The organism is Litoreibacter ponti, assembly GCF_003054285.1.
GTDB classification, from domain to species: domain Bacteria; phylum Pseudomonadota; class Alphaproteobacteria; order Rhodobacterales; family Rhodobacteraceae; genus Litoreibacter; species Litoreibacter ponti.
In genome coordinates this window covers 1777409-2218934 of record NZ_QBKS01000001.1, presented here as the reverse complement: position 1 = coordinate 2218934, position 441526 = coordinate 1777409, and the positions used below count along the sequence as shown (strand labels likewise).

At 62.2% G+C, this 441526-nt stretch carries 476 protein-coding genes, 2 tRNA genes, 2 pseudogenes and 2 riboswitches (2 of these 482 cut by a window edge); of the genes and pseudogenes, 283 read left to right on the top strand and 197 right to left on the bottom strand.

Going from position 1 to position 441526, the window contains the following annotated elements; translation table 11 throughout:
• On the bottom strand, positions 1–1462 hold the 5' portion of the coding sequence (locus C8N43_RS11315; protein WP_107845698.1) for an efflux RND transporter permease subunit. It extends 1676 nt beyond the left edge of the window; the window shows 1462 of its 3138 coding nt (coding positions 1–1462); the start codon lies at positions 1460–1462; the stop codon falls past the left edge of the window.
• 10 nt (positions 1463–1472) lie between these two features.
• A complete protein-coding gene (locus tag C8N43_RS11310; RefSeq protein ID WP_158269968.1) occupies positions 1473–2552 on the bottom strand; it encodes an efflux RND transporter periplasmic adaptor subunit in 1080 nt (359 codons plus the stop codon).
• A 193-nt stretch (positions 2553–2745) separates the two neighbouring features.
• Between C8N43_RS11310 and C8N43_RS11305 the strand changes: the two genes are divergently transcribed.
• Positions 2746–3366 carry a TetR/AcrR family transcriptional regulator gene (locus C8N43_RS11305; RefSeq protein WP_245912975.1) on the top strand — a complete coding sequence of 207 codons (621 nt, stop codon included), beginning with the start codon at positions 2746–2748 and terminating at the stop codon, positions 3364–3366.
• Here C8N43_RS11305 and C8N43_RS11300 read toward each other — a convergent pair.
• Both C8N43_RS11300 and C8N43_RS11295 read right to left on the bottom strand, forming a co-directional pair.
• On the bottom strand, positions 3363–3806 hold the full coding sequence (locus C8N43_RS11300) for a response regulator (RefSeq protein WP_107845696.1): 444 nt from the start codon (positions 3804–3806) through the stop codon (positions 3363–3365). The genes C8N43_RS11305 and C8N43_RS11300 overlap by 4 nt on opposite strands.
• A gap of 11 nt (positions 3807–3817) precedes the next feature.
• Entirely contained in the window at positions 3818–5632 is a 1815-nt protein-coding gene (locus tag C8N43_RS11295; RefSeq protein ID WP_245912974.1) for a CHASE domain-containing protein, read from the bottom strand.
• 176 nt (positions 5633–5808) lie between these two features.
• On the opposite strand from C8N43_RS11295, the gene C8N43_RS11290 reads away from it, so the two are divergent.
• Together C8N43_RS11290 and C8N43_RS11285 are read left to right on the top strand one after the other, a co-directional pair.
• The gene (locus tag C8N43_RS11290) at positions 5809–8028 is read left to right on the top strand and encodes a heavy metal translocating P-type ATPase (protein WP_107845695.1); all 2220 of its coding nucleotides are present in this window, start codon (positions 5809–5811) and stop codon (positions 8026–8028) included.
• A 75-nt stretch (positions 8029–8103) separates the two neighbouring features.
• Positions 8104–9303 (top strand): NAD(P)/FAD-dependent oxidoreductase, encoded by a 1200-nt coding sequence (locus C8N43_RS11285; RefSeq protein WP_107845694.1) that lies wholly within the window; start codon positions 8104–8106, stop codon positions 9301–9303.
• Here C8N43_RS11285 and kce read toward each other — a convergent pair.
• Positions 9300–10223 carry a 3,5-dioxohexanoate:acetyl-CoA acetone transferase gene (gene kce, locus C8N43_RS11280; RefSeq protein ID WP_107845693.1) on the bottom strand — a complete coding sequence of 308 codons (924 nt, stop codon included), beginning with the start codon at positions 10221–10223 and terminating at the stop codon, positions 9300–9302. The two genes, C8N43_RS11285 and kce, sit on opposite strands and share 4 nt — an antisense overlap.
• A gap of 59 nt (positions 10224–10282) precedes the next feature.
• On the opposite strand from kce, the gene C8N43_RS11275 reads away from it, so the two are divergent.
• Complete coding sequence (locus C8N43_RS11275; protein WP_107845692.1) at positions 10283–11047, top strand: SDR family oxidoreductase; 765 nt, start codon at positions 10283–10285, stop codon at positions 11045–11047.
• An 89-nt stretch (positions 11048–11136) separates the two neighbouring features.
• On the opposite strand, the gene C8N43_RS11270 is transcribed toward C8N43_RS11275, so the two are convergent.
• The 3 genes from C8N43_RS11270 to rocF all read right to left on the bottom strand — a co-directional run bounded on the left by C8N43_RS11270 (position 11137) and on the right by rocF (position 13809).
• Positions 11137–11571 (bottom strand): 6,7-dimethyl-8-ribityllumazine synthase, encoded by a 435-nt coding sequence (locus tag C8N43_RS11270; RefSeq protein WP_107845691.1) that lies wholly within the window; start codon positions 11569–11571, stop codon positions 11137–11139.
• Between the two features lie 71 nt (positions 11572–11642).
• Positions 11643–11789: riboswitch (FMN riboswitch) on the bottom strand.
• A 44-nt stretch (positions 11790–11833) separates the two neighbouring features.
• The gene (locus C8N43_RS11265) at positions 11834–12880 is read right to left on the bottom strand and encodes an ornithine cyclodeaminase (protein ID WP_107845690.1); all 1047 of its coding nucleotides are present in this window, start codon (positions 12878–12880) and stop codon (positions 11834–11836) included.
• Entirely contained in the window at positions 12880–13809 is a 930-nt protein-coding gene (rocF, locus tag C8N43_RS11260) for an arginase (RefSeq protein ID WP_107845689.1), read from the bottom strand. Before rocF ends, C8N43_RS11265 begins: the two co-directional genes overlap by 1 nt.
• Positions 13810–13927: 118 nt before the next feature.
• On the opposite strand from rocF, the gene C8N43_RS11255 reads away from it, so the two are divergent.
• The 6 genes from C8N43_RS11255 to C8N43_RS11230 all read left to right on the top strand — a co-directional run bounded on the left by C8N43_RS11255 (position 13928) and on the right by C8N43_RS11230 (position 20238).
• The gene (locus tag C8N43_RS11255; RefSeq protein WP_107845688.1) at positions 13928–14350 is read left to right on the top strand and encodes an Lrp/AsnC family transcriptional regulator; all 423 of its coding nucleotides are present in this window, start codon (positions 13928–13930) and stop codon (positions 14348–14350) included.
• 88 nt (positions 14351–14438) lie between these two features.
• Complete coding sequence (locus C8N43_RS11250; protein WP_107845687.1) at positions 14439–15254, top strand: flagellar motor protein MotB; 816 nt, start codon at positions 14439–14441, stop codon at positions 15252–15254.
• Positions 15255–15343: 89 nt separating this feature from the next.
• Positions 15344–16654, top strand: a complete 1311-nt coding sequence (locus C8N43_RS11245) for a flagellar hook protein FlgE (RefSeq protein WP_211308581.1) — start codon at positions 15344–15346, stop codon at positions 16652–16654.
• A gap of 19 nt (positions 16655–16673) precedes the next feature.
• Positions 16674–18122, top strand: coding sequence for a flagellar hook-associated protein FlgK (gene flgK, locus C8N43_RS11240; protein WP_107845685.1), 1449 nt, complete (start codon positions 16674–16676; stop codon positions 18120–18122).
• 2 nt (positions 18123–18124) lie between these two features.
• Positions 18125–19135 (top strand): flagellin N-terminal helical domain-containing protein, encoded by a 1011-nt coding sequence (locus tag C8N43_RS11235; protein WP_107845684.1) that lies wholly within the window; start codon positions 18125–18127, stop codon positions 19133–19135.
• A complete protein-coding gene (locus C8N43_RS11230; RefSeq protein WP_107845683.1) occupies positions 19132–20238 on the top strand; it encodes a flagellar basal body P-ring protein FlgI in 1107 nt (368 codons plus the stop codon). Before C8N43_RS11235 ends, C8N43_RS11230 begins: the two co-directional genes overlap by 4 nt.
• A 14-nt stretch (positions 20239–20252) precedes the next feature.
• Here C8N43_RS11230 and gyrB read toward each other — a convergent pair whose 3' ends face one another.
• From gyrB to mutM, 9 genes are all read right to left on the bottom strand, one after another.
• Positions 20253–22670 carry a DNA topoisomerase (ATP-hydrolyzing) subunit B gene (gyrB, locus tag C8N43_RS11225; protein ID WP_107845682.1) on the bottom strand — a complete coding sequence of 806 codons (2418 nt, stop codon included), beginning with the start codon at positions 22668–22670 and terminating at the stop codon, positions 20253–20255.
• A 105-nt stretch (positions 22671–22775) separates the two neighbouring features.
• On the bottom strand, positions 22776–23396 hold the full coding sequence (locus C8N43_RS11220; RefSeq protein WP_107845681.1) for a LysE family translocator: 621 nt from the start codon (positions 23394–23396) through the stop codon (positions 22776–22778).
• Complete coding sequence (gene recF, locus C8N43_RS11215) at positions 23393–24499, bottom strand: DNA replication/repair protein RecF (RefSeq protein WP_107845680.1); 1107 nt, start codon at positions 24497–24499, stop codon at positions 23393–23395. Before recF ends, C8N43_RS11220 begins: the two co-directional genes overlap by 4 nt.
• 8 nt (positions 24500–24507) lie before the next feature.
• Positions 24508–25626, bottom strand: a complete 1119-nt coding sequence (gene dnaN, locus C8N43_RS11210; RefSeq protein WP_107846335.1) for a DNA polymerase III subunit beta — start codon at positions 25624–25626, stop codon at positions 24508–24510.
• Positions 25627–25733: 107 nt separating this feature from the next.
• Entirely contained in the window at positions 25734–27113 is a 1380-nt protein-coding gene (gene dnaA / locus C8N43_RS11205) for a chromosomal replication initiator protein DnaA (RefSeq protein WP_107846334.1), read from the bottom strand.
• Positions 27114–27133: 20 nt separating this feature from the next.
• The gene (locus C8N43_RS11200; RefSeq protein WP_107845679.1) at positions 27134–27583 is read right to left on the bottom strand and encodes a rhodanese-like domain-containing protein; all 450 of its coding nucleotides are present in this window, start codon (positions 27581–27583) and stop codon (positions 27134–27136) included.
• Between the two features lie 212 nt (positions 27584–27795).
• The gene (gene rpsT / locus C8N43_RS11195; RefSeq protein WP_107845678.1) at positions 27796–28059 is read right to left on the bottom strand and encodes a 30S ribosomal protein S20; all 264 of its coding nucleotides are present in this window, start codon (positions 28057–28059) and stop codon (positions 27796–27798) included.
• 86 nt (positions 28060–28145) lie between these two features.
• Entirely contained in the window at positions 28146–28922 is a 777-nt protein-coding gene (locus C8N43_RS11190) for an enoyl-CoA hydratase (RefSeq protein WP_107845677.1), read from the bottom strand.
• Positions 28923–28980: 58 nt separating this feature from the next.
• Positions 28981–29832 (bottom strand): bifunctional DNA-formamidopyrimidine glycosylase/DNA-(apurinic or apyrimidinic site) lyase, encoded by an 852-nt coding sequence (gene mutM, locus C8N43_RS11185; RefSeq protein WP_107845676.1) that lies wholly within the window; start codon positions 29830–29832, stop codon positions 28981–28983.
• A gap of 91 nt (positions 29833–29923) precedes the next feature.
• Between mutM and ubiE the strand changes: the two genes are divergently transcribed.
• Both ubiE and ubiB read left to right on the top strand, forming a co-directional pair.
• Complete coding sequence (ubiE, locus tag C8N43_RS11180; RefSeq protein ID WP_107845675.1) at positions 29924–30676, top strand: bifunctional demethylmenaquinone methyltransferase/2-methoxy-6-polyprenyl-1,4-benzoquinol methylase UbiE; 753 nt, start codon at positions 29924–29926, stop codon at positions 30674–30676.
• The gene (gene ubiB / locus C8N43_RS11175) at positions 30677–32206 is read left to right on the top strand and encodes a 2-polyprenylphenol 6-hydroxylase (RefSeq protein WP_107845674.1); all 1530 of its coding nucleotides are present in this window, start codon (positions 30677–30679) and stop codon (positions 32204–32206) included.
• Here the strand turns inward: ubiB and C8N43_RS11170 are convergent, their stop codons facing one another.
• Both C8N43_RS11170 and C8N43_RS11165 read right to left on the bottom strand, forming a co-directional pair.
• Complete coding sequence (locus tag C8N43_RS11170; RefSeq protein ID WP_107845673.1) at positions 32207–32863, bottom strand: flagellar hook capping FlgD N-terminal domain-containing protein; 657 nt, start codon at positions 32861–32863, stop codon at positions 32207–32209.
• A gap of 10 nt (positions 32864–32873) precedes the next feature.
• On the bottom strand, positions 32874–34499 hold the full coding sequence (locus tag C8N43_RS11165; RefSeq protein WP_107845672.1) for a flagellar hook-length control protein FliK: 1626 nt from the start codon (positions 34497–34499) through the stop codon (positions 32874–32876).
• A 36-nt stretch (positions 34500–34535) separates the two neighbouring features.
• Between C8N43_RS11165 and C8N43_RS11160 the strand changes: the two genes are divergently transcribed.
• The 5 genes from C8N43_RS11160 (at position 34536) to C8N43_RS11135 (ending at position 38537) form a co-directional block, all read left to right on the top strand.
• Positions 34536–34868, top strand: coding sequence for a rod-binding protein (locus C8N43_RS11160; protein ID WP_107845671.1), 333 nt, complete (start codon positions 34536–34538; stop codon positions 34866–34868).
• A 536-nt stretch (positions 34869–35404) separates the two neighbouring features.
• Positions 35405–36901 (top strand): flagellin N-terminal helical domain-containing protein, encoded by a 1497-nt coding sequence (locus tag C8N43_RS11150; protein ID WP_107845669.1) that lies wholly within the window; start codon positions 35405–35407, stop codon positions 36899–36901.
• Between the two features lie 51 nt (positions 36902–36952).
• Entirely contained in the window at positions 36953–37348 is a 396-nt protein-coding gene (flaF, locus tag C8N43_RS11145) for a flagellar biosynthesis regulator FlaF (protein WP_245912973.1), read from the top strand.
• A complete protein-coding gene (gene flbT, locus C8N43_RS11140) occupies positions 37348–37752 on the top strand; it encodes a flagellar biosynthesis repressor FlbT (protein WP_107845668.1) in 405 nt (134 codons plus the stop codon). Before flaF ends, flbT begins: the two co-directional genes overlap by 1 nt.
• On the top strand, positions 37749–38537 hold the full coding sequence (locus tag C8N43_RS11135; protein WP_158269967.1) for a DUF1217 domain-containing protein: 789 nt from the start codon (positions 37749–37751) through the stop codon (positions 38535–38537). Before flbT ends, C8N43_RS11135 begins: the two co-directional genes overlap by 4 nt.
• A 150-nt stretch (positions 38538–38687) precedes the next feature.
• Here the strand turns inward: C8N43_RS11135 and C8N43_RS11130 are convergent, their stop codons facing one another.
• The gene (locus C8N43_RS11130; RefSeq protein ID WP_107845666.1) at positions 38688–40031 is read right to left on the bottom strand and encodes a FliI/YscN family ATPase; all 1344 of its coding nucleotides are present in this window, start codon (positions 40029–40031) and stop codon (positions 38688–38690) included.
• Between the two features lie 53 nt (positions 40032–40084).
• Between C8N43_RS11130 and C8N43_RS11125 the strand changes: the two genes are divergently transcribed.
• Genes C8N43_RS11125 through C8N43_RS11085 form a run of 9 tightly spaced genes read left to right on the top strand, consistent with a single transcriptional unit; the run spans position 40085 to position 44673 of the window.
• A complete protein-coding gene (locus C8N43_RS11125) occupies positions 40085–40504 on the top strand; it encodes a FlgB family protein (RefSeq protein WP_107845665.1) in 420 nt (139 codons plus the stop codon).
• A 5-nt stretch (positions 40505–40509) separates the two neighbouring features.
• A complete protein-coding gene (flgC, locus tag C8N43_RS11120; protein ID WP_107845664.1) occupies positions 40510–40902 on the top strand; it encodes a flagellar basal body rod protein FlgC in 393 nt (130 codons plus the stop codon).
• Between the two features lie 24 nt (positions 40903–40926).
• Positions 40927–41202 carry a flagellar hook-basal body complex protein FliE gene (gene fliE / locus C8N43_RS11115; protein WP_107845663.1) on the top strand — a complete coding sequence of 92 codons (276 nt, stop codon included), beginning with the start codon at positions 40927–40929 and terminating at the stop codon, positions 41200–41202.
• Between the two features lie 2 nt (positions 41203–41204).
• Entirely contained in the window at positions 41205–41471 is a 267-nt protein-coding gene (locus tag C8N43_RS11110; RefSeq protein WP_107845662.1) for a flagellar biosynthetic protein FliQ, read from the top strand.
• A gap of 3 nt (positions 41472–41474) precedes the next feature.
• Positions 41475–42194: a flagellar hook-basal body complex protein gene (locus C8N43_RS11105; protein WP_107845661.1), complete on the top strand. Its 720-nt coding sequence runs from the start codon at positions 41475–41477 to the stop codon at positions 42192–42194.
• A gap of 16 nt (positions 42195–42210) precedes the next feature.
• Entirely contained in the window at positions 42211–42996 is a 786-nt protein-coding gene (gene flgG, locus C8N43_RS11100; RefSeq protein WP_107845660.1) for a flagellar basal-body rod protein FlgG, read from the top strand.
• A complete protein-coding gene (gene flgA, locus C8N43_RS11095) occupies positions 42993–43424 on the top strand; it encodes a flagellar basal body P-ring formation chaperone FlgA (protein WP_107845659.1) in 432 nt (143 codons plus the stop codon). Before flgG ends, flgA begins: the two co-directional genes overlap by 4 nt.
• A gap of 14 nt (positions 43425–43438) precedes the next feature.
• On the top strand, positions 43439–44167 hold the full coding sequence (flgH, locus tag C8N43_RS11090; protein ID WP_107845658.1) for a flagellar basal body L-ring protein FlgH: 729 nt from the start codon (positions 43439–43441) through the stop codon (positions 44165–44167).
• Positions 44168–44175: 8 nt separating this feature from the next.
• Complete coding sequence (locus C8N43_RS11085; protein WP_107845657.1) at positions 44176–44673, top strand: flagellar basal body-associated FliL family protein; 498 nt, start codon at positions 44176–44178, stop codon at positions 44671–44673.
• Here the strand turns inward: C8N43_RS11085 and C8N43_RS11080 are convergent.
• The 9 genes from C8N43_RS11080 to C8N43_RS11040 form a co-directional block, all read right to left on the bottom strand.
• Complete coding sequence (locus C8N43_RS11080; protein ID WP_107845656.1) at positions 44670–44990, bottom strand: hypothetical protein; 321 nt, start codon at positions 44988–44990, stop codon at positions 44670–44672. The two genes, C8N43_RS11085 and C8N43_RS11080, sit on opposite strands and share 4 nt — an antisense overlap.
• Before the next feature lie 2 nt (positions 44991–44992).
• On the bottom strand, positions 44993–46075 hold the full coding sequence (locus tag C8N43_RS11075) for an EscU/YscU/HrcU family type III secretion system export apparatus switch protein (protein ID WP_107845655.1): 1083 nt from the start codon (positions 46073–46075) through the stop codon (positions 44993–44995).
• Entirely contained in the window at positions 46075–46851 is a 777-nt protein-coding gene (locus tag C8N43_RS11070; RefSeq protein ID WP_107845654.1) for a flagellar biosynthetic protein FliR, read from the bottom strand. Before C8N43_RS11070 ends, C8N43_RS11075 begins: the two co-directional genes overlap by 1 nt.
• Entirely contained in the window at positions 46848–48926 is a 2079-nt protein-coding gene (flhA, locus tag C8N43_RS11065) for a flagellar biosynthesis protein FlhA (RefSeq protein ID WP_107845653.1), read from the bottom strand. The genes C8N43_RS11070 and flhA overlap by 4 nt, the downstream gene beginning before the upstream one ends.
• Positions 48927–49003: 77 nt before the next feature.
• Positions 49004–50848 (bottom strand): hypothetical protein, encoded by a 1845-nt coding sequence (locus tag C8N43_RS11060; RefSeq protein WP_107845652.1) that lies wholly within the window; start codon positions 50846–50848, stop codon positions 49004–49006.
• Positions 50845–51714 carry a flagellar motor stator protein MotA gene (motA, locus tag C8N43_RS11055; RefSeq protein ID WP_107845651.1) on the bottom strand — a complete coding sequence of 290 codons (870 nt, stop codon included), beginning with the start codon at positions 51712–51714 and terminating at the stop codon, positions 50845–50847. The genes C8N43_RS11060 and motA overlap by 4 nt, the downstream gene beginning before the upstream one ends.
• A gap of 50 nt (positions 51715–51764) precedes the next feature.
• Positions 51765–52343, bottom strand: a complete 579-nt coding sequence (locus tag C8N43_RS11050) for a MotE family protein (protein WP_107845650.1) — start codon at positions 52341–52343, stop codon at positions 51765–51767.
• Positions 52343–52723: a DUF6468 domain-containing protein gene (locus tag C8N43_RS11045; protein WP_107845649.1), complete on the bottom strand. Its 381-nt coding sequence runs from the start codon at positions 52721–52723 to the stop codon at positions 52343–52345. The genes C8N43_RS11050 and C8N43_RS11045 overlap by 1 nt, the downstream gene beginning before the upstream one ends.
• A gap of 10 nt (positions 52724–52733) precedes the next feature.
• Positions 52734–53216, bottom strand: coding sequence for a flagellar basal body-associated FliL family protein (locus C8N43_RS11040; RefSeq protein WP_107845648.1), 483 nt, complete (start codon positions 53214–53216; stop codon positions 52734–52736).
• 105 nt (positions 53217–53321) lie between these two features.
• Between C8N43_RS11040 and fliF the strand changes: the two genes are divergently transcribed.
• From fliF to C8N43_RS11010, 6 genes are read left to right on the top strand one after another with little or no spacing between them, the layout of a single operon-like run.
• Positions 53322–54965: a flagellar basal-body MS-ring/collar protein FliF gene (gene fliF / locus C8N43_RS11035; protein ID WP_245912972.1), complete on the top strand. Its 1644-nt coding sequence runs from the start codon at positions 53322–53324 to the stop codon at positions 54963–54965.
• On the top strand, positions 54962–55564 hold the full coding sequence (locus C8N43_RS11030) for a FliH/SctL family protein (protein ID WP_107845647.1): 603 nt from the start codon (positions 54962–54964) through the stop codon (positions 55562–55564). Before fliF ends, C8N43_RS11030 begins: the two co-directional genes overlap by 4 nt.
• Positions 55557–55835 carry a FliM/FliN family flagellar motor switch protein gene (locus C8N43_RS11025; protein WP_107845646.1) on the top strand — a complete coding sequence of 93 codons (279 nt, stop codon included), beginning with the start codon at positions 55557–55559 and terminating at the stop codon, positions 55833–55835. The genes C8N43_RS11030 and C8N43_RS11025 overlap by 8 nt, the downstream gene beginning before the upstream one ends.
• Positions 55832–56560, top strand: coding sequence for a flagellar type III secretion system pore protein FliP (gene fliP / locus C8N43_RS11020; RefSeq protein WP_107845645.1), 729 nt, complete (start codon positions 55832–55834; stop codon positions 56558–56560). The genes C8N43_RS11025 and fliP overlap by 4 nt, the downstream gene beginning before the upstream one ends.
• On the top strand, positions 56560–57018 hold the full coding sequence (locus C8N43_RS11015) for a hypothetical protein (protein WP_107845644.1): 459 nt from the start codon (positions 56560–56562) through the stop codon (positions 57016–57018). The genes fliP and C8N43_RS11015 overlap by 1 nt, the downstream gene beginning before the upstream one ends.
• Before the next feature lie 43 nt (positions 57019–57061).
• Positions 57062–58222, top strand: a complete 1161-nt coding sequence (locus C8N43_RS11010; RefSeq protein ID WP_107845643.1) for an NAD(P)/FAD-dependent oxidoreductase — start codon at positions 57062–57064, stop codon at positions 58220–58222.
• Here the strand turns inward: C8N43_RS11010 and trhO are convergent.
• On the bottom strand, positions 58219–59118 hold the full coding sequence (gene trhO, locus C8N43_RS11005) for an oxygen-dependent tRNA uridine(34) hydroxylase TrhO (RefSeq protein WP_107845642.1): 900 nt from the start codon (positions 59116–59118) through the stop codon (positions 58219–58221). The two genes, C8N43_RS11010 and trhO, sit on opposite strands and share 4 nt — an antisense overlap.
• A gap of 104 nt (positions 59119–59222) precedes the next feature.
• On the opposite strand from trhO, the gene pncA reads away from it, so the two are divergent.
• Both pncA and pncB read left to right on the top strand, forming a co-directional pair.
• Positions 59223–59831 carry a bifunctional nicotinamidase/pyrazinamidase gene (gene pncA / locus C8N43_RS11000; protein WP_107845641.1) on the top strand — a complete coding sequence of 203 codons (609 nt, stop codon included), beginning with the start codon at positions 59223–59225 and terminating at the stop codon, positions 59829–59831.
• Positions 59824–61116: a nicotinate phosphoribosyltransferase gene (gene pncB, locus C8N43_RS10995; protein ID WP_107845640.1), complete on the top strand. Its 1293-nt coding sequence runs from the start codon at positions 59824–59826 to the stop codon at positions 61114–61116. Before pncA ends, pncB begins: the two co-directional genes overlap by 8 nt.
• On the opposite strand, the gene C8N43_RS10990 is transcribed toward pncB, so the two are convergent.
• The 4 genes from C8N43_RS10990 to C8N43_RS10975 are packed head-to-tail and all read right to left on the bottom strand — an operon-like array spanning position 61089 to position 65792.
• Entirely contained in the window at positions 61089–62051 is a 963-nt protein-coding gene (locus C8N43_RS10990; RefSeq protein ID WP_107845639.1) for a phosphotransferase enzyme family protein, read from the bottom strand. The genes pncB and C8N43_RS10990 overlap by 28 nt on opposite strands.
• Positions 62044–63315, bottom strand: coding sequence for an aspartate aminotransferase family protein (locus tag C8N43_RS10985; RefSeq protein ID WP_107845638.1), 1272 nt, complete (start codon positions 63313–63315; stop codon positions 62044–62046). Before C8N43_RS10985 ends, C8N43_RS10990 begins: the two co-directional genes overlap by 8 nt.
• Positions 63305–63727, bottom strand: a complete 423-nt coding sequence (arfB, locus tag C8N43_RS10980; RefSeq protein ID WP_107845637.1) for an alternative ribosome rescue aminoacyl-tRNA hydrolase ArfB — start codon at positions 63725–63727, stop codon at positions 63305–63307. The genes C8N43_RS10985 and arfB overlap by 11 nt, the downstream gene beginning before the upstream one ends.
• 40 nt (positions 63728–63767) lie before the next feature.
• Complete coding sequence (locus tag C8N43_RS10975; RefSeq protein WP_107845636.1) at positions 63768–65792, bottom strand: DEAD/DEAH box helicase; 2025 nt, start codon at positions 65790–65792, stop codon at positions 63768–63770.
• A gap of 184 nt (positions 65793–65976) precedes the next feature.
• Between C8N43_RS10975 and C8N43_RS10970 the strand changes: the two genes are divergently transcribed.
• Together C8N43_RS10970 and C8N43_RS10965 are read left to right on the top strand one after the other, a co-directional pair.
• Positions 65977–66318, top strand: coding sequence for a RidA family protein (locus C8N43_RS10970; protein WP_107845635.1), 342 nt, complete (start codon positions 65977–65979; stop codon positions 66316–66318).
• Positions 66311–67222, top strand: coding sequence for an ADP-ribosylglycohydrolase family protein (locus C8N43_RS10965; protein WP_107845634.1), 912 nt, complete (start codon positions 66311–66313; stop codon positions 67220–67222). The genes C8N43_RS10970 and C8N43_RS10965 overlap by 8 nt, the downstream gene beginning before the upstream one ends.
• A gap of 229 nt (positions 67223–67451) precedes the next feature.
• On the opposite strand, the gene C8N43_RS10960 is transcribed toward C8N43_RS10965, so the two are convergent.
• From C8N43_RS10960 to sseA, 5 genes are all read right to left on the bottom strand, one after another.
• A complete protein-coding gene (locus C8N43_RS10960) occupies positions 67452–68078 on the bottom strand; it encodes a queuosine precursor transporter (protein ID WP_107845633.1) in 627 nt (208 codons plus the stop codon).
• A gap of 242 nt (positions 68079–68320) precedes the next feature.
• Complete coding sequence (locus C8N43_RS10955) at positions 68321–68692, bottom strand: hypothetical protein (protein WP_107845632.1); 372 nt, start codon at positions 68690–68692, stop codon at positions 68321–68323.
• Positions 68689–69153: a lytic transglycosylase domain-containing protein gene (locus C8N43_RS10950; protein WP_107845631.1), complete on the bottom strand. Its 465-nt coding sequence runs from the start codon at positions 69151–69153 to the stop codon at positions 68689–68691. Before C8N43_RS10950 ends, C8N43_RS10955 begins: the two co-directional genes overlap by 4 nt.
• Positions 69154–69220: 67 nt before the next feature.
• Positions 69221–70405, bottom strand: a complete 1185-nt coding sequence (locus tag C8N43_RS10945) for an amino acid aminotransferase (RefSeq protein WP_107845630.1) — start codon at positions 70403–70405, stop codon at positions 69221–69223.
• The gene (gene sseA, locus C8N43_RS10940) at positions 70406–71254 is read right to left on the bottom strand and encodes a 3-mercaptopyruvate sulfurtransferase (RefSeq protein WP_107845629.1); all 849 of its coding nucleotides are present in this window, start codon (positions 71252–71254) and stop codon (positions 70406–70408) included. It abuts the gene before it with no gap.
• A 222-nt stretch (positions 71255–71476) separates the two neighbouring features.
• Here sseA and C8N43_RS19480 point away from each other — a divergent pair, with 222 nt between their 5' ends.
• A complete protein-coding gene (locus C8N43_RS19480) occupies positions 71477–72181 on the top strand; it encodes a hypothetical protein (protein WP_146174206.1) in 705 nt (234 codons plus the stop codon).
• Positions 72182–72249: 68 nt separating this feature from the next.
• Here the strand turns inward: C8N43_RS19480 and smpB are convergent, their stop codons facing one another.
• The 4 genes from smpB to dapA all read right to left on the bottom strand — a co-directional run bounded on the left by smpB (position 72250) and on the right by dapA (position 75104).
• On the bottom strand, positions 72250–72735 hold the full coding sequence (gene smpB / locus C8N43_RS10935) for an SsrA-binding protein SmpB (RefSeq protein WP_107845628.1): 486 nt from the start codon (positions 72733–72735) through the stop codon (positions 72250–72252).
• Between the two features lie 75 nt (positions 72736–72810).
• Positions 72811–73473 (bottom strand): hypothetical protein, encoded by a 663-nt coding sequence (locus C8N43_RS10930; RefSeq protein ID WP_146174205.1) that lies wholly within the window; start codon positions 73471–73473, stop codon positions 72811–72813.
• A gap of 141 nt (positions 73474–73614) precedes the next feature.
• The gene (locus C8N43_RS10925; RefSeq protein ID WP_107845626.1) at positions 73615–74232 is read right to left on the bottom strand and encodes a LysE family translocator; all 618 of its coding nucleotides are present in this window, start codon (positions 74230–74232) and stop codon (positions 73615–73617) included.
• Entirely contained in the window at positions 74232–75104 is an 873-nt protein-coding gene (gene dapA, locus C8N43_RS10920; protein WP_107845625.1) for a 4-hydroxy-tetrahydrodipicolinate synthase, read from the bottom strand. Before dapA ends, C8N43_RS10925 begins: the two co-directional genes overlap by 1 nt.
• A gap of 146 nt (positions 75105–75250) precedes the next feature.
• On the opposite strand from dapA, the gene C8N43_RS10915 reads away from it, so the two are divergent.
• Entirely contained in the window at positions 75251–77179 is a 1929-nt protein-coding gene (locus C8N43_RS10915; protein ID WP_107845624.1) for a lytic transglycosylase domain-containing protein, read from the top strand.
• Positions 77180–77181: 2 nt separating this feature from the next.
• Here the strand turns inward: C8N43_RS10915 and C8N43_RS10910 are convergent, their stop codons facing one another.
• Together C8N43_RS10910 and C8N43_RS10905 are read right to left on the bottom strand one after the other, a co-directional pair.
• A complete protein-coding gene (locus C8N43_RS10910; RefSeq protein ID WP_107845623.1) occupies positions 77182–77973 on the bottom strand; it encodes an anti-sigma factor family protein in 792 nt (263 codons plus the stop codon).
• Positions 77970–78461, bottom strand: coding sequence for an RNA polymerase sigma factor (locus tag C8N43_RS10905; RefSeq protein WP_107846331.1), 492 nt, complete (start codon positions 78459–78461; stop codon positions 77970–77972). Before C8N43_RS10905 ends, C8N43_RS10910 begins: the two co-directional genes overlap by 4 nt.
• Positions 78462–78755: 294 nt before the next feature.
• Here C8N43_RS10905 and C8N43_RS10900 point away from each other — a divergent pair, with 294 nt between their 5' ends.
• Complete coding sequence (locus C8N43_RS10900; protein WP_107845622.1) at positions 78756–79133, top strand: COG4315 family predicted lipoprotein; 378 nt, start codon at positions 78756–78758, stop codon at positions 79131–79133.
• Positions 79134–79182: 49 nt separating this feature from the next.
• On the opposite strand, the gene C8N43_RS10895 is transcribed toward C8N43_RS10900, so the two are convergent.
• Both C8N43_RS10895 and mnmC2 read right to left on the bottom strand, forming a co-directional pair.
• Entirely contained in the window at positions 79183–80055 is an 873-nt protein-coding gene (locus C8N43_RS10895; RefSeq protein WP_107845621.1) for a DMT family transporter, read from the bottom strand.
• The gene (gene mnmC2, locus C8N43_RS10890; RefSeq protein WP_146174204.1) at positions 80052–80696 is read right to left on the bottom strand and encodes a tRNA (5-methylaminomethyl-2-thiouridine)(34)-methyltransferase MnmC2; all 645 of its coding nucleotides are present in this window, start codon (positions 80694–80696) and stop codon (positions 80052–80054) included. The genes C8N43_RS10895 and mnmC2 overlap by 4 nt, the downstream gene beginning before the upstream one ends.
• Before the next feature lie 58 nt (positions 80697–80754).
• Between mnmC2 and C8N43_RS10885 the strand changes: the two genes are divergently transcribed.
• Positions 80755–81792 carry an NAD(P)/FAD-dependent oxidoreductase gene (locus C8N43_RS10885; protein WP_107845620.1) on the top strand — a complete coding sequence of 346 codons (1038 nt, stop codon included), beginning with the start codon at positions 80755–80757 and terminating at the stop codon, positions 81790–81792.
• Between the two features lie 44 nt (positions 81793–81836).
• Here C8N43_RS10885 and C8N43_RS10880 read toward each other — a convergent pair whose 3' ends face one another.
• Positions 81837–82622 (bottom strand): HTD2 family dehydratase, encoded by a 786-nt coding sequence (locus C8N43_RS10880; protein WP_107846329.1) that lies wholly within the window; start codon positions 82620–82622, stop codon positions 81837–81839.
• 44 nt (positions 82623–82666) lie between these two features.
• On the opposite strand from C8N43_RS10880, the gene C8N43_RS10875 reads away from it, so the two are divergent.
• The gene (locus tag C8N43_RS10875) at positions 82667–83074 is read left to right on the top strand and encodes a VOC family protein (protein ID WP_107845619.1); all 408 of its coding nucleotides are present in this window, start codon (positions 82667–82669) and stop codon (positions 83072–83074) included.
• A 27-nt stretch (positions 83075–83101) separates the two neighbouring features.
• Complete coding sequence (locus C8N43_RS10870; RefSeq protein ID WP_158269966.1) at positions 83102–83815, top strand: TSUP family transporter; 714 nt, start codon at positions 83102–83104, stop codon at positions 83813–83815.
• On the opposite strand, the gene C8N43_RS10865 is transcribed toward C8N43_RS10870, so the two are convergent.
• Complete coding sequence (locus C8N43_RS10865) at positions 83799–84338, bottom strand: NADPH-dependent FMN reductase (protein WP_107845617.1); 540 nt, start codon at positions 84336–84338, stop codon at positions 83799–83801. The two genes, C8N43_RS10870 and C8N43_RS10865, sit on opposite strands and share 17 nt — an antisense overlap.
• 86 nt (positions 84339–84424) lie before the next feature.
• On the opposite strand from C8N43_RS10865, the gene C8N43_RS10860 reads away from it, so the two are divergent.
• Positions 84425–86089, top strand: coding sequence for a thiamine pyrophosphate-binding protein (locus tag C8N43_RS10860; protein ID WP_107845616.1), 1665 nt, complete (start codon positions 84425–84427; stop codon positions 86087–86089).
• A 13-nt stretch (positions 86090–86102) separates the two neighbouring features.
• Here the strand turns inward: C8N43_RS10860 and cobO are convergent, their stop codons facing one another.
• Positions 86103–86723: a cob(I)yrinic acid a,c-diamide adenosyltransferase gene (gene cobO, locus C8N43_RS10855; RefSeq protein ID WP_107845615.1), complete on the bottom strand. Its 621-nt coding sequence runs from the start codon at positions 86721–86723 to the stop codon at positions 86103–86105.
• 130 nt (positions 86724–86853) lie between these two features.
• On the opposite strand from cobO, the gene C8N43_RS10850 reads away from it, so the two are divergent.
• Positions 86854–87147 carry a hypothetical protein gene (locus C8N43_RS10850; RefSeq protein ID WP_107845614.1) on the top strand — a complete coding sequence of 98 codons (294 nt, stop codon included), beginning with the start codon at positions 86854–86856 and terminating at the stop codon, positions 87145–87147.
• 4 nt (positions 87148–87151) lie between these two features.
• Here the strand turns inward: C8N43_RS10850 and cobN are convergent, their stop codons facing one another.
• From cobN to C8N43_RS10825, 5 genes are read right to left on the bottom strand one after another with little or no spacing between them, the layout of a single operon-like run.
• Positions 87152–90811, bottom strand: a complete 3660-nt coding sequence (cobN, locus tag C8N43_RS10845) for a cobaltochelatase subunit CobN (protein ID WP_107845613.1) — start codon at positions 90809–90811, stop codon at positions 87152–87154.
• A 42-nt stretch (positions 90812–90853) separates the two neighbouring features.
• The gene (locus C8N43_RS10840) at positions 90854–91300 is read right to left on the bottom strand and encodes a GNAT family N-acetyltransferase (protein ID WP_107845612.1); all 447 of its coding nucleotides are present in this window, start codon (positions 91298–91300) and stop codon (positions 90854–90856) included.
• Positions 91297–92364, bottom strand: coding sequence for a cobalamin biosynthesis protein CobW (gene cobW, locus C8N43_RS10835; protein WP_107845611.1), 1068 nt, complete (start codon positions 92362–92364; stop codon positions 91297–91299). Before cobW ends, C8N43_RS10840 begins: the two co-directional genes overlap by 4 nt.
• A gap of 4 nt (positions 92365–92368) precedes the next feature.
• Complete coding sequence (locus C8N43_RS10830) at positions 92369–93055, bottom strand: CbtA family protein (protein WP_107845610.1); 687 nt, start codon at positions 93053–93055, stop codon at positions 92369–92371.
• Between the two features lie 3 nt (positions 93056–93058).
• Positions 93059–93256 carry a CbtB domain-containing protein gene (locus C8N43_RS10825; protein ID WP_107845609.1) on the bottom strand — a complete coding sequence of 66 codons (198 nt, stop codon included), beginning with the start codon at positions 93254–93256 and terminating at the stop codon, positions 93059–93061.
• A gap of 37 nt (positions 93257–93293) precedes the next feature.
• A riboswitch (cobalamin riboswitch) is annotated at positions 93294–93511 on the bottom strand.
• Positions 93512–93709: 198 nt separating this feature from the next.
• Between C8N43_RS10825 and smc the strand changes: the two genes are divergently transcribed.
• On the top strand, positions 93710–97165 hold the full coding sequence (gene smc, locus C8N43_RS10820; RefSeq protein ID WP_107845608.1) for a chromosome segregation protein SMC: 3456 nt from the start codon (positions 93710–93712) through the stop codon (positions 97163–97165).
• 41 nt (positions 97166–97206) lie between these two features.
• On the opposite strand, the gene C8N43_RS10815 is transcribed toward smc, so the two are convergent.
• From C8N43_RS10815 to C8N43_RS10795, 5 genes are all read right to left on the bottom strand, one after another.
• A complete protein-coding gene (locus C8N43_RS10815; RefSeq protein WP_107845607.1) occupies positions 97207–97551 on the bottom strand; it encodes an H-NS histone family protein in 345 nt (114 codons plus the stop codon).
• A gap of 63 nt (positions 97552–97614) precedes the next feature.
• Complete coding sequence (locus C8N43_RS10810) at positions 97615–98772, bottom strand: lytic murein transglycosylase (RefSeq protein WP_107845606.1); 1158 nt, start codon at positions 98770–98772, stop codon at positions 97615–97617.
• A 24-nt stretch (positions 98773–98796) separates the two neighbouring features.
• Entirely contained in the window at positions 98797–99696 is a 900-nt protein-coding gene (cbiB, locus tag C8N43_RS10805; RefSeq protein WP_107845605.1) for an adenosylcobinamide-phosphate synthase CbiB, read from the bottom strand.
• Complete coding sequence (locus C8N43_RS19820; RefSeq protein ID WP_107845604.1) at positions 99693–100631, bottom strand: threonine-phosphate decarboxylase; 939 nt, start codon at positions 100629–100631, stop codon at positions 99693–99695. Before C8N43_RS19820 ends, cbiB begins: the two co-directional genes overlap by 4 nt.
• On the bottom strand, positions 100624–101001 hold the full coding sequence (locus C8N43_RS10795) for a DUF1636 family protein (RefSeq protein ID WP_107845603.1): 378 nt from the start codon (positions 100999–101001) through the stop codon (positions 100624–100626). Before C8N43_RS10795 ends, C8N43_RS19820 begins: the two co-directional genes overlap by 8 nt.
• 210 nt (positions 101002–101211) lie before the next feature.
• Here C8N43_RS10795 and C8N43_RS10790 point away from each other — a divergent pair, with 210 nt between their 5' ends.
• Positions 101212–101583 (top strand): response regulator, encoded by a 372-nt coding sequence (locus C8N43_RS10790; RefSeq protein WP_107845602.1) that lies wholly within the window; start codon positions 101212–101214, stop codon positions 101581–101583.
• 10 nt (positions 101584–101593) lie between these two features.
• Here C8N43_RS10790 and C8N43_RS10785 read toward each other — a convergent pair whose 3' ends face one another.
• Positions 101594–102568, bottom strand: coding sequence for a glutathione S-transferase family protein (locus tag C8N43_RS10785; RefSeq protein ID WP_107845601.1), 975 nt, complete (start codon positions 102566–102568; stop codon positions 101594–101596).
• Positions 102569–102867: 299 nt separating this feature from the next.
• On the opposite strand from C8N43_RS10785, the gene C8N43_RS10780 reads away from it, so the two are divergent.
• The 8 genes from C8N43_RS10780 (at position 102868) to C8N43_RS10745 (ending at position 109958) form a co-directional block, all read left to right on the top strand.
• A complete protein-coding gene (locus C8N43_RS10780; protein WP_107845600.1) occupies positions 102868–103080 on the top strand; it encodes a DUF6732 family protein in 213 nt (70 codons plus the stop codon).
• Complete coding sequence (locus C8N43_RS10775; RefSeq protein WP_107845599.1) at positions 103077–104282, top strand: sirohydrochlorin chelatase; 1206 nt, start codon at positions 103077–103079, stop codon at positions 104280–104282. Before C8N43_RS10780 ends, C8N43_RS10775 begins: the two co-directional genes overlap by 4 nt.
• A gap of 95 nt (positions 104283–104377) precedes the next feature.
• Positions 104378–105016, top strand: a complete 639-nt coding sequence (locus tag C8N43_RS10770; protein ID WP_107845598.1) for a precorrin-8X methylmutase — start codon at positions 104378–104380, stop codon at positions 105014–105016.
• The gene (cbiE, locus tag C8N43_RS10765) at positions 105013–106215 is read left to right on the top strand and encodes a precorrin-6y C5,15-methyltransferase (decarboxylating) subunit CbiE (protein WP_107845597.1); all 1203 of its coding nucleotides are present in this window, start codon (positions 105013–105015) and stop codon (positions 106213–106215) included. Before C8N43_RS10770 ends, cbiE begins: the two co-directional genes overlap by 4 nt.
• Positions 106212–106913, top strand: coding sequence for a precorrin-2 C(20)-methyltransferase (gene cobI / locus C8N43_RS10760; RefSeq protein ID WP_107845596.1), 702 nt, complete (start codon positions 106212–106214; stop codon positions 106911–106913). The genes cbiE and cobI overlap by 4 nt, the downstream gene beginning before the upstream one ends.
• Positions 106904–108766, top strand: coding sequence for a precorrin-3B C(17)-methyltransferase (gene cobJ, locus C8N43_RS10755; RefSeq protein WP_107845595.1), 1863 nt, complete (start codon positions 106904–106906; stop codon positions 108764–108766). The genes cobI and cobJ overlap by 10 nt, the downstream gene beginning before the upstream one ends.
• Positions 108763–109533: a precorrin-4 C(11)-methyltransferase gene (gene cobM, locus C8N43_RS10750; protein ID WP_107845594.1), complete on the top strand. Its 771-nt coding sequence runs from the start codon at positions 108763–108765 to the stop codon at positions 109531–109533. The genes cobJ and cobM overlap by 4 nt, the downstream gene beginning before the upstream one ends.
• A gap of 77 nt (positions 109534–109610) precedes the next feature.
• On the top strand, positions 109611–109958 hold the full coding sequence (locus tag C8N43_RS10745; RefSeq protein ID WP_107845593.1) for a hypothetical protein: 348 nt from the start codon (positions 109611–109613) through the stop codon (positions 109956–109958).
• Here C8N43_RS10745 and C8N43_RS10740 read toward each other — a convergent pair.
• Positions 109955–110806, bottom strand: a complete 852-nt coding sequence (locus tag C8N43_RS10740) for a LysR substrate-binding domain-containing protein (protein ID WP_107845592.1) — start codon at positions 110804–110806, stop codon at positions 109955–109957. The two genes, C8N43_RS10745 and C8N43_RS10740, sit on opposite strands and share 4 nt — an antisense overlap.
• 93 nt (positions 110807–110899) lie before the next feature.
• On the opposite strand from C8N43_RS10740, the gene C8N43_RS10735 reads away from it, so the two are divergent.
• The 5 genes from C8N43_RS10735 (at position 110900) to C8N43_RS10715 (ending at position 115775) form a co-directional block, all read left to right on the top strand.
• The gene (locus C8N43_RS10735; protein WP_107845591.1) at positions 110900–111883 is read left to right on the top strand and encodes a fatty acid desaturase; all 984 of its coding nucleotides are present in this window, start codon (positions 110900–110902) and stop codon (positions 111881–111883) included.
• The gene (locus C8N43_RS10730) at positions 111880–112719 is read left to right on the top strand and encodes a sugar phosphate isomerase/epimerase family protein (protein WP_107845590.1); all 840 of its coding nucleotides are present in this window, start codon (positions 111880–111882) and stop codon (positions 112717–112719) included. The genes C8N43_RS10735 and C8N43_RS10730 overlap by 4 nt, the downstream gene beginning before the upstream one ends.
• A 233-nt stretch (positions 112720–112952) precedes the next feature.
• Positions 112953–113954: an N-acetyltransferase DgcN gene (gene dgcN, locus C8N43_RS10725; RefSeq protein WP_107845589.1), complete on the top strand. Its 1002-nt coding sequence runs from the start codon at positions 112953–112955 to the stop codon at positions 113952–113954.
• The gene (dgcA, locus tag C8N43_RS10720) at positions 113951–114913 is read left to right on the top strand and encodes an N-acetyl-D-Glu racemase DgcA (RefSeq protein WP_107845588.1); all 963 of its coding nucleotides are present in this window, start codon (positions 113951–113953) and stop codon (positions 114911–114913) included. The genes dgcN and dgcA overlap by 4 nt, the downstream gene beginning before the upstream one ends.
• 4 nt (positions 114914–114917) lie before the next feature.
• Positions 114918–115775 carry a D-amino-acid transaminase gene (locus tag C8N43_RS10715; protein WP_107845587.1) on the top strand — a complete coding sequence of 286 codons (858 nt, stop codon included), beginning with the start codon at positions 114918–114920 and terminating at the stop codon, positions 115773–115775.
• A 73-nt stretch (positions 115776–115848) separates the two neighbouring features.
• Here C8N43_RS10715 and C8N43_RS10710 read toward each other — a convergent pair whose 3' ends face one another.
• The 3 genes from C8N43_RS10710 to C8N43_RS10700 form a co-directional block, all read right to left on the bottom strand.
• A complete protein-coding gene (locus C8N43_RS10710; RefSeq protein ID WP_107845586.1) occupies positions 115849–116133 on the bottom strand; it encodes a hypothetical protein in 285 nt (94 codons plus the stop codon).
• A gap of 1 nt (position 116134) precedes the next feature.
• Positions 116135–116410, bottom strand: a complete 276-nt coding sequence (locus C8N43_RS10705; protein ID WP_107845585.1) for a hypothetical protein — start codon at positions 116408–116410, stop codon at positions 116135–116137.
• 88 nt (positions 116411–116498) lie between these two features.
• Positions 116499–116798 carry a DUF1244 domain-containing protein gene (locus tag C8N43_RS10700; RefSeq protein ID WP_107845584.1) on the bottom strand — a complete coding sequence of 100 codons (300 nt, stop codon included), beginning with the start codon at positions 116796–116798 and terminating at the stop codon, positions 116499–116501.
• A 160-nt stretch (positions 116799–116958) separates the two neighbouring features.
• On the opposite strand from C8N43_RS10700, the gene pyk reads away from it, so the two are divergent.
• From pyk to C8N43_RS10675, 5 genes are all read left to right on the top strand, one after another.
• Positions 116959–118404, top strand: a complete 1446-nt coding sequence (gene pyk, locus C8N43_RS10695) for a pyruvate kinase (RefSeq protein WP_107846328.1) — start codon at positions 116959–116961, stop codon at positions 118402–118404.
• Between the two features lie 32 nt (positions 118405–118436).
• Positions 118437–118661, top strand: a complete 225-nt coding sequence (locus tag C8N43_RS10690) for a hypothetical protein (protein ID WP_107845583.1) — start codon at positions 118437–118439, stop codon at positions 118659–118661.
• A 120-nt stretch (positions 118662–118781) separates the two neighbouring features.
• On the top strand, positions 118782–118982 hold the full coding sequence (rpmI, locus tag C8N43_RS10685; protein ID WP_107846327.1) for a 50S ribosomal protein L35: 201 nt from the start codon (positions 118782–118784) through the stop codon (positions 118980–118982).
• A 12-nt stretch (positions 118983–118994) separates the two neighbouring features.
• Complete coding sequence (gene rplT, locus C8N43_RS10680; protein WP_107845582.1) at positions 118995–119357, top strand: 50S ribosomal protein L20; 363 nt, start codon at positions 118995–118997, stop codon at positions 119355–119357.
• Between the two features lie 294 nt (positions 119358–119651).
• Positions 119652–120086, top strand: coding sequence for a BLUF domain-containing protein (locus tag C8N43_RS10675; RefSeq protein WP_158269965.1), 435 nt, complete (start codon positions 119652–119654; stop codon positions 120084–120086).
• Positions 120087–120183: 97 nt separating this feature from the next.
• On the opposite strand, the gene C8N43_RS10670 is transcribed toward C8N43_RS10675, so the two are convergent.
• From C8N43_RS10670 to C8N43_RS10660, 3 genes are read right to left on the bottom strand one after another with little or no spacing between them, the layout of a single operon-like run.
• Positions 120184–120420 (bottom strand): hypothetical protein, encoded by a 237-nt coding sequence (locus C8N43_RS10670; RefSeq protein ID WP_107845580.1) that lies wholly within the window; start codon positions 120418–120420, stop codon positions 120184–120186.
• Positions 120421–120424: 4 nt separating this feature from the next.
• Positions 120425–121396 carry an OmpA family protein gene (locus C8N43_RS10665; protein ID WP_107845579.1) on the bottom strand — a complete coding sequence of 324 codons (972 nt, stop codon included), beginning with the start codon at positions 121394–121396 and terminating at the stop codon, positions 120425–120427.
• 24 nt (positions 121397–121420) lie between these two features.
• Positions 121421–121630 carry a hypothetical protein gene (locus C8N43_RS10660; RefSeq protein WP_107845578.1) on the bottom strand — a complete coding sequence of 70 codons (210 nt, stop codon included), beginning with the start codon at positions 121628–121630 and terminating at the stop codon, positions 121421–121423.
• 254 nt (positions 121631–121884) lie between these two features.
• Between C8N43_RS10660 and pheS the strand changes: the two genes are divergently transcribed.
• Positions 121885–122958 carry a phenylalanine--tRNA ligase subunit alpha gene (gene pheS / locus C8N43_RS10655; RefSeq protein ID WP_107845577.1) on the top strand — a complete coding sequence of 358 codons (1074 nt, stop codon included), beginning with the start codon at positions 121885–121887 and terminating at the stop codon, positions 122956–122958.
• Between the two features lie 113 nt (positions 122959–123071).
• Here pheS and C8N43_RS10650 read toward each other — a convergent pair whose 3' ends face one another.
• Positions 123072–123758, bottom strand: a complete 687-nt coding sequence (locus tag C8N43_RS10650; RefSeq protein WP_107845576.1) for a sulfotransferase family 2 domain-containing protein — start codon at positions 123756–123758, stop codon at positions 123072–123074.
• Positions 123759–123820: 62 nt separating this feature from the next.
• The gene (locus tag C8N43_RS10645; RefSeq protein WP_107845575.1) at positions 123821–124015 is read right to left on the bottom strand and encodes a hypothetical protein; all 195 of its coding nucleotides are present in this window, start codon (positions 124013–124015) and stop codon (positions 123821–123823) included.
• Between the two features lie 218 nt (positions 124016–124233).
• On the opposite strand from C8N43_RS10645, the gene pheT reads away from it, so the two are divergent.
• Complete coding sequence (gene pheT, locus C8N43_RS10640; RefSeq protein ID WP_107845574.1) at positions 124234–126624, top strand: phenylalanine--tRNA ligase subunit beta; 2391 nt, start codon at positions 124234–124236, stop codon at positions 126622–126624.
• Between the two features lie 67 nt (positions 126625–126691).
• Positions 126692–127141, top strand: coding sequence for a YtoQ family protein (locus tag C8N43_RS10635; protein WP_107845573.1), 450 nt, complete (start codon positions 126692–126694; stop codon positions 127139–127141).
• Positions 127142–127442: 301 nt separating this feature from the next.
• Here the strand turns inward: C8N43_RS10635 and C8N43_RS10630 are convergent, their stop codons facing one another.
• Positions 127443–128138 (bottom strand): glutathione S-transferase family protein, encoded by a 696-nt coding sequence (locus C8N43_RS10630; RefSeq protein WP_107845572.1) that lies wholly within the window; start codon positions 128136–128138, stop codon positions 127443–127445.
• 151 nt (positions 128139–128289) lie between these two features.
• Between C8N43_RS10630 and mscL the strand changes: the two genes are divergently transcribed.
• The 3 genes from mscL to C8N43_RS10615 all read left to right on the top strand — a co-directional run bounded on the left by mscL (position 128290) and on the right by C8N43_RS10615 (position 129757).
• The gene (gene mscL, locus C8N43_RS10625) at positions 128290–128718 is read left to right on the top strand and encodes a large conductance mechanosensitive channel protein MscL (protein ID WP_107846326.1); all 429 of its coding nucleotides are present in this window, start codon (positions 128290–128292) and stop codon (positions 128716–128718) included.
• A gap of 110 nt (positions 128719–128828) precedes the next feature.
• On the top strand, positions 128829–129245 hold the full coding sequence (locus C8N43_RS10620) for a MarR family winged helix-turn-helix transcriptional regulator (protein WP_107845571.1): 417 nt from the start codon (positions 128829–128831) through the stop codon (positions 129243–129245).
• A 14-nt stretch (positions 129246–129259) separates the two neighbouring features.
• Positions 129260–129757 carry a hypothetical protein gene (locus tag C8N43_RS10615; RefSeq protein WP_107845570.1) on the top strand — a complete coding sequence of 166 codons (498 nt, stop codon included), beginning with the start codon at positions 129260–129262 and terminating at the stop codon, positions 129755–129757.
• On the opposite strand, the gene C8N43_RS10610 is transcribed toward C8N43_RS10615, so the two are convergent.
• Positions 129747–130292: a cytochrome b gene (locus C8N43_RS10610; RefSeq protein ID WP_107845569.1), complete on the bottom strand. Its 546-nt coding sequence runs from the start codon at positions 130290–130292 to the stop codon at positions 129747–129749. The genes C8N43_RS10615 and C8N43_RS10610 overlap by 11 nt on opposite strands.
• Positions 130293–130380: 88 nt before the next feature.
• Positions 130381–131499, bottom strand: a complete 1119-nt coding sequence (ald, locus tag C8N43_RS10605) for an alanine dehydrogenase (RefSeq protein ID WP_107845568.1) — start codon at positions 131497–131499, stop codon at positions 130381–130383.
• A 138-nt stretch (positions 131500–131637) separates the two neighbouring features.
• Here ald and C8N43_RS10600 point away from each other — a divergent pair, with 138 nt between their 5' ends.
• Complete coding sequence (locus C8N43_RS10600; protein ID WP_107845567.1) at positions 131638–132099, top strand: Lrp/AsnC family transcriptional regulator; 462 nt, start codon at positions 131638–131640, stop codon at positions 132097–132099.
• A 52-nt stretch (positions 132100–132151) separates the two neighbouring features.
• On the opposite strand, the gene C8N43_RS10595 is transcribed toward C8N43_RS10600, so the two are convergent.
• Positions 132152–132481, bottom strand: coding sequence for an AzlD domain-containing protein (locus tag C8N43_RS10595; RefSeq protein ID WP_107845566.1), 330 nt, complete (start codon positions 132479–132481; stop codon positions 132152–132154).
• Positions 132478–133188 carry an AzlC family ABC transporter permease gene (locus C8N43_RS10590; RefSeq protein ID WP_107845565.1) on the bottom strand — a complete coding sequence of 237 codons (711 nt, stop codon included), beginning with the start codon at positions 133186–133188 and terminating at the stop codon, positions 132478–132480. Before C8N43_RS10590 ends, C8N43_RS10595 begins: the two co-directional genes overlap by 4 nt.
• 58 nt (positions 133189–133246) lie before the next feature.
• Here C8N43_RS10590 and fdhD point away from each other — a divergent pair, with 58 nt between their 5' ends.
• From fdhD to C8N43_RS10560, 6 genes are read left to right on the top strand one after another with little or no spacing between them, the layout of a single operon-like run.
• A complete protein-coding gene (gene fdhD / locus C8N43_RS10585; protein ID WP_107845564.1) occupies positions 133247–134131 on the top strand; it encodes a formate dehydrogenase accessory sulfurtransferase FdhD in 885 nt (294 codons plus the stop codon).
• Positions 134128–134655 carry a hypothetical protein gene (locus tag C8N43_RS10580; protein ID WP_107845563.1) on the top strand — a complete coding sequence of 176 codons (528 nt, stop codon included), beginning with the start codon at positions 134128–134130 and terminating at the stop codon, positions 134653–134655. Before fdhD ends, C8N43_RS10580 begins: the two co-directional genes overlap by 4 nt.
• Complete coding sequence (mobA, locus tag C8N43_RS10575) at positions 134652–135251, top strand: molybdenum cofactor guanylyltransferase MobA (protein ID WP_107845562.1); 600 nt, start codon at positions 134652–134654, stop codon at positions 135249–135251. Before C8N43_RS10580 ends, mobA begins: the two co-directional genes overlap by 4 nt.
• Entirely contained in the window at positions 135248–135739 is a 492-nt protein-coding gene (gene mobB, locus C8N43_RS10570) for a molybdopterin-guanine dinucleotide biosynthesis protein B (RefSeq protein WP_107845561.1), read from the top strand. The genes mobA and mobB overlap by 4 nt, the downstream gene beginning before the upstream one ends.
• Entirely contained in the window at positions 135736–137793 is a 2058-nt protein-coding gene (locus C8N43_RS10565; RefSeq protein WP_107845560.1) for a molybdopterin-binding protein, read from the top strand. Before mobB ends, C8N43_RS10565 begins: the two co-directional genes overlap by 4 nt.
• Positions 137790–138371: a GNAT family N-acetyltransferase gene (locus C8N43_RS10560; protein WP_107845559.1), complete on the top strand. Its 582-nt coding sequence runs from the start codon at positions 137790–137792 to the stop codon at positions 138369–138371. The genes C8N43_RS10565 and C8N43_RS10560 overlap by 4 nt, the downstream gene beginning before the upstream one ends.
• Before the next feature lie 100 nt (positions 138372–138471).
• Here the strand turns inward: C8N43_RS10560 and C8N43_RS10555 are convergent, their stop codons facing one another.
• From C8N43_RS10555 to argH, 4 genes are all read right to left on the bottom strand, one after another.
• A complete protein-coding gene (locus C8N43_RS10555; protein ID WP_107845558.1) occupies positions 138472–139497 on the bottom strand; it encodes a hypothetical protein in 1026 nt (341 codons plus the stop codon).
• 9 nt (positions 139498–139506) lie between these two features.
• Entirely contained in the window at positions 139507–139977 is a 471-nt protein-coding gene (gene greA / locus C8N43_RS10550; RefSeq protein ID WP_107845557.1) for a transcription elongation factor GreA, read from the bottom strand.
• 123 nt (positions 139978–140100) lie between these two features.
• Positions 140101–140253, bottom strand: coding sequence for an argininosuccinate lyase (locus tag C8N43_RS10545; RefSeq protein WP_107845556.1), 153 nt, complete (start codon positions 140251–140253; stop codon positions 140101–140103).
• Positions 140250–141650: an argininosuccinate lyase gene (gene argH, locus C8N43_RS10540; RefSeq protein ID WP_107845555.1), complete on the bottom strand. Its 1401-nt coding sequence runs from the start codon at positions 141648–141650 to the stop codon at positions 140250–140252. The genes C8N43_RS10545 and argH overlap by 4 nt, the downstream gene beginning before the upstream one ends.
• Before the next feature lie 24 nt (positions 141651–141674).
• On the opposite strand from argH, the gene C8N43_RS10535 reads away from it, so the two are divergent.
• Positions 141675–142235: a TlpA family protein disulfide reductase gene (locus tag C8N43_RS10535; protein WP_107845554.1), complete on the top strand. Its 561-nt coding sequence runs from the start codon at positions 141675–141677 to the stop codon at positions 142233–142235.
• A gap of 129 nt (positions 142236–142364) precedes the next feature.
• Here the strand turns inward: C8N43_RS10535 and gltX are convergent, their stop codons facing one another.
• Positions 142365–143690: a glutamate--tRNA ligase gene (gene gltX / locus C8N43_RS10530; protein ID WP_107845553.1), complete on the bottom strand. Its 1326-nt coding sequence runs from the start codon at positions 143688–143690 to the stop codon at positions 142365–142367.
• A 148-nt stretch (positions 143691–143838) separates the two neighbouring features.
• Here gltX and C8N43_RS10525 point away from each other — a divergent pair, with 148 nt between their 5' ends.
• Entirely contained in the window at positions 143839–144753 is a 915-nt protein-coding gene (locus C8N43_RS10525) for an MBL fold metallo-hydrolase (RefSeq protein WP_107845552.1), read from the top strand.
• Positions 144754–145382: 629 nt separating this feature from the next.
• Here C8N43_RS10525 and C8N43_RS10520 read toward each other — a convergent pair.
• Together C8N43_RS10520 and C8N43_RS10515 are read right to left on the bottom strand one after the other, a co-directional pair.
• The gene (locus C8N43_RS10520) at positions 145383–147362 is read right to left on the bottom strand and encodes an alpha/beta hydrolase family protein (RefSeq protein ID WP_107845551.1); all 1980 of its coding nucleotides are present in this window, start codon (positions 147360–147362) and stop codon (positions 145383–145385) included.
• A 103-nt stretch (positions 147363–147465) separates the two neighbouring features.
• Complete coding sequence (locus C8N43_RS10515) at positions 147466–149124, bottom strand: NAD+ synthase (protein WP_107845550.1); 1659 nt, start codon at positions 149122–149124, stop codon at positions 147466–147468.
• A gap of 181 nt (positions 149125–149305) precedes the next feature.
• Between C8N43_RS10515 and C8N43_RS10510 the strand changes: the two genes are divergently transcribed.
• Complete coding sequence (locus C8N43_RS10510) at positions 149306–150754, top strand: MORN repeat-containing protein (RefSeq protein ID WP_107845549.1); 1449 nt, start codon at positions 149306–149308, stop codon at positions 150752–150754.
• Between the two features lie 16 nt (positions 150755–150770).
• Here C8N43_RS10510 and C8N43_RS10505 read toward each other — a convergent pair whose 3' ends face one another.
• The 8 genes from C8N43_RS10505 to C8N43_RS10470 all read right to left on the bottom strand — a co-directional run bounded on the left by C8N43_RS10505 (position 150771) and on the right by C8N43_RS10470 (position 158405).
• A complete protein-coding gene (locus C8N43_RS10505; protein ID WP_107845548.1) occupies positions 150771–152141 on the bottom strand; it encodes a sensor histidine kinase in 1371 nt (456 codons plus the stop codon).
• Entirely contained in the window at positions 152141–152800 is a 660-nt protein-coding gene (locus C8N43_RS10500) for a response regulator (protein WP_107845547.1), read from the bottom strand. The genes C8N43_RS10505 and C8N43_RS10500 overlap by 1 nt, the downstream gene beginning before the upstream one ends.
• Positions 152801–152854: 54 nt before the next feature.
• Entirely contained in the window at positions 152855–153463 is a 609-nt protein-coding gene (locus C8N43_RS19740; protein WP_211308579.1) for a PepSY domain-containing protein, read from the bottom strand.
• 70 nt (positions 153464–153533) lie between these two features.
• Positions 153534–154316 carry a COG3904 family protein gene (locus tag C8N43_RS10490; protein WP_107845546.1) on the bottom strand — a complete coding sequence of 261 codons (783 nt, stop codon included), beginning with the start codon at positions 154314–154316 and terminating at the stop codon, positions 153534–153536.
• Positions 154313–155608, bottom strand: a complete 1296-nt coding sequence (locus C8N43_RS10485; protein ID WP_107845545.1) for a hypothetical protein — start codon at positions 155606–155608, stop codon at positions 154313–154315. Before C8N43_RS10485 ends, C8N43_RS10490 begins: the two co-directional genes overlap by 4 nt.
• A gap of 128 nt (positions 155609–155736) precedes the next feature.
• Positions 155737–155916 carry a hypothetical protein gene (locus C8N43_RS10480; RefSeq protein ID WP_107845544.1) on the bottom strand — a complete coding sequence of 60 codons (180 nt, stop codon included), beginning with the start codon at positions 155914–155916 and terminating at the stop codon, positions 155737–155739.
• A gap of 300 nt (positions 155917–156216) precedes the next feature.
• Positions 156217–157743 (bottom strand): cryptochrome/photolyase family protein, encoded by a 1527-nt coding sequence (locus C8N43_RS10475; RefSeq protein WP_107846325.1) that lies wholly within the window; start codon positions 157741–157743, stop codon positions 156217–156219.
• Positions 157740–158405: an SDR family NAD(P)-dependent oxidoreductase gene (locus C8N43_RS10470; protein WP_107845543.1), complete on the bottom strand. Its 666-nt coding sequence runs from the start codon at positions 158403–158405 to the stop codon at positions 157740–157742. The genes C8N43_RS10475 and C8N43_RS10470 overlap by 4 nt, the downstream gene beginning before the upstream one ends.
• A gap of 78 nt (positions 158406–158483) precedes the next feature.
• Here C8N43_RS10470 and C8N43_RS10465 point away from each other — a divergent pair, with 78 nt between their 5' ends.
• The 4 genes from C8N43_RS10465 to C8N43_RS10450 all read left to right on the top strand — a co-directional run bounded on the left by C8N43_RS10465 (position 158484) and on the right by C8N43_RS10450 (position 162051).
• Entirely contained in the window at positions 158484–159230 is a 747-nt protein-coding gene (locus C8N43_RS10465) for an NHL repeat-containing protein (RefSeq protein WP_146174203.1), read from the top strand.
• A 158-nt stretch (positions 159231–159388) separates the two neighbouring features.
• Complete coding sequence (locus C8N43_RS10460) at positions 159389–159742, top strand: cupin domain-containing protein (RefSeq protein ID WP_107845541.1); 354 nt, start codon at positions 159389–159391, stop codon at positions 159740–159742.
• Between the two features lie 12 nt (positions 159743–159754).
• The gene (locus C8N43_RS10455; RefSeq protein ID WP_107845540.1) at positions 159755–161311 is read left to right on the top strand and encodes a 2-isopropylmalate synthase; all 1557 of its coding nucleotides are present in this window, start codon (positions 159755–159757) and stop codon (positions 161309–161311) included.
• A 125-nt stretch (positions 161312–161436) separates the two neighbouring features.
• Positions 161437–162051: a VPLPA-CTERM sorting domain-containing protein gene (locus tag C8N43_RS10450; protein WP_158269964.1), complete on the top strand. Its 615-nt coding sequence runs from the start codon at positions 161437–161439 to the stop codon at positions 162049–162051.
• On the opposite strand, the gene C8N43_RS10445 is transcribed toward C8N43_RS10450, so the two are convergent.
• A complete protein-coding gene (locus C8N43_RS10445; RefSeq protein ID WP_107845538.1) occupies positions 162048–162833 on the bottom strand; it encodes a 23S rRNA (adenine(2030)-N(6))-methyltransferase RlmJ in 786 nt (261 codons plus the stop codon). The genes C8N43_RS10450 and C8N43_RS10445 overlap by 4 nt on opposite strands.
• Before the next feature lie 159 nt (positions 162834–162992).
• Here C8N43_RS10445 and C8N43_RS10440 point away from each other — a divergent pair, with 159 nt between their 5' ends.
• The 6 genes from C8N43_RS10440 to C8N43_RS10415 are packed head-to-tail and all read left to right on the top strand — an operon-like array spanning position 162993 to position 169585.
• Entirely contained in the window at positions 162993–164033 is a 1041-nt protein-coding gene (locus C8N43_RS10440) for a rod shape-determining protein (RefSeq protein WP_107845537.1), read from the top strand.
• Positions 164034–164072: 39 nt separating this feature from the next.
• Entirely contained in the window at positions 164073–164978 is a 906-nt protein-coding gene (gene mreC / locus C8N43_RS10435; RefSeq protein ID WP_107845536.1) for a rod shape-determining protein MreC, read from the top strand.
• Entirely contained in the window at positions 164971–165567 is a 597-nt protein-coding gene (locus C8N43_RS10430; RefSeq protein ID WP_107845535.1) for a hypothetical protein, read from the top strand. The genes mreC and C8N43_RS10430 overlap by 8 nt, the downstream gene beginning before the upstream one ends.
• Positions 165564–167507 carry a penicillin-binding protein 2 gene (mrdA, locus tag C8N43_RS10425; protein ID WP_107845534.1) on the top strand — a complete coding sequence of 648 codons (1944 nt, stop codon included), beginning with the start codon at positions 165564–165566 and terminating at the stop codon, positions 167505–167507. The genes C8N43_RS10430 and mrdA overlap by 4 nt, the downstream gene beginning before the upstream one ends.
• Positions 167504–168643, top strand: coding sequence for a rod shape-determining protein RodA (rodA, locus tag C8N43_RS10420; RefSeq protein WP_107845533.1), 1140 nt, complete (start codon positions 167504–167506; stop codon positions 168641–168643). Before mrdA ends, rodA begins: the two co-directional genes overlap by 4 nt.
• A gap of 12 nt (positions 168644–168655) precedes the next feature.
• Positions 168656–169585: a 2-hydroxyacid dehydrogenase gene (locus C8N43_RS10415; protein WP_107845532.1), complete on the top strand. Its 930-nt coding sequence runs from the start codon at positions 168656–168658 to the stop codon at positions 169583–169585.
• Between the two features lie 52 nt (positions 169586–169637).
• On the opposite strand, the gene C8N43_RS10410 is transcribed toward C8N43_RS10415, so the two are convergent.
• The 3 genes from C8N43_RS10410 to C8N43_RS10400 are packed head-to-tail and all read right to left on the bottom strand — an operon-like array spanning position 169638 to position 171579.
• Positions 169638–170411, bottom strand: coding sequence for an SseB family protein (locus C8N43_RS10410; protein ID WP_107845531.1), 774 nt, complete (start codon positions 170409–170411; stop codon positions 169638–169640).
• Complete coding sequence (locus C8N43_RS10405) at positions 170408–170995, bottom strand: uracil-DNA glycosylase family protein (protein WP_107845530.1); 588 nt, start codon at positions 170993–170995, stop codon at positions 170408–170410. The genes C8N43_RS10410 and C8N43_RS10405 overlap by 4 nt, the downstream gene beginning before the upstream one ends.
• Positions 170992–171579, bottom strand: coding sequence for a uracil-DNA glycosylase family protein (locus C8N43_RS10400; protein ID WP_107845529.1), 588 nt, complete (start codon positions 171577–171579; stop codon positions 170992–170994). The genes C8N43_RS10405 and C8N43_RS10400 overlap by 4 nt, the downstream gene beginning before the upstream one ends.
• Before the next feature lie 65 nt (positions 171580–171644).
• Between C8N43_RS10400 and C8N43_RS10395 the strand changes: the two genes are divergently transcribed.
• From C8N43_RS10395 to kdsA, 5 genes are all read left to right on the top strand, one after another.
• On the top strand, positions 171645–171977 hold the full coding sequence (locus tag C8N43_RS10395; RefSeq protein ID WP_107845528.1) for an ArsR/SmtB family transcription factor: 333 nt from the start codon (positions 171645–171647) through the stop codon (positions 171975–171977).
• Positions 171970–172989 (top strand): permease, encoded by a 1020-nt coding sequence (locus C8N43_RS10390; protein ID WP_107845527.1) that lies wholly within the window; start codon positions 171970–171972, stop codon positions 172987–172989. Before C8N43_RS10395 ends, C8N43_RS10390 begins: the two co-directional genes overlap by 8 nt.
• Positions 172990–173229: 240 nt before the next feature.
• A complete protein-coding gene (locus C8N43_RS10385) occupies positions 173230–173889 on the top strand; it encodes an ABC transporter ATP-binding protein (protein ID WP_107845526.1) in 660 nt (219 codons plus the stop codon).
• Positions 173867–175582 carry a KpsE/RkpR family capsule polysaccharide export protein gene (locus C8N43_RS10380; protein WP_107845525.1) on the top strand — a complete coding sequence of 572 codons (1716 nt, stop codon included), beginning with the start codon at positions 173867–173869 and terminating at the stop codon, positions 175580–175582. The genes C8N43_RS10385 and C8N43_RS10380 overlap by 23 nt, the downstream gene beginning before the upstream one ends.
• 6 nt (positions 175583–175588) lie before the next feature.
• A complete protein-coding gene (kdsA, locus tag C8N43_RS10375) occupies positions 175589–176422 on the top strand; it encodes a 3-deoxy-8-phosphooctulonate synthase (RefSeq protein ID WP_107845524.1) in 834 nt (277 codons plus the stop codon).
• A gap of 38 nt (positions 176423–176460) precedes the next feature.
• On the opposite strand, the gene C8N43_RS10370 is transcribed toward kdsA, so the two are convergent.
• Positions 176461–177636 carry a BaiN/RdsA family NAD(P)/FAD-dependent oxidoreductase gene (locus tag C8N43_RS10370; protein ID WP_107846324.1) on the bottom strand — a complete coding sequence of 392 codons (1176 nt, stop codon included), beginning with the start codon at positions 177634–177636 and terminating at the stop codon, positions 176461–176463.
• 91 nt (positions 177637–177727) lie between these two features.
• On the opposite strand from C8N43_RS10370, the gene C8N43_RS10365 reads away from it, so the two are divergent.
• Positions 177728–177802 (top strand) — tRNA-Gln (locus tag C8N43_RS10365).
• A 172-nt stretch (positions 177803–177974) separates the two neighbouring features.
• Here the strand turns inward: C8N43_RS10365 and C8N43_RS10360 are convergent.
• The 4 genes from C8N43_RS10360 to C8N43_RS10350 are packed head-to-tail and all read right to left on the bottom strand — an operon-like array spanning position 177975 to position 180308.
• The gene (locus tag C8N43_RS10360) at positions 177975–179420 is read right to left on the bottom strand and encodes a recombinase family protein (protein ID WP_245912969.1); all 1446 of its coding nucleotides are present in this window, start codon (positions 179418–179420) and stop codon (positions 177975–177977) included.
• 9 nt (positions 179421–179429) lie between these two features.
• The gene (locus C8N43_RS19815) at positions 179430–179615 is read right to left on the bottom strand and encodes a recombinase family protein (protein ID WP_245912968.1); all 186 of its coding nucleotides are present in this window, start codon (positions 179613–179615) and stop codon (positions 179430–179432) included.
• Positions 179612–180016, bottom strand: a complete 405-nt coding sequence (locus C8N43_RS10355; protein WP_107845523.1) for a DUF2924 domain-containing protein — start codon at positions 180014–180016, stop codon at positions 179612–179614. The genes C8N43_RS19815 and C8N43_RS10355 overlap by 4 nt, the downstream gene beginning before the upstream one ends.
• Positions 180006–180308 (bottom strand): DUF3489 domain-containing protein, encoded by a 303-nt coding sequence (locus tag C8N43_RS10350; protein ID WP_107845522.1) that lies wholly within the window; start codon positions 180306–180308, stop codon positions 180006–180008. The genes C8N43_RS10355 and C8N43_RS10350 overlap by 11 nt, the downstream gene beginning before the upstream one ends.
• 537 nt (positions 180309–180845) lie before the next feature.
• Here C8N43_RS10350 and C8N43_RS10345 point away from each other — a divergent pair.
• Both C8N43_RS10345 and C8N43_RS10340 read left to right on the top strand, forming a co-directional pair.
• On the top strand, positions 180846–181025 hold the full coding sequence (locus tag C8N43_RS10345) for a hypothetical protein (RefSeq protein WP_107845521.1): 180 nt from the start codon (positions 180846–180848) through the stop codon (positions 181023–181025).
• Complete coding sequence (locus C8N43_RS10340; protein ID WP_107845520.1) at positions 181025–184579, top strand: PIN domain-containing protein; 3555 nt, start codon at positions 181025–181027, stop codon at positions 184577–184579. Before C8N43_RS10345 ends, C8N43_RS10340 begins: the two co-directional genes overlap by 1 nt.
• Positions 184580–184827: 248 nt before the next feature.
• On the opposite strand, the gene C8N43_RS10335 is transcribed toward C8N43_RS10340, so the two are convergent.
• Complete coding sequence (locus C8N43_RS10335; protein ID WP_158269963.1) at positions 184828–185391, bottom strand: hypothetical protein; 564 nt, start codon at positions 185389–185391, stop codon at positions 184828–184830.
• Between the two features lie 112 nt (positions 185392–185503).
• Between C8N43_RS10335 and C8N43_RS10330 the strand changes: the two genes are divergently transcribed.
• Complete coding sequence (locus C8N43_RS10330) at positions 185504–186118, top strand: TetR/AcrR family transcriptional regulator (RefSeq protein WP_146174201.1); 615 nt, start codon at positions 185504–185506, stop codon at positions 186116–186118.
• 192 nt (positions 186119–186310) lie between these two features.
• Here C8N43_RS10330 and C8N43_RS10325 read toward each other — a convergent pair whose 3' ends face one another.
• The gene (locus C8N43_RS10325) at positions 186311–187222 is read right to left on the bottom strand and encodes a homocysteine S-methyltransferase family protein (protein WP_170114419.1); all 912 of its coding nucleotides are present in this window, start codon (positions 187220–187222) and stop codon (positions 186311–186313) included.
• Between the two features lie 1222 nt (positions 187223–188444).
• Between C8N43_RS10325 and C8N43_RS10320 the strand changes: the two are divergent.
• Positions 188445–189189 (top strand): annotated as a pseudogene (locus C8N43_RS10320) (IS5 family transposase); the annotation flags it as partial.
• Positions 189190–189453: 264 nt separating this feature from the next.
• On the opposite strand, the gene C8N43_RS10315 reads toward C8N43_RS10320, so the two are convergent.
• On the bottom strand, positions 189454–189633 hold the full coding sequence (locus C8N43_RS10315) for a hypothetical protein (RefSeq protein ID WP_107845516.1): 180 nt from the start codon (positions 189631–189633) through the stop codon (positions 189454–189456).
• Positions 189634–189729: 96 nt separating this feature from the next.
• Entirely contained in the window at positions 189730–190329 is a 600-nt protein-coding gene (locus tag C8N43_RS19940) for an acyl-homoserine-lactone synthase (protein WP_425437077.1), read from the bottom strand.
• A gap of 399 nt (positions 190330–190728) precedes the next feature.
• Here C8N43_RS19940 and C8N43_RS19475 point away from each other — a divergent pair, with 399 nt between their 5' ends.
• The gene (locus C8N43_RS19475) at positions 190729–193230 is read left to right on the top strand and encodes a calcium-binding protein (RefSeq protein WP_146174200.1); all 2502 of its coding nucleotides are present in this window, start codon (positions 190729–190731) and stop codon (positions 193228–193230) included.
• A gap of 962 nt (positions 193231–194192) precedes the next feature.
• Here the strand turns inward: C8N43_RS19475 and C8N43_RS19620 are convergent.
• The gene (locus C8N43_RS19620) at positions 194193–194360 is read right to left on the bottom strand and encodes a hypothetical protein (RefSeq protein ID WP_158269962.1); all 168 of its coding nucleotides are present in this window, start codon (positions 194358–194360) and stop codon (positions 194193–194195) included.
• 174 nt (positions 194361–194534) lie between these two features.
• On the opposite strand from C8N43_RS19620, the gene C8N43_RS10295 reads away from it, so the two are divergent.
• Positions 194535–195092 carry a chemotaxis protein CheB gene (locus C8N43_RS10295; RefSeq protein ID WP_107845512.1) on the top strand — a complete coding sequence of 186 codons (558 nt, stop codon included), beginning with the start codon at positions 194535–194537 and terminating at the stop codon, positions 195090–195092.
• Between the two features lie 210 nt (positions 195093–195302).
• On the opposite strand, the gene C8N43_RS10290 is transcribed toward C8N43_RS10295, so the two are convergent.
• Complete coding sequence (locus tag C8N43_RS10290; RefSeq protein ID WP_107845511.1) at positions 195303–196724, bottom strand: tyrosine-type recombinase/integrase; 1422 nt, start codon at positions 196722–196724, stop codon at positions 195303–195305.
• A gap of 175 nt (positions 196725–196899) precedes the next feature.
• Entirely contained in the window at positions 196900–197535 is a 636-nt protein-coding gene (locus tag C8N43_RS10285; protein WP_107845510.1) for a tyrosine-type recombinase/integrase, read from the bottom strand.
• Positions 197536–197714: 179 nt separating this feature from the next.
• On the opposite strand from C8N43_RS10285, the gene C8N43_RS10280 reads away from it, so the two are divergent.
• Positions 197715–198269 carry a P-loop NTPase family protein gene (locus tag C8N43_RS10280; RefSeq protein ID WP_107845509.1) on the top strand — a complete coding sequence of 185 codons (555 nt, stop codon included), beginning with the start codon at positions 197715–197717 and terminating at the stop codon, positions 198267–198269.
• Positions 198270–198490: 221 nt separating this feature from the next.
• Here the strand turns inward: C8N43_RS10280 and C8N43_RS19615 are convergent, their stop codons facing one another.
• The 5 genes from C8N43_RS19615 to C8N43_RS10260 all read right to left on the bottom strand — a co-directional run bounded on the left by C8N43_RS19615 (position 198491) and on the right by C8N43_RS10260 (position 203621).
• Positions 198491–198667 (bottom strand): hypothetical protein, encoded by a 177-nt coding sequence (locus C8N43_RS19615; RefSeq protein ID WP_158269961.1) that lies wholly within the window; start codon positions 198665–198667, stop codon positions 198491–198493.
• Between the two features lie 1308 nt (positions 198668–199975).
• The gene (locus tag C8N43_RS10275) at positions 199976–200389 is read right to left on the bottom strand and encodes a DUF7684 family protein (protein ID WP_146174199.1); all 414 of its coding nucleotides are present in this window, start codon (positions 200387–200389) and stop codon (positions 199976–199978) included.
• 209 nt (positions 200390–200598) lie between these two features.
• Positions 200599–201225 (bottom strand): MSMEG_1061 family FMN-dependent PPOX-type flavoprotein, encoded by a 627-nt coding sequence (locus tag C8N43_RS10270; RefSeq protein ID WP_158269960.1) that lies wholly within the window; start codon positions 201223–201225, stop codon positions 200599–200601.
• Positions 201226–201600: 375 nt separating this feature from the next.
• Entirely contained in the window at positions 201601–202317 is a 717-nt protein-coding gene (locus C8N43_RS10265) for a DUF5681 domain-containing protein (RefSeq protein WP_146174198.1), read from the bottom strand.
• Positions 202314–203621: a site-specific DNA-methyltransferase gene (locus C8N43_RS10260; RefSeq protein ID WP_107845505.1), complete on the bottom strand. Its 1308-nt coding sequence runs from the start codon at positions 203619–203621 to the stop codon at positions 202314–202316. Before C8N43_RS10260 ends, C8N43_RS10265 begins: the two co-directional genes overlap by 4 nt.
• Before the next feature lie 132 nt (positions 203622–203753).
• Here C8N43_RS10260 and C8N43_RS10255 point away from each other — a divergent pair, with 132 nt between their 5' ends.
• The 16 genes from C8N43_RS10255 (at position 203754) to C8N43_RS10180 (ending at position 222202) form a co-directional block, all read left to right on the top strand.
• Positions 203754–204083, top strand: coding sequence for a helix-turn-helix domain-containing protein (locus C8N43_RS10255; RefSeq protein WP_107845504.1), 330 nt, complete (start codon positions 203754–203756; stop codon positions 204081–204083).
• Complete coding sequence (locus tag C8N43_RS10250; protein ID WP_107845503.1) at positions 204076–204948, top strand: ImmA/IrrE family metallo-endopeptidase; 873 nt, start codon at positions 204076–204078, stop codon at positions 204946–204948. Before C8N43_RS10255 ends, C8N43_RS10250 begins: the two co-directional genes overlap by 8 nt.
• Positions 204949–205504: 556 nt before the next feature.
• Positions 205505–206821, top strand: a complete 1317-nt coding sequence (locus C8N43_RS10245; RefSeq protein WP_107845502.1) for an ABC transporter substrate-binding protein — start codon at positions 205505–205507, stop codon at positions 206819–206821.
• Between the two features lie 102 nt (positions 206822–206923).
• Positions 206924–207871, top strand: a complete 948-nt coding sequence (locus C8N43_RS10240) for a carbohydrate ABC transporter permease (protein WP_107845501.1) — start codon at positions 206924–206926, stop codon at positions 207869–207871.
• A 118-nt stretch (positions 207872–207989) separates the two neighbouring features.
• Complete coding sequence (locus C8N43_RS10235; protein WP_107845500.1) at positions 207990–208928, top strand: carbohydrate ABC transporter permease; 939 nt, start codon at positions 207990–207992, stop codon at positions 208926–208928.
• A complete protein-coding gene (locus C8N43_RS10230) occupies positions 208925–209119 on the top strand; it encodes a hypothetical protein (RefSeq protein ID WP_107845499.1) in 195 nt (64 codons plus the stop codon). The genes C8N43_RS10235 and C8N43_RS10230 overlap by 4 nt, the downstream gene beginning before the upstream one ends.
• Positions 209119–209481, top strand: coding sequence for a bleomycin resistance protein (locus C8N43_RS10225; protein ID WP_107845498.1), 363 nt, complete (start codon positions 209119–209121; stop codon positions 209479–209481). Before C8N43_RS10230 ends, C8N43_RS10225 begins: the two co-directional genes overlap by 1 nt.
• A complete protein-coding gene (locus C8N43_RS10220) occupies positions 209481–210578 on the top strand; it encodes an ABC transporter ATP-binding protein (RefSeq protein WP_107845497.1) in 1098 nt (365 codons plus the stop codon). The genes C8N43_RS10225 and C8N43_RS10220 overlap by 1 nt, the downstream gene beginning before the upstream one ends.
• A complete protein-coding gene (locus C8N43_RS10215) occupies positions 210571–211569 on the top strand; it encodes an ABC transporter ATP-binding protein (protein WP_107845496.1) in 999 nt (332 codons plus the stop codon). Before C8N43_RS10220 ends, C8N43_RS10215 begins: the two co-directional genes overlap by 8 nt.
• Before the next feature lie 14 nt (positions 211570–211583).
• Positions 211584–213212, top strand: coding sequence for a dihydroxyacetone kinase subunit DhaK (locus C8N43_RS10210; RefSeq protein ID WP_107845495.1), 1629 nt, complete (start codon positions 211584–211586; stop codon positions 213210–213212).
• A 3-nt stretch (positions 213213–213215) separates the two neighbouring features.
• A complete protein-coding gene (locus tag C8N43_RS10205) occupies positions 213216–214283 on the top strand; it encodes a LacI family DNA-binding transcriptional regulator (protein WP_107845494.1) in 1068 nt (355 codons plus the stop codon).
• Between the two features lie 29 nt (positions 214284–214312).
• Positions 214313–215368, top strand: coding sequence for a sugar phosphate isomerase/epimerase family protein (locus C8N43_RS10200; RefSeq protein WP_107845493.1), 1056 nt, complete (start codon positions 214313–214315; stop codon positions 215366–215368).
• The gene (locus C8N43_RS10195; protein ID WP_107845492.1) at positions 215368–216498 is read left to right on the top strand and encodes a Gfo/Idh/MocA family protein; all 1131 of its coding nucleotides are present in this window, start codon (positions 215368–215370) and stop codon (positions 216496–216498) included. The genes C8N43_RS10200 and C8N43_RS10195 overlap by 1 nt, the downstream gene beginning before the upstream one ends.
• A 148-nt stretch (positions 216499–216646) precedes the next feature.
• The gene (locus C8N43_RS10190) at positions 216647–217696 is read left to right on the top strand and encodes an efflux RND transporter periplasmic adaptor subunit (RefSeq protein ID WP_211308578.1); all 1050 of its coding nucleotides are present in this window, start codon (positions 216647–216649) and stop codon (positions 217694–217696) included.
• Between the two features lie 9 nt (positions 217697–217705).
• Positions 217706–220753 carry an efflux RND transporter permease subunit gene (locus tag C8N43_RS10185; protein ID WP_107845490.1) on the top strand — a complete coding sequence of 1016 codons (3048 nt, stop codon included), beginning with the start codon at positions 217706–217708 and terminating at the stop codon, positions 220751–220753.
• 51 nt (positions 220754–220804) lie between these two features.
• Positions 220805–222202 (top strand): MATE family efflux transporter, encoded by a 1398-nt coding sequence (locus C8N43_RS10180; RefSeq protein ID WP_245912966.1) that lies wholly within the window; start codon positions 220805–220807, stop codon positions 222200–222202.
• A gap of 45 nt (positions 222203–222247) precedes the next feature.
• On the opposite strand, the gene C8N43_RS10175 is transcribed toward C8N43_RS10180, so the two are convergent.
• The 4 genes from C8N43_RS10175 to C8N43_RS10160 are packed head-to-tail and all read right to left on the bottom strand — an operon-like array spanning position 222248 to position 226172.
• Positions 222248–222979, bottom strand: coding sequence for a proteasome-type protease (locus tag C8N43_RS10175; RefSeq protein ID WP_107845489.1), 732 nt, complete (start codon positions 222977–222979; stop codon positions 222248–222250).
• A gap of 34 nt (positions 222980–223013) precedes the next feature.
• Entirely contained in the window at positions 223014–223805 is a 792-nt protein-coding gene (locus C8N43_RS10170) for a transglutaminase family protein (protein ID WP_107845488.1), read from the bottom strand.
• A complete protein-coding gene (locus tag C8N43_RS10165; protein WP_107845487.1) occupies positions 223805–224746 on the bottom strand; it encodes an alpha-E domain-containing protein in 942 nt (313 codons plus the stop codon). The genes C8N43_RS10170 and C8N43_RS10165 overlap by 1 nt, the downstream gene beginning before the upstream one ends.
• Position 224747: 1 nt before the next feature.
• Positions 224748–226172 carry a circularly permuted type 2 ATP-grasp protein gene (locus tag C8N43_RS10160; RefSeq protein ID WP_107845486.1) on the bottom strand — a complete coding sequence of 475 codons (1425 nt, stop codon included), beginning with the start codon at positions 226170–226172 and terminating at the stop codon, positions 224748–224750.
• Between the two features lie 169 nt (positions 226173–226341).
• Here C8N43_RS10160 and uxaC point away from each other — a divergent pair, with 169 nt between their 5' ends.
• The 9 genes and pseudogenes from uxaC (at position 226342) to C8N43_RS10120 (ending at position 235675) form a co-directional block, all read left to right on the top strand.
• A complete protein-coding gene (gene uxaC / locus C8N43_RS10155; protein WP_107845485.1) occupies positions 226342–227748 on the top strand; it encodes a glucuronate isomerase in 1407 nt (468 codons plus the stop codon).
• A complete protein-coding gene (locus tag C8N43_RS10150; protein ID WP_107845484.1) occupies positions 227745–229106 on the top strand; it encodes a mannitol dehydrogenase family protein in 1362 nt (453 codons plus the stop codon). The genes uxaC and C8N43_RS10150 overlap by 4 nt, the downstream gene beginning before the upstream one ends.
• 93 nt (positions 229107–229199) lie before the next feature.
• Positions 229200–231605, top strand: coding sequence for a GcvT family protein (locus C8N43_RS10145; protein WP_107845483.1), 2406 nt, complete (start codon positions 229200–229202; stop codon positions 231603–231605).
• Positions 231602–231895, top strand: coding sequence for a hypothetical protein (locus C8N43_RS10140; protein WP_107845482.1), 294 nt, complete (start codon positions 231602–231604; stop codon positions 231893–231895). The genes C8N43_RS10145 and C8N43_RS10140 overlap by 4 nt, the downstream gene beginning before the upstream one ends.
• The gene (locus C8N43_RS10135; protein ID WP_342748721.1) at positions 231895–232581 is read left to right on the top strand and encodes a TetR/AcrR family transcriptional regulator; all 687 of its coding nucleotides are present in this window, start codon (positions 231895–231897) and stop codon (positions 232579–232581) included. The genes C8N43_RS10140 and C8N43_RS10135 overlap by 1 nt, the downstream gene beginning before the upstream one ends.
• Positions 232582–232720: 139 nt before the next feature.
• Positions 232721–233200 (top strand): annotated as a pseudogene (locus tag C8N43_RS19895) (NAD(P)-dependent oxidoreductase); the annotation flags it as partial.
• On the top strand, positions 233177–233629 hold the full coding sequence (locus C8N43_RS19890; protein WP_281257885.1) for an NAD-binding protein: 453 nt from the start codon (positions 233177–233179) through the stop codon (positions 233627–233629). The pseudogene C8N43_RS19895 and the gene C8N43_RS19890, both read left to right, overlap by 24 nt.
• A gap of 64 nt (positions 233630–233693) precedes the next feature.
• Complete coding sequence (locus C8N43_RS10125; protein ID WP_107845479.1) at positions 233694–234557, top strand: sugar phosphate isomerase/epimerase family protein; 864 nt, start codon at positions 233694–233696, stop codon at positions 234555–234557.
• Positions 234554–235675 carry a phytanoyl-CoA dioxygenase family protein gene (locus C8N43_RS10120; RefSeq protein ID WP_107845478.1) on the top strand — a complete coding sequence of 374 codons (1122 nt, stop codon included), beginning with the start codon at positions 234554–234556 and terminating at the stop codon, positions 235673–235675. The genes C8N43_RS10125 and C8N43_RS10120 overlap by 4 nt, the downstream gene beginning before the upstream one ends.
• Here C8N43_RS10120 and iolG read toward each other — a convergent pair.
• The 5 genes from iolG to iolD are packed head-to-tail and all read right to left on the bottom strand — an operon-like array spanning position 235672 to position 241187.
• Entirely contained in the window at positions 235672–236673 is a 1002-nt protein-coding gene (iolG, locus tag C8N43_RS10115) for an inositol 2-dehydrogenase (RefSeq protein WP_107845477.1), read from the bottom strand. The two genes, C8N43_RS10120 and iolG, sit on opposite strands and share 4 nt — an antisense overlap.
• 4 nt (positions 236674–236677) lie before the next feature.
• On the bottom strand, positions 236678–237508 hold the full coding sequence (locus tag C8N43_RS10110) for a class II fructose-bisphosphate aldolase (RefSeq protein ID WP_107845476.1): 831 nt from the start codon (positions 237506–237508) through the stop codon (positions 236678–236680).
• Positions 237505–238347 (bottom strand): 5-deoxy-glucuronate isomerase, encoded by an 843-nt coding sequence (locus C8N43_RS10105; RefSeq protein WP_107845475.1) that lies wholly within the window; start codon positions 238345–238347, stop codon positions 237505–237507. The genes C8N43_RS10110 and C8N43_RS10105 overlap by 4 nt, the downstream gene beginning before the upstream one ends.
• A gap of 12 nt (positions 238348–238359) precedes the next feature.
• Positions 238360–239331 (bottom strand): PfkB family carbohydrate kinase, encoded by a 972-nt coding sequence (locus C8N43_RS10100; protein ID WP_107845474.1) that lies wholly within the window; start codon positions 239329–239331, stop codon positions 238360–238362.
• A complete protein-coding gene (gene iolD / locus C8N43_RS10095; protein WP_107845473.1) occupies positions 239331–241187 on the bottom strand; it encodes a 3D-(3,5/4)-trihydroxycyclohexane-1,2-dione acylhydrolase (decyclizing) in 1857 nt (618 codons plus the stop codon). Before iolD ends, C8N43_RS10100 begins: the two co-directional genes overlap by 1 nt.
• A 147-nt stretch (positions 241188–241334) precedes the next feature.
• Here iolD and C8N43_RS10090 point away from each other — a divergent pair, with 147 nt between their 5' ends.
• From C8N43_RS10090 to C8N43_RS10080, 3 genes are read left to right on the top strand one after another with little or no spacing between them, the layout of a single operon-like run.
• Positions 241335–242435 carry a Gfo/Idh/MocA family protein gene (locus tag C8N43_RS10090; RefSeq protein ID WP_211308577.1) on the top strand — a complete coding sequence of 367 codons (1101 nt, stop codon included), beginning with the start codon at positions 241335–241337 and terminating at the stop codon, positions 242433–242435.
• 13 nt (positions 242436–242448) lie between these two features.
• Complete coding sequence (locus tag C8N43_RS10085; protein ID WP_107845471.1) at positions 242449–243336, top strand: sugar phosphate isomerase/epimerase family protein; 888 nt, start codon at positions 242449–242451, stop codon at positions 243334–243336.
• A gap of 13 nt (positions 243337–243349) precedes the next feature.
• Positions 243350–244483, top strand: a complete 1134-nt coding sequence (locus tag C8N43_RS10080; RefSeq protein ID WP_107845470.1) for a Gfo/Idh/MocA family protein — start codon at positions 243350–243352, stop codon at positions 244481–244483.
• 75 nt (positions 244484–244558) lie between these two features.
• On the opposite strand, the gene C8N43_RS10075 is transcribed toward C8N43_RS10080, so the two are convergent.
• On the bottom strand, positions 244559–245560 hold the full coding sequence (locus C8N43_RS10075; protein WP_107845469.1) for a LacI family DNA-binding transcriptional regulator: 1002 nt from the start codon (positions 245558–245560) through the stop codon (positions 244559–244561).
• Positions 245561–245743: 183 nt separating this feature from the next.
• On the opposite strand from C8N43_RS10075, the gene C8N43_RS10070 reads away from it, so the two are divergent.
• From C8N43_RS10070 to C8N43_RS10055, 4 genes are all read left to right on the top strand, one after another.
• Entirely contained in the window at positions 245744–246691 is a 948-nt protein-coding gene (locus tag C8N43_RS10070) for a sugar ABC transporter substrate-binding protein (protein WP_107845468.1), read from the top strand.
• Positions 246692–246768: 77 nt separating this feature from the next.
• Complete coding sequence (locus C8N43_RS10065) at positions 246769–247881, top strand: ABC transporter permease (RefSeq protein ID WP_107845467.1); 1113 nt, start codon at positions 246769–246771, stop codon at positions 247879–247881.
• Between the two features lies 1 nt (position 247882).
• Positions 247883–248662: an ATP-binding cassette domain-containing protein gene (locus C8N43_RS10060; RefSeq protein ID WP_107845466.1), complete on the top strand. Its 780-nt coding sequence runs from the start codon at positions 247883–247885 to the stop codon at positions 248660–248662.
• A gap of 18 nt (positions 248663–248680) precedes the next feature.
• Positions 248681–249466 (top strand): aspartate dehydrogenase, encoded by a 786-nt coding sequence (locus tag C8N43_RS10055; protein WP_107846322.1) that lies wholly within the window; start codon positions 248681–248683, stop codon positions 249464–249466.
• Between the two features lie 73 nt (positions 249467–249539).
• Here the strand turns inward: C8N43_RS10055 and C8N43_RS10050 are convergent, their stop codons facing one another.
• Together C8N43_RS10050 and C8N43_RS10045 are read right to left on the bottom strand one after the other, a co-directional pair.
• A complete protein-coding gene (locus C8N43_RS10050) occupies positions 249540–250079 on the bottom strand; it encodes a CBS domain-containing protein (RefSeq protein ID WP_107845465.1) in 540 nt (179 codons plus the stop codon).
• Between the two features lie 68 nt (positions 250080–250147).
• Positions 250148–251527, bottom strand: a complete 1380-nt coding sequence (locus C8N43_RS10045; RefSeq protein ID WP_107845464.1) for an MATE family efflux transporter — start codon at positions 251525–251527, stop codon at positions 250148–250150.
• Positions 251528–251615: 88 nt separating this feature from the next.
• On the opposite strand from C8N43_RS10045, the gene gndA reads away from it, so the two are divergent.
• Positions 251616–253028, top strand: coding sequence for an NADP-dependent phosphogluconate dehydrogenase (gndA, locus tag C8N43_RS10040; protein WP_107845463.1), 1413 nt, complete (start codon positions 251616–251618; stop codon positions 253026–253028).
• On the opposite strand, the gene C8N43_RS10035 is transcribed toward gndA, so the two are convergent.
• Positions 253025–253597 carry a DNA-3-methyladenine glycosylase I gene (locus C8N43_RS10035; RefSeq protein WP_107845462.1) on the bottom strand — a complete coding sequence of 191 codons (573 nt, stop codon included), beginning with the start codon at positions 253595–253597 and terminating at the stop codon, positions 253025–253027. The two genes, gndA and C8N43_RS10035, sit on opposite strands and share 4 nt — an antisense overlap.
• 130 nt (positions 253598–253727) lie before the next feature.
• Here C8N43_RS10035 and C8N43_RS10030 point away from each other — a divergent pair, with 130 nt between their 5' ends.
• From C8N43_RS10030 to phbB, 3 genes are all read left to right on the top strand, one after another.
• Positions 253728–254555, top strand: coding sequence for an EAL domain-containing protein (locus C8N43_RS10030; RefSeq protein ID WP_107845461.1), 828 nt, complete (start codon positions 253728–253730; stop codon positions 254553–254555).
• A gap of 167 nt (positions 254556–254722) precedes the next feature.
• On the top strand, positions 254723–255898 hold the full coding sequence (locus tag C8N43_RS10025; protein ID WP_107845460.1) for an acetyl-CoA C-acetyltransferase: 1176 nt from the start codon (positions 254723–254725) through the stop codon (positions 255896–255898).
• An 85-nt stretch (positions 255899–255983) separates the two neighbouring features.
• Complete coding sequence (gene phbB / locus C8N43_RS10020; RefSeq protein WP_107845459.1) at positions 255984–256709, top strand: acetoacetyl-CoA reductase; 726 nt, start codon at positions 255984–255986, stop codon at positions 256707–256709.
• A 72-nt stretch (positions 256710–256781) separates the two neighbouring features.
• On the opposite strand, the gene C8N43_RS19610 is transcribed toward phbB, so the two are convergent.
• On the bottom strand, positions 256782–256934 hold the full coding sequence (locus tag C8N43_RS19610; protein WP_158269959.1) for an RSP_7527 family protein: 153 nt from the start codon (positions 256932–256934) through the stop codon (positions 256782–256784).
• A 110-nt stretch (positions 256935–257044) separates the two neighbouring features.
• Here C8N43_RS19610 and gcvA point away from each other — a divergent pair, with 110 nt between their 5' ends.
• Both gcvA and yddG read left to right on the top strand, forming a co-directional pair.
• Positions 257045–257971: a transcriptional regulator GcvA gene (gene gcvA / locus C8N43_RS10015; RefSeq protein WP_107845458.1), complete on the top strand. Its 927-nt coding sequence runs from the start codon at positions 257045–257047 to the stop codon at positions 257969–257971.
• Complete coding sequence (yddG, locus tag C8N43_RS10010; RefSeq protein ID WP_107845457.1) at positions 257968–258825, top strand: aromatic amino acid exporter YddG; 858 nt, start codon at positions 257968–257970, stop codon at positions 258823–258825. Before gcvA ends, yddG begins: the two co-directional genes overlap by 4 nt.
• Here the strand turns inward: yddG and C8N43_RS10005 are convergent.
• The 3 genes from C8N43_RS10005 to C8N43_RS09995 all read right to left on the bottom strand — a co-directional run bounded on the left by C8N43_RS10005 (position 258822) and on the right by C8N43_RS09995 (position 260026).
• Positions 258822–258986 (bottom strand): DUF465 domain-containing protein, encoded by a 165-nt coding sequence (locus tag C8N43_RS10005; RefSeq protein ID WP_107845456.1) that lies wholly within the window; start codon positions 258984–258986, stop codon positions 258822–258824. The genes yddG and C8N43_RS10005 overlap by 4 nt on opposite strands.
• A gap of 93 nt (positions 258987–259079) precedes the next feature.
• The gene (locus C8N43_RS10000) at positions 259080–259811 is read right to left on the bottom strand and encodes a tRNA1(Val) (adenine(37)-N6)-methyltransferase (protein WP_107845455.1); all 732 of its coding nucleotides are present in this window, start codon (positions 259809–259811) and stop codon (positions 259080–259082) included.
• A complete protein-coding gene (locus C8N43_RS09995; RefSeq protein WP_107845454.1) occupies positions 259811–260026 on the bottom strand; it encodes a putative signal transducing protein in 216 nt (71 codons plus the stop codon). Before C8N43_RS09995 ends, C8N43_RS10000 begins: the two co-directional genes overlap by 1 nt.
• A 56-nt stretch (positions 260027–260082) precedes the next feature.
• Here C8N43_RS09995 and C8N43_RS09990 point away from each other — a divergent pair, with 56 nt between their 5' ends.
• Positions 260083–261087, top strand: a complete 1005-nt coding sequence (locus tag C8N43_RS09990; protein WP_107845453.1) for a polyprenyl synthetase family protein — start codon at positions 260083–260085, stop codon at positions 261085–261087.
• Here C8N43_RS09990 and C8N43_RS09985 read toward each other — a convergent pair.
• Together C8N43_RS09985 and C8N43_RS09980 are read right to left on the bottom strand one after the other, a co-directional pair.
• A complete protein-coding gene (locus C8N43_RS09985) occupies positions 261084–261911 on the bottom strand; it encodes a 4-(cytidine 5'-diphospho)-2-C-methyl-D-erythritol kinase (protein ID WP_107845452.1) in 828 nt (275 codons plus the stop codon). The genes C8N43_RS09990 and C8N43_RS09985 overlap by 4 nt on opposite strands.
• Positions 261911–263614, bottom strand: coding sequence for a tetratricopeptide repeat protein (locus C8N43_RS09980; protein ID WP_107846321.1), 1704 nt, complete (start codon positions 263612–263614; stop codon positions 261911–261913). Before C8N43_RS09980 ends, C8N43_RS09985 begins: the two co-directional genes overlap by 1 nt.
• 184 nt (positions 263615–263798) lie before the next feature.
• Here C8N43_RS09980 and C8N43_RS09975 point away from each other — a divergent pair, with 184 nt between their 5' ends.
• Both C8N43_RS09975 and C8N43_RS09970 read left to right on the top strand, forming a co-directional pair.
• Positions 263799–264866, top strand: coding sequence for a bifunctional transcriptional activator/DNA repair enzyme AdaA (locus tag C8N43_RS09975; RefSeq protein WP_107845451.1), 1068 nt, complete (start codon positions 263799–263801; stop codon positions 264864–264866).
• Positions 264863–265603 carry an isocitrate lyase/PEP mutase family protein gene (locus C8N43_RS09970; RefSeq protein WP_107845450.1) on the top strand — a complete coding sequence of 247 codons (741 nt, stop codon included), beginning with the start codon at positions 264863–264865 and terminating at the stop codon, positions 265601–265603. Before C8N43_RS09975 ends, C8N43_RS09970 begins: the two co-directional genes overlap by 4 nt.
• Positions 265604–265624: 21 nt before the next feature.
• On the opposite strand, the gene C8N43_RS09965 is transcribed toward C8N43_RS09970, so the two are convergent.
• The 3 genes from C8N43_RS09965 to C8N43_RS09955 are packed head-to-tail and all read right to left on the bottom strand — an operon-like array spanning position 265625 to position 267950.
• A complete protein-coding gene (locus C8N43_RS09965) occupies positions 265625–266359 on the bottom strand; it encodes a lysophospholipid acyltransferase family protein (protein ID WP_107845449.1) in 735 nt (244 codons plus the stop codon).
• Between the two features lie 2 nt (positions 266360–266361).
• Positions 266362–267267, bottom strand: coding sequence for a cell division protein FtsX (locus tag C8N43_RS09960; RefSeq protein ID WP_107846320.1), 906 nt, complete (start codon positions 267265–267267; stop codon positions 266362–266364).
• Between the two features lie 5 nt (positions 267268–267272).
• The gene (locus C8N43_RS09955; protein ID WP_107845448.1) at positions 267273–267950 is read right to left on the bottom strand and encodes a cell division ATP-binding protein FtsE; all 678 of its coding nucleotides are present in this window, start codon (positions 267948–267950) and stop codon (positions 267273–267275) included.
• A 172-nt stretch (positions 267951–268122) separates the two neighbouring features.
• Here C8N43_RS09955 and C8N43_RS09950 point away from each other — a divergent pair, with 172 nt between their 5' ends.
• Positions 268123–269001 carry a zinc-ribbon domain-containing protein gene (locus tag C8N43_RS09950; RefSeq protein ID WP_107845447.1) on the top strand — a complete coding sequence of 293 codons (879 nt, stop codon included), beginning with the start codon at positions 268123–268125 and terminating at the stop codon, positions 268999–269001.
• A gap of 75 nt (positions 269002–269076) precedes the next feature.
• Here C8N43_RS09950 and C8N43_RS09945 read toward each other — a convergent pair whose 3' ends face one another.
• Genes C8N43_RS09945 through C8N43_RS09935 form a run of 3 tightly spaced genes read right to left on the bottom strand, consistent with a single transcriptional unit; the run spans position 269077 to position 273292 of the window.
• A complete protein-coding gene (locus C8N43_RS09945) occupies positions 269077–271680 on the bottom strand; it encodes a TIGR02302 family protein (RefSeq protein WP_107845446.1) in 2604 nt (867 codons plus the stop codon).
• A gap of 27 nt (positions 271681–271707) precedes the next feature.
• The gene (gene lysA, locus C8N43_RS09940) at positions 271708–272973 is read right to left on the bottom strand and encodes a diaminopimelate decarboxylase (protein ID WP_107845445.1); all 1266 of its coding nucleotides are present in this window, start codon (positions 272971–272973) and stop codon (positions 271708–271710) included.
• Position 272974: 1 nt separating this feature from the next.
• Positions 272975–273292 (bottom strand): DUF2834 domain-containing protein, encoded by a 318-nt coding sequence (locus C8N43_RS09935; protein ID WP_107845444.1) that lies wholly within the window; start codon positions 273290–273292, stop codon positions 272975–272977.
• 181 nt (positions 273293–273473) lie between these two features.
• Between C8N43_RS09935 and C8N43_RS09930 the strand changes: the two genes are divergently transcribed.
• Positions 273474–275123, top strand: a complete 1650-nt coding sequence (locus C8N43_RS09930; RefSeq protein ID WP_107845443.1) for an electron transfer flavoprotein-ubiquinone oxidoreductase — start codon at positions 273474–273476, stop codon at positions 275121–275123.
• 66 nt (positions 275124–275189) lie between these two features.
• On the opposite strand, the gene C8N43_RS09925 is transcribed toward C8N43_RS09930, so the two are convergent.
• Positions 275190–276152, bottom strand: a complete 963-nt coding sequence (locus C8N43_RS09925) for an acetyl-CoA carboxylase carboxyltransferase subunit alpha (protein WP_107845442.1) — start codon at positions 276150–276152, stop codon at positions 275190–275192.
• A 120-nt stretch (positions 276153–276272) separates the two neighbouring features.
• Here C8N43_RS09925 and C8N43_RS09920 point away from each other — a divergent pair, with 120 nt between their 5' ends.
• From C8N43_RS09920 to C8N43_RS09910, 3 genes are all read left to right on the top strand, one after another.
• Positions 276273–277109 carry an AraC family transcriptional regulator gene (locus tag C8N43_RS09920; RefSeq protein WP_107846319.1) on the top strand — a complete coding sequence of 279 codons (837 nt, stop codon included), beginning with the start codon at positions 276273–276275 and terminating at the stop codon, positions 277107–277109.
• Positions 277106–277447: a DUF1801 domain-containing protein gene (locus C8N43_RS09915; protein WP_158269958.1), complete on the top strand. Its 342-nt coding sequence runs from the start codon at positions 277106–277108 to the stop codon at positions 277445–277447. Before C8N43_RS09920 ends, C8N43_RS09915 begins: the two co-directional genes overlap by 4 nt.
• 84 nt (positions 277448–277531) lie before the next feature.
• A complete protein-coding gene (locus tag C8N43_RS09910) occupies positions 277532–278053 on the top strand; it encodes a hypothetical protein (protein WP_107845440.1) in 522 nt (173 codons plus the stop codon).
• A gap of 71 nt (positions 278054–278124) precedes the next feature.
• Here C8N43_RS09910 and C8N43_RS09905 read toward each other — a convergent pair whose 3' ends face one another.
• The 3 genes from C8N43_RS09905 to C8N43_RS09895 all read right to left on the bottom strand — a co-directional run bounded on the left by C8N43_RS09905 (position 278125) and on the right by C8N43_RS09895 (position 280892).
• Positions 278125–279081 carry an L-malyl-CoA/beta-methylmalyl-CoA lyase gene (locus tag C8N43_RS09905; RefSeq protein ID WP_107845439.1) on the bottom strand — a complete coding sequence of 319 codons (957 nt, stop codon included), beginning with the start codon at positions 279079–279081 and terminating at the stop codon, positions 278125–278127.
• Between the two features lie 107 nt (positions 279082–279188).
• On the bottom strand, positions 279189–280151 hold the full coding sequence (locus C8N43_RS09900) for a hypothetical protein (RefSeq protein ID WP_107845438.1): 963 nt from the start codon (positions 280149–280151) through the stop codon (positions 279189–279191).
• A 156-nt stretch (positions 280152–280307) separates the two neighbouring features.
• On the bottom strand, positions 280308–280892 hold the full coding sequence (locus C8N43_RS09895) for an arylesterase (RefSeq protein ID WP_107845437.1): 585 nt from the start codon (positions 280890–280892) through the stop codon (positions 280308–280310).
• Positions 280893–280971: 79 nt separating this feature from the next.
• On the opposite strand from C8N43_RS09895, the gene C8N43_RS09890 reads away from it, so the two are divergent.
• The 3 genes from C8N43_RS09890 to C8N43_RS09880 all read left to right on the top strand — a co-directional run bounded on the left by C8N43_RS09890 (position 280972) and on the right by C8N43_RS09880 (position 284716).
• Positions 280972–281661, top strand: coding sequence for an ABC transporter ATP-binding protein (locus tag C8N43_RS09890; protein WP_107845436.1), 690 nt, complete (start codon positions 280972–280974; stop codon positions 281659–281661).
• Positions 281658–284165, top strand: a complete 2508-nt coding sequence (locus C8N43_RS09885) for an ABC transporter permease (RefSeq protein WP_107845435.1) — start codon at positions 281658–281660, stop codon at positions 284163–284165. Before C8N43_RS09890 ends, C8N43_RS09885 begins: the two co-directional genes overlap by 4 nt.
• 65 nt (positions 284166–284230) lie before the next feature.
• Positions 284231–284716: a GNAT family N-acetyltransferase gene (locus tag C8N43_RS09880; RefSeq protein WP_107845434.1), complete on the top strand. Its 486-nt coding sequence runs from the start codon at positions 284231–284233 to the stop codon at positions 284714–284716.
• A 142-nt stretch (positions 284717–284858) separates the two neighbouring features.
• On the opposite strand, the gene C8N43_RS09875 is transcribed toward C8N43_RS09880, so the two are convergent.
• From C8N43_RS09875 to C8N43_RS09865, 3 genes are read right to left on the bottom strand one after another with little or no spacing between them, the layout of a single operon-like run.
• The gene (locus C8N43_RS09875) at positions 284859–286028 is read right to left on the bottom strand and encodes a MalY/PatB family protein (protein WP_107845433.1); all 1170 of its coding nucleotides are present in this window, start codon (positions 286026–286028) and stop codon (positions 284859–284861) included.
• Between the two features lie 16 nt (positions 286029–286044).
• Positions 286045–286281 carry a helix-turn-helix transcriptional regulator gene (locus tag C8N43_RS09870; protein ID WP_107845432.1) on the bottom strand — a complete coding sequence of 79 codons (237 nt, stop codon included), beginning with the start codon at positions 286279–286281 and terminating at the stop codon, positions 286045–286047.
• The gene (locus C8N43_RS09865; RefSeq protein WP_107845431.1) at positions 286278–286685 is read right to left on the bottom strand and encodes a hypothetical protein; all 408 of its coding nucleotides are present in this window, start codon (positions 286683–286685) and stop codon (positions 286278–286280) included. Before C8N43_RS09865 ends, C8N43_RS09870 begins: the two co-directional genes overlap by 4 nt.
• Before the next feature lie 124 nt (positions 286686–286809).
• Between C8N43_RS09865 and def (C8N43_RS09860) the strand changes: the two genes are divergently transcribed.
• The 6 genes from def (C8N43_RS09860) to C8N43_RS09835 all read left to right on the top strand — a co-directional run bounded on the left by def (C8N43_RS09860) (position 286810) and on the right by C8N43_RS09835 (position 289917).
• A complete protein-coding gene (def, locus tag C8N43_RS09860; RefSeq protein WP_107845430.1) occupies positions 286810–287328 on the top strand; it encodes a peptide deformylase in 519 nt (172 codons plus the stop codon).
• A gap of 12 nt (positions 287329–287340) precedes the next feature.
• Positions 287341–287796 carry a peptide deformylase gene (gene def, locus C8N43_RS09855; RefSeq protein WP_245912964.1) on the top strand — a complete coding sequence of 152 codons (456 nt, stop codon included), beginning with the start codon at positions 287341–287343 and terminating at the stop codon, positions 287794–287796.
• The gene (gene def, locus C8N43_RS09850) at positions 287793–288287 is read left to right on the top strand and encodes a peptide deformylase (RefSeq protein ID WP_107845429.1); all 495 of its coding nucleotides are present in this window, start codon (positions 287793–287795) and stop codon (positions 288285–288287) included. The genes def (C8N43_RS09855) and def (C8N43_RS09850) overlap by 4 nt, the downstream gene beginning before the upstream one ends.
• Positions 288284–289186, top strand: a complete 903-nt coding sequence (gene fmt, locus C8N43_RS09845) for a methionyl-tRNA formyltransferase (RefSeq protein ID WP_107845428.1) — start codon at positions 288284–288286, stop codon at positions 289184–289186. Before def (C8N43_RS09850) ends, fmt begins: the two co-directional genes overlap by 4 nt.
• A gap of 59 nt (positions 289187–289245) precedes the next feature.
• Positions 289246–289410 carry a hypothetical protein gene (locus C8N43_RS19605; RefSeq protein WP_158269957.1) on the top strand — a complete coding sequence of 55 codons (165 nt, stop codon included), beginning with the start codon at positions 289246–289248 and terminating at the stop codon, positions 289408–289410.
• Positions 289411–289533: 123 nt separating this feature from the next.
• A complete protein-coding gene (locus C8N43_RS09835; RefSeq protein WP_107845426.1) occupies positions 289534–289917 on the top strand; it encodes a hypothetical protein in 384 nt (127 codons plus the stop codon).
• 6 nt (positions 289918–289923) lie between these two features.
• Here the strand turns inward: C8N43_RS09835 and C8N43_RS09830 are convergent, their stop codons facing one another.
• The 8 genes from C8N43_RS09830 to ispH all read right to left on the bottom strand — a co-directional run bounded on the left by C8N43_RS09830 (position 289924) and on the right by ispH (position 294558).
• Positions 289924–290547 (bottom strand): trimeric intracellular cation channel family protein, encoded by a 624-nt coding sequence (locus C8N43_RS09830; protein ID WP_107845425.1) that lies wholly within the window; start codon positions 290545–290547, stop codon positions 289924–289926.
• Positions 290544–290939, bottom strand: coding sequence for an NUDIX hydrolase (locus C8N43_RS09825; protein WP_107845424.1), 396 nt, complete (start codon positions 290937–290939; stop codon positions 290544–290546). The genes C8N43_RS09830 and C8N43_RS09825 overlap by 4 nt, the downstream gene beginning before the upstream one ends.
• Complete coding sequence (gene rnhA, locus C8N43_RS09820; RefSeq protein WP_107845423.1) at positions 290936–291385, bottom strand: ribonuclease HI; 450 nt, start codon at positions 291383–291385, stop codon at positions 290936–290938. Before rnhA ends, C8N43_RS09825 begins: the two co-directional genes overlap by 4 nt.
• The gene (locus tag C8N43_RS09815; protein WP_107845422.1) at positions 291378–291965 is read right to left on the bottom strand and encodes a class I SAM-dependent methyltransferase; all 588 of its coding nucleotides are present in this window, start codon (positions 291963–291965) and stop codon (positions 291378–291380) included. Before C8N43_RS09815 ends, rnhA begins: the two co-directional genes overlap by 8 nt.
• On the bottom strand, positions 291962–292399 hold the full coding sequence (locus C8N43_RS09810) for a DUF3429 domain-containing protein (protein ID WP_107845421.1): 438 nt from the start codon (positions 292397–292399) through the stop codon (positions 291962–291964). Before C8N43_RS09810 ends, C8N43_RS09815 begins: the two co-directional genes overlap by 4 nt.
• On the bottom strand, positions 292396–293010 hold the full coding sequence (locus C8N43_RS09805) for a LysE family translocator (RefSeq protein WP_107845420.1): 615 nt from the start codon (positions 293008–293010) through the stop codon (positions 292396–292398). The genes C8N43_RS09810 and C8N43_RS09805 overlap by 4 nt, the downstream gene beginning before the upstream one ends.
• A gap of 91 nt (positions 293011–293101) precedes the next feature.
• Entirely contained in the window at positions 293102–293485 is a 384-nt protein-coding gene (locus tag C8N43_RS09800) for an ACT domain-containing protein (RefSeq protein WP_107845419.1), read from the bottom strand.
• 122 nt (positions 293486–293607) lie between these two features.
• The gene (gene ispH / locus C8N43_RS09795; RefSeq protein ID WP_107845418.1) at positions 293608–294558 is read right to left on the bottom strand and encodes a 4-hydroxy-3-methylbut-2-enyl diphosphate reductase; all 951 of its coding nucleotides are present in this window, start codon (positions 294556–294558) and stop codon (positions 293608–293610) included.
• Positions 294559–294627: 69 nt separating this feature from the next.
• Here ispH and C8N43_RS09790 point away from each other — a divergent pair, with 69 nt between their 5' ends.
• Positions 294628–295071 (top strand): GNAT family N-acetyltransferase, encoded by a 444-nt coding sequence (locus C8N43_RS09790; RefSeq protein ID WP_107845417.1) that lies wholly within the window; start codon positions 294628–294630, stop codon positions 295069–295071.
• A 9-nt stretch (positions 295072–295080) separates the two neighbouring features.
• Here C8N43_RS09790 and C8N43_RS09785 read toward each other — a convergent pair whose 3' ends face one another.
• Positions 295081–295791 (bottom strand): class I SAM-dependent methyltransferase, encoded by a 711-nt coding sequence (locus C8N43_RS09785; protein WP_107845416.1) that lies wholly within the window; start codon positions 295789–295791, stop codon positions 295081–295083.
• Positions 295792–295875: 84 nt separating this feature from the next.
• A complete protein-coding gene (locus C8N43_RS09780; RefSeq protein WP_107845415.1) occupies positions 295876–296460 on the bottom strand; it encodes a LabA-like NYN domain-containing protein in 585 nt (194 codons plus the stop codon).
• A gap of 96 nt (positions 296461–296556) precedes the next feature.
• Here C8N43_RS09780 and folK point away from each other — a divergent pair, with 96 nt between their 5' ends.
• The 14 genes from folK (at position 296557) to recO (ending at position 306984) form a co-directional block, all read left to right on the top strand.
• On the top strand, positions 296557–297144 hold the full coding sequence (gene folK, locus C8N43_RS09775; protein ID WP_107845414.1) for a 2-amino-4-hydroxy-6-hydroxymethyldihydropteridine diphosphokinase: 588 nt from the start codon (positions 296557–296559) through the stop codon (positions 297142–297144).
• A gap of 81 nt (positions 297145–297225) precedes the next feature.
• A complete protein-coding gene (rpoZ, locus tag C8N43_RS09770; RefSeq protein ID WP_107845413.1) occupies positions 297226–297579 on the top strand; it encodes a DNA-directed RNA polymerase subunit omega in 354 nt (117 codons plus the stop codon).
• 21 nt (positions 297580–297600) lie between these two features.
• Positions 297601–299724, top strand: coding sequence for a RelA/SpoT family protein (locus tag C8N43_RS09765; protein WP_107845412.1), 2124 nt, complete (start codon positions 297601–297603; stop codon positions 299722–299724).
• Between the two features lie 36 nt (positions 299725–299760).
• Positions 299761–300438, top strand: coding sequence for a DUF2062 domain-containing protein (locus tag C8N43_RS09760; protein ID WP_107845411.1), 678 nt, complete (start codon positions 299761–299763; stop codon positions 300436–300438).
• A gap of 90 nt (positions 300439–300528) precedes the next feature.
• Positions 300529–301275, top strand: a complete 747-nt coding sequence (locus C8N43_RS09755) for a pyridoxine 5'-phosphate synthase (protein ID WP_107845410.1) — start codon at positions 300529–300531, stop codon at positions 301273–301275.
• Positions 301272–301877 carry a LysE family translocator gene (locus C8N43_RS09750; RefSeq protein ID WP_107845409.1) on the top strand — a complete coding sequence of 202 codons (606 nt, stop codon included), beginning with the start codon at positions 301272–301274 and terminating at the stop codon, positions 301875–301877. Before C8N43_RS09755 ends, C8N43_RS09750 begins: the two co-directional genes overlap by 4 nt.
• Before the next feature lie 82 nt (positions 301878–301959).
• Entirely contained in the window at positions 301960–302583 is a 624-nt protein-coding gene (locus C8N43_RS09745) for a LysE family translocator (protein WP_107845408.1), read from the top strand.
• The gene (locus tag C8N43_RS09740; RefSeq protein ID WP_107845407.1) at positions 302580–303020 is read left to right on the top strand and encodes a hypothetical protein; all 441 of its coding nucleotides are present in this window, start codon (positions 302580–302582) and stop codon (positions 303018–303020) included. Before C8N43_RS09745 ends, C8N43_RS09740 begins: the two co-directional genes overlap by 4 nt.
• Positions 303017–303457 (top strand): holo-ACP synthase, encoded by a 441-nt coding sequence (gene acpS, locus C8N43_RS09735; protein ID WP_107845406.1) that lies wholly within the window; start codon positions 303017–303019, stop codon positions 303455–303457. Before C8N43_RS09740 ends, acpS begins: the two co-directional genes overlap by 4 nt.
• Before the next feature lie 28 nt (positions 303458–303485).
• The gene (gene lepB, locus C8N43_RS09730; RefSeq protein WP_107845405.1) at positions 303486–304274 is read left to right on the top strand and encodes a signal peptidase I; all 789 of its coding nucleotides are present in this window, start codon (positions 303486–303488) and stop codon (positions 304272–304274) included.
• 3 nt (positions 304275–304277) lie between these two features.
• A complete protein-coding gene (gene rnc, locus C8N43_RS09725; RefSeq protein ID WP_107845404.1) occupies positions 304278–304958 on the top strand; it encodes a ribonuclease III in 681 nt (226 codons plus the stop codon).
• A complete protein-coding gene (gene era, locus C8N43_RS09720) occupies positions 304955–305869 on the top strand; it encodes a GTPase Era (protein ID WP_107845403.1) in 915 nt (304 codons plus the stop codon). The genes rnc and era overlap by 4 nt, the downstream gene beginning before the upstream one ends.
• 51 nt (positions 305870–305920) lie before the next feature.
• A complete protein-coding gene (locus C8N43_RS09715) occupies positions 305921–306253 on the top strand; it encodes a DUF1491 family protein (RefSeq protein ID WP_107845402.1) in 333 nt (110 codons plus the stop codon).
• Positions 306253–306984, top strand: a complete 732-nt coding sequence (gene recO, locus C8N43_RS09710; protein WP_107846317.1) for a DNA repair protein RecO — start codon at positions 306253–306255, stop codon at positions 306982–306984. The genes C8N43_RS09715 and recO overlap by 1 nt, the downstream gene beginning before the upstream one ends.
• A 36-nt stretch (positions 306985–307020) precedes the next feature.
• Here the strand turns inward: recO and C8N43_RS09705 are convergent, their stop codons facing one another.
• Positions 307021–307404, bottom strand: a complete 384-nt coding sequence (locus C8N43_RS09705; RefSeq protein ID WP_107845401.1) for an META domain-containing protein — start codon at positions 307402–307404, stop codon at positions 307021–307023.
• A 97-nt stretch (positions 307405–307501) separates the two neighbouring features.
• On the opposite strand from C8N43_RS09705, the gene C8N43_RS09700 reads away from it, so the two are divergent.
• On the top strand, positions 307502–308899 hold the full coding sequence (locus tag C8N43_RS09700; protein ID WP_425437056.1) for an NAD-dependent succinate-semialdehyde dehydrogenase: 1398 nt from the start codon (positions 307502–307504) through the stop codon (positions 308897–308899).
• A 53-nt stretch (positions 308900–308952) separates the two neighbouring features.
• Here the strand turns inward: C8N43_RS09700 and C8N43_RS09695 are convergent, their stop codons facing one another.
• Together C8N43_RS09695 and C8N43_RS09690 are read right to left on the bottom strand one after the other, a co-directional pair.
• On the bottom strand, positions 308953–309972 hold the full coding sequence (locus C8N43_RS09695; RefSeq protein WP_107845400.1) for an SDR family oxidoreductase: 1020 nt from the start codon (positions 309970–309972) through the stop codon (positions 308953–308955).
• 54 nt (positions 309973–310026) lie between these two features.
• Positions 310027–311718, bottom strand: coding sequence for an acyl-CoA dehydrogenase family protein (locus C8N43_RS09690; protein WP_107845399.1), 1692 nt, complete (start codon positions 311716–311718; stop codon positions 310027–310029).
• A 150-nt stretch (positions 311719–311868) separates the two neighbouring features.
• Between C8N43_RS09690 and C8N43_RS09685 the strand changes: the two genes are divergently transcribed.
• Positions 311869–312636 carry a sulfite exporter TauE/SafE family protein gene (locus tag C8N43_RS09685; RefSeq protein WP_107845398.1) on the top strand — a complete coding sequence of 256 codons (768 nt, stop codon included), beginning with the start codon at positions 311869–311871 and terminating at the stop codon, positions 312634–312636.
• On the opposite strand, the gene C8N43_RS09680 is transcribed toward C8N43_RS09685, so the two are convergent.
• Positions 312628–313194, bottom strand: a complete 567-nt coding sequence (locus C8N43_RS09680; protein WP_107845397.1) for a DUF3859 domain-containing protein — start codon at positions 313192–313194, stop codon at positions 312628–312630. The genes C8N43_RS09685 and C8N43_RS09680 overlap by 9 nt on opposite strands.
• Positions 313191–314789 (bottom strand): phosphoenolpyruvate carboxykinase, encoded by a 1599-nt coding sequence (locus C8N43_RS09675; protein ID WP_107845396.1) that lies wholly within the window; start codon positions 314787–314789, stop codon positions 313191–313193. Before C8N43_RS09675 ends, C8N43_RS09680 begins: the two co-directional genes overlap by 4 nt.
• 313 nt (positions 314790–315102) lie before the next feature.
• On the opposite strand from C8N43_RS09675, the gene C8N43_RS09670 reads away from it, so the two are divergent.
• From C8N43_RS09670 to C8N43_RS09640, 7 genes are read left to right on the top strand one after another with little or no spacing between them, the layout of a single operon-like run.
• A complete protein-coding gene (locus tag C8N43_RS09670; RefSeq protein WP_107845395.1) occupies positions 315103–315804 on the top strand; it encodes a response regulator transcription factor in 702 nt (233 codons plus the stop codon).
• A 4-nt stretch (positions 315805–315808) separates the two neighbouring features.
• The gene (locus tag C8N43_RS09665; RefSeq protein ID WP_107845394.1) at positions 315809–317536 is read left to right on the top strand and encodes a sensor histidine kinase; all 1728 of its coding nucleotides are present in this window, start codon (positions 315809–315811) and stop codon (positions 317534–317536) included.
• A gap of 33 nt (positions 317537–317569) precedes the next feature.
• On the top strand, positions 317570–317995 hold the full coding sequence (locus tag C8N43_RS09660; RefSeq protein WP_107845393.1) for an HPr kinase/phosphorylase: 426 nt from the start codon (positions 317570–317572) through the stop codon (positions 317993–317995).
• 17 nt (positions 317996–318012) lie between these two features.
• Positions 318013–318906: an RNase adapter RapZ gene (gene rapZ, locus C8N43_RS09655; protein WP_107845392.1), complete on the top strand. Its 894-nt coding sequence runs from the start codon at positions 318013–318015 to the stop codon at positions 318904–318906.
• A 49-nt stretch (positions 318907–318955) separates the two neighbouring features.
• Entirely contained in the window at positions 318956–319354 is a 399-nt protein-coding gene (locus C8N43_RS09650) for a PTS sugar transporter subunit IIA (RefSeq protein WP_107845391.1), read from the top strand.
• Positions 319332–319616, top strand: a complete 285-nt coding sequence (locus C8N43_RS09645; RefSeq protein WP_425437055.1) for an HPr family phosphocarrier protein — start codon at positions 319332–319334, stop codon at positions 319614–319616. Before C8N43_RS09650 ends, C8N43_RS09645 begins: the two co-directional genes overlap by 23 nt.
• An 11-nt stretch (positions 319617–319627) precedes the next feature.
• On the top strand, positions 319628–320524 hold the full coding sequence (locus C8N43_RS09640) for a lysophospholipid acyltransferase family protein (protein ID WP_107845390.1): 897 nt from the start codon (positions 319628–319630) through the stop codon (positions 320522–320524).
• On the opposite strand, the gene C8N43_RS09635 is transcribed toward C8N43_RS09640, so the two are convergent.
• Positions 320521–321396 (bottom strand): 3-hydroxybutyryl-CoA dehydrogenase, encoded by an 876-nt coding sequence (locus tag C8N43_RS09635; protein ID WP_107845389.1) that lies wholly within the window; start codon positions 321394–321396, stop codon positions 320521–320523. The two genes, C8N43_RS09640 and C8N43_RS09635, sit on opposite strands and share 4 nt — an antisense overlap.
• 162 nt (positions 321397–321558) lie before the next feature.
• Between C8N43_RS09635 and C8N43_RS09630 the strand changes: the two genes are divergently transcribed.
• Positions 321559–322368, top strand: a complete 810-nt coding sequence (locus C8N43_RS09630; protein WP_107845388.1) for a DUF6473 family protein — start codon at positions 321559–321561, stop codon at positions 322366–322368.
• A 57-nt stretch (positions 322369–322425) separates the two neighbouring features.
• Here the strand turns inward: C8N43_RS09630 and C8N43_RS09625 are convergent, their stop codons facing one another.
• From C8N43_RS09625 to C8N43_RS09600, 6 genes are all read right to left on the bottom strand, one after another.
• The gene (locus C8N43_RS09625) at positions 322426–323352 is read right to left on the bottom strand and encodes an electron transfer flavoprotein subunit alpha/FixB family protein (RefSeq protein WP_107845387.1); all 927 of its coding nucleotides are present in this window, start codon (positions 323350–323352) and stop codon (positions 322426–322428) included.
• Position 323353: 1 nt separating this feature from the next.
• Positions 323354–324115, bottom strand: coding sequence for an electron transfer flavoprotein subunit beta/FixA family protein (locus tag C8N43_RS09620; protein ID WP_107845386.1), 762 nt, complete (start codon positions 324113–324115; stop codon positions 323354–323356).
• A gap of 186 nt (positions 324116–324301) precedes the next feature.
• Entirely contained in the window at positions 324302–324874 is a 573-nt protein-coding gene (locus C8N43_RS09615; RefSeq protein WP_107845385.1) for a cob(I)yrinic acid a,c-diamide adenosyltransferase, read from the bottom strand.
• Between the two features lie 5 nt (positions 324875–324879).
• Positions 324880–325089, bottom strand: coding sequence for a twin transmembrane helix small protein (locus tag C8N43_RS09610; protein WP_107845384.1), 210 nt, complete (start codon positions 325087–325089; stop codon positions 324880–324882).
• A 64-nt stretch (positions 325090–325153) separates the two neighbouring features.
• Positions 325154–325984: an SDR family NAD(P)-dependent oxidoreductase gene (locus C8N43_RS09605; RefSeq protein WP_107845383.1), complete on the bottom strand. Its 831-nt coding sequence runs from the start codon at positions 325982–325984 to the stop codon at positions 325154–325156.
• A gap of 50 nt (positions 325985–326034) precedes the next feature.
• A complete protein-coding gene (locus C8N43_RS09600) occupies positions 326035–326616 on the bottom strand; it encodes an SH3 domain-containing protein (RefSeq protein ID WP_107845382.1) in 582 nt (193 codons plus the stop codon).
• A 140-nt stretch (positions 326617–326756) separates the two neighbouring features.
• Between C8N43_RS09600 and C8N43_RS09595 the strand changes: the two genes are divergently transcribed.
• Entirely contained in the window at positions 326757–329099 is a 2343-nt protein-coding gene (locus C8N43_RS09595) for a DNA topoisomerase IV subunit A (protein WP_107845381.1), read from the top strand.
• A gap of 10 nt (positions 329100–329109) precedes the next feature.
• Here C8N43_RS09595 and C8N43_RS09590 read toward each other — a convergent pair whose 3' ends face one another.
• Positions 329110–330450 (bottom strand): cytochrome P450, encoded by a 1341-nt coding sequence (locus C8N43_RS09590; protein ID WP_107845380.1) that lies wholly within the window; start codon positions 330448–330450, stop codon positions 329110–329112.
• A gap of 101 nt (positions 330451–330551) precedes the next feature.
• Here C8N43_RS09590 and C8N43_RS09585 point away from each other — a divergent pair, with 101 nt between their 5' ends.
• The 11 genes from C8N43_RS09585 to C8N43_RS09540 all read left to right on the top strand — a co-directional run bounded on the left by C8N43_RS09585 (position 330552) and on the right by C8N43_RS09540 (position 340724).
• Entirely contained in the window at positions 330552–331205 is a 654-nt protein-coding gene (locus C8N43_RS09585) for a hypothetical protein (RefSeq protein WP_211308576.1), read from the top strand.
• A 100-nt stretch (positions 331206–331305) separates the two neighbouring features.
• On the top strand, positions 331306–332481 hold the full coding sequence (gene tuf / locus C8N43_RS09580) for an elongation factor Tu (protein ID WP_107845354.1): 1176 nt from the start codon (positions 331306–331308) through the stop codon (positions 332479–332481).
• A 104-nt stretch (positions 332482–332585) separates the two neighbouring features.
• A complete protein-coding gene (locus C8N43_RS09575) occupies positions 332586–333290 on the top strand; it encodes a hypothetical protein (protein ID WP_146174197.1) in 705 nt (234 codons plus the stop codon).
• Between the two features lie 361 nt (positions 333291–333651).
• The gene (gene ugpB / locus C8N43_RS09570) at positions 333652–334965 is read left to right on the top strand and encodes a sn-glycerol-3-phosphate ABC transporter substrate-binding protein UgpB (protein ID WP_107845378.1); all 1314 of its coding nucleotides are present in this window, start codon (positions 333652–333654) and stop codon (positions 334963–334965) included.
• A gap of 58 nt (positions 334966–335023) precedes the next feature.
• Positions 335024–335905: a sn-glycerol-3-phosphate ABC transporter permease UgpA gene (gene ugpA, locus C8N43_RS09565; RefSeq protein WP_107845377.1), complete on the top strand. Its 882-nt coding sequence runs from the start codon at positions 335024–335026 to the stop codon at positions 335903–335905.
• A 20-nt stretch (positions 335906–335925) separates the two neighbouring features.
• Entirely contained in the window at positions 335926–336762 is an 837-nt protein-coding gene (gene ugpE, locus C8N43_RS09560; protein WP_107846314.1) for a sn-glycerol-3-phosphate ABC transporter permease UgpE, read from the top strand.
• Between the two features lie 2 nt (positions 336763–336764).
• Complete coding sequence (locus tag C8N43_RS09555; RefSeq protein WP_107845376.1) at positions 336765–337817, top strand: sn-glycerol-3-phosphate import ATP-binding protein UgpC; 1053 nt, start codon at positions 336765–336767, stop codon at positions 337815–337817.
• Positions 337818–338733: 916 nt separating this feature from the next.
• Complete coding sequence (locus tag C8N43_RS09550; protein ID WP_107845375.1) at positions 338734–339237, top strand: hypothetical protein; 504 nt, start codon at positions 338734–338736, stop codon at positions 339235–339237.
• Between the two features lie 263 nt (positions 339238–339500).
• Positions 339501–339659, top strand: a complete 159-nt coding sequence (locus tag C8N43_RS19600; RefSeq protein WP_158269956.1) for a hypothetical protein — start codon at positions 339501–339503, stop codon at positions 339657–339659.
• A gap of 167 nt (positions 339660–339826) precedes the next feature.
• Positions 339827–339902: transfer RNA gene (locus C8N43_RS09545), tRNA-Trp, on the top strand.
• A gap of 36 nt (positions 339903–339938) precedes the next feature.
• A complete protein-coding gene (locus C8N43_RS09540; RefSeq protein WP_107845374.1) occupies positions 339939–340724 on the top strand; it encodes an alpha/beta hydrolase in 786 nt (261 codons plus the stop codon).
• Positions 340725–340731: 7 nt separating this feature from the next.
• Here C8N43_RS09540 and C8N43_RS09535 read toward each other — a convergent pair whose 3' ends face one another.
• Positions 340732–341262: a hypothetical protein gene (locus C8N43_RS09535; protein ID WP_107845373.1), complete on the bottom strand. Its 531-nt coding sequence runs from the start codon at positions 341260–341262 to the stop codon at positions 340732–340734.
• Positions 341263–341416: 154 nt separating this feature from the next.
• Here C8N43_RS09535 and secE point away from each other — a divergent pair, with 154 nt between their 5' ends.
• Together secE and rsgA are read left to right on the top strand one after the other, a co-directional pair.
• Positions 341417–341611, top strand: coding sequence for a preprotein translocase subunit SecE (secE, locus tag C8N43_RS09530; RefSeq protein WP_107845372.1), 195 nt, complete (start codon positions 341417–341419; stop codon positions 341609–341611).
• Between the two features lie 3 nt (positions 341612–341614).
• Positions 341615–342667, top strand: coding sequence for a ribosome small subunit-dependent GTPase A (gene rsgA, locus C8N43_RS09525; protein WP_245912962.1), 1053 nt, complete (start codon positions 341615–341617; stop codon positions 342665–342667).
• Between the two features lie 118 nt (positions 342668–342785).
• Here rsgA and C8N43_RS09520 read toward each other — a convergent pair whose 3' ends face one another.
• The gene (locus C8N43_RS09520) at positions 342786–343817 is read right to left on the bottom strand and encodes an NADP-dependent oxidoreductase (RefSeq protein WP_107846312.1); all 1032 of its coding nucleotides are present in this window, start codon (positions 343815–343817) and stop codon (positions 342786–342788) included.
• A 234-nt stretch (positions 343818–344051) separates the two neighbouring features.
• Between C8N43_RS09520 and nusG the strand changes: the two genes are divergently transcribed.
• From nusG to rpoC, 11 genes are all read left to right on the top strand, one after another.
• On the top strand, positions 344052–344585 hold the full coding sequence (gene nusG / locus C8N43_RS09515) for a transcription termination/antitermination protein NusG (RefSeq protein ID WP_107845371.1): 534 nt from the start codon (positions 344052–344054) through the stop codon (positions 344583–344585).
• A 101-nt stretch (positions 344586–344686) separates the two neighbouring features.
• Positions 344687–345112, top strand: a complete 426-nt coding sequence (gene rplK / locus C8N43_RS09510) for a 50S ribosomal protein L11 (RefSeq protein ID WP_107845370.1) — start codon at positions 344687–344689, stop codon at positions 345110–345112.
• On the top strand, positions 345112–345810 hold the full coding sequence (rplA, locus tag C8N43_RS09505; RefSeq protein WP_107845369.1) for a 50S ribosomal protein L1: 699 nt from the start codon (positions 345112–345114) through the stop codon (positions 345808–345810). The genes rplK and rplA overlap by 1 nt, the downstream gene beginning before the upstream one ends.
• Before the next feature lie 127 nt (positions 345811–345937).
• Complete coding sequence (locus tag C8N43_RS09500; protein ID WP_107845368.1) at positions 345938–346831, top strand: LicD family protein; 894 nt, start codon at positions 345938–345940, stop codon at positions 346829–346831.
• Positions 346821–347267: an FAD synthase family protein gene (locus C8N43_RS09495; RefSeq protein WP_107845367.1), complete on the top strand. Its 447-nt coding sequence runs from the start codon at positions 346821–346823 to the stop codon at positions 347265–347267. The genes C8N43_RS09500 and C8N43_RS09495 overlap by 11 nt, the downstream gene beginning before the upstream one ends.
• 125 nt (positions 347268–347392) lie before the next feature.
• On the top strand, positions 347393–348283 hold the full coding sequence (locus C8N43_RS09490) for a LicD family protein (protein ID WP_107845366.1): 891 nt from the start codon (positions 347393–347395) through the stop codon (positions 348281–348283).
• 117 nt (positions 348284–348400) lie between these two features.
• Complete coding sequence (locus C8N43_RS09485) at positions 348401–349309, top strand: hypothetical protein (protein WP_107845365.1); 909 nt, start codon at positions 348401–348403, stop codon at positions 349307–349309.
• Between the two features lie 285 nt (positions 349310–349594).
• A complete protein-coding gene (gene rplJ, locus C8N43_RS09480) occupies positions 349595–350110 on the top strand; it encodes a 50S ribosomal protein L10 (protein WP_107845364.1) in 516 nt (171 codons plus the stop codon).
• A 69-nt stretch (positions 350111–350179) separates the two neighbouring features.
• Positions 350180–350560 carry a 50S ribosomal protein L7/L12 gene (rplL, locus tag C8N43_RS09475; RefSeq protein ID WP_107845363.1) on the top strand — a complete coding sequence of 127 codons (381 nt, stop codon included), beginning with the start codon at positions 350180–350182 and terminating at the stop codon, positions 350558–350560.
• 243 nt (positions 350561–350803) lie between these two features.
• Positions 350804–354940 (top strand): DNA-directed RNA polymerase subunit beta, encoded by a 4137-nt coding sequence (rpoB, locus tag C8N43_RS09470; RefSeq protein WP_107845362.1) that lies wholly within the window; start codon positions 350804–350806, stop codon positions 354938–354940.
• Positions 354941–355032: 92 nt separating this feature from the next.
• The gene (gene rpoC, locus C8N43_RS09465; protein ID WP_107845361.1) at positions 355033–359277 is read left to right on the top strand and encodes a DNA-directed RNA polymerase subunit beta'; all 4245 of its coding nucleotides are present in this window, start codon (positions 355033–355035) and stop codon (positions 359275–359277) included.
• 162 nt (positions 359278–359439) lie between these two features.
• Here the strand turns inward: rpoC and C8N43_RS09460 are convergent, their stop codons facing one another.
• The 3 genes from C8N43_RS09460 to C8N43_RS09450 form a co-directional block, all read right to left on the bottom strand.
• Entirely contained in the window at positions 359440–359898 is a 459-nt protein-coding gene (locus C8N43_RS09460) for a hypothetical protein (RefSeq protein ID WP_211308575.1), read from the bottom strand.
• A gap of 82 nt (positions 359899–359980) precedes the next feature.
• The gene (locus C8N43_RS09455; protein ID WP_107845360.1) at positions 359981–360451 is read right to left on the bottom strand and encodes a hypothetical protein; all 471 of its coding nucleotides are present in this window, start codon (positions 360449–360451) and stop codon (positions 359981–359983) included.
• A gap of 88 nt (positions 360452–360539) precedes the next feature.
• Entirely contained in the window at positions 360540–361718 is a 1179-nt protein-coding gene (locus C8N43_RS09450; protein WP_107845359.1) for a Hint domain-containing protein, read from the bottom strand.
• 156 nt (positions 361719–361874) lie between these two features.
• On the opposite strand from C8N43_RS09450, the gene C8N43_RS09445 reads away from it, so the two are divergent.
• The 16 genes from C8N43_RS09445 (at position 361875) to rplP (ending at position 374865) form a co-directional block, all read left to right on the top strand.
• Positions 361875–362762 (top strand): DMT family transporter, encoded by an 888-nt coding sequence (locus tag C8N43_RS09445; RefSeq protein ID WP_107845358.1) that lies wholly within the window; start codon positions 361875–361877, stop codon positions 362760–362762.
• 277 nt (positions 362763–363039) lie between these two features.
• The gene (gene rpsL, locus C8N43_RS09440; RefSeq protein WP_107845357.1) at positions 363040–363411 is read left to right on the top strand and encodes a 30S ribosomal protein S12; all 372 of its coding nucleotides are present in this window, start codon (positions 363040–363042) and stop codon (positions 363409–363411) included.
• Between the two features lie 12 nt (positions 363412–363423).
• The gene (gene rpsG / locus C8N43_RS09435) at positions 363424–363894 is read left to right on the top strand and encodes a 30S ribosomal protein S7 (protein ID WP_107845356.1); all 471 of its coding nucleotides are present in this window, start codon (positions 363424–363426) and stop codon (positions 363892–363894) included.
• 12 nt (positions 363895–363906) lie between these two features.
• Complete coding sequence (gene fusA, locus C8N43_RS09430) at positions 363907–366024, top strand: elongation factor G (RefSeq protein ID WP_107845355.1); 2118 nt, start codon at positions 363907–363909, stop codon at positions 366022–366024.
• Between the two features lie 70 nt (positions 366025–366094).
• Positions 366095–367270 (top strand): elongation factor Tu, encoded by a 1176-nt coding sequence (tuf, locus tag C8N43_RS09425; RefSeq protein ID WP_107845354.1) that lies wholly within the window; start codon positions 366095–366097, stop codon positions 367268–367270.
• 428 nt (positions 367271–367698) lie between these two features.
• Positions 367699–368409, top strand: a complete 711-nt coding sequence (locus C8N43_RS09420) for a VPLPA-CTERM sorting domain-containing protein (protein WP_107845353.1) — start codon at positions 367699–367701, stop codon at positions 368407–368409.
• Positions 368410–368660: 251 nt separating this feature from the next.
• Positions 368661–368972, top strand: coding sequence for a 30S ribosomal protein S10 (gene rpsJ / locus C8N43_RS09415; RefSeq protein ID WP_021101968.1), 312 nt, complete (start codon positions 368661–368663; stop codon positions 368970–368972).
• A 15-nt stretch (positions 368973–368987) separates the two neighbouring features.
• Positions 368988–369869, top strand: a complete 882-nt coding sequence (gene rplC / locus C8N43_RS09410; protein WP_107845352.1) for a 50S ribosomal protein L3 — start codon at positions 368988–368990, stop codon at positions 369867–369869.
• Entirely contained in the window at positions 369859–370479 is a 621-nt protein-coding gene (rplD, locus tag C8N43_RS09405; RefSeq protein WP_107845351.1) for a 50S ribosomal protein L4, read from the top strand. Before rplC ends, rplD begins: the two co-directional genes overlap by 11 nt.
• Entirely contained in the window at positions 370476–370772 is a 297-nt protein-coding gene (locus C8N43_RS09400) for a 50S ribosomal protein L23 (RefSeq protein ID WP_107845350.1), read from the top strand. Before rplD ends, C8N43_RS09400 begins: the two co-directional genes overlap by 4 nt.
• A gap of 497 nt (positions 370773–371269) precedes the next feature.
• The gene (locus C8N43_RS19470; RefSeq protein WP_146174196.1) at positions 371270–372010 is read left to right on the top strand and encodes a hypothetical protein; all 741 of its coding nucleotides are present in this window, start codon (positions 371270–371272) and stop codon (positions 372008–372010) included.
• Between the two features lie 212 nt (positions 372011–372222).
• On the top strand, positions 372223–373065 hold the full coding sequence (rplB, locus tag C8N43_RS09390) for a 50S ribosomal protein L2 (RefSeq protein WP_107845348.1): 843 nt from the start codon (positions 372223–372225) through the stop codon (positions 373063–373065).
• A 3-nt stretch (positions 373066–373068) separates the two neighbouring features.
• Complete coding sequence (gene rpsS / locus C8N43_RS09385) at positions 373069–373347, top strand: 30S ribosomal protein S19 (protein WP_107845347.1); 279 nt, start codon at positions 373069–373071, stop codon at positions 373345–373347.
• Between the two features lie 3 nt (positions 373348–373350).
• Positions 373351–373731, top strand: coding sequence for a 50S ribosomal protein L22 (rplV, locus tag C8N43_RS09380; RefSeq protein ID WP_021101961.1), 381 nt, complete (start codon positions 373351–373353; stop codon positions 373729–373731).
• Positions 373731–374438 (top strand): 30S ribosomal protein S3, encoded by a 708-nt coding sequence (gene rpsC, locus C8N43_RS09375; RefSeq protein ID WP_107845346.1) that lies wholly within the window; start codon positions 373731–373733, stop codon positions 374436–374438. The genes rplV and rpsC overlap by 1 nt, the downstream gene beginning before the upstream one ends.
• Before the next feature lie 13 nt (positions 374439–374451).
• Positions 374452–374865: a 50S ribosomal protein L16 gene (gene rplP, locus C8N43_RS09370; protein WP_107845345.1), complete on the top strand. Its 414-nt coding sequence runs from the start codon at positions 374452–374454 to the stop codon at positions 374863–374865.
• Positions 374866–375048: 183 nt separating this feature from the next.
• Here the strand turns inward: rplP and C8N43_RS09365 are convergent, their stop codons facing one another.
• Positions 375049–375477: a hypothetical protein gene (locus C8N43_RS09365; protein WP_158269955.1), complete on the bottom strand. Its 429-nt coding sequence runs from the start codon at positions 375475–375477 to the stop codon at positions 375049–375051.
• Between the two features lie 65 nt (positions 375478–375542).
• Complete coding sequence (locus C8N43_RS09360; RefSeq protein WP_107845343.1) at positions 375543–376151, bottom strand: 2OG-Fe(II) oxygenase family protein; 609 nt, start codon at positions 376149–376151, stop codon at positions 375543–375545.
• A 67-nt stretch (positions 376152–376218) separates the two neighbouring features.
• Between C8N43_RS09360 and C8N43_RS09355 the strand changes: the two genes are divergently transcribed.
• The 35 genes from C8N43_RS09355 to C8N43_RS09185 all read left to right on the top strand — a co-directional run bounded on the left by C8N43_RS09355 (position 376219) and on the right by C8N43_RS09185 (position 400716).
• Positions 376219–376443, top strand: a complete 225-nt coding sequence (locus C8N43_RS09355) for an AbrB/MazE/SpoVT family DNA-binding domain-containing protein (protein ID WP_107845342.1) — start codon at positions 376219–376221, stop codon at positions 376441–376443.
• Positions 376440–376826: a type II toxin-antitoxin system death-on-curing family toxin gene (locus C8N43_RS09350; protein WP_107845341.1), complete on the top strand. Its 387-nt coding sequence runs from the start codon at positions 376440–376442 to the stop codon at positions 376824–376826. The genes C8N43_RS09355 and C8N43_RS09350 overlap by 4 nt, the downstream gene beginning before the upstream one ends.
• A gap of 155 nt (positions 376827–376981) precedes the next feature.
• Positions 376982–377191: a 50S ribosomal protein L29 gene (rpmC, locus tag C8N43_RS09345; protein WP_107845340.1), complete on the top strand. Its 210-nt coding sequence runs from the start codon at positions 376982–376984 to the stop codon at positions 377189–377191.
• The gene (gene rpsQ / locus C8N43_RS09340) at positions 377191–377424 is read left to right on the top strand and encodes a 30S ribosomal protein S17 (RefSeq protein WP_107845339.1); all 234 of its coding nucleotides are present in this window, start codon (positions 377191–377193) and stop codon (positions 377422–377424) included. The genes rpmC and rpsQ overlap by 1 nt, the downstream gene beginning before the upstream one ends.
• A gap of 63 nt (positions 377425–377487) precedes the next feature.
• Complete coding sequence (rplN, locus tag C8N43_RS09335) at positions 377488–377856, top strand: 50S ribosomal protein L14 (RefSeq protein ID WP_039523372.1); 369 nt, start codon at positions 377488–377490, stop codon at positions 377854–377856.
• Between the two features lies 1 nt (position 377857).
• Positions 377858–378169: a 50S ribosomal protein L24 gene (gene rplX, locus C8N43_RS09330; protein ID WP_107845338.1), complete on the top strand. Its 312-nt coding sequence runs from the start codon at positions 377858–377860 to the stop codon at positions 378167–378169.
• Complete coding sequence (gene rplE, locus C8N43_RS09325) at positions 378162–378725, top strand: 50S ribosomal protein L5 (RefSeq protein WP_107845337.1); 564 nt, start codon at positions 378162–378164, stop codon at positions 378723–378725. The genes rplX and rplE overlap by 8 nt, the downstream gene beginning before the upstream one ends.
• 22 nt (positions 378726–378747) lie before the next feature.
• Positions 378748–379053 (top strand): 30S ribosomal protein S14, encoded by a 306-nt coding sequence (gene rpsN, locus C8N43_RS09320; protein ID WP_107845336.1) that lies wholly within the window; start codon positions 378748–378750, stop codon positions 379051–379053.
• Positions 379054–379068: 15 nt separating this feature from the next.
• The gene (rpsH, locus tag C8N43_RS09315) at positions 379069–379461 is read left to right on the top strand and encodes a 30S ribosomal protein S8 (protein ID WP_107845335.1); all 393 of its coding nucleotides are present in this window, start codon (positions 379069–379071) and stop codon (positions 379459–379461) included.
• 12 nt (positions 379462–379473) lie between these two features.
• Positions 379474–380007, top strand: a complete 534-nt coding sequence (rplF, locus tag C8N43_RS09310) for a 50S ribosomal protein L6 (RefSeq protein WP_107845334.1) — start codon at positions 379474–379476, stop codon at positions 380005–380007.
• Entirely contained in the window at positions 380007–380366 is a 360-nt protein-coding gene (gene rplR / locus C8N43_RS09305) for a 50S ribosomal protein L18 (protein WP_107845333.1), read from the top strand. Before rplF ends, rplR begins: the two co-directional genes overlap by 1 nt.
• 109 nt (positions 380367–380475) lie before the next feature.
• The gene (rpsE, locus tag C8N43_RS09300) at positions 380476–381054 is read left to right on the top strand and encodes a 30S ribosomal protein S5 (RefSeq protein WP_107845332.1); all 579 of its coding nucleotides are present in this window, start codon (positions 380476–380478) and stop codon (positions 381052–381054) included.
• A 13-nt stretch (positions 381055–381067) separates the two neighbouring features.
• Entirely contained in the window at positions 381068–381256 is a 189-nt protein-coding gene (gene rpmD, locus C8N43_RS09295) for a 50S ribosomal protein L30 (RefSeq protein ID WP_062217245.1), read from the top strand.
• Between the two features lie 166 nt (positions 381257–381422).
• A complete protein-coding gene (locus C8N43_RS09290; protein ID WP_107845331.1) occupies positions 381423–381863 on the top strand; it encodes a GNAT family N-acetyltransferase in 441 nt (146 codons plus the stop codon).
• A gap of 76 nt (positions 381864–381939) precedes the next feature.
• Positions 381940–382851 carry a YghX family hydrolase gene (yghX, locus tag C8N43_RS09285; protein ID WP_107845330.1) on the top strand — a complete coding sequence of 304 codons (912 nt, stop codon included), beginning with the start codon at positions 381940–381942 and terminating at the stop codon, positions 382849–382851.
• A gap of 70 nt (positions 382852–382921) precedes the next feature.
• The gene (locus tag C8N43_RS09280; RefSeq protein WP_107845329.1) at positions 382922–383320 is read left to right on the top strand and encodes a GFA family protein; all 399 of its coding nucleotides are present in this window, start codon (positions 382922–382924) and stop codon (positions 383318–383320) included.
• 18 nt (positions 383321–383338) lie between these two features.
• Positions 383339–383977 carry a 2-hydroxychromene-2-carboxylate isomerase gene (locus C8N43_RS09275; protein ID WP_107845328.1) on the top strand — a complete coding sequence of 213 codons (639 nt, stop codon included), beginning with the start codon at positions 383339–383341 and terminating at the stop codon, positions 383975–383977.
• Between the two features lie 210 nt (positions 383978–384187).
• Positions 384188–384658: a 50S ribosomal protein L15 gene (gene rplO / locus C8N43_RS09270; protein WP_107845327.1), complete on the top strand. Its 471-nt coding sequence runs from the start codon at positions 384188–384190 to the stop codon at positions 384656–384658.
• Between the two features lie 108 nt (positions 384659–384766).
• On the top strand, positions 384767–386128 hold the full coding sequence (gene secY / locus C8N43_RS09265) for a preprotein translocase subunit SecY (protein WP_107845326.1): 1362 nt from the start codon (positions 384767–384769) through the stop codon (positions 386126–386128).
• Positions 386125–386769, top strand: coding sequence for an adenylate kinase (locus tag C8N43_RS09260; protein WP_107845325.1), 645 nt, complete (start codon positions 386125–386127; stop codon positions 386767–386769). Before secY ends, C8N43_RS09260 begins: the two co-directional genes overlap by 4 nt.
• A gap of 253 nt (positions 386770–387022) precedes the next feature.
• Positions 387023–387391 carry a 30S ribosomal protein S13 gene (gene rpsM / locus C8N43_RS09255; RefSeq protein WP_107845324.1) on the top strand — a complete coding sequence of 123 codons (369 nt, stop codon included), beginning with the start codon at positions 387023–387025 and terminating at the stop codon, positions 387389–387391.
• Positions 387392–387406: 15 nt separating this feature from the next.
• A complete protein-coding gene (gene rpsK, locus C8N43_RS09250; protein ID WP_107845323.1) occupies positions 387407–387796 on the top strand; it encodes a 30S ribosomal protein S11 in 390 nt (129 codons plus the stop codon).
• Positions 387797–387916: 120 nt separating this feature from the next.
• The gene (locus C8N43_RS09245; protein ID WP_107845322.1) at positions 387917–388933 is read left to right on the top strand and encodes a DNA-directed RNA polymerase subunit alpha; all 1017 of its coding nucleotides are present in this window, start codon (positions 387917–387919) and stop codon (positions 388931–388933) included.
• Between the two features lie 141 nt (positions 388934–389074).
• Positions 389075–389488: a 50S ribosomal protein L17 gene (gene rplQ / locus C8N43_RS09240; protein ID WP_107845321.1), complete on the top strand. Its 414-nt coding sequence runs from the start codon at positions 389075–389077 to the stop codon at positions 389486–389488.
• A 91-nt stretch (positions 389489–389579) separates the two neighbouring features.
• Complete coding sequence (locus tag C8N43_RS09235; protein WP_107845320.1) at positions 389580–390152, top strand: hypothetical protein; 573 nt, start codon at positions 389580–389582, stop codon at positions 390150–390152.
• Positions 390153–390214: 62 nt separating this feature from the next.
• Positions 390215–391597 (top strand): trypsin-like peptidase domain-containing protein, encoded by a 1383-nt coding sequence (locus C8N43_RS09230; protein ID WP_107846310.1) that lies wholly within the window; start codon positions 390215–390217, stop codon positions 391595–391597.
• Positions 391597–392901, top strand: coding sequence for a replication-associated recombination protein A (locus C8N43_RS09225; RefSeq protein ID WP_107845319.1), 1305 nt, complete (start codon positions 391597–391599; stop codon positions 392899–392901). Before C8N43_RS09230 ends, C8N43_RS09225 begins: the two co-directional genes overlap by 1 nt.
• Positions 392902–392932: 31 nt before the next feature.
• Positions 392933–393310, top strand: a complete 378-nt coding sequence (crcB, locus tag C8N43_RS09220; RefSeq protein ID WP_107845318.1) for a fluoride efflux transporter CrcB — start codon at positions 392933–392935, stop codon at positions 393308–393310.
• Positions 393307–394365, top strand: coding sequence for an RluA family pseudouridine synthase (locus C8N43_RS09215; protein ID WP_107845317.1), 1059 nt, complete (start codon positions 393307–393309; stop codon positions 394363–394365). The genes crcB and C8N43_RS09215 overlap by 4 nt, the downstream gene beginning before the upstream one ends.
• A complete protein-coding gene (locus tag C8N43_RS09210) occupies positions 394353–395027 on the top strand; it encodes an HAD-IA family hydrolase (RefSeq protein ID WP_107845316.1) in 675 nt (224 codons plus the stop codon). Before C8N43_RS09215 ends, C8N43_RS09210 begins: the two co-directional genes overlap by 13 nt.
• Positions 395024–395731: an ATP12 family chaperone protein gene (locus C8N43_RS09205; RefSeq protein WP_107845315.1), complete on the top strand. Its 708-nt coding sequence runs from the start codon at positions 395024–395026 to the stop codon at positions 395729–395731. Before C8N43_RS09210 ends, C8N43_RS09205 begins: the two co-directional genes overlap by 4 nt.
• 253 nt (positions 395732–395984) lie before the next feature.
• On the top strand, positions 395985–397001 hold the full coding sequence (locus tag C8N43_RS09200) for an amino acid ABC transporter substrate-binding protein (protein ID WP_107845314.1): 1017 nt from the start codon (positions 395985–395987) through the stop codon (positions 396999–397001).
• A 158-nt stretch (positions 397002–397159) separates the two neighbouring features.
• Positions 397160–398377: an amino acid ABC transporter permease gene (locus C8N43_RS09195; RefSeq protein WP_107845313.1), complete on the top strand. Its 1218-nt coding sequence runs from the start codon at positions 397160–397162 to the stop codon at positions 398375–398377.
• 1 nt (position 398378) lies between these two features.
• A complete protein-coding gene (locus C8N43_RS19810; RefSeq protein ID WP_245912960.1) occupies positions 398379–399935 on the top strand; it encodes an amino acid ABC transporter permease in 1557 nt (518 codons plus the stop codon).
• A 13-nt stretch (positions 399936–399948) separates the two neighbouring features.
• Complete coding sequence (locus tag C8N43_RS09185) at positions 399949–400716, top strand: amino acid ABC transporter ATP-binding protein (protein WP_107845312.1); 768 nt, start codon at positions 399949–399951, stop codon at positions 400714–400716.
• Positions 400717–400789: 73 nt separating this feature from the next.
• Here C8N43_RS09185 and C8N43_RS19595 read toward each other — a convergent pair whose 3' ends face one another.
• The 3 genes from C8N43_RS19595 to argB are packed head-to-tail and all read right to left on the bottom strand — an operon-like array spanning position 400790 to position 402834.
• Positions 400790–401302 (bottom strand): SixA phosphatase family protein, encoded by a 513-nt coding sequence (locus C8N43_RS19595; protein WP_158269954.1) that lies wholly within the window; start codon positions 401300–401302, stop codon positions 400790–400792.
• On the bottom strand, positions 401299–401961 hold the full coding sequence (locus C8N43_RS09175; RefSeq protein ID WP_107845311.1) for a ferredoxin: 663 nt from the start codon (positions 401959–401961) through the stop codon (positions 401299–401301). Before C8N43_RS09175 ends, C8N43_RS19595 begins: the two co-directional genes overlap by 4 nt.
• A gap of 3 nt (positions 401962–401964) precedes the next feature.
• On the bottom strand, positions 401965–402834 hold the full coding sequence (argB, locus tag C8N43_RS09170; protein ID WP_107845310.1) for an acetylglutamate kinase: 870 nt from the start codon (positions 402832–402834) through the stop codon (positions 401965–401967).
• A 121-nt stretch (positions 402835–402955) separates the two neighbouring features.
• Between argB and C8N43_RS09165 the strand changes: the two genes are divergently transcribed.
• The gene (locus C8N43_RS09165; protein WP_107845309.1) at positions 402956–403690 is read left to right on the top strand and encodes an SDR family NAD(P)-dependent oxidoreductase; all 735 of its coding nucleotides are present in this window, start codon (positions 402956–402958) and stop codon (positions 403688–403690) included.
• Positions 403691–404022: 332 nt separating this feature from the next.
• Here the strand turns inward: C8N43_RS09165 and lpdA are convergent, their stop codons facing one another.
• From lpdA to sucC, 13 genes are read right to left on the bottom strand one after another with little or no spacing between them, the layout of a single operon-like run.
• On the bottom strand, positions 404023–405411 hold the full coding sequence (gene lpdA / locus C8N43_RS09160) for a dihydrolipoyl dehydrogenase (protein ID WP_107845308.1): 1389 nt from the start codon (positions 405409–405411) through the stop codon (positions 404023–404025).
• Complete coding sequence (locus C8N43_RS09155; protein ID WP_107845307.1) at positions 405398–405775, bottom strand: hypothetical protein; 378 nt, start codon at positions 405773–405775, stop codon at positions 405398–405400. Before C8N43_RS09155 ends, lpdA begins: the two co-directional genes overlap by 14 nt.
• Positions 405772–406161, bottom strand: a complete 390-nt coding sequence (locus C8N43_RS09150; RefSeq protein WP_107845306.1) for an MAPEG family protein — start codon at positions 406159–406161, stop codon at positions 405772–405774. Before C8N43_RS09150 ends, C8N43_RS09155 begins: the two co-directional genes overlap by 4 nt.
• A complete protein-coding gene (locus C8N43_RS09145; RefSeq protein ID WP_158269953.1) occupies positions 406158–406550 on the bottom strand; it encodes a cupin domain-containing protein in 393 nt (130 codons plus the stop codon). The genes C8N43_RS09150 and C8N43_RS09145 overlap by 4 nt, the downstream gene beginning before the upstream one ends.
• 1 nt (position 406551) lies before the next feature.
• Positions 406552–407070, bottom strand: a complete 519-nt coding sequence (locus tag C8N43_RS09140) for an MAPEG family protein (RefSeq protein WP_107846308.1) — start codon at positions 407068–407070, stop codon at positions 406552–406554.
• Entirely contained in the window at positions 407067–407777 is a 711-nt protein-coding gene (locus C8N43_RS09135) for a hypothetical protein (RefSeq protein ID WP_107845304.1), read from the bottom strand. The genes C8N43_RS09140 and C8N43_RS09135 overlap by 4 nt, the downstream gene beginning before the upstream one ends.
• 6 nt (positions 407778–407783) lie before the next feature.
• Positions 407784–409340: a 2-oxoglutarate dehydrogenase complex dihydrolipoyllysine-residue succinyltransferase gene (odhB, locus tag C8N43_RS09130; protein WP_107845303.1), complete on the bottom strand. Its 1557-nt coding sequence runs from the start codon at positions 409338–409340 to the stop codon at positions 407784–407786.
• A 1-nt stretch (position 409341) separates the two neighbouring features.
• On the bottom strand, positions 409342–412296 hold the full coding sequence (locus C8N43_RS09125; RefSeq protein WP_107845302.1) for a 2-oxoglutarate dehydrogenase E1 component: 2955 nt from the start codon (positions 412294–412296) through the stop codon (positions 409342–409344).
• Positions 412297–412302: 6 nt separating this feature from the next.
• Complete coding sequence (locus C8N43_RS09120) at positions 412303–412899, bottom strand: hypothetical protein (RefSeq protein WP_107845301.1); 597 nt, start codon at positions 412897–412899, stop codon at positions 412303–412305.
• Complete coding sequence (locus C8N43_RS09115) at positions 412896–413360, bottom strand: DUF805 domain-containing protein (protein WP_107845300.1); 465 nt, start codon at positions 413358–413360, stop codon at positions 412896–412898. Before C8N43_RS09115 ends, C8N43_RS09120 begins: the two co-directional genes overlap by 4 nt.
• The gene (locus C8N43_RS09110) at positions 413357–414007 is read right to left on the bottom strand and encodes a hypothetical protein (protein ID WP_107845299.1); all 651 of its coding nucleotides are present in this window, start codon (positions 414005–414007) and stop codon (positions 413357–413359) included. The genes C8N43_RS09115 and C8N43_RS09110 overlap by 4 nt, the downstream gene beginning before the upstream one ends.
• Positions 414004–414888: a succinate--CoA ligase subunit alpha gene (sucD, locus tag C8N43_RS09105; RefSeq protein WP_107845298.1), complete on the bottom strand. Its 885-nt coding sequence runs from the start codon at positions 414886–414888 to the stop codon at positions 414004–414006. Before sucD ends, C8N43_RS09110 begins: the two co-directional genes overlap by 4 nt.
• 5 nt (positions 414889–414893) lie before the next feature.
• Positions 414894–416087: an ADP-forming succinate--CoA ligase subunit beta gene (gene sucC, locus C8N43_RS09100; RefSeq protein ID WP_107845297.1), complete on the bottom strand. Its 1194-nt coding sequence runs from the start codon at positions 416085–416087 to the stop codon at positions 414894–414896.
• A gap of 225 nt (positions 416088–416312) precedes the next feature.
• Here sucC and C8N43_RS09095 point away from each other — a divergent pair, with 225 nt between their 5' ends.
• Entirely contained in the window at positions 416313–417341 is a 1029-nt protein-coding gene (locus C8N43_RS09095; RefSeq protein WP_158269952.1) for a glycosyltransferase family 2 protein, read from the top strand.
• Positions 417342–417450: 109 nt separating this feature from the next.
• On the opposite strand, the gene mdh is transcribed toward C8N43_RS09095, so the two are convergent.
• Positions 417451–418413, bottom strand: a complete 963-nt coding sequence (gene mdh / locus C8N43_RS09090; RefSeq protein ID WP_107845295.1) for a malate dehydrogenase — start codon at positions 418411–418413, stop codon at positions 417451–417453.
• A gap of 167 nt (positions 418414–418580) precedes the next feature.
• On the opposite strand from mdh, the gene C8N43_RS09085 reads away from it, so the two are divergent.
• Positions 418581–419333 carry a sulfite exporter TauE/SafE family protein gene (locus C8N43_RS09085; RefSeq protein ID WP_107845294.1) on the top strand — a complete coding sequence of 251 codons (753 nt, stop codon included), beginning with the start codon at positions 418581–418583 and terminating at the stop codon, positions 419331–419333.
• Here the strand turns inward: C8N43_RS09085 and C8N43_RS09080 are convergent.
• Positions 419330–419650 carry a hypothetical protein gene (locus C8N43_RS09080; protein WP_107845293.1) on the bottom strand — a complete coding sequence of 107 codons (321 nt, stop codon included), beginning with the start codon at positions 419648–419650 and terminating at the stop codon, positions 419330–419332. The genes C8N43_RS09085 and C8N43_RS09080 overlap by 4 nt on opposite strands.
• A gap of 335 nt (positions 419651–419985) precedes the next feature.
• Here C8N43_RS09080 and C8N43_RS09075 point away from each other — a divergent pair, with 335 nt between their 5' ends.
• From C8N43_RS09075 to C8N43_RS09005, 15 genes are all read left to right on the top strand, one after another.
• Complete coding sequence (locus C8N43_RS09075) at positions 419986–420837, top strand: HpcH/HpaI aldolase/citrate lyase family protein (protein WP_107845292.1); 852 nt, start codon at positions 419986–419988, stop codon at positions 420835–420837.
• Entirely contained in the window at positions 420834–421406 is a 573-nt protein-coding gene (locus C8N43_RS09070; RefSeq protein ID WP_107845291.1) for an NnrU family protein, read from the top strand. Before C8N43_RS09075 ends, C8N43_RS09070 begins: the two co-directional genes overlap by 4 nt.
• A gap of 3 nt (positions 421407–421409) precedes the next feature.
• Positions 421410–421613 (top strand): DUF1737 domain-containing protein, encoded by a 204-nt coding sequence (locus C8N43_RS09065; protein WP_107845290.1) that lies wholly within the window; start codon positions 421410–421412, stop codon positions 421611–421613.
• Positions 421613–422644: a MaoC family dehydratase gene (locus tag C8N43_RS09060; protein WP_107845289.1), complete on the top strand. Its 1032-nt coding sequence runs from the start codon at positions 421613–421615 to the stop codon at positions 422642–422644. Before C8N43_RS09065 ends, C8N43_RS09060 begins: the two co-directional genes overlap by 1 nt.
• Before the next feature lie 157 nt (positions 422645–422801).
• Positions 422802–423596, top strand: coding sequence for a class I SAM-dependent methyltransferase (locus C8N43_RS09055; RefSeq protein WP_107845288.1), 795 nt, complete (start codon positions 422802–422804; stop codon positions 423594–423596).
• Positions 423597–423660: 64 nt separating this feature from the next.
• Positions 423661–424329, top strand: a complete 669-nt coding sequence (locus C8N43_RS09050) for a DUF1194 domain-containing protein (protein WP_107846307.1) — start codon at positions 423661–423663, stop codon at positions 424327–424329.
• 177 nt (positions 424330–424506) lie between these two features.
• Complete coding sequence (gene sdhC, locus C8N43_RS09045) at positions 424507–424893, top strand: succinate dehydrogenase, cytochrome b556 subunit (RefSeq protein WP_107845287.1); 387 nt, start codon at positions 424507–424509, stop codon at positions 424891–424893.
• Positions 424894–424906: 13 nt separating this feature from the next.
• Positions 424907–425278, top strand: coding sequence for a succinate dehydrogenase, hydrophobic membrane anchor protein (gene sdhD, locus C8N43_RS09040; protein WP_107845286.1), 372 nt, complete (start codon positions 424907–424909; stop codon positions 425276–425278).
• Between the two features lie 18 nt (positions 425279–425296).
• Positions 425297–427102: a succinate dehydrogenase flavoprotein subunit gene (gene sdhA, locus C8N43_RS09035; protein ID WP_107845285.1), complete on the top strand. Its 1806-nt coding sequence runs from the start codon at positions 425297–425299 to the stop codon at positions 427100–427102.
• Positions 427102–427395 (top strand): hypothetical protein, encoded by a 294-nt coding sequence (locus tag C8N43_RS09030; protein ID WP_107845284.1) that lies wholly within the window; start codon positions 427102–427104, stop codon positions 427393–427395. The genes sdhA and C8N43_RS09030 overlap by 1 nt, the downstream gene beginning before the upstream one ends.
• A complete protein-coding gene (locus C8N43_RS09025; protein WP_107845283.1) occupies positions 427392–427691 on the top strand; it encodes a hypothetical protein in 300 nt (99 codons plus the stop codon). Before C8N43_RS09030 ends, C8N43_RS09025 begins: the two co-directional genes overlap by 4 nt.
• A complete protein-coding gene (locus C8N43_RS09020; RefSeq protein WP_107845282.1) occupies positions 427661–428389 on the top strand; it encodes an FkbM family methyltransferase in 729 nt (242 codons plus the stop codon). Before C8N43_RS09025 ends, C8N43_RS09020 begins: the two co-directional genes overlap by 31 nt.
• Positions 428386–428706 carry a succinate dehydrogenase gene (locus C8N43_RS09015; RefSeq protein ID WP_146174194.1) on the top strand — a complete coding sequence of 107 codons (321 nt, stop codon included), beginning with the start codon at positions 428386–428388 and terminating at the stop codon, positions 428704–428706. The genes C8N43_RS09020 and C8N43_RS09015 overlap by 4 nt, the downstream gene beginning before the upstream one ends.
• Positions 428707–428709: 3 nt before the next feature.
• A complete protein-coding gene (locus C8N43_RS09010; protein ID WP_107845280.1) occupies positions 428710–429123 on the top strand; it encodes a hypothetical protein in 414 nt (137 codons plus the stop codon).
• 13 nt (positions 429124–429136) lie between these two features.
• On the top strand, positions 429137–429916 hold the full coding sequence (locus C8N43_RS09005; protein ID WP_107845279.1) for a succinate dehydrogenase iron-sulfur subunit: 780 nt from the start codon (positions 429137–429139) through the stop codon (positions 429914–429916).
• Between the two features lie 61 nt (positions 429917–429977).
• Here the strand turns inward: C8N43_RS09005 and C8N43_RS19590 are convergent, their stop codons facing one another.
• The 6 genes from C8N43_RS19590 to C8N43_RS08980 all read right to left on the bottom strand — a co-directional run bounded on the left by C8N43_RS19590 (position 429978) and on the right by C8N43_RS08980 (position 435823).
• Positions 429978–430121: a hypothetical protein gene (locus C8N43_RS19590; RefSeq protein ID WP_158269951.1), complete on the bottom strand. Its 144-nt coding sequence runs from the start codon at positions 430119–430121 to the stop codon at positions 429978–429980.
• Positions 430118–431254 (bottom strand): acyltransferase family protein, encoded by a 1137-nt coding sequence (locus C8N43_RS09000; RefSeq protein ID WP_107845278.1) that lies wholly within the window; start codon positions 431252–431254, stop codon positions 430118–430120. Before C8N43_RS09000 ends, C8N43_RS19590 begins: the two co-directional genes overlap by 4 nt.
• A gap of 57 nt (positions 431255–431311) precedes the next feature.
• A complete protein-coding gene (locus C8N43_RS08995) occupies positions 431312–431917 on the bottom strand; it encodes a hypothetical protein (protein WP_107845277.1) in 606 nt (201 codons plus the stop codon).
• Between the two features lie 57 nt (positions 431918–431974).
• Positions 431975–432955, bottom strand: a complete 981-nt coding sequence (locus tag C8N43_RS08990; protein WP_107845276.1) for an aldo/keto reductase — start codon at positions 432953–432955, stop codon at positions 431975–431977.
• Positions 432952–433656: a purine-nucleoside phosphorylase gene (gene deoD / locus C8N43_RS08985; RefSeq protein ID WP_107845275.1), complete on the bottom strand. Its 705-nt coding sequence runs from the start codon at positions 433654–433656 to the stop codon at positions 432952–432954. Before deoD ends, C8N43_RS08990 begins: the two co-directional genes overlap by 4 nt.
• 187 nt (positions 433657–433843) lie before the next feature.
• Positions 433844–435823, bottom strand: coding sequence for a protein meaA (locus tag C8N43_RS08980; RefSeq protein ID WP_107845274.1), 1980 nt, complete (start codon positions 435821–435823; stop codon positions 433844–433846).
• A gap of 322 nt (positions 435824–436145) precedes the next feature.
• On the opposite strand from C8N43_RS08980, the gene C8N43_RS08975 reads away from it, so the two are divergent.
• From C8N43_RS08975 to C8N43_RS08955, 6 genes are all read left to right on the top strand, one after another.
• Entirely contained in the window at positions 436146–436934 is a 789-nt protein-coding gene (locus C8N43_RS08975; protein WP_146174193.1) for a bestrophin-like domain, read from the top strand.
• A 76-nt stretch (positions 436935–437010) separates the two neighbouring features.
• Complete coding sequence (locus tag C8N43_RS08970; protein WP_107845272.1) at positions 437011–438423, top strand: 1-acyl-sn-glycerol-3-phosphate acyltransferase; 1413 nt, start codon at positions 437011–437013, stop codon at positions 438421–438423.
• A 119-nt stretch (positions 438424–438542) separates the two neighbouring features.
• Positions 438543–439835 (top strand): crotonyl-CoA carboxylase/reductase, encoded by a 1293-nt coding sequence (gene ccrA, locus C8N43_RS08965; protein WP_107845271.1) that lies wholly within the window; start codon positions 438543–438545, stop codon positions 439833–439835.
• Between the two features lie 223 nt (positions 439836–440058).
• On the top strand, positions 440059–440271 hold the full coding sequence (locus tag C8N43_RS19465) for a hypothetical protein (protein WP_146174192.1): 213 nt from the start codon (positions 440059–440061) through the stop codon (positions 440269–440271).
• Positions 440237–440929 (top strand): helix-turn-helix transcriptional regulator, encoded by a 693-nt coding sequence (locus C8N43_RS08960; protein WP_107846306.1) that lies wholly within the window; start codon positions 440237–440239, stop codon positions 440927–440929. The genes C8N43_RS19465 and C8N43_RS08960 overlap by 35 nt, the downstream gene beginning before the upstream one ends.
• A 106-nt stretch (positions 440930–441035) precedes the next feature.
• Positions 441036–441526 carry the 5' portion of an acyl-homoserine-lactone synthase gene (locus C8N43_RS08955; protein WP_107845270.1) on the top strand. 172 nt of this gene lie beyond the right edge of the window, so the window shows 491 of its 663 coding nt (coding positions 1–491); its start codon is at positions 441036–441038; its stop codon lies beyond the right edge, outside the window.

The following is a 441526-nucleotide window of genomic DNA, read 5'->3' as shown; positions in this document are numbered from 1 at the left end:
AACCGGCCAGCGCGGGCGTGACTGTCAGGGCGACTACTAGCGACCAGATAAGCATCAATACCACTGCGATTGCGATGGATCCTACGAAATCTCCCGCAGGCCCCGGCAACAGGATCATTGGTGTGAACGCCAGCGCCGTCGTGACGGTTGAAGCCAGCAGCGGCGCCGCAAGCCTGCGTACCGCGTCGCCGACCGCATCCTTGCGCGCCATCCCGTCCTGCAAGCGCCTGCGCACCTCGTCGGTCATCACGATCGCCGCGTCGACAAGCAAACCAAGCGCCACGATCAATCCGGTGACCGACATCTGGTGGATCGGCAAGCCGATGAAATTCATCGTGGCCAAGGTGGCAAGAGACACGACCGGTAAGACCAGCGCCACGATCATCGCTGCGCGAACGCCCAACGTGATGAGAAGAACCGCAACGACGAGGCCAACGCCAATCGCCATGTTCGTTCCGACATCGGCAAGCCGGTCCAGTGTGTAGGTGCTTTGATCGAAGAGGAGCGTCTCTTCGATGCCAAGCGGTACTTGGCTGGCGCCCGCGTCAAGCTCGTTACGCAGGAAGCCCATCCAGCGATCGATCTGCACGTTATCTTGGGCCAGGACACCAACCAGGATCGCGGGCTTTCCGTTTGCAATTGCGTATTCGGATACGGGGCTGCGCGGTCCACGATCGATGGTCGCGATGTCGCCAAGCGTCACGGTCGCACCCTGGTCATTTTCGCGCAGAACCACCTGCCGCAATCTGTCGAGCGTCTCGATCTCGCCGGTGACGGAAATCGTCAGATCGACATCGCCCTGAAGCCGTCCCGACTGAACCTTGCCATCGGCCTTTGCAATTCGGTTTGATATCTCGGCTGCGGTTAGCCCGAGCGCGGCGGCCTTGGTCGGGTCGACGCTGACCAGAACTTCCTCTTCGGGCACTCCGAAAAAGTCGACGGCCCGGGTGGAGGGGATCGCGCGCAAGCGATCGCCCAAGGCTTCGGCATGGCGCGACAGGACTGTGACCGGCGTCCCTTCATCGAGGCCGGTAACCGAAATGACCGCGGAATAGGCCGAGATGCCTTCGGCGTTGAATTCCGGTGCCAGAACGCCTGGGGGAAAGTTGCGTCGAGCGTCCTCCACGGCATCGCGCGCTTCTGCCCAGACCTGCTCGATCAAGGCCGCGTCAAGGGTTTCCAACAGCTCGACAGACACCACCGAGACGCCCGATCGGGACACCGAGAAGACAGTGTCGATTTCCGCGATAGAGCGCAGTTCATCTTCGATTTCTGCAGTGACCAACGCCTCGACCCGTTCGGGATCGGCGCCTGGGAACTGCGTGGTTACAGTCGCAAATAGATTGGTGATGGTGGGGTCTTCTTGCCGTCCCAGCGACAGGAAGGACGAAAGGCCTGCTGAGACCAACACAAGGATGGTCAACGCCACAAGGCGCGGTTGGCGGAAGGTCAGGGTTTCCATCGCGCCGCTCCTACATCGACCGGGTCGGTTGGACCCGCTGGCCAACGGTCACCCGCTGCGGACCTTCATCAATCAGAAGCGCACCGTCTGGCAGGCCTGTGCGCACATAGACGCGCGTACTTTCGGCATGCAGCACTTCTACGACCGCGGCGCGAACCGTGTTTTCGTCATCAAGCGCCATAACGGTCCATTGACCGCGCACGCCCTCCTTGAGACTGGTGATCGGCACCCAGACCCCGTCCGCTGGAACCTTCTGGCGCAGGATCAGCATGGCCGTTTGACCGAAGGCGGCACTGGTTGCTTGGGTTTCGAAAATTGCGGTGCGCGTCCGGGTGACAGGGTCAATGTCGGGACGCAAAGTGACCAACCTCGCGGTCAGCTCTTCTCCATTAATCTTTATCAGCGCCTCGCGCAGGTCGGCCTCAGCCACATCCAGCGAAACGCCGAAACGCACCTGCGGATGTGAGAGCTTAACCAGACTCATCAGGGGCTGACCCGCGCCAAGGGTCTCGCCGCCATCCACAAAACGCTGGGTGACGCGGCCATCAAATGGCGCCCGCAGTTCGGACTTTCCGATCCGGATATCGATGTTGCGCAATCCCGCCTCGATCTCGGCAATGCGCGACCGAAGCTCATCTTGCCGAGCGACGGCTTCGTCGACGCCTTCCTGACTGGTGAAGCCGCGTTTGTTCAGCTCCGCCCGGCGTTCGGTCGTCTGAATTGCGAACTTCAATTGAGCCTTCGTCGCGGATCGCGACGCTTCAAGCTGGCCGCGTTCCGCCTGTAAAAGCGACAAGTCTTGGCGTGCGAGCGTTTGCCCCGCAGCGACCTGCGCTCCTTCGTCTACCAGAACTTCGTCTAACTGACCGGGAAGCTCGAATGAGATGGATACGGTTTTGTTCGGCTCGATCTGTCCGACGAATGCACGGGTGACGTCGTATCCGTTCTTTCGATCCAGCGGCGTCGCTGAAACCGGGATGATTGGTGCCGGGTCAGGTGATGGCGCGGCGTCGGCGCGACGCGTTAGCTCAGTCGCTCCAAATTGAACACTTACAGCTGCGCCCGCAAGGATCGCGAGGGTGAGGCCCACACGCCCGACACGTCGAATTGCGCGGCGAAAGCGTCCCGGCTTTTCGGGGGCATCGGAATGGGGTTTGCGATCAGACATGGCCGAATCCTTTGCAAGTTAGTCGCGCTAACATAAGTTAGAAGTGCTTACTTTGACAAGTGCTACGGGTTCTGCGATGGATTGGATCATGAAAGAGCCAACAAAAACGCAATCCTTGAAGACGACTTCCGAGCCTGAGAGCGGCCTTGCGAAATCGGGATATCACCATGGTGATCTGCGCGCGGGCCTGATCGAAGCGACGCGCCGCTTGGTCGAAGAAAAGGGGCCCGACGGGTTCTCAGTCTCGGATGCATGCCGCTTGGCGGGCGTGTCCACCGCCGCGCCGTACAAGCACTTCAAAAGCAAGACAGATATGCTGGTTGCCGTCGTTCTTGAGGGGATGGCGCGGCACCGCGAGAACATGGAAGCCTCGCTTGCAGAGATACCCGCCAAGTCGCCGCAACGCATCAAGGCGTTGGGCTCTGAATATGTGAATTTCGCGCTGGAAGAGCCGGGGGTCTTTCGGTTGAAATTTGGCGGATTCACCGACGGGCTCGATGACGAGCGGCTGCAGCAAGCCGGGGAGCAGACTTTCGGAATTGTTTTGCGAGAAGTCGCGTTATGTCTGGATGAGAAGTCCATTACCGATGAGGTGCGCCGCCGCGGTTTTATGCTTTGGAGTTTTGTGCATGGCCTGTCTTTCATACTTCACGATAATCGCCTGTCGAAAATGGGGGGTGATGTCGAATTGGATTTTCTGTTGCAAGACGTCGCCGAGCGCGTATTGGCCAATTAGATGCGGTCCAAGCTTCTGTCGCCCGAGGTTTTTGGAGCCTCGCAGATGTCCCAGAAGCGATTAAGCGTGTCGATGGTTTCGCGCATTTCAGAAGTTCCAACCGGTTTGACGACGTAGCCGCAAGCCTGTCTTTCGTAGGCACGATCAATATCTCGCGGATCGTCAGAGGTCGTAATTACCACGACGCGTGATTTGCGCAGGCCTTCCTCATGTCGGAGCGCTTCAAGGAAATCATGGCCGTTCATGCGCGGCATATTGATGTCCAAAAGAATGACGAATGGGTCCTCAATCTTCGTCTCGCAATGCCGTTCTTTCAGAATGTCCAGCGCCTCCAGCCCGTCATGGGCGCGGACGAGTGCGTTTTCGTGGCCCGAGCCCTTCAGCGCGCGCCTAAACAGAATGACGTCGATGTCATTGTCTTCGACAAGAAGTATATTCATCTGCTTTCCCCTCATGCGGCTTGCTCGCACGGTAGTTCATTCGGCGACGAAGTTTCGATCGGCCAAAGAAACCTGAAAGTAGCTCCCTTACCCGGTTCTGACTCGACCCAGACGTGTCCCCCGTTCTGCACAACGGCTTTCTTGACAATAGCGAGGCCAAGACCGGTACTTTCTGCCGCAGAGCTCATGCGCAGGGTCTGGAACATTTCGAAAACCTTGGCGTGGTAGGCTTCGTCGATGCCGGGCCCATTGTCGCTGACGGCAATCTCCATCCAGTCACCCGACTCTGTCGCTGTCAGGATCACCTTGATGGGACGTTTGTTGTCGTGATGTTTGATCGCGTTGGTCACCAGGTTTTCCAGTACGCGGCGACATGAACTTGGCGCGACAGAAATCTGATCGACCGATCCGTTAAGGTCGAGCGCGTCTGAAGGCAGGTCGAGATCTGATCGCAGGTCCGTTACGAACTTGCGAAGGTCAAGTGGAGGCTCGTCAGCTTGCGCGCACCCGGACCGAGAGAACTCAAGAATTCCGGACGTGAGGTTCTGCATTCGGCGCACCCGCTCCTCGATAAGCTCCAGGCCCATTGCGACGTCCGGGTTTGCATCTTTCGATGACATGTATTCCTTGAGATCTTCCCGAAGCAGTCCGGTCAGCCCGCCGATGCCACGAATTGGTGTCTTCAGGTCGTGTGACGCCGCATAGGCGAACTGCTGAAGCTCGGAATTGGTCCGCTCGAGTGTTTCGGTCTTCTGCCGTAACTCTTCCGTCACGCGGTCCGCGTACTTGATCGCGGATTTGTGCGCGCGGGACAGCATCAGGAAAATCGAGATCAGCAAGGCTTCGATGATCAGGCCGCCGATGAGGATCAGAATCGGCTGTGACACAGAGTTGCCTTGCCGAAAGGCAAGGTTTGTTCGCACGTCCAATTGCCACTCTCTGCCGTAGAGTGGCAGCTTGATTTCCCGCGTAAATAGCGGGTCCGGGTCATAGAGTGGATCGTCTGCGAGGTGCTCATCATAGATCGTCTCGCCATCGTCAGAGATCGACAGGTTTATCTGTCTGAGCTCTTGGGACAGCAATCCATCCAGCAACTTGCGAACAACAAAAGGCGCGTAGACCGCGCCGAGGAAATTCTCACGCCGTGAAGTGACATCCGGTTGCGGACCACCTGCAAAAAATGGCGCATAGAAGAGAAATCCGGGTGTGGCTCCCTCGTCCTGTACCAACACGATCGGTCCGGTGATCTGGGCTTTGCCGGTGTCGCGGCTCGCAAGAGCAGCTGTTCTGCGGTTTTCCTCATGGGCGACGTCCAGGCCGACTGCCGCCGCGTTGCTGGCCTGCGGTTCGATAAAGGAAATCGGCATGCTTACGGCTTGGTCGTGTTGCGGATGGATGACGAAGTCGGCCCGTTCAGCCCTTCGCGTGCGCAGATACTCTTGATCGTTGGCCCCATCGAGGAAGTGGATCACCCCAATCCCGTTGATGCCCGGGTATCTCTCTTCAATTCTAAGATTTTGAGAAAAGATGCGCCATTGCTTCAGCGTCATGTCGCCTCCATGGGACTCGACGGCTGAAACACCGGCCCAAAGAGCATCCTCATACTTGTTCATCCGATCTTCGATCAGGCCCACGGTCCGATCCAGCGAGCTTTCAAACCGTTGCCTGATCTGCTTTTCGACCTGTTGTTCGGCGATTTGCCATGCGATCAGCGTCATCACCAGGGAGAGGAGAACAACGACCCAATGCACGCCTTTCATCCCCGTTGCCGGGATGAAATCGCTGAGCCAGTTCCGGCCTGATCTGAAGGACTCTCCGACGTGCATAAGGCGAATTCATCGGACTCAATGCTTTACATCCCGTAAATCCGGCAGCTCTAGCGCGGCTCAATCACGAAGTCCGCGAGCAACGAAAAGCATCATTGCGCTTGTTTTCCTTGAACGTTCCGATGCTTATATACATCTCGAATTTTACGGATTTTTGCTGAAATGGCAGCTTTGACATGGAACTCGCGACCGAAACTTTTGCTCTGAAAGGTCTGTCCTGCGCGGCCTGCGCGGGGCGTGTTGAGCGGGCATTTGCGGCCGAACCGAAGATAGTCCAATCGTCCGTTAACCTTGCGACCGATACAGCGACCGTTACATGGGACGCGGATCTATTGGCCGTTCAGGACATCGTTGGCGTCGTGGAAGGTGCGGGTTATGGGGCGGAGCTTCTTTCGCCGCAGGACGATCCGGATCAGGCCCGCGACGTAGAGTACGAAGCATTGCGCCGGGACACAGCCATTGCGGCGTTCCTGACACTTCCGGTCTTCTTGGTCGAGATGGGCAGCCATTTTGTGCCGGGGGTTGCTGCAGCTCTGGATGCAACGATTGGAATGGCCACACTCTGGATCATCCAGTGGGTGATGATTACGGCCGTGATGGCATGGCCGGGGCGAAGGTTCTGGATCGCGGGCGCGCGGTCGCTGGTTCACGCCGCGCCCGATATGAATGCTTTGGTCGCAATCGGAACCACGGCAGCCTGGGCCTATTCCAGTGTCGCGATTTTCCTTCCGGCGGCGCTGCCGGATGGTGCGCAGAAGGTTTATCTGGAGGCCGCAGGGGTCATTGTTACCCTCATTCTTCTGGGCCGATTGCTGGAGGTGGGCGCAAAAGGACGCACCGGGGCCGCAGTCGCGCGGCTGCTGCGGTTGACCCCTAAGGAGGCGATGGTTCAACGCAATGAAGAGTGGGCTGTCCTGCCACTCTCCGAGGTTCGGGTCGGCGACCGCATCCGCCTGAGGCCCGGCGAGCAAGTCCCCGTTGATGGCACCGTCAGGGCAGGCGAGAGTTTTGTGGACGAAAGCATGATCACGGGCGAGCCGACCGCGATCGCAAAATCGTCTGGGGACCATGTCGTGGCCGGGACGGTGAACGGAACTGGCATGGTCGAGTTTGAAGCGACCGCGGTGGGCCAGGACACGGTCCTGTCCGGAATTGTGCGCATGGTCCGCGAAGCGCAGGGGGCGAAGCTTCCGATCCAGGCGCTTGTCGATCAAGTTGTACGGTGGTTCGTACCGGTGGTCTTGGTGATTGCCAGCGCCACGGTTCTGATTTGGCTGGCGTTCGGGGCGCAGTTTGGACTGGCGCTTGTGGCCGGCGTGTCGGTGTTGATCGTGGCGTGCCCCTGCGCGATGGGCCTTGCGACGCCGACTTCGGTGATGGTCGGAACCGGGCGCGCGGCGGAAGAGGGCGTTCTGTTTCGCAAGGGTGATGCCCTGCAAAGATTGTCCGATGCCAAGGTCATCGCCTTCGACAAGACGGGTACGTTGACGGAAGGCCAGCCAGAGCTTTTGGACATAGTCACGGGGAAAGGCGAAGACGAGGACGAACTTCTCGCTCTTGCAGCAGCGGTCGAGCAGTATTCGGAACACCCGCTCGCCGCGGCGATTGCAAGGGCCGCAGGTCAGCGCGGATTGAAACTGCGCGATGCGCGGGATTTCCACGCGACAGCCGGAAAGGGTGCTGTCGGAATTGTCGAAGGCCGAAAGGTAGAGATCGGGTCCGCAGGTTTTCTGAATGCAAAGACGCCATTCGCGGAAGAGACAGCGCGCCTCACCGAAATGGGCCAGACGGTTGTTTACCTGTCGCTCGATGGGGAGATCAGGGCAGCTTTCGGGATAGCAGACCGGATCAAGGATAATGCGCGCGACACGATTTCGGGTCTGCATGCCAAGGGCTTCCGCACGGTGATGATCACTGGGGACGCCGAGGCCACGGCGCGCGCTGTAGCGCGCCAAATCGGGTTGGACGATGTCATCGCGGGTGTGATGCCGGACCAGAAGGCGGCCGCGATCCGCGATCTGGGCGACGGCGTCGCCTTTGTGGGCGACGGGATCAATGACGCCCCCGCCTTGGCGCGCGCGGATGTGGGCATCGCCATGGGCACCGGTACAGATGTGGCGATGGAGACGGCTGATGTGGTGCTGATGTCCGGCAACCTCGCCGGTGTGTCCAAGGCGCTTGAGGTCTCGCGCCGCACAATGCGCAATATTCGGCAAAACCTGTTTTGGGCGTTCATCTACAATGTGCTGCTGATACCGGTTGCGGCCGGTGTTCTCTACCCCTTCGCGGGCTTGCTGTTGTCGCCGATGTTGGCGGCCGGGGCGATGGCTTTGTCCAGCGTCTTCGTGGTGACAAATGCCTTGCGTCTCAAGACAGCAGGCGGGCCACTCGCCTGAATTCGCCCGACAAGACTTGCATCGTGAAGCCCTCTCGTATCTGGTTTTGCGTGAGCTAGTCGAAGGGTCAGATCGATGCCAGCACCGGAACACAAAAGCTACGATGTCGTCATCGTTGGTGGTGCGATGTACGGCTCTTCTGTCGCGTGGTGGCTGTCGCGCAATCGAGATTTCGGCGGAACGATCTTGGTGGTCGAGCGCGATCCGACCTATGAGTTCGCCTCAACCTCGCACACCAACAGCTGCATTCGGCAGCAATTCTCGGCCGAGGTAAATATCCGGGTTTCCCAGTTTGGCGCGGAGTTCATCAAGAATTTTCGCGAGTTCATGCAGGATAATGAGGCGCCCGACATCCTTCTGCAAAGCTACGGATATATGTATCTGGCCGACACGCCCGAATTCAACGAGACCTTGCGCACGTCCCAGCTCGTACAGACGCGGCTTGGCGCGGGAACCAAGCATCTCAGCCCGGAAGAGATTGCGCAGGCCTATCCATTCTACAATCTTGATGGCATTCTTGGTGCCAATCATAACCAAGTGGACGAGGGCTATTTCGACGGCGGAACGATCTTTGACTGGTGGCGCAAGGCGTCGCGCGCGGCTGGGGTGGAATTTCTCCATGACGAGGTTGTCGGGGTTGACCTCGCGCCGGATGGTCGGCGCGTCGACGCGGTGCGGCTTGCGTCTGGTGAGGTAATTTCCTGTGGCACCTTCGTCAATTGCGCGGGCCCTCGCGCCGCGCAGACGGCGGCGATGGCCAAGATCGATATCCCTGTCGAGCCGCGTAAGCGCTACACTTTCATCTTTGACGCCGCGGAGCCGCTGGATCGCGACCTGCCGCTGACGATTGACCCCTCGGGTGTCCATATGCGTTCCGATGGGCGCTACTATTTGGCTGGATGCCCGCCTGACCATGATACGGCCGTGGGCTACGAGGACTTCCTGTTCGACCACTCGATCTGGGAAGAAAAGGTCTGGCCGGTCATCGCGACCCGCGTACCTGCCTTCGAGCGCGTAAAGCTGATCAATTCCTGGGTGGGTCATTACGCGTTCAACACGCTCGACCAAAACGCGATTATCGGACCCCATGACCATGTGGAAAACTTCATCTTTGTGAACGGATTCTCCGGGCACGGGCTGCAACAATCCCCAGCCATGGGACGCGGCGTTGCGGAGTGGATTACCTATGGAACGTATAAATCCTTGGACCTGAGCCCCTTTGGCTACGGGCGAATCGCCCGGGCCGAGAAGTTTGTGGAAAAGGCTGTGATCTAAAACGCGGTCTTGTCGCCGCCCTTGAGCGCAAGAATCGTGCGAGCCTCATCCGGCGCCGCGATGCGGCGCCCGACCCCTTCGACGATCATCCGGGCACGTGCGACCTGCGCCGCACTGGACGGTGCCATGACACCCTTCTCAAGCCAAAGCGAGTCCTCCAGGCCGACGCGAATATTGCCGCCTTGCGCCGCGGACAGGGCGGCCAGCGGCATCTGATGGCGACCTGCGCCGAGCACGGACCAGCGATACTCATCGCCGAACAAACGATCTGCCGTGCGTTTCATATGCGCAACGTCATTGGGATGCGGGCCGATCCCGCCAAGCAGGCCAAACACCGTCTGGATAAAGAGCGGCCCCGTCACGAGCCCTTGATCGCGGAAATGCGCGAGGTTGTAGAGATGAGCGGTGTCGTAGCATTCGAATTCGAACCGCGTGCCGGCGTCCTTCAAAGTCTCGAGAATATATCTGATGTCACGAAAAGTGTTGCGGAAGATGATGTCATGATTGCCAAGATAGTCCTCTTCCCATTGATGCGTGAGCTCGGGAAACCGGTTGAGCATGCCAAAGAGGCCGAAATTCATCGAACCCATGTTCAGCGAGGCAAGTTCGGGTTGCCAGTGCTGGGCGGGCTGTACGCGCTCTTCGACCGTCATCGTCGGCGCGCCGCCTGTGGTGATGTTGATCACCACATCCGAGCGCGCCTTGATGGCCCCAAGGATCGGGGCGAAGGCCTGCGGGCTTTGATCGGGCGCGCCGGTTTCGGGATCGCGGGCATGGAGGTGCACGATGGCAGCACCGGCTTCAGCAGCCTCAACGGCTGCATCTACGATCTCCTGCGGGCGCACGGGCAGGGCTTTTGACATGGACGGGGTGTGGATCGCGCCGGTGATCGCGGCTGTGATGATGACGGGATTGGACATCGCAATGCTCCTTTGCGGTGATAGTGTCCGATCACGGCAAGTCAGGGAAGGGCGCAGGTATGGATTTGGGACTAAACGGCCACCGGGTGATCGTAACAGCGGGCGCTTCTGGCATTGGGCGGGCGATAGCGGAAGGCTTCCGAGCGGAAGGCGCACGGGTTATCATCTGCGATATCGACGAGGCCGCGCTTGCAGGCGTTGTCGGCATGGAAAGTGCGCGGGTCGATGTGTCGGATCGGACGGCGGTCGCGCGCTTCATGGACGAGAGCATAGCCGCGATGGGCGGGCTTGATTGTCTGGTCAACAATGCCGGGACCGCAGGTCCGACGGCGGCCGTGGAGGACATGCCGCCGGACGGCTGGGACGACACGCTGGCGGTGTGCCTGACGTCACAATTCAACACGACGCGCTGCTCGGTCGAGGCGCTGAAGGCCAGCCGGAATGGCTCGATCATCAATCTCTCCTCGCTGGCAGGAAGGGTCGGCTTTGCCATGCGCACGCCCTACGCGGCAGCCAAATGGGGGGTGGTCGGGTTCACCAAGTCCCTAGCGTTGGAGCTGGGGCCATCCGGGGTCCGGGTGAATGCGATCCTGCCGGGGCTGGTCGCCGGTGACCGTCAACGCCGCGTTCTCGAGGCCAAGGCGCAACGATTAGGCCAGAGCTACGCAGAGACCGAGGCGCAGGCCTTCTCTCACGTCTCGATCAAGGAGTATGTGACGCCAGAGCAGATCGCGGATCAGTGCCTGTTTCTGGCGTCCGAGCGCGGGCGGACGATCTCGGGGCAAGCGATCTCGATCTGCGGGGACACGCAGCGTCTGGCCTGAACGGGTGTCAGGCGCAAGATTTCCAAACCGGAGGGTCAGAGGTCAGCCGACCCTCCGGGTAGAATACGGTTAAAGCAATGAAATGCAGATCAGGCGGCGAGAGCCGCGCGTGTTTTGCCGATCATCAGCGCGGCTTCGGCGGCCTCGCGGCCCTTGGTGACGAAGTGCTCGCGGTAGATCGCCATATGGTGCTCCGTTTCCTGAAAATGATGCGGGGTCAGGGAGACCGAAAGCACCGGAACCCCGGTATCGAGCCCTGCGCGCATCAGCCCATCTACGACCGCCTGCGCCACGAAATCATGGCGGTAAATCCCGCCATCGACCACAAGCGCGGCGCACGCAACGGCGGCGTATTGACCCGATCCGGCGAGTTCTTTTGCCAAGAGCGGCATCTCGAATGCGCCCGGCACATCGAAGATATCCGTCTGCGCCGCCGGGATCAGCTGATTGAAGCCCACAAGGGCCTGCGAGACGATATCGGAATGCCAGTTGGCTTTGACGAACGCGTATTTTGTGAGTGTCATTTGTAATCTCCTTCGCAACAGACACGTCACAGCGGCGATCACGGGCACGCCTCCCCATGACGGGGCTGCGCGCTCGTTCTCTTTCATCCGGACTATGACCGTCGGCTCAGGAGTTGCACCTGATCTGCTGACCCCTCTCTCGCGAGAGGGCGCTCGCGGGCTTACGGCTGATGCCGCTTACCGCCGGTGGGGAATTCCGCCCCGCCCTGAGAACGTGCCTAAGATTGCAAGCGCATGCGGGGCGCGCAAGAGCAATTGCGTCTCACGTTGCGGCGCGTGCGACCATTCCGAACAAATCGCGCGGATCATCGGGATCGGCGAGCATGTCGAGGTCGACGAAATGGGGATATCGCTCCAGCTGGTCGCGGACATAACGCAGGGCCGAGAAATCTTCGGTCGCGAAGCCGACACTGTCGAACAGGGTGATCTGCTCGGGACTGGAGCGGCCCGGAACTTGACCCGTCATCACGCGCCACAGCTCGGTCACCTGATGATCGGGATCAAGCTGCTGGATCTCGCCCTCGATACGGGTTTGCGGCGGATACTCCACGAAAATATCCGAGCGCAGAAGGATGTCGCGGTGCAGCTCCGTCTTGCCAGGGCAATCGCCCCCGATGGCGTTGATATGCACGCCGCTGCCAACCATGTTGTCGGTGAGGATCGTCGCATATTGCTTGTCTGCGGTGCAGGTGGTGATGATCTGCGCCCCGGTGACAGCCTCTTGTGCAGACGCGCAGGTGACCACCTTCAATCCGGTTGCCTGCAGATTGCGCGCGGCCTTTTCGGTTGCCTCAGTATCGATATCATGGAGCCTGACGGTGTGGATACCGACAACCTGCTGGAAGGCCAGTGCCTGAAACTCGCATTGTGCGCCATTGCCGATCATCGCCATGGTACCAGCGCTTTCAGGCGCCAGATATTTGGCCACCAGCGCAGAGGTCGCGGCTGTCCGCAGGGCGGTCAGGATCGTCATTTCTGACAACAACACCGGATAGCCATTGTCCACGCGCGCCAAAACCCCGAAGGCCGTGACTGTCTGGAACCCGCGCGCCATGTTGGCCGGGTGCCCGTTTACATACTTGAACCCGTAGCTCTCGCCATCAGAGGTCGGCATCAACTCGATCACGCCCTCATCGGAATGCGCCGCGACGCGAGGGGTCTTGTCGAATTGCTCCCACCGCTTGAAATCCTGCTCGATGTACTCAGCGATTTCGGCAATCATCCGGGCGGGGCCGATCGCGTTCACGAGGTTCATCATGTTGTCGACCGAGACGAAGGGGACAAGGGCGAGTTTGGATGGTTTGGACATTAGAACCTCCGGGTGGGACGGTCGAGCACCTTGCGGCCCATCAGGCTTGCGCAGAGATCGACCATGAGGCTGGCCGTGCGCCCGCGCTCATCGAGAAAAGGGTTGAGCTCGACCAGATCGAGCGAGGTGACGAGGCCGCTGTCGCAGAGCATTTCCATCACCAAATGAGCCTCACGAAACGTTGCACCGCCCGGCACCGTGGTACCAACGGCGGGCGCGATAGCGGGGTCGAGGAAATCCACGTCGAGCGAAACATGCAGCGCGCCGTTTGCTGCGCGCACCCGATCAAGGAAGGCGCGTAGTGGTGCTGCGATGCCGTGCTCGTCGATGGCGCGCATATCATGCACATCGACCCGGGCGGCTGCGAGTGCCGCATTTTCTGCCGGATCGACCGACCGAATGCCCAGCATGCAGACATTGGCGGGATCCACTTTGGCGCGGAGCGGCGGGTAGGCATCGAACCCGCCAAGACCGCAGAAATAAGCGACCGGCGTGCCATGCAAATTGCCGCTGCCCGTCGTTTCCAGCGTGTGGAAATCCGGATGCGCGTCGAGCCAGAGCGCGAAAAGCGGCCTGTCTTTTTCGGCCCAATGCCGCGCCACTCCGGGCACAGTTCCGATGGACAGGCTGTGGTCTCCGCCAAGAAAGATCGGCATCGCGTCGCTGGCCGCGGCGTCGAAGGCGGCTTGCTCAAGGGCTGTGGCCCAGCCAATCGTCTCGCTCAGATCATGGATCGCAGGGTTCGAATGCTTGGTGGCATCGACCGTCTCCGGGCGCACGTTCCCGCGGTCGTCGACCTTGTGGCCAAGACTGACAAGCGTGTCTTCCAACCGAGCCGTACGAAAGGCGTCCGGGCCCATGATGCAGCCGGGCTGACTTGCGCCAGACTGGACCGGAGCGCCGACAAGGGTGCAGGTTTTGGGTGTCATGGATGTCTCCTGAATTGGTTCGAGACTAGTTGTTTCTGGTGTCGAAACAGACAGAATTTTTGGAAAAAATGCCGATTGTTATTTACAAAATGTGAAATAGGATGACATTTTGCAAAGCATGGACGAGATAGACCGCGCGATGATCGCGCATCTCAAGATGGACGGACGCGCCTCTATCACCACCTTGGCGGGTCAGCTGGGCGTATCTCGGGTGACCGCGCAAGCCCGACTGAAGCGGTTGGTGGATTCACGCGTGATCCGAAAGTTCACTGTGGAGCTTGGCGACGCGCGGCTGGATGCGTCAATCAAGGCCGTGATGATGGTCGAGGTGGCCGGTACTCACGCAAACGCGGTCGTGCGCAGGCTTCGGCGCATGCCGGAGATTGACGATCTTCATACGACGAACGGGGTTTGGGACCTTGTGGCCTTTATCGAGGTCGCGAGCCTTCCCGATTTTGATCGCGTGCTGCGTGAGGTGCGCGAGATTCCCGGGGTGACCCGATCAGAGACCTCGCTGATGCTCGATCGCGCGCAGCGTTAACTGGCGAAAAAAATCGCTACAAGTTTATCTGTTAAGCTCTGTTTACGTCGTGGGGGATATACCGACCAGTGATCCACGAGGCCTAAGCATGAGTTCCGACGACGTCCGCCCCATAATTATCAAGCGCAAGAAGGTGTCCGGCGGCGACGGGCACCATGGTGGCGCGTGGAAAGTGGCCTACGCTGACTTCGTGACCGCCATGATGGCGTTCTTCATGCTGATGTGGCTGCTGAACGCCACGACGGAGCAGCAGCGCAAGGGGCTTGCCGACTATTTTGCGCCGACCATTGCGATCGCGCGGGTGTCGGGCGGTGGGGACGGCGCGTTTGGGGGACAAAGCCTGACGGCAGAAAGTCAATTGCCGCAAAAGGGCGATGGCGGATTGATCGAACTCGACCTGTCACAAGCCAGTGCAGACGGCGCGCTTGCCGCGATAGAGCAGGCGGAATTGGAAGCCTTGGCGACGGGAATTCTCGGCAAGGGCGGCGACAGCCTGATCCGCGAGATGGCGATGGAACACATCACCACGCAAGTGACCGATCAGGGCCTTGTGGTAGAGATCTTCGACATAGAAGGCGCGCCGTTGTTCGATCCACAAACAGGTCGACCCACTGCGATCCTGCAGGAAATCTCTGAAGTTTTGGTCGAGGTCTTTCGTGCCGTGGAGAACCGCATAGCCGTGGCCAGCCACTCTCGCGCATACCCATCTGTTCTGATCGACAATCCCGCTTGGGACATCACTACAGATCGGTCGCAGCTAATGCGGGAACTGATGCTATCTGACGGTGCGGACCCGAACCGGTTCGAACGAATGATCGGATTTGGGCAGAGCAAACCGCTGGTTCAAAATCCAATGGCGGCGCGCAATAACCGCCTGGAAGTGACGCTACTGCGGGAAATATAGCGAAATACGCGTAATTTTATCTGTTAGCGGCCTGTTAAGCCCGACCCGTCATAGTCGGCCTCAAGTTGAAAGCATCAGAAGGGCGCAGCATGACAATTTCCTCCTCTCTTAACGCGGGCGTTGCGGGTCTTGCCGCCAATGCCAGCCGGTTGTCCACGATCTCCGACAACATCGCGAACTCCAACACCAACGGGTACAAACGAGCGGAGACGAGTTTCCATTCGATGGTGATCTCCAACGGCCGCGGCACATATTCCGCAGGCGGGGTGCGGGTGACGTCACAGCGCTTGATCGACCAGGCGGGCTCGCTTCTGTCGACCTCCAACTCGACCGATCTGGCCGTGCGTGGCCGTGGCTTCCTGCCTGTCACGACGGAATCCGCCGTCAATTTGGAGACTGCAGATATCCCGTTCCGCCTCGCGACGACAGGGTCATTCAGAACGGATTCCCAAGGCTACCTTCGCACGCAGACCGGTATGATGCTGCTGGGATGGCCCGCAGATTCCGACGGTACGGTTCCGACGTTCCCGCGCGATACCTCTGACGGGCTTGAGCCGATCCAAATCAATGTGAACCAGTTCGCGGGCGAGCCCACCACGCGGATGAACCTCGGTGTGAACCTGCCGGCGACGGAGACGGAATTTGGGGCCAGCGGTAATCCACTGGAGCTTTCCGTCGAATATTTCGACAATCTTGGCACATCGCAAAACCTGCTCGTGACCTATGAACCGACCCTTCCAGCCAATTCGACTGACGGCGCGACGAACATCTGGACCATGACCTTGCGAGACTCGGCCAGCGCCAACGCCGTTGTTGGTGAATATCGTCTGACCTTCGACGAGACACGCGGCTCTGGCGGGACGCTTGCGCAAGTCGACGAGATATCGGGCGGATTGTATGATGGGTCGACCGGAAGTTTTCAGGTTCAGCTCGATGGCGGCCCGCTTGACGTAACAATCGGCGAACTTGGATCAGGGACCGGTATCACGCAGTTGTCGGATAGTTTCGCCCCCACACAGATCACCAAGGACGGCTCGCCTGTGGGCAACATGACGTCGGTCGATGTCGACTCCAACGGGTTCGTTCAAGCGACTTTCGATATCGGTATCACGCGGACGATCTATCAAATTCCGCTTGTCGACCTGCCGAACCCGAATGGTCTGACCGCTTTGGATAACCAGACATATTCGCCGTCCAATGACAGCGGCTCGTTCTTTCTTTGGGATGCCAGTGACGGGCCCACGGGAGACATTGTTGGCTATGCCCTGGAGGAGTCCACGACCGACGTAGCGGGGGAATTGACCCAATTGATCCAGACCCAGCGTGCATATTCTTCCAACGCGAAGGTCATCCAGACCGTGGACGAAATGCTGCAAGAAACCACGAATATCAAACGCTAGGGCGTCGGGGGCTTAAAGAGTGAGTATTTCATCAGCATTGTCGAATGCGGTTTCCGGCTTGGGCGCGGTATCGCGCTCTGCCGAGCTTGTTTCGTCCAACGTGGCCAACGCCATGACCGAAGGCTACGGTCGCCGAGAAATTCAGCTCGGTTCTTCCCAGACTGGCACGCGAGGCTCGGGCGTGCGTGTTTTGGGAATCGAGCGCATGGTCAATCAGGCCGCCTTGTCGGACCGCCGTCTCGCGGATGCAGGCGCGAGCTACAGCCAATCCATGGCGTCCGTGCATCAGGTCATGGAGCGGGTGATCGGGACGCCGGAAGATGAGGCCTCTTTGTCTGCGCATATTGATCGTTTCAATCAAAGCCTGATCACTGCCGCCGCGAACCCATCAAGCGAGCCGCGCCTCGCGTCGGTTCTTGAAAGCTCGAAAGCCCTCGCCGCGAAGTTCAACTCTGCCTCGGATGAGGTGTCACGGCAGCGCGAAAGTGCCGACAAATCCATCGGGAACATGGTCGCGTCGCTGAACGAGGCCCTGTCAGACGTGGATCGGCTCAATGACGAAATCCGACGTCAGATTTTCACCACCGGGGACGCGTCTGGGCTGATGGATCAACGTCAGATCGTGATCGATCAGATCGCACGTATTATCCCGATTTCCGAAGTGGCGCGCGACGACGGCCAGGTCGCGCTGGTCACACCCAATGGCACGACGCTCGTGGACGCGGATGCCGCACAATTCACGTTCTCGGTCACGCCCGTTATCACACCTGACATGACACTTGCCTCGGGCGCATTGTCGGGGCTGACATTGACCGGCGCGGCAAGCCAAAGCGGCACGGCGCTAGATGCCATTTCGGGCGGATCATTGGCCGCGAAATTCGAAATCCGCGATACGGAGCTTCCACGGGTCCAAGATGATCTAGACGCGCTCGCGGCAGATCTGATTGACCGCGCGGCGGTCGCTGATCCGTCTTTGTCGGCTGGCGTGCCCGGACTTTTCACAAACAGCCAATCTCTGGCAGGCAGCCCCTACGTGGAGGGTCTTGCGTCAAGATTACAGGTGAATGCGGCCGTCGACCCGTCGCAAGGCGGTGCATTATGGCGGATCCGCGACGGTGTAGAAGCCGGTGCCTCCGGCGCTAGCGATGACAATACCAGATTGAGCGCGCTTGTGGACGCGATGGCCGCCAGCAGACAACCCGTCGGAGGTGCATTCAGTGACGCCGGTTCAGCCTCGGCCCTTGCTTCTGATCTGGCGTCCAAGACCGGACAGGCCCGCTTTTTGGCGGAACAAAGACAAGGGTTCGAAGCCAGCAAAGTCCAAGCGTTCTCTGAAGCGCTGCAAGGATTTGGCGTCGATACAGACCAAGAGATGCAAAAGCTCCTTCTGATCGAACAGAATTATGCGGCCAATGCAAAGGTCATCCAGACCATCGACGACATGCTCCAATCATTGCTGAGGATCTAGACATGAATTTCACAAGTGTAGGAGATCTTGCGCAAAACCTTATGCTGCGCAGGCAAGGGGCCGGGCTGAAAACCGATCTGACGCGGCTGACGCAAGAGCTCACAACCGGGAAGCGTCAAGACATCAGCTCGCATGTTGGCGGAGACTTCAGTGCCTTGGGTAGCTTGAAGGCCGCCGTGCGCCGACTCGATGCGTTTAGCCAGGCCCGAGCGGATTTTGGTATTCGGCTCGACGCCACGCAGACAAGTCTGGGATCGCTTCAGGTAGCCGTAAGCAACTATGGGACCGATATTCTTGCGGCCTCCAGTCTGGAGCAACGCGACGGGCTGGAGGCTCACGCAGCAACCGCCTTCAGTCGTCTCGACCAAGCGGTGTCCTATCTCAACACGCAAAGCGCGGGGCGGTATCTTTTTAGCGGGACGGACAGTGCGCAAAGGCCACTGGCCTCCGCTGACGATATCATGGCTGCCTTGCGACCAATCGCATCGACCGCAACGGACGTTTCCGATCTGAATTCCATGATTGATGACTGGTTCTTCACACCCGGCGCCGGGTTCGAGACCGCTGCGTATGGAGGTGGGTCAGAGGTCGTGAAAAACGTCGCGATCTCGGAGCAGCGAAAACTGGATCTTCCGATCAAGGCCGATGATACCGTGTTTCGCCAGATGCTGCGCGACCTCGCCATGACGGCCCTCGTGGCGGAAGACGCGAGCGTGCTTTCTCCGTCGGATGAACGCGCGGTTCTCGCGCAAGTGGGTGAGAACCTGATCGCCGTGGAAGATGATCTGACCGCGCTTCAACGCGACATCGGCTTGTCCCAAGGCGTGCTCGAGCAAGAAGGCGTGGCGGCGGATGTCGAACGCAACAGCATCTCCTTGGCCGTGTCGGAAATCGAAAATGTCGACCAATTCGAGACCGCGAGCGCATTGGAGGCCGTGCAATACCAGATCGAAACTCTGTATGTTCTGACGGCTCGAACGTCCCAACTGCGGTTGACGGATTTCCTGAGATGAAAAGAGCTATAGTCATCTTTATCTCTCTTTGGCTGACAGGCATCGGCGCGGCTGTCGCGTCTGAAGTGCGTCTGAAGGACCTTGTCGAATTCGACGGCGTCCGGGGCAATGACCTGGTCGGATACGGTCTGGTCGTAGGCTTGAACGGTACGGGCGACGGGCTTCGAAACTCGCCTTTCACCGAAGAGATGATGGTCAATATTCTTGAGCGGCTTGGCGTCAACGTCGGTGGCGAGCAATTTCGTCCAAAGAACGTGGCGGCAGTTTTGGTTACATCCGTCCTGCCACCATTCGGGCGCGCAGGCAGCAAGGTGGATGTGACCGTCTCAGCGATTGGCGACGCGAAAAGCCTGCTTGGCGGCACTTTGATCATGACACCCCTAAATTCGGCCGATGGCGAAGTTTACGTCGTCGCGCAGGGCACAGTCATTGCGGGCGGTGTGTCGGCAGAAGGCGACGCCGCACGCGTCGTGCATGGCGTTCCAACCGCAGGGATCGTGCCGTCGGGGGGACGGATCGAACGAGAAGTCGATTTTCAGTTGTCTGATTTGAGTAGTTTGCGCATGGCCTTGCGTACTCCAGATTTCACGACGGCCGAGCGAATAGAAGAAGCGATCAATCGCGCACTGGGGCGTCGTGTTGCCTTGATGTTGGATGCAGGGACCGTGGAGTTGAATATCGATGCAACCGGTCTTGCGTCGCCCGCACATGCGCTCAGCCGAATTGAGAACATTCGGATTGAGCCCGAACGCCGGGCACGCGTCGTGGTCGACCAACGATCGGGAACAATCGTCATGGACGAAAATGTCCGGATATCCCGCGTGGCCGTAGCGCAGGGAAATCTCACACTCACGATCGAAGAGGCCCCGGCCGTGGTTCAGCCCAATCCCTTCGCAGAGGGCGAAACGGTTGTTGTGCCGCGCACGACTGCGGCCATTGAGGAGGAACAGGGGACTGGGCTCGCGGAAATCTCGCCAGGCACCACCTTGCGGGACGTCGTATCAGGCTTGAACGCACTGGGTGTGACGCCGCTCGACATGATCGATATCCTAAAAAGCATCAAGGCCGCAGGCGCATTGCATGCGGACTTGATTGTTCAGTAAAGGAAATCCGGACGTCAGAAATCGAGGTTTTCGACACTCAGCGCATTTGTCTGGATAAAATCGCGTCGTGGCTCAACGACGTCTCCCATCAGTTTGGTGAAAATGTCGTCCGCCTCAGCCATATCTTCTACGCGGACCTGAAGCAGCGTCCGTGCGTCTGGATCGAGGGTCGTCTCCCAAAGCTGATCGGGATTCATCTCTCCAAGACCTTTGTAGCGTTGAAGCGACAAGCCTTTTTCACCCTCTTCGAGGATGGATTGGAGCAGATCAATGGGGCCGTAGACTGGCTGGAACCGATCCTTTCGCACAAGTTGCGTGGGTTCAGAATATGTCTCCTGCAGAGATGGCGTCAGTTGCCCAAGTCTGCGCGCTTCACCGGAGCGAAGGACATTCCCGTCGAGAACGCGCACCTCATCGACACCACGCAACACGCGCCAGAGGCGTATACCCTTGTCTTGGGTTGGGCGACCCTGCCAGCCACGCTCGTATTCGAGGGCGATGAGGTCAAGGCGAGCGGCAACCGTGTTGGCTACCCCTTGCAGATCGCTCTCCAGCTTGCTTCCGTCAAACGCGCCGGCGATGGCAGATTGCTCCAGAATATGTTGCGGGTAGTGCGTCGGAAATGCCTGAAGAATGCGACGAACAGTGCGCGCCTCTTCAATGACGCGACGCAGATCCTGGCCCGTGATTTCTTCGCCGCTGCCAAGTTTCAGAACCGCGCCCTCGGTTCCCTGTTCGATCAGATAATCCTCAAGACCAATCTGATCCTTGATATAGACCTCGGATTTTCCGCGGGACACTTTGTAGAGTGGCGGTTGAGCAATGAACAAATGGCCGTTCTCGATCAGTTCTGGCATCTGCCGGTAGAAAAACGTCAGCAGCAATGTGCGAATATGTGCGCCGTCCACATCGGCGTCCGTCATGATGACGATCTTGTGGTAGCGTAGCTTGCGGATGTCGAACTCGTCCCGCCCGATGCCCGTTCCGAGCGCCATAACGAGGTTGCCAATCTCCTGCGACCCAAGCATGCGGTCGAAGCGCGCACGCTCGACGTTCAGAATTTTGCCACGCAGTGGCAGAACTGCCTGTGTCTGACGGTCGCGTCCGGTCTGGGCAGAACCACCAGCAGAGTCCCCCTCGACGAGGAAGACTTCTGTCTTGGACGGGTCTTTTTCAGAGCAGTCTTTCAACTTGCCAGCAAGGAAGTTCACGTCAAGAGCCGACTTCCGACGGGTCAATTCGCGCGCCTTCCGAGCGGCTTCTCGCGCCTGCGCGGCTTCGACAATCTTACTGACGATTATACGGGCCTCGTTCGGGTTCTCTTCAAACCACTCCGCGAGTTTTTCATTCATCAGCCCCTCAACGGCCGGACGCACTTCGGAGGAGACGAGTTTATCCTTCGTCTGCGAGCTGAACTTCGGGTCCGGAACCTTGACGGACAGAACACAGGTCAACCCCTCGCGCGCGTCATCGCCGGTGAAGCTAATCTTTTCCTTCTTGGCGATCCCAGAGGTCTGGGCGTAGGCGTTGATCGTTCTGGTCAGCGCACCGCGGAAGCCAGCCATGTGAGTGCCCCCATCGCGTTGGGGGATATTGTTGGTAAACGGCAGCACGGTCTCGTGATAGCTGTCGTTCCACCACATCGCGACTTCGACGCCGATCTCGTCCCGTTCGCCGGTGACATAGATCGGTTCTTCCATCATCGGCGACTTGGAGCGGTCGATGTATTTGACGAATTCCTTGACGCCGCCTTCGTAGAACAACTCGGAACGAAGCGGCTCGGCAGGACGTTCATCTTCAAGGATGATGCGAACGCCGGAATTCAGGAAGGCAAGCTCGCGCAGACGCTTTTCCAGCGTCTCGAACGAATAGTCGCGGTTTGAGAACGTGTCGACCGAAGCCATGAACCGCACTTCGGTGCCGGTCCGGCCCGGAGTTTCGCCGACAACCTCAAGATGCTTTGCCGTAAAGCCACCTTCGAACCGCGCGACGTGCTCCTTGCCATCTCGCCAGATGCGCAACTCGAGCCAGTCAGACAAGGCGTTCACCACGGAGACGCCCACACCGTGCAGGCCACCCGACACCTTGTAGGAGTTGCTGTCGAACTTACCGCCCGCATGCAGCTGGGTCATGATGACTTCGGCGGCCGAGACGCCCTCTTCCTTGTGGATGGCGACCGGAATTCCGCGACCATTGTCGGACACCGAAACCGAGCCATCGGCGTGAAGTTTGACGTTTACAGCGTCCGCATGACCGGCGAGTGCTTCGTCAATTCCGTTATCGACAACCTCGTACACCATGTGGTGCAGGCCGGAGCCATCGTCCGTGTCCCCGATATACATACCAGGACGCTTGCGAACTGCCTCTAAGCCTTTGAGAACTTTGATGGAATCTGCACCGTATTCTTCAGGCGCATTCGGGTTTTCGGACATAGAGATGCCTTCTTGTTATCTCCCACGAAATATACGTGTTTTGAGGCAGATTGTCACGGGTTTGACGCAATATATTGTGGTTGAACAGCAACTTGTTCCGCAGGGTTATCCAAGGCCAATCACGACACCCACGAGGATCAACAGGCCGCCTGAGATCAAGTTCAGGCGCTCGAGTGATTTCGGTGATTTCAACAGCCCACGGACGCGGTCAACAGACAGCGCGAGGCAAAGATTTCCGACGAGGGGGACGATGAAACTCATCACGCAGATCGCCAAGATGTCGAGTGCGGTGACCCGTGTCAGGTCGAAGAACCCCGGAAGCATGCCCATGTAGAACAGCACGGCTTTCGGGTTGGCGAGGATCACCGCGAGCCCTGCGACGAAGCCGGCCAACATGCCGGGGCGCATGAGCCTTGCGTTCTCAGACAGTTGTTTGTCTGCATTCTTGATCAGCAGGACACCCATCGCGACGAACATGACGACGGCGACCCAGCGCAGCGCATCCATAAACCAACTGACCTGATCCACGATCCATGCGACGCCGAGGATCGCGATCAGCGGCCAGAGGACGTCCCCCACGACAACACCCAAGGCGAGCGGCCATGCCGCGTGGAAACCACCAGACATCGCACGGGCGAGTAGGCCGACCCAGACCGGGCCCGGGGTCAGGAACAGGACCAACAGGGCGCCGGAGTATAGCAGCAGTTGGAAGCCGGTGATTGTCATCTTAGATGCAGCTCCGACTGGCCGTTATGCTCTGATACCTCGAAATGCTGGGCACGACCGCCGAGCTCTGCAAATAGCTCCGCCCCCGTGCCGGTCATCCACGCTTGGGCCTTCAGAGCACAGATCTCGTCATACAGCGCGGCGCGGCGATCCGCATCGAGATGCGCCGCGACCTCATCAAGCAGGATCAGAGGCGCCGCACCAAAATCCTGCGCGAGGGCGCGGGCGTTGGCGAGGATCAGTGACAACAGCAGGGCCTTCTGCTCGCCGGTCGAGCATTGCTTCGCCTCGACGCCCTTAGCGGTGTAGATCGCACCCAAATCCGCGCGATGGGGGCCGACAAGGCTACGCCCCGCGCGCAGATCGGTCTGGCGGGACGCTTGCAAGGCGCTCAAGAGTGCGGCTTCGCTGTCGATCAGATCCGCATCTTCCGGGTTTTCAATGGAAAGGCTCGCCGTCGGAAATGCTGTCTCGGCTTCGGCCATTGCCGCGCTGAGCCTTTCGGTTGCCATGGCGCGGTTCGCGATGATTTGCGCGCCGGCTTCGGCCATCTGCTGCTCTAGCGCGCTGTACCACATCGCGTCGCGGACCATATCCTTCAGAAGACGATTACGTTCGCGCATGGCTTTTTCGTAGGCGACCGACACTTCAGCGTGCTTCGGCTCGAAGCTCAGCGTGATGCGATCGAGGAACCGGCGACGACCGTCGGCACCTTCAAGCCACAGCCGGTCCATCGCAGGCACCAGCCAGACAATCCTTGCGATGCGTCCAAGCGCAGTTTGCGGGGCGAGTTTTCCATCGACCCGTACGGTGCGTCCGGCACCGCCTTCTGACGATGTTTCCAACTCATGGAGTTGACCAAGCGACGTCAGGCACGCCGACACCTTCCACCCCAAGGCTTCCGGCTTGCGGGCAATATCTTCCATCTTCGCGCGGCGTAATCCGCGACCCGGGGAGAGCATCGAGATCGCTTCGAGGATGTTGGTTTTGCCCGCACCGTTCGCGCCGAAGATCGCAACCGGGCGGCCATCGGCGGAGATGTCGACCCGCCGATGAGACCTAAAATGAGAGAGGGTAAGCTCCGAAAGGGAGAGCCCGGCCATCGCGCGCGTCAGACGCGCATCGGCATCACGACGTAAACCGCGGATTGATCATTGCCTTCGCGCATCAGCGTCGGGTCACCCGCGGAGTTGAACATGAACACGGCATTCTCACGGTCAACCTGACCTGCGATTTCCAGCAAGTATTTGGCATTGAAGCCAATTTCCAACCGCTCATCGCCGTAGGCCACTGCAAGCTCTTCCTCTGCCGCGCCGCTGTCAGGCGCGTTGACGGACAGGATCAATCGGTCTTCGTCGAGCGCCAGTTTAACCGCGCGGGAGCGCTCGGATGACACGGTCGCGACCCGGTCCACGGCCCGTGCGAACTCCGCAGCATCTACCTCAAGCTTGCGCGTGTTACCCTGCGGGATCACCCGAGTGTAATCGGGGAAGGTGCCGTCGATCACTTTGGACGTCAGCGTGATATCGGGTGTCGCAAAACGAACTTTGGTTTCGGACACGGAAACAGCGATCTGCATCTCGTCATCATCAAGCAGCTTGCGAAGCTCTGCGACGGTCTTGCGCGGGACGATCACGCCAGGCATGTCCGCCGCGCCATCCGGCAGATCGGCATCAATGCGCGCAAGGCGGTGGCCGTCTGTTGCGACGCAGCGCAGGGACTTGCCACCATCGGCATCGGCGACATGCATATAGACGCCGTTGAGGTAATAGCGGGTTTCTTCGGTCGAGATCGCGAATTTCGACTTGTCGAACAAGCGCCGCAGCATCGGGGCTGGCGCGGAGAAGTTGGACTGATACTCGGACGAGGCCATGACGGGAAAATCTTCCTTGGGCAAAGTCGCGAGCGAGAAGTTTGAACGGCCGGCTTCGACCGTCAGTCGACCCGACGAGCCGTCATCGGTCAGCACGACCAGCGCGCCATCTGGAAGTTTGCGCACGATTTCGTGCAACGTAGTGGCGGACACAGTCGTGGCGCCGGGACGCTCGACCTGTGCGGGGGCTTTGTCGACCACTTCGATGTCAAGATCCGTGGCGCGGAAGCTGACGCTGTCGCCTTCGGCTTCGATCAATACGTTCGCCAGGATCGGGATGGTGTTGCGGCGCTCGACCACCGATTGCGCCTGACCGACAGCTTTGAGCAGAGTTCCACGCTCGACACTGATTTTCATTTCCATCCCTCTCGGAAGATAGCTGGGGCGGAGAAGGTATCCTCTCCGCCCGCTTATGCAAACAATTTCTTGAAAACTCGACTTTTAGCGCGAGCCCGTCAAGCCAATTAGGCTTCCAGCATCCGCCGCAGAAGCTCTGCGTCTTCGGCAACCTGGCTATCTTGCGCTTTCAGCTCTTCGATCTTGCGTACGGCATGGATCACGGTGGTGTGGTCCCGGTTGCCGAAGCGCTTGCCGATCTCGGGATAGGAGCGCTGGGTCAGGTGCTTGGCCAGCCACATTGCCATCTGACGCGGGCGCGCGATGTTGCGTGAGCGTTTGGGCGAAAGCAGGTCGGACATGCGCACATTGTAGTAGTCACAAATCTTGCGCATGATTTCGTCCATCGTGACCTTGCGGTCGGACTGACGCAGGATGTCGGCGAGGCTTTCTTGTGCCATCTCAAGCGTGATTTCACGCCCGACCAGTGACGCCAGCGCGAAAAGGCGGGTCAAAGCACCCTCAAGCACGCGGACATTGTTGGAAATGCGGTGTGCGAGAAATTCCAGAACGCCGTCGGAGATTTTCAGCTCCTGATACTGGCTGCGGTACTGCTCTACCTTTTGCTGAAGGATGCCGAGGCGAAGCTCGTAGTCGGTCGGGTGCAGGTCGACCACCAAGCCCCATTGCAGGCGAGAGCGGATGCGCTCTTCCAGCCCGTCGATCTCACCCGGTGCGCGATCTGCGGAGATGATGATTTGTTTCTGCTGGTCGATCAGCGCGTTGAACGTGTGAAAAAACTCGTCCTGCGTGCTGTCCTTGCCCGCGATGAACTGCACGTCATCAACCATCAGCACGTCGACGGAGCGGAACAGGCTTTTGAAATCCATCATCTGGCGGTCGCGCAGGGCCTGGATGAAGCGGTACATGAACTGTTCCGCCGACAGGTAGACTACGCGCAGTTCGGGCGAGCGTTGCTGCAGTTCCCACGCGATGGCATGCATCAGGTGCGTTTTACCAAGACCTACGCCGCCGTAGAGAAACAAGGGGTTGAAGCTGACTGGCCCGCCTTCGGCGACACGGCGCGCGGCGGCGTGGGCCAGTTCGTTGGGTTTGCCGACCACGAAACGATCAAACGTGAACCGTTTGTCGAGCGGCGCGCCCAGAAGGGCCTCTTCCGTCGCGGTCGCCTTCTTTTGTGGTTTTGGGGCTTGGGGGCGGGCGAACTCTTCGGGGGCTTGCGCTTGTTTGGCTGGTGCGGATCGCTTTGGTTGAACGGAGAAACGTAGCCGGTCGACGCCGGCATCCAGCTTATCGAACTGGCGCAGCATCTCTTCGCCGAAATTTCGGGAAACCCAGTCGCCTTGGAAACTGGTCTGCACGCCGAACTCGGCGACCCCATCCTCGCATGATACAAAGGTCAGTGGTTCAATCCACGTTTGATAGTTGTTCTTCCCAATTGCGGTTTGCAGTGACTCGCGCGCTTGGCCCCAGGTGTCGTTTGTCATGTTCTTCCCGTTATGCAGATTCAGGACTGCCGCCATGGCAATCCCTGGGCCTTCCAACCGTTCAGGCCCCCCCGTCGTTCTTGCGAATCCAGATCGCCCTCAAATCCTTCGGCCACATTGAAGAGGTCAGGGGTGCCGGGCAGGTCACCGGACGATGCCGAGACTGCCCTGGCCGCGTTCATCGAACGCGCACCGGACCTACAGATGAAAAAGATCGCGGATGGGTGGCTGCCATCCAGGGCCTCTTTCACTTCTTCAACGAACCGCGGATTTACGGACATATCCGGATACTCACACCATTCGATCGTGATGACCGAACGGTTCAAGCTCGACAGATCAGGCTTCCCTACAAAGGACCATTCGGCCTTTGTCCTGACGTCGATAAGCACGGCATTTGGATCTTTTTCCAAACGGTCCCACGTGTGCGCTGGCAGCAGCTCTTGCACAGCCGGACCAGTGTCCGTGCTCATTCCATGTCCCCCCGAGACGAGTGAATCGCTAGGTATGGATAGCGACTGAGGACGGCGACTCGCAACTTATCTTCGTTCTTGACTCAGTCTTAGTTCAAACCCGAATCTCACGACACCGTGATACGGCCCTGCTAAGCCTCTGATCATAAAAAAAACGCGCCCGGAAAGGCGCGTTTTTTAAATTCGTGAACTCCGGTAGAGCGTGGCTACTTTTAGCCGAGTGCCTTCACCCGCGAGGACAAGCGCGACATTTTCCGCGCAGCTGTGTTCTTATGGACAACGCCCTTGGAGACACCGCGCATCAGCTCAGGCTGCGCGGACTTCAGCGCTTCTTTCGCAACAGAGGCATCACCGGACGCGATGGCCTCTTCGACGGTGCGAAGGAAAGTGCGGATGCGCGAGCGGCGCGCCTTGTTCACGGCGGTGCGGCGCTCGGTCTGGCGCGCGCGTTTCTTAGCTTGAGGCGAATTTGCCATACGTAAAAACCCCGATGGTTCGGTGTGTAAATCTGAGAGTGCGCTTCTAGGGGCGACTCGCGGGCAAGTCAACGCCCTAAATGGTGCTACTTGTCGCGGAATTGAGGCTCGCGTTTTTCAGCGAAGGCGGACATGCCCTCGGACTGATCCTCCGTCGCGAAAAGCGAGTGGAACAAGCGCCGCTCGAAGAGCAGCCCGTCGCTCAGAGAGCCCTCGTAGCTGCGATTGACCGATTCCTTCACGGCCATGGACGCCAGCTGCGATTTCTCCGCGATTTTTGCGGCTGCGGCCATCGCTTCGGACACGAGTTTCTTGGCGGGCACCACGCGGCTCACCAGGCCGGAGCGCTCCGCTTCTTCGGCGTCCATGAAGCGGCCTGTCAGGTGCATGTCCATTGATTTCGATTTTCCGACGAAGCGGGTCAAACGTTGACTGCCGCCAAGCCCCGCCATCACGCCAAGATTGATCTCCGGCTGGCCGAATTTCGCGGTGTCGGAGCAGATGATGAAGTCGCACATCATCGCAAGCTCGCACCCGCCGCCAAGGGCATACCCGCTGACGGCGGCAATGATGGGCTTGCGAACGCGCTCGAACTCTTTCGGGAAGTCGGAAAACAAGTCGTCGCCGAACACGTCCACGAAGCTCAGATCCTGCATTTCGGTGATATCAGCCCCGGCCGCAAAAGCCTTTTCCGAGCCGGTCAGAACGATACAGCGGACTTTGTCGTTGGTGCGGGCATCTTTGAGAGCCTCGCCCAGCTCGCTCAGCAACTCTGAATTGAGCGCGTTGAGCGCATCGGGGCGATTGAGCTTGATGAGCGCGATATGCTCTTCGATTTCGACGATGATAGTCTTGAACGCCATGCCGTGACCTCATTGATAGACGAACGCCAGACCTAGCACGTTCATTAGTTCGTGCAATTCATCTTTGACATGTTGGGCAGTAAAAGCTGGAGCGACCCGACTGCACGATCCGAGCAATTTTCGTGCCGCACCCCTCCGTTCTGCAGGTCTCGCCTTCCCGATCATAGACCGAAAAATTGTGCTGGAAATAACCAAGCTCCCCGTTGGTCTGACGATGGTCGCGCAAGGACGATCCGCCGGACTCGATTGCTTCGGAAAGCACATCCCGAATGGCGGGCACCAGGGAGGCAACGCGGGCTTTGCTGATCGCGCTCGCCTTCCTTTTCGGCGATATCCCTGTGCGAAACAGCACCTCGCACACGTAGATATTGCCCAGCCCCGCAACCAGTCTTTGATCGAGCAGAGCGGACTTGATGGGCGAGTTTTTGTGCCTCAGCTTCTCGACGAGGTAGTCTTCGTTGAACGTGTTTCCGAAAGGCTCTGGTCCAAGCTTTTCGATCAGCCAGTGATTTTCCAGTTGATCGGTCGGTGCAAGGTCCATGGCGCCGAAGCGCCGTGCGTCGTTGAAAGCGATGCGGGTGCCGTTTTCCATATGAAAAATCACGTGATCATGTTTCAACGCGATCGTCGGGTTGTGGTGGAAGTCCGCGCTAGGCTCTGAATCGATCTGCATGCGGCCGGACATCCCGAGGTGGATAATGAGCGACTCTGCGCTGTCGAGATCCAGCAGAATGTATTTCGAGCGTCGCCGCATCGCGGTGATCCGGCGCCCGGTTAAACGCTCCGCCATGCGATCGGGCAACGGCCAACGCAGGTCCGGCCGCATCACGTCGGCCCGCGCAATAGTTTTGCCTTCCATCACGGGTTGTAGGCCACGGCGCACGGTCTCGACTTCAGGCAGTTCCGGCACACGCGGCTCCTTCGTTGGTTCTTCGGGTCGCATTGTAACCCGGCAAGCTCAGCCTATAAGAAAGGTGACACTTGAAGGACTGCAAGATCAGATGACCGAGAGCGAACAGAAAACCACTCATTTTGGCCGACAATCCGTGCCGGAGGACCAAAAGGCCGGGATGGTGCATGGCGTGTTTACCAACGTGGCCTCCAAATACGACGTCATGAACGATGTCATGTCCGGGGGCGTTCACCGCCTTTGGAAGGACGCCATGATGGATTGGCTTGCGCCGCGCCCGGGCCAACGGCTCTTGGACGTCGCAGGCGGCACCGGAGATATTTCGTTTCGTTTTCTCAAGCGTGCGGGCGATGCCGAAGCGGTGGTGCTCGATATGACCGAGCAGATGCTTGTTGAGGGCCGCAAACGCGCCGAGGCTGAAGCCCTGTCCGACCGTCTGGACTGGATCGTCGGCGACGCGATGGCTCTGCCATTTGATGACAATTCGTTCGATGTCTACACGATCAGCTTTGGGATCCGGAACGTCACGCGCATTCCTGATGCCCTTTCCGAGGCGTATCGCGTGCTGCGCCCTGGCGGACGACTGATGGTTCTGGAGTTCTCGCAACTGCCTAATCCGATGATGCAAAAAGCCTACGATCTGTATTCGTTCAACGTCATCCCACGGATGGGCCAGGCAATTGCGGGGGATCGCGATAGCTATCAGTACTTGGTGGAGTCCATCCGCAATTTTCCCGACCAAGAGAGCTTCGCCGCGATGATCCGCGCTGCCGGGTTCGAGAATGTGAGCTTCCGCAACATGACATTTGGCGTCGCGGCGCTCCATGCAGGCTGGAAAATCTAGGTGCGCGGACCTCACAACGTATGGCGGCTGATCCGCACCGGCGCGACGCTTGAACGGACCGGCGCGATGGGCCTCGTGTTGGACGCGTTTCAGGCACCCCCTGCGTTGCGGATGATCGCGCGCATTCTGGGATGGCCGTTCAAGTGGCTTGGGCTCAAGGGGGATCCGAACATGCCGCCTGCGACCCGTGCGCTGACTGCGCTCGGGCCTGCCTATATCAAATTTGGTCAAATCCTTTCGACCCGTCCCGACATGGTTGGCGATGAACTGGCCGTCCAGCTTCGCGTTCTGCAAGACAAGCTGCCGCCCTTTTCGACCGATGTGGCGAAAGCCACGGTCGAGACTGAGCTTGGTGCGCCGGTCGAGATACTTTTCTCGGAATTCTCTGAACCGGTGGCAGCGGCGTCAATCGCGCAGGTTCATCGCGCACGCCTTCGAGAGACCGGAGAAGAGGTCGCCGTGAAGGTCCTGCGCCCGAAGATCGAAAAGGCATTCCGTAAGGACATCGACGCGTTCTACCTTGCCGCGAGTGTGATCGAGATGTTTTCGCCATCGTCGCGGCGCTTGCACCCCACCGATGTGATCAAGCATTTCGACGGTGTCGTGCAGGGAGAGCTGGACCTGCGGCTCGAAGCAGCGGCGGCTGGCGAATACGCGGCCACGACCGAAAACGATGCCGGTTTCGTGGTGCCAAGGACCTATTTTCATAAATCGAGCAAGAGCGTCATGACGCTCGAATGGGCCGAGGGCATTCCTTTTGGCGACTCAGAGTTGGTGGAGGCCGCGGGCCACGATCGCCGCGCGCTTGGCGAGCGGGTCCTGCAATTGTTTCTGCGGCAAGCCCTGAACGATGGTTACTTCCACGCCGATATGCACCAAGGCAACCTGAAGGTCAGCGCGGCGGGCGAGATCATTGCCTATGATTTTGGAATTATGGGTCGGATCGACGAATACACGCGCCGGGTCTACGCTGAAATCCTGATGGGCTTCATCCAGAAAAACTATCGCCGTGTCGCTGAGGTGCATTTCGAGGCCGGCTACGTTCCCGCCGATCGCGATATCGATGAGTTCGCACAGGCCTTGCGGGCGGTCGGCGAGCCGATTTTCGGCATGGATGCGACCCAGATCTCGATGGGCCATCTGCTCGCCTATCTCTTCGAGGTGACCGAGCGCTTTGGAATGGAAACCCGCACCGAGCTGATCCTATTGCAACGTACGATGGTCGTGGTCGAAGGCGTCGCCCGTTCGATGCATCCTCAGATCAATATCTGGCAGGTCGCCCGCCCTGTCGTCGAGGATTACATCAAGCAAAATATCGGCCCACGGGCATTGCTGCGCGACTTGGTTGCCACGGCGCAGGTTCTGGGCCGATTTGGCCCGAGACTTCCAAATCTGATGGAGCAGGCGCTTGCCGAGAGGACACGCGCTCCAGTCAAGGAAAGCAGGTCTCGGATCTGGCCCGATATTGGCCTCGTCGGTCTTGGCGCGGGTATCACTCTGCTGATCATTCTGGTTGCGCAGGCAATCTGATCACCTGAGCCCGCTGACAATCGACGCGGGATGCAAATGCCCCCCCTCTGTCGCGATGACCGCTTGGCCATCGATGGAACGGACCTCTAGAACCTCAGTGAAAAGGTCGGGCGTATGGACATCGATTATTTCATCGTTGCTGTACGCGATGACCTCAAAGGAATAGGTGCCGGACGCCAAAGTCGTTCCGTTCGCGCCGGTGCCATCCCATGAGATTTCGTCGTCGGAAACCGGTATGCTAGAACGCTGCACCTCGATTCCCTGGTCGTTGTACACGACAAGTTCTGACCTTTCTGCGAAGCTCGGAGGGTTTGCGACGATCGAGATCGGTTCACCATCAAAATGCGCCGGAGCCGCCAGACGAGCGTTCATTCCAACCCAGCTGGCCATGTCCCCAAGTGAAGACGACAGGAACTGCGTGTTCAACGTATCCAGCAACTCGTTGGTCTTCACCTGCTGCTCCACTCCGGAAAACGTTGCAAGCTGGGTTGCGAAATCCTGTGAATCCAACGGGTTGAGCGGGTCCTGGTTTTCCATTTGAACCGTTAGCATCGTGATGAATGTTTCGAAATCCGAGGACAGTGCATCGCGATCGTTCGTCTGAACAGGAGGCGTGCTGGCAGTCTGGATCGCCGTCGGATTGGGTGTTACTTCCATATGATTTCCTTCAAAACCTTAAGTCCAAGCCGTCGCCGTCTTGGATTGGAGAGTTGCGTGGTGGCATCTTGTCATCCGCTGAGAGGTTTCTGTCGGATGGCCCGATTGCAGTGTCTTCGGCAGAGTCCTGATTTTCAGTTTTCCCGTGACCGAACTGAAGATCTGCCCCGTCAAAACCAGCGTCGGTCATGCCTTCCGCCAATGCGTCGGAGTTGCGACGCATCAGCTCCAGGGTTTCCGCCTTTTCGGCAAAAACGGCTACCGTCATGCCGCTTTCCCTGTTTGAAAGGATGATCCTAATTTTGCCAAGCTCCTCAGGCTCCAGCCTGATCTCGACATCGTTTTTTTTGGAACCCTCCAGCGCAAGGGAGATTTGCTGTCCAATGCTTTGAGGCAGAGCAGGGCCCGCTGCTTGCGGTGCTATGCTAGGCTGAAACCCGGTCGCTGTGGGGCTGCCCGCATAGGAGGCCCCGAATGCGACATCTGGCTCTTCAACGAGATCTAGTTGCGACGAAAACACCTTCTGGACGTCGGCAAATGTAGCCCGAGCGGGCGTGGCGAAGTTGAGGGTAATTGGCGCGGGTTTGATATCGCTGGAGTGCGATTTGGCCAAGGTTGGCTCCGAAGTTACGTTCGCCGACATCTCGGCGATTGAGAGCCGTGGACCTTCTAGATGGCTCGAAGATGCCTTCGAAATAGGAGCTGCTGATGCCAAAATTGGGACGGTAGGCACGATTGGCATCGACTGAGCTGCCTCAATTCTTACCTTCTGTGGTGAGAGCTGTCCCGGCAAAAGATCTCTCGTAACTGCTTCAGAGACGGAAGCGGTTATATCCCGATCTATGGAGGTTTGATTTGCGCTGGTTGATCTCGCCAATGTTTCTGTCAAAAAGTTGAGCGGCGTGACTGGTCGAGCCGATGGCTCATCAACCTGAATACCAGCTTCTTGCTTGAACCTTCCGGGTGAGGTTTCACCGGCGGCGAGGTCCAGATTTTCCGCGGTCGTTTCGCGATTCGGCGTTTCTCGACCAAATAGGGTCACAATAGGCTGGTCCACGAATTCAACAGCACCAATAGGCGATATATAGATCAAGCCATCTGATTCTGTCGAAAGGCGATTTTCCTCATCGGCGGGCTCAACTTGCACCTGCGTCGGTATGCGCGTTTCGACCTTTGAACTCTCCCCGATTTCATCATGACCCTCTATTATCTGTGGTGGGCCGCTATCGGATGTGAAACCAATTTTTTGTTCAACTAAATCTCTTGCCGCGAGGCTATCAGTATTCGCGATGAGTTCAGCAGATTTCGAATCCGAACCTTTCTGAACGAAGCTTTGTAGTTCCGTGATAGAATTCCGGTCGGTATCATTGATTGATCCCACCATATCCAACTGAGGCAGAACAGATTTTGGCGAATGAGGGGCCTCGGTCAAATCTTCGCTCAAAAGCAGAGGAAGATTGGACTCTGATCCAGTTTTCTCGAATTCTGAATCCATCATTTCTTGAAAAGCATCTAGGCGTCCAACAGTTCCATCTTTTGCATCAATACTTTCTGATAACTGTTCTTCGCCTTTTGAGACAATGTTGCTGATCGGATTCTGGAGATTTGAGAAAAAGATCTGAAGAATTGAAGTCATTTTGGTGCCTCACACATTTCAGGTAGTTTCTCATCCATGAGTTACAGCTTCTTTACCTCTCAAGGTTATTTCATTGAAAAGTTTACAAATGGAGAATCTCCCGTGGAAATATTGTCGGGCTCGCTGCCAACGGCCGTTGACCAAAAGGTTTTAGCGCGATTAGACGCAGCCAAAGGTCTAGAGGCCGCATTTATTGCCGAAATGCTAAAATCAATAGCGCCTGACACAAGTAGTCAGGCTTTCGGTGGTGGGATTGGAGAGGAGCAATTCCAGTCTTTTCTATTCGAGAATCAAGCGCGCGCGATGGTAGATCGTGGTGGAATAGGGCTCGCGGAGCAGTTCGTGCGGAGCATGGAGAGGATGCCATAATGTTATCTAGAAAAGAAAAAACGGTTCTAAATCGCCTACGTATCATCATCACGTCGGAGCGAGACCTTCTTCTATCAGGCGAACTCAGTGATCTTTCGAGAATTCTTGATGAAAAGGCCAAACTGTTACATGCGCTTTCGGATTTGACCGACGCAGAGTTCGCATCGGCTGAGGTGTCGCAGATTTCGACGTTGATGAAAGAGAATCAGAACTTTCTTGGGTCCGCTCGAAGAGGGTTGGAGGCCGCAAAGTCAAGAATCGATCAGATCACCGAGTCTTCACATGGCTTTCGCACTTATACAAAAGAGCTTTCGCCGAAACTTCTTTAGGGTCAAGATGGTCTAGTTTGTTTAAAATTCGAAGCTCAAAGCGTCAGGGCTTAGCAATCACTTAATGAAATCGCGCTTTATTGCGAAGGCATCCTGCGATTGGGGTGGCGCACGACCTTGAGAATAGGTCGGCATAAGTCAAAAGGCTTTTGTCCCACCGGTGGTGGAAAACCGGCGTCAAAGGCGCCGAACCAAAAGGTATGAATAATGTCTAGTATTCTGACAAACAATGGCGCCATGGTCGCGCTGCAAACGCTAAAGTCGATCAATTCGGATTTGCTGAAGACGCAATCTGAGATTTCGACCGGTAAGGCTGTAGGTTCTGCAAAAGATAACTCTGCTCTTTGGGCTATTTCCAAAGTCATGGAATCTGATGTGAAGGGTTTCAAGGCGATCTCGGAAAGCCTTTCGTTGGGTGAGTCGACCATTGCAGTCGCGCGAACTGGTGCTGAGACCGTAACCGACCTGCTGACGCAGATTAAGGGTAAGGTCGTTTCCGCGCAGGAAGAGAACGTGGACCGGGTGAAAATCCAGGCTGACATTGATGCTTTGACTGCCCAGATCAATTCGGTTGTCGGGGCGGCTCAGTTCAACGGGCTAAACATGTTGCAGGGCACGGAGGACGTAAATATTCTGTCGTCCCTAGATCGCCAATCTGACGGGACCGTGGCCGCAAACAGCATTGAGGTCAACCGCCAAAGCCTCGAAACTGATGGTGGCGTTTTCGGAGCCGGGACGCTGCTGACCGATGGCAGCTCTGGCAGTGCGCTTCTCAGTGACACGACGCTCACGGCGACCGGCAACACGCTGAACATCAATGCGACCCGGGCGGCGGCTGGCGACTTCACCGTTACTCTTGGCGGAACGGCTGTCACCGTTGCTGCTGGCGCTGATACAGCCGCGACCGAGACGGCTTTGGTTGCAGCGATCAACGCTGCCGGGATCGAAGGCGTGACGGCAGAAATCGACTCCGGAAACGTGGTGCTGACGTCAACCCGCGCTTTCGAAGATGTGACCGTGACAACGTCTGCATCCGGTGCTGGCAACGCGCTTGAGGTCGGCGCAGCTGCGTCCGGAGTTTTCGCTGGTGAAATTGCGGAACGCGCTGAAAACATCACCTTCAGCCAGACCGGAAATGTTACCGAAGGCGATGGCTATCGGATCACGATCGACTCCAAAAGCTATGACTATATCGCAGGTGCTGATGAAAACTTCGAGGACGTCGTTCGCGGCCTGAAGACTGCGGTCGATGCGGGTCAAATCGAGGGCGTCACGACGACCGTGGCCCAAGATGACAGCGGTGCTTGGTCCATCAAAATCGATAATAGTGAACCGGATCTTTCGATCTCTGTCACTGGTCGTGCAGGTGGTGAGGCCTCTGGTGGTTTGTTCGGCCTCGACAATATCGACGTGTCGACCAACCAGGGTGCAGATGCAGCGCTTGCGAATGTCGAGACCTTGATCCAAAACTCGATCGACGCCGCGGCGGAGTTTGGCTCGGCTCAAGGTCGGATCGAAATCCAGGCCGATTTCATCTCGAAGCTGACCGACTCCTTGAAATCCGGAATTGGCACACTTGTCGATGCCAACATGGAAGAAGCGTCCGCGCGGCTTCAAGCACTGCAGGTTCAGCAGCAGCTGGGCGTGCAAGCGCTGTCCATCGCCAACCAGGCGCCTCAGAATATTCTGTCGCTCTTCCGCTAAATCGAACGAAGCAAGGCGTCTAAGCCGGCGCCTTGCTGATCCAAAGCCAAAATGGCAACCGCGGAGTTGAAAATGAACGCAATTCAAAAGGCCGTATCGGCTTATGGCGACAACAGTACAGCCCTAAAGACTTCGAGAAATATCGAATATGATGTATTCGCCAGAGTTACTCGGCAACTACAAATTTATGCAGACAGAAGCCGAGCAGAGTTTCCAAAATTCGCGATGGCATTGCATAAAAATAGACAGCTCTGGGTGACGCTGGCGGCAGACGTTTCCTCTGACATGAATATGCTTCCTCGAGACATCAAGGCCAAGATATTCTACCTTTCTGAATTTACCGATCAAGAAACGCGGAAGGTATTGACTGGAAAAGCGTCTGTAGCCGGACTAATTGAGGTCAATAAGGCTATTATGCGCGGTCTGTCTCAAGCAGGTGATACATAATGGGTGGTCTTGTTCTAAAACTCGGTCCACGTGAACGGGTACTAATCAATGGCGCTGTTATCGAGAACGGTGACAAGCGCGGTCGCCTAAATATCGTTACCCCCAATGCAAAAATCCTACGGTTGAAGGACGCCTTGCACCCGGATGAAGTTAAGACGCCCGTCTCAAGAGTTTGCTATATCCTTCAGCTCATGCTTTCCGGGGACGTAGCTGACGCGGATGCAAGACCTCAGGTGTTGCGAGGTCTCGAGCAGCTAAGCCAAGTCTTTCTGGACCATGATAGCCAGCAAAAACTCAATGATGCGACTGACTGCGTTATCGAAGGTCAAACATATGCGGCAATGCGCATCCTTCGCTCTCTGATGAAGCGCGAAGAGCGGTTATTGGAAGTGGCCACTCAGTGACTTTTTCACCGGTCATTCCCTTTTCGGGCCTTCAAGGATGGCAGTTTCTTTCATCAACTCTTGAAAGACAAAAGGCCGCACAAGTCCAAGGAGAGAGCTTTCAGCGTGATACGGAGTATTTCGCCGAGAAGATTTCTTCGGTCCGATCAGCAGACGATCTGATTGAAGATCGGCGGCTTCTGAGTGTTGCCCTTACTGCGTTCGGTCTGGAAGGTGATATCGAGAACAAATTCCTTATTAAGAAAGTTCTAGAGGACGGAAGTTTGAAACCTGATGCGCTCGCAAATCGCTTTACAGACAAGCGATATCTGGAGCTAACCCAGGCGTTCGGTTTTGGAGATTTTGATACCCCCAACACAGTCCTTTCAGAATTTCCAAGTGATATCTTGAACCTTTATAACGAACGTTCGTTCGAAGTCGCAGTCGGTGAGCAGGATGAAACAATGCGACTGGCCTTGACGTTGGAGCTAGAACTATCCAAAATCGCTGCTAGCGAAAGCAACGAGCGGTCCAAATGGTACTTGGTTTTGGGAAATCCTCCGCTGAAGCAAGTTTTTGAAACTGCCCTTGGTCTCGGAAGTGGTTTCGGAAGCCTTGATATTGACCGACAGGCTGAAGAGCTAAGAGAGCGATCCAAAAAAATTATTGGCGTGGAAGAGTTCGCATCCTTTGAGCAGGGTGAGGTAGTAGACAAATTTAGGAACCTTTTTCTTCTGAGAACTGAAGTTCAAAACGCTTCAAATCTCTCATCTCAAAATATTGCTTTGGCGTTGTTAGGCTCCTGAGTATCAGCCTCCCTGTAGATCTTTTATCCGCCGTGAGGTTTCGAAAAACTCTGGTCGTCTGTGTGGCTTCAGCCAAATCTTTCGCGGGCTCATCGTCGCAAGTTTGAATGCTCCAGGCCGAATGAAGCTGTGCGTTTTCGCTGGGACCGTTTAGAGCAGAGGTTCTTGTCCTTCGCTTTCCGGCGTTATCTCTATGAGTTTGGTAAAGCTCTCCTCAACGCTTTTCATGCCGCGCCGAGAGAGAAACTTCTCGAGTTTTGAGCGCGCCGCTATGGCATCGTCAATGAGAGCATCGCTTCCGTGCGAGTAGAGACCGGCCTGTATCATTGTCTTTGCCTCGTCATACGCTGTTGCGAGAGATCGAACTTGGGAAATCAGGGTTCGTTCCTTAGGTGAGGCGGCGATCTCGATACTGCGGGACAGAGATTTCACCACATCAATGGCCGGGAAGCGGCCTTGTTCGGCAATGGTACGGCTGAGGACGAGGTGACCGTCTAAGACGCCTCGCATCGTATCTGCTATAGGTCCTTCCATATCCGAACCTTCGACCAGTACTGAGAAAATAGCGCTGATATCTCCCTGATTGCCTTGACCCGGGCCGGCTCTTTCACACAGAGCCATAAGCTCAGGGCCCGTCGAAGGCGGGAAGCCGTTCGGGCCAGCTGCTTGACCCAAGGTTGCGGCGACCTCGCGATGCGCTTCGGCGAAGCGCGTAATTGAGTCAACGAGGAGAAGCACATGGGAGCCCTGATCGCGGAAAAATTCGGCAATTGCCATCGCGGTCCAAGCAGCGCGACGCCGCACCATAGCCGGTTGATCAGAGGTTGCTGCAACGACCACGGCTTTTTTCATGCCCTCTGCGCCGAGGGTGTTTTCGATAAATTCGTTCAACTCGCGTCCGCGTTCGCCCACCATCGCGATAACGGTGACATCGGCTTCGACGCCCTTAGCAAAATCAGCAAGCAGGGTAGATTTGCCAACGCCAGATCCGGCGAAGATGCCCATGCGCTGTCCACGAACGAATGGAAATAGCGTGTCGACAGCGGCGAGCCCCGTACAGATGCGCGCGCCTAGACTGCGTCGTGATTTTGCAGACGGGGCGCTGGCTTTCAGCTCCATCAAACGATTACCGGAGGTGAGCGGGAGGCCATCCAGTGGTCGGACAAAAGGATCGATCACGCGCCCAAGCCAAGAGGTGTCGGGCATGATCTTGGCCGGCCCAAGATGCCGCACGCGATCATGCAATGAGAGCCCCTCATTCCCGTTCTCAGAGAAAACGTCCGCACGGCCTTCTTTGAGTGAGAGAATTTCGCCAAGGCAGTGTTTTTGCCCTTGAGGGAAAATCTCGACTAGATCCCCGACCTTTGCGATCCGCTCCAGGCCCTTGACCTCAATGGAATTAATCGAGGCTGAGCAGATAAACCCGTCATTTTCGTAGCGCGGTACCCTGCTGAATTGGGCTGCCAGCGTGCCAAGGTCAATTGCGTTCGACATTGATCATCCTTTCCTTCGATTACGGTTTTTAAAGGAATCACTCTTAAGACAAGATGTATGAATTTTTAGGGAGAAGCCCTGTGTTCGGAAATTTGGATGTCTTTCAGGTCGCGTCGCAGATGGCCCGCCACGCGTCAATGCGGCAGGGCGTGATCGCGCGCAATGTCGCCAATGCCAATACGCCAGGTTTTAAATCCATGGATCTGGAAACGTTTCGCCCAGATGTCCGGGACCGAGCGGCCGCAAATCGAATGAACGTGACAAGAGACGGGCACATGTCCTTTGGGCGCGGCGGCGCATCTGGATTGGAAATCGAAGACCGGTCGGCCGTGCCATCGCCAAACGGGAACACCGTCGAGATTGAGGCGCAGATCTTGAAGTCGGTCGATGCAGAACGGCAGCACTCACGCGCAATGGCAGTATATCAGTCCAGCATGAGCTTGCTGCGTACCAGTATCGGGCGCGGGAGGTAGATCGGATGTCTGATTTTCTTCAAAGCTTGAGTGTTTCGGCTAGCGGTTTGCGAGCCCAAGCCTCTCGGCTTCGGCTGACTTCGGAAAACCTCGCGAATGTCGACACGCCCGGGTACCGCCGAAAGACCAGTAGTTTCGAGAGCGTCAAGGAGTCCGGTCAGCCAACCGGTGAGGTGAAACAGGGACGGGTGCAGCTCGATCAAAGCAGTTTGCCCGATATCTTCGATCCAAACCATCCGATGGCAAATGAGAAAGGTTACTACCAGGGCTCCAACGTCAATCTCATGATGGAAATTGCGGACGCCCGAGAGGCGCAACGCAGCTACGATGCCAACCTAAAAATGTTCGAACAGGCCCGCAAAATGTCCAGCTCACTTATGGATCTATTGCGGCGCTAAGACCTTCAACAAAGGAAATCCAGAATGGATGTTTCAACAACACTGGCCCACAAGGCCTATGGAGCCGCGCGTCCTGCGTTGGCACCAACACCAAAGGACGCGATGGCGGATGCCGCCCAAAGCTTCGCTTCCGTATTGCAGCAAGGCGAGGCCGCCGCGATGGCTTCAATGCGGGGCGAAAGTGATCCCCACGCGCTTGTCGAGGCTCTGACCCAGACGGAGCTCGCGGTTCAAACGGCTGTCAGCGTTCGCGACAAGGTCGTGGAAGCGTACCAGGAAATTCTGCGGATGCCGGTGTAGCGATGAGTGAGGCAGAGTTCTTCGATATCTTGCGCCAGGGGCTTTGGGTTTCGGTCGTGATATCGGCACCGATCCTTGCGGTCGCCTTGTTGGTGGGGTTGGTTGTCGGGCTCTTCCAAGCGTTGACGTCGATCCAGGAAATGACGCTGACTTTCGTGCCAAAAGTCGCCGCGATGCTAGCGGTGTTCTGGGTTTCGATGAGCTTCATGACGCGCAACCTCACATCGTTTTGGTCGGACGCCGTACTCCCGATGATTGTTGGAGGCTGATCCATGAGCAATAGCGTCTACACCGCGATCACGCGCCAATCCGGGCTTATGGCGGAAATGCGTGTCATAGCGAACAACGTAGCCAATATGGCAACGACCGGATTTCGATCCGAGCAAGCAATTTTCTCCGAACACGTAAAGACCTTGGGTGAAAACCATCCAAGCCTGTCCATGGCGAATGCGAAGGGCCGAATGACGAGCTTTGAGCAAGGTGTGACAACACAGACAGGTGGAACCTTCGATCTTGCGATCAACGGTGAGGGGTTCTTTCAGATCGAGACACCCGCTGGGACACGGTTGAGCCGCGCGGGCGCATTCATGCCCAATGAGGCGGGAGAGTTGGTGACGCCGGAGGGCTATCGCTTGCTCGATGCCGGGGGCGCCCCGGTTTTCGCACCAAGTGATGTCGGGCCCATTGCGATCTCACCCGACGGAACAATGTCTGCCAATGGCGCGCCTTTCGCACAAATCAGCCTTGTTGTGCCGCTCGATTACGCTGGCCTGACCCGGGAAGACGGCGTCCGCTTCAACAGTGCCTCAGAGACCATTCCTGCCGAGACCGCAACAGTGAGCCAAGGGTTCCTGGAGAGCTCCAACGTCGACGCAGTCTCTCAAATCTCGCGCATGATCGAAGTGCAGCGCTCTTACGAGATGGGCCAATCCTTCCTCGAAAAGGAAGATGAACGGCTCCGCTCCATCATGACCCTTGTTGGCCGCCGCTAGAAAAGGACGCCGAATTATGAACGCACTTAAGATTGCAGCAACCGGGATGGCCGCGCAGCAAACGCGGGTCGAGGTCATTTCCAACAACCTCGCGAACATGTCGACGACCGGCTATAACGCGCGCCGGGCTGAGTTCGCGGACCTACATTACCAACAACTGACGAGAGCTGGCAGCATCAATGCAGCGGACGGAACGGTCGTGCCCGCTGGGGTTCAAATGGGCCTTGGTGTTCGCCCCACCTCCGTGTCGGTCAATATCTCCCAAGGTGCGTTGTCGCAGACAGGTGGCGATCTGGATTTGGCGATCGAGGGGACCGGCTACCTGGAGGTGACGCTGCCCTCCGGCCAGTCTGGCTATACGCGCGATGGCGGGCTGAAACGCACCGGCGACGGATTGATCGTGACATCGGACGGCTTTCCTGTCGTGCCGAATATTACGATCCCGGATGATGCGCGCTCCATTTCGGTCAATCCCGATGGCGAGGTTTTTGCCTATTTCAATGACCGCATTGAGCCAGAGCAACTTGGCCAACTGACCTTGGCGTCCTTCACGAACCAGAAGGGCCTTGAGGCCATCGGAAGCAACCTGTTTGTCGAAACCGGTGCGTCCGGCGCAGCCACGGTTGGAGTTGCAGGAGAGAACGGCCTGGGAAGTTTCCGCCATGGCTATCTCGAAGATTCTTCAGTGGACGCCGTGCGAGAGGTGACCGAACTTATCGAGGCTCAGCGCGGCTACGAATTGAATGCCAAGGTCATCACCGCGGCAGATCAGATGCTTAGCGCGACAACGCAAATCAGATGAGATGGCGCGCTTTAATTGTCGCCCTTGTCGGCGTGGCTGCGTTCGAAGCGCCGGGTCTGGCCGATACTTTGGTGCCAACGCGCACGATCCGGGCTGGCGACATCGTGTATTTGGACGACCTGAGGATCCAGCAAACAGCCGGCGGCCCGCTTGCGTTCAAGCCGGACGACATCGCCGGTCTCGAAGCCCGGCGAATCCTTTATGCGGGCCGCCCCGTGCGCCGTTCAGATTTCGGTGCGCCGTCGATTGTGGAGCGGAATCAGATTGTTACGCTGGTCTACCAATCGGCAACCCTCACGATCGCGACCGAGGGTCGCGCATTGGGTCGCGGGGGCGAAGGGGATGTCTTGCGGGTCATTAATCTGGAGTCGCGCTCGACTGTCACAGGCCGGGTCGCCGCAAACGGAGCAGTGTGGGTAAGCCAATGAGGAACCAGAGCAAAATGAACAAGTTACTTTTGGCAAGCGCTGCGGCGCTTTCCTTATCCGCGTGCGCGCGGTTGGAAAATGTCGGCAAAGCGCCGCAACTCAACACGCCAACCAATGGGAATGAGCATCATGCAATGATGCATGTTCCAATTCCGGCGAGTGCCGAAAAACGTTTCGTTCGCGATGAAGCGTCCCTGTGGACGTCGGGTCGAACGTCCTTGCTTGGCAATCAGCGGGCGCAGCAGATTGGCGATATCATCACAGTCGTGGTGGAAATCGATGAGCGCGCCGAGATTTCCAACAGTACGTCCCGGTCTCGCGACGGGTCTGAGAACCTTAGCATTCCATCCCTTCTAGGGATCCCTCAGCGGATCAATGAGTCCTTGCCGGAAGGCGCTTCACTGGATTCGGCCGTGTCCACGACCTCTTCCTCCAGCTCGTCGGGCGACGGTTCGGTTCGCAGAAACGAAAAGTTTTCCGTGCGCGTCGCGGCGACGGTCGTCGATGTGTTGCAAAATGGAGTGCTCAGCATTCAAGGATCGCAAGAGGTTCGCGTAAATTTTGAACTGCGCGAGCTCTTGGTTTCCGGCTATGTCCGACCCGCGGATATCAGCCGAAAGAACGAAATCTCATACGATCGCATCGCGGCTGCGCGAATTTCCTATGGCGGGCGCGGCCAGATCACTGACGTGCAGCAACCGCGATACGGCCAGCAGGTCGCAGACATTCTTCTTCCGTTCTGAGCCGCGAAATGAGCAAAATTCTCCCAATCTTGATGCTCTTGATCGGTCTTGGCGCCGGTGTCGGTGCGGGCTTGGCCCTGCGCCCGCCGCCCGTCGAGCCTGAAGTCGCGGTCGAGGAACAGCCGGACGAGACGGACGCCGAGGAAGAAGTAGACCTTGGCACGCCGGGCGCGACCCCAGAGGAACCAGGCTACGTTAAGATGAACAATCAGTTCATCGTGCCCGTCATCGAGAAGGACAAGGTCGTGTCCTTGGTCGTTTTGTCGATTACGCTCGAAACCGACGTCGCCTCGACCGAGGATGTCTATTCCCGCGAGCCGAAGCTGCGTGATGCGTTTCTTCAAGACCTGTTCGACCATGCATATCTCGGTGGGTTCAGCGGCGTTTATACCAGCTCGAACATGATGGATACTTTGCGCGCTTCGCTTCTGAGAAGCTCAAGACGCATTGTCGGGGAAACCGTGACAAAGGTCTTGATTACGGACATCGTTCGGCAAGACCTCTAGACGGAGCTCTCCGCCACAATCTTTCGCGCGGCTTCAAGCCGCCCAAAGGATAACTTCAACGCGTCTCGGGCTTCTCGAAGTTCCGGTTCCAGTGCCCCCTTTGACTTTTTCAGCTTTTCGATCTCGCCGGATACCCAATCTATGTAGCGCTCCTGTTGCCGCATCAGATGGGGCTCTGAGCTAGAGAACTTGGAACGCTTCATCGCTGAAAGCCTTTGTATCTCCTGATCGAGTTCTTCGGAGCGTTTTTTCACCTGCAGCATTCGGATCTGGTCGCGCTCGAACACGGTCTCGAGGACGGGTATCAGTTTTTTCAAACTCACCGGCTTATCCGCTTCTCGATCATCGACTGCGCGAACCTGATAGCTGCGGCGACGGCCTTGTAGTCCTCTGGCCAGATCACTTCGCCCAAGCCGACCTTCGCGTAGAGCGCTCTGGCCGTCGGCGGATCGCTGTGGATCGGGACGCGCGCGGCCGAGGCCGCCTCGCGGATGCGCGCCGCGATTTCATCGACCCCCTTGGCGACGCAAATTGGCGGTTGGCCTGACAGCGGATCCCATCGCAATGCCACGGCATAGTGGGTCGGGTTCACGATGATCACATCTGCTGACGGCACCTCCGCCAACATCTGGTTCATCGCGATTTCATACCCGCGTTGGCGCCGCTGCTGCTTATGATGCGGATCGCCCTCTGCTTCCTTGTTTTCGTCTTCGACTTCTTTTCGGGTCATACGGTTTTTCCGCAAGTTGTCAGCGACTTGCCACAAGTAATCCACTGCACCGATCGCTAGGGACATGATGAAGATCAGGATCAGGAAATCGAAGACTTTATCGGATAGGACCCCGACCATCTGGGTTTCGTTCAGAGCTGACGTCATGATGAGCGAGTCCAGCCTGTCGAAGAAAAACCAAACCATGAGGATGCTGACAACGAGCAGCTTCGTGGCGGATTTGGCGAATTCGAACAGGCCCGATCTTCCGAATTTATTCTTGAGCGACGCCAGGGGTGAGATCTTGTTGAGCTTCGGCTCCAGCTTTGACGGGGCAAAGACAATGGCTTGCTGAGCGAACAGGCAAAGAAGAACGGCGATCGCGGGGATCAGAAAGAGCGGCCCGATTGGGCCAATGACTCCCGATACGACCAGATACGCTGTTTCGGTTCCGCTGATGTCGCCTGAAGATGACAGGTAGTCAAACGGCCGCGCGACGAGGCTTTGCATCGCCTTTGCCGCTTCCAAAATGCCAGTGACGCTCGTCACTGCCAGCGCAAGGATCAACCCCAGATAGGCCGCCGAGGCGGAGAGGTCGTTCGACTTCGGCAGTGTGCCTTTCTTACGCGCGTCGAGAAGTTTCTTTGGCGTTGGGTCATGGGTCTTTTCGGCGCTGTCGCTTTCCTCGGCCATCAGAAACCAGCGCCTTCCGGGCTTGCGATGCGAATGAAGGTCTGCCCCCAGACACTCAAAATCAGCGGGCTGGCAAGCAACAGGATCAAAAGGGCTCCGAAACTGATGGCGGGCGCGCCGACCAGTGCAACCATGAGTTGAGGCATCGCCCGATTGATCACGCCAAGGCCAAGATTATAGATGAGCGATACCAGAACAAAGGGGCCAGCGAGCGTGAAACCCAGGCCAAACGCCCTTGCACTCTGCTCGACACCCCAATCCGCCAACCCGGCGGGTGCGGCCCACGTGCCGACGGGAAAGACCTCATAGGAAAGCGCAAATAACTCGATTATCCGGATGTGAAGACCGAGAAGGACCGCGAGGCAAAGACCTGCAACGACCAAAAGCGTCGAAAATGCCGGCTGTGGATCAATGCCCAAGCCACCGCCAAAGAATTGCGAAAGCGATGTGGCCTGCGCCGCGACGGAACCTGCGATCTGAAGCGCGAACACCAAAGCTCTGAACAGAAATCCAAATGCCAGTCCCGCAACGACCTCGGGACCGATCAATTCAATGAAATCCGCCTGCGACAAGGCGGCGCTTGCCTCATCAATCACGAAAGGCGCGATGATCGCGGAGAAAGCCATCGTCGCGCCAAGTTTGATCCGGACCGGAACAACCTGCTCACCAAAAGCGGGCAAAAGCGCCATCGCCGCGCCAACACGAAAGACGATCAAGGCAAAAGCAAGCACGAGGTCTTGGCTTAAGTCCGATATGGAAATGTCGTCAATGATCATGCGGGAACGACGCCCACAATTGCTGGTTTCGCCCCTGTCGCGACCTCCTCGTAGGAAAATACCGGCGCCGCCAACCCCTTGTTTGCGAGCAATAAGCGAAGAAATCGGCGGCGACGTACCGTGGTGACGAGCCCAGGCAAGATTCCGCTTTCGCTAAGTTGCTCGAACTTATTCGACAGGTTTTCGGACAATCTCGAATAGTGCTCAGGGGGAAGCGCCACGTCAGAGACCTGCGCCTCAGCCACCTGGTATTCCGAGAACAGGTCTTCCCAATCCGGTGCAAGTTGGAGCAGTGGAAGAGAGCCATCCTCGCGCTTGAACTCGGAGGTCAGCTGCGCCCCAAGTCGTTGTCGGACGTGCTCGCACAACCCTTCCGCTGTCGAATAGGTTGAGCGCCCTTCAGAAATCGCTTCAAGAATGACCGGAAGGTTCCTAATTGAAACTTGCTCTTCCAAGAGAAGGCGCAAGACTTGAAGCAGCGTTTCCAGACTGACTTTTTCCGGGATCATTTCATCGAGAAGCTGCTTGTTGGCCTTGTTGCGATTTTGGTCCGACAGGTTTGTAAATTCATCCAGGATGCGTCGCAGCCCCCTGAGACTCAAGAGATCAGAGAAACTCGCCTTGATCGTCTCAAGCAGGTGGGTGGCCAATATTTCGGGCGGTGTCACTACCGTACATCCCGCAAGCGCGGCATCTTCCTTGTATTTCTTTGACATCCATTTCGCGGGCGCCCCGTAGACCGGTTCTTTGACTGAGTTTCCGGGCAAATCGACCGGGGCGTCAGCCGGTAGCAGCGCCAGAACCGAGTCCGGGTGCAAAACGTCTTCCGCCTTTACGACGCCATGAATTTTTATTCGGTAGGTTCCGCTTGGAAGTGATGCATCGTCGGTGAGCCGTATTTCAGGCAGGACCAACCCAAATGATGTCGCCACATGGCGGCGCATGTTCGTGATGCGGACCTCCAGCCCGGTCGCGGGATCGAGCGCCATCATCACAAGGTCGGGTGAAAACTCGATGTGAATCTCATCGAGGTCAAGCAGATCGCCCATCGATTTTTCCGGAACTTTCTCCACAGCGATCGGGGTCGACTTCACAGTTTCCGCGGCCTTTTTTCGCCGGAAGTGTGCCGAACAAGCCAACAAAGCCACTGCACCTATCATGAAGGGGGCGAAGGGCAGCCCGGGTACCAGCGCGAATAGCGCCATCAGGATGCCGACAGTCGCTATAGCCGAAGGATGCTCGCCGATTTGCTGAACCATCGCGATGTCGGTCGCACCGCTTGTGCCACCGCGCGCCAACAGTAACGCCGTCGCAATAGAGATAATGACTGCGGGTATCTGTGTGACCAAGCCATCGCCAACAGTGAGGATCGCGTAGGTCTCAAACGCCTGTCCTGCCGGCATGTCATGGGCCGCGATCCCGATGATCAGGCCCATGATTAGGTTGAGAAGCGTGATCAAAAGCCCTGCAATGGCATCTCCCTTCACGAATTTGGATGCGCCATCAAGTGAGCCGAAAAATGTGGTTTCCGCCTGCTCTCGCTCTCGTCTTAGCTTGGCTTCGTTGTGATCGATCGCGCCGGCGGACATGTCGCTGTCGATCGCCAACTGCTTGCCTGGCATTCCGTCCAAAGCAAACCGCGCGCCAACTTCGGCCATACGCGTCGCGCCTTTGGTGATCACGATGAAGTTGACGATCAGCAGAACGCAGAAAACGACAAGCCCGAGATATACGCTGCCGCCCATCACAAAGCTCGCGAAGCCCTCGATCACATCGCCTGCAGCATCGGTTCCAGTATGACCTTGCCCGATGATCAATTTCGTTGATGAAACGTTAAGCGACAGCCGTAGCATCAGGGACGCCAGCAGGATCGTTGGGAAAGCGGAAAAATCGAGCGGACGCTCGAGAAAAAGAGTGGTTGTGAACATGAGAATCGCAATGCCGAATGACGCTGCGAGACCCAAATCCAAGACCCAAGCAGGCATTGGCAAAATCATCATGATGATGACCGCCATGAGAGCGATAGCGAGTATGACAGTTGGCTGAAAAACTGTCCTAAGTGTGAGTGACGGCATTAATCCTGAGCCCAAAATCCTGCATGCTTTGAGACTCTATTGGATAAAAATGTAAGAACCGGTTAATCGCCTGGGGTCTATTCGATTTCACCAGCGCCTTGCAGCATCGCTTCAATCGCGCCTCGTGACGCAGACACCCTTCTCAAGCTCTCGCGCGCAGTTTCGAGCGATGCCGTCACTTGGAGAGGTGCGTCAGGATTAGGTGCTTTTGCGTTTTCTGAAGTCGATATCGTGTTTGATGGTTTCTCAATATCTCCGGGCGAATAGGTCCTTGCCAGTTCTGGAAGATCCAGGCCTGCGAGACGGGATGACACCTTAGATTTTTGGGAGACCTCTAGTGCATTCAGAAACGGTTGCTCAGAAAGGCGGAGCGAGGCCTTCGCAAACTTTGCGTCATCTTCGAGCGCGATGGTTTTATCGGCTATTTCCGCGACCAGTTCCTGAAAAGCGTCTGTTTCAACCAGCTCGGCGACCATATCCAGTGCTTCAATAACTCGCTCTCGCAACACCAGGTTTCTAATGAGCCCAGCACGGATTTCTTCAGACTTATCCGAGTTTCGAAGCTCAAAAGCAAAGCTCTGGATCACAGAAAACGTCTCATCTGCAAGTGGTACTCTTCGATCCCAGCTCTCTTGCAGAATCTGGACCATTATCTCGGGGGAGCGTTCGTCCTTTCGTGCGAGCAGCTGCATCATTTCATCCTGATCTGCTAGCAGGAGTCGGGCCTGTGAAACCGGTTCATCTCCGTCAACGGCAAAGGGATTAGCAATTGTGCCCTTCACAATATCTGCAGATGTCTGATGCCCAGCTTGATTTAAGCGAGATATCAGGCGAGGACCGATGATACGCTGAACCTCCCTTGGTATGTTGAAGAACGCGCGGGAAATCTCCTTTGATTGTTCGAGAGACAGGCGATTTGCCCTGTCGTTATCTTCGGACAGGGCGCTCCAAATTGAAGATGGTCCACGGCAATCTTTTCCGAAGACGTTCTCATGATTTCCGGTAGAACCATCGATTATGTGTGAAATTCTTTCTGCGAACGCGGCACCGTCACCTTCCAGTTCGAAGGTCACGACGGTTTGGCGCGCCTCCGCGGTCATCGCAAATGCGAGGTACAAGCGCGTGAGGGCCATCGCCTCGTCTTCTTTCACAAAACCGGGTTCATCAAGAAATTGCCGTCGAATTTCGGAGATCTGTTGAGAAAAAGAAGAGCCATTCGTCCATTCTTCAATCGCGACGAGGTTTTCATCAGGGCAGATTCCGATCTGTTCTTTTTCAACGTTTGGATTAGCTCCCGCCGCTCTTTCGATTGCAGAACTCGCGCGGATCCGGTCCGAGCCAAAAACTTCCAAGCCAAGCTCGGAGCTATTGGCCGACATCGGTGAAACAACCGGATCAAGAAGCTGTCTGTTGGCAGCTTCCGTCACGCTTCTGGCGAGATCACTTCTGAATTTTCGGATGTATTCGGACGCCTCGGGGCGAAGAAGCGTGCCGGTTCCAGTCTCCAAAGTGCGCGGCATCGGGTCAGGACTGCGCTCATCCTGTGCGGCTTGCAACGGGAACTCGGGCTCGGGCGGCGGATCCTGAATGTCGATCAACAGACCAACGCGCTCGATGGGTTCGATTGACGTTGTACAGTCACATCCAAGTCTAATGACCAATTCGCCATCCGTGGCATCAATTTCCGCAATACGTGTGCGGGGAATGAGCTCAAAGACCTCATCTAGGTCAAAACCTTCCGAGAAATCCTCGAGAGTGACCCTAAATGTCGTTCCGTCGCGGCTTTCTGACCAAGAGGTGTTTGCACCGGAATAGATGACCAATCGGCTAAAAGTCTCATGCTCTCCAGACTTAACGATTGCCGGATTTGCGTTTCCAATGCGTGTCAGAACTACAAGAATAAAAAGAGAAAGACGTATCACGCGGCGTCTTTCTTTGTCGACTTGAGCGCTTCATCGAGATCCGAAAAACTTGGTCGCATTGAACCTGGCGTGTTTTGCCGACCGACCTCGATACAATTGTTGACGGAATGCTGGTGAAGGTTCGCGATCAGAACCTCTCTGATGAGCAGCTGGAAGTGGCTTTCGTCTTCAACGACGGTTTTGACTTTGGCCGCGAATGGTCCGACGAAGCCGTAGGCAAGAAAAACTCCCAGAAACGTCCCGACCAAGGCGCCCCCGATGAGTTTGCCAAGAACTTCGGGCGGTTGGTCGATTGACCCCATTGTCTTAATCACGCCCAGAACTGCCGCGACAATTCCCAAAGCGGGAAGGCCGTCTGCGACTGTCTGTAACGCATGACTGGAATGCTGCGCGTGGTGAATATTGCCCTCGATGCGCTTTTCAAGGACCTCTTCGACCTGATGTGGATCATCGTAGTTCATGCCAGCCGCACGAAGTGTGTCGCAGATAAGCGCGACTGACTCAGTATCGCCTTGGATCTTCGGATAGCGGCCGAATATCTCTGATGTTTCCGGTGCCTCGATATGTGGTTCCAGTTCAACCGGGCTACGGCGCGCAACGCGCAACAACTCAAACAGCAAGCAGAGAAGGTCCTGATAGTCCTGTTTGTTCCATTTGGGGCCCTTGAAGACCTTTCCGATGTCTTTGAGAGTGTGTTTCACGCCAGCAAAATCATTGCTGATCAAGAACGCGCCCGCGGCAGCGCCGCCAATCATTGTAAATTCGAAAGGTAGTGACTTGAGGATAATGCCCATCTTGCCCCCGGCGGCAAGATACCCACCAAACACCATCACGAAGACCACAATAACGCCGACGATCCCTACCATTTCGCGTCCCCAACAGCCGTCATCAAATTCCTCATCTTAAGTCGATCCACTTAATCTTTGGGCGCGTCAGCGTTGCGACCGGCGATGATGACGCTGACTTCATGCGCTTTCTCTGCCGATAGCGCGGACATGATCCCGGCAGCGGACGCTGCGTTCATCTGCCCTAGAAATCCTGCGGCGAATTCCGGTGCCATTTGCTCGAACAGCTGCGCTGCGACTTTAGGTTTCATCGTCTCATAGACTGTCGTGAGCTGCAGCACGTCCTGTTCAGACGCGCCGTCCACCCGCGCGATGGTTGCGGCAAGTTGCTTTTCGACCGCTTCGAGACGGGCCAAGTCTTCCTTGATCATGGATTCCGCCTCTTCCAGCGCTTCGGCGCGGGCCAGAAGGCTGGCTTCCCGTTCATCAAGGCGTTTTGATCGTGCGTTGAGCATGTCCATCAGCTCTGAGAGGTCCGAATTTCCGCCAGACGCAGCTTCGGCACGTTCGATCGCATTACCCGTTCCTTGCGCGTTTTTCGCGATTGCGACGCCGGCTTCACCCAGTCGCAATGTCCCTGATGCGACCAACATCAAGACGATGAACGCCGCGATCCCGCGCGGTCGCGTGTGTTTTCTTGCGCGCGACATCAGCTGGCCTGCTTTCGTGATGCGTTGCGCATGAACATGGTGACGGTCTTGTCGGATTCCTCTTCCGGGGCAGAGGCGGCGTCACCGGAGCTGGGATCGGGCAAGTCATGTAACGCCGCAATCATCATTTCCAAGCGATCGGCTATTTCCTTGGCAGAGCTGGTTTTGTCTTCAAGCTCACGACTGGACTCCGTCGCGGTTTCCTTGGCCTCCGTCAGGACCTTGGTCATTTCGTCGACCTGTTTCGACAAGATAGCGATCGCGCTGCCAAGGTCCTGGTCCAGCCCTTTGAGCTTCGAGAGCTTTCGCGACAGGATCAGGCAATAAACGGCCGCGAAGAGCGCGCCAAACCCGAGTAGAATATCGGCAAAGAAATCCATCAGTGCTTCCTCACGTAAAGACAAATTCAGTGATCAGAAGGTCGCGGACATGTCCGTCTCCAGTCACAATTCTGATGCGTCGCAGCATTTGCGCGCGCAGTTTGATCAGCGAGGCCGGGTCTTGAAGTTCGTCGACTTCAACGGCGCGCAAATAGCCGTTCAAGACGTCGAGAATCCGGGGCATCAGCAGCGCGACGTCGGCTTCGCGTTCCGGTACGACTTCCAATTCGGCGCGAAACCGCAATTGCTGCCCCCCGCCACGACCGACATTGATAATGAGCGGCTCCAGCGGCACGAAGACGATTTGTGGAAGCGGCTCGGTCTCATCAGACGCTTCTGCCGCGGCCTGCGCGTCTCCTCCGAGGATCATCCCGGAATACACCGCAAAGAAGCCACCGCCACCACCAAGCAGCAGCAGGACCAACCCTATGATCAGGCCAAGCTTGCCCTTTTTCTTGGGCGCTTCTTCTTCAGAGATCTCTTCGTCAGCCATCTCGATTCTCTCAAACTTTTTTCCGGTATAGCGGGTAATCGACTAACCGATTGTTAAGGCTGATCACTTTAAGTGGCCTCAAGCGGGTCAGAACGACTCGCAGATATGAGAGGTTTGCCGGTGCAGCAGTTTCTTGACGTCTGGAATGCGTTGGACGCCCGAAAACGGGTGATTGTAATCGGGTCCGCGGTTGTTGTGATGCTTGGTGTCTTGTTCATGGCGCGGGTCGCCGCGACCCCGAACATGGCCTTGCTCTATAGCGGTCTGCCGCCATCGGCTGCCGGAGATGTCATCGCGCAGCTCGAGGCCAAGAAGGTACCATTCGAAGTACGCGCCGGTGCGATTTTCGTCGATTCGACACAGCGGGATCAGTTGCGACTGACCCTCGCGGGCGAAGGCCTGCCCGCAAATGTCGGGGACGGGTACGAATTGCTCGATAGTCTCAGCGGATTCGGCACGACATCGCAAATGTTTGATGCCGCGTATTTGCGTGCCAAGGAAGGTGAGTTGGGGCGCACAATCGTCTCAAATCCCAATATTTCGGCCGCGCGGGTTCATATCGCACAGGCCTCGAAAAGCCCGTTTCGTCAAACAGTTGCACCCACGGCATCCGTTTCGATTCGGGGCAATGGCGGTAATGTCTCCGACCAAACGGCTGAGGCGATCCGTTATCTTGTCGCCTCGGCCGTGGCCGGGCTGCAACCGAAGGATGTCTCGATCATCAATGCCGATCTTGGGGTGGTAATGGCCCAGACCGGAGAGGCCTCGCCTGCCGCCGCGACGCAGGAGCACGCAGCGCGTCTGAAACAAAATGTAGAACGTATTATTATGGCGCGCACCGGCATGGGCGGCGCGGTGGTCGAGGTCAATGTCGACACGCTCACGGACGAGGAAACGATCGTCGAGCGCAAGGTCGATCCCGACAGTCGCGTGGCCATCAGCACGAACACCCAGGAGACGTCCAGCTCGTCGCAAAACCAGGGCGGCGCGGGCGTAACCGTGGCCAGCAATCTGCCAGAGGGCGACGGGCAGGGCGGAAGCGATTCGTCGGACCAAAGCACCGACACGCGAGAGGTCGTGAACTACGAGATCTCCGAGACGACGCGCGAAATGCGGCGGATGGCCGGGTCCATCAAGCGCGTGACGGTCGCCGTATTGGTTGACGGCACGCGGGAGGTCAACGACGCGGGACAAGAGGTCTGGACACCGCGCAGCGAAGAAGAAATGGCGGCGCTGGAGGAATTGGTAAAATCAGCCATCGGGTTCGACGAGGCGCGTGGCGATTCGGTGACTTTGCGCTCGATGGACCTGTCGCTCGACCCAGCGACCGCCGAAACGCCGGAGAATGGCTGGGTCTCCGAGCGGCCATTGGACATCATGGGACTGGCGAAGATGGGCATCGCCGCGACCGTCGTCTTGGCTTTGGGTCTGTTCGTGCTGCGCCCGATCCTGACCGGCGCGAATCTCAAAACGCTGCCTGAGGCCGAGCTCTTGCCGGCGCCGTCTGCGCCTCCGGCGGGTCTCGACGGACAGATCGAAGGGCCGGGCGCGATTTCGGGACCGACCACACAATTGCTCCCACCCGCAGGGCAGGGCAATCAAGTGGCCATGCTGCCGGATCCGGCAAGCGCCAAGGCGGTCTCGGACGATCCCGTTGAGCGGCTGAAATCCCTGATCGACGAGCGGCAGGACGAGACCGTCGAGGTGCTCAAAAGCTGGATCGAGACCCCGGAAGTGAATGCAGAATGAGCAAGTCCGCGTTCCTGGAGGATTTCTCGAATGCCGAGGTGGCCGCGCGCAAGGCTGCCGATGCCGAACGTGGCGTGATCGACGCGGCCGCGAAGCGCGAAGCATTCGACGAAGGCTACAAGTGCGGATGGAAAGACGGAGTTGAGTCCAAGGAGACCCGCGAGATGGAGCTGAAGGAAGAGCTTTCGTCCGCCCTGCAAGAGCTCAACTTCACTTATTTCGAGGCGCGCCAACATGCCGTCGCCTCCATGCGTCCGGTCCTGCAATCCATGGTGGACGCGATCCTGCCCAAGCTGGGGGCCGAAGCACTCGGTGCCCGCGTTGTCGAGTTGATGCAAGAGGTCGTTGATCGGATCGAGCCGTCGGCAACCCTGATCTGCGCGCCCGACAGTGTTGAGATGCTGACCGATCTGGTGGGGCAGCACGTGAAATTTCCGATCGAGATCAAGCCGGAACCGACTCTGACGACGTCTCAGGCAGTTCTGAAGCTTGATGATAGCCAGTTGCGCATCGATCTCGAGCAGACGATCGAGACGATTCAATCCAGCATCGACGATTTTTACTCATTTACCGAAGAGAAGGAGGCATCCCATGCCTGATCCTGCGAGCCTGTCCGAAGATGTCTTGACCGGGGTCAGCGTCGATGTGCGCGTTTGCGTCGGGGGGGCACGCCCCACGGTCAAACAACTCATGGAGCTGGGCCCTGACGCCGTTTTGCCGTTGGACAGTCAGATCGACGATCCGGTCGAGGTGTATGTCGGCGAGAAACTGATCGCAAAGGGCTTCCTTGAGACATCCGAAGACGGCGAAGACAGTGGCCTTGCCGTGCGCTTGACGGAAATCGGCTCGCCCGCCGCCGGTCTTGCATGACGCGAACAGCCGCCCTTTGGGCCGTTGCGGTGCTGGTCGTGGCGGCCATGCCAGCCGCCGCGCAGGACTTCTCGATCACGCTTGGAGACGAGACAAGCCTGAGCGCGCGGGCCTTGCAGCTGATCGCCTTGCTGACGGTGCTGAGCCTGGCACCCGGCATTGCGATCATGATCACCTGTTTCCCCTTCGTGGTGACCGTCCTGTCGATCCTGCGTCAGGCCATCGGATTGCAGCAGGCGCCGCCGAACATGCTGATCGTAAGCCTCGCTCTGTTCCTGACGTATTTCGTGATGGACCCGGTGTTCACGCAAAGCTGGAACGACGGCCTGCAACCCCTGAGTGAAGGCAGCCTGACCGTAGAGCAGGCTTTTCCGCGCGTGATCGAGCCCTTCCGCGGCTTCATGGCGGCGCGACTGGACCTCGATACGTTTCAGACGCTGGTCGACTTGCGCCCCAATGTGCCGGACGGCGCCCCGCGCGACGCGCCGCTGTCCATCTTGATCCCGTCCTTCATGCTCAGCGAGATCGAACGCGCCTTCCAGATTGGCTTTTTGATCTTTTTGCCTTTCCTGATCATCGATCTGGTCGTCGCCGCAGTTCTGATGTCGATGGGCATGATGATGGTGCCGCCGGCAATCGTCTCTTTGCCCTTTAAGCTTGCCTTTTTCGCCGTCGCCGATGGCTGGAGCCTGATCTCAGGCGCCCTTGTAAGGAGTTACTTTTGATGCCCGAACCACAATCCTCTTCCGCCACGCCCGTCTCGCCAGAGCAAGTCAAGAAGGCGCGCATGCTTGTCTCGATGCTTGGCGCGGATTTTGCCAAATCGTCCAAACATCCGTTCTTCAAAGATCTGGCTAGAACCGCCGTGCAGCCGTCACCAGAGCCTATGAATGCGCCGGATATGAGCGCCGCGCTGGCCAAGCTGGTCAAGACCCTCGCCGATCCACGGGTGGCGCAGCGCCTGCGCCCCAAACCGTCTCCGGAGCCCGAAGCGCGCCCGGAGGTGACCGCACCACTCCCGCTCGATACGGACTTGCCGATGCAGCATCCTGTTCTGATCGCCAAGCAGATGATGGGCTTCCCCAAGCCGGACCGCGTTGCCATGATGCGGCGTCTTCCGGGGCCGACTGCGCGACAGGTCGCAGCCTACCTGTCAGAGCTGGAAGCCGATACGGCCGAGTGAGTTAGGGCTGCCGTTCGCCCGCCTGCCGTGGCAAAAGGGGCCAATGACACAGGCGGTGGATATCTTGATCGTGGGCGGCGGGCCGGCGGGACTGGCGGTCGCTTCGCGGCTGCCGCAAGGCACCGACGGGCTTCTGATCCATCAGGATCGCGAGATCGGAGTTCCGGTGCGCACCTCCGGCGGGTCGTGGATGCGCGACGTGGCGAAGCTGGGTATCCCGCGCAGGCTCGCCCATCCGGTTAACTCTGCGGATATCTATTCCGACAAGGAGCATCTGTTGCTTGATCTGAGCCACGATCCGGTCGGCATCCTCGACGTCACCGGAACTTATCAGTGGCTGGCAGAGCAGTCTCGCATCCCGATCGAGTGCGGCACGAAATTCCTGTCTGCACGCCGCAGCGACGGGCAGTTTGAAGTTACGATCCGCAGGAATGGCGGGGACGAGGTCTTGACGGCTCGCAGGATCGTGGACGCAACGGGCTGGCATTGCGCGGTGCTGGCATCGCTTGGCCTCGTGCATCCCCCGGAGCGTCGCGGCATCGGGATCGAGTACGAATACCCGGCCCCAAACCACGATCCGAACCGCGCCGCGCTGTTTTTCGGTGCGTCCACACCGACAGGCTATGGCTGGGCTTTTCCGACGACCTCGCGGACGTTGCGGCTTGGTGTTGGGGTGATCCACCCGGTCACAGACAAGTCACCAAAGGACATCATGGCTCACCTGATGGAAAGCCCAGCGTTGCAGCGCATGAGCCTTCCGCGCCCAACTGATTTCCACGTCAATGCGGGGATTTTGCCGTCCGTGTCTTACGACCCGAAACTGGTTTTCGACGGCGTGGTCCGGGTTGGGGACAGCGCGAATATGGCGACGCCGACGCTTGGCGAGGGCATCCGGATTTGCATCGAACGGGGCTGGGCCTTGGGACGTGCGCTCAGCGACTGCAACCAAGGAGATCTCAAGGCATGGGAGCGCGCGACCCAGCGAAAACTCGCCTTGCAATACAGGTTGGGGTTTCTCGCCAACACGCGCGCCGCAAGCTATTCGCCGGACCAGTGGGACCGCTCCGTCGCGCGCATGCGTCGCTTGCCGCCCGAAGAATTGATCGCTTTCTTCCGCAACGATTTCACAACATCAATGATCGCGCGCAGGGGCGCACAGGCGCTCACCCGGCGTATCGCACGCCTCTTTCAAAGGGCTAATTAACCCAAGTGGCGCTCGCCCCGTGCGCGGGCCAGGTTGATTTGCTTCTGACGTTCCCGGAACCGCGCCTTATCCGCCTCGGACGTCTCATCGATGCAGCGGTCGCAGGACACGCCTTGCTCATAGGCTTCGTGGTCCGTGTCTTCGGGCAAAAGCGGCCGGCGGCAGGCATGGCACAGGAGGTGTGGACCTTCTTTCAGCGCATGGCCGACAGACACCCGCCCGTCGAAGACAAAGCAGTCGCCTTGCCACAGGCTGCGGTCCGCAGGTACTTCTTCGAGGTATTTCAGGATACCCCCCTTCAGGTGAAACACATCCTCCACCCCTTGACCCAGAAGATAATTGGTCGACTTTTCGCAGCGGATGCCGCCCGTGCAAAACATGGCGATCTTCTTGCCCTCGAAGCGGGCCTTGTTCTCCTGCCACCACTGGGGAAATTCGCCAAAGGACTTGGTTTCGGGGTCAATCGCCCCGTCAAAGGTGCCAATCGCGACCTCGTAGTCGTTGCGGGTGTCGATGACGGCCACATCGTCTTGCGAGATCAACTCGTTCCAATCTTCGGGGTCGACGTAGTGCCCGGTTCCAGCCATTGGATCGACGTCAGGCTGCCCCATCGTCACGATCTCGCGCTTGAGCCGAACCTTCATACGGTTGAACGGCATCTCGCGCGCGCGCGACAGCTTGTAGTCCAGATCAGCACATCCCGGCAGCGATTTAAGGTGCGCGATCAGTGCCTCGATCCCGTGCAGGCTTCCGGCGACCGTTCCATTCACACCCTCTTGCGCCAACAACAGCGTCCCGCGCAGTCCTTCCGTCTCGCAAAGTGACAGAAGCGGCGCGCGCAGCGCCTCAGGCGCGTCAAAACGGGTAAAATGGTAAAGAGCTGCGACGGTGAACATGGCGCAGGCTGTACTGCGCTGCGCCGCCGCGATCAAGGTCCAGCGGTTGACGGGCTCGGGGCCACGGCCTAGCAAGTTCAGGCGAAATTCCGGGAGGAAAGCAGATGCGCCCAGCGAACGAAGCCCTGATCGTCATCGACGTGCAAAACGACTTCTGCCCCGGCGGGGCGCTGGCCGTGGGCGGCGGCGACGAGATCGTGGGCGGCATCAATGACCTGATGGCGGATTTCAGCGCCGTGATCCTGACCCAGGATTGGCATCCCGAAGGCCACTCGTCTTTCGCCAGCAGTCACGATGGCGCCGCACCCTATTCGGTCACCGAGATGCCCTACGGGCCGCAAGTGCTTTGGCCTGATCACTGTATCCAAGGCACCGAAGGCGCGCGTTTCCATGACGAACTGGCGACCGATCCGGCCGATATGATCATCCGGAAAGGCTATAATCCTGCGATCGACAGCTACTCCGCGTTCTTCGAAAACGACCATCAAACGCCCACCGGGCTCGAGGGGTATCTGCGCAGCCGCGGTATCGACACCCTGACGATGGTAGGCCTCGCCTTGGACTTTTGCGTCAATTACTCGGCGGTCGATGGCGCAAAGGCCGGGTTCGCCGTGACGGTCGAACAAGAGCTGTGCCGGGCTATCGACCTTGACGGATCATTGCAGGCGGCGCGCGATGGAATGCTGGCGGCGGGAGTGAAGCTCAATGGTTGATATCGCGACCCGGGTCTACAACCACAAATGGAAGATCGACCCCATCGTGCGGTCGCTGATCGACACGGACTTCTACAAGCTGCTGATGTGCCAGTCGGTCTTTCGCAACAAGCCGGACACGAATGTCACCTTCTCGCTGATCAACCGCACCAAGGATATACGGCTCGCGGAGCTTGTGGACGAAGGCGAGTTGCGCGAGCAGCTTGATCACATCCGTTCCTTGTCTCTATCGCGCGGCGAAAGCACCTTTCTGCGCGGCAACACGTTCTATGGTAAACGCCAGATGTTCCGCCCCGATTTCATGGAGTGGTTCGAGGGCTTTCGGATGCCCGCCTACCATCTGGATAAGCGTGACGGGCAGTATGAGTTGACGTTTGAGGGCAAGTGGCCGGAAGTCATGCTCTGGGAAATCCCTGCGCTGTCCGTGCTGATGGAATTGCGCTCGCGGGCGGTTCTCAAGGACATGGGCCGGTTCGAGCTGCAAGTGCTCTACGCCCGCGCCATGACCCGGTTGTGGGAAAAGGTCGAGCGATTGCAAGGCGTTCAGGACCTGCGCCTCGCGGATTTCGGCACCCGTCGCCGCCACAGTTTCATGTGGCAGGACTGGTGCGTGCAGGCGATGCAGGAAGGCCTCGGCGATAAGTTCGTCGGCACCTCCAACTGCCTGATCGCCATGCGGCGGGAGGTCGAGGCCATCGGCACCAACGCCCATGAGCTACCAATGGTCTACTCCGCGCTTGCCGGAGATGACGCCGATCTCAAACAGGCCCCCTACAAAGTGCTGGCGGATTGGCAAGAAGAACACGATGGCAATCTGCGGATCATTCTGCCGGACACCTACGGCACCGACGGCTTCCTGTCCGATGCGCCCGACTGGCTGGCGGGCTGGACGGGCATCCGCATCGACAGCGGTGATCCGGCCGAAGGTTCGGAGCGCGCAATCAAGTGGTGGACATCGCGCGGCGAAGACCCGCGCGAAAAGCTGGTGATCTTCTCCGACGGGCTCGATGTCGAGAAGATCGTCGAGCTTCAGGCGCAATTCGATGGGCGGGTGCGCGTCTCCTTTGGCTGGGGTACGCTTTTGACCAACGACTTCCGCGGCCTCGTGCCCGGCGACGCGCTCGCACCGTTTTCGCTGGTGTGCAAGGCAGTTTCCGCCAACGGGCGACCCACCGTCAAATTGTCCGACAATCCGCGCAAGGCCATGGGCCCCGCCGCAGAGATCGAGCGCTACAAGCGAGTCTTCGACCTCGGCGCTCAGGAAGAACTGGAAGTCGTTGTCTGAAGAAAGCGCTCTGTGCAGCGCAGGGCACGCTCTGCGTAAAACCGCTGTCGCGGGTCGTCATGGGGGCAGCGCGACATGATCCAGCCACACGATGCCATGGCGCGCAGCATCACAAATAGCGGCAGGCTTGCGCGCATCCTGGTGTCGGCGCCGTAGCCGTCCAGCAGCGCGTCGGAAAGCGTGTCAAAATACGCAATTTCGCAATGCTGGATCATCGCGGTCCCTAGATCATATCCGGTAAACCCGTAGCCGCTGTCGTCAAAGTCGATCAGATAAAGCGCATCGCCGCGCGCCAGAATATTCTCTTGCAACAAATCTGCGTGGATCAGCTGCATCTCCTGATCCAAGCGGCGTAACTGGCTGTCGGCCAGACTACGCGCCTCAAGCAATCTGGTTTTCTCGGCATCATCCAAAGCGGGGTTTTCCCAGAACCGACCCCAAAGCGGCCTATCGCCAACCAGCCCGTTGATGTCCCATTTAGGTCTGGGCAATGGCTCCAGCGAAAGTCGCCGCGTGGTCTCGTGCAAGCGTTTCAGCAACGCGCCCACGTCGCGGTAGAGCGCGCAGTGGGCCTCGACGCTGCCCGCGAAAGCCACACCGTTTTCCCCGATCTGGTCGGCGTCGATCCAGGAGACCAGCGAGGCGACGGGTGCAAACGCGTGCTCGTCGGTCAAAGCACCTTCGAGCGTGCGCAAGGGTTCGGGGCAGGGGAATCCGTCCTTTGCCAGCGCTTCGCACCAGGTCAATTCGGCCTCGATGGAGGGCGTCGTCTGATAGCCCGCCCGGTGCAGGCGCAATGCGGCCCGCGTGCCGTTGGTCAGGGTCACGTCGAAGACAGCATTTTCGCGGTTGCGGATTAGACGTGGCGCCGCGCCGAGCCCGCCCCATGCCCCCGCCGCGCGGACGGCGTGCGCCATCACCTCGCGGTCATCCATAGGGGACCTCCTGCAAAGCGGCCTCCAGCGTATCAATCGCCAGATCAGCGTTCTCCTTGGAAAACGGCAGCGGTGGGCGCATTTTCAGCGTGTTCATCTCACGCCCGATCCGGTTCATCAGAACTCCGTTCTCCCGCATGTACTCAACCACTTCCCGGGTAAACTCCGTGGCGGGCGAGCCGTCGTCGTGGGTGAACTCGATCCCAAAGAACAACCCCGTCCCCCGGGCCTCGGCCTTGAGCGGGTGGGAAATTCGGTGCAGGCGATCGAGTGCATATGCCCCCACGGCGCGCGCGTTGTCCTGCAGGCTCTCGCGCTCGATCACGTCAAGCGTCGCCATGGCCGCGGCACAACTGACCGGGTTGCCGCCGAACGTGTTGAAATACCCAAACGCCGTGCGGAAGGCCGCCATGACGTCCGGCCGGGCGATGACCGCGGCGACGGGATGCCCGTTCGCCATCGGTTTGCCGACCGTGACCACGTCCGGCGCAAATCCCATCCAGTCATGTCCCCAAAACGTCTCGCCGATCCGGCCAAAGCCCGGCTGCACCTCATCGCACAGAACCAGCCCGCCCGCCTTTCTGATGACTTCAACAGCCGGGTCCAGAAAGCCCGGATCAAGCCGCGGGAAGCCCTCATTTGCAAAGCTCGGGCACAGCATGAAGCCCGAAAAGCCGCAGCCTTCGGCCTCCAGCTCTGCGATCGCCCGCGCGATATGCTCGGCGAAGGCTTGCGCCTGCCCCTCGATCGTGCCGCCAACCGGGCGCACGCTGTCGGGCGCGGGCACCAGCCGGACATGCGCCGGGTAGCCGCCAATCGGCGGGCGGCGGGTCGACAGCTGAGACGTCGCCAGCGTGTTGCCATGATACGTGTTGTCGGTCGCAATGATCCCGGTCTTGCCTGTCACCGCCTGCGCCATGCGCAAGGCGATGTCGTTCGCCTCCGACCCGGTGCAGACCATGATCATCTGGTCGAGATCGTGCGACAGTGTCGCCGTCAGCCGTTCGGAGTAGTCAAGGATCGTTTCATGCAGATACCGCGTATGCGTGTTCAGAACCGCGGCCTGCCGCGCGATGGCTTCGACGACATGGGGGTGGCAGTGACCCACATGAGCCACGTTGTTGTAGCAGTCGAGATACTTGCGCCCGTCCGCATCCCAGAGCCAAACGCCTTCGCCGCGGACCAGATGAACAGGCGTGTCGTAGAAGGTGGGCACGTTTGGCCCCATCACGCGCGCGCGGCGCGCTAGCAGATCACTCGTCATCCTTGACCTTCCCGCGCAGCGATTTGACCTCACCGCGCTGCTTTTTCGCCGCGATCCGGCGGCGTTTCGAGCCCAGTGTCGGGCGGGTCTTGATGCGGCGTTTCGGCACCTCAAGCGCCTTCAGGATCAACTCCCGCAAGCGGTCCTCAGCGATTTCGCGGTTGCGCGCCTGAGATCGGGTCTCCTGCACCAGCAGCACCAGCGCGCCCTCGGTCGTCCAGCGCCGACCGGCCAGCCGCTTGAGACGGGTCTTCACCGCAGGTGGCAGGTTTGGCGAACGGGCGGCCTCGAACCGCAGCTCCACCGCGGTCGCGACCTTGTTGACGTTCTGCCCGCCCGGGCCTTGGGCGCGGGTGAAGCTTTCCGTCAGCTCCCAATCTTCGATCGTAATAGTGTCGTTAACCCGGATCATGGGGCTTCATACCCCATCGTCCGCGCGGTGAATATCCCTGCTAGCGCTTGGGCTTGGCGCGCTTTGGCGTGGCCCCCGCCCCTTTACCAACCCGCGGTTTCACCGATTTGCCCGGCGGCACGAAGCGCTTCGAGGTGTCGTTGGGATTGCCCGCAGGACGGGGGCGCTTGGGCTTCCCGCCCTGTGACGGCTTCGCGTCACCTTTGACAAAGGGCGTCTTGCCACCCGGCTTCTGCGCGCGCGCCTTCTGGTCCTTGGGCTTTTGATCGCTTGGCTTCTTGTTATGCGCGGGCTTGCCCTTTGGCTTTCTGTCACCGCTGGGCTTGTGCTCCGTCACAGCGCCTTCAGGGCGTGTCTCCGAGATCGCTTTGCCGGATTTCGGGGCGGGTGCGTCCGGTGCCTCGCGCGGCTCATAAGCCTTCTTCTCATAGGGCTTCTTTTTGAAGCCTCCCTCCTTGCGCGGGGGCTTGCCTGGACGCGGCATGGTCGAGAAATCGGGGGCTTGCTCAAGCCGCGTCACCCGCGCGCCATCGTCGAGCTTCATATCGGTTCCGAGCGCTTTCAGAAAGCCGTCGACGCGGGGCTTGGCAATCTCGACGAAGCTGGCGTTTTGCTGGATGCGGATCGCGCCGATATCGTCTTTGGTTAGATCGCCCGCGCGGCACAGGGCAGGCAGCAGCCAGCGTGGCTCTGCATTGTCCTTGCGCCCGACCGAGACGGAAAACCACACGCTCTCGCCGAAGGCGGGCCGCGGCTTCGGCGCATCGCTGCCGCTTGGCGCAAGATCCTCCGGCGCCGACTGGCGCTGGCGGAACAGGCGCGCATAGGCGGCGGCCAGCTGTTCGGGCGTGAACCGGTCGGTGAGCTTGCCCACCAGACCCGCCTCGCCGTCGCTCACCGGCTCGGACCAGACCGGATCGGCAAACAGCCGCTCTTCGTCGCGAGCGTTCACATCATCGGCAGAGGGCGCATCGCCCCAGCTTGCCTTTACTTTGGCACCCTGCAAAAGCCGTTCGGCCTTGCGGCGCAGTTTGGCGGGCACGATCATCGCTGACGTGCCCTTGCGCCCGGCGCGCCCAGTGCGGCCAGAGCGGTGCAGAAGCGTCTCGTGATTATTCGGAAGCTCGGCATGCACAACCAGCTCAAGGTTCGGCAAATCGATCCCGCGCGCGGCCACATCGGTCGCCACGCACACCCGCGCACGCCCGTCGCGCATGGCCTGCAGCGCGTGGGAGCGTTCGTTCTGCGTCAGCTCGCCCGACAGCGCCACCACCGAGAAGCCCCGGTTCGAGAACCGTGTCGTCAGTCGGTTCACCATCGCGCGCGTGTTGCAAAAGACGATGGCCGTCGGCGCCTCGAAATAGCGCAGCACGTTGATGATGGCATTCTCGGCATCGCGCGGCGCAACCGCCATGGCGCGGTAGTCGATGTCGGCGTGCTGGCTCTTCTCGGCGGTCGTGGTGACCCGCGCGGCGTCCTTCTGGTAGCTTTGCGCAAGCTTGGCGATCGCGGCAGGAACTGTGGCGGAAAACAGCAAGGTGCGGCGCGTCTCGGGGGCCTCCGACAGGATGAACTCGAGGTCTTCGCGAAAGCCCAGGTCCAGCATCTCGTCGGCCTCGTCCAGCACCACGGCGCGGGCTTGGGACAGATCAATGGAGCCGCGTTGGATGTGGTCGCGCAGCCGCCCCGGCGTGGCCACCACGATATGCGCGCCACGCTCTAGCGCGCGCCGCTCGTCGCGCATGTCCATGCCGCCCACGCAGGACGCCATCACGACACCCGCCTTGGCATAGAGCCACGCAAGCTCCCGTTTGACCTGCAGGGCCAGCTCCCGCGTCGGGGCGATCACCAGCGCCAAGGGGGCCGCCGCGCGCTCAAACTGCGTCGCATCGTCCAGCAGCGTCGTGCCGATGGCAAGCCCGAAGGCCACCGTCTTGCCAGAGCCGGTCTGGGCAGAGACCAGCAGGTCGCGCCCTTCAAGCTCGGGTGCGGTCACGGCGGTTTGCACTGGGGTCAAGGTCTCGTAGCCGCGCTCGGCCAGCGCGTCGGAAAGGGGTTGGATCACGGGTGTCGTCTTTCATGTCAGGGCAAAAGGAGCGGAGGCCAACCCAAGAGGCCTCAGTGGCGCGGCCCGTGCCCTGAACACGCAACCGCAAGAGGCGGTGCATACGCCTGATCTTCGCGGATGTATAGGGGTGTGCGTTTGGCGGCTTCGCTTTAGGTTAGCTCGAAACAGGAAAGGACATCAGATGATCGAAAGACTGGAGACCGGGGTGCGCTCGAGCAAGGTCGTGAAGCACAATGGCGTGGCCTACATCACCGGGCAGGTGGGCGAGGGCCAAGGCATCAAGGCGCAGACGGAGGAATGCCTGCGCCGCCTTGATGCGATGCTCGAGCTTGCGGGCTCATCGCGCGAGAAAATGTTGCGCGCCACGATCTGGCTCGCCCACATGTCCGACTTCCACGCCATGAACGAGGTCTGGAACGCCTGGGTGCCGGAGGGCCACGCCCCGGCCCGCGCCTGTGGCGAAGCGCGGCTGGCCCGGCCGGAACTCTTGGTCGAAATCATCGTCGACGCCGCCTATGACTGAGCGCGCGCGTAACATGCTGCTCGGCGCGCTGGTCGCCGACGCGGCGTCGATGGGGCTGCATTGGCTCTATGATCAAGAGCGGATCGCCGCTGTCGCGGGCGACACGCCTGAGTTTCGCACCCCGACCGAGGCTGATTACGCCGACACGAAAGGCTACTTCGCCCATGGAGGCAAGCAGGCCGGCGCGCTGTCGCATTACGGCGAGCAGTGCCTTGTGATGCTGCGCGCCTTGGCGGCGGCGGGGCGCTACGACCGCGCGGCCTACGAGGCAGAGTTCCGCGCCACCTTCGGCTATGGCGGCACATTTGTGGGCTATATCGACCGCCCGACCCGCGCGACGCTCGACGCGATGGCGGCGGACCCGGAGGGCGAGGGGTTTCACGGGGACGATGACGTGCAATTGCCCGCCGTCTCGAAACTGCCCGGGGTGGTCGCGCTGCATGGCGCGGACCCGAAGATCGTCGAGGACGCCGTTCGTGTGACCAACAACAACGACACCGCAGTGGCTTTTGGCCAGTTGGTTGCGACCATGATGCAGGACGTTCTGGCGGGCGCGGATCCGGCGGATGCCATGCACAAAGCGGTTGCCGCCGACCCCGGGAAGCCCGGCGAGGCAGTTCGCAAGGCCTTGAATATGAAGGGTTCGACCGTCGAGATCACGCGCGCCATCGGGATGAGCTGCCAGCTGGAATACGGCATCCCCAGCGTCGCGCATAACCTGACAGAGGCGCGCGATTTCAAGCACGCGGTGCGCACGAATATCTTGGCGGGCGGCGACAGTTGCGGGCGCGCCATTGTGCTGGGGGCGATCATGGGGGCGGCTCATGGTGTGCCGCAGGATTGGCTCAGCCGGCTGGACGACCGCGCCGAGATCGAGGCGCTGGTAGACCGTATCTGCGGATAAAGCAAAGGGCGCCCACAGCTGGGCGCCCTTCGACGAGATCGTATGGAGGTGGGTCAAGTTGGGTGGTGACCCGATACCTCGGTGTGGTTCAGGGGGCTGCCCCTAAAAGCGCACCTCCGTACCCTGCTTGACACCTCGCTCCAATATCACTCTAGACATGGACACCTCCTTTCTCTGGTTGCTGTTGAGATTGAAGGTGCCACATCTTGTGGTCAAAGCAAGAAAAATCTCACGCCGGTTGCTGGGAAACTTTCGCAACGATCATCCGGAAGGGGATCAGGGCGAGGAGGGCGACGGCGAGTTTGACGGCCCAGTCGGCGATGGCGAGCGAGACCCAGAGCGGCTGCACAGCGCCGAGGCCCAGCAGCGGAACCCCCTCCCAAGCCCATGAAATCGCAGCATCATTTCCCGCGCCGAACAGCGTCACGGAGGCCGAGAAGGCGAGCGAAAAGAAGATCGCCGTATCCACCGTGGAGCCGATCAGGGTCGAGGCGAGGGGTGCTTTCCACCACACCCCGGCGCGAAGGCGGTCGAAGATCGAAACGTCCAAAAGTTGTGCAGTCAGGAACGCAATGGCCGAGGCCACGGCGATGCGCAGCGGCACGGCGGGGCCGTATTCCAGCATGATCTGCGAGCCGATCAGCGAGCAGACAATACCCACCAAAAAGCCTGCAAAAACAACGCGCCGCGCGGCCTGCGGGCCATAGACGCGGTTCATCACGTCGGTCACCAGGAACGCAATCGGATAGGTGAACGCCCCCCAGGTGAGCCAATCGCCCAGCAGGAATTGCACAAGGATGTTGGAGGCGACCACGACGGCGGCCATGGCAAAAATGCCGGGGAGAAGACGTGTCATAATGAGGTCCCGTTTTGACAAGGTAGCGGAGAACTTGGATGGGCGGCGTGTAAGGGAGCCGCGCCCGGGTGGCAAGTGTTAATGGTGCGAACGGTGAGTGACGCAGTGGCAACGGGCTGCGCGCCCGGGACGCCCGTTAACCAAGACTGGCAAGGGGTTTTGGCCGGTCGGATACCTGTCGGCTTTGCGTCGGACTTTTGTCTGGCATTGCCCACGGGTGGCTTGCCGGGACGCGCAAAAGGTTAACGCTTCTCCGCGATCAAACGCACAGTGCGCCGCCGCACATAATCCTGGTCGAAGAAGTCGATCAGGCTGACGACCCGTCGATCCCCGATTGCGGGAATGACCGTATCGGCGGGCACGGGAAATTGCACGATGCGGCCGGAAAACTGCTGACAGATATCATGGTCACCTTGGCGTGCTTCAAACCTTGCTTTGGCCTCGGTCACACGCAGAACGGCGCGCGGCGGCCGGGGGGGCGCACCAATGGGACTTTCGTCGATGATTGTCTGGGTGACAGTCCCGCTGAGGATGCACGCGGCGGTATAAGACGCCTGCGCCGGGGTCCAGAACAGGAGCGTGCCGAGACTTGCAAAGGCGCAAACGGCCTTCATCCGGGGCGCAGGCCGGTTTCGACCAGTTTTCCCTGCCGCTTGGCTTCGTAGTAGTAGCCGCGGGAGTACCATTTGACGGCGGTGGCCTCGTCCCCATCCGCCAGCAGCCACGCGCCGCGCAGGTATTTCACGGCGTATTTCAGGTTGGTCTCGGCATCGAGCAGCTCGGAAGGCGGGCCGCGATGGCCCATCGTGCGGGCGGTCTCGGGCAGGATCTGCATCAGGCCATAATACGGCCCGTTGCGCGCGCCGGGGCGGTGGGTGCTTTCGCGGATGATCTGGCGATGCACCAGCGTGCGGGGCACCTCGTAGAAATCGGCATATTTGTTGATCAGCGCCCGAAGCTCTGGCGTCTCGTTGGGGTGCAACGGGATCGTGTCAGCAAGCGCGACAGGCTCAGGATCAGAGCCGCCGCAAGCCGTCAGGGCAAGAAGAGCGGAGAGGATGAGTGCACGGATCATGGCCCAACCGATAACGCTGCATCGTGCGTGCGCCAAGCGGGCATCGCCGCCGTCGGCGGGATACGGCTTAGACGCCAGCCTCGACGATTGCGTCGGCAAGGATCGGCACCGAATCCGCATTCAGCCCGGCGATGTTCAGACGGCTGTCGGAGACCATGTAGATGCCATGGCTCTCGCGCATCTGCTCGACCTGCGCCTCTGTCGCGCCGAGGCGGGAGAACATGCCGCGGTGCTGGGCGAGGAAGTCGAACCGGTCAGAATTGATGCGCTTGCGCAAAGCGTCGGCCAGTTGCTGGCGCAGGGACAGCATGCCGTTGCGGATGCCTTCAAGTTCTGTCTGCCAATCGGCACGCAGCAGATCGTCCTGCAAAACCATGGTCACCAAACGCGCGCCGTGGTCGGGCGGGAAGGAGTAGTTCTGCCGGTTCAAAAACGCCACCGTCGCCTGATTGAGCGCGGTCTTGGCGGCGTCCTGGCTGACACACATCAACAGCCCGGCGCGTTCGCGGTAGACACCGAAATTCTTAGAACAGCTTGCCGCGATCAGCATCTCGGGCTGGGTCTTGGCGAGGTGGCGGGGGCCGAAGGCGTCGGCCTCCAGCCCGTCGCCAAAGCCCTGATAGGCGATGTCGACAAAGGGGATCAGCTGCTTGGCGCGCAGGAAATCGGCAACCTCCTGCCACTGCGCATAGGTCAGATTTGCGCCGGTCGGATTGTGGCAACAGCCATGCAGCAGCACGACGTCACCGGGCTTCGCCTTGTCCAGATCGGTCAGCATCCCGTTGAAATCGACCCCGCGCGTCGCGTCGTCGAAATAGCGGTACTCGGCCATCGGCATGCCGAGATATTTGATGATCGACGGGTGGTTCGGCCAGGTCGGCGCGGATAGCCAGATGCGCGCCTCGGGCGCGGCCATGCGGATTAGCTCCAGCCCCTGCCGGATCGCGCCGGTGCCGCCGGGCGTCGCCGCGCAGGCGATCTGATCGGCGGAGACCGTGTCGCCCAGCACCAGCTGCGACAACGCGCTGTGGAAGCCCGCATCGCCCGCAAGCCCGGTGTAGCTTTTGGTGTCCTCGACCTGCCACAGCTTCTGCTCTGCCGCCTTGACGGCGCGCATCACCGGGGTACGGCCCTCGGCATCCTTGTAGACGCCCACGCCCAGATCGATCTTCTGGTCGCGCGGATCGGCGCGGAAGGCCGCCATCAGGGCGAGGATCTTGTCAGCCGGTTGCGGCTTCAGCTGGTCGAACATTTAGCCCGTCTCCACGGCGAGTTGATCGAATTGGCCCCATTCGGCCCAGGAGCCGTCGTAGAGCGCGTGATTGTGGTTGCCGATGCGCTCCAGCGCCAAGGTCAGGATCGCGGCCGTCACGCCGGAGCCGCAGGTGGTGATCACGGGCTTGCTCAGATCGGCGCCCGCGTCATGGAACACCTCGCGCAGCTCGGCCGGGCTTTTCATCGTGTTGTCGGCGTTCAGCACCGATTTGTACGGCACGTTTTTGGACCCGGGGATGTGGCCCGCGCGCAGGCCCTCGCGCGGCTCGGGCTCTTCGCCCTTGAAGCGCGGCGCACCGCGGGCATCAAGGATCGTGTGATCGCCCAGCTTCGAGGCGGCGGCCACCTGCGTGACATCGCGCACCATGTGGGCCTGCCGCTGCACGGTGATGTGGCGCTCCTTGTGGAGCGGGGGCAGATCCTCGGTCGGGCGGCCCTCGGTCAGCCATTTGGGATAGCCGCCATCGAGCACGGCGACATCCGTCTTGCCCATCAGGCGGTAGAGCCACCAGACCCGCGCCGCCGAGAACAGCCCGGCCCCGTCATAGACCACGATCTGGTGCCCATCGCCCACGCCGAGCGCGCGAGAGCGGGACATGAACTTCTCCACCGGCGGGGCCATGTGAGGCAGGGCGGAGCGGGTGTCGGAAATCTCGTCGATGTCAAAGAAGCGCGCGCCGGGGATATGCCCGCGCTCATACTCGGCGCGCCCGTCGCGGCCCATATCCGGAAGGTACCACGATGCGTCGAGGATCCGCAGGTCAGGATTTTGCAGATGGTCTTCGAGCCATTTGGTCGAGACAAGGGTCTTCGGGTCGTCACTCATAGCGGGCCTCCACGCGGGGTTGCCTTTTGGTAGACCTGTGACCGGTCAGAGGCAAGTGGAGCGGGCACAATGGCCCGCGAAACCTTGGGGGCTGGGGGGTAGGATTGGTCTTTGATTGAGGACGGTAGCACGGGACGAAGCAGTCGTTCGTTGCAGCTGTGCCGATGTCTGCTTCTGACAAAGACAACCAAAGGGCCTTTATGTATCTATGGTGCAAGCGGATTGCTCTATAAACTGAGCAGTGGAATACGAGTTGGAAAGCAAACGTTGCGTAGAAATTTCCCCCAGAAAGAGACGGTCGCACTCTCCGACGTTGAGGCTTCATTGACCTATCAGCGTTTTGGTAGTGCGGGCGGAAATCCTGATAAGCGTGAAGACACGCATATGTGGGAGTTTTCGTTAAAACTGCCTATGAAAAACTCTTTTTTCGTCACACGTCCCGCTAAGGTTTTATCTGGGCTGGTTTCCGTGACTTGTCCAACTTTCTACTGCGCGAAATGCGAATTTGAAGCAAAACATGGCAGAGACGCTTGGGGTAAGATTTCGATTGCAGATTGGAACATCGAAACGAAAGAACATTTCCAGAGGTTTCCTCAGCATATGATTGTAACCGATGTGGATGATCGCAAGCAATCACTGCAGTGGAATGGGTTTTCCAAACGCGAGACAGAGAAAGCTATAAATGCACTGGCGCAGCTGATTTTCATTTCCCAATCAAGCTTTGCACTACACAATGACGCAAGAGGCATAGCTGAGGGTGGATATTATGCAGATACTTTGAGAACGAGTTTGGCACATCCGATGGGAACCTTTCGGCGGTGTTTTCTTGCCCCAAAAACGAGAGACCAAGCGCCGACAACCCACTCGAAAGGGGAGGTCCTACCAAACTACCTTCGTCGAGAGTGGATTGCCAAAAGCCGACTTTAACGCAGTTTGCTGCAACCGCCACTTATGGCTCAAAAACGGTCGTCTGTATTTGACAACTCGCTCCGGCCCTACCCGTGCTCCTTCATCAGCCGCGCCTTGGAGCGTTGCCAGTCGCGCTTGGCCGAGGTCTCGCGCTTGTCGTGTAGCTTCTTGCCCTTGGCGATGCCGATTTTGATCTTCGCACGGCCCTTGTGGTTGAAGTACAGCACCAGCGGCACCAGCGTCATGCCTTCGCGCTGGGTGGCCGACCACAGCTTCGCCAGTTCGCGCTGCTTGACCAGCAGCTTGCGGCGGCGGCGTTCCTCGTGCTGGAAGGTGCGGGCCTGATCGTAGGGCGGGATGTAGCTGTTGACGAGCCACAGCTCGCCATCCTCGACGGCGGCGTAGCTCTCGGCGATCTGGGCCTGGCCGGTGCGCAGGGATTTGACCTCGGACCCCTCCAGCATGATGCCACATTCGAGGTCCTCCTCGATGGCATAGTCAAACCGCGCGCGGCGGTTTTCCGCCACGATCTTGTAGTTCCGCTCTTCCGCTGATTTGGGTTTCTTGGCCATAAGACCCTTTAGGTAGGCGCTCGGCCTTGGAGGGTCAATCCACGCGAGGACCGCGAACCCAGTCCAAGGGCCTGATCAGGGTGTCGAGAGTGCGCCGGGCCTTGAGGTGTTCTCTCCGATGAAGCTGCCGCCGATGACGGTCAGCAACACATCACCTGTCACATCTCCTGTCACGGTGCCAGCGACGGCATTCCCTTCAGGACTGGAGCTGCCCGGCCCGGTAAACGGATCGAACACCTCCAGAAACTCGCCCGACATATTCATATCGACCGCGGCGTTCAGCAATGTGCCTGCGTCCGGGATCACAATGTTGCCCGTGAGGTCAGCGTCGATGACGCCGTTGGTGGTGTAGGTGCCATCGATTTGCAAAGTGCCGCCAAGACGTGCGGTGTCGCCGGTTGCCACATCCTCGCTGAGCAGCCCGTTGACTGAGCCGTCGATGTCGCGGCCCTGAAATGTGGCGGTCATCACCATGTCGCCGACCACGTTTGAATCCCCCGATGGCCCGGTTAGGTTCACTCCGACCTGCCCGGTGTATGTGGCCGAGCCTGAAATCGGTCCAGGCGCGCGATTGCTGCTCGCGGCATTCAAAGCGATCAGCTTGTCGACCAGTTCGGCCTCTGTGGCGTCGAAAACGGCGTTCGCGACTGGCCCGGTCGTGCTTCCGCCGCCGCCACCACCGCCGCAGGCAGACAGGCCCAAAACACACCCAATGGTCATCAAAGTTCTAATCGTCATGAATTTCTCGCAGCACAAATCCCCAAACGTATGGTTGGGAGGTTTCGGCATATTTGTCAAAGAGATAGTGGCACCAGCGCCTCTGTGATGCGCGACGTCAGGTTGATCGACATGGCCCGGGGCCGCCGTCAATGGCGGGGCTTAGCGCGCGGGAAGTTCGCGCCAGCCCTTGTAGACCAGCAGCGCGCCGACGCCGATCAGCCCCATGCCGGAGATCTTGTCGACGCTCAGGCGCGCGCCAACCCCGCGGGTCAGGGTCGTGTAGGCCAGCATGGCATAGAAGACGATCGAGGCCGCATCGAGTGCGATGAAGATCGCGCCATAGATCAGCGACTGGGTCGCGATGCTGAGCTCCGGGTTGATGAAGCCCGGAAAGAGCGCGGCGAAGAAGACGATCGCCTTCGGATTGGTGACGCAGGCGAAGAACCCCGACAGAAAGACCGAGCGGTGCGAGGCCCGCACGGCCTGTGCGCCGGGCCTCGACGTGAGCGCCTTGTATCCAAGGTAAATGATGTAGAGCCCGCCTGCGATTTGCAGCGCGGGCAACACCTGCGCCGCGACGCTCATCAGCGCCTGCATGCTGGCCACCGCCACGAGGATATGAACGAGCGTTCCAAGCGCATCGCCTGCGACACAGACCAGCATCGCGCGCGGCCCGTGTTTGATCGCCTGGGCGGAGGCCAGCGCGCAGGACGGCCCCGGTGTCGCGATGATGACCAGCGTCGCGGCCAGGAAGGCCGCGAACAGGGCCGGATCCATCAATTCAGAAGCCCGGCATAGACCATCGCGTCCTTGATGGCGGCCTTCGTGCTGTCCTCGAGCCCGGTGAGCGGACGGCGGACCTCCTCGGTGCATTTGCCCAGAAGGGACGCGCCGTATTTGGCGCCGACAAGGCCCGGCTCGGTGAAGATCGCCTTGTGCAGCGGCATCAGCCGGTCAAGCTGCGTCCGGGCGGTGGCGTAGTCTCCGCTCAGGGTGCTTTCCTGGAACTCGGCGCAAAGCTTCGGCGCGACATTGGCCGTCACCGAGATGCAGCCGATCCCGCCATGGGCGTTGAAGCCCAATGCGGTGGCATCCTCGCCTGAAAGCTGCACGAAATCCGGCCCGCAGGTCATGCGCTGCTGCGGCACGCGGCTGAGGTCCCCGGTCGCGTCCTTCACCCCGATGATGTGGGGGTTCTTGGCCAGCGTGCCCATCGTCTCGGGCGTCATGTCGATGACCGAGCGGGGCGGGATGTTGTAGATCACGATCGGCAGACCCACCTCGGCGGCGGCCTCGAAATGTGCGATCAGCCCCTGCTGGGTGGGCTTGTTGTAGTAGGGCGTGACCACAAGGGCCGCATCGGCGCCCGCGGCCTTGGCATGCTCGACCAGACGCACGGTCTCGCGGGTCGAATTTGAACCGGCCCCTGCGATCACCGGGATACGGCCTGCGGCGGTGTCGACCACGGCTGCCACGACCGCGTCGTGTTCTTCATGGGTCAGCGTCGGGCTTTCGCCGGTCGTACCGACGGGCACCAGCCCGTGCGAGCCCTGCTCGATATGCCACTCAACCAGGTGTTTGAGCGCGTCAAAATCCACTGCGCCGTTTGCAAACGGCGTGATCAGTGCGGGCATGGAGCCTTTGAACATGACACGTTCTCCTTGGGTTAAGTTCTAATTGCCAAGCCCCGATACCGTTGGCGGAGCGCCGCCGCAAGAGGCAGATCGCGCGCCGGTGAGTTGCAAGGCCCGCCTGTGCGGCTACCTATAGGCCAGAGGTCTGGAGGATAAGCGCCATGGTGGCACGGGTGATCGGTTTGGTGACGGCACTGTGGCTGAGCACCGGCGCGGCATGGGCGCAGTCCGTTCTTGCCGATGCGGTGGCAGCCGCAGGGGCGGGCGACTGGCAAAGCGTCGATGACCTGCGCCCGGACATCGAAAACCAAGCCGCCCGCGACGTGATCGGTTGGATGCGCCTGCGCGGCCGTCAGGGCGATTTCGAGGAATGCCGCGACTTTCTCGCGCGCAATGGTGACTGGCCGGGCCTGCCGCTGCTGCGACTGCGCTGTGAATACACGATCCCACGGGACGGCGCGGCGGCACCGGTGCTGGCGTTCTTTGGCGAAACCCTGCCGCAGACCGGGACGGGCTCGCTCCGGCTGGCCGCCGCTCGGAAGGACACAGGCCGCACCGGCGAGGCCACCGCCGAGGCCCGGCGCGCCTGGGTGACCCACGTGATGTCGGAGGCGGAGCATCAGGCCTTCGTGGACCGCCACGGCGACGCGCTGAAAGATCTGCACACCGTCCGGCTCGATATGCTGCTGTGGGAGGGGGCCGAGCGCGCGGCGCGCCGCATGTTTAACCTTGTGCCTGAAAGCCGGGCAAAGCTCGCCCTCGCCCGGATCGCCCTGCGCAAGGATGAGAACGGCGTCGATGCGTTGATCGAGGCGGTGCCCGCCGCTTTGCGCGAAGATGCGGGTCTCGCGTTCGAGCGCTTCATTTGGCGGGCCCGCAAAGGCCGCGTCGAGGGCGCGGTCGAGATTCTGATGGAACGCTCGCTGTCGGCCAAGGACCTCGGACGCCCGATCGCATGGGCCAACCGCCGCCGCGCGCTCGCGCGACAACTCATGCGCGACGGGCAGTTCGGGCTGGCCTACTCGGTCGCCTCGCAGCACTTCCTTGATGCCGGATCTGCCTTTGCCGACCTCGAGTGGCTGGCGGGATTCATCGCGCTGCGCAAGCTCGACGCCCCCGCCGAGGCACTGATCCATTTCAGCCGGTTCGAGGCCGCGGTGGCGACGCCCATCTCGCTGGGGCGCGCGGGCTACTGGCTGGGCCGGACCCACACCGCGCTGGGCGACGATGCGGCGGCGGCGGAGGCCTATGCAGAGGGCGCGAGCTACCAGTCGTCCTTCTATGGCCAGCTCGCCGCGGAGGCGGCAGGCCTGCCGCGCGACCCGGCGATGGCGGGAGCAGAGATATTTCCGGATTGGACGGACGCTGCGTTCACCACATCCTCCGTATTCGAGGCCGCGTTGCAGCTTGATGACGCGGGCCTGCGGTCCTTAGCGGAGCGGTTCCTTGTGCATCTGGGCGAAAGCCAAAGCCGGGAGGGGCTGGGCCAACTCGCCCAAGTGGCGCTTGAGCGCGAGGAGCCGCACATCGCGCTGATGATCGCCAAGCAGGCCGCGCGGCAGGGCCACGAGCTTTACGAGGCCTATTTCCCCCTTGCCGTGCCGCAGGGCATCTACACGCAGTTGCCGCCGGAGTTCCCGCTGGCCATCGCGCGGCGCGAAAGTGAGTTCGATCCTGTCGTTGTCTCTGGCGCGGGGGCGATGGGGCTGATGCAGCTCATGCCCGGCACCGCGCAGGAGATGGCCGGTGCCGTGGGCGAGGACTACGCCCGCGACCAGCTGCTGGAGGACCCCGAATACAACGCGCGGCTGGGCATTGCCTATCTTGAAGAGCTCGCCTCGCGCTTCGCGGACAACCCGGTGCTGATGTCGATCGGCTACAACGCAGGTCCCAGCCGGGCGGAGCGCTGGCCGGAGCTTTACGGCGACCCGCGCGCCGAGGATGTCGACGTGATCGACTGGATCGAGGGCATCCCGTTCCGCGAGACCCGCAACTACGTCATGCGCGTCACGGAAAGCTTTGCACCCTATCGCGCGCGGTTGAACGGTGAGGTCGACGATATCTCGTTGCTGAAATTGCTGAAGCGGTAGCCTCAGACGTCGATTGCGGCGGTTTGAGCGATCGCTTCCAGATCTGCCCGGCCCGCATCCCCGACCACGACGAAATTGGCGGTATCGCCACCCCAGCTCACCATCTCGAAATCGCCGATCTGGCGCGTGGTGAAGCCATCCGCCGGGCTGTCGCTTTGCAAAAGGCACAAGGCCACGACACCGCCTTGCGCGTCCGTGTACATCAGCTGTGCCACCGGCTTGCCCGCGGCGACCAGAAGGCGGCCGCCTTCGAATGTCAGCCCATGGCTGCGGAGATCGGCGATGCGCACCGGCGCGCCGACGGTTTTGGAGAGCCAGGTTTCGATATGATCGGCCTCGTCCGCGCCGACCTCGACCAGATGGCGGGTCTGGCCCGCGTAGACGCGGTGGTAATCGGCGATATCGGCCAGCCATGCCGGGGGCGCGGCGGCGGCAAGCTCCACGCCGCGGCTCGTGCCCTGATTGTAGCCCGCCATGAAGCCGCTGACGCCGCCCAGCCCCAGGGCCAGGACGACGGACGCCGCGACCAGCCACGCGCGCCCGGACGGCGGCGCAGGTGTGTTGGCGACCGCGCCCACCGGCGCGTCATGGATCGCTTGCGCCAGCGCTGCGGGCACCGGATCGGTGAGCATCTCCGCAAAGGCGCCCTGCGCGACCGCGTCGGCCTCCATCAGTGCCTGCAACTGGGCCTGAAGGGCGGGATCAGTCTCGAGCGCGGCCTCGATCTCGCGCGCCTCGGCGTCGGGCAGTTCGCCGTCGAGAAAAGCGCTCAGTTTTGTCTCGTCAAAGCTCACAGGCTCTCTCCTGCAGGGGTGGCGATTTGCTTGGCCAATGCCTTACGGGCGCGATGGACGCGGCTCATCACGGTGCCCAGGGGTATATCGAACAGCTCCGCGGCTTCGGCATAGCTATAGCCTTCGACGCTGACGGCCAGCAGGATTGCCGACAAATCCTCGGGCAGGGCGGCCAGCTGCGCGCGCAGCTGCCGCGCCTCCATCGCGTGCTCGCCCGTGACGATCGACACCAGTTCGGGGCTTTCTTCGGCGGGCACCTGGCCCTCGCCCATGCGCACCTTGCGCTTGCGCATCTCGCTGATCCACAGGTTGCGGGTGATGCGGAACATCCAGCGGTCCAGCGGCTGGGTTGGATCCCACTGGTCGGCGCGCGCGAGGGCGCGCAGGCAGGCTTCCTGCACCAGATCGTCGGCCTCCACCGCCGAGCGGGTCAGCGATGCCGCGAAGCGCCGCAGCCGCGGCAGCAACGCAATCAGGTCGTTCTTCATGGCTGTGGACACATCGCCCCCGTGATCGCGTATGCAGACAGGTCGCGCTGCACGGCTCATTTGTGCAACGCGCAGCCCTTCGATGCAATGCGGCCCGGCTGGGATTACGGCAAGCATTTTCACTCCTTATTGCGCCTGTCATGGGGTCTACGCCCGAGGGCTGCAAAAAATTTCATCTTTTTTCGCCAGCGCGGGAATAAGCCCGGGGTCCGGGGCGTAGTGGTCAGCAGAGAGAGCCTGAACCTCGCTCGACCTGAACCAAAAGCAAACGTTGACCAAAAGGAATTGAGAGACATGAAACGCACCCTGACCATTGCCCTGACCGCCGCTGCCTTGCTCGCCGCTCCGGCCTCCGCCGCCGTTCTGGGCGCCGTGAACTCCGATATCGGCAAGGTTCTTGTCGCGGCCAAGACCGGCATGACGCTGTACACGTTCCGCAAGGACGCAAAGAACCAGTCGAACTGCTACGGCGACTGCGCCGAAGCATGGCCGCCGTTCGTGGCCGGGGCGTCCGCCAAGGCGGATGGCGCGCTGGGCATCGTGGCCCGCAAGGACGGCACCCGCCAATGGACGCTCAACGGCCAGCCACTTTACTTCTGGGCGGGCGATCAGGCCAAGGGCGACGTGACCGGCGACGGGGTGGGCGGTGTCTGGGACGCCGTGCGCAACTGAGTTCCCCATAGTAACGAGTGCCGGGGGCTGCGATAAGCGGCCCCCTTTTTTATGCCCGCGCCAAGCGGCGCTCGCGCAGGGCGGTGAAGATGCCCGCAGCAATCACCAGCGCCGCGCCGATCATCACGTTGACCGCCAGCGTCTCGCCGAACACGGTCATGCCGATGATCGACACGAAGACCAGCTGCAAATAGGCAAACGGCTGCACGGCAGAAGCCTCTGCGGTCTCGTAGGTCTTGATCAGCAGGTAATGCCCCAACGCGCCGGTGATACACAGCGCGAGCATCCACAGGTAGTCGGTGGGGGTCATCGGCTCCCAGAACCAGATGCCGGTCACCGTCATGCCAACGGCCCCCGCGATTCCGGTCCAGAAAAAGCTGGTGGCCGCACTGTCGCGCCGCGCCGCATAGCGTGTGAGCAGCGAATAGAGCGCAAACATCGCCGCCGACAGCACCGCGATCAGCGCGTAGGGCGAGAAGACCCCGAAGCCGGGCTTGAGGATGATCAGCACGCCGATCAAGCCCACGCCGATGGCCAGCCAGCGGAAGCGCCCCACCGTCTCGCCCAGAAGCGGGCCCGACAGGGCGGCCACGATCAGCGGGTACGCGGCGAAGATCGCCATGCTTTCGATCAGGCCCAAAAGGGTGAAGGCCAGCACCATCACGCAGACCTCGGCGGCCAGAAGCAGCCCGCGAAAGATCTGCAGCACCGGCTGTTCGGTGGCGGCCGCCTGCCGGATTGAGCCCGCCCGCCGGGCCGAGATCGTCAGCACGAAGGCGGCGAAGAACCAGTACCGGATCATCACGACAAGGATGACGTTGTACTGATCCGCCAGGTAGCGCGAGATGCCGTCCTGGCTGGCAAAGATCAGCATTGTCAGCGACATCAGCATGATGCCCCGGCGGGTGTCGTTGCCGGTCATGCCAGCCGCCCCACCGACATGTGCCGCTTGCTCCCGAAACCCGCGATGCGCTGCACCTCGAACCCGGCCTTTGCCAGCGCGCGCCGGACGTGGCCCGCGGCAGTATAGGTCGCGAATGTGCCTTTCGGCGCGGTGTGCCGGGCGACCTCATGCAAAAGGGCGTCGTCCCACAGCTCCGGGTTCTTGGCGGGCGAGAAGCCGTCGAGAAACCACGCATCCGCGCGCCCCTGCCATTGCGGCAGGGTCTGTCGCGCATCGCCCAGGATGATGTCGGCGTGCAGCCTGTCCGTGCGGATCTGCGTCGCGGGCCAATGGTCGAGCAGGGGGCTGGGGTCGAGCTCCGCAAAGGCGCGCAGCGCCTGCTCCATATCGGCCCGCGCCATCGGGTAGGCCTCAAAACTGGTGAAATGCAGTCGGCCCTCGGGCATCGCCTGCAGCGCGGTCAGCATCGACAGGCCCGTGCCGAAGCCCAGCTCCGCAATCCGGAAGCCGTCGCGGAAGCGCCCGGGCAGGCCATTGCCATGCAAGAAGACATGACGGGTCTCCTCCAGCCCGCCCGCCAGCGAGAAATACGGATCATCGAAGCGCGTGGCGATCGGCGTCTGATCGCGCCATTCTAGCTGCGCCGTCTGGTCGGTCATGGGGGAATGCTCTAGCTGTCTCAGGCGCGAGGATGCGCAAAACGAGGTTGGCTTGTCCATGGCGGAATTCAAAGCGGATATTTGCGTGCGCGGGGCGGGCATCTTCGGCCTGTCGGTCGCCTGGGCCTGCGTGACGCGCGGCGCGCGGGTCTGCGTGGTCGATCCGCGCGGCGTGGCGGCTGGCGCGTCCGGCGGGATCGTCGGCGCGCTGGCCCCGCACACGCCAGAACAGTGGAACGAGAAGAAGCAGTTCCAGCTGGAAAGCCTGCTCGCGGCCGAAGGGTTCTGGGCCGAGGTCGATGCGGTCTCCGGCCTGTCGTCGGGCTACGGACGCCTCGGGCGGGTGCAGCCGGTGCTCGACGACGCGGGGCTGGCCCTGGCAGAGCGCCGCGCGGCCAGCGCGACCGCGCTCTGGGGTGCAGCGGCGCAGTGGCGCGTCGAGGCGGCCGAGGGCGCGTGGATGCCGGTGTCTCCCACGGGCCGCGTGATCTTTGACACGCTGTCAGCCCGCCTGCATCCCCGGCAGGCCTGTCTGTCCCTGGCACAGGCCCTGCGCCGCAAGGGGGTGGTGTTCTTGGACAGCGCGGCGGGCGGGGTCGTGATCGACTGCACCGGCTACGAAGGGCTGGACGCGATGACGGCCAAGCATTCGCGCCAAGTCGGAAACGGCGTCAAAGGGCAGGCGTTGCTGTTGGATCATGACGCGCGCGACCTGCCGCAGATCTATGCGGACGGATTGCATATCGTGCCCCATGCGGACGGGACGGTCGCAATCGGATCAACGTCGGAGCGCTATTTCGAGGCGCCCGCGTCAACCGACGGCCAGGTGGATGAGCTGCGCGCGCGGGCGGTGGCCCATGTCCCGCGTCTTGCAACCGCCCCCGTCATCGGGCGGTGGGCCGGGGTGCGACCGCGCGCCCGGTCCCGCGCGCCGATGCTGGGGCCACACCCGTTCGAGCAGGGTGCCTATGTCGCCAATGGCGGGTTCAAGATCGGCTTCGGCGTCGCGCCCAAGGTGGGCGAGGTGATGGCCGATCTGGTGCTGGACGGCGTCGACCGCATCCCCGAGCCTTTCCGGGCGGAGCGCTGCCTTTAGACCGCGTCGCCTTCTGAGTATTTTTGCCAAAACGAAGCCGTGGATCATGCCGCGGTCGCGGTGAGACATTGTCGGCCATCGGCGGCGCGCGCCCAGAGTGTCAGCCCGTCACCCTCGGGTCTCGCGCAAAACGTAGCCTCTTCGCCATCCATCAGGGGGGCGGTGGCGCGAAAGTCGAACCGTCGCACTGCGCCGAGCAAATCTTCGGCCATCAGCATCACGTACTGCGCCAGAAGCGGGCCGTGGACCACCAGCCCGCCATAGCCCTCGACACCTGTCGCATAGTCACGGTCGTAATGGATGCGGTGACCGTTGAAGGTCAGAGCGGAGTAGCGGAAGAGCTCTGTCGGGGTGAAGATATGCGTCTTGCGCGTCGTTTGGTCGTCGGGGGCGGGCGGGGGCGTGCCCTTGGGGGCGTCGGCCGCGCGGTAGATCAGGTCCTGCTCTTCGCTCACCAACAGCTGCCCATCTTGAGACACCTCATGGCGCAGGGTCACCAGCCCCAACGGGCCGGTGCGCCCGGTCTTGCGATCCGCCCGAAGCAGCGTCGTGGTCTTGGTCGCCTGCGTGCCGAGGGTCGGGGTTGCGTGGAACCGCAGCCGCCCGCCCGCCCACATGCGTCGCGGCAGCCCCAGGTCGGGGATCAGCCCGCCGGTGGCTGGATGGCCGTCCCGTCCAAGCGATTTTGGCGATTGGGCGTCCCAGAAATAGATCTGGTGCCAGAACGGGCGGGGCGTGGCGTCGGGCAGGGACAGGGTCGCCGCCAGCGCCGCGATCCGGGCCGGGTCGAGTATGTCATGGGACGTATGAAACTCTTGATCTTGGGTCATGGTGCAAGCATGCTCGCGCGCGACAGCGAAAGGCAAGCGCTCCCATGCAACCCCGGCTCGACAGCCTCGATCACTTCGTGCTTACCGTGGCCGACATGGGCGCGACCTGCGCCTTCTACGGCGATGTTCTGGGCATGGAGGTCGAAACCTTTCACCCTGCCGATGGCTCGACCCGGACCGCGCTGAAATTCGGCGCGATGAAGATCAATCTGCATCCCCAGGGTGGCGAGTTCGAACCCCATGCCCGCGCGCCCGCGCCGGGGACGGCGGATCTGTGTTTTCTGACGCGCTCCAGCCTGGAGGAGTGGGTTCTGCACCTCGACACCCACGGGATCGAGCTCGAGGACGGCCCGGTCACCCGCAGCGGCGCGCAGGGCCCGCTGCAATCCGTCTATATCCGGGACCCGGACGGCAATCTCATCGAAATCTCAGTTCAGATGCCGACCGGCTAGCCTGTGCTGGCGCTCATCCCAGACGGCATGACGCTCGTCATCTGCGGCTGCGCGGCCTTCATCGGCACGGTGGTCCAGCGCCTGACCGGGCAGGGCTTCGGCATGATCGCGGCCCCGGTCGTGGCGCTGGTGGCGCCGGGCTATCTGCCCACGGCCTTGCTTCTGGTGGGCGTCGCCGTGGGCCTGAGCTCTGCGGCGTTTGACCTGTCGGCCGTGGTGCGGCGTGATCTTGGCCCCGGATTTCTCGGGCGGGCCCTGGGTGCCTTCATCGCGGCGGCCCTCGCGGCGCGGCTGGCGGATCGGGCGGACCTGTTTGGCGCGGTCGTAGCTTGTGTCGTGCTGGTGGCGATTGTCCTGTCGCTGGTGGGCCTGCGCGTGCGCATCTCGCCCGGCTCGCTGATGCTGGCGGGCACCGCGGCCGGGATCATGGGCACGCTTACCGCGATCGGCGCGCCGCCCATGGCGCTTCTCTACCAGCATGTCGAGCAGCGCCGCGCGGCCGCCACTCAAAATGTCTTCTTTTTTTTCGGCATGGCCGTCAGCCTGCTGGCCCTTTGGCTGCAAGGGCTTGTCGCGATGCATCACCTCGCGCTTGCGGTGGCCATATCGCCAGCGGTTCCCTTGGGACTGGCCGCGAGCCAGCCGTTGGCGCGGCGCGTCGCCCGCCAAAGCATAAGGCCGATTGCCTTGGCCCTTGCTGGCTGCGCTGCGGGCGCGCTGCTGCTCAAGAGCCTCGCGTGACCTCTGTCTTCAGCGCGTCCATCAGCCCGGTCATGAACTTGACGTAGCTCTCGCCGGTCAGGCGGCCGTCCTCGCCGAACTCGTTTTGTGCCCCGCCCACCAGGACCTCTGGGCCTTGCAGAATGCGCGGGCGGAAGGCCATCATCCGCAGGCGCAGGTCGAATTGCGCGCGTTCGCCGCCTGCGCGCCCGGCGGTGGCGGACATGATCGCGACGGGCTTGCCGTCCCACGGGTTGCCCTCGGTCCGGCTTACCCAGTCGAGCGCGTTCTTCAGAACCCCGGAGATGCCCTTGCTATACTCGGGGGTGGAGATCACCACGGCATCGGCGGCCGCGATCTGATCGGCGAGGGTCTGCACCTCTGCGGGGATGCCGCTTTGCTCTTCAAGGTCGCCATCGTAGAGCGGGAACCGCACCGAGCCTTCGGTAAACTCAGAGGCCCCGCCAATGCGCGCCGCCTCGCGGATGAGCTTGCGGTTGAAGCTGTCTTGGCGCAGCGAGCCGGAAATGCCGAGCAGGTTCATGGGGTGTCTGTCCTTCGGTTGGTTGGTTTTGGTTGCACATAGAGCCCGCGTGCCCAAAGACTACGCCCAGAAACAGGGAGGGGCTCATGGCACCACGGCATGGCGGCAAAATTCTCAGCGACCAGCTGAAGATCCAGGGTGTGGATCGCGTTTTTTCCGTGCCGGGCGAGAGTTTCCTTGCGGCGCTCGACGGGCTGTATGAGAGCGGCATCCAGAACGTGGTCTGCCGTCAGGAAGGCGGCGCGTCCATGATGGCCGAGGCCCACGGCAAGCTCACGGGCAAGCCCGGCGTGGCCTTCGTGACCCGCGGTCCTGGTGCCACAAATGCGTCGTCGGGCCTGCATGTGGCGATGCAGGACAGCACGCCGCTTGTGCTGTTCGTGGGCCAGATCGCGCGCGATCACCGCGACCGCGAGGCGTTCCAGGAGGTTGATTACCGCCAGCTCTTCGGTGGCCTCGTGAAATGGGTGGCGGAGGTCGACCAGACCGAGCGGCTGCCGGAATATATCGTCCGGGCCTTCCAGTTGGCGCAGTCTGGTCGCCCCGGTCCCGTGGTGCTGGCCTTGCCGGAGGACATGCTGTCTTCGGTGGCGGACGTGCCGGATCGCGCCCCGGTCGTCGTCTCGCGCGGGCGGGCCCGCGACGCGGATGCGTTGGACATCATCGCGCGGATCGAGCGGGCGGAACGGCCCCTCGTGATCGCGGGCGGCTCAATCTGGTCTGCCGCCGCCGCCGCCGATCTGGAGAACTTCGCCGCAGGCTTCGATCTGCCTGTTGCGGTGCCGTTCCGGCGGCAGGACCACATGAACAACAACCACCCCTGCTATGTCGGCGATCTTGGCGTGGGCATGAACCCCGCATTGGCCCAGCGGCTGCGTGAGGCCGACCTGCTGCTGGTTCTCGGCGCCCGGCTGGGCGACATCGCGACGAACGGATATTCGCTGGTAGACGTCGCGCGGCACGGAAAAACCCTGATCCATGTCCATCCCAGCCCCGACGCGCCCGGTCATGTCTATCAGCCTGACTTCGCCTACACCTCCGACGCCGCGGAGATGGTCGAGCTTCTGGCGCAGAACGCACCGGCGTTGTCCCAGCCTTCGACGTGGCGGTCAGAGGCCCGCGTGGCTTTTGAGGCGTGGCAGCAGCCACAGGCGACGCCCGGTTCAGTCCAGATGGAGCAGGTCATCCCGTGGCTGTCCGCCCATCTGCCCGATGATGCCATCGTGACCAATGGCGCGGGCAACTACGCAGCATTCCTGCACCGCTACTTCCGGTTCCGCGGCTACAAGACCCAGCTCGCACCCACCTCCGGCTCCATGGGTTACGGTTTTCCTGCGTCGATCGCGGCCAAACTGGCGCATCCCGACCGGGCGGTGGTCTGCCTTGCCGGCGACGGGTGTTTCCAGATGACCTGCAATGAGATGTCGACCGCCATTCAGCACGGCGCGGCGGTGATCGTGGTCGTGGTGAACAACGGCAAATACGGCACGATCCGCATGCATCAGGAAAAGACCTACCCGGGCCGGGTCAGCGGAACCCAGATCGCAAACCCCGATTTCGCGGCGCTTGCCCGGGCCTATGGCGGGTTCGGTGCGACAGTGACCCGGACCGAAGACTTCGCAAATGCGTTCAAAGAATCGTCCGAGGCAGGCGTGTTGTCTGTCATCGAGCTGCAGCTCGACGACGAGGTCCTGTCCACCGGCATGACCCTCTCCCAGACCCGCGCTCAAGGCGAGGGCGCGGCGCGTTAACCTTAATGGCGCGTTAGTATTCGACGCCGATCTGGGCCTTGATCCCTGAGCGGAACGGATGCTTCACCAGCTCCATTTCGGTCACAAGATCCGCAGCCTCGATCAGCTCGTCCTTGGCGTTGCGCCCGGTCAGCACGACATGGGTCATCTCGGGCTTTTCCGACGCCAGAAAGGCCACGACCTCGTTGACGTCGATGTAGTCGTAGCGCATCGCGATGTTGATCTCGTCGAGCAGCACCATGTGGTGAGACGGGTCGCGGATCAGCTCCTTGGCCTTGGCCCATGCGGCTTGCGCCATCTCGATGTCGCGGGACTTGTCCTGCGTCTCCCAGGTGAAGCCTTCGCCCATGGTGTGAAACGCGCAAGTGTCGGAAAACTTGCCCAAAATCAGGTCCCGCTCCCCGGTGCTCATACCGCCCTTGATGAACTGCACCACTGCGCATTTCATGTCATGGGCGATGCAGCGGAAGATCATCCCGAACGCGGCAGAGCTCTTGCCCTTGCCCTTGCCGGTATGCACGATGATCAGCCCCTTCTTGTCGGTCTTGGTGGCCATGATCTTGTCCCGCGCGGCCTTCTTCTTGGCCATCTTGCTGGCGTGGCGGGCAAGCTCGTCTGGGGTGTCGGTCGGCATGGGATCTCCTGGGTCAGAGTGGTCGGCCTAGGGTGTTGGAGCGTGGCCCCGGATGCAAGTGCAAAGCGCGTAACTCTTTCTTAAGGGCGCGTTTCTATCTTGCCTCCACACCAGATTCTCGGAGACGCCCGTGGCGCGGTTCTTGCCCTATCTCAACCTCTTGATCCTCGTGGCCTGTGGCGCGCCCAGCATGGGCGTCATCGGCGGGCAGAGCGAGCGTGTCACCGTTGGCGACTATGTGTTCGAAGTGAATTTCAAGGGTTCTCGGGCCGAAGCCTATCGCACCAACACGCTTTGGGCGCCCAAGGCGCGGCAGGTTTTCGCGGCAGGGGCCACCGCGATGGAACAGGTAACGGGATGTCATGTCGTGCGCAGCTCCGTGCGCGGTGATGTGGCGCTGGTGCAGGCCGACCTCTTGTGTTGAGCCATCAGGCCAGAAGCCGGTCAATCAAGGCGCGGGCCGAGTTGCTCTTTGGTCGCCAAAGCCCTCTCTCGATTGCTTCGTCAAGCCGTTGCGCCATCTCCCGCAAGGCCGCCGGGTTGTGGTCCTCGATGAACTCGCGCGTGTCCTCGTCCTCCAGAAACGCCTGATGCACCAGATCGAAATGGTGGTCGCGCACGGCCCCGGTCGTCGCGGCGAAGGCGAACAGGTAATCCAGCGACGCGGCCATTTCGAACGCGCCCTTGTAGCCGTGGCGCTTCACGCCCTCGATCCATTTCGGGTTCACCACACGGGACCGCACAACCCGGCCGATCTCGTCTTCCAGAGTGCGGATCACAGGACGCTCCGGACGGGAATGATCGTTGTGATAGACCGGCTGCGCCCGGCCCTGCAGGGTCTGGATCGCCGCCGCCGCGCCGCCTTCGAACTGGTAGTAGTCATCGCTGTCGAGCAGGTCATGCTCGCGGTTGTCTTGGTTTTGCACCACCGCCTCCGCCTGTCCCAACCGCGCCTCGAACCCGTCGCGGTCCAGCGCGCCCGCGCTGTCCTTGCCATAGGCGTAGCTCCCCCATTGCAGATAGGCCTCGGCCAAATCAGCCGTGTCCGCCCAGAGCCGCTCGTCGATCATCGCCTGCAGCCCCGCCCCGTAGGCCCCGGGCTTCGAGCCATAGACCCGGTGCGCCCCGCCATTGGCCCGCGCCGGGTTCTCGGACGCGGGCTCGTCGCAGGCCTGAACCGCCCGAGCGGCGCTGTCGACCAGATCGATCAGCTGCGGGAAGGCGTCGCGGAAAAATCCCGAGACCCGCAGCGTGACGTCCACACGCGGTCGGCCCAGCACGCCCAAGGGCAAGACCTCGAACCCGGTCACGCGCCGGTTCGCGGCATCCCAGGTCGGCTTGCAGCCCATCAGCGCCAGCGCTTGCGCGATGTCATCGCCGCCCGTGCGCATGTTCGCCGTCCCCCAGGCGTTCAACAAAAGCGCGCGGGGCCAGTCGCCATGGGTCTGCAGATGTTTTTCGATCAGCAGATTGGCCGATTTCCAGCCAAGCGCCCATGCGGTTGGTGTGGGCACCGCCCGGCTGTCGACCGAGAAGAAGTTGCGCCCTGTGGGCAGCACATCCAGGCGGCCCCGCGTCGGGGCGCCTGAAGGTGCCGGGGCGACGAAGTGCCCCCGGAGGGCGCTGAGAAGCCCCGTCCCCTCTTCCACTCCGCAGGCCGCGACCGTCGGTTGCACATGGGCGCGGATATGCTCCATCACCGCGTTCGAGGCTGGTCCAACGGCAGGTGCGCCATCGACGATCCGGATCGCCAAATCCTCCAGACGCTCGACCGTATCGCCGGTGCTTCGCCACGCGCCGCCGCCCAGAACTTCCGGCCTCAGGCCGTCCCATGGCTCCGCCATATCAGCCGAAAGCGGGTCAAATCCCAGCTCCAGATCGTCGGCCAAGGCCCGGATCAGCGACTCATCCGCGCCCGTCCCGCCGCCGCGTGGCACCCGCGTCAGGGCTATGATCAAATCACGCGCTTGATCCCCCTCGGGCGCGCGCCCGAAGATATGAAGCCCGTCGCGGATCTGCGCCTCCTTCAACTCGCACAGATAGGCGTCGAGCTTTGCCAGATCGCCGTCCTCATCACCCGAAAACCCGACATCCTCCGACAGGCCGGTGGCCGATGTCATTGACAGAATTTCGCGGCGCAGATGCGCGATCCGTCGCGGATCGACCCCGGCGGCTTCGTAATATTCATCCACCAAGGCTTCGAGGTCCTTCAGCGGCCCATAGGTCTCGGCGCGGGTCATCGGCGGGGTCAGGTGGTCGATGATCACCGCCTGCGCGCGGCGCTTGGCCTGCGTGCCTTCGCCCGGGTCGTTGACGATGAACGGGTAGACATGCGGCACCGGGCCCAACACCGCCTCTGGCCAGCATTCGTCGGACAGCGCCAGCGCCTTGCCGGGCAGCCATTCCAGATTGCCATGCTTGCCCATATGCACCAGCGCATGGGCGCCGAATTCGAACCGCAGCCAGAAGTAGAACGCCAGATAGTTGTGCGGCGGAACCAAGTCGGGCGAGTGGTACGTGTCCGTCGGATCGATATTGTAGCCGCGCGCAGGTTGTAGCCCGACAACCGCATTTCCGAAGCGATGCACGCTCAGTTTGAACGCCGCGCCGTCGAAGAACGGATCCGCCTCCGGCGCGCCCCAACGGTCCTCGATCTGCTGGCGAAGCTCATAAGGTAGCTTGCCGTATTCCGCGCGATACGCGTCGAGCGAAAGCGCCTCGCCCCCCTCGCGCTCGGCCCGGTCGGTCAGCCAATTCGTGGGCCCCGCCATGATCCGGTCCATCAACGCCTTGCTATTCTCAGGTGCGCCCTCAACGGCATAGCTGTCATCGCGCAAAAGCTGCAGCACGTGGGCCGTCGCCTCCGGCGTGTCGAGGCCGACCCCATTAGCCAGCCTGCCATCCTTGTTCGGATAATTCGCGAGGATCAGCGCGACCCGGCGGTCGGCCTCAGACGTGCGGCGCAGCCGTGCCCAGGCCGCGGCCAGATCGGCCACGAATTGGATACGATCGCCGCGGGCGCGGTAGGTGGCAATCGGGCATTCGGTCGCCGCGTCAAAGTAGGCCTCGTCCTTGAAGCTGACCGCGCGGGACAGGATGCGGCCATCGACCTCCGGCAAGGCCACGTTCATCGCAATGTCGCGGCCCGAAAGGCCGGTCAGCCCGTCTGCCCACGCGGCCTCATTCGAGGAAGAGAACACAACCTGAAAGATCGGGGCCTTGTTGGCCATCGGGGCCGCCAAAGGGTTGCCCGCGCTGGTGTCACCCTGATGCGGCGAGCCGACGGCAAACGAGGTCGCGTTGAGGATCACATCCGGCGGGGCCTGCGCAAACAAAGTCTCCAGCGTGGCGACGGAGACCGGGTCTTTCAGCGAGGCCACGAAGATCGGCAGCGGGTTCAGTCCTGCGCGCAGCAGGGATTTGACCAGCCGGTTGACCGGGTTCAGCCCCGCGCCTTGCACCAGCGCGCGGTAGAATATCAGCGGTACGACAGGCGCGCAATCGCTCCATGCCTCTTGCGCCGCCGCCAGGTCGGACACTCCGGCGCCCGGCCAGTAGACGCCCGCGCGCAAGAGCGGCGCGGCGGGCGACGGCTTGTCCAAGCCGTTCAGCATCGCCTGCGCATAGCTCAGGAAGTTCTCGGCGTTTTGCGGCCCGCCTTCGACCAGATAGGCCCAAAGCGTGTCGTAATCCTCGTCCGAGACCGTGGACAAACCGCGCAGCTCCGCGTCCGGCTTGTCATCGCCCGGCAGCAGCGCCAGCGGTACGCCCGCGTCATGGCAATGGGCCGCATATTGCTCGGCCCCGTATTTCCAGTAGCCCGTGCCGCCCAACACCCGCGCGATGACCAATTTCGACTTGGTCGCGCAGGCTTCGATATGCAGATCGACCGACATGGGGTGGATCAGGTGCGTGAGGTTGGCGAGCCGTAGCCCCGGCGGGTCGGCCAGCTCGCCCCGCGCAGCAGACAGCGCCGCCAGCTCGGTATCGGCGGCGGAGATGAACACGACATCCGCAGGTGTCTGGCCCAGATCGACGGGCTCCTGGCCATTGTCGATACGACCGGGCGTGGCAGCAAGAAGGTGCATGTTGGGACGCCTCCGGCGGGACTATTTGAGCGAAGATCAAGCCTAGAGCGGCTTTTCCATAAACAGGCTCGTCTCATTGGCAAGGTAGGCGCCGAACGGGCCACAACGGGTGAAGCCGTGCTTGGCGTAGAGCTTGTGGGCGGCGTGCAGCAGGCTGCCGGTCTCAAGCTTCAAGACGCTCAGGCCCTGCGCCCGCGCCTCGGCTTCCAGCCTAGTCAGGATTGCAGACGCCGCGCCTTTGCCGCGCGCGGCCTCGCCAGTGAACATCGACTTCACCTCGCCATAGTCGCCCTTATCCTTGAGCGCGCCGCAGCCCAGCACGGTGTCGCCCTCGCGCGCGATGAAGAAATGCACCTCCGGCACGCAGAGCGCGTCGATGGACAGGTAATGGTTGTCCTCGGGCGGAAACAGGCTCTCCATCAGGGCGTGGCTCGCTTGAAGCAGCGCCGTGACCTGGGGGTCACGGGGGTTTCCACGCTCGACGATCATGCCTGAAGTGCGGCCTCGATGGCCGCTTGGTCCAAACCAGCCTGGCCGATCACCACCAGACGCGTCTCGCGCGGATCGCTGCCAAAGGGCTTGTCGAAATAGGTGTCCACGCGCGGCCCGACCGCCTGCAGCGTCAGGCGCATCGGCTTGGCCTCGACCGCGGCAAACCCCTTGAGGCGCAGAATATCGTGGTTGCGGATCACATCGGCGACCTGTTCGGCAAACGCCTTTGGATCAGCGATCTCGCCGCGGGTGACGACGAAGCTTTCGAACTCGTCATGGCCATGTTCATGCTCGTGGTCATGGTGATGATCTTCGTGGTCGTCATCGTGGTGATGGTGGTGGTGCACTTCGTGGCGGGCCTCCAGATCAGCTTCCGCGCTCACGCCTTGCCCCAGCAGCACGTCCACCGGCAGGCGGCCCATCGAGGTGCGCACCACCTGCACGCCGTCTCGGCTGTCGGACTTCAACGTGCCGACCAAGGCCTCCGCCTCGGCCTCGCCCAGCAGGTCGGATTTGTTCACCACGATCATGTCGGCGCAGGCGACCTGATCCTCGAACAGCTCCGACAAGGGCGTCTCATGATCGAGATTCTCGTCCAGCTTCCGCTGCGCATCGACAGCGGCCACGTTATGGGCGAAGCGCCCTTCGGACACGGCCTTGCCGTCGACCACGGTCACGACGCCATCGACGGTCACTTTGGTCGAAATCTCCGGCCAGTTGAACGCGCGCACCAGCGGTTGGGGCAGGGCCAGACCGGAGGTCTCGATCACGATGTGATCGGGCTTGTCTTCGCGGGCCAGCAGCTTTTCCATCGTCGGCACGAAATCGTCGGCGACGGTGCAGCAGATGCAGCCATTGCTCAGCTCCATGATGTCATCCTCGGTGCAGGTCTCGTCCCCGCAGCCTTTCAGGATGTCGCCATCGACGCCCAGATCGCCGAACTCGTTGATGATCAGCGCGATGCGCTTGCCCTTCGCGTTCTCCAGCATGTGGCGGATCAGCGTGGTCTTGCCAGCGCCCAAAAAGCCGGTGACGACGGTGGCGGGTATCTTTTGCAGCATGGGGTCAGTCCCTTTGCAGTTTGAGCCAGAACCACGCGCAGGCACCCCCAAGCGCGGTCCAGGTGAGGGCGGTGGCCGCGAGCGAGGCACCGGCGAAATGGGCGGCAAGTTCCGGCGCGGCAAACCCGAAATAGGTGTCGAGCCGGGGCGCGCCGTAGATATGGGGCACGAACAGCAAGGCCATGGCTCCAAGCGCAGTGATCGCATTGCGGCCAAAGGCGATCAGACCCAAAGCCGCGCCCGTGCAGACGACCGTCATCAGCCACCAAAGTTGCCGCGCGCCGACCTCTGGTCCGGGCGTTGCGGGCAGTTGTGGCGGCATTCCCATGGCGGGGGCCAGCTGAAAGGTGATGAAGCCGCATAGCCCCCAGATAAGGCCCTGACGCAAGCTCAGCGAGCGCCCGTAGCGCTCGGCCAAGGCCATGCCGGCGATCATCAGGAACGCGTAGCCCGTGAAGGTCACGACCGAGAACGCGGCGGGCAGGATGTGGCGCGATGGCTCTTCCAGCACGCTGGGGCTGCCCGCGTCCGATTGCGGTGATCCGTCGGACGCGAAATGCACCCGCGCGCCGCTTTCATACAGCTCGCCTTCCATCACCATCGGGATCACCGCCCAAAGGTTAATGATCGCCGCGAAAACGCCCGCAGCGATGCCAGCGAACACCGCGCTGGTCAGGATATGTTTGAGCATGGCTTAGTGGCAGGGAAACGCCATCGCGTGGCGCATGTCGTGGGAGCTTTCGTGCATCACCGTGGCCTGGGCGAACCCGGCCGAGAACAGCAGCAGCGCGCCCAGCATGATCGCGCCCACGATGCCCATCAGGCCTGCGTCGGCTTGGGTGGCATCAGCGTTTTGCGCAATCGCTTCGACTTTGATCTCGTCGTTTTTCATTTTGTCGTCTCCTTGGCCCGTCACACCCGACGGGGGGCGGTTTCATCTGCGCGAGGCTGGTCTCCTGGCTTGCGGGTCGAAGCTTGCTGCCGCCTTCCCGGATCGCTCCAGTGGCTCTTGGCAGGTCGCTCACCGCTTACAGTCGCGGGGGCGGCTGTGGCATCGAGGCCCCTGTTTGGGTCACCTTCTCCACATTCCCATTTCATCCCCGGCACGCTTGGGCGCGCCTCGGGAACCTTGCAAGGGTCACTGTGCGCTTTGCGGGGCCTATGGGTCAAGGTCGATTCCGACATGCTACGACCTGTTGGCGGCGCATTTGCTTGACCCTACGTTCCCAACATCTTGGGGATAACCCGCCCTCGGGGGCCATATGCAGGGGTTAAGCGTTGACTCGCAGGGTCAGGGTTCAAAGAATAGCCCACCAAGGCCCCGATTCCCCGCACGAGGACGCCAATGCGCTTCTCCAAACTCAGACTGAACGGCTTCAAAAGCTTCGTGGACCCCACGGAGCTGCTGATTGCGGACGGCCTGACGGGCGTGGTCGGGCCCAATGGTTGCGGCAAATCCAACCTGCTCGAAGCCCTGCGCTGGGTCATGGGCGAGACCCGCGCGAAGTCCATGCGCGGCTCGGGCATGGAAGACGTGATCTTCGCCGGTGCCGCCTCGCGCCCCGCGCGCAACTTCGCGGAAGTCTCGCTTCATATCGACAATTCCGAGCGTTTGGCGCCCGCAGGTTTCAACGATCTCGACAATCTCGAGATTATTCGCCGCATCACCCGCGACGCAGGCTCCGCTTACAAGACCAACGGCAAGGATGTGCGGGCCCGCGATGTGCAGATGCTGTTCGCCGACGCTTCCACCGGCGCGCATTCGCCCGCACTTGTGCGGCAGGGCCAGATTTCCGAACTGATTAACGCCCGTCCGAAAGCCCGCCGCCGCATTCTGGAAGAAGCCGCCGGTATCTCCGGCCTGTATCAGCGCCGCCACGAGGCGGAGTTGAAACTGAACGGGGCCGAAACGAACCTCGCCCGCGTCGATGACGTGATCGAACAGCTCGCCGCGCAATTGGCCCAGCTTGCCCGGCAGGCCCGCCAGGCGGCGCGCTACCGCGAGATTGGCGAAGAGCTGCGCCGCTCCGAAGGCATGCTGCTTTATCGCCGCTGGAAAGAAGCCGAAGATGCGAACCTCGCCGCTGCCCAGGAGCTGACAGAGCGCACAAAACTCGCCGCTCAATCAGAGGCGCAGGTGCGCGAGGTCGCCAAACTGCGGCAGGAACTTGAAGACGCGCTTCCGCCGTTGCGGGAGGAACAGGCCATCGCCTCCGCCGTGTTGCAGCGCCTGCAGGTTCAGTGGGACACGCTCGCCGATCAGGAACGCCAGGCGCAACAGACCATCGAGACCTTGACCGGGCGCATCGCCCAGCTTGGCCTCGATATCGACCGCGAAACCGCTCTGAACCGCGACGCGGGAGAGACGATCGAACGGCTCGAGTGGGAAGCGCGCGAAATCTCGAAGGCCTCCCAAGGCCATGTCGAAAAGCTCGACGCCGCCGCGACCGCCGCGCGCGAGGCCGCCAATGTGCTGTCCGACCGCGAAACGCAGCTGGCAGAGCAGACAGAAGACGTCGCCCGTCTTGCCGCTCGTCACCAGTCCGCCCACCGCTTGCTGGAAGACGCGACCAAGACGCTCGACCGCTACGAAGGCGAGGCCGAGAAGGCCCGCACTTCCGTTGTCCACGCTCAAGCCAAAGGGTCGGAAGCCGAAGCGGCGTTAACCAATGCCAAGACTGCGCTTGCAACCGCAACCGCGCAGGCAGAGACCGCAGATACCGCGCTTGTCGACGCCGAAGCCGCCCGGGCCACGGCCCAGACCCGCGAAAGCGACGCCCGCGCGGCCCGGTCGGAAGCCGAAGGCGAAGCCAACGCCCTGCGCGCCGAAGCCACTGCTTTGGCACGGCTTGTCGACCGCGACACGTCCGAAAAGGGCCAGCTTCTCGACGTCGTGCAGGTGAAACCCGGCTACGAGAAAGCCCTTGGCGCGGCCTTGGCCGACGATCTGCGCGCGCCACAGATCGATGACGACGAAATCACCGGTTGGGCCACCTTGCCGGGTTACGCGCAACCGCAACCGCTGCCCGATGGCGTCGATGCGTTAACCACGTTCGTGACGATCCCCGACGTGCTCGCCCGCCGTATGTCGCAGGTTGGCCTTGTGGATCGCGACGCAGGCAACGCGCTGCAATCGGCCTTGAAGCCGGGCCAACGGCTCGTCTCCGTCGACGGCGATGTCTGGCGCTGGGACGGCTTCCGCACCGGTGCAGAGGACGCACCCTCTGCCGCCGCAATGCGCCTGCAGCAGCTCAACCGGCTTGAGGAATTGAAACAGGCGCTCGAAGGCGCGACCGCTCGCGCCGATGGCGCGCGCCAAGCCCACGAGATGCTGACGCGCGAGCTGGCCGAACTGACCCAAGCCGACCGCGACGCCCGTGAGGCACGCAAAGCCGCCGACCGCGCCATGGCCGAAGCCAGCCGCGACGTGTCCCGCGCCGAGGGTGAGACCTCCATCGCCGCCGGTCGCGTCGAAAGCCTGCAACTCGCCGTGACCCGCTACGAGGAAGAGGCGATGGCCGCCCGCGAGCGCCGCCGCGAGGCCGAAAAAGGCGTCGCCGATCTGGGCGATCTCGATGCCGCCCGGGCCGAGGTTGAAGACGTCAAAATGACCGTCGAAGCCGCGCGGATGACGATGCTCGCCAAACGCTCCGCCCATGACGAGCTGCGCCGCGAAGGCGAAGCCCGCACCAAGCGCGCCCAGGAAATCACGACCGAGGTCAGCGGCTGGAAACACCGCCTTGAGACCGCCGAGAAACGCATCGGCGAGTTGGAAGAACGTAAGGCGTCCTCCGAGGTAGAACTCGACGCCGCGCAAGCCGCCCCGGGCGAGCTGGCCGCGAAACGCGCAGAGCTGACCGGTGCGATGGAAGAGGCCGAAGCGCGCCGCCGCGTGGCCTCCGACAACCTCGCCGAAGCCGAAACTGCGCTGCGCCAAGGCGTGCAAACCGAACGCGACGCCGAGCGCGAAGCGTCCGAGGCCCGCGAAGCCCGCGCCCGATCTGAGGCGCGCGCAGAGGCCGCCCGCGAAACCGTCGGCTACGCGGTCGAACGCATCGCCGAGGAAATGGAAACGACCCCGCAAGCGCTGCTGGAAGCGCTCGACACGACCCCCGACGCCATGCCGCCCGCGGCTCAGGTCGAAAACGACGTGAACCGCCTGAAGCGCCAGCGCGACGCGCTCGGCGCGGTCAACCTGCGCGCCGAAGAGGACGCCAAGGAGGTCTCCGTCGAGCACGACGCGCTGGTTCAAGAGAAGTCCGATCTGGAGGCTGCCATCGCTGCGCTGCGCACTGGAATTGCGTCTTTGAACAAGGAAGGACGCGAGCGCCTGTTAACCGCGTTTGAAGAAGTGAACGCCAGCTTCGCGACGCTGTTCACCCACCTGTTCGGCGGCGGCGAGGCAAAGTTGGTCATGGTCGAATCCGATGACCCGCTGGAAGCCGGTCTTGAAATTATGTGCCAACCGCCCGGAAAAAAACTCTCGACCCTTTCGCTTTTGTCCGGCGGCGAGCAAACCCTAACGGCTTTGGCTTTGATTTTCGCCGTATTCCTCGCAAATCCGGCGCCGATTTGTGTGCTCGACGAGGTCGACGCGCCTTTGGACGACGCGAACGTGACCCGGTTCTGTGACCTGCTTGACGAAATGACCCGTCGCACCGACACACGCTTTTTGATCATCACACATCACGCCGTCACGATGTCGCGCATGGATCGTTTGTTCGGTGTGACAATGGCGGAATTGGGCGTGTCGCAATTGGTCTCGGTCGATCTGAAAAAAGCAGAAGCCCTGGTCGCATAAAAAAAGCCGCCCGAAGGCGGCCTTTCCAGAAGGTTTTTTGATCAGACGGCGAAGTCGCTCAACTGTTTGCCGCTTGCCAGTTCTTCTTTCAGCCATTTCGGCCGTGCACCACGCCCAGACCACGTTTTGCTAGCGTCATCGGGATGACGATGCGTGGGCTTGCGCGGCACTGATTTTGGCTTGGATTTCTTGGCCGTTTTCGGCGCATCCTTTTTGGCGCCAGCCAGTTCTTCCAAAGAGAAACCCATTTCCTTTGCTTTCGCCTTTACGGCGGCAAGGGCCTCGGATTTCTTCTTTTTCTCGTGGCGTGCGATGGCCCCTTCGACACGGGTTCGCAGCGATTTAAGCTCTGAGAGTGTCAGAGACTTCAGGTCGACTTTGCTCATGTTAATTCTTTCAAAAGGCGATGAATGGCACTCATTAGCCAAAAAAAACGCCTGAAAGCAAGTCTATAAGCGACCAAGAAGTTCCCGCGTGGGCCACGCGTCGGCTGGCAGGCCCAGCCGTTTCTGTTCCGCCTGCACCGCGCCACGCGTGCCCGATCCCAAAATTCCGTCGATTTTACCGACGTCATATCCGCGGGTCGACAGTTTCTTTTGCAGCGATTTCATTTGCGCATCCGACAGTCCCGGATCGGGGTTTCCGGCGTCATAAACAGGAGCGCCCGAAAGTCTGGTTGCAAAATAGGCGGCTGTCGTCACATAGACAAAGCTCTGGTTCCACTCGAAATAAACCCGAAAATTCGGATAGGCGATAAAGGCGGGACCCTTTCTGCCCATCGGCAAAAGGATCGCGCCCTGATTGCCCTGCCAGCCGCCAGCTTTCGGGCGCACGCCCATTGCCGCCCAATCAGAGGTCGCCAGATTATGCGAAAGTCCGGTTTTCGACCAATCCATCTGGGCGGGAACGTCGACTTCCTGCATCCACGGCGCGCCCGCACGCCACCCCAAACCCCGCAGCATTTTGGCCCCCGACAAAAGAGCATCCGGCACGGATGTTTTCAAAGAGACCTTTCCATCGCCGTCCCCGTCCGTGCCGTATTCGATTATGTCCTCCGGCAACATTTGCACCATTCCGATCTCGCCCGCCCACGCGCCTTTGGTGCGGGCGGGGTCAAAATTGCCGCGTTCGAATAATTCGAGGGCCGCGAAAACCTGTGGTCGGAATAATTCCGGTCGGCGGCAATCATGGCTCAGGGTCACCAGCGCGTTCAGCGTATTGAACTCGCCCTGCACCGCGCCGTAATCCGTCTCAAGCGCCCAAAATGCCAACAGCACGCCGCGGGGCACGCCGAATTCGCGCTCCGCCCGGTCAAAAATCGCGTCGTATCTCGTCGCGTTTGCGCGCCCCTTCGTTAACCGGTTTTGCGAAATCACCCGGCGCGAGAAATCGATAAAATCACGCTTGAAGACACCCTGCGCGCGGTCGGCCTTCAGCACGTTCGGGTCCTGTCGCACGGACGCAAAAAAGCGCTCGACGCTCGACCGGTCATGACCCTTCGAGACAGCTTCTTGTTTCAGGCCGGCAACAAAATTCGAAAAGCTGCCGCCGCATTGGGCAAAGGCGGGAGAGGCCGCGAGGGCCAGGGCAAAAATGAGTGCACGCATAAAGATCTCCAATTCGAAAAAGACTTACAAAATTGCGGCGCCAATCACCACACACACCAGCGCGAGCGCCCAGGCGCGCCACAAAACCGCGACGGCCACATCGATATCGGAGCTGTCCAGAATGCGGCGGCCGTCCGCGTTCACGAACGGCTCGTCGCGTATTTCGCCATCGTAGGAGCGCGGTCCGGACAAGGCCACGCCCAGCACGCCCGCCATGGCGGCCTCCGGCCAGCCGGCATTGGGCGAGCGATGTAGCCGCGCGTCCCGCCGCGCCACGTCGACGGCCGTACCGCTGAGGTGGAACAAGGAAATCAGCAGCGTCGTCAAGCGCGCCGCAGGCCAATTCACCACATCGTCCAGTCGCGCCGCCGCCCAGCCGAAGTCTTCGAATTTTTCGGTGCGGTATCCGATCATGCTGTCAGCGGTATTGATGATCTTGTAGGCCAGCATGCCGGGCAGCCCGGCTACGACAAACCAGAAGATCGGCGCGATGACCCCATCGGACAGGTTCTCCGCCGCGCTCTCAATGGCTGAGCGGGCGACCCCGGATGCGTCCAGCGCCTCGACATCGCGTCCGACAATGCGGGCGACCATTCTGCGCCCTTCCTCGAGTGACCGCCGCAGGCCGCGAGCGACATCAACGACATGATCGGACAGCGATCTTTGCGCGAGCAGGATCGCGGCGACAACGATCTCCACCAAAGGCCCGAGCGCGGAAAGCCCGAGCCCGAGGATCACCGCCCCGGCGACCAATGCGACGATCAGGCCCACGCCTTTCGCCCGGCGGTTGGCACCGCGGTTCAATCGCGCCTCGCCAAAGGAGATCAGCCGTCCCATCAGCACCGCCGGGTGCGGCACTCGGTCCCAAAGCCATTTCGGCTCGCCGAAGATTGCGTCCAGTACCATCGCCAGGGCAAGGGTCACAGTGCGGCCTCCAACCGGTCCCACCCGTCGGGTCCGGGAAGGCCGAGCCGCACCCAGGTCTTGGAATAGGGAAAGATGCGCGACCAAATATTTGCCCGCGCGAGCCGCGCTTGGAACGCTCGCGCGTCCGGCACCTCGTAGAGCCGAAAGAGCGCCGTGCCGCCGACCAACGGCGCGCCGACCAGCGCGTCCAGTCGCGCGGCGTCCACGGCCAATCGCGCGCGGGTCGCGTCGCTCCATTCGCGGTCTTCCAGCGCGCGCGCGCCAATCTCCAACGCGGGGCCGGACACCGGCCACGGCCCAAGCATCTCGCGCAACCGCAAGGCGATCGAAGGCGGGCAGATCGCGAACCCCAGGCGCAGCCCGGCCAGCCCCCAGAATTTCCCGAAGCTTTTGAGGATGATCACGCCTTGATGGTCCGCCAGCTCAGTATGGCTCACCTCCGGCACGACGTCGCAGAAGCTTTCGTCGATGATATTCAGACGGCGCGACGTGACGGTATCGGCGTCCTTCAACGCGCCCGTCGGGTTGTTTGGATGCACGAAGACCTGCGCCGGAAGATCGCCGTCCGGTCGGGTCAGCACCCCGTGCCCTTCGGCCTCGAAGGCGGCGGCATGCTCGTTATAGGTGGGCGAGGGGATGTAGACGCAGCTGTCGTCCTCCAGAAGCCGCGGGATCATCGCGATCAGGGCGGAGGCCCCGGGCGCGATCACTACCTCGGCCCCGTCCGGCACAGCCCAAAACGCCCGCGCGGCGCGTTCAAGCCGCATCGTGGCGGCGGCGTCGGGCAGCGCGGTCCAGGCCTCTGCAGAGATCACGCCGACGGTGTAGGGGGTCGGGTTGATCCCGGTGCTCAGGTCGATCCAGCTGGCGCGCGTGCCGCCGAACTCGGCGATTGCCGCGTCCAGCCCACCGCCATGATCGCGCTTAGTCATCGCTGTCCGGCAAGGGCGGGTGGCGAGAGACAAAATGACCCTTGATCGCCTGCGGCCACTGCCGATAGGGCACCTGCCCGGTCTCGCTTTGGGCGTGTAGTGCGGCGTAACCCACGACCGCTTCGGCGGCCTCTGGCGAGGGTTTGAACTCGCCCACTGTATAGGCCAGCTTACCCTTGCTTTGCAGTGCGACATTGCAGCCGCGCGCACAGCCCATCAGGCAGGAATGGCGGCGTGTGCGCACGCCCTCGACCCCTTCGGCGGCGCTCTCGATCAGGGCGGCGAAGGTCTCGCCATCGGTCTCGCCGGGGCTGCGTGCCTCCCAGTCGTCGCGTTTGCAGGTGTCGCAGATGGTGATCCAGGTGGTCATGGGGCCTCGGAGTGCTGCCAAATTCGGCGAAGTCCCGCCCATTGAGCGGAATTGAACGCCATGTTCAAGGTCACTTGGGACATGGGTCCGGAATTTTAACAATTCATTAGGGAATTTATCGTTTATTCATCCTGTCCTCAGCACAGGACCAAAAATAAAGACTATCGGGAAGCGTACCGGCCTGCTGTCGTCTACTGGTCGGAGTAAAAAATGGATGTTTTAATTGTTGAAGACGAGGGTCCCCTCGCACAGCTTTGGGCTGACCATATGTCGCGCGCTGGCGCGAACGTCACACTGGCCTATACCCAGTCCGACGCTGAAGAAATCTTGCGGGTCTGCGACTTTCCGGTCGTTGTCCTGAACCTGCGCCTGTCGGCGGGGGATGCCTCTGCAATCGCGGATTACGCCAGCTTTCGGCGTCCGCGCACGAAAGTGGTGTTTGTAACGTCGTCGAGCTTCTTCTCGGACGGCTCGATCTTTCACTATATGCCCAACGCCTGCGCGATGGTGCCCGACACCACACCGCCCGCCGATCTGGCGGCCTTGGTAGAGTATCACGGCCGCGAAAGCGTGCCCGCCTGACCGGTGCGCCCTAGCCGCGCCCGTGGGGCGCGTGCCAGTCGATCACCGGATTTATCGGGATGATGCGGTGGGGGTTAATGGTCTCGTGGCTGTAGTGATAGTGGCGCACGATATGGTCGAAATTCACCGTCGCTTCGACGCCGGGCCATTGGAATAGCTCGCGGCTGTAGCCCCACAGGTTCGGGTAGTCGATAACCCGCGCCCGGTTGCACTTGAAATGCAGGTGGTAGACCGCATCGAAGCGCACCAGCGTGGTGAACAGCCGCCAATCGGCCTCGGTGATCCGGTCCCCCATCAGGTATCGGGAGCCGCCCAGCCGCGCCTCCAGCCACTCCATCGTCTCAAACAGCGGCACAACCGCTGCATCATAGGCGTCCTGCGTCGTCGCGAAGCCGGATTTGTAGACGCCATTGTTGAGCGTGTCGTAGATGCGGTCATTGACCGGCGCGATGGCGTCGCGCAGCGCCTCGGGCCAGAAATCCAGATCATTGCCGGTGATCCCGTCGAAGGCCGAATTGAACATCCGGATAATTTCGGCACTCTCGTTGCTCACGATCGTTTCGCGCTCGCGATCCCACAGGATCGGCACCGTCACCCGGCCAGAGACGTTCGGGTCCGCCTTCAGGTAGATGTCGCGCGCGAAGGGCAGCCCGTAAAGCGTGTCGCCGGTCGCGCCGTTGTCATCGGTCTCGAAGGTCCAGCCGTCACCCAGCATATCCGGGTGCACGACCGACACGTCGATCAGGTCATCGAGCTGCTTGAGGCGGCGGAAGATCAGCGTACGATGCGCCCAGGGGCAGGCATGCGAGACATAGAGATGGTAGCGCCCAGCCTCGGCCTTGAACTCGCCCTCACCGGACGGCCCCGCGCTGCCATCTGCGGTGATCCAGTTGCGAAACCCGGCCGTGGTGCGCTTGAACGCGCCATCGGTCGACTTCGTGTCGTACCACTGATCTTTCCATTCGCCGTCAACCAGCAATCCCATCTCGTCCCTCCTTGTGCGTGACTGACCCCTAACCCGCGCGGGGCCATTTGGTCTCCCCCCATCCCCGCACAGATTATGCGCGCGCCGGATTCGGGCCGCCTGACGCCGCTTGCGCCCATTGCGGGACGCGGACGCGAGACATATAAGTCGAATCGTAGACGAGGGGCCCCGCGCCCCAGAGAGGTTGGCCGCCCGCCGATTGACCCAATCAGGGGATCGAAAGGCAGCATCGTCAGGAAACCGGGCACCCGCTCCGGCCTCTTCACCACGTGACACCGGATGAAAGGCCCGCGCCCGATATGACCCGCTTCCTTGTTTTCTTCTTGATGCTTTCCGCCATGCCCGCCGCGGCCCATGTCGGCCACTTCGGCGAGCTCGCCGGCCATGATCACTGGGTCGCAGGTGCCGCTTTGGGGGCCGCTCTGGCCGCCAGCCTGTGGGGCGCGCTGAAAGGCAAGAAGGACGAGCAGGCAGAGCCGGAAGAGCAGGCCGAGGAAGAGGAAACCGCATGAGCAAGATCGGCGTGATGATCTGCGGCCATGGCTCGCGCAGCCAGGCCGCAGTGGACGAATTCTCGGTCCTGGCCGAAAAGCTGCCCGCGCATTTCCCGCCCGAATGGCAGGTCGAATACGGCTATCTCGAATTTGCCAACCCGGTGATCCGCGACGGGCTCGACAAGCTGCGCGAAAGCGGCTGCGAGAAGATCCTCGCCGTGCCCGGCATGCTCTTTGCCGCGATGCACGCCAAGAACGACATCCCAACGGTGCTCAACACCTATGCCGCCAAACACGGGATCGAGATCAGCTATGGTCGCGAGCTGGGCGTGGACCCGAAGATGATCGCCGCCGCCGCCGCCCGGATCGAGGACGCGCTGACCCAGGCCAACGCCAAATCCCATGTCCCGAACGAGGAAACCTGCCTCGTCGTCATTGGCCGTGGCGCGTCCGATCCGGACGCCAATGGAAACGTCGCCAAGATCGCCCGGATGCTACAGGAAGGTCTCGGCCTCGGCTGGCTGGAAGTGGGCTATTCCGGCGTCACTTTTCCACTGGTCGAGCCCTGCCTGACCCATGCCGCAAAGCTCGGCTACAAGCGCATCGTGGTCTTCCCGTATTTCCTGTTCACCGGCATCCTGATTGACCGCATCTACGGCTTCACCGATCAGGTTGCGGCGCAGCACCCCGGTATCGAATTCGTCAAGGCGGGCTATCTCAACGACCACGACAAGGTGCTCGAAACGTTCGCCGAGCGCGTGCGTGAACAGATGGGCGCCAACCCGCCCCCCAATTGCGGCACTTGCGCGTACCGCACGCAAGTGCTCGCCACCGAGGATGGCGCGCCCATGGTGATCCCGGCTGAGGCTCGTGCCGGGCATCCCGCCTTTGGCGACGTGCCACCGCCAACCTGCGTCTTGTGTAAATACCGTGTGCAGGTCCTGGGGTTCGAGGCAGAGGTCGGCGCGATCCAGGAAAGCCACCACCACCATGTCGAAGGCCAGGGCGCGTCCGCCCCCGGCTCCAACGTGGCCGATTGCGCGCTCTGCGACACGTTCTGCACTGGTTTGTGCCGGTTGGAGATGCAGGACAAGCACGACCATCACCATCACCACCACGGTCATGATCATTCCCATGATCACGACCACCATCACCACGCGCCATACCCCCATGCCAAGCACCCGCACGGCCCCGAAAGCGCGCGGAAGACGAAGGCATAATGGGCTTCGTTTTGGCAAAAATACTCCCGCCGGAGGCGCAGAGTTTTCTGAAAACTCTGCGCCATTTTCTTCATAAGAAAATGGCCACCTGAGCCATGCGTCCCTACGAAAAAGACCCCGCCGCGATCTACGCACAGAGCTTCGCCACCGTCCGGGCAGAGGCGAATCTCGCGCGCTTCCCCCGCGGGCTCGATGCGCTCGCCACGCGGGTCATCCACGCCTGCGGCATGGTCGAGATTGCCGACCGACTCGCTTTTTCTGAGGACGCCTATACCGCCGGCCACGCCGCCCTGACATCCGGCAAACCGATCCTGTGCGACTGCGAAATGGTCGCCGCTGGCATCATCCGCCGCTATCTACCCGCGAATAACGACGTCATCGTCACGCTCAATGATCCCTCCGTGCCCGACCGCGCCAGGGAGATCGAAAACACCCGTTCCGCGGCGGCGGTCGAGCTGTGGGATGCCCATCTCGACGGTGCCATCGTCGCCATTGGTAACGCGCCCACCGCGCTGTTCCACCTGCTCGAACGGCTCGACCAGGGCGCGCCCATGCCTGCCGTGATCCTTGGCTTCCCTGTGGGCTTCGTCGGGGCCGCAGAAAGCAAGGCAGAGCTTGCCGCGAACCCGCGCGGCTGCGATTTCGTCGCTCTCCGCGGCCGCAAAGGCGGCTCCGCCATCGCGTCGGCCGCGGTGAACGCGCTCGCCGCGGGCCTGCCGGAGGACACCCAATGAGCGACAAGTGGCTGCACATCGTAGGCATCGGCGAGGACGGGCTCGACGGGCTCACCCCCGCCACCCGCGCCGTGGTCGAAGCGGCAGAGGTGATCATCGGCGGCGAGCGCCACCACCAGCTGTCCCACGCGGTCTCTGCCGAGCGCCTCGCCTGGCCTTCGCCCTTTGACGCGCTGATCGACCAGCTTAAAGACCTGCAAGGCCGCCGCGTCGTCGTACTTGCCACGGGCGATCCACTTTGGTTCTCCGTCGGCGCGCGCATCGGACGCGCGATTGATCCGTCCCAGATCGTCTATCACCCGCAGCTTTCTGCATTTCAGCTCACCGCCGCGCGTATGGGGTGGAGCCTCGCCGATGTCGAAACCCTTACCGTGCATGGCCGCCCCGTGCACCAGATGGTGGCGTTCATCCAGCCTGATCAGCGGTTGATCATCCTGACCACCGGGGCGGAGACCCCGACCCAGATCGCCCGCTTCCTGACCGAACGCGGCTTTGGCGACAGCCAGATGACTGTGCTGGCCGCGATGGGTGGCGCGGACGAGCAGCGCTTCGACGGCATCGCCGCGACATGGGCGCATGAGGTTCCGGCTTTCAACACGCTCGCCGTGCATTGCATCGCCGCGCCCAATGCGGCCCTGCTGCCGCGCGTACCGGGACTGGCCGATGATCTGTTCCACTCCGACGGCACCATGACCAAGCAAGAGGTCCGCGCGGCCACCGTCGCCAAGCTAATGCCCATGCGCGGCGCGCTTTTGTGGGACATTGGCACCGGCTCCGGCTCGGTCGCCATCGAGTGGATGCGCGCCGCCCGCTACGCCCGCGCCATCGGGATCGAGCCTCGCGCCGATCGTCGGGCCATGGCCGCCGAGAACGCGCTAGCCCTCGGTGCGCCCAAGTTAGAGCTGATCGAGGGCGAGGTGCCCGCGGCGCTGAGCGGCCTCGACGCGCCGGATGCCATCTTCATCGGCGGCGGCCTCAGCGAAGAGACGTTTGAGATCGCATGGGCGAACCTGCGCCCCTTGGGTCGCCTCGTCGCCAATTCGGTTACGCTGGAAAGCGAGGCGATCCTGATGGCGCTCCACAAGACCCATAGCGGCCAGCTCGTCAAAATCGCCGTCGAGCGGGCAGAACCCGTGGGCCGCATGACTGGCTGGCGCCCCGCCATGACCGTCACGCAATGGAGCCTCGTGAAGCGATGAGCGGCACACTTTATGGCGTGGGGCTTGGCCCGGGCGACCCCGAGCTGATCACCCTGAAGGCCGCGCGTCTCATCGGTGCAGCCAAGGTCATCGCATACCCGACGCTTGCAGGCGGCGACAGTTTCGCCCGCGCGATTGCGGCTGGACTGATCCCACAGGATGCCCGCGAGATCCGCATGGACGTGCCCATGTCCACCGAACGCGAACCCGCCCAGAAGGCCTACGATGCCGGGGCCGCGCAGATCGCTGAGGCGCTCGAGGCGGGCGAGGATGTCGTCTGCCTCTGCGAGGGTGATCCGTTCTTCTACGGCTCCTTCATGTATCTCTTTGCCCGGCTATCGGGCCAGTTCGACACGCAGATCATCCCCGGCGTGACCTCGGTCACCGCCTGCGCCGCCCGCGCCGCCATGCCGCTCGCCGCGCGCAACGAGCGGCTGACCATCCTGCCCGGCCCCTTGCCGGAGGCAGAGCTGCGGGCGCGCATCGACGGGGCCGAAAGCGTGGCGATCATGAAGGTCGGTCGCCACTTGCCGAAAATCCGCGGCGTCATCAACGCGCTCGGCCTGACCGATCAGGCGATGTATATCGAACGCGCGACCCTGCCCGAGGAAGTCGTGCTGCCCTTGGGCGACGCGCCGGAGCAGGCGCCATATTTCTCCATGATCTTGCTGACGAAAGGGGCCGACCCATGGCTATAGAAGCGGGGGCGCGAGACCCAATTGTCCTGTGCCTCAACCGCGCGGGGGAAGCCACGGCCCACCGCATCGCCGCCCTGCTCGGCGCGGCGGTCCACGGTCGCGAGGGGCGGGTCGACACGGCGGATATCTTCTTCCCCAACGCGCTCGATCACACGCGCATGCTGTTCCAGGCGGGCACGCCGGTCATCGGCGTCTGCGCCAGCGGCATCCTGATCCGCGCCGTGGCCCCGGTGCTGGCCGACAAAACGACCGAGCCGCCGGTGCTGTCGGTCTCCGATGATGGTGCTGTCGTCGTCCCGCTCTTGGGCGGCCATCGCGGCGCAAACCGGCTCGCCGCACGGATCGCCAAGGCGCTGGACGCCACCGCCGCGGTCACCACCGCGGGCGACGTGGCCTTGGGCGTGGCGCTCGACGAGCCGCCCGCAGGCTACCGCCTCGCCAACCCCGAAAACGCCAAAGACGTCATGGCGCGGCTGCTGTCAGGCGAGGGTGCCCGGATCGACGGTGACGCGCCGTGGCTCGCGGACCTGCCCAAAGGCGACATCACGATCAGCTGCACAACGGCTCCTTCTGACGCCGCCCTGCAATTCCACCCGCAGCAAGTCACGCTCGGCGTCGGCTGCGCGCGCAATTGCCCGCCGGAAGAGCTGCAAACGCTGGTCATGGACACCCTGACTGGGGCCGGTATCGCCCCCGGCGCGGTCCATTCCGTCAACACGATTGACCTGAAGGCCGACGAGCCCGCCTGCATCAATTTGGCAAAAACACTCGACCGCCCGTTCCGGCTCTTCACCGCGTCAGAGCTCGACGCGCTCACCCCGCACGTGGCCAACCCATCCGATGTCGTCTTCGCCGAGGTCGGCACCCATTCCGTGTCGGAGGCCGCCGCATTGGCTCAGTCAAACGGCACGCTTCTGGTCGCCAAGCGCAAGACTGCGAACGCCACCTGCGCTCTGTCGCTCGCCCCCGCGCCGCTCACCTCGCTGCAGGGCCGCCCGCGCGGCAAGCTGTCGATCATCGGCATCGGGCCGGGGCAGCATTCCTGGCGCACGCCGGAGGCCTCGACTTTGGTGGCCGAGGCGGAAGAGCTGGTGGGCTACGGGCTTTATATCGATCTGTTGGGGCCGCTGGCCCATGGCAAGCAGCGCTCCGACTTCCCGCTGGGCGGCGAAGAAGACCGCTGCCGCTACGCACTGGAACGGGCGGGCGAAGGGCGCAATGTCGCCCTCATCTGTTCGGGCGATGCGGGCATCTATGCGATGGGCGCGCTGGTCTTCGAGCTGCTCGACCGCGATGCAAATGCCCAAGGCGTCACCGACGCCGCGCGCCGGGTTGAGGTGGTTTCGACCCCCGGTGTTTCCGCCCTGCAAGGGGCTGCCGCGCGCGCGGGCGCGCCATTGGGCCATGATTTCTGCGCGATCTCGCTGTCCGACCTGCTGACGCCGCGCGAGGACATCATCAAGCGGCTGCACGCCGCCGCCGAGGGCGACTTCGTCATCGCCTTCTACAATCCCGTCTCCAAGCGCCGCCGCACGCTGCTGGCGGAAGCGCGGGACATCTTGCTGCAGCACCGCCCGGCGGACACGCCGGTCATGCTTGCCTCGTCCTTGGGGCGGCCAGAGGAAAACGTCCGCTACCGCAGGCTGGACGCGCTGGATGTGGACGAGGTGGATATGCTGACCGTGGTGCTGGTGGGCTCGAGCCATTCGCGACTGGCCCAGCTGGGAGAGGGGCCGCGCATGTTCACCCCCCGCGGCTATGCTCGCAAAATCGACGGTGATTTGGCGGAGGATGGGAGACGCTCGGCTGCGCCATCGCCCCTCCCACCCTCCCGCATGGAGACAGGGACATGACGGTTTACTTTATTGGGGCGGGTCCGGGCGATCCGGAACTGCTGACGCTGAAAGCGCAAAAGGTGATCGCGCGCTGTCCGGTGTGTCTTTATGCAGGCTCGCTGGTCCCGGCAGAAGTCGTCGCGGGTGCACCTGAAGGCGCGCGGGTCATGGACACCGCGCCGATGACCTTGGACGACACCCATGCCGAGATCGTAGCGGCCCACGGGCGGGGCGAGGACGTGGCACGGGTGCATTCGGGCGATCCGTCGCTTTATGGCGCCATCGCGGAACAGATCCGGCGGCTGAAAGCCGAAGGCATCCCCTACGAGATCATCCCCGGCGTGCCCGCCTATGCCGCCGCTGCCGCGGCCCTGGGGCAGGAATTGACCGTGCCGGAAGTGGCGCAGTCGATCATCCTGACCCGGATGTCGATGAAATCGACCTCCATGCCGCCGGGCGAAACGCTGGAGAACTTCGCGCGCACCAGGGCGACGCTCGCCATTCATCTCGGCATCCGGGCCTTGCGCGAGATCGAGCGGCAGCTGATCCCGTATTACGGCGCGGATTGCCCGGTGATCGTCGCTTATCGCGCTTCCTGGCCCGACGAGAAATACCTGCGCGGTACGCTATCGGATATCCGCGAGAAGGTGCGCGCCGAGAAGATCACCCGCACCGCGCTGATCCTCGTGGGCCCCGCCTTGGCCGAGGTGAAGGACTTCCGCGACAGCGCCCTCTACGACCCGGCGACCCCCCATGTGTTGCGCCCAAAAGTGAGTGTTTCGTAAAATTGTAATAAAAACTTGATGTTAATGTTGTGCATGCCATCTACTGCCCCGAGGGAAAGCAATAGAGAATCACTGCCATGATCGAGTTTTTGCCCAAAGACGTCGCCGATGAGCTGGCAAAGGCCCGCATCGCGCAACAGGCGAAGAAGACCCGTTTGCGGGTCGAAGTGGGTGACGAGATGATCCCGCTAGTCCGCCTGACCTCGACCCATTTCGCGATCTCGAAGGATCTGGCCCCGCGCCTGCGTGGCCTTGTCGACATCTATGATGGCAGCCGGCATCTCTATCAGGCACTGGTCGTGGCGACCTCGTTTGACGGCGACGCGGTCGTGTTCGAATTCAAGCGCAACACGGCGACCTGTACCGGCCCCGCCCTTGATTTCGAGCGGGACGAAAACGCGCCGGTCGCGCTGTTGCCGAACTAGATCGCCTCCAACATCCAAGCTGAAAAGGCCCGGCGCGCGTCGCTTTCGGGGCCGTTGCCTGCGACCAGCCAATAGGCGCGGGGGGCCGCGACCTCGATCTCGCTGACCTGCATCAGGGCGCCGCGCTCCAGCGCGCGTTGGCTGGTCAGCCGGTCGCCGAGGCTGACGCCCTGACCCTCGCGCGCGGCCATCTCCATGATCTGCAAATCTTGGAAAACGATACCCGGCGTGTCGGGGGTCGCGGCCTTTCCTGCCGCAAACCAGCGCTGCCAATCGGTGCGCGTGTCGAGATGCAGCAGCGGCAGCCGCGCCAGCCCGTCCGGCGACAGGCGTTGTCCGCCGACCAGCGAGGGCGCCGCGACGGGGAAGAAGGACACCTCCATCAGTTTCACCGCGCCCGGCGGCGCTTCGTCCTCGGTCAGGAAGCTGATATAGAGATCATCGCGCCGCCCGCCCAGATCGCCATAGCCGCGCGGCGTGTTCACCCGCAGGGCAAGGCCGGGATGCTGCGCCACGAAGCTGCCCAGGCGCGGCGCGAGCCAGCTGCTGGCAAAGCCCGGGGCCACGTTCACGACCAAGCTGCCGCCCACGCTGTCGCGCTGTGATGCGCGGGCGACGGTCTCCAACGCAGGTGCGACCTCAGACACGTAATGCTGCGCGCGCTCCGTCAGGCGCACGCCGCGGCCGTCGCGCAGCAGCAATGGAAAGCCCAACTGCGCCTCCAATCCCTTGAGTTGATGCGAGATTGCCGATTGCGTGACCGACAGCGTCTCTGCCGTGGCGGTGACCGACCCGGCGCGGGCCAAGGTGACGAGCGCTTGCAGCGCGGTGATGTTTGGCAATCTCATGAGAAGTTCTCACATATCAGATGAGAAATCATCGCATGACATGAGAAAAGATAAAGATAAAAATCCGCGCAACCCGCCAGCAGGAGACCGCCCATGGACGCCACCTTCTCTCGTCGCAAACTGCTAACCCCGCAGGAACTACGCGCATTGAACGAACGCTCGGACCTGGCGGGCGGGCTGCAAATGGCGTCGCACCTAGGCGCAATCGCGATCACGATGGGGCTGCATGCGCAGGCGATGGGCACGTGGTGGGTGCTGGCGACCGGCCTTGTCCTTGGGGTGCTCATGAACTTCCTTTACGCCGCCCAGCACGAGCTGAGCCACGCGACGGTTTTCAAGACCCGCAAGCTCAACGAGATCTTCGGGCGCGCCATCGGCTTCATCCAGATTTTCCCGCGCGACTTCGATCAGGTCATGCATTTCGCCCACCACCAGCACACGCAGGATTGGGAACGCGACGGCGAGCTGGTGCGCGAGCCCTACACGCTGACCACTTACCTTTTGTGGCTGACAGGCGTTACATATTGGCGCAACCGGATCGTCGGCAATATCCGTCGGGCCCGCGGCATCATTCTGGAGCCCTATATCCGGGCCGAGGAAGAAACGAAGATCATCCGCGAGGCGCGCATTCACATCGCGCTCTATGCGCTGATCGCCGTGGCGAGCATTACCGCTGGCTCCTGGATCGCGCTGACTTTCTGGCTGCTGCCGATGGTGCTGACCAAGCCCATCCACCAGTTGCAAAACACGATCGAGCATCTGGGGCTGAGCCACGAAGATGACATCCTCGAGAACACCCGCTCCACCCGCACGAACGCGCTGTTCCGCTGGCTCTGCTGGCAGATGCCGTATCACACGGCGCATCACACCTTCCCGGCGGTCCCGTTCTGGAAACTGCGCGCGCTCAACGCCAAGATCGAGGCGCAGGCGGGCGAGGTGCACCGCATGGGTTGGATCGAGTTCCAAGTCGAAGTGATCCGCAAGCTCATGGCCAAGGATGAAAGCCAGTACCCGATGGACGAGGTCTGGGTCGTGCCGACCTCCGGTGGCCGCGCCGCGCGCATCCCCGCAGAATGAGGGCGCTCAAGACCTACACCTCGCTCTGGGCGATGCAGCCCCATGACCAGACCGGCGTAAGGCTGTCCTTTGATCAGGTCTGCGAGATGGTCGCAGGCGCGGGCTATGACGGGATGGCGATTGATCTGGGGGCCTCCGACGTGGCGACGGCCCACGCCGTTCGCCCGCATATGGAGGCCAACGGGCTGACGCCCCTGATCGTGGCCTTCCCGAAGACGGTCGAAAGCCTCGACGAGACCTTGCGGCTGGCCTGCAATTTCGGCGCGCCCTTTGTGGATGTGATCGGGCAGGTGATGCCCATCGCACTCGACGATATGGTCCCGGTGATCGAGACATGGATGGAGATCTCGGAGCGGATCGGCATGCCGATCCAGTTCGAAACCCACCGCAACTGCATCACCAACGACCTCTACACGATGCTGCAGCTTCTGGAGCGCATCCCCGAGATGCGGGTGTGCGCTGATCTTAGTCACTACGTGGTCGACCGCGAGTTCTGGTATCCGGTGTCTGACGACGACCGCGCCCTGATCTCCCGCGTGCTGGCCCGCGCCGACAGTTTTCAGGGCCGCGTCGCATCGCGCCAGCAAATCCAGCTGCAGCTGGATTTCCCGCAGCACCAGAAATGGGTGTCGCTGTTCAAGGACTGGTGGCGCGAGGGGCTCGCATCCTGGCGCGCGCGCAACGCCTCCGGAGATTGCATTTTCCTGTGCGAGCTTGGCCCGCCTGAATACGCGATGACAGACGCCAACGGCGTCGAGATGTCAAACCGCTGGGAAGAAGCGTTGCAGATCAAATCCTGGATCGAAGACATCTGGGCCGAGCTCGACGCGACTTAAGCGCGCGCAATTTCTTATGAAGAAATTGCGGACAAATCCTTCATAAGGATTTGGCCCCGCGTCTTCTTCGAAAGCGCGGATTCTGTGTGCGTCGAAGATTCTTGCACATCTCCGCGCCATTGGCTCCATTTCTTCGATGAACTGGCCCTATCATCGGGCATCCCAAGAGCCCATTCCAGATCCATGCGCTAAAGTGGCGCGAGACTCACATCACCCAAAAGGGGACCGCCGCCATGATCCAGACTCCGTATCTCCTCTTCCTCGGCGACGCGCCGGACGCCCTGTCTGCAAAAGTCGCCCAAGGCATCAAGGATTGGCGCCCCGACAACGCCGTCGGCCAGTTCCGGATGGAGGGCTGTGGCACCACCGTCGGCCTGACTGATATGACCTTGCAAGAGGGGCTCGATGCGGGCGCCAAGACCTTGGTGATTGGCGTTGCCAACCGCGGCGGTATTATCTCGGACGCTTGGAAGAAGGTGCTCGTCGAGGCGCTGCAGATGGGCTACGACATCGCCTCCGGCCTGCACAACCTGCTTCGCGACGAGGACGAGGTGCAGCGCGCCGCCAAGGTCCACGGTCGCACTTTGCATGACGTGCGCATCCCCTCCGTGGCCTACCCGATTGCCTCGGGCGTCAAGCGCAGCGGCAAGCGCATCCTGGCCGTCGGCACCGATTGCTCGGTTGGCAAGATGTACACGGGCCTGTGCATGGACGCCGAGATGCGAGCTCGCGGCATGAAATCCACCTTCCGCCCCACCGGCCAGACCGGCATCCTGATCACCGGCGGCGGCGTGCCGCTGGATGCGGTGATCGCTGATTTCATGGCGGGTGCGGTCGAGTACCTCACGCCGGACAATGACGATGATCACTGGGACCATATCGAAGGGCAGGGCAGCCTGTTCCACGCCTCCTATTCCGGCGTCACGCTCGCGCTGATCCACGGCGGCCAGCCCGATGCGCTGGTGCTGGCCCACGAGCCGACGCGGGCCCACATGCGCGGCCTGCCCGACTATCAGCAGCCCGCGCTGGAGGACCTGCGCGACCTGGCGCTGACCATGGCCAGGATCGTCAACCCGGCCTGCAAGGTGATCGGCATCTCGATCAACACCCAGCACATGGCCGATGACGAAGCCAAAGCCTATCTCGCCGAGGTCGAGGCGCGCATGCAGCTGCCGACCACGGACCCGTTCCGCTTTGGCGCGGAAAAGCTGGTCGACGCGCTCGAAGACCTATGATCACCGTCACCGCCGATACGTTCCGGCTCGCCGAGGTGTTCACCATCTCGCGCGGGTCGCGGACGGAGGCGAAGGTGCTCACCGCCCGGGTCACCCGCGACGGCGTCGCGGCCTGGGGCGAATGCGTACCCTATGCGCGCTATGACGAGACGCTGGCATCGGTGACCGAGCAGATCCTGTCGCTGCCCTCTGACATCTCGCGCGCCGCGCTGCAAAGCGCGCTGCCGGCCGGGGCCGCCCGCAATGCGGTCGATTGCGCGCTGTGGGATCTGGAAGCCAAGCAGGCCGGCACGCGGGTCTGGGATCTGCTGGGCCTGCCCGCGCCGAAGCCCGAGATCACCGCGTTCACCCTGTCGCTCGACACGCCCGAGAAGATGGAAGCCAGCGCGCGCAAGCACGCCCACCGCCCGCTTCTGAAGATCAAACTCGGCACGCCCGAGGATATGCCTCGGCTCGAGGCCGTGCGCCGCGGCGCGCCTGACACGCCGATCATCATCGACGCCAATGAAGGCTGGACGGCCGAGGTCTATACCGACCTCGCGCCGCATCTGGTCCGTCTTGGCGTCAAACTGGTGGAACAGCCGCTGCCCGCAGGCGATGACGACATGCTGGCCGAGATCGCGCGTCCGCTGCCCGTCTGCGCCGACGAGGCCTGCCATGATCGCGCCTCGCTGCCGGGTCTCAAGGGCAAGTATGATGTCATCAACATCAAGCTCGACAAGACCGGCGGCCTGACCGAAGCGCTCGCGCTGAAGGAGGCCGGGCGCGCCGAGGGCTACGGGCTGATGATGGGTTGCATGGTCGGCTCGTCGCTCGCCATGGCCCCTGCGACGATTGTCGCCCAGGGCGTGAGCTTCACCGACCTTGACGGGCCGCTGCTTCTGGCCGAAGACCGGGATCAACCGCTGATTTTTGATGAGGCCGGGGTGCACGCCCCCACGCCGGAGCTATGGGGATAAAGACATGAGCCGCATCGTTTACCTGAACGGAGATTACCTGCCCGAGGACGAGGCGAAGGTCTCGGTCTTCGACCGCGGCTTCCTCTTTGCCGATGCGGTCTACGAGGTGACGTCCGTGCTGGACGGCAAGCTCATCGCTTTTGACGGTCATGTGCAGCGCCTGCAACGCTCCTGCGACGAGCTTGGCATCAAGTACACGGTCGACGCGGACGCCTTGCTCGAGATCCACCGCGAACTCGTCGCCCGCAACGAGGTCACAGAAGGTATGGTCTACCTGCAGCTGACCCGTGGCAACCCCGGGGATCGGGATTTCGTCTACCCGCCAGAGGATACGCCCGTGACCCTCGTGCTGTTCACCCAGCACGCCAACCTGCTCAACAATCCCAAGATCGAGACCGGCATGAAGGTCATCACGGTCGAGGATCAGCGCTGGGCCCGTCGTGACATCAAGACGACACAGCTGCTCTTCCCCTCGATGGCAAAGATGATGGCCAAGGCGGAAGGCGTCGATGACGCCTGGATGTTCGAGGAGAGCGCGATCACCGAAGGCTCCAGCAACAACGCCTATATCGTGAAGAACGGCAAGATCATCACCCGGCATCTGGGCAATGAGATCCTGCACGGGATCACTCGCGCCGCTGTTCTTAAGTTTGCCAAGATGGCCCAGATGGAAGTCGAAGAGAGGGCTTTCACCGTCGAAGAGGCCCGCGATGCGGATGAGGCATTCATCACCTCGGCCTCCACTTTTGTGATGCCCGTGGTTGAGGTGGACGGGAAGCCTTTGGGCGACGGCAAGCCCGGCTCCGTCGCCGCGCGCCTGCGCGAGATTTATCTCGATGAGAGTCTGAAACAGGCGGTCTGACGAGTGTTTGCTTTCCCGGGAGCCAAAGTCTTTTGAAGACTTTGGCGCAAACTTTTCAAAAAAGTTTGCGCGCTTAGTTCGATTTGTTGATCGAGTGGGTCCGTTCCTGCCCGTTCCAGTTCAGGATGTTTTTGACTTCCTGTTGTTTGCGGATGCGGTTCGGGCCAAACCCGATGCGCCCTTGCAAGGCCAGATGTAGCGCCGCGATCTGATGGCCGCTCAGGCTTCCCGCGTCCACCGCCTGGAACCCCAGCGAGTTCAGGCGGTGCTGCACCGAATTGACCAGTTGCTGGTTCGGCGCGGCAAAGCTTGGGGTTGCGAGCGCAAGGCTGGCGGCGACGAGGGCGAAGCGGAGCATTTCAGAGCCTCTTGAGAAAATCGCCAAGGCCACCTCTTACGATTGCCCCGATGGAGCCGCGAATGTTTCCCGCGCCTTGGCTGCTGTTATTCGCGATGTGCTGGATCTGCGCCAGCTGCGCGGTGCTGAGCGTTGTCACATCCACATCTTCGTAGCCGTAATTTTTCAGCGTCCAGGCCGCGCTGCGTTGCAGTTGCGACAGCCCGTCATTGGCCGCAACCGGCCCGGCGAGGGCCGCGCCAACGGCGAGTATGGCAACGAGAGATCGGGCGATCATGATGACGCTCCTTCGGTTCATCTAAACCAGAGTATGCCCCATTTTCAGGGTTCGGGCAAAGCACAAGGCCGCGATGGGCGCGCGGAGCTCAGGTCGCGTCCTTGTGAGCCACCTCGAAGGCGGCCTGCTTCTCGGCGCTGGCGTCGGTCTGGTACTTGGCTTTCCATTCGTCAAACGGCATGCCGTAGAATTCCTCGCGGGCCTCCATCTTGCCGATCTCGATGCCGCGCTCGGCAGCAGCCTCCTGGTACCAGCGGCTCAGGCAGTTGCGGCAGAACCCTGTCAGGTTCATCATGTCGATATTCTGCACATCGGTGCGCTTCTGCAGATGCGCTTTCAATGTGCGGAACGCGGCGGCTTCCAACTCGATCTGGGTTTGCGGGTCCATCTTCGGGCTCCTTGCGGGGTATGGCTGTTACATTCGTCTCTAAAATAGGTATCAACGCGCAAAGCGCCAGCCTCACGCCGTTGCAGCTTGCGGTCATTGGCCGTAATGGTGGCGCTAACATTTTTTGAACCCCCAAGAATGGGAAGGACGAGACTTGAGTATCCGACGCCTCCGCTCTGTGAAAATCGTGGCCACGCTGGGCCCTGCTTCCAACGATTACGAGATGATCCGCGCCCTGTTTGAGGCCGGCGCCGATGTCTTCCGTCTCAATATGTCCCATGGCGACCATTCCGAGATTCGCGAGCGCCACAAGATCATCCGCCAGGTCGAAAAGGATTTGGGCCGCCCGATCTCGATCCTTGCCGACCTGCAGGGGCCGAAGTTGCGGGTTGGCGTGTTTGCCAATGACGAAGAGGAGCTTGAGGTCGGCGCGGCGTTCCGCCTCGACCTCGATGACGCGCCCGGCGATGCCACCCGCGTCCAGCTGCCGCACAAGGAAATCTTCGCGGCGCTCGAGCCTGGCGCAAGCCTGCTGGTCAATGACGGCAAGATCGCGCTGAAGGTCAAGGAATGCGGCGGCGACTTCGCCGATTGCGAGGTCACCGTCGGTGGCACGATCTCCAACCGCAAGGGTGTGAACGTGCCCGACGTGGTGCTGCCGCTGGCCGCCCTGTCCGAGAAGGACCGCAAGGACCTCGACTTCGTGTGCGATCTGGGCGTGGACTGGCTGGCGCTGAGCTTCGTGCAGCGCCCGGAGGACGTGGAAGAGGCGCGTACGCTTGCGACCGGGCGCGCGGCGATCATGTCCAAGATCGAAAAGCCCGCCGCCGTGAAGGCATTTGACGAGATTTTGGCGGTCTCGGACGGGATCATGGTTGCCCGCGGCGACCTCGGTGTGGAGTTGCCGGTGCAGAATGTGCCGCCGATCCAGAAACGCCTGATCCGCAAATGCCGCGCCGTGGCCAAGCCGGTGATCGTGGCGACGCAGATGCTTGAAAGCATGATCGACAGCCCGATGCCCACGCGGGCCGAGGTCTCCGACGTGGCGACCGCGATCTACGAGGGCACGGACGCCATCATGCTGTCGGCGGAAAGCGCCGCGGGCTCCTTCCCCATCGAGGCGGTGAAGACCATGAACAACGTCGCGATCGAGGTCGAAGGCGATCCGAACTACCGCGACATCATCTCCGCGCAGCGCGGTGGCAAGAAGGAAACCGTCGCCGACGGCATCGTGGTGGCCGCGCGCGAAATTGCGGAAACCACCGACATCAAGGCGATCTGTTGCTTCACCCAGTCCGGCACAACTGCCGCTTTGGTCTCGCGCGAGCGGCCCCATGTGCCGATCATCGCACTGACGCCTTTGCACGGCACGGCCCGCCGCCTGAGCCTGAGCTGGGGGACCCATTGTGTCATCACCGGCTCGGTCGACCGGTTCAAGATGGCGGTGGTCAATGCCGCCCGTGCGGTGCGCGCGGACGGGTTCGGCACCGAGGACGATCAGATCGTGGTCACCGCGGGTGTGCCCTTCAACCAGCCGGGTACGACGAACATCCTGCGGGTCGCGCCCTGCGCAGAAAGGTTGATTTTCAGCTCCGACCCTGAATAATCGCGCCTAAAGGCAGCAGTGAGGGCGGCAAAGTGGATTTTGACCTTATTTTGGTGTTAGGGATCGTGATCGGCGTGTTGACGATCCCGGCGATCCTGTCTGCGGTGCTCGATGGCGGGGCGCCGCGTGTGGCGACGATCGCGGCGGTGGTCTCGGGTGGAATGATCGTCTACGCGGCCTACAACAAGCCCGGCGGCTACGAGGTGGGCGAGCTGCCCGAAGTGTTCACCAGCGTCGTGGCCAAATTCGTCAATTAATCGCAGGAGTTTGCTTGCATTGCGGGGCTTTGCCCCGTAGAGAGCAGCCTCTAACCGCGCGGCCGGCCAAATGGCATGCCGAGTCGCGCCGTCTACCACTTGTTCTTCAAGGAGATGGAAATGCCGAAGATGAAGACGAAATCGGGCGCTAAGAAGCGCTTCAAGATGACGGCCTCGGGCCGTGTCAAAGCAGGTCAGGCCGGCAAACGCCACGGCATGATCAAGCGCTCCACCAAGTTCATCCGCAACGCGCGCGGCACGACGATCCTCTGCAAGGCAGATGAGAACATCGTGAAAAAATACATGCCCTACGCGCGCTAAGGAGGAATAGAGATGTCGAGAGTTACGTCCGGGAAAGTCACCCACGCCCGCCACAAGAAGGTCATCAAGGCTGCCAAAGGCTACTACGGTCGCCGCAAGAACACCTTCAAGGTGGCCCGTCAGGCCGTCGACAAGGCCAACCAATACGCCACCCGCGACCGCAAGAACCGCAAGCGCAACTTCCGCGCCCTGTGGATCCAGCGGATCAACGCAGGCTGCCGCTCCATTGACGAGACGATGACCTATTCGCGCTTCATCAATGGTCTGACGCTTGCGGGCGTCGAAGTGGACCGAAAGGTTTTGGCCGATCTGGCCGTCAACGAGCCCTCCGCTTTCGCAGCAGTGGTCGAAAAGGCCCGCGCCGCTCTGGCCTAAGCCTGCGATTATATCTGAGGGACTGATGAATTGGCGCCGTCGCAGAGAGATCTGCGGCGGCGTCTTTACGTCTGGCCGACGCGTCGAATGTCCGACCAGAGGACGCGCATTTCGCCCCTGCCAACAGGCCTGGGCGCGCCGGTTTTGCGCGCGTGTGATGATCCTGTGGGCAGTCGCGTTTCGCCATTTGACTTACCTGTGGGTAACTCGGATTGGGACGCCGATTTGACTTGATCTATGCCATGGGACCTCGCAACACTACTACATGTGGAGTGTGTTATCTGGGAGGCTGCCATGAACCTCACCCGTCTTGTGTATTACAGTCAGCGGAACCCGTCCGTAGATCTGGACATCGACGAGCTTATTGCGACGTGCAAGCGCAATAACCCGCGTCTCAACCTGACCGGCCTGCTGCATTATAATGGCGACCACTTCCTGCAGGTGATCGAGGGCGGCCGCGTCGAGGTCTCCGCGCTCTACCACCGGATCGCGCGCGACTCGCGGCATTCCAATATCATTCTGCTGGCCTGTACCGACGTGCGCGAGCGCATGTTCCCGACCTGGTCGATGGGCCTGCATCAGGGCATGGACGAGCAAACGCGCCGGGTCTTCCTGCGCTACTTCTCCACCGATGTGGTCAACCCGGAGACGGTGAATGTCGACACGCTGCTCGACGTGCTGCAGGACCTGATGATGGAGACCCCGCAGAAGCTGACCATCTCGGTCTGACTGCCGGGCCGGTCACTCCGCCCCACGGCCAATAGAAAAGCCCGCGCCCAGTGATCTGGGGGCGGGCTTTTTCGTTCCGGGTATCGCAGATTGGGTTCTAGCGACCCCGGACCTTGCCGACGCGGTGCGCGCGCACCTGCTCGCGCTTCAGCTTCATCGCAGCATTCTCGGCATCACGGGTACGGCGGCGCATGCGCTTGATCTCGCCTCCCAGCACATGCAGCTGGTGGTGGGCCTGACCCCGGTAGCGTTCGCGCGCGAACAGGTAGCCGATCATGGCCGTCGCGCACATGCCGATGATCAGAACGAGCAGGTTCAAAAGCGTGGCAGACATGGCCTTAGTTCCCTTCTGTTTTCTTGAGCACGATGAACTCGACGCGGCGATTGCGATCCTCGTCCGAGGCGTCGCCCTGGCTCAGCGGCGCGCGGGCGCCGAAGCCCACGGGCTCCATGTTCGAAGTGTCGACGCCGATCTGGGCGAGCGCCGTCACGGTGTTGTCCGCCCGCTGCCAGCTCAGGTCGAGGTTGATCAGGTCGTTACCGGTGGAATCGGAGTGGCCGGTCACCTGCACAACGGTTCCGGGGCAGGTTTCTGCCAGCCGCCCGACCCGCGAAATCCGCGCAAGGTCGGCACCGGTCAGCTGCGCGGAGCCGACATTGAAGTAGATCGTGCTCTCGCGCGCCGCTTGCCGCAGCTCCGCGACACAGGACAGTGCGGGGTCTTGCGCTGCGTCATCCTGCGGGACGTCGCTGTCCAGCGCTGCAACTTCAAGCCCTTCGTCCGGGGCGACGGGTTGCTCTGCGACTTGTTCGGCGACAGGCTCGACCTCGGCGACTGGGACTTGCGGCTCCAGGCTTGGGGACGTGGTGTCAATTGTGACCTCAGCCGTCTCGACGGATACGGTTTCGGGCGCGGGGATTGAGGTGTCGAGCAGCGGCGCGGAGGTGGTGCTCTCAGCCTCTGGCACCAAAGGGACCTGCGGCGCCACGGTCAGGGCCGCGATCAAATCCCCCGCATCCGCGGTCTGCGTGTCGGTTGCAGCGACGGGCGCATCCACCGTGATCGCAGGCGCAGGGGTGTCCAAAGCGGCGCTCGGCGTCGTGTCGAGCTCGGCAATTGCGACGCGGTCTGATGCTAACGTGCTTGCCGCGTGCTGCGCCCCAAGATAGGCCAGACAGCCCGTCGCGACGATCGCGAGACCGGCAATCAGGTATTTCGCGGATGCATCAGGGGGGCCTTCCGCAAGCCGCTTGGCCTGCATGAGACTCAGGCCCTCTCTGCGGTAGCGTGCTGAATCATTTCTGAACATGTCTCTCCCCAAAGAGTTTACTGATTAACGGTAAAATGTTGCGGTCGTTGTCGCGCCGTTCTTTTCGATGGTTACCTTGATCCGGAGCATGTCCGCGGTTTCCCGCAGGACTGCTTCGCTTTCTGCAAGGGACAGGTCCGCACCTTCGTCGTCGATCGACATGGTGACGCCAAGCTCGACCACCGTGTGCTGAAGAACAGTCTTCAAGCGATGGGAGTACAGATTGGCGCGCATACTCGTTCCTCAAAACATTTAACCGCGGGTATAGGCCAACTCCGGCCTCAGTTTACTTAGCGTAGCCTACATTATTTTGTGTTTTGAATAGGAAATTTGACCAATTCTTGTGTTCTTGCGACTTGTCCACAGAAAAATTCGCGATTGCCTCCGCATTGGGCAGCATCCCGCGCGCGCGACAGCGGCTTTCTGCGCATCTTGCAATCGGCCCAGCCGCTGGGTAGCAGGGCACACGCAGTAATGATGGGGCCGTCATGGACGATCTGAAAGCCAAGTTTCTCAGCCAAATCGCCGAGGCCGCCGACGAGGACGCGCTGGAAGCGCTGCGCGTCGCCGCGCTGGGCAAGAAGGGCGAGATCAGCCTGAAGATGCGCGAGCTGGGCAAGATGACGCCCGAAGAGCGACAGGTCGCAGGGCCCGCCCTGAACGCGCTGAAAGACGAGGTCAATTCCGCCATCGCCGCCAAGAAGGCCGGGCTGGCCGATGCCGCGCTGGATGAACGCCTGAAGACGGAATGGCTTGATGTGACCCTGCCCGGGCGCGGGCGGCCTGCGGGCACGATCCACCCGATCAGCCAGGTGACCGAAGAGGTCTCCGCCATCTTTGCCGATCTCGGATTTGCGGTCGCCGAAGGCCCGCAGATCGAAGACGATTGGCACAATTTCGACGCGCTCAACATTCCCAGCCACCACCCGGCCCGCGGCGAGATGGACACGTTCTACATGCACCGCGATGAAGGCGACAATCGCCCGCCCCATGTGCTGCGCACCCATACGTCGCCGGTGCAGATCCGTTCGATGCTGCAACACGGCGCGCCCATTCGGGTGATCTGCCCGGGCCGCGTCTACCGTGCCGATTACGACCAGACCCACACGCCGATGTTCCATCAGGTCGAAGGTCTGGCGATCGACACGGACATCTCCATGGCGAACCTGAAATGGGTGCTGGAGGAATTCGTCAAAGCCTTCTTCGAGGTCGACGATGTCGAGCTGCGCTTCCGCGCCTCGCACTTCCCCTTCACCGAGCCGTCGGCCGAGGTCGACATCCGCTGCTCGTGGGAGGGCGGCCAGCTGAAAGTGGGCGAGGGCGACGATTGGCTCGAAATCCTGGGCTCCGGCATGGTGCACCCGAAGGTGCTGGAGGCGGGCGGCATCGACCCGGCCAAGTACCAGGGCTTTGCCTTCGGGATGGGGATCGACCGGATCGCGATGCTGAAATACGGCATCCCCGATCTGCGTGCCTTCTTCGACAGCGACCTGCGCTGGTTGCGCCATTACGGCTTCGCGTCTCTCGACCAGCCGAACCTCGCGGCAGGCCTCAGCCGCTAGGACTGGACGTAGCTTTTGGGCGCAAGCCGCTTCGAAGCGGCTTTTTGAAACCGCCTTAGAAGGCGGTTTCCATGCGATTTCGAAATCGCATGTCAAAGCCCGTTCGAACGGGCTTACCCCAGCCCCAGCTGCTCAGCAATGCTGAGCGCCACTGAATATAGCTCAAACTCTTCTTCCCAATGCGCCCGCAAGGCCGCCTCGGCATCTGGGCTCAAGGCAGGCAACGGGGCCGGGGAGGCATGGCGACGGGGCGCAAGTGGGAACTGGTAGTCCGGCACCCCCAACCGCTCCATGATGTCGTCCGTATGCGTATCGAGGCGATCCAGATCGACGCAAACGGCGATGTTGTCCCGCTCGGCCAAAAGCTGCTCGGGCCCGCCTAGGTGAAACCGCAGATCGCGTTGCAGGTGTTGGATCGCGCCCATTGCGTAAAGTGCCGCGGATCGCGCGCGAGGCACGTCGGAGCGCAGGGCCAAGGCCAGGTCCTCGGCATGCTCGAACCACAAGAACGCCGCGGCTTCCTCCGGAGTCCAGTCTACCTGATAGGTCGGGCGGCCTTGGCGCTGGCGGGAGTAGAAGGCCGACACGAACCGGGTCACCGGGTCGCGCACGACGAAGGCCAGCCGCCGGTCGTCGCCGAAGCGCTTGGCGGAGCCGCGCAGCGTGCCGCCATGGCCCAGCAGATGCAGCGGGCGGGTCCAGCGGGTCTCGTTATGTCGGAGAAGAGAGCGCATGTAGCTGCCACCGGTCTTGCCGATATGCAGCACACACGTAGGAGGGTGTTCAGAGAGGTTCGCCATCAGCGCCGTCCTTGGAAACGGGGTGCAGTGGCGTGTCTAGCCGCAAGCCGCTTAACAGCGCCTTACTTGAAGATGCTTCCCGGGCCGCAGATCACGTCCATGACGACCGGGCAGCTCAGGTTGGTGAGGTCAATGGAGTTCTTATCGACCGAGTAAGGCGAACCATTGAACGAAATGATCGCGACCCCGAATGCGATCGACAGAGCGACCAGGGACGGCTTGAAGACGCTTTGGATGACGTCGAACAGAATATTCATAACACCTTCCTCAGAAACTGAGAATCACGTTTGTCTGCCCCACTTGTGACTAACTTGGCCCTAAATTGTGGCAATATTAAGGCTTCCTGAACAAATGCGTAACAAAGACAAGTCCTCTCAAATTATTCCGGTCCCTTTTCTCTGCCTTATTGATGCGGTAGCAGGGGCCAACCGGCCCGCGCCGTGCGCAGGGCCCCGATTGAGAATAGGCGAGACGCATGAAATTCACCCTGTCCTGGCTGAAAGACCACCTCGACACCGAGGCCTCTCTGGATGACATCCTCTATGCCCTGACCGACCTTGGGCTCGAAGTTGAAGGGGTCGAAAACCCCGCCGAGCGCCTGTCTGCCTTCACCATCGGCTATGTCAATTCCGCCGAAAAACACCCCGACGCGGACAAGCTGCGTGTCTGCCAGGTGCAGACGGACGAGGGCGAGACCCAGATCATCTGCGGCGCGCCCAATGCGCGGGCAGGCATCACCGTCGTGGTCGCCAAGCCCGGCACCTATGTGCCCGGCATCGACACGACCATCGGCGTGGGCAAGATCCGCGGCGTCGAGAGCTTCGGCATGATGTGCTCCGAGCGGGAGATGGAGCTGAGCGAAGAGCATGACGGCATTATCGAGCTGCCATCGGGTGAGGTCGGTCAAAGCTTCACCGACTGGCTGGCCGAGAATGACCCGTCCAAGGTCGACACTGTGATCGAAATCGCCATCACCCCCAACCGCCCCGACGCGCTGGGCGTGCGCGGCATTGCCCGCGATCTGGCCGCCCGCGGTCTGGGCACGCTGAAGCCGCGCGACGCCGATCCGGTGCCCGGCACCTTCCCCTGCCCGATCAATGTGACCATCGACGATACAGATGCCTGCCCGGTATTCTACGGACGGGTGATCAAGGGCGTCAAAAACGGGCCCTCGCCGCAATGGCTCCAAGATGTGCTGAAGGCCATCGGGTTGCGCCCGATTTCGACGCTTGTCGATATCACCAACTTCTTCACCTATGACCGCAACCGCCCGCTGCACGTTTTTGATGCGGCCAAGGTGAAGGGTGATCTGCGGGTGCATCTGTCGGACGGCGGCGAAACGCTTCTGGCGCTTGATGACAAAGAATACACGCTGGAGCCCGGCATGTGCGTGATCTCCGACGACAATGGCGTCGAGAGCCTGGGCGGCATCATGGGCGGCGCGGAGAGCGGCTGCACCGAGGTGACCACCGAAGTATTTCTTGAGGCCGCGTTCTTCGATCCGATCCGCACGGCCCACACGGGCCGTAAGCTGAAGATCAATTCCGACGCGCGTTACCGGTTCGAGCGCGGCATTGATCCGGAATGGACCCCTGTGGGCCTCGAGCATGCCACGCGCATGATCCTCGACCTGTGCGGTGGCGAGCCGTCCGAGGTGGTCGTGGCGGGCGAGATCCCGGACCATTCCCGCGCCTACAAGCTCGACACTGACCGGGTGCAATCGCTGGTCGGTATGGAAATCCCGCCCGACACACAGCGCGCCTCGCTTGAGGCGCTGGGCTTCACGCTCGACGGCGACATGGCGAACGTGCCCAGCTGGCGCCCCGATGTGCAGGGCGAGGCCGATCTGGTCGAAGAGGTCGCGCGCATCGCGTCGCTGACCAAGCTCGAAGGTCGCCCGTTGCCGCGCGTCACCTCTGGCGTGCCGAAGCCGATCCTGACACCGATGCAAAAGCGCGAGCAGATCGCGCGGCGCACCATCGCGGCGCTGGGGTATAATGAGTGCGTGCACTACTCCTTCATCGATGCGGCCTCTGCGGCGATGTTTGCCGGTGGCGAGGACGCGACGAGGCTGGAGAACCCGATCAGCTCCGAGATGTCGCATATGCGCCCGGCGCTGCTGCCCGGCCTGCTGCAAGCGGCGGCCCGCAATCAGGCGCGCGGCTTCGCGGACATGGCGCTGTTCGAGGTCGGGCCTGCCTTCCATGGCGGCGAACCGGAAGAGCAGCACCTGCTGGCGTCGGGCCTGCTGATCGGCCACACGGGGCCGAAAGACGTGCACGGCGCCCGCCGCGCGGTCGATGTCTATGACGTCAAAGCCGACGCGGAAGCCGTGCTGTCGGCCATGGGCGCGCCTGCCAAGGTGCAGATCCTGCGCGGCGCGCAGGGTTGGTGGCACCCCGGGCGTCACGGCAAGATCTGCCTCGGCCCCAAGAAGGTGCTGGGCATCTTCGGCGAGCTGCACCCCAAGGTGCTTTCGCATTACGGGATCAAGGGGGCCGCGATGGCTTTCACGCTGTGGCCCGCAGAGATCCCCATGCCGCGCGCCAAATCCGCGACCCGCCCGGCGCTGGACCTGCAGGACCTGCAGGCCGTGGAACGGGACTTCGCCTTTGTCGTCGACGAAGGTGTCGAGGCGCTGACCCTGACCAACGCCGCGGGCGGTGCCGACAAGGTGCTGATCGAAGAGGTGCGCGTCTTTGACGAGTTCATCGGCGGCGCCTTGGGCGAGGGCAAGAAGTCGCTGGCAATCACCGTGCGCCTGCAGCCGCAGGACAAGACGCTCAAGGACGAGGATATCGAGGCGATCAGCGCCAAGATCGTCGAGAAAGTCACCAAGGCCACCGGCGGCGTGCTGCGCAGCTAGGGGCCGCCTTGCCTTTGCGGGCGCGCGCCACATCTGTGGCCAAAGCAACCAAGCGGAGCACCGACCCATGACGCTGAAAGTATACCTCTCTGGCGAAATCCACACCGACTGGCGCGAGCAGATCATCGCGGGCTCCAAAGGGCTTGATGTGAGCTTTGATGCGCCGGTCACCGATCACGCGGCCTCCGATGATTGCGGCGTGGCGATCCTTGGGGCCGAGGACCAGAAGTACTGGCACGACCACAAGGGCGCGATGATGAACGCGATCCGCACCCGCAAGGGCATCGCCGATGCCGACGTGGTGGTGGTGCGCTTTGGCGAGAAGTACAAGCAGTGGAACGCGGCCTTTGACGCGGGCTTCGCCGCGGCGCTGGGCAAGTCACTGATCGTGGTGCACGGGGCAGAGCATCAGCATCCGCTCAAAGAGGTCGACGCGGCCGCGCTTGCCGTGACCGATGACCCGGCCAAGGTCGCCGATATCCTGCGCTACGTGCTGACCGGCAAGCTGCCAGGCTAGCAGGCGCGTCAAACCCGCCCGGCCAGCACAAGAGCCGCGCCGGGGCAAGCCCGGGCGTGGTGCAGATCGACAAGCTCGGTGATGTGCATACTGAGAGAAAAAGGCGGCGCCGCCGATATGGTCGCGCTGGGACGGGGTTGAAAATCCCGCACCTTCCTGTGGGGCTTGATGGACCCCGTCTCACCGGTGATCGAAAGTGGCCTGCCTTTGTGCGAGCAGACCCCAAGAACCACATTTTGCGTCTAGACGGGGCGGGTTGTACCCCGCCCGCGTTAACTCTTTCCTATGGCACCGCGCGCTGCTATTCGCGCGGCGGGGTCACGAGACCCTTTTGGACCGCCGGGCGGGCCACGAACCGGTCGAGATAGGCCACCAGATTGGGATGATCCTCCCAGCCCAGCAGCTCTTTGACGCCGTAGAAGTCGAGCGCGCGCAGCCACGGCGCGATGGCGATATCGGCGATGGAATAGTCGCCAGCGATCCACTCGCGCCCTGCCAGCTCTTTCTCCAGCACGGCCATCAGGCGCTTGGCCTCGTCGATGTAGCGTTGCTGAGGGCGCTTATCCTCCCACTCGGAGCCCGCGAATTTCGAGAAGAAGCCAAGCTGGCCGAACATCGGGCCGAGCCCGCCCATCTGGAACATCAGCCACTGGGTAATCTTGGCGCGCTCGGACGGGGTATCGCCACCCAGCTTGCCGCTCTTGTCGGCAAGATAGAGCAGGATCGCGCCGCTCTCGAACAGGCCCAGCGGGCCGTCTGGTCCATTGGGGTCGACGATGGCGGGGATCTTGTTGTTGGGGTTGAGCGACAGGAACTCAGGGCTTTTGACGTCGCTGTCGGACAGCGTGACGGTGTGGGCCTCGTAGGGGATGCCCATCTCTTCGAGCGCGATGGAGACCTTCACCCCGTTGGGCGTGGGGAAGGAATAGAGCTGCAACACCGACGGGTCCTTTGCAGGCCAGCGGGCGGTGATCGGAAAATCGGCAAGTTTCGACATAGGGAGGTGCCTTTCGTTTGTTTCCCCTTACTTAAAGGAAACAATCGGTTAATGAAGTAGGGGATAGGTGCGTAAAAAGACACGGTACCTACGAATGAGCGCACAGAAATATCTGGCGTTTAAGCCAACGGAACTAGGGAAGACCGAATTTATGATTCAAGAATTCAAGGACTTTATCGCCAAGGGCAATGTCATGGACATGGCTGTTGGTATCATCATCGGCGCGGCCTTCACGGCCATCGTCAGCTCCTTGGTGGGCGACCTGATCAATCCGATCATCGCGTTGTTCACCGGCGGGATTGATTTCTCGGGCTGGTTCTACGTCCTGGGCGAGGGCGAGTTCGCCTCCATCGAGGCGGCGACCGAAGCAGGCGTGGCCGTGTTCGCCATCGGCCGCTTCGTGATGGCCATCATCAACTTCCTGATCATCGCCTTCGTGGTGTTCATGCTCGTGAAGATGGTCAACCGCGTCAAGGAGGCCTCCGAGAAGAAAGAGGAGGCCCCGGCCGAAGAGGAGCCCGCAGGCCCCACGCAGGAAGAGCTTTTGGCAAACATCCTGGCCGAGCTGAAGAAATCCTGACGCCAGACGGCGACGAAATGAAAGAAGGCCCGCCTCGGGGGAGGCGGGCCTTTTGCTTTCCGGGCGCGCGGCTTATTGTTCGACAAGGACATTGACCAAGGACGCCCCCGATGAGCGACGACATCGAAACAGATCTTGCCACCACCCTGGCTGCCCTACACGCCGCGATGATGCGCGGCCTTGCGGACCGAGGCTTCACCGATGCGAGCCTCGTGGACGCGCAGGTGTTGCATCAGGCGCGCGAGACCCCGTCCCTTGGGGCCATTGCGCGGACGCGCGGGGTCACGAAGCAGGCGGTGCAGGGCCATGTGCAAAGCCTGCTGCGCCGCGGATATGTCACGCTCAGCGCCGACCCAAATGACGCCCGCGCCAAACGTGTCGAACTGACGCCTGCGGGCGAGGGTGTCGTGCGTGCACTGGCAGAGGTCTCTGCCGAGCTGGCCACCGCCGTGGAAGGCAAGCTGGGGGTCGAGCGGCTGAAGAACATGCGCAACATGCTGGGCCAGACCCGGGCGGCGCTCGAGTGAGGGCGGCTTGCGGCTTGGCGGCGGCGCTATGGGCTGGGGTGGCCTGTGCCGACGCGCTGCCGTCCTTCGGGCCGGAGCTGGGGGATTACCTGCTGGTCTACCCCGCCTATGAGCTGACCAATTACCAGACCTACTACGCCGTTGAGACGCCCGACTTTGTGCTTCATTGGCGCGGACGCTGGGAGGATGGATTAATCTTGCGCGACAAGGCGCGGGGGGTGCAGGCCATCGTTCCCTTGGACGAAAACGGCGACCCGGACCTTGCGCCGCTGCGGGTGGATCGCGCGCGGTGGTGCGATACCGACTACATCGTCGTCACGTTGCAGATTTCGCCCCCACGCGCAGCCGAAATTCTGCGTTTCATCAACCTGCGCGTGGTGGTGGACCCGGACACGCTGGCCCCGGTGGCAGAGCTCTACGACGCATCCGTCGCCCAGCAGCATGCGGTGCGCCACCCGCAGCGGCTTGAGCCGGTCTGTGCGGGGGCGATGCCTTTGCAGATTAGGCCCTAGCTGGCCACATCCGCTCAAAAATATCGTCCTTCTTTACCAGGGCGTGGAACAGGGCGGCGCCCACATGCATGGCGATCAGCGCAATGATGGCGTAGCCCGCGTAAAGATGCGTGGCCTTCGCAAAAGCGGCCAGCGCATCAGAGCGCGGCACGAGGCTTGGCGCGCCGATTGCATCGAGCATCTCGATCGGGAAACCCCCGGCGCGGACCCGGATGTAGCCCGACAGCGGCATGATCAGCAGCAGCGCGTAGAGCCCAAAATGCGTGGCCTTAGCGGCCAGTTTCTGCATCGGGTCCAGCTCCACCGGTTTCAGCCGCGGCGGGTTGCGCCACCGGTAGGCAAGCCGCGCAAAGATCAACAGTAGCAGCAGAACGCCCACATTCTTGTGCGTGACGAACATCGAGTTGCGCAGCGGGCGGCTCACCCAGTCCTCCAGCATCAGGAAGCCCACGGGCACCATGGCCAGCACTAGCAGCGCCATCGTCCAATGCATCAGCCGCGCGGGCCCTTTGTAGTGTGTTGCGGTGTCTTCCATGTCCCAAACTCCAGCTTTTTCGCGGTTTCTGGGGGGATTACGTCCGAGGCGGGCGGCTTATTCCCGCGCTCGGCACATTTTTTTGAGCTCAGGCTTTGAGCGCCAGTTGTGGCGACAGCACGTCCATCTCCAACGCGCGACCGACGGCATAATAGGTCAGCTTGCCCGCATGCACGTTCAGCCCGTTCAGCAAATGGGGATCGTCCTCGCAGGCCTGCCGCCAGCCTTTGTCGGCGAGCGCCAGCAGGAAGGGCATCGTCGCGTTACCAAGCGCGATGGTCGAGGTGCGCGCGACCGCACCGGGCATATTGGCCACGCAGTAATGCATGATGCCATCGACCTCGTAGATCGGGTCGGCATGGGTCGTGGCGCGCGAGGTCTCGAAGCAACCGCCCTGATCAATCGCCACATCCACAAGCGCCGCGCCGGGTTTCATCAACGACAGCTGCGCCTTGGAGATCAGCTTGGGTGCCGCCGCACCCGGGATCAGCACCGCGCCGACGACCATATCCGCCTGCGCCGCCAGTTCGGCCACATTGCCCGCCGAGGCGTAGCGCGTCTTGAACAATCCCGAGAATGCGTCGTCGAGGTAGCGCATCCGTGGCAAAGAGCGGTCGAGCACGGTCACATCCGCCCCCATCCCCGCCGCGATGCGCGCCGCATGGGTGCCCACGACACCGCCGCCGATCACCATGACCTGCGCAGGGCCCACGCCGGGCACACCGCCCATCAACACGCCGCGCCCGCCATTGGCCTTTTGCAGCGTCCACGCGCCAACTTGGGGCGCGAGGCGGCCCGCGACCTCTGACATGGGTGCGAGCAGCGGCAGGCCGCCTTGGGCGTCGGTCACGGTCTCGTAGGCAATCGCGGTGCAGCCGGAGGCCAGCAGGTCCTTTGTCTGCTCGGGGTCGGGGGCGAGGTGGAGATAGGTGAACAAAAGCTGGCCCTCGCGCAGCATCTTGCGCTCGCCCGCCTGGGGCTCCTTCACCTTCACGATCATCTCGGCCCGGGCGAAGACCTCGTCTGCGGTGTCGACGATCTGGGCCCCGGCGGCAACGTAGTCGCTATCCTCGAACCCCGCGCCTGCGCCAGCCATGGTTTCGATCAGCACGCTGTGGCCGTGGGCCACCGCCTCGCCTGCGGCATTGGGGGTCATGCCGACCCGGAACTCCTGCGGTTTGATCTCCTTGGGGCAGCCGATGATCATGTCTTATCCTCCCTGATGCATGATTGACATGAGTATAGGGCCGGACGCGTCGCAGGTTTTCGCAAAATCTTCCTTGTTTTTGCCTCGGATGGGATGTTCCTTGCGCCATAGCCGCATATTTCAGGAGAACTCTGCGCCATGCACGACTACGACGACACCGATGCGCGCATCCTGCGGGTGCTGCAAGCCGCCGGGCGGATCTCTAACGCGGAGCTTTCCGAGAAGGTGAACCTCTCGGCCTCGGCTTGCCACCGCCGGGTGCAGCGGCTGGAGAGCACCGGTATCATCCGTGACTATGTCGCGATGGTAGATGCCCGGAAGGTTGGGCGACCCACGACAGTGTTCGTTGAGATCACGCTGAGCGGCCAGGCCGACGAGGTGCTGGACGCCTTCGAGCGGGAGGTGGCGTTGATCCCAGACGTGCTGGAATGCCACCTAATGGCAGGCTCGGCGGATTATCTCTTGAAAGTGGTGGCCCAAGACACCGAGGATTTCGCCCGCATCCACCGCCGCTCGCTGGCGCGACTGCCGGGGGTGGCGCAGATGCAGTCCAGCTTTGCCCTGCGCACCGTGTTCAAGACGACTGCGTTGCCTGTTTGAGGAGCCAAATCCTTATAAAGGATTTGCGCGCAGAGTTTTTAGAAAACTCTGCCTACCCCAATATATACAGCATCACGAACAAGGTGATCGCGCCGCACACCATCGCGCGCACGACCCCCTTGGTCCAGTAGCCTACGCCCACCGTGACAGCGGCGGCCAGAAGACGGGGCGGGTCGAGCTGGCCGTCGGTGACTTGCGGGAAGATCACCAGCGGCGCGACCAGCCCGGGCAGGATCGCCACGGAGGTGTAGCGCAGGTGGCGCAACACCCAGGGCGGCATCGGGCGCGAGCCGATCAGGCCCAGAAACGAAAACCGGATCAGGAACGTTCCAATCCCTAGCGCCACGATGATCCACCAGATGGTGGCGTCTGAATATGTCATGCCATGCGCCTTTCGACCTCGGCCCCGATCATCATCGCCACCAGCGCCGCGATCAGCAGGCCCATGTTCAGAGGCACGAAGCCCAGCATCAGCGCCAGCACTACCGAAGTCACCGCGGCGGCCACATGGGCCAGCGTGCGCAGCGCGGGCGCGACCATGGCGAGGAAGGCGATCGGCAGCGCGAAATCCAGCGGGTATTGCGGTGGGATCGTCCCGCCAAGCGCGGCACCGACCCATGTGAACAGGAACCACAGCGGCACGATGGACAGGGCGCAACCGACGAAGAATGCGGTGCGCTCTGCCATGCTTTGCTCGGGCCGAGCCTCGTATTCCAGCACCGCCAGATTGTAGGTCTGGTCGACCAGAATGTAGCTCAGGAGCGCGCGCTTCCACAAAGGCTGGTCGCCCAGATAGGGCGTGATCGCCGCCGAATACATCGCCATGCGCAGGTTCACCGCCAGCGCGGAGGCGAGCACGACCAGCACCGGCGCGTTCTCGATCATGAATTGCAGGGCGGCGAATTGCGACGCGCCCGCGATCACCAGCACCGTGAAGCCCATCACCTGGGATATCGGCAGTCCGGCCTCGGTCGCGGCCACCCCGAAGAGCAGCGCGAAGGGCACCAACACGATGATAAAGGGCAGCGCCGCGACGGCGCCCCGCCACAGGGCCGATCGCTGCGCTGATTTCTGGGTGGAAGGCCCCATGGTTCGCCTCTAAGCTTTGCCTCGCACAAGTGCTAGGGCCGATGGGGAGCGGGTTCAAATGACAAATGGTGACGGCGCGTATCAAGGCTGGCTGTTGGCCCCTGATCCCGCGCGCCCGGGTCTGACCCGGGCCGTCACCGGCACCGATCATCTGGGCGCTGAGATTGAGATCAACGTGGTCGAAGAGCGCCCGCTGACCATCTACCTCAACGCCCGCGAGATCGTCACTGCCATGACCATCGGCGACTACCCCGAATATCTAGCGCTGGGCTTCCTGCGCAATCAGGGGATGGTGTCTGACAGCGACGAGATCACGGGCATCGACTATGACGAAGAGGTCGAAACGGTCGTCGTGCGCACCAAGGTCGTGACCGACCATGAGGAAAAGCTCGCCAAGAAGACCCGCACCTCTGGCTGCGCCGTGGGCACGGTGTTCGGCGACATGATGGAGGGGCTCGAGGGGCTGACGCTGCCTCACTCCCGCGTAAAAACCTCCGACCTCTACACGCTGGCCAAGATCATCAATACCGCGCCGTCGCTTTATCTGAGCGCTGGCGCGATCCATGGCACAGTGCTGTGCCAGGGCCCAAATCCGTTGGTCTATATGGAGGACGTCGGGCGGCACAACGCGGTCGACAAGGTCTCCGGCTGGATGGCGCTGCAGGGCGCGAGTGCGGCGGACAAGGTGCTTTACACCACAGGGCGGCTGACCTCCGAGATGGTGATCAAGACAGCGCTCATGGGCATCCCGGTGCTGGTCTCGCGCTCTGGCTTTACTGCCTGGGGCGTCGAGATCGCGCGGCAGGTGGGCCTGACACTGATCGGGCGGATGCGCGGGCAGCGCTTTGTCTGCCTGTCGGGGGCGGAGCGGCTGGAGTGGGACGCGGATGTCTCGAAAGTGTCCGACGAGCCCAAGGGCGCGGGCCGCAAGGGGGCGGCATGAGCGAAGAGATCGTGGTCAAGTTTCGCCTCGGCGAGGCCGATTTTGCCGCGGCGATGCGTGAGGCGGGCAAGCAGATGCATAGACGCCGCTCAAAGATGACCTTCCTGTTGCTCATGGTTGGCATCGCTGTCGCCACTGTCGTGGTCTTGTTGATCGTCGAGCGCGGGTTTCAGTTCGAAACCGATGGCTCGCATTTCGTGGCCTTCGTGCTTGGGATGGTGACATGCCTTTGCATCATCGCCGTCAATGCCCGGCTGGCGCTGCGAGACACGGCCGCCTTGGGCATGGCGGAGGATGCCGCGCGGGGGCAGGTCACCGCTCGGTTCGGCGCGGAGGGGGTGCATTGGGAAAGTGGCGTCGGCCACACCTGGACCCGCTGGAACGGCATATCAGAGGTCATGGCAATCCCCCACGCAACCGTGCTGCGCACGGGTGCCGTTCTGCACCCAATCCCGGATGCAGAGGTGCCGATCCCGGGCGAGACATTTCGCACCCAGCTGACCACTTGGAAGGACGCCGCATGAAACAGCCCGCAGGTGTGATCCTGGCCGGGGGCCAATCCCGGCGCATGGGGGGCGGCGACAAGGGGCTGTTGCGGCTCGGCGGCGAGACGCTGCTGGAGCGCGTCATCGCGCGGCTGGAGCCGCAGGTGGCCGAGCTGGCGCTGAATGCCAACGGCGATGCCTCCCGGTTCGACGTGAACTTGCCCGTGGTGGCCGACAGCGTAGCCGAATTCCCCGGGCCCTTGGCGGGCGTGCTGGCGGGGCTCGACTGGGCGGCCGAGCGCGGGCACACCCATATCGTCACCGCCGCCGCCGATACGCCGTTCTTCCCCTGCGATCTGGTGCCCCGGCTGATGCTGGCCGCCGAAGAGGCGCCGATTGCGCTCGCCGCGACGCCGGACCCAGAGCGCGGCATGGCGCGGCATCCGACCTTTGGGCTCTGGCCCGTGGCCTTGCGCGATGACCTGCGCGCCGCCTTGGCCGACGGCGTGCGCAAGGTCGTCGCCTGGACCGACCGGCACGGCACGGCGATGGCGCGCTTTGAGGCGGAACCGTTCGATCCGTTCTTCAACGTCAACACCCCCGAGGACATGACCCGCGCGGAAGGCTTGCTATGAGAGTATTTGGCGTCACCGGCTGGAAGAATTCCGGCAAGACGGGATTGATGGAGCGGCTGGTGGCCGAGATCTGCGGGCGCGGGCTGACGGTCTCGACGCTGAAGCACGCGCACCACACCTTCGATGTCGACCACCCCGGCAAGGACAGCCACCGCCACCGGGTCGCAGGCGCATCTCAGGTGATCTTGTCGTCCCGCAACCGCTGGGCGCTGATGAGCGAGCTGCGCGGGGCCGATGAGCCGTCGCTCGAGACGCTTCTGGGCAAGCTCGACCCGGTCGATCTGGTGCTGATCGAAGGCTACAAGCGCGAAAGCCACGACAAAATCGAAGCCCATCGCGCGGCCACTGGACAGCCGCTGATCGCGCCGGGTGACCCAACCATTGTGGCCGTGGCCAGCGACAGCGCGCCGGACGCGGGCGTGCCGGTGCTGCATCTCGACGACACGGGCGCGATTGCCGATTTCATCCTGGAGCGCGTCGGGCTTTGAGCCTGTTCGACACCTATATCGCGGTCGATTGGTCCGGCGGGAATGGCCACAGTGAAAGGCCAAGAAAGGACGCTATCTGGGCGTGCAAACATGGCTCGGAACCCGTTTATCTACGCAACCGACAGGTGGCAGAAGAATGGCTGGCCGAGGTGTTTGAGGCGGAGCTCAACGCAGGTCGCCGGACTGCTGCCGGATTCGATTTTCCATTTGGTTACCCGGCGGGCTTTGCCGAGCACTTAACCGGGTCTGAGGATGCGTTGGCGCTGTGGGACTGGTTCGAGTTGCGGGTGGAGGACTCGCCGAAGGCCAATAACCGATATGAATTGGCGGAGCGAATTAATGCGACGTTGCCGGACCGAGGGCCCTTCTGGGGCCACCCGCACCAACACTCCTATGAAGCGCTGACACCAAAGAAAGAAGGTATATCCTACAAGCGCTTTGCCGAATTCCGACACGTCGAGAAATTGGCGACAGGGACAAAGTCCTGCTGGCAACTCAGCTACAATGGCTCAGTCGGAAGCCAAGTCATCATGGGCTTGCCAGTTCTGAACCGTTTGCGCAAAAAATTTGGCGCGAAGGTCTGGCCGTTCGAGGTTTTGGACAGCCCGCTCGCCCTGATCGAGATTTGGCCCTCGCTGGACAAGCTGGACTTGTCCACGGACGCCATCAAGGATGCTGCGCAAGTGCGAGCCGTTGCGGCTCAGATGGAGCGGATGGATCGGGATCAAACCCTTGCCCAGGCCTTGGCCGCCGGAGAGGGAAGCGGGGCAGAGGGCTGGATTTTGGGCGTTGAGGCCTTACCGAAACCGCCCGTATTCAAGGACGACTGCTTCGCCTTGCCGCCCGGCGTGGACTGGATGCCCGTGGACGACGCATTGGCGAAGCTCGATGCGGCGCTGACCTGCGTGGCGATGCCGGAGCGGGTCTCGCATGCGGAGGCCTCGGGCCGGATTGTTGCGGGCGAGGTTATCGCCCGCCGCTCGAACCCGCCTGCGGCCAACGCCGCGGTCGATGGCTACGGTTTCGCCCATGCGAGCACAGGCGAGGGCGATCAGGTCCTGCCGCTCGTCCAAGGCCGCGCGGCGGCGGGGGCGGCCTATGGCGGCGCGGTGCCTGCGGGCGCTGCGATCCGCATCCTGACCGGCGCGGTGATCCCCGACGGCGTCGACACGGTCGTGCTGGAAGAAGATTGCTCGGTCACCGCGACCCATGTGGCCTTTCGCGGCCCGGTGAAGCGCGGCGCGAACACGCGGCGCGCGGGTGAAGATGTCGAGGCGGGCGCAGCGGTCTTCGCGCCGGGCCACGTGTTGCGGCCGCAGGACGTGGGGCTTTTGGCGGCGCTTGGCGTCGGCCGGGTAGAGGTGTTCTCGCGCCTTCGGGTGGGCGTGATATCGACCGGTGACGAGCTGGTCTCGCCCGGGGCGGACGCGCCGCCGGACCGGACCTATGACGCGAACCGCCCGATGCTGTTGGAACTGGTCTGCGCCTGGGGGTTCGAGGCGGTCGATCTGGGCCATGTGCCCGATGACCGCGCAGCCTTGAAGGCGCGGCTCGACAAAGGCGCCGGGCGCTGCGACGTGATCCTGACCTCGGGCGGTGCGTCAGCGGGGGATGAGGACCACGTCTCGGCGTTGCTGCGCGAGGCGGGCAGCTTGCAGGCGTGGCGCATCGCGCTGAAGCCGGGCCGCCCGTTGGTGCTGGCGCTGTGGGACGGCGTGCCGGTGTTCGGGCTGCCGGGCAACCCGGTGGCGGCGTTCGTCTGCGCGTTGATCTTCGCGCGGCCCGCGTGCCTGAAACTGGCTGGCGCAAGGTTCGTCGCGCCGCAGGGCTTTGAGGTGCCCGCGGCGTTCGAGAAGCGCAAGAAGCCAGGGCGGCGGGAATATCTGCGCGCGCGGATGGGGCCGGAGGGCGTCGAAGTGTTCGCGTCCGAAGGCTCCGGCCGCATCTCCGGGCTGAGCTGGTCCGAAGGGCTAGTCGAGCTGCCCGATGGCGCGGTGGATGTGCGCCGCGGCGACCCGGTGCGCTTCCTGCCCTACAGGAGCTTCGGGCTGTGAGCGTGGCGATCCGGCGCGGGTTCTCCGAGGCGCAGCGGGCAGATGTCGCGCGACTGTTCTGGGAGGCGTTTTCCGGCAAGCTTGGCAAGTTACTGGGCCCGCGGGAGAAGGGCGAGGCGTTCATCGCCGCGGTGCTGGAGCCGGAGTTTGCGATCTCTGCCATCGATGGCGAGCGGCTGCTGGGTGTGGCCGGCTTCAAGACATCGGAAGGCGGTCTGGTTGGCGGCGAGCTGCGCGATCTCGCGCCGCTCTATGGCTGGTTCGGCGGGCTGTGGCGCGGGGCGCTGTTGGAACAGTTGGAGTGCGATCTGCGCCCGGGGCAATTGTTGATGGACGGTATTTTTGTCGACGCGGATGCGCGCGGGCAAGGGGTTGGCACGGCGCTGCTGCAGGCGGTAGTGGATCACGCGCAGGCGGAGGGCTGCGCCGAGGTGCGGCTGGACGTGATCGACAGCAACACGCGGGCGCGGGCGCTGTATGAACGGCAGGGTTTTTCGCCACGAGGGCAGGTGCGCACGGGCTTGATGCGCCACGTGTTCGGGTTTCGCGAGGCCACGACAATGGTGCGTGGGGTTTGAACGGCACAGGGCCTTGCGGGCGGTGGATTTGAGTATTTTTGCCAAAACGAAGCAAGAGGGTCTGCGTGTTTTGGGCGGGCGCGTTAACCTTAATGATTGGTTAGTCGAACGTGCCCGTGACCCGGCCCAAGAGCATGAAGCAACGCGCGGTGCGGGTATCGGAGAGCTTCGTGAGGTCCTGATCGGTGGCGGCATCGGCGAATTTTGCGAAGGTCTTGTCGAATTGGCGCAGGAAATGGTGCACCGCGTCGCGGAACACCGCATCAGAGCGCATCCGGCCCGAGGCCAGCGCCAGCGATGAGCGATCATGCACCCCGCCGATGCCCGCAATGGCCGGGCCGCGTTCGCCGCGCGCGAAGTTGCGCCACAGCTCCGGGCGGGCGCGGTCGGGGGTGAAATCGTCCATGTAAATGCCGTCCTGGCTAAGCAGGGTCAGCACGTCTTGGCTTGCCCGCACCAGCTTGGCGCTCTCATGGTTGGCGAGCGCGCGGCGCAGCTGCCGGAAGCCTTCGGCGTCATTCTCGTCCTCGGGGAAGTCGAGCGCGCCGATGAAATCTTCGGTCGAGAGCGGCGGCGAGAGATCCTCTGGCGGGGTGCCGAGTGCCAAGGCGGGCTGGCTGTCGGCGCTCACCCCCGGCTTGACCAGCGCGGCCTGGCTGGCGCGTGGAGCCGCAACCGGAGCATCGCGAGCGGTGGCAAAGGTCGCCACGGTGTTCTGGGTCTGTTTGGCGGCGGTTGCGATCTCGTCAAGCTTGCGCTCCACCGCGGGCTTGATGCCCATGCCGGAGGTCTGCGCTTGTGACACGTAGGCCTGCCGCATGGCATCGATGGCCGCCTGCAGCCGGGTGGCCTCTTCGCGCATGACGCGGGCGGTCTTGATCACAGTGGCCCCGATCCAGATCAGCGCGATGGGCAGAAAGATCGCCAGCATCGCGACGAGGAAGGTGCCTTGGGTCGTTTCCTGCGACGGCGGCAGCATCAGGAAGTAGACCGCCACGGCGGTGAGCCAGATCACCGAGAGCGCGATGGCGATCATATCCGCCGCCGCCAGCCCGCGGTCGGGCCGGGCGTAGACCCCCAGCTCCAGGGGCTTGTCGGTGAAAATCTCTGGCTCTTGCTCGGGCATGCGCGGGCCTCAGATATACGTGACTTCGAGGATTTCGTAGTCCTTGGTGCCGCCCGGGGTGCGCACTTCGACGCTGTCGCCCTCATCCTTGCCGATCAGCGCGCGGGCCAGCGGGGAGGAGATGTTGAGCAGCCCGTTCTGGATGTCGGCCTCCTGCTCGCCCACGATCTGGAAGGTCTTCTCTTCCTCGGTGTCCTCGTCCACCAGCTTGACGGTGGCCCCGAACTTGACGGCGCCCGACAGGGTCTTGGGGTCGATGACCTGAGCGAGGCCGATCATGCCTTCAAGCTCCTTGATGCGGCCCTCGATGAAGGACTGCTTCTCCTTGGCGGAGTGGTATTCGGCATTCTCCGACAGATCCCCATGCTCGCGGGCCTCGGCGATGGCTTTGATGATGGCGGGGCGCTCCACCACCTTGAGGTTTTTCAGCTCGTCATCGAGCGCCTTGAACCCTTTGGGGGTCATGGGGATTTTATCCATATCTCTCGTCTACCTTACCCTCTGGCGCGGGCCCCGCAGGGCGCGTGCGCGTCTCAAGTATTCACTTCACCCGTCCCGCTGTCCATTTGCAAGCAGATGTGGCGGCGGGTGATTGCCGATCCGCTACCAGCTTTTGGCGACACCGACTTCGGCGCGGCCGGTGATGGAGATGCCGGGCTCGGGGGTGGCGCGCTCGCGCGTGGGCGTCTCGGGCTCGCCGTCGACACCGCAGGCGGCCAGCAGGGCCGCGGTGATCAGGGTCAGGGTCGCTCTCATGCCAGTCTCTCCTTCCAGCGGGCCACCTGGGCGCGCACGTTGTCGGGCGCGGTGCCGCCGTAGCTGGTGCGGCTCGCCACCGAGTTGTATACCCCCAGCACGTCGAACACGTCGCGGGTGATCTTTGGATGCACGCCGGTCATGTCGGCCAAACTGAGGTCGGGCAGGTCGCAGCCCTTGTCCTCGGCCAGCTTCACCAGCGCCCCCGTCACATGGTGGGCCTCGCGGAACGGCATATCAAGGGTGCGCACCAGCCAATCGGCCAGATCGGTGGCCGTGGAGAAGCCCGAGGCGGCGGCCTGCTCAAGCGCAGGGCGGTTTGCGCTCATATCCGCCACCATGCCGGTCATCGCCGCCAGCGCCAGCATCAGGCTGTCGGCGGCGTCAAACGTCATCTCTTTGTCTTCCTGCATGTCCTTGGAATAGGTCATGGGCAGGCCCTTCATCACCATCATCAGCGCCGTGTTGGCCCCGAAGATGCGGCCCACCTTGGCGCGGATCAGCTCGGCGGCGTCGGGGTTCTTCTTCTGAGGCATGATCGACGAGCCGGTGGAGAACCGGTCGCTGAGGGTCACGAAGCGGAACTGGGCCGAGGACCAGATCACCAGCTCTTCGCTGAGGCGCGACAGATGCATAGCGCAGATCGAGGCGGCATTGAGGAAATCGAGCACGAAGTCGCGGTCGGACACCGCATCGAGCGAGTTGGCCGCCGGGCGGTCAAAGCCCAGGGCCGTGGCCGTCATGTCGCGGTCGATGTCGAAGCTGGTGCCCGCCAGCGCCGCGGCACCGAGGGGCGATTCGTTCATCCGGGCGCGGGCGTCGGTGAAGCGAGACGCGTCGCGGCCCAACATCTCGACATAGGCCAGCATATGATGGCCCCATGTGACAGGCTGGGCAGTCTGCAAATGAGTAAAGCCGGGCATGACCCAATCGGCGCCCGCCTCGGCTTGCGCCAGCAGGGCGTTTTGCAAGGCGGCGATACCTTCGATGGCCGCGTCCATCTGATCGCGGACCCAGAGCCGGAAATCCAACGCCACTTGATCGTTGCGCGAGCGGCCCGTGTGCAGGCGGCCTGCGGGCTCGCCGATGATCTCGCTCAGGCGGGCCTCCACATTCATGTGGATGTCTTCAAGCGCGGTGGAGAATTGAAACGTCCCGCCCTCGATCTCTGACAAGACCGTGAGCAGGCCTTCCCTGATTGCTTCCATATCGCTAGCTGTGATGACACCTTGCGCCCCCAACATGGCCGCATGGGCGCGGGAGCCTTCGATGTCCTGACGCGCGAACCGCTGGTCGAAGCCGATGGAGGCGTTGATTGCCTCCATGATGGCATCGGGCCCATCGGCGAAGCGCCCGCCCCACATGGCGTTGGATGCGTCTTTAGTCTGGTCGGTCATTGGGCTGGCTCTTTGGAGAATGAAATGCGGTTTTTGAAGCTTCTGGTGCTATACGCCGGCCTTGCGATGGGTGCAAACCCTGCTGCCGCCGGTGAAACCGGCGCGCTGATTGCGGCGGCCACGGGCGACATGACGAAGCTGCGCTTCCATGCCGAGCCGCGCGCGGTGCCGCAGACGGTGTTCCATGATGCAGATGGCCGCAAGGTGACGCTGGCCGATTATCGCGGCAAGCATGTGGTGCTGAACTTCTGGGCCCTGTGGTGTGCGCCCTGCGTGCGCGAGATGCCCGCGCTGGACCGGCTGGATGCAGCCTTGGGTGGCGCGAATTTCGAGGTTGTGACGGTGGCCACGGGCCGCAATGCGCGGCCCGCGGTCGATACGTTCTTTGTCGACAAAAAGCTCAACCACCTGCCCAAGCTGTTCGACCCGAAAATGGCGCTGGCCCGCGAGATCGGCGCGCGCGGGCTGCCGGTGACGATCCTGATCAATCCCGAAGGGCGCGAGATCGCCCGCATGGAGGGCGAGGCCCATTGGGATAAGGAGCCCGCCCTGTCCCTGATGCGCGCCTGGATGAGCGGCAGCTGACCTGAAGGAGCGGCTGGCGCCGCCCGCCATTCTTTATTTGGCGCCTCTGGCTTCGTTTTGGCTCAAATACTCAATCGCATCGCCGGCCAAAGGCGTTGGAATTTGAGTATTTATTCCAAAACGAAGCCATCAGCCTTTGGCTTTGACCTTTTGCAAAAGCGGCATAAGCGCGGCCATCTCGGGCCCGCGTTCCATGCCGGTGACCGCCTTGCGCAGCGGCATGAACAGCCCGCGACCTTTTCGGCCGGTTTTCTCTTTCACCGCTGACGTCCATTCGCCCCATGTCTCGGGCGTGAAAGGCGCGTTGGGGAGCAGGGTCATGGCCTCGGCCACGAAATCGCGATCCTCGTCGTCGATCATCGGGTCGGCGCCTTCTACGCACAGCGTCCACCACCCGGCGATATCGGCCTTCGTGGTGATGTTGTCTCGGGCCACCGTCCAGAACGCCTGCTGCTGATCTGCCGGGATGCCGAGCGCGTCGAGCTCTGGTTTGACCTCGCCCGCTTCCAGCGCGTGCAGGACGCGGGCGGTCAGGGGGAACAGGTCCTGCTCGTCGAATTTCGTGGGCGCGGAGCCGAATTTGGACAGATCGAAGCCTTCGACCAGTTCGTCCATGGAGGCGCGCAGCTCGACAGGCTCGGACGAGCCGAGGCGCGCCATATGTGACAGCAGCGCCATTGGCTCGACGCCCCGGGCGCGCAGATCGCGCAAGGACAGCGTGCCGAGGCGCTTGGACAGCGCCTCGCCCTGAGGGCCGGTCAGCAGCGAGTGGTGGGCGAAGGCGGGAACCGAGCCGCCCAGGGCCGTGATGATCTGGATCTGGGTCGCCGTGTTGGTCACATGATCCGAGCCGCGCACGACATGGGTGATCCCCATTTCGGTGTCATCGACGACGGAGGCGAGCGTGTAGAGCACCTGACCGTCGCCGCGGATCAGAACCGGGTCCGACACCGACGCCGCATCGATGGAGATGTCGCCCAGGATGCCATCGGTCCATTCGATCCGCTCGTGGTCGAGCTTGAAGCGCCACACGCCATCGCCGCGCTCAGCGCGCAGGGCGGATTTTTCGTCCTCGGACAGGGCCAGCGCCGCGCGGTCATAGACCGGGGGCTTGCCCATGTTGAGCTGTTTCTTGCGCTTCAGGTCCAGCTCTGTCGGGGTCTCGAAGGCCTCGTAGAACCGGTCCTTGCTGCGCAGCTCATCGGCGGCGGCCATGTAGCGGTCGAGGCGGGACGACTGCGTCTCCACCCGGTCCCACTCGATGCCGAGCCATTCGAGGTCCTCCTTGATTGCGTCCGCAAACGCCTGCGTCGAGCGCACCGGATCGGTATCGTCGAGCCGCAGGATGAATTGCCCGCCGGCCTTGCGTGCGATGAGGTAGTTGAACAGCGCGGTGCGCAAGTTGCCCACATGCAGGTGGCCTGTGGGGGAGGGGGCGAAGCGGGTGACGGTCATCGGATTTCGGTCCTTTGCGGGTAGGCGCTTGTCGAACCACAAAGCCCCGCGATTGTCCATATCCGCAACCGCGCACGGGCTGTTGATTGGACCTGCGGCGGAATGACCTATGTCATGCAGCAGAGTAACCAACCGAGGAGATCCGACCATGAACCTGTCCCGCCGCGCCGCCCTGGCCCTTGGGGCTGCTGCCCCGGTGGCCGCCGCCCTGCCGACCGCCGCCTCTGCCGCCGCCGAGATGAAGGGCATGTCGATTGCCAAGTCCCGCCGTGTTCCGCTGGGCGGGTTCGAGGTGACCACCCTGCTCGCAGGCACCGCCGCCCGGGAGGAGCCGCAGACGATCTTCGGGATGAATGTCAGCGAAGAGGAATTCAACGAAGTGTCGGAGGAAAACTTCCTGCCGACCGACAAGGTGCAGTTCTTCTTCACCCCCACGCTGGTCAACACCGGCTCGGAGCTGATCCTGTTCGACACGGGCCTGAACCCCGGCGGCATTACCCAAGCAATCGAGGATGCGGGCTACACCGCCGATCAGGTCGACAAGGTCGTGATCACCCACATGCATGGCGACCATATCGGCGGGCTGATGGGCGAAGGCGGCGAGACCTTCGCCAACGCCGCCTACATGACTGGCGCCGTCGAGCACAATCACTGGTCAGGCGCCGACAATGACAATTTCAAGGCCAAGGTTGCGCCGTTGAACGAGAAGTTCACCATGCTGGAAGGCGGAGGCTCGGTCGCCTCGGGGATCACCGCGGTGGAGGCCTTTGGTCACACGCCGGGCCACATGAACTACATGATCGAGAGCGACGGCAAGCAGTTGATGTTGATCGCGGACCTCGCCAACCATCCGGTCTGGTCGCTGGCGCGCCCCGATTGGGAAGTGCGCTTCGATATGGACAAGGCGGGCGCTGCCGCCTCGCGCCGCAAGGTGCTGGGGATGCTGGCCGCCGACCGCGTGCCGATGGTGGGCTACCATATGCCGTTCCCGGCGATGGGCTTTGTGGCCGAGCGGGGCGAAGGGTTCGAGTATATCCCGGCGGGCTATCAGTTGATGCTCTGAGGCTTTGCCAGTTGGATTTTGAGGACGGCCGGGATTTTTGCCCCGCCGTTTTCTTTTTCTCAACCCTTTGGCGCTAATCCTGTGTGCAGTTCAGTAACGAGTATCCCTCGTAAAGGCAGTGTTTCAGGTGGTGTCTACGCGGGCGTGGCTTCGGCCCGCCCGCGGAATTCCCTTGCGGCGGGCGTAGGGTTTTTAGTTTGCGACGTTGCGCGGGTTGCGGATCGTGCGCTGCCGTATTTTTGGAACAAAGAAAGGGGCGGGCGCGCCCGGAGGCCCGCGGCTTTTCTGGTTGAAAGCCGGTAAAAAGGTATGTGGGTGGGCGAGCGTTCCGGCGTCTTCGAGCATGGCCGATGCGGGATCAGGGCTATGCACCTGTCCGGTATCGAGCGGCGCGGGCTGGCGTTGCGTATCAATCGCGCGGCGGTGCTGCGATAGACATGGGTGGATACGATGGTGCCGAAGTCGTGCTGTGATCGCCGTTGGGCATGGCGATGCGCTACTGGCGAGCCCCGGGCATGCGATGGGTGTCAGCGCAACAGGCGTTGGAGTGGGCTGTAAGAACGGATCAAGCACTCCATAGCCGCGGCTGAAACAAAGCCGTACACTTCGCTGACGTCACGAGCCTGCAATCAGTCGAGCCAGTCAGCAGCAATCTCGATATAGTCCCAGCCGCCGGAGCGTCCGCCCAGATGGCGGGCGAGGAAATCCTCGACCCTGCGGGCATGGCGCACGGAATTCTGCCAGCGGTCGATGCCGTGGCCTTCATCCTCGAAAATCAGCTCCTCGACGGCGTGGTCGCTCTCGCGGGCGCGGCGCAGGAATTCCTCCGACTGCTCGAACCCCACGACGCGGTCGCGCTTGCCCGCCACGACCAGTGTGGGCATGGCGAGATCAGCGGCCCGGGTGATCGGAGAATAGGTCTCCATCGTTTCGAAATCCGCGTCGATCGTGCCGAAATAGCGCGTCATGTAGACCTCGTTCAGACCCCAGGCGAACGGATTGTTGCGCATCTGGTAGCCGACATCGAGCACCGCATGCTCGACGATCGCGGCGTCGAACGGACCGCCCCGCTCCGTCGCGGCCATGCCGGAGGCGTAGCCGCCGTAGGAGCCGCCCTGGATTGCCAGCGCGTCGGGATCGGCGATGCCTTGGTCGACCGCCCATTGGGCCGCGTCATAGAGGTCGGTTTGCATCGCGCGGCCATATTCGCGGAATCCCTTGGCCTGAAACGCCCGGCCGAACCCCGTTGAGCCACGGAAGTTGACCGACAGCACGGCGTAGCCGCGGTTGGTGAGGAATTGGCGGAAATGGTGGTAGTTCCAATCCACATGCGCGGCCGGGCCGCCATGCACCTCGACCACCAGCGGCGCGGGGCCGGTGACACCCTTGGGGCGCAGCAGCAGCGCCGGGATCTCTAAACCGTCACGGGCGGGGATGCGGACTTCTTCCGTCGGGACCAGCTTGTCGAGGTGTTTGCGGCGGAAGGAAAACTCCCCCAACTCTTGGCTTGTGCCGTCAAGCGTGTCGATCAGAAGGTAGATGTAGTTTCGCGCCTCGGGCGAGAGGGTCACGGTCACGAAGCGCCCCGGGCCGTAGACGCCCAGACTGTCGATCTGCACGCGGGGGCTGTATTTCATGATCTCGCGTTTGAGCACCTCACCGCGTGGGGTGAGCGCGATCGGCTCGCCGCCGCCCGAGTGTCGCCGCACAAGGTCGATCTCGCCGTCGAACGGGTCGAGACTGTAGCTGCGCATCAGGTCAAGCTCCGGGTCCTCGGCCAGTACCTCTTCCATGCCGGTCTCAAGGTCCACCTTGACCAGCGCGGCCTTGTCGCGGCCCCGTGACGAGTGCGCGAGGGCGAAGCGCGCGTCCGGTGTGACCTCGACCACCCAGAAGGTGGTCAGGGCATCGACAGTCATCAGCTCCCGCCATTGAGTTCCATCGGCATTCGTGCGCACCATGATCCGGCCCGCGTCGTCCTCCGCCCGGTCGATGCGCATCAGGGGCAGATTGTCATGGTCCATGATCCACGCGAGCGTCTGCCCCTCGTTGCGGATCAGAAGCTCCTTGCCGCCGCCATCGGGGCGGACGGTGTAGACGTCGTGAAAGGCCGGGTTGCGGTCGCGGGAGGATACGATGCGCCGATCCTGGGGCGCGCGGGGGATGGTGGCAAAGTTCCAGTTGCGAAAGCCGCGCGGCGTGATGTCGACCCAGGCATCGCGCGCCGGGTTTGTGGGATCGACGCGCCAGAGCCGCTCATCATGTGTGATAACGTGGAGCAGCGGAGCGTGCGGGTCCCAATAGAAGTGCCACAGCTCCGGGATTGTCGCGAGTTCCGTGTCGGTGGACAGGTCGGTGAGGGCCACGACCTCTTGCGTGCCCCGCACCACGCGATGCGCCAGATAGCGCCCGTCGCCGGAGACGTGGTAGTCCCATTCGGCGTCCGTGTCGGCCCAGAAATCGCGGACGGGAATAAGCGGCGGCAGATTGGCTTCGGCAAGGGCTGGATGCGTCGGCGGCGTGTCCCGGCTGGCCCAGAGATAGGCCATGCCGCGACCGGTGGCGAGCACCACCCCCAACAGGGCCAAAACCTTCACAATACGGCGCATGCTGCCTCTCCATCCGCTTGCCCGGATAGATTACGGAGCTACGGGACCTGGTAAAGGTCCGCGGTGCCGCAGCCGCAAGAAACCGCCGACCGGCCGCCGTGGCTCAGCTGGGGTCGCGCCAACGGTTTGCGATGGGATAGCGGCGGTCGAGCCAGAAGGCTCGGGGCGAAATGCGGGCGCCGGGGGCGGATTGGAACCGCTTGTACTCGGAGATGTAGAGCAGGTGTTCGATCCGCTTGACGGTCTCGCGATCATGGCCCGCCGCGACCACCTCGGCCACGGATTGCTCGCGGTCGACGAGGCGCTCGAGGATGTCGTCGAGCACCTCGTAGGGCGGCAGGCTGTCCTCGTCCTTTTGATCTGCGCGTAGCTCGGCCGAGGGCGGCTTGTCGATGATGCGCTGCGGGATCGCGATGCCGTCCGGGCCGCGCATCCAGTTGCGGTAGTTGGCGTTGCGCCAGCGGCAGGTCTCGAACACCCGCATTTTGTAGAGGTCCTTGATCGGGTTGTAGCCGCCCGACATGTCGCCGTAGATCGTGGCGTAGCCGACGGCCACCTCGGACTTGTTGCCGGTGGTCAGCAGCATCTCGCCGAACTTGTTGCTGAGCGCCATCAACAGCACGCCGCGCAGGCGGGACTGGATGTTCTCTTCGGTCAGGTCTTCCTCGGTCCCCTCGAAAAGCGGCGCGAGCGCCTCTGTCACGGCGGCGCGCGGGCCAGAGATCGGCACGGTGTCGATGCGGGCGCCCAGAAGCTTTGCGGCCTCGGATGCGTCCTCCAGCGAGTGGGCGGAGGTGTATTCCGACGGCAGCATCACGCAGCGCACGTTCTCGGCCCCGAGCGCATCAACCGCAATCGTCGCGACAAGCGCGCTGTCGATGCCGCCGGACATGCCGAGCAGCACCTTTTTGAAGCCGGTCTTGCCCATGTAGTCGCGCAGGGCGGTGACCATGACGTGGTAGTCCTGCTCCCACGCGTCGGGGCGCGAGATGATCTCGCCCGGCACGGCTTCCCATTGGCCGCCTGTTTGCCGGAAGTCGACATGGGTGATGACCTCTTCGAGCACCGGCAGCATGCGCGCCAGCTCGCCGCCGCGGTTGAGCACGAAGGAGCCGCCGTCGAAGACCTGATCATCCTGCCCGCCGACCATGTTGAGATAGACCAGCGGCAGATCGTTCTCGACCACGCGGGCGACCATGTGGCCCAGCCGTGTGTCATGCTTGTCGCGGCGGTAGGGGGAGCCGTTGGGCACCAGGAAGATCTCCGCGCCGCTTTCGGCGAGGGTCTCGCAGACATCTTCGTGCCAGGCATCTTCGCAGATGGGCGTGCCGATGCGCAGGGGGCCTACGGCATAGGGGCCACCGAGCGGGCCTTGGGCGAAAACCCGCACCTCGTCGAAGACGCCGTAATTGGGCAGCTCGTGCTTGAGCATCTGCGCCTTGATCTCGCCGCCCTCGAGGATCGAGTAGACATTGTAGAGCTTGCCGTCGACGAAGGCCGGGTGGCCGATCCCCATGGCGGGCCCATCGGCGCAGTCGCGTGCAAGCTGGGCCGCGGCAGCCATCGCGGTTTCGGTGAAGATCGGCTTCATCGACAGATCCTGCACCTGGTAGCCGGTCAGAAACATCTCCGGCAGGGCCACCATCTGCGCGCCTGCGTCCTTGGCCGCAGCCCAGGCCTCGCGCGCCTTGGCGGCGTTGCCGGCGAAATCGCCGACGGTCGGGTTCAGCTGGGCCAGGGTGAGGCGGAACGTATCGCTCATCTCGGGGTCGTCCTTCTTAGGTCGGGCCACATGTAGCAGACCGTTTGGTCAGGGGAAGGGGGTGTGACCTAAAGGTGCGGCTGCGCCGCGCGCGATTTTTTATCCGCCCCGTGGCGGGCGCTTGTGCGCAGCGGGGCTGTTGATTAGGGTTCCGCCAACCAATCAAGGGAGAGCAGCCCCCATGCGTTTGAGCCTTATCGCGGGCCTGTGCCTGAGCCTTGCCGCCCCTGCGATGGCGCAGGACACCGGCACCAAGCAATACGAGGATGGCGGCGTCTACACCGGCGCCTTCAAGGAGGGCAAACGCCACGGGCAAGGGGTGTTCACCCTGCCCAATGGCTACGAGTATTCCGGCAATTGGATCGACGGCGTGATCTCGGGCCAAGGCACGGCGCGCTTTCCCGACGGCTCGCTCTACGAGGGGCAGTTCAAGGACGGCAAGCCCGACGGCTTCGGCCAGATCATCTTCGCCGATGGCGGCAATTACGAGGGCGACTGGACCGACGGCAAGATCACCGGGCGCGGCATCATCACCTATGCCAACGGGGTGCGCTACGAGGGCGAGTTCCTGAACGCGCAGCACCACGGCTTGGGTGTGATGGTCAACCCGAACGGCTACCGCTACGAGGGCCAGTGGGTCGCGGGCGTCAAGGAAGGCCGCGGCAAGATTTCCTATCCCGATGGCTCGATCTACGAGGGCGAGATGGCGGGCGGCATGCGCCAGGGCGAGGGCCGGTTGGAGCTGCCCGACGGGCTGATCTACGAGGGCGGCTGGGTTGCGGGCCAGATGGAGGGCGAGGGTGTGCAGACCCGCGCCAATGGCGACGTCTACACCGGCACCCTGAAAGGCGGGGCGCGGCACGGGCAGGGCCGGATGGATTACGCCGATGGCGGCTTCTACGAGGGGGGCTTCAAGGACGACCAGCGCCACGGGCAGGGCCGCTCTGAACGCGCCGACGGCTTCGCCTACGAGGGCAGCTGGCGCGACGGCCGGATCGAGGGCGAGGGGCAGGTCACCTATCCCGACGGCGCGATCTACGTGGGCGAGCTGGCCGCGGACCTTGCCAACGGGCAGGGCAAGATCAGCTATGCCGACGGCTCCAGCTACGATGGCGAATGGCAAGCGGGCGTGATCGAGGGGCAGGGCCGCGCGGTCTACCCGTCCGGGCTGATCTACGAGGGCGATTTCAAGAATGCGCGCCACGAGGGTCAGGGTGTGATGACCTTCCCCGATGGCAAGGTCTACGAGGGCGCTTGGTCCGACGGGCTGCAGAACGGCGCGGGCAAGACCACCTTCCCGGGCGGTATGATCTATGAGGGCGCTTTCTCTGACGGCAAACGGCAGGGGCAAGGACGTCTGAGCGTACCGGATGGGCTAAGTTACGAGGGCGGCTGGGTCGACGGCCAGATGGAGGGGCAGGGCCGCGCAACCTACGCGACCGGTGACGTCTACGAGGGCATGTTCAAGGCGGGCAAGCGCGACGGGCGCGGCATCCTGACCTACACCACGGGCGAGGTCGCGAGCGGGCTTTGGAAAGACGGGCTTTTGATCGAGCCTGATGCGGATCCGAACGCAACTCCTGCGGCCGGTGAGGCCGTCGAAACCGCACCACAGAGCACGGATAACTAAGGGCGGGGCAGCAGGTTCAGGCGGCCTGTGCCAGGCGACGGCGTTGGGCGTTTTTGGCTTGGCCGGGGATCTGGATGCGCACGCACAGGCCGCCCAGATGCTCTGACTTCTCAAGAAACAGCTCCGCGCCGTAGGCTTGCAACAGGTCGATCGCGATGGCGAGACCAAGGCCGGTGCCCGGCTTTGAACTATCGAGCCGCCCGCCGGAGCGCAGCGCCTCCCGCTCGGAGCCTTCGGGGATGCCCGGGCCGTCATCCTCGATCAGAATCTCGATGCCGCCCGCCTTGGGATGGGCCGAGAGTGCGATCCTGCTGTCACACCACTTCAGGGCGTTGTCGAGCATGTTGCCCATCACCTCTTCGATGTCCTGCTGATCCATGCGCACCGCCAGATCGGGGGCGCAATAGGTTGTCATTTCCTTGCCGTCGCGCGCGGCCATCCCCTGGAACAGGCGCGTGAAGCGGTCCACGGAATTCGTCAGGTCCGTGCGCAGGCTGGCGGAGGCCCCGGAATTGGAGGCGCGCATACGCGCGAGCGAGCGACCAAGCTGCGCGTCGACCCGGTCGAGCGCATCCAGCGAGGCTTCCATATCGTGACCGTGGGCGGCCTGCGTCGACAGCTCGTTGCGCAGGATCGCGGTGGGGGTTTTCAGGGCGTGGGCAAGGTCGGCGGCCTGACGGCGCGCGCGCGCGATGATCTCGCGGTTGCGCTCCAGCAGGTGATTGATATCGGCGACCAGCGGTGCGACCTCTTCCGGGTAGTCGTGGACCGTCAGGTCTTCATCCTTTTCCCAACGATGGGACACGTCGCGGCGCAATTTCTCGAGTGGACGCAGGATCGTCGTGGTCTGCACAATTGCGCCCGCAAGCCCCAGCAGCGCCACCAGTACGAAGGCCAGCAGCAGCGAGCGGCGGGTTTGCTGGCGCTCGGCGGCGAGCGCGGCAAGGCTTTCGGCCACCGTCACGCCCCATTCGGTGCCATCCTCGAGGGTCACGCGCTGGAACAGGCTGCGGATCGGCTCGCCCTCCGGGCCGCGGATCGAGCGCAGGGTCAGCCGGTCCGGCCGCCCCGGCGGCTCCATCAATTCCGCGTCGAGCGTGGAGGCGGAGGCGAACAGCGCACCATCGGGCCCGCTCACCTGCCAGTATCGCCCGGAAAACGGCGTGCCGTAGCGCGGGTCAAACAGCAGCTCGTCGAGCTGATCGGGGTTGGCGGCGGTGTAGGTAAGGGCCACCACCAGCTGGGTGTGGCGGTCGGACAGGGCGCGGTCGAACCGCTCGAGCACGTTCTCTTCGACGGAGCTGAGAAGCACAAAGGCCCCCACCAGGATGGAGGCCATGGCGCTGAGGGCGCCGCCGATCATCGCGGTGCGGCGCAGGGACAGCATCAGGCGGCATCCACCATGTAGCCGCGGCCCCGGATGGTCTGGATGAAGTCGGAGCCCAGTTTCTTACGCAGCCGGGTGATGAACACGGCGATGGTGTTGCTGTCGCGGTCGCCATCATATTCGTAGATGTGCTCGCTCAGCTCCGTGCGCGAGATCAGGCGGCCCGCATTGTGGATCAGGTAGGACAGTACGGCGACCTCCTGGCTGGTCAGATCGACCGGCACCCCGCCGAGGGTGACTTTGGAGTTGCGGGTGTCAAAGGCCACATTGTCCTTCTCGAACAACGGGTTCGTGCGCCCCGACTTGCGGCGCAGCATGGCGCGCACGCGGGCGGCCAGCTCTGGCATATGGAACGGCTTGGTCATGTAGTCATCCGCCCCGGCGTCGAGCCCGTCGACCCGGTCGGTCCAGCCGTCGCGCGCGGTTAGGATCAGAACAGGTGTATCGAGGCCTTCGGCGCGCCACTCTTTCAGGATCGAGATCCCGTCGCGTGTTGGCAGGCCCAGATCGAGAATGATCATGTCATAGGGTTCGGTGGAGCCGAGAAACCCCGCCTCCTCGCCATCATGGGCCACGTCCACGACGCGCCCCTCGGCGGTCAGCAAGGTCTTGACCTGCTCTGCGAGAGTCAGGTCGTCTTCTGCAAGCAATACTCTCATACCCCGCGGAGTAGCGGGCGAATTGGGCCGGTTTATGGCGCAAGCGTGGAGATTCTAGTTCTTTCCGTTGCCGCCGCCGTTGCCGCCGCCGTTGCCGCCGCCGTTACCACCGCCGTTGCCGCCGCCATTACCACCACCGTTGCCGCCGCCGTTACCACCACCGTTACCACCACCGTTGCCGCCGCCGTTACCACCACCGTTGCCGCCGCCATTGCCGCCGCCGTTGCCGTTGCCATTACCGCCCGCATTGTTGTTGCCGGGCACGCGCGGTGCTGTGGTGGCGCGGAAGCTTGCCTTGGTGGAGGCCGGGCGGCTGCCTGTGCTGGCGATCTTGCTGATCTGGCGGCCCTTGGAGGACCGGCTCGATACCTGCCGGCCGGTTTGCGCATCGATGATGACGCTGACCAGCTTTCCGTTGCCGCGTTTCAGGATCATTCGGTAGTAGACGCCGTTGGCGGAGAAGGCGCGCGCCTCCATCACCTTGGCGTTGAGAGATTTGGAAACTGAACTCAGGGCGGTCTTGAGGCTGACAGTCTCGGTCCGGCTCGCGATTTGACGCAGCTCGGACTGGCCCAGCTCCCGCGCAGAGGACGCGGAGGCTGCGGGGGTCTGCATCACAAGACCAAAGGCCAGAAGGCCACACAGGAGGAATCCCTTGTTCATGCCCCAAGGTTTACCGAATGCAACATGAACCCAGGATGAACGCTCGAAAATTTGCCGAAACAAGCTGACTTTAGCCTTCGGTCGGGGTCGAGAGTCGGTAGGTTTCAAGCTGCTCGGGCAGTAGGATGTAGATCTCGTCGGGCGGCGTCACCAGGGCGTGACGCATCATCAGCGGGTCGATGCCCATCTCGTCGAGATAGCCCATGACCTGCCCCTGGCCGCGCTGGATATCCTCGACCGCGAGGAAGGCGGGCAGGGCGGAATTCGTCCCGAAATAGTGCTGATGCACTCCGACCTGCGCGCTGTCATGGACCATGCGAGTGGTGCCGGAGGCCAGGATGTAGGGGCAGGCGGACAGGCAGATGTCGCCAGCCCCCAGTAGGGTTTCCAGTTCTGCGTCGCGGACCATGCGCCCGATCTCCAACGCGTCGCGCACCGAGCCGCCGGGCGAGTTGAGCCGCACGCGCGCCAGTCCCTCGCCGCGCCGCTCGAGATGCTCGGCCATGCGCTGCGCGTCGCCCTCCTCGATGCTGCCGGTCAGGGTCAGGGTGTCGCCCTCCTGCGCGAAGGCCAGTCGCGCGGGCATGTCGCCGGTGGAGCGATAGGGCCGGTCTGGATTGCCCTCCGGCGCGGGCTCCAGCGGCATGTCGGACGGGCGATAGCGCCTTGTCTGGTCCCCGGGCAGGACGGGTGTGTCGAATTGCGGCTTGTTGGAGGGCCACGCGATATGCGGGATGGCCGAGGCCAGCCCGCCGCCCATCAGGTAAAGCGCGATGCCCAGCTGGATCGCCAGCACCAGCTTGATCGCGGCGCGCGCGGTGAAGCCGCCGGGCTCTTCGGTGGCGTCACTCATCCCTGCTTCTCGCTCGGCAGCGGTTTGATCTCTGCCGATTTCTGCGCCGGAGGGGCGGGGGGCGCGTCGCGGTGCGGCAGGGCCATATCCACGTCACGCACCGCGTTAATCGCGGCGCGCAGCTCCGCCAGCGTCAGGGTTTCCTCGATCCCCACCCCGGATTTGCCCGAGCGGATCGCGGCTTGCGTGATCGCCATGATGAAGACCAGAACCGCGGGCAGCAGGTCGATGGCGATGGCACCGGCCCAGGAGGGCACGAAGTTCTCCGCGTATTTGATGACGGCATCAGCGGTGGAGATCGGCGTGTAGATTGTCTCTGACGGGGGATCCATGCCGACGATCCCGTCGGCGGCGAGGCGCAGGGTTTCCGCCCGCTGGCCGAGAAGCTGCAACACCGAAGAGATGGTGCTTTGCTGCCCCACGCGGCCTTCGGCGGTGCGTCCGTCAAGCTCTGGCAGGACGACCGAGGCACTGAGATCCTGCGCCGCGCGGCTGACCAGAGGCGCGACCGAGAGCTGGCGCAACTGCGTGATGACGCCTGACAGGCGCACGGCTTCCTCGGAAAATTGGACCGAGCGCGCCTCGATCGGGCCGGGCTCCACGGTCAGGGCGCGCATGCGCGACAGGATGGCGTTGCCTTCGGCGAAGGCGGCGCTGACCAGCGGCTGCTGACTGGCGATCTGCGCCTCGAGGCTGGCAAGCTCGTCGGATTTCTGTCGCAGCACCCGGAACACCGCGCCGCGCCCGGCGAGGCCCGACAGATCGCCCGTCGCTTCCTGCTCGGCCAGATCGACGAAAGACTGGCGCACCCGGTCCACATCGCGCCCCAGCCCTTGGGCGGAGACGGCGATTTCGTTAGCTCGCTCCAGCGCGGTTTGGTATTGCTGCACGGTTTCGGCCAGATGCCGCTCAACGGCGGCGGCGCCTGCAAGTGCGGCGGCGTTCAGCCAGGACGACATCGCGATTATCGCGGCAGAGCCCAGCAACATCGACACAAACAGCCCGATCCGCGCGCCCACGGTGCGCACGGCGGGCAGCAGGCGCATCAGGTAGGACCAGAACACGAAGATGCCCACCGAGACCGCGATGGAATAGCTGACGGCGGCAAAGAAGCTGAGCGCGCCGTTCTCATCGAGCAGCGACGAGACGCCGAGATAGGTGTAGATGCCCGACGCTGTTGCCAGCACGCCAAGGGCTGCCGCGGTGAAGCTGTCGAGCCAGCTGACATGGCCTTCCAGCTCTTTGGCGTAGCGCAAGCCTTGTGCCTCTGCTGTCGTGGTTTTCCTGGTCATTCAAGCGCCCCCGTGCGTTTGACGGTGAATATGGGGCTTGCGGGGCAAAAGAAAAAGGCCGCCCAGAGGTGGCGGCCTTTCTCACGAGGTTTGGAGGGATATCCTTGGAGGGGTCTATCCTTTTGCGTTCAGGCCGCCATAAGGCGCAGAGGGTCCTGAAAGCTGAGTGTGTCGAGCAGTTGATCGACAGGTGCGAAGCGCAGGGCCTTGGGGGCGGGCTTCGCCATGAGCTCGGCATCGTCACCATACATCGCCTGGAGGGCTTCGATGCGGCGGGCTCGTGCGATCTCTGCAAAGGTTCCGGTCATGTCATTCGTCCTTCTGGGCGTCTGCTGTGTCTTTCGATGATGCCTTTATGGCGGATCATGTTTGAACAGAGGCGAAATTTGGCGTTCATCTTCGGTTCACGAAGTAAAATCTTTAAAAATCCGTATGTTACGAGATTTCAAATGTGGCAAAGCCGTGGCAGACCCGCGCGAATCGTGCCGAATCTGCCGCTTTGTTAACAAACGGACCGCGTCGGATTCGTATGGATTCGGGTTTCTTTATGGCGCAAGGCCATTGGAATGGCCTTTCCAAACGCGCGAAGGCGCGCGTTTCGGGCCCGCTCAGACCAGATCGCCCGCGTCCATGCGGTCGAGAAAATCCTCCGCCTCGGCCAAGACCGTCTCGCGACGTTCGTCCTTCATGCGGTCCCAGGTCGAATACATCTGCCCCATGCGCCCATTGCTGGAGAACCGCTCGCGGTGGCGCACGAGGAAATTCCAGTACAGCACGTTGAACGGACAGGCATCCTCGCCCGTCTTGTCTTTCACCTTGTAGGCGCAGCTTTTGCAGTAGTCGGACATGCGGTCGATATAGCTGCCGCTGGAGACATAGGGCTTCGAGCCGACGATCCCGCCATCGGCGAACTGGCTCATGCCGATCACGTTGGGCGCCTCCACCCACTCATAGGCGTCGGCATAGACAGCCAGATACCACTCATGCACCTCGTGCGGGTCGATGCCCGCCAGCAGGGCAAAGTTGCCTGTGACCATTAGGCGCTGAATGTGGTGGGCGTAGGCCTCGTCCCGGGTCTGCGCGACCGCCTTGGAGACGCAGTTCATCTTCGTCTCGCCGCCCCAGAAGAACTCCGGCAGCTTGCGGTCATGCTTCAGCACGTTGCGCGATGTGTAGTCGGGCCCTTCGAGGAAGTAGATACCGCGCATGTATTCGCGCCAGCCGATAATCTGGCGGATGAAGCCTTCCACGGCGTTGATCGGCGCGTGGCCGTCCTTGTAGGCCTGCTCGACCTGTTGGCAGACCTCTAGCGGATCCAAGAGTCCGGCATTGATGTAGAAGCTGATGATCGAGTGATAGAGGAAGCGATTGTCATTGAGCATTGCGTCCTGAAAGTCGCCGAACTTCGGCAACCCATGTTTGACCCAATGGGTCAGCTGCCGCCGCGCTTGCCCGGTGTCGGTGGCGTACCAGAACGGCTTGAGCGTGCCGAAATTATCGCCGAAGCGCTGTTCGACCAGATCGAGGACCTCTTCCACGGTCTCGTCGGGTGTGAACTGCATCGGGCCGTTGTAGTCCACCTCGTCGGGGGCGGGCTTGCGGTTGTCGTGGTCGAAGTTCCATTTGCCCTCGACCGGTTTGTCGCCCTCCATCAAAAGCCCGGTCTTGCGTCGCATGTCGCGGTAGAACCACTCCATGCGCAGCTCCTTGCGGCCCTCGGCCCAATCTTCGAACTCCTTGTGGGAGGCAATGAACCGGGTGTCGTTGACCATATGCAGCTTCAGCGGCATCTCCTGCAGCGCCTCGATCAGCCGCCATTCGCCGGGCTCGGTGGCGATGACGCCCTTGGCGTCATGCGCCTCGGCCCGCCGGATCAACTCGCCCGTGATCGAGCCGGTGTTCTCATTGCTGTCGAGCTTGGTGTAGTCGACCCTCCAGCCATCATCTGCCAGCGATGCCGCGAATTTTCGCATGGCGGCAAAGATGAAGGCGATCTTCTTGGGGTGGTGCGGGACATAACTTGCCTCGTCCGCGACCTCCGCCATCACGACGACGTCTTGGGATTTGTCGGCTTTCTGCAGGGCGGACAGGTTGGGCGACAGCTGATCGCCAAGAACGAGAACGAGACGGGTCACCAAGGCACCTCCGCGCCGGAATAGTCATAGAAGCCGCCGGTCTGCGCAGGCGTCAGCCCGTCGAGCACCGATAGCAGATTGCGTGCTGCCTCGGGCGCGGGGGTCGTCTTGTGTCGCCCGGCATATTCGGCGGTGAAGGGCGTCTCGACCGTGCCGGGATGCAGGCAGACGCAGGTGGCCTGCTTGTGGGTGCGCTTCAGCTCAATAGCTGCGCCGTGGATCAGCTGGTTCAACGCGGCCTTGGCGGCGCGGTAGCTGTGCCAGCCGCCGATCTGATTGTCGCCGATGCTGCCGACCCGCGCCGACAGCGCCGCAAAGGTGGCGGGCGTGTCCTTGGGCATGAGCGGGATCGCGTGTTTCAGCACCAGCGCAGGGCCCATGGCGTTAACCCGGAACTGCTGGGTGAGCGCTTCGGCTCTGAGTGCCTTGACCATCTTCTCGGGCTCATGGCCGTTGATGACCAGCGCGCCGGTGGCGCAGATGATCAGGTCGAACGGTCCGGGCAGGGTTTTGAACGCCCGTTCAATTGAGGTCTCATCCGTCACGTCCAGCCCGTCGCGGCTGCGCGACAGCCCCGTGACGTCATCCCCGCGCGCCCGCGCGGCCTCTGCCAAAGCGGAGCCGATGCCGCCAGACGCGCCTATGATCAATACCTGTGCCATGGGGCCTGACCTAAGCGGGCGGGGGCAGAGGTCAAATCTTGCGCTGTGTCTGGCCTGCGCTAGACTGCCGCAATGCGCATGCTCCTAGCTCTTTGCCTGTTGAGCGGCCCCGCCGCCGCGGGCCTGACCTTTCAGTCCAGCTTCGCGATTGAGGGGCCGACGGGTCTGGCATTCGATGGGCAGCGCTGCGGCCTGTGGGTGGCCCACGAGGCGGAGTATCTGAGCTTCGTCAATCTCGCGGGCGAACTGCAGGCGACCTATCCCGTGCCGATGCGGGTCGATGACGTCGCGCTCAATGGCGAGCAGCTGCTGGCCACTGATGGCGCGGGCAATTTCATCGCCCTGGGCCGGGACGGATCAGTGCTGTCACAGCCGTTCCAGCTGAACCCGGTCATCGTGGACAGCGACGGTTTGCATATCGACCAGAAGGCGGGGCTGGTCTGGATTGCCGACGACAATCCGGCGGCGCTGGTCGCGCTGGCCCCCGATGGCAGTCAGCGCCTCCGGATCGAAGGCACTGCGCAAAACCCGCCGATGCTGGAGCCGCAGGGCATTGTCACCGATCCTGTCTCCGGCAGCATCCTCGCCGCCGATGACAGCCAGGGGCTGAACGCGATTTTTGAGTTCACGGCGCAGGGCGCGCTGATTGCGCTCTATGACATCAACGCCATCGCGACCGATCCCGAAGGTTTGGCGCTGGCAGATGACAACCGCACGCTTTACGTGGCTTTCGACACCGGTGACCGCATCGCGCAGTTCGATTTCGCAGCCTCCGACGGGACCGGTGCACCCGCCCCGGACGAGGGCACGCCCGCCTGCAATTAGCCCCTTTTCTTTTGCGCCCGCAGGCGTATGCTGCCGCCCCATGAGCATCAACGCCCATATCCTACTTCTTAGCCTGCGCTGAGCGTGCCCCCGGGCGCGAGCCGCTCAGCCCGTGCCAGCGCCCGACACATCCGGACAAAAAGCTAAGGAGTGACCCCATGCAAAAGGTCAATCTGCACGAGAAGCTGGCGCAGTTCTCCACTCATTGGGACCCCCATGTGGTCGCCGATTACAACGGCAACGACATCATGGTGGTGAAGTTCGCGGGCGAGTTTCCCTTCCACAAGCATGACGACAGCGATGATTTTTTCCTGGTTCTTGACGGCGAGGTGACCCTGGACCGCGAAGACGGCGAGAGCATCGTGATGGGCCCCGGCGAGCTATGCGTCGTGCCGCGCGGCGTCGTGCACCGCCCCCGCGCCGTCACCGAGGCGCGCGTCCTGCTGATCGAGCCCCAAGGCCTGCCCAACACCGGCGACGCGAACACCGCCTCCTCTAAGCCCCGCATTTGAGAGACCAAGACCATGAGCGAACAAGACAAAGTCGTCATTTTTGACACCACATTGCGCGACGGGGAGCAGTCCCCTGGCGCCACCATGAGCCACGCCGAGAAGCTGGAGATCGCAGGCCTGCTGGACGAGATGGGCGTCGATATCATCGAAGCGGGCTTCCCCATCGCATCGGAGGGGGATTTCGAGGCCGTGAAAGCCATCGCCCAGCAGACCGAGCGGTCCGTGATCTGCGGGCTGGCACGCGCCAACTTCAAGGATATCGACCGCTGCTGGGAGGCCGTGCAGCACGCGCAAAAGCCGCGCATCCACACCTTCATCGGCACCTCGCCGCTGCACCGCGCGATCCCGAACCTGACCATGGACGAGATGGCCGACCGCATCCATGAGACGGTCACCCACGCGCGCAACCTGTGCGACAACGTGCAGTGGTCGCCGATGGACGCGACCCGGACCGAGGATGACTATCTCTGCCGCGTGGTCGAGATCGCCATCAAGGCAGGCGCCACGACGATCAACATCCCCGACACGGTGGGCTACACCGCCCCGCGCGAAAGTGCCGCCCTGATCGCGATGCTGCTGGAGCGGGTGCCCGGCGCCGACGAGATCATCTTCGCCACCCATTGTCACAATGATCTGGGCATGGCGACGGCGAACTCTCTTGCCGCCGTCGAAGCGGGTGCGCGCCAGATCGAATGCACGATCAACGGGTTGGGCGAGCGGGCGGGCAACACCGCGCTGGAAGAGGTGGTCATGGCGCTGAAAGTGCGCAACGACATCATGCCCTACCGGACGGGGATCGACAGCACCAAGCTGATGAACATCTCGCGCCGGGTCGCTGCGGTCAGCGGCTTTGCCGTGCAGTTCAACAAGGCCATCGTTGGCAAGAACGCCTTCGCCCATGAAAGCGGCATCCACCAGGACGGGATGCTGAAGAACGCCGAAACCTTCGAAATCATGCGCCCCGAAGATGTGGGCCTGACCGAGACCAATCTGGTCATGGGCAAGCATTCGGGCCGCGCCGCGCTGCGCTCGAAGCTGGCGGATCTGGGCTACGAGCTGGGGGATAACCAGCTGAAGGACGTGTTCGTGCGCTTCAAGGCGCTGGCCGACCAGAAGAAGGAAATCTACGACGACGACCTGATCGCGCTGATGCAGGTGGGCGAGGCGGAGGCGGATCATATCAAGCTGACCGCCCTGAGCGTGGCCTGCGGCATGGGGTTGGAGAAATCGGCGGAGATGACGCTGGAGATCGGCGGCGAGGCCCATTCCGTGCGCGCCACCGGCGACGGGCCCGTCGATGCGGCATTCAACGCCGTGAAGGCGCTGTTCCCGCATAAAGCACGCCTGCAGGTCTACCAGGTGGCCGCCGTAACCGAAGGCACCGACGCGCAGGCGACGGTGTCAGTGCGGCTGGAAGAGGACGGCAAGATTGCCACCGGCCAGTCGGCGGATGTGGACACGGTCGTGGCCTCGGTGAAGGCCTATGTCGATGCGCTGAACCGCCTCGTCGTGCGCCGTGAGAAATCCGGTGGCGACGTGCCGGAGGTGTCCTACAAGGACGTCGTTTAGAACCCTCGGCAGGGCATTCTTTCCACTTGCGAAACAAAGCCCTGCGACTTCTTCGAATAATTCTGTTTGAGATCGCGTTTCGTGGTTAATCTGACCCACCAAGTTTTTTTGAAGGAAAATTTATGATGAAATTTCTTGCCGCAACAGTTGCGGCCACGGTGCTTGCCACCTCTGCGATGGCGACGCCGATCAATCCAGATGTGCTCGAGAGAAACGCGCGCGGCGGGGATTATCCTGAAAGCTCCGCGGGTGCGTTTCCAAATATTGGCGTTGGTGCCATCGGTCAAACTAGCGTTGTAGGAGATCTTGTTGGCGAGTGCGTTGCTTTGCAAACCGATGGTTGCGATTCTGGAAATGATCCTGAGGATGTGTTTGAATTTGAAATTGGCGCCGGCACGAAGCTGACAGGCCTGTCAATAATCGTTGAAGGCTCCGGTCCGTCTGGCTTTCTTCTCGCTGCGGATATCTTCCAAATTGGGACGAGCTTTGAGATCATCAATGATATTTCATTGAACACAACGGTCGGTTTGTTAGGTGGACAAATGCTTGGCCAGGGAACGTATCGTTTTGTCGTAGGAGGATTTATTTCTACTGAATTGGGAGATTGGGGAGGTGACTATAGATTGACCGGTACTGTTGCGGCATTGAATGTACCAGAGCCGGTGCCACTGCCCGCGTCGCTACCATTGCTGCTGGCAGGGATTGGTGGCTTGGCCTATCTGAGGCGCCATCGCACCTAGGCCCACGCGGTTCTGAACAACTCTGACAATTGCGCGCCCTCGGCCTCCAGGCCGTAGGGCGCGTTTGCTATGAAGATCCCCGATCCGACCATTCTGTGTCCTGCGCGCACGGGGGGGAAGCGGACTTCGTGGCGTAGGGCTTTCGGGAGGGAGAGCGCCTCGAGCGCGGTTAGCATTGGGGCGTGGGCGCCGGAGGTCAGGATCGGATACCACAGCGCGATCACGCCGACTTTCCACTTACGGTGCAGCTTGGCGATCTGGCCGGGAATGGTGGCGTAGTCCGATTTCACCTCGTAGCTTGGGTCGATAAGCATCAGGCCGCGGCGCGGCTCGGGCGGGCAGATGGCGTGGGCCATCTCGAACCCGTCCTGCTGGTAGCATTTGGCGCGGTACGGGCGCATGGCGTCGCGCAGGGCGGCAAATTCCTGCGGATGCAACTCGGCCAGATGCATCCGATCGCCGTCGCGCAGCATCCCGGCCGCCAGCAAGGGCGAGCCCGCATAGGCCTGCGCCCCATGGGCTGCGCGGATGCCCGACAGCGCGACGAGATAAGGGTGATCGCCGGCCATGCGCGCGGCGAGCGACGTGATCCCGGCCGCGGCCTCGCCTGTCTTCAGAGCCTCCGCCGCGCCAAGGTCATAGAGCCCGCGACCGGCATGGGTCTCGAGGTAGCTGATCGGTTTGTCCTTGGCGCACATATAGCCCAGCATTGCGCAGAGCAGTGCGTGCTTGTGCACATCGGCAGGGTTCCCGGCGTGGAAGATATGTTGGTAGGACAGCATGCCGCATCCCTAGCGCAGCGGAGCGTGGCGGAATAGTGCTGATCGGGCCCCCCGCTAGGGTTCCATGCGCAGCGGCGCATGCCTATAAAGCGCGGAACGTGCCGCGGGCCGGAGTGAGTCGGCGGTCAATCGAGATTTGGGGCTGGGGCGCTTAACACTATGGCTGGTATATTTTCAGGGCTGTTTTCGTCGGACATGGCCATCGACCTCGGCACGGCCAACACGCTGGTCTATGTCAAAGGCAAGGGCATTGTACTCAACGAGCCCTCGGTGGTGGCCTATCACACCAAGGCGGGCCGTAAGGAAGTGCTGGCCGTGGGCGAGGACGCCAAGCTGATGCTGGGGCGCACGCCCGGCAGCATCGAGGCCATCCGGCCCATGCGCGAAGGCGTCATCGCCGACTTCGACACCGCCGAAGAGATGATCAAGCACTTCATCCGCAAGGTGCACCGCCGCTCGACCTTCACCAAGCCCAAGATCATCGTTTGTGTGCCCCATGGCGCGACACCCGTGGAAAAGCGCGCCATTCGGCAATCCGTGCTGGGCGCGGGCGCGCGCAAGGCGGGGCTTATTGCAGAACCGATTGCTGCCGCGATTGGCGCGGGTATGCCGATCACCGACCCGACGGGCTCGATGGTGGTGGATATTGGCGGTGGTACGACCGAGGTGGCCGTGATGTCGCTGGGCGATATCGTCTATGCACGCTCCGTGCGCGTGGGCGGCGACCGGATGGACGAGGCGCTGATCTCTTATCTACGCCGCCACCAGAACATTCTGGTGGGCGAAAGCACGGCCGAGCGGGTGAAGACTTCTATCGGGACGGCGCGAATGCCGGATGACGGGCGCGGCTCTTCGCTACAAATCCGGGGCCGGGACCTACTCAACGGCGTGCCCAAAGAGACAGAGATCAACCAGGCCCAGGTGGCCGAGGCGCTGGCCGAGCCCGTACAGCAAATCTGCGAGGCGGTGATGACCGCGCTGGAAGCCACCCCGCCCGATCTGGCGGCAGACATCGTGGACCGGGGCGTGATGCTGACCGGCGGCGGCGCGCTTCTGGGCGAGCTGGATCTGGCGCTGCGCGAGCAGACGGGGCTTGCCATATCGGTCGCCGACGAGTCGCTCAATTGTGTGGCGCTCGGCACCGGCAAAGCCCTGGAATACGAAAAACAACTGCGCCACGTGATTGATTACGATAGTTAAGGGGCAGGGGCGCTGCGCCCCCGCTGCGAGACGAGTGCCATGGCGATAGACCGACGCGGACAAGAGGATTATGCCCGCCCCGTCAGACGCGTTCTGATCGGGGTCCTGGTTTTGTTCCTGCTTGCCATCTTCGGCATCTGGCGCATCGACAACCCACGGGTCGAGCGGTTCCGAGCCAATGTGGTGGACACCGTGGTGCCGTCCTTCGACTGGGCGCTGGCCCCGGTGACCCGCGTGGGGCGCATGTTTGAGGATTTCCAGAGCTACGCCCGCATCTACGAGCAAAATCAGGAACTGCGCCGCGAGCTGCAGCAGATGAAGAGCTGGCGCGAGGCCGCGATCCAGCTGGAGCAGGAGAACGCCCGCCTTCTGGATTTGAACAAGGTGCGCCTGAACGCGGAGCTGACCTTTGTGACCGGCGTGGTGCTGACGGATAACGGCTCGCCCTTCCGCCGCTCGGTGCTGCTGAACGTGGGCGCGCGGGACGGCATCCGTGATGGCTGGGCGACGATGGACGGGCTCGGGCTTGTGGGCCGGATTGCAGGAGTGGGCGACAGCACCTCACGGGTGATCCTGCTGACCGACACCAACAGCCGGGTGCCGGTGACGATCCAGCCGTCGGGACAGAAGGCGCTGCTGATCGGTGACAACACGCTCGCCCCGCCGATTGATATTGTCGACAACGTCGAGGATGTGCGGCCCGGCGACCGGGTCGTGACATCCGGCGACGGCAAGGTCTTCCCGGCTGATATTCTGGTGGGCCAGATCGTGCAGGGCGCGGACCGCCGCCTGCGTGTGAAGCTTTCGGCCGATTACGGTCGTCTGGAGTTCCTGCGGGTGATGCGCACCCCCGCGGCTGAAGGGATCGACACGACCGGGCGGCTGATCGCCGTGGACGAGACCCCGCCCACCGAGATCGACCAGGTGGAGGCGACCGATGGTTGATCCGATCACCTCCCGACGGTTTCTCTACCGCGTGGTCTTTCTGGTCGTCTGCATGATCGCGATCTTCGTCAAGCTCTTGCCTTTGGGCACGCTACCCGCCGCCGTGACCTTGATCGACCCGATCTCGGGCGAGCTGGTGCGCGAGGGCGGGGGCGGGCGCATTCCGGGGCCGGACCTGCTGTTCTGCTTTACCGCCGCCTTTATCATGCGCCGTCCTCGATGGGCTCCGGTCCTGCTGATTGTGGGCGTGCACCTGCTGGCCGACATCCTGTTTTTGCGCCCGGTCGGGCTGTGGGCCGCGATTTCGCTCATCGGCTATGAGGTGCTGCGCACGCGAAGCGCGGGCTCGACAGAGTTGCCAATCCCGTTCGAGGTGCCGCTGGTGGCGGGAACCTTCGCGGCCATCACGCTCGGTAACGCGCTGATGCTCGCCATCTTCGCGGTGCCGCAGGCGGCCTTCACGACGACGCTGCTTCAAATTTTGACGACCGCGCTGGCCTACCCCTTTGTCATCGCCGTGGTGCACTTTATGCTGCGGGTACGGCGGGTGAAACCGGGCGAGCTAGAGGCAAGCGGGGCGATCGGATGAGACGCGCGCAGAAGGATATCGAGGAAAGCGCCGCGATCATCTCGCGCCGCGGTCTGGTGCTTGGTGGCGGCATGGCCGCTTTTGCCGGGCTTCTGGGACTGCGCATGCGCCACCTGCAGGTCGAGCAAGCCGATCAGTTCCGCCTGCTAGCCGAAGAGAACCGCATCAACATCCGCCTGCTGCCCCCCGCGCGCGGGCAAATCTTTGACCGCAACGGGCTGCTGATCGCGGGCAACGAGCAGAACTACCGCGTGACCATCGTGCGCGACGAGGTCGATGACGTCGAGAAGGTGCTGCACGACCTGTCCAAGCTGATCCCCATGACGATGGAGGATCTCGAGCGTATCCGTGAAGAGCTGCGCAAACGCTCGCGGCTGGTGCCGGTGACCATCGCCGATCGTCTCAGTTGGGAGGATATCAGCCAGGTCGCCGTCAACGCCCCGGCTTTGCCCGGTGTGCATCCCGAGTTCGGCCTGTCGCGCATGTATCCGCGGGGGGCGGATTTTGCCCATATCGTGGGATACGTGGGCCCGGTGTCGGACTATGATCTCAGCCGGATCGACGACAAGGACCCGCTGCTGCAGATCCCGAAGTTCCAGATCGGCAAGACCGGCACCGAGAACAAGCTTGAGCGTGCCCTGCGCGGCAAGGCGGGCACAAAGCGGGTCGAGGTCAACGCGCGCGGCCGCGTCATGCGCGAGCTGGGCCGCGACGAGAGCCAGAAGGGCTCCAGCGTGCAGCTGACCATAGACACGCGCCTGCAGAACTTCACCCAGGCCCGCCTGTCGGGCGAAAGTGCGGCCGCAGTGGTGATGGATGTGGAGACGGGCGATCTGCTCGCCATCGGCTCCGCGCCCGCCTTCGATCCGAACCTCTTCGTGCGGGGCATCTCGGTGAAGGACTACGCGAGCCTGACCGAGAACAAGTACCGCCCGCTCGCCAACAAGGCGGTGCAGGGTCTCTACCCGCCCGGCTCGACCTTCAAGATGGTCACGGCACTGGCCGCTTTGGAGGCGGGCGAGATCGGCCCCGAAGAGACGATCCGTTGCGTGGGCCACACCGAGCTCGCCTCGCGCCGTTTCCACTGCTGGAAGCGCGGCGGCCACGGGCGCATGAACCTGCGCAACTCGCTCAAGCAAAGCTGCGACGTCTACTATTACGAGCTGGCCCAGCGGGTGGGGATCGAAAAGATATCCGCCATGGGCCGCCGTCTTGGGCTGGGGGAGCGGCACGATGTGCCGATGTCCGCGGTAGCCACCGGCATCATGCCCACCAAGGCGTGGAAGCGCGAGAACCGCGGCAATGATTGGGTGATCGGCGACAGCCTGAACGCCTCCATCGGGCAGGGCCTCGTGCTGACCTCGCCCCTGCAGCTGGCGATCATGACCGCCCGTCTGGCGACCAACCGCGCCGTGACCCCACGCCTTGTGCGCTCGGTCAATGATGTCGAGACGCCGCTGGGCACCGGCGCGCCGCTGGGGCTTAACGAGAACCAGATGCGCTATATTCAGGACGCCATGTTCGCCGTGTCCAACGAGAGCCGTGGTACGGCCTACAGCTCCCGCATCGCGGACAAGAGCCTGCGCATGGCGGGCAAGACCGGCACCAGCCAGGTGCGCAACATCACCGCCGCCGAGCGCGCGCGGGGCGTGTTCCGCAACGAAGACCTGCCATGGGAGCGGCGCGACCACGCGCTGTTCGTGGGCTTTGCGCCCTTTGATAAGCCGAAATACGCGATCTCGGTCGTGGTGGAGCATGGCGGCGGCGGCTCCACCGCGGCAGCGCCGATTGCGCGCGACATCATTCTTGCCGCGCAAGAGGGCGGTATGCCCTCGCTCAATTCCTACCCGCAGTCGCAGCGCGGGCGTATCAGCTCTGCGCTGGGCAAGTTGCCCGTGTGGGACCCGTCTGACCCAACCCCACCCGAGACGCAGGCATGAGTTACCTCGAGTATAACGTCAAATCGGTGCCGTCCGGGCTGTCCAAGGTGCTGTACCTGAACTGGCCGGTGGTGCTGCTGCTGACGGCCATCGCGAGCGTGGGTTTCCTGATGCTTTACTCGGTGGCTGGTGGTTCGTTGAACCCGTGGGCCGAGCCGCAGATGAAGCGGTTCGCGTTGGGCTTGTTCCTGATGTTCCTCGTGGCGATGGTGCCTGTCTGGTTCCTGCGCAACATCGCCGGACTCGCATATGGCCTGTCGATCCTATTGCTGATCGGCGTGGAATTTTTCGGGGTCACCGGGATGGGCGCGCAACGGTGGATCGACCTGGGCTTCATGCGATTGCAGCCGTCGGAGCTGACCAAGATCACCTTGGTGATGTTCCTCGCGGCTTATTATGACTGGGTCGATATAAAGAAAATCTCCCGTCCGTTCTGGGTGTTCCTGCCGGTGCTGATCATCGCGCTTCCGGTGTTTCTGGTGCTGCGCCAGCCGGACCTCGGCACGGCGCTGTTGCTAGTATTCGGCGGTGGTGGCTTGATGTTTCTGGCGGGCGTGCATTGGGCTTATTTCGCTGCGGTGATTGGCGCCGCTGCGGGGCTTGTGGGCGCGGTGTTCGAGAGCCGTGGTACGACCTGGCAACTTCTGAAGGACTACCAATACCGCCGGATCGACACGTTCATCGACCCCGCCTCCGACCCGCTTGGGGCGGGGTATCACATCACGCAATCGAAGATCGCGCTGGGCTCCGGTGGCTGGACCGGGCGCGGCTATATGCAAGGCACGCAGTCGCGGCTGAACTTCCTGCCGGAGAAGCATACCGACTTCATCTTCACGACACTGGCTGAGGAGTTTGGCTTTGTGGGCGGAATTTCCCTGCTGGCGCTATACGTGCTGGTGCTGGTCTTCTGCGTGATCTCGGCGCTGTCGAACAAGGACCGCTTTGCGTCGCTGCTGACGCTGGGGATCGGGCTGACCTTCTTTTTGTTCTTTGCCGTCAACATGTCCATGGTGATGGGGCTGGCCCCGGTGGTGGGCGTGCCGCTGCCGATGGTGAGCTACGGCGGCTCCGCGATGCTGGTCCTGCTGATCGCCTTCGGGCTCATGCAGAGCGCCCATGTCCACCGTCCGCGTTAAGGTCCTCTGTCCATGATCAATGTGCTCTTCGCCTCCGGCTCGCCCGGGTATGACGACTACGAAGCCCCTTTGCGTGCGGCGTTCGAGGCCGCCGGATTGGCGGTTAACCTGTCGCCGGAGATGGACCCGGCCGAAGTGGAATATGTGATCTATGGCCCCTCAAAGGGCCAGCTGGACTTCACGCCGTTTAAGCGGCTGAAAGCGGTGTTGAGCCTTTGGGCTGGGGTCGAGACGATGGTCACAAACGAAACCTTGCAGGTGCCGCTGTGCCGGATGGTCGATCACGGTTTGACCGAAGGCATGGTCGAATGGGTCATGGGCCACGCGCTGCGCTTTCACCTTGGCATGGACACGCATCTGCAGGGCCAGGATGGTATCTGGCGCGCGGGCTCCGCGCCGCCTCTGGCGCGCGAGCGCAAGGTCTGTGTCCTGGGGCTGGGGGCCTTGGGGTCGGCCTGCGCGCAGGCGCTGGCCGCGCTGAATTTCGAGGTCCATGGCTGGGTGCGCTTGGAGAAGAGTTTGGAGGGCGTGACGTGTCATCACGGGGAAAGCGGGCTCGCGCCCGCTTTGCGCGCCGCGGATATCGTGGTGCTTTTGCTGCCCGCCACGCCCGCCACGACCCATGTGATCAATGCCGAGCGTCTGGCGCTGCTCGCGCCGGGCGCGTGCCTTTTGAACCCGGGTCGCGGTCCGCTGGTGGATGATGACGCGCTGCTCGCCGCCCTCGCGGGCGGCTTGGGCCACGCTGTGCTGGATGTGTTCGATGTCGAGCCGCTGCCTGCAGATCATCCCTTTTGGGCGCATCCCAAAGTGGTCGTCACGCCCCATATCGCCTCCGAGACCCGCGCGGTGACCGCGGCCCAGGTCGTGGCGGAGAATGTGCGCCGGGGCGAGGCGGGCGAGCCGTTTCTGCACCAAGTCGACCGGGACGCCGGGTATTAGGCGGGCCCTGCGGGGCGTTTGAGTATTTTTGCCAAAACGAAGCCGGATTGGCTCACAGGCTTGGGGGCTTCTCCGGATCGCTGCCGGGAGCGGGGCGGGCCGCGGGTTCGATCGGCTGGGGCAGGTCAAAACGCAGCCCGTGCTTGGTGAGCGCGCCGACGATGGTCGATCTCGCGTCCAGGAACGTCACATCCAGCGCGCCCGCCTCGATGCCGGAAAAGACCAGTGCCTCGTTCGCCGCGCGGGCCAGCGCGGCTTCCGCGGCGGGCTCCGCCCCCACGAAGGCCAGCATGTGGCCACGGGTGCCGCTGCGATACGTGACGCCCGCCAGATAGGCCGCTTGCGCCAGCCCTGCGGCGGTCGCGAGCTTGGCGTCGAGCGCGGTGATCAGGCTTTCCGGCAAGCCCGCAGGCGCGCGGATCTCTGACGGAGCATCCTGCGCCTGCGCCGGGCCATGGGCGAGCGTGTCGGCCAGCCACGCGACCGCGTCGGGCGGAATCAGGATCGACGATGGCGCGACATCCACGTTCACGCCCAGCCCGATGCCCTGGCCCGCGAGTATCCCCGCCAGCACCCGGCCCGACAGGGTCACATGGGGCACGGTCGCCTCGGCAAAGGCCGCGAGCCGCTCAGTCCGGTCAAAGGCCAGCACGTAGTCGACCCCGTCCACCGGGAAGACCTGCGGGGCGATTTGGTCGCCCTCCGGCTCGGCCTCCAGCAGCAGCTCCAACTCCGCGTCGCCCAAACGCTCGTAGAAGCGCAGCCGGGCGGCATCATCGTCGGGCGCGGCCTCCATGGCGGCGTGGGCGACATCGATGGGCGTCATGTGAGGGCCTCTTGAACACGGGCGCGCAGCACCGGCAGCAGCTCGGCCTCGAACCACGGGTTGCGCTTGAGCCATGCGGTATTGCGCCAGGACGGGTGCGGCAAGGGGATAATCCCAGGCGCGTGGTCGCGCCAGGCCGCGACCGTCTCGGTCACGTTGCGGGTCCCAAGGTGGAATTTCTGCGCATAGCCGCCGATCAACAGGGTCAGTTTGATCTCCGGCAGCGCGTCCAGCAGCGGCGCGCGCCATGTCTGCGCACAGACCGGCGGCGGCGGCAGGTCGGAGCCTTTTGCATCATAGCCCGGGAAGCAGAACGCCATGGGCAGGATCGCCACGCGCGTGCGGTCGTAGAATGTCGCCTCATCCACCCCCATCCAGTCGCGCAGCCGGTCGCCAGACGGATCGGTGAAAGGCTGGCCGCTTTCATGCACCCGCGCGCCGGGGGCCTGCCCCGCGATCAGCAGCCGCGCGCCCCGGTCGAACCAGACGACCGGGCGTGGCGCATGGCCGGTATGGGTCGCCGCGAAGCGGTCCGCGCAGATCGTGCAGCTGGCAAGGTCGGATTTCAGCGCCTCAAGGCTCACGCCATCACCTCCGCCACGCGTGCGCGCAGGGCGGGCAGCAGCTCTGCCTCGAACCACGGGTTGCGCTTGAGCCACGCGGTGTTGCGCCAGGACGGATGGGGCAGGGGGAAGACATCCGGCGCATGGGCGCGCCAGTCGGCCACCCGGTCCGTCATGCGGCCGGGGCCAAGGTGCCAGCTTTGCGCGCGCGCACCGATCAGCAGTGTTAGCTTGACCTCTGGCAAGGCCGCCAAAACGCGCGCCCGCCATGTGCGCGCGCAGATTGCGGGTGGCGGCAGGTCGCCGCCATCTGCGTCATAGCCCGGAAAGCAGAACCCCATCGGCACGATGGCCAGTTTGCTGCGGTCGTAGAACCGCGCCTCGTCCAGCCCCAGCCAGTCCCGCAACCGCACGCCAGAGGCGTCCATGAACGGCACCGGCCCTAGGTGGGCGCGCATTCCGGGGGCTTGTGAAGCGATCAGAACCCGCGCACTTGGCTCGAACCAGACCAACGGCTTGGGCGCGTGCGCGGTATGGGTTGCGGCAAAGCGGTCCGCGCAGATTGTGCAGGCGGCAAGGTCGGATTTCAGGGTGTCGAGCGGCATGGCCCAGACTTAGGACGCGCGAAAGGGGATTGCCATAATTTTTACATTTCTATAATTATAGAATCATGAAAACATTTATCGACCCCGACCTGTCCCTTGTCGAAGCCGCCAGCGCCTATGCCGCCCTTGGATCAGAGCAGCGCTTGCAGCTGTTGCGCACCCTGACCCGATCAGGCGCGCAAGGCATGAGCATCGGGTCGTTGGGCGAGGCGACCGGGCTTTCGGGCGCGAACCTGACCCACCATCTGAAAATTCTCGCAAATTCCGGGCTGATCCAGCAGACCCGGCAGGGGCGTTCGGTGATCTGCGCGATGGCCGACACCGCGACGTTCAAGCGGCTCAATGACTTCCTGCTGGCCGAATGCTGCGCCGATCTCGAGGACCATCACCATGGCTGACCTGACCCAATCGCCCCCCGCCATCTGGGCCAAACTGCCCAAGGTCTGGCTGACCAGCGCTGCGATACTGGCGCTGTTGGCGCTGCTCGACACCGCGCAGGTCGGCCCCGTGCTGCAGGGTACGCTCGAGTCCATGGGCCATACCGGCCTCTTCATCCTGTTTGCGGTTCTGGCGATTGGCTATCTCAAGGCCACCGGGGCCGAGGCCGTGGTGGCCGAAGCCTTCAAGGGCCGCCAAAGCCGCATGATCTTCCTTGCCGCGCTTCTGGGCGGGCTTGCGCCGTTTTGTTCCTGCGAGGTGATCCCGTTCATCGCCGCGCTTCTCGTGGCGGGCGTGCCCTTGTCGGCGGTGATGGCCTTTTGGCTCGCCTCGCCGCTGATGGATCCGGCGATGTTCCTGATCACCTCCGGCACGCTGGGTTGGGATTTTGCGATTGCCAAGACGGCGTCTGCCGTGGGCCTTGGCCTGTTCGGCGGTTTTGCGACCATGGCGCTCGCCCGCACGCCGATCTTCGTCGATCCCCTGCGCGAGGTCAGCCAAGGCGGCTGCGGCTGCGGATCGCCCTTCAAAGGCACGCCCGTATGGCGCTTCTGGTCTGAGCCCAAGCGGGTCGAGGTGTTCAAATCCGCCGCATGGGAGAACCTTGCCTTCCTCGCCAAGTGGTTGTTTTTGGCGTATCTTTTGGAGAACCTGATGGTGCTCTATGTGCCCGCAGAGCTGGTCTCTTCCGTGCTGGGTGGCAGCGGTGTCTGGCCGGTCGTGCTGGGGGCCCTGGTGGGCGCGCCTGCTTATCTGAACGGCTATGCGGCCGTGCCGCTGGTCGATGCGCTTTTGACCCAAGGCATGAGCCCCGGCGCCGCGATGTCCTTCATGCTGGCCGGTGGCGTCAGCTGCATCCCCGCCGCCATCGCCGTCTGGGCGCTGGTCAAGCCGCGGGTGTTCGCGGCCTATCTTGGGCTGGCCTTCCTGGGCTCGGTATCTGCGGGGCTCGTTTGGGGGCTGATCGCCTGAAGAGGATTGTTGCGCGCCAAGAAACGCGCAGGCCGGATTCCGCGCTCAATGCCGCGATTGTTGCGCGGACAGAGGCCAATAACGGGGAATTTCCGCCTCATTCATGCCTTATTTACCGAAATGGCGTTGATATACAGGGGTCCGATCCGACATAATGCGGCCTCAAAGGGCGGGTAAACCCGTACCAAGAGATCCGCAGGCAACATGCGGACATACACGAGGCAAGGGGACTTCCCCGCGATGATTGAGTTTAGAGACGTCAGCAAGTCCTTCTGGACGGGCACGCAGCGCAAGGTGATCCTTGACCGCGCCTCGTTCCGTGTGGATTTGGGCCACTCGATCGGCATCCTCGCGCCCAATGGCACCGGCAAGACCACGATCATCAACATGATGGCGGGGCTGGAGAAGCCGGATGAGGGCGAGATCGTACGCACCTCGCGCATCTCCTTCCCGCTGGGCTTCATGGGCGGCGTGGCCGGAAAGCACACCGCGCGCGAGAACTGCCGCTACATTGCGCGGCTCTACTCGCTTGATCCCGACTATATCGAGGCCTTCTGCCGCTACCTGTGCGGGCTGGAGGAATATTTCGATATGCCGGTCGGGACCTACTCGTCGGGCATGCGGGCGCGCTTCACCTTTTCGCTGCTGCTCGCGCTGGAATTTGACATCTACCTCATCGACGAGGGGATGCCCGCCACGACCGACGTGGAATTCAATCGAAAGGCCGGGTCCATCCTGCGGGACCGGCTGCAAAAGGCCACGGTAATCGTGGTGTCCCACCAGCCCGAAACGCTGGAGAAATTCTGTCGCTCGGCGGCGGTCCTGAGTAAGGGCAAGCTGGTCATGTTCGACACTTTGGAAGAAGCGAAGCATTTGTATGACTACGAAACCCAAAGCTAAGAAATACCGCATCCGGCGATCGGAAGGCGCGGCGGCCCAGGCCAAGCCTGCGGCCCCTGCGCAGCCTGCCGCGCACGCCTCTGGCGACGGCGCGCCGAAGCCCGCTGTGCAATCGGCGGCAGCGAACGTAGCCGATGTGCTCCAGAAAGAGCCGATGATGTTCGACAACGGGAGCGATGACGGCTTTGGCGATCAGACCTTCCGCACCGACGGAGCGGCTGCCGTGGCCGCGGACCCTGCCGAAGCGGAGAAGCCGCAAACCCCGGCAGAGGCCATTGATGCCATTCGCCGCGAAGGATTGACCGGCCGTCAGCTTCGCATGGCACGGCGCGTTGCGCAGAAACAGGGCCTGGCGCCGGTCTCCGATTTCGACGCCGTGCGCCTGCTGCGCGAGAAGGGGATCGACCCGTTCAAGCGCGCAAATATGCTGGAGCTCGTCGCCAAGGACCAGCCTTCGACCCCGGCCACGACCGGTGATGCGAAGCCCCAGCTTCCCTCCACGGTGACGCAGAAGCCGCAGGTGCCATCCACGCAGGTGATTACCGAGGACCAGCGCGCGAAAGACATCATGGCGATCCAGAAGGATATCGCCAAACGCCGCCGCCGCCGCGCGACGCTTCTGATGATCCGGCTGGCGATTTTTGTGCTGCTGCCGACATTCGTTGCGGGCTACTACTACTATGCCGTCGCCACGCCGATGTACGCCACCAAGTCGGAATTTATCATCCAGACGGCCGAGCCTTCATCGGCCGGACAACTTGGCGGGCTGTTCTCGGGCACCGGTCTTGCGACATCGCAGGACAGCATAACTGTTCAGGGCTACCTGCAATCGCGCGACGCAATGATCCGGCTGGACGAGGACGAAGGTTTCAAGGACCATTTCGCCCAGCCGCAAGTCGACGCGCTGCAACGCATCGAGGTCGATGGCACGAACGAGGACGCCTACAAGCTTTACAAAAAGCACGTCAAGATCGGCTATGACCCGACCGAGGGCGTGATCAAGATGGAGGTCAGCGCGGCTGATCCGGCGACCTCTGCGCTGTTCTCTGAGCGTTTGATCGACTACGCGGAAGAGCGTGTCGACCAGCTGACCGCCCGTTTGCGTGGCGATCAGATGGATGGGGCCGAACAGTCCCGCCGTGACGCCGAGGCCAAGATGATCGCGGCCCAGCAACGCATTGTCGAGCTGCAGGAAAAGCTGGGTGTCCTGAGCCCGGAGAGCGAAGTGCAGGCCGTTTTTGGCCAGATCACCCAACTTGAATCCGAGCTATTGAGCGAACGCATCTCGCTGCAGACGACATTGGAAAACCAGCGGCCCAATCAGGCCAAGGTCTCCGCCTCGCGCAACAAGATCGCGCAGCTGGAAAGCCTGATCGAAGAGAAACGGGCGCAACTGACCGAAAGCAACGCCAACACCGGCTCGCTGGCCCGGATTTCGGGCGAGCTGTTGGTGGCGCAGGCCGATCTGGAGGTCCGCCAAGGGCTTCTGGCCCAGGCCGAAGCCCAGTTCGAGGCGGCGCGGCTGGAGGCGAACCGTCAGGTGCGCTACCTGTCCGTGGGCGTGACGCCGGTCGCACCGGACGAGCCGACCTATCCGCGCGCGTTCGAGAACACGGTGCTCGCCTTCTTGATCTTCTGTGCCATTTACCTGATGGTCTCGCTGACGTCGTCTATCCTCCGCGAACAGGTATGAGCCATTATGAAGACCGTGAAGATCGGGTCGCTTGAGTGCAGCAATGACCTGCCCTTGACCGTGATCGCTGGTCCCTGCCAGCTGGAAAGCCGCGACCACGCGCTGATGATCGCAAGCGCGATGGCGAAAGCCTGCGCGGAGGCGGGCGCGCGCTACATCTTCAAGGCAAGCTACGACAAGGCCAACCGCACCTCGCTCTCTGGCAAGCGTGGCTTGGGGATGGAGGAGGGGCTGCGCGTCCTCGCCGACGTGCGCGCCGAGATCGGCTGCCCCGCACTTACCGATGTGCACGCGCCCGACCACTGCGCCCCCGCGGCTGAGGCGGTGGACGTGATCCAGATCCCGGCTTTCCTGTCGCGCCAGACTGACCTGTTGCTTGCGGCGGGCAAAAGCGGCGCGGTCGTCAACATCAAGAAGGGCCAATTCTTGGCCCCGTGGGACATGCCAAATGTCATCTCCAAGGTGGAGAGCACCGGGAACGAGAAGATCCTTCTGACCGAGCGCGGTGCGTCCTTTGGCTACAACGCCTTGGTGGCGGATATGCGGTCTCTGCCCACCATGGCCAAGACCGGCTACCCGGTGATCATGGACGCGACCCATTCGGTGCAGCAACCCGGCGGGCAGGGCGGATCATCTGGTGGCCAGCGCGAGTTTGCGCCCGTGATGGCACGCGCCGCGGTGTCATTGGGCATCGCGGGTGTCTTTATCGAGACGCACGAGGCGCCGGATACGGCCCCCTCCGACGGGCCCAATATGATCCCACTGGACCAGATGCCCGCATTGATCAAAAGCCTGATGGCGTTTGATGGGCTTGCCAAGGAAGATCCCTGCCGGGTGTAGATATTTCGTGTGCCTTGCAAAGAAAAGCGGGGCGCTCCTTAGCAGACCTGCCCGGCCGCCCATCCCGATGACCACGCCCACTGGAAGTTGTAGCCCCCCAGCCAGCCCGTCACATCCACGACCTCGCCGATGAAATACAGGCCCGGGACCGCCTTAGCCTCCATCGTGCGGGCGTCCAGATGGTCGGTATCGACGCCCCCCAGCGTCACCTCAGCGGTCCTGTACCCTTCCGAGCCCACGGGTTTGATTTGCCAGCGATGCACGCGGTCTGCCAACCGGTCGATGGCCGCGTTGTTCTGATCGGCCAGGTTTCCTTCGAGCCCGACCTCAGCCACAACCTGTGCCGCGAGCTTCTCCGGTATCACCCGCGCCAACGCGTTCTTCACGGACACCCGCCCGGCCGACGCGCGCGCGGTTTTCAGGGTCTCGCCGACATTTGCGACGGCCGCCAGATCGACTTCCAGAAGGTCCCCCTCGCGCCAGTAACTTGAGATTTGCAGCACCGATGGCCCCGACAGCCCCCGATGGGTGAACAGCAGGCCTTCGTCAAAGCTCGCCCCGTTGCAGGCAACCTTTGCCGTAACGGATGCACCGGCCAGATCCTTGGTGCGTGCCAGCTCTTGTTCGGCAAAGGTCAGTGGCACTAGCGCGGGCCGTGTCTCGATCAGGTTCAGCCCGAACTGCTCGGCGATCTTGTAGCCAAATCCCGTCGCGCCCATCTTCGGGATCGACTTTCCGCCTGTGGCGATCACCAAAGCCGCGCAGTCCAGCGCGCCCGCCGAGGTCTCAATCCGAAAGCCGCCCTCCCGCTGCGCGACGGCCTCGACACTGGTGTTCAGCCGCAGCTGTGCGCCCGCGTCGTCCATCGCGCCCAGCAGCATCGCGATCACATCCTTGGCGGAGCGGTCGCAAAAGAGCTGCCCGAGCGTCTTTTCGTGCCACGGGATACCCGCCGCATCGACCATCGCGATGAAATCCCACTGGGTGTAGCGCTTGAGCGCCGAGAGCGCGAAGCGCGGGTTCTGGGACAAAAAGCGATCCGGCTGGATGTCGAAGTTGGTGAAATTGCACCGCCCCCCGCCCGAGATGCGGATCTTTTCGCCTGCGGCCTTGGCGTGATCAAGCACCAGGACCGAGCGCCCGCGCCGCCCCGCCTCGATGGCACACATCATGCCTGCGGCACCCGCCCCGATGATGATCACATCCCATGTCATGGCCCGGGCCATAAACCCCGCCCCGTGGGTCGGCAAGTTGCGATTTTGCACTTGAAGCATGGGGCAAGGCGCTTTAAATCACCCCCACTGTTGGGATGTAGCCAAGTGGTAAGGCAACTGTTTTTGGTACAGTGTACCGTAGGTTCGAATCCTACCATCCCAGCCACACACTCTCTTTATTCCAGACGGTGCAACGTGCGCTTTATATAGTCCCGTGCTTTCGGTGGCTTAGCAGATAGTGGCGCTTGCGCAGACCGTATGTTGGGTCGGAATACCCCTCGATATCCGCAAAAGTCTGGGCGCGGCATTTTCGCGGTAGCAGGTGTGGGTAGTTAGCGTCAGAGCGCTGCCAGAAGCTGGCGCTGATCGTCCCAGTTACTTGGGAGCTCGTGCTTTTTGCACCAATCCGAGGTGAAGCCAATCGGCTGCTTGCCGTCCAGAACATCGCGCACAATGTCCGGGGCGAGGAACGCCAGCCTGATCATCTGCTGGATGCGGCGCTTCGATGTGCCTTCGGTCTTTGCGATGGCGGTGAAGGTCTCGCCTGATTTGATCCGCTCAAACCAAGCATGAGCTTTGGCGATGTTACGGATCAGCACCTCGTCCTTTGTGACGCTTTGATGGGCCAGGATGATCTTCGTTTCTACGCCACGCTTACGGAGCTGGAACGGGACCGTTAAGTTGAGGCTGTCAAGATTGATGTTGACTGTATCTGACCCGATGCAGCGTGCCATCTGGTCCGCGGAAAGCCCGACCAGCATCTCTCCCGGTGACACGATGATCCGATCCACCAGCGTCAGAAACCGTTGCTCGCTGGTTGATGCCAGCAACTCTGATAGCCTTGCGTCAGTACGGCGAACCTGATCTGCGGTTGCATTGGGCAGCAGGTCCGCTGCAAAGCCCGGTACGGAGATGGTTTGCCGCAGGACGTCAGCGACCTGGCGCTCCAGTTCTTCCGCAGGCAGACGCCAACCATCCTGATGGCCTTCGCCGCTCCGGGCCACCAGCCGGTGGGAGATGTAGTAGCGCAGGCGCACATCCTTCCGCGTTTTGGAGTGCGACGGTGTCAGCCGGTCACCCGTTTCATCAAACAGCTTGCCGCTCAAATGGGAGCGTTTCTGAGCAGTCTTGCGGCCTCTGTTCTTCGCCGCGCCCCGCTGTAGAAGTTGCTGAACCCGGTTCCAGCGGTCGGGATCAATGATTGGATCATGTTGTCCCTCATGCACCTTGTCCTTGTGCCTGATACGCCCGGCATAGATCGGGTTGGTCAGGATGTGATGGATGTGTCCGCGATCGAAGGCACCACCGCCGGAGACCGTCCCGTCAGCGGCGGCGCGCTTGCGGCTGCGCAACCGACGCTTCTCAGCTTCGGCCTTTACGGCCCTGACGGTGCCATGCTTTTCATAAAGACCATAGAGCGTGCGGATTGTCTGTGCTTCGTCTTCCCTGATCTTCAAGGTGCGGCCATTTGCGTTGTATCCCAAGGGCACCTGTCCACCCATCCAGAGCCCCTTGCGCTTGGACGCGGCGATCTTGTCCCGGATGCGCTCTGCCGTGACCTCCCGTTCGAACTGGGCAAAGGAGAGGAGCATGTTCAGCGTCAGACGTCCCATGCTGGTTGCAGTGTTGAACGACTGGGTCACCGAGACGAAGGACGCTTCCGCCGCATCCAGGATATCTACGATCTTCGAAAAGTCGGAGAGCGACCGCGTCAGCCTGTCGATCTTGTAAACGATAACCTGATCCACCCGCCTGTTGGCAACATCGTCCAGAAGCTGCTGCAAGGCAGGACGCTACAGACTGCCACCCGACAGGCCACCATCGTCGTAGTGATCCGGCAGAAGCACCCAGCCCTCGTGCTTCTGGCTGGCGACATAGGCCGCGCAGGCTTCCCGTTGGGCGTGGAGTGAGTTGAATTCCTGTTCCAGCCCGTCCTCGGAAGACTTGCGGGTGTAGATGGCGCAACGGATCTTCTTCAAGTGCTGCCCCTGCTGGTCAGACCGAAGAAGCGCGGCCCTGACCAGGTCGTGCCTGTGATGTGTTTGGCGATAGCTGATAGCGATGGCCAGGTACGGTCATCCATCCGGAAGCCGCCCTCGATCACATCCACATGATAGCTGCGCCCGTTCCACTCCCGAACAAGCCGCGCCCCGTTGTTGAGCTTTGTCGGAGCAGCAGCCGCGACATCTTCCCCCGCAGAAATCCGCAGCAATGCCCGGCGCGTCGCTGCGGGTAAGCCGCCTGCCCGCTTGCATTGGCATTCGTGGCCGATTGCCTTCTGCATTAAGGCGACCGACAGGTAAGAGGGCGGAGGCGATCCGAAGACCGCCTCCCAGTCTTTCAGCGCTGCTGCGCGATCCGGGTCCGGCCTACCCGGCATGATCAGCCTCATTCGCTGCCGTGGGTTGCTCCGGAAAGGGCGCTGATAGAATCCGGTACTTCGACGCGTTCCCTTTTGCAGACTTCTCCCCGGCGATCTGAAACCCTGCCTTGCGCAGCCCCGTCAGCGCCGCCCGTGTCGTGTGCTGTTGCCAGCCGAGTTTGTCACTCAGCACCTTGATGTCCGCGCCAACCTTCCCGCTCAGCAGTTTGATCAGCTGGTCTTTCTTGGTCACCCGGCTCTGCTTCTTCTGCTTTGCATCAGACTTCTGCGTGTTCGATGATGTGGTCATATCGGTCTCCTCAGAGGTTCAGCGGAGACATTCCGCTGCTACTGAGCAGAGCCCGGATTTTCCGGGCGGCGCACGCGAATGGGGTCGAGCGCAACGACAGTACCGCTCGAAAGGTAAGGCAAGGCAAGTCGTTTCTCGGTGGCATTCGAGCCGCATTTGCATTGGCACCGAAAAGCACCTAGGGCGGGAAGCGGTCTTTCGCTGCGAAAGCAATCAACAGCGTTAACGAATGAAAGCGGCCCTTCGATCAAATGGCATCTAGTCAGCAGGTCCACGGTTCGAGTTTGAACGGGGAAGAGATCATTATCAAACACAGCGACTTAGGCTCCAAGTCGACATGATTGCATTGCTTGTTTCCTCGTTTTGCAGTCTCATAGAGATCGACACGTTGAGGTTCCAGTGCCTATCTGACTATTGTGGCTATGGATTCACTGCAGCAAGTACCATATATTGTGGGGAGAGTATCTGTCGGTGGAAGCATTTGGTGCGCGTCGACCAACCGAATATTTTGCTGGCACTGAATGCAAGGACAGGACGATGTTGGAACAAGGATATTGGATTGCAGGGATCGTGGCGGCGATTGCAGCCGTCGTGGGGTTGTTCCTTTGGCGGAAGAAAGGGACGACAAACGTCAACCAAAACGCAAAAGTGTCCGGTCAAAGCAACACCGTGAACCAACGTTTGGATAGCAATAGCAGCGAGAGCAACGGTGATTGATGAAGTTCAGTCTACCGTCGCCTCTAAAGAGGCTGTTTCAGGCTGACAAATCGACCAACACCCAGTCTGTGAACGTCAGTGGTGACGGAAACACGGTCGATCAGTCCATTCAAAACTTCATCATTGCAGACAAGAGCTCTCCACTCGCGCGAGAAATCTTGGAACAAGTTCAAAAGGGTAGCGGCGAGACTGATGTTCAGTCGTTCGCAGATGATACCTTTGACAATGATGATCGACCGGAAATTCAGCGCATACTGAAATATCGAAATATCGCTCGACAGGGTGACAGCGACACAGCCGTCAAACTGCTGGAAAATCTAAAATCCGAAGACCCGTACACCGATGGCTACTTTGCCTTTCGTTTGAACTTCAACATTGGAGTCATCAAACAAAACATCGGTGATTTCCCGAGTGCGAGCGTTTCACTAAGGGCCGCGCATGAGTTCTTTCCTGATCATCCGAAAGCCAGAACCGCCTTGGCGTTTGCAGAATTGCTTGATGGTGAGGATCGGTCAGCTCTGGAAAGGGCAAAGGAACTACTGGAAATCGATGGAGATCATCGCACTCTTGCTGCGTGCATTTTGTGCCACACAGCACGGAACCTGAATGAAGAAGTTCAGCCCGAAGACATCATTGCTGAAGAGATGGCTTCAGAGGATGTCCAAGCTGCTTTCTTGGAGTACCGCCGGGGAGTTCGCCCTGAAACCTACAAGGCCGAACTCGATAACGCTTTTGGCGCAGCACCTGAAAATGACGCAATCAGAACGATGTGGGCTTTGTCTGTACTCGAAGATGTTAAGCAGAACCAAGCTTTTTTGCTTGGGGCCAAAATGCCAGAAGGTTTCGAAGACGAGGTCGAAAAATGTGCCGAGATACTGCGGCGCGATCTAGAAATTTCGCTGGAGAATCGTCCGCCGAACAAGCTTCTGCTTCCGTCTCAGGCAAATAACGCAGCGGTGTCACTCAGGCTAGTCGGAAAAACAGCCGAAGCTGCAAAGTTATTGGACATTGCGCTCGAAGCCTTTCCGTCTTTGAGCAGTGATGTCGCTCAGGTGCGAGCAGTTCTCTTTCTTCAAGATGACAAAGACCATGATGCGTTGGAGTTAATTCGCCCGCAGGCGGACGCCTTGGATCTTCAGATAATGGCGTCAGAGATCGAGGCCAAGAATGGTGCCGTTTCCGACGCTCTGGAAAGAATTGATGCGGTTTTGAAAGCTGGACCCGAGGAAGGACTGAGAACACATGCTCTCACCACAAAAGCTAGGATCGGCATCAACTCACTGAACCGTGAAATTGCTGACCAAGCGCTCGATGAGTTGGCCGCTGTTGGCCCTGAATTAACAGAATTAGTGCTGTTGAAATCAGCATACGAGCGTGCCTTTGAAATTCGGACCGATCCAAAGGATTTTGAGAGCCTTCCGATTGAGGTTCACGAGCATTCACAAGAACAGGCGAACCTATTGGCCTCTCTCAATGAAGCAGACGGCTGGGATTTCTTCATCGTTCTTCAAACAGCCGAAGAACTGCTTGCTCGTGGTTTTTTTAGAGAATGCACCGATCTGCTTCGAGATAAAGTAAGCTTTCGTAAACTAAGCCCAGCCTTGGAAACGCTATGCGACGCTTGTGTAAGGGGCCATTTGGGAACCCTGGCGAAGGAAATTGACGACGCCCTGTCGCCTCAAGTCAAAGAGACAGTCTTCGGATGGCGTTTTAGCTCAAATGTAGCGTACCTAAGTGGTGTAGCTGCGAAAGCCGTCCCACCTGCTAGAAAACTGTTCGAAGACAACCCAAAGTCAATAAACGCCCTTGAATGGTACGTCCAAGCGCTTCTCCGTACAAACGACAAAAACAGGATAAAGCGCGTTGTCACCAGACTAGATGATGCAAAACTCACAGGAACCGTCGAAGACAGATCAAACTACGTTAAGCTTCTTGTATTTTGCGGTGAGCTGGAGCGCGCTCGGGCATTTGCATACCGGCTTTTTTGTGAAAATCAAAATGACGCTCAGGCATGGTTGGCGCTCAGCGCGAGCGTCCTTGCTTTTGGACGCCCCAAAGATACAGACGACAGTTTCCAAGTCGACGTAGTTCAGGATGGCGCGTCGTTCGAAATTGAGCGGGGCGACGGTACAATACAGTCCTTTACGCTTGAGACCGAGGACGATTTGTTCACCCTAAGAGAGGGTAACATTGCTCTGGATCACCCTGTCGCTATCGCCGCGCTTGGAAAGACCGTAGGGGATGATTTTGATTGGCCCTTCAAAGGAAACGGCACCGCCAGAATAACATCTGTCAAGCACAAAGCCTTAGCGGCGTTTCACCAAATCGCTCATAAGTTTGAGGAGCGTTTCCCTTACGTCTCAGGATTCAAGTCGGTATCGGTCAACTTTGAAGACCCGTCTGGCCTCGATGAGATGAAGGCTATGCTCAAACAAAGGGTGGACTATGCACAAAGCAAAGCGGCGGAATATCTGGAAGGGTCATACCCAATTTATATCTTGGGCTATCACCTAGGGATTGACCCAATCGACGCATTTCTCGGCCTGTACGCGGAATGCGGCATCCCCCCGAAGGTTTCGTCATGCTCGCACGTGGACCAAGAGAAAGCTCAAAGATCGCTGCTTTCGGCGAAGAAGTCTGGTGTGATTGTTGACGCTGCGGCCTTCTATTTGATGCGCCGCCTAAAAATTGAGACTGCTGTCGAAGAGGAATTTGGCCAGATCGGAGTAACTCAAGAAACCGTCGACGTTTACATTCGGCGATTGCAGCAACTCGAAGATACCAGCTTTTTTGATAGCGAATCCGGCGAAAAAAGGACAGGTAACATCTCTATCCGCGATGGTCAGATAATTATGACTGAAACGTCGGAAGAAGACGTAGTCGCGAAACTCGATATGCTGAGTGCTGATTTGCAGTGGCTTCAATCAAGATGCTCTGTGCTGCCCGCAATAGCCAAGATTGACCCGCCGGATGAGGTAATTCGGTTTCGAAGAGAAGCCGGAGGTCGGTTCTTCGATGATATTTTTACCGCGGATGGATCAGGTCGCGTTTTGATCTCTGATGACTTCCACCTGAGGAACTGGGCAGAGGGCTTGTTTGGCGTTCCCGGAGCTTGGATGCAGGCTCTACTATTCCATTTAGAGGAACAAAAACGCATTCCCGTCGAGAAGGTAGTCAAAGGAACACTCGAACTACAATACTTGGGCGAGGATGCTCTCAGCACGAACGCAGATCGCCTGCTGTTCGCTGCTGAGATGATGGCATCGGGTGAGATCACTGAAGACGACTTTGCAAAATATAGCTCCCTATTGGGACAGAAAGGTGCGGAAATGCGTTCTCATGTTGAAGTGGCATTGGCAACAATCAGAGGACTTTGGACAATTGGCTCACTGTCGGCAGTTCGAGCAAAGGCTACTGGTATCATTCTCCGCAACCTTATAAGGCTTCAGGGACCGGATGCGCGAGTAGTATTGGATACCATCCAAACGCTAAACCGGAATCCTTCTGTGGGTCAGTACCTGCAACAATGGCGCGTCGGTCACTTTCTGCCTTAGTACCACCCGAGCTATCTGCCTTATGCTAAGCGTCATGATTTGAGGTGGTTATTTACTAAATTTTGCACTTGCAGCGAAAGGCCGCAAACCGGGCTGCGAGCGCAGCATTTGGTTACCGTTCTCAAGGGCGGCTCTGGGCCGTCCTTGAAGGTCACTAGACCCCTTGGCACGCCGATGCTGCGTCAGTTCCAATGGCTGCGAAGAGCCCATTCTTCAATGTTTCTGTGAAGCAGCGAATGACCGGATTTCTACTCGACCTTGCGAAACTCTGTTTGGTCAAGCTCTGTCGGCCGCGAAACGCAGCGATCAACACTTTGGTCGCCAAAGCGCAACCGGGTACCACCCTCATCGACCAGGACAAGGTCGAGGTCGGTGCAGTCCGTGACTAGGAACGGCGGGCCGGAAATGCAGTCCGTCACATCCACCGCCTGTTTTAGAACCAAATCGCATTCGCCCATGCCGACCGCCGCTATTAGGTCGGGGACATCCATGTAGATCGTTACCTCAGACGTCTCGTTGATCAGCTCCAGGTTCAGCGCTCCGTCGATGACAGTGGAAGACCCAACCGGCGTGTAGGGGCCGGAGGAGGCATAGGTGAAAATTGGCATCTGACCGTCGGGGTCTGCGAAAATCTCGGCGCGGATGTCCTGTCGGCTGTCTGTGAAGATCGTGGTTTGCCGAAGGTACGCGCTTGGCCCACCACCGGGGGCCTGTTGTTCCGACAATTCGGTTTGCCAAGTCCCGATGAGATCGATTTGCGATGTCTCTGCCCAAAGCAGTGACGGTGCCGCAATGCATGTGAGAGCGAACAATGGTTTGAACGAAGGGAGCATGATTGATTCCTTTTATCTTGTCAGTGACAAGTTAAGGATGCGCTCTCAATCTTGTCAATGACAAGAAACTTGTTTAACAGGGGGTATGATCATGACTGTCCTCACTACGGAGCCCACGTCGTACCACCACGGCGATCTTCGCAACGTGCTGATCAAGACGGGTCGGGAGATGTTGGAAGCTGACGGGCTGCGGGGCTTTTCCCTCCGCGCCTTGGCCCGAAATGCACAGGTTTCTCACGCCGCGCCGGTCCATCACTTCAAGAACCTTGATGCGTTCTTTGCAGACTGTCGAACGGACGGGTTTCGCGAACTCTCGGACGCTCTTGAGAATGCAAAGATCACTGCCTCCGGACCGCCGGTAAATGTCTTGACCCGGATGGCGATGGCCTATCTGGATTTCGGCAGCCGCTGTCCCGTTATGCTTCGCTTGATGTTCGACAAGGACACCGCACCGCCCCGGACAGACAATCCCGAAAGCCAGTCGCGGCGGGCGTATCTTTTGCTTCAAGACGCCGTGGGAGAGACGCTATCCGGCGCGCCGCGGGACCCTCGTCTCTTCGATATCCGGATCAATGCGGTCTGGAGCCTGATCCACGGTTTTGTGATCCTGCAGAACGAGGATCAGATTTGCGGAAGCTCCGACCCGCCGATCTCAACGGAAGAGATGCTCGCCCGATCCCTCGCTGCTATGCTGGAGAGCGGTTAGCCCGCACGTTCGAGCGTTCTGTCGGCCTGCGCTCGTTGGCACAGCCGCAGCGAAATGATGTTTTGTCCCGCCGATTGTGAGTTCAACCGCGTTCAGATTTTCCTGGCGCGGCGAATGGCCCGTTCGGTGAAGCTGCAATGCGGCGTCGCGTGACACGATGAATAGCTGGTAAGGGCCGTGGAAGTAGGTTAGCTACGCAAGCCCGCTGGCAATCAATTTCAGATGACGCATGTCGGTGCCGCAGCACCCGCCGAATACTTGGACGGACGGATTGCTCCGCGCAATCTTGGCAATCTGTTTACCGAGTTCAACGGGATCGCCTTCGTCCAGTTCATCTGCTTCGTCAAGTTCCGCATGAGAGCAACTTGAAGCATTCGCCACCATACCTCTCAGCCTCGGGTGGTTGCCAAGCGCTCCGGCGAAATGGGTCGGATGAGCGCAATTGACCATAAAAAACATTGCCGCCGTGTCCGATTCCCCATCGATCTGGTCAATTGCGTCCACAAGTTTGGTTCCGCCCGCCAAGCACCCATCTGTCTCAACAACAAGAGACATGATGATCGGCAGACCCGCATCTCGGGCGGCGAGGATGCATCCTGTTGCCTCATTTGGACGGTTGAATGTATAAGCGGTAACCAGGTCGACAGTTGTGTCTTTCAGGCTGTGCATTTGAGCGGCATGGTATTGATGTGCATCTTCGACGGATACCTGCGGGATGTCGGCGTAAGGATCAAAGCGTGGGCCTATACTGGCCGATACCAATACATCTTCTCGAACGGCGGCCCGGCGCACGTCTTCCACTAGACTGACCGCATCTTTGTTCACCTCTACAAGCTGTTCTGGATCGTACCCCAAAGGTGCCGCCCGGTCGGCATTCGCCATCCATGTGGGCGCATCAAGGATACATCCGACATTCATTTCGCGGGCGAGATCAACAAGAGCCTGCATCTGACCGGCAAGTATCGCTCTAGTGTCAGGCTGTTCGAGCAATGGAAACGAGGCAAAGCCTGGTAACTCAAGCCCATGATTGAATATCAGGTCAGTGCCAGTACCGGCATAAACCAGAAAGTTCTTGTCACCTTGGTTTAGGAGCTGTCGTGCCATCCTGATCTACGCCCTTTTTCCCTTTCTGTTCACAAGAAACCTACATTTTTTGGGGTCTTCTGTGAACCATGGGGCGGCGAAGTACTTTCCGTATGCATGCCCTAAATCTGTCCGAGCAGCTCGCAAACACATCGAATGTCAGGAAAGCAGGCTGCAGCGGCAGCGTGCTGAGTGCGCGTTGAATGTCGGGAATGGGCCGTCTCTCAACTAAGTGCCGAAGGGCAGAAAAACCATCTGAAGCGATTCGTTGTGCGGCCTTTTTTCCGCCATACGTCTTGGGTCTCAAGTCTTTCGATCAACATAACTGCGCAGCGCTACGGGAATATCGCTAGATCCGAAGCTGCTCTGCACGATGCACGCTTGAGCGCGTCTATCTCTCATTCAGAAAAGACGGTGTTCCTCCGTGTTGCCACATAATTTCAAGACTTAATGATCCATTATCCATTCGTGGCTAAACTGATCTCGGCGCCAGCAGTCGCCCACTAAACTTATCAACTTATTGGACCTAAAACGCCGGCCCTGAGCGGAATTGCTCAGGGCCTCAAAATCTTAGCTAAATCTCTCAATCGATCCTCAAACTTAACAGATTATTAACTAATTACGTGAATGCTCTATGGTCAGATAGGAGTTCACCTTGGTTCTAATTCTAATTGCTCTGATAGCAACGCTAAGCACCTTTCTTGCAGCCATACTCTCAAATATGAGCATCGGCGAACTTATTGGATTCTATTATACGTCCGCTTTTGTTTCCGGACTCTTTTTCGTACTGGCTGGGTACTCTGAGTTATGGATACGCAAGGTATGTTCCTCACAGAAGTAGTTATCGCCGATTGCAATGGTCTTCTGATCTTTTAACCTGGCCACCCATTGCTTTGGAATTACTATATTACAACTCAAACTTAGAGTCGCTACTGCGGCTGAATAGTAATTATTCGATGCGCTAAAGTTTAGCCTCGTTCTAGTTCGACCTGACGGCGTTTGATTATATCTTCCATATCCTGCACTCGGAAAAGCAGGCGATTTAGCTCCCTAAAGTGCAGCTCTCATCGAGGTCCTACAGTTACTTTTATATAATCGATTTTGGAGTTTTAGAACGTTGATAGTACCTTAAAGCCTACAAGAAATCTCGAGACCCAAAAACACACCCGGCAACTCACTATGGGCAGAACCAATACATTTTTGTTTTGCTGCATGATTCACCAGTCGAAAAGCGACCGATGACGTGAGCAATCTATATTGGTTGGATGATGCGCAGATTGCGCGTTTGAAGGCCGTCTCTCCCAAGTCCAATGGCAAACCACGTATGGATAATCGGCGTGTACTGAATGGTGTTATCACTATCAATCGCAATGTCTTACGCTGGCGCGATGCGCCGAAGGAGTATGGTCCGTAAAACCGCTGTACAACCGCTGGAAGCGGTGGACCAACAAGTGGATCTTTGCCCAGATCATGATGGGACTTGCCGACGAGCATTGCGAGGAAAAGACTGTCATGATTGACGCCACCTATTTGAAGGCACACCGTCCTGCGGCCAGTATGGGCGTGAACAGGGGGCGTGGACGTCTGATCGGTCGGACCAAGGGCGATATGAAGACCAAACTGCATGCCGTCTGTGACAGCCAAGGCCGCCCCCTCAACCTCCTCGTCACCGCTGGACTGGTCAGTGACAAAATCAGCGAACGGGTAATGTTGAGCAGCCTACCAAACATCGATTGGCTGCTCGGAGATCGCGGCTATGATGCTGACTGGTTCAGAGAAACCCCGCAAGGCAAGGGCATACATCCGTCATCCCGGGTCAAAAGTCACGCTCCAAAATTCTGCGATACGATAAATACAGATACAAGTGCCGTAACCACATTGAGGTCATGTTCGGCAGATTGAAAGACTGGCGGCGGGTCGCACCTCGCTATGATAGCTGGCCCAAGGCCATCCTCTCTGCAATCGCACTCGCCGCAACTGTCATTTACAGGTTCATGTATCCTGACCCTAGTGAATTTGTAGTTTTGGAATCGATGACGCTAAACAGAACAAAACTCTTTTACGTCATGGTCACTCTGAAGATCAAAAAGGGAGGGGCAAACGGAAGATCCTGGCGAAAGGATCGCCAGGATCTTCTTGGTTAGCATTTCAGTGAATCATTCTTAGTTCGGCTGTCCCAGATATTTCATCCTTCACCAGAGACCCGTCCTCACAAGTCTTTAGCCCTATGTCAGGACATCAACATGAAAAAATCAGATATCAAGCACCACCTCGCGCGGCTGGCGTTTCCGGAGTTCAATTTCGGCCTCTTCGTTTAAGTACATTTCCTTTGAGGTTTCCAGTGTTAGAGCCACCTTCGGGAGAGAGTTCAGCCGACAAAAGTTGATTAGGTCATCGATGTTTTCGGTGAGCCATGCGGTATTGGTTCTCATGTATATAACCTCAGAATCAGTGTCATCATTGAACAGGACTATCCATAGGGCATGGTTAAGAATGGCCTAACGTTGACGAAGCTCGGTGGCCATAAATCAAGCCATAAGCAACGCGGACGTCGATTTGCCACTCTTGGTCGAATACAGCTCGAGTATCCTTGAAAAGTCTACGTCCCAACGGGCAAGAACGAGGCTACTGTCGAGTTTGCTGACGACCGTTTGGTCGGGAGCGCAGTCTAGGCGCCGGTAGAGCCTCAGCATTGTAGGGAAACACAACCCTACCAGACACTTGGCATGTTGTTCGGCGCAATAAATAAACGCACTCTTGACCAGTTCTCGGCTAACTACACTGATTTCACTCTTTGGCAGTTCTGGCGATACACAGAAGCGCGTGACCTCCCAACAGCCGTCAGATTCGACTGATTTTTCGTCAAAGTGGCCTTGGAAATGATCTGCGATCATGGATTGAGACGACGTTGGCATTAAACGCACTGATCCAAGGTGACGCCCGTTAGGGTCAACCCATACAATATAGACAGAATTAGGGTTATCATATTCATCGAGCTCGCGTCCTTGATGATCTCTTTTCAAGTCCCAGCCCATTCGCTGGCAGAATTGGTGTGCCCGATCTCTAAAGACTTGATCAAAGAGAGTTGTGTTTGAAGTGAGGCTGTTGATTGTGTGGATTTGCAGCACTAGATTTTCCAATCGGTTCAAGGTCGCACCCGGAACAGACGCTAGCGTTGCTTGGAGTTGGTTGACAAAATATTAACAGAGTTCACCATATTTGAAACTACCGATACCTTCATGGTTGAGCAGAAGTAGGATCTTGTCTCGACAGACGTGGGCGGTCTTGGCAAGAGTTGAGAGAAGCTATGAGCGATTCCGATTCTGAAAGAGCTTCTCTATCGTTAATCGTGGGTCCACACGTCCAAGAAGAATCCGGATGAGTACAACCTAAATTAAATATAGCTCTACAACAGACCAAAATTGGTTAAAAGCTGACCCTCACTTCATCCGAATGACATGTTTTGAACGCTACCTAACTAAAGGTAAGCTGCAAAGTTCTCAAAATGAATTTAGCATGAGAACAGAATGACTATCTATCGCGTTATAGATTCGCAGATCTCCGGCAATCACCAAATCTCAGAGGAGATGTTTGGTTTAAACTTTGTTACAACGTTTGACTATGACTTTGCCAGTAACGAGGATGCGATATCTCGATTGTCTGAATTGCAACCCTCTGTGCTCAGATTTCCGGGTGGAAGCGCAACAGAGTATGCATTTGCTGACGGCGCATTCTCAACTGGTGACTGGGAGGCAACTAGTTTACCAGGTGAATTCGGCGTACAGAAGGTGGGAACTCCTCTATCACAATATTTTGAAATTGCGGGACAGATCAATGCAGAAGCGCAGTTAGTAATCCCAACCCGCGTTGCTTTTGTGCAGTCAGCGGGTCAGGCATTGATGGAAGGGACATATGGTGCCCGACAGGAGCTGACTAGCGAGTATTTTGAAAACGTAATCGCATTTATCGAGCAGTCATTGGTCGAGGCTGCGGCAAACAGTGTTACAATCTCTCGATTTGAGCTCGGAAATGAATTCTGGGGAAGCGGAGAGATGACCGCTTCTGAGTACGGCTTTCTCGCATCAAGGTTGGCAACGTTTTTAAACGACAGGTATCCTGACGTAGAATTACTCACTCAGGTTACATCATCTTCAAATCGCTTCAGTCAAAGAAATGATACTAGTGTTTACTTGGAGCCAGACGGGCGTGGAGATTTTAATGTGTGGCTCGCATCCGAAGTTGGGGAAGACGTACCTGATGGATGGATTGTGCGAGAGATGCCTGGTCAGGGTAATGCGGCTGAACAAACGCGTGATATTGCAGATCAGATACTAGCACACCCTGGCGCTCTTGATGCCATCTCAGGGATTCTAGAACATGTATATTTCGAGGACGGTTTCGCAGGGATCGACGAGGAAAGAAATTACTCCCTATACTCGATCTACAACCGATTTATTGAGCAAGTAGGGGTCGACGAGATCGATTACTATATCACAGAATGGAGTCCGCGAAATCCGAGAAATAGTAATGATGATCTAAATCTTGGCAACGCGAATGGGCTACACCTCGCGCATACTACTATTGAAGCCTTCTTTGAGCTCGCATCCGCTGGAGTAGACGGCGCAAATTTCTGGCCACTCACTTTTGGGAATCCAAGAGCTCAGGATCGAACGCTAATCGATACGGAAGAAAACGATCTAACATTCAGTGGTGTAGCCTTTCAATGGCTTAGAGAGTCAACATTAGGAATGGAGACCCAAGCAGATTATGAAGTCGCTGGGGAAATTGATATCCATACATTCAGAGGGGAAGACACCTATACATTATTCGTCGGAGAAAGGTCTGGCGTCGACCGTTTACTTGAGTCAGATTCGGCGATTCAGCTTGATTTCCAAGACGTGGTGAGCTCAGGCGAATATGTTGTAAGGGCGTCCATATTGGGAACTGATGGCGCAGTTGACATTGTTGAAACGGACCCAATAATTCGGGAATTTGTTCCATTCTCCTGGAGCGGCGGATTGTTTAGTTTGGAATTAGGTGCATGGGAGCTCGCGAGGATCGAATTGATCTCTGTATCAGACCCGTCGCTGAGAGAATTTGATCCGCAAGCGGATCTAGTTTTGACAGCAACTCTCGATCAAGAAAACATTTATGGCGGAGCCGGGCATGATTTGATAATTGGAGACGATCGGGCAAATTCTCTATATTCGTATGGGGGAGATGATGAGATCTACGCCGGTGGCGGGGATGATGTTATCCACAGTGGTGCCGGTAGCGATACAATTCATGTACAGGAAGGACGGAATACTGTTTTTTCTGGCGAAGGCAATGATATCGTTTTTGCTGGGAGTTCGGTTGGCGATTACGTCGGGGGACTTGGAAGCGATCATATCTCATTTGAGGATTCCGATGCTCCGGTCGTGATACTTACATATTCCTTGTCTATGCAAGATTTTCTTGATCCGTCCGGATTTGGTAGTGATTTAGGATATCTGCATGGCTTCGAAGCTCTTACCACTACTAACCATGGTGATTATGTAGCACATATCCCGGACGCCGAGGCACTATTCCTTGGACTTGGAGACGATATAAGCCATAGAAATGGAGGTATTGGAACTGAGGTTTTCGGTGAAGGCGGTGACGATATAATTCAATTAGCGCCCGGGTCTTATGGTTTTGGTGGAGACGGGGACGATGAAATTTGGACGGCCGAAGGGGATGAATTTGTCTACGGCGGATCTGGGGATGATCAGTTCTTGATTTATTTTGGGGACGATTTCATCTCGACCGGGTCAGGGAATGATACGGTTTCGATTCAATCAAACGGGCATTCCGACGATTTTACTATTTCAGATTTCGATCCTGAACATGATAGTATCAACTTTTTTGATGAGTATACTGTTAATCAACTCGTGGAAAGCGGCTTTGCGGATGCAACTCAAATTGGCGATGATATGGTTTTGGAAGCTGAGAATGGTTGGCGAGTAACTCTGCTGGACGTGAATTTGGATGAGAGCTTTTTTGGGTGAAACTCAAAATCGGTGCAAAAATTCTGCATATCACTTCCATCTATTGGAAAATTTTTTATCTCAGTTGGCTCGTCTGGCTTGTCTAGGTACCGAAGCTGCCAGTTCTTCGTGCTAATTAAATTTTTGTTAGCCATAACGGTACCCAAATTAGTCACAATCTAGAGACTGGGATCGCCTACATTCGGCAGCCCCAGGATTGATAGCGGCCACGGTTTTTCCAAAGAAAGATGCATCTTTTCGGTCAACGCATGGATTACTACGAATATGAGGTTTGCGCGAACTGTGTAGGACAGTCCTAAGGATTAGTCACGCGCCACTTGTGATCACTATTCGCTGACACACGAATCCTGCAGCCGATCCCTTGTGCCGCGGCAACCTACCGATTGCAGAACATCGCCGAGAGACATGCGTGATAGAGCTAAAGTTCAGCGCGAATTCGGGAGAAATGCGCTTGGGCTTGCTATGTCCTCAGATGGCGCCGTCTGTTTGGGTAGGTCGAAAACCTAAGTGACCAGCAGATGACATGAGGAAAGGTGATTCTTGGCAGATGGCAAGTGACCTAACGTAATCCTCTCGCAAAGAGCCTAAGTTAACTCATCGTTAATTTAATGCGGGAATCTATATGACGTGCTGAAGAGTGGAAGATAAAAGACATGAACGGAAGACATGACTGGATGATTGGCGTTCTCGCTGATCTCGAAGACTATGCCCTAAAGAACGATTTGGTGCCACTTGGGCTTAAGCTTAAGAGCAGCAGATTAGATGCAGCTCGAGCGCTGCGGCTCGATAAAATGAGACGCTCAACCCCGTTGGATCATTATGAGGTTGATCAGCTTGGGTTCTGTTGCGTTGATCTTGTGGAACGGAATTCTTCCGGCACTGTCTGGGCCGATCAGGGGGCGGCAAATTCAAGGCTCAAGCCGTCGAACCTTGGGGCGCGATAGGTACGAAACGCAGGGTTTCTAGTGCAATCGTTTATTTGCGTGGGATAAGTTCCGCTCACAACGCTTCTTGTCGAGCTCGTAGAGGCTGATGTCGAGAAGCTTCGCAAGCTCTGCCATACCTTGCATCAGGGCATAATCCGCAGCGACCTGCGTCTTCTGTATCAGCTCGTCGAGATCCATCTCCATCTCTTACTCTTCAACTTGTTGTACTGAGACAAGTTTCAAAGCGATCCGTTAAGAAAGTGTAAACAGGCAGCCAAAATTTAAAAAATTTATTCATTTGATGATCTAGAAACGCTGGCTCTTCACCCTAATTATCGCCCATAATTATGTTGAGCGTGAAGATATTCGGGCCTGACGATGGACGTAAACTATGGCTGTGTGGCGATTGGCGCATCTGCGGGAGGGGTCCAGGCGATCCGAAGGATTGTCAACGGCCTGCCGTATCAGCTGCGCGCACCACTTTTGATCACTATTCATGCGCCTGCGACTTCTCGTTTAGAACGTGTCTTAAGGTTTGACAGCAATCTCAATATCCAATGTGCGATACATGGAATGATCTTGCGTCCAGGTGTGATTTACACCGTGCCTGGCGAAACTGACGCGAAGATTCACGGTGACCGCTTTGTGCTAAACGAAGCATTGCGTCACGATGGTCAATTTGCTTCGATCGATTCCCTTATGAGCTCAATAGCATTTACTTTCCAAGCTGCTGCCACAGGGATCATACTGTCGGGAATGCTTCGGGATGGTGTGGCAGGTATGCGCATGATTGAGGAGTCTGGAGGGCGCACAATCGTTCAAGATCCTCACGAGGCAGAGTTCGCTGACCTTCCCATCTCCGTGCTAGAACGCTGTGCCGATGCCGAAGTAAAAACGACTGCTGAAATCTCAAATTGGCTTCTCGAACACTACTAAACTGGTCAGGATCTACTTGTACTAGCGCCAGACGATCCCAGGAGGGTCTCGAACGACCTTATCGTTGTGGTGCGCCACAGATTTCGGCGCCAAAACATCACTTCGTGGCAGATGGAGAGATTTTGTCACGGGCTTGTAGACCAATGGCTGTTTCCGGGGAGTCCCGCCGCAACGTTCTTGTAAGCGATGAACGGCAGGAATGGGCTGCTCTTATCTCAGCTCATCCTCACGGTCCCGCAGTAGGCTCACCAACTCACCGCGCGCCCTGCTTCTGTTCTTCCTTGGCCATGACCATTGGGGCTCTGCTTTGCTCTGCAATGTATCCCGCAAGCGTTTTAGTCTCGGATCTTCTTCGACAGGCTGAAGTGGCGCAAATCTGCGTGAGATTTCGTTTTCCAGCCCATCACAGCACAAATGGCCATAAGTTCGGCTAACGGTATCAGTGTTGGTGTGGCCTAGCTGCTTGGCAACCATCGCAAGTGGCGTCCCTGCCTGAACTAGTTGGCTTGCGTAGGTGTGTCGCAGACCGTGAAACACGAAGCCTTCGGGCAAGCCAGCCCGCCGCACGGCTTCTTTGAATAAGTGTTTATGGCAGCCAAACCATGACCGACCTGAGGACATTCGGAAGACGAGGTCTTCGTCATCTGTGCCCTCAACTTGATCCAAGAAGAATGTCATGCCTTCGTTTGGCAGCACCACGTACCGCCCTCGATAGCTCTTCATTGGTTCGACGTAGATACCAAACAAGTGGCAGCCAACATCCCGAGCCTTAAGACGCGTCAGTTCCGACACTCGGCAGCCTGTGTAGAGGGCGCCCTGCACCAGAAGGGCTAAATCGGGGCGACAGGAGGCGATGAGGCGCTTTGCTTGAGCGCGTGTCAAAAAGAACTGCCGCGGTGTATCAGCGTGTGGCACCCGCCTAATGCGCCTCCAGTACCGGTCACTTTCAACATCGCCGTTTTCCCAAGACATCTCGATTGCCGTTCGCAGAATCCCAATGACTGTGTTGAGGGTCTTCTTCCTTTTGCGAAGTCGTTCGTGATCTAGTTCCTGGAGGCGCACGCGGCCTCCTTGGGTGCCTCGTCCCCGCTTGGGTGCGGTCTCAAGGACATCCACGCAGAACTGGGTAAAAACGGATTGGCAAAGTTCCTCGACTGGCAATTGGCCGAGGCGAGGAATGATATGATGGTTGATGAGAGACAAGGTTGTCTCAAAGTATGTTCTTGCGGCGGCGACACGCTTCCATTCCACATAGGAGTGCATCGCATCGCCCACTGTGAAACGGCTTTCGGATTTGGTGTAGTGAAGCTGGCGGTTCACCCCTGCTTTGTATGGCTCTGAAGCCGCGGCAAGAATCTGCGGATCGTTAAACCAGTTATTTGCGAGTCTTAATGCCTCAACATAGGTCAGCCCATTGCTCTGCATGATCCTGTGTGGCCCGAGTCTTGTCTGGGAGTAGCCGCCGTCCAACCTTCGAATTCGCGCCATCCAGTGCAGGTTGCCAGAAGCTTTTTTCTGCAAACCAATGTGACGGCAGAACTCTAAGATGTTCCAGTATGGGCTGTTTCTTGGCGGTAACTTTCTCACGTTATCTTCAGTGGACAGCGACGGTGCGTGCGCAGATTTTCGCATGGCTTTGTTTCTCCGTTTGATTGGACGAAGCGAGTGTCACCGAAGCGGTCAAATTAGCAACTGTTTGCGATGGCGTATGGGATAATGGATGTCTGCTCTGCGGATGCTGGGGCGCCGCGCGTTATTTCACTTCGAACGGCTGGTGTGGGCCGCCCTTGTAGGCGACCCGGATTAGCTAGATTTCTATAGCCTCTGCGATTGCTAGCGCGTCCTCAAGTTCGACGCCCAAGTACCGGCCTGTGCTATCCATCTTGGTATGACCAAGTAGAAGCTGAACCGCCCGCAAGTTGCCAGTCTTCTTGTAGATCTGCGTCACCTTTGTTCGCCTCATCGAATGCGTGCCATATGCGCTCGCTTCCAGACCGATCGAAGTGACCCAATCGCGGACGATCCTCGCATACTGGCGTGTCGAGATGTGCAGGCGCTCATGAAAGCGACCGGGCCAAAGATACTCGGAGCCGACCATGAGTTCGTCTTCCATCCACTTCTCTACAGAGGCGCGAGTGCCTTCAGATATCTCAAAGCGCACAGGTTTCTGCGTTTTGCTTTGCAGTACAGATGCCCGTTCTTTGATCTGGCCGGACGCCATCACGTCGACTACCTTCATCTTCACTAGATCGCAGCCGCGCAACTTGCTGTCGATTGCCATGTTGAACAGAGCGAGATCACGATGGTTCTCGGCCAGTTCAAGTCGCACCCGGATTGCCCAGACGTGCTTTGGTTTCAGTGGGCGCTTCTGACCGACGATCCGGCCCTTGTTCCAAGCAGGGCGGAGTGCGCGAATGGCTGGTAAGTTTGGTGTAGGTTCCATGACTGATCCTCCGATCCGCCATGCCCTCCCACAACGACAACCCGACGTTGACGAGGCACCATATCACGGGATTGCTGCGCTGGCTCCGAGGTCGGCAGTGAGCCCAAAGTCTCTAGTGCTGCATCCGTCCCAAATGACCGCTATAGGAAACGGCGTCATTCTATTACGGGTCCGCTGAAATGCCGATGTATGTATCAATACCTCAGGCCGCAGCAGTGCTGCGAACTGCGAAACGTGTGCTCGTGGTGGGGTGTTCGGGAGGCGGAAAGAGCACGCTTTCTCTCAAGATATCGGAACGCTTCGACCTAGAATATCTCTCTTACGACCGGGACGTCCGTTGGCTGCCCGGTTGGCAAGTCCGCGACCGCGAGGAGCAGCGTCAAATCATTACCCAATTGGTAAGAAAAGATCGGTGGGTCATGGACGGCACGACTGTATCCACATTCGATCTGCGTCTCCCCCGCGCCGATCTTTTGGTATGGGTTCGAGTTCCTCGGCGTGTCGCATTGAGCGGAATTGCACGACGAGTTTTTCGAAACTACGGCAGAGTTCGGATTGACATGGCCGAAGGATGCCCCGAGCAGTTGCCTGATCGCGAGTTTCTGAACTTCATCTGGACATTTGAGAAGCGGGTTGCACCCCGAATAGTCGGTGGAATTGATCGCTTCGGCCCGAACCTGCCGGTGGTGACACTCAGGTCGCGCAGCGAATTCGCGGCATTGGTCGATGGCTAGCTGGCGAGATGACCGAGTCTTTAAGGTCAGTTCGAAAAGCGGACGCTTGCCAGGAGCCGCTTAACGACCGCTGCGTCCCAAATAGCAGACGCTCCGACTCTCCGACTTCCGAGCGCCCCGAGTTCGAAAGACCGGACGCATTCGAGAGCTTCGGTAGACTCCACCAGGAAGTGTCGTAGCGGGGCAACGACGCAGTTCGTACTTTACTTTGAAGGAGGCATTCAGAGTAAAAATTGAGCGCCAGTCTCTTCAGATTGCTTCGAAGCCGTGAGCCCCGAGATTTCTTTTACTGCGATAAGCTTCGCTCTTTGGATGCTAACAGTAAGCTCGTACAGATCGTTCTTTCGTGAAAAGACTTCGAGGTCGATCAGTACGTCAATGAGCCAATCTTTATCCATGGTCAATTCCTTGTTCAACGACCCCAAACAAGGACGGTTTTACTAAGGAATGGTTAATCGCTCCCGGGGAATTAGCGATACATCTTCACCGTGCCTCTCCAGTCTTAATGAGGTGTTCAAGTAAGGCCTTATGGTGGTTCTCTAACTGAGACGCCAAGCTTTCGAAGGCTTCAGCGGTTTTTTCAAAGCCTTGTCGGTGAGCAGCTAACTTGGCGTCGTAGAGTCTCTTCAACATCTTTCGGTATTCCATGTCTTGCCTCCGGGTCAGGTCACGTTTCAAAAGGCATCCAGTATCAAGATCGTTAAGACACTCTTAACGAAGATGAAGCGCCTATGCTCAACGGCAAGTATCCGCCAAAAGCAGATATTCTAGAGGACCTGTAGCGGTCGAAGCCATAGACGAGACCACAAAACACGGCCCATGGCGGAAGTAACGTGAATGGACCGTTCTTCCGGAGCATTCTTCGCAAAACAGAGACTCAGATTGCTTCGCCAACCGCCCCCACAGCACACCTAGCTCGGGGAAGCAGCTCCCGGTCGTCGTAAGGGCGCGGGGATTAGCAAGCGGCTAAAGACGACCTCCAGATCGGTCTTGCGGCGTAAGTGAAGGGGCGAGCGGGTTAGGCAAGATAGAAGCGAGAGGCTGCCACAACCCGTCGCTACTATCGTTGCCAGAAGAACTACTAGGATGAAATGAAGGTCCTGCTTCATGTATTGAGTGTGCGAAGCATGGTCAATTCGAAGTTAACAGTCTTGATCACCCAGTTCACTTTTTTATCGATAACTTTAGGAACTGTTATTCTTTGTATTTTAGACAAATCTTGGCGCCGGAAGTCGCCCACTAAACTAATCAACTTACTGAATTTAAAAAGCTGGCCCTGAGCGAAAGTGCTCAGGGCTTTTCCCGTTTAAAAATCTGGGATTTTGCCGATTGCTGACGTTAATGGAGGATTAACTGATTTGCGCGATCCTTCCGGCATCCGATGGGAGAGAACTTATGATCGTATTGCTTATCGCCCTTATCGCCACATTGAGTACGTCTCTCGCAGCCTTGGTCTCAGATATGAGCTTGGGTCAGTTGGTGGGCTTATATTATCTCTCGGCCCTGGTCTCTGGTGCCTCATGCCAGTTGGCGTGGTGCATTTGTGCATGGAACTTGAGCCGTACCCTTCTGAAAATTGACATGAGCGGTTCACTTAGTTCGTCCTTTGGAGGTCACAAGCCATAACTTACTCAGATAGTTAGCTACAGGCGGCACCTATCGAGCCCATACCTCCCAAATGCTGCGATGTGTTTGAATGGCAGCTTTCAAGCGGCGAGGTAGAGCCTTTCGATTAACTCGCTGCGTTCGTGATGCGCAAAATCAAGAACTAAGATATCTTCGAGTTTCACGTCAGAACAATCGGTGCAGTGTTTCGCGAACTCCACAACCTCTTCAAGCGTTTCGTCGTCATGCCAAGTTGTCATGACGAATTCATCCTCGGAGTAGTCGCCGAAGTCATGAGCCTCTAGAAATGCCCAATCGACACTATCGTCCCATTCAGAACAATCAATTCCCCATGCCAACGAGTACAGGCACCCAGCCTCCACAAGAGCTTTGCTAACCTCGTTACGATAGTCGTTCCCCACTTCGCGCTCGATGAGTATTAAGCACTTGAACTTGATCATCCCCTTCGGAACAGAAACAGGGACATCAGCAGGTACGAAAACGTATTTGAACATATGCAGAAGCTGACAATCAGGCTACCAATTGGTCAAGATGGCAGTAAAGCAGACTTTCAAAGACGGTTCTCCAAAGTCGGCTCCGTCCCGCATCCTTGCCGTTTGAAGACCTCCCAGAGCGTCGCAATCCCGTACCGAATGTCTCCGATGGCTGTTTAGAGCCAAAAGTGTCGGATACTGCAATGTGCTCGAATGACAGCTTTTGGAACTCAGTATAGTCGAGCACCTTCATCTGCCGTGTGATCGTCCTCGACCTCTTGAAGCGTTTGATCTCGCTCAACTGTGGATATCACCCACTCAGCCAGTGTCGGGGCCGACTTTCGTTTGGGCCAATGATCAGCGTGCCACAACCGAGACCGGATGAATGACTTAGAACAGTGCATGAAGGCTTCCTCGACCTCAATAACAAGCGCGAGTAGCGGTTCCTTGCCATTGATCGCATGCCGCTTGCTAATCGCGGCATCTCGAACAATGCGAGCCTTGCCCGCGACACGCAGCGTATCGCCGTGACCCGGTACAACGAACAGAACAGCGATGTTCGGGTCTTCCAGTAGGTTTTGAAAGCCATCGACACGATGGTTGCCGAGCCTGTCTGGAATAATGAGCGTCTTGTCGTCGTAGACCTCTACGAACCCGGCAGGGTCACCTTTGGGCGAAACATCAATCAGACCACCGGACGCTTTGGTTGCAACGACAACAAATGGCGCAAGTTCGATAAAACTCCTTGCAGTATTATTCAGCCGATCACTTACCTTGAGAAAAGTGTTGGTGAACCCCTCTGTTGGAAGGAGTTCTCTCAACCGTTCGGTACTTTCAATCTGTTCATCAAATTCCAACACCACGCTCTCCGATCAATCGAAAAGCGAAAGCGTAGCAGATGCGCCGATTTTCTCAAAGTGGCCGTCGGCGCAGCCGCAGCGAACAGCAGCAAAGTCCCGCAGACTGTCTGTACACGCAGCCCCAGATTTTGCAGCCGCGGCGAATGTCCGGAAAGCGGGCTGCGGTCGCAGCATCTGGGTTGCTCGCTGGATGTCGCCTCTGGGCTGGCAGTGGCCACTGTGTGAAAGATCGCAGACGGCAGCAAAGCCCGCTAATGCGGACCTTGCTTCACGAATGACTTCTGCGCTGCAACTAGCGCACTAAGACTACAGAAGTTTGCTTGGCGATCAGACGACGCGAGACTAGTTTATGTGCCGCTATAGCTGCCAAACTCAATATTCGATCTTATCGAGCAGATCATCGACCATTGCGATGAGTTTCAGCGATCGCTGCTTATCATCCTCGAAGAACTGACGTGTGCGGTCCTTGAGGTCTTTTGCAAGCTGCTCGTCCAGCATCTCGACCTCGTCCGCCCAATCGGCGCGTTTCTGGGTCCAGTGCTCAACCACCTCCTTTTGCTTTTTTGTCATCGGCCCCTGAACGTGGGCTGTGTCATTATTGAGGTTGATGATGACCTGGTCGGGGTGCGGCAATGGTTCCGCCAGGTCCGTGATCCCAAGTCTAGCCCTGCGCTCCGACTCGCGCTCCCATTCGACCTTGTATTCGATCGCCGTTTCCAGCCATTCGTCCGCGAGCGCTTTGTTCTGCCGCTCCGTGGTCGACAGCATCTCCGCAAACAGGCGCTGCGCCCGGTGCTGGCCTTTCGCAGCGTTAACGGCCAGCGCCCGGACGATGGCTTGTGCCATCGGCAATGAGACACTGCGCTCACCTTCGCGCACTTTGATCTCGCGATAGGCTTCTGCGAGGATGATGTCTTTCAGACGCTCTTCATTCAGGGCAGGAACCTTGTTTTTAGAACCTCGCGGGCGCCCCTTGGGATTGCCTGATTGGCCTGGCTTAAACTGGCTTCCGGCAGGGGGCTTGGCATAGCCTACCGCGTAGTCTGTCTTGGCAGGCAGATTGACCAAATCCTTCTTTCTACCAGTCATTCTGCTGCCTCCAACGTCGGTACGGCCGCCGGGCGCGGCCACCCGCAGATGATCTGTTCGGCATCATCCTTCGCGTAAGTCTCCCAGCGGGCGATGATGCGATCACAGTAGACTTGGTCCAGTTCGCAGACGCGCGCCCGGCGGCCGGTCTTCTCCGCCGCGATCAGTGTGGAGCCCGAGCCACCAAAGCTGTCGAGGACGATCTCGCCCCGCCCTGACACATCCCGGATCGCATCGGCGATCATCTGCACCGGCTTGACCGTCGGGTGCAGGGACAGTTCCTCGAGGCGCCCTGCCCGCCTGGAGTTCACACCACGATATTGCCAGACATTGGTACGATAACGACCGTGCTGGCCAAGCTCGAATGTGTTTGTGTGGGGTGCATCGCCTTTCTTGAAGGCAAAGATCAACTCGTGGCGTGATCGGTAGAACGTGCCCATTCCGCCATTGTCCTTGACCCAGACGATCAGGTTCTTCAGGTCATCATAGACCCGCTTCCCCGCTGCGAGCATCTCGGGCATGTGCCGCCAGTCCATGCAGAGGAAATGGATTGATCCATCCATGCTGTGGTCGGCGAGGTTGCGCACAGAGACCGATAGGAAGTCGGTAAACTCATCTGAGGTCATCTCGCCCGACGCCATCGCAAACTCACGATGTTGGATGGCACCCGAGTTGCCCACATGGCCGTCGATTGGGACATTGTACGGCGGATCCGCGAAGATCATGCGGGCCAACTCCCCGTCCAAGAGATCATCGAGCACCTGGGGGTCGCGGGCATCTCCGCAAATCAGGCGGTGCTGTCCCAACTGCCAGACATCCCCAGGCTGTACCCGCGCGGATACCTGGTCCGGTACAGTGTCATCCGCAGGATCGTCCGGCTCCTCCGGTGCGACCGTGTCCATCAGCACGTCGATCTCGGGGATGGAGAAGCCTGTCACACTAACATCGAAGTCGAGGTCCTCCGACATCAGCGCTCCCAGTTCCGTTGCCAGCAGATCGTCATCCCAGCCTGCATTCAGAGCCAGCTTGTTGTCGGCCAGGACATAAGCCCGTTTCTCTGCCTCGGTCATGTAATCCAACCGCAGGCAGGGTACGGTCGTTATCCCCAACAATTCCGCGGCGGCCACCCGACCATGGCCAGCAAGGATTGTCCGATCTTCGTCAATCAAAACAGGGTTTGTGAAACCGAAGTTCTCAATGCTGTCGGCGATCTGCCGCACTTGTCTTCTGGAATGGGTGCGGGCGCTACGTGCCCAAGGTCTGAGATCGCGAACTGCAATTTGTTCAATGTTCTTCGAAGCCATGTCTGCTTCCCTTTGTTGCTGCTACGCCGAATCCATATGATCAGCCCTCTGTGTATGATTTATCTTACGACTGGCGTTCTGTCAAATCTGACCGTATTGTCGTGGCAGACAAGTCAAACAGGGGAGGTGCGCATGGACATTGGTGAGAGGCTCTTCAGCTTGCGCGCGAAGACCGGGGAGACCCTTCAGGAAGTTGCTGACAAAGTTGGCGTTTCAAAGGCGCACGTCTGGGAACTGGAAAAGGGGCGGAGCAAGAACCCATCATTTGAGCTCGTGCGGAAGCTGGCCAAACACTTCGGCGTAACGGTCGAGGTATTGATCGGAGAGGCGGATGAGCCGGATCAGAAACAGATCGAGATCGCGCGCATCTATCGTGGCCTGGAAGACCTGTCCGACCGAGACCGCGCGATTGTCGAACAGATGATTGAGACAATGCGTTTTAAGAAGGTGGCCGATGGTTGATCTTTCTGGTCTTAAGCGCGTGGATGTCGCTGACATCCACGCGCCGGGTCAGCTGGCAAGAGACCTGCATGTGCGGATGGGGACGTCAGAAGGTCCTGTTCCTATCACTGAAATCGCCAAGGCCTTGGACATCTCTCATATCCGCATCGAGGAATTCGATGGATTTGAGGGCATGCTGCTGACGGATCGACATCGCAGTGATGGTGTGATCCTGGCCAATAACCGGAACGGCATGCCCAGGGCGCGTTTCACCGTCGCCCATGAGTTGGGGCATTTTCTGCTGGAGCGGCACACCTTCTCTAATAAGAAGGGTTTCCGCTGCATTAAGAAGGACCTCCGCACAAAGAGCGCCGCGGATGATCACCAGCGGCAGGAAAGCGAAGCAAACAAGTTTGCCATCGAATTACTCGCTCCGAAGGATCGGTTCCACGGGTTCCTGAAGACCGACCCGGACTTGGAGCATATTCGGGAAGCCGCAGGGGAACTTGACATTAGCAAGGAGGCAACCGCGCGCCGCTACCTCGATCTGAGCGATGCCATGATGGCCATGGTGTTTCACCGCCATGGCAAGCTGCGCTATTTCGATAAGACAAAGGGCTTTCCATTCCTGCCGTTGGTTAGGAATGCTGCGATTCCGGCCACCGTGGCAGAGGCCAGAGGACCCGACCCGGTTACCACACTCGTTGAAGCCGACCCGAAAGACTGGTTTGATGGGCCACCCGGGGCAGCATTATGGGTTCAAACGCTGTTCCAGAAAAAGGGCTACGGGACTACCATGCTCTTGCTGGACGACGATGGATTTGGCTATGAAGACGACGGCAATGAGCCGGAAGATACGTTCAAGAGATATGCAGGCTTCAACTGAGCCGTTCCCTGTTACTTCGTCAGATTTCCCTGTTACTTCGTCAGATTTCCCTGTTCTTCCCTGAAGTTACCCTGAAACGGTTTGAGATTTCCCTGTTCGTCAAGAACAGGGAAATGGCGAGTAAGTCTCTGAAAAGTGATGAACAAATCAGGATCAGATGGCCGGAATTCCGCTCCCCGGAGGAGATTTCGCGCCAGTTTCCCTGCTAATTCCCTGTAAATTAGGGAACTTGCTCAGACTGGATAGCCCGGGACTGGCAGCACAGCCACTCCACCCAAATCGATGAATATGAAACGCCAGTCATGGCGGTGCAGTGCACTGAGCGGGTCGGGGCGATTGAACGTTTGGGACTGGGCCACCCATCCTTTGCCAGACTTATCCACAGCAAAACAATCGAATTTAATCAACGGCTTGGGCTCTCTTGCGTTTCGAAATGAGGTACGCACCTCAAAAATATGTTTACTTGAGGTGCGTACCTCAAATAGCGTCGGGCACATGACCTAGCCGAATCGGTCCTCGCCAAAGAAGGGCCCGGCTACAACTGGGAGGACGACCAATGAAGACTTTGAAACTGGCATCCGTCAGTGCCTTTAGCCTTGCCGCTGCTGCGGCGAGCTCTGCGCAGGCAGAGGACCTGACGCTCTGCTGGGCGGCCTGGGACCCGGCCAATGCACTTGTGGAACTCAGCAAGGAGTTCGAAGCGCAATCCGGCCATAACATGAGCTTTGAGTTTATCCCGTGGCCGAACTTCGCCGACCGGATGCTCAACGAGCTGAACTCGGGCGGCAAGCTCTGTGACCTGCTGATCGGCGACAGCCAGTGGATCGGTGGCGGCGCAGAGAACGGCCATTACGTGAAGCTCAACGACTTCTTCGACGCGGAAGGCATTTCCATGTCGGACTTCGCGGACGCCACCGTTTATGCCTATTCGACCTGGCCCAAGGGCACGCCAAATTACTACGCGCTGCCCGCGATGGGCGATGCGAACGGCTGGTTCTACCGCAAGGACTGGTTCGAGCGCGAGGATATCCGCGCCGCGTTCAAGGACGCCACTGGCCGTGAGCTAGGCGAGCCCAAAACCCAGAAAGAGTTGCTGGAAATCGCGCAGTTCTTCCAAGGTCGCGAGATCGATGGCAACACGGTCTACGGCGCATCGATCTTTACCGAGCGTGGCTCTGAAGGGATCACGATGGGGATCACCTCGGCGCTGTATCCTTGGGGCTTCAAGTACGAAAACACCCCCGGCTCCTACGACATGGAAGGCGCTGTGAACTCGCCCGAAGCCGTCGAGGCGCTGGAATTCTACAAGGAGTTCTACGAGACCGCGACGCCGCCGGGCTACACGAACAGCTACATGGGCGAGAGCCTGGATGCGTTCAAATCCGGTCAGGTCGCCATGGCGATGAACTGGTTTGCGTTCTTCCCCGGCCTTTATGCTGATCCGAACACGGGGGGCGACAAGATCGACTTCTTTGTGAACCCGCCGCAGAACCAAGCTGGCTCAACGTTGGGCGGGCAGGGCATCTCGGTCGTGGCCTATTCCGACAAGCAGGACGCGGCGCTTGAGTATATCAAGTGGTTCGCACAGCCCGATGTTCAGGCCAAGTGGTGGGAGCTGGGCGGCTATTCGGCGCATAACTCGGTGCTGAACGACCCCGGCTTCAAGGACAGCGCACCGTTCGCAGGTGACTTCCTCGAAGCGATGGGCTCGGTCCAGGACTTCTGGCAAGAGCCGGCCTATGCCGAGCTGCTGCTGGCCATGCAGAAGCGCATGCATGACTACGTGGTTGCCGATCAGGGCACCGCGAAGGAAGCGCTCGACAAGCTGGTCGAGGACTGGACCGAAGTCTTCGAGGACGAAGGCAAACTCTAACCTCCCTGATGGGCCGCTCTGGCCCCTCTCAAAAGACGGGCACCCCCGGGCGATAAGCTCGGGGGAGGCCTCCCCTGCACCCTTACGCCCGGATCACATTCCATGCCCGACACCCCCGCAGATCGCGTTGCCGCCGCCACACCGGTGCGGGTGGCCCGCAAGATCAAAGGCCTCAGCGACCGGGCGATCGCCTGGATCTTCGTGGCGCCGACGATCTTCCTGCTGCTTGCGATCAACATCTTCCCGCTGATCTGGACGATCAATCTCAGTTTTACCAACTTCAAGGCCAACAGCCCCAACCGCGAGATCAAGAATGTCGGCCTGCGCAATTACGAGCGCATCCTGACCGATAGCGACATCTGGCTGAACATGCAGGCCACGGCGCACTTCCTGTTCTGGACGATCTTCTTCCAGGTGCTGATCGGATTCACGCTGGCCTATCTGATCAACAAGAAATTCAAGGGCAACGACCTGTGGACGACGATCATCGTCCTGCCGATGATGCTGTCGCCCGCGGTCGTTGGTAACTTCTGGAAGTTCCTCTACCAGCCGCAGATCGGGCTCTTTAACTACATCGTGGCGTTTTTCACCGGCAAGGAGCCGTCGAGCTTCGAAATGCTGGGCTCGGTCGATCTGGCTCCATGGTCCATCGTGATCGTCGACACATGGATGTGGACGCCCTTCGTGATGCTGATCTGTCTGGCGGGATTGCGCTCGATCCCCGACTACATCTACGAGGCGGCCGAGGTCGACCGCGCATCCAAGCTGCGGCAGTTCTTCACGATCACCATCCCGATGGTGCTGCCGTTCCTGATGTTGGCGGTGCTGTTTCGGGGGATCGAGAACTTCAAAATGTTCGACCTCGTCGTGCAACTGACCGGCGGCGGGCCGGGATCGACCACCGAGCTGACCTCGATCAACCTCAAACGAGAGGCGTTCGAAAAGTGGCGCACGGGCTATGCCTCTGCCTACGCGATCATCCTCTTTGTCACCGTGTTCGGGCTCGCCTCGATCTACGTCAAAGCGTTGAACAAAGTGAAGGAAAGATGAGCGGTTTGGTGTCCCAGAAAGCCGCTTCGAAGCGGCTTAGCGCGCGGCGCATGCGCCGCGCAGGAAGGCATTTCGAAATGCCTTCCCACCTCCCCTTGCAACCGGAGCGGTCCGTCCCATGAGCAGTTTCTCCGTCACAGAGCCGTCGAAGCGCTCCAAATGGTTCGCAGGCACAATGGTCGTCATCTACGCGCTGGTCACCATGGTGCCGCTCGCGTGGATCATGCTCACAGGCTTCAAATCCCCCGCCGATGCGATCAGCTACCCGCCCAAAGTCGTGTTCGAACCGACGCTGGAAGGCTACGTGAACCTGTTCACGACCCGCACCCGGCAGACGCAGGAGTTCCTCGACGCGAACCCGCCGCAAACCTGGTACGAGGAGATCGTGCGCGAATACGATATGGTCATCGCCGGGCCGTCGAAATTTGGCGAGCGCTTCCTGAACTCGGTCATCATCGGCTTCGGCTCGACCTTCCTGTCGATCTTCCTCGGCACGCTCGCGGCCTATGCGTTCAGTCGGTTCAAGATACCCTTGGCGGACGATCTGCTGTTCTTCATCCTCAGTACGCGGATGATGCCGCCCATCGCCGTGGCGATCCCGATTTTTCTGATGTACCGCCAGCTGGGCCTGTCGGACACGCATCTGGGCATGATCCTGCTTTACACAGCGGTCAATATCTCGCTGGCGGTATGGCTCTTGAAAGGCTTCATCGACGAGATCCCGCGCGAGTATGAAGAGGCAGCGCTGATCGATGGCTACACGCGGTTCCAGGCCTTCTACAAAGTGGTGCTGCCGCAGGCGGCGACCGGCATCGCATCGACCGCGATCTTCTGCCTGATCTTTGCATGGAACGAATACGCCTTCGCGGTGCTGCTGACCTCTGGTACGGCGCAAACGGCACCGCCCTTCATCCCGACCATCATCGGCGTTGGCGGTCTGGATTGGCCCGCGGTCGCGGCAGGGGCCACGATCTTCCTGCTGCCGGTCATGATCTTCACCATCCTGTTGCGCAAGCACCTGCTGCGCGGGATCACTTTCGGAGCGGTGCGCAAATGAGCGAGTTCTTTAACGGCCTGCTGCGCCTCAGACGCGGCCCCTGGGAGATGGTTGCGACCATCCTGATCGGCCTAGGTGTCTTCATGCTGATGCAGCCCTTCGTGATTTGGGCCTTCACCTATTCCTTCATCGTCACGCTGGTTGGCACGGTGATGTTCATCATCGTCAGCCATTTTCCGGAGGGTGAGTGATGCTGATCTCGACCTGTGGCATCCTGCCGGTCCGCGATCTGGACGTGACGGCCGAATTCTACACCAAGCTGGGGTTCAAGGAGACGGGGCGTTGGACGGGCAGTGGCTATCTGATCATGGTGATGGACACGGTCGAGGTGCATTTCGCCCACAACCCCGAGAACGATCCTGCGACAAGCCAGTGTGCGATCTACATCCGCACCGATGATGTCGACACCCTGAGCGCGCATATCGAGACGCTCGGCATCCCGGCTGAGGGGTTCCCCCGATTCAAACCCGCCGAAGACAAGAGCTGGGAGATGCGCGAGCTGCATCTGTTGGACCCGGACGGCAATCTCTTACGCATAGGGCAGTTCATGTAATGGCGCAGATCAAGATCAATAACATCCGCAAGGAGTTCGGCGATTTCGTCGCCGTAAAGGAAAGCTCCTTCACGATCGAGGATGGCGAGTTCTTCATGCTGCTGGGCCCGTCCGGCTGCGGCAAGACCACCACCTTGCGGATGATCGCGGGGCTGGAGCTGCCGACCGCGGGCGAGATTTACCTTGATGGTGAAGAGATCAGCCAGCGCCCGCCCTCGCAGCGCGACATTGCCTTCGTGTTCCAGATGTTCGCGCTCTATCCGCATATGAATGTGCGCAAGAACCTCAGCTACCCGCTGGTCAGCCAGGGCATGCCCCGCGCGCAGGTCAAGGCGAAGGTGGAAGAGGTCGCGGGCATTCTTGGGATCACCGATATTCTGAGCCGCCCCGTTGGTGGGCTGTCTGGCGGCGACCGCCAGCGCGTGGCCCTTGGCCGCGCCATCGTGCGCGACCCCAAGGCGTTCATGATGGACGAGCCGCTGGGTGCCTTGGATGCGGAATTTCGCGAACACATGGCCGAAGAGCTGCGCGCGCTTCACGACCGGATGGGGGCCACGACCGTCTACGTGACCCATGACCAGCTCGAGGCGATGCAGATGGGCGACAAGATCGTCGTGATGAACAACGCTGTGGTCGAACAGTTCGGCACGCCGCAGGAAATCTACGACAAGCCCGCCACGATGTTCGTGGCCGACTTCATCGGCTCCCCTTCGATGAACTTCCTGCGGTTCGAAGGGGCGGTGGCCGGCGGCGCGCAGCATGTGGAGCTGAACGGCCAAAAACTTGGCGTCCCCGCCCAGCGGCAAGGGGCGTCCGGCAATCTGGTTTTCGGCGTCCGGCCCGAACATGTGACCCTGTCCGACAGCGGCGACTACCGGGGCGAGGTGATGGCGGCCGAATACCTCGGCACGACCCAGATCATCACGCTCGACACGCCCAATGGCGAGCTGAAAGCGCGCATCGATAGCAGCCTGACGGCCAATGTCGGCGAAAAGGTCGGCCTGAGTTTCGAGGCCCCCAAAGTCACGCTCTTTGACGAGGCCAATGGCCAGGCCCTGATCTCGGAGCTTAACGAAGGGGTGCTGGCCCATGGCTGAGGTGATCCTGAAAAACCTGACCAAGATGTTTGGCAGCGATGTGGGCGTCGAAGATATGACGATGACGATCCCCGATGGCTCTTTCGTCGTACTGCTAGGCCCCACGGGCGCGGGCAAGACGACGACCCTGCGTCTGATCTCGGGGCTGGAGACCGCCGACAAGGGCGAGGTCTGGATCGGCGGGCGCAACGTGGCGGGCGAGACGCCCGCGCAGCGTGATGTGGCGATGGTGTTCCAGCAGTACTCGCTCTACCCGCACCTGTCGGTGCGCGAAAATCTCGAATTTCCGCTGAAATCCCCGATCCTGAAGACGCCCAAGCCCGAGATTGACCGCAAGGTGAACGAGGTGGCCGAGGTGCTGCAGATCAGCCACAAGCTCGACAACAAGGCGACGGCCTTGTCGGGCGGCGAGATGCAGCGGGTCTCCATCGGGCGCGCGCTGGTGCGCGAGCCTGCGATCTACCTGATGGACGAGCCGCTCAGCTCGCTCGACGCCAAGCTGCGCACCGACCTGCGGGTCGAGCTGAAGCGCATCCATGCGAGCCTTGGCGCGACGCTGCTTTACGTGACCCACGACCAGATCGAGGCGATGACGATGGCCTCCCATGTGGGCGTGCTGGATCATGGGCGGCTGGTGCAGTTCGGCACCCCGCGCGAGATCTACGAGAACCCCAATTCGCTTTATGTGGCGAGCCGGCTCGGCCAGCCGCGCATCAACATCCTGCCCGCTGATCTGTTCGGCGGCGGCGCGCCTTCGGGGGCCATCAATATCGGAATGCGTCCGGAACATATCCAGCAGGGCGACGGGCTGGAGGCCGAAGTGCAGCGTGTCGAACACCTGGGCGATCAGAACCGCCTGCATCTGAAGCTCGGCAGCCACGCCATCACCACCATCGCCGACCCGGCCACGGATTACGCCCCCGGCGCGCATATCAAGATCGCGCCGCGCAACCCGCTTTACTTTGACGCCGCGGGCAACCGCATTCGCTGAAGGAGACCCAAGAGATGAACCAATTTATCAATGCCAAAGACACGCTGGTCACCGACGCGATAGACGGGCTCCTCGAAAGCTCCGGCGGTGCGCTGACCCGGCTCGACGGCTACCCGCATATCAAGGTGGTTTGCCGCAGTGACTGGGACAAATCCAAGGTCGCGCTGATCTCGGGCGGCGGCTCGGGCCACGAGCCCGCCCACGCAGGCTTCGTCGGCGCAGGCATGTTGACCGCGGCGGTCTGTGGCGAGGTCTTCGCCTCGCCGTCCGTCGACGCGGTGCTGGCGGGTATTCTGGCGGTGACCGGCCCGGCGGGCTGTCTGCTGATCGTGAAGAACTACACTGGCGACCGATTGAATTTCGGCCTTGCCGCAGAGCGCGCGCGGGCCTTTGGCCTGAAAGTCTCCATGGTCGTCGTCGATGACGACATCGCACTGCCGGATCTACCGCAGGCCCGCGGTGTCGCGGGAACCTTGTTCGTGCACAAGATCGCGGGCGCGATTGCCGAAGCGGGGGGTGACCTGACCGCCGTCAGCGACGCCGCGATCCAAGCCATCGAAGGCATGGCCTCCATCGGCAAATCGCTCGACACCTGCACCGTGCCCGGCTCGTCGAAGGAAGCGCGCATCGCACCAGGCATGGCCGAGCTGGGCCTTGGTATCCATGGCGAAGCGGGCGTCGAACAGGTGGCCTTCTCGGATGCCAAAACCGCGATGGACATGGTGCTGGACAAGCTCGCGCCCAGCATGACCGGCGGCGCGTACGTCGCACTGCTCAACAATCTCGGCGCGACCACGCCGCTGGAGATGAGCGTGCTCGCTCATGAGCTGGCGACCTCCGATAAAGCAAGCAGGATCAAGCACATCATCGGCCCCGCGCCGCTGATGACCGCGCTGGATATGCACGGCTTCTCGGTCTCGATCCTTCCGGTTGATGACAGCAACCTCGCCCATTTGCAGGCCCCCGTCGGCCCCGCCGCCTGGCCCGGCATGCACACACTGGTCGAGCCGCCCGTGATCCCGCTGCCCGATGGTCTCAGCCCGATCCAGCCGATCCCGTCCGAGAACCCCGAAGTGCGCGCAGTAATCGAAGAGGTCTGCAATCTGCTCATCAGCTCCGAGGCCGATCTGAACCAGCTCGACGCCAAGTCCGGCGACGGCGACACGGGCAGCACGCTCAAAACCGCCGCGCAGGCATTGAAAGACGCGCTCGACCGGATGCCGCTGGCGGACCTGACGCAATTCTACCGCGCGCTGAGTAACGAGCTGAGCCAGACGATGGGCGGCTCGTCCGGCATCATCCTGTCGATCTTCTTCGGGGCCGTGGGCGACGCGTCGGCTAATGGTAAACCGCTGGCCTCGGCCTTGCTGGCGGGCTTGCGGCGGATCAGCGAGGTCGGCGGGGCCGAGAAGGGCGACCGCACCATGATAGACGCGCTCGAGCCAGCCTTGACCGCCCTTCCACAAGGGCTGACTGCCGCGGCTCAGGCCGCCCGCGATGGGGCCGATGGCACCGCGAAGATGGGCAAGGCCAAGGCGGGCCGCTCGTCCTATGTTCCCGAGGAGAACCTGATCGGTCATAACGACCCCGGCGCCGAGGCCGTCGCCCGGCTGTTCGAGCAGCTCGCCAACGTCAGGGAATAGCGGATGAGCAAACACCACCTCTCGAAACCCAAACCCACCGCGCATGACGTGGCCCGCGAAGCGCGTGTCAGCCTTGCGACCGTGGACCGGGTTCTCAACAAACGAGAGGGGGTGCGCGCCAAGACGGTAGAGCGGGTCAACGGCGCAATCGAAAAGCTTGGATATGTCCGCGATCTGACGGCGGCCAATCTGGCCCGGCAGCGCACATACCGCTTCGTCTTCGTGCTGCCCGACGGGCAAGGTCAGTTCCTGACGGGCTTGCGCAAATCCATCGCCGAGGCGGTCGAAAATGCCGCTTATGAGCGCGTCGCGGCCCGCACCATTCTGATCTCCAACCGCGACAATTCCAAGCTGGTCAAAGAGCTGCAAGCGCTTGATCCGGCGGAGATTGACGGGCTCGCGATCATGTCCAACGAGACGCCCATCGCGCGCGACACGATTGCGCGGATGAAGAAACACGGCGTTGCCGTCGTCTCGCTGGTGGCCGACCAGCCCAATTCCGAGCGGGATCACTTCGTGGGCTTCGACAACGTCTCTGCCGGGCGCACGGCGGGCACGCTCTTGGGCCGTTTCGCGGGCGAGCGGCGTGGCAAGGTCGCGGTCGTCGTGACCTCGATGCAGGCGCGCGACATGATCGAACGCCGCCTCGGGTTCGACGCGGTCATGCGCGCGGAATTTCCCAACCTGACCCCGCTGCCCAGTATTGAGGCCTATGACGACCCGGAAACCGCCGAAGAGCTGACCCTGCGCTGCCTGCGTGAAAACAGCGACGTGGTGGCGGTCTACTCCGCCGGTGCCAGCGTGCGCGGCGTCGCGGCGGCGCTCACGACATTTAACGCCAAGCAGCGCATCCTGTGCATCGACCACGAGCTGACGGACAATTCTCGCGACCTGCTGGAGGCCGGGGTGCTCGACGCCGTGATCAACCAGAACTCCGGCCATCTGGCGCGCTCGGCGCTGCGGGTGATGCGGGCGAAATGCGACAACGCGCCGGTGCTGGCAAGCCAGGAACACATCCGGATCGAGGTCTTGATCCGCGAGAACCTGCCGCCCCGGCCCGAGCCGGAATAGCACAGACACGATTTGGGAGGAGAGAGATCATGAAAACCATCAAGGGTCCGGCGCTGTTTCTGGCGCAATTCGCAGGCGACGACGCCCCGTTCAATTCCTGGGACGCGATTACGAAATGGGCCGCCGATTGCGGCTACAAAGGCGTGCAGGTGCCCAGTTGGGACGGGCGGCTCTTCGATCTCGCCAAGGCGGCCGAAAGCAAAGATTATTGCGACGAATTCAAGGGCCAGGCGGCGGCCAACGGCGTCGAAGTGACCGAGCTGTCGACCCACCTGCAAGGCCAGCTTGTGGCCGTGCACCCTGCCTATGACGCGGCCTTCGACGGCTTCGCGGACCCGTCCGTGCACGGCAACCCGAAGGCCCGGCAGGAGTGGGCGGTCGATCAGGTGATGAAGGCGATCAGCGCCTCCGCCAATATGGGCATCAAGAACCACGTCTCCTTCTCCGGCGCGCTGGCGTGGCCCTACGTCTACCCTTGGCCGCAGCGCCCGGCGGGTCTGATCGAGACGGCGTTTGACGAGCTGGCCAAGCGGTGGCGGCCCATCTTGGATCATGCCGAAGAGAATGACGTCAACATTTGCTACGAAATCCACCCGGGCGAGGATCTGCATGACGGCGTGACCTTCGAGATGTTTCTGGAGCGCGTCGACAACCATGCGCGCTGCAACATGCTCTACGATCCGTCGCATTACGTGCTGCAATGCCTCGACTACCTAGACAACATCGACATCTACAAAGACCGCATCAAGATGTTCCACGTCAAGGATGCCGAGTTCAATCCAACCGGGCGGCAAGGCGTCTATTCCGGCTACCAGAGTTGGGTCGATCGGGCCGGGCGCTTCCGCTCGCTTGGCGACGGGCAGGTCGATTTCGGCGCGGTTTTCTCGAAGATGGCGGCCAATGATTTCGACGGCTGGGCCGTGGTGGAATGGGAATGCTGCCTCAAGCACCCGGAGGACGGCGCGCGGGAAGGGGCGCAGTTCGTCTCCGACCACATCATCCGCGTGACCGAGCGCGCCTTCGATGACTTCGCCGATGGCGGCACTGACGAGGCGGCCAACCGCAAGATGCTGGGGATCGACTGATGGCACGGATCAGACTTGGCATGGTGGGCGGCGGCAATGACGCGTTTATCGGCGGCGTGCACCGCATCGCATCACGCATCGACGACCGCTACGAGCTGGTCGCGGGCGCTCTATCCTCGACCCCCGAGAAAGCGAAGGCGTCGGGGGAGGCGTTGGGCATGCCGCGCATCTATAGCGACTTCAAGGAGATGGCGATCCGCGAGGCGCGGCTGAAAAACGGGATCGAGGCGGTCTCCATCGTGACGCCCAATCATGTCCATTACGCCGCCGCCCGGGAGTTCCTGAAACGCGGCATCCACGTGATCTGCGACAAGCCGCTGACCTCGACTTTGGCGGATGCGAAGAAGCTGGTGAAGGCGGCGGAAAGCTCCGATGCGCTGTTCGTGCTGACCCACAACTACACCGGCTACCCGATGGTCCGCCAAGCCCGCGAGATGGTCGCAAGCGGCGCGATTGGCAAAATCCGTGTGGTGCAAGTGGAGTATCCGCAAGACTGGCTGACCATCGAGCAGGACTTCAAACAGGCCGAATGGCGCACGGACCCGGCGCGCTCGGGCGCGGGCGGCTCCACCGGTGATATCGGCACCCACGCGCATAATCTGGCCTGCTTCATCACGGGGTTGGAGGTCGAAAGCCTCGCCGCTGATCTGGAGGCTTTTGTGCCGGGGCGGCAGGTCGATGACAACGGCCACGTCATGCTGCGCTTTAGGGGCGGGGCCAAGGGGATGCTCTGGTGCAGCCAGGTCGCGCCGGGCAACGAGAACGCCTTGCGCATCCGCGTCTATGGCGAAACCGGGGGGCTCGAATGGGCGCAGGAAGACCCGAATTACCTGTGGTATACGCCGTTTGGCGAGCCGAAGCGCCTGATCACCCGGGGTGGCGCGGGCGCGGGCGATGCCGCGGCCCGGATGAGCCGCGTGCCGCCGGGCCATCCCGAGGGCTATCTGGAAGGTTTCGCCAATATCTACTCGGAAGCCGCTGACGCGATCGAGGCACATCGCGACGGATCAAAGCCTGATCCGGCGGTGACCTACCCCACGATTACCGATGGTCTGCGCGGGGTGCAGTTCGTCGACGCCTGCGTGCGCTCGTCCGCACGCAACGCCGCATGGGTGACGCTGGATCGGTGACTTTGTGCGCGGGCGCAGAGTTTCTGCGCCTGCACGCGACACAAATCGTGGCAATTTGGAAAAATGACCGACTGGACCGTGGACAAAAACGGACCATGCTTCATGTCTTTATCAATCCCCGTCCCCTCGGCTGCCAAGGGAGCCTATGATGCCGCGTTTCTTGACCCTTTTGACCGTCCTGTCTGTTCTGATGTGGCCTGCCCTCGCCACGGCCCAACAAAAGGAGACCGTGAAACCCGTCAAGCTGCTTGAGCTTTCGGATCGCGGTGGCGGTATCACCCGGCAGTTTTTCGGCACGGTGGTTGCGCGCCAGACTGTGGATCTGGCCTTTCAGGTGCCCGGGCAAATCCTGAAGCTCCCCGTGATTGAGGGCGAAGTGACACCCAAGGGCGAGATGGTCGCGCAGCTGGACCTCGTACCGTTTGAGCTGACATTGGAGCAGGCGCGGTTGCAAAAAGGGCAGGCGGATCGGGCCGTGGCGCGGTACGAACAGCTTAGCGGTGCGGCCGTCAGCGAAGTGACTGTTGAGGATTCGCGCACGCAGGCCGGGCTTGCCGGTGTTTCCGTCAGCAACGCCGAGAACGATCTGGGCCACGCCACGCTCTACGCGCCCTTCGACGCCTTGGTGGCTGAGCGTATGGTCGAAAATTTCACGACCATCAGCGCGGGTACACCGGTGGTCCGACTGCATGACATGTCCGAGCTGCGTATCGAGATTGATGTGCCGGAGGTGCTGTTCCAGCGCGCGGGCGCCGACCCGGATGTGACGGTGACGGCCCGCTTCCCTGCCAGCGACGAGGTGTTCCCGCTGGAGGTCCGTGAGTTCAAAGCGCAGGCCTCTGCCGTGGGGCAGTCGTTCCAGATCACCTTCGGGATGGAGCCGCCGGAGAACCTGCCGATCCTTCCCGGTGCCTCGGTCACTGTGACGGCTGAGTTCAATGACGACCGGTCCGGCCTGCGCGTCCCGGCTTCAGCACTGGTTCCGGGAGACGGTGACAGCCTTCGCGCGATGGTCTTTGAGCAGGGTGAGGGTGACATTGGCACCGTGCGCGCGGTCGAGGTGCTGGTCGAACCGCTGGCCACCGGCGAGATCCGCGTGCGGTCAGGGTTGTCGGCGGGTGATGAGATCGTCGTGATGGGCGCCAAGTCGTTGAAAGACGGCGAGAAGGTGCGCCGCTTCACCGGCTTTGACGGGTAGGCCCACACCATGAACATCGCACGGCTCGCCATCGAAAAGCAGGTTCTGTCCTGGATGATCATTCTGATCTGCCTGTTTGGCGGTATTTGGGGGTTCTTCTCGCTCGGGCGGCTCGAGGACCCGGCCTTCACCATCAAGCAGGCCATCATCATCACAGAGTACCCCGGTGCCACGGCGGCCGAGGTCGCCGAAGAGGTATCCGAGCCGCTGGAATCCGCGATCCAGAAGATGGGCGAGCTGAAGCGGGTGACGTCGATCAACTACCCCGGCTTCTCGCGCATCGAGATTGAAATCAAGGACAGCTACGGTGGCGACGAACTGCCCGCCGTATGGACGGATTTGCGCGCCAAGGTGCGCGATGCCGCCCGGGGCTTGCCCACGGGCGTGGGCGAGCCGCTGGTCAATGACAGCTTCGGGGACGTGTTCGGCATCTACTACGCCATCACCGCCGAAGGGTTCACTGATGCCGAAAAGCACGAACTGGCCACCTTTCTGCGGCGCGAGTTGCTCACGGTCGAGGGCGTGTCCGATGTGCAGGTCTCGGCCCTGCCACCAGAGGTCATCTATGTGGAGCCGGACCTCGCCCTGACGGTCAACCAGAACATCGCGCCGGGCACCATCGTGAACGCCATTGCCAATGCCAATTCCGTCGCCGCGGCGGGCAGTATCGGGGACACCCGCCTGCAACGCCCCGAAGGCAATGACACGGTGAGCGAGATCGAGGGGCTGAGCGTGGGCTTTCAGGGCGAGGTGATCAACCTTGTCGATGTCGCGGAGGTCTACCGCGGACGCAACACGGATCCTTCCCTGATCATGCGCTATAACGGGGTCGAGGCGTTCACGCTCGGCATCGCCGGGCTCTCGAGCGAGAACATCGTCGATGTCGGCAACCGTGTGGACGCCAAGCTGGCGGAGCTGGACACGGAAATCCCGGTGGGCGTCGAGTTGAACCCGATCTACCAGCAGCATGTGGTGGTGGACGAGGCCTCGAACGGATTTTTGGTCAACTTGGCGATGTCCGTGGGCATTGTGGTCGCCGTGCTTGCCATCGCCATGGGCTGGCGGGCGGCCATCGTGGTGGGCTCGACGCTGCTTCTGACGGTCTCGGGCACGATGTTGTTCATGTATATCTTCGGCATCGAGATGGAGCGCATTTCGCTCGGCGCCCTGATTATCGCTATGGGCATGCTCGTCGACAACGCGCTGGTTGTGGCCGAGGGCATGCAGATCGCGATGCAGCGCGGCAAGTCCTCGCGGGAAGCAGCGGACGAGGCCGCAGGCAAGACCCAGATCCCGCTGCTGGGTGCGACCGTCATCGGCATCATGGCCTTCGCGGGCATCGGGCTGAGTCCGGATGCCACGGGCGAGTTCCTGTTCTCGCTCTTCGCGGTCATCGGCATCTCGTTGCTGCTGTCCTGGGTTCTGGCGTTGACGGTGACGCCGCTCTTCAGCCACTACTTTTTCAAGCAGGGCATGGGCGGCGAAGAGGATGCCTACGGTGGCCCCCTGTTCCGTGCCTACGGCGCGACGCTGCGCGGGGCGCTGAAGGCCCGCTGGCTGGTGATCCCGATGCTCGTGGGCATCACGGCCGCCTGTTTCTGGGGCTTCGGGCAGGTCAAGCAGCAGTTCTTCCCCGACAGCAATACGCCGATCTTTCTGGTGCACTATAAGCTGCCGCAGGGCACGCAGATCGAGACGACGTCCGAGGATCTGACACAGGTGGAAGACTGGCTGGCCGGGCGGGACGACGTCGTGTCGGTCTCTACCTTCGTAGGGCAGGGCGCGGCGCGCTTCATCCTGACCTATGCGGCCGAGGAGCCCGATCCAAGCTACGGCCACATGCTGATCCGCACCGAGACGCTCGAACAAATCCCGCCGCTTGCCGCCGCGTTGGAGGATTTCGCAGTGCAGGCGTTGCCAGCGGGATTGCTGCGCACCCGGCGGCTGGTCTTCGGCCCCGGTGGGGGCGATCCGATAGAGGTGCGCGTGTCGGGTTCTGACCCGGATGTGCTGCGCGAGATCAGTGAGCGGGTGATCGACACGATCAACGAGACCTCCGACACGATCCTGCATGCCCGCACCAACTGGTACGAGCCGCAGATCGCGCTGCGGCCGATCTACGCCGTGGACCGGGCCCAGACCGCAGGTATCAACCGCGAGGATGTAGCGACGGCCACCCTGTTCGCCACGGATGGTATCTCGGGCGGGGTGTACCGCGAGGGCGACCGGCAAATCCCGATCATCGTGCGCGCACCCCGGGAGGCGGATCTGACGCTGTCCGATCAAGTGATCTTCTCGGAGGGCAGCGGGACCTTCATCCCGCTTGAGCAGGTGATCGACGGGTACAGCTACGAGGTCGAGAACACGGTGATCCACCGGCGCGACAGGCTGTCTACGATCACCGTGGCGGGCAACATCCCTTCGGATATAACCGCCGCTGACGCGCGCGCGGGCATCGTCAAGGCCATCGAAGCCATCGAAGTTCCGATCGGCTATCAGTTGGAATGGGGCGGTGAGTTTGAAAGCTCCGGCGAGGCGCAGGCGAGCCTTGGCCAGCAGCTGCCGCTAAGTTTCCTGATCATGCTCATCATCTCGATCCTGCTGTTCATGTCCCTGCGCCAGCCGCTGATCATCTGGCTTTTGGTGCCGATGTCGGTCAACGGCGTGGTGATCGGGCTGCTCATTACCGGCTTTCCTTTCAGCTTTACCGCGCTGCTTGGCCTGCTCAGCCTTTCGGGCATGTTGATCAAGAATGGCATCGTTCTGGTCGAGGAAATCGACATCGTCCGCCGCGAAGGCCGCGCGCTGTTTGAGGCGATTGTAGAGGCCTCCACCTCGCGCCTGCGCCCGGTCATGCTGGCCGCCGCCACGACGATCATGGGAATGATCCCGCTTCTGGGCGACGCGTTCTTCAAGTCAATGGCCGTCACCATCATGGGCGGTCTGGCCTTCGCAACAATCCTGACCCTGATCGCCGCGCCGACCTTCTACTACGTGCTGTTCAGGCGCGACGAGGCGCGCGAGCAGGAGGAAGGGGCCGAACCAGCCGCCGCCTAACCCGCGTGCTTTGTGCAAGACAGGGGCGCGGGGCTCGGCCATAGTTGCGGAATGAGCCTCGCGACCGCGCCAAAGGCCGTCTTCACGACCGGCAACCTGATGGGCCATGTCACGCGCATGTCCTTCACCGCAAGCATCGGCCTGATGGCGATCTTCGCGGTCGATCTGGTCGACATGATCTTCATCTCCATGCTGGGCAATGCGGCGCTGGCGGCCGCTGTGGGTTACGCGGGCACGATCATGTTTTTCACCAACGCGGTCAGCATCGGGTTGTCGATCGCCGCCGGTACCTTGGTGGCGCAAGCCATCGGTGCGGGCCGGGCGGAGGAGGCGCGCGAGCGCGCGACCAGCGTCGCGGTCTATGCAGGGCTTGTCGGACTGATCATCCCGGGGCTGATCCTGTGGAACCTTGACGCCTGCCTGTCGCTTCTGGGCGCGTCAGGAGAGACGCTGCCGATGGCGCGCAGCTACCTGTTCATCCTGCTGCCCACTTCGGTATTTCTTGGCGTCGCAATGACCGCCATGGCGGTCCTGCGGGCCTATGGCGACGCGAAGCGGTCGATGTATGCGACGCTGTTTGGCGGCATCGCCAACGCCGTGCTCGACCCGATCTTCATCTTCGCGCTCGGTCTGGGGCTTCAGGGTGCGGCGATTGCCTCCGTCATCGCGCGGATTGTGGTTTTCTACTATGCGATCTCCCCCGCGATCCGAGTCCATGACGGCTTCGCGTGGCCCAGCGTCTCGCGGGTCCTGCAGGACACGCGCGCCGTCGCGGGCCTCGCCGCGCCTGCGGTGCTGGCCAATGTCGCAACGCCCGTGGGCTCCGCCATCGTCCTGCGCCAGATGGCGCAGCACGGTACGGATGCGGTGGCGGGCATGGCGATCATCGGACGGCTGATGCCGGTGACGTTTTCGGTGATCTTCGCGCTGTCCGGGGCCATCGGGCCGATCATCGGGCAGAATTTCGGGGCCAAACTGCTTGACCGCGTCCATGACGCCTATCTCGACGCGCTGAAATTCGTGGCCCTCTATGTGCTGGGCGCGGCGCTGATCCTGTTCCTCGCCCGTGGCCTGCTCGCCGACGCGTTCGGCGCCACCGGCCTCGCGCGCGATCTCGTGCTTCTCTTCTGCGGCCCGCTTGCGCTGACCTACATGTTCAACGGCGCGATCTACGTCTCAAACGCGGCGTTCAACAACCTTGGCCGCCCGGTCTATTCGACGCTGGTCAATTGGGGCACCTACACGCTGGGGACCTTGCCCTTCGTTATGGCGGGCTCCGCTCTCTATGGCGCGCCGGGCATTCTGATCGGTCAGGCGCTGGGGACGGCGCTGTTCAGCATTGGCGCAGTGGCCGTTGCCCTACGTCTCACCCGCGCACCCGACCCGGCGAAGAAGACGCCCGTGTTTCGCAGCCGCGAGCTACAGGTGACCTGCCAAAGGCAGCATTGAGCGCGAGGGCATCGCCAGCCCGCAGTCTGGCAATGCCTCAGATTTCTAAAGTGGATAGCTCGGCAGCTGTCGGAATGCGTCTTTCAACGCATCGCCCCAACCCGAAGAGATCGCGGCGTAGGTCGGGTCGTCTGCCTCGATCCGCAGCTGGCGCGCGGTAGAGAAGCTGTCGGCCTCGTAGAGATGCAAATCGAACGGTAGCCCCACGGACAGGTTCGACTTCACAGTCGAGTCGAACGAGACGAGCAGCAGTTTCACCGCATCCTCGAAGCTCATATCGGCGTCATAGGCGCGCACGATGATGGGCTTGCCATACTTGGTCTCGCCGATCTGGAAGAACGGCGTGTCGGCGGTGATCTCGATGAAATTGCCTTCGGGGTAGACCATGAAGATCGTCGGCTGCCCGTCGGCAATTTGACCGCCGACAATGACCGAGGCGGAGAACTGCTCGCCCGCGCTTTGCCCGTTGGGCGAGCTGTCCGCGATGACCTCTTTCAGGGTAGCGCCCACAAGGCGGGCCACCTGGAACATGGTCGTGGCCTTCAAAATGCTGGGGTCACGGTCATCAACGGCCTTGGAGCGTTCCTCCAGCAGGCTGATCATGCTCTGCGTCGTGGCCAGATTGCCCGCCGTCATGATGGTGATCGCGCGCTCGCCGGGTATTTCCCAGGTGAACATCTTCTTGGAGGTCGCGAAATTGTCCACGCCCGCGCTGGTGCGGGTGTCGGCCATAAAGACGAGGCCGCGGTCAAGCCGCATGCCGATGCAGTAGGTCATTGTGTTGGATCCAAAACCGGTTACGCGGCTATATCTATTGCTGCACCTGCAGGGATACAATCATCTCTTCGCCTGCGCTGCCGATACGTAACCCTTCGATCGGCGCGGCGTCACGGGCATCGCGCCCAATGGCAAGGCGGACGTATTTCTCGTCTGGCGAGATGCCGTTGGAGACATCGAAGCCGACCCATCCCAGCCCGTCAATATGCGCCTCGGCCCAGGCGTGGCTTGCATCTTGATCCACCCGGTCGGTCATCATCAGGTAGCCGCTGACATAGCGCGCGGGCACGCCCGCTGCCCGGGCGGCGGCCACGAAGATTTGCGCGTGATCCTGGCAGACCCCGGTTTGGCCCGCTAGGGCCTCTTCGGCGGTAGTGTGGGAATGGGTCTCGCCCAATGTGTAAGGCGCCGCATCAAGGATGGATTTCGACAGTGCGTGCAGCGCGCTCAGCAGATCGCCCTCGACGATCTTGGCCAGCGTCTTGATGCGCGGCCCGGGCTGGGTCTGCGCGGTGGCTTGCAGGAAGTGCCACAGCGGCGCGCGACCATAGACAGGGCCAAGCATGCCGGACAGGTCGTGCGTCTCGACCTCGCCCACGGCGGTGATCGCCAGCTCTTGTCCGCCGGGCGTCAGGCTGACGAGGTCGACCAGATTGCCGTAATGGTCGGTATAGCCCGTCTCGATCTTGCCGCCGGTGACCTCGATCTCCCATGCCTTCGGGGTTTGCAGCGCATTCGCCTGCGGGCGCAGGCGCACCTTTTGCAGCGCGTAATCCACCGGCTGATCGTAGCTGTATCGCGTTGTGTGATTGATCTTGAGAAGCATCAGTTGATGAACCTGTAATCCTGTTCGATCTGTCCCGCCAGCGCGGCGGTGTCGTCGATGATCGAGCCAAGGAACTCGTGCAGCCCCTCCTCGAAAATTGCGTCGATGTCGCGGTCTTTCAAACGGGCGCGCAAGGTCTCCGACATATCGTGAGACGGCAGACGCGCGCCGTAATCGTCGGCAAGAAAGCCCAGATTGTCTACGATTTGAGCCGCGCAAAACGACAGCGAGCGCGGCATGCGCCGGTCGAGGATCAGGAACTCCGCGATGCCCGAGGCGGTGTAATCCCCATCCATGGCCCAGCGGTAGGACCGGTGAGCCGAGACCGAGCGCAGCAGCGTCTCCCACTGCACATTGTCCAGCCGGCTGCCCACAAAGGACGCCGCCGGGAGCAACGCGTAGTATTTGACGTCGAGGATGCGCGCCGTGCTGTCCATGCGCTCGATGAAGGTGCCAAGCCGGGCGAAGTCGTACATGTCGTTGCGCAACATCGTACCGTGCAGCGCGCCGCGCACCAGCGCCGATTGCTGCCGGATCGACGCCAACACAGTTGGCAGTTCTGTCTCCGCCACAGGCTCTTTCAGCAGGTCGTTCAGCACCATCCACGTCTCGTTCACCGCCGACCACACTTCGGTGGTCAGCGCGGTGCGGACCAGCCGCGCATTGTCGCGCGCCGATTTCATCACCGACAGAACAGAGGACGAATTGGCACTGTCACGCAGCAGGAAGTCGATGACATTCGCCGCGCTGTAGTCGCCATGCCGCGCGTCATAGGCGGGCTGCACCGCCGAGGTCGCAATGACCGAGCGCCATTCGCTTTCGGCATTGTTCGACCGGGTCAGCGCGATGCGAAACCCGGCCTCGCACAGCCGCGCTGTGTTCTCGGCCCGCTCAAGATAGCGGAACATCCAGAAGAGGCCGCCTGCAGTCTTGCCAAGCATATCAGTCCTCCAGAACCCAAGTGTCTTTGGTGCCGCCGCCCTGGCTGGAATTGACCACCAGGCTGCCCTCTTTCAGGGCCACGCGTGTCAGCCCGCCCGGGGTGATGTTGACCCCGTCGGGCGACATTAGTGCAAAGGGCCGCAGGTCCACGTGGCGCGGAGCCAGCCCCTTCTTGGTGAAAATCGGCACAGTCGACAGCGCCAGCGTCGGCTGGGCGATGTAGTTGGCGGGGCGTGCGCGCAGCTTCTCGGCGAAGGCCTCGATCTCTTTCTTCGACGCGGCGGGGCCGACCAGCATGCCGTAGCCGCCGGAGCCGTGGACCTCCTTGACGACCAACTCAGACAGGTTGTCGAGCACATATTGCAGGCTGTCGGGCTCCGAGCAGCGATAGGTCTCGACGTTCTTAAGAATTGCGGGCTCGCCGGTATAGAACTCCACGATCTCCGGCATGTAGCTGTAGATAGCCTTGTCGTCCGAGACGCCGGTGCCCGGCGCGTTCGTAATGGTGATGTTGCCCGCGCGGTAGACATCCATGATCCCCGGCACGCCAAGCATGCTGTCGGGGTTGAAGGTCAGCGGGTCCAGATAGTCGTCATCAACCCGGCGGTAGAGCACGTCGATCACCTTGTAGCCGCGTGTCGTGCGCATCGCGATATGGCCATCGACTACGCGCAGGTCGTGGCCTTCGACCAGTTCGACGCCCATCTGGTCGGCGAGGAAGCTGTGTTCGTAATAGGCCGAGTTGTGAATGCCCGGTGTCAGCACTGCCACGCAGGGCTTGCCGCTGCATCCTTGCGGCGCGCACGCCTCCAGCGAGCGGCGCAGGTTCTTGGGGTAGTCGCTGACCCGCTGCACTTTGATCTTCGAGAACAGCTCCGGGAACATCTGCAGCATCGTCTCGCGGTTCTCGAGCATGTAGCTGACGCCCGACGGCGTGCGGGCGTTGTCCTCCAGCACGAAGAAATCATCCGGGCCGGTGCGCACGATATCCGTGCCGATGATGTGGGTGTAGACATTGCCCGGCGGTGAGAAGCCGATCATCTGCGGCAGGAACGCGTCATTGTTGGCGATCAGCGATTTCGGGACGACGCCCGCGCGCAGGATTTCCTGCCGGTTATAGATGTCATGCAGGAAGGCATTGATCGCCCGGACGCGTTGGTCGATGCCTTTCGAGAGCTTCAGCCATTCGTGCGCCGACAGGATGCGCGGCACCAGATCAAAGGGGATCAGCCGCTCTTCGGCGTCGGCCTGCCCGTAGACGTTGAAGGTGATGCCGGTGCGGCGAAAGAAGGCCTCTGCCTCTTGCGACTTCTTCGACAGGCGCTTCTTGTCCTGTGCGGAGAACCATCCGTCATAACTGCTGTAGGGGCCACGTGGGCCATCGACAGCCCCCATCTCATCAAAAAATCTGTTCTGTTCTGCCATGCCAAAAGGCTAACATCCGGTTTCGGGCGATACAACGCGATCGCAATTTGTCCTGCTCTCATTGGGTGCATTTGCCCAATTCGTGGGCAGTCACCCTTCGGGTGGGGTGCGGCGGCCCTTGCCGCCCGCCCCGCAAACTGGTTCGGTGGCACGCGGAGGAGGACACCCCATGCCATTGCTCGACGAGGATCGCCTGTTTCCCCCTGATTCTGAGATCCGTGCCCTGGCGCGCGGGCTGTACGAGGCCGTGCGCGACCTGCCGATTGTCAGCCCCCATGGGCATACCGACCCTGCGTGGTTCGCGCTGGACGAGGCCTTCGCCGACCCGTCTGCGCTGTTCGTGACACCTGATCATTACGTCTTCCGGATGCTGCATTCCCAAGGCATCCCGCTCAACGCGCTCGGTGTGCCGCGCCGCGATGGCGGTGCGGTCGAAAGCGACCCGCGGGCGGTGTGGCGGCTGTTTGCGCAGAATTATCACCTGTTCCGCGGCACGCCCTCGCGTCTGTGGATCGACCACGCGTTTCAGCATGTGTTCGGCGTGACCGAGCGACTGTCGGCGGACACGGCGGATGCGATCTATGACCAGATCGCAGGCAGCCTTGCCCAGCCAGAGTTCCGCCCCCGCGCGCTCTATGACCGTTTCGGGATCGAGGTAATCGCGACCACGGAAAGCCCGCTCGACGACCTCGCCCATCACCGCACGATCGCCGACAGCGACTGGCAGGGCCGCGTCATCACCGCCTACCGCCCAGACGCCGTCGTGGACCCAGATTTCGAGGGCTTTGCCGAGAATGTCGAACGCTTCGGTGCGCTCGCGGGCGAGGACGCGACCACATGGCAGGGCTACCTCGCCGCGCACCGCAACAGGCGGGCGTATTTCAAGACGGTCGGCGGTGCGACTTCGACCGATCACGGCCACCCCACGGCCCGGACCGAAGACTTGCCCCAGACCGAGGCTGCCGCCTTGTTCGTTCGCGCGTTGCAGGGCAAGTGCACTCCCGACGAGGCGGACCGTTTCCGCGGCCACATGCTGACCGAGATGGCGCGAATGAGCTTGGACGATGGCCTTGTCATGCAGCTGCATCCGGGCTCCGTGCGCAACCATTCCGGCGCGGTGTTCGACGCCTATGGGCGCGACAAGGGCTACGACATCCCGACGCGCGTTGACTACGTCACCGCCCTGCGCCCACTGCTGAACGCTGTGGGCGAGACCGACATGACGCTGATCATGTTCACCCTCGATGAAAGCTCCTATGCCCGGGAGCTGGCCCCCCTCGCAGGCGTCTACCCGGCGCTCAAACTCGGCCCTGCGTGGTGGTTCCACGACAGCGCCGAGGGCATGCGCCGCTTCCGCGAGATGACGACCGAGACGGCGGGCTTCTACAACACCGTGGGCTTCAACGACGATACCCGCGCGCTCTGCTCGATCCCTGCGCGCCACGACGTGGCCCGACGGGTGGATTGCGCCTATCTCGCGGGGCTGGTCGCGACAGGACGTCTGGCCGAGGATGAGGCACCCGAGGTCGCCCATGACCTCGCCTACCGCCTCGCCAAGGAGGCCTACAAACTGTGAGCGGAACCATCGTGCATCTGGGCCTTGGCGCGTTTTTCCGGGCGCACGGCGCGATTTATGTGGCCGATGCGCCGGGTGACTGGCGCATCATCGGCGTCTCCTTGCGCAGCCCATCCGTGCGCGACGCGCTTGTGCCCCAAGGCTGCGCCTATACCTCCGTCACGCTCGCCCCGGACGGCCTCCAGACCCGCCGGATCGAGGTGCTTGAAGACGTGCTTGTCGCGCCCGAGGAGCCGCGCGCCGTGCTCGATGCGATGGCCGCCCCGGACACCCATATCGTCTCGCTCACCGTGACGGAGAAGGGCTATTGCCACGCCCCGGCCACCGGCGCGTTGAACCCAGATCATCCTGATATCGTTCATGATTTGGCGAACCCTTTGCCCAAATCCGCCCCCGGCTTCCTGCTGCGCGCGCTCAGGATGCGCCATGATGCGGGGCTGGCGCCCTTCACGACGCTCAGCTGCGATAACCTGCCTGATAACGGCCCACTGGTGCGCGGCGTGGTGCTGGACCTCGCCCGCCTGATGGATCCCGATTTGGTCCCGTGGATCGAAGCCCATGCCCGCTTCCCGGCCACCATGGTCGACCGGATCACCCCCGCCACGACGTCGGACGATATTGCCCATGTGACCGAGCTGACCGGCTGGGCCGATGCCGCCCCCGTGATGCACGAGCCGTTCAAGCAATGGGTGATCGAGGATGATTTCGCAGGCCCCCGCCCGGACTTCGCCGCTGCCGGGGCCGAGGTGGTCCGCGACGTGGCCCCTTACGAGCATATGAAGCTGCGGATGCTCAACGGCACCCATTCCGCGCTGGCCTATCTGGGCTATCTCGCGGGGCATCAGACCATCGCTGAGACGATGCAGGACGCAGCCCTCGCGCGCTTCGTCGCCCGCATGTGGTCGGACGAGATCACGCCGACGATCACCGCCCCACCCGGTGTCTCGCTAGACGACTACGCTCACGCGCTGGCGCAGCGCTACGCCAACCCCGCGATCCAGCACCGCACATGGCAGATCGCGATGGATGGCAGCCAGAAGCTGCCGCAGCGCATCCTTGGCAGCCTGACCGAGAACCTCGCCGCCGGGCGCACCGCGCCGCGCCAGTGCCTCGCAGTGGCCGCTTGGATGCGCTACGTCTCCGGCACGGACCTGCAGGGCCAGCCCATCGATGTGCGCGATCCTTTGGCTGAGCCCCTCCGCGACCGCGCCACCTCTGAAGATCCCGTCGGTGCGCTGCTGGCGATGCGAGAGGTCTTCCCAGACGACACCGCCCGCCTTATCGAGCCCCCAGTGCGCGCGGCATTCGATGACCTGACCAAGCGCGGCGTCGCTGCCGCCATCGCCGCACTTTCATAAATCTGTTGACCCGACTCGGGCCCCGCTCCTAGCGTTCGAGAACAACTAGACACAGGTGTTTAGTGCCTGATCGGGAAGAGGGAGACCGGGTCCATGAAATCGCATTACGGGGTGGTCGTGATCGGCGGCGGCGTGGTCGGCACATCGGTGCTCTACCATCTGGCCAAGTTCGGCTGGACCGACGTCGCGCTGATCGAGCGTTCAGTTCTGACCGCGGGCTCCAGCTGGCACGCGGCGGGGGGCATCCATGCGCTGAACGCGGACCCGAACATCGCCCAGTTACAGGCCTACACGATCGACCTGCTGTCGGAGATCGAAGAGGAAAGCGGCCAGAATATCGGCCTGCACATGACCGGCGGCTTGACCATGGCGGGCACGCCGGACCGCTGGGAATGGCTGCAATCGGCCTACCGCACCTTCCAGTCTATCGGCATCGAAGACTGCCGCCTTGTCACGGTCGACGAGGCCTGCGAGCTGAACCCGATCATGTCCGGCGACGGCCTGTTGGGCGGCATGTGGGCCGACCGCGAAGGCTATATCGACACGACCGGCACCGTGCACGCCTATGCGGGCGCCGCCAAAAAGCGCGGGGCCGAAGTGATCGAGCATAACCGCGTGCTGGAGCTGAACCAGACCCTGCAGGGCTGGGACGTCGTCACTGAGAAGGGCACGATATCGTGCGAGCATGTGGTCAATGCGGGCGGGCTTTGGGCCAAGCAGGTGGGCCGCATGGCGGGGATCGAATTGCCGGTCTCGCCGCTCAACCACCACTACCTGATTTCCGACACGATCCCTGCATTGGAAGAGCTCGATTTCGAGGTGCCGATGACCGTCGACCTCGAAGGCTTCACTTATCTGCGCCAAGACCAGAAGGGCGTGCTGCTGGGCATCTACGAGATCGACCACCAGCACTGGATGATGGACGGCGCGCCGTGGGAATACGGGTTCGAGCTGCAGCAGGAAGACCCCGACCGGATCGAGAAAGAGCTAATCCTGGGCTTTGAACGCTACCCGGCCTTGCAAGACGTGGGCGTCAAGACCTGGGTCAACGGCGCCTTCACCTTCTCCCCCGATGGCAACCCGCTTGTCGGACCCGTGCCGGGCAAGCGCGGCTACTGGTCCGCTTGCGCGGTGATGGCGGGCTTCCTGCAGGGCGGCGGCGTCGGCAAGTCGCTGGCCGAATGGATGATCCACGGCGAGCCGGAGGCAGACGTCTTCGGCATGGACGTCGCCCGCTACGGCGTCTTCGCGGAGAACAAGCAGTACATCAAAGAGACGACCGGGCAGTTCTATTCCCGCCGCTTCGTGATGACCTACCCGAACGAGCAGCTGCCTGCCGGTCGCCCTCTGAAAACTGCGCCTGCCTTTAGCGATATGACCGCCGCAGGCGCACGCTGGGGCCAAAGCTATGACCTTGAAGTCCCGCTTTATTTCGCGCCCGAAGGTTTCGAGGAGACACCAACGCTCAAGCGCTCCAACGCCCATGACATCGTGGCCGAGGAATGCCGCAAGGTCCGCTCCGGCGTGGGTCTGCTAGACATCACCGGCTTCTCTCGGTTCGAGGTTTCGGGCGAGGGGGCGGAGGCTTGGCTTGCCAAGATATTCTCCACCGAGCTGCCCAAGCCGGGTCGCGCGCGGCTGGCGGTCATGCTGGGCCATGATGGGCGGCTGAAAGGCGATCTGACGCTGTTTAACTGGGGTGACGGCACCTACTGGATCATGGGCAGCTACTACCTGCGCGCGTGGCACATACGCTGGTTCAACGACCACATGGACGACGGGGTCACCATGCGCGATCTGGGCGAAGAGATGGCCGGATTCTCGCTGGCCGGTCCCAAATCCCGCGCAGTGATCGAGAAGCTGACAGACGGCCCCATAGGCGATCTGGGCTTTATGGGCTGCGGCCAGTTCGATATCGGCATGATCCGCGCCCGTGTCGCCCGCATGTCAGTCGCGGGTGAGCTGGGGTTCGAGATCAACTGTCGGATGGGTGACCACATCACCCTGCGTCGTACGCTGCTTGAGGCGGGCGCGTCGGAAGGCATCCATGAATACGGGTTCAACGCGCTCCTGTCGCTTCGCTTAGAGAAAAGCTTCGGCATCTGGTCCGCCGAGTTTACCCAAGGCTACACCGCGGGCATGACCGGCATGGATCGCTGGATCGATTGGGACCGAGAAGGGTTCGTCGGCCGCGACGCTGCTATTGCGGAGCGTGATGGCAGCGGCCCGGCCCAGCTGAAAGTCACGCTCGAGATCAACGCCGACGGTGCGGATGCATCGGGCTACGAGCCGATCTGGGCGGGCGAGGACAAGGTCGGCTTCGTGACCTCCGGCGGCTACGGGCACACGGTCGGCAAGTCGCTCGCTATGGCGCTGGTGAATGCCGATCAAGCCAAGCAGGGCACAGAGCTGACGGTCCATGTCGTGGGCGTCGCACGAACAGCCAAGGTCATCGCGCCGTCGCCGTATGATCCCTCCGGCACTGCGATGCGACGATGAGCGAGCGGCGCGGCAGACGCGGCATGGCAGGGGCGCACGCCGCCCCCGCCACCCGCGACGTCAACTACCGCCAGCTGAAAAACCCGTTGCCGCCGATGGATGTGTTCTCGCGCGACGAGATCACAAATATGCACGAAACCGCTCTGCGCACGCGGGCGCTGCTGCCCGAGGCCGCACTTGCAACAGCGCGCGACTTCTTCGAATACACGCTGGTGATCCACCATTTCGACTCGCTGCAGGATCTTATCGCCAAAAGGGCAAAGGCGGGCGGCGCGCCGCCTGAAAGCTGATGGGCCGCCGTCTTCTGCACCGCGACGACCCCGCCAAGGCGGAGCTGATCGGCAACATCAAAGTCACCCGCGAGGATTGGTTGGGCGCGGCGCTCGACGCCCTGATCGACGGCGGCGAGGAGCAGGTGAAGGTCAAGGTGCTGGGGGAGCGCATGGGCGTCTCACGCTCCAGCTTCTATTGGTATTTCGACAGCCGCCAGGACCTGCTCGACGCGTTGCTGGACCATTGGCAGCACTGCAATACGGCCGCCCTGATCGCGCAGTCCCGCAAGACCGCGGCGACAATCACCGAGGCGGTTTGCAACGTGCATCACTGCGTGATCGACGCGGCGCTTTTCGACAACCGGCTCGATTTTGCGATCCGGGACTGGGCCAAGCGGGACGTTGCGGTGCGCGCGGTCCTGACCACGTCGGAAGAGGCCCGCGTGCAGGCCCTGACCGAGATGTTCGAGCGGTTCGACTACGCGCCCACCGACGCTTTCGCGCGGGCCCGGGTGCTCTACTTTATGCAGGCGGGCTATGACGCCGCCGAATTGGGCGAGACGCTGGAGCGCCGCCTGAGCATGGCTGCGCATTACCTGCGAATTTTCACCGGGGTCGAGCCTCAGCCGAAGGAGCTGCAAGCCTTTGCCGATTTCGTGCGGGCGGTCGATGCGCGGGACAGCAAAACCGTTGCGCAAAGCTGAAATCCCCGGCTACCATTTGCTCACCTAACCGGGCAGGGGTGTCTTCCGGACCCGCCCGACGTCTTGGCGCATATGCCCCAGGGCGCGTGAAATCCCCGCGGCATGAAAACGCCGCTGCGGCGGCTTTGACGGAAAGGGGTTTGCAATGAAAACGATAGGTGTGTTCGGCCTCGGTGACATGGGCAGCGGGCTGGCCAAGAACCTGCTTGCGGCGGGGTTCAAAGTGATGGGGATCGACTTGAAGCCGGACCGCATGGCCGCGTTTGAGGCGATGGGCGGCATCCCCGCCGCCAGCCCGGCAGAGGTCGGCGCGGCCAGCGATGCGGTCTTTGTGATGGTGATGACCGGGGCCGAGGCCCGCCAAGTCATCTTGGGCGAGGACGGCGTGGTCGCTCATATGAAAAGAGGCGGCGCGGTGATCCTGTCGGCCACGATCAAGCCCTTCGAGGCCCGCGAGATCGGAGCGGCCATGGAAGGCTCTGGCATCCATCTGATCGACACACCGGTGTCTGGCGGCTTTCCCGGCGCGCAATCGGGTACGCTGACGATGATGGCCGCGGCACCTGATGCGGTGCTCGATACCTTCGCGCCCGTGATGGAGGCGGTGTCGGCCAATATCCACCGTGTCGGCACCCGGCCCGGCGATGGCCAAACCGTCAAAGCCTGCCTGCAATCGCTGATCGGCGCGCAGTTCTCTGCGACGTTCGAGGCAGCGGCTTTGGCCGCCAAGGCGGGCGTGCCGGGGCAGGTGATCTTGGACGTGTTCTCGACCTCATCGGCGGGCTGCGGCGTGGTCAACAATGCACTGGAGAAAATCATCGACCGCCAGTTCGAAGGTACCGGCAGCCACATCAACACGATGCACAAAGACCTAACGATCTCGATGGGTCTGGGCGAGGAGCTGGGGGTCCCGCTGCACACGGCGGCGGCGGCGATGCAGATTTTCCATGCGGGCCGGACGAAATACCCGAACGGGGATAACTGGGTCTGCACTCGCGTGATCGAAGAGATTATCGGGGCCGAGCTGCATCGGGATGGCGCGCAATGACCTGGGCGCGGAGCAAGCCGCGTCGACGCAGCTTTGGCAGCAAGAACCACGGGAAGGATAAAGGATGAAACTCGGTGTCATTTGCGACGGGATCAGCCGCGATCTGGCCCACACCGTCGATGTCATGGACGCCTTCGGGCTGGATTATGCCGAGCTGCAATATGTCGGCGATACGGAGGTGGGCGATCACAGCCCGCAAGAGATCGCCGAGATCGACGCGTTGCTGCGCGACCGGGGCAAGCCCGTCTCCTGCCTGTCGCGCCACGTGTTCGCCGGGATGACCCACGCGAACACCCCCGGCGACGCGCTGCACACCAGACATATGGATGCGCTCAAGCGGGTGATCGAGATGGCTCATATCGTGGGCAGCCCCTTGGTGCGGATCATGACACCGAAGAAGGAGCAGATCCTGTGGGGCTCTCATGGTGCGGAAAAGTGGAATGTGGCCCATGGCGCGTGGGACGCGATCTTGCCGCTCATCGCCCCGGCGGTGGAGCTGGCGCGGGCCGAGGGCGTGACCCTCGTGGTCGAGACCGGCAATGGCACGATGGTCAATTCCAACTTCACGGCCCGCAAACTGATCGACACTCTGGATGCCAAGGACGCGCTGAAGGTGCTCTGGGACCCGGCCAATAACTGCTGGTGCCATGAACGCGCGTACCCTGATGGCTATGCCGAGGTGCAGGACGGTTATCTCGGCCATATCCACATCAAGGATGTGCAGGTCGACACCCCGCGCGCCATGCTGGAGGTCCGCCCGATGGGTGAGGGGCAGCTGGCCGATCAATTCGCGCCGATGGCTGACGCGCTGCGCCGGGACGGCTATGATGGGGTCATCAGTTTCGAGAGCGTTTTTCACCACGGCGACGGCAATTTCGAGCGCGGCTTTCGCAGCCAGATCAATCTGTTCAAGGAGATATTCGCATGACCGGATACTACCACGCAGACGACTGCGATATTGACGAGTTCGATCAGATCATTTCCCAACGCCTCAGCAAAGCGGATGTGCCTAACGCCAGCCGCATCGAAAAGAATATCCCCATCTATGACATGGCGCAGCTCGGTGATCAGCTGGACGCGCTGAAGCCGGAATGGGCGCAGGTCTTTTTGCGCTCAGCTGGCGTCTTGGTGTTGGAGGATGCCTACCCAGACACAAGCCCGATCGACGCCGCGAGCGACGCGTTCAACGCGATTATCGCCGAAGAACGGGCGCGCGGTGGCAAGGCGGACCACTTCGCGGCCACGGGGGCCAATGACCGGGTCTGGAACACGTTGCAGAAACTCTGCCTGCAAGACCCGGCGACCCATGTGCGCTACTTCGGCAACCCGGTAATCGCGGCGGTGTGCGAGGCGTGGCTTGGCCCGAATTACCAGATGACCGCGCAGCTCAACGTGGTGCGCCCGGGCGGCGCGGCGCAGCAGGCGCACCGGGACTACCACCTGGGCTTCATGGAGGCCGAGAGCTGCGCCAGCTATCCGGCGCACGTGCATGAGCTGTCGGCCAGCCTGACCTTGCAGGGCGGGATCGCCCATTGTGACATGCCCGTCGATAGCGGCCCGACGAAACTATTGCCGTTCTCTCAGACCTACGCGCCCGGCTACGCGGCCTGGCGGCGCGATGATTTCCGGACCTTGTTTGAGGAAAGCTGCGTGCAGCTGCCCTTGAAGAAAGGGGACGCGCTGTTCTTCAACCCCGCGCTCTTCCATGCCGCTGGCGCGAACCAGAGCGCGGATGTGCAACGCATGGTCAACCTGTTGCAGGTCTCCTCCTCCTTCGGACGCGCGATGGAGAATATCGACCGCCGCGCAATGGTTCTCGCCGCGTTCGAGCCGTTGAAATCCCTCGACGCAGCGGCGCGCGCGGCGGCCATCGCGGCGACGGTGGAAGGCTATGCCTTCCCGACCAATCTTGACACCGACCCGCCCGAGGGCGGGCTCGCCCCGCCGTCACAGGCCGATATCCTTCGGCGCGCTTTGGACGAAGACTGGGATACCGCCCAGTTGATGCAAGCGCTCGATGCGCAGGCCGCGCGACAGTCGCCCTAGTCCCCGCCGTTTTCCAGACTTACAGGATGTCCAGTCTCCCAAGACAAGGTCGCGGCATCGGCCAGCATCTGGGCGCGCAGGCCGTCGGTGATATCCGGGGTCGGGCGTTTTCCTTGGGTGACGGCGGAGATGAAGTGTTCCATCTCGGCAGCGTAGGCCCGCGCGTAGCGCTCGAGGAAGAAATGCATCGTAGGCGCCGTGCCGAACCCGTCCGCGGTGGCCAGCTGCACGGTGTTTTCCAACACGTTCTCGCCGCGCAGCATACCTTTGGAGCCATGCACCTCGATCCGCTGGTCGTAGCCATAGGTGGCGCGACGCGAGTTCGAGATCTGGCAGATCTTGCCCGACGCGGTGGTCAGCGTCACAGCCGCCGTGTCCACATCGCCCGCCGCGCCGATCTCCGGATCAACCAGGGCCGCGCCCACGGCGAAGACGGTCACAGGCTCTTCGCCCAAAAGGAATCGCGCCATGTCGAAATCATGGATCATCATATCCCGGAAGATGCCGCCGGAGCTTTTGATGTAGCCGATGGGGGGCGGGGCGGGGTCGCGCGACAGGATCGTCACGATCTCCACGTCTCCGATATCGCCCGCCTCGATCCGCGATTGCAGATGGGCAAAGTTCGGATCGAACCGCCGGTTGAAGGCCACGAAGAACGGCACGCCCGCCTCTGACACGATGGCTTGCAGCGTTCGGATATTGTCAGCAGACATGTCCACCGGCTTTTCGCAGAAGATCGCTTTGCCCGCCTTGGCCGAGGCCTCGATCAGCCCGTAATGGGTGTCCGTTGGCGTGCCGATCACCACTGCGTCGATGTCAGCGCTGGCGATGATCTCATCGCTGCTGCGGGCCTCTGCGCCGCAGGTCTTGGCCAGTGCTTCGGCCGTCTCGGGGTAGAAGTCAGAGACCGCCACGACCCGCGCCGTATCAAGCGATTTGATCGTGCGGGCATGGACCTGCCCGATGCGGCCTGCGCCAAGGATGCCGATCTTGAGCATGGGGCTACTCCTTCATGAAGCCGCGCAGCACGGCGCGGGTGGCGTCGACAAGGGGATCATGGGTGTCCTTGAGGATCTGCACCCGGTCGAACCGGTCGAGGTCAGCATTGACCGCCGCGCGCAGGGCGGTGCCAAAGGCCATCCGCAGCTCTGTGCCGATGTTGAACTTGCAAATCTGCGAGCCGCGCGACAGCAATTGGCGCTGCGCCAAAGGCACACCAGAGCCGCCATGGATCACCAGCGGCACGTCCGTGACCGCCTCGATGGCGCGGATACGGTCCAGGTCGAGCCCGTCGCCCGCGTCCTGTTGCAGATGCACATTGCCCACAGAGATTGCCATCGCGTCCACGCCCGTCTCAGTCGCGAAAATAGCGGCCTCGTCGGGGTCAGTGCCATTCGACTGCTCGCCGCCATCATAGCCCACAAAGCCGATCTCGCCCTCGCAGGAGATGCCCGCGCCATGGGCCAGCTTTGCAATTGCGCGGGTCTCTGCGATGTTGTCCTTAAGCGGCTTGCGGGAGCCGTCGAACATCAGCGAGGTGAAGCCGCTATCCAGGGCCTCGGAGCATTCGTCGTAAGTGTAGCCGTGGTCCAGATGGGCCACGACCGGGACCGATGCACCTTCGGCCAGATGGCGGAACATACGGCCCAACACGGGCAGCGGCGTGTGCTCGCGGCAGGACGGGCCCGCCTGCAAGATCACGGGGCAGTCTTCGGCTTCCGCCGCGGCCACATAGGCGCGCATATCCTCCCAGCCGAGCGTCACCAGCCCGGCCACGGCGTAGCCGTCCCGCAGGGCGGGCTGCAGCACCTCGCGAAGCGTTGCCAGCGTCATTTGAACTTGGCGATCATGTCTTTGATGCCCGGGATCGTCTCGATCTGGTACGCGTGGGACGGCTGGAAATACTGCACCAGCGAGCGCTGCGACAGCCCGCCCAGAATGGTGAAGTAATACATCTGGTAGCCCGGCAGCACCGCGCAGGGGTGGTAGCCATTGTCGAGGCAGATCGTCGAGCCATCGACGATGTGATAGGCATCCCCCGCCTTGCCGTCCTCGCGCTGCAGCATCTGAACGCCGGAGCCGTGGTTGGGCTTGAAGCGGAAATTGTACGTCTCGTCGTGGCGCGTCTCGTCCGGCAGGCGGTCGGTGTCGTGCTTGTGGGACGGGAAGCCGGACCAGCCGCCTTCGCCCACGGTGAACAGCTCGGAGACCAGCAACCGGCCCACCTGCCCGTGATACTTCGTGCCCAGGATGTGCTTAATCTTGCGGTGGGTCTTCGTCTCGTCGGAGCCGTATTGCACAAGGTCCAGCTCATCGGCGCGCACCGCGAACGGATCGAGCACCTTGTCATATTTGGCCCCGCAGACGAACACCTCGGCCTCCGCGCTGGTGCAGACCATCGTGGCGCGGGCGGCGGTGGGCACATAGACGCCCTCCGGCTCGCCATCCCAGACATCTTCGGTGCGTTGGCCTATCGCATCCGCCTTGAACCCCTCGATCTCGATATCGACGGTGCCTGTGGCCGGCACTATGCAGGTCTCATAGCCCGGAACCTGATATTCGAACGCCTCGCCCTGCTTGAGCTTGACGATGTTGAAATAGTTCAGCGGCACCGTCGCATCATCCACGTCCACGATGGGCTTGTTCTGATTGTCAAAGGGCGGAATGTGCATGTTTGGCCTCCTTCAGGCGGCAGTAGGGCCGGGGTGGTCGGCCAGAAACGTATCGAGCGTGGCGGTGTCGGCCATGGCAGGTGCACAGCCGGGGCGAGACACGGTGATCGACGCGCAGGCAGAGCCGCGCAGGATCGACGTCTCCAGATCGTGCCCCGCCGCCAGCGAGGTCACAAGCCCCGCCATGAAACTGTCGCCCGCGCCGGTAGGCTTGAGCGCTTCGACCGGGTAGATGCCGGTGCGGATCTCGCGGCCCTCGTGGAAGGTGATCGCGCCCTCTTCGCCCATCTTGTAGATGACGATCGCGACCGTTTTGGCGAGCTCCCGTGCCTTGGCAAGCCCCTTGTCTATGCCGCCCGCCATGAAGCCGAACTCTTCGTCATTGCCGACGATCATGTCCGAGAGGCTCGCGGCTTTCGACAGCACCTCTTCGGCCACGTGTGGCGAGGGCCAGGAATAGGGGCGGTAGTCGACGTCAAAAATGATCGGCAGGCCCGCTTTTTTGGCCAGCTCAAACGCCTTGAAGGTCGCGCTGCGCGACGGATCGGCGGCAAAGACGGTGCCTGCGGTGATCAGCGCGCCGAAACGGGCGTAATCCACCGCCATCACATCCGCCTCGTCCATCTGGAAGTCCGCCGCGCCATTGCGGTAGATCACGTTGCGGTGGCCCTCGACCCGGCTCTCGTAGAAGGCCAGCGAGTTGCGGTACTCGCCGCCCACGGGCGTGACATACTCGGTTCCGACGCCGTATTTCTTCAACTGGCCCACGCAGTAGCTGCCGACGCTGTCATCGCTGACCCGCGTGACCAGCGACGCGCGGCCCCCCAGCTTGCAAATCCCCACGCCAATATTCGCGGACGAGCCGCCAAGGCCGACGGTCACCGTTTCGGCATCCTCTGCGGCTACGCCTGCATCGGTGAAGAAGTCGATGCCCGCGCGGCCGACGATCACAAAACGGTTCTGCTTGATCCCTTCGATCAGCATCAGACGCCTTTCCGTTGGCGGGGGCGGGTGCTTTCCCAATCCTCATGGGCGGCTTTGACTTTGGGGTTGTCAGTGACATGCGGCGTGCCGACCTCCCACCATGTGTGGCCTTCGGTCGTCCAGCCCTCATAGGCGTCGACCTTCATCACTATGACGCTGGTCTTGTCGGCGGCCTGCGCACGTTTGAACGCCTCTGCCAGCTCTGCTGGGTTCGCGACTGTCTCGGCGTTGCAGCCCATCGAGGCCGCGTGGGCTTCGAAATCCACCGCGAAGGGCTCTGGCACAGTCGGCGTGTCCGCGATCAGGTTGTTGAAGCTCTCGTTGCCGGTGTTGTTTTGCAGCTTGTTGATCACCGCGAAGCCGCCATTGTCGAGCACCAGCACGATCAGCTTTTTCCGGGTCAGCACAGACGAATACAGGTCCGAGTTCAGCATCAGGTAAGAGCCGTCGCCGCAGAAGACGACCGTGTCGCGATCCGGCTCTCGCTCGGCCTGCGCGATGCGCGCCCCCCAAGCGCCCGCGATCTCGTAGCCCATGCAGGAGAAGCCAAACTCTACATCCACCGTGCCGATATCCAGCGTGCGCCAGTTGGCCGTGACCTCTGCCGGAAGCCCGCCCGCCGCGGCGACCACCCGGTCACGCTTGTCCATCAGCGCGTTGGCAATCCCGATGGCCTGCGCGTAGGAGTTCGGGCGGTTGCCCGGCTTCACATTCTCGGCCACGTAGTCGGACCATTTGGCGCGCTCGGCCTGCGCCTCGTCCACCCACGCCCTCGGCGCGGTGTAGTCAAAGTCGAGTGCCTCCAGCGCCAGCTTCGCGTCGCCCACCACGGGCAGGGACATATGCTTCATCGCGTCATGCCGCCCGACATTCAGCCCGATGATCCGCGCGTCCTTGGCGAAGGCGGTCCATGATCCGGTGGTGAAGTCCTGCAGTCGTGTGCCGACGGCAAGGATAACATCCGCCTTCTCGGCAATCGCGTTGGCGCTGTCCGAGCCAGTGACGCCGATGGGTCCGATGTTCAACGGATGCGTGTCGACCATATTGGCACGCCCCGCGATGGTCTCGACCACCGGGATCTGATGCGCCTCGGCAAATGCCGTCAGCTCGGCCACGGCGCCGGAATACTGCACCCCGCCGCCTGCGATGATCATCGGGCGCTTGGCCGTTTTCAGCAGCGCGATGGCATCGGCCAGCTCACGGGCATCGGGGGCCTGACGGCGGATGCGGTGCACGCGCTTTTCAAAGAAGCTTTCCGGGTAGTCATAGACCCAGCCCTGCACATCCTGCGGCAGCCCGATGAAGGCCGGGCCGCAATCAGCGGGGTCCAGCATTGTGTTGATCGCGGCGGGCAGGGATTGGATCACCTGCGCGGGATGCGTGATGCGGTCCCAGAAGCGGCTGACCGCCTTGAACGCGTCGTTCACCCCGAAGGTTGGATTGCCGAAATGTTCGAGCTGCTGCAGCACCGGATCGGGCAGGCGCGTCAGGAACGCGTCGCCGCACAGCATCAGCATTGGCAGCCGGTTGGCATGGGCCAGCGCGGCAGAGGTCAGCAGGTTCGCGGTGCCCGGCCCGGCGGAGGCTGTGCAGAACATAAAGCGCTGGCGCAGCCAGTATTTCGCGTAGCCCGCGGCGGCGAACCCCATGCTTTGCTCGTTCTGGCCGCGATAGAGCGGCAGCGCGTCCTTGTGGTCATACAGCGCCTCGCCCAGACAGGTGACATTGCCGTGGCCGAAGATACCAAAGCCGCCGCCACACAGGCGCATTTCCTGACCGTCGATCTCGATGAACTGCGCCGCCAGATAGCGGATGATGGCCTGAGCCGTGGTCAGGCGAAGCGTCTTGTCGCTCATGCGATCCTCCCAGATCGGCGAGGCTGCCCTCGATGCGCGGCGCGGCGCGTTCCGCGCCGCCGCAGCTTTTGCAGCTTGCGCGGTTTCGAATCTGACGATACTAATTTTGCAACCGGTTGCAAACCGAAATTCCAGCGGGGGGAGCGCATGGCCGAGATCGGTATCGGCATTCTGGGCGGCGGCTACATGGGCAAGGCCCATGCGGTTGCGATGTCCTCCGTCGGGGCGGTGTTCAACACCGCGCTACGCCCTCGTCTGGAAATGGTCTGCGCGTCCTCCGACGCCTCCGCCGAGCGGTATCGCGCGGCTTACGGCTTCGCGCGCGCCACATCGGATTGGCAGGTCTTGGTCAAGGCCCCAAAGGTCGAGGCCATCGTCATCGCCACCCCGCAAGAGACCCACCGCGCCATCGCGGAAGCGGCCTTCGCGCTGGGCAAGCCGGTTTTTTGCGAAAAACCCATGGGCGCGTCCTTGGACGACGCCCAAGCGATGACCGACGCGGCGGAGGCTTCCGGCGCGGCCAATATGGTCGCCTACAACTACATCCGCACGCCCGCCTCGCAATTCGCCCGCAAGCTGATCGCTGATGGTGTGATCGGGGACGTCACGTGGTTCCGTGGCGAGCATACCGAGGATTTTCTGGCTGACCCGGAGGCGCCTGCGACATGGCGCACGGACGGCATGGCGAACGGCACAATGGGCGACCTGTCGCCCCATATGATCAACGCGGCCCTTGCGCTGATGGGGCCGATGCGCAGCCTGATCGCAGAGGTCGAGACGGTCCACAAAACCCGCCCCGGCGGCGCCGTGACCAATGATGACCACGCCCAGCTGATGTGCCGTTTCGCATCGGGTGCCATGGGGCATCTCTATTTCAGCCGCATCGCGACGGGCCGCAAGATGGGCTACGCCTATGAGGTTACCGGCACAAAGGGCGCGATCCGTTTTGACCAGGAGGATCAGAACGCGATCTGGCTCTACCAGATGGACGGCCCCGAGGCGCAGCGCGGCTTTACCAAAATCCTGACCGGCCCCGCCCATCCCGACTACGAGCCCTTCTGCCAAGGCCCCGGCCATGGGACCGGCTACCAGGATCAGATCATCATCGAGGCACGCGATTTTCTGCACGCCATCGAGACCCGTCAGCCCGTCTGGCCCACCTTCCGCGATGGGTTGGGCGTGATGAAGATCATTGACACGGCGCTCGCCTCGGCCGAGGCGAAAAGCTGGCGCGACATTCCAGACTGAAAGGCTCCAAACCATGAGCATCCGCATCGGAAATGCCCCCTGTTCCTGGGGGGTGGAATTTGCAGACGATCCCCGCAACCCGACCTGGCGCGACGTGCTGCAGCAATGCCGCGACGCCGGCTACACGGGCATCGAGCTGGGCCCAGTGGGCTTCATGCCCGAAGACCCGGTCGAGCTGGGGGAGGCGCTGTCGGAGTTCGACCAAGAGCTGATCGGTGGGGTGGTGTTTCGCCCTTATCACGACCCGGACAAGTGGGACGACGTGCTCGACGGCACGGTGCGCACCTGCAAGGCGCTGGCCGCCCATGGCGCCAAGCATCTGGTGCTGATCGACAGTATCTCGCCGCGCCGTGCGCCCACCGCGGGCCGCGCCGCCGAGGCCGAACAGATGGAGGCTGCGGAGTGGTCCGCCTACCGCGACCGCATCGTCGAGAGCACCAAGATCGGTGTCGACCACGGCCTGACCGTGGGAATCCACGCCCATGCCGGCGGCTTCATGGATTTCGAGCCGGAGCTTGAGCGCTTGCTCGACGAGGTCGATGAAAGCCTGCTGAAAATCTGCTTTGATACCGGCCACCATTCCTATGCGGGCTTTGACCCGGTGGCCTTCATGAAGCGCCATATCGGGCGCATCAGCTACATGCATTTCAAGGATATCGACCCGGCGGTGAAGGCCGACGTGATCGCCAAGCGCACAGGGTTCTATGATGCCTGCGGGCAAGGGATCTTCTGCAACCTCGGGCAGGGCGATGTGGATTTCCCTGCCGTGCGGCAGGTGCTGCTGGATGCGGGCTTCGAGGGGTGGTGCACGGTGGAACAGGATTGCGATCCGACACTGCCGGGGACGCCAATGGAAGACGCGCAAGCGAACCGCGAATACCTGCAATCCATCGGCTTCTAGGGGAGATTTGGCCATGGCAAGATTGAATTGGGGCATGATTGGCGGCGGCGAAGGCAGCCAGATCGGCCCGGCGCACCGATTGGGCGCGCAGGCGGATGGCAACTTCGTTCTGGCCGCGGGCGCATTAGACCATGACGCCGACCGGGGCCGCGCCTATGCCCAGAGCTTGGGTGTCGCCCCTGACCGCGCCTATGGCGATTGGCAGGAGATGCTGGCGGGCGAGGCCGGGCGCGAGGACCGCGTCGATCTGGTCACCGTGGCCACGCCGAACTCGACGCATTTCGAGATCACCAAGGCGTTCCTGGAAGCAGGCTTCAACGTGCTGTGCGAAAAGCCCATGACCATGACCGTGGAAGAGGGCGAGGAGATCGTGAAGATCGCCAAGGCGTCGGGCAAGATCTGCGCGGTGAACTACTGCTACTCCGCCTATCCGATGGTCCGCGAGATGCGCGAGATGGTGCGCACGGGGCAGGTGGGCCGCGTCCGGCTGATCGTGACGAATTTCAGCCATGGGCACCATGGCGACGCAAGCGATGCGGACAATCCGCGGGTACGCTGGCGCTACGATCCGGCCATGGCGGGCGTGTCGGGGCAGTTCGCCGATTGCGGCATCCACGCGCTGCATATGGCGTCGTTCATCGCGGGCGATCAGGTGCGCACGCTGTCGGCGGATTTCGCCTCGACCATCCCATCGCGGGAGCTGGAGGATGACGCGATGGTCAACTTCCGCATGGAAGGCGGCACGGTGGGACGGCTCTGGACCTCATCTGTGGCCATCGGGCGGCAGCACGGCTTTGACATTCAGGTCTTCGGCGAGACGGGGGGCATGCGCTGGCGCTCGGAAGAGCCCAATCAGGTCTACTACACCCCTGTCGGCGGCCGGACCCAGATCATGGAGAAGGGCGAGGGCGGCTTGTCCGACGAGGCCGCGCGGCTGAGCCGGGTGGCGATTGCGCACCCGGAGGGCTTCCCGCTGGCGGTCGCCAATATCTATGTCGATCTGGCGGCGAGTATCCGCGGCGCGCGCCGCGATGGGCTGCCAACGGCAGAGCACGGTTTGCGGTCTATGGCCGCAGTGCATCAGGCGGTGGCATCGGCCAAGGCGGATGGGGCCTGGGTCGACGCCCGCCCGCCCTCGTTGCGGTAAAAGCGTCTTTGAAGACGCTTGCGACGCGCATGAAATGCGCGTCGTGGAAGGCCGTTCGAACGGCCTTCCTACCGCCTAGTAACTGCGTGGGGGAAGGGTGCCCCGCTCGATGACGCGACACGGAAACAGGCGCGCCTCCGGATAGCGATTGGGATCGTCCAGCATCGCGCCCATCAGCTCCACCGTGCTTTCGATGATCTGGCGGATCGGCTGGCGGATCGTCGTCAGGTTGATGTTTTGCCAGCCCGACATCTCCATGTCGTTCAGCCCAATCAGGCCCAGATCGCCCGGCACGTCCAGGCCGCTCTCGCGCGCGGCGGACAGGGCACCGACGGCGACGACATCGTCGCCGCAGAAATAGGCCTGCGCCGGGCCTTGTTCAAGCAGGCGCAGCATCTCGCGGCGGCCCGCGTCGAAGGTATAGGCCTCGGCGAAGGAGTGGGTGACGGTGACGCGGCGGTGCTTGGCCATCTCTGCGCCGAAGCCTTGCAGGCGGTCCTGGGTCGAGGTGGCTTTCTCCGGCCCGCCCAGAAACGCGACCTTGGTGTAGCCGCGATCCAGCAGTTCCAGCGCGGCCATGCGGCCACATTCGACATTGTCGATGCCCACGATGTGGACTTGCGGCGCCGATGAGAACCGCCCGAAGCTGTGCACGACCGGGATGCCCGCGTCTCGGAAGGCCTTGGCGAAGTCCGGCGGCAGGGTGGAGGAGGCGACCACGACCCCGTCGACGGAGTATTGCCGCATCATTTGCACGGATGTCTGCGGATCGGTCTCGTCGCTGAGATTGACCAGAAGCGGGCGCAGCCCGCGGGCTTGCAGGCCGGAGGTGAATCGGTCGAAGACCTCCAAAAACAGGGGGTTGTGGAAGTTGCTCACCACCAGCCCGATCAGTTTGGTGCGCCCCGTGGTCAGCGACGAGGCGAGCGCGTTGGGGCTGTAGCCCAGCTCCAGCGCGGCCTTCTCCACCTTGCGGCGCATCTTGGGCGAGACGGACGCCCCGTCGGTGAAGGTCCGCGATACGGCGGAGCGGGATACGCCCGCGCGCTCCGCCACGTCCTTGAGTGTTGCCGCCATCCGTATTCGTCCCCCGCTACGTCGCCTGAATGCCCAAGGCCGGCCATAGGCGCAGTATGGAATTCGGCACTTCGTTTTGCAACCGGTTGCAAAAATACGCAATCTGTGGTCTGTTTGATTCTGAGAGACGGCCAAAGACCGGACTCCGTGCCCTTAGGCGTTCAAAAATTCTGGGAGGAATACATGACATCTTTAACCAAGAAGCTGGCGCTTGCCGCCGCACTGGCCGTGGCCCCCTTCACGGTGCAGGCCGATGGCCATGCCACGCTGAACTACGTGCTCGTCAGCCATGCGCCTGACAGCGACAGCTGGTGGAACACCATCAAGAACGGCATCGCGCTGGCGGGCGAGCAAGTCTCCGTCAATGTCGAGTACCGCAACCCGCCGACCGGCGACATCGCCGACATGGCGCGCATCATCGAGCAGGCCGCGGCCTCCAGCCCCGATGGCATCATCACGACGCTGGCCGACTTCGACGTGCTGAGCGGCCCGATCAGAGACGCGGTCGACCAGGGCATCGACGTCATCATCATGAACACCGGCACCCCGGAACAGGCTCGCGAAGTGGGCGCGCTGATGTATGTGGGCCAGCCCGAGTATGATGCAGGCCTTGCCGCGGGCATCCGCGCCAAGGGCGAGGGCGTCACCAAGTTCCTGTGCGTCAATCACGCCATCCAGCAGCCCACCGTGGGCGAGCGCTGCCGCGGCTATGCCGACGGTCTGGGCATTGAGCTGGGCGACGCGATGATGGACAGCGGCACCGACCCGGCCGAGATCAAGAACAAGGTGCTGGCCTACCTGTCGGCCAACCCCGATGTGGACGGTATCCTGACGCTGGGCCCGGTCTCCGCCGACCCGACCATCGCCGCGCTGGAAGAGAACGGCATGGCCGGTGACATCCACTTCGGCACGTTCGACCTGGGCGAAGAGATCGTCAAAGCCATCAAGGGCGAGGTGATCAACTGGGGTATCGACCAACAGCCCTTCCTGCAGGCCTATATGCCTGTCGTGATCCTGGCCAATTGGGACCGCTACGGCGTGCTGCCGGGCAACAACATCAACTCCGGCCCCGGCTTTGTCACCAAGGACGGCCTCGCCAAGGTTGAAGAGTTCGCAGGCGAGTACCGCTAAGCGCTGAACGCCAGAAGGGCGGCCCCACACGCGGAGGCCGCCCTTCTTGTCTCTGCAGATATCAAGGTCCCGGACCCATGAGCGACACGACGCAAACCGACGAGCGGATCAAGGAGACCTCCCGGTTCCGCCAAGCACTCATCCGCCCCGAACTGGGCGGCATGGTGGGCACCGTGGCGGTGTTCACCCTCTTCGCCCTCTTTGCCTGGGACAGCGGCATGTTCGCGGCCCAAGGCGTGATGAACTGGTCGATTATCTCTGCGCAGTTCATGATCATCGCTGTGGGCGCCTGCTTGCTGATGATCGCGGGGGAGTTTGACCTATCCGTGGGCTCAATGATCGGATTTGCGGGCATCATGATCGCGGTCTTCGGCGTGGTGCTGGCGTGGCCCATGTGGATCGCGATCCTCGTGACCTTTGCGATTTGCTGCGCGCTTGGCGCGCTCAACGGCTTCATCGTGGTGCGCACAGGGCTGCCCAGCTTCATCGTGACGCTGGCCTTCCTGTTCATTCTGCGCGGTTTCACCATCTACATCCCGCAGACCATCGAGCGGAAGACCATCATCGGCGGCATCCGCGACGCGGCGGAGGGCGACTGGCTTGCGCCGATCTTCGGCGGCAAGATCGGCCAGCCGATTTTCACATGGCTTGGCGATGCGGGCATCATCGGCGTCTACGAGCGCGGCACCCGCGCGGGCCAGCCGGTCATCGACGGCATCCCGATGCTGATTGTCTGGGCAATCATTCTGGTGATTTTCGGGCATATCCTTCTGACCCGCACCCGCTTCGGCAACTGGATCTTTGCGGCAGGCGGCGACGCCGAGGCCGCGCGCAACTCCGGCGTGCCGGTCAACTACGTCAAGATCATGATGTTCGTCTTCACCGCCTTCTGCGCCACGGTCTTTGCCGTGTGTCAGGTCATGGAGTTCGGCTCGGCGGGCGCCGACCGGGGCCTGTTGAAAGAGTTCGAGGCGATCATCGCCGTGGTCATCGGCGGCGCTTTGCTTACCGGCGGCTACGGCTCCGTGTTGGGGGCGGCGCTGGGTGCGCTGATCTTCGGCGTCGTGCAGCAGGGGCTGTTCTTTGCAGGGGTCGAAAGCTCGCTCTTCCGGGTGTTCCTTGGGGTGATCCTGCTCGCGGCCGTGATCCTGAACACCTACATCCGCCGCATCATCACGGGGGAGCGTTGATATGGCTGATCCGATCATCCAGATGAAGAATATCGAAAAGCATTTCGGCAGCGTGATCGCGCTGGCTGGGGTCTCGGTCGATGTGACGCCGGGCGAATGTCACTGCCTCTTGGGCGACAATGGCGCGGGCAAGTCGACCTTCATCAAGACCATGTCCGGGGTTCATAAGCCCACCTCGGGCGAGATCATCTTCGAGGGCAAGCCGATGGATTTCGCGGACCCCCGCGACGCCATGGCGGCGGGCATCGCCACGGTGCACCAGCAGCTGTCGATGATTCCGCTGATGTCGGTGAGCCGCAATTTCTTCATGGGCAACGAGCCGGTGAAGAAGGTGGCAGGCTTCAACTTCTTCGATCACGCCACGGCCAACAGGGTCACGATGGAGCAGATGCGCAAGATGGGCATCAACCTGCGTGGGCCGGATCAAGCCGTTGGTACACTGTCAGGCGGTGAGCGGCAGACGGTCGCTATCGCTCGCGCGGTGTATTTCGGGGCGAAGGTGTTGATTTTGGACGAGCCGACCTCGGCGCTGGGGGTGCGGCAGACGTCGAACGTGCTGGCGACCATCGACAAGGTGCGCAAGCAGGGCATCGCGGTGGTGTTCATCACACATAACGTGCGCCATGCCATGGCGGTGGGAGACCGGTTCACCGTGCTGAACCGGGGCAAGACGCTTGGCACGGCGATGAAGGGCGAGATCACGCCGGAAGAGCTGCAAGACCTGATGGCCGGGGGGCAGGAGCTGGCCACGCTGGAGGGCTCGCTGGGCGGCACGGTCTAGGCTATATCCGGTGCCATGATCAAAGTTGGCATTATCGGCTACGGGGCGATTGCCCAGTACCTTGCGCAGGCTCTGCCCCGGATCGGGGCGGAGCTTGTTTTCGTTGTGGCCCGCGAGGGGCGCGAGATCGCTGTGCGGGACGCGTTGGGCGATGTTGCAGTGGGCGGGGATATTCTGGGTGCGCCGGAGCTGGACGTGGTGGTCGATTGTGCAGGCCATCAGGCGCTGCGCGATCACGGCTACGCGGTGTTGCGGCGCGGGATTGATCTGGTGACGGTCTCCATCGGCGCCTTGGCCGATGACGCGCTGCGTGCCTCGCTGGAGGAAGCGGCCCGGATCGGTGGGTCGACGCTGCACTTGCCTTCGGGTGCGCTAGGGGCGCTGGACGCGCTGGGGAGTGCCGCGGAGGGGGGCTTGGCCCGCGTGACCTACACAGGCCGCAAGCCACCAAACGGCTGGAAAGGCTCGCCTGCCGAAGACGCGGTCGATCTGGACGGATTGACCGAGGCGGCGGTGCATTTCGAAGGGTCCGCGCGGCAAGCAGCGCTGGCCTACCCCAAGAACGCCAATGTCGCCGCCGCCGTGGCGCTGGCGGGGGTGGGTTTTGACGCGACGCAAGTGCTGCTGATCGCCGATCCCGACGCGCGCGCGAACATCCACGAGGTCGAAGCCGAAGGGGAGTTTGGGAGCTTCCGCTTCGAGATCGCAGGCGAGACGTTGCCGGACAACCCACGCACCTCAGCCCTGGCGGCGATGTCGGTGGTCAAGACGGTGGCAGACCGCGCGCGGTCCTTGCGCGTTTGACCGGCTGAGCGCGCCTGGGTGAGAGACGGAGCTGGAGAGGGCCCGCCCTCTCCAGACCTCACCGGGCGTCGCGCTACATATTGCGCAGCACGATCAGCATCAGCAGGGTGTACACCGCAATACCGCCGCCGATCAGGTAATATGGAAAATGCCGGGTGACCTGTGCGCGCGCCAGCTGCTGCATCTGGTAGAGCAGGTCCGGCCATGTGTAGCTGACGAAATCGCCCTGGGTGAAGACCGCCTGAATGCGGCCCTCGGCGTCGACCACCGGCAGGCGCCGGAAACGCTCGTTCGACATCATGCGCAGCCAGTCGATGATGTCGTCATCCTCGCGCGCGAGGCGCGGATTTTCGGTCATGATCTCGCTGAGTTTGGTGGTCGTGGCGTCCATGCCGCGGCCGACCACCTTGTTCATGATGTCGCGCTCGGTCACCACACCGATCACCTTGTCGTCGGGGTCGACCACGATCACCGAGCCGTAGTTCTTGTCCGACATGGCCGCGACCGCGTCCTTGACGGTGGTCTCAGGGCCTCGGGTCAGCGGGGTGGGCTTGCTGGCATATTCGGGCCGGTCCTTGAGGCGGGTGCCGGGGCGTGTGTTGTCTTGGGCCATGGGTGGGGCTCCTTGGGAAAGTGCCAGTTGGGGTAGCACCACCTAGGGGCGCAGCGCGCCTTGGCAACTCAGGCGGGGCTGGCCTGCGCCCTGAGCCCGCCGATTTCCTCGCCCGCGATGCGCGCCGCGATGAACAGCGCCAAGAGCCACCCGGTCGCCACGGCCGTGGCGATCCCGATCCAGACCCCCCACACATCCATGCCGATCAGCCCAACATAGATCCAGATGAAGAAGGCCACCCCGAAGCCCTGTCGGTAGATGCTGATCCACAGCGTCCAGACCGGCCGTTTCAGCGCCTGCAGGAACGAATTGATCGCAAACAGCATCATATAGATGGGGAAGATGATGCTATCGACCCGCAGGTAGCTGGTGCCGATGCGCACGACCTCTGGGTCGTCGCTGAAGAGCCGGATGAAGAAGGGCGAGGCGAACCACAGGATCGGGAAGGCCACGGCGGACATCACGAAGCCGAGCTTGAAGCAGAAGAACAGGCTTTCACGGACGCGGTCATACTCTTGCGCCCCGAAGTTTTGTGCCGCGATCGGCAGCAGCGCGCCGGTCATGCCGAGCACCGGCAGGAGCAGGATCTGCTCGATCCGGAGCGCCACGCCGTAGGCCGCAATGGCTTCGGGACCGAAGTTCTTCAGGGCGTATTGCACCACAAAGCCGGAGATGAACATCACCATCATGGCCGAGGTCGTGGGCAGCATCTGCGCGGCGATCTCGCGGTAGCGGGGCAGGTCGGGGGTGAGCCAGCTCAGGGAGAACCCCTCCATGATGCGGCGGCCCATGACGCGGGTGATGATCCAGACCATCACGCCTGTCTGGCTGATCACGGTCGCGACCGCGATGCCGGGCAGGCCCAGCCCGGGGATCAGACCGGGGATGCCGTAGATCAGCAGCGGATTGAGCCCACAATTGGCGAAGAAGGCCACCATCAGAGCGCGCTGCAGGGATTTGGTGTCCCCATGGGCCTGCAGGATGCCATTGGCCCCGTAGGCCATCAGGAAGCCCGGCAGAGCGGCGAGCAGGATGTAGAAATAGGTGGTGGCGGCGTCGCGGTAACCGCCGGGCTCGGACACCAGCTGGATCAGCAGCGGCCCGCCGAAGACGCCGACGATCAGCAGTATTGCGACCGCGAGTATGCCAAAGCTCAAGCCCTGGCTTGCCAGCGCGCGGGCCTGTGCGTCGTCCTTGCTGCCCTTGGCATTGCCCACGAGCGCAGACATCGCCGCGCCGAGGCCGAAGCCCACCGACATCATGATGAAGAACGCCTGAAAGCCGATGGCGAGGCCCGCCTGCGCCTCGGTGGAAATCTGGCCCGCAAAATACACGTCCACCACGTTATAAAGCGTTGAGAACAGCATCCCCAGGGCGGCGGGCAGCGCCAACGTGCGGAAATGGCCCGCGATGGAGCCCTCTGTCAGGTCGACGTCAATCTCGCGCATCCCGCGCCCCTCCAGCGTTATCCGCTAACGTTTGACCCGGCCAAATGTGAGCGATAACAGAGAGGGGCAGACCGGGGAGTAAATTGCAATGGCGAAATCAGAAATTGGCCTCATTGGGCTTGGAACCATGGGGGCGATGCTGGCCCTGAATATCGCCGAAAAAGGCTTTGCGATCTCGGTGTTCAACCGCACCACCGCCAAGACGTCAGAGTTCTTCGCCGAGGCCGGCGAGCTCGCCCCGAAGATCACCCCGACCATGAGCCTGGAAGACTTCGTCGAGAGCATCGAACAGCCCCGCAATATCATCCTGATGGTGCCTGCGGGCGCGCCTGTGGACGAGCAGATCGCGGCTTTGCGCCCGCTGCTGGGACCCGACGATCTGATCATTGATGCGGGCAACGCGAACTTCCGCGACACGCAATCGCGCGCCGAACAGGCAGAAGCGGACGGGGTGCCGTATCTCGGGATCGGCGTCTCCGGCGGCGAAGAGGGCGCGCGGCATGGGCCGTCAATCATGGGCGGCGGCCGGCAAGAGGCCTGGGACCGGGTGGCCCACATCCTGACGGCGATATCGGCGAAATATGAAGACACCGCCTGCGCGACCTGGATGGGCGAGGGCGGCGCCGGGCATTTCGTCAAAGCCGTGCACAATGGCATCGAATATGCCGACATGCAGATGATCGCCGAGATCTACGGCATCATGCGTGACGGGCAGGGGGCATCGGCCAGCGACTGCGCCGAGATTTTTCAGACGTGGAACAAGGGCACGCTGCAAAGCTACCTGATCGAAATTTCCGGCGAGGTGGCCAAGGCGACCGATCCCGCCACCGGCCAGCCGGTGCTCGACATTATCCTCGACCGCGCAGGCCAGAAGGGCACGGGCCGCTGGACCGTCATCGAGGCGCAGCACCTCGGCGCGCCGGTGCCGGTGATCGAGGCCGCCGTGGCCGCGCGCAACCTGTCGGCGATGAAGGCCGAACGCGTGCGCGGGGAGACGACCTTTGGTGCGGCCCCGTCGGCCTTGGGCAAGCACACGCTGAGCGCGGATGAGCTGGAACAGGCGCTTATCGCGGGCAAGATCATGTGCTACGCGCAGGGGTTCCACTTGCTCAACAACGCGTCCGTCGAGTTTGGCTGGGACCTGCCCATGCCCGAGATTGCACGCGTCTGGCGCGAGGGTTGCATCATCCGCTCGTCGATGCTCAACGACATGGCCGAGGCGCTGACTGCCGCGCCCAAGGACAACCTGATGTTCGCGCCGTTCTTTGCCAAGCTGATCGAAGAGAACGCGGGCGGCTTGCGCAAGGTCGTCTCGACCGCGCTGGCCCACGGGCTGCAAGTACCTGCGCTGGCGGCGGGCCTGAGCTACTTCGACGCCATGCGCACGGGCCGCTCGACCGCCAACATGATCCAGGCGCAGCGCGACTTCTTCGGCGCGCATAGCTTCGAGCGGGTGGACCAGGACGGGGCCCATCACGGGCCGTGGGGCTCGGGCGCTTAACGCGCCATCGCGGCCACCTCCGCGTGGCACGGACAGGTCACCAGATGGTCATTGATCAGCCCACAGGCCTGCGCGAAGGCATAGACGATGGTAGGTCCACAGAAGCGGAAGCCAGCCTTCTTGAGGTCCTTTGATATCTGCGTGGACAGCGGTGTGAAGGCGGGCACCTCGGCCAGCTTGGTCCACTGGTTTTGCAGCGGCTTGCCGTCGAAATAAGTCCACAGGAATTTGTCAAAGCCCTGTTGTTGCTCGATCTTTTGCCACGCGCGGGCATTGCCGATGGTGGCCTCGATCTTGCCGCGGTGGCGCACGATGCCGGGGTTGTCGAGCAGACGAAGCACCTCCGGCTCGCCCCATCCGGCGATGATGTTGGGGTCAAACCCATCGAAGGCCTCGCGGAAGGCGTCGCGCTTTTTGAGGATCGTGATCCAGCTCAGCCCCGCCTGAAACCCGTCGAGAATCAGCTTCTCCCACAGGGCGCGGCTTTCGTATTCCGGCACGCCCCACTCCGTGTCGTGATAATTTACGTAGATCTCCTCGGAGCCGCACCAGCCGCAACGTTCAGACATTCCCTATCCTTCCCGGGGCTTTGAGACGTTAAATCGAGGTTTACTACAATGCGAACAAAAGTGGAATATTAACCCGCGTTTAAAGGCCGTGGCGCTAGGGAGATGTCGGATCAGTGCAGTGGAAGGCGCTATGAGTTTCAGCTCCAACTATCAGGACAGTCCCCTGTCGGCCGCCGTGGCGGAGCGGGACGCGAACATCTTGACGATGGTGCGCTCGGCGTTGCGCCGCCGCGACGTGATGCTGGCCTATCAGCCAGTGGTGCAGGGCCGCGATCCATCGCGCGTGGCGTTTTTCGAAGGATTGATCCGCGTTCTTGATGAGACCGGCCGCATCATCCCCGCAAAGGACTTCATCGAAACGATCGAGGCGCGTGAAGAAGGGCGGATGATCGACTGCCTCGCGATCGAGCTGGGCTTGATGAGCCTGACCGAGGATTCGACCCTGCGCCTGTCGATCAACATGTCGGCACGGTCCATCGGAAACCCGGACTGGGAAACCGCGTTCGAGCGGGGCATTCTGCGCGATCCCACGGTGGCTGACAGGCTTATCATCGAGATCACCGAATCATCTGCCATGCTGGTCCCTGATCAGGTGATCGAGTTCATGACCCGGATGCAGCGGCGTGGGATTTCCTTCGCTCTCGATGATTTCGGGGCAGGCTACACCGCGTTCCGCCACTTCAAGGAATTCTGCTTTGATATGGTGAAGATCGACCAGACTTTCACCCATAACGTGCATGTCGACACCGACAATCAGGTGCTTATGGAGGCGCTCGTCTCCATCGCCGAGCAATTCGATATGTTTTGCGTGGCCGAGGGGGTCGAGAAGCTGGAAGAGGCTGAATACCTTGCGCAAATCGGGCTTGATTGCCTGCAGGGCTACTACTTCGGCGTGCCTTCGATCACCAAGCCTTGGGAGCGGCGGGCGGCACAGTCCGACCTGCGCCGCTCTGGCTAATCGCTGCGTGCAATCCCGCTATGCAAAGGCCCTGACAGGCCATCCTGAGACACAGTGTCCATTTGTATACCTTGCGTAAGCCCGTTATGCGGCTCGCGATGTATTAACCCAGCGTTACCCGGTATCGTAAGAATGCGATCTTCGCTGAATCAATGAAAGGACACCATATGACCAATGTCGTAATCGCGTCCGCGGCCCGCACCGCCGTCGGCAGCTTCCTAGGCTCTTTCGCCAATACCCCGGCCCACGACCTCGGTAAGGCCGTGCTGGAGGCAGTTGTCGAGCGCGCCGGTGTCGACAAGTCCGAAGTGTCCGAGACGATCATGGGCCAGGTGCTGACCGCCGGTCAGGGCCAGAACCCCGCCCGTCAGGCTCATATTAACGCAGGCCTGCCGCAGGAAAGCGCGGCCTGGGGTATCAATCAGGTGTGCGGCTCCGGTCTGCGCGCTGTCGCGCTGGGCGCGCAGCATATCCAGCTGGGTGACGCGGGCATCGTGATCGCGGGCGGGCAGGAAAACATGTCCATGTCCCCCCATGTCGCGAACCTGCGTCAGGGCCAGAAAATGGGCGACATGCAATATATCGACAGCATGATCCGCGACGGTCTGTGGGATGCCTTCAACGGCTACCACATGGGTCAGACCGCTGAGAATGTCGCAAACCAGTGGCAGATCAGCCGCGATATGCAGGACGAGTTCGCCGTGGGCTCCCAGAACAAGGCGGAGGCCGCGCAGAAGGCCGGCAAGTTCGCCGACGAGATCACGCCCTTCACCGTGAAAACCCGCAAGGGTGACATCGTGGTCGACAATGATGAATACATTCGTCACGGCGCCACGATGGAGGCGATGCAGAAACTGCGCCCCGCCTTCACGAAGGACGGCTCGGTCACCGCGGCCAACGCATCCGGCCTGAATGACGGCGCCGCAGCCACGCTGTTGATGAGCGCCGATGAGGCCGAGAAGCGCGGCATCCAGCCGCTCGCTCGCATTGCATCCTACGCAACCGCCGGTCTGGACCCGTCGATCATGGGCGTGGGCCCGATCTACGCTTCGCGCAAGGCGCTGGAAAAGGCGGGCTGGAAAGCATCCGATCTTGATCTGGTCGAGGCCAATGAGGCTTTCGCCGCTCAGGCCTGCGCCGTGAACAAGGACATGGGCTGGGATCCGGAGATCGTGAACGTCAACGGCGGCGCAATTGCGATCGGTCACCCGATCGGCGCGTCCGGCTGCCGCGTGCTGAACACGCTGCTGTTCGAGATGCAGCGCCGCGACGCCAAGAAGGGCCTCGCCACGCTGTGCATCGGTGGTGGCATGGGCGTCGCCATGTGCGTCGAGCGTGTCTAAGCATCAAGTAGGGTTGCGCATGAAAATTGCGCAAACTATACCAGTAGAGAAATAAAATTACCTATATGATTTAGGAGGAATCATCATGTCCCGTGTTGCACTCGTCACCGGCGGCTCCCGCGGTATCGGCGCTGCCATTTCTACCGCGCTCAAGGCGCAAGGCTGTCAGGTCGCCGCGACCTATGCTGGCAACGACGAAAAAGCCGCAGCCTTTACCGCCGAGACCGGCATCAAGACCTACAAGTGGAACGTGGCCGACTACGACGCTTGCAAGGATGGCGTCGCCCAGATCGAGGCCGATCTCGGTCCCGTTGACATCCTCGTGAACAACGCCGGCATCACGCGAGACGCGCCGTTCCACAAGATGACGCCGGAGCAGTGGCATGAATGCATCGACACCAACCTGAACGGCGTTTTCAACATGACGCATAACGTCTGGGGCGGGATGCGGGAGCGCAAGTTCGGCCGTATCGTCACGATCAGCTCGATCAATGGCCAGAAGGGTCAGTTCGCCCAAGCCAACTACGCCGCCACCAAGGCCGGCGACATCGGCTTTACGAAATCCCTGGCCCAAGAAGGCGCGCGCGCTGGCATTACCGTTAACATCGTGGCGCCGGGCTACATCAACACCGAGATGATGAGCACCATCCCCGAGAAGGTGATGAATGAAGTGATCCTGCCGCAGATCCCTGTGGGTCGTCTGGGCGAGGCCGAAGAGATCGCGCGTGCGGTGGCGTTCTTGGCCTCCGACGATGCGGGCTTTATCACCGGCTCGACCCTGTCAGCAAATGGTGGTCAATACATGGCTTAAGCCAGTCTTGAACCAAAAAAGGGGCCGCGCAAGAAACTGCGCGGCCCCTTTTCTTTTGCGCTCTCGGAAGGATCAGGCGGCGTGGTGTGCCGTCCGGTGGGAGGAGAAGCGCGGTGTCAGCATGCGGCCCAGACCTGAAAAAAGCTGTGCAAAAACAGCGGCCCGTTCTTCGTGGGCCCGGCGTTGTGCGTCGATCAGGGTGCGGCTTGTTTGTGTCTCGAACATCTGTCAGTTCCTTTTCTGTGTGCGTTTGCTTGACCTCAATATGGGCGTCAGGGCCGGTTTCGACAAACGAGACTTTTCAACGCTTCAGTTAAGTTATACTTATGTGATCCATGGACCGTCTTCCGCCTCTCACAGCCTTGCGCGCCTTTGAATCTGCCGCCCGCCATCTGAGCTTCGCGCGCGCCGCGCAAGAGCTGAACGTCACCCCCGCGGCGCTGAGCTTTCAGATCAAATCGCTCGAAGAGCATCTTGGCGCCCCGGTGTTTCGCCGCCTCAATCGGGCGGTAGAGTTGACGGAGATCGGGCAACTGCTGGCCCCGGGCACCTCGGACGGATTTCAGACGCTTCAATCCGCGTGGCGCGCGGCCCTGCGCCGGGTCGACAGCGCGTCGCTGACCGTGACCGCGGGTCCGGCCTTCACCGCGAAATGGCTCGCGCCGCGGCTATTCTCCTTCGCGCAAGAGCATCCTGAGATCGAGCTGCGCTTCTCGGCCAGTTTGCGCATTGTGGATTTCGCCCGCGACGACGTAGATCTCGCGATCCGCTTCGGCCAATCTGTGGATGCGTCGCTCTATTCCAAGCCGATTATCGACGAATGGATGGCCCCGATGGTCACGCCCGACCTAGCCAAAAAGATCAAGCGTCCGGAGGATTTTCTAAATTTGCCGCTGATTGGTCAGGGCGACATCAGCTTCCTTGATCCCCCGGTCAATTGGCAAAGCTTTCTTGCGCGCGCCGGGGTGACGGAAGACGTCCTGCCGGGTCCGCAATTCAGCCAGGCCGACCACGCGATTGATGCGGCACTGGCGGGCGGCGGGGCCGTGCTGGGTCGTATTTCCCTGACCGAAGCGCATTTGAAAGAGGGGCGGTTGGTCATGCCGCTGCCGCTTGCGGTCCGCTCCGGCGGCGGCTACCGCCTTGTCTGCCCCAAGGGCGGCGAGACCCGACCGCAGGTCGCGCAATTCATGGATTGGGTGCTGCGCCAGACCGAAGGCATGGACCAGCTCGCCCATGGCCTGACCTTCCTCGACAAATGAGCAGGGCGACGCTGATAGGGTTCGGCGCGGTGTTGCTCTGGGCGCTGCTCGCGCTCTTCACCGTTGGGTCCAGCCCGGTGCCGCCCTTTCAGTTGAGCGCGATGGCCTTCACCTTGGGCGGTGCGATCGGGCTTGTGTTCTCGGTGCGGCACGGCAACCTTGGGGCCTTGGTCACCCAAACGCCGCTCCAAGTCTGGGCGCTCGGCATCGGCGGCCTGTTCGGCTACCACGCGCTCTATTTCTCCGCGCTGCGCCTTGCGCCTGCCGCCGAAGCCGGGCTGATCGCCTATCTCTGGCCGCTTCTGATTGTGCTGTTTTCGGGGCTGTTGCCGGGCGAGCGGCTGCGCGCCTTGCACGTCATCGGCGCGCTGCTGGCGTTCTCGGGTGCGGCGTTGATCGTCACCCGGGGCGGCGCAGGGTTTCAGTGGTCCTACGCCACGGGCTACGGGCTTGCGGCGTTGTGTGCGCTGACCTGGTCGGGTTATTCCGTGCTGTCGCGCCGCTTCAATGAGGTGCCGACCGAGATCGTGACCTTCTTCTGCCTCGCAACGGCGGTCCTGTCCGCCGCGGCGCATCTGATGTTCGAGCAGACCGTTAGGCCGGGCTCAGCCATTGCGTGGCTGTCCATCGCAGGGCTCGGACTGGGGCCGGTCGGCTTGGCATTCTACTTGTGGGATTACGGGGTCAAACGGGGCAATATCCAATTGCTCGGCACCGCGAGCTACGCGGCACCGCTTTTGTCTACGCTCGTTCTCATTGCGGCAGGTTTTGCCGCAATGTCAGCGAGCCTGTTGGCGGCAGCGGTGCTGATTACCGCGGGTGCCGGGCTCGCTGCTCTGGGCTCTCGCCTCTAGTTCATCAGCCGCGTGATTTCCTCTTTCAAACGCAGCTTTTTCTTCTTCAACTCAACAATCGACAGATCATCTACGCCAGGGCTTCGCTGGGCTTCCTCCACTTTCTGGGCCAATACCTCGTGTTTCCGCTGCAGCTCCGTCAGGTGAGAACTGATCGTCATAGGCATACCTCCTTTATGTGGTTGAGGCCTTCAGGACACCACATCTGCCGCGCCATGTCACGAAAATCACACGCGGCGCTGCAGCAAAAATGGTTAAAATTCGAGCGGTGCGGCGTCGCGCAGAATGGCCCGGGCGGCGTCGGTGAAGTCGTCACCATCGCGCAAATGCGCCTCTCCCGCGTGCAAGATCAGGGGGTTATAAAGCACCGCCCGCGCCGCGCGCCCCTTGTGCAACCGCAGGATCACCCGTCCCGCGGGGCGGCCTGCGCGGGCGGCAATTGGTTTCACTTCAAGCAGACCTGCCCGCGAATTGAGCAAGGTGATAAGCGCGCCCAGCCGCTCGCCCAGGTGAATAACGGTCACAATCCCCTTCGGCCCGGCCCGCCGCAGGGCTGAGTCGATCCATGCCTCAAGCGGGGTGTCCTCGCGCAGCGCGGTGTCACGGCCAACATCGCGCGCAGGCGTCCCGGGGCCATAATAGGGTGGGTTCAGGATAACGTGATCGAAGCTGCGCTGGCGCAGCTCCAGCGGCATGGCGGCGATATCGGCGCAGATCACTTCGTCCAGCCCGTTGCGCCGGGCGAGCGCGGCGTAGTCCTGTTGCAGCTCGACGCCGGTGACCCCGACTGGAACCCGCGCGCGCAGACACAGCGACGCGGTGCCGACGCCGCAGCCCAATTCGAGAACGGATTGGCCTTCTTTTGCGGGGCACGCGGCGGCAAGCAGCACGGGATCGGTGGCGGCGCGGTAGCCCTCGCGCGGCTGCCAAAGCTGCACACGACCGCCCAGAAAGGCGTCCCGTGTCAGCGCCGCCGCGTCAAACATCAGCCCTCCACGGCGATGTCATTGTCGCGCAGCACGGCGCGGGCCATGAACAGATCCTCGTCACGCACCATCAGGCGGCGCGGCAATATGCCAATGGACCCTTCGAGCGCGCTCATATGGACGTCCAATTCGATCACGCCTATATCTTCCCCAGACAGAAGGGCCTGGGCGAAGGCGATGATCGTCGGGTCGTTGCTGCGCAGAAGCTCTTTCATGGTACGGACTAAACGACAGGCCCGCCGGTTTGTCGAGACACGAGGCAGACACCGTAATGAGTTTGGACACGCCGATGGAGAAGAAGCCCCACGAGCGCCTGCAGTCGGCCCTGTCTGCGGATCTGGACGCGGTGGGCGCGCTGATCCGCGAGCGCATGGCGTCCGAACACGCGCCGCGCATCCCGGAGGTGACCGCCCATCTGGTGGATGCGGGCGGCAAACGGGTCCGGCCTATGCTGACCTTGGCCGCGGCACGGCTGTGCGGCTATGACGGCCCCTACCATGTGCATCTGGCCGCGACGGTGGAGTTCATCCACACCGCGACGCTGCTGCATGATGATGTGGTGGACGAAAGCAAGCAGCGTCGCGGGCGGCCCGCCGCGAACCTGCTGTGGGACAACAAGTCGAGCGTTCTGGTGGGCGACTATTTGTTCGCGCGCTCGTTCCAGCTGATGACGGATACAGGGCGGCTCGATGTGCTCAAGGTCCTGTCCAATGCCGCCGCGACGATTGCCGAGGGCGAGGTGTTGCAGCTGACCGCATCGCAGAACCTGGCCACGACCGAAGAGATTTACCTGCAGGTCGTGCGTGGCAAGACCGCCGCGCTGTTCTCCGCCGCGACCGAGGCCGGCGGCATGATCGCCGATGCGGACCCGGCAGTCGTGCAGGCGCTTTTCACCTATGGCGACGCGCTTGGAGTGAGCTTCCAGATCGCCGACGACATCCTCGATTTCGGCGGCGATGCGGAGAAGACCGGCAAGAACATCGGCGACGATTTCCGCGAGCGCAAACTGACCTTGCCGCTGATCAAGGCAATCGCGGCTGGCGGGACCCGGGACCGCGCCTTCTGGGAGCGCACGATCGAGAAGGGCCGCCAAGAGGATGGCGATCTGGAGCACGTCCTGACCTTGCTGAAAGAACACGGCAGTCTGGATGCATCGCGCACCGATGCGCTGCGCTGGTCAGAGGTCGCGAAAGCCGCGCTGAACGATGTGCCCAAGAGCGAGCTGACCGATATGCTGCGCGATCTTGCCGATTACGTGGTCGCGCGCCTGAACTAGCTAAGATGGCACGGTGCGACCCACCAATCCGGATGCGCCTTACTGATCTGTGCCGCGGCATTTCTGGCCGCTTCGTCGTCTGCGTAAATTCCGAAACACGTCGCACCGGAGCCTGACATTCGGGCCAGCAGCGGCTCTGTGTGTCCCAGAACCTCCAACGTCTGCGCAATTGGCGGGACCAGATCAATGGCCGCGGCCTGCATATCGTTGCGTTGCGCACCCAGCCATGCGGCCACGGCGGAGACATCCGCGAGCACAGGTATGTCCGGCATCGCCGAGTTGTCCTTGTGCGCGATGCGCTTGAATACGGCAGGGGTAGAAACCTCCACCCTTGGGTTGACCAATACTGCGGGAAGTCGCGGCAGGTCGACGAAATCCAACCGCTCCCCGATGCCGCGCATTCGTGCGGTGCGGGAAAACAGGCAAACCGGGACATCCGCGCCCAACGCTTCGACATCTTCGACGCGCGGGGCGTCTGTGTGGCCGGTCAGTCGACGCATGGCGCGAAAAGCGGCCGCCGCATCCGCAGTTCCCCCACCAATGCCCGACGCCACGGGCAGGACCTTCGTCAAATGCAGGCGCGCGCCAGTCCCGGGTGCAGCATGACGCGCGGCCATCACCACCGAGTTGTCATCTGTCAGGGGCACGGACGCGGCTTCCGGCCCGTCCACTTTCAGCGAGATCTGATCCGCTGGCTCTGCCCGCACCGTGTCGCCAACATCGGCAAAGGCCACCAGACTGTCGAGCAGATGATACCCATCTGCCCGCTGGCCGGTGATATGGAGCGTCAGATTAACCTTCGCGGCGGCGAATTCCTCGACCATCAGTCGTTCGCGGTTTGCGTCTCCACCGCGGCGGATTCTTCATCCGCCAGCACTGCGTCGAGCCCGCGCTTGAGCTTGTCGCGGATGCGCTCTGCCTCGGCCTCTTCGGGCTCGAAGGACAGGGCGCGTTTCCACTGGAACTCCGCCTCGCGCTCCCGGCCCACCATCCAGTAGACGTCGCCCAGATGGTCGTTGACGATCGGGTCGACAGGCAGCAGCTCGACCGCGCGCTCCATCGGCTCCACGGCTTCCTCGAACCGGCCAAGGCGGTAGTAGATCCAGCCAAGGCTATCGGTGATGTAGCCGCTGTCGGGATTTTCCTGCACCGCAGTCTGGATCATCTCCAGCGCCTCGTCGAGCTTGATGCGCTGCTCGACCAGCGAGTAGCCAAGGTAGTTGAGGATGTCTGGCTGGTTTGGCTGCAGCTCCAGCGCGGTGCGGAAATCGCGCTCCATCTCGATGAAGTTGTCCATGCGCTCGTGCACGATGCCGCGGGCGTAGAAGATGCGCCAGTTGACGCGGTTGCCGATACCGTTGAGCTCCAGCGCGGTCGAATAGGCAGCAATCGCGCCGTCATCGTCCCCGGTGCGGCTCAGCGTGTCGCCCAGCGTGGTGTGCACCATCGCGATGTCACCATGGGACTTGGCAAGGGCGGTCAGCACCTCCACCGCCGCGTCCTGACGCTCGGCGGAATACAGCGTGTTCGCGCGGCCAAGTTCGGCCAGCACATAGGACGGGTCCTCGCGCGAGATCGCACCGTAGGCGGCGGCGGCCAGATCAAACTGGCTCATGTCCTCCAGCAGCTCCGCCGACATCAGCGCGGCGGGTGCGTGGTCGGGGCGCAGGTAATGCGCGATGCGCGCGTAGATCAGCACATGCTCCGGCGCGGTACGCCCGTTGAGCACGCCCGCAAGGTTGAACAGCACCTCTGCCACGCCCTCGCGGGCGGAGGTCACGAAGTCATATTCCGGCGTCTCGCCCGCGCGCAGCTTCGCCTTGAGGTCTTCCAGCTCCGCGCTGAAGCCGCCCGCAGTGGTCTCTTCCAGCAATTCGATGGCGTCGTCGGTGCGCTCAAGCTGGGCAAGGATTTGAGCGTGAGCCTCGATGCCCCGGGCGCTCAGGATCAGCGGGCCGTAGGTCTCCCCCGACAGGATCGCGTTCGCGCCTTCGAAATCGCCCACCGTGGCCAGCGCCAGGGCGCGGTGATACTGCGCAAAAGAGGCGAAATCCTCGATGGCGGCGACCTTGTCAAACGCGGCCGTCGCATCCGACATGCGGCCCTCGCCCAGCAGCGCCCAGGCTTCCGTCAAGCCACCCAGAAGGGGGGCAAGGCCCACGCTGTCGTCGCTGGCCTGCGCCGCGCGGGCGAAGCCGCCCTGCGCGATCTCGGCGGCTTCCAGTACAAGGTCCACGATCTGGTTGTCGCCGCCTGCTTCCTCGTGCAGCTCCGCGACCTCTGCCGCGCCCTTGATGTCGCCCTTGCCGATCAATGCCACGACGGCGCTTTCCATCAGGGCCAGATCGCCCGGATTTGCCGCGATGGCGCGACGGTAATACGCCGCCGCTTCGGAATAGTCAGAGGCCAGCGCCGCCTGTCGGGCGGCAAGATAGGGCCCTGCAAAGCCTTTATCGGCGGCGGCCACGGGGCTCGCCGCAAGGGCGAGGACGAGCGTGACGGCGCGAAGGGAGAGGCGTGAGGTCATATCAAGCGGGCCCATGATCTGATGAGGTTCCGCGCGACCCTATTGGCCGCCATGGGCCTTGTCCATCGGGCGTTTGGTCACAATTGCTTTGGGTGGCATCAAGGCCGCAGCGCCGCTTTCAACTTTGTGAAATATATGCCCGATTTCCGGCGGCACGGCGCGACCCACATGCTAGCACTGGCCCATGTTGTTCGACCTGCCCGATGACGATGCGCTCTACGACGCTTTGCTGGAACGCGACCCCCGGTTCGAGGGGCGCGCCTATGTCGGCGTCGCCTCCACCGGGGTGTTCTGCCGCCTGACCTGTCCCGCGCGCAAACCCAAGCGGGCCAACTGCACGTTCTTCGAGACCGTCGGCGCCTGTATCGAGGCTGGCTTTCGCCCCTGCAAGCGCTGCCATCCGCTGCGCCCGGCGGCCAAGGCTGACCCGGCCATTGCCGCCCTGCTCGACGCGCTGGAGGCCTATCCGCAGCGCCGCTGGTCAGAGGCGGATGTTGTCGCCATGGGGTACGATCCCTCGACGATCCGGCGCAACTTCAAGCGCCAGTTCGGCCTCACATTTTTGGACATGGCCCGGCAACGCCGCCTGCGCGACGGCTTCACGGCGCTCTCGAGCGGGGCAAAGGTCATCGACGCGCAGCTCGACGCAGGCTTCGACAGCCCGTCCGCCTTCCGGGCCGCGTTCGCACGGCTGCTGGGTCGCGCGCCCGGCACATTGTCCAGCGATGGGCTGCTTCTGGCCGACTGGATCACGACGCCCTTGGGCGACATGATTGCCGTGAGTAGCGCCAGCCATTTGCACCTGCTGGAATTTGTAGACAGGCGCGCGCTGCCATCCGAGCTCGTCAAGCTGGAGCGCGCAACCAAGGGGTCCATCGGCCTCGGTGCGCCGGAGCCCACGTCGCAGATCCGAGCCGAGCTCGCGGCATTTTTCGACGGACGGTCCGCCCGGTTCGACACCCCGCTGGCCTACCACGGCACGCCCTTCACCACCCGCGTCTGGGACGCCCTGCGCGAGATTCCGGCCGGTGCCACGCGCAGCTATTCCCAGATCGCCCGCGAGATCGGTCGCCCGGACGCCACGCGCGCTGTCGCGCGGGCCAACGGGGCCAATCAGATCGCGCTGGTCATTCCCTGCCACCGGGTGCTGGGCGCGGACGGATCGCTGACGGGCTATGGCGGCGGGCTGTGGCGCAAGCAGCGCCTGCTCGAGATCGAGAGACATTTTGCAACGAAAGGCACGACCCCATGACCCAGACCGACAAGGCCACCCAGTTCAAGGCGCTCCACGTCCCCGGCGATCCGCTGATGCTTTACAACATCTGGGACGCGGGCGGCGCAAAGGCGGTGGAGGCGGCAGGCGCCAAGGCCATCGCCACCGGCAGCCATTCGGTGGCAGAGGCCCACGGCTACGACGATGGCGAGCAGATCCCGCTGGATCTGGTCTTTCCCATCGCGACCCGCATCGCGGCCTCGACCGCGCTGCCGGTTACGATTGATTTTGAGGGGGCCTATTCCACCGACCCGGCCAAGGCTGCGGACAATGTCGCGGGGCTGATCGCGACGGGGGCTATCGGCCTGAACTTCGAGGATCAGGTCGTGGGCGGGCAGGGGCTGCATCCGACCGCCGATCAGGTTGCGCGCATCAAGGCGATCCGGGATTGCTCACCGGTGCCGTTCTTCATCAATGCCCGCACGGATGTCTTTCTCAAGGCCAAGCCCGACGCCCATGAGGGCCTGCTCGACGAGGCCATCACCCGCGGCAAGGCCTATGCCGATGCGGGCGCCGACGGCTTCTTCATCCCCGGCCTGCTCGATGCGGCGCTCGTGGCGCAGGTCTGCAAGGCGGTGCCGCTGCCTGTCAATGTGATGATGCGCGCGCCGCTCACCCGCGAGAGCGCGGCGGAGGCCGGGGTGGGCCGGATCAGCCACGGCCCGATCCCCTACGCCCAGGCGATGAAGACGTTGCAGGAGGTCGCGGTCGTCTAGCATGGACCGCCGCACCAGTGCCTAGGCGGGGGGCTTGAACCCCGCCTCTTCCAGCAGCCGGTCGGAGGCCGCTTCGACAACCTCTTCGAGCTGGGCAATGAACGCCTCTTTCGTCAGGCCCGGTGGGATGGGCTCCAGAAACTCCACCACCGCGACCCCTGGCTTGCGGTAGATGCCGCGCCGGGGCCAGAACACGCCCGCATTCGTGGCGACCGGGTAGCAGGTCTGGCCCATCTGCTCGTAAAGCAGCGCGGTGCCGATCTTGTAGGGCCGCTTGAGGCCCGGCGCGAGCCGCGTGCCCTGGCTGTAGATCACCAGCTGTCCCGGCAGCGCTTCGCCGCTTTTGACATCGGCGAGCATCTTGGCGATCGCCTTGCCTTTCTTGCCGCGGTTCACCGGGATGCAGCCAAGGCGGTAGGCATATTGCCCAAGGATCGGCGCGTAGAGCAGCAGCGCCTTCATGATGAATTTCCCATGGGGAATGGCGTCGAAGATCATGATGATGTCGAGGAAGGACTGGTGCTTGGCCGCCACCAGCGCCTCTTCCGTGGGCGGCGTGCCGCGCACCTCGCATTTCAGCCCGACCATCCAGCCCGCCATCCAGATCACCGTGCGCGCATAGGCGTGGCAGGCGGCCAGCGCGCCGTAGGGCGAGACCAGCGTCCAGGGCAGGTAGACGAGCGCGTAGACCAGCATCAGCAGATACATCACGGCGTTGAACACCAAGGAGCGTAGCCATTGAATTGCGTAAGCCATACTCATGTCACCTCGTTGAGAACCCGCAAGGCCGCGCTGCGCGTGGCCCAGAACGCCACGATACCCGCCAGCGGCGGGATGACCAGAGGCCAAAGCCAATGCAGGCCGCGAAACCCGAGGCCCGTCAGGAAGGCGCCTTCCTCCGCGGCGGAGGGCAAGAGCGCGATTGCCGCCATACCGAAGCCCGTTCCCATGGCCGCCCCGGCCAGTGCGCGCAGGGTGAAGCGCCGCACGAAGGCGCGGGCGATGTAGACATCGCGCGCGCCCACCAACCGGGTCACCCGGATGACTTGCGCGTTTGCCGCCAGCGCCGCGCGCGCGGCCAGCGTGATCATCGCGCCGGTGGACAGGCCGATCAGCACAATGGCGATCCAGCCAAGGCGGCGCAGGCTTTGCGCCGCATCCACCAGTGGCCTGCGCCAACGGGTGTGGTCGTCCAGAAACGCGCCCGGGGCCTCGCCCGCAAGGCGCAATCGCAGCCCGTCGGCGTCATAGCCTTCGCCGTCTTCCACAACTTCGATCAGCCGCGGGATCGGCAGGTCTTCCAGCGGCAGGTCGGGGCCGAACCACGGCTCCAATAACAGCATCTGCTCTTCTTCGGACAGGATGCGTGACGTGGCGACGCCCGGCGTCGTGCGCAGCACTTCCTGCGCCGCGCGGGTCTGCGCCTCCAGCTCTTCGAGCGGGGCGGATATGCGTACGGTCGAGGTCTGCGCCAGCTCCGACGCCCAGCGTTCCGCCAGCCGCCCCGTTGCGAGCGACAAGGCCAGCGCAAAGACCGCCAGAAACGCCATCGCGCCTGCGGTGAAGGTGGTCAGGGTCGCGGTAAAGCCGGTGGGTGGCACCACCCGGTCCGCGGCCCGGTCGCCCGCGGCAAGCTCCGACAGCCCGCCCAGAAGGTCGCGCATGCGGCTCACAGATCCGCTCCCGCCAACTGCAGCCGCTGGTCCTTGATCCGCAGCACCCGGGCCGACACTTGCGCCTTGGCCCCGCGGATCAGGTTCAGATCATGGGTCGCCACCAGCACGGATTTGCCCATCTTGTTCAGCTCGATCAGAAGCGACAGCAGCCGCTGGGACATGTCCCAGTCGACATTGCCCGTGGGCTCGTCGGCAAGAATGACATCCGGCCCCATGATCACCGCGCGGGCAAGAGCGGCGCGCTGGCGCTCGCCGCCTGACAGTTCTGGCGGCAGCTGGTTTTGCTGCGCCGACAGGCCGACCCAGGCGATCAGGTCGGTGAGGTTCTGGCGCTCCGCCTCGATATCGCGGCCCGCGACGGTCAGCGGCAGCGCGATGTTCTCAAGCACCGACAGATGGTCAAGGAACTGGCAATCCTGATGCACCACCCCGATGCGGCGACGCGCCATCGCGATCTGGTCGCGGCCCAGGGCCGCCACGTCCTGACCGAAGACCTGCACAAGCCCGGATGTGGCGGCAAGCTCCATGTAGCACAGTTTCAGGAAGGTGGATTTGCCAGCGCCGGAGGGGCCCGTCAGGAAGTGAAAAGAGCCCGGTTGCAACCGCAGCGAAATGTCGGACAGCAACTCGCCGCCGCCATAACTATAGGCCACGTTCTCCAGCTCAATCACGACTGCCCGACCCCGCTTCCTGCTTCGGCGTTCTTTCGGCAACAGTTACGCCATTGCTGCCGCCTCTTGCAATCAATTGGAAACAACAATGCTTGGAATGTCGAAATCCGCGCGGTAAAGGTTATCGAAATGGGAACGACGCCAAGGATTTAGCAGGCGTGAAGGGGTTGAGATGCGGCTGATCTGCCCGAATTGTGACGCGGAATATGAGGTCGATGACGGCATGATCCCGCCCGAGGGCCGCGACGTGCAATGCTCCAATTGCACGACAACTTGGTTCCAGCCCGCCGTCGAGACAGAAGAAGAACCTGCCGCTGAAGCTCCCGCCGAAGACAGCGCCCCGGCCGACGATGCGCCCGACGCAGATGTGTCCGAGGAAAGCGAAGACGACGCCGACGAGGCCATCGCCGCTGCTGCCGTGGCAGCTGTCGGGCGGACCCCACGCAGGCCGGAGCTTGATCCGGCGGCAAAAGAGATCATTGAGCAGGAAGTCGCCCGCGAGACCGCAGCCCGCGAGGCCGAACGCGGCGGGATCGAGACCCAGCCGGACCTTGGCCTCGACGATGCCGAGAGCGAAGAGCGTGCCGCCGCCGCCCGTGACCGCATGGCCCGCCGTCGCGGTCTAGAGCCCGGGGGCGAAGAGACCGACCAGGTCGCCGAGGACGACGCGGCGATGGCCGCCGCGCCCAAGCGTGACGAAAGCTCCGGCAAGCGCGAGCTGTTCCCCGATATCGAGGAAATCAACTCGACCCTGTCCCCCGAGGCAGCCGAGGCCGAGGCGGAAGCCGCCCGCCGTGCCGCAGAAGGCGGCGGCGAAGTCGCCGTGGCCCGCAGCAAGTTTCGACTGGGCTTCGGGCTGATGCTGATCGTGGCCGTCGCGCTGCTGGCGCTCTATGTCTACGCGCCGCAGCTGTCCCAACGCATCCCGGCTCTGGCCGACAGCCTGCGCGACTACGTCGGCGCGATTGATGGATTGCGGGTCTGGCTGGACGGGGCCGTGCAGGACCTTGTCGCGCGGATCGGCGACGGGTTGGAGGACAGCGAGGGCTGACCCGGTCAGGCCTTCATGGGGCTCTGCCCTATACCCCGGAATATTCTTGAAGCAATGAAGCGGTGCGACGTCCGATCAGAACTGATCGAGCAGTCGGCGCAAGTAGTCGCGTTCGATCTCTGGACGCTCCTGCTCGCCCGAGCGGCGGCGGATCTCATCGCGCAGATCGCGCGCCCGGCGGCGGGCATCTTCGCCCTGCAGCATGTTGTCCTCGGAGCCGATCATACCGTTCGTGCCTTGCTCGCGGCCCAGCGGGTCCTGACGCTGGTTGTTCGCGCGCCCGGCGTTCTGACCCTGCTGGCCTTGGCCGTCTTGCTGCTGCTGTGCCATCGCTTCGCCGAGATTGCGCATGCCTTCGCGCAGGGCCTCCATCGCGTCCGATTGCGCCCCAAGTGCTTCGGCAGTCTCGTCATTGCGCAGGGCATCCTCGGCGCGTTCCATCGCTTCACCGGCGCGGTCCAGCGCCTCGCGAGCGGCCTCACCCTCGGGCGAGCCTTGGCCCGGCAGGTTGCGCTGCTGGCGGTTCAGCTCGTCGCGCAGCGCTTGCTGGCGGTCGGCCAGTGAGCCTTCGCCGCGCTGGTCCTGCCCGCCACCTTCGCCTTCGGCCTGCTGGTTTTCACCGCCCTCGCCCTCTTGGCCGGGCGAGTTCTCGTGGCTTTGGCCGCGGCCTTGACCGCCGTTCCGGCCCTCATTGCCCTGGTTTTCGCCCGCCTGTGCACCGGGGTTGAACTGCTCCTGCAGGTCGCGGAACGCCTCATCGCTAAGGCCCTGCTGTTCGCGCAACGTGTCCTGCAGCCCTTCCATGGCCTGCTCGCCCGGGCTTGGCTGACCCTGACCCTGCTGGCCTTGGGTGACCTGCATGTTCTCGATCATCTCCATGAGTTGATCGAGCAGGGCCTGCGCTTCCTCGGTGCGGCCCTCTTCCATGAGGCGCTGGATTTCGTCGAGCATCTCTTGCAGCTGGTCGCCGGTGATCTCTTGGCCCTGCTGGTTCTGGGCCTGCTGCTGTTCGCCGCCTTCCTGGCCCTCTTGCGCAAGCTGTTCCATCAGGTCACGCATGGCTTCCGACAGCTCTTGCATCAGCTCAGCGATTTCCTCGGACGTGGCCCCTTGCTCCATCGCCTCGGACAGACGCTCTTGCGCCGCGCGCAGGCGTTCGCGGGCATCATCCAGCCGTCCGTCCTCGATCAAGGTGGCGGCGCGCCACAGCATTTCGGCAATCTCGGCCTGTTTCTCGTCGGTGATCTGGTCGAACTCGCGGGCGAGCTCCAGCCGGGTGATCGCCATGCGCACAGTGAGGAAGGCCACTTCGGACGGGAAGTAGTCGTCGGGGTCATAGGTGATCGTGCGCAGAATCTGGGTGATACGCTTGGCGTTGTCGCGGTTCCACAGCAGGTCGCGGCGCTGCTCTATCAGCGCGTTGGCAATGGGTTGGAAGAAGCGGCGACCTGGCAGTTCGGTCTGCACCTGCGTGGGCGCGTTCGTCTGCTCCGACGAATCTGTAACCTGTAGATCAATGGTCACCGGCAGGGTGGCGAGCGGGTGCTCGGACAGGTTCTCAATCACCACTTCCGAGAAGTCGGCGCGGTCGCCGGAGATCGGCATCGGCAGGTCCAGCACGATCGACTCCTGCGGTTCTGGCTCTAGCGCCAGCCCGTAACGGCGGTCGACGGAGGCCAGATCGAGCGAGATCGTCGCGGTGCCGAACTCGACGCCGTAATCATCCGTGGCGCGGAACGGCAGCGCCATTTCGCCGTCCACCTTGCGCTCCACCTCGCCATCTGCGGCGATGGTCGGCAGGCTGTCTTCCAGAGCGGTGATCTGCCATGCCTTGTCCTCGTCGCCGCCTTCGATGGCCACGGTGCCGGAGCGGTTCACCTTGCGGGTAAACGCGGTTTGGGGCACTTCGCCCTCTGCAGTCGGCGCCGCGCCGGAGACGGTTTCGTTCAACGCAAGGCTGCCGACCTGCCCGTAAAGACGCACGGTGAGGTCAGAGCCCACCGGAACGTCCAGCTCAGACACTTTCACGTCGTTGAGATAGAGGCTCGGCTTGCCGGTATAGGCAGGCGGCTCGATCCAGATTTCCCAGGCGGGGCCCGCAGCGATGGCCTGTCCGCCAAGCCCGGGCGTCAGATCGTCAAAGGATCCAGTGCGCAGCAGCGAGCCGAAACCCACCGCCAGCGCGAAGAACAGCAGCGCGACATAGCGCAGCGCGTAAGGGTCCGCCTTGGAGACGCGCAGATCGGGGTCAACCGCGCGCGCTTCGGCCAATCGCGCCTGCATCCGGGCCTTGTGGGCGTGCCAGATTTCCTGCGATGCGGCGTCGGACGCTCCGATGGCCTGCGTGTCGAGCGCAGCCGTGACAGGGCGACCGGGCATGGTCAGGTCGATGCGCTCCAGCGCGTCGGCGTATTTTGGCGCAGAGAAGCGGCGATAGGCAAAGATCAGCGACCAGATCAGGGCACCCGCGCCTGCAAGCGTCGCGCCCCACGCGGCCTCCAGCGGCAGGTCCGACAGGACGCCCATCGCGAGCACGGTCCAGATCACCAGCCCGACGGTCCACAGCGGCCAGAACGCGTGCGTGATGCGCTCAGCCCACAGGCCAAGGAGCGTCAGGCGCGCCGGCGTGCGCAGCGCGGAGAGGTCAACGGGGCTGTCAGGCTTGCTCAATATGCTCATCCCGGCGGGCGGCGACACACCATAGCGTCACATCCATAGGGGAATGGTATCTCGATTTATCATCTCGTCAAAGGTCGGACGGGGGCGGATGACAGCGAATTGATCCTCATGCACCAGAACTTCCGGGATCAGGGGCCTGGAATTGTATTCCGAGGCCATGACGGCCCCGTAAGCCCCCGCCGAGCGAAACGCCACCAGATCGCCCGCGCCGACCGGCGGCATGACGCGCTGCTTGGCGAAAGTGTCGCCGCTTTCGCAGACCGGGCCGACGATGTCGTACTTGGCCTGCTCGACGCCCGGGGCGGGCTCGACCACGGGGATGATGTCGTGATGCGCGCCGTACATGGCGGGGCGGATTAGGTCGTTCATCGCCGCGTCGATGATCAGGAACTGGCGGTCCTCGCCCTCTTTCACATAGATCACCTCGGAAACCATCAGACCCGCGTTACCCGCGATCAGGCGGCCCGGCTCGATCTCGATCTCGCAGCCCAGATGGCCGACTTTCTCGCGCACCAGCTCGCCGAACTCCTGTGGCAACGGGGGCGCGTCATTGGAGCGCTCGTAGGGAATGCCGAGCCCGCCGCCCAGATCGAGGCGGCGAATGTCGTGCCCTTCGGCGCGCAGCATTTCGGTCAGCTCGGCGACCTTCTCGAACGCCAGCCCGAATGGCTCCAGCTGGGTCAGTTGGCTGCCGATATGTACGTCGATCCCGATGACCTCCAGCCCCGGCAGGCCAGCGGCCTGCGCGTAGACCTCGCGCGCACGGCTGATCGGGATGCCGAACTTGTTTTCCGACTTGCCGGTGGCGATTTTCTCGTGGGTTTTCGCATCCACATCCGGGTTCACCCGGATCGTCACGGGCACAGTTTTCCCCATGCTTTCAGCGACGTCCGAGAGCGCAAGCATCTCCGGCTCGCTTTCGATGTTGAACTGTCGGATGCCGCCCTCAAGCGCCAAGCGCATCTCTTCGCGGGTCTTGCCGACGCCGGAAAAGACGATCCGCTCGCCCGGCACACCGGCGGCGCGAGCGCGCATGTATTCCCCGATGGACACCACGTCCATTCCTGCGCCCAGATCGCCCAGAAGCTTCAGCACGGCCACGTTGGAATTGGCCTTCATCGCGTAGCACACAAGGTGCTCGCCCCAGCTGAGCGCGTCATCGAACAGTTTGAAATGCCGGGTCAGCGTGGCGGTGGAGTAGACATAGAACGGCGCGCCCACCTGGGCTGCGATGTCGGAAATCGCGACGTCCTCGGCGTGCAGGATGCCGTCCTTGTAGAGAAAGTGGTCCATATCAGGCAGCGGGCCTTGTGCGCAGGAAAAGGTAGAGCGGCAAGCCGCAGGACACACCGATACAGAACGTGGCGGGGATGGCAACCAGCGCCAGCCAATTGCGCCGCGCCGCGACCTCGGCGATGATCCAGACCGTCAGTGTCACGGCGGCGATCGTCAGGTCCCAGACAAGCCCTGAGCTGGCCGCGTTGACGTGCCACGCGTCGACCATGGCCGACAGCGAATAGCCGTTCTCGTTGAACCAGCTGACGAAGTAATACATCGGGTGGATCGCGCCCCAGATGGCAAGGGCGAGGTAGATCATTCGCAAGACGGACATGACGCGGGCTCCTTTGGTCTGCGCGGCGATGTAGCGCGGGTGCGGCGGGGCGGAAACCCCAAGCCGCACGAATGCGGCGACGCAACGTCGCATTTGCCACCTACACTCCTGCCTGATTGAACGATACACGCTACAAAACCGTGACGCTCCCGCGCGGGAGGCTTTTCAGAGGATTTGCAACATGGCCGAGATCGAACGCGAAAGCATGGAATATGACGTTGTCATCGTGGGGGCTGGCCCGGCTGGCCTGTCAGCGGCGATCCGTCTGAAACAGCTCGACGCGGACTTGAACGTGGTGGTGTTGGAGAAGGGCTCCGAGGTTGGCGCGCATATTCTGTCGGGCGCCGTGCTGGACCCGTCGGGCCTCGATGCGCTGCTGCCCGACTGGCGCGAGATGGGCGCGCCGATCACCGTGCCCGTGAAGCAGGACAATTTCTACATGCTGGGCGAGGCCGGTCAGGTCAAAATCCCCAACTTCGTGATGCCGCCGCTGATGAACAACCACGGCAATTACATCGTCTCCATGGGCAATGTCTGCCGCTGGATGGCCGAGAAGGCCGAAGAGATGGGCGTCGAGATCTTCCCCGGCATGGCCTGCTCAGAGCTGGTCTATGGCGACGAGGGCGAGGTCAAGGGCGTCGTTGCTGGCGTCTTCGGGCTGGAGGCTGACGGCTCCTATGGCGAAAACACCGAACCGGGCATGGAGCTGTTGGGCAAATACGTCTTCCTCGGCGAAGGCGTGCGCGGTTCGCTCTCCAAGCAGGTGATCGAGAAATACAACCTCGGCGAAGGCCGCGACCCGCAGAAATACGGCCTTGGCATGAAAGAGATCTGGGAGATCGACCCGGCCAAGCACAAGGAAGGCACCGTCACGCACACGATGGGCTGGCCCCTTGGCAAGAACGCGGGCGGCGGATCGTTCATCTACCACCTCGACAACAATCAGGTCTATGTCGGCTTCGTGGTGCACCTGAACTACGAGAACCCGCACCTGTTCCCCTATATGGAATTCCAGCGTTTCAAACACCATCCGATGGTGGCCGAGCTGCTGGAAGGCGGCAAGCGCGTCGCGTACGGCGCCCGCGCCATCACCGAGGGCGGCTGGCAGTCTCTGCCCAAGACCGCCTTCCCGGGCGGCGCCTTGCTGGGCTGCTCCGCTGGTATGGTCAACGTGCCGCGCATCAAGGGAAACCATAACGCGATGCTGTCGGGCAAGGCCGCGGCAGAGGCCGCGTTCGCAGCGATTGGCGAGGGCCGCTCCGGCGACACACTGGACAGCTACGACGACGAGGTGCGCACCGGCGCCATCGGCCGCGACCTCAAGCGCGTGCGCAACGTGAAGCCGCTGTGGTCGAACTACGGCCTGACGGCCTCGCTGACCGTGGGTGGCGCCGATATGTGGCTCAACAACCTGACCGGCTGGTCGCCGCTGAACCTGCACCACGGCAAATCCGACGCCGAGGCCACCGGCAAGGCCGCAAAGTTCGAGCCGATCGAGTATCCCAAGCCCGATGGCAAGCTGAGCTTCGACCGCCTGACCAACGTGGCCTTCTCCTTCACCAACCACGAGGAAAGCCAGCCCGCCCACCTGCGGCTGGCCGATCCCGAAATCCCGGTGAACGTGAACCTGCATGATTACGCCGGTCCGTCCGCGCGCTACTGCCCGGCCGGCGTCTACGAGTTCGTGCGCGAAGAGGGCAAATCGCCCCGCTTCGTGATCAACTTCCAGAACTGCGTGCACTGCAAGACTTGCGACATCAAGGACCCAAGCCAGAACATCACCTGGACGACGCCCCAGGGCGGTGACGGGCCGAACTACCCGAATATGTAGAAAAGAGAGGCCGCTCCGATTGGAGCGGCCTTTTTTCTCTGGTCAGGGCGTCTCTTACCGGCTCGGCTAGGCCGCCAGACCCTTTGAGCCGAGGTCGAGATACTTGCGGCGGCGGTTCGTGATCAGCTCTTGGCGGTCCATCTCCGACAGCTCGTCGATCATCTGTCCGATCGCAGCACCAACGGCGGCGATTGCGGCCTTCGGATCGCGCTGCGCGCCACCGGCGGGCTCCGGGATGATGCGGTCGCAAACCCCAAGCTGCTGCAGGTCCTGCGCGGTGAGCCGCAGTGCCTCCGCCGCCTCGCGCATCTTTTCGGCGTCTTTCCACAGGATCGACGCGCAGCCCTCGGGCGAGATCACCGAATAGATCGAATGCTCCAGCATCGCGACCCGGTTGGCGGTCGCAAAGGCCACCGCCCCGCCGGAACCGCCTTCGCCAATGATGACCGAGATCAGCGGCACGCCGATCTCGAGGCATTTCTGGGTGGAACGTGCGATGGCCTCTGACTGGCCGCGCTCCTCTGCGCCTTTGCCGGGGTAGGCGCCGGGCGTGTCGACGAGGGTGACGACCGGCAGACCAAAGCGGTGGGCGAGGTCCATGAGGCGGATCGCCTTGCGGTAGCCCTCTGGTCGGGCCATGCCGAAATTGCGTTCGATGCGGGTCTTGGTGTCGTGGCCCTTCTCATGCCCGATCACCACCACGGAGCGGTCACCCAGCCGGGCGAGCCCGCCCATCACCGCGTGATCGTCTGCGAAGTTCCGGTCGCCCGCCAAGGGCGTGTATTCGTCGAACAGCGCCTCGATATAATCCTTGCAATGGGGCCGGTCGGGGTGCCGCGCCACCTGGCATTTGCGCCATGGCGTCAGGTCCTTGTAGAGGTCCGCCAGCAGGTCGGCGGCCTTCTTGTCAAGGGCGGCGGCCTCTTTCTCGATATCCATCTCGGCGTTCTCGCGCGCCATGGCGCGCAGCTCTTCCGCCTTGCCTTCGATCTCGGCCAGCGGCTTCTCGAACTCCAGGTAGTTGGTCATGGATGGGCCTCTCCTCTGCTCGGGTGGTATATGACCACAGGGGCCGCCAGATGCAACTCAGCAAGATTTGTGAAGATGGGCTATGACATGTCTTGGGGCACGAGACGACCGGAGGCCCAGATGACCCATCCCTACGAGGCCCGCATCCTGAGGGTGCTGGACCACATCCATGAGAACCCGGCGGGCGATCTGTCGCTCGACGCGCTGGCGGATGTGGCGGCGATGAGCCGGTTTCACTGGCACAGGGTCTACCACGCCATGACCGGCGAGACCTGCGCGGAGACGGTGCGCCGCATTCGGCTGCACCGTGCGGCGTGCTGGCTGGTCCAGCGGGACTGGCCGGTGGCGGAGGTGGCCGAGCGAGCAGGATTTGGCAGCCCGCAAAGCTTCACCCGCATCTTCAAGACAGGCTACGGCCTGACGCCTGCGGCGTTTCGTGCGCGAGGGACGCTGATGTCTCCGCGCCCATCCCCCAAAACCGGAGACTACCCCATGTTCCCCACCGAAGTGACCCATCATCCCGGCGCGCGGCTCGCCGCCATCGCCCATACCGGGCCGTATCTCGAGATCGGCCGCAAATTCGAGCATGTCGCGACCCTGTTCAACGCCCGCAACCTCTGGCCCCACGCCCGCGGCATGGCCGGGCTTTACTATGACGACCCGGCGGCGACGCCGGAGGCTGAGCTGCGATCCCACGCCGGCATTCTGGTCGGCGAGGATTTCGAAATGTTCGAGGAGGTCGAAGAGATCACGATCCCCGCGGGCAAGATGGCCGTGATGCATTACAAGGGATCGTATTCAGGGCTGATGGCGGCCTATCAGTATCTCTACGGCGTCTGGTTGCCCGAAAGCGGTGAAGAGCCCGGCGACAGCGCCCCGATGGAGGTCTATCTCAACGATCCCAAGGAGGTCGCTCCCGAGGAGCTGCTGACCGACGTCTGCGTGCCGCTGAAGTGAGCGACCTGACACATAAACAGCGCGCAGGTCTCGACCACCTGCGCGCGCGCATCCTTGCCTGCGCCGCGTCCAAGGGCATTGCAGTGGAGGAAAGCGTCAAATGGGGTCAGCCGTCGTTCAAGGCCCCCCACGGCTCGCCCCTGCGGATCGGCTGCCCCAAGCAGGGCAGTTTCGCGCTCTATGCCCATTGCGCCACGTCGCTGATCGCGGATTACGCGGCGCTGCATCCCGGCCGGTTCGAGGGCAACTGCGCCGTGCTCTTCGACACTGTGGCCGAAGCGGAGGCGCAGCCGCTCGAGGCGCTGATCATGGCCGCACTCACCTATCACAGGACATGAAACTGCCCTGACTTTTCCCTTTGCAGGCCCCAGACCGCCCCCTAGTCTGGGCCGCAGTATTTGGACCAAAGGGATTTTAAGGCTATGCCAGTTGTACTTGCGATTTTGGCCTTGGTGGGTGGGGCGATCTGGTGGTGGATCAGGAACAATCCGCGCGATGCGATCTCCGCCGCGCAGGATGCGGTCACCGTCGCGCGCAATGCGCCGCGCAAGATCGCCTTCCGCCGCCAGACAAAAGAGCATCCGGTGCAAGGGGTCGACGACCCGCGCTTGGCTGTGGCGACCATCGCACAGGCCTTCATGGGGCTTGATGATTTGCCTACGAAGGAGGCCCGGCAGCGGCTTCACACGGCATTGCGCCAGCATTATCAGCTGTCCGCCGAGGATGGTGAGGAGATGGACACGCTCGCGCGGTTCCTGATCCAGCAGTGCCAGGGCGAGACCGAGGCGATCTCCCGCGTGGGCCGCCGCCTGCACAATATCGACGGCCAGAACAGCTGGGATGATTTGACCGAGATGCTCAAGGCAGCATCTGGCGACACCCTGTCGGAACGACAACGCGAGGCCATCCACGATCTGCGCGTCGCCTTGAAGATCCGCCCCTAGATGCCGGGTCGGGGACGCGTTTTGGAAAACGCGTCAAGCGCCTTGCAAGGCGCTTCCCCGCGCCCAGAGGATCAGGCGTTGATCATCTCGAATTGCGCCACGATCACCTCGGCCTGCTTGATCGACGCGATATCGACCAACCGCCCCTTGTAGACCGTCGCGCCTTCTCCCTTGGCTTTGGCGTCTTCCATCGCGGCCAGAATCTCGCGCGCCTCGGTGATTTGCGCCTCGGATGGGGTGAAGACCTCGTTGGCCAGCGCGATCTGCTTGGGGTGGATCGCCCATTTGCCGACCATGCCCAGCACCGCCGAGCGGCGCGCCTGTGCGCGGTAGCCTTCATCGTCGGAGAAGTCGCCAAACGGCCCATCCACCGGCAGCACCCCATGGGTGCGGGCGGCGGCGACGATCTTCGCCTGCGCCCAATGCCACGGGTCGGACCAGTGCTGCTCGCCGCCCTGCAGCATGTAGTAATTCTCCTGCGTGCCGCCGATCCCGGTGGTCTGCATCCCCATCGAGGCCGCGAAATCGGCAGCCCCCAGCGACATCGCCTGCATCCGCGGCGAGGCGGCTGCGATCTCTTCCGCATGGGCGATGCCCGCGGCGCTTTCGATGATGACCTCGAAGGACACCCGCTTGCTGCGCCCTTTCGCAGCCTCAATGGCCGTGACCAGCGCGTCCACTGCGTAGATATCGCCCGCGCAGCCCACTTTGGGGATCATGATCTGATCCAGCCGCTCGCTGGATTGTTCCAGCAAATCAACCACATCGCGGTACCAATACGGCGTGTCGAGCCCGTTGATGCGCACCGACAAGTACTTATTGCCCCAGTCGACCTCATGGGTCGCCTGAATGACATTGGCGCGCGCGGCGTCCTTGTCCGACGGGGCCACCGAATCCTCGAGATCGAGGTTGATCACATCCGCGTCCGAGGCCGCCATCTTCTCGAACAGTGCCGTGCGCGAGCCGGGGCCGAAAAGCTGGCAGCGGTTCGGGCGGGCGGGGGAGGGCGGTTGCAGGCGGAAGCTCATGGCGGTCTCTCTCGAAAGTAAGGATGTTTCGCAAAACTTACTCAAGCTGATAGGATATTGCGCAAAGCTGCGCAAGCGCCGCGCTGCAGCAAAACCCTCTGCAGCCATCAGAACAAGACATAGATCTCCTCGCTCGGGGTCAGGAACGGGTCGCTTCCAAGATCGGCCCGGTTGCGGATCACTCGGGTGCGTCTGCGCCCGAAGACAGGCCCGCTTCGAAATGGCGCGCGGAACGGGTCCATTTCCATGTAGACATTGTCCACGAGGGACGCCCCGAATACGACGCTGACATGCCCCGGAGAGCCGCGGTTGCTGCGAAAAATGATGATCGGCCCGCCAGCAATGCTTAACCGCTCGTGAATGGCCTCCAGCGTGATCTCATCATCGGAGTCCTGCTGGAGGTCACCCGGCCCGCCATCGCCGAAAAAGGCCGTGTAGTTGAGGCCCATGAACTCCGCCAGCAAGGCGACGGTTTCTTCACCACGCCTTGTGCCCGTGTCGGCATCGGCGATGTTGGGGATTACGCGCAGCCCGTTGTCATGGGCCTCACCCGTCACGATGCTGATCTCGCGGCCGGTCTTTTTGGTTTTCAGTTTCTTGCGCGCAACACGCACCAGCCGGTTTTGGCTGCGAAACCGGCGTGCCAAACGCCGCGTGCGCGACAGGCTCGACAACGCCGCGGCCCAGCACATCGCACCCTTGCGTTGCACAACCTCCGGCGGGCGGTCGAACCAGATGTCGTCCTCGGGCGGAATATAGACAATAGCCCGGCAACTGCCGCTCTTCACCTTTTCAGCAGATGGTGTTTCGAAATCCGCCTCGGTGCAGGAGAACCTGCGGCTCAGCGACACCAATCCGTGCGGATAATGCGCCTCCTCAAAGTCGTTCTTGGGATCGCGCTGCAGGCGCCAGTTGTCGGGGTGATTATTGGCCATCTTCGACAGCGCCAGCCGTCTTTTGCTGCCCGAGCGCGCCCCATAGGCACGACCAATCAGCTTCAGCCAGGTGTCGCTGCCTTTGGCTTGGTAATAGCGCCCCGGCGTCGGATCGGATGTAGGACGCAGGGTCATGAGGCCCTCGCAAACGGGCGGCGGAGCCCGCACGGCGGGCGCAAAACTGAATAAAACATAGGGTCACCAAATATAGGTTGAGCAGAAAAGGCAGTCTTGGAATGAACCCCAAGTCTACCACAGAACTGTCCTCGGACCTAATTCGGCCAATCCGCGCTATTGCGCTTGCGCGACCAGTTCCAGCACCTTCGGCCCCATCGCCTCGACAATCAGCTGCACGCCGGAGGCGTCCGGGTGAATGCCGTCGCCTTGCATATGCTCGCGCAGCACCAGCTCCAGATCGCCCAGCTCGGTCAAACCGGCGAGGAAGTTCGGGAACAGCAGCGCGCCATGCTCTTGCGCCAACTCCGGGTAGAGCCCCTCGAAGGCAACTTCGTAGTCGGACCCGTAATTCGACGGCGCGTCGATGCCCACCAGCAGCACCGGGCGGTCCACTTTCTCCAGGATGCCCGCCAAATTGCTGCGCGCCTGCTCCGGCGCGAGCCCGCGCAACACGTCATTGCCACCCAAGGCGACGATCACCGCGTCCACGTCCGGCGTCAGGGTCCAGTCGATGCGTGACAGGCCGCCCGCCGTCGTATCGCCCGAGACGCCCGCATTGATCATCTCCACATCCGCGCCCTGCGCGCGCAGCCACGCCTCCATTTGCGGCACGAAGCCGTCTTCGGCCGGCAATCCGTAGCCTTGGGTCAGGCTGTCACCCAATGCCGCGATCGTGACCGGCTCGGCCAGCGCGGGCATCGCTAAAAGTGAACCGATTGCGAGGTTGCGCACTATCACAAGGGACTTATCTACAAAGGCACCCACCAAGGAGCCCGCGATGCCTGTGCTGACCCTCAAAGAACTCCACCTGTCGCTCGATGGCAATGCCGGGGTGGTCGACATCCTCAAGGGCATCTCGCTGAACATCGAGGCGGGCGAAAGCGTCGGGCTGACGGGGGCGTCGGGGTCGGGCAAGTCGTCTCTCCTCATGGTGATGGGCGGGCTCGAGCGCGCCACATCGGGGCAGGTTACGGTCTTGGACCAGGATCTGACGCCCTTGGGCGAGGATGCGCTGGCCCGCTTCCGCAGGGATCATATGGGGGTCGTCTTCCAATCCTTCCACCTAATTCCGACGATGACCGCCTTGGAAAATGTCGCCCTGCCACTGGAACTGGCGGGCGCGGAGGATGCGTTTTCCCGCGCCGAGGCAGAGCTGGCTGCCGTGGGCCTTGGCGCGCGCGGCGATCACTACCCATCCCAGATGTCGGGCGGGGAGCAGCAGCGCGTGGCGCTTGCCCGCGCCGTCGTAGGCCGCCCCGCGATCCTTCTGGCCGACGAGCCGACGGGCAATCTGGACGCCGCCACCGGCGAGATGGTCATGGACCTGCTCTTCGATCTGCGTGACCGCCACGGCGCGACCTTGATCTTGGTCACCCACGCGCCGGAGCTTGCCGCGCGCTGCGATCGTGTCGTGCAGCTGCGCGACGGGCAGGTCCTGTCCGACGAACTGGCCGTGGCCGCGCAATGAGCCTGTCTTGGCGCATCGCCCGGCGTGAGCTGCGCGGCGGGCTCAAGGGCTTCCGGGTCTTCCTCGCCTGTCTGGCCCTTGGCGTCGCGGCCATCGCCGCCATCGGCACGGTGCGCAGCGCGATCGAGGCGGGGCTGTCCGAGCAGGGCGCAGTCATCCTTGGCGGCGACGCCGAGGTGCAGCTGACCTACCGCTATGCGACGGACGAGGAACGCGCCTGGCTCGACGCCCAGGGCGAGGTGTCCGAGATCGTCGATTTCCGCTCCATGCTGGTCACCGGCGACGAGCGCGCGCTGACGCAGGTGAAAGGCGTTGATGGCCTGTATCCGCTCTACGGTCAGGCCCGCCTGACCCCCGATATCCCGATTGCCGAGGCGTTGCAGGGCGACGGGACAACGCCCGGCGCGCTGGTTGACCCTGTCCTGCTCGACCGTCTCGGCCTCAAGGTCGGCGATCTGGTCAAACTGGGCCAGACCGAGTTTCTCGTGACCGCCTCCCTCGACCGCTTGCCCGATACCGCGGGCGGGGGCTTCTCGCTTGGCCCACCGACGGTCGTGGCGTCCGAGGCGTTGAAAGACAGCGGCCTCGTCACCCCCGGCACCCTGTTCGAGACCGAATACCGCATCCGCACGGACCGCGACGTGACCGCGATGGAGGCAGAGGCGCGCGAGGTGCTTGACGGCACCGGCTACCGCTGGCGCGACCGCCGCAATGGCGCGCCGGGCATCTCGGAATTTGTCGAACGGCTGTCCGCCTTCCTGGTGCTCGTCGGTCTGACCGGCCTCGCCGTGGGCGGCGTCGGCGTCTCGGCGGCAGTTCGCGCTTACCTGTCCGAGAAGACCGCGGTGATTGCCACCCTGCGCACTCTTGGCGCGTCCGGGGCGACGGTGTTCAAGGTCTACCTGATGCAAATCGGTGTGCTGGCCGCCATCGGCATCGCGCTTGGCCTCGCGCTCGGGGCCATCGCGCCGCTGCTTTTCGCCCCAATCATTGAGGCGCGCTTGCCCGTGCCCGTCGACTTCGCCTTCCGCCCCCTGCCGCTGGTCGAGGCCGCGCTTTACGGCGCGCTGGCTGCAGGGCTCTTCACCCTCTGGCCGCTGGCCCAAGCCCAGGACATCCGCGCGGCGGCGCTGTTCCGCGAGGCGCGCGCGGGCGTCTCCGGCTGGCCGCGCCCGGTCTGGATCATCGCCTGCGCAGCCCTGCTCGCCGCGTTAGTTGGCACCGCCGCATGGCTGTCCGGGCTGGTCACTCTGACCCTATGGGCCTCCGGCGGCATACTGGCCGCCTTCGTCCTGCTGCTGCTCGCCGCCCTCGGCATCCGTCACCTGTCGCGCAAGCTCGCGCGCCTGAAACCGCTGCGCCGCGCCCACACCCTGCGCGCAGCTTTGGGCGCGGTTGGCGGGCCGGGGCGGGAGGCGCAATCGGTCGTCGTCTCCCTCGGCCTCGGCCTGTCAGTGCTGGCCGCCGTTGGCCAGATCGACTGGAATCTGCGCAACGCCATCACCACCGACCTGCCAGAGGTCGCCCCATCCTACTTCGTGGTCGACATCCAGCCCGACCAGCTTGAGCCCCTGACCGCACAGCTCAGCGCGCGCGAGAGCGTGTCAGAGATCGACACCGCCCCGATGCTGCGCGGGGTCATTACCGGCATCAATGGCGCGCGTGCCGCGGATGTTGCAGGCGATCACTGGGTGCTGCAGGGCGACCGCGGTATCACCTATGCCGCCACCCCGCCCGACCGCGCCGAGATCACCGCAGGCGCGTGGTGGCCCGAGGACTATACCGGCCCGCCTCAGATCAGTTTCGCCGCCGAAGAGGCCGAAGAGATGGGCCTCAAGCTTGGCGATACGCTCACCGTCAACATCCTCGGCCGCGACATCACGGCCGAGATCACCAGCTTCCGCGAGGTGAATTTTGGCACCGGCGGCATCGGTTTCATCATGTCGATGAACCCCGCCGCCTTGCAGGGCGCGCCGCACACCCACATCGCCACGGTCTATTCTACGCCGGAAGACGAGGGCGCGCTGCTGCGCGACATGGCGAAGGCCTATCCCAACGTCACCGCGATCCGGGTCCGCGACGCCATCGCGCGCGTCTCAGAGGTGCTGCAGGGCATCGCCGCCGCGATCACCTATGGCGCGTTGGCCACCTTGGTCACAGGCGGCATCGTCCTGATCGGCACCGCGGCCACGGGCGAGCGCGCCCGGGTCTACGAGGGCGCGGTGCTCAAAAGCCTCGGCGCCAGCCGCGCGCATATCCTCGCCAATTTCGCCCTGCGCTCCGCTTTGCTGGGCCTGACCGCGGGCGTGATTGCGTTGGCGGCGGGCATCGCCGCCGGTTGGGGCGTATCGGTTTTCGTGATGGAGACGGAGTTCTCCGTCGCGTTGCCCTCGGCGCTTGGCATCATCGCGGGCGGCATCGCTGCGACCGTGCTGACCGGCCTGATGTTCGCATGGCGGCCCCTTGCGGCGCGCCCGGCGCAGGTCCTGCGCGCGCGGGAATAGCGTCCCGCAATGTTGTGCCTTGAGCCACTACCAACTGGCACACAATCTGCCTTACTGATCAAAAGATGGTAACCAATCACTACAGTTTTCGCCAAGCAAATCTGGATGATCTTGATTTGCTCAAGGCATGGCAATCGAACCCTCATGTCAGCGAATGGTGGGATTCAGATGAACCAATTGGTGAGGAGGGTTTGGCTGACACTCGGGTAGCACGCTGGATTGTTTCATTTGCTGGGCGCCCATTTGGGTTCATGCAAGACTACGCTGTTCATGGTTGGGATGATCACCACTTCGCCGGTCTTCCCAAGGGGGCGCGAGGAATTGACCAATACATCGGAGACCCCGAATGGGTAGGTATCGGGCACGGATCAGCGTTCATCAGAACAAGAATGGATGCCCTCTTTTTTGACGGAGCACCTGTGATCGCGACTGATCCACATCCAGAAAACGCACGAGCCATAGCCGTCTATAAAAAGCTTGGTTTCAAAGTGTCCGGGTCACCTCAGAAAACGCGGTGGGGGTTCATCTTGCCAATGGTGGCCAAGCCGTAAGCGGGATGCGGAGAAAGGCAAGGTTATCCGCACCGCGGACACTGCGCGCGAAGTTTATTGACGCCCGCTCTTGGGCGCAGGCGAAGTAAACACTGTGGTCTGGACTGACTGCCGGTGACTGACAAGGGGCATGCCGCGGCGCCTATTGCAGGTCAGCAAAGGCCTTCTGCATCCGCTCCACCGCGTCCTCGATCATCGCGCGGGGGGCGGCGATGTTGAAGCGCAGGAAGCTCTCGCCGCCCTTGCCGAAGGTCGGCCCGTGGTTTGCGGCGATCTGGGCGGTCTGCTCGACTCGGCGGGTGAATTCCTCCCGCGCCATGCCGGTGCCGTCGAAATCGACCCAAGCCAGATAGGTGCTCTCAAGGTTCATCGAGGACAGGCCGGGGATCGCGTTGATGCCCGCATCGAACAGCTTGCGGTTGCCGTCGAGATACGCGACCAACTCGTCAACCCAGGCCGCGCCTTCGGGCGTATAGGCGGCCGTTGCCATGAACAGCCCAAACGAGTTCGGGCTCAGGCCCAGGGCCGCCATGCGCGCCGCGAACCGTGCGCGCAACGCGTCGTCGGCGATGATCACATTGCCCGAATGGCTGCCCGCGATGTTGAAGGTCTTGGTCGTGGCCGTCATCATCACCAGCCGGTCCTCGATCCCGGTGATGCTGGCCATCGGTGTGTGGGTGTGGCCGGGGAAGACCAGATCGTGGTGGATCTCGTCGGAGACCAGGATCAGATCGTGGCGCTTGGCGAAGGCCGCAACGGCCTGCAGTTCGCCCTTCGACCAGACCCGCCCGCCGGGGTTGTGCGGTGAGCACAGGATGACCATCGTCTCCGAGCCGGTCATCTGGGCGTCATAGGCCTCGAAATCCATCTCGTAGCGACCGTCCGTCTGCACCATCTCGCATTCGACGACCTGACGACCGGCGGCTTTGATGACCTTCGCGAAGGCGTGGTAGACCGGGGTGAACAGCACCACCCCGTCGCCGGGCGCGGTGAAGGCGTCGATGCACATGGCCGTGCCGTTGACGAGGCCGTGGGTGGTGAAGATGTGGTCGGCCTCGACCTGCCAGTTGTGGCGGGTCTCCATCCACCACTGGATCGCGGCGCGGTAGCGGCTGTCATCGCCGAAATAGCCGTAGACCCCGTGGTCATGCATGGCCTGCACCGCGTCCTGCACGCATTGCGGCGGCTGGAACTCCATGTCCGCCACCCACATGGACAGCCCCTCTTTGGGGGAGACCCCGTAGAGCTGCTCCATGGCGTCCCATTTCATGCAATGGGTGCCGCGGCGGTCGATGGGGGTGTCGAAGCTCATGGGGTCGCTCTCCTGATCAGTCGGACGATAAATCTAGCGATTCCGGCGGGTCTGCAAGGGCGAATAGCTGGGCCACCTCGACCCCCAGCACATGGGCCAGCCGCAGCGACAGGATGGTCGAGGGCACGAAGACCCCGTTCTCGATCGTGTTGATCGTCTTGCGCGACACAGAGATCGCCGCTGCCAGTTCCTTCTGGGTCAGCCCGGCCTGCTTGCGGTGGGTGCGCAGGAACACGATCAGCTCGTCGCTCATCCCGCGCGCCCCCGCAGGGCAGCGATGGTGAACCACAGGGCAGGGGCCGCGCCCAGAACCGGAGCCATCAGGTAGAAGGCCTGGGCCGAGCTGACGCGCCCGGTCACCACCAAGCCCAGCAGGATCAGAAAGACCCCAAGGGCCGCCCAGTAGCCAAAGGCGAGGCTGGCGCGGTGGGTGTCTTGCACCTGCTCGTCCCAGGCGGCCTTGGCCTGATCGGGGAAGATGACATAGCTAGCCAAGCTCAGCGCCACATAGCCCAAAGCCACGGCGCCGATCACGTATTCCCAGCCGCCCCAGATCTCGCGGCCTTGCAGCGCAAGCGCCGCCATCGCCGCAAGGACGACCGCGACCAGCGCGGCGTTGCCCCAGAAGCGGATTCGGGAGATTGGATTGTCGGACATTGCAGTGCTCCTCTCATCGGATGGAAGGGTAACCCATGGGTTACCTACATCTAAGTAACTGTAACGTCAAGGTTACTTTTTCTAACCCTTGTCCGATCAGCGACGAGCGGCTATCTCAAGCCCCATGAAACGCAGCATTCTGATCCACCCCGACCCGCGCCTCAAGAAGGTCGCAGCGCCTGTCGCGGATATCTCCGACGCGCTGCGCGCGCTGGCCGACGACATGCTCGAGACGATGTATGACGCGCCGGGCATCGGGCTGGCCGCGCCGCAGGTCGGCGTGCTCGACCGGCTGATCGTGCTGGACTGCGTCAAGAAAGAGGGTGAGACCCCGCGCCCGCTGGTCATGTTCAACCCCGAAGTGATCGCGACCTCCGACGAGACGAATGTCTACGAAGAAGGCTGCCTGTCGATCCCCGACCAATATGCGGATGTGACCCGCCCGAAAGAGGTCACCGTCGCCTGGATGGACCGCGACGGCAACGCGGTGGAAGAGACCTTCGACGGGCTCTGGGCCACCTGCGTGCAACACGAGATCGACCATCTCGACGGCAAGCTCTTCATCGACTACCTGCGCCCCCTCAAGCGGCAGATGATCACCCGCAAGATGGTCAAGCTGAAGCGCGAGATGGCGCGGGCCTGACGGGATCGCGCCGTGATCCGCCCCATCGTGATGTACCCCGACCCGGGGCTTGGCGAGATGTGCACGCCAGTCTTGGACGTGGCCGAGGTTGCGGACCTGATCGCCGATATGTTCGAGACGATGTATGCCGCCCCGGGCCGCGGTCTGGCCGCGCCGCAGGTCGGCGTGTTGAAGCGGGTCTTCGTGATGGATGCGGGTTGGAAGACGGGCGACAAGACGCCCGTGGTGATGATCAACCCCGAAATCCTGTCGCGCTCGACCGAGTTGCAAGTCAACGAGGAAGGCTGCCTGTCGATCCCAGACACGCCCCGCCGCGTCGCGCGCCCCGCTCGGGTCGAGGTGATGTGGCTCGACGAGACCGGCATGCAGCGGCGTGGCGCGTTCGACGGGTTCGAGGCCGCCTGCATCTGCCACGAGAACGACCATCTCGACGGCATCCTGATCCTTGATCACGAGGCCGCCGCATGAAGCGCCCCTTCGTGATGTGGCCCGATGCGCGGCTGAAAACCGTGGCGGCTAACGTCGACGCAGTGGATGACGAGGTGCGCGCTATCTGGGCCGACATGGTCGAGACGATGGAGGCGATGCCCGGCGTGGGCCTTGCCGCCGTGCAGATCGGCGTCATGCGCCGCCTCGCCGTCGTCGATGCCAGCCAGGAGCGCGGCAAGGCGGTGCTGATGGCCAACCCCGAAATACTCCATGCCAGCGCGCAGCTGCGCGAACATGACGAGGCCTCGCCAAACCTGCCCGGCGTCTCCGCAGTGATCTCGCGCCCGCGGGCGGTGACGGTGCGGTTCTTGAATGAGAGCGGCGAGATGGAAGAGCGTGACTTCGTGGGCCTCTGGGCCACGAGCGTGCAGCACCAGATCGACCATCTGGCAGGCAAGATGTATTTCGACCACCTGAGCCGCACTAAGCGGGCAATGTTGATCAAGAAGGCGGGGAAGCTGGCGCGATGAGAGTAGTCTTCATGGGCACGCCGGAGTTTTCCGTCCCGGTGCTGGATGCGTTGGTGGCCGCAGGTCACGAGATTTGTGCGGTCTACTCGCAGCCGCCCCGACCTGCCGGTCGCGGCAAGAAAGACCGCCCGTCGCCCGTGCAGATGCGGGCGGAGGCATTGGGCCTGCCGGTCCGCCATCCCGTCTCTTTGAGAAACGACGAGGCGCAGAAAGAGTTCGCACGGCTCGAGGCCGATATCGCGGTCGTCGTGGCCTACGGCCTGATCCTGCCGCAAGCGATACTCGACGCGCCTATGCGCGGCTGCCTGAACATCCACGCCTCGCTGCTGCCGCGCTGGCGCGGGGCGGCCCCGATCCACCGCGCAATCATGGCGGGCGACGCGACCACCGGCGTCTGCATCATGCAGATGGAGGCGGGGCTGGACACGGGCCCCGTACTGCTGCGCCGCGAGACGGAGATTGGCGCGGAGGAGACCACCGGCGATCTGCACGACCGCTTGTCCGCCATGGGGGCCGAAGCCGTGGTCGAGGCGCTCGCCCGTCTTCCAGAGCTGACGCCCGCGCCGCAGTCGGAAGAGGGCGTGACATATGCCGAGAAGATCGACAAATCCGAGGCGCGGGTGGATTGGTCCAAGCCCGCGGTCGAGGTCGACCGCCTGATCCGCGGCCTCTCGCCCTTCCCGGGTGCTTGGTGCGAGATCAACGGCGAGCGGGTGAAACTGCTCGGCTCCGGCGTGCTGGAGGACGCCTGCGCGCCCCATGGAACGGTATTGGGCGATTTCCGGATCGCGTGTGGCGCGGGCGCGGTCGAGATCACCCGGGCGCAGCGTGCCGGAAAGCGTGCCCAGGATCGTGACGATTTCGTGAAGGGGTTCTCCTTTCCGGATCGGTTGAGCTAGATCAACGTCCCATCCGCGATCGACGCGATCCTGGGCGTCGCGACCTTTGGGGAGGGGGCATGCGCACGGTTGGATATCATTGCCTGGCAGCCGCGCTGCTCGCCGTGCAAGCGGCCGCGCAGACTTTGACCTGTGACACCGCGCCGGTCTGGGTGAGTGGCGCGGAGACAGCGCATCTGCAGCAGACATGCGCGACAGTCGCGCGGATGCAGGAATTGCTTTAAAGCTGCGATCTTCCAGCGCTTCCCGGCCCCATCCGGATCGATATCGTAGACACGCTCGATCCCCACTGCTTTGCCCTGTTTCACTGCGGCGAGGACCGGATCGAAATCCTCGCCCCACCCGAGATGGCGCAGCGCAGGACGCCCCATGGTGCCTTCGGGTTCCTGCCAATCGAGGCGTATTTCGACAGCGTGTTGGTGCATGAGTTGGCCCACGCGCTCTACGACCGGGTGCCGTGCCCGTTTGAAGCCTGCGTGGGGTCCGCGGAATACCTCGCCTACACCCTGCAGATCATGTCGCTGGCTCCGGCAGACCGCCGCGCCTTCGAGTCGCGCGCGGCGATTGAGCGGACGATCGTGGCGGAGGAGGTCAATTCGTTTATCGCCCTGATTGCGCCGGATCGATTTGCGCAAAAGGCGTGGGCGCATCTCAACCAGCAGGGCGACCGGTGCGCCTTTCTGGCTCAAATTGCGCAGGGGGAGATCTACTTCGATTTCGAGGAGCCGTAGCGAGGCTCAACTGCGCGGCGGGCGCGATTTGTAGACGGGCAGGCTCCAGCCGAAGGCCAGCGAGCCCGCGCGCAAGGACCATGTGGCGCCTGCCCCGATGGCCAGCGCCGGAAAGGCCAGCGCGAAGACATCCCGCGCGACCCAGGCCGCCAAGGCCCCTGCGAAGGCTGCGGAGACGTAAAGCTCGCCCTGTTTCAGCACCACCGGCACGTCGCCCACGACCACGTCGCGCATCAGCCCGCCCATGCAGCCGGTGATCATGCCCATCACGATCACCACCGGCGCGGGCTGGCCGAGGTTCAGCGCCACACCCGCCCCTGCGGCCACCGCGATGGCCAGCGCGAAACTGTCGAGCCAGACGAGCGTGCGCAGGCGGCTTTCCAACAGATGCGCAGTGAAGAACACGGTGATCGCGGCCCCGGCGGCCACGGCCAGATAGAGCGGATCGCCGATCCAGAAGATCGGGTTTCGGTCCAACAGCACGTCGCGCACCGTGCCGCCACCAATGGCGGTCAGCGCGGCGATGAAAATGAAACCGATCGGGTCGAGCTGCGCGCGGCTCGCCACCAGCGCGCCGGTCAGCGCGAAAATCAGCACCGAGCCGTAATCAAGCAGCGCGACCCAGCTCACAGCAGCGCCCGCATCTGCGCGAGGGCCGCGTCAAAGGGTGCGGGAAGGTCGGATGGTTCGTCCAGCGCGATCCAGTGAAACTTGAACAAATGTCCGCCATCATCGGCGCAATGGTGCTGCCAGCGTTCCCGAACGGGTGGCGCGATACGGCAGAGCGCGAAGTGCCAACGCTCGCCCGCCACGATCCCGTCGGATTGTCCCAAGGGGATCGCGGCGCGAGTTTCCAGCCCGCTTTCCTCGAACAACTCACGGGCGGCGGCTCGGGTGGGGTCCTCTCCCGCGCGCACGGTCCCTTTGACCAGCTGCAATCCCGCCAAGGGGTGTTCGAACACCGGTACCCGGCGCGGCGCACCGTCGGGGTGCAGGGCAACTGGGCAGGCTTTGTAAATCACGGCTTGAAGGGCGCCATGCCCGCGCGGGCCAGCTCGTCAGCACGCTCGTTTTCCGGGTGGCCCGCATGGCCCTTGACCCATTCCCAGGTCACATCATGGCGGGCGCGGGCCTCGTCGAGACGCTTCCACAGATCAAGATTCTTGATCTCGCCGCCTTTCTTCTTCCATCCTTTCGCCTTCCAGCCGTAGATCCACTTGGTGATCCCGTCTTTGACATAGGCGCTGTCGGTGACGACGGTCAGTTTGGTGGCGCGCTCGAGCGTCTCCAGCGCGGTGATCGCGGCCATCAGCTCCATCCGGTTATTGGTGGTCTCGGCCGCGCCGCCGCTGAGTTCGCGTTCCTTGACGACCGTGTCGCCGTCCCGCGCGATCAGCAGCGCGCCCCAGCCGCCGGGGCCGGGATTGCCCGAACAGGCGCCGTCCGTGTAGGCGAAAAGATCAGCCATCACAAAGCACGATCATGAAAGGCGCCACGACGCCGTCGAGACCGGGCTCCGCCCCGTGACGCGTCGTGCGGGGGCGCAGGCCTGCGGCGTTCAACAGATCATGGAGCTCTGCCTCTTGGTAGTAGCTGTATTTGCGCCCAATCGTGTCGCGAGCCTCGCCCGTGCCGACCTTGAGGCCAATGTGGAAAATGCCGCCTGGCTTCAGCGCGGTGCGCAAGGCCGCGAGATGGCGGGGCATGTCGGCCTTGGGGGCGTGGAGCAGCGAAAAATTGGCCCAGATGCCGTCATAGATATCTGTGCCAGAGATATCGTCGAAGGTCGAAAGCTGCGCATCTACGCCATACGTCTCGCGCGCGATGCGGACCATTTCGGGCGACGCATCTGTCGCGGAGACGGTGAAGCCCGCATCTTGCAGCATGGCCGCCGAATTGCCCGGGCCGCAGCCCAGATCCAGCACATGCCCGCCGGGTTTCGTCGCGGCCATGAAAGCCGCGAGATCGGCATCGGGCAGCCCGCGCGCGAACTTGGTGTAGTCGGTGGCACGGGTGTTGTAGACGTCGATGGTTTCCTTGTCCGTCATGCGAGCAATCCTATGGCAAGGCACGCGGCGACGATGGCGGTCAGAAGCGTGCGCAGCTTCAGCCACCAGTCGGGGGCGAGGCCCCAGAGGCGAAATTGCACGTCGCAGGCAAAGACCAGCAGGAAGCCGATCAGCACGGCGGAGATGGCGCGGTCTTGCCCGCCGCCCACCGTGAAGAACGCCCAGAGCGCGGGCATGGTAGACAGGGAGAAGGCCTTGAATTCGTTGGTTTTCGTGGCAAACCCCCAAAGCACCCCGGACATGAAACACAAGATGACCGTGCCGTAGGAGACCAGGATGAAGCCCGCGTTGAACCGCTGGCCGAGCGCCGAGACGGTGAACTGGTCGATGGCAGGCACAAGCGTGCCAAGCGCCCCCCAGAGGAACGGCAAGAGGCCCGCGAGGCCAAGGTAGAGGGCCGGGCGGGGGATCATGCGCGCTCGAGCGCCAGCTTGCCGGCGAGACCCGCAAAGATCGCGGCGAAGGAGCGGTTGAGCCAAGCCAATACCCGCTCGGAGCCCAGGATCGCGTCCCGCGCGCGGGCAGCGAAAAGGCCGTAGAGTACGAATACGGCGAAGGTCAGCGCCATGAAGACCGCGCCCAGAAGGGTCATTTCGAGTGTGACTGTGGCCGGATTTCCGGACAGGAAGGGGGGCAGCAGGGCGAGGAAGAAGATCGACAGCTTCGGGTTCAGGATGTTGATCAGCGCGCCCCGTCGCGCGATGCGCCAGCCGGGCTTGCCCGTGCGCTCGCCGTCGACGGCGAGCGTGCCGCCGGATTTGAGCATCTGCCAGGCGAGATAGAGCAGGTAGGCGACGCCCGCGAATTTGACGATCTGGAAGAGCAGGGCGGAGGTGTGGAGCACGGCCGCGAGGCCGAGGGTCGCTGCGGCCAGGTGCGGCACGATCCCGAAAGTGCAGCCCAGTGCCGCCCACAAGGCCGCCGCGCGGCCTTGGCCGAGCCCAATAGCGAGCGTGTAGATGACCCCTGTGCCGGGCGCGAGCACGACGACGAGGGCGGTGAGCAGGAATTGGGCGGTGATCATCGGGGTCTCCTTTGCCGCGGACCGTAGCGCGAAACTCCGGGCGGGGGGAAGGCGCATCGATGCGCCTTTGACGCGATTTCGAAATCGCGTCTTACCCCTCGATCAAATGTCCAGCCTCCGCGAGCAGCGTGCGCGCTTTGGGCAGATCGCGGGACTTCACCAGAAGATGCTCGCCGTCGAAAGTGCAGCAGACGAAAACGCCGATGCCATTCTCCGATAATGGCGTGATCAGCGCGGTGACGATGCCCGTGGCATCAAAGGCAAATAGCCCGACCGTGCGCAGGCACGCCCAATCGGGGTCATGTTCGATCCCGTCGGGAATGCGATCGGCAAGGCAGACGAGCGAGAGTTCGTCGCTAGCCCGCGTGATGGAGACGAAGCCCGCGCCATCGGCCCAGGCGGGCAAGGGCGCGTCCGGCACGAGCCGGGCGATGGCGTAGATGCCTGGAACGGTGCGGATCTTTAGCTGGGTCATGGCCCTTTGCTAGCAGGCGCCGGGTGAAACCCTATGGAGTGATTTTGTCGCGGTTTGAGATCGGGCGCATCAGAGTTTTCTGAAAACTCTGATGCAAAGTCTTCATAAGGCTTTGGCCCCGCTCAGGCGGTCTCGCGCAGGACGCGGGGGACCTTGAATTCGACATTCTCGACTGCCGTTTCAACCAGTTCTTCGGTCACGTCGAAACGGGATTTGAATGCGTCGATGACCTCGTTGATCAGCACTTCCGGGGCCGAGGCCCCGGCAGTGATGCCAATGCTGTCGATGCCCTCCAGCGCGCGCCAGTCGATGTCGCGCGCGCGCTGTACCAGCTGCGCGTAGCTGCAGCCTGCCCTGGCTCCCACCTCGACCAAGCGCTTGGAATTGCTGGAGTTTGGCGCGCCGATCACCAGCATGGCTTGAGTCTTGGCGGCCATGGCCTTCACCGCCTCCTGGCGGTTGGTGGTGGCGTAGCAGATGTCTTCCTTGTGAGGCCCGACAATATCGGGGAAGCGCGTCTGCAGGGCAGCGACGATATCGGCGGTGTCATCGACCGACAGGGTCGTCTGGGTGATGAAGGCCAGCTTGGACGGGTCGCGGGGCGTGATCGTTGCCACGTCCTCAGGGGTTTCGACCAGAATGACCTCTCCCGGGGGCAACTGGCCCATGGTGCCGACCGTCTCGGGGTGGCCTTCATGGCCGATCATGACCATTTGCAGCCCGTTGGAATGGTGCCGCTCTGCCTCGATATGGACCTTGGAGACCAGCGGGCAGGTGGCATCGACATAGACCATCTCGCGCTTGGCGGCTTCGGCCGGAACAGCCTTGGGCACCCCATGGGCGGAGAAGATCACCGGGCGATCATCGGGGCACTCATCCAGCTCCTCGACGAAGACCGCGCCTTGGTCGCGCAGGCTGTCTACGACGAACTTGTTGTGCACGATCTCGTGGCGCACATAAACCGGCGCGCCCCACTTCTCGAGCGCCATCTCGACGATCTTGATGGCGCGGTCCACGCCCGCGCAAAAGCCGCGCGGCGCGGCGAGGTAGAGGGTCAGGGGCGGCTTGGTCATAATCTGGTGGCTCCGTGTTGCGGCGGAGGTTAAGCCTTGCCGCAGATGGGGTCCAGAGGGGGTGACGATATGGCCGTTGTGATCAGGGCGATTGAGCCGGGCGACCGGGCGGCGTGGGGCGCGCTTTATGCAGGCTTTGCGGCGTTCTATGAGGTCGAGCAGACCGAGGAGATGCGCGACCGGGTCTGGTCGTGGCTGATGGACCCGGATCACGAGGTGCGGGGTCTGGTCGCGGTGCAGGAGGGCGCGCTGGTGGGGCTGGCCCATGTGCGCGGCTTCGCGCGGCCTTTGGCGGCGGCGACGGGCGGGTTTATGGATGATCTGTTTGTCGCGCCCGAGGCGCGCGGCCTGAATGCGGGCGCGGCTCTGATCCAGGCGATTGACGATCTGGCACAGGCGGAGGGCTGGTCGGTGATCCGCTGGATCACCGCGGATGACAATTACCGGGCGCGGGGGCTGTATGACCGGCTGGCGACGCGCACAATGTGGATCACCTACGACCGGGAGGTCTGAGGCGGGCCTTTAGCTGCGGCGCAAGGACGACCAGAAGAAATTGCCGCACCGCTCCAAGCGCTGCACCTGCCACCCTGTTAGAGCGGCAAGCTCTTCGATCTCATGGGGTTCGGGGTGATACCACGGAAATTCCGCGCCGGTTCTTTCTTCGTAGGACACGCGCAGTTTCATTTCGCCACGACGCCTGCCTGCGGCGAGGTTGTTTTCCTGATATGCGATGTGGCGCGGGTTGTCCGTTTGGCGGATGTCGAGACCCGTCAGGACAAGGTGGCCGCATTCCGGGCTGATCCGACGGAGGTTGCGAAAGAGCGTGGCGCTTCCATCGAAGCTGCCGCCAATTCCGACATTATTGCCGAAGAGGCAGATATTCGTCGGGCGGAAACTGAGATTTGGCGGGTTCCCGGACATGACGTCGAAGACCCCGACATTTTGTAGCCCTCGCTCGCGGCAGACCTGAATTGCCCCTTCGGAGATATCGACGCCATGGGCGTCGAGCCCCTGTGCGGCGAACCACTTCAGATGGCGGCCCGCGCCGCAGCCCACGTCGAGCGTCGGGCCGTCGAGAAGCGCCAAGGCATCGCGTTCGAACGCAAATGGCTCGGGCTCGAAGTACAGGCCGGGGCTGTGCGTGTCTTCCCAGCCGTCGTCACGGGTCAGTTTCAGGGGCGCATCTGACTGCCCTCGGTGGAAAGACAAAAGGGCGTCGCCGAACAGGTCCATAAAGGGACGCTATCCAGCGAGCCTGTCCGTCGCAACGGTCGCAAAACGAAAAACGCCGGAGCGTTGGCCCCGGCGTTTGGTGTCTCAGTCGACTTCTTCGGTCGAGCGTCGCGACTGCGGGGTGAAGCCCGCCTGGTCGTCGCGGGGCGGTCGGCCGATCACATCGCGCAGCTCGTCAAGTTCGATGAAATTGTCGGCCTGTCGGCGCAGCTCATCGGAGATCATCGGCGGGTTGGAGCGGATGGTGGAGACCACCGAGACCCGCACGCCCTTGCGCTGGATCGCCTCGACCAGCGGGCGGAAATCGCCGTCGCCCGAGAAGATCACGATGTGGTCCACATGGGGGGCGAGTTCCATCGCGTCGACGGTCAGCTCGATATCCATGTTGCCCTTCACCTTACGGCGGCCTTCGCGGTCGGTGTACTCCTTGGCAGGCTTGGTCACCATCGTGAAGCCGTTGTAGTGGAGCCAGTCGACCAGCGGGCGAATGGGCGAGTAGTCGTCATTTTCCAGCAGGGCGGTGTAGTAGAACGCGCGCAGCATCTTGCCGCGACGCATGAATTCGTGCCTCAGGAGCTTGTAGTCAATGTCGAAGCCCAGAGACTTGGCAGCGGCGTATAGGTTCGACCCGTCTATGAAAAGCGCCAGCCGTTCGTCTTTGTAAAACATAAAATGTCCTTCCGATATGCGTGCCAGGCCAATAATGATCCCCGGAGTGACGGGCGCAGGCGAGACGCGCTTGGAACTACATAAGGAAAAATACTTATGCGGCAACCCAAGCAAAATCACAAAGGTCTGACAATTGCCTATGTTGCGCTAGGCGGGAACGTCCCGTCAAGCGCCGGACGCCCAGAAAAAACCGTGCAGGCAGCAAAACGCGCCATTCCTTGCGAATCCGTTAACCTATTGGCGGAAAGTCGCCTTTTTCGCACACCGGCCTTCCCGAGCGGCAGCGGGCCCGACTTCGTCAACGCGGTGATCGCGGTTGAGACGGTCCTGTCCGCCGAGGCGCTTCTGGCGCATTTGCATGACGTAGAGGCAAGCTTCGAGCGCACCCGGGATGCGCGCTGGGGCGCCCGCACGGTGGACCTTGATCTGATCGCCTATGGCGCTGCGATTCTTCCCGATCGCATGAGATTTCAGGTGTGGCACGACCTGCCGCTGGACCGGCAGATGACACAGGCCCCCGAGACGCTGATCCTGCCCCATCCGCGCCTGCAGGACCGGGCCTTCGTGCTGATTCCCATGGCCGATATTGACCCCGATTGGCGGCACCCGGTGCTGGGCCAAACCGTGCAGGAGATGCTCGCGGCCCTGCCAGAGGCCGAAAAAGCCCCGGTTTTGCCCCTGTAGCTGCGCGATTGTGGTTGTGCTTGGCGTGTCAAGGGCCTACATGAAGCTCCTGACAAATCCCTGCTATGACTGGAGTCCATTATGGCCCGCGTGACGGTTGAAGACTGCGTTGACAAGGTTCCGAACCGCTTTGATCTGGTGATGCTCGCCTCGCATCGCGCCCGCGAGATCTCTGCCGGCTCCGCGATCACCGTGGATCGTGACAACGACAAGAACCCCGTCGTGTCCCTGCGCGAGATCGCCGACGAGACCCAGACCGCCGACGAGCTGCGCGAGCGCATGATCGAAAGCAACCAGACCCAGATCGAGGTCGACGAGCCGGAAGAAGATGCGATGGCGCTGCTGATGGGCGTCGAGCAGGACAAGCCGGCCGAGGACGACATGTCCGAGGAAAAGCTGCTGCGCGCTTTGATGGAAGCCCAAGAGCAAAAGTAATTTTAGGCGGCGGACCGGTGAATGATTTCCGACAGTGACCTGATTACGCTGGTCCGCGCCTACAATCCCCACACCAACGACACGCTGATCCGCGCGGCCTATGCTTACGGCCAGCAGATGCACGAGGGCCAGACGCGCCACTCGGGCGAGCCGTATTTCACCCATCCCGTGGAAGTCGCCGCCCTGCTGTCCGAGCAGCGGCTGGATGATGCCACGATTATCACCGCCCTGCTGCACGACACGATCGAGGACACCAAATCCACCTACGGTGAGGTCTCGGACCGGTTCGGCGAGGACATCGCTGAGCTGGTCAATGGTGTTACCAAGCTGACCAACCTGGAACTGGCCTCGACCGAGAGCAAGCAGGCGGAGAACTTCCGCAAGCTGTTCATGGCGATGTCGAAGGACCTGCGGGTGATCCTCGTGAAGCTCGCCGACCGCCTGCACAATATGCGCACCATCAAGCATATGAAGCCGGAAAAGCAGGTGCAGAAATCGCGCGAGACGATGGATATCTACGCGCCGCTCGCGGGACGCATGGGTATGCACTGGATGCGCGAAGAGCTGGAGGATTTGGCGTTCCGGGTGCTGAACCCGGAGGCGCGCGCCTCGATCATCCGCCGCTTCATCACGCTGCAAAAAGAGACCGGCAACGTGGTGCCCAAGATTACCGAGGACATCCGCACCGAGATGGAGCGCGCGGGCATCCCGGGCGAGGTCTACGGGCGCGCCAAGAAGCCGTTCTCGATCTGGCGCAAGATGGAAGAGAAGAAACAGGGCTTCTCCCGCCTGTCTGACATCTACGGCTTCCGCGTCATCGTCGACACCGAGGACGAATGCTACCGGATGCTGGGCGTGCTGCACCGCCGCTGGAGCGCGGTGCCCGGCCGCTTCAAGGACTATATCAGCCAGCCCAAATCCAACGGCTACCGCTCGCTGCACACGACCGTGTCGGGCCGCGATGGCAAGCGGGTGGAAATCCAGATCCGCACACGGCAGATGCACGATGTGGCCGAAGCCGGTGTGGCGGCGCATTGGGCCTACCGCGACGGCGAGAGGGTCTCGAACCCGTTTGCGGTCGACCCTTCTGCCTGGGTCACCACGCTGACCGAGCGGCTCGATCAGGGCGACGACAGCGACGAGTTCCTCGAGCATGTGAAGCTCGAGATGTATTCCGACCAGGTGTTTTGCTTCACGCCCAAGGGTGATGTGATCAAGCTGCCGCGCGGGGCGACGCCGCTGGACTACGCCTATGCGATCCACACGCGGATCGGGCACAGCTGCGTGGGCGCCAAGGTCGACGGGCTGCGGGTGCCGTTGTGGACGCGACTGCGCAACGGTCAGTCGGTGGAGATCATCACCGCGGAAGGCCAAAAACCGCAGCCGACCTGGATCGACATCGCGGTGACCGGCCGGGCAAAGTCCGCGATCCGCAAATCCCTGCGCGAAGAGCACCGCGACCGCTACATCAAACTGGGCCGCGAGCTGACCCGGGTGGCGTTCGAGCATATCGGCAAGAAGGCCTCCGACAAGGCGCTCGATATCGCCGCCAAGGAGCTGTCGCTGCAGGACGGCTCGCAGCTGCTGGAATATGTGGGCTCCACCGAGATTTCCGCGCGTGAGGTCATCGCCGCGCTCTACCCCGAGCTGATGGAGAAGGTCACCGGCGACGAGGTTGACGCGGCCCGCCCGGTGGTGGGTCTGCCCGAGGGCGCGCAGGTCAAGCGCGCCGCCTGCTGCCTTGCGGTCCCGGGAGAGCGCATCGTGGGCATCAAGCACCGCGGCGACGGCGTCTATCTGCACGGCATTGCCTGCGACGCGCTGGTGGAATTCGAAGACCAGCCGGAGCGGTGGCTCGACGTGCACTGGCACGCAGGTCGGCACGCCGCCACCAACGCCGTGACGCTGTCGATCACCATCGGAAACAGCTTCGGCGTGCTGGGCCGGATCTGCACGCTGATCGGCGAGCAAAAAGCAAATATCAGTGATCTTCACTTTATTGACAGAAAACCGGACTATTTTCAGCTTTTAGTCGATGTAGATGTGCGAGATGCGGAGCATCTGCATGCTGTCATGACCGCGATCGAAGCCGATAGCGACGTGGCGTCGCTGGAGCGCCACCGTGATCTGAGCCGCAAACCATAGCGCGAGAGCGCCAGAGAGAGGGAGACGAGAGAAGCCGTGTTCAAACGCCGCACGCCAAAGAGCTGGGCCTTGTGGTTCCTGCATCTGGTCTGGCCCCAAGGGGGCTGGGCGCGCGCGGCGCATTATGTCAAGCACCGGGTGCGACGCCTGCCCGACGATCCGGGCCGTATCGCGCGCGGCATCTTTGCGGGCGTCTTCACCACCTTCACGCCCTTCTACGGCTTCCACTTCTTCATCGCGGCGGGGCTGGCCAAGGTGATGCGGGGCAACATTCTGGCCGCGCTCATGTCCACGTTCTTTGGCAACCCGCTGACCTACCTGCCCATCGGGGTGATCTCGCTGAAGACGGGGCATTTCCTGCTGGGCACCGAGTTTGAGGAAGACATGCATATAGGCCACCGCTTCGCGGGCGCGTGGCGCGATCTCAAGCATAATTTCTGGGCGATGTTCAACGAGAACGAGGCCGACTGGCACCGGCTGAGCGACTTCTACGACGAGGTGTTCTTCCCCTACATGATCGGCGGCCTGATCCCTGGCGTGCTGTTCGGGCTCGCGGCCTATGTGCTCAGCCGTCCCCTGATCGCGGCCTACCAGAACCGCCGCCGGGGGCGCATCAAGGCCAAGCTCGACGAGATCAAGCAGCGCAAGGCAGCGGCGAAGGCCGCGAAGCCGCCCAAGCCCGGCAAGGCCGCGCGCGAGCCCAGCGGAAGCTGATCCGCGCGCCGCCCACGAAAGATCGTGGATTGAGCTTGCCGCGTGCGCTCCTATGATCAAGTGCAGATCAACACTGAAGGACGTCCCCCCATGTCTGCAAGCAAGCTGCGCCTTGGCGTCAATATCGACCACGTCGCCACCGTACGCAACGCGCGCGGCGGCGCGTCGCCTGACCCGGTCCGCGCGGCCCTTGCGGCGCAGGAGGCGGGCGCCGATGGCATCACCGCACACCTGCGCGAGGACCGGCGGCACATCCGAGATGCCGACATGGCCGCGCTGAAAGAGGCGATATCCATTCCGCTGAACTTCGAGATGGCCGCAACCGATGAGATGCAGAAAATCGCGCTGGCCACCCGGCCCCATGCCGTCTGCCTTGTGCCCGAGCGCCGCGAGGAGCGCACGACCGAGGGCGGGCTGGAAGTGGCAGGCGATGACACCCGCCTTGCGGACTACATCGCGCCCTTCAAGAAGGCAGGCACCCGGGTGTCGCTGTTCATCGGGCCGGACGCCGCGCAGGTCGAGGCCGCCGCGCGCATCGGTGCGGATATCATCGAGCTGCATACCGGCACCTATTGCGACGCCCATGAGGCCGGCGATTTCGAGCTGCGCGATGCGGAGCTCGAGCGTCTGAAGGCGATGGCGACCCATGCCCACGGGCTGGGGCTGGAGGTCCATGCAGGCCACGGCCTGACCTTTGACAGCGTCTCCCCGATTGCCGCCCTGCCGGAGATGGTCGAGCTTAATATCGGGCATTTCATCATCGGCGAGGCCATTTTCCGCGGTCTTGGGCCCTGCATTCAGGAGATGCGGCGGATGATGGACGAGGCGCGCGCGTGACAGGCGCGCTGCTTGCCTCGCTCGCGGCCTTTCTGGTGGCGGCGGGCTCGCCCGGCCCGGCGACCCTAAGCGCGGCCCACGTGGCGATGGCCCACGGGCGCGCCGCGGGTCTGGCGCACGGAATGGGACTGGCGCTGGGACTGTTCGTCTGGGGCGTCTTGGCGGCCTTCGGGCTTGGCGCTTTCATTATCGGCTTCGCGCCCGCCCTTGTGGCGCTGAAGGTGGCGGGCGGGCTTTTTCTGCTGTGGCTTGCGTGGGGCTGCGGTCGCCGCGCCTTGGGCACTGAGGCCGCGACATCCACCGGGCCGTCGCAGCGCTTCTTCCGGCGCGGGGTGCTGCTGAACCTTGCGAACCCCAAGGCCATTTTCGCGTGGCTGTCGGTGATCGCCGTGGGCATGCCCGAGACCCCGGACCGCATGTTCGTCGTCACCGCAACACTGGCCTGTGGGGCCTTGGGCGTGGCGATCTATGCGGCCATCGCGGTGGGCTTCGCGCGGCCGCGGGTGATGTCGGTATACGCAAGCTGGCGGCGGTGGATCGACGGGGCCTGTGCCGCGCTTTTCGCAGGGGCCGGACTTAAGCTGCTGGCGAGCCGGGCATGATCGCGCATCGCGCCCATGCGCGACGCTGCGATTTGTGCAAAGGTGGGGCCAATAGACACGTACCGCTTGATTTGGAGGCCACATGACCGGTTGGGAATTTGCGCTTTTGCTGGTGGCATGGGCCGTGGGCGGCGCCTCGCCCGGGCCTGCGACGCTGGCGATCGCCGGGACCTCAATGGAGCGCGGCCGCCCGGCGGGCCTTGCCGTTGCGGCGGGGATCGTGTGCGGCTCGGCCTCTTGGGGCGTGGCCGCGGCGCTGGGCATGAGCGCGCTGATGCTGGCCAATGCGTGGTTGGTGGAGCTGCTGCGCTACGTGGGCGCGGCCTACCTGATTTATCTGGGCGCAAAGGCGATCCGGTCGTCGATGACGGACAAGCCGCTCGCCCGCGTTCAGGCCAAGCGCGGCGACCTGCGCGCGCTTTATGTGAAAGGCTTGCTGCTGCACCTGACGAACCCCAAGGCGATCTTTGGCTGGGGCGCGATCTTTGCGATTGCGGTGCCGCCCGGATCTGATCCGGCGGTGATCTGGGAAAGCTTTGCCGCGCTTTTGGCCGTCTCGAACATCGTGTTCTTCGGCTATGCCCTTCTGTTCTCCACCGGTGCGTTCGTGCGCGGCTACCAAAGGATGCGGCGCTGGTTCGAGCTGGGCTTTGGCGTGATGTTCGGCTTTGCCGGTTTCAAGATTTTAACAACGAGGTTGGGATGAAGGAATTTTTGGTGGTTATGGCGCTGATGGCGTCCCCCGTGGCGGCGCAAGAGGTGCGCGACTGCGACGAGCTGGCCAGCGTCGCCGCCGTGTCCGAGCCGTGGGAGGCGCAGACGCGCACCTTTGCGGGCAACCGGGTGCGGCTGGTGGTAATCGACACGCTGGAGCCCGCGGCAGCGGCCTTTCAGCTGGTGGTGCTGTCACCGCCCTTTGACGAGCTGGGCGCGCGGCAGTGCAAGATGGTGGGCTCCAGCGGGACGCTGGGGTTTGGCGGCATGACGCTGGAAGGGCTGACCAGCGCCTACGACCCGGCCCGTGGGCTGACCTGGGGCGTGACGGTGCAGTCCTATGACCCGGCCACGGGCGGCTTCAGGGCGCAGGTTCTGGACGTCACGCTGAACCAATCCACCGGGGCCATCACGGCGGCGCTTCGGTGATCCTGGGGATCGGCACGGATCTGGCCAATATCGAGCGGATCGAAGGCACGCTTGCGCGGTTCGGCGACCGCTTCCGCAACCGGGTCTTCACCGAGGTCGAGCAGCGCAAGGCGGAGCGGCGCAAGGATGTGGCCGGGACCTATGCCAAGCGCTGGGCCGCGAAAGAGGCCTGCTCCAAGGCGCTGGGCACCGGTCTGCGCATGGGTATTTCGTGGAAGGACATGGCCGTCAGCAACCTGTCCACCGGTCAGCCGGTGATGAAAGTGACAGGTTGGGCGGCGGAGCGGCTGCGCGAGATGACGCCCGAAGGACACGAGGCCGTGATCCATGTCACGCTGACTGACGATCACCCTTGGGCACAAGCCTTTGTCGTGATCGAGGCGCGCCCCAGTGACGCCGAGCCCCGCTTGACACCACCCCCCAGCCCTCGCATGTAGGCGGCGACCCTGACGCTTGGAGTGCCCCATGGCCCGCACCAAAGAAAAGCAGCCCGAGACCATCGGCGAGACCATCAAGACGGTGATCTACGCGCTGCTGATCGCGGGCGTTTTCCGCTCGCTGTTCTTCCAGCCGTTCTGGATCCCGTCGGGCTCCATGAAGGACACGCTGCTGGTGGGCGACTTCCTGTTCGTCAACAAGATGGCCTATGGCTATTCCAAGTATTCCTGCCCCTTTGGCATCTGCCCGATTCCGGACCGCATTCTGGCCCGCACGCCCGAGCGGGGCGATGTGGTGGTGTTCCGCCACCCGGTCTCGGGTCAGGACTACATCAAGCGGCTGATTGGCCTGCCGGGTGACACGGTGCAGATGAAAAACGGCGTGCTGTTCCTCAACGGCCAGCCGCAAAAGCAAGTACCGACCGCGCCTTTCGTCGAGACCTATGAGGCCCAAGGCTCTGTCGGGGGCTTCCCGGCCTGCTCCAACGGCGCCGTGGGGCTTGGCGGCGAGTGCGAGAAAGAGCGCGCCATCGAGACGCTGGAAGGCGGCGTGAGCCACGCGATCCTGAACATCCGCGACGGGCTAGGGGCCGACAACACTCCCGAGTTCAGCGTGCCGGAGGGCCATTTCTTCTTCATGGGTGACAACCGCGACAACTCCATCGACTCGCGCTACCCGCAGGCGGGCGGTGGCGTCGGCATGGTGCCGTTTGCCAACCTTCTGGGCCGCGCGGACCGGGTGATCTTCTCGTCGGCGGGGCGGCGGATGCTGTATTTCTGGACCTGGCGCGGTGACCGGTTCTTCAAGAAGATCTAGGCGATGAAACTGTCGGCGGAGCTTCGCGACTTCAGCGCCCGGATCGGGCATGACTTTGCCGACCCGGAGCTTCTGATCCGCGCGCTGACCCATGGCTCGATCTCGTCGGCCACGCGGCCCGACAATCAGCGGTTGGAGTTCCTCGGCGACCGGGTGCTGGGGCTGGTGATGGCCGAGGCGCTGCTGGAGGCCGATCCGCAGGCCGCCGAAGGCGTCCTTGCCCCGCGCTACAATGCGCTGGTGCGCAAGGAGACCTGCGCGGCGGTGGCCCGCGAGATTGATCTGGGCGCCGTGCTGAAGCTTGGCAAATCCGAGATGGTGTCGGGCGGGCGGCGCAAGGAAGCGCTGCTGGGCGACGGGATGGAGGCGCTGATCGCCGCCGTCTACCGCGACGGCGGGTTCGAGGCTGCCAAGGCGCTGATCCTGCGGCTGTGGGGCACCCGCGTGCAGACGGTCGAGGCCGATGCGCGCGATCCCAAGACCGCGCTGCAGGAGTTCGTGCAGGCCCGCGGCGAGCCCACGCCGCGCTACGAGATCGTCAAACGGGATGGCCCGGACCACGCACCGCGGTTTACCATTGCGGTGGTGCTGGCCTCGGGCGAACGGGCCGAGGCGGAAGCCGGCGCCAAGCGCCAGGCAGAACAGGCAGCCGCCAAGGCGCTGCTGGAAAGGTTGGAGACATGAGCGACGACACCCGCGCGGGCTTCATCGCGCTGATCGGCGAGCCCAATGCGGGCAAGTCGACGCTGCTGAACCGCATGGTGGGCGCGAAAGTGTCCATCGTGACCCACAAGGTACAGACCACCCGTGCCCGCATCCGCGGCGTGGCAATGGAAGGGCGCTCGCAGCTCGTCTTCGTGGACACGCCGGGGCTGTTCAAGCCGCGCCGCAGGCTCGACCGCGCGATGGTCGCCGCCGCGTGGTCCGGCGCGTCGGATGCCGACATCGTCGTGCTGCTGGTCGAGGCGCATCGGGGCATCACCGAAGGGGTCTCCGCGATCCTCGAAGGTCTGGCGGAGCGGACCGGCGGCGCGCCTGTGGCGCTGGCGATCAACAAGATCGACCGGGTGAAATCCGACGTGCTGCTTGGGCTGACGAAGGAGCTGAATGAGGCGTTCGATTTCGTCGAGACCTTCATGATCTCCGCCGAGAAGGGCCACGGCGTCGATGCCCTGCGCGGTTGGCTGGCGGGCGAGGTGCCGGAGGGCCCGTGGCTTTACCCCGAGGACCAGTTGGCCGATGCGCCGATGCGCCAAATCGCGGCCGAGATCACCCGCGAGAAGCTGACCCTGCGGCTGCACCAAGAGCTGCCGTATCAAATGACGGTCGAGACCGAGAACTGGGAAGAACAGAAAGACGGCTCCGCCCGGATCGATCAGATAATCTACGTGATCCGGGACGGCCATAAGGGCATCGTGCTGGGCAACAAGGGCGAGACGATCAAGGGCGTGGGCAAGGCCGCGCGCGAGGAGCTGATGGAGTTCCTCGGGCGCAAGGTGCATTTGTTCTTGCAGGTGAAAGTGCGGCCGGGCTGGCTGGAAGAAAGCGAGCGGTATTCCGAGATGGGGCTCGATTTTAAGGACGGGAATGGCTGAGCTGTCCCGGCAAAAGTGGGGCCCGGTTTTGCGGTTCGGGACAGCGGAATAATGGCTGAGCGCCTTACCAGTGACTTCTGGGTGTCCGCCTATCTGACGCGGCTGCGGCTGCATGACATTCCCGCCTTCATCACCGCCAAGGGCGACAAGACCGCGGGGGCGGTGCTGGTCAAGCTGAACACGCTGGACGGGCAGGCCGTGTGCTACCAGCGCTCGTTTGATCTGATGTCGGGCGAGCGGGCCTGGGTCGTGCTGGCCGAGGGGGACGAGCCAGCGGTGGACGCCTCGATCGCCAAGCAGCGCAGCTTTGATCGGGATCTGTGGGTCATCGAGGTCGAGGATCGCGCGGGGCGGCATCTGCTGGATCAAGAGGGGCTGGCGTGATCGAGTGGCGCAGCGACGGGGTGCTTCTGTCCGCGCGCCGCCACGGCGAAAATGCCGCGATCATCGATGTGCTGACCCGCGACCATGGCCGCCATGCGGGCGTGGTACGCGGCGGCGCGTCGCGCAAGATGGCCCCGATCCTGCAACCGGGCGCACAGCTGGACGTTTCGTGGCGCGCGCGGCTCGACGCGCATCTTGGGGCCTTTACCGTGGAGCCGATCAAGTCGCGTGCTGCCGCGGTGATGGACGACCGAAAAGCGCTCGCGGGGCTCAACGCGCTCTGCGGCTTGTTGCAGTTTGCACTGGGTGAGCGCGACCCGCACCCGGAGCTATATGACCGCTCGCTTCTGGTTTTTGATCTGCTGGGGGAGACCGACGCGTGGCAGCTGGCCTATGTGCAATGGGAGCTGGCGCTCTTGGAAGAGCTGGGCTTTGGCCTTGATCTGGAAAGCTGCGCGGTCACCGGATCGATGCAAGAGCTGATCTATGTCTCGCCCCGTACAGGGCGCGCGGTGTCTCGGCAGGGGGCCGGAGAGTGGGCCGACCGGCTGCTGGCATTGCCCGCATGCTTGCGCGGCGTGGGGGACGGGCGTCTCGACGACGTGCCCGCGGCGCTGGCCACGACCGGGCATTTTCTGCAGACCTGGATGGCGCCGCAGCTTGGCAATAAGCCGTTGCCCGCGTCACGCGACAGGCTGGTGCAGGCTCTGAGTGCGGGCGGCGGGCCGTGAGTATTTTTGCCAAAACGAAGCCAGAAGCGCGGCGCTTCAGTTCGCTGTAAAGACCATCTGCCCGCCATCGGGATTTGACAGGATCAGGGTCGTGCCCGCGACCTCTGCCAAGGTCATGTTTGCCAGCGCTTTGAAATAGGCCTGCTCGGCCGCGAGCGCTGGGCAGGCGCGCTTCGTGCTGCCGATAGGGCCGATTTCGAACCACGGGTACGGCACAGTTTGGGTGGCGAAGAAGCGATTGCACGGCCCGTCGCCCGCGATGCGGCCCTCTTCCGGGAAAGTGAGCGTCGCGCGGGCGGGGAAGGATGCCTCGTCGATGCTTTGCAGCAGCCAGATGGTTTCGGTGCCCGCATAGCCGGAGACCGTTTCATCCTTGCAATAGCCAAGCAAACTCAGGGTGATAAGGCAGATCAGACGCATGCGTCCACTGTGCGGCGAGAGCCGAAATGGCGCAAGGGGGAACGCCAGCGACCCGGGCGGCGTTGAACCACGAATCGCCCCACAGGAGAAATGCCCGATGAAAGATATGAGCCAAGACGCCGTCATCCAGACAATTGACCCGACCGACGGGAGCCCCTTGCAGGAGTATCCCCTGATGGAGACCGACGCCGCCATCGCGGGGGTCGAAGCGTGCCACAAGGCCTTCGAGACATGGCGCCACGAGACCCCGGCCAAGCGCGCCGAGATCATCCGCGCCATCGGTCAGGCGCTGCGTGACCACGAGGACGAGCTGTCGGAACTGATGACCCGCGAGATGGGCAAGCTGCGCAGCCAGTCACGCACGGAGCTGCAACTATGCGCCGCGATTTGCGACTATACCGCCGATAACGGCCCCGACGAGCTCAAGACAGAGGAACGTCCCTACGAGGGCGGCGTGAAAGGCCACGTCGCCTACCGCCCCATCGGAGTGATCTACGGTATCCAGCCTTGGAACTTCCCGATCTACCAGGTCGTGCGCTATTCGATCGCGAACCTTATGGCGGGCAACGGCGTTCTGCTGAAACATGCCGAAAGTGTCACCGGCTGCGGGCTGCGGCTGGAGGAGCTGTACCGCGAGGCGGGGCTGCCCGCCGATCTGTTCAAGGTTCTGGTGATCGACCACGACCAGTCCGACAAGGTGCTGGAACATGACGCGGTGCGCGGCGTTACCCTGACCGGCAGCCCCGGCGCGGGCAAGATCATCGGCAAAAAGGCGGGCGCGGTGCTGAAGAAAACCGTGCTCGAGCTGGGATCGAACGACGCCTATATCGTGCTTGAGGACGCGGATCTGGAACAAGCCGTCAAGCAATGCGTCATCGGGCGCACGTTCAACAACGGCCAGACCTGTGTGGCCGCCAAGCGCTTCGTGGTGGTCGACGCCGTATTCGACGCCTTCAAGGAGCAATTTGTCGCCGCCATGAAAGACATGGAGATGGTCGACCCGATGGAGTCCGAGCAGGGTCTTGGGCCGATGGCCCGCGAGGACCTGCGCGATGAGCTTCACAGTCAAGTGCAGGAGAGCATCGAGAATGGCGCGAGCCTTCTTTGTGGCGGCGAGATCCCGGACCGAGATGGCTGGTGGTACCCCGCCACGGTGCTTGGCGATGTCGCCCCCGGTCAGCCCGCCTATGATGACGAACTGTTTGGCCCCGCTGCCGCCCTGATCCGGGCCAAGGACGAAGAGGACGCGATGCGGATCGCCAATGACAGCCGGTTTGGCCTTGGCGGCGCGATCTTCTCGAAGGATCTGGATCGCGCCCGTCATTTGGCGGAGATGCATTTTGACACCGGAATGGTGTTCATCAACGGGTTCAGCGCCGCCTCACCTAACATGCCGTTTGGCGGGGTGAAGAACTCCGGCTATGGGCGTGAGCACGGTGGCTTCGGCATGAAAGAATTCGTCAACGTGAAGGCGATTACCATTCTCAACGAATAAAACCCTCAAAGGGACGGTGGGTCCATCCGCCGTCCCTTTTCTTGTGGCCCCCTTCAGACGAGGCCGTTGTCCACGAGATACGCGGCGGTCTCCCGGATCGATGTTTCCGGGTCGCGGAAGTCCATGCCAAGCACCTCGCGGGACAGGCGGGTGGAGAATTTCGGGCATCGCCCCAGCTCCGGCACGATGGATTTGATCGATTTGTCGAACAGCGCAAGCCCGCGCATCACCACATCCGGGGCGACCCGCGTGGCAATCTTGCGGTCGGGATAGGCGTCGACCAGCGTCTGGGCGATGTCCCGAAACCAGATCGAGTCCGCGACCGCGATCAGCCGCTTGCCAACGCTCTCGGGGGCCGTCAGCGCATCGACATGCATCTTCGCCACATCGCGCACGTCAACAACACTGAACCCCATGTTCGGCAGCATCGGATCGCTGCCCTTCAGCAGACGCTCGACGATCTTGATGGAGGTCCCGAAATGGGCGTCCAGCGGCGGGCCGATGATCAGACCGGGGTTGATCGTGGTGAGTTGCAGCTCGGGATGCTCGCCCGCGAAGTCCCACGCGGCCTGCTCGGCGAGGGTTTTGGACTTCGCGTAGGGGCTGGCTGTGGGGTGGGTGAGATCGCTCCAGTCGGTCTCGTCGAAATGCCCGCGCGCGGGCGTCACCGCTTGTCCGATGGCCACCACCGATGATGTCAGCACGACGCGCGTGACGCCTGCGTCCCGCGCCGCCGTCAACGCGCGCCGGGTGCCGTCGATGGCGGGACGGATCAGGTCTTCCTCATCCTTTGGCTGGGACATCGGGAAGGGCGACGCGGTGTGGATCAACGCGTCAGCGCCGGACACAGCATCCGCCCAGCCGTCATCGCGGGTCAGGTCAAGCGCAGTGACGCTGAGATTGTCTATAGTACCGGGCGTCTGGAGATGCGGGCCAAGCGCCGCGCGCAGCTCTGCCTCGCGCTCTGGCGCGCGGGTGGACCCGATGACGGTGTGCCCCGCGTCCAGCAGTTGCAGGACGACATGCTTGGCGACGTAGCCGGTGGCCCCCGTGACGAAGACGGTCTGTGGCATGGGGCAGCTCCTGCGTAAACGATCACACAGCCTACGCAGAGAACCGCTTTGGGATCAATCGAGCAGGCGGCGGGCGATGACCTGGGCCTGAATCTCCGCGGCACCCTCAAAGATGTTGAGAATGCGCGCGTCACACAGGATGCGGCTGACTTTGTACTCCAGCGCGAAGCCGTTGCCGCCATGGATCTGCAGAGCGTTGTCGGCCGAGGCCCACGCGACGCGTGCGCCGAGCAGCTTGGCCATGCCGGCCTCCAGATCGCAGCGACGGTCATTGTCCTTCTCGTGGGCCGAGAAGTAGGTCAGCTGGCGGGCAATTGTGGTTTCCACCGCCATCATCGCGAGCTTGCCGGAGACGCGGGGGAAGTTGATCAGCGCCTTGCCGAACTGCTTGCGGTCGAGCGCGTATTGCATGGCCACGTCGATGGCCGATTGCGCGACGCCCACGGCGCGGGCCGCGGTCTGGATGCGGGCGGACTCGAAGGTTTGCATCAGCTGCTTGAAGCCCTGACCCTCGGCCCCGCCAAGCAGGTTCTCGCCCTTAACGTGGAAGTCATCAAACGCCAGCTCGTATTCCTTCATGCCGCGATAACCCAGCACCTCGATCTCGCCGCCGGTCATGCCGGGGGTGGGGAAGGGGTTGTCGTCTGTGCCGGGGGTCTTCTCGGCGATGAACATGGACAGGCCCTTGTAGTTCGTCGTCTCGGGGTCGGTCCGGGCCAGCAGGGTCATGATTTGCGTGCGGGTGGCGTGGGTGATCCAGGTCTTGTTGCCGGTCACCTTGTAGTCGTCGCCGTCTTTAACGGCGCGGGTGCGCAAGCTGCCAAGATCGGAGCCTGTATTCGGCTCGGTGAACACGGCCGTGGGCAGGGTTTCTGCGGAGGCGAGCTGCGGCAGCCATTTCTGCTTCTGCTCCTCGGTGCCGCCGCACAGGATCAGCTCTGCCGCGATCTCGGATCGGGTGCCGAGGGAGCCGACGCCGATATAGCCGCGCGATAGTTCCTCTGAGACAACACACATGGAGGCCTTGGAGAGGCCGAAGCCGCCGTATTCCTCTGGGATGGTCAGGCCGAAGACGCCCAGCTCGGCCATCTCTTCGATGATCTCCATCGGGATCAGCTCGTCCTTGAGATGCCAGTCATGGGCGTAGGGCTCGACCTTGTCGATGGAGAAGCGGCGGAACTGTTCGCGGATCATCTCCAGCTCGTCGTCGAGGCCGGAGGCCCCGATGATGATCTCGGCGGAGCGTTCCTGCATCAGCTCGACTAGCCGCGTGCGGGCGGCCTGGGTGTTGCCGGACTGGGTCAGGGTCATGATCTCGGGCGACATCATGGCACGCTGATCGTCCTGGGTCAGGCCGATATCTTGCAGGCGCAGAATTTCACCCTGGGACATCGGAATGCCGCCGTAGAGCTGCCAAAGATACTCGCCAAAGGCGATCTGGTGGATCAGCTGCTCGACCTCGGAGAACTTGCCTGCGGCGGTCAGGTTCTCGGCCCATTTCTGCATCTGGGTCAGCGATTGGGCATAGGTGGCGAGCCATGCAAGGCCGTGGGCGGCGGTCTGGTTCTGTTCGATCAGGGCGCCGGAAATGCGTCCGTTTTCAGTGACTTGCGCGCGCACGGCCTCGCGGGCCTTGTCCAGCAGCGCATCGACCGGCGGCAGGGCCGCGGCGGTCAGGGTCAGCAGGTTCGGCAGTACCGCGGAAGTCGTCGTCTCGAGGGTCATATCCTGTCCGTCATGGGGCATGGCTCGAATCCTTTATAACAGCTTGTGACCGGGATAATCCTTTTGCAGGTGCAGCGCAACTTTCATGCGTGAATATATCCACGATTGTACGAAAATGTCGCGGCGTAATTTCTGGATGCGCAGGGATCGCGCGCAATATAGGCAGTTTGCATGGATACGCTTCTGACCTTGATGCCGCCGGAATATCTCGCGCTCGCCCTCGGGATCGGGCTGGTTTCGGGCTTTGTGAAAGGGGTCGTCGGCTTCGCGATGCCCACGATCTTCATCTCGGGGCTGTCGAGCTTCCTGTCGCCGGAACTGGCGCTGGCGGGGCTGATCCTGCCGACGCTGGTCACAAACGGGATGCAGGCGCTGCGCCAAGGCATCCGCGCCGCATGGCAGTCGATGCAGCGGTTCTGGCTGTTTCTCAGTGTGGGGGCGATCTTCCTGATCGGCAGCGCGCAACTGGTCAGCTACGTGCCGAGCTACGTCTTGTACCTCATTATCGGCGTGCCCGTGGTCGTCTTCACCGCGGTACAGCTGCTGGGCTGGCAGCCGCGCCTGTCGCCCGCAAACCGCGTGGCGGAGCTGCTGGTGGGCATCATCGCGGGCTTCATCGGTGGCCTGTCTGGCATCTGGGGGCCGCAGACGGTGCTGTTCCTGACCGCGCGCGGCACGCCCAAGCAAGAGCAGATGCGCGTGCAGGGCGTCGTGTTCGGGCTGGGCGCGCTGTTGCTGACCATGGCGCATCTGAAATCGGGGCTCCTGAACGCGCAGACCTTGCCGTTCTCGGGCCTTTTGATCGTGCCCGCAGTTGTGGGCATCTGGCTGGGCTTTCGGGTGCAGGACCGGATTGATCAACGGGTGTTCCGGCTGGTGACCAACTGGGTGCTGCTGCTGGCGGGGCTGAACCTGATCCGGCGCGGGCTGCTAGGATAGCAGCGCCGGATCGCGGCAGACGCCCTTGAGATGTGGCACGGTGTCGGGGTCGACCACATTGAAATCGACGGCGAAGAGGAGCGCGCTGCCATAACGCGCCTCGAAGGACCAGCGCCCGGGCACCATCTCGAAGTCGTGCTCGAAGAGAAAGAAATTCAGGTTCGAGGCGTTGTGGATCACGTCGCTGACCCAGCTTTCCCGCGTCACATCCGTGCCGGGGTAAGGCGGGTGGGTCACCGTGACCTCGACCCCGATCATGTCGCCGTCGGGCAGCGCATTGACGTCCACGCCGAAGCCCACGCCCTTGATCAGCGGGATCGTCTGGGTGGTGAACTCCACCTTCTGCCACGCCTCCCGCTGGGTGATATGACCCAGATGGGTGCCAGGAGCAGGCAGTTTGCGTGCGGGACCCGCAGGGCAGACAAGGCCGAAATCCAGATCGGTGACGCGGCCACGGTCCACAAAGACCTCAGGCGCCGCGTCGGAGAGACGTTGCGCCTGAGCTGGGGTCCAGAGACCCAAGATGAGAATGGAGAGAGCCGCGGCGGCGCGGATCATCCGATCGCGGCCGCTTTCACATCCGCATCGATATAGGGCAGGTACTGCTCGAAATTGTCCGAGAACATCTCGACCAATTTGGCGGCCTGCGCGTCGTAGGCCTCCTTGTCGGCCCAGGTGCGGCGCGGATCGAGCAGCACGTCGGCCACCCCGTCGCAGGACACCGGAACCTCGAAGCCGAAATTCTCGTCGATGCGGAAGTCACCCTTGGACAGCGAGCCATTGAGCGCCGCGGTCAGCAGCGACCGGGTCGCCTTGATGGGCATCCGTGAGCCGGTGCCATAGGCGCCACCGGTCCAGCCGGTGTTGACCAGCCAGCAATCGGAGCCGTGCTGCGCGATCTTTTCCTGCAAGAGCTTGCCGTAAACCTCTGGGCGGCGCGGCATGAAGGGCGCACCAAAGCAGGTGGAGAATGTGGGCTGCGGCTCTGTCACGCCCCGCTCGGTGCCCGCCACCTTGGAGGTGAAGCCCGACAGGAAGTGATACATCGCCTGCGCGGGTGTCAGCCGCGCGATGGGGGGCAGCACACCGAAGGCGTCGCAGGTCAGCATGATTACATTCTTGGGATGCCCGCCGAGCGCCGTGTCGGACGCGTTGGAGATATAGTGCAGCGGATAGGCGCAGCGCATGTTGGGCGTCAGGCTGTCATCTTCGAAATCGAGATCCTTGGTGTCCTTGTCGTAGACCATGTTCTCGATCACGGTGCCGAACTTCTCGGTCGTGGCGTAGATCTCTGGCTCCGCCTCGGGCGAGAGGGAGATGGTCTTGGCGTAGCAGCCACCCTCGAAGTTGAAGATGCCGCGATCCGACCAGCCATGCTCATCGTCACCGATGAGCGTGCGACCGGGATCGGCGCTGAGCGTGGTCTTACCGGTGCCCGACAGGCCGAAGAACACGGCCGCATCGGCCGGGTTGCCATGGGCGTGGTTGGCCGAGCAGTGCATCGGCATGATGCCTTTCTCGGGCAGCATGTAGTTCAGAAGAGAGAAGACCGACTTCTTGTTCTCGCCCGCATAGGCGGTGCCCGCGATCAGGATCAGCTTTGCGTCCATGTTCAGCGCGATCACCGTCTCGGACCGGCAGCCATGCTTGGCCGGATCCGCGTGGAAGCTTGGGCAGTTGATGATGGTGAACTCCGGCACAAAGCTTGCAAGCTCTTGGGCTTCGGGGCGGCGTAGCAGGTGGCGGATGAACAGCCCGTGCCAGGCCAGCTCTGTGACCACGCGCACGTCAAGCCGTTGGCTTTGATCGGCACCGCCGAACAGGTCCTGCACGAAGTAATCACCGCCCTTCATGTGCTCCAGCATGTCGGCGTGGAGCTGGTCGAAGGACGCGGGCTCCATCGGCGCGTTGTTGTCCCACCAGATGCTGTCCTCGACCGACGCGGTGCGGACCACGAACTTGTCCTTGGGCGAGCGACCGGTGTGCTTGCCGGTGGTCACAAGGAAAGAGCCGCCCTTGCCAAGGCTGCCTTCGTCGCGCTTGAGCGCCTCTTCGATCAGGGCGGGCTCAAGATAGTTGTAATAGACGCCTCCAAGACCGCTAATGCCTTGCTTCTCCAGTGTATGCGCTGGGTTGACGCGTCCATGTTCCATGATTTTGCTCCTCCGGCGGGGCGAGTTTTTGCCCTGCGAGTGATGGTGCCAGGGGCTCTTGCCCATCCGGCGCGGCCCTCCCGAGCCATGGCGCAACTATACCATGCGGCAGATGCGAAGGAACCGGTTGCAAGCGGGCTGATAGCGTTATCATCGGCACCCGACTGCGGCAAATTAGTCAAACATTAGGACAGAAATGCCCAAATGAGGCGGTCGAGAGACTGATTCGGCACAATTTCGTTGATTCTGACGCACCCCTCGCGGATGGTGATCGAAAAAATAAGATCAACGAGCAGTACAAGGGGCAACATAAATGTCAAAAATCGCATTGGTGGACGACGACAGGAATATCCTGACGTCTGTTCAGATGACTCTTGAGGCCGAAGGTTTCGAGGTAGAGACGTATAATGACGGGCAAAGCGCGCTGGACGCCTTCACCCGCAAGATGCCGGATATGGCGGTGCTGGACATCAAGATGCCCCGCATGGACGGGATGGATCTGCTGCAGCGCCTGCGCCAGAAATCCGAAGTTCCGGTGATCTTCCTGACCTCCAAGGATGACGAGATCGACGAAGTGCTTGGCCTTCGCATGGGCGCCGATGACTACGTGCGCAAGCCGTTTTCCCAGCGTTTGCTGGTCGAACGCATCCGCGCGATCCTGCGCCGCAAGGACGCCATCGCGAAGGATGACGCGGGCGAGGGCGAAGTCGCCCAGACCATGGTGCGCGGCGATCTGGTCATGGACCCGCTGCGCCACACCGTGACGTGGAAGGGCAATGACGTGTCCCTGACGGTCACCGAATTCCTGCTGCTGCAGGCGCTGGCGCAACGCCCCGGCTTCGTGAAGTCCCGCGACCAGCTGATGGACGTGGCCTATGACGATCAGGTCTACGTGGACGACCGCACCATCGACAGCCACATCAAGCGCCTGCGCAAGAAGATGCGAAGCGCGGACGACGAATTTAGCGCGATTGAGACCCTCTACGGCATCGGTTACAGGTATAACGAAGAGTAACCCTATGTCATTGGTGTCGAGGATTTCTGTGGCGGACGGCAGACCGGCTAAAGACGCAGAATTGGTGATGGGCGAGGACTGGACGCAGTCGGATGACAGCGTCGAGCACGAGCTGCGCACGAAACGGGAGAAGCGCAGCTTCATCTCGCTTAACCGCTCGCCGCTTGCGCGCAAGATCATCACGTTCAACCTGCTGGCGCTGATTGTGCTGGTGGCGGGAGTCCTGTTCCTCAACCCGTTTCGCGACAGCCTTGTCGCGCAGCGGGAGATGGCGCTGGTTTCCGAGGCGCAGCTGATCGCCGACGTGTTCGAGGCCCAGCTGGAAGTGCTCGACACGCAAGGAAGCGAAGCGCAACTGCGCGATCCCGCGGCGACCTTGCGCAATCTCGACATCGACCCCGGCGTGGACGTCTATGTGTTCTCGCCCGACGAGAACCTGATGGCGAGCGTGCTGGGCGAAGAACGTCCGCCGCTGTCGGGCGCCGAGGGTCTGCAAAGTGACGACAATGGCACCATCATCACGGGCTTTCTGAACAGCGTCTGGGAGACCATTTCCGGCGCGTTCGGCTCTGCCGGGCGCCCCACGCCAAGCGTGACAGGCGAAGACGAAGCGCGCCAGCTTCTGTCCGAGGCCGCTGCGGGCGCGACCCGCGTGCGCACGGGCCAGGACGGCGCGGGAGGCAGCATCTTCTCAGTTGCGACGCCCATTGAGCTGCAGGGGCAGGTGATTGGCGTCATCGCGCTGTCGACCGTCGCAGGCCAGATCGACGAGCTGGTGCGGGCCGAGCGCGAGCAGGTGTTGCAGATGTTCGTGATCGCAATCCTCGTGTCCATCGGCCTGAGCCTTGTTCTGGCCTCAACCATCGCGAACCCCCTGTCCGACCTCGCCGCCGCCGCCGAGCTGGGCCAGGACAAGAGTGCCCGCAAGGTCAGCCCGAGCCGCGTGCGTATCCCTGATCTGACCGCGCGCCCCGACGAGATCGGCAGGCTGTCCGGCGCGATGCGCGGCATGGTCTCCGCGCTTTACGAACGCATTGACGCCAACGAACAATTCGCCGCCGACGTTGCACATGAGATCAAGAACCCGCTGGCCTCGCTGCGCTCCGCCGTGGGCACGCTGCACGTCGCGAAAACGCAAGATCAGCGTGTGCGCCTGCTTGATGTGATCGAGCATGACGTGCGCCGCCTCGACCGGCTGGTCAGCGACATCTCGAACGCCTCGCGGCTCGACAGCGAGCTGGTGAAGGAGGACGAAGAGCCCTTCGACCTGATGCGCATGATCCACAACCTGTCCGAATATCTCGGCCAGCAGGCCGCAGAGCAGGGCGTGGAATTCATCCGTGATGTGCCGAGCGAGCCGATCATCATTCACGGGCTCGAGGCCCGGCTGGCGCAGGTTTTCGTGAACCTGATCACCAACGCGACCTCGTTTTGCGAGGACGGCGACGCGGTACGTATCTGGGCGCGCAAGCGCGACAACCGCGTGCTGGTGGTGGTAGAGGATACTGGCCCCGGCATTCCGGAGCAGGCGCTGAACAAAGTGTTCAACCGCTTTTATTCCGAGCGCCCGGAGCGGCAGTTCGGCAACCATTCGGGCCTCGGCCTTGCGATTTCCAAGCAGATCGTGGAGGCCCATGGCGGCGTGATCTGGGCGGAGAATATCCGGCCCACCGACGCCGATGTAACGTCCGAGCCGCTTGGCGCGCGCTTCGTCGTGGGTCTTCCTATCTAGGCGCTAATCTGGGCCACGGAGGGCCGCTCGACCATGCGGCTCCCTGATCCTCCCTCTCAAATCCACGCAACCTGTGTAGCCCTTGGCGGGCGCGGTCTGCTGATATTGGGCGCGTCCGGCAGCGGTAAGTCAGGGCTTGCGCTGCAGCTGATGGCCTATGGCGCGGAACTGGTCTGCGATGATCGCTGTGACCTTCGCGTGATTGGTCAAAAGGTGCAGGCCAGCCGCCCAGATCAGCTGCCGCAGGCAATCGAGGCACGAGGGCTCGGCCTCTTGCCCGCCGCGTGCGCAGGCCCCGCGCAGCTGATCGCCGCCGTCGACATGGACCACGCAACAGAGGCCCGGATGCCCGAGCCGGGGACCTGCCAGATCGGAACGGTACGCCTGCCGCTGCTGGTCAAATTCTCGGCACCCCATTTCCCTGCGGCGCTTTATCACTACCTCAAGGCTCAGAATTGATGTTGAGTTAACGCGCGATGAGCGACGACACCGATTTTGCACCCTTGGCCGAGACAGGCCAACAGCTGGTCTTTGTGACCGGACCGTCCGGGGCTGGGCGCAGCACGGCGATCAACGTGCTGGAGGATTTGGGGTTCGAGGCTATTGATAACCTGCCACTCAGCCTGATCCCGCGCCTGCTGGACGGACCGCCGCTTGGCCGCTCGATGGCGCTTGGGGTCGATGTGCGCAACCGAGATTTCACCACGAAGGCGCTGATGAAGCTGCTCGATCGCCTGCCGGAGCGGGCGGATATGAAAGTGAGCCTGCTGTTCCTCGATGCGCGCAAGGACGTGTTGATCCGCCGCTACTCCGAGACCCGGCGGCCCCATCCTATGAGCCCTGATGAGGGGCTCGAGGCCGGGATTGAGCGGGAGGCAGAGCTGCTGGCCGCCATCCGGGCGCGCAGTGATATGCTGATCGACACATCAGACCTGTCGCCCCACGAGCTGCGCGAGAGCCTGACGGGCATGTTCGGCGCGCCGGAGGATCAGCGGCTGTCGGTGTCGCTGCAGTCTTTTTCCTACAAGCGTGGCGTGCCCCATGGCGTCGATATGGTGTTCGACTGCCGGTTCTTGCGCAATCCGCACTGGGAGGCAGAGCTGCGCCCGTTGACCGGCGAGGACCCCAAAGTGGCGGAATATGTGCAACAGGACCCGCGCTATGCGGAGTTTTTCGCAAAGATCCGCGAGCTGACCGAAATGCTGCTGCCAGCCTACCGGGAAGAGGGGAAATCCTACCTGACCATCGGGTTCGGATGCACCGGCGGGCGTCACCGCTCGGTTTCCGTTGCGGAAAATATGGCGGAAGCCCTTGCAAACAAGGGGTGGCAGGTGTCTATAAGGCACCGGGAGATGGAGCGGCGCAGGTGAGGCACACCACACGTTGCGACCGGGGGCGTTTAGCTGGGGTAAGATCGGTTTGATCGGGATCGTGATTGTGGCACATGGCGGGCTGGCGCGGGAGTATCTCGCCGCGGTCGAGCATGTCGTGGGCAAGCAGACCGGAATCCGCGCGATCACCATCGAAGAAAACCATGACCGCGGTGACAAACAGGCCGAGATCTGCGCGGCCGCCGATGCGGTCGACACCGGCGACGGGGTCGTGGTGGTGACGGATATGTTCGGCGGCTCGCCCTCGAACCTGTCGCTGCTGGCCTGCAATCCGGAAAACCGCCGGATCCTCTACGGGGCAAACCTGCCGATGCTGGTCAAGCTCGCCAAGTCCCGCCGGATGGAGGTGGGCGCCGCGGTGGAGCGCGCCATGGAGGCGGGGCGCAAATATATCAACAGCTTCGATGGCAGCGTTTCCAGTGGTTGAACGTCAGCTGAAGATCGTCAACGAGAAGGGCCTGCATGCGCGGGCCTCGGCCAAGTTCGTCGAAGTGGCGGAAGACTTTGATGCCCGCGTCACCGTGTGCAAGGATGGCATGGACGTCTCGGGCGACAGCATCATGGGTTTGCTGATGCTGGCCGCCTCGCGCGGCTCCTCGATCGAGGTGCGCTGCGACGGCCCGGACGAGGTCGCCTGCGCCGACGCGTTGGAGGCCCTCGTGGCCGATCTGTTTGGCGAGCCGATGTAGTGGGAGACGACATGAGTGAGCCGAAGAAGGACGCCGAGGTGGCCCAGCCCACCCACGACCTGCCCTATGACCACCCCGAATACGTCGCCTATGACAAGCGCAACCTGTCCTATGCCAACACGTTTACCAACCCGTGGAAGGCCTGGACGATCCGCATCATGGAGCTGTTCACCGGCAAGCTGCACCTGCTCTACCTGATCCGCAAGTTCGAGCGGGGCGGCGTGCAGTTCGGCCAGGGCTTCTGGGGCGACGCGCTGAAGGTCATGGGGATCGAGCTGCAGACCCCGCAGGCGCAGATCGACCGTATCCCGCAGAAAGGCCCTGTGATCATCGTGGCCAACCACCCCCATGGGCTGGTCGATGGCATGGTACTGGCAGAGCTCATCGGGCGGCGGCGGACGGATTACAAGATTCTGACCCGCTCGCTGCTGACCGGTGTGAACGCCATCGACATGTTCATGATCCCCGTGCCGTTCCCGCACGAGGAGGACGCGCTGCAAAAGAACCTGGAAATGCGCCGCGCCGCGATGGAGCATCTGAAAAACGATGGCTGCATCGTGCTGTTCCCCTCCGGCGTCGTGGCCACGTCAGAGACGATGATGGGCCCGGCGGTGGAGAAGGAATGGAACCCGTTCACTGCCAAGATGATCGCGCGCTCCGGTGCGACCGTGGTGCCGATCTTTTTCCAGGGACAGAATTCCCGCGCCTACCAGATCGCCAACCAGCTGTCCGCGACTTTGCGCCAGGGCCTGCTGATCTACGAGGTGCGCCACGCGCTGTACAAGCCGCAGGCACCTGTCGTGGGCGAGCCGTTCGAGCCTGAAGAGCTGACTTCGCGCGCATCAAACCCGCGCGGCTTCATGGCGTGGCTGCGCGAGCAGACCTTGGCGCTGAAAGATCAAGCCTAGCGCGTCGGGACCGGCGGGTCCTTGCGGTAGTCGTAGAAGCCGCGTTGTGACTTGCGGCCCAGCCACCCGGCCTCCACGTATTTCGTCAGCAGTGGACAGGGGCGGTACTTGGTGTCCGCCAGCCCGTCATGCAGCACGTTCATGATCGCAAGGCAGGTGTCGAGCCCGATGAAATCGGCCAGCTCCAGCGGGCCCATCGGGTGGTTCGCGCCCAGCTTCAGGGACTCGTCGATGGATTTGACCGAGCCCACGCCCTCATAGAGCGTATAGACCGCTTCGTTGATCATCGGCATCAGGATGCGGTTGACGATGAAGGCGGGGAAATCCTCGGCCGAGGCAGCGGTCTTGCCTAGCTTTTCGACCACGCCCAGACAGGTCTCGTAGGTGGGCTTGTCGGTCGCGATTCCGCGGATCAGCTCGACCAGCTGCATGATCGGCACGGGGTTCATGAAGTGGAACCCCATGAACTTCTCGGGACGGTCGGTGCGCGAGGCCAGCCGGGTGATCGATATTGAGGAGGTGTTGGACGTCAGGATCGTGTGCGGCTCCAGATGGGGCAGCAGGTCTTCGAAGATGGCGGTTTTGACGGTTTCGCGCTCGGTCGCGGCCTCGATGATCAGATCGGTGGGCCCCAGATCGGGCAGCTTCAGCGTCGTCGAGATGTTGGCCAGCGCATCCGCGCGCGCCTCGGCGGTGATCTTCTCGCGGCTGACCTGACGGTCGAGATTGCCCTCGATCACCTTGATCGCGTTATCGAGACTGTCCTGCGAGATGTCGTTGAGCAGCACCTTGTACCCAGCCAAAGCAAAGACATGGGCGATGCCATTGCCCATCTGACCTGCGCCCACGACGCCGATTTTCGCGATTTCCATCTGTGCATTCTCCAACTGGATGCCGCCAAGATAGGCCGCGGCGCAGGCCGGGCGCAAGAGCGGCTGAAAGGCTAAAACTTGCGTGAAATTGGCACCTTAGCCTTTTGGCAATCTCCCTATGCGAATCTGGCTGCGGGTGAGAATTAACACTGAGGTGGGGCAATGGCCTATGAACGACCGGACGTCAGTCCGCTGGATTATCAGCAATGCAGGTATGGGCAATCGAAACTGCTGTTTCGCGGGCCAAGGCGGAGCCTGAAAAAGGAATATGTCGCCTTTATCGGCGGGACGGAGACCTACGGGAAATTCATTGAGAAACCGTTCGTCGATCAGGTCGAAGACGCGCTTGGCATCCCGTGCGCCAATTTCAGTGCGATCAACGCGGGCGTGGATGCCTTTGTGCATGATCCCAGCCTGACCGGGCTGTGCAACAGGGCACAGGCCACAGTGGTTCAGGTCATGGGCGCGCAGAACATGTCGAACCGGTTCTACACGGTCCATCCACGGCGCAATGATCGGTTCTTGAAGGCCTCAACCCTTCTGAAGGCGATCTACCCGGAGGTGGATTTCACCGAATTTTCGTTCACGCGTCACTTGCTGACCACGCTCAAGGCGTTGTCGGCGCAGCGGTTCGCAACGATCGAGATGGAGCTGCGCGCGGCATGGGTCGGGCGGATGGAGTCGATGCTGCGCCAGATCGCGGGCCACAAGATCTTACTCTGGCTGAAAGAGCCTCAGCCTTCCGCCCCATCCCATGCAAACCTCGGGGCTGAGCCTTTGTTTGTCGACGGTGCGCTTGTGCACCGGCTCGCGGGTGCGGCCTCGGAAATCATCGAGATCGATATCCACGGTGCGCGCGGTCAGCTTGAAGGCATGTGCTACGCGCCGATGGAACAGCCCGCAGCCGCCGAGATGATCGGCATCGCCGGGCACGCGCAGATCGCCGAGCGGATGATCAAGGCGCTCCACTGAGCAAAACAAAAAGGCCCGCCGGTGGGGCGGGCCTTCTCGTAATAATGTCCAAAAGACCTAGAGCGCGTCGATCAGCTTCGGCACGGCGTCGAACAGGTCGGCGACCAGACCGTAATCGGCCACCTGGAAGATCGGCGCCTCCTCGTCCTTGTTGATCGCGACGATGATCTTGGAGTCCTTCATGCCAGCAAGGTGCTGGATCGCGCCGGAGATGCCGACGGCGACATACAGATCAGGCGCTACGACCTTACCGGTCTGACCAACCTGCCAGTCGTTCGGTGCATAGCCGGAATCGACGGCTGCTCGGGACGCACCCACGGCGGCACCCAGCTTATCGGCGAGCTTTTCGATCATGGCGAAGTCTTCCTCGGAGCCCACGCCGCGGCCGCCAGAGACGACGATACCGGCAGAGGTCAGCTCGGGGCGGTCGCTTTCGGCGACCTTGTCTTCGACCCACTCGGACAAGCCCGGATTGGGTGCGGCAGCGATGCTTTCGACCGAAGCCGAGCCGCCATCACCGGCCGCGTCGAAATTCGCGGTCCGCACAGTCAGAACCTTCTTGCCGTCGCCGGATTGCACGGTCTGGATCGCGTTGCCCGCATAGATCGGGCGCTCGAACGTATTGGCGTCGACCACGGCGGTCACGTCGGAGATCACCATCGCGTCCAGAAGGGCGGCCACGCGGGGCAGCACGTTCTTGGCAGACGCGGTGGAGGGGGCCACGATGTGATCGTAGTCGCCCGCAAGCGAGATGATCAGGTCCGCGATCGGCTCGGCCAGGCCGTTGCCATAAGCGGCCTCATCGGCGCAGAGCACCTTGGAGACGCCTGCGATCTTCGCGGCCTCGGCGGCGGCACCGCTGCAGCCTGCGCTGGCGCACAACACGGTGACATCGCCGATGGCGGCCCCGGCGGTGACGGCCTTTGCGGTTGCGTCCAGAGCCAGCTCGGCCCCGTTGAGTTCAGCCAAAAGAAGTACAGCCATCTTAGATAACCCCCGCTTCATCTTTGAGTTTCGCGACCAGCTCATCCACCGAACCGACCTTGATCCCGGCCTTGCGGCTCTCGGGTTCGGTCGTCTTGACGACGGTCAGGCGGGACGCGGTGTCGACGCCGTAATCGGCGGCGGTCTTCTCGTCCAAAGGCTTTTTCTTGGCCTTCATGATGTTGGGCAGCGAGGCATAGCGCGGCTCGTTGAGGCGCAGATCCGCGGTGACCACGGTGGGCATGTTGACCTTGATGGTCTGCAGGCCGCCATCGACCTCGCGGGTCACGACCGCCTTGTCGCCATCGACGTCCAGCTCCGAGGCGAAGGTCGCCTGGGACCAGCCCAGCAGCGCCGACAGCATCTGGCCGGTGGCATTCATGTCATTGTCAATGGCCTGCTTGCCGCAGATCACCAGACCGGGCTGCTCTTCGTCGACCACGCCCTTGAGAATCTTGGCGACGGCCAGCGGCTCGATATCCGTGTGCACATCATCGGCGGCGATGACCAGAATGGCGCGATCCGCGCCCATGGCGAGGGCCGTGCGCAGGGTTTCCTGGCTTTGCTTGACGCCGATGGAGACGGCGACGACTTCCTCGACCTTGCCGGCTTCCTTGAGGCGGATCGCCTCTTCGACGGCAATCTCGTCGAACGGGTTCATGGACATTTTGACATTGGCGAGGTCGACACCGCTGCCGTCCGCCTTCACGCGGACTTTCACGTTATAGTCGATCACGCGCTTGACGGGTACGAGGACCTTCATCTGCGGTATCTCCCTAGAGTTGTGCCGCGAGCGGCGCAGGTAACTTCCTGACCTCAGATACCGGAGGCCCCGGACTGAAAACAGGTCAAAATCGACGCAGAGCGTCGCCGTGACGCCGCGTTTGTGAAAAAATTGCAGAAATTTTCACGATTGCAAGGGAATTGAGCAACTGGACGGCGCAGGGGCCTAGCGGTTGGCCCCCGGAACCCAAAGCACGTCGTCCTTGCCGTCATTATTGGCGATCCGCGAGGCCACGAAGAACCAATCCGACAGTCGGTTGAGGTACTTCACGGCGGACGGGTTCACTGATTCCATCGTGGCAAGCTCCACCGTCAGCCGTTCCGCGCGGCGCGACACGGTGCGGCAGAGATGCAGGTGGGCGGCCAACGCCGAGCCGCCGGGCAGGATGAAAGAGCGCAGCGGCTCCAGCGCGGCGTTCATCTTGTCGATCTCGGATTCGAGCCGGTCGACCTGGGCCGAGGCCATGCGCAGCGGCGGGTATTCGGCGTCAGCGTCCATTTCCATATCCGGGCGGCACAGGTCCGCGCCAAGATCGAACAGGTCGTTCTGGATCATCGCAAGCTGCGCGTCGAGCGCGTCATCGGCATGCAAGCGGGCCAACCCCACGGTGGCGTTTGCCTCGTCAACGGTGCCGTAGGCCGTGACCCGCATCGAATGCTTGGCCACGCGCGCGCCATTGCCGAGCGCGGTCTCCCCGGCGTCGCCGGTCTTGGTATAAATCTTGTTGAGAACGACCATTCAGTTCATGCGCCTCCCATGCGCCGGACAAAGACAAAAAGCAGGATCAGGATAACGGCCACGAACTGCGCCCCGATGCGGTAGCGCATGATCCGGTTGGCGTGCTTGCGGTTGAAGTCGCCGCCCTTCGCAAAGCCGCCGATGCCGATGAGCAGGATCACCAGCACCAAGAGGCAGGCCACCGCCACAACTATGAAAAGAGGATCGTCAGCCATGTCATTGTCCCTTGCTACCAGTGTTGCCGTGCCATGTAGCAGAGCCGCGCGCGAAGGGAAGGGTTCACATCCGGTCGATCAGCGCATCGAGCGCGCGGGCGGGCAAAATGCGCTTGAGTACGGCCATCAGGTAGGTCGGGGTCGTAATCATGTACCGGGCCTTCGGTTTCGCGTCCGTCAACGCGCGCCAGACCTTGTGACTGACGGCAGAGGCGGGCAGTTCGAACGTATCGGGGCCGTTGCTCTCGTAGAGCCGCTTGAGAAGGCTTTCTTCGTACTGCGCGCGGCGCGGCGAGGCGTCCCAGTCGATCCATTTCTCGAAATGGGGGATCGAATTTTCGCGTATTTTCGATGTAATCGGGCCGGGCTCGATCAGAACGATTTCGATCCCGGTGTCGCGCATCTCGATCCGGAGCGTGTCGGTCAGGCCTTCCATCGCGAATTTCGTCGCATTGTAGGCCCCGCGCCACTTCAACGTGACGAAGCCCAGCACCGAAGAGCAGTTGAGGATGCGCCCATGCCCTTGAGCCCGCATCACCGGGATCACCAGCCGCGTCAGTTCGTGATAGCCAAACAGGTTCGTCTCGAAGATCGAACGCAACGCATCTGTGGGCAGGTCTTCGACCGCGCCGGGCACCCCGAAGGCCGCGTTGTTGAACAGGGCGTCAAGCGTGCCACCGGTGCGCGACAGGCATTCATCCAGCGCCGCCTTCATCGAGGCCGCATCGCTTTGATCCAATGGGAAACTTTCCAGACCCTCGCCTTGCAGCCGGGCGCAGTCCTCGGGCTTGCGACAGGTCGCGAAGACCCGCCAGCCGCGGGCTTGAAGATAGAGGGCCGCGTCGTAGCCGATGCCAGACGAACAGCCCGTGATCAGGATGGATTTGCGTGTCATGGGCGCGTCGTAGCGCCTTGTCTGCGGGCGGAAAAGTCCTATTCCGTCCCTTATTCAGGCGCGGCCAAGAATTGGGCGGACATGAACGCCTCGGTGCCGGTCTCGAGGATGTACACCTTGGCCCAGCCTGAGGGCAGCATCTCGATAATCTCCGCGCTGTCGTTGAGCGTCGCGCGCCCGACGACGGCGTTGTTCGTCGACGGCCCGGCCCGCAAATTGACGGCCCGCGCGGTCACGCGCCAAATTTCGTTGCTGGACGCTGCGGACGCGGACTGCTCCGGCTCGGCTTGCGTTTCGAGTTGCGGCGCGGGCTCCGCGATAGTGGTCGCGGTGACAACCGGCGTGGGCTCTGCGGTTGCGTCGGTCGAAGGTGATGCGGAGACGAGGACAGGGGATTCGATTTCGGATGTGGGTTCACTTGTGGGCTCGGGCGTCTGTGAGAGGACCGGGGCGGGCTCTGGTTCGGCTTCTTCCTCAGACAGGGATTGCGTGACCAGTGCCACTGTCTCGGATCGCGTAACCTGTTGAAGTTCGCGGGCTTCTCGTGCGGCCAGCTCTTCGGGCGTGGGTTCGCCGAAATACAGCAATATCCCATAGAGCGCCGCACACAGCCCAAGTACCCACTTCAACATCGTCTTTCGTCCCCCGGTCGGTTTGTCATACCGTAGATAATAGATACCACAGAATAACCATGGGGAAAGTATCTGGTTCCCTCCCCCGGTGACGCAAAACGCCCGTTTACCCCGCGCCCGGGCAGCGCTACACAGCATCTATGTCCGACGAGAGCGATACCCCCCAGATGGAGCCCTCTGAGCTGGCCGAGCCGCTGCGCCGCGCCATTGGCGAGCGCTATCTGACCTATGCGCTGTCGACGATCATGCACCGCGCGCTGCCCGATGCCCGTGACGGCTTGAAGCCGGTGCACCGCCGGATCCTGTACGCGATGCGCGAGTTGCGGCTGGCGTCGAATGGGGGCTTCCGTAAGTCCGCCAAGATTTCCGGCGACGTGATGGGCAACTATCACCCCCATGGCGACGCTGCGATCTACGACGCGATGGCGCGCTTGGCGCAGGATTTCAACGTCCGCTATCCGCTGGTGGACGGGCAGGGCAACTTCGGCAATATCGACGGGGATAACCCCGCCGCGGCCCGTTATACCGAAGCGCGGATGACCGCCGCCGCCGAGGCGCTGTTGGAGGGTCTCAACGAGAACGCGGTCGATTACCGGCCCAATTACGACGGCACGCTCGAAGAGCCCGAGGTGTTGCCCGCGACCTTCCCGAACCTGCTGGCAAACGGCTCAAGCGGGATCGCGGTGGGGATGGCCACGAACATCCCGCCCCACAATATCGACGAGCTGCTGAACGCTTGTATCCACCTGATCAAGGCGCCGAATGCCCGCGACGAGACGCTGCTTGATCACGTGCCCGGTCCAGATTTCCCCACCGGCGGGATCATAGTCGAGCCACGCGAAAACATTCTCGAGGCCTACCGCACGGGCCGCGGCTCGTTCCGTCTGCGCTCGAAATGGGAAGTCGAGGATCTGGGGCGTGGCCTGTGGCAGATCGTGGTCACCGAGATCCCGTATCAGGTTCAGAAATCCAAGCTGATCGAGAAGATCGCAGAGCTGATCCAGACCAAGAAAGTCCCAATCCTGGCCGACATCCGCGACGAGAGCGCCGACGACATCCGCGTCGTGCTGGAGCCGAGGTCAAAAAATGTCGACCCTGAGGTGCTGATGGGCATGATGTTCCGCAATTCCGATCTGGAAACGCGGTTCTCGCTCAACATGAACGTGCTGATCGACGGGCGCACGCCGAAGGTGTGTTCGCTCAAAGAGATCCTGCGGGCGTTTCTCGACCACCGGCGCGAGGTGCTGCAGCGCCGCGCCCGTCACCGGCTCGAGAAGATCGACCACCGGTTGGAAGTGCTCGAAGGCTTCATTCTTGCCTTCCTGAACCTCGACCGCGTGATCGACATCATTCGCTATGATGACGATCCCAAATCGGGCCTGATGTTCGAAGACTGGGGCCGCGAGCACACCCGCGCGACCGACGAGACCGACTATGTTGGCCCGGCCCCGCGCGAGGGCGAGCCGTCCCTGACCGAAGTGCAGGCCGACGCGATCCTGAACATGCGCCTGCGCTCCCTGCGCCGCCTCGAAGAGATGGAGCTGAAGCGCGAGCGCGACGAGCTTATGGAAGAGCGCGCCGGCCTCGAGGATCTGCTGGAAAGCGACGAGCTGCAGTGGAAGAAGATCACCGAGCAGCTGCGCGAGACCCGCAAGCTTTTTGGCAAGGACAGCGAAGGCGGCGCGCGCCGCACCGAGTTTGCCGAGGCCACCGAGATCGCCGAAGTGCCGCTGGAAGCCATGATCGATCGGGAGCCGATCACCGTGGTCTGCTCCAAGATGGGCTGGGTCCGGGCCATGACTGGCCATATCGACCTCACCCGCGAGCTGAAATTCAAGGACGGCGACGAGGGCCGCTTCCTGTTTCACGCCGAGACGACCGACCGCCTGCTGGTCTTCGGCTCGAACGGGCGGTTCTACACCGTCTCCGCGTCGAACCTGCCCGGTGGGCGCGGCATGGGAGAGCCGCTGCGCCTGATGATCGACCTGCCCAACGAGGCGGAAATCGTGGATATCTTCATCCACGTGCCGGGCCGCAAACTGCTTGTGGCCTCCAGCGCGGGGGACGGTTTTGTCGTGGGCGAGGACGAGGTCGTGGCCCAGACCCGCGCGGGCAAACAGGTGCTCAACGTTAAGGACGATGTGCGGGCGGTCGTGTGCAAGCCGGTCACCGGCGATCACGTGGCCATCGTCAGCCAGAACGGAAAATTTCTTGTCTTCCCTGCCGCCGAGCTGCCCGAGATGGGCCGCGGCAAGGGCGTGCGGCTCCAGAAATACAACATGGCGCGCGGCAAGCAGGGCTCATTGGAGCTGGACGGCGGGCTGTCCGATCTGACCACATTCAATTGGGACGATGGCCTGACTTGGAGCATGGGCGGCGGCAAAACCCGGCACGAGCCCGATATGTCCGAATGGCTTGGCAAGCGCGCGGGCGTCGGCAAACGCCCGCCCTACGGGTTCCCGAAAAGCTACAAGTTCGAGTGATCAGCGCTCCCTAGGCCGCATCGACATTCAGCCACACGCCACCCTCGGGGCGGGTGGTGACGATCAGCACAGGCTGTGGCGTCTTTCCCGGCACCAGCGTGAACCGGAAACGCGCGAGCAGCGTGGCAAGGATGATGACGGCCTCCTGTATCGCAAAGCTCATCCCGATGCAGATGCGCGGCCCGTCCCCGAACGGCAGATAGGTGAAGCGCGCGGTCTTGTGGCCAGGGGCGAAGCGGTCCGGGTCGAAGTGATCGGGGTTGTCCCACAGCTGGCGCGAGCGATGCAGCGCATAGACCGGCAGCATGACCGTGTCGCCCTTCAGAATTTCGGTGCCGCAAAGCTCGTCCCGCTCGCGCGCGCTGCGCGACAGGATCCCCGCCGGCGGGTAGAGCCGCAGCGCCTCGTCGATGATCTGGCGGATGTAGGGCAGGGCGTCGATGTCGGATTGCGCCGCAACGCGTTCGCCCAGAACCGCTTGCGCCTCGGCCCTCGCGCGGTCCTGCACGCCTTGATCAAAGGCGCACAAATACAGAGCCCAGGCGAGCGTGAGCGCCGTTGTCTCATGGCCCGCGACGATGAAGGCCAACAGGTTGTCGCGCAGCTCGGGCGTGGTCATCTTGCGCTTCGTGTCGGGGTCCTCGCCCGCCAGAAGCAGGTCGAGCAGGTCTCGGCGGTGGCCGTCGCTGCGCGCCTCGATCACCCCGTCGGCCATGGATTTCATCGCGTTCATTGTGCCGCTCGCGACCACCCGCGACGGGCGCGGCACCCAATCGGGCAGGTTGAGCATGTCGAAGAACGACACCTTGGCCGCCCCGTTGATGTAGCCGTCGATGGCATGGTGCAGCGCCGCGCGATCAAAGCCCTCATCGCCGGAAAAGGTCACGTCGGAGATGACCTCGAACGTCGCCGTGACCATCTCCGCCAGCATGTCGGCTGCGCGCCCCTCGGCCCCGGCGATGCGACCGGCCGCGCGTTCCGCCGCCTGCGACATGATCGGCGACAGGTTGGCCACATTGCGATGCGTGAATACCGGCGCCGCGGCCCGGCGTTGCCACCGCCAGTCGTCCCCCTCGGCCACGAACAGGCTGTTGCCGATGGCCGGGCGCAGGATGCTTTTGGTGACGTCGGATTTCGGATAGTCGTCGAGCCGGTCGCGCAGTACCCGCCGGATCGCGTCCGGCTCGGTGATCATGTGCCAGCGCGCCGCCTGATTGCCCGACACGATGGGCTGATGCAGTGCGGCCTCCGGGATGATGTCCAGCAGATTGCGCCGCGCCGCCTTGAAGCTGTCGATCAGCCCCAGCGGCTGGCGGGGCAGGGTGGCGCGGGGCGGCAGGGCGTTTCTCATGCTCTTAAGATATGTGCTCTTACCGCCACGGCAATGCGCGGGTGCGTTTGCACCGCTCCGGGGGCTTCGATATGTGTGGTGGGACCAGTCGGAGGATCCCCATGCGCACCATTCTCGCCATCGCCACTGCCCTGTTGCTGAGCGCCTGCGCGGTGCCGGACCCGGATACCGAGGAGCAGGTCGATCTCGGCGATTTCAGCCTTGGCCACAACGTGGTTGTGACCAAGAACGCCCAGAAGATCGGTCCGTCGCGCACCGCCACGCCCGAGGAGTGGGAAGAGCTGCTGGAGGCCGAGATGGAGCGCCGCTTTGGCCGCTACGAGGGCGAGAAGCTCTACCATATCGGCATCAACCTCGATGGCTACGCGCTGGCCGTGCCCGGCGTGCCGGTGGTGCTGTCGCCCAAATCGGCGCTGGTGATCTCGCTGACGGTCTGGGACGACGCGGCGGAGAAGAAGCTCAACGAGCCGCCCCGGCAGATGACCATCCTCGAGCAATTCGATGGCAACACGATCTTCGGCTCTGGCCTGACCCAGAACCGCGACAAGCAGATGAAGAACCTCGCTGCCAACATGACCAAGGCGGTGCAGCGCTATCTTTTAGCCAACCGTGAATGGTTCGGCGCGCCCCCCGATCCGGAGGCCAAGGCGGCCGCCGAGGCCGACGTGCTGAAGCTGCCGGAGGCGCAGGCGGAAGCCGCGGCGGCCGCCGCGCCAGAGGTCGAGCTGCCCGAGGTGCCCGTGCCTGCCGAGTGAGCCAAACTGGCGCTTGATTTTTCCGCCGATCCCCCATAGGTAGCGCGCGATGTGAAATCGGGGCCGCGAGAGCCCCCTGCAACGTAAGGCGCCCAAAGGTATGGCTAAGGAAAAGTTTGAACGCACAAAACCGCACGTTAACATTGGCACGATTGGCCACGTTGACCACGGCAAGACGACGCTGACGGCGGCGATCACGAAGTATTTCGGCGACTTCCAGGCGTATGACCAGATCGACGGCGCGCCGGAAGAGAAGGCCCGCGGGATCACGATCTCGACGGCGCACGTGGAGTACGAGACCGACACGCGCCACTACGCGCACGTCGACTGCCCCGGCCACGCCGACTACGTCAAGAACATGATCACCGGGGCCGCCCAGATGGACGGCGCGATCCTGGTGGTGAACGCCGCCGACGGCCCGATGCCCCAGACCCGCGAGCACATCCTGCTGGGCCGCCAGGTGGGCATCCCGAAGATGGTCGTCTACATGAACAAGGTCGACCAGGTGGACGACGAGGAGCTGCTGGAGCTCGTCGAGATGGAGATCCGCGAGCTGCTGTCCTCCTACGACTACCCCGGCGACGACATCCCCGTCATTCCGGGCTCGGCTCTGGCCGCGATGGAAGGCAACAACCCCGAGATCGGCGAAGAGTCGATCCGCAAGCTGATGGCCGCCGTGGACGAGTACATCCCGACCCCCGAGCGCGCCGTGGACCAGCCCTTCCTGATGCCGATCGAGGACGTGTTCTCGATCTCCGGCCGCGGCACCGTTGTGACCGGCCGTGTCGAGCGTGGCGTGATCAATGTGGGTGACGAGATCGAGATCGTGGGCATCCGCGACACCTCGAAGACCACCTGCACCGGCGTCGAGATGTTCCGCAAGCTGCTGGATCGTGGCGAGGCTGGCGACAACATCGGCGCGCTGCTGCGCGGCGTGGACCGTGAGGGCGTGGAGCGCGGCCAGGTGCTGTGCAAGCCGGGCTCGGTGAAGCCCCACACGAAGTTCGAGGCCGAGGCCTACATCCTGACCAAGGAAGAGGGTGGCCGTCACACGCCGTTCTTCGCCAACTACCGCCCGCAGTTCTACTTCCGCACGACGGATGTGACGGGCACGGTTGAGCTGCCGTCGGGCACCGAGATGGTGATGCCGGGCGACAACCTGAAGTTCGACGTCGAGCTGATCGCGCCCATCGCGATGGAGCAGGGCCTGCGCTTCGCCATCCGCGAGGGCGGCCGGACGGTTGGCGCAGGTGTTGTGTCGAAGATTACGGAGTAATCATCGACCAACACCAGTGTGCGGCAGATGATCTGAAAGATCACCGAGAGCATCACCCGGTAGAAACAGAGAAGGCCGCTTCCAATAGGAGGCGGCCTTTATAGTTGGATCATGCATTCGAGAACAAAAAAATGGACAAAGCGGAACAGTTGGAAATTCTGCGCCACTGGTTGGCAGAAAGTAGACTGGCCATTTCGGATGCCGCATTCATCTACGCCTACGAAGAGGTGCGGCAGGCTTATGTCCGAGAGAGGAAAGCCGAGGGAAAAGAGCTTGGGCTTCCGCAATTGAATCCTTCTGGACTTGTTGCACATCAGCGTTTGCAACAGGCAAGAACAACACTTGTGATCTTCTGTGGTAAAGCGGCGGACCGTGACAAACGCAGTGTCGGGCTAAGGACCCTCAAAAACGCAATTTTGTCGGACGCAAGCCTTCAGCCCAAAAGACGTGACAAAATAATTCAAGAATTTAAGCAGTTCGACAAGGAATACGGATTTGAGGGAGAGATCACTGATCTTAGGAGCAAAGCCTACGCCCACTCCGATTTCGATTGGTTAATAAATGGGCCCTTTTCGAGTTTGAAATTGAGGGAACTATTGGAGCACTCGTTGGCTCTGACCGGCTTAATAAGCACGCTAAGATACTCTTCAGAATTGGTGCCCGTAGTGAGTCATGGGAACTCGTTTGCCGATGACAGCACGCTTACTCCTGGTGTCTATAAATTCGCCCATATCTATGCAGTTGAGTTCTGGACCAAGAATTTCGCGGAGTGGAGTTCAGATGCTGATAAGCCCGGAAACAAGCCGTAGGCGCCGGGCATCGCCAGATTGTCCGAAAGGCTGGAAATGTCCTTTGAGACACTTCTGTCATCTCCGTACTCATACTTCGTGACGTGTGAAGTCCACTGAGAAGGCACGCGCGTGTGTGAGCCGCTTCCCGATAATGAAGTGCTCACGGGCCTTTACATCAACTCCCAAAAGCAAGGCGGTTCGCGAGGCCTGCCTGCGCGGCGGGAGGCCGTAGCGCAAACCGTCGGTCGGGTGCCATGTCACCAAAACTTGGACGCGGAGGTTGCAAAGCGGGTTGGTGAATGTATCGTCGGTGTATTGAGATGGCTTCCACGACGAACGCCAAATCGAAACGCACGCAACGTCGTGCAAGGGAGGAACTATGAAAAAATCACTAGTCGGCGCGCTTCTGGCCGCCGGAACAGCGCTGTCGCCGCTTGCAGCCTACGCGCAAACAGAAATTCAATTCTGGCACGCCTTTACCGGACGACTGGGCGAGCTGGTGAAAGCTCAGGTGGAGGAATTCAACGGCGGTCAAAGTGACTACACGGTCGTCGAGAGCCACAAGGGCAACTACTCCGAGACGCTCAACGCAGGTATCGCGGCCTTCCGCGCGGGCGAACAGCCCCACATCCTGATGGTGTTCGAAGTTGGCACCGCGACCATGATGTCTGCTGAAGGTGCCACCAAGCCGGTCTACGAAGTCATGGCCGAGAGCGGCGCCACCTTCGATCCCGACGCCTATATCGGCTCGGTGAAGGGCTACTACACCACGACCGACGGCGAGATGCTGTCTTTGCCGTTCAACTCCTCGACCCCGGTGTTGTGGGTGAACCGCGATGCGTTCGAGGCTGCGGGCGTCGACCCCGACACCGATCTGTCGACCTGGCAGAAGGTCGGCGAGACACTGGACGCCCTGAAAGCAGGCGGCGAAGATTGCCCGCTGGTCACCGCATGGCAGAGCTGGATCCACCTCGAGAACTTCTCGGCCTATCACGACGTGCCCTTCGCCTCGAAGGATAACGGGTTTGCGGGCCTCGATACCGAGCTGATGCTGAACGGCGAGGCGCAGGTCGCGCACCTGACCGCGATGGGCGAATGGGCCAAGGATGGCAAGTTCATCTATACCGGTCGCCGCAACGAGGGCGGTGCCAACTTCCGGTCCGGCGAATGTGCGCTCTTCACGGAAAGCTCCGCAGGCTACGCGGGCATCAAGGCCGAAGCACAGTTCGACTTCGATGTGCGCCCGCTGCCCTATTGGGAAGGCGTTGGTAATTCGCCCCAGAACACCATCATCGGTGGCGCGTCGCTTTGGGTTCTCGAAGGCCATGAGGCCGAGGAATACAAGGGCGTTGGCGAGTTCCTCGCCTTCCTGTCCTCGTCCGACGTGCAGGCCCAGTGGCACCAAGACACGGGCTATCTGCCGATCACGGCCGAAGCCGGTGAGGCCACCCGTGCGGCAGGGTTCTACGAGCAGAACCCGGGCACCGACGTCGCTGTGATCCAGATGACCGCAAAAGAACCCACGGCCAATTCCAAGGGTCTGCGCCTTGGCTCCTTCGACCAGATCCGCGGGATCATCGACGAAGAGCTGGAGGCGATCTGGGCAGGTGACAAATCCGCTCAAGAGGCCATGGACAGCGCCAAGGAGCGGGGCGACGCCTTGCTGCGGCGCTTCGAGTCCGCCAACCGGTAAGAGACCTTGATGGGCAGGCCCGCACGGCTTGCCCATTTTCTTGGGTCGGGGCATCTCTATGGAAAAGCGCGTAACCTTTCGCGGCTGGCTGTTGCCGCTGCTGCTGATCGCACCTCAGGTGCTGGTCTCGGCCGTGTTCTTCTTCTACCCCGCCGGGCAGGCCATCTGGCAATCGCTATTCATCCCGGACCCGTTCGGGCTTTCGTCGCAATTCGTGGGCCTCGGGAACTTCGAGTTCCTGCTGAGCGACCCTTTCTATCGCGCGTCCTTTCTGACAACGGCAATCTTTTCGATCCTGGTGACGCTCTGCTCGATGATCCCGGCGCTGTTTCTGGCGGTGATCGCGGATCGCCTGATCAAGGGATCGGGCGTCTATCGCACCATGCTGATCTGGCCCTACGCGGTGGCCCCGGCCGTCGCGGGGGTCCTGTGGCTTTTCATGTTCAACACCCGCGTGGGCGTCATATCCTGGTATCTCGGCACGCTGGGCTACGACTGGAACCACGTGCTGAACGGGGGCGAGGCCATGGGGCTGGTCGTCGTGGCCTCCGCCTGGGGGCGGATCAGCTACAACTTCCTGTTCTTCTTCGCCGCGCTGCAATCCGTACCCCGATCCGTCATCGAGGCGGCAGCGATTGACGGCGCGCGGTTCTGGCGCCGGTTTTTCACGATCGTGCTGCCGCTTCTGTCGCCCACGACATTCTTCCTGCTGGTCGTCAACGTGGTCTACGCGTTCTTCGAGACCTTCGGCGTGATCCACACGATCACCGCGGGCGGGCCGCAACAGTCCACGACCATCCTGGTCTACAAGGTCTTCTCCGACGGGTTTGTCGGCCAAGATCTTGGGTCAAGCTCGGCCCAGTCGGTGATCTTGTTGGTCGTCGTGGGGCTGCTGACAATCGTCCAGTTCAAATTCATTGAAAAGCGAGTGCACTACTGATGGCCCGCGAAGTCCACGGCATGGTCGAAAAGCGCGGGGCCGGCCTTTGGCTGACCCATGTTTTCATGATCCTGGGCGTGCTGGTCATCTTCTTTCCGATCTGGCTGGCCTTTGTTGCCTCGACGGTCACACAGCAAGAGATCATTCAACCCCCGATGCCGGTGGTGCCAGGCGACCAGTTCTGGATCAACTACCGCAATGCGCTGTTCTCGGGCGTCAATGTGCCGGTCGCGACGATGCTGTTCAATTCGCTGGTGATGGCGATCGGCATTGCGGTCGGCAAGATCGTCATCTCCTTGCTGTCCGCCTTCGCCATCGTCTATTTCCGGTTCCCCGGACGCAATGTCTTCTTCTGGATGATCTTCCTGACGCTGATGCTGCCGGTAGAAGTGCGCATCGTGCCGACCTTCGAGGTGGTGGCGGGCTTTGGCATGCTCAACAGTTATTCGGGCCTGATCTTCCCGCTGATTGCCTCGGCCACGGCGACGTTCCTGTTCCGCCAGTTCTTTCTGACCATCCCCGATGAGCTGGCCGAGGCCGCCCGGGTCGACGGTGCCCGCCCGATGCGGTTCTTCTGGGATATTGTCGTGCCGATGAGCCGGACCAACGTGGCGGCGCTTTTCGTGATCTTGTTCATCTACGGCTGGAACCAGTATCTCTGGCCGCTGCTGATCACCACCGATCCGGAAATGAACACCATCGTCATGGGGATCAAGCAGATGTTTCCGTCGGGCGACGACTTTGCCCATTGGCCGACCATCATGGCCACCTCCATCCTTGCGATGATCCCCCCGGTGATTGTGGTTGTGGGGATGCAGCGGCTTTTCATCCGCGGCCTTGTAGACAGCGAGAAATAGATATGGCGACAGTCACACTTCAGGGCGTCAAGAAAAGCTTCGGCACCACCGATGTCATTCACGGCATTGATGTCGAGATCGGGGATGGTGAATTCATCGTCATCGTCGGGCCATCCGGCTGCGGGAAATCCACGCTGCTGCGCATGGTCGCCGGGCTGGAGACGGTGACCGCAGGCGACGTGCTGATCGGCGGGACGCGCGCCAATGACAAAGAGCCGATGGACCGCGACATCGCCATGGTGTTTCAGAATTACGCGCTCTACCCGCATATGTCGGTGCGCCAGAACATGGGCTACGGGCTGAAGATCGCGGGGCTGCCGAAGGATCAGATCAACGCCAAGGTCGAAGAGGCCGCGCGCTTGCTGCAGTTGGAGCCGCTGCTTGATCGCAAGCCCCGGCAACTCTCGGGCGGCCAACGCCAGCGCGTCGCGATGGGCCGCGCCATCGTGCGGGAGCCGGCCGTGTTTCTCTTCGATGAACCGCTCAGCAATCTCGACGCCAAACTGCGCGTGCAGATGCGGCTCGAAATTCGGGAGTTACAGGCCAAGCTGGGCATTACCTCGCTTTATGTCACGCATGACCAGGTCGAGGCGATGACGATGGCCGACCGGATGATCGTGATGAACGGCGGTGTTGCGGAACAGATCGGAACGCCCTTGGAGGTCTACGAGACCCCGCGCACGCTGTTCGCCGCGCAATTCATCGGCAGCCCCGCCATGAACATAGTCGATGCGCATATAAAGGGAGGTGTTGTCTCCGTCGGGGAGCTTGCCATCGCGGAGGTCACAGCGCCCGATGGTCCGGTCAAGCTGGGCATTCGTCCCGAACACATGGTGCCGGACGAGAACGGTCCGCTCGCGATTACTATCCAAATGACCGAGCCTCTTGGCGCCAACACGCTGCTTCATGGCCGCTTGCCCGGGCATCCCGACGCCTTCACGATCAGCCTACCCGGCGTTCACGCGATGCCGGATACGAAGGACCCGTTGCGCTTTGCCGCACAAGTGGGGCAAATCCACATCTTCGATCCAGCCTCTGGGTTGCGACTGACGTAGTGTGCGTCTGAGCCTGTCCGATTGATTGGCCTTCGAAGCGCCAGTGTACTGCCACTGATGCACAGGCAGATCGCAGGAACCTATTCTGAAAACCCCGAATCTCCGTCGGTCGAATGTTGAATACGTTGGTTTCGTAAGAAAGCTCAGAGGTCAGAAGACGTCGTCTAAACTGTATGGACCCGTATCGTGGGCGATCGCAGGCGCCCGGATGCCCGATGCCCGGCGTCTGAACGGGGGTGCTGATCTCAGGCATCGCTTCGGCCACACGGTCCAGATGCATCACGAGTATCTCATCGAAGAAGTGGCGCATGAGACCTAGACCGAGGCTCATGATCCGCGCCATTAGCGCCGTCGCGATTCATTGTCAGCACCGGCGGCACCTGCGCGGCAGGAGGTCTGATAGATCACCGTGAACGAGAGCGCCGATACCAAAGGCGTGTAGTCAACGTAGGTCTCAGGAGGAAGAAAGTGTCTGTCGCGTTGAGTGAAGAAGCTATTGAAGAGGCATTCGATTGAATGGAACGCGGTGGTCTGCGGCGAGTTTGGATGGTTATCAAGGTAACTGTACTGGTCATCGTTGTACTGACCGGCTCGGCGGCAATAATTGTTCTTGGCTAAGCCAGTCAGATTTCGGCAGTTGTCAACCTGCTAGGACCTACCGGACTTTTTTCTGCATTTGTGGCGGATCCCTAATCCGTTAGTGGCGCAGCCCAGAACCAATCGAGTGAGCAAGCCTGGCATCGACAGTCGGGAGCTCCGCTCGATCAGCGCTGAAACGGTCTACCGGAAAGTTCTCGAGCCGCACTTCATTAACTCCGCGGTTGGACGCTGCCCGCCCCCTCACCATTTCCCCACCGACGCCTCATTTCTGCTGAAATGCTCGGAAACATTTGGCTCACCCAAGAGGAGCCGTTCCATGTTGAACCTACTATTCGGCCATGTGTTCAAATCCGAGAAGCTAAGCTTTTCGTGGCTGTGGCCCCTCGTCGTGGTGGTCGTGGTGGCGAGCGAGTTGGGATTTATGCTCAACGTCTTCTGGTTTATCCCGCTGATTTTCCTTGGGCTGGTGGGATATGGCCTGTTCAGCAAGGGCGGCCTGTGGCGCAAGGTGGAGACCGTGCGCAATTGGATCACCTCGTCGGAGCCGGGGCCCGCGTCACAGGTTTTCGCACCGAAGCCATCTTTGCCGACCCATGTGTCGGCCATGCCAAAGGTCGTAGCGCAGGCGAAACCTCAGCCGTCCGACGCGCCATTTCAGGTCGAAGAGATTGCCCGGATCGAGCCGCGCCTGACCGCCTTGCAGCTCGCGCGGCAAGGATTGCCGCGTGACGGTGCCGTTCCGCGCACTGATCCAAGGGCCAAGTTTGCCGCCCTGATTGAGGCGCAGAAATTGCAGATGGCGAAAAAGCTCGAATCTTGAGGTGCCCCACAGCAATGCACACAGCGTGTGCATATTGCCGTTGATGTGCAAAATCGCGCGAAAATGAAAAATAAATTCTAATTAACAAGAGCTTGGAGAAGTCATGTCGGAGAGGCGCAGCCTGCTCACGCCCGCGTGAGCCGTCGCGACCGGATCGTGTCTACAAAAATCGGGACCGCATGCCACATAGGGACATGCCGGGCCATTGAGGGTCCGACCCTAACTCGAAGGGTGTCGAGTGTTCACATCGAAGGAACACACAGATGAAACGCATTCTCCTTTCCCTGGGCGTGGCGCTGAGCCTGCTTGCAGGACCCGCCCTGGCGTCTGAGGCCGCCTCTACCTCGGTCGACCTTGGAAACCTGTCCCCCGATCAGCTGGACGCGCTGATCTCCATTCTGTCGGGCCTGCCCCGCCAGTAGGCGCGCACATCCCCTAACCTATGCGCGCTGGTGTAGACCCGCCGGTGCCCGCCAAGACCCTGGCGCGCACGGGCGGGTTTTGCATTTTTCGCACGCCCGCGCCCTGAACGCGCAGATGATCCCTTGCAATAGGGGCAACGCTTTCGTAACACCCATCCCGTAAGTGCAGGGGCTTAGCTCAGTTGGTAGAGCATCGGTCTCCAAAACCGAGGGTCGTGGGTTCGAGTCCCTCAGCCCCTGCCAGCCCAACGACGTGAAGATCAGGGCCCCGACATCGCGATGAAATGTGTCCCTGATATCATTTACGACCCGGCCCATGAGCTGGCGTTCGATCTTTACCTGCCCGACAGCCTGAAAGCCGATGCCTGCGTGATTTACGCCCATGGGGGCGGGTTTCGCCGCGGCCATCGCGGCCATGTCGAGGTCGGGCATTTCGCCGATGCGCTGACGGCGCAGGGTTTGGCGGTTGCGTCGATCTCCTACCGGTTGCGCACGGAGATGAGCGCATTCGACGACGATGATGCGAGCTATATCGAGGCCTATATCGCCCGCAGCCAGAAGATTGGGCTGACGCTAAGCCCCAAGCTTTACGGTCCCGCCTTCATCGCCGCGATCGAAGACATGTCGAAGGCGATCGAATATCTGTGGGTCGAGGGGGAGCGGCTTGGCATCGCCTCGCGCAAGATCGGGGTGCTGGGCGTGTCGGCCGGTGGGATTGCCGGGCTGGCGCTGGCCTATCCGCCGATGCAATGGGTGCGGCGGGTGTCCCGCCCGGATGCCGTAGTGGCGATCAGCGCGGCCTTGGTGCAGCCCTGGCGGCTCGAAGAGAACGGCCCGCCCTGCCTGATGTTTCATGGGCCGCGCGACCGGATCATCGATCTTGGCAACGCCCAGCTGGGTGCGGCGCGGGCGCAGCAGATCGGCGCGCCGGTGACCCTGATCGACACGAAGGTGAACGGCCATGCGAGCCAGGTCGACGTGATCCTTGATGGCACCCACAAGGATGGCACGCCCTATATTCAGATGGTGATCGACCACTTTGCGCGCCTGCGCGAAGAGGCGTGAGGCGCGCCTAGATCTCTTGGCCCTTCTTCAACAGCCGGTCGATCAGCTCGCGCTGCAGCCCGCCGCTGTCGCCGCCGCCAAATTGCATCGCGCCGCCGGTGTAGAGCGAGCCGTAGGTCTGCGCCAGATTGACCGCTTGCCCAAGGCCCGAGATCAGCTGATCGCGCTCCAGCGGGGAGAGCGGGTGAATGAACGTCGCCCAAAGCTGGCCGCGGGCAATAGCATAGCGCGCGTCCAGCGCGGTGTCGAAATTGGCCTGCATGACGCGCAGCAGCTCTTCCTCGGTCATCGCCTCGGCGCTGCGGATCGGCACCATGGCGCGCATCCGGTCGGCGCGTGGATCGGTGATGATGATCACCGGGATGTCCGCGATGGTCATCTGGAAGCTGGTCTGCGCGCTTTGGGCGTCAGGGTCGAGCGTGGTGATGATCTCTGAGAGGCGCTCCAGCGTCATCGGGGGCTCGGACGCGGGACCTGCCTCTTGGGCGAATACGGGTGCTGCGCATAGCAGGGCGGCAAGGGCGAGGGGTTTGAGCATGGAGACCTCCGATCATCTGTGCTTTGATCCTACGGCGCAGCCCCCGCACGCGCCATGCACCCTTTGGTGAGCGCATGTTTCAAGGGCCGAGCCCCTTGCAAACAGGGGCGGGGGGTCGTAACTGGAGCCTCGAGAGTTGAAAAGGCACACCGACATGGCACGCACGAATCCAGCACAGTTCATCCAGCAGGTCCGCGGCGAAGTGGCCAAGATCACCTGGCCGACCCGCCGCGAGGTGGTGCTGACGACCGTGATGGTGTTCATCATGGCGACCCTGACGGCCATCTTCTTCTCGCTGGTGGACCTGTCGATCCGCACCGGGCTCAACGGCATCTTCGGGATGTTCTAGGCCGTGTCAGCCCCCGCCACTTTGGCTGAGTTGGGCTGGCGCAACTTCTTCATGCAGCAACTGGACGTGGACGAGCTTGGGGTATTGACCCCGGCGCGCGTCACCGCCGTGCACCGCGCGCAGCTGGAGGTCTTGACCGAAGACGGCCCGCGCGAGGTCTTGCCCTACGCGTCGGAAGATGACCCGGAACTGGGGCGCGCCACGGTCGGCGATTGGCTGCTTTTGACCGACAGCGTGCAGCCGGTCCGACTTCTTGAACGCGCCAGCCTGTTCAAGCGCAAGCCGCCCCTGGAGGGCCGACGCACGCAGCTGATCGCGGCCAATCTTGATACGCTCTTTGTGGTGACCTCTTGCAACCGCGATTTCAACGTGGCCCGGCTTGAGCGCTACCTGGCGATGGCCGCGGATGCGGAGGTGACGCCCGTCATCGTGCTCACAAAGGTCGATCAGGCCGAAGACGCCGACAGTTTTATCGATCAGGCCCGCGCGATTTCACGAGATGTGCAGGTCGAGGCGCTCAATGCCAAGGACCCCGCGCAAGCGTCGCGCCTGCTTCCGTGGTGTGGGCTGGGGCAGACCGTGGCCTTCGTTGGGTCATCGGGTGTCGGCAAGTCGACACTGGTCAACACGCTGACCGATCAGGCGATCGAGACTCAAGGCATCCGCGAGGCGGATGCGCGCGGGCGGCACACGACAACCCACCGCGAGATGCACCGCCTGCCTTCGGGCGGGTGGCTGATCGACACGCCGGGGATGCGTGAGCTGCAGCTCACCGACGTCCAGGCGGGGATCGAGGAGCTGTTCGGTGACATCGAAGAGCTGGCCCTCGCATGCAAGTTTCGCGACTGCGCCCATGAAAGCGAGCCAGGCTGCGCGGTGCGTGCGGCTGTCGAGGCCGGCGCGCTCGATCAGGCCCGGGTGGATCGGTGGCGGAAGCTCGCCGCCGAGGAGGCGCATAACACCGCCACGGTCGCCGAGCGGCACCGCCGCGACCGCGCCTTCGGAAAGATGGTCAAGGACGCGATGTCGGCCAAGAGGCGTCCCGACCGCAGCTAAATTGTGCGCCTGCGGCGCGCGCGATATTTAGTTGGGGCTCTGCCGTCGCCATTGTCGCTCGGACCAATGGCGCGTAAACGGCGACCCCGCCGTGCTTTCGGAACAAAGAAATGGAGGCTCAGGCGACCTTGACGACCATCTTGCCAAAGCTTTTGCCGACGAGAAGATCGTAGAGGGCGTTTGGCGCGTTCTCGAGACCTTCGACGATCTGCTCGGTATATTTGATCTCGCCGGATTTCAGCCAGTCGGTCATGTCACGGGCAAACTCCCTGTAAGTGTCCGGGCCGAAGCTGTCGAAGATGATGAAGCCCTGCATCTTCACCTTCATGCGCAGGACCGTGCCCATGATCGCGGGCGCCATGTCGGGGCCATCAGGCAGGCCGGGCAGGTTGTACCAGCTGACCACGCCGCAGACCGGGACACGGGCAAAGGGGTTGAGAAGCGGCAGGACGCCGTAGAGCACCTTGCCACCGACATTCTCAAAATAGACATCGATGCCATCGGGGCAGGCGGATTTGAGCTGCTCGGCGAAATCATCCGCATTGTGGTCGATGCAGGCGTCAAAGCCCAAGTGCTCGACCGCGTGCTTGCATTTCTCGGGTCCGCCGGCGACCCCCACGGCGCGCGCCCCCTTGATCCTGGCGATTTGACCCACGGTTGCGCCTACCGGGCCGGTGGCGGCGGCGACAACGACGGTCTCGCCTTGCTTGGGTTCACCGATTTTCAGAAGCCCCGCATAGGCGGTGTAGCCGGGCATGCCGAGGATGCCGAGCGACCAGGAGGGATGTTCCGGATCTGGGCCAAGATTAAGCACCTGATCACCATTTGAGATCGCGTAATCCTGCCAGCCGGATGTGTTGAGCACCCGGTCGCCCTTGGCAAAACCGCTCAGGTTGCTCTCCATCACCTCGGCGACAACCTGGCCGGTCATCACCTCGCCGATCTTCACCGGCTCGGCGTAGGATTTGGCGTCATTCATGCGCCCGCGCATATAAGGGTCGAGCGACAGATATTCTGTGCGCAGCAGCATCTCGCCCGCGCCGGGGGAGGGGATTTCGCCCTCTTCAAGGCGCAGGGTCTCGTCGTCCGGCGCGCCCTTGGGGCGGGCGTTCAAGACGATGCGGCGGTTGGCGCTGGCGGTCTGGGGCATGGGGCTCTCCTGATTGTTGATCCAGACATGACCCATGCGAAGAGGAAATCAAAGGGCAGATGGCCTTGAACAGCGGGCCAAGCTTGCGTAAACGATCGCACAAGACGACGGAGAGGCGCGCATTGATTCGAGATGCGCGCTGTTTTCGTTTCGGCGGGTGCCACGGGCGACCCGCTGGCAGAGTGGAATTCTTGGGGCGTGCACGGCGTCCCGGCAAAGTGAGGCGCGGCTGACATGGCAAAACGGTGGTATTCGGTTTCGGTGCTCTCGAACTTCGAGAAGCGCATCGCCGAGCAAATCCGGCAGGCCGTCGAGGAAAACGGGCTGCAGGACGAGATCGAAGAGGTCCTGGTTCCGACCGAAGAGGTCATCGAGATCCGCCGCAACAAGAAAGTCACCGCCGAGCGCCGCTTCATGCCGGGCTACGTGCTGGTGCGCATGGAAATGTCCGATCAGGGCTACCACCTGATCAACTCGATCAACCGCGTCACGGGCTTTCTGGGCCCGCAAGGCCGCCCGATGCCGATGCGCGACGCGGAAGTGCAGGCGATCCTGGGCCGCGTCGAGGAAGGCGCCGAGGCGCCGCGTTCCACCATCGTGTTCGATGTGGGCGAGAACGTGAATGTCACAGATGGCCCGTTCGAGGGCTTCTCGGGACTGGTCGAGGAAGTCGACGACGACAACCAGCGCCTGAAGGTGACGGTCTCAATCTTTGGCCGGGCCACCCCGGTTGAACTGGAATTCACTCAGGTCACCAAGACGAGCTGAGTGCAATACGTGGGAGGCGGCGCGCACGCGTGCGGGCACCGGACCACGGACAAACCTGACCCCGGAAACGCGTTCCGGGGCGTTGTAAAAGGAGAGGCCCTATGGCCAAGAAAATCGCTGGCACGATGAAACTGCAGGTTCCTGCAGGTCAAGCCAACCCATCCCCGCCCGTCGGCCCGGCCCTGGGTCAGCGCGGCATCAACATCATGGAATTCTGCAAGGCGTTCAACGCCAAGACGCAGGAAATGGAGCCCGGTGCGCCGTGCCCGACCGTGATCACCTACTACCAGGACAAATCCTTCTCGATGGACATCAAGACGCCGCCGGCGTCCTACTACCTCAAGAAGGCCGCCAAGCTGAAGTCCGGCGCCAAGACCCCGTCGCGCGAAGTGGTCGGCCACGTCACCACCAAGCAGGTGCGTGAGATCGCGGAAGCGAAAATGAAGGATCTCAATGCCAACGACATCGACGCGGCAATGCTGATCATCTTGGGCTCCGCCCGCTCCATGGGCATCGAGGTGAAGTAATGGCTAAATACGGAAAACGCACCACCGCCGCCCGCGAGCAGTTCGCAGACAAGCGGGACGTCACGGTGGAAGAGGCCGTTGCTCTGGTCAAGAACAACGCCAAAGCCAAGTTCGACGAGACCGTCGAGATCGCAATGAACCTGGGCGTCGATCCCCGCCACGCAGACCAGATGGTCCGCGGCGTGGTCTCGCTGCCCAACGGCACCGGCAAGGAAGTCCGCGTCGCCGTGTTCGCCCGCGACGCAAAGGCCGAGGAAGCCAAAGCCGCCGGAGCCGACATCGTCGGCGCAGAGGACCTGATGGAAACCGTGCAGTCCGGCAAGATCGACTTCGATCGCTGCATCGCCACCCCCGACATGATGCCCATCGTGGGCCGTCTGGGTAAGGTGCTTGGCCCGCGCAACCTGATGCCGAACCCGAAGGTCGGCACGGTGACCATGGATGTCAAAGCCGCCGTGGAAGCCGCCAAGGGCGGTGAAGTGCAGTTCAAGGTCGAGAAGGCAGGCGTTGTGCATGCCGGTATCGGCAAGGCCTCCTTCACCGAAGAGAAGCTGGTCGAGAACGTGCGCGCCTTCGTCGGTGCCGTGTCCAAGAACAAGCCTTCTGGCGCCAAAGGCACCTACATGAAGAAGATCGCGCTGAGCTCCACCATGGGTCCTGGCATCACGATCAGTGTGGAAAACGCCACCGGCAACTAATGCTAATGCATTGAAATCATTGAAAAGGGCGCTCGAAAGAGACGCCCTTTTTTCATTTTTGCGTCCCATTTGAGCCTTATTTGCATTGTTTCTTAATGCCCAACGATCAACGGTGGGTATCGAAACAATGAGCACGATCGAGACACTACAAAAACTCCGCGACGACAGCTTCCGCGCCCTGCGCGGGGAGCCCGTGACCCTACGACCGCGCCAGGTGGTGCGACGCATGGACAAGATGCCGCCGCGGCTGCGCAAGACCAACACGTTCCGCGAGGCCTATGTGGTCAATGCCGCCCTTGGGCGCTGCCGCCCGGCCGCTGCGAACCGGCACATGGCGATGCTGCGCGACGCGCATCTCAAGGCAGACACGCTCTATGAGTACGCCAGCTTCGAGGCCATGCTGAAAGAGCATCTCGACGGGCTGGAATTCGGCAAGCATGGCTTCCGCGAGCGCTCGCTCGACGACACGGACCCCAAGGCCGTCTATGCCAGCATCCAGGAACTGATCGCCGTGCTGCGCGATCTGGGCTACGAGTGCTTCGCCAATTCCGGCACCCTGTTGGGGCTGGTGCGCGACGGCAAGCTGATCCCCTATGACGACGACATCGATCTGGCGGTTCTGCTGAAGTCCACCCGCGATGGCGCGGCCGCCTCCGAGTTCATTGCGCTGAAGCAGGCGCTGTGTGACCGCGGCCTCGACTGCCACATGATCAAGAGCGGCAACCCGATCATCAAACTGCCCAGCATCGACGGGTTCGAGGTTGATCTGTTCCCGGCCTATGGCGCCTACAGCCGCTACAGCATCTTCCCCTATGCCCGACGCACGCTGCATTACGGCGATGTTTGGCCGCTGCAGACCTGCGCGGTGAGCGGCTTGCCGCTGCCCGCGAACCCCGAGGTTCTGCTGGCCGAGAATTACGGTGAAGATTGGCGCGTGCCAAACCAGCGTTTCTCATTCCCCTGGGGGCCCCAGAAAGAAAAATTCTCTATCCTGATGAAGGAGTTCTCCAATGGCCAATAAGCCGCGCACTGTGCTGACCTACGGCACGTTCGACCTGTTTCATGTGGGCCATGTCCGGCTGCTGGAACGCCTGTCCGCGCTGGGTGACCGGCTGGTGGTGGGCTGCTCGTCCGACGAGTTCAACGCGATCAAGGGCAAGACCTGCGTCATGCCCTACGAGGACCGCGCGACGATCCTGCGCGCCTGCCGCTTCGTCGATGATGTCTTCCCCGAGTGCAGCTGGGACCAGAAGCCGCTCGACGTGCAGCGCCTTGAGGCGGATATCTTCGCCATGGGCTCCGACTGGACCGGCAAGTTCGACGAGCTGAGCGCCTATTGCGAGGTCGTCTACCTGCCGCGCACCGACGGCGTGTCGACGACAAAGCTGAAGAACATCGTGGTCGAACGCTCCGCAGCTCCGAAAGGGGCCAGCGAGCGGCGCGCCGCCAGGGCCTGAGCCAGACTGCGGGGCACATATACTGGCCCCGTACCGCCGTGGTGGCGTGATCGCAACAGGCTGACTCACGCAAAAAGACGATATAAAAATATCTTGGGATCCGCACCGGGATTGAGGGCAAGACCATGGACGAACAGGCGATCATCGAACTCTATGTCCAGGACGCGCGCGCGGCCCTGAACGACAAGTATGTCGATCTGAAACCGCGCAAGCGCCTGATGGTCATGGACGAGATGAGCAGCGAGACCAAGGACACGCTGCCCTATCGCGAGGCCTTCGTGCTCAACTCGATCCTGGGCAAATGCCGTCCCGCCGCAGCAAATCGCCAGATGGCCCGGCTGCGCGACGCCCATCACAAGCAGGGCACCTATGACGAGTATCTCGCGCTCGAGGCAATGCTCGCCGATAACCTGCATGGCGTGAGCTTCGGCAATCACGGCTTCCGCACCCGCAACCTGTCGGATGCGGACCCGCAAAAGCTATACGACGGCATCCAGAAGATCGTCACGCTGCTCAAGAAGCTTGGCTACGACAGCTTCATCAACTCCGGTACCCTACTTGGCATGATCCGCGACAAGGGCCCGATCGCCTATGACGACGACATCGACCTCGCGGTCATCCTGCAGGCCCGCACCGACGAGGACGCGGCCGAGGAGTTCAAGGTTCTGCTGGGCATGTTGCTGGCCGAAGGCATCGACTGCCATCTGGCCGAAAGCAAGAACGTCATCATCAAGATGCCCTATATCGAGGGCTTCAACGTCGACATCTTCCCCGCCTACGGCACGTTCCGGCGCTACAATATCTTCCCGTATTCGCGCAAACAGCTGACCTACAATGACGTCTGGCCGCTGAAGGACTGCCCGATCAGCGGCGCGCCGCTGCCCGCCAACCCCGAGCGGCTGCTCGAGGAGAATTACGGCAAGGACTGGCGCACGCCGAACCCGCGCTTTGCGTTCCCCTGGGTTGCGCAGAAAGAGAAGTTCGCCGTCCTGATCGAGGAATGCGCGAAGGAATAGCCCTGCCGCTGCCTTTTGGTCGACAATCCCAAACATCTCCACGGATTGTTCACATTTGCGCCCCATTCTCGGGGTGAAATCCTTGCAACGAAACGGGGCGAGGCAGGGGCTGGCGACATGGTTGATATGGCACATTACGAGGCGCTCTATGACATCCGTCACGACGGGCTGCAGGCGCTCAAGGGTGCCAAGGACCTGCCCGCCGAGACCGCGCGCAAGCATTTGCGCAGGCTCGACCGGATGCCCCATTGCCTGAAAGTTCTCGACATCTACTCCGAGGCCGTCGTCGCCAACAGCGTCGCCGGGCGGTGCCGTCCGGGGCGGGCCAATGCCCGTCTCGAGCGGTTGCGCGCGGCGGGCGCGCGCCGCGGCGACATGCGCGCCTACGAGGCGTTCGAGGCAAAGGTCACAGCCAAGCTCGACGGCCTGAACATGACCGGGCATGGCTTCACCGACCGCAGCCTTGCGGATGCGGACCCGCAGGCGGTCTATCAGGGCGTGCGCGACCTGATCTCGAAGCTCGCACAGATGGGCTACCCCGCCTTCGCCAATTCCGGCACGCTTTTGGGCCTGACCCGTGAGGGCGGGTTGCTGGCCCATGACGACGATATCGATCTGGCCGTGATGCTGGACGTAACGACCGATGCCGCCGCCGCCCGCGCCTTCACCGAGCTGTTCGAGAAGCTGCAAGCCGAAGGGCTGGAGTGCTCCATTCGCAACGAGGGCAACGCGATCATCAAACTGCCCAGCATCGACGGGTTCGAGGTCGATCTGTTCCCCGCCTTCGGCACCCGCCGCCGCTACTCGATCTATCCCTATTCGCGTCGCGGGCTGCGCTATACGGATGTGTGGCCGCTCAAGCCCTGCGCCGCGACGGGCATCAACCTGCCCGCCAAGCCGGAGACACTGCTGGCGGCGAACTACGGCAAGGGCTGGCGCACGCCCAATCCGCGCTTTACTTTCCCTTGGGCGGCCCGCAAGCGTGAATTCGCGCCATTCCTCAGCAAACTGGCCCCCGCGCCCTGAGAAAAGTGCGCCTTGGGGGTTCCAGCCCGGGCCATAAGCCGCTAATGCAACACCCATATATGCCGTGCGATTCGTCGCGCGGCATGTTTCGTCCGAGATGGCGGGTTTGGGATAAGTCAAGATTTCCCTTTAATTCCTGCCTGAGACGGGACCAGACCAGATTGACTGAGGGCTCGTGATCACGGCTCCAGGCGGTTCGGGCGTCCCGTAACGATGGACCCAACCGCCGGAGTGATCCGGTTAGACTGAGCCGGGGTCACATGGCCCCACAATTGGAGTAAAACTGTGGATAGAGCACAAAAAGAGAAGTTGGTCGACGAGCTCGGCCAGATCTTTGAAAGCTCTGGCGTGGTGGTTGTAAGCCATTACGAAGGTCTCACGGTTGCTGAGATGCAGGACCTGCGCGCGCAAATGCGTGAAGTGGGCGGGTCCGTGCGTGTCGCCAAGAACAGGCTCGCCAAGATCGCCCTTGAGGGGAAGCCCTGCGAAAGCATCTCCCAGTATCTCTCGGGTATGACCGTTCTCGCCTATTCCGAAGACCCCGTGGCAGCTGCCAAGGTGGTCAACGACTACGCCAAGAGCAACGAGAAGTTGCAAATTCTTGGCGGAGCCATGGGCGACAGCGCGTTGGACGTCGCTGGTGTGAAAGCCGTGGCCGCTATGCCGTCTCGCGAGGAGCTTATCGCTTCCATCGTGGGCTGCATCGGCGCCCCCGCCTCGAACATCGCCGGCGCGATTGGCGCACCTGCCTCGAACGTGGCAAGCATTCTCAGCACCATCGAGGAGAAGGCAGCCGCCTAATCCTCGACCGACCTTCGTGGGTTGTAAACCTCGCGTTGGAACACATCTTAATAGAACGGAAACAGTAAAATGGCTGATCTGAAGAAACTTGCTGAAGAGATCGTTGGTCTGACCCTTCTCGAAGCACAAGAACTGAAAACCATCCTCAAGGACGAGTACGGCATCGAGCCCGCAGCTGGCGGCGCAGTGATGATGGCTGGTCCTGCTGGCGGCGACGCCGGCGGCGCTGCCGAGGAGAAATCCGAATTTGACGTCATCCTGGTCGCCGCAGGCGCATCCAAGATCAACGTCATCAAAGAGGTTCGCGGCATCACCGGCCTGGGCCTGAAAGAAGCAAAAGACCTGGTCGAAGCCGGCGGCAAAGCTGTCAAAGAAGGCGTCGACAAGGCCGAAGCAGAAGAGATCAAGGGCAAGCTGGAAGCAGCTGGCGCCGAAGTCGAACTGAAGTAATCCGGGCGCAGCCTCGCTGCGTACCACATGAAAAGAGCTGGACCCGAAGCAATTTTCGGGTCCGGCTTTCCGCGTCTCAGAGAGGGCTTTGCCGCGCAAAGCTTTTTCTAAGGAGCGGCACAGGTTCGGGAGCACGCCCGTGGGACGGCGCGCAGGTATTGAACCAGACCTCCTTGATCCAAGTGGCATGCCACCCGGCCCCGGGGTGACGTGTCCGAGGAAAATTGAAAGGCACTGACGAGCATGGCTCAAACATACGTTGGTCAAAAACGCATCCGCAAATATTTCGGCAAAATCCGCGAAGTTCTGGCAATGCCGAACCTCATCGAGGTCCAGAAATCCTCCTATGACCTGTTCCTGAAGTCCGGCGACCAGCTGGAGCCGATGGACGGCGAAGGCATCAAGGGTGTCTTCCAGTCGGTCTTCCCCATCAAGGACTTCAACGAGACCGCCGTGCTTGAATTCGTCAAGTACGAGCTGGAGAAGCCCAAATACGACGTCGAAGAGTGCCAGCAGCGCGACATGACCTACAGCGCCCCGCTGAAAGTCACCCTGCGCCTGATCGTGTTCGATATCGACGAAGACACCGGCGCCAAGTCGGTCAAGGACATCAAGGAGCAGGACGTCTTCATGGGCGACATGCCCCTGATGACCCCGAACGGGACGTTCGTTGTGAACGGCACCGAGCGCGTGATCGTATCCCAGATGCACCGCTCCCCCGGCGTGTTCTTCGACCACGACAAGGGCAAGACCCACTCTTCGGGCAAACTGCTCTTCGCCTGCCGCATCATCCCCTACCGCGGCAGCTGGCTGGACTTCGAGTTCGACGCCAAGGACATCGTGTTCGCGCGCATCGACCGCCGCCGCAAACTGCCCGTCTCGACCCTGCTCTATGCCCTTGGCCTGGACCAGGAAGGCATCATGAATGCCTATTACGACACGGTCACCTTCAAGCAGGTGAAGAACAAGGGCTGGGCCACCAAGTTCTTCCCCGAGCGCATCAAGGGCACCAAGCCGACCATGGACGTGGTCGACGCCAAGACCGGCGAAGTGATCGCCGAGGCTGGCAAGAAAGTCACCCCGCGCGCCGTCAAGAAGCTGATCGACGACGGCTCCGTCACCGATATCCTGCTGCCGTTCGAAGGCATCGTGGGCCGCTTCGTGGCGCAAGACATCATCAACGAAGAGACCGGCGAGATCTGGGTCGAAGCGGGCGATGAGCTGACATGGGAACTCGACAAGAATGACGAGGTCACCGGTGGCACCCTGAAGACACTGATCGACAATGGCGTAACCGAAATCCCGGTTCTCGACATCGACGGCATCAATGTGGGCCCCTACATCCGCAACACCGTCGCGCAGGACAAGAACTTCAGCCGCGAGACCGCGCTGATGGACATCTACCGCGTCATGCGCCCGGGCGAGCCGCCCACCGTCGAGAGCGCCTCCGCGCTGTTTGACACGCTGTTCTTCGACAGCGAGCGCTACGACCTGTCCGCCGTGGGCCGGGTCAAGATGAACATGCGTCTTGATCTCGACGCCGAAGACACCGTGCGCACTCTGCGCCGCGAAGACATCATCGCCTGCATCAAGGCGCTGGTGGATCTGCGCGACGGGCGCGGCGACATCGACGACATCGACCACCTTGGCAACCGCCGGGTGCGTTCGGTCGGCGAGCTGATGGAGAACCAGTACCGCGTCGGTCTGCTCCGTATGGAGCGTGCGATCAAAGAGCGTATGTCCTCGGTCGAAATCGACACCGTGATGCCACAGGACCTGATCAACGCCAAGCCCGCCGCGGCGGCTGTGCGTGAATTCTTCGGCTCCTCGCAGCTGTCGCAGTTCATGGACCAGACCAACCCGCTGTCGGAAGTGACGCATAAGCGTCGCCTGTCCGCGCTTGGGCCGGGCGGTCTGACCCGCGAGCGCGCTGGTTTCGAGGTGCGCGACGTGCACCCGACCCATTACGGTCGCATGTGCCCGATTGAGACACCGGAAGGGCCGAACATTGGTCTGATCAACTCGCTGGCGACCTTCGCCCGTGTGAACAAATATGGCTTCATCGAGACGCCGTATCGCAAGGTCGAAAACGGCTCTGTCACCGACGAGGTGGTCTACCTATCGGCCACCGAAGAGCAGCGTCACACCGTGGCGCAGGCCAATGCGACGCTGACCGACGATGGCCAGTTCGTCAACGATCTGGTCACCAGCCGGAAGGGCGGGGAGTACCCGCTGTCGCCCAAAGGCGAAGTCGACCTGATCGACGTGAGCCCGAAGCAGTTGGTCTCGGTCGCAGCCTCGCTGATCCCGTTCCTTGAGAATGACGACGCCAACCGCGCCTTGATGGGCTCGAACATGCAACGTCAGGCTGTGCCGCTTCTGCAGGCCGATGCGCCCTACGTGGGCACGGGCATCGAGGGCGTCGTGGCAACGGATTCCGGCGCTGCCATCCAGGCCGCCCGTGGCGGCATCATCGACCAGGTGGACGCCACCCGGATCGTGGTACGCGTTACGGATGATCTGGAACCCGGCGATCCCGGCGTGGACATCTACCGTCTGCGCAAGTTCCAGCGGTCCAACCAGAACACCTGCATCAACCAGCGTCCGCTGGTGAAGGTGGGCGACGTAGTGTCCGCCGGTCAGGTCGTGGCCGATGGCCCGTCGACCGATATGGGCGAGCTGGCGCTTGGTAAGAACGTGCTCGTCGCGTTCATGCCGTGGAATGGCTACAACTACGAGGACTCGATCCTGATCTCCGAGCGCATCGCGCGTGACGACGTCTTCACCTCGATCCATATCGAGGAATTCGAAGTCGCCGCCCGTGACACGAAGCTCGGCCCGGAAGAGATCACCCGCGACATCCCCAATGTCGGCGAGGAAGCCCTGCGCAACCTCGACGAGGCGGGCATCGTCTATATCGGCGCTGACGTCGAGCCGGGCGATATTCTGGTGGGTAAGATCACGCCGAAGGGCGAAAGCCCGATGACGCCGGAAGAAAAGCTTCTGCGTGCCATCTTCGGTGAGAAAGCCTCGGACGTGCGTGACACGTCGCTGCGCGTGAAGCCCGGTGACTTCGGCACCGTGGTGGAAGTGCGTCTGTTCAACCGCCACGGCGTTGAAAAAGACGAGCGCTCGCTGCAGATCGAGCGTGAAGAGATCGAGCGTCTGGCCCGTGACCGCGACGATGAGATGGCCATTCTCGACCGTAACATCTACGCCCGTCTGCAAGGCATGATCCTCGGCAAGAAGGCCGTGAAAGGTCCGAAAGGCGTCAAGCCGAACTCGGAAATCACGCCGGAACTGCTCGAGACCCTGTCGCGCGGCCAATGGTGGCAGCTGGCTCTGGAAGAAGAGACTGAAGCCGCCGCGGTCGAGGCCCTGAACGGCCAGTATGAGGCGCAGAAGAACGCGCTTCAGGCCCGGTTCGAGGACAAGGTCGAGAAGGTCCGCCGTGGCGACGATCTGCCCCCGGGCGTGATGAAGATGGTCAAGGTCTTCGTGGCTGTGAAGCGCAAGCTGCAGCCCGGCGACAAGATGGCCGGTCGTCACGGCAACAAGGGTGTGATCTCGAAAGTGGTCCCGATGGAGGACATGCCGTTCCTCGAGGATGGTACCCCTGTCGACTTCTGTCTGAACCCGCTGGGCGTGCCGTCGCGCATGAACGTCGGTCAGATCCTCGAGACCCACATGGGCTGGGCCGCACGCGGTTTGGGCCTGAAGATCGACGACGCGCTCGACGAGTTCAAACGCTCCGGCGACAGCCAGCCGGTGCGCGAAGCGCTCGAGCACGCTTATGGCTCCGAGACGTATGATGAGGCCTTCGGCGCGATGCGCGAAGAGGACATGATCGAAAGCGCCGAGGCGGTCCGCCGCGGTGTGCCGATCGCCACGCCTGTGTTCGACGGGGCCAAAGAGGCCGATGTCAACGAGGCGCTGACGAAGGCCGGTTTCGATACCTCCGGTCAGTCGGTCCTGTTCGACGGTCGCACGGGTGAGCAATTCGCGCGCCCCGTGACCGTGGGCGTAAAGTACCTGCTCAAGCTGCACCACCTTGTCGACGACAAGATCCACGCACGCTCCACCGGGCCGTACTCGCTCGTCACGCAGCAGCCGCTGGGTGGTAAGGCGCAGTTCGGCGGCCAGCGCTTCGGTGAGATGGAAGTCTGGGCGCTCGAAGCCTACGGCGCCGCCTACACCCTGCAGGAGATGCTGACGGTGAAGTCGGACGACGTGGCGGGCCGGACCAAGGTCTACGAGAGCATCGTCAAGGGCGAGGACAATTTCGAGGCCGGTATCCCGGAATCGTTCAATGTGCTCGTGAAAGAAGTCAGGGGCCTTGGCCTCAACATGGAACTCCTGGATGCGGAGGGTGAGGAATAGGGACCAAAAAGCGTTTTCGAAAACGCTTTTGAAAGGGCCTTCGAAGGCCCTTTCCCCTCCCAGCCCAAACGTCCCAATTCAAGGAATTGAAAATGAACCAGGAACTGACAACCAACCCGTTCAACCCGATCGCTCCGCCGAAAAGCTTTGACGAGATCAAGGTCTCGCTGGCCTCGCCCGAGCGCATCTTGTCGTGGTCCTATGGCGAGATCAAAAAGCCCGAGACCATCAACTACCGTACGTTCAAGCCCGAGCGTGACGGCCTGTTCTGCGCGCGTATCTTTGGCCCGATCAAGGACTACGAATGCCTGTGCGGCAAATACAAGCGCATGAAGTATCGCGGCGTTGTCTGCGAGAAATGCGGCGTGGAAGTCACGCTTCAGAAAGTGCGCCGCGAGCGTATGGGCCATATCGAGCTGGCAGCCCCCGTCGCCCACATCTGGTTCCTCAAGTCGCTGCCCAGCCGCATCGGCCTGATGCTGGACATGACCCTGCGCGATCTGGAACGCATTCTCTACTTCGAGAACTACGTGGTGATCGAGCCTGGCCTGACCGACCTGACATACGGCCAGCTGATGAGCGAAGAGGAATTCCTCGACGCGCAGGACGCCTATGGCATGGACGCCTTCACCGCTAATATCGGCGCGGAAGCGATCCGCGAAATGCTGGCCGCCATCGATCTGGAAGCGGAAGCTGAGCAGCTGCGCGAAGACCTCGCGGAAGCAACTGGTGAGCTGAAGCCCAAGAAGATCATCAAGCGCCTGAAACTGGTGGAGAACTTCCTCGAGTCCGGCAACCGTCCCGAGTGGATGGTACTGACCGTCGTTCCGGTCATCCCGCCAGAGCTGCGCCCGCTGGTGCCGCTGGATGGGGGCCGCTTCGCGACCTCCGACCTGAACGATCTGTACCGCCGCGTGATCAACCGGAACAACCGCCTGAAGCGCCTGATCGAGCTGCGCGCGCCCGACATCATCGTGCGTAACGAGAAGCGGATGCTGCAGGAATCCGTCGATGCGCTGTTCGACAACGGTCGTCGTGGCCGGACCATCACGGGGGCCAACAAGCGCCCGCTGAAGTCGCTGTCCGACATGCTGAAAGGCAAGCAGGGCCGCTTCCGTCAGAACCTTCTCGGCAAGCGCGTCGACTTCTCGGGTCGTTCGGTCATCGTGACGGGGCCGGAGCTGAAGTTGCACCAGTGCGGCCTGCCCAAGAAGATGGCGCTCGAGCTGTTCAAGCCGTTCATCTACTCGCGGCTGGAGGCCAAGGGCCTCAGCTCGACGGTGAAACAGGCCAAGAAGCTGGTCGAAAAAGAGCGCCCCGAAGTGTGGGATATCCTCGACGAGGTGATCCGCGAGCATCCGGTCATGCTGAACCGTGCGCCCACACTGCACCGTCTTGGCATCCAGGCGTTCGAGCCGGTTCTGATCGAAGGCAAGGCCATCCAGCTGCACCCGCTGGTCTGTTCCGCCTTCAACGCCGACTTTGACGGCGACCAGATGGCTGTGCACGTGCCGCTGAGCCTTGAGGCGCAGCTGGAAGCCCGCGTCCTGATGATGTCCACGAACAACGTTCTGTCGCCCGCCAACGGTGCGCCGATCATCGTGCCGTCGCAGGACATGATCCTTGGCCTGTATTACATCTCGATGCAGCGCGATGGCATGAAGGGCGAAGGCAAGATCTTTGCCGATGTGGAAGAGGTCCAGCACGCGCTGGACGCGGGCGAAGTGCATCTGCATGCCAAAATCCAGGCCCGCCTGCCGCAGATCGACGAAGAGGGCAACGAAGTGATGACCCGCTTCGAGACCACGCCCGGTCGCGTCCGCCTTGGCGCGCTGCTGCCTTTGAACGCGAAAGCGCCGTTCAGCCTGGTCAACCGTTTGCTTCGCAAGAAGGAAGTGCAGCAGGTCATCGACACCGTCTACCGCTATTGCGGCCAGAAAGAATCGGTCATCTTCTGCGACCAGATCATGTCCATGGGCTTCAAGGAAGCCTTCAAGGCCGGTATCTCGTTTGGCAAGGACGACATGCTGATCCCGGACACCAAGTGGCCGATCGTGGATGACACCCGCAATCAGGTCAAAGAGTTCGAACAGCAGTACATGGACGGCCTGATCACCCAGGGCGAGAAGTACAACAAGGTGATCGATGCCTGGTCAAAGTGTAACGATCAGGTCACCGAGGCCATGATGTCGAACATCTCGGAGGCCGGCACCGACGACGCTGGCGCCGAGAAGGAGCCGAACTCGGTCTACATGATGGCGCACTCCGGGGCCCGTGGCTCTGTCACCCAGATGAAGCAGCTGGGCGGCATGCGCGGCCTGATGGCCAAGCCGAATGGCGAGATCATCGAGACGCCGATCATCTCGAACTTCAAGGAAGGTCTGACCGTGCTGGAGTACTTCAACTCCACCCACGGCGCCCGGAAGGGTCTGTCGGACACCGCCCTGAAGACCGCCAACTCGGGCTACCTGACCCGCCGTCTGGTGGACGTGGCGCAGGACTGCATCGTGCGTATGCATGATTGTGGCACCGAGAACTTCATCAATGCCTCTTCGGCGATCAATGATGGTGAGGTCGTGGCCTCCATTGGCGAGCGTCTGCTGGGGCGGACCGCGGCCGAGGATATTCTTGTGCCCGGCACCGATGAAGTGATCGTGGCCCGCAACGAGCTGATCGACGAGCGCAAGGCCGATGCCATCGACGCGGCGGATATTCCGACCGCCCGGATGCGTTCGCCGCTGACCTGTGAGGCGGAAGAGGGCGTCTGCGCCATGTGCTACGGCCGTGACCTCGCCCGCGGTACGCTGGTCAACACCGGTGAAGCTGTCGGCATCATCGCCGCGCAGTCCATCGGTGAGCCCGGCACCCAGCTGACGATGCGGACCTTCCACATCGGCGGCGTGGCGCAAGGTGGCCAGCAGTCGTTCCTCGAGGCCAGTCAAGAGGGCAAGGTCGCCTTCGAGAACGCCTCGATCCTGAAGAACGCCAATGGCGAGCAGGTGGTCATGGGCCGGAACATGCAGCTCACCATCACCGACGACAACGGCACCGAGCGGGCTCGCCACAAGATCGGCTACGGCTCCAAGCTGCACGTCAAGGATGGCGCCAAGGTTACCCGTGGCGACAAGCTGTTCGAGTGGGACCCCTACACCCTGCCGATCATCGCCGAGAAGGACGGTAAGGCCCGCTTCGTGGACCTGATCTCCGGCATCGCGGTGCGCGACGAGACCGACGAGGCGACGGGCATGACCCAGAAGATCGTGGTCGACTGGCGGGCGGCGCCGAAAGGCAACGACCTGAAGCCCGAGATCATCCTCGAAGGCCCCGATGGCGAGCCCATGCGTCTGGAGAATGGCAACCCTGCCACTTACCCGATGTCCGTGGACGCCATCCTGTCCATCGAAGATGGCCAGGACATCGTGGCCGGTGACGTGGTCGCGCGTATCCCGCGTGAGGGTGCCAAGACCAAGGACATCACCGGTGGTCTGCCCCGTGTGGCCGAACTCTTTGAGGCACGTCGCCCCAAGGACCACGCCATCATCGCGGAAATCGACGGCTATGTGCGGTTCGGCAAGGACTACAAGAACAAGCGCCGTATCGCGATCGAAAGCTCCGAGGACTCGGATACCAAGGTCGAATACATGGTGCCAAAGGGCAAACATATCCCCGTGGCCGAAGGCGACTTCGTCCAGAAAGGCGACTACATCATGGATGGCAACCCCGCCCCCCATGACATCCTCGCCATCATGGGTGTGGAGGCGCTCGCCGATTACATGATCGACGAGGTTCAGGACGTCTACCGCCTGCAAGGTGTGAAGATCAACGACAAGCACATCGAGGTGATCGTGCGCCAGATGCTCCAGAAGTGGGAAATTCAGTCCTCCGGGACGACGACCCTGCTGAAGGGCGAGCATGTGGACAAGGCAGAGTTCGACGCGGCCAACGAGAAGGCCGTGGCCAAAGGTGGCGAGCCCGCCACCGGCGAGCCGATCCTGCTGGGCATCACCAAGGCGTCGCTGCAGACCCGCAGCTTCATCTCGGCGGCCTCCTTCCAGGAGACCACCCGTGTGCTGACCGAAGCGTCGACCCAAGGCAAGCGCGACAAGCTGATCGGCCTGAAGGAGAACGTCATCGTGGGCCGCCTGATCCCGGCGGGCACCGGTGGCGCGACCCAGAAAATGCGCCGCATCGCCCAGGAGCGCGACAATGTCGTCATCGAGGCGCGCAAGGCGGAAGCCGAAGCCGCTCTGGCCTTGGCCGCTCCGGAAGAAGCGCCGATGGGCGACGATCCGATGGAGACCATCATGGTCGACACGCCGGAAAGCCGCGACGAATAAGCGTTACCTGACGTAGAGATGAAAAGCCCCGCCGGAGAAATCCGGCGGGGCTTTTTCTTTTGGCGGGGAAGGCCGTTGGAACGGCCTTTCCAACGCGAATCGAAATTCGCGTCGAAAGCGTCTTCCAAGACGCTTTTCGGCTCACCCTTCACCGCGAAGCGCTTATTCCAAACGGTCAGGCAACCCGCGTCCGTTGTTCCACCATCGATGGGGGTTGGTGCTATTGGGATCATATCGCGCCCGGCTCGCCCAGTCCTCGCGCACGAAGATCACAGGCTCCTCGTAGTGATGCACCTCGATGATCGCGTCCATCACCCGTTCCAGCGCGGCGAGGTCCCGCTCGATGGAAATCTTCAGCTCGACCATCGGATAGGTTTCCGTCGCGCCCGCGTCGAACCCCTCGACATGGGTGGTCGTGGTGGACCCGGGCTCGGGCTGCGCGGTCTCCCGCCCGACCGCCGAGATCGACGCGTTGCGCTGATAGCGCCCGAAGCTCAGCGGATGCACCGCCATCACCGCATCGAGGATGTGGTCCGTGTCTTCGGGAAGGGTCTGCACCTCCAAGGTCCAGACCGGCACCAATTTGCCGGAGGCGGCGCGGTACGTGCTGAGATCGCTCATGGGGTTGCTCCTATTGATACGGAACCCTCCCACGAAAAAGGCCCGCTCGGGAAGAGCGGGCCTTCATCGGATCAGCGCGGCATCACTTCAACTTGCTGACCACATTGTCGGCGAAGGCGTCGATCATGCCATCGTAGTAATGCGGGCTGTCATAGAGCGCACCGTCGGTGTCCGCGGTCTGCGGAAAAAAGGCGGCGGCCTGCTCGTAGCTCACTTTCAGCGTGTATTTCGGCTCGCCCGAGATCTTTACGTCGCCAATCAGGAAGTTCTCCTCCAGCCCCAGCGTGCTTTCGAAGCTGTTGGCCAGTGACACTTCGTCAAGGTCGATCTCGACCGACGCGCCCTCCTCCGACAATTGCGGGGTCAGGCGCTCGATGATCGCGACCTCCAGATCGTCGGCGATCTCGTTCCAGTAGGTGGCGGCCCTTTCGTTCTCCAGCGCGGCCAGATCTACGTTGACAGTGACCTGTTCCACAGGGGTCATTGCGGTGGCGGCGCTGGCCCCCAGCAAGATCAACGCGGCAGCGGCGGGTCTTGTGTATGTATTCAGCATGCAAACATCCTTTCTGGTTGTGATGTCTGCTGGGTGAACGGGCAGGTTTCGGGGCCTGTTCCTTCACGCCATCGTGCGCAGGCGGAAACTAGCCCATCGCGGCTGCGCGAGGGATCGGGGCAAGCAGGACCTGCGCCTCGAATTGGCGCAGGATCGGGCGTGCGGTCTCGACATGCTGGATGGCTTGCAAAGAGACGCCATCACGGACGGCCCAGCTTGCCTGCTGCCGCATCAGTCGCGACGCCAGATCACCGGTGAACAGGCTCTCCGACCACGCGCCCGCGGCGCGGATCACCTCGTGGCGCGCGAAAAGCAGATGAATGTAGGTGACCGATCCATGGGGCGCCGCCAGCTCGACCCCGGGCTGCCCGATGAAGAACCGAGCCGCCGCAAGCGCCTCTCGCGTGCCCATGAGCATCTCGCTGAGCTCGCTTGCCAGCAGCATCCGGTGCTGCGCCGACACGGCCAGAGGCCTGTCATTGCCGATCGCACCAGGCGCAAACCGCACCGGCCACAGGTCAGGATTGCGGCGCAGCTGGCGACGGTCCAGCACCGTGCGCGCGACCGCCTGCACGGGCACAGGGCCATGATCGCGTGAATTGACCAGATCGCCGGGCCGCAGCTCCTCAACGGGGCGCGGCCCGCTTGGCGTGTCGATCAGACAGCCTGCCACGAAACAGGGAACATCCGGGTCACCCGGCGTCGGGTCGGTCTCGACCAGAACGCCGTTCTCATCGCGGGCAAAGGCGCGTCCGTTGGGCGCGGAGCTGTCGATGCTCTCGCCCGCGCCCGATTGGTTGGTGCCGGGAAAGCCGTCGGGCAGCGTGGGCGTCCGGGGTGGGTTGCCATAGGACAGCACGACGTACTCGCCCGTCGCCGTGTTCACCAGAAAGATCGAATCGAACTTCTGCCCTTCGCCATCGGGCAGCCAATTGACGCTGTTGGTGTTGATCTGGTTGCCGGTCTCGTCGGTCGCCTCGTAAAGGCCCGATCCGGCGGGCGGCGTGCCCTGATATTCGCCAAGCACCGTCGCCGTGGCACCCGGGGCCAGCGTGTCGCCGGACTGGAACGCGTGCAGCAGACCCTCTTTCTCGGACCACAGCTGATAGGTGCTCAGGTCGATGACGTTGCCGGATGTGTTCTGGATCTCGATGAATTCGTCGGCCTTGTTGGCCTGCCCATCGCCGTCCACGTCCACGGCAGAGCTCCCGGCGTTGTCGGCCAGGATCTCGGCAATGAAGACGCCGCTGGAGAGTTTGTCGGCCATACGCAATCCATTCGTTACAACGCCTCTTCTGGCCGCCAAATGCGGAGCCACCCGGCCCGGAGCACGGCAATCTCAAGACCATCGCGGGGCATTTTTCGGACTGACGCGCGCGATTTGCGCTGTCTCGGGCCGCGTGGCGCTGCTACGCCTGCCGCCATGGCACTGTCGGAGAACATGCGCGGGGCGCTCTTCATGGTGGGCTCGATGACGGCCTTCACCGTCAATGACGCGTGCATGAAGGCCCTGTCGGATGAGCTGCCGCTGTTTCAGGCGATGTTCCTGCGCTCCTTGGGCGTGCTCGCCTTCATGGGGGCCATGGCATGGCGCGCGGGGGTCTTTCACACGCCGGTGCCGCGCGCGGACCGCTGGCTGATCGCCCTGCGGACGCTGGTCGAGGCGGCGGCGGCGGGGTTCTTCATCTCCGCGCTGTTCAACATGCCGATCGCCAACATCACCGCCATCCTGCAGGCGCTGCCCCTGACGGTGACGCTGGCGGGGGCTTTCGTGTTTCGCGAGCAGGTTGGCTGGCGCAGGTTGACTGCAATCCTCGTGGGGTTGGCGGGGGTCCTACTGATCGTGCGGCCCGGCACAGAGGGGTTCAACACCTACTCGGTCTACGCGCTGATCGCGGTGGCCCTGGTCACCGTGCGCGACCTGTGCGCCCGGCGCATCTCGCGCGAGGTGCCGACGATGACGATTGCGATCTCGGCGGCCTTCGGGGTCGGGGGCTTTTCGGGGCTCGCCTCGATCGGGACGCAGTGGCAGCCGGTCTCGGGGCTGGCGCTGCTGCAGCTTGGCGGCGCGGCGCTGTTCGTGATCGGCGGCTACTTGTTTTCGGTGCTGGCGATGAGGTCGGGCGAGATCGCCTTCGTCGCGCCGTTTCGCTACTCCAGCCTGCTGGTCGCGCTGATCCTTGGCTACGCGGTATTTGGCGATTGGCCCGATGTGCTGACCATGGTCGGCGCGTCCATCGTGGTGGGGGCAGGGGGCTATACGCTGTGGCGCGAGCAGCGCCTGATCGCGCGCGGCCTGCGCCTCAGGTAGGCTGCGTCCACACGGCGCGCACCGGCAGCTGTTGACACCCACCCGCAACCCTTTTATTGAGCGCCTCAATAGGCCGGGGTACGCCCGGTTTGATGCCAAAATCTAGTGGTCACGATCCGGACGCGTTTTGAGTGTCTCGATCCTCTGTAACTCCACCGCGCGGATCCCAGGTAGGGCTAACCCGCTGCGGGTCTTTGTGTTTGCGGACGCGCGAGCGCGAAAAATGAATAAACGGGACGCGCGTCCCAAACGATGATGCAAGCAAGGGGAAACCTGAATGCCAACGATCCAGCAGCTGATCCGCAAGCCGCGGCAGCCGAAACGCAAGACCTCGAAGTCCATGCACCTGCAGGAGTGCCCGCAAAAGCGTGGCGTCTGCACCCGCGTGTACACCACCACGCCGAAGAAGCCGAACTCCGCTATGCGGAAGGTTGCCAAGGTGCGCCTGACCAACGGTTTCGAGGTGATCTCCTACATCCCCGGTGAAAGCCACAACCTGCAGGAGCACTCGGTGGTCCTGATCCGCGGTGGTCGTGTGAAAGACCTTCCCGGTGTGCGCTACCACATCCTGCGCGGCGTGCTGGACACCCAGGGCGTCAAAGACCGTAAGCAACGCCGCTCGAAATACGGCGCGAAGCGTCCGAAGTAAGGAAGAGATCACATGTCACGTCGTCACGCTGCCGAAAAGCGCCAAGTCCTGCCCGACGCCAAGTTTGGTGATCTGGTTCTGACCAAATTCATGAACAACCTGATGATCGACGGCAAGAAGTCGGTCGCAGAGCGTATCGTCTACAACGCGTTCGACCGCGTTGAGGCCAAGCTGAAGAAAGCTCCCGTGGAAGTGTTCCACGAGGCGCTCGAGCTGATCAAACCCTCCGTTGAGGTTCGCTCCCGCCGCGTCGGTGGTGCCACCTACCAGGTGCCCGTCGAAGTGCGCCCCGAGCGCCGTGAGGCGCTGGCCATCCGCTGGCTGATCAAGGCCGCCCGCGCCCGCAACGAGAACACCATGGAAGAGCGCCTCGCAGGCGAGCTGATGGACGCGGTCAACTCCCGCGGCTCGGCCGTCAAGAAGCGCGAAGACACCCACAAGATGGCCGACGCCAACAAAGCGTTCAGCCACTACCGCTGGTAAGGAATTTATCACATGGCACGCGAGTATCCCCTCGAGCTGTACCGCAACTTCGGCATCATGGCGCATATCGATGCCGGCAAGACCACTTGCTCCGAGCGTATCCTGTATTACACCGGCAAGTCCCACAACATCGGTGAGGTGCACGATGGTGCGGCCACCATGGACTGGATGGAGCAGGAGCAGGAGCGCGGGATCACGATTACCTCCGCTGCGACGACCACCTTCTGGGAGCGCACCGAGGACGGGTCCACCCCTGACACGCCCAAGCACCGCATGAACATCATCGACACCCCCGGCCACGTGGACTTCACCATTGAGGTCGAGCGTTCGCTGGCCGTGCTCGACGGTGCTGTCGCCGTGCTGGACGCCAACGCAGGCGTCGAGCCCCAGACCGAGACCGTCTGGCGCCAGGCCGACCGCTACAAGGTTCCGCGCATCGTGTTCGTCAACAAGATGGACAAGATCGGCGCCGACTTCTTCAACTGCGTCCACATGATCCAGGACCGCACGGGCGCCACGCCTGCGCCGATCCAGATCCCCATCGGCTCCGAGAACGAGCTTGAGGGCATCGTGGACCTGGTCACCATGGAAGAGTGGGTCTGGGAAGGCGAAGACCTGGGCGCATCCTGGGTGAAGAAGCCCGTGCGCGACAGCCTGAAAGCCACCGCCGACGAATGGCGCGCCAAGCTGGTCGAGACCGCCGTCGAAATGGACGACGACGCGATGATGGCCTACCTCGAAGGCGAAGAGCCCGACGTGGACACCCTGCGGTCGCTGATCCGCAAGGGCACGCTGGCAATCAAGTTCATCCCCGTGCTCTGTGGCTCGGCCTTCAAGAACAAGGGCGTGCAGCCGCTGCTCAACGCCGTTGTGGACTACCTGCCCAGCCCGCTGGACGTGGTCGACTACATGGGCTTCGCCCCCGGCGACGAGACCGAGACCCGCAACATCGCGCGCCGCGCCGATGACAACATGCCGTTCTCGGGCCTGGCGTTCAAAATCATGAACGACCCCTACATGGGCACGCTGACCTTCACGCGGATTTATTCGGGCACGCTCGCCAAGGGCGACAACCTGATGAACACCACGAAGGGCCGCAAGGAGCGGATTGGCCGGATGGTCATGATGCACTCCAACAAGCAGGACGAGATCACCGAAGCATTCGCAGGTGACATCATCGCGCTGGCGGGTCTGAAGGACACCACCACCGGGGACACGCTGTCCGACGACAAGGAGCAGGTCGTTCTCGAGACGATGACCTTCCCAGATCCGGTGATCGAGATCGCCGTCGAGCCGAAGACCAAGGCCGACCAGGAGAAGATGTCCATGGGTCTGCAGCGCCTTGCCGCCGAAGACCCCTCCTTCCGGGTGGAAACAGACCTCGAGTCCGGTCAGACCATCATGAAGGGTATGGGCGAACTTCACCTCGACATTCTGGTGGATCGCCTGAAGCGCGAGTTCAAGGTCGAGGCCAACATCGGCGCCCCGCAGGTGGCCTACCGCGAGACCATCGGTCACGAGGTCGAGCACACCTACACCCACAAGAAGCAGTCGGGTGGTTCGGGTCAGTTCGGCGAGGTCAAGCTCATCATCACGCCCACGGAGCCCGGCGAAGGGTACTCCTTCGAGAGCCGCATCGTTGGTGGTGCCGTGCCGAAGGAATACATCCCCGGCGTGGAGAAGGGCATCAACTCGGTCATGGATAGCGGCCCGCTGGCCGGCTTCCCCGTGATCGACTTCAAGGTGGCCCTGATCGACGGCAAGTTCCACGACGTGGACTCTTCGGTTCTCGCCTTCGAGATCGCCGCCCGTATGTGTATGCGCGAGGGTATGCGGAAGGCTGGTGCCAAGCTGCTCGAGCCGATCATGAAGGTCGAGGTGGTGACGCCTGAGGAGTATACCGGTGGCATCATCGGCGACCTGACGTCCCGTCGCGGGCAGGTGCAGGGGCAGGATACGCGCGGCAACGCCATCGCGATCGACGCCTTCGTGCCGCTGGCCAACATGTTCGGCTACATCAACACCCTGCGGTCGATGTCCTCGGGCCGGGCGAACTTCACCATGCAGTTCGACCATTACGAGCCGGTGCCGTCCAACATCTCCGAAGAGATCCAGGCAAAATTCGCCTAAGCCCCGCGGGGGCTTGGGCGACCCCGGGCTCGACCCGGGGTCCACATAACGAATTCTAAAGGAGGCCATCATGGCTAAGGAAAAGTTTGAACGCACAAAACCGCACGTTAACATTGGCACGATTGGCCACGTTGACCACGGCAAGACGACGCTGACGGCGGCGATCACGAAGTATTTCGGCGACTTCCAGGCGTATGACCAGATCGACGGCGCGCCGGAAGAGAAGGCCCGCGGGATCACGATCTCGACGGCGCACGTGGAGTACGAGACCGACACGCGCCACTACGCGCACGTCGACTGCCCCGGCCACGCCGACTACGTCAAGAACATGATCACCGGGGCCGCCCAGATGGACGGCGCGATCCTGGTGGTGAACGCCGCCGACGGCCCGATGCCCCAGACCCGCGAGCACATCCTGCTGGGCCGCCAGGTGGGCATCCCGAAGATGGTCGTCTACATGAACAAGGTCGACCAGGTGGACGACGAGGAGCTGCTGGAGCTCGTCGAGATGGAGATCCGCGAGCTGCTGTCCTCCTACGACTACCCCGGCGACGACATCCCCGTCATTCCGGGCTCGGCTCTGGCCGCGATGGAAGGCAACAACCCCGAGATCGGCGAAGAGTCGATCCGCAAGCTGATGGCCGCCGTGGACGAGTACATCCCGACCCCCGAGCGCGCCGTGGACCAGCCCTTCCTGATGCCGATCGAGGACGTGTTCTCGATCTCCGGCCGCGGCACCGTTGTGACCGGCCGTGTCGAGCGTGGCGTGATCAATGTGGGTGACGAGATCGAGATCGTGGGCATCCGCGACACCTCGAAGACCACCTGCACCGGCGTCGAGATGTTCCGCAAGCTGCTGGATCGTGGCGAGGCTGGCGACAACATCGGCGCGCTGCTGCGCGGCGTGGACCGTGAGGGCGTGGAGCGCGGCCAGGTGCTGTGCAAGCCGGGCTCGGTGAAGCCCCACACGAAGTTCGAGGCCGAGGCCTACATCCTGACCAAGGAAGAGGGTGGCCGTCACACGCCGTTCTTCGCCAACTACCGCCCGCAGTTCTACTTCCGCACGACGGATGTGACGGGCACGGTTGAGCTGCCGTCGGGCACCGAGATGGTGATGCCGGGCGACAACCTGAAGTTCGACGTCGAGCTGATCGCGCCCATCGCGATGGAGCAGGGCCTGCGCTTCGCCATCCGCGAGGGCGGCCGGACGGTTGGCGCAGGGGTCGTTTCCAAAATCACCGAGTGATTTTGAAACGGACCCAGTGTGCGGCAGGTGATCGCCAAGGCGATCACCGAGAGCATCACCCGGTAGAAACAGAAAAGGCCGCTTCCAACAGGAGGCGGCCTTTTTCACTACGTCAACACCGCTGAGCACGCCTCAAGCTTTCTAACTCAATAATTCCGACAGCAGACCAAGTTCCTTGGTAAATCCCCTCGCTCCCAAACGCCCAAAATCGGGTCAGGCAGCGAGTGCTCGCTTCAAGCCCTTCGCGATCAGTGGCCGCTCCTACGCGCAATGTGCTTTAGCAGCAATTCCGCGCTTCTGATCGGATGTTGCGCTGAAATCATTGAGTTTTTGGCCGTTGAGATAGCCTTAATTTCTGATACTATTTGCTAGGTAATAATTAATGTGCCGCACAAAATGTGTCGGATTACGAGTGAGGGGAAGTAACGATGAGCGTATCACGCTTTGCTATCGCGATGTTTGCATCTGCGATATCGCTGGGAACCGCGGCTAGCGCCGGAACCGTCAACTACTATCTGGGTAATTCTTCGGGCTTCGGTCCTGACTGTGGCGACGTCGATGCGGGCCCGAACCCGGACGTTGCGCATTGCTCGTCGGGCGGTCTTTCTTTGGACATCTATGGTTATAAGTACAATCCGGCCACGGGCGAGATTGACACCAGCAGGCAGCTTGACCTCGACCAAGGGCACGCATTGTCGATTGGCAGTAATATCGACAATAGGGGCACCGACGAAGCGCTGTTCCTGAGCTTTGGGGCAGACGTCACGCTGAAATCGCTGACCTTTGGGAACGTTGACAGCAATGACGAAGTCCATATCGGTCTTCTGAGCAGCCTGGGTGCCGCTGCAAGCCCGTTCTACTACGCCAATATCCCGGGCACCAATTACACGACCCTGAACCTGTCACCTAGCCTCGGTTTGACCGGGAGCATGTTCGTCGTGGGCACGTCGGTCGACTGTAAACGCCATGAGAGCAAGGATTGCAAAGATGACGACAACTGGACGTTGAAATACGTGAGCGTCCATTACAATCCGGACGACAACGAGCCGGAGCCTGTGCCGCTGCCTGCAGCTGGATGGCTGTTGCTTGCTGGCCTCGGTGGCTTTGGTGCCCTGAAGCGCAAGAAGCGCGCAGCCTGATATCTCGGCACTGATCGAATTCGAAAGGGCGGTTCGCAAGAATCGCCCTTTTTGCATGGGGGCGGATGCCTGCAAGAGACCTTGTGAAATGGGCTTGCGTGGGTAGGCGACTCCCCCTATACGCACCCACATGGAACAGGGGTATGCCACGCATGCCCCTCTTTATGTTCCGAACATAACGACGCGACGAGGGGTGTGGATGAGCCACATTCGTCCAATCCGTTGAGACCCCAAATCCAAGGGGACATGTCATGGCCGCAAGCCAGAACATCCGCATCCGCCTGAAGGCGTTTGACTACCGCGTGTTGGATGCAAGCACCCAAGAGATCGTGAACACCGCAAAGCGCACCGGCGCTGATGTGCGTGGCCCGATCCCGCTGCCCAACAAAATCGAAAAATTCACCGTGCTGCGTGGCCCCCACGTGGACAAGAAGTCCCGCGACCAGTTCGAGATCCGCACCCACAAGCGGCTGCTCGACATCGTGGACCCGACGCCCCAGACCGTGGACGCGCTGATGAAGCTCGACCTGGCAGCCGGCGTCGACGTGCAGATCTCGGTTTAAGGAGGGCTACAGACAATGTTGCGCTCTGGTGTAATTGCGAAGAAGGTCGGCATGACCCGCCTCTTCATGGAAGACGGCAAGCAGATCCCTGTCACCGTTCTTCAACTCGACAAGCTGGAAGTGGTCGCCAACCGCACCATGGAGAAGGACGGCTACACCGCTGTTCAGCTCGGTGCCGGCACCGCGAAGGCGAAACGCACATCCAAAGCCATGCGCGGGCACTTCGCTGCCGCCAAGGTGGAACCCAAGCGCAAGATCGCTGAGTTCCGCGTGGCCGAGGACAACTTGATCCCGGTCGGCGAGGAAATCATCGCCGCGCATTACTTCGAGGGCCAGTTCGTCGATGTGGCGGGCACCTCGATCGGTAAGGGCTTTGCCGGTGCGATGAAGCGGCACAACTTCGGGGGCCTGCGCGCCACCCACGGTGTGTCGATCTCCCACCGCTCCCACGGTTCCACCGGTCAGTGTCAGGACCCCGGCAAGGTGTTCAAGGGCAAGAAGATGGCCGGCCACATGGGCGCTGCCCGCGTGACCACGCAGAACCTGCAGGTCGTCAAGACCGACATCGACCGTGGCCTGATCATGGTGAAGGGTGCTGTGCCCGGCTCCAAGGGTGGCTGGGTCACCATCAAGGATGCGGTCAAGAAGCCGGTCCCTGAGAATGTGATCTATCCTGCCGCTCTGGCGTCCGCCGCCCGTGAGGCCGCGAAAGCCGCCGAAGAGGCCGCCGCCGCCGCCGAAGCCGAAGCCAAAGCCGCCGAGGAAGCCGCAGCCGCAGAGGCCGCCGCCGCCGAGGAAGCCGCGCTGAAGGCCGCCGAAGCAGAAATCGCTGCAGAGAAGGGCGACGATGCCGCCACCGATGCAGCCCCGGAAGGAGACAAGTCCGATGAAAGCTGATGCCATCAAACTGGACGGCAAGAAGGCCGGCTCGGTTGAGCTGGACGACGCCATCTTCGGCCTCGAGCCCCGTGCGGACATCCTGCACCGCGTGGTCCGCTGGCAGCGCAACAACGCGCAGGCCGGCACCCACAAGGTGAAGACTCGCTCGGAAGTGAGCTACTCCACCAAGAAGATCTACCGCCAGAAGGGCACCGGCGGCGCACGCCACGGCGCGCGCTCGGCTCCGATCTTCCGCGGTGGCGGTGTGTACAAGGGCCCGACGCCGCGCAGCCACGGGCATGACCTGCCCAAGAAGGTGCGCAAGCTGGGCCTGATGCACGCGCTGTCGGCGAAAGCCAATGCGGGTGAGCTGGTGATCCTGGACGACATCGCGGTCAAGGACGTGAAGACCAAGGCGCTGGCCGCTCAGGTCCGCGAGCTTGGCTGGAAGCGTGCCCTCATCATCGATGGGGCCGAGATCAACGCCGATTTCGCCAAGGCCGCCCGCAACATCGCCGGTCTGGACGTGCTGCCCTCCATGGGCGCCAACGTCTACGACATCCTGAAACGCGACACTTTGGTGATCACCAAAGCCGGTCTCGAAGCGCTGGAGGCTCGCCTGAAATGAGCACGAAATCAGAGCATTACGACGTGATCCGCAAGCCGATCATCACCGAGAAGGCCACCATGGCCTCCGAGGCGAACGCGGTTGTGTTCGAGGTCGCCATCGACGCCAACAAGCCGATGATCAAAGAGGCGGTAGAAAACCTCTTTGGTGTGAAGGTGAAGGCGGTGAACACCACCATCACCAAAGGCAAGGTCAAGCGGTTCCGGGGCCAACCCGGCCGCCGCAAGGACGTCAAGAAAGCCTATGTAACGCTGGAAGAAGGCAACACGATCGACGTGTCCACCGGTCTTTAAGCCCGTCACAATTTGATTTGAGAAGCCCCGGCTGCGTAGAGCGGTCGGGGCTTTTTTTATGGGACTTGGGGGATGCACAACGCATGCACATCCTATGCACAAACCATGCGCATGGATGTGTGGGGGCTGGAATAGCGAGCGAGTGTCGCTGACACATGGCAAGCCACATAGCATTGCACACGGTTTGGAAAAATCTTGGCTTTTCCAAACAGCGCGGAATCAAGCCGAGGGCGCCGCGCATCGCCAGACCGCTCGAACGGGCTGGCGATTTGGCAGCGCTGGGCACGTCGCATATTTGGAAGATGTACTTGGCGGGGATAAAGCTCTGTCGAAGGGGCGTTGGATCGCCATCCCTCGGTCTGGCGATGCCGGGCAGGTCGTAGAGGTAGACTTAGTCGTACTGATTTGATTAATGCGGCTACAGCCCATCGGTCGTCAAAAGCCTTTGGTTTAGGCTGAAGGGTTGTTAGGTTGATTATCTGTGGGTGAATAGGTGAGTGGCAGAATTGCTGAAAAGACTGTTGAACTGGATTGACTCACACAAGACTGAGCGTCGTGTGGTGGTAGTAGTAGGCATAGTAGGTCTGATCTGGGCGCTAGGTTCAGATGTCCTTAGTTATCTATCATCATCTCAAATATCGAGTAGCGAACGGCATTTGGAGCGAACAGCTGATGCTGTTGAGCGACTGGCCGAGGCGACACTACAGAACCAGACTGCGAGTGAACGCGATGAGGAATTTACCCAGGATTGGATATCAGTCCTTCAAGGCGAGGGTCGTGCTTTTGGGTCTAAAAGCGATGGTAATCAAGCCGTATTAATTCTTGGGTGTGAGCAACGCGTCGATCCTCCGTACCTGTCGATGACGCTTGTTCTTCCTGAAACAGCTGAAGATGCGTTATCGCTGACCGGCGCCTTATATTCGAAGTACTCGGACACCGCGCCAATTAGCGTTGAATTCGAGTTGGACAAATGGAATTCAATAAGAATTCCAATGGAGCCAGTCAGTGAAAACGCGGAAGGGCTTCCCGATGTTTGGAATGTCGGTCGCGATGGAGACACATCGAAGCGCAGTGCAGAGCTTCTTAAAGAACTTGTCAATTTGATGATTTCCAACGGCTATCATCTCACGATCTACGCAAACGAAATCGGAAAGAGCTTTCCAATTTCTGTTTCTACGGCGGGTCTCGGCCAGCTTGAGAGGCAGTCCAAGGACCTTGAAAAGTGCTTAAATGTCTGAGATGTGTGCCTGCTAGTTGCAAATTCGAAGATCGCACACCACCCCCTTGACCCCACACCCCCTTAATCCTAAACACCCACATCGGTTCAGCCCCGGATTCGTCCGGGGCTTTGCTGTTGTCTGAGAAGGCAAAATAGTCGGGGACCTCAGGGGCCCTATACATACATAGGCGGGGCGCGTGTCTCGCCGCTCAGAAACGGAAGACAGAAAGCATGGCACTCAAGTCGTATAAGCCGACGACGCCAGGCCAACGTGGGTTGGTTCTGATCGACCGTTCGGAACTCTGGAAAGGCCGCCCGGTCAAAGCCCTCACCGAAGGGTTGACCAAGAATGGCGGACGGAACAACACCGGACGGATCACAATGCGTCGCAAAGGTGGGGGCGCAAAGCGTCTTTACCGCATCGTAGATTTCAAACGCACCAAATTCGACGTCCCAGCGACGGTAGAGCGGATTGAATATGACCCGAACCGGACCGCGTTTATCGCCCTGGTGAAATATGAAGACGGCGAGCAGGCCTATATCCTTGCTCCGCAGCGCCTTGGCGTCGGCGACACCGTCGTTGCATCGGCCAAGGCCGACGTGAAGCCCGGCAACGCGATGCCGTTCTCGGGCCTGCCCATCGGCACGATCATCCACAACATCGAGCTCAAGCCCGGCAAAGGCGGCCAGATCGCCCGTGCGGCCGGCACCTACGCCCAGTTCGTGGGCCGTGACGGCGGCTACGCCCAGATCCGCCTCAGCTCTGGCGAGCTGCGTCTGGTCCGCCAGGAGTGCATGTGCACCGTCGGTGCCGTGTCGAACCCCGACAACTCCAACCAGAACTTCGGTAAAGCCGGTCGCAATCGCCACAAGGGCATCCGCCCCTCCGTGCGTGGTGTCGTGATGAACCCGGTCGACCACCCGCATGGTGGTGGTGAAGGCCGGACCTCTGGTGGCCGCCACCCGGTTTCGCCCTGGGGCAAGCCCACGAAGGGTGCGCGCACCCGCAACAAGAACAAAGCGTCGCAAAAGCTGATCATCCGCTCGCGTCACGCCAAGAAGAAGGGACGTTAAGATATGTCTCGCTCAGTCTGGAAAGGCCCCTTCGTCGACGCCTATGTGTTGAAGAAGGCCGAGGCCGCCAAAGAAAGCGGCCGCAACGATGTTATCAAGATCTGGTCGCGCCGCTCCACCATCCTGCCGCAGTTCGTGGGCCTCACTTTCGGGGTCTACAATGGTCGCAAGCACATCCCGGTGAATGTCTCCGAGGAAATGATCGGCCAGAAGTTCGGCGAGTACTCCCCGACGCGCACCTATTACGGGCACGCCGCGGACAAGAAAGCGAAGAGGAAGTAAGCCATGGGTAAGGACAAGAACCCCCGCCGCGTGGCCGACAACGAAGCCATGGCGAAACTGCGCATGCTTCGGACCTCGCCGCAGAAACTGAACCTCGTGGCGCAGCTGATCCGCGGCAAGAAGGTCGACAAGGCTCTGGCCGACCTGACCTTCTCCAAGAAGCGGATCTCGGACGACGTGAAGAAATGCCTTCAGTCGGCCATCGCGAATGCCGAGAACAACCACAACCTCGACGTCGACGACCTGATCGTGGCCGAGGCCTATGTGGGCAAGAACCTGACGATGAAGCGCGGACGCCCCCGGGCCCGTGGCCGTTTTGGCAAAATCGTCAAGCCGTTCTCCGAGCTGACCATCAAAGTGCGCCAAGTTGAGGAGCAAGCATAATGGGTAACAAAGTTAACCCCATCGGGATGCGCCTGCAGGTCAACCGCACCTGGGACAGCCGCTGGTACGCCAACTCCGCCGATTTCGGCGACCTGCTGCTCGAAGACGTGCGCATGCGCGAATTCATCAAGGAAGAGTGCAAGCAGGCCGGCATCAGCCGCGTGATCATTGAGCGTCCGCACAAGAAGTGCCGCGTCACGATCCACACCGCCCGTCCGGGCGTCATCATCGGCAAGAAAGGCGCAGACATCGAAGGCCTGCGTCGCAAGCTGGCCGCGTTCACCGACAGCGAGCTGCATCTCAACATCGTTGAGGTCCGCAAGCCCGAGCTGGACGCCGCCCTGGTGGGTGAAAGCATCGCCCAGCAGCTGGAGCGCCGGGTGTCCTTCCGCCGCGCCATGAAGCGCGCCGTGCAGAACGCCATGCGCATGGGTGCGCTCGGCATCCGCGTGAACCTCGCCGGCCGCCTTGGCGGCGCCGAGATCGCCCGGACCGAGTGGTACCGCGAGGGCCGCGTGCCCCTGCACACCCTGCGGGCCGATATCGATTACGCACACGTCGAAGCGATGACCGCCTATGGCATCATCGGGATCAAGACCTGGATCTTCAAAGGCGAGATCATGGAACATGACCCCCAGGCGCGTGACCGTAAAGCACAGGAACTCCAGGATGGCCCAGCACCTCGCGGTGCAGGCGGCCGTCGCTAAGGAGGATTGATCAATGCTGCAACCAAAACGCACCAAGTTCCGCAAGATGCACAAGGGCCGGATCCACGGTCTGGCGAAGGGCGGGTCTGACCTGAACTTCGGCACCTACGGTCTGAAAGCCACCGAGCCTGAGCGTGTCACCGCGCGCCAGATTGAGGCCGCCCGCCGTGCCATGACGCGCCACATGAAGCGTCAGGGCCGCGTCTGGATCCGCATCTTCCCGGACCTGCCGGTGACCTCCAAGCCGATCGAGGTTCGGATGGGTAAAGGTAAGGGCTCTGTGGACTTCTGGGCCTGCAAAGTGAAGCCCGGTCGGATGATGTTCGAGATCGACGGCGTCGCCGAGCCCATCGCCCGCGAGGCCCTGCGCCTCGCCGCGATGAAGCTGCCGGTCAAGACCCGTGTGGTTGTCAGAGAAGATTGGTAAATTTTCTCTGCGTGCGCGGCAGGTGATCTCGGACAGCGAAATCACCGAGAGCATCGCCCGGTAGAAATAGAGGCCCCCGCTGAGAAATCAGCGGGGGCTTTTTGTCTTTGTAGGCACCGCGATCGAAAGACAGCTTTGAGCCCAAAGTGCAGTCGAATGACACCGCGCAACTTCTGACCCGATCTAGAGATCATCTTCGCCTTCTTCATCGTCTTCAGACCATAGAAGTGCACCTTTTGGGTCTCTTGGATCATAGCGATAGAACCACGCTGATCTCATTTTTGGAGAGTCGTGGATGATCAAACTCCCGCCGTCAAATTCGAGAACAAGGCGACGATCATCAGGTGCGGATACTGACTTGATCCGTTGGCGCAATATTGGTTCGACGGTCAATAACTTTCTGTTTCCTGAGGCTTGGACGTCGTAAACATAATCTTGGTCTTCGGCTTTCCCGACAAACTCGAAACGATACGACACGTTGAGCAGGCAGTTGCCTCCCTCAAACCAGAGCATGACATGGTACTTGTCGATGGTGACCTGGTATAATTCCCAAGTCATCAACTCGGTCTTTAGCTTTTCGAGCCTTGCAGGATCACCATACCCAAGTGTCATGCTGTGATTGTTGAGTAGAATTCAGACGAATGTCAAAGGCAGCTTTGTCCCGCAATGCGGACACTCTATTCCCACCGATAGTTAAAGCTCACGGACACCCGCTCTTCTTCCGCCATGTTCATCGGCACCTCATGGCGCAGCCAGCTTTCCCACAGCAGCACGTCGCCCACGGCGGGTGCCATGTAGATAAACTGCCGCATCTCCTCGCGGGCGTCTGTCGCGCGGGCGGGGGCGGCCATCATCATCTGGCTGCGCGGGTCCTCGAACTTAATGGCCGACGCGCCTTCGGGCATGGCGACATAGGTTGTGCCGGATACCACCGAGTGCGGGTGGATGTGGGACGTATGGATGCCGCCCTCCGGCAGGATATTGATCCACAGATCCTCCAGCACCAGATTGCGCCCGTCGAGGTCGAACTGCGCATCCTCGGCGAAGGCCGCGACATGGGTGTCGAGCTGATCCACGAGGTCCTTGAAGATCGGGAACCGCCAAGGCAGGTCGGTTAGCGAGGCGTAGGAGGTATAGCCCGGAAACCCCTCCCGCTCGCACCACTCTTGGCCCGCCTCGTCATCCTCGGCGATGGAATAGCAGGACGCTTCCATCTCGCTCGGGTCGATGCCCTTGAGTTGGGCGTGGTAGAGGCGGGTGACGAAGAGGGATCGGATATTGGCCAAAATCTATCCTGACTTGAAAATCGGGGCTCTCGCGTATATACATGCAGATACACGAAAGGGCAACGCCATGATCGAAACCAAAATCCGCAAGGTCGGCAATTCCGCCGTGATGACGCTGACCAGCGAGATGCTGGCGCTGCTGGATGCCAAGGAAGGCGACAGCCTATTCGTGGTGCGCGGCGATGATGGCGGGCTGCGGATCATGGTGCAGGACCCGTCCCTGAAATCCGTACTCGATGCGGCGGAGCAGGTGATGGATGAGAACCGCGAGGCGCTTCAAAAGCTCGCATGACCGAGCCTGTCTGGGTGCCCATCGCCGCCGCTATCACAATTCACGACCGGCAAATCTCCCGCCATGGTGGGGCGGCGGGCCTACGCGATCTGGGCCTGCTCGAGGCCGCCATGGGGCGGCCGGTCAACAAGTGGCAATACGGCACGACCGACCTTTTCGAGCTTGCCGCGGCCTACGCGTTCGGGATCGCCAAGGCCCACGCCTTTATCGACGGCAACAAGCGCACGGCGCTTGTCTGCGCGCTGACCTTTCTGCTGGCCAATGGCGTGCATGTGCGGCGCGAGACCGACGACACCGTGCGCGCCATCGAGGACGTCGCCCGTGACGCGATGAGCGAGACGGAGTTTGCTGGATGGCTCAGAGACGGGCGGATATCCGACTGAACGACGTAGCTTTATAAATAGGGCACAAAAACTCCACGGACCCCCTTGCTTTATGTCGGGGAGGGGCCTAAACGCACCACTTCACCACCCACTCCACCGGAATCAGGGTGACCTCGGCTATGGGGCCCTCCGGTGTTTGAAAAAGGAAAACGGCTATGAACGCCAGCGAGCTTCGCGAGAAGACCGCGGACCAGCTCAATGATGAGCTTGTCGCGCTGAAGAAGGAAGCCTTCAACCTGCGCTTCCAGCAGGCCACCGGCCAGCTTGAGAACACCGCCCGCATGCGCAGCGTCAAACGTGACGCCGCCCGGGTCAAAACAATCCTGAACGAAAAGGCGAAAGCCGCAGCTGGGGAGGCCTCCTAATGCCCAAGCGTATCCTGCAAGGCACCGTGACCTCGGACCAGAACGCGCAGACCGTGACCGTCTCCGTGGAGCGCCGCTTCCGCCACCCCGTTCTGAAGAAGACCATCCGTAAGTCCAAGAAGTACCGGGCTCACGACGAGAACAACACGTTCAAGACCGGCGACAGCGTCCGCATTCAGGAATGCGCGCCGAAGTCGAAGACCAAACGCTGGGAAGTGCTCGTCGAGAGCTGAAGCCCAACTTAATTCGAAACCCTGGGGCGGAGGCATCCGTCCCCAAAGGTCGGGAGACAATCAATGATCCAGATGCAAACCAACCTGGATGTTGCTGACAACAGCGGCGCTCGCCGTGTTCAGTGCATCAAGGTGCTGGGTGGGTCCAAGCGGAAATACGCGAGTGTCGGTGACATCATCGTCGTGTCCGTGAAGGAAGCCATCCCGCGCGGTCGCGTGAAGAAAGGCGACGTCCGCAAGGCCGTCGTCGTGCGCACCGCCAAAGAGGTGCGTCGCGAAGATGGCACCGCCATCCGCTTCGACCGCAACGCAGCCGTCATCCTCAATAACAACAATGAGCCGATCGGCACCCGTATCTTCGGCCCGGTGGTTCGCGAGCTGCGCGGCAAGAACTTCATGAAAATCATTTCGCTCGCCCCGGAGGTGCTGTGACATGGCTGCTAAACTGAAAAAGGGCGACAAGGTCGTCGTGCTCACCGGCAAGGACAAGGGCAAAGAGGGCACCATTACCTCTGTGGACCCGAAGGCCGGCAAGGCCATTGTGGACGGCATCAACATTGCCATCCGCCACGTGCGCCAGAGCCAGAACAGCCAAGGTGGCCGCGTGCCGCAGGCGATGCCCATCCAACTGAGCAACCTCTCCCTGCTTGACGCCAACGGCAAGCCCACCCGCGTGGGCTTCAAGATGGACGGCGACAAGAAGGTGCGGTTTGCCAAGACCACAGGGGACGTGATCGATGCTTGACGACGCCACCTACACCCCGCGGCTGAAGACGCTCTACAAGGACAGCATCCGCGCTGCCATGAAAGAGGAATTCGGCTACAAGAACGACATGCAGATCCCGCGCCTGGACAAGATCGTCCTGAACATTGGCGCAGGCAAAGCGGCCGTGAAGGACAGCAAGAAGCCCGCGGGCGCCGCAGCTGACCTGACCGCCATCGCCGGGCAAAAAGCCATGGTGACCCGCGCCAAGAAATCCATCGCCGGCTTCCGGGTCCGCGAAGAGATGCCCCTTGGCGCCAAGGTGACCCTGCGCGGCGAGCGCATGTACGAGTTCCTGGACCGTCTGATCACCATCGCGCTGCCCCGCGTCCGCGACTTCCGCGGCGTGAACGGCAAGTCGTTCGACGGCCGTGGCAACTACGCCATGGGCCTCAAGGAGCACATCGTGTTCCCCGAGATCGACTTCGACAAGATCGACGAGGCCTGGGGCCTGGACATCGTAATCTGCACCACCGCATCCACCGACGCGGAAGCGAAGAGCCTGTTGAAAGCGTTCAACATGCCCTTCACAAGCTGAGCCGCGGGAAGGAACCGAAGACATGGCTAAGAAAGCAATGATTGAACGCGAGAAGAAGCGCGAGAAGCTGGTGAAGAAGTATGCCGCCAAGCGCGCCGCCCTTCTGGCGATCGCCAACGACCGCGAAAAGCCGATGGAAGAGCGCTTCAAGGCGCGCCTGAAGCTCGCTGAACTGCCGCGCAACAGCTCGGCTACCCGTCTGCACAACCGTTGCCAACTGACCGGCCGCCCCCACGCTTACTACCGTAAGCTGAAGGTCTCCCGGATCATGCTGCGCGATCTGGGCTCCGCTGGCCTGATCCCCGGCATGGTAAAGTCGAGCTGGTAAGGAGGGCATTAGATTATGAACGATCCTATCGCAGATATGCTCACCCGCATCCGCAACTCGCAGCTGCGCGGCAAGGCAACCGTGGAAACCCCCGCCTCCAAGCTTCGCGCCTGGGTGCTGGATGTGCTGGCCGACGAAGGCTACATCCGCGGCTATGAGAAAACGACCGGCAAGGACGGCCACCCGGCCCTGTCGATCGAGCTCAAGTATTACGAAGGCACTCCTGTCATTCGCGAATTGAAGCGGGTCTCCAAGCCCGGTCGTCGCGTCTACATGGGCGCCAAGGACATCCCCGTGGTCCGTCAGGGCCTGGGCGTGTCGATTGTCAGCACGCCCCGCGGCGTGATGTCGGATGCAAATGCTCGCAGCCAGAACGTCGGCGGCGAAGTGCTTTGCACGGTCTTCTAAGGAGCGCCCAGTATGTCTCGTATTGGTAAAAAACCGGTCGATCTGCCCTCGGGCGTCACCGCATCCGTCTCCGGCCAGACCATTGAAGTGAAGGGCCCCAAGGGCACCCGCAGCTTCAAGGCCACCGACGACGTGAGCCTGTCCGTCGAGGACAACGTGGTGACCATCACGCCTCGCGGCTCCTCCAAGCGGGCCCGCCAGCAGTGGGGCATGAGCCGCACGATGGTGGCCAACCTGGTGACCGGCGTGACCGACGGCTTCAAGAAAGAGCTCGAGATCCAGGGCGTGGGTTACCGCGCCGCGATGGAGGGCAACAAGCTGAAGCTGAACCTCGGCCTGTCCCACGATGTGGTCTATGAGGTGCCCGCCGGCGTGACCGTCGCGGCCCCCAAGCCCACCGAGATCGTGATCGAGGGGATCGATGAGCAGGAAGTCGGCCAAGTGGCCGCCAACATCCGCGCCTGGCGCAAGCCCGAGCCCTACAAGGGCAAAGGCATCCGCTACAAGGGCGAGTTCATCTTCCGCAAAGAAGGGAAGAAGAAGTAATGGCTAACAGCAAACGTGATCTGTTCATCAAACGCCGCCTGCGCGTTCGGAACAAGCTGCGCAAGGTCAACGCCGGGCGCATGCGTCTGTCGGTGCACCGCTCCTCCAAGAACATCAGCGTCCAGCTGATCGACGATGTGAACGGCACCACCGTGGCCTCCGCATCCACGCTCGAAAAGGGCCTGGGTCTGGTCGGCAAGAACAACGTCGAGGCCGCCACCAAGATCGGCACCGAGATCGCCGCACGCGCCAAGAAAGCTGGCGTGACCGAGGCGTATTTCGACCGCGGTGGCTTCCTGTTCCACGGCAAGGTGAAGGCCTTGGCCGACGCCGCCCGTGAGGGTGGCCTGAAGATCTAAGACCTGCAGGGGGCGCTTCGCGGTGCCCCCTCGATGATCCGGGAGCCTCGGCTCACTGGGATCGAGTAAAACAGCGTCCGCCGGACGCACGATGTAAAGGAATTGCCAAATGGCAAGAGAACCAGGACGGGGCCGCCGCGATCGCGACGAGACTCCGGAATTCGCAGACCGCCTCGTTGCGATCAACCGTGTGTCCAAGACCGTGAAGGGTGGTAAGCGCTTCGGCTTCGCAGCCCTCGTGGTTGTGGGCGACCAAAAAGGCCGCGTCGGCTTTGGCAAGGGCAAGGCCAAGGAGGTCCCCGAGGCTATCCGCAAAGCCACCGAGCAAGCCAAGCGCCAGATGATCCGCGTCCCGCTGCGCGAAGGCCGCACCCTGCACCACGACACCAAAGGTCGCCATGGTGCTGGCAAGGTCGTCATGCGCACCGCGCCGCAAGGTACCGGCATCATCGCCGGTGGTCCGATGCGCGCCGTGTTCGAGATGCTGGGTGTTCAGGACGTGGTGGCCAAGTCCATCGGCTCCCAGAACCCCTACAACATGATCCGTGCCACGCTGAACGGCCTCGTCAACGAAGCCTCCCCGCGTATGGTCGCACAGCGTCGCGGCAAGAAAGTCGCCGATATCCTGAAGTCCGACGCCCCTGCCGCTGACACCGCCGAGGCCGCCCCGGCCGAAGCCGAAGCGTAAGGAGATCTGATCCATGGCTAAAACGATCGTCGTCAAGCAAATCGGCTCCCCGATCCGCCGCCCTGCCAAGCAGCGCGCGACCCTAGTGGGCCTGGGCCTGAACAAGATGCACAAGACCCGCGAGCTGGAGGACACCCCCTCCGTGCGCGGCATGGTCGACAGCATCCCGCACCTCGTCGAGATCATCGAAGAGCGCGGCTAAGCCCTGTTCGCACCCCGCAGCTGCGGGGGCCAAGACATCTAAAACGCCCTGCGGAAACGCGGGGCGTTTTGCGTTTCCGGGACGCGAGCGGGTCCCAGGCGGTCTTCCGGGTGCGGGCCAGCCGGATCAATGGACTTGCACAGCAAAACCGTGAACAAAGACCCCCATGTCATGTACGTACCGATTGGCGAAGCAGCGCGACGGCGAAGCCTGCGCCCGGATTATTCAGGACTGGGCCACAGAGACGCCGTGGCTGGGCCCGGTCAACAGTTTCGAGCAGCTGGTCGAGTTCTGGGCTGGCTGCCTACACAACGTCGAGACGTCTTGGGTCGCCGAAGTGGACGGCAAAGTCGTAGGTTTTTGTGTGCGCGAGGACGACAACCTCTCCGGGCTCTACGTGGCCCGCGGCTTTCGCGACCTTGGCATCGGCAAACAGCTGCTCGATTTGGCCAAGGAAGACCGCGACTGGATCACCGTCTGGGCCTATGACGAGAATCCGCGGGCCCGAGAATTCTACCGCCGCGAAGGCTGCGTCGAAATCTCTCGCGAAGTCGAAGAGGACACGCGCCTGATCGACGTCGAGCATCGCTGGACAAGATCAAAGTAATTCACCGTGCGTCGTACAGAATCGCGCTATGTTTCCCGTAGACGGCCCATTGAAACGCTTCAGGGAGACCCTCAGCATGACCCAAGACACCCAAAAAGCCCCGCGCAAGAAGGCATCTGACTTCCACCCGCGCATCCTCGAGATTTTTGACGGCTACGTGCATGGCAAGATCTCCAAACGGCAATTCATCACGCAGGCGGGCAAATATGCGGCCGTTGGCGTGACTGGGGCCATGTTGCTCGACCAATTGAAGCCGGATTACGCGCTGGCCCAGCAGGTGGCGCCCGACGATCCCGAAATCACGACCGAGGTGGTCACCTATCAAAGCCCCGACGGTCATGGCGAGATCAGCGGCCTGATGGCCAAGCCCGCGAATGCCACGGGCAAGCTGCCCGCGGTACTGGTGGTTCACGAGAACCGCGGCCTGAACCCCTATATCGAAGACGTCGTGCGCCGCGCGGCCAAGGCGGGCTACCTCGCGTTCGGGCCGGATGGGCTATCGCCCCTCGGCGGCTACCCCGGCACCGACGAAGAAGGGCGCGAGATGCAGCGCTCGATGGATCGGGCCAAGCTGATGGAGGATTTCTTCGCCGCGTTCGAGTTCCTGCGCGACCATGATGGCAGCACCGGCAAGGTGGGCGCGGTTGGGTTCTGCTACGGCGGCGGCGTGTGCAACGCGTTGGCGGTCGCCTATCCGGAGCTTGCGGCCTCTGTCCCGTTTTACGGCCGCCAGCCGGACGCCGCGGATGTGCCCGCGATCGAGGCGCCGCTGATGATCCAATATGCAGGGCTCGACGAGCGCATCAACGCGGGCTGGCCCGCCTATTCCGAGGCGCTGAAGGCCAACCAGAAGGAATTCAGCGTGCACTTTTATCCGGATGTAAACCACGGCTTCCACAACGACACGACCCCCCGCTACGATGCCGAGGCCGCGTCGCTGGCCTGGAAGCGCACGCTGGCGTTCTTCGACACGCATCTGACGGCCTGATCTGTCGGCGGCCGGGCTTGCAACCGGCAGGCGGCTCGGGGAAAGTTTCGACATAGATCGGAGGTGAGCCATGTCGTCAGACGACACTCAAGTGCTCACCGGCAGGTGCCTGTGCGGTGCCTGCCGATTTGAGCTGACCGGCCCGCATAATTTCGTGGGCCATTGCCATTGTGAAAGCTGCCGCCGGGCGACGGCCTCGCCCATGACGACCTGGATCGGGCAAGAGAATGGCAGCTGGCGCTTTACTGGCATTGAGCCTACGCGCTTTTTCAGCAGCCCCGGCAACGAGCGCGGCTTTTGCCCCAAATGCGGCTCGCCGATGTTCTTCCGGGCCGACCGCTTCCCCAACGAGGTGCATTTCTACGCGGCCTTGCTGGACGACCCCGAGGCGGTGACGCCCGCGGCGCAGTACCATTTCGACGAGGTGCTGTCCTGGATGCATTTGGCGGATGGCCCGCCGCCCAAGTAGCCCAGTAACGGAGCGCTGATGCGCAAGATTAAATATTTCTACTCCGCCCATTCGGCCTATGCCTATCTGGGCTCGGCCGCGCTGTTGGAGATTTGCGTGCGCCATGACTGCGTGCTGGTTCACAAGCCGATCCTGCTCAGCCCCGTGGTCGAGGCGGTGGGCGGGCTGCCCTTCGCGGCGCGCACCCAGCCCCATGTCGACTATTTCTTCGGACGCGAACTGGAACGCTGGGCGGAGCTGCGCGGCGTGCCGATCATCAACCACCGCCCGACCCACCATGACAACCCGCTGCACCTGCCCAACGGGGTGATCATTGCGACGCCTGAGGCGCTGCGCGATCAGATGGCCCATGCGATCCTAAAGGCCCACTGGCGCGATGATGCGGATATCGCCGATGACGGGACGCTGATCGCCTTGGCAGAGAGGCTGGGGCTCGACGGCGCCGGATTGGTGCGCGCGGCGCTGGAGCCTGCCGTGCAAGCACAGCTTGACGCCTACACCGAAGAGGCAATCGCGCGGTCGGTCTTTGGCTCGCCCTGCTACTTTCTGGACGGCGAGATGTTCTACGGCCAAGACCGGCTGGACATCTTGGCCCGCGCGCTCGAGCGGCCTTTCGCGCCCGCCCGCTTCACCAACCCGCCCGTGGACCCGTCATGAAGTTTTGAGCGGGGCAAGGCCGTTGGAACGGCCTTGGTCACGGCTCTTGCAAGAGCCGTGCGCCGGCCCGGGCAACTTGCGACTTGCGCGACTGCGCATGTTTCCCTAAACACCCCCGGTGGCCCGCCAAGGGCCCGACTCAACAATCAAGAAACGCCGCGTTTGGTCCATTTCGCTTCGAGGACCAATTCCGGCTTAAGGAGAAGCGATATGAAACTGCACGAACTTCGTGACAACCCCGGTGCGACCAAAACCAAAAAGCGCGTGGGCCGTGGCCCGGGCTCTGGCAAGGGTAAAATGGGTGGCCGTGGTATCAAGGGTCAGAAATCCCGCTCGGGTGTGGCTCTGAACGGCTACGAGGGTGGCCAAATGCCGCTCTACATGCGTCTGCCCAAGCGTGGCTTCAACAAGCCCAACCGCAAGAAATTCGCTGTCGTGAACCTCGGCCTCATCCAGAAGTTCATCGACGCCAAGAAGCTTGAGACCAAAGGCGAGATCACCGAGGACGCGTTGGTCGAGAGCGGCCTTGTGCGCCGCAAGCTCGACGGTGTGCGCATCCTGGCCAAGGGTGAGTTCTCCGCCAAGGTGACCCTGACGGTCACCGGCGCCTCCAAGTCGGCCGTCGAGGCCGTCGAGAAGGCCGGCGGCAAGCTCAACACCGCCGCGGTCGCTGCCGAATAAACCTTGTGAGCGGCCCGCGCGCCGCCTACATACATCAAAGTTTCCAGCGCCGCGACGGGAAGCCCCGGCCGCGGCGCTGCGCATAAAGAACACAGGGATACCGAGCATATGGCCTCAGCCGCCGAGCAAATGGCATCGAACATGAGCTGGTCCGCCTTCGGGAAGGCCACCGAGCTTCGCCAGCGCATCCTCTTCACCATCGGTCTGCTGATCGTCTACCGCCTGGGCACCTATATCCCGGTGCCGGGCATTGACCCGGTCGCCCTGCAGCAATTCGTCGAGCAGGCCGCGGCCGGTATCGGCGGCATCCTGAACATGTTCACCGGCGGCGCCATTGGCCGCATGGGGCTCTTTGCTTTGGGCATTATGCCCTACATCTCGGCCTCGATCATCGTTCAGCTGATGACCGCCATGGTCCCGCAACTGGAACAGCTGAAGAAAGAGGGCGAACAGGGGCGCAAGAAGATCAACCAGTACACGCGCTACGGCACCGTGTTCCTTGCAACGCTGCAGGCCTATGGTCTGGCGGCGGGGCTCGAGGGCTCCGGCCTTGTGGTCGATCCCGGCTGGTTCTTCCGCATCTCCTGCGTGATCACGCTGGTGGGCGGCACCATGTTCCTGATGTGGCTGGGCGAACAGATCACCGCGCGCGGCATCGGCAACGGTATCTCGCTGATCATCTTCGTGGGCATCATCGCAGAGGTCCCCGCGGCGCTGGCGCAGTTCTTTGCGCAAGGCCGCTCCGGCTCGATCTCGCCCGCCGTCATCATCGGCGTGCTGCTGGTGGTGATCGCCACGATCACCTTCGTGGTGTTTATGGAGCGCGCGCTGCGCAAGATCCACATTCAGTACCCCCGCCGTCAGGTGGGTATGAAGGTCTATGACGGCGGCTCCAGCCACCTGCCGGTCAAGGTCAACCCGTCGGGCGTGATCCCGGCGATCTTCGCCTCGTCGCTTCTGTTGCTGCCCACCACGGTCTCGACCTTCTCGGGCAACCAGACCAGCCCGTTCATGGCGACCGTTCTGGCCTATTTTGGCCCCGGACAGCCGCTCTATCTGGCGTTCTTTACGGCGATGATCGTGTTCTTCGCCTATTTCTACACCTTCAACGTGGCCTTCAAGCCCGAGGAAGTGGCCGAGAACCTCAAGTCGCAAAACGGCTTCGTGCCGGGCATCCGCCCCGGCGAGGCGACGGCGGAGTATCTGGAATATGTGGTCAACCGCGTGCTGGTTCTGGGCGCCGCCTATCTGGCCGCCGTCTGCCTGCTGCCCGAGATCCTGCGTGCTCAGCTCGCGATCCCGTTCTACTTCGGCGGCACATCGGTGCTGATTGTGGTTTCGGTGACGATGGACACGATCCAGCAGGTGCAGTCCCACATGCTGGCCCATCAGTATGAGGGCCTGATCGAGAAGTCCCAGCTGCGTGGCAAGAAGCGCGGCGGCAAGTCGAAAGGGCCATCGCGTCGATGAACATTATTCTGCTGGGACCGCCGGGGGCGGGCAAGGGCACCCAGGCCCGCAAGCTGGTGGCCGAGCGCAATATGGTTCAGCTGTCGACCGGTGACATGCTGCGCGACGCGCGCAGTTCGGGCACCGAGATGGGCAACAAGGTCGCCGCGATCATGGATGCGGGCCAGCTGGTCACAGACGAGATCGTCATCGGCCTGATCGAGGAGAAGCTCGAGGGCGACCATGCTGGCGGCTTCATCTTCGACGGCTTCCCCCGAACGCTCGGTCAGGCGGACGCGCTGGGCGCGCTGCTTGAGAAGCACGGCACGAAGCTTTATGCGGTGATCGAGATGGCGGTGGATGACGAGGCGCTGGTCGCCCGCATCACGGCGCGCTCAACCTGCGGCAGCTGCGGTGAGGTCTACAATGACAACACCAAGCCGATTCCGGCGGATGGCAAATGTTCCAACTGCGGCGGCACAGAGTTCAAGCGCCGCGCCGACGACAACGCGGAAAGCCTGCGCACCCGGCTGATGGAGTACTACAAGAAGACATCGCCGCTGCTGGGCTATTACTACGCCAAAGGCGACCTGCGCAGCATTGACGGCCTGGGCGAAATCGACGCTGTCGCGGCCTCGATCGCCGCTGTTCTCGACGGCTGATCCCGGGCGCATTTTTCTGACAAGAAAAATGCCAAAGGCCCTTCGAAGGGCCTTCCACCGTCCCAAGGGTTGACGCCCCGGCCCGATGGGCCTAAAGCGCACCATCCCATACGGGAATCGCGCCTCACCGGCCTAGCTAGCCAGAGACGCCGAGTATCTTAACCGCAAGCCCGAAGGCTCTAAAAGCCGTCGGGCTTACATCGTGAAAAAAGGGCCTGGTGTTACGGGCCCGCGAGACAAAAGGAATTGCCAATTGGCACGTATTGCTGGCGTTAACCTGCCTGACGCGAAACGCGTCCCCATCGCTCTCACCTATATCACCGGGATCGGCCACACCTCCGCGAAAGCGATCTGTGAGGCCGTGGGCATCGATGCCTCGACCCGCATGAACGACCTGTCCGACGCAGACGTTCTGAAGATCCGTGAGCACATCGACGAGAACTACACCGTCGAGGGCGACCTGCGCCGCGAGACCACCATGAACATCAAGCGTTTGATGGACCTGGGCTGCTACCGTGGCCTGCGCCACCGCCGCAACCTGCCCGTGCGCGGCCAGCGCACCCACACCAACGCTCGTACCCGCAAAGGCCCCGCAAAGGCCATTGCCGGCAAGAAGAAGTAAGGGGAGGTCTGATCCATGGCACGCGAAAAACGCACCGCTAAGAAGAAGGTCCGCAAGAACATCGCCGCAGGTGTGGCGCATGTGAACTCGTCCTTCAACAACACCAAAATCCTGATCTCTGACGTGCAGGGCAACGCCATTTCGTGGTCGTCCGCTGGCACCATGGGCTTCAAGGGCTCGCGTAAGTCGACGCCCTACGCCGCCCAGATGGCCGCCGAAGATGCAGGCCGCAAGGCTCAGGAACACGGCGTCAAGACGCTGGAAGTCGAAGTGCAGGGCCCCGGCTCTGGCCGCGAGAGCGCCCTGCGCGCCCTGGCCGCCGCTGGCTTCCAGATCTCGTCGATCCGCGACGTGACCCCGATGGCACACAATGGTTGCCGTCCGCCGAAGCGCCGCCGCGTCTAAGCACAGATATTACTTCGCGCGGTCCCTGCCCTGAAATGGGCAGGGTCCGTGTTTGTCATTTCAACCTCGAGTGGTCCCGGATTTGGACATGATCCGCGGCCGAGCATGGAGGCGACACACATGATCCACAAGAATTGGCAAGAGCTGATCAAGCCCACCCAGCTGGACATCAAGCCCGGCAACGATCCCGCACGCAAGGCCACCGTCGTGGCCGAGCCGCTGGAGCGGGGCTTCGGCCTGACCATGGGCAACGCGCTGCGCCGCGTGCTGATGAGCTCCCTGCAGGGTGCCGCGATCACCAGCGTCCAGATCGACAACGTGCTGCACGAGTTCAGCTCGATCGCAGGTGTGCGCGAGGACGTCACCGACGTCATCCTGAACCTCAAGGGTGTGGCCATCCGCATGGAAGTCGAAGGGCCCAAGCGCCTGTCGATCTCCGCCAAAGGCCCGGCCGTTGTCACCGCCGGTGACATCTCCGACAGCGCTGGCATCGAAATCCTGAACCGCGACCATGTCGTGTGCCACCTTGATGATGGCGCCGACCTGTTCATGGAGCTGACCGTCAACACCGGCAAAGGCTACGTCTCTGCCGACAAGAACAAGCCCGAAGACGCGCCCATCGGCCTGATCCCGATCGACGCCATCTTCTCGCCGGTCAAGAAAGTCAGCTATGACGTGCAGCCCACCCGCGAGGGCCAGGTGCTGGACTATGACAAGCTGACCATGAAGGTGGAAACCGACGGCTCGATCACGCCGGATGACGCGGTGGCCTATGCCGCGCGCATCCTGCAGGATCAGCTGGGCATCTTCGTCAACTTCGACGAGCCGGAATCGGCCCGCGCGCAGGACGACGAGGACGAGCTGGAGTTCAACCCGCTGCTGCTGAAGAAGGTCGACGAGCTGGAGCTGTCCGTGCGCTCTGCCAACTGCCTGAAGAACGACAATATCGTGTATATTGGCGATCTGATCCAGAAGACCGAGGCAGAGATGCTGCGCACGCCGAACTTCGGCCGCAAGTCGCTCAACGAGATCAAAGAGGTGCTGTCCGGCATGGGCCTGCACCTTGGCATGGATATCGTGGACTGGCCGCCAGAGAACATCGAGGACCTCGCCAAGAAGTTCGAAGACGCGTTCTAAGACACACGTAGGATGGGTGATATCACCCATCCTACCCACAATGCCCGGACTGCCGGGGACCATCTGGGCAATCCCGCCCCAACAGAGGCAGCGACACGCATCGCTGACCCGTACAAAGTATAGATTAGAAGGAACGACAAAATGCGTCACGCACGGGGCTACCGCCGCCTGAACCGCACCCATGAGCACCGCAAGGCGCTCTTTTCCAACATGGCCGGCTCGCTGATCGAGCACGAGCAGATCAAGACGACCCTGCCGAAAGCCAAGGAACTGCGCCCGATCATCGAGAAGATGATCACGCTCGCCAAGCGCGGCGACCTGCACGCCCGCCGCCTGGCCGCGTCCAAGCTGAAGCAGGACAAGGATGTCGCCAAGCTGTTCGAGGTTCTGGGCCCGCGCTACAAGGACCGCCAGGGCGGCTATGTGCGCATCCTGAAGGCCGGCTTCCGCTACGGCGACATGGCGCCAATGGCCATCATCGAGTTCGTCGACCGCGACGTCTCGGCCAAGGGTGCTGCCGACAAGGCCCGCCTGGAGGCAGAGGACGCGTCCTAAACCGCGCGCCTGGTTGAAGAATTTGTGAAGACGCCCTGCCTTGCCGGTGGGGCGTTTTTCGTTGCACGGTGGCCCGAAAAGAGGATGGGGAATGGATCGACGCCTATTCGTGATGTCTGGCCTGGGGCTGGCGGTCAGTGCCTGCGCGCCCGGCCCGCTGGAGGGACCCGCGCCAACGGCGGATGTCGATGCGCTGGCCGCGGGCCTAATGGCGCTCCGCTCCGATGTTGCGGCCTCCGAGGCCGCGCGCGCCGCACGCCTTTCCTACAGCCACACCGCGGCCCTGGCCGAGGCCTACCGGATCACCGATGGTCCTATCATCCATAACCGCAAGGTCAACCGCGGCGAGCGGCCGCGCGGGCTGTGCAGGCACTGGGCCGAGGACATGTCGACCCGGCTCGCGCAGGAGGGGTTCACGACGCTCGACGTGACCCGCGCCATCGCCAATGCCGACAACCCGTTTCGGCTGGAGCATTCCACGACCGTGCTGACGCCGCGGGGTGCTGCGATGGAGGACGGCATGGTCATCGACCCGTGGCGTCTGGCCGGGCGGCTGCATTGGGACACGGTGCGCCAAGACACCCGCTACAAATGGCGGCCCCGCGCCGTGGTGCTGGAGGAAAAGCGCCAAAAGCTGCTGGCAGAGATGGGGCGGCAGGCCTAGCGCGCATTGAATTCACCCCTGCCGCTTGTCATATCTAGCGGGCACAGCCGATGGGGGCCTTTATGCGTATTCTTCTATCCCTGATCCTCAGCCTTGCCCTGGCGCTGCCGCTGGCCGCGCAGACCAAGGTGCCGCAATCGCAGGCGGAGATTTCGCTCAGCTTCGCCCCGCTGGTCAAAGAAGCCGCCCCCGCCGTCGTCAATATCTTCGCCAACCGCGTCGTGCAGCAGGCCGAAAGCCCGTTCCGCGGCAACCCGATGTTTCAGGACATGTTCCGTGACCTGTTCCAGACCCGCCCGCGGATGCAGAACTCGCTGGGCTCCGGCGTCATCCTGTCGGAGGACGGCATCGTTGTCTCCAACTACCACGTGGTCGGCATGGCGACCGAGATCCGCGTGGTGCTCACCGACCGCCGCGAGTTCGAGGCGGACATCCTGCTGGCCGACGAGGACTCGGACCTCGCAATCCTGAAGATCACCTCGGACGCACCCCTGCCGCATCTGGATTTCCGCGACAGCGACGAGGTCGAGGTGGGCGAGCTCGCCCTTGCCATCGGCAACCCGTTCGGCATCGGCCAGACGGTGACATCCGGCATTATCTCCGGCCTTGCGCGGTCTGGTACGGCCACGGGCAATGCGCGCGGCTACTTCCTGCAGACCGATGCGGCGATCAACCCGGGCAATTCCGGCGGCGCGCTGGTGGATGTGAACGGCAAGCTCATTGGCGTTCCGACCTCGATCCTGACCCGCTCGGGCGGCTCGAACGGGGTGGGCTTCGCGATCCCCGCCAATCTGGTCGCGCGCTATGTGGAACAGGCCCGCGCGGGCAATGACAGCTTCGTGCAGCCTTGGGCGGGCATCTTCGGGCAGGCAGTGGACTTTTCACTGGCCGAAGGCTTCGGCCTGACGGTGCCCGAGGGCGTCGTGATCTCGTCCATGCATCCGGTCAGCCCGTTTGCCGAGGCCGGGCTGGCGCTGGGCGACATTGTGCTGAGCGTCGACGGGCAAGCGGTGAACTCGCCCGCCGAGATGCTGTTTCGCATGTCCGTGCGCCCGGTGGGCGACACGATCGCAGTCGAGTACCTGTCCGACGGCACGATCGAGCAGGCGGAGGTTGCGCTGATCGAAGCCCCCGACACGCCCGCCCGCGACGCGCGCGTGATCGAAGACGGGCCGCTGGCGGGGCTTGGCGTCTCGAACATCAACCCCGCCGTGCAGTCAGAGCTGCGCCTGCCGACCTCCATGGACACCGGCGTTGTGGTCACACGCCTGACCGGGCCGCTGCGCCGCCTCGGCCTGCGGGTCGGCGATGTTCTGGACCAGATCAACGGGCTTGAGATCGAAGGCACGGGCGACGTCGCCACCGCCGCCACAATGAACACCCGCCGCTGGCGCGTGGATGGCGTGCGGGGCGGGCAGCGCTTCTCCTACCGGTTCCGCATCTGATGGCGGACCTGTTCGACACGGGCGCGAAGGTTGCGGCCAAGACCCAGCCGCTGGCCGACCGCTTGCGCCCCAAAACCCTGAGCGAGGTCATTGGGCAGGAGCAAGTGCTTGGCCCCGACAGCCCGCTTGGCGTGATGCTGGCCGCCGGCTCGCTGTCGTCGCTGATCTTCTGGGGGCCGCCGGGTGTCGGTAAGACGACCATTGCGCGGCTGCTGGCGGATGAGACGGACCTGCAATTCGTGCAGATCAGCGCGATCTTCACCGGGGTGCCGGACCTGAAGAAAGTGTTCGAGGCGGCGAAGATCAGGCGGCAGAACGGGCAGGGGACCCTGTTGTTCGTCGACGAGATCCACCGTTTCAACAAGGCGCAGCAGGACGGGTTCCTACCGCATATGGAGGACGGCACGATCCTGCTGGTGGGGGCCACGACCGAGAACCCGTCCTTTGAGCTGAACGCCGCTGTGCTGTCCCGCGCGCAGGTGTTGGTGCTGGAACGACTGTCGCTCGCGGACCTCGAGCGGCTCGCGCAGCGGGCGGAGACGGAGCTGGGCAAACCCCTGCCGCTGGACCCGGAAGCGCGCGCCGCGCTTTTGGAGATGGCCGATGGCGACGGGCGGGCGCTTTTGAACCTGATCGAGCAAGTCGGCGCGTGGAGTGTCGAGGGCAAGCTGAACACCGAAGCGCTCGGCAAGCGGCTGATGCGCCGCGCCGCGCAATACGACAAGTCCGGCGACAGCCATTACAATCTGATCTCGGCGCTGCATAAGTCCGTGCGCGGCTCGGACCCAGATGCGTCGCTCTACTGGTTTGCGCGGATGCTGACGGGGGGCGAGGACCCGCGCTATCTGGCCCGCCGCATCACCCGCATGGCGGTCGAAGATATCGGGCTGGCTGACACCCATGCCCACCGCGTCTGCCTTGATGCGTGGGAGACCTACGAGCGGCTCGGCTCGCCCGAAGGCGAGCTGGCGCTGGCGCAAGCGGTGATCTACCTCGCGCTCGCGCCGAAATCGAACGGGGCCTATGTGGGCTACAAGGCGGCGATGAAGGCCGCCAAGCAAACCGGGTCGGAGCCGCCGCCAAAGCACATCCTGAACGCGCCCACCTCGCTGATGAAGGATCAGGGCTATGGCGACGGCTACTCCTATGACCACGACGCAGAGGGCGGCTTTTCGGGGCAGAACTACTTCCCCGACGGGATGAAGCGCGGGGTCTACTACACGCCGGTCGAGCGCGGCTTCGAGCGCGAGCTGAAAAAGCGCGTCGACTACTTCGCCAAGCTGCGCGCGCAACGGCAAACTTGACTCTTCGCCCCCGCGGGCAGAGACAGCGGCCATGATTTACACCACGCTTCAAGTCGCCCTCGGCGGGGCTATCGGGGCCGCGCTGCGGTTCCTGGCGGGGGTCGGCATTTTCAGGCTGACCGGCCCGGGCTTTCCCTATGCGATCCTGACGGTGAACATCGTCGGCAGCTTCGTGATGGGGCTGTTCGTGGTCTTCGCCGCGAAGACGGCCAACACCCATCTTAGCCCCTTCGTGATGACGGGGCTGCTGGGCGGGTTCACGACGTTCTCGGCCTTCTCATTGGAGGCGTTTACGCTGTTCGAGCGCGGTCAGACGGGGGCGGCGGCGATCTACGTGCTGGCCTCGGTGGTGTTGTCGATTGCCGGGCTGATCGCCGGCGTGATGCTGGCCAGAGGAGCCTTCGCATGAGCCGAGTTCAAACCCTGAAAGTGGGCCCCGATGAGGCCGAGCAGCGGCTGGACCGCTGGTTCCGCCGCCAGTTTCCCCATGTGCAGCAGGGCCGCATCGAGAAGATGTGCCGCAAGGGTGAAATCCGCGTCGACGGCGCCCGGGTGAAGTCGAATACCCGCGTGGGTCCGGGCCAGGAGGTGCGCATCCCGCCCCTGCCGACCGAGGAAGAGGTCGCGGCGCAGCCCAAGATCGTACATGTCTCCAAGGCCGATGCGCAGATGATCCGCGACTGCGTGATCTACAAGGACGACCATATCATCGCGCTCAACAAGCCGTCGGGGCTGGCGGTGCAGGGGGGCTCGAAGACCTCGCGCCACGTGGACGGGATGACCGCCGCGTTGAGCTTTGACCGCCATGACACGCCGAAGCTGGTGCACCGGCTCGACAAGGACACGTCCGGCGTGTTGGTGCTGGCGCGTACGCCTGCGATGGCCAGCGCGCTGACCGCCGCCTTCCGCCACCACGGCACCCGCAAGATGTACTGGGCGCTGGTGGCTGGCGTGCCGTACCCGAAGATCGGCACGATCAAATACGGGCTGGTGAAAGCGCCGGGCCACGGCAAGGGCGGCGAAGGCGAGAAGATGCATTGCGTGCACCCGCGCGAGGTTGCGACGACCGAAGGCGCGAAACGCGCCCAGACCGACTACGCCACGCTGTGCTTTCTGGGCCAGCGCGCCGCCTGGATGGCGCTGGTGCCGATCACCGGGCGCACGCACCAGCTGCGCGCGCATATGGCCGAGATGGGTCACCCGATAGTGGGGGACGGCAAATATGGCGGCTCAGGTCAGGAAAATATGGGCGACGGCTGGGGCGCGGAGCTGGGGGCGGAAATCTCCAAGAAGCTGCACCTGCATGCGCGCTCCATCGAGTTCGAACACCCGGTCACGGGTAAAATGCTGCGGATTGATGCGCCGCTGCCGCCGCATATGCAGACCTCGTGGGATTTTATGGGCTGGACCGAGCGGGACGTGCCGAACGATCCCTTTGACGCGGATGAGCAATGGGGGAGCTGAAGCTCGTCATCTTTGATGTGGACGGCACTCTGGTCGACAGTCTCGCCAACATAAAGTGGGCGATGGCCGTCGCGTTCGAGGCCTGCGATCTTCCCCAGCCGGACCCGGACGCGGTGCGCGGCATCATTGGGCTGTCGCTGCCGGTTGCCATGGCGCGGCTTGCGCCGGGTGCGTCTGACGCCGCGCAGCGCGCCTTGGTGCTGGCCTATTCCGAAGCGTTCCGCAGCGAGGCGGAAGCACGGCCGGAGACGACGTTCTTCCCCGGCGCTTTGCAGGCTGTGCAGCAGCTGGCCGAGCAGGATGAGGTGCTGCTGGGCATCGCCACGGGCAAATCGCGGCGCGGCATGGACCGCATTCTGCGGACCTACCGGCTGGAGCGGTTGTTCCAGACCGTGCAGGTGGCCGACAACCATCCGTCCAAGCCACACCCGTCGATGATCGAGACCTGCTTGGCGGACACCGGGACCGAGCCGCATCAGGCGGTGATCCTCGGTGACACGACCTTTGATCTGGAGATGGGGCGCAGCGCCGGGATCGGCACCATCGGGGTGGCGTGGGGCTATCACGACACGGCGTCGCTGCGGCCCCATGCGGACATGATTATTGACGACTACGCGGCGCTCGACGGCGCGCTGCAGCAGATGTGGGAGACACGCGCATGAGCGAGTGGGCGGCGAAGCGCTTTTGGGAAAAGACCGACGTGATTGAGGCCGATGCGGGCTACACCGTGCATCTGGACGGGCGCGGCGTGCGCTCGCCGCTGAAAACTCCGGTCGTGGTCCCGACCCGCGCCATGGCCGAAGCGATAGCCGAAGAATGGGCCGCGCAGGAGGACAAGATCGACCCGCTGTCGATGCCGGTGACCCGCGCGTGCAACGCGGCGCTCGACAAGGTGGCGGTGCAACACGCGGAGGTGGCCCAAATGCTCGCCGACTACGGCGACAGCGACCTGATCTGCTACCGCGCCGACAGCCCCGAGGGGCTCGTGGCCGCGCAGGCGGAGGGCTGGGACCCGCTGGTCGACTGGAGCGCCACGGAGCTGGGCGCGCCGCTGCAACTGCGGGTCGGCGTGATGCATGAGCCGCAGCCGCCCCAAAGCCTTGCGGCTTTGCATGGCCATGTCGAGCGCTTCGACCCGTTCGCCTTGACGGCGGTGCATGACCTTGTTGCGATCTCCGGTTCGCTGGTCCTGGGGCTTGCGGTTACGCGCGAGCGGCTGGAGGCCCAGGAGGCGTGGGATTTGAGCCGAATCGACGAGGAATGGCAGATCAGCCAGTGGGGCGAGGACGAAGAGGCCGCGGCGCAGGCCGAAATCAAGCGGCGCGACCTGCTGCAAGCCGCACGTTTCTTTCAACTTTGTGCCTAACGGCGCAGTTTTCGGCGGTTTTGCAGGCGCATTGTTAACCAAAACGCAAAAACCTGGCCGGATGGGCTGAAAATGCCTTTGTTTACCGAGGGTCAACCCCCGATATTGCCTTGACGCGAAAGCGTTGATTTGGCCTTATTCACGCTCACTGAGGGGGAGAACCATCACCCTCAACTTATCGCCCCCGACCTTCACTCGGTCGGAACAAACTGCCCCGACAAAATACGGGGCGGACCATCAGGAAGAGGTAAATATGAAAAAATCCGTTTTTCTTGGCGCCCTGACCGTAGCTGGCGTCATCGCTGGCGGCGTTCAAGCTGCCACGCTTGACGAAGTGAAGTCGCGCGGCAAGCTGAACTGTGGCGTGACCACCGGCGTGCCTGGCTTCGCTGAGCCCGACGCATCCGGCGTGTGGCAAGGTTTCGACGTGGCTGTGTGCCGCGCCGTGGCTGCAGCCGTGCTGGGTGACGGCAATGCCGTTGAGTTCGTGCCGACCACCGGCAAGACCCGCTTCACCGCTCTGGCCTCCGGCGAGATCGACATGCTGGCCCGTAACACCACCTGGACCTTCTCCCGTGACGTCGACCTGAAGTTCGAATTCACCGGCGTGAACTACTATGACGGTCAAGGCTTCATGGTTCCCAAGGAGCTAGGCGTGGCATCGGCCAAGGATCTGGACGGCGCAACCGTCTGCATCCAGACCGGCACCACCACCGAGCTGAACCTGGCGGACTTCTTCCGCTCCAACAACATCAGCTACGAGCCCGTTCCGATCGAGACCGGCGCAGAAGCCGTTCAGCAGTATCTGGCTGGCGCATGTGACGTGTACACCACGGACGCATCCGCTCTGGCCGCTCAGCGTGCCAACTTCGAAGATCCGTCGGCTCACGTGCTGCTGCCCGAGATCGTCTCCAAAGAGCCGCTGGGCCCGCTGGTGCGTCACGGCGACAACGAATGGGCTGACATCGTTCGTTGGACCCTGAACGCGATGATCACCGCCGAAGAGCTTGGCGTGACCTCCGTGAACCTGGAAGAGCTGTCCGCTGGCTCCGACAACCCGGAAATCAACCGTCTGCTGGGCACCGAAGGTGACCTTGGCGCGATGCTGGGTCTGGAAGCTGATTGGGCCAAGAACGCCCTGGGCGTTGCTGGCAACTACGGCGAAGTGTTCGAGAAGAACATCGGCGCAGCCACCCCGATCGGTCTGGCCCGCGGCCTGAACGCTCAGTGGACCGATGGCGGCCTGATCTACTCCCCGCCGTTCCGGTAAACACATACAAGGTCAAGGGCGCGGTCATACCGCGCCCTTTTCCTATCTAGACGACCCGGCCCGCACTCTGGGCCACCACGACAAAAGAGCTGGCAGCTCCCGCACCCGAAAACGAGGTGCATCATAAATCGCGCCGGCCAAGACAGGGAACGTCCAAGATGACGACACTAGCCGATCCGCACACGGAGTCGTTCCGGCTCTCTATGCTGTTGAACGATACGCGCTACCGATCGCTCACCTTCCAATTCATCGCCCTCGTGGCCATCATCGCCTTCATGGCCTTTGTGGGTGGCAACCTGGTACGCAACCTCGCCGCCGCTGGCCTGAACATCAGCTACGAGTTTCTGGGCAGCCAGGCGGGCTATGACATCAACCAGCGCCCGATTGAGTACACCTCGCAATCGACCCATGGGCGCGCGGCGCTTGTGGGCCTGCTCAACACGCTGATCGTGGCCTTCCTGGCCTGTATCACCGCGACGATCATTGGGGTGATTGCGGGCGTGCTGCGCCTGTCGAACAACTGGATCGTCAGCAAACTGATGAGTTTCTATGTCGAGATCTTCCGCAACGTGCCGGTGCTGATCTGGATCCTGATCATCTTCTCGATCATGATCAACACCGCCCCTGCGCCGAGGGACTTCCGCGGCGATGATCCCGCGGCGTCGATGTGGCTGTTCGACACGATCGCGGTCACGAACCGGGGCGTCTACATCCCGAAGCCGGTCTGGGGCGAGGGCTCTTTGCTGGTGCTGGGTGTGTTCCTGGCCTCGATCGTGGGCATTTTCCTGTTCCGCCGCTACGCGCGCAAACAGCTGTTTGACCATGGTCGCCTGATCCCGACCTTCTGGCCCTCGGTCGGGCTGTTCTTCATCCCCGCGATCCTTGCGCAGCTTGTGCTGGGCTCGCCGATCTCACTGGACTACCCGTCGCTTCAGGGCTTCAACTTCCGCGGCGGTATCACGATCCTCGGCTCACTGATCGCGCTGTGGTTCGCGTTGGCGATCTACACCGGAGCCTTCATCGCAGAGAACGTGCGGGCGGGTATCCTAGCGATCTCCAAGGGCCAGACAGAGGCCGCGGGCGCGCTGGGGCTACGCCCCAACCGCATCATGTCGCTAGTGGTTCTGCCGCAGGCGCTGCGGGTCATCATCCCGCCGCTGATCTCGCAATATCTCAACATCACCAAGAACTCCTCGCTCGCCATCGCGGTGGGCTACATGGACGTCACGGGCACGCTGGGCGGCATCACGCTGCTGCAGACGGGCCGCGCCATCGAGACGGTGCTGTTGCTGATGTTGTTCTACCTTACGATCTCGCTGTTGATCTCGTTCTTCATGAACATCTTCAACGAGCGCATGAAGCTGCAGGAGCGCTAAGATGTCAGATACACACGCACAGACTGTCGCCTTCGTCCGCGAGACTGAAATCCCACCCGCGCCGCCCCCTGCCAGTCAGGCGGGCGCCGTGAAGTGGGTGCGGGAGAACCTGTTCTCGGGGCCGTTCAACACGATCATGACGCTGTTGGCGCTCTACTTCATCTACAAGATCTTCATGGGAGCCTTCCCGTGGTTTGCCAACGGGGTCTGGGACGCGGGCTCGATCCGGGAATGCCGCGACAAGGTCACGGCGTCCGGCGCGGAGACCGGCGCGTGCTTTGCCGTGCTCGTCGACCGCTGGGACCACCTGATGTTCGGCTTCAAATACCCCGCTGACGCCTATTGGCGCCCGCTGGTGGCCTTCCTGGTGATGCTGGTGGCGATTGCGCCGGTGCTGTTCAGCAAGGTCTTTCCGCGCAAAATGCTGATCCTGACCGCGCTTTATCCCTTCCTGGCCTTCTGGCTGATCTGGGGCGGCTCGCTTTGGGTGCCGCTGACCATTCTGGCCGCGATCATCGTCACGGGGATGATCTTCAAGTTCGTCGAAAGCCTCGATGTCGGCGCCCGCACCATTCTGGCGGCGGTCGTGGGGGCCGGGGCAGGTGCCGGGCTGGCCTATCTGCTGTTCACCGGCGCGCAAGAGCTGTGGTTCATCGCGGGCTCCATCGGCAATGCCACGATCCTGACGCTGATCTCCAGCACGCTGTTCATGGCGCTGTCGGTGTTCACCTACGCGATGTTCATCCCGATGGGCATCTTCGTGGGCTACGCGATCTACAACGACGCCGAGGATGGCGGGCTGGTCACCATCGTGACCTCGCTGGCCGCGATCTACGTCATGCTGGCCTACCTGCTTGGGCCGGTGTCGGGCACGCTGAACTCGATCATTCCGATCGAGCTGCAGGCGGTGCCCTCGCGCGACATGGGCGGCTACATGCTGTGCATGATCCTGGGTGTGGTCTGCGTGTCGCTGTCGATCCCGCTGGGCATCATTCTGGCGCTGGGCCGTCAGTCCAACATGCCGCTGATCAAGGGCGTCTGCGTGGTCTTCATCGAGTTCATCCGCGGGGTGCCGCTGATCACGCTGCTGTTTGTGGCAAACGTGATGCTGGCCTACTTCATGCCGCCGGAAAGCAACTTTGACCTGATCCTGCGGGTGATCATCATGATCACCATGTTCTCCTCGGCCTATATCGCCGAGGTGATCCGGGGTGGCCTCGCCGCCCTGCCGAAGGGCCAGTACGAGGCGGCGGACAGTCTGGGGCTGAACTACACCCAGGCGACCCGTCTGATCATCCTGCCGCAGGCGCTGAAGATCTCGATCCCGGGCATCGTCAACGTGGCCGTGGGCCTGTTCAAGGACACCACGCTGGTGTCCGTGATCTCGATGTTCGACATCGTCGGCATGATCCGCGGCCCCATTCAGCAGTCCACCGACTGGATCAGCATCTACTGGGAGGTCTACCTCTTCGCAGCGCTGGTCTTCTTCGTCGTCTGCTACTCGATCTCGCAATATTCCCAGTGGCTTGAGCGTCAGCTCAACACCAGCCACCGCTAAGGAGACCTGAACAATGAACCAACAAGCCCAAATGACGGTCTCGGACGAAGTCGCCATCGAGATCACCAACATGAACAAGTGGTACGGCACCTTCCACGTGCTGCGCGACATCGACCTGACGGTGCAGCGTGGCGAGCGGATCGTGATCTGCGGGCCGTCCGGCTCTGGCAAGTCCACCCTGATCCGCTGCATCAACGCGCTGGAGGAACACCAGGCGGGCAAGATCGTGGTGGATGGCACGGTGCTGTCGTCGGACCTGAAGAACATCGACAAGATCCGGTCCGAGGTTGGCATGTGCTTCCAGCACTTCAACCTGTTCCCGCATCTGACGATCCTCGAGAACTGCACGCTGGCGCCGATCTGGGTCCGCAAGACCCCGAAGAAAGAGGCCGAAGAGGTGGCGATGCACTTCCTCGCCAAGGTGAAGATCCCGGAGCAGGCCGACAAGTACCCCGGCCAGCTGTCGGGCGGCCAGCAGCAGCGTGTGGCCATCGCGCGCTCGCTGTGCATGAAGCCGCGGATCATGCTGTTCGACGAGCCGACCTCGGCCCTTGACCCGGAGATGATCAAAGAGGTGCTCGACACCATGATCGAGCTGGCCGAAGAGGGCATGACCATGCTTTGCGTGACCCACGAGATGGGCTTCGCCCGTCAGGTGGCCAACCGCGTGATCTTCATGGATGCGGGCCAGATCGTGGAGCAGAACGAGCCCGAGGAGTTCTTCAACAACCCCAAGAGCGACCGGACCAAGCTGTTCCTGAGCCAGATCCTCGGCCACTGAGACAGCGTCTCGACGAAAACGAAAAGGCCCCGGGCGCATCCGGGGCCTTTTTGCTGTCCGGGTGTGGTGAACGTCAGGCGGTCTGCAGCTCTTTCAGCTCCCGCGGCACGATGAACTGGATCACCCGGGCCGTGCCGAAGGACAGGTCGGCCCAGCTGTCGCCGCTGAACTCCGCGATCAGGGTGGCAGTTGTCGGGTAGACCGCGAAACGGTCATGGTTCGGCGGCACATCGACGATCATACGCGCCATCTCACACATGCCAGGATTGTGGCCCACGACCATCAAATCCCCCGCAGGCGCGCGCTTGATCTGCGCCAGGATCGTGTCGGGAGAGGCGTGGTAAAGCTCGGGCGTGTGGATCACCTGTGGCGTGGGGTCCATCTGCTCGCACATCAGCGCGCAGGTCTCCTGCGCCCGCTCCGCGGTCGAGCACAGCACATGGGCGGGCGTGTGCCGCCTGCCGCTGATCCATCCCCCCATCCGTGTCGCCGCCGCGCGTCCGCGCTCGTTGAGAGGGCGGTCATGATCATCGAGGCTGAGATCGTCCCAGCTGGACTTGGCGTGGCGGGTGAGGATGAGTTTCAAGCGGAGCTCCCTTTGTGGAACATCGACATGTGATAGGCCGACTGAGCCTCTACCCTGCCATAGCTTTGGGAGATCGGGCAAGCGCGGCGCACGGTGCAGCCCTTCGCGCGCTGCTCTGCGCCCGCGGGCGTGTCGAGATAGGCGTGGCAGCGCGGCACGTCGTAGCCTGCCCCCGTGAGCGCGCCGGAGGGGCAGGCGGTCAGGCAGGGCTGGTCCGCGCAGGTGTCGCAGGGGGTCGCGGGCGGCGAGGGCAGGTCGAGCCGGTCCGGCAGGGCCAGCGCACCGCGATAGCTGACCATCAACCCGGCCCGCGCATGGACGAGCAGGGAGACGGGGGAGGCCCAGGCCTCGCCCGAGCGGAGGGCCCAACGAAAGAATGGCTGATAGGGCGGGCCGCCGAACGGATAGAGAGGCGTGGCACCGAGCTGCTCCGCCAGCGCGCCGATCACCCGGCGCGACCAGCGGTCCATCGGATCGGGCGCACCATCGCGCCATTCCGGGCTGGCGATGAACTGCGCCCAGAAGCCGGGCTCGCACGGGCCGAGCAGGACAAGCGTGCCGGTGCCCTCCGGGGCCATGTCATCGGCATCGGGGTGGAACGCGCCGAGTGTGTCGAGATGGACGGCCCGGGCCGCAGAGCGCACCGCGTCGAGCGTCATCGCCTAGCTGTCTTGCCGGATCATGGAGCCCGCGCCGTGGGGCGTGAACAGCTCCAGCAGGCAGGCATTGGGCGCGCGACCGTCGAGGATGACCGCCGCGCGCACGCCACCGTCGAGCGCGGCCAGCGCGGTCTCTGTCTTGGGGATCATGCCGCCGGCGATGACGCCCTCTTGCGTCAGCTTACGGATGGCGGACGCGGTCAGCTCGGTCACGACCTCACCTGATTGGTCCTTGACGCCCGCGACATCGGTCAGAAGCAGGAGGCGGTCGGCCTTCAACGCCGCGGCCACGGCGCCTGCGGCGGTGTCGCCGTTGATGTTGAATGTCTCGCCCTCGGCGCCGAAGCCCAAGGGGGCGATGACGGGGATCATGCCCGCCTCGAACAGGGTGTGCAGGACCTCGGGCCGCATCTCGACCGGCTCGCCGACAAAGCCCAGATCCGGGTGGCTGGGCTCGCAGCGGATGAGGCTTGCGTCCTTGCCGGACAGGCCCACACCGCGCCCGCCCTGGCGGTTTATGGCCTGCACGATGCGCTTGTTGACGACGCCCGACAGCACCATCTCGACCACCTCGACCGTGGCCGCATCGGTAACCCGCTTGCCGTCGACGAAGTGCGAGTCCACGCCGAGGCGGGCCAGCATGTCGTTGATCATCGGCCCACCGCCATGCACGATCACCGGGTTGATGCCCACCTGCTGCATCAGCACGATGTCGCGGGCGAACAGGTCCATCGCATCATCGCTGCCCATGGCGTGCCCGCCGAGCTTGATCACCACGATGGCCCCATCGTAGCGCTGCAGATAGGGAAGCGCCGCGGACAGGGTTTCTGCGGTCTCGAACCAGTTCTTGTCCATGGCGGTCTGCTTTTTCATTGTCTGTCTGGCATTGGGGCGTTCGCGGGGTTGTAGCCCCTGCCGCGCGGGCGCTCAAGCGAGATGAGCGATTGCCGTGGGCGCGCGGGCGGGCCTAAGGTGGGCGCGAAGGAGAGCCACCATGAGCGAGCCCCGCAAGACCCTGCTTTTGACAGGCGCGAGCCGCGGCATCGGCCACGCCACCGTGCAGCGTTTCAGCGCCGAAGGCTGGCGGGTGATGACCTGCTCGCGCCACCCGTTCCCAAAGGAATGCCCCTGGGGCGGCGGGGCGGAGAACCATATCGAGATTGATCTGGCGGATCCGAAGAACACGATCGAGGCGATCGAGGTTATTCGCGCGCGCCTTGGCGGGCGGCTTGATGCGCTGGTCAACAATGCGGGCATCTCACCCAAGGGGGAGGGGGGCGCGCGGTTGAACACGCTCGACACCGATCTGCGCACCTGGGGGCATGTGTTCCATGTTAATTTTTTCGCTTCCGTCGTGCTGGCCCGCGGGTTGCGGGCTGAGCTGCAGGCGGCGAAAGGGTCGGTGGTCAACGTGACGTCGATCGCGGGGAGCCGGGTGCACCCGTTCGCGGGCGCGGCCTACTCGACTTCGAAAGCCGCCCTGGCGGCCCTGACGCGCGAGATGGCCCATGATTTCGGACCGCTCGGGGTCCGGGTCAACGCGATTGCGCCGGGGGAGGTGGAAACGGCGATCCTGTCACCGGGAACCGACAAGATCGTGGAGAAACTGCCGATGCAACGGCTCGGGCAACCCGAGGAAGTGGCCGCTGCGATCTTCTTTTTATGCTCCGATCAGAGCAGCTACATTTCCGGCACGGAGATCGAGGTGAACGGCGCGCAGCACGTCTGACGCGCATGCCCATGGCTCGCCGGGCCTGTCGGCCCGTCGATCCGCTGGAGAGGCGCTGCCTCTCCAGACCTCACCGGTCGTGGGGAGCTGCCCCACACCCCGCCGTATTTTTGGAACAAAGAAAGGGGCGTTTGGTCCGTTTCGTCACGTATAAGATGTGAGATCACCGGAGTTTACCTCCCCGGGCCTCGGTGCATATGCGTCAGGCGGTGGTTTCCCACCTGATCTACACAGGTTTTGTGCCCTGGTTGGTTAGGCCGGGGCGGCTGGACGTCCGGGGGCGGGTTTTACGCGAGGCGGGCTAACCTCGTCTTATGCCACCGTACGGTGGTCTAGCTGTGGATCGGCCCGTCACCGCAGGCCAACGCCGCCTCGCGCACCGCCTCTGAGTAGGTCGGGTGGGCGTGGCAGGTGCGGGCGAGGTCTTCGGCCGCGGCGCCGAATTCCATTGCGACGCAGATCTCGTGGATCAGGTCCCCCGCCATTGGGCCGATGATATGCGCGCCCAGGATGCGGTCTGTGTCCTTGTCGGCAAGGATCTTGACGAAGCCGTCGGCGGCATGGTTCGCCTTGGCGCGGCCATTGCCCATGAAAGAGAATTTGCCAGCCTTGTAGGTGCGGCCCGCCTCCTTCAGCTGCTCTTCCGTCTGGCCGACATTGGCGACCTCGGGGTGTGTGTAGATCACGCCCGGGATCACGTTGTAATTCACGTGGCCCTTCTGGCCGGCGATGACCTCCGCGACGCCCATGCCTTCGTCCTCGGCCTTGTGGGCGAGCATCGGTCCGGTGATGGCGTCGCCGATGGCGTAGATGCCGGGGATATTGGTCTGCCAATGACCGTCGGTCTTGATCTGGCCGCGGTCTTCCATCTCGACGCCGAGCGCGTCGAGGCCCAGCCCGTCGGTGTAGGGCTTGCGGCCCGTGGCCACGAGCACGATATCGGCATCCTCGGTATGCGCGCTGTCATCCTTGCGCAGTTTGTAGGTCACCTTGGCCTTGTTGTTCTTGACCTCGACGCTCTGCACCGCGGCGCCGAGCTGGAACTCGAGGCCCTGCTTGGTGAGGATCTTTTGGAACTGGCGCTGCACCTCGGCATCCATGCCCGGCGTGATCGTGTCGAGGAACTCGATGACCTTCACCTCGGCCCCGAGGCGCTTGTAGACCGAGCCGAGCTCCAGCCCGATGACACCCGCGCCGATCACGATCATCTTGTTTGGAATCTTGCCCAGCTCCAGCGCGCCGGTGGAGGAGACGACCACCTTCTCGTCGATCTCGACGCCCGGCAGGGTGGCCACGTCGGAGCCCGAGGCGATCACGATGGTCTTGGCCTCGTGCACGTCGTCGCCGACCTTGACCTTGCCCGCCTCGGGGATGCTGGCCCAGCCCTTGATCCAGTCCACCTTGTTCTTCTTGAACAGGAATTCGATGCCGGAGGTGTTGGCCCCGATCACGTCGTCCTTGTAGGCGAGCATCTGCTTCCAGTCGACGGAGGGCGCTTTGCCCTTCAGGCCCATCTTGGCGAAGTTGTGCTCGGCCTCGTGCAGCTGGTGGCTGGCATGCAGCAGCGCCTTGGACGGGATGCAGCCGACGTTCAGGCAGGTGCCGCCGAGGGTCTCGCGCCCTTCGACACAGGCGGTCTTCAGGCCAAGCTGGGCGCAGCGGATGGCACAGACATAGCCGCCGGGGCCGGAGCCGATGATGATGACGTCATAGCTGGACATGGGGATCTCCTTTGGAGCGTGACAGACGGGAATACTGGCCGCGCCACCAGATGAACACGGTGAGCGCGAGGATGATCAGGGGGGAGAGAACGACCAGCAGGCTGAACGGGTCCGCGCCGGGCTGTGCGGCGTAGAGAAACAGCATGAAGCCGTCGGCGGCGTCGAACAGGAAGGCGAGCCAGATCAGCGGCACCACGGGCAGGCGCGCCAGATGCGTGCCCGCCAGCGCCAGCCACCAGAGCGGGAAGCGCCAGTGGGTCGGGCTCGTCTCGGCAAAGGCGCTGCCGGTGGCCAAGATCACGCCCACCACGAAGATCGCGGCGAGCCCCCAATAGGTTACGGTGCTGAAGTGCGGCCAGCTCATACCAGCGCCGCGATCAGCATCAGGACGGTGGACCCGAAGCCCGCCAGCCAGATCACGCTGCGCCAAGGCGCGAGGCCTTGCACATAGGCGGGGACGTAGAGGATGCGCGCGATCAGGTACACGTGGGCGCAGGTCCGCGTCAGAGGGCTGGATTGATCTGACAGGGTCACCACGACCACGGCGATGGTGAACAGGATCAGCCCCTCGAAATGGTTGTTCATGGCGCGCTGGAGGCGGCCGGCGGTGCCGGTCAGCTCGATCTTCTTGTCGCGCGGGCCGATGGCGGTCCTGGGGCCGACCTGCAGGTTGGCCGTGACCGAGTAGAGGCAGAACTGGACCACCTGCAGCAGGGCCGCGAGGGTCAGGATATAGAGTTCGGTGGTCATGCCGCGCGCTCGAAATGGTAGCTCACGTCGTCGAAACGGTCGGCCGGAAAGGTATAGAGAAAGCGCAGCTGGTCGCTGTCGGACGCGGTCCAGGCATGACGGCATTGGGGCGGGATGTAGACGCTGTCACCGGGGCGGATTTCAAGCGTGCGATCCCCAAGGGTCACGCTGCCGGTGCCACCCAGCACATAGGCGGTCTCGGCGATGTCGTGGTGATGCGGTGCCTCGGTCTGCCCCGGCGCGATGGTGGCGATGCCTTGGACCAGCCCCGCTGTGGGGCCGTGGCTGCCATCGACCAGAGTGCGAAACATCACGGAGCCCTTGGTGGCGTCGTTCCAATGCTCTGGCGCGGGGCCATCGACGGGCACATGGACGGGAAGCGGTTTCATGTCAGTCTCCATTCGAATTTGATCGAAGGGACAGCGCATGGCCCCCGGCGACGGTTCCATACGGGCCAGTGACTGCGTTGCGGCGCGAGCCGAAGGAGCGTGCGAGCCGTGCATCACAGGCGCATGAAGAAGAGCAGGATGGTGGCGAAAAGCCGACGGTCCACGCCAGAGAGCGCCAAGGACGCAGTCCGAAATAATGGGCGGGGACATAGAGAATGCGGGCGCAGAGATAGGTCCAGGCGCAAGCGGCGGTGAAGGCGGTGTTCTGGCCCGACAGCTCAACCACGATCACCACGAGGGTAAACATGATCAGCCCTTCGAAATGGTTTTCGAATGCCGGGAACAGACGTGCGGGTTTGTCCGACAGCTGATCCTCAAGCGACCCGCCGAGCCGCGACTGATCCCGCGCCGACATCGTCTTCCCTGGCCCAACGTCTAGGTTGCAGGCGACCGACATGATGCCGAACTGGATGACTTGCAGAAGGCCCGCGAGGGCGAGGGCGATGAGGTCGGGGGTCATGTTGAGGCGCCCGCTTTCATTTCAAAATACCGCCGCGCGTCTTGGAGGCCGGATTGGTTCAAATAGGGCATTCGGGCGAGCTGTGTGCGAATTGCATCTTCGGCGGTGTCAGCGTGGCGCAAGACTGCGTCGAACGTGCCAATGTAGAGAATTGTATCGTAGCAGTCTCGAAAACCTCGGCTTCGCTTCTCTTGGTCCAATTTTGTCTGGATTGTCCTTATGACTTCGGCCGCGCGGGAAAAATCCCGATCCAGGAAGGCTAGGGTATAGGCAATCACGTGCGATCCGCCGATAAGGATAGCGAATAGAGCTGCGGCATCAAAAAAATGGGACCGTGCCGCGAACCACATCGTTGCGAGAATGATCGCGGCCACAAGCGTTGCGACCCCTTTCATCCAGTCTCTAATGGGAATTTTCTTAAGCGCCAGGTCGCCGCCCAGAAGATAATATACAGCCAGCCAAGGGGCAGAGAGCACCAGAAGCTTAAGGAAGCTGTATGGAGGTCCGATCAAAAGTTCTACTGCCATCCAGATGATGCCGAGTGAACTGATTGCACCCGCGGCAAACACCCACCTCAAGGGCGTGACCGAGATCCCCTCTGCTTCAAGGTTTGTGCGCATGACATGCGCCGCCCCCGGGAGCCCGGATTTCAATTGCGGATCTGGGCGCAATACCCATTGGATATGATCGTTATCCGAATGTGTCATTAGGGATCACAAATCCATCAACAACCGGCGCGGATCCTCCAACGCCTCTTTCACACGGACCAAGAACGTCACGGCGCCTTTGCCGTCGACGATGCGGTGGTCGTAGCTGAGCGCGAGGTACATCATCGGGCGGATCACCACCTCGCCGCCGATGGCCATGGGGCGGTCCTGGATCTTGTGCATGCCAAGGATACCCGACTGAGGCGGGTTCAGGATGGGGGAGCTCATCAGCGAGCCGTAGACACCGCCGTTGGAGATCGTGAAGGAGCCGCCCTGCATCTCGGCCATGGACAGCTTGCCGTCGCGGGCGCGGGCGCCCTTCTCGGCGATGGCCTTCTCGATGGCGGCGAAGCTCATCGCGTCGGCGTCACGGATCACCGGGACCACAAGCCCTGTGGGCGTGCCTGCGGCGATGCCCATGTGCACGTAGTTCTTGTAGACGATGTCGGTGCCGTCGATCTCGGCGTTGACCTCGGGGACCTCTTTGAGCGCATGGCAGCAGGCCTTGGTGAAGAAAGACATGAAGCCGAGCTTCACGCCGTGCTTCTTCAAAAATAGGTCCTTGTACTCGTTGCGCAGCGCCATGACCTCGGTCATGTCGACCTCGTTATAGGTCGTCAGCATTGCGGCGGTGTTCTGGCTGTCCTTCAGGCGGCGCGCGATGGTCTGGCGCAGGCGGGTCATCTTCACCCGCTCCTCGCGTGAGGCATCATCCGCGGAGACCGGCGCGCGCGGGGCCTGGGCCGCAGGGGCCGGGGCGGCGGGCGCTGCGACAGCTTTCATGACGTCTTCCTTCATGATGCGCCCGTCGCGGCCGGAGCCCTGAACAGTTGCAGGATCGATGCCCTTCTCTGCCATGATCTTGTTGGCCGACGGCGCGTTTTCTACGTCCTTGCCGGAGCCGGAGCCCGACTGCGCGGCAGCGGGCGCAGGCGCGGCCTCGGACGCCGGAGCGGAGGCGGCAGCGCCGCCGGAAGACGACAGAACGGCCAGCTTGGCGGAGGCATCGACGGTGGTGCCTTCGGCTGCGGTGATCTCGGTCAGCACGCCTGCGGCTGGGGCGGGCACCTCGACGGAGACCTTGTCGGTTTCCAGCTCGCACAGCATCTCGTCGGCGGCAACGCTGTCGCCCACCTGTTTAAACCATGTGGATACGGTCGCCTCGGTCACGCTTTCGCCCAGGGTGGGCACCATGACGTCGATGCTGTCGCCGCCGCCCGTGTCACCGCCTGCGGTGTGGGCGGGGTCTTCTTCGCGGGGCGAGGCGGCGGGGGCCTCTTCTTCCTTGGCGCTTTCCTTGGCCTTGGGGGCAGCGTCAGAGCCAGCGTCGCCTTCGCTGACCTGAGCCAGCAGGGCGTCGACGCCGACAGTCTCGCCTTCCTGGGCTACGATCTCGGACAGGGTGCCTGCGACGGGCGAGGGGACCTCGACCGTGACCTTGTCGGTTTCCAGCTCGCACAGCATCTCGTCCACCGCGACGGTGTCGCCGGGTTTCTTGAACCAGGTGGCGACGGTGGCCTCGGTGACGCTCTCGCCAAGGGTGGGGACGCGAATCTCAGACATATCAGTTTCCTTCGATCGTCAGCGCGTCGTTCACGAGCGCTTCTTGTTGGGCTTTGTGTTGGGAGGCGAGGCCGGTCGCGGGCGAGGCCGCGGCGGCACGGCCGGCATAGATCGGACGGGAGTGCTTGGCCCCGATGCGGGTCAGCACCCATTCGATATTGGGCTCGATGAAGGACCAGGCGCCCTGGTTCTTGGGCTCTTCCTGGCACCAGACCATTTCGGCGTTCTTGAACCGCTCCAGCTCCTTGACCGCCGAGATGGCGGGGAAGGGATAGAACTGTTCGAACCGCATCAGGTAGACGTCGTCGATGCCGCGCGCGTCGCGCTCTTCGAGCAGGTCATAATAGACCTTGCCCGAGCACATCACGACCCGCTTGATCTTGTCGTCCGCCTTCAGCTTGGTGTCGGAATTGCCGTGCTGGGCGTCATCCCACAGCACCCGGTGGAAGCTGGAGCCGGTCTGGAACTCTTCCGCCTTGGACACGGCCAGCTTGTGGCGCAGCAGCGATTTCGGCGTCATCAGGATCAGCGGCTTGCGGAAATCGCGGTGCAACTGGCGGCGCAGGATGTGGAAGTAGTTGGCCGGCGTCGTGCAGTTGGCCACGATCCAGTTGTCGCCGCCGCACATGGTCAGGAACCGCTCAAGGCGGGCCGATGAGTGCTCCGGTCCCTGTCCCTCGTAGCCGTGGGGCAGCAGGCAGACGAGGCCAGACATGCGCAGCCACTTGCTTTCGCCCGACGAGATGAACTGATCGAACATGATCTGCGCGCCGTTGGCGAAGTCGCCGAACTGCGCTTCCCACAGCACGAGCGCGTTGGGCTCGGCCAGCGAGTAGCCATATTCGAACCCTAGCACGGCGTATTCCGACAGCATCGAGTCGATGACCTCGTATTGCGCCTGACCGCTGCGGATGTTGTTGAGCGGGTAGTAGCGCTCTTCCGTTTCCTGGTTCACGAGGCCGGAATGGCGCTGGGAGAAGGTGCCGCGGGTACTGTCCTGGCCCGCCAGACGGACCGGGTAGCCTTCGGTCAGCAGCGAGCCGAAGGCAAGCGCCTCGCCCGTGGCCCAGTCGAAGCCTTCGCCGGTCTCGAACATTTTGGCCTTGGTCTCCAGCAGGCGGCCCACCGTCTTGTGCAGCGGGTAGCCGTCGGGGGCCGATGAGAGCGCCTTGCCGACCTCTTCGAAGGTCTCTTTCGAGATGGCGGTCTGGCCGCGCTGGTAGTCGTCTTCGGCGCGGCGATCCAGATGGGACCACTTGCCGTCAAGCCAGTCGGCCTTGTTGGGCTTGTAGTCCTTGCCCGCCTCGAACTCTTCATTGAGGTGGGCCTGGAAGGCGGCCTTCATGTCCTCGATCTCGCCCTCGGGGATCAGCCCGTCGCGCACCAGCCGCTCGGTATAAAGCGTCAGCGTCGTCTTGTGGCCCTTGATTTTCTTGTACATCACCGGGTTGGTGAACATGGGCTCGTCGCCCTCGTTATGGCCGAACCGGCGGTAGCAGATGATGTCGATGACCACGTCGCGGTGGAACTTCTGACGGAACTCGGTGGCGACCTTGGCGGCATGGACCACGGCTTCCGGGTCGTCGCCGTTGACGTGGAAGATCGGCGCCTCAACCATCAGAGCGATGTCGGTCGGATAGGGCGAGGAGCGCGAGAAGTGCGGCGCCGTCGTGAAGCCGATCTGATTGTTGACCACGATATGCATCGTGCCGCCGGTCTTGTGGCCCTTGAGGCCGGACAGGCCGAACCCTTCGGCCACGACGCCCTGACCCGCGAAGGCCGCGTCGCCATGGAGCAGGATCGGCATGCAGCTGGTGCGTTCGTCGTCGTTGTTCTGGTCCTGCTTGGCCCGCGCCTTGCCCAGCACCACGGGGTTCACGGCCTCCAGGTGCGAAGGGTTGGCGGTCAGGCTGAGATGCACCGAGTTGCCGTCGAATTCGCGGTCGGATGACGCGCCGAGGTGATATTTTACATCGCCCGAGCCATCGACATCTTCGGGCTTGAAGCTGCCGCCTTGGAACTCGTTGAAGATCGCCTTGTAGGGCTTGCCCATCACGTTGGCCAAGACCGACAGGCGGCCGCGGTGGGGCATGCCGATGACAATGTCCTTCACGCCCAGACTGCCGCCGCGCTTGATGATCTGTTCCATCGCGGGGACCAGCGCCTCGCCGCCATCAAGGCCAAAACGCTTGGTGCCCATGTATTTGACATGCAGGAATTTCTCGAAGCCTTCCGCCTCGACCAGCTTGTTCAGGATCGCCTTGCGGCCCTCGCGGGTGAAGGTGATCTCCTTGTCCCACCCTTCGATCCGTTCCTTCAGCCAACCGGCCTGCTCGGGGTCGGAGATATGCATGTATTGCAGTGCGAAGGTGCCACAGTATGTCCGCTTCAGGATCGCCACGATTTCGCGCATCGAGGCGGTTTCAAGCCCCAGCACGTTGTCGATGAAGATTGGGCGGTCCAGATCGGCCTCGGTGAAGCCGTAATTCTTCGGCTCCAGCTCCGGGTGCGGTTCCGGCTCTTTCATGCCCAGCGGGTCCAGATCGGCGGCCAGGTGGCCCCGGATGCGGTAGGCGCGGATGATCATGATGGCGCGAATACTGTCGAGCACCGCCTGCTTGACCTGCGCTTCCGAGACGTTGACACCCTTATCCGCCGCCTTGCCTTCGATCTTCTTGGCGACTTGTTCGGGCTCGGCCCATTGGCCGTCCAGCGCCGCGGTCAGCTCGTCGCTGGGCTGCGGCGGCCAGTCGGTGCGCGCCCAGGACGGGCCAGAGGCCTCCCGCTTGACGTCCACCTCTGTGTCGCCGAGCGCCTTGAAGAACTCCCGCCAGCCCTCGTCCACCGCATTGGGATCGCCCGCGTAGCGCGCATAAAGCTGCTCGAGATACTCGGCATTGTGCCCTTGCATGAAGCTGGAGGCATGGAACTGGTCGTTGGGGCTATGTTCGGTCATTGGGCGTTACTCCTGAGAAGGAAAACTGAACTGCGTTTCCAAAGTGCCGGAAACGGTGACAGGGGCGTCGATCTTGGCGGCGAGCGATGCCGCATTCATCGGCGTGATCGAGAAGCGCTGGGTGGGTGTGGTCTGGGCCACGCTTGGCGGGCCGAAATCGCCCGCCGTATGGGCGATCATGGAATGGGGCGAGAGTGCGAAGCGGCAGATGATGTTGGTCGTCGCCGGATCGGGCTGAAGCCAGAAGACCAGAACCGCTTCCCGGTCGGCGCCGATCTGGCGGGTCAGGATGCGGGTCTTGCTTTGCGGGATGTCGGCCTTGCGCGCGAAACCCGCGACGGTCTTGCGTTGCAGATCGACGATGGCGCGGATCTGCGCGCCGCCGGTGTCGCCTGTGGCATAGAAGGCCACCTGAGGCCAGATCAGCAGCTCGATGATCTCGGGGCCGAGCGGGCCGTCCACGGCGATCCAGCCTTCCTGGCCCAAGGCCGCGACCGTCTCTTCAATGGGGGCGGGGGTGTGGCACGCCTCGATCGAGGCGGACATCTCGGTGAGCGTCATGGCCTGCGCGGGCAGGGCCGACAGAGCGAGTACTGCAATCATGGCGCCTGCTCCACGCTGGGCCAAAGGCAAAGCGCGCAGATCAGCACGAACAGGGCGGGCGGGACGCAGGCCAAAAAGAACACGACGAAAAACGCGATTCTGACCGCGTCTGAGGTGCCGACCAATCCGCTGTACGTGATCGACAGCATGAGCACCGGGAGCAAGCAACAGATCAGCAAGCCAAGCGCCCATAAGGCGGGCCAGCCCGCGTCGCGCAATCTTCGCGCCATCATGCTGATCAGGCTGAGCCCCGCCACCACCGCCAGAGTGATCCCGACATCGTACAGCCAAATGGGCGCCGATGGTTCGGGCATGGTCAGGTTTGCATCGAAGCGCAGCGGCGGCCGGGTTATCTCGGCACTGCCGAAGATCAGGAACGGGATCAGCGTAGAATACACGACGATCGCCAGCCAGAACGGCACGCGCTTCATCGTGCCATAGGGGGAGAAGAGCCATCTCATATGCCTCCCCGGGGAACCATGTGGACTGCAACGTCATCGAGGTAAGCATCGACCCGTGCCCTTATCCCGGGGGTCAGGTCTGCGGCGTCCAACTTGTCGGTGCCAGATGGGTAGAGCGGCATGGGAAAGAGCAGAAAAACTGACAGTTCGTCATACACATAGCTGACGCGCATACCCAAAGGTGTTCCGATTGCCCGGATTCCCAGCCTGACATCCGGACGGTTCTTCGCACTTTGGTGAAGGCTGGACGGTCCGGACAACACGCAGTGATGCGCGCCATCACCCGAACCAAGTACGCCCAGATGCAGTTCATCAAGGTGCATACTGATCTGACCCTCACCATTGGCAGGGTTCTCGGCCACCGCATCCGCCAGAGCAAGGGCATTGCGAGCTACACCTTCAACGCTTGTAGGATCCACATCTTGATGCAGCGATACGTTGAACAAAGCAGACGGTGCCGCATTCGGATCGTCTTGCCAGCCGGACGCGAGCAGCGTGCCCCGCGCGGCTTGGAAATCGATGGGTTGCATGTTGCAAACCTCGAGTACCGTCCCGACCTCAGTCGTCCAATCTCGTTCTGTGGCCGCAAGGGAAGAGGCCGCCAGAGCGGTGCCGAGGCACACGATCTTGGCGGCCGTCTTGATCATTTTCCGATGGCTTCCAGCACGGCTTCGCCGAGACCCGCGGGGCTTTCGGCCACCACGATGCCTGCGGATTTCATCGCTTCGATCTTGCTTTCGGCGTCGCCCTTGCCACCCGCAACGATGGCGCCCGCATGGCCCATGCGGCGGCCCGGAGGGGCCGTGCGACCGGCGATGAAGCCGGCGGTAGGCTTCCAGCGGCCGCGCTTCTTCTCGTCGGCCAGGAATTGCGCGGCTTCTTCTTCCGCGGTCCCGCCGATCTCGCCGATCATGATGATCGATTGGGTCTCGTCATCGGCCAAGAACATCTCGAGCACGTCGATATGCTCGGTCCCCTTGATCGGATCGCCGCCGATGCCCACGGCGGTGGACTGGCCGAGGCCTGAGTCCGTCGTCTGCTTCACCGCCTCGTAGGTCAGCGTGCCGGAGCGGGAGACAACGCCGACCGAGCCGCGCTTGTGGATATGGCCGGGCATGATCCCGATCTTGCAGGCGTCCGGCGTGATCACGCCGGGGCAGTTGGGCCCGATCAGGCGCGACGACGAGCCTTCGAGCGCGCGCTTCACCTTCATCATGTCAAGCACAGGGATGCCTTCGGTGATGCAGCAGATGAAAGGGATCTCGGCGTCGATGGCCTCGAGGATCGAGTCGGCCGCAAAGGGGGGCGGCACGTAGATCACGGTGGCATCGGCCCCTGTGCGCTCGACCGCCTCGTGGCAGCTGTCGAAGACCGGCAGGTCCAGATGGGTCTGCCCGCCCTTGCCCGGCGTCACACCGCCAACCATCTGGGTGCCATACGCGATGGCCTGTTCGGAGTGGAATGTGCCCTGGGAGCCGGTGAAGCCCTGGCAGATGACCTTGGTGTTTTCGTCAATTAGAATGGCCATTGGTGTTATCCCTTCACCGCTTTGACGATCTTCTGAGCGCCGTCTTTAAGGTCGTCGGCGGCAATCACGTCGACGTCGGAGTTGTTGATGATGGCCTTGCCCTCTTCCACGTTGGTGCCCTCAAGCCGGACGACCAGCGGGACCTGGAGCCCGACCTCTTTCACGGCGGAGACCACGCCTTCGGCGATCACGTCGCAGCGCATAATGCCGCCGAAAATGTTGACGAGGATGCCTTTGACGTTGGGGTCAGAGGTGATGATTTTGAACGCCTCGGTCACCTTCTCCTTGGTGGCGCCGCCGCCGACATCAAGGAAGTTGGCGGGCTCGGCCCCGTAAAGCTTGATGATGTCCATCGTCGCCATGGCGAGGCCCGCACCGTTGACCATGCAGCCGATCTCGCCATCGAGCGCGATGTAGTTGAGGTCGTATTTGGAGGCGGCGAGCTCCTTGGGGTCTTCTTCCGTCGTGTCGCGCAGCTCGGCGATGTCGGCGTGGCGGTAGACCGCGTTGCCGTCAAAGCCCATCTTGGCGTCGAGGCATTTCAGATCGCCCTTGTCGGTCACGATCAGCGGGTTGATCTCGAGCATCTCCATGTCTTTTTCGGTGAAGAGCTTGTAGAGCGTACCCATCAGCGCCACGCATTGCTTGATCGCGCCGCCCTGCAGGCCAAGCGCGAAGGCGATGCGGCGGCCGTGGTAGGGCATGTAGCCCGTGGCCGGATCGACGGAGAAGCTGAGGATTTTTTCAGGGGTCGACGCGGCGACCTCTTCGATGTCCATGCCGCCCTCGGTCGAGCAGACAAAGGACACGCGGCTGGTCTGGCGGTCGACGAGCAGGGCGAGATAGAGCTCTGTTTCGATGCCGGAGCCGTCTTCGATATAGATGCGGTTGACCTGCTTGCCGGCGGGGCCGGTCTGGTGGGTCACGAGGGTGCGGCCGAGCATCTTCTTGGCCTCATTGGCGGCCTCTTCGACGGATTTGGCAAGGCGCACACCGCCTGCTTCGCCCGCATCTGCTTCCTTGAACTTGCCCTTGCCGCGGCCACCGGCGTGGATTTGTGCTTTGACGACCCAGAGGGGCCCATCCAGCTCGCCTGCGGCGGTTTTTGCATTTTCGGCGGCGAGCACGACGCGGCCATCCGAGACGGGGGCGCCGTAGGAGCGAAGAAGGGCCTTCGCCTGATATTCGTGGATGTTCAAAACTCTCTCCTTGAGCCAGGGGGTCGACGCAGTGTTGACACGCCGCATGGCCCGCGCAAACGTCCAATGTGACGCAGCGGCCAGAAAACCGACATTTGTGATCACACGCCAAAAAACTGTGATCACAAATATTGTCGACGGGGCGAATCGCGAAAGGCATTGACGCCACTGGACCGCCCAGTGACTTATAAATCATGAATGTTTCCAACAGAATTGCCGTGCCCCATGGCTAAGCCAAGCTGGGGCGTCGTGGGCACCATGGATGAGCCGCCGGAGCTCATTGTGGCCCATGCGGCCCACCACCTTTGGGCGGGCGCGCGGGAGGTGCATGTCTATCTCGATCGCGATGACGCGCGCACCCGCGCACTGCTGGCCCAGCTTGATGGCGTTGTCGTCACCGTCGCCGACGAGGCCTACTGGCGGGGTGAGTTCGATATCAAGGTGCCGAAGACCCACCAGCGCCGCCAGACGCTGAATGCCACCCATGCCTACCAGCGGTGCGGGGTGGACTACCTGCTGCATCTCGACGCCGACGAGTTCGTGCATCAGGCGCATCCGCTGGAGGGCGAGTTGCAGCGCCTCGCCCGGCGCGACCCGACGCATTACCTGAGTCTGCCGAACCTTGAGCGGGTCTGGCTGGACGGGGAGGATCAAGACGCGATGTTCTCGCCACATTTCCGCGCCTCTACCAAACGGATGGAGGGTGATTTCGCCGGGCTGACCCATGACGGCGCGGGGCTGACCCGCTTCGGGCTGACGGGGCATAGCGAGGGCAAGGCCTGCTCTCCGACCGGGCATGACTATGTGCTGGGCATCCACCGCCCGCATCACGACACGGAACGGCCGTGGACCTTCCCGGGCATGAAGCGGTCGCGGTCCTCGGTGCTTTTGCATTTCGACGGGATGACGCGGCTGCACTGGGTCTACAAGCGGCTGCGCAAGCGGCTTTTCCGCGCGATCCAGGTGGGCCAGCCGATCACCGAGCAGATGCAGGCGCAGATCGACGCCATAAATGCGGCGGGGGGCGACCTGCCCGCGGCCAACGCGCTGCATGACCGGATCAAGGTGCTGGGGCCTGCGCTAACGGGCGGGCTGGAGCAGGAAGATCTGTCCTACCGGATCGAGTTTGACCCTCGCCGGGCAGTGGAGGCGCTGTTGCCGCAGGTGCAGCTCGACCTGTCTGCGGCAATGTTTGATGCATGGTTGATCGCGCAAAAGCGCGATGTGTTTGCAGAGCTGGGGGTCAGGATTTGACGGGCAAGGCGCGTCGACGCGCCTTTTCAAGCGCCTTCCAAGGCGCTTGCCCCGCTCACGAAAAAGGCCCACGCGGATGCGCGGGCCTTTTCCTTCAAACCGTCTGAACTCAGGCGAGCGAGCCGTCGATTTCCTTGCAGGCGGCCACAAGGCCCTTCACCGCGTCGACGGACTTGTCGAACATGGCCTGCTCGTCCTTGGTCAGGTTGATCGCCACCACACGCTCAATGCCACCTTTGCCGATTACCGTGGGCACACCCACGTAGAAGCCGTCGAGGCCGAAGGCGCCGTCCACATAGGCCGCACAGGGCAGGACGCGCTTTTGGTCCTTGAGGTAGCTTTCGGCCATCTCGATGGCCGACGTGGCGGGCGCATAATAGGCCGAGCCGTTGCCCAGGAGGCCCACGATCTCGGCACCGCCGTCGCGGGTGCGCTGGACGATCGCGTCCATCTTCTCTTGCGTGGTCCAACCCATCTCAACGAGGTCAGGCAGTGGGATGCCCGCGACGGTGGAATAGCGGGTCAGCGGCACCATCGTGTCGCCATGGCCGCCAAGCACGAAGGCGGTGACATCCTTCATGGACACGTCGAACTCGGAGGCCAAGAAGTGGCGGAAACGCGCGCTGTCGAGCACGCCTGCCATGCCGCAGACCTTCTCATGGGGCAGGCCGGAGAACTCACGCAGGGCCCAGACCATCGCGTCGAGCGGGTTGGTGATGCAGATCACGAAGGCGTTCGGCGCGTTGGCGGCGATGCCTTCGCCCACGGATTTCATCACCTTCAGGTTGATGCCCAGCAGGTCATCGCGGCTCATCCCCGGCTTTCGCGGCACGCCTGCGGTCACGATGCACACATCGGCGCCCGCGATATCGGCGTAATCGGTGGTGCCTTTCAGCGTGGCGTCAAAATGCCCGGTCGGGCCGGCCTCGGCGATGTCGAGCGACTTGCCTTGCGGGGTGCCGTCGGCGATGTCGAACAGGACGACGTCGCCCAGCTCTTTCAGCGCAACAAGGTGGGCAAGGGTGCCGCCGATCTGTCCGGCGCCGATCAGGGCGATTTTGGGTCTGGCCATGGGGTATGGTCCTTGGTTCTCGTTGATGTTGGGGGCGAGGGGTAGCGTCTGGGGGCGGCTCGCGCAAGGCTCCAGCGCTGCGCTGCGGCGCAAAGTGATCGCTGCGCCGGCGCGGCTTGCGCGTTTAGCTGTTGAAACCGCCCGCTTTTTTGGCTCAGGGTCGCGTCATGGAGTTCGACGCCCTCTTCTTCGCCTTTGCGCTGCCGGCTGCCTTTATCTCCGGCGTGGCCAAAGGGGGCTTTGGCGGCGGGGCGGCCTTTGTGGCCACTGCGATTCTGGCGCTGTTTCTGGAGCCCGCGGTGGCGCTTGGCATCATGCTGCCGCTCTTGATGATCGAGGATATCGCCACCCTGCGACCCTTCTGGGGCAAATGGCACTGGCCGTCGGCAAAGGCGCTGATCATCGGCGGCGTGCCTGGAGTGGCGCTGGGCGCGCTTCTCTACAAGGCGACCAATCCGGACGTGCTTCGGGTGCTGATCGGGGCGATTTCGCTGGGCTTCGTGGCCTTCCAGCTGGCGCGCTCGCGCGGCTGGCTGGCGGTCGAGGAGACCGGGTTCAACATGCGCCAAGGCCTGATTGCGGGCGTGGTGTCAGGGTTTACCAGCTTCGTCAGCCATGCGGGTGGCCCGCCCACGGCGATTTTCCTGCTGTCACAGGGGCTCGGCAAGACGACCTATCAAGCGACAGCGGTCATCACTTTCTGGGTGATCAACGCGATGAAGGCTGTGCCTTACGCCTTTCTTGGCGTGTTCACGTGGGAGACCCTTAAAGCCACCGCCTATATGACGCCGATGGGGCTGATCGGGGTCGCAGTCGGGGTCTACGCGCACCGGGCTTTGCCGGAACGCGTGTTCTTTCAGATCACCTATGCGCTGCTGGTCGGTGCCGGCTGCAAGCTGATCTATGACGGCCTGATCTAGGTCGGTGCGCCGAGGGACGCGGGCAGTTCTTCTTCCACCGCTTCGAAACTTGTGCCAGCGGCCACGAGGCAGGTAATGCCATTGGGATGCGTCACGGTGATCGTCCACGACCCGCTGTTGTCGGAGGCGTGAAGTTCCACAATTCCGCTATTTGCGGCAAGGCCCATGGAGCGGCGCGTCTCGCCGTACTTGCCGGTGAGCTTTTCCAGCACGACTTCGCGCTTGGCGCACATGTTGCGTTGCTGGGCCGCGGCCATATCCGTGGCCATCAGCAGCGCGGCGAAGCCGAAAGACAGTCCGAAAAGTTGCTTCTTCATAGTGTCATTCCTTTGCAAAAGGCAGCGCAGCTTTGGCGCGCCGGGTCAAAGAGGCGTTGGATCGAAATGCAACCGTTCAGGTCAATTGAGCTTCGCGTCCAGTTCGGACGGGCATCTGACGCAACGGGGCCAATCCTGCGTCGCGACCCGCCAAGATCGCGTTAACGGGCCGTGCGCAGCCCATGGTTTCTCATTCCTTTTTATTGAAAACTTGAGATAATTCAGATGCGGTCCGCAACGCGCGGGCGGATTTCTCTGCGCTGCGGCGGAACATTGCTTGCAGTGGCAGCACGGGTGTGATGAGTAACAAAATTACAAAACAGGAGTTGGATTCGATGCAAAACGTCGCGCAGCCTTATCGTTCAGTTCTCTACATCCCCGGCTCCAAGCCGCGTGCGCTGGAAAAGGCCAAGACCCTTGCGGTGGATGCGATCATCTTCGACCTCGAAGATGCGGTCGCCCCGGATGAGAAGGTCGCGGCACGGGAGCTGCTCGCGCAGACCCTGCGCGACACCGATTACGGTCCGCGCAAACGCATCGTTCGGGTCAATGGCGCGGACACAGAATGGGGCGCGGATGATGTGGCGACCTTTATTGACGTCGCGCCCGACGCGATCCTGCTGCCGAAGGTCGAACAGCCCACACAAGTTGCGGCGCTTTCGGGACTGTTGAAGGGCGACACGACGATCTGGGCGATGATGGAGACGCCGCGCGGCATTCTGAATGCGGCCCAGCTGGCGGCGGCGCCCAAGATGGAAGGCTTCGTGATGGGCACGAATGACCTCGCCAAAGATTTGGGCTCGCGCGGACGCGCAGCGATGATGACAAGCCTGCAGCTATGCCTGCTGGCCGCCCGGGCCGAGGGGCTGGTCTGCGTTGACGGCGTTTACAACGCGTTCAAGGACGAGGACGGGCTGCGCGCCGAATGCGAAGAGGGCCGGGACATGGGATTTGACGGCAAAACGCTGATCCACCCGGCGCAGGTGGCTATCGCCAACGAGGTCTTTGGGCCGAGCGAGGAGGAGCTGGACCTCGCCCGCCGCCAGATCGACGCGTATGCGCAAGCCAAGGCCGATGGGCAGGGCGTGGCAGTTGTGGATGGCAAAATCGTGGAAAACCTGCATGTTGAGACGGCAACGCGGCTGCTGGCCAAGGCGGACGCCATCAAACTGCTGGAGAGCGCATGACACTTCTCATTCTGGGGCTCGTCCTTTGGACGGCCGCCCATTTCTTCAAACGTGTGGCGCCAGACGCGCGCGCGCGCCTTTCGGACAAGATGGGCGACGCCTCGAAAGGGCTGTTCGCTGTGCTGATCGTGGCGTCGGTTGTGCTGATGGTGATCGGGTATCGCGGCAGTGAATTCGTGCCTGTCTGGTACCCACCCAGCTTCATGGGCCATATCAACAATCTGCTGATGCTGCTGGCCTTCTACATCTACGGCGCGTCCGCGGCGAAGCCCGCGAAGGTCTGGATCGGCACCAAGATCCGGCACCCGCAGCTGGTCGGTTTCTCGATTTGGGCCGTGGCGCATTTACTGGCCAATGGCGATCTGTCCTCGATCATCCTGTTCGGTGGTCTGCTGGTCTGGGCGCAAATCTCGATCCAAATGATCAACGGGCGCGAGGGGCCGTGGCATGTCCCCGCCCAAGCGCCGATCAAGAAAGAGATCACGCTGGTCGTCATCACACTGGTGCTCTACAGCGTCGTCTCGGGCGTCCATATCTGGCTGGGCGTGAACCCGTTCGGAGGCGTCTGAGCCATGAAGATCTACCGCCTGCTGACCGAGGAAGACACCTCGGCCTTTTGCCACAAGGTGTCCGAGGCCCTGTCCAAGAGGTGGGAGCTTTATGGCGACCCGACCTACGCCTTTGATCACGCCAACGGGATCATGCGCTGCGCGCAGGCAGTGACCAAGGAGATCGACGGGGACTACCACCCCGACATGAAGCTGGGGCAGCAATAATGAGCAAGACCAATCCGGGCCGCTTCTTTGAAGACTATACCGTGGGCGAGGTGATCGAGCACGCGGTGCCGCGCACCCTGTCGGGCGGCGAACGAGCGCTGTACCACGCGCTCTATCCGGCGCGCGGGGCGTTTTACTCGTCCGATGAGTTTGCGCGCGATTGTGGCCTGCACGAGGCCCCGCTGGACGATCTGATCGCGTTTCACACGGTGTTCGGCAAGACGGTGCCCGATATCTCGCTCAATGCGGTGGCCAATCTGGGCTATGCGGAGGGGCGGTTCCTGAAGCCCGTGCATCTGGGCGACACGCTGACCGCGCGGTCAGAGGTGATCGGGGTCAAGCAGAACTCCAACGGTAAGACCGGAGTGGTCTATGTGCGCACGACGGGCACTAATCAGCTGGGCGAGGACGTGCTGTCTTACGTGCGCTGGGTGATGGTGCGCAAAGGGAAGCTGGATGCCGCCGCGCCGGACACGGTGGTGCCAGAGCTGGCCGATGCCGTCGCTGCGTCCGATCTGGTGGTGCCGGAGGGGCTGGATTTCTCGGGCTACAACTTTGCCCAAAGTGGCGAGCCGCACCGGCTGGGCGACTACGAGGTGGGCGAGAAGATTGACCATGTCGATGGCGTGACGATTGAAGAGGCCGAGCATATGCTCGCCACGCGGCTGTGGCAGAACACGGCGAAGGTGCATTTCGATGTGACCAACCGCGAAGGCGGGCGCCTGATCTATGGCGGCCACGTGATCTCGCTGGCGCGCGCGCTGTCGTTCAACGGCCTTGCAAATGCACAGATCATCGTGGGTCTCAATGCGGGCGCCCATGTGAACCCGTGCATGGCGGGCGACACGGTCCGCGCGTGGTCCGAGGTGCTGGACACCGCCGAGACCGGCGTCGACGGGGTGGGGGCGATCCGGCTGCGGTTGGTGGCCCACCGGCCGGAGGCGGAGCCGTTTGCGCTGCGGGGTGAGGACGGCAAGTACCTGCCCGGCGTGCTGCTGGACCTCGATTACTGGGCGCTGATGCCGCTTTAGGGTGATGGGTCAATGACCCATCCTACGGCGCGGCGCAGACCAAAATTCTTAAAATTGCCCGATTATCTTTCGCGATTTCGACACAATTGCGGTGGATTCTGCTGATTGTAGAAACACCACAAAGGGACGGAGCGCGACATCTGCGCCGGGACACACGATGAGAGTATTCGAGCAAACGGCGCGCGCCTCCTGGACCACTCCGGTGCCAGCTGAATTCTATGAGCCTTACAAGCTTGGCCAGTATTCCGAGGATCGCATCCAGAATGTGATGTGGAAATATCTCTCCCACGAGCAGAACATCGAACGGGCCTGGGTGCGGATCAACCATCACATGCCCGAGACCTTGAACGCGGATAAGCCTCTGGATATCCTCGAGTTTTCCACCGCCCACGGTGCGATGCTGGAGGTGTGGCGGCGCGAAGGCCACAGGGTTGTCGGCACCGATTTCGCCTGGACCTCGGAAGATGGTGCAAACGTGAAGCACAAGGGGGTGCGCAAGCCGTGGCACCAAAAGCTGCTTGGCGAGGTGCGGCGACAGTCGCATGAGGGCACGCCGGGCAAGAAGATCATCGAGGGCTGGCCCTATCAGCCGATCATCGAGTCTCTCGGTCTCGATGTCCGGCTCTTTGACGGCGGCGTCCGCCCGTACCCGTTTAAGGACAAGAGCTTCGACGTGGTGTGCTGTTTTCAGGCCATCGAGGCCTATTCCGAGCCGGAAGGCTGGCTGGACACAATCCGGGAATTCTGCCGGATTTCGCGCAAATCAATCGTGGTTGGCTTCAACCCCCTGCCGGTCGAGACCGCCGAAACCCAGGACCGCATTGAGGCGGCGCGTATCGCGTGGCTCGACCTGCAGCGCTTCAACGAATTGGGCTTCCGCACGACCTTCTTTGAGATCGGCCAGACCCGCCGCGGCATCCACCCGACCGTGTGCAAGCTGATGGCGGTCTAGGCCCGCTCGACTGATCATCATAATTTGAGAACACATCGCCCGCGAAGGCTGTAGGTTGGTCGGCATGCGTCTGCCGATCCTCTCTTGTCTTTGGGCACTCTCGTGCACCGCGCCTGCGATGGCCTGCGAGCTGGCGCTGGTGCTGGCGGTCGACGTGTCCGGCTCCGTCGATCAACGCGAGTACCGGGTGCAGATGGAGGGCCTCGGCGCCGCACTGGCCGACAGCGCCGTGACAGAGGCACTGGTCGTGGCCGAGGCGAAAGTCATGCTGCTGCAATGGACCGGGGCTTCGCGCCAGCGCGTCTCGATCCCCTGGACCCACATCACCGATTTCGAGCGCGCCGACGCCCTGGCGGAGCGGGTGGCCAAGACACAGCGGGTCTGGCGCAATTTCTCGACCGCGATTGGGGAGGCGGTGGGCTTCTCGCTCACCCATTTTGACGCCGTTCCGGAATGCACGCGGCGGGTGGTCGATGTCTCGGGCGACGGGTACTCGAACGAGGGCGTGCCGCCCGAAGAGATGAAGGCCGCAGCCCTGCGCCAAGGTGTGACGATTAACGGTCTGGCGATCGAGGCGAGCGAGGCGGAGCTGACCGCCTATTACCGCCGCAACCTGATCGTAGGCCCGGGCAGTTTTGCCATGAAGGCCGATGATTTCGAGGACTACCCCCGCCGCATCCGCGAGAAGCTGCTGCGCGAGATTACAAAACAGGTCGCCGTGCTGGACCCCTGAGCTGTAACGTGCCATTTGTGATCACACGCTGAGATCCCGTGATCACATCGCGAGAAAATGTGCCCAAATGCGCCAAAACATCGCGGCTAGCTCCATTCCGCGCTCGTGACTCACTCTATTAATCGTCTAATGTCATAGCAGAAATATCGTAGCCAACACGAAAAGGACGGGTAGCCCATGGCCGACGTCAACCGCGGCGACAGACCCCTGTCGCCCCATCTTACCATTTACCGCCCGCAATGGACGTCGATGACGTCGATCCTGACCCGCATCACCGGCAACGCCCTGATCGTGGCGTCGCTCATGATCGTGTGGTGGTTCCTCGCGGCGAGCTACGGCGAGGATTATTTCGCGACGGCCAACGCGGTGCTGACCTCGTGGTTTGGCGATCTGGTGCTGTTCGGCTCGCTCTGGGCGATCTGGTATCACTTCCTGGCCGGACTGCGGCATCTCTATTGGGACAGCGGTCGGGGGTTCGACCTCGATGAGGCCCAAAAGCTCGCCTATGGTGTGGTGGGGGGCAGCATTGTGCTGACCATCCTGACCGCCTTGGCCTTGCAGTAAGGAGCGCGCAACAATGGCATATTTAACTGACCGCAAACGCGCGACGGGCATGGGTTCGGCCAAGACCGGGACCGATCACCACTGGTCGATGATGGTGTCGTCGGTGGGGCTCGCGATCCTGATCCCGATGTTCATCTTCACCTTCGGCTCGATCCTTGGCGCGCCGCATGCAGAGGTCGTCGCCTATTTTGGCCGGCCCTTCCCCGCGATCGTCGCCGCGCTGACTATCGTCGTCAGCATGATGCATTTCAAGAATGGTGTGCAGACGCTGCTGGAGGACTACGTGCACGGTACGGCGCGCAAGGTGTCGATCATCCTGTCGATCTGCCTGAGCTACGGTATCGCAGGCGTTGGCCTCTTCGCCATCGCCCGTCTCGCCCTATAAATCGGAGGCCCAGAAATCATGGCTGCTTACGAATACGAAGTTCACGAATATGATGTTGTCGTGGTTGGGGCCGGCGGCGCTGGCCTCCGCGCGACCCTTGGCATGGCCGAGCAGGGCCTGCGCACGGCCTGTGTGACGAAGGTTTTCCCGACCCGCTCCCATACGGTGGCGGCGCAAGGCGGCATCGCGGCGTCGCTGTCGAACATGGGGCCGGATCACTGGCAGTGGCACATGTATGACACCGTCAAAGGCTCTGACTGGTTGGGCGACACGGACGCGATGGAATACCTCGCCCGCGAGGCCCCCAAGGCGGTTTACGAGCTGGAGCATTACGGCGTCCCGTTCTCGCGCACCGAGAAGGGCGAGATCTACCAGCGCCCCTTCGGCGGTCACACAACCGAGTTTGGCGAAGGCCCGCCCGTGCAGCGCACCTGCGCCGCCGCTGACCGGACCGGCCATGCGATCCTTCACACACTCTACGGCCAGTCGCTGAAGAACAACGCCGAGTTCTACATCGAGTATTTCGCCATCGACCTGATCATGAATGATGAGGGCGTCTGCACCGGCGTTCTGTGTTGGAAGCTCGACGATGGCACGCTGCACCTGTTCTCCGCCAAGATGGTCGTGCTGGCCACCGGCGGCTACGGGCGTGCTTACTTCTCGGCGACCTCGGCTCATACCTGCACCGGCGACGGTGGCGGCATGGTGGCGCGAGCCGGCCTGCCGCTGCAGGACATGGAGTTCGTGCAATTCCACCCCACCGGAATTTACGGCGCGGGCTGCCTGATCACCGAAGGCGCGCGGGGCGAGGGCGGCTACCTGACCAACTCCGAAGGCGAGCGCTTCATGGAGCGGTATGCGCCCACGTACAAGGACCTCGCGTCCCGCGACGTGGTCTCGCGCTGCATGACGATGGAGATCCGCGAAGGCCGCGGCGTGGGCGAGAATGGCGACCACATCCATCTGCACCTCAATCACCTGCCGCCGGAGACGCTGAAACTGCGTCTGCCGGGCATCTCGGAAAGCGCGCGTATCTTTGCGGGTGTCGACCTGCACAAGGAGCCGATCCCGGTGCTGCCGACGGTGCACTATAATATGGGCGGCATCCCGACCAACTATTGGGGCGAGGTGCTGGCCCCGACGAAGGACGACCCCGACCGGGTCTCGCCGGGCCTTATGGCCGTGGGCGAGGCGGGTTGCGCGTCGGTCCATGGCGCGAACCGCCTTGGCTCGAACTCGCTCATTGACCTCGTGGTCTTTGGTCGCGCAGCGGCCATCCGCGCCGCGGAGGTGGTCAAGCCCGGCGCGCCGAACCCGACGATGCCGAGCCGCGCGATCGAGGCTGCGCTGGACCGCTTCGACGGGCTGCGCCACGCCAAGGGCCACATGCCCACCGCCGAGCTGCGTCTGGAGATGCAGAAGACCATGCAGGAAGACGCAGCCGTTTTCCGCACCGACAAGACCCTCGCCGAGGGTGTCGAGAAGATGGAAGGCGTCGCGGGCAAGATGGACGACGTCCAGGTCTCCGACCGCTCGCTGGTGTGGAACTCCGACCTGATGGAGACGCTGGAGCTCGCCAACCTGATGCCCAACGCGGTCGCCACCATCGTGGCCGCCGAGGCGCGCAAGGAAAGCCGCGGGGCCCACGCCCACGAGGACTACCCGGACCGCGACGACGAGAACTGGCGCAAGCACTCGCTGACGTATTTCAAGGGCCACAAGGCCTCGCTGGATTACCGCGGCGTGCATCTTGACCCGCTGACCTCGCATAACGAGGGCGGTATCGACCTGAAGAAAATCGCGCCCAAGGCCCGCGTCTACTGATGCGTTGGCTGGCCGTGGCTCTTGTGGCTGTGGCCTGCGCGCCTGCTCCGGTCTCACCCGAGCGGGCGGCAGAGTTGTGTCGCAATGAGCCGGGGCTGGCGGACGGGGTGTCGGGCAATGTCGGCGTCGGGGTGGGCTCTGGCGGCGGCAAGGCGAAAGGCTCAATCGTGCTGACCGACCGGGTGTTCAACCCGGAAGACCCGCAAGACGCGTTCGAGGCCTGCGTGCGCCGCAAGGTCAATGGCGAGCCGGACCCGACCCGCTTTGGCATCACGATCGGAGCCTCTACATGATGCGTTATCTTCCTGTCCTGGCCCTTGCCGCCTGTGGCGCTGCGGTACCCTTGGACGAGCCGACCCAAAGTTCCGAGCAGGCGATTGCGCGTTTCGTCGCCGATGTGGCCTTCGACAAATCGCCCGCCGAGCAGGCCGCGATTGCCAATTGCGGCGCACAGAACACCACGACGGAAGAGCTGCAATTTCTTGCCGGGGTTGAGGTGCTGGATGCGTCGACCACCGGAATGATCTCGGAGATCATGACGCGCGAGGGCACGCTTCTTTGCATGGAAAGCAACGGGGTATCGCTATAGCCGATCTGGCCGACATACGCCGCGCTGCGCGGGAGGAGGGCTTTGCGCTCCACCCGATCAAGACGCGCCCACCTTACCTGAAGGGCTACGGGTTTACGCCTGATTGCGTGATTGACGTGGGCGTGCATGACGGCACGCCGTGGCTCTACAAATCCTTTCCCGATGCGCATTTCGTGCTCGTCGACCCGCAGGCGGAATGCGAAGGCGTCGTGCGCCGAGGCGTCTCGCCCAAATCGTGGGATTTCCGCGCGGTGGCTTTAGGGGCCGCGCCGGGCAAGGCGATGTTGAACGTGCCGGAGACCGAACCGGGCAAAGGCGGCGCAATGGCCAGCCTGATGGAGCGCACCGACAAGCTGGCCGACAGCTTTACGGACGTGGCCCAGCGGGAAGTGCCGGTAATCACGCTCGACACGATGGCCGCTGATCTGCCGGGACGGTTGGGCCTGAAGATCGACACCGAAGGGTTCGAACCGGACGTGTTGAAGGGCGGGGCAGAGACGTTGAAGCGCTGCGATTTCGTGATCCTCGAGATGTCGGTGACCCACCGTTTCAAAGACGTCGCGCCCCCGTCGCAGGTGATCGCCCTGCTGGCTGAAGCGGGTCTCGAGTTCCGCGACGTGCTGGCCGTGGCCGCCAATGCAGGCAAGAAGGCGCAGCCGCGCCATATGGACGTTCTGTTCACGCGGTGGATGCAATGAGGTGGCTCTTGATCCTTGTGATGCTGCTGGCGGCATGCGGCGAGGACGGCATCGCCGACCAGATCGCGCGGGCCGAGGCCAAGGATGCCGTGCGCCCCGTGCTGCAACAGCGCTTCCCGGGCGTGCCGCTGGAGCCCGCCACCGATTGCGTCATCGACAATGCCAGCGCGGGCGAAATCCTGCGGCTCGCGCGCGCGGGCGTCACAGGGCTCGGCCCCGAAGAGACACAGCTGGTGGTCGAGATCGCCACCCGCCCTGAGACGATTGAATGTTTACTAAAAGACGGGCTGGCCCCGTTCCTGATCCCGAAAGGCTAGACTGTGAAGAAGACTATTCTGCTGCCCCTCCTGTTGCTTGCCGCCTGCGCCGAGCGTGGTCCGGCCGTGCCGTCGCAACCTGGCATGAACCTCGCCGATGCGCGGCAGGCGTTCTATTCCTGCCTGCCAGAGGCACCGCGCAGTGGCCAGAACGCCGTGGTCGGCAGCTATGTCTCCAGCGTGCTGTTTGGCGGTATCATCATCGGCCCGATTGGTGTGGCACTGAATGAAGATCAGATTAGATATAATGGCGAGGCGGGCGGCGTGGACCGCTGCCTGCGCAAGCGCGGCTACCAGCGCCGTGTTCTGACCGACGCGGAGATCGCCGCCGTGAATTCCAGTACTCCCGCAACGCGCGGGCGCCTGCTTAACCACCTTGTCGGTGGCGGCGCGCTCGACACATTTGCTTCATCCTGAAGGAGGCATTCTTATGGTTCAACTGACCCTGCCCAAGAACTCCCGGATCACAACCGGCAAGACCTGGCCCAAGCCCGAGGGCGCCACGAACGTGCGCAAGTTCCAGATCTATCGCTGGAATCCCGATGACGGCAAGCAGCCGCAGGTCGACACCTACTTTGTTGACATGGACAAGTGCGGCCCGATGGTTCTGGACGCGCTGATCAAGATCAAGAACGAGATCGATCCGACGTTGACCTTCCGCCGGTCCTGTCGGGAAGGCATCTGCGGGTCCTGTGCGATGAATATCGACGGGATCAACACGCTGGCCTGCATCTACGGCATGGATGAGATCTCCGGCGACGTGAAGATCTATCCGCTGCCGCACATGCCGGTGGTCAAGGACCTGATCCCCGACCTGACCCATTTCTATGCCCAGCATGCCTCGATCATGCCGTGGCTGGAGACCAAGACCAACACGCCCGCGAAAGAGTGGAAGCAATCGGTCGAGGATCGCGAGAAGCTTGACGGGCTCTATGAGTGCGTGATGTGCGCCTGCTGCTCGACCTCGTGCCCGAGCTACTGGTGGAATGGAGACCGCTACCTTGGGCCGGCAGCTTTGCTGCATGCCTATCGCTGGATTATCGACTCGCGCGACGAGGCGACTGGCGAGCGTCTGGACGAGTTGGAAGACCCGTTTAAGCTATACCGCTGCCACACGATCATGAACTGCGCTAAGACCTGCCCGAAGGGTCTTAATCCGGCGAAGGCGATCGGCTCTATCAAGAAGATGATGGTGGAGCGTCAGGTTTAGCCTGAATGAGTTCAAAAAAAAAGCCCCCCGGCCTTGCGGCGCGGGGGGCTTTTTTGTGTCTTTAGATATTCACGTTGTCGAGCGTCGTGATCGTCGGCGCCTCGAACTCGGAGCTGTCTTGGCTCACGCCCGCCGTGTCACAGCCGGCCAGAACGGCGGAGGCTGCGAGGAAAAACAGGATGTGGGTTTTTTTCACGCGTTTCATGTCATGTCTCCTTTTGTTTGGAGAAGTAACGCGTTTGGTGCCGCCTGGTTCCGCACTGCGGCAATCTGCGCGTCCGGGTGCGTTTGAGCGCGTCGGATCGGGGTTCCGTTCAACAGAAGCGACAGGAGCGGGCTGCGTTTGACCACCACGTGATGCACCGGCAGCTTGATCGCGAGCGTGCAGATGATCAGCGCTGCGAAAAGCGCGCCCTCGCTCAGGCCGAGCCACATTAGCGGGCCGACCAAGGCATGAAGGACCAGCCACTGCATCACATAGGTCGTCAAAGCGCCCTCGGACACGATGGCCCATGCGCGGGTCGGAGTGTTGGCGAAGCGGCGGAACGCCCAGAGCAGCGCAAAACTGATCGCGACCGAGCTTGAGGCGATCCGCGCGGCATGCAGCATATGGTGCAGGGTCGTGCCTTGCGCGGCCCATCCGTCGATCATGGCCAGCCAGAACATTCCCGCGATGACGAAGGGGAAAGGGCCGGGCCGATGGCATGCTTCCCACGCGGCAGGGTGGTGAAACAATGCGAGCCCAAGCACGAAGGCCCAGGCATATTTCACCAGACCGTCCAGTGGGACCGGCAAATCCAGCGTGATTGTTGCGGCAAGGCTCATTTGAATTGTGACGACTGCCAGCGTAATGGCGGTAGGCCAAAAAGCCTGGGGTAACCGGGCGGCGCAAGCGCGAGCGATCCGCGCCCACATTTCCGATCGAAGGGTGCGAAACAGGAGAGGCACGGCGCAGGTAAATGCCATAAGCGCGAACAAAAACCATAGATGCACAAACAACCGGCCGGACGTGGCCCGTGCCCAGACATCGCTGGCCCATGCGGTGGAAAAGCCGTCATGGATCACGGCGAGAGTTAGGGGGTTAATCAGCACAAGGCCAGTGGCCAGCGGCCAGGCCAAACGCCTAAGGCGCGCGCGTAAATGCGGCCATATCGGCCCGCCGGGCAGGGTCTGACCCATCACGTAGCCCGAGATAATGAAGAACGTGCCCATGCAGAAATTGTAGATGAACACCGCGTAGAAGGCGGCGGGGGCGTAGTCGATCAAGTAATACGCATGCAACACCACGACGAACACCATGCAGATGGCGCGCAGATGGTCGAGATAGGTGATCCGCATGTCTTTTGCCCCTTTCACCCGGCGGTTTACCGGCAAAATCGGCCAAAAGTTTGGCGCTTATGCGTTGTCCTCATACGGGTGCGTGGCGATCACAGACCAATGGAACAGCATGTAGAAGACCAGCGGCAGTGCCGCATGGGCGACGATCCATTCCGCCGCATTCAGGGTATAAGCCGCATAGGCATAGGCCACACCAAGCCCCGCACAGCGCAGAATTTGCCACCGCGCGGCATTGGCGTGACCCTCTGTACCCCAATCCTCGGCCCTCCAGCCCAAGCGGTCATACATCGTCGGGTCGAGCCAAAGAACAAAGGCATACATCAACCCCATGGCGAACATGCCAAGGCTGATGCCGATCTGAAGGGTTGAGGCGGGCAGGAAATGCGCAAGGGCGGATAGGGACATCAAGACGCACGCGACTGTGATGGCCGAGGTGATATCGCGATCCTTCGGCTCGAAGAAGGCGGGTGACAGCGCGCGAAGCCCCGTCGTCAGAAGCCCCGCCAGAACCGCAACATTCAAGGCCCCTAGCCCTGTCCAGGGCTCAATCGCGCGCGCAATCAAGAAGGTAATCACGATCGCCGCGCCGCGCGCGAGCAGGCGCCACGGCACTGAAATGGGTGTTGTCAGCAGCACGTAGAGTGAGATTAACGGGCGTCGCATAGGTCATATATGGTGACCTATAGGGCAAAACCGAAGGAAACAAACTGTTCCGGGCGTTCAGCAGTAGCGCTCGACACCCACAATTTGCCCGTCAGAGTACCGGTCCCCATGTGCCCAGCCGATCGGCAGCAAGCGGTTGATTTCATGGCGATCCTCATCTGTAAAGCGGATTGCCTCGCCCTCCGCCAACTGTTGCAGATGGGCGCGGCTGCGGGTGCCCGGGATCGGGATCAGATGCGCGCCCTGATCCAGCGTCCAGGCAATCGCCGCCCCCGCCGGGGACCACCCGCGCGACGCGCAAAAGCGCCGGAACCCGTCGATCATGGCGCAATTGGCCTTGAAGTTTTCAACCTGAAACCGCGGCTGGGGTTTGCGAAAATCGGTGTCAGCAAAGGTGGCGGGGTCGGGGAAGCGGTCCGCGAACATGCCGCGGGCGACGGGTGAGAAGGGCACAAAGGCCACGCCCAGTTCCGCGCAGGTCTGGATCATGCCCAACTCGGGCTGCCGGGTCCACAGCGAGTACTCGCTTTGAACGGCCATCACCGGATGCACCGCATGAGCGCGGCGCAGGGTCGACGGTGCGATTTCCGAGAAACCAAAGCCGCCGATCTTGCCCTCGTCTATGAACTTCACCAGTGTTTCGACGACCTCCTCCACCGGGCGCTCGGCCTCGCGGCGGTGAATGTAGTAGAGATCCACATGATCCACGCCAAGCCGCCGCAGCGAGCCTTCGAGGGCCTTGCGCAGTTGGGCTTCGGAATTGTCGAAATGACGCGTTGGCTTGGGCACGATGCCACCCTTTGTGGCGATCTTGAAGCCGTGCCCGGGATTGGCCTTAAGATACGCGCCGATAACTTCTTCCGACCGGCCCATACCGTAAAGCTCGGCGGTGTCGAGGAAGTCCATGCCGTGCTCCCGCGCCGCATCGAGCGTGTCGTGCGAGGTCGCGATATCCGTCTCGCCATAAAAGCCCGCGAAGCTCATGCAGCCCAGCCCGACCGCGCCGACCTCTAACGCTCCAAGCTTGCGTGTCCTCATGCGAAGGCCGCTTCCAGCGCGATCTCGACCATGTCGCCGAAGCTCTTCTCGCGATCCTCGGCGGGAAGCGCCTCTCCCGTGATCAGATGGTCCGAGACCGTCAAAACCGCCAAGGCGCGTCGCCCATGGCGCGCGGCCAGATTGTACAGCTCTGCCGCCTCCATCTCGACGGCGAGGATCCCGTGGCGTGTCATCTGCTCGTTCAGATCGGGTCGCTCATCGTAGAAGACATCCGCCGAATAAATGCCGCCCACATGGGTCGTCACCCCGCGCGCCTCTGCGGCGTGGAAGGCGGCATGCAGCAGGCCCCAATCGGCGCAGGGGGCGTAGTTCAGCTCCTTGAAAATGCCGATGGAGGGGGTCGAGAGCGTCGAAGACGTCGCCGCCAAAATGACGTCCCGAATGCTCACTTTGTCCTGCATCCCGCCGCAAGATCCGATGCGGATCAGTGTCTGCGCGTCGTAATCCTTGATCAACTCATTGGCGTAGATCGACAGGGACGGCATGCCCATCCCGGACCCTTGGATCGAGACGCGATGGCCGTTCCACGTGCCGGTGAACCCAAGCATGCCGCGCACTTCGTTGATCAGCACGGCATCTTTCAGAAAGGTCTCCGCCGCCCACTTCGCGCGATATGGATCGCCGGGCATCAAAACGGTTTCGGCGATCTCGCCGGGCTTAGCTCCGATGTGGATGGTCATAGGGTGCTCTCCTCACATGGCATCCGCCTTGTTTAGCATCGCAACCCGAAAGGCGGAACCGCGAAGCTGGCTCAAGCTGCCTCTCCATTTGGTCACAAATACTCTGAGGGGAGGCCTTTGCGGCGGGGAGCGAAGCTCCCCGAGAGCAAAAATGATCGTGTGCGCGTAAGCGCTCATTTGAATCACATTACTCGGCAGCCACCTGCTGTGGATCCACCAGCGCGACCAGATCGACCATGATGCGGTTCAGCTCGAAATCCTTGGGGGTATAGACCTTCGACACGCCCATGGCGCGCAGGGAATTGGCGTCGTCTTCGGGGATGATACCGCCGACGACGACAGGGATATGGCCGAGCCCTGCGTCATTGAGCTGGCCCATCAGGTCTTTGATCAGCGGGATGTGCGAGCCCGACAGGATCGACAGCCCGATCACATGGGCCTCATCGGTTTGCGCGGCCTCGACAATCTCGGCGGGGGTCAGGCGAATGCCCTCATAGCTGATATCCATGCCGCAATCGCGGGCGCGGGCGGCGATCTGTTCGGCCCCGTTGGAATGGCCGTCGAGGCCGGGCTTGCCGACGAGGAACTTCAACCGGCGGCCCAGCTTGTCGGAGACGGCATCAACCTGCGCGCGGATTTCCTCAAGCCCTTCTGTGCGGTTCGACGGGTTGCGCGAGACGCCCGTGGGGCCGCGATACTGCCCGAAGGCCTGCCGGATCACGTCGCCCCACTCGCCGGTGGTCGCGCCAGCTTTCGCGGCTTCAATCGTGGGTGCCATGATGTTGGTGCCGTCGCGCGCAGCCGCACGCACTTTCTCCAGCGCGGCGGTGACAGACGTCTGGTCGCGCGCCTCCCGCCACGCGACCAGACGTGCCACCTGATCAGCCTCCGCATCTGCGTCGGCGACCATGATCGCCTCGTCGCCCGCGGTCAGCGGGCTTTCCTCGTGCTGCTGGTATTTATTGACGCCCACGACGGTGGTCTCGCCACTTTCGATGCCGCCCAGACGTTCGGCATTGGCCTCCACGAGGCGGGACTTCATGTACTCGATCGCTTCATTGGCGCCGCCCATGCCATCAATCGTGGCCAGCTCCGACCGGGCGCCGTCTTTCAGGGCCTCGACCTTGCGATCGACCGCGGGGTTGCCGTCAAACAGGTCCTCATATTCCAGCAAATCCGTCTCGAACGCCATGATTTGCTGCATCCGGAGCGACCATTGCTGATCCCAGGGTCGCGGCAGGCCCAACGCCTCGTTCCACGCGGGCAGCTGCACAGCACGGGCGCGGGCGCGTTTGGACAGAGTCACGGCGAGCATCTCGATCAGGATGCGATAGACATTGTTCTCGGGCTGCTGCTCTGTCAGGCCCAGCGAGTTCACCTGTACCCCGTAGCGGAAGCGGCGGAACTTGGGGTCCTCGACGCCGTAGCGCTCGCGGCAGATCTCGTCCCACAGGTCCACAAAGGCGCGCATCTTGCACATCTCGGTGACAAACCGGATGCCCGCGTTCACGAAAAACGAAATTCGGCCCACCATGGCCGGGAAATGTTCGGCGGGGACCTTGCCCTTGAGATCATCCAAAACCGCCGTTGCGGTGGCCAAGGCAAAGGCCAGTTCCTGCTCAGGCGTCGCACCGGCCTCTTGCAGGTGATATGAACAGACGTTCATCGGGTTCCATTTCGGCAGATGCGCGCGGGTATACGCGGCCACATCCGTAATCATCCGCAGGGACGGCTTGGGTGGACAGATATACGTCCCGCGCGACAGGTATTCCTTGATGATATCGTTTTGCACCGTGCCCTGCAGCGCGCTGACATCCGCGCCTTGCTCTTCGGCCACCGCGATATAGAGCGCCAGCAGCCACGGCGCGGTCGCGTTGATCGTCATCGAGGTGTTCATCTGATCGAGCGGAATGTCGTTGAACAACGTGCGCATATCCCCCAGATGCGCCACCGGCACGCCCACCTTTCCAACCTCGCCCTTCGCCAGCACGTGGTCGCTGTCGTAGCCCGTCTGCGTCGGCAGGTCGAAGGCCACCGACAGCCCCGTCTGCCCCTTCGCCAGGTTCCCCCGATAGAGCGCGTTCGAGGCCTTGGCCGTTGAGTGCCCGGCATAGGTGCGAAACAGCCAAGGGCGGTCTTTCTTCGGGGTCTCTGGGGTGTCGGACATGGGGCCTCGCTGGAATCGGTGCGGGTAATTATATTACTCCAGTGAGTTGATACTTGGAATAATATACCAATGTCAATTCGCTGCGTTGCAGAAACTGCACCTCGGAACCGTGATAGGCGGATTGCGTAACCATTGAGCGAACGCACCTTGAAAAGGCACCGTTCAGAACGCTCCCAAAAGGTCGGAATGTCCCATTGTAATCAGGCCGATGGACCGTGCCGGTGATATGTAGGGCTGTCCGCGATAGGTCTTTCCGTGGCTCGCGCCGTGCAGTATACGCCGCGCGAGCGGGGCCTGCGCCTCAAGTGAGAAGGCGCGCCCGATGGGACCGAAAGAGCTTATGTACGACATCAACAGTTTTCTCATCGCGGCCGTGCTGCTGGCCGCGATGGCCGGCGCCATGTGGGCCGGACGCCAGATCGGCAAGCGCGGCGCGCGGCACCACAATGAGGAGAGCAAGTCGCAGGCCTCTGCGGTGCAGGGCTCGCTTCTGGGTCTTCTGGCGCTGTTGCTGGGCTTTACCTTCTCGCTGGCCCTCAACCGCTTCGACGACCGCTCCCGCGCGGTTGTCGAAGAGGCGAATGCTATCGGCACGGCCTGGCTGCGCACGGATCTTTTGAGCGAACCGCGCGCGCAAGAGGCCAAGACCCTGATGTCGCGCTATGGCATCATCCGCGTTGAAGCAGGCCGTGTGCCCGCCAGCCAGGAGGAGCGACGCCTCGAGCTGATCGGTGCCGCCGAAGAGCTGTTTGCGAAGCTTTGGGCGGTCGCCAGCGCGGAGGCTGCCGAAACCCCCGGTCCGGTTGCCATGGGCTTTGCCGCCTCGCTCAACGACATGATCGACTCGCTCGGTGCGCGCGACGCGGCGATCAACCGCCACGTGCCGGAGCCTGTGCTGTTCTTGATGTTCGCGACGTTTGTTCTGCTGGGCGGGGTGCTGGGCTACAATTCGGGGCTGACGCAGGTGAAGGCCGGGTTTCCGATCTATGCGATGTTGTTGCTGATCGTGGCGTTGGTCTTCATGATCATCGACCTCGACCGGCCAAGGCGGGGCCTGATCGAGGTGAATCAGACGGCGATGGTGGCGGTTTCGGATGCAATGATGCCGTAGCGCGCCCGCCACGATTGCCGCACCCAACCGCTGCGCCCCATTTACCGACGCGGCAATCCCTGCCACGCTGCCGGGCATGTTTACGACTGTCGAGCTGCCCGTCTGGGCCTTGATCCTGATGGGCCTGCTGGCGGCGGTGACCGCGGCCTCACATTTCCTGTTTCCTTCCGTGCGATGGTTCTTCCGACGCCGTGCGGAGCGCGTGGTGGCCCGGCTGAACACGAGGCTGGCCCGGCCGATCCAACCCTTCAAGCTCGCCCGCCGCCACGACATGATCCAGAACGTGCTTTACGACCCGGATGTGATCCGCGCGGTCAATGACTATGCCGACCAGATGGGCGTGCCCGACAATGTGGCCTTCGAGACCGCGCAGCGCTACGCCCGCGAGATCGTGCCGTCCTTTTCCGCGACGGTCTACTTCGGCCTTGGCACACGGCTGGCGAAATGGCTGTCCCGCACGCTCTACCGTGTGCGGGTGGTCAATCCCAACGCAACCGAGATGGGCAGGATCGACCCGCAGGCGACGGTGGTGTTCATCATGAACCACCGCTCGAACATGGATTACGTGCTGGTGACCTATCTGGCGGCCCGCGACAGCGCGCTGTCCTATGCCGTGGGCGAGTGGGCGCGCGTCTGGCCGCTGCGTCCGCTGATCAAGATGATGGGCGGCTACTTTATTCGGCGCAAATCTCTCAACCCACTCTACCGCAAGGTGCTGGCGAGATACGTGCAATTGTCCGCGCGCGAAGGTGTCGCGCAGGCTGTCTTTCCCGAAGGTGGTCTGTCGCGCACGGGGGCGTTGGGCAAGCCGAAGCTGGGGCTGATCAGCTACATTCTGGATGGGTTTCATCCCGACAGGCAGCGAGACGTGGTCTTCGTGCCGGTGGGCCTGAATTACGACCGGGTGCTAGAGGACCGCGTGCTGGTCGCTGCCGCGGGCGACAAACAGGCCCGATTCAAATTCCGCATCTCTACCCTGATCCGTTACGTGGCGCGGCATCTGGGGCAGCGGCTGACCGGGCGGTTCCACCGCCTGGGCTTCGCAGCGGTGGCCTATGGGCATCCGTTGTCGCTGCGCGAATTCCTTGAAGAGGAACGTGCCGATCCTGCACAAGAGCTGGGTGACGCGTTGATGGCGCGTGTGGCTCGGGTGGTCCCCATCCTGCCGGTGCCTGTCGTTGCGACCTATCTGACGGAGGCTGGCGGGACCTTGGCGCGCGCCGAGATTGAGGCGCGATTTGCCGAGGATGTGGCCGTGTTTCGCGAGGCCAGACTGGAGCTGTGCCTACCACAAGGCGATGGCGCCGACAGCATCGCGTCGCGGGCCGTCGATGAGGCGCTGCGCATGCTCGAGGTGCGCGGACTGGTGGAGGTCTCTGCCGACAAGATCGTGCAAGTCACCGACAAGGCACCGGAGGTGCTGGATTATTATGCAGCCTCGATCGCGCATATCCGGGAGCGCATATCCCGCGAAAGCGGTGCGACATAAAATTACAAAAATAGACCAAAAAGGGTTGTAATGTTGCTTTGAGCTTTGTATCCCTCCTTTATTGGCGGCGCAGCATTTGATTCTGCGTCGCGGCGCGACCAAGATGGGGAGATACGGGCATGGCCCTCGATACGCAGGACAAACTGATGGACTACACCGCAGAAAAGAAGGACCTCTACGAGGTTGGCGAAATCCCCCCGCTTGGCCATGTGCCCAAGCAAATGTACGCATGGGCCATCCGCCGCGAGCGCCACGGCGAGCCGGAGGACAGCTTCCTGCAGGAAGTGGTCGATGTGAAGCAGCCCGACAGCAATGAGGTGGTCGTCCTCGTGATGGCCGCTGGCGTGAACTACAACGGCGTCTGGGCAGGCCTTGGTGTTCCGATCTCGCCCTTCGATGTGCATGGCGAGCCCTACCACATCGCAGGGTCCGACGCGTCGGGCATCGTCTGGGCGGTGGGCGAGAAGGTCACACGCTGGAAGGTCGGCGACGAGGTCGTGATCCACTGCAACCAGGATGATGGCGACGATGAAGAGTGCAACGGCGGTGACCCGATGTTCTCCAACAGCCAGCGGATCTGGGGCTACGAGACCCCCGATGGCTCTTTCGCGCAGTTCACGACGGTGCAGTCACAGCAGCTGATGCCGCGTCCGCAGCACCTGAGCTGGGAAGAAAGCGCCTGTTACACGCTGACGCTGGCCACCGCCTACCGGATGCTGTTCGGCCACCACCCCCATGAGTTGAAGCCGGGCCAGAACGTGCTGGTCTGGGGCGCCTCGGGCGGTCTGGGGTCCTACGCGATCCAGCTGGCCAACACGGCCGGTGCGAACGCGATCGGTGTGATCTCGGACGAAAGCAAGCGTGACTTCGTCATGGGGCTGGGCGCCAAGGGCGTGCTGAACCGCAAGGATTTCAACTGCTGGGGCCAGATGCCCACGGTGAACAGCCCGGAATACAAGGAGTGGTTCACCGAGGTCCGCAAGTTCGGCAAGGCGATCTGGGACATCACCGGCAAGGGCAATAACGTAGACATGGTCTTCGAGCATCCGGGCGAGAGTACCATGGCGGCCTCTGTCTTCGTCTGCAAGAAGGGCGGCATGGTCGTGATCTGCGCGGGTACGACGGGCTACAACCTGACGATGGACGCGCGGTATCTCTGGATGCACCAGAAGCGCGTGCAGGGTTCCCACTTCGCGCATCTCAAGCAGGCCTCTGCCGCCAACCAGCTGATGGTCGAGCGCCGTCTCGATCCCTGCATGTCAGAGGTCTTCCCGTGGGACGAGATCCCGCAGGCCCATACAAAGATGCGCAAGAACGAGCACAAGCCGGGCAACATGGCGGTGCTGGTCACCGCGCCGCGCACGGGTCTGTCGACCTTCGAGGACACGCTGGAGGCCAGCCGTCAGGTCTGACGTAAGGGAAACCACCATTGCCAAGGCCCGCGAATCACCCGGATTCGCGGGCCTTTTTTGATGAAAATCTGGCGCAATTTTTCCGCGCGCAGCGATTTCACCCACTTGACTGCCTACCCCCTCGCTATTTCTGGGGAGTGCGAATTGGTGAATATTGCAGGCGAATTGTTGCTGATAGGCTTGTCGTTAACGGATGATTAACTCTTTACCAAGGATGATGCTGATGACGAATGATTGGATTATCGATGTCTTGATGGACCTCAAGAAGTTCTCGGCAAGCAACAACTTGGATTACCTTGCCGAACATCTTGATGACGCGATCATGGTTGCTGCAACCGAGATCGCTCAGCCGTCCCAGCCAAGACGCCGAGTGGTAGGTAACTTTGAACAAGCTGGTCGACATGCAGGAGGATCTCACGCGGGCGAAAACGCTTGAGGATCTGCAAAGCACAACCGAGGCCCTGAGAGAAGAATTTGGCGTCACCCATGTGGTCTATCACTGGGTCAACAGCGTCGGCGAGCGCTTCGGCTGCGGCACGTATTCATCGGAATGGGTCGACCGCTATCTGGAGAAGGACTACCTCTATATCGACCCAGTGATCCTGGGCTGCCTGAACCGCTTCGACCCGGTCAACTGGAAGCAGCTTGATTGGAGCACCAAGGCCACCCGCGACTTTCTGAAGGAGGCGATCGAGTATGGCGTGGGGCCACAAGGCTTCTCGATCCCCGTTCGAGGCCCCAACGGGCAGTACGCCTTGTTCACCATCACCGATTCCCGCAGCGACGATGCGTGGGAGGCTTTCATTGAAGAGCGGAAGCGCGATCTGATCCTGATCGCCCATGCGTTCAATCTTAAGGCGCTCAGCTTTGAGGACGGAAATTTCAGCACGATTCGCCCTTCGCTTTCGCCGCGAGAGCTCAGCACTTTGGCTTTGTTGGGCAAGGGTAGAAACCGGGCTCAGGCGGCAGCGGAACTGGCGATTTCCGAAAGCACGCTGAGGGTTTATATCGAATCCGCCCGCCACAAACTGGGTGCGCTTAACACCACCCATGCCGTCGCCCGCGCCATGTCCGCGGGTCTGATTGTCGTGTGAGTGGCGTCTCAATTTGTAAACGAGACGTAAAGCCAGCGTACGACCCGTTCAGCCCCGACTAACCATTGTGGCGCAATTTGGCCCTCTCATTTGCAGGAGGGCCACCATGCTTCGCTACGTTTACGCCGACGATCTCCATAAATTCCCCAAGCTGTGTGACACCATGTTCCGCCACCGCGCCGAACAGTTCCGCACCCGTCTGGGATGGGATGTTCAGGTCGACGAAAACGGCTGGGAACGCGATGCGTATGACGACAAGAACCCACTTTACGTGATCTGGGAACGCGCCGATGGCAGCCATGGCGGCTCCATGCGTTTTCTGCCGACCACGGGTGATACGATGGTCAACGACCACTTCCTGCACTGCACCGACGGCACGCGGATCGAAAGCCCGCTGATCTGGGAATGCACGCGCTTCTGCCTTGCCCCCGATGCGGACCGCCGGGTGACCGCAGCGCTTGTACTGGGCGCGGGGGAGGTCATGCAGAACTTCTGCCTGATGCAATTCGTGGGTGTTTTTGATCCCCGGATGGAGCGGATCTATTCGTTGCTGGGCGTCTGCCCGGAGGTCATCGGGCGCAATGGCGAGGGCGCGGA

What these genes read in the sequence shown, in the direction of transcription:
- C8N43_RS11300 (WP_107845696.1), bottom strand. Translation starts at nt 3,806, where the DNA reads ATGAATATACTTCTTGTCGAAGACAATGACATCGACGTCATTCTGTTT.
- C8N43_RS11295 (WP_245912974.1), bottom strand. Translation starts at nt 5,632, where the DNA reads ATGCACGTCGGAGAGTCCTTCAGATCAGGCCGGAACTGGCTCAGCGAT.
- C8N43_RS11290 (WP_107845695.1), top strand. Translation starts at nt 5,809, where the DNA reads ATGGAACTCGCGACCGAAACTTTTGCTCTGAAAGGTCTGTCCTGCGCG.
- C8N43_RS11285 (WP_107845694.1), top strand. Translation starts at nt 8,104, where the DNA reads ATGCCAGCACCGGAACACAAAAGCTACGATGTCGTCATCGTTGGTGGT.
- kce (WP_107845693.1), bottom strand. Translation starts at nt 10,223, where the DNA reads ATGTCCAATCCCGTCATCATCACAGCCGCGATCACCGGCGCGATCCAC.
- C8N43_RS11275 (WP_107845692.1), top strand. Translation starts at nt 10,283, where the DNA reads ATGGATTTGGGACTAAACGGCCACCGGGTGATCGTAACAGCGGGCGCT.
- C8N43_RS11270 (WP_107845691.1), bottom strand. Translation starts at nt 11,571, where the DNA reads ATGACACTCACAAAATACGCGTTCGTCAAAGCCAACTGGCATTCCGAT.
- C8N43_RS11265 (WP_107845690.1), bottom strand. Translation starts at nt 12,880, where the DNA reads ATGTCCAAACCATCCAAACTCGCCCTTGTCCCCTTCGTCTCGGTCGAC.
- rocF (WP_107845689.1), bottom strand. Translation starts at nt 13,809, where the DNA reads ATGACACCCAAAACCTGCACCCTTGTCGGCGCTCCGGTCCAGTCTGGC.
- C8N43_RS11255 (WP_107845688.1), top strand. Translation starts at nt 13,928, where the DNA reads ATGGACGAGATAGACCGCGCGATGATCGCGCATCTCAAGATGGACGGA.
- C8N43_RS11250 (WP_107845687.1), top strand. Translation starts at nt 14,439, where the DNA reads ATGAGTTCCGACGACGTCCGCCCCATAATTATCAAGCGCAAGAAGGTG.
- C8N43_RS11245 (WP_211308581.1), top strand. Translation starts at nt 15,344, where the DNA reads ATGACAATTTCCTCCTCTCTTAACGCGGGCGTTGCGGGTCTTGCCGCC.
- C8N43_RS11235 (WP_107845684.1), top strand. Translation starts at nt 18,125, where the DNA reads ATGAATTTCACAAGTGTAGGAGATCTTGCGCAAAACCTTATGCTGCGC.
- C8N43_RS11230 (WP_107845683.1), top strand. Translation starts at nt 19,132, where the DNA reads ATGAAAAGAGCTATAGTCATCTTTATCTCTCTTTGGCTGACAGGCATC.
- gyrB (WP_107845682.1), bottom strand. Translation starts at nt 22,670, where the DNA reads ATGTCCGAAAACCCGAATGCGCCTGAAGAATACGGTGCAGATTCCATC.
- C8N43_RS11220 (WP_107845681.1), bottom strand. Translation starts at nt 23,396, where the DNA reads ATGACAATCACCGGCTTCCAACTGCTGCTATACTCCGGCGCCCTGTTG.
- recF (WP_107845680.1), bottom strand. Translation starts at nt 24,499, where the DNA reads ATGGCCGGGCTCTCCCTTTCGGAGCTTACCCTCTCTCATTTTAGGTCT.
- dnaN (WP_107846335.1), bottom strand. Translation starts at nt 25,626, where the DNA reads ATGAAAATCAGTGTCGAGCGTGGAACTCTGCTCAAAGCTGTCGGTCAG.
- dnaA (WP_107846334.1), bottom strand. Translation starts at nt 27,113, where the DNA reads ATGACAAACGACACCTGGGGCCAAGCGCGCGAGTCACTGCAAACCGCA.
- C8N43_RS11200 (WP_107845679.1), bottom strand. Translation starts at nt 27,583, where the DNA reads ATGAGCACGGACACTGGTCCGGCTGTGCAAGAGCTGCTGCCAGCGCAC.
- rpsT (WP_107845678.1), bottom strand. Translation starts at nt 28,059, where the DNA reads ATGGCAAATTCGCCTCAAGCTAAGAAACGCGCGCGCCAGACCGAGCGC.
- C8N43_RS11190 (WP_107845677.1), bottom strand. Translation starts at nt 28,922, where the DNA reads ATGGCGTTCAAGACTATCATCGTCGAAATCGAAGAGCATATCGCGCTC.
- ubiE (WP_107845675.1), top strand. Translation starts at nt 29,924, where the DNA reads ATGACCGAGAGCGAACAGAAAACCACTCATTTTGGCCGACAATCCGTG.
- C8N43_RS11170 (WP_107845673.1), bottom strand. Translation starts at nt 32,863, where the DNA reads ATGGAAGTAACACCCAATCCGACGGCGATCCAGACTGCCAGCACGCCT.
- C8N43_RS11165 (WP_107845672.1), bottom strand. Translation starts at nt 34,499, where the DNA reads ATGACTTCAATTCTTCAGATCTTTTTCTCAAATCTCCAGAATCCGATC.
- C8N43_RS11160 (WP_107845671.1), top strand. Translation starts at nt 34,536, where the DNA reads ATGAGTTACAGCTTCTTTACCTCTCAAGGTTATTTCATTGAAAAGTTT.
- C8N43_RS11150 (WP_107845669.1), top strand. Translation starts at nt 35,405, where the DNA reads ATGTCTAGTATTCTGACAAACAATGGCGCCATGGTCGCGCTGCAAACG.
- flaF (WP_245912973.1), top strand. Translation starts at nt 36,953, where the DNA reads ATGGCAACCGCGGAGTTGAAAATGAACGCAATTCAAAAGGCCGTATCG.
- flbT (WP_107845668.1), top strand. Translation starts at nt 37,348, where the DNA reads ATGGGTGGTCTTGTTCTAAAACTCGGTCCACGTGAACGGGTACTAATC.
- C8N43_RS11130 (WP_107845666.1), bottom strand. Translation starts at nt 40,031, where the DNA reads ATGTCGAACGCAATTGACCTTGGCACGCTGGCAGCCCAATTCAGCAGG.
- C8N43_RS11125 (WP_107845665.1), top strand. Translation starts at nt 40,085, where the DNA reads ATGTATGAATTTTTAGGGAGAAGCCCTGTGTTCGGAAATTTGGATGTC.
- flgC (WP_107845664.1), top strand. Translation starts at nt 40,510, where the DNA reads ATGTCTGATTTTCTTCAAAGCTTGAGTGTTTCGGCTAGCGGTTTGCGA.
- fliE (WP_107845663.1), top strand. Translation starts at nt 40,927, where the DNA reads ATGGATGTTTCAACAACACTGGCCCACAAGGCCTATGGAGCCGCGCGT.
- C8N43_RS11110 (WP_107845662.1), top strand. Translation starts at nt 41,205, where the DNA reads ATGAGTGAGGCAGAGTTCTTCGATATCTTGCGCCAGGGGCTTTGGGTT.
- C8N43_RS11105 (WP_107845661.1), top strand. Translation starts at nt 41,475, where the DNA reads ATGAGCAATAGCGTCTACACCGCGATCACGCGCCAATCCGGGCTTATG.
- flgG (WP_107845660.1), top strand. Translation starts at nt 42,211, where the DNA reads ATGAACGCACTTAAGATTGCAGCAACCGGGATGGCCGCGCAGCAAACG.
- flgA (WP_107845659.1), top strand. Translation starts at nt 42,993, where the DNA reads ATGAGATGGCGCGCTTTAATTGTCGCCCTTGTCGGCGTGGCTGCGTTC.
- flgH (WP_107845658.1), top strand. Translation starts at nt 43,439, where the DNA reads ATGAACAAGTTACTTTTGGCAAGCGCTGCGGCGCTTTCCTTATCCGCG.
- C8N43_RS11085 (WP_107845657.1), top strand. Translation starts at nt 44,176, where the DNA reads ATGAGCAAAATTCTCCCAATCTTGATGCTCTTGATCGGTCTTGGCGCC.
- C8N43_RS11075 (WP_107845655.1), bottom strand. Translation starts at nt 46,075, where the DNA reads ATGGCCGAGGAAAGCGACAGCGCCGAAAAGACCCATGACCCAACGCCA.
- C8N43_RS11070 (WP_107845654.1), bottom strand. Translation starts at nt 46,851, where the DNA reads ATGATCATTGACGACATTTCCATATCGGACTTAAGCCAAGACCTCGTG.
- flhA (WP_107845653.1), bottom strand. Translation starts at nt 48,926, where the DNA reads ATGCCGTCACTCACACTTAGGACAGTTTTTCAGCCAACTGTCATACTC.
- motA (WP_107845651.1), bottom strand. Translation starts at nt 51,714, where the DNA reads ATGGTAGGGATCGTCGGCGTTATTGTGGTCTTCGTGATGGTGTTTGGT.
- C8N43_RS11050 (WP_107845650.1), bottom strand. Translation starts at nt 52,343, where the DNA reads ATGTCGCGCGCAAGAAAACACACGCGACCGCGCGGGATCGCGGCGTTC.
- C8N43_RS11045 (WP_107845649.1), bottom strand. Translation starts at nt 52,723, where the DNA reads ATGGATTTCTTTGCCGATATTCTACTCGGGTTTGGCGCGCTCTTCGCG.
- C8N43_RS11040 (WP_107845648.1), bottom strand. Translation starts at nt 53,216, where the DNA reads ATGGCTGACGAAGAGATCTCTGAAGAAGAAGCGCCCAAGAAAAAGGGC.
- fliF (WP_245912972.1), top strand. Translation starts at nt 53,322, where the DNA reads ATGAGAGGTTTGCCGGTGCAGCAGTTTCTTGACGTCTGGAATGCGTTG.
- C8N43_RS11030 (WP_107845647.1), top strand. Translation starts at nt 54,962, where the DNA reads ATGAGCAAGTCCGCGTTCCTGGAGGATTTCTCGAATGCCGAGGTGGCC.
- C8N43_RS11025 (WP_107845646.1), top strand. Translation starts at nt 55,557, where the DNA reads ATGCCTGATCCTGCGAGCCTGTCCGAAGATGTCTTGACCGGGGTCAGC.
- fliP (WP_107845645.1), top strand. Translation starts at nt 55,832, where the DNA reads ATGACGCGAACAGCCGCCCTTTGGGCCGTTGCGGTGCTGGTCGTGGCG.
- C8N43_RS11015 (WP_107845644.1), top strand. Translation starts at nt 56,560, where the DNA reads ATGCCCGAACCACAATCCTCTTCCGCCACGCCCGTCTCGCCAGAGCAA.
- C8N43_RS11010 (WP_107845643.1), top strand. Translation starts at nt 57,062, where the DNA reads ATGACACAGGCGGTGGATATCTTGATCGTGGGCGGCGGGCCGGCGGGA.
- trhO (WP_107845642.1), bottom strand. Translation starts at nt 59,118, where the DNA reads ATGTTCACCGTCGCAGCTCTTTACCATTTTACCCGTTTTGACGCGCCT.
- pncA (WP_107845641.1), top strand. Translation starts at nt 59,223, where the DNA reads ATGCGCCCAGCGAACGAAGCCCTGATCGTCATCGACGTGCAAAACGAC.
- pncB (WP_107845640.1), top strand. Translation starts at nt 59,824, where the DNA reads ATGGTTGATATCGCGACCCGGGTCTACAACCACAAATGGAAGATCGAC.
- C8N43_RS10990 (WP_107845639.1), bottom strand. Translation starts at nt 62,051, where the DNA reads ATGGATGACCGCGAGGTGATGGCGCACGCCGTCCGCGCGGCGGGGGCA.
- C8N43_RS10985 (WP_107845638.1), bottom strand. Translation starts at nt 63,315, where the DNA reads ATGACGAGTGATCTGCTAGCGCGCCGCGCGCGCGTGATGGGGCCAAAC.
- arfB (WP_107845637.1), bottom strand. Translation starts at nt 63,727, where the DNA reads ATGATCCGGGTTAACGACACTATTACGATCGAAGATTGGGAGCTGACG.
- C8N43_RS10970 (WP_107845635.1), top strand. Translation starts at nt 65,977, where the DNA reads ATGATCGAAAGACTGGAGACCGGGGTGCGCTCGAGCAAGGTCGTGAAG.
- C8N43_RS10965 (WP_107845634.1), top strand. Translation starts at nt 66,311, where the DNA reads ATGACTGAGCGCGCGCGTAACATGCTGCTCGGCGCGCTGGTCGCCGAC.
- C8N43_RS10960 (WP_107845633.1), bottom strand. Translation starts at nt 68,078, where the DNA reads ATGACACGTCTTCTCCCCGGCATTTTTGCCATGGCCGCCGTCGTGGTC.
- C8N43_RS10955 (WP_107845632.1), bottom strand. Translation starts at nt 68,692, where the DNA reads ATGAAGGCCGTTTGCGCCTTTGCAAGTCTCGGCACGCTCCTGTTCTGG.
- C8N43_RS10950 (WP_107845631.1), bottom strand. Translation starts at nt 69,153, where the DNA reads ATGATCCGTGCACTCATCCTCTCCGCTCTTCTTGCCCTGACGGCTTGC.
- C8N43_RS10945 (WP_107845630.1), bottom strand. Translation starts at nt 70,405, where the DNA reads ATGTTCGACCAGCTGAAGCCGCAACCGGCTGACAAGATCCTCGCCCTG.
- sseA (WP_107845629.1), bottom strand. Translation starts at nt 71,254, where the DNA reads ATGAGTGACGACCCGAAGACCCTTGTCTCGACCAAATGGCTCGAAGAC.
- smpB (WP_107845628.1), bottom strand. Translation starts at nt 72,735, where the DNA reads ATGGCCAAGAAACCCAAATCAGCGGAAGAGCGGAACTACAAGATCGTG.
- C8N43_RS10930 (WP_146174205.1), bottom strand. Translation starts at nt 73,473, where the DNA reads ATGACGATTAGAACTTTGATGACCATTGGGTGTGTTTTGGGCCTGTCT.
- C8N43_RS10925 (WP_107845626.1), bottom strand. Translation starts at nt 74,232, where the DNA reads ATGGATCCGGCCCTGTTCGCGGCCTTCCTGGCCGCGACGCTGGTCATC.
- dapA (WP_107845625.1), bottom strand. Translation starts at nt 75,104, where the DNA reads ATGTTCAAAGGCTCCATGCCCGCACTGATCACGCCGTTTGCAAACGGC.
- C8N43_RS10915 (WP_107845624.1), top strand. Translation starts at nt 75,251, where the DNA reads ATGGTGGCACGGGTGATCGGTTTGGTGACGGCACTGTGGCTGAGCACC.
- C8N43_RS10905 (WP_107846331.1), bottom strand. Translation starts at nt 78,461, where the DNA reads ATGAAGAACGACCTGATTGCGTTGCTGCCGCGGCTGCGGCGCTTCGCG.
- C8N43_RS10900 (WP_107845622.1), top strand. Translation starts at nt 78,756, where the DNA reads ATGAAACGCACCCTGACCATTGCCCTGACCGCCGCTGCCTTGCTCGCC.
- C8N43_RS10895 (WP_107845621.1), bottom strand. Translation starts at nt 80,055, where the DNA reads ATGACCGGCAACGACACCCGCCGGGGCATCATGCTGATGTCGCTGACA.
- mnmC2 (WP_146174204.1), bottom strand. Translation starts at nt 80,696, where the DNA reads ATGACCGACCAGACGGCGCAGCTAGAATGGCGCGATCAGACGCCGATC.
- C8N43_RS10885 (WP_107845620.1), top strand. Translation starts at nt 80,755, where the DNA reads ATGGCGGAATTCAAAGCGGATATTTGCGTGCGCGGGGCGGGCATCTTC.
- C8N43_RS10880 (WP_107846329.1), bottom strand. Translation starts at nt 82,622, where the DNA reads ATGACCCAAGATCAAGAGTTTCATACGTCCCATGACATACTCGACCCG.
- C8N43_RS10875 (WP_107845619.1), top strand. Translation starts at nt 82,667, where the DNA reads ATGCAACCCCGGCTCGACAGCCTCGATCACTTCGTGCTTACCGTGGCC.
- C8N43_RS10870 (WP_158269966.1), top strand. Translation starts at nt 83,102, where the DNA reads ATGACGCTCGTCATCTGCGGCTGCGCGGCCTTCATCGGCACGGTGGTC.
- C8N43_RS10865 (WP_107845617.1), bottom strand. Translation starts at nt 84,338, where the DNA reads ATGAACCTGCTCGGCATTTCCGGCTCGCTGCGCCAAGACAGCTTCAAC.
- C8N43_RS10860 (WP_107845616.1), top strand. Translation starts at nt 84,425, where the DNA reads ATGGCACCACGGCATGGCGGCAAAATTCTCAGCGACCAGCTGAAGATC.
- cobO (WP_107845615.1), bottom strand. Translation starts at nt 86,723, where the DNA reads ATGCCGACCGACACCCCAGACGAGCTTGCCCGCCACGCCAGCAAGATG.
- cobN (WP_107845613.1), bottom strand. Translation starts at nt 90,811, where the DNA reads ATGCACCTTCTTGCTGCCACGCCCGGTCGTATCGACAATGGCCAGGAG.
- C8N43_RS10840 (WP_107845612.1), bottom strand. Translation starts at nt 91,300, where the DNA reads ATGATCGTCGAGCGTGGAAACCCCCGTGACCCCCAGGTCACGGCGCTG.
- cobW (WP_107845611.1), bottom strand. Translation starts at nt 92,364, where the DNA reads ATGCTGCAAAAGATACCCGCCACCGTCGTCACCGGCTTTTTGGGCGCT.
- C8N43_RS10830 (WP_107845610.1), bottom strand. Translation starts at nt 93,055, where the DNA reads ATGCTCAAACATATCCTGACCAGCGCGGTGTTCGCTGGCATCGCTGCG.
- C8N43_RS10825 (WP_107845609.1), bottom strand. Translation starts at nt 93,256, where the DNA reads ATGAAAAACGACGAGATCAAAGTCGAAGCGATTGCGCAAAACGCTGAT.
- smc (WP_107845608.1), top strand. Translation starts at nt 93,710, where the DNA reads ATGCGCTTCTCCAAACTCAGACTGAACGGCTTCAAAAGCTTCGTGGAC.
- C8N43_RS10815 (WP_107845607.1), bottom strand. Translation starts at nt 97,551, where the DNA reads ATGAGCAAAGTCGACCTGAAGTCTCTGACACTCTCAGAGCTTAAATCG.
- C8N43_RS10810 (WP_107845606.1), bottom strand. Translation starts at nt 98,772, where the DNA reads ATGCGTGCACTCATTTTTGCCCTGGCCCTCGCGGCCTCTCCCGCCTTT.
- C8N43_RS19820 (WP_107845604.1), bottom strand. Translation starts at nt 100,631, where the DNA reads ATGACTAAGCGCGATCATGGCGGTGGGCTGGACGCGGCAATCGCCGAG.
- C8N43_RS10795 (WP_107845603.1), bottom strand. Translation starts at nt 101,001, where the DNA reads ATGACCACCTGGATCACCATCTGCGACACCTGCAAACGCGACGACTGG.
- C8N43_RS10790 (WP_107845602.1), top strand. Translation starts at nt 101,212, where the DNA reads ATGGATGTTTTAATTGTTGAAGACGAGGGTCCCCTCGCACAGCTTTGG.
- C8N43_RS10785 (WP_107845601.1), bottom strand. Translation starts at nt 102,568, where the DNA reads ATGGGATTGCTGGTTGACGGCGAATGGAAAGATCAGTGGTACGACACG.
- C8N43_RS10780 (WP_107845600.1), top strand. Translation starts at nt 102,868, where the DNA reads ATGACCCGCTTCCTTGTTTTCTTCTTGATGCTTTCCGCCATGCCCGCC.
- C8N43_RS10775 (WP_107845599.1), top strand. Translation starts at nt 103,077, where the DNA reads ATGAGCAAGATCGGCGTGATGATCTGCGGCCATGGCTCGCGCAGCCAG.
- C8N43_RS10770 (WP_107845598.1), top strand. Translation starts at nt 104,378, where the DNA reads ATGCGTCCCTACGAAAAAGACCCCGCCGCGATCTACGCACAGAGCTTC.
- cbiE (WP_107845597.1), top strand. Translation starts at nt 105,013, where the DNA reads ATGAGCGACAAGTGGCTGCACATCGTAGGCATCGGCGAGGACGGGCTC.
- cobI (WP_107845596.1), top strand. Translation starts at nt 106,212, where the DNA reads ATGAGCGGCACACTTTATGGCGTGGGGCTTGGCCCGGGCGACCCCGAG.
- cobJ (WP_107845595.1), top strand. Translation starts at nt 106,904, where the DNA reads ATGGCTATAGAAGCGGGGGCGCGAGACCCAATTGTCCTGTGCCTCAAC.
- cobM (WP_107845594.1), top strand. Translation starts at nt 108,763, where the DNA reads ATGACGGTTTACTTTATTGGGGCGGGTCCGGGCGATCCGGAACTGCTG.
- C8N43_RS10745 (WP_107845593.1), top strand. Translation starts at nt 109,611, where the DNA reads ATGATCGAGTTTTTGCCCAAAGACGTCGCCGATGAGCTGGCAAAGGCC.
- C8N43_RS10740 (WP_107845592.1), bottom strand. Translation starts at nt 110,806, where the DNA reads ATGAGATTGCCAAACATCACCGCGCTGCAAGCGCTCGTCACCTTGGCC.
- C8N43_RS10735 (WP_107845591.1), top strand. Translation starts at nt 110,900, where the DNA reads ATGGACGCCACCTTCTCTCGTCGCAAACTGCTAACCCCGCAGGAACTA.
- C8N43_RS10730 (WP_107845590.1), top strand. Translation starts at nt 111,880, where the DNA reads ATGAGGGCGCTCAAGACCTACACCTCGCTCTGGGCGATGCAGCCCCAT.
- dgcN (WP_107845589.1), top strand. Translation starts at nt 112,953, where the DNA reads ATGATCCAGACTCCGTATCTCCTCTTCCTCGGCGACGCGCCGGACGCC.
- dgcA (WP_107845588.1), top strand. Translation starts at nt 113,951, where the DNA reads ATGATCACCGTCACCGCCGATACGTTCCGGCTCGCCGAGGTGTTCACC.
- C8N43_RS10715 (WP_107845587.1), top strand. Translation starts at nt 114,918, where the DNA reads ATGAGCCGCATCGTTTACCTGAACGGAGATTACCTGCCCGAGGACGAG.
- C8N43_RS10710 (WP_107845586.1), bottom strand. Translation starts at nt 116,133, where the DNA reads ATGCTCCGCTTCGCCCTCGTCGCCGCCAGCCTTGCGCTCGCAACCCCA.
- C8N43_RS10705 (WP_107845585.1), bottom strand. Translation starts at nt 116,410, where the DNA reads ATGATCGCCCGATCTCTCGTTGCCATACTCGCCGTTGGCGCGGCCCTC.
- C8N43_RS10700 (WP_107845584.1), bottom strand. Translation starts at nt 116,798, where the DNA reads ATGGACCCGCAAACCCAGATCGAGTTGGAAGCCGCCGCGTTCCGCACA.
- rpmI (WP_107846327.1), top strand. Translation starts at nt 118,782, where the DNA reads ATGCCGAAGATGAAGACGAAATCGGGCGCTAAGAAGCGCTTCAAGATG.
- rplT (WP_107845582.1), top strand. Translation starts at nt 118,995, where the DNA reads ATGTCGAGAGTTACGTCCGGGAAAGTCACCCACGCCCGCCACAAGAAG.
- C8N43_RS10675 (WP_158269965.1), top strand. Translation starts at nt 119,652, where the DNA reads ATGAACCTCACCCGTCTTGTGTATTACAGTCAGCGGAACCCGTCCGTA.
- C8N43_RS10670 (WP_107845580.1), bottom strand. Translation starts at nt 120,420, where the DNA reads ATGTCTGCCACGCTTTTGAACCTGCTCGTTCTGATCATCGGCATGTGC.
- C8N43_RS10665 (WP_107845579.1), bottom strand. Translation starts at nt 121,396, where the DNA reads ATGTTCAGAAATGATTCAGCACGCTACCGCAGAGAGGGCCTGAGTCTC.
- C8N43_RS10660 (WP_107845578.1), bottom strand. Translation starts at nt 121,630, where the DNA reads ATGCGCGCCAATCTGTACTCCCATCGCTTGAAGACTGTTCTTCAGCAC.
- pheS (WP_107845577.1), top strand. Translation starts at nt 121,885, where the DNA reads ATGGACGATCTGAAAGCCAAGTTTCTCAGCCAAATCGCCGAGGCCGCC.
- C8N43_RS10650 (WP_107845576.1), bottom strand. Translation starts at nt 123,758, where the DNA reads ATGGCGAACCTCTCTGAACACCCTCCTACGTGTGTGCTGCATATCGGC.
- C8N43_RS10645 (WP_107845575.1), bottom strand. Translation starts at nt 124,015, where the DNA reads ATGAATATTCTGTTCGACGTCATCCAAAGCGTCTTCAAGCCGTCCCTG.
- pheT (WP_107845574.1), top strand. Translation starts at nt 124,234, where the DNA reads ATGAAATTCACCCTGTCCTGGCTGAAAGACCACCTCGACACCGAGGCC.
- C8N43_RS10635 (WP_107845573.1), top strand. Translation starts at nt 126,692, where the DNA reads ATGACGCTGAAAGTATACCTCTCTGGCGAAATCCACACCGACTGGCGC.
- C8N43_RS10630 (WP_107845572.1), bottom strand. Translation starts at nt 128,138, where the DNA reads ATGTCGAAACTTGCCGATTTTCCGATCACCGCCCGCTGGCCTGCAAAG.
- mscL (WP_107846326.1), top strand. Translation starts at nt 128,290, where the DNA reads ATGATTCAAGAATTCAAGGACTTTATCGCCAAGGGCAATGTCATGGAC.
- C8N43_RS10620 (WP_107845571.1), top strand. Translation starts at nt 128,829, where the DNA reads ATGAGCGACGACATCGAAACAGATCTTGCCACCACCCTGGCTGCCCTA.
- C8N43_RS10610 (WP_107845569.1), bottom strand. Translation starts at nt 130,292, where the DNA reads ATGGAAGACACCGCAACACACTACAAAGGGCCCGCGCGGCTGATGCAT.
- ald (WP_107845568.1), bottom strand. Translation starts at nt 131,499, where the DNA reads ATGATCATCGGCTGCCCCAAGGAGATCAAACCGCAGGAGTTCCGGGTC.
- C8N43_RS10600 (WP_107845567.1), top strand. Translation starts at nt 131,638, where the DNA reads ATGCACGACTACGACGACACCGATGCGCGCATCCTGCGGGTGCTGCAA.
- C8N43_RS10595 (WP_107845566.1), bottom strand. Translation starts at nt 132,481, where the DNA reads ATGACATATTCAGACGCCACCATCTGGTGGATCATCGTGGCGCTAGGG.
- C8N43_RS10590 (WP_107845565.1), bottom strand. Translation starts at nt 133,188, where the DNA reads ATGGGGCCTTCCACCCAGAAATCAGCGCAGCGATCGGCCCTGTGGCGG.
- fdhD (WP_107845564.1), top strand. Translation starts at nt 133,247, where the DNA reads ATGACAAATGGTGACGGCGCGTATCAAGGCTGGCTGTTGGCCCCTGAT.
- C8N43_RS10580 (WP_107845563.1), top strand. Translation starts at nt 134,128, where the DNA reads ATGAGCGAAGAGATCGTGGTCAAGTTTCGCCTCGGCGAGGCCGATTTT.
- mobA (WP_107845562.1), top strand. Translation starts at nt 134,652, where the DNA reads ATGAAACAGCCCGCAGGTGTGATCCTGGCCGGGGGCCAATCCCGGCGC.
- mobB (WP_107845561.1), top strand. Translation starts at nt 135,248, where the DNA reads ATGAGAGTATTTGGCGTCACCGGCTGGAAGAATTCCGGCAAGACGGGA.
- C8N43_RS10555 (WP_107845558.1), bottom strand. Translation starts at nt 139,497, where the DNA reads ATGCCCGAGCAAGAGCCAGAGATTTTCACCGACAAGCCCCTGGAGCTG.
- greA (WP_107845557.1), bottom strand. Translation starts at nt 139,977, where the DNA reads ATGGATAAAATCCCCATGACCCCCAAAGGGTTCAAGGCGCTCGATGAC.
- C8N43_RS10545 (WP_107845556.1), bottom strand. Translation starts at nt 140,253, where the DNA reads ATGAGAGCGACCCTGACCCTGATCACCGCGGCCCTGCTGGCCGCCTGC.
- argH (WP_107845555.1), bottom strand. Translation starts at nt 141,650, where the DNA reads ATGACCGACCAGACTAAAGACGCATCCAACGCCATGTGGGGCGGGCGC.
- C8N43_RS10535 (WP_107845554.1), top strand. Translation starts at nt 141,675, where the DNA reads ATGCGGTTTTTGAAGCTTCTGGTGCTATACGCCGGCCTTGCGATGGGT.
- gltX (WP_107845553.1), bottom strand. Translation starts at nt 143,690, where the DNA reads ATGACCGTCACCCGCTTCGCCCCCTCCCCCACAGGCCACCTGCATGTG.
- C8N43_RS10525 (WP_107845552.1), top strand. Translation starts at nt 143,839, where the DNA reads ATGAACCTGTCCCGCCGCGCCGCCCTGGCCCTTGGGGCTGCTGCCCCG.
- C8N43_RS10520 (WP_107845551.1), bottom strand. Translation starts at nt 147,362, where the DNA reads ATGCGCCGTATTGTGAAGGTTTTGGCCCTGTTGGGGGTGGTGCTCGCC.
- C8N43_RS10515 (WP_107845550.1), bottom strand. Translation starts at nt 149,124, where the DNA reads ATGAGCGATACGTTCCGCCTCACCCTGGCCCAGCTGAACCCGACCGTC.
- C8N43_RS10510 (WP_107845549.1), top strand. Translation starts at nt 149,306, where the DNA reads ATGCGTTTGAGCCTTATCGCGGGCCTGTGCCTGAGCCTTGCCGCCCCT.
- C8N43_RS10505 (WP_107845548.1), bottom strand. Translation starts at nt 152,141, where the DNA reads ATGCTGTCCCTGCGCCGCACCGCGATGATCGGCGGCGCCCTCAGCGCC.
- C8N43_RS10500 (WP_107845547.1), bottom strand. Translation starts at nt 152,800, where the DNA reads ATGAGAGTATTGCTTGCAGAAGACGACCTGACTCTCGCAGAGCAGGTC.
- C8N43_RS19740 (WP_211308579.1), bottom strand. Translation starts at nt 153,463, where the DNA reads ATGAACAAGGGATTCCTCCTGTGTGGCCTTCTGGCCTTTGGTCTTGTG.
- C8N43_RS10490 (WP_107845546.1), bottom strand. Translation starts at nt 154,316, where the DNA reads ATGAGTGACGCCACCGAAGAGCCCGGCGGCTTCACCGCGCGCGCCGCG.
- C8N43_RS10485 (WP_107845545.1), bottom strand. Translation starts at nt 155,608, where the DNA reads ATGACCAGGAAAACCACGACAGCAGAGGCACAAGGCTTGCGCTACGCC.
- C8N43_RS10480 (WP_107845544.1), bottom strand. Translation starts at nt 155,916, where the DNA reads ATGACCGGAACCTTTGCAGAGATCGCACGAGCCCGCCGCATCGAAGCC.
- C8N43_RS10470 (WP_107845543.1), bottom strand. Translation starts at nt 158,405, where the DNA reads ATGGCACAGGTATTGATCATAGGCGCGTCTGGCGGCATCGGCTCCGCT.
- C8N43_RS10465 (WP_146174203.1), top strand. Translation starts at nt 158,484, where the DNA reads ATGCTCCTAGCTCTTTGCCTGTTGAGCGGCCCCGCCGCCGCGGGCCTG.
- C8N43_RS10460 (WP_107845541.1), top strand. Translation starts at nt 159,389, where the DNA reads ATGCAAAAGGTCAATCTGCACGAGAAGCTGGCGCAGTTCTCCACTCAT.
- C8N43_RS10455 (WP_107845540.1), top strand. Translation starts at nt 159,755, where the DNA reads ATGAGCGAACAAGACAAAGTCGTCATTTTTGACACCACATTGCGCGAC.
- C8N43_RS10450 (WP_158269964.1), top strand. Translation starts at nt 161,437, where the DNA reads ATGAAATTTCTTGCCGCAACAGTTGCGGCCACGGTGCTTGCCACCTCT.
- C8N43_RS10445 (WP_107845538.1), bottom strand. Translation starts at nt 162,833, where the DNA reads ATGCTGTCCTACCAACATATCTTCCACGCCGGGAACCCTGCCGATGTG.
- C8N43_RS10440 (WP_107845537.1), top strand. Translation starts at nt 162,993, where the DNA reads ATGGCTGGTATATTTTCAGGGCTGTTTTCGTCGGACATGGCCATCGAC.
- mreC (WP_107845536.1), top strand. Translation starts at nt 164,073, where the DNA reads ATGGCGATAGACCGACGCGGACAAGAGGATTATGCCCGCCCCGTCAGA.
- C8N43_RS10430 (WP_107845535.1), top strand. Translation starts at nt 164,971, where the DNA reads ATGGTTGATCCGATCACCTCCCGACGGTTTCTCTACCGCGTGGTCTTT.
- mrdA (WP_107845534.1), top strand. Translation starts at nt 165,564, where the DNA reads ATGAGACGCGCGCAGAAGGATATCGAGGAAAGCGCCGCGATCATCTCG.
- rodA (WP_107845533.1), top strand. Translation starts at nt 167,504, where the DNA reads ATGAGTTACCTCGAGTATAACGTCAAATCGGTGCCGTCCGGGCTGTCC.
- C8N43_RS10415 (WP_107845532.1), top strand. Translation starts at nt 168,656, where the DNA reads ATGATCAATGTGCTCTTCGCCTCCGGCTCGCCCGGGTATGACGACTAC.
- C8N43_RS10410 (WP_107845531.1), bottom strand. Translation starts at nt 170,411, where the DNA reads ATGACGCCCATCGATGTCGCCCACGCCGCCATGGAGGCCGCGCCCGAC.
- C8N43_RS10400 (WP_107845529.1), bottom strand. Translation starts at nt 171,579, where the DNA reads ATGCCGCTCGACACCCTGAAATCCGACCTTGCCGCCTGCACAATCTGC.
- C8N43_RS10395 (WP_107845528.1), top strand. Translation starts at nt 171,645, where the DNA reads ATGAAAACATTTATCGACCCCGACCTGTCCCTTGTCGAAGCCGCCAGC.
- C8N43_RS10390 (WP_107845527.1), top strand. Translation starts at nt 171,970, where the DNA reads ATGGCTGACCTGACCCAATCGCCCCCCGCCATCTGGGCCAAACTGCCC.
- C8N43_RS10385 (WP_107845526.1), top strand. Translation starts at nt 173,230, where the DNA reads ATGATTGAGTTTAGAGACGTCAGCAAGTCCTTCTGGACGGGCACGCAG.
- C8N43_RS10380 (WP_107845525.1), top strand. Translation starts at nt 173,867, where the DNA reads ATGACTACGAAACCCAAAGCTAAGAAATACCGCATCCGGCGATCGGAA.
- kdsA (WP_107845524.1), top strand. Translation starts at nt 175,589, where the DNA reads ATGAAGACCGTGAAGATCGGGTCGCTTGAGTGCAGCAATGACCTGCCC.
- C8N43_RS10370 (WP_107846324.1), bottom strand. Translation starts at nt 177,636, where the DNA reads ATGACATGGGATGTGATCATCATCGGGGCGGGTGCCGCAGGCATGATG.
- C8N43_RS10355 (WP_107845523.1), bottom strand. Translation starts at nt 180,016, where the DNA reads ATGCCGGGTAGGCCGGACCCGGATCGCGCAGCAGCGCTGAAAGACTGG.
- C8N43_RS10350 (WP_107845522.1), bottom strand. Translation starts at nt 180,308, where the DNA reads ATGACCACATCATCGAACACGCAGAAGTCTGATGCAAAGCAGAAGAAG.
- C8N43_RS10345 (WP_107845521.1), top strand. Translation starts at nt 180,846, where the DNA reads ATGTTGGAACAAGGATATTGGATTGCAGGGATCGTGGCGGCGATTGCA.
- C8N43_RS10340 (WP_107845520.1), top strand. Translation starts at nt 181,025, where the DNA reads ATGAAGTTCAGTCTACCGTCGCCTCTAAAGAGGCTGTTTCAGGCTGAC.
- C8N43_RS10330 (WP_146174201.1), top strand. Translation starts at nt 185,504, where the DNA reads ATGACTGTCCTCACTACGGAGCCCACGTCGTACCACCACGGCGATCTT.
- C8N43_RS10325 (WP_170114419.1), bottom strand. Translation starts at nt 187,222, where the DNA reads ATGGCACGACAGCTCCTAAACCAAGGTGACAAGAACTTTCTGGTTTAT.
- C8N43_RS10315 (WP_107845516.1), bottom strand. Translation starts at nt 189,633, where the DNA reads ATGAGAACCAATACCGCATGGCTCACCGAAAACATCGATGACCTAATC.
- C8N43_RS19475 (WP_146174200.1), top strand. Translation starts at nt 190,729, where the DNA reads ATGACTATCTATCGCGTTATAGATTCGCAGATCTCCGGCAATCACCAA.
- C8N43_RS19620 (WP_158269962.1), bottom strand. Translation starts at nt 194,360, where the DNA reads ATGGAGATGGATCTCGACGAGCTGATACAGAAGACGCAGGTCGCTGCG.
- C8N43_RS10295 (WP_107845512.1), top strand. Translation starts at nt 194,535, where the DNA reads ATGGACGTAAACTATGGCTGTGTGGCGATTGGCGCATCTGCGGGAGGG.
- C8N43_RS10290 (WP_107845511.1), bottom strand. Translation starts at nt 196,724, where the DNA reads ATGCGAAAATCTGCGCACGCACCGTCGCTGTCCACTGAAGATAACGTG.
- C8N43_RS10285 (WP_107845510.1), bottom strand. Translation starts at nt 197,535, where the DNA reads ATGGAACCTACACCAAACTTACCAGCCATTCGCGCACTCCGCCCTGCT.
- C8N43_RS10280 (WP_107845509.1), top strand. Translation starts at nt 197,715, where the DNA reads ATGCCGATGTATGTATCAATACCTCAGGCCGCAGCAGTGCTGCGAACT.
- C8N43_RS19615 (WP_158269961.1), bottom strand. Translation starts at nt 198,667, where the DNA reads ATGGATAAAGATTGGCTCATTGACGTACTGATCGACCTCGAAGTCTTT.
- C8N43_RS10275 (WP_146174199.1), bottom strand. Translation starts at nt 200,389, where the DNA reads ATGTTCAAATACGTTTTCGTACCTGCTGATGTCCCTGTTTCTGTTCCG.
- C8N43_RS10265 (WP_146174198.1), bottom strand. Translation starts at nt 202,317, where the DNA reads ATGACTGGTAGAAAGAAGGATTTGGTCAATCTGCCTGCCAAGACAGAC.
- C8N43_RS10260 (WP_107845505.1), bottom strand. Translation starts at nt 203,621, where the DNA reads ATGGCTTCGAAGAACATTGAACAAATTGCAGTTCGCGATCTCAGACCT.
- C8N43_RS10255 (WP_107845504.1), top strand. Translation starts at nt 203,754, where the DNA reads ATGGACATTGGTGAGAGGCTCTTCAGCTTGCGCGCGAAGACCGGGGAG.
- C8N43_RS10250 (WP_107845503.1), top strand. Translation starts at nt 204,076, where the DNA reads ATGGTTGATCTTTCTGGTCTTAAGCGCGTGGATGTCGCTGACATCCAC.
- C8N43_RS10245 (WP_107845502.1), top strand. Translation starts at nt 205,505, where the DNA reads ATGAAGACTTTGAAACTGGCATCCGTCAGTGCCTTTAGCCTTGCCGCT.
- C8N43_RS10240 (WP_107845501.1), top strand. Translation starts at nt 206,924, where the DNA reads ATGCCCGACACCCCCGCAGATCGCGTTGCCGCCGCCACACCGGTGCGG.
- C8N43_RS10235 (WP_107845500.1), top strand. Translation starts at nt 207,990, where the DNA reads ATGAGCAGTTTCTCCGTCACAGAGCCGTCGAAGCGCTCCAAATGGTTC.
- C8N43_RS10230 (WP_107845499.1), top strand. Translation starts at nt 208,925, where the DNA reads ATGAGCGAGTTCTTTAACGGCCTGCTGCGCCTCAGACGCGGCCCCTGG.
- C8N43_RS10225 (WP_107845498.1), top strand. Translation starts at nt 209,119, where the DNA reads ATGCTGATCTCGACCTGTGGCATCCTGCCGGTCCGCGATCTGGACGTG.
- C8N43_RS10220 (WP_107845497.1), top strand. Translation starts at nt 209,481, where the DNA reads ATGGCGCAGATCAAGATCAATAACATCCGCAAGGAGTTCGGCGATTTC.
- C8N43_RS10215 (WP_107845496.1), top strand. Translation starts at nt 210,571, where the DNA reads ATGGCTGAGGTGATCCTGAAAAACCTGACCAAGATGTTTGGCAGCGAT.
- C8N43_RS10210 (WP_107845495.1), top strand. Translation starts at nt 211,584, where the DNA reads ATGAACCAATTTATCAATGCCAAAGACACGCTGGTCACCGACGCGATA.
- C8N43_RS10205 (WP_107845494.1), top strand. Translation starts at nt 213,216, where the DNA reads ATGAGCAAACACCACCTCTCGAAACCCAAACCCACCGCGCATGACGTG.
- C8N43_RS10200 (WP_107845493.1), top strand. Translation starts at nt 214,313, where the DNA reads ATGAAAACCATCAAGGGTCCGGCGCTGTTTCTGGCGCAATTCGCAGGC.
- C8N43_RS10195 (WP_107845492.1), top strand. Translation starts at nt 215,368, where the DNA reads ATGGCACGGATCAGACTTGGCATGGTGGGCGGCGGCAATGACGCGTTT.
- C8N43_RS10190 (WP_211308578.1), top strand. Translation starts at nt 216,647, where the DNA reads ATGCCGCGTTTCTTGACCCTTTTGACCGTCCTGTCTGTTCTGATGTGG.
- C8N43_RS10185 (WP_107845490.1), top strand. Translation starts at nt 217,706, where the DNA reads ATGAACATCGCACGGCTCGCCATCGAAAAGCAGGTTCTGTCCTGGATG.
- C8N43_RS10180 (WP_245912966.1), top strand. Translation starts at nt 220,805, where the DNA reads ATGAGCCTCGCGACCGCGCCAAAGGCCGTCTTCACGACCGGCAACCTG.
- C8N43_RS10175 (WP_107845489.1), bottom strand. Translation starts at nt 222,979, where the DNA reads ATGACCTACTGCATCGGCATGCGGCTTGACCGCGGCCTCGTCTTTATG.
- C8N43_RS10170 (WP_107845488.1), bottom strand. Translation starts at nt 223,805, where the DNA reads ATGCTTCTCAAGATCAATCACACAACGCGATACAGCTACGATCAGCCG.
- C8N43_RS10165 (WP_107845487.1), bottom strand. Translation starts at nt 224,746, where the DNA reads ATGCTTGGCAAGACTGCAGGCGGCCTCTTCTGGATGTTCCGCTATCTT.
- C8N43_RS10160 (WP_107845486.1), bottom strand. Translation starts at nt 226,172, where the DNA reads ATGGCAGAACAGAACAGATTTTTTGATGAGATGGGGGCTGTCGATGGC.
- uxaC (WP_107845485.1), top strand. Translation starts at nt 226,342, where the DNA reads ATGCCATTGCTCGACGAGGATCGCCTGTTTCCCCCTGATTCTGAGATC.
- C8N43_RS10145 (WP_107845483.1), top strand. Translation starts at nt 229,200, where the DNA reads ATGAAATCGCATTACGGGGTGGTCGTGATCGGCGGCGGCGTGGTCGGC.
- C8N43_RS10140 (WP_107845482.1), top strand. Translation starts at nt 231,602, where the DNA reads ATGAGCGAGCGGCGCGGCAGACGCGGCATGGCAGGGGCGCACGCCGCC.
- C8N43_RS10135 (WP_342748721.1), top strand. Translation starts at nt 231,895, where the DNA reads ATGGGCCGCCGTCTTCTGCACCGCGACGACCCCGCCAAGGCGGAGCTG.
- C8N43_RS19890 (WP_281257885.1), top strand. Translation starts at nt 233,177, where the DNA reads ATGGAGGCGGTGTCGGCCAATATCCACCGTGTCGGCACCCGGCCCGGC.
- C8N43_RS10125 (WP_107845479.1), top strand. Translation starts at nt 233,694, where the DNA reads ATGAAACTCGGTGTCATTTGCGACGGGATCAGCCGCGATCTGGCCCAC.
- C8N43_RS10120 (WP_107845478.1), top strand. Translation starts at nt 234,554, where the DNA reads ATGACCGGATACTACCACGCAGACGACTGCGATATTGACGAGTTCGAT.
- iolG (WP_107845477.1), bottom strand. Translation starts at nt 236,673, where the DNA reads ATGCTCAAGATCGGCATCCTTGGCGCAGGCCGCATCGGGCAGGTCCAT.
- C8N43_RS10110 (WP_107845476.1), bottom strand. Translation starts at nt 237,508, where the DNA reads ATGACGCTGGCAACGCTTCGCGAGGTGCTGCAGCCCGCCCTGCGGGAC.
- C8N43_RS10105 (WP_107845475.1), bottom strand. Translation starts at nt 238,347, where the DNA reads ATGCACATTCCGCCCTTTGACAATCAGAACAAGCCCATCGTGGACGTG.
- C8N43_RS10100 (WP_107845474.1), bottom strand. Translation starts at nt 239,331, where the DNA reads ATGCTGATCGAAGGGATCAAGCAGAACCGTTTTGTGATCGTCGGCCGC.
- iolD (WP_107845473.1), bottom strand. Translation starts at nt 241,187, where the DNA reads ATGAGCGACAAGACGCTTCGCCTGACCACGGCTCAGGCCATCATCCGC.
- C8N43_RS10090 (WP_211308577.1), top strand. Translation starts at nt 241,335, where the DNA reads ATGGCCGAGATCGGTATCGGCATTCTGGGCGGCGGCTACATGGGCAAG.
- C8N43_RS10085 (WP_107845471.1), top strand. Translation starts at nt 242,449, where the DNA reads ATGAGCATCCGCATCGGAAATGCCCCCTGTTCCTGGGGGGTGGAATTT.
- C8N43_RS10080 (WP_107845470.1), top strand. Translation starts at nt 243,350, where the DNA reads ATGGCAAGATTGAATTGGGGCATGATTGGCGGCGGCGAAGGCAGCCAG.
- C8N43_RS10075 (WP_107845469.1), bottom strand. Translation starts at nt 245,560, where the DNA reads ATGGCGGCAACACTCAAGGACGTGGCGGAGCGCGCGGGCGTATCCCGC.
- C8N43_RS10070 (WP_107845468.1), top strand. Translation starts at nt 245,744, where the DNA reads ATGACATCTTTAACCAAGAAGCTGGCGCTTGCCGCCGCACTGGCCGTG.
- C8N43_RS10065 (WP_107845467.1), top strand. Translation starts at nt 246,769, where the DNA reads ATGAGCGACACGACGCAAACCGACGAGCGGATCAAGGAGACCTCCCGG.
- C8N43_RS10060 (WP_107845466.1), top strand. Translation starts at nt 247,883, where the DNA reads ATGGCTGATCCGATCATCCAGATGAAGAATATCGAAAAGCATTTCGGC.
- C8N43_RS10050 (WP_107845465.1), bottom strand. Translation starts at nt 250,079, where the DNA reads ATGGCCCAAGACAACACACGCCCCGGCACCCGCCTCAAGGACCGGCCC.
- C8N43_RS10045 (WP_107845464.1), bottom strand. Translation starts at nt 251,527, where the DNA reads ATGCGCGAGATTGACGTCGACCTGACAGAGGGCTCCATCGCGGGCCAT.
- gndA (WP_107845463.1), top strand. Translation starts at nt 251,616, where the DNA reads ATGGCGAAATCAGAAATTGGCCTCATTGGGCTTGGAACCATGGGGGCG.
- C8N43_RS10035 (WP_107845462.1), bottom strand. Translation starts at nt 253,597, where the DNA reads ATGTCTGAACGTTGCGGCTGGTGCGGCTCCGAGGAGATCTACGTAAAT.
- C8N43_RS10030 (WP_107845461.1), top strand. Translation starts at nt 253,728, where the DNA reads ATGAGTTTCAGCTCCAACTATCAGGACAGTCCCCTGTCGGCCGCCGTG.
- C8N43_RS10025 (WP_107845460.1), top strand. Translation starts at nt 254,723, where the DNA reads ATGACCAATGTCGTAATCGCGTCCGCGGCCCGCACCGCCGTCGGCAGC.
- phbB (WP_107845459.1), top strand. Translation starts at nt 255,984, where the DNA reads ATGTCCCGTGTTGCACTCGTCACCGGCGGCTCCCGCGGTATCGGCGCT.
- C8N43_RS19610 (WP_158269959.1), bottom strand. Translation starts at nt 256,934, where the DNA reads ATGTTCGAGACACAAACAAGCCGCACCCTGATCGACGCACAACGCCGG.
- gcvA (WP_107845458.1), top strand. Translation starts at nt 257,045, where the DNA reads ATGGACCGTCTTCCGCCTCTCACAGCCTTGCGCGCCTTTGAATCTGCC.
- yddG (WP_107845457.1), top strand. Translation starts at nt 257,968, where the DNA reads ATGAGCAGGGCGACGCTGATAGGGTTCGGCGCGGTGTTGCTCTGGGCG.
- C8N43_RS10005 (WP_107845456.1), bottom strand. Translation starts at nt 258,986, where the DNA reads ATGACGATCAGTTCTCACCTGACGGAGCTGCAGCGGAAACACGAGGTA.
- C8N43_RS10000 (WP_107845455.1), bottom strand. Translation starts at nt 259,811, where the DNA reads ATGTTTGACGCGGCGGCGCTGACACGGGACGCCTTTCTGGGCGGTCGT.
- C8N43_RS09995 (WP_107845454.1), bottom strand. Translation starts at nt 260,026, where the DNA reads ATGAAAGAGCTTCTGCGCAGCAACGACCCGACGATCATCGCCTTCGCC.
- C8N43_RS09990 (WP_107845453.1), top strand. Translation starts at nt 260,083, where the DNA reads ATGAGTTTGGACACGCCGATGGAGAAGAAGCCCCACGAGCGCCTGCAG.
- C8N43_RS09985 (WP_107845452.1), bottom strand. Translation starts at nt 261,911, where the DNA reads ATGGTCGAGGAATTCGCCGCCGCGAAGGTTAATCTGACGCTCCATATC.
- C8N43_RS09980 (WP_107846321.1), bottom strand. Translation starts at nt 263,614, where the DNA reads ATGACCTCACGCCTCTCCCTTCGCGCCGTCACGCTCGTCCTCGCCCTT.
- C8N43_RS09975 (WP_107845451.1), top strand. Translation starts at nt 263,799, where the DNA reads ATGTTGTTCGACCTGCCCGATGACGATGCGCTCTACGACGCTTTGCTG.
- C8N43_RS09970 (WP_107845450.1), top strand. Translation starts at nt 264,863, where the DNA reads ATGACCCAGACCGACAAGGCCACCCAGTTCAAGGCGCTCCACGTCCCC.
- C8N43_RS09965 (WP_107845449.1), bottom strand. Translation starts at nt 266,359, where the DNA reads ATGGCTTACGCAATTCAATGGCTACGCTCCTTGGTGTTCAACGCCGTG.
- C8N43_RS09960 (WP_107846320.1), bottom strand. Translation starts at nt 267,267, where the DNA reads ATGCGCGACCTTCTGGGCGGGCTGTCGGAGCTTGCCGCGGGCGACCGG.
- C8N43_RS09950 (WP_107845447.1), top strand. Translation starts at nt 268,123, where the DNA reads ATGCGGCTGATCTGCCCGAATTGTGACGCGGAATATGAGGTCGATGAC.
- C8N43_RS09945 (WP_107845446.1), bottom strand. Translation starts at nt 271,680, where the DNA reads ATGAGCATATTGAGCAAGCCTGACAGCCCCGTTGACCTCTCCGCGCTG.
- lysA (WP_107845445.1), bottom strand. Translation starts at nt 272,973, where the DNA reads ATGGACCACTTTCTCTACAAGGACGGCATCCTGCACGCCGAGGACGTC.
- C8N43_RS09935 (WP_107845444.1), bottom strand. Translation starts at nt 273,292, where the DNA reads ATGTCCGTCTTGCGAATGATCTACCTCGCCCTTGCCATCTGGGGCGCG.
- C8N43_RS09930 (WP_107845443.1), top strand. Translation starts at nt 273,474, where the DNA reads ATGGCCGAGATCGAACGCGAAAGCATGGAATATGACGTTGTCATCGTG.
- C8N43_RS09925 (WP_107845442.1), bottom strand. Translation starts at nt 276,152, where the DNA reads ATGACCAACTACCTGGAGTTCGAGAAGCCGCTGGCCGAGATCGAAGGC.
- C8N43_RS09920 (WP_107846319.1), top strand. Translation starts at nt 276,273, where the DNA reads ATGACCCATCCCTACGAGGCCCGCATCCTGAGGGTGCTGGACCACATC.
- C8N43_RS09910 (WP_107845440.1), top strand. Translation starts at nt 277,532, where the DNA reads ATGCCAGTTGTACTTGCGATTTTGGCCTTGGTGGGTGGGGCGATCTGG.
- C8N43_RS09905 (WP_107845439.1), bottom strand. Translation starts at nt 279,081, where the DNA reads ATGAGCTTCCGCCTGCAACCGCCCTCCCCCGCCCGCCCGAACCGCTGC.
- C8N43_RS09900 (WP_107845438.1), bottom strand. Translation starts at nt 280,151, where the DNA reads ATGACCCTGCGTCCTACATCCGATCCGACGCCGGGGCGCTATTACCAA.
- C8N43_RS09895 (WP_107845437.1), bottom strand. Translation starts at nt 280,892, where the DNA reads ATGCCCGCGCTGGCCGAGCCGGTCACGATCGCGGCATTGGGTGACAGC.
- C8N43_RS09890 (WP_107845436.1), top strand. Translation starts at nt 280,972, where the DNA reads ATGCCTGTGCTGACCCTCAAAGAACTCCACCTGTCGCTCGATGGCAAT.
- C8N43_RS09885 (WP_107845435.1), top strand. Translation starts at nt 281,658, where the DNA reads ATGAGCCTGTCTTGGCGCATCGCCCGGCGTGAGCTGCGCGGCGGGCTC.
- C8N43_RS09880 (WP_107845434.1), top strand. Translation starts at nt 284,231, where the DNA reads ATGGTAACCAATCACTACAGTTTTCGCCAAGCAAATCTGGATGATCTT.
- C8N43_RS09875 (WP_107845433.1), bottom strand. Translation starts at nt 286,028, where the DNA reads ATGAGCTTCGACACCCCCATCGACCGCCGCGGCACCCATTGCATGAAA.
- C8N43_RS09870 (WP_107845432.1), bottom strand. Translation starts at nt 286,281, where the DNA reads ATGAGCGACGAGCTGATCGTGTTCCTGCGCACCCACCGCAAGCAGGCC.
- C8N43_RS09865 (WP_107845431.1), bottom strand. Translation starts at nt 286,685, where the DNA reads ATGTCCGACAATCCAATCTCCCGAATCCGCTTCTGGGGCAACGCCGCG.
- def (WP_107845430.1), top strand. Translation starts at nt 286,810, where the DNA reads ATGAAACGCAGCATTCTGATCCACCCCGACCCGCGCCTCAAGAAGGTC.
- def (WP_107845429.1), top strand. Translation starts at nt 287,793, where the DNA reads ATGAAGCGCCCCTTCGTGATGTGGCCCGATGCGCGGCTGAAAACCGTG.
- fmt (WP_107845428.1), top strand. Translation starts at nt 288,284, where the DNA reads ATGAGAGTAGTCTTCATGGGCACGCCGGAGTTTTCCGTCCCGGTGCTG.
- C8N43_RS19605 (WP_158269957.1), top strand. Translation starts at nt 289,246, where the DNA reads ATGCGCACGGTTGGATATCATTGCCTGGCAGCCGCGCTGCTCGCCGTG.
- C8N43_RS09835 (WP_107845426.1), top strand. Translation starts at nt 289,534, where the DNA reads ATGGCGCAGCGCAGGACGCCCCATGGTGCCTTCGGGTTCCTGCCAATC.
- rnhA (WP_107845423.1), bottom strand. Translation starts at nt 291,385, where the DNA reads ATGGCTGATCTTTTCGCCTACACGGACGGCGCCTGTTCGGGCAATCCC.
- C8N43_RS09815 (WP_107845422.1), bottom strand. Translation starts at nt 291,965, where the DNA reads ATGACGGACAAGGAAACCATCGACGTCTACAACACCCGTGCCACCGAC.
- C8N43_RS09810 (WP_107845421.1), bottom strand. Translation starts at nt 292,399, where the DNA reads ATGATCCCCCGCCCGGCCCTCTACCTTGGCCTCGCGGGCCTCTTGCCG.
- C8N43_RS09805 (WP_107845420.1), bottom strand. Translation starts at nt 293,010, where the DNA reads ATGATCACCGCCCAATTCCTGCTCACCGCCCTCGTCGTCGTGCTCGCG.
- C8N43_RS09800 (WP_107845419.1), bottom strand. Translation starts at nt 293,485, where the DNA reads ATGACCCAGCTAAAGATCCGCACCGTTCCAGGCATCTACGCCATCGCC.
- ispH (WP_107845418.1), bottom strand. Translation starts at nt 294,558, where the DNA reads ATGACCAAGCCGCCCCTGACCCTCTACCTCGCCGCGCCGCGCGGCTTT.
- C8N43_RS09790 (WP_107845417.1), top strand. Translation starts at nt 294,628, where the DNA reads ATGGCCGTTGTGATCAGGGCGATTGAGCCGGGCGACCGGGCGGCGTGG.
- C8N43_RS09785 (WP_107845416.1), bottom strand. Translation starts at nt 295,791, where the DNA reads ATGGACCTGTTCGGCGACGCCCTTTTGTCTTTCCACCGAGGGCAGTCA.
- C8N43_RS09780 (WP_107845415.1), bottom strand. Translation starts at nt 296,460, where the DNA reads ATGTTTTACAAAGACGAACGGCTGGCGCTTTTCATAGACGGGTCGAAC.
- folK (WP_107845414.1), top strand. Translation starts at nt 296,557, where the DNA reads ATGCGGCAACCCAAGCAAAATCACAAAGGTCTGACAATTGCCTATGTT.
- rpoZ (WP_107845413.1), top strand. Translation starts at nt 297,226, where the DNA reads ATGGCCCGCGTGACGGTTGAAGACTGCGTTGACAAGGTTCCGAACCGC.
- C8N43_RS09765 (WP_107845412.1), top strand. Translation starts at nt 297,601, where the DNA reads ATGATTTCCGACAGTGACCTGATTACGCTGGTCCGCGCCTACAATCCC.
- C8N43_RS09755 (WP_107845410.1), top strand. Translation starts at nt 300,529, where the DNA reads ATGTCTGCAAGCAAGCTGCGCCTTGGCGTCAATATCGACCACGTCGCC.
- C8N43_RS09745 (WP_107845408.1), top strand. Translation starts at nt 301,960, where the DNA reads ATGACCGGTTGGGAATTTGCGCTTTTGCTGGTGGCATGGGCCGTGGGC.
- C8N43_RS09740 (WP_107845407.1), top strand. Translation starts at nt 302,580, where the DNA reads ATGAAGGAATTTTTGGTGGTTATGGCGCTGATGGCGTCCCCCGTGGCG.
- lepB (WP_107845405.1), top strand. Translation starts at nt 303,486, where the DNA reads ATGGCCCGCACCAAAGAAAAGCAGCCCGAGACCATCGGCGAGACCATC.
- rnc (WP_107845404.1), top strand. Translation starts at nt 304,278, where the DNA reads ATGAAACTGTCGGCGGAGCTTCGCGACTTCAGCGCCCGGATCGGGCAT.
- era (WP_107845403.1), top strand. Translation starts at nt 304,955, where the DNA reads ATGAGCGACGACACCCGCGCGGGCTTCATCGCGCTGATCGGCGAGCCC.
- C8N43_RS09715 (WP_107845402.1), top strand. Translation starts at nt 305,921, where the DNA reads ATGGCTGAGCGCCTTACCAGTGACTTCTGGGTGTCCGCCTATCTGACG.
- C8N43_RS09705 (WP_107845401.1), bottom strand. Translation starts at nt 307,404, where the DNA reads ATGCGTCTGATCTGCCTTATCACCCTGAGTTTGCTTGGCTATTGCAAG.
- C8N43_RS09700 (WP_425437056.1), top strand. Translation starts at nt 307,502, where the DNA reads ATGAAAGATATGAGCCAAGACGCCGTCATCCAGACAATTGACCCGACC.
- C8N43_RS09695 (WP_107845400.1), bottom strand. Translation starts at nt 309,972, where the DNA reads ATGCCACAGACCGTCTTCGTCACGGGGGCCACCGGCTACGTCGCCAAG.
- C8N43_RS09690 (WP_107845399.1), bottom strand. Translation starts at nt 311,718, where the DNA reads ATGCCCCATGACGGACAGGATATGACCCTCGAGACGACGACTTCCGCG.
- C8N43_RS09685 (WP_107845398.1), top strand. Translation starts at nt 311,869, where the DNA reads ATGGATACGCTTCTGACCTTGATGCCGCCGGAATATCTCGCGCTCGCC.
- C8N43_RS09680 (WP_107845397.1), bottom strand. Translation starts at nt 313,194, where the DNA reads ATGATCCGCGCCGCCGCGGCTCTCTCCATTCTCATCTTGGGTCTCTGG.
- C8N43_RS09675 (WP_107845396.1), bottom strand. Translation starts at nt 314,789, where the DNA reads ATGGAACATGGACGCGTCAACCCAGCGCATACACTGGAGAAGCAAGGC.
- C8N43_RS09670 (WP_107845395.1), top strand. Translation starts at nt 315,103, where the DNA reads ATGTCAAAAATCGCATTGGTGGACGACGACAGGAATATCCTGACGTCT.
- C8N43_RS09665 (WP_107845394.1), top strand. Translation starts at nt 315,809, where the DNA reads ATGTCATTGGTGTCGAGGATTTCTGTGGCGGACGGCAGACCGGCTAAA.
- C8N43_RS09660 (WP_107845393.1), top strand. Translation starts at nt 317,570, where the DNA reads ATGCGGCTCCCTGATCCTCCCTCTCAAATCCACGCAACCTGTGTAGCC.
- rapZ (WP_107845392.1), top strand. Translation starts at nt 318,013, where the DNA reads ATGAGCGACGACACCGATTTTGCACCCTTGGCCGAGACAGGCCAACAG.
- C8N43_RS09645 (WP_425437055.1), top strand. Translation starts at nt 319,332, where the DNA reads ATGGCAGCGTTTCCAGTGGTTGAACGTCAGCTGAAGATCGTCAACGAG.
- C8N43_RS09640 (WP_107845390.1), top strand. Translation starts at nt 319,628, where the DNA reads ATGAGTGAGCCGAAGAAGGACGCCGAGGTGGCCCAGCCCACCCACGAC.
- C8N43_RS09635 (WP_107845389.1), bottom strand. Translation starts at nt 321,396, where the DNA reads ATGGAAATCGCGAAAATCGGCGTCGTGGGCGCAGGTCAGATGGGCAAT.
- C8N43_RS09630 (WP_107845388.1), top strand. Translation starts at nt 321,559, where the DNA reads ATGGCCTATGAACGACCGGACGTCAGTCCGCTGGATTATCAGCAATGC.
- C8N43_RS09625 (WP_107845387.1), bottom strand. Translation starts at nt 323,352, where the DNA reads ATGGCTGTACTTCTTTTGGCTGAACTCAACGGGGCCGAGCTGGCTCTG.
- C8N43_RS09620 (WP_107845386.1), bottom strand. Translation starts at nt 324,115, where the DNA reads ATGAAGGTCCTCGTACCCGTCAAGCGCGTGATCGACTATAACGTGAAA.
- C8N43_RS09615 (WP_107845385.1), bottom strand. Translation starts at nt 324,874, where the DNA reads ATGGTCGTTCTCAACAAGATTTATACCAAGACCGGCGACGCCGGGGAG.
- C8N43_RS09610 (WP_107845384.1), bottom strand. Translation starts at nt 325,089, where the DNA reads ATGGCTGACGATCCTCTTTTCATAGTTGTGGCGGTGGCCTGCCTCTTG.
- C8N43_RS09605 (WP_107845383.1), bottom strand. Translation starts at nt 325,984, where the DNA reads ATGACACGCAAATCCATCCTGATCACGGGCTGTTCGTCTGGCATCGGC.
- C8N43_RS09600 (WP_107845382.1), bottom strand. Translation starts at nt 326,616, where the DNA reads ATGTTGAAGTGGGTACTTGGGCTGTGTGCGGCGCTCTATGGGATATTG.
- C8N43_RS09595 (WP_107845381.1), top strand. Translation starts at nt 326,757, where the DNA reads ATGTCCGACGAGAGCGATACCCCCCAGATGGAGCCCTCTGAGCTGGCC.
- C8N43_RS09590 (WP_107845380.1), bottom strand. Translation starts at nt 330,450, where the DNA reads ATGAGAAACGCCCTGCCGCCCCGCGCCACCCTGCCCCGCCAGCCGCTG.
- C8N43_RS09585 (WP_211308576.1), top strand. Translation starts at nt 330,552, where the DNA reads ATGCGCACCATTCTCGCCATCGCCACTGCCCTGTTGCTGAGCGCCTGC.
- tuf (WP_107845354.1), top strand. Translation starts at nt 331,306, where the DNA reads ATGGCTAAGGAAAAGTTTGAACGCACAAAACCGCACGTTAACATTGGC.
- ugpB (WP_107845378.1), top strand. Translation starts at nt 333,652, where the DNA reads ATGAAAAAATCACTAGTCGGCGCGCTTCTGGCCGCCGGAACAGCGCTG.
- ugpA (WP_107845377.1), top strand. Translation starts at nt 335,024, where the DNA reads ATGGAAAAGCGCGTAACCTTTCGCGGCTGGCTGTTGCCGCTGCTGCTG.
- ugpE (WP_107846314.1), top strand. Translation starts at nt 335,926, where the DNA reads ATGGTCGAAAAGCGCGGGGCCGGCCTTTGGCTGACCCATGTTTTCATG.
- C8N43_RS09555 (WP_107845376.1), top strand. Translation starts at nt 336,765, where the DNA reads ATGGCGACAGTCACACTTCAGGGCGTCAAGAAAAGCTTCGGCACCACC.
- C8N43_RS09550 (WP_107845375.1), top strand. Translation starts at nt 338,734, where the DNA reads ATGTTGAACCTACTATTCGGCCATGTGTTCAAATCCGAGAAGCTAAGC.
- C8N43_RS19600 (WP_158269956.1), top strand. Translation starts at nt 339,501, where the DNA reads ATGAAACGCATTCTCCTTTCCCTGGGCGTGGCGCTGAGCCTGCTTGCA.
- C8N43_RS09540 (WP_107845374.1), top strand. Translation starts at nt 339,939, where the DNA reads ATGAAATGTGTCCCTGATATCATTTACGACCCGGCCCATGAGCTGGCG.
- C8N43_RS09535 (WP_107845373.1), bottom strand. Translation starts at nt 341,262, where the DNA reads ATGCTCAAACCCCTCGCCCTTGCCGCCCTGCTATGCGCAGCACCCGTA.
- secE (WP_107845372.1), top strand. Translation starts at nt 341,417, where the DNA reads ATGGCACGCACGAATCCAGCACAGTTCATCCAGCAGGTCCGCGGCGAA.
- C8N43_RS09520 (WP_107846312.1), bottom strand. Translation starts at nt 343,817, where the DNA reads ATGCCCCAGACCGCCAGCGCCAACCGCCGCATCGTCTTGAACGCCCGC.
- nusG (WP_107845371.1), top strand. Translation starts at nt 344,052, where the DNA reads ATGGCAAAACGGTGGTATTCGGTTTCGGTGCTCTCGAACTTCGAGAAG.
- rplK (WP_107845370.1), top strand. Translation starts at nt 344,687, where the DNA reads ATGGCCAAGAAAATCGCTGGCACGATGAAACTGCAGGTTCCTGCAGGT.
- rplA (WP_107845369.1), top strand. Translation starts at nt 345,112, where the DNA reads ATGGCTAAATACGGAAAACGCACCACCGCCGCCCGCGAGCAGTTCGCA.
- C8N43_RS09500 (WP_107845368.1), top strand. Translation starts at nt 345,938, where the DNA reads ATGAGCACGATCGAGACACTACAAAAACTCCGCGACGACAGCTTCCGC.
- C8N43_RS09495 (WP_107845367.1), top strand. Translation starts at nt 346,821, where the DNA reads ATGGCCAATAAGCCGCGCACTGTGCTGACCTACGGCACGTTCGACCTG.
- C8N43_RS09490 (WP_107845366.1), top strand. Translation starts at nt 347,393, where the DNA reads ATGGACGAACAGGCGATCATCGAACTCTATGTCCAGGACGCGCGCGCG.
- C8N43_RS09485 (WP_107845365.1), top strand. Translation starts at nt 348,401, where the DNA reads ATGGTTGATATGGCACATTACGAGGCGCTCTATGACATCCGTCACGAC.
- rplL (WP_107845363.1), top strand. Translation starts at nt 350,180, where the DNA reads ATGGCTGATCTGAAGAAACTTGCTGAAGAGATCGTTGGTCTGACCCTT.
- rpoB (WP_107845362.1), top strand. Translation starts at nt 350,804, where the DNA reads ATGGCTCAAACATACGTTGGTCAAAAACGCATCCGCAAATATTTCGGC.
- rpoC (WP_107845361.1), top strand. Translation starts at nt 355,033, where the DNA reads ATGAACCAGGAACTGACAACCAACCCGTTCAACCCGATCGCTCCGCCG.
- C8N43_RS09460 (WP_211308575.1), bottom strand. Translation starts at nt 359,898, where the DNA reads ATGAGCGATCTCAGCACGTACCGCGCCGCCTCCGGCAAATTGGTGCCG.
- C8N43_RS09455 (WP_107845360.1), bottom strand. Translation starts at nt 360,451, where the DNA reads ATGCTGAATACATACACAAGACCCGCCGCTGCCGCGTTGATCTTGCTG.
- C8N43_RS09450 (WP_107845359.1), bottom strand. Translation starts at nt 361,718, where the DNA reads ATGGCCGACAAACTCTCCAGCGGCGTCTTCATTGCCGAGATCCTGGCC.
- C8N43_RS09445 (WP_107845358.1), top strand. Translation starts at nt 361,875, where the DNA reads ATGGCACTGTCGGAGAACATGCGCGGGGCGCTCTTCATGGTGGGCTCG.
- rpsL (WP_107845357.1), top strand. Translation starts at nt 363,040, where the DNA reads ATGCCAACGATCCAGCAGCTGATCCGCAAGCCGCGGCAGCCGAAACGC.
- rpsG (WP_107845356.1), top strand. Translation starts at nt 363,424, where the DNA reads ATGTCACGTCGTCACGCTGCCGAAAAGCGCCAAGTCCTGCCCGACGCC.
- fusA (WP_107845355.1), top strand. Translation starts at nt 363,907, where the DNA reads ATGGCACGCGAGTATCCCCTCGAGCTGTACCGCAACTTCGGCATCATG.
- tuf (WP_107845354.1), top strand. Translation starts at nt 366,095, where the DNA reads ATGGCTAAGGAAAAGTTTGAACGCACAAAACCGCACGTTAACATTGGC.
- C8N43_RS09420 (WP_107845353.1), top strand. Translation starts at nt 367,699, where the DNA reads ATGAGCGTATCACGCTTTGCTATCGCGATGTTTGCATCTGCGATATCG.
- rpsJ (WP_021101968.1), top strand. Translation starts at nt 368,661, where the DNA reads ATGGCCGCAAGCCAGAACATCCGCATCCGCCTGAAGGCGTTTGACTAC.
- rplC (WP_107845352.1), top strand. Translation starts at nt 368,988, where the DNA reads ATGTTGCGCTCTGGTGTAATTGCGAAGAAGGTCGGCATGACCCGCCTC.
- rplD (WP_107845351.1), top strand. Translation starts at nt 369,859, where the DNA reads ATGAAAGCTGATGCCATCAAACTGGACGGCAAGAAGGCCGGCTCGGTT.
- C8N43_RS09400 (WP_107845350.1), top strand. Translation starts at nt 370,476, where the DNA reads ATGAGCACGAAATCAGAGCATTACGACGTGATCCGCAAGCCGATCATC.
- rplB (WP_107845348.1), top strand. Translation starts at nt 372,223, where the DNA reads ATGGCACTCAAGTCGTATAAGCCGACGACGCCAGGCCAACGTGGGTTG.
- rpsS (WP_107845347.1), top strand. Translation starts at nt 373,069, where the DNA reads ATGTCTCGCTCAGTCTGGAAAGGCCCCTTCGTCGACGCCTATGTGTTG.
- rplV (WP_021101961.1), top strand. Translation starts at nt 373,351, where the DNA reads ATGGGTAAGGACAAGAACCCCCGCCGCGTGGCCGACAACGAAGCCATG.
- rpsC (WP_107845346.1), top strand. Translation starts at nt 373,731, where the DNA reads ATGGGTAACAAAGTTAACCCCATCGGGATGCGCCTGCAGGTCAACCGC.
- rplP (WP_107845345.1), top strand. Translation starts at nt 374,452, where the DNA reads ATGCTGCAACCAAAACGCACCAAGTTCCGCAAGATGCACAAGGGCCGG.
- C8N43_RS09365 (WP_158269955.1), bottom strand. Translation starts at nt 375,477, where the DNA reads ATGACACTTGGGTATGGTGATCCTGCAAGGCTCGAAAAGCTAAAGACC.
- C8N43_RS09355 (WP_107845342.1), top strand. Translation starts at nt 376,219, where the DNA reads ATGATCGAAACCAAAATCCGCAAGGTCGGCAATTCCGCCGTGATGACG.
- C8N43_RS09350 (WP_107845341.1), top strand. Translation starts at nt 376,440, where the DNA reads ATGACCGAGCCTGTCTGGGTGCCCATCGCCGCCGCTATCACAATTCAC.
- rpmC (WP_107845340.1), top strand. Translation starts at nt 376,982, where the DNA reads ATGAACGCCAGCGAGCTTCGCGAGAAGACCGCGGACCAGCTCAATGAT.
- rpsQ (WP_107845339.1), top strand. Translation starts at nt 377,191, where the DNA reads ATGCCCAAGCGTATCCTGCAAGGCACCGTGACCTCGGACCAGAACGCG.
- rplN (WP_039523372.1), top strand. Translation starts at nt 377,488, where the DNA reads ATGATCCAGATGCAAACCAACCTGGATGTTGCTGACAACAGCGGCGCT.
- rplX (WP_107845338.1), top strand. Translation starts at nt 377,858, where the DNA reads ATGGCTGCTAAACTGAAAAAGGGCGACAAGGTCGTCGTGCTCACCGGC.
- rplE (WP_107845337.1), top strand. Translation starts at nt 378,162, where the DNA reads ATGCTTGACGACGCCACCTACACCCCGCGGCTGAAGACGCTCTACAAG.
- rpsN (WP_107845336.1), top strand. Translation starts at nt 378,748, where the DNA reads ATGGCTAAGAAAGCAATGATTGAACGCGAGAAGAAGCGCGAGAAGCTG.
- rpsH (WP_107845335.1), top strand. Translation starts at nt 379,069, where the DNA reads ATGAACGATCCTATCGCAGATATGCTCACCCGCATCCGCAACTCGCAG.
- rplF (WP_107845334.1), top strand. Translation starts at nt 379,474, where the DNA reads ATGTCTCGTATTGGTAAAAAACCGGTCGATCTGCCCTCGGGCGTCACC.
- rplR (WP_107845333.1), top strand. Translation starts at nt 380,007, where the DNA reads ATGGCTAACAGCAAACGTGATCTGTTCATCAAACGCCGCCTGCGCGTT.
- rpsE (WP_107845332.1), top strand. Translation starts at nt 380,476, where the DNA reads ATGGCAAGAGAACCAGGACGGGGCCGCCGCGATCGCGACGAGACTCCG.
- rpmD (WP_062217245.1), top strand. Translation starts at nt 381,068, where the DNA reads ATGGCTAAAACGATCGTCGTCAAGCAAATCGGCTCCCCGATCCGCCGC.
- C8N43_RS09290 (WP_107845331.1), top strand. Translation starts at nt 381,423, where the DNA reads ATGTCATGTACGTACCGATTGGCGAAGCAGCGCGACGGCGAAGCCTGC.
- yghX (WP_107845330.1), top strand. Translation starts at nt 381,940, where the DNA reads ATGACCCAAGACACCCAAAAAGCCCCGCGCAAGAAGGCATCTGACTTC.
- C8N43_RS09280 (WP_107845329.1), top strand. Translation starts at nt 382,922, where the DNA reads ATGTCGTCAGACGACACTCAAGTGCTCACCGGCAGGTGCCTGTGCGGT.
- C8N43_RS09275 (WP_107845328.1), top strand. Translation starts at nt 383,339, where the DNA reads ATGCGCAAGATTAAATATTTCTACTCCGCCCATTCGGCCTATGCCTAT.
- rplO (WP_107845327.1), top strand. Translation starts at nt 384,188, where the DNA reads ATGAAACTGCACGAACTTCGTGACAACCCCGGTGCGACCAAAACCAAA.
- secY (WP_107845326.1), top strand. Translation starts at nt 384,767, where the DNA reads ATGGCCTCAGCCGCCGAGCAAATGGCATCGAACATGAGCTGGTCCGCC.
- C8N43_RS09260 (WP_107845325.1), top strand. Translation starts at nt 386,125, where the DNA reads ATGAACATTATTCTGCTGGGACCGCCGGGGGCGGGCAAGGGCACCCAG.
- rpsK (WP_107845323.1), top strand. Translation starts at nt 387,407, where the DNA reads ATGGCACGCGAAAAACGCACCGCTAAGAAGAAGGTCCGCAAGAACATC.
- C8N43_RS09245 (WP_107845322.1), top strand. Translation starts at nt 387,917, where the DNA reads ATGATCCACAAGAATTGGCAAGAGCTGATCAAGCCCACCCAGCTGGAC.
- rplQ (WP_107845321.1), top strand. Translation starts at nt 389,075, where the DNA reads ATGCGTCACGCACGGGGCTACCGCCGCCTGAACCGCACCCATGAGCAC.
- C8N43_RS09235 (WP_107845320.1), top strand. Translation starts at nt 389,580, where the DNA reads ATGGATCGACGCCTATTCGTGATGTCTGGCCTGGGGCTGGCGGTCAGT.
- C8N43_RS09230 (WP_107846310.1), top strand. Translation starts at nt 390,215, where the DNA reads ATGCGTATTCTTCTATCCCTGATCCTCAGCCTTGCCCTGGCGCTGCCG.
- C8N43_RS09225 (WP_107845319.1), top strand. Translation starts at nt 391,597, where the DNA reads ATGGCGGACCTGTTCGACACGGGCGCGAAGGTTGCGGCCAAGACCCAG.
- crcB (WP_107845318.1), top strand. Translation starts at nt 392,933, where the DNA reads ATGATTTACACCACGCTTCAAGTCGCCCTCGGCGGGGCTATCGGGGCC.
- C8N43_RS09215 (WP_107845317.1), top strand. Translation starts at nt 393,307, where the DNA reads ATGAGCCGAGTTCAAACCCTGAAAGTGGGCCCCGATGAGGCCGAGCAG.
- C8N43_RS09210 (WP_107845316.1), top strand. Translation starts at nt 394,353, where the DNA reads ATGGGGGAGCTGAAGCTCGTCATCTTTGATGTGGACGGCACTCTGGTC.
- C8N43_RS09205 (WP_107845315.1), top strand. Translation starts at nt 395,024, where the DNA reads ATGAGCGAGTGGGCGGCGAAGCGCTTTTGGGAAAAGACCGACGTGATT.
- C8N43_RS09200 (WP_107845314.1), top strand. Translation starts at nt 395,985, where the DNA reads ATGAAAAAATCCGTTTTTCTTGGCGCCCTGACCGTAGCTGGCGTCATC.
- C8N43_RS09195 (WP_107845313.1), top strand. Translation starts at nt 397,160, where the DNA reads ATGACGACACTAGCCGATCCGCACACGGAGTCGTTCCGGCTCTCTATG.
- C8N43_RS19810 (WP_245912960.1), top strand. Translation starts at nt 398,379, where the DNA reads ATGTCAGATACACACGCACAGACTGTCGCCTTCGTCCGCGAGACTGAA.
- C8N43_RS09185 (WP_107845312.1), top strand. Translation starts at nt 399,949, where the DNA reads ATGAACCAACAAGCCCAAATGACGGTCTCGGACGAAGTCGCCATCGAG.
- C8N43_RS09175 (WP_107845311.1), bottom strand. Translation starts at nt 401,961, where the DNA reads ATGACGCTCGACGCGGTGCGCTCTGCGGCCCGGGCCGTCCATCTCGAC.
- argB (WP_107845310.1), bottom strand. Translation starts at nt 402,834, where the DNA reads ATGAAAAAGCAGACCGCCATGGACAAGAACTGGTTCGAGACCGCAGAA.
- C8N43_RS09165 (WP_107845309.1), top strand. Translation starts at nt 402,956, where the DNA reads ATGAGCGAGCCCCGCAAGACCCTGCTTTTGACAGGCGCGAGCCGCGGC.
- lpdA (WP_107845308.1), bottom strand. Translation starts at nt 405,411, where the DNA reads ATGTCCAGCTATGACGTCATCATCATCGGCTCCGGCCCCGGCGGCTAT.
- C8N43_RS09155 (WP_107845307.1), bottom strand. Translation starts at nt 405,775, where the DNA reads ATGAGCTGGCCGCACTTCAGCACCGTAACCTATTGGGGGCTCGCCGCG.
- C8N43_RS09150 (WP_107845306.1), bottom strand. Translation starts at nt 406,161, where the DNA reads ATGACCACCGAACTCTATATCCTGACCCTCGCGGCCCTGCTGCAGGTG.
- C8N43_RS09145 (WP_158269953.1), bottom strand. Translation starts at nt 406,550, where the DNA reads ATGAAACCGCTTCCCGTCCATGTGCCCGTCGATGGCCCCGCGCCAGAG.
- C8N43_RS09140 (WP_107846308.1), bottom strand. Translation starts at nt 407,070, where the DNA reads ATGACCCCCGACCTCATCGCCCTCGCCCTCGCGGGCCTTCTGCAAGTC.
- C8N43_RS09135 (WP_107845304.1), bottom strand. Translation starts at nt 407,777, where the DNA reads ATGACACATTCGGATAACGATCATATCCAATGGGTATTGCGCCCAGAT.
- odhB (WP_107845303.1), bottom strand. Translation starts at nt 409,340, where the DNA reads ATGTCTGAGATTCGCGTCCCCACCCTTGGCGAGAGCGTCACCGAGGCC.
- C8N43_RS09125 (WP_107845302.1), bottom strand. Translation starts at nt 412,296, where the DNA reads ATGACCGAACATAGCCCCAACGACCAGTTCCATGCCTCCAGCTTCATG.
- C8N43_RS09120 (WP_107845301.1), bottom strand. Translation starts at nt 412,899, where the DNA reads ATGATTGCAGTACTCGCTCTGTCGGCCCTGCCCGCGCAGGCCATGACG.
- C8N43_RS09115 (WP_107845300.1), bottom strand. Translation starts at nt 413,360, where the DNA reads ATGAGATGGCTCTTCTCCCCCTATGGCACGATGAAGCGCGTGCCGTTC.
- C8N43_RS09110 (WP_107845299.1), bottom strand. Translation starts at nt 414,007, where the DNA reads ATGATCAAGACGGCCGCCAAGATCGTGTGCCTCGGCACCGCTCTGGCG.
- sucD (WP_107845298.1), bottom strand. Translation starts at nt 414,888, where the DNA reads ATGGCCATTCTAATTGACGAAAACACCAAGGTCATCTGCCAGGGCTTC.
- C8N43_RS09095 (WP_158269952.1), top strand. Translation starts at nt 416,313, where the DNA reads ATGGCTAAGCCAAGCTGGGGCGTCGTGGGCACCATGGATGAGCCGCCG.
- mdh (WP_107845295.1), bottom strand. Translation starts at nt 418,413, where the DNA reads ATGGCCAGACCCAAAATCGCCCTGATCGGCGCCGGACAGATCGGCGGC.
- C8N43_RS09085 (WP_107845294.1), top strand. Translation starts at nt 418,581, where the DNA reads ATGGAGTTCGACGCCCTCTTCTTCGCCTTTGCGCTGCCGGCTGCCTTT.
- C8N43_RS09080 (WP_107845293.1), bottom strand. Translation starts at nt 419,650, where the DNA reads ATGAAGAAGCAACTTTTCGGACTGTCTTTCGGCTTCGCCGCGCTGCTG.
- C8N43_RS09075 (WP_107845292.1), top strand. Translation starts at nt 419,986, where the DNA reads ATGCAAAACGTCGCGCAGCCTTATCGTTCAGTTCTCTACATCCCCGGC.
- C8N43_RS09070 (WP_107845291.1), top strand. Translation starts at nt 420,834, where the DNA reads ATGACACTTCTCATTCTGGGGCTCGTCCTTTGGACGGCCGCCCATTTC.
- C8N43_RS09065 (WP_107845290.1), top strand. Translation starts at nt 421,410, where the DNA reads ATGAAGATCTACCGCCTGCTGACCGAGGAAGACACCTCGGCCTTTTGC.
- C8N43_RS09060 (WP_107845289.1), top strand. Translation starts at nt 421,613, where the DNA reads ATGAGCAAGACCAATCCGGGCCGCTTCTTTGAAGACTATACCGTGGGC.
- C8N43_RS09055 (WP_107845288.1), top strand. Translation starts at nt 422,802, where the DNA reads ATGAGAGTATTCGAGCAAACGGCGCGCGCCTCCTGGACCACTCCGGTG.
- C8N43_RS09050 (WP_107846307.1), top strand. Translation starts at nt 423,661, where the DNA reads ATGCGTCTGCCGATCCTCTCTTGTCTTTGGGCACTCTCGTGCACCGCG.
- sdhC (WP_107845287.1), top strand. Translation starts at nt 424,507, where the DNA reads ATGGCCGACGTCAACCGCGGCGACAGACCCCTGTCGCCCCATCTTACC.
- sdhD (WP_107845286.1), top strand. Translation starts at nt 424,907, where the DNA reads ATGGCATATTTAACTGACCGCAAACGCGCGACGGGCATGGGTTCGGCC.
- sdhA (WP_107845285.1), top strand. Translation starts at nt 425,297, where the DNA reads ATGGCTGCTTACGAATACGAAGTTCACGAATATGATGTTGTCGTGGTT.
- C8N43_RS09030 (WP_107845284.1), top strand. Translation starts at nt 427,102, where the DNA reads ATGCGTTGGCTGGCCGTGGCTCTTGTGGCTGTGGCCTGCGCGCCTGCT.
- C8N43_RS09025 (WP_107845283.1), top strand. Translation starts at nt 427,392, where the DNA reads ATGATGCGTTATCTTCCTGTCCTGGCCCTTGCCGCCTGTGGCGCTGCG.
- C8N43_RS09015 (WP_146174194.1), top strand. Translation starts at nt 428,386, where the DNA reads ATGAGGTGGCTCTTGATCCTTGTGATGCTGCTGGCGGCATGCGGCGAG.
- C8N43_RS09005 (WP_107845279.1), top strand. Translation starts at nt 429,137, where the DNA reads ATGGTTCAACTGACCCTGCCCAAGAACTCCCGGATCACAACCGGCAAG.
- C8N43_RS19590 (WP_158269951.1), bottom strand. Translation starts at nt 430,121, where the DNA reads ATGAAACGCGTGAAAAAAACCCACATCCTGTTTTTCCTCGCAGCCTCC.
- C8N43_RS09000 (WP_107845278.1), bottom strand. Translation starts at nt 431,254, where the DNA reads ATGCGGATCACCTATCTCGACCATCTGCGCGCCATCTGCATGGTGTTC.
- C8N43_RS08995 (WP_107845277.1), bottom strand. Translation starts at nt 431,917, where the DNA reads ATGCGACGCCCGTTAATCTCACTCTACGTGCTGCTGACAACACCCATT.
- C8N43_RS08990 (WP_107845276.1), bottom strand. Translation starts at nt 432,955, where the DNA reads ATGAGGACACGCAAGCTTGGAGCGTTAGAGGTCGGCGCGGTCGGGCTG.
- deoD (WP_107845275.1), bottom strand. Translation starts at nt 433,656, where the DNA reads ATGACCATCCACATCGGAGCTAAGCCCGGCGAGATCGCCGAAACCGTT.
- C8N43_RS08980 (WP_107845274.1), bottom strand. Translation starts at nt 435,823, where the DNA reads ATGTCCGACACCCCAGAGACCCCGAAGAAAGACCGCCCTTGGCTGTTT.
- C8N43_RS08975 (WP_146174193.1), top strand. Translation starts at nt 436,146, where the DNA reads ATGGGACCGAAAGAGCTTATGTACGACATCAACAGTTTTCTCATCGCG.
- C8N43_RS08970 (WP_107845272.1), top strand. Translation starts at nt 437,011, where the DNA reads ATGTTTACGACTGTCGAGCTGCCCGTCTGGGCCTTGATCCTGATGGGC.
- ccrA (WP_107845271.1), top strand. Translation starts at nt 438,543, where the DNA reads ATGGCCCTCGATACGCAGGACAAACTGATGGACTACACCGCAGAAAAG.
- C8N43_RS19465 (WP_146174192.1), top strand. Translation starts at nt 440,059, where the DNA reads ATGACGAATGATTGGATTATCGATGTCTTGATGGACCTCAAGAAGTTC.
- C8N43_RS08960 (WP_107846306.1), top strand. Translation starts at nt 440,237, where the DNA reads ATGCAGGAGGATCTCACGCGGGCGAAAACGCTTGAGGATCTGCAAAGC.